438 protein-coding genes, 6 tRNA genes, 2 other RNA genes, 4 pseudogenes and 2 riboswitches (2 of these 452 cut by a window edge) are annotated in these 448,657 nt (G+C 62.9%); of the genes and pseudogenes, 256 read left to right on the plus strand and 194 right to left on the minus strand.

Annotated elements, in window-relative coordinates; translation table 11 throughout:
- The 7 genes from bufB to waaC form a co-directional block, all read right to left on the minus strand.
- Positions 1-217, minus strand: the beginning of a protein-coding gene (gene bufB, locus JLC71_RS12235; RefSeq protein WP_200915746.1) for an MNIO family bufferin maturase. Its footprint begins 629 nt before the window's first position; 217 of the gene's 846 nt are visible here — the first part of the coding sequence; its start codon is at positions 215-217; its stop codon lies off the left edge, out of view.
- Between the two features lie 64 nt (positions 218-281).
- A complete protein-coding gene (gene bufA2, locus JLC71_RS12240) occupies positions 282-533 on the minus strand; it encodes a BufA2 family periplasmic bufferin-type metallophore (RefSeq protein ID WP_200915747.1) in 252 nt (83 codons plus the stop codon).
- Between the two features lie 182 nt (positions 534-715).
- Complete coding sequence (locus JLC71_RS12245) at positions 716-1,684, minus strand: formylglycine-generating enzyme family protein (RefSeq protein WP_236250881.1); 969 nt, start codon at positions 1,682-1,684, stop codon at positions 716-718.
- Positions 1,684-3,408: an arylsulfatase gene (locus tag JLC71_RS12250; protein ID WP_200915749.1), complete on the minus strand. Its 1,725-nt coding sequence runs from the start codon at positions 3,406-3,408 to the stop codon at positions 1,684-1,686. The genes JLC71_RS12245 and JLC71_RS12250 overlap by 1 nt, the downstream gene beginning before the upstream one ends.
- Positions 3,409-3,528: 120 nt before the next feature.
- Positions 3,529-6,138, minus strand: a complete 2,610-nt coding sequence (locus JLC71_RS12255; RefSeq protein WP_200915750.1) for a putative bifunctional diguanylate cyclase/phosphodiesterase — start codon at positions 6,136-6,138, stop codon at positions 3,529-3,531.
- A gap of 152 nt (positions 6,139-6,290) precedes the next feature.
- Positions 6,291-7,556 (minus strand): lipid IV(A) 3-deoxy-D-manno-octulosonic acid transferase, encoded by a 1,266-nt coding sequence (gene waaA, locus JLC71_RS12260; protein ID WP_200915751.1) that lies wholly within the window; start codon positions 7,554-7,556, stop codon positions 6,291-6,293.
- Positions 7,553-8,515 (minus strand): lipopolysaccharide heptosyltransferase I, encoded by a 963-nt coding sequence (gene waaC / locus JLC71_RS12265; RefSeq protein ID WP_200915752.1) that lies wholly within the window; start codon positions 8,513-8,515, stop codon positions 7,553-7,555. The genes waaA and waaC overlap by 4 nt, the downstream gene beginning before the upstream one ends.
- Positions 8,516-8,599: 84 nt before the next feature.
- Between waaC and JLC71_RS12270 the strand changes: the two genes are divergently transcribed.
- Both JLC71_RS12270 and JLC71_RS12275 read left to right on the plus strand, forming a co-directional pair.
- On the plus strand, positions 8,600-9,208 hold the full coding sequence (locus JLC71_RS12270) for a GGDEF domain-containing protein (RefSeq protein ID WP_200915753.1): 609 nt from the start codon (positions 8,600-8,602) through the stop codon (positions 9,206-9,208).
- A gap of 30 nt (positions 9,209-9,238) precedes the next feature.
- Positions 9,239-9,427 carry a hypothetical protein gene (locus tag JLC71_RS12275; protein WP_200915754.1) on the plus strand — a complete coding sequence of 63 codons (189 nt, stop codon included), beginning with the start codon at positions 9,239-9,241 and terminating at the stop codon, positions 9,425-9,427.
- A 119-nt stretch (positions 9,428-9,546) separates the two neighbouring features.
- Here JLC71_RS12275 and JLC71_RS12280 read toward each other — a convergent pair whose 3' ends face one another.
- A complete protein-coding gene (locus JLC71_RS12280; protein WP_200915755.1) occupies positions 9,547-11,376 on the minus strand; it encodes a TonB-dependent receptor domain-containing protein in 1,830 nt (609 codons plus the stop codon).
- Between the two features lie 145 nt (positions 11,377-11,521).
- A riboswitch (cobalamin riboswitch) is annotated at positions 11,522-11,726 on the minus strand.
- 71 nt (positions 11,727-11,797) lie between these two features.
- Between JLC71_RS12280 and JLC71_RS12285 the strand changes: the two genes are divergently transcribed.
- The 7 genes from JLC71_RS12285 to JLC71_RS12315 all read left to right on the plus strand — a co-directional run bounded on the left by JLC71_RS12285 (position 11,798) and on the right by JLC71_RS12315 (position 16,066).
- Complete coding sequence (locus tag JLC71_RS12285) at positions 11,798-12,049, plus strand: hypothetical protein (RefSeq protein ID WP_200915756.1); 252 nt, start codon at positions 11,798-11,800, stop codon at positions 12,047-12,049.
- 113 nt (positions 12,050-12,162) lie between these two features.
- Positions 12,163-13,209 carry a nicotinate-nucleotide--dimethylbenzimidazole phosphoribosyltransferase gene (cobT, locus tag JLC71_RS12290; protein ID WP_200915757.1) on the plus strand — a complete coding sequence of 349 codons (1,047 nt, stop codon included), beginning with the start codon at positions 12,163-12,165 and terminating at the stop codon, positions 13,207-13,209.
- On the plus strand, positions 13,206-13,811 hold the full coding sequence (locus JLC71_RS12295) for a histidine phosphatase family protein (protein WP_200915758.1): 606 nt from the start codon (positions 13,206-13,208) through the stop codon (positions 13,809-13,811). Before cobT ends, JLC71_RS12295 begins: the two co-directional genes overlap by 4 nt.
- Positions 13,808-14,554 (plus strand): adenosylcobinamide-GDP ribazoletransferase, encoded by a 747-nt coding sequence (cobS, locus tag JLC71_RS12300; RefSeq protein WP_200915759.1) that lies wholly within the window; start codon positions 13,808-13,810, stop codon positions 14,552-14,554. Before JLC71_RS12295 ends, cobS begins: the two co-directional genes overlap by 4 nt.
- A gap of 27 nt (positions 14,555-14,581) precedes the next feature.
- On the plus strand, positions 14,582-14,845 hold the full coding sequence (locus tag JLC71_RS12305; protein WP_200915760.1) for a hypothetical protein: 264 nt from the start codon (positions 14,582-14,584) through the stop codon (positions 14,843-14,845).
- Between the two features lie 74 nt (positions 14,846-14,919).
- Positions 14,920-15,561 (plus strand): M15 family metallopeptidase, encoded by a 642-nt coding sequence (locus JLC71_RS12310; RefSeq protein ID WP_200915761.1) that lies wholly within the window; start codon positions 14,920-14,922, stop codon positions 15,559-15,561.
- A 76-nt stretch (positions 15,562-15,637) separates the two neighbouring features.
- A complete protein-coding gene (locus JLC71_RS12315) occupies positions 15,638-16,066 on the plus strand; it encodes a GNAT family N-acetyltransferase (RefSeq protein WP_200915762.1) in 429 nt (142 codons plus the stop codon).
- 1 nt (position 16,067) lies between these two features.
- Here the strand turns inward: JLC71_RS12315 and cobU are convergent, their stop codons facing one another.
- Both cobU and JLC71_RS12325 read right to left on the minus strand, forming a co-directional pair.
- The gene (gene cobU / locus JLC71_RS12320; protein WP_200915763.1) at positions 16,068-16,634 is read right to left on the minus strand and encodes a bifunctional adenosylcobinamide kinase/adenosylcobinamide-phosphate guanylyltransferase; all 567 of its coding nucleotides are present in this window, start codon (positions 16,632-16,634) and stop codon (positions 16,068-16,070) included.
- Between the two features lies 1 nt (position 16,635).
- Positions 16,636-17,514, minus strand: a complete 879-nt coding sequence (locus JLC71_RS12325) for a LysR substrate-binding domain-containing protein (protein ID WP_200915764.1) — start codon at positions 17,512-17,514, stop codon at positions 16,636-16,638.
- A 100-nt stretch (positions 17,515-17,614) separates the two neighbouring features.
- On the opposite strand from JLC71_RS12325, the gene JLC71_RS12330 reads away from it, so the two are divergent.
- Positions 17,615-18,811, plus strand: a complete 1,197-nt coding sequence (locus JLC71_RS12330; protein WP_255517237.1) for an MFS transporter — start codon at positions 17,615-17,617, stop codon at positions 18,809-18,811.
- 204 nt (positions 18,812-19,015) lie between these two features.
- Here JLC71_RS12330 and JLC71_RS12335 read toward each other — a convergent pair whose 3' ends face one another.
- Together JLC71_RS12335 and JLC71_RS12340 are read right to left on the minus strand one after the other, a co-directional pair.
- Positions 19,016-20,842 carry a glycoside hydrolase family 19 protein gene (locus tag JLC71_RS12335; RefSeq protein WP_200915765.1) on the minus strand — a complete coding sequence of 609 codons (1,827 nt, stop codon included), beginning with the start codon at positions 20,840-20,842 and terminating at the stop codon, positions 19,016-19,018.
- 96 nt (positions 20,843-20,938) lie between these two features.
- Positions 20,939-21,646: a pseudouridine synthase gene (locus JLC71_RS12340; RefSeq protein ID WP_200915766.1), complete on the minus strand. Its 708-nt coding sequence runs from the start codon at positions 21,644-21,646 to the stop codon at positions 20,939-20,941.
- Positions 21,647-21,697: 51 nt separating this feature from the next.
- Between JLC71_RS12340 and rlmH the strand changes: the two genes are divergently transcribed.
- The 4 genes from rlmH to JLC71_RS12360 all read left to right on the plus strand — a co-directional run bounded on the left by rlmH (position 21,698) and on the right by JLC71_RS12360 (position 23,886).
- Positions 21,698-22,168: a 23S rRNA (pseudouridine(1915)-N(3))-methyltransferase RlmH gene (rlmH, locus tag JLC71_RS12345; protein ID WP_200915767.1), complete on the plus strand. Its 471-nt coding sequence runs from the start codon at positions 21,698-21,700 to the stop codon at positions 22,166-22,168.
- A gap of 258 nt (positions 22,169-22,426) precedes the next feature.
- Positions 22,427-22,828 carry a FosX/FosE/FosI family fosfomycin resistance hydrolase gene (gene fosX / locus JLC71_RS12350; RefSeq protein WP_305066871.1) on the plus strand — a complete coding sequence of 134 codons (402 nt, stop codon included), beginning with the start codon at positions 22,427-22,429 and terminating at the stop codon, positions 22,826-22,828.
- 21 nt (positions 22,829-22,849) lie between these two features.
- Positions 22,850-23,221, plus strand: coding sequence for a VOC family protein (locus JLC71_RS12355; protein WP_200915768.1), 372 nt, complete (start codon positions 22,850-22,852; stop codon positions 23,219-23,221).
- A gap of 68 nt (positions 23,222-23,289) precedes the next feature.
- Positions 23,290-23,886, plus strand: a complete 597-nt coding sequence (locus JLC71_RS12360; protein ID WP_200915769.1) for a Maf family protein — start codon at positions 23,290-23,292, stop codon at positions 23,884-23,886.
- A gap of 20 nt (positions 23,887-23,906) precedes the next feature.
- Here JLC71_RS12360 and pncB read toward each other — a convergent pair whose 3' ends face one another.
- Complete coding sequence (gene pncB / locus JLC71_RS12365; RefSeq protein ID WP_200915770.1) at positions 23,907-25,103, minus strand: nicotinate phosphoribosyltransferase; 1,197 nt, start codon at positions 25,101-25,103, stop codon at positions 23,907-23,909.
- A gap of 288 nt (positions 25,104-25,391) precedes the next feature.
- On the opposite strand from pncB, the gene JLC71_RS12370 reads away from it, so the two are divergent.
- Positions 25,392-27,719 carry an extracellular solute-binding protein gene (locus JLC71_RS12370; protein ID WP_200915771.1) on the plus strand — a complete coding sequence of 776 codons (2,328 nt, stop codon included), beginning with the start codon at positions 25,392-25,394 and terminating at the stop codon, positions 27,717-27,719.
- Positions 27,720-27,871: 152 nt separating this feature from the next.
- Positions 27,872-28,708, plus strand: coding sequence for a bifunctional DNA-binding transcriptional regulator/O6-methylguanine-DNA methyltransferase Ada (gene ada, locus JLC71_RS12375; protein WP_200915772.1), 837 nt, complete (start codon positions 27,872-27,874; stop codon positions 28,706-28,708).
- Positions 28,709-29,222: 514 nt separating this feature from the next.
- Here the strand turns inward: ada and JLC71_RS12380 are convergent.
- The 3 genes from JLC71_RS12380 to JLC71_RS12390 form a co-directional block, all read right to left on the minus strand.
- On the minus strand, positions 29,223-29,783 hold the full coding sequence (locus tag JLC71_RS12380) for a recombinase family protein (RefSeq protein WP_200915773.1): 561 nt from the start codon (positions 29,781-29,783) through the stop codon (positions 29,223-29,225).
- A gap of 459 nt (positions 29,784-30,242) precedes the next feature.
- Positions 30,243-32,453: a UvrD-helicase domain-containing protein gene (locus JLC71_RS12385; RefSeq protein WP_200915774.1), complete on the minus strand. Its 2,211-nt coding sequence runs from the start codon at positions 32,451-32,453 to the stop codon at positions 30,243-30,245.
- Positions 32,454-32,455: 2 nt separating this feature from the next.
- Entirely contained in the window at positions 32,456-33,319 is an 864-nt protein-coding gene (locus JLC71_RS12390) for a hypothetical protein (protein WP_200915775.1), read from the minus strand.
- A 678-nt stretch (positions 33,320-33,997) separates the two neighbouring features.
- On the opposite strand from JLC71_RS12390, the gene JLC71_RS12395 reads away from it, so the two are divergent.
- From JLC71_RS12395 to JLC71_RS12410, 4 genes are all read left to right on the plus strand, one after another.
- Positions 33,998-34,972: an IS481 family transposase gene (locus JLC71_RS12395; protein WP_200915776.1), complete on the plus strand. Its 975-nt coding sequence runs from the start codon at positions 33,998-34,000 to the stop codon at positions 34,970-34,972.
- 510 nt (positions 34,973-35,482) lie between these two features.
- On the plus strand, positions 35,483-35,842 hold the full coding sequence (locus JLC71_RS12400) for a hypothetical protein (protein WP_200915777.1): 360 nt from the start codon (positions 35,483-35,485) through the stop codon (positions 35,840-35,842).
- 267 nt (positions 35,843-36,109) lie between these two features.
- Positions 36,110-36,382: a helix-turn-helix transcriptional regulator gene (locus JLC71_RS12405; RefSeq protein WP_200915778.1), complete on the plus strand. Its 273-nt coding sequence runs from the start codon at positions 36,110-36,112 to the stop codon at positions 36,380-36,382.
- A gap of 199 nt (positions 36,383-36,581) precedes the next feature.
- Positions 36,582-37,319: a rolling circle replication-associated protein gene (locus JLC71_RS12410; protein WP_200915779.1), complete on the plus strand. Its 738-nt coding sequence runs from the start codon at positions 36,582-36,584 to the stop codon at positions 37,317-37,319.
- 145 nt (positions 37,320-37,464) lie between these two features.
- Here the strand turns inward: JLC71_RS12410 and JLC71_RS12415 are convergent, their stop codons facing one another.
- From JLC71_RS12415 to JLC71_RS12430, 4 genes are all read right to left on the minus strand, one after another.
- Positions 37,465-38,097 carry a hypothetical protein gene (locus JLC71_RS12415; RefSeq protein WP_200915780.1) on the minus strand — a complete coding sequence of 211 codons (633 nt, stop codon included), beginning with the start codon at positions 38,095-38,097 and terminating at the stop codon, positions 37,465-37,467.
- A 1,189-nt stretch (positions 38,098-39,286) separates the two neighbouring features.
- Complete coding sequence (locus tag JLC71_RS12420) at positions 39,287-40,279, minus strand: site-specific integrase (protein WP_200915781.1); 993 nt, start codon at positions 40,277-40,279, stop codon at positions 39,287-39,289.
- Between the two features lie 213 nt (positions 40,280-40,492).
- Positions 40,493-40,568: transfer RNA gene (locus JLC71_RS12425), tRNA-Met, on the minus strand.
- Positions 40,569-40,656: 88 nt separating this feature from the next.
- A complete protein-coding gene (locus tag JLC71_RS12430; protein ID WP_374757603.1) occupies positions 40,657-42,141 on the minus strand; it encodes an aldehyde dehydrogenase in 1,485 nt (494 codons plus the stop codon).
- A gap of 328 nt (positions 42,142-42,469) precedes the next feature.
- On the opposite strand from JLC71_RS12430, the gene JLC71_RS12435 reads away from it, so the two are divergent.
- Genes JLC71_RS12435 through JLC71_RS12455 form a run of 5 tightly spaced genes read left to right on the plus strand, consistent with a single transcriptional unit; the run spans position 42,470 to position 48,677 of the window.
- Positions 42,470-43,216, plus strand: coding sequence for a gamma-glutamyl-gamma-aminobutyrate hydrolase family protein (locus JLC71_RS12435; protein ID WP_200915783.1), 747 nt, complete (start codon positions 42,470-42,472; stop codon positions 43,214-43,216).
- A gap of 16 nt (positions 43,217-43,232) precedes the next feature.
- The gene (locus JLC71_RS12440) at positions 43,233-44,561 is read left to right on the plus strand and encodes a glutamine synthetase family protein (RefSeq protein ID WP_200915784.1); all 1,329 of its coding nucleotides are present in this window, start codon (positions 43,233-43,235) and stop codon (positions 44,559-44,561) included.
- 31 nt (positions 44,562-44,592) lie between these two features.
- Positions 44,593-45,858 (plus strand): 4-aminobutyrate--2-oxoglutarate transaminase, encoded by a 1,266-nt coding sequence (gene gabT, locus JLC71_RS12445; RefSeq protein WP_200915785.1) that lies wholly within the window; start codon positions 44,593-44,595, stop codon positions 45,856-45,858.
- A 46-nt stretch (positions 45,859-45,904) separates the two neighbouring features.
- Positions 45,905-47,365 (plus strand): NADP-dependent succinate-semialdehyde dehydrogenase, encoded by a 1,461-nt coding sequence (gene gabD, locus JLC71_RS12450; RefSeq protein WP_255517238.1) that lies wholly within the window; start codon positions 45,905-45,907, stop codon positions 47,363-47,365.
- A gap of 22 nt (positions 47,366-47,387) precedes the next feature.
- Complete coding sequence (locus JLC71_RS12455; protein ID WP_200915786.1) at positions 47,388-48,677, plus strand: NAD(P)/FAD-dependent oxidoreductase; 1,290 nt, start codon at positions 47,388-47,390, stop codon at positions 48,675-48,677.
- 95 nt (positions 48,678-48,772) lie between these two features.
- On the opposite strand, the gene JLC71_RS12460 is transcribed toward JLC71_RS12455, so the two are convergent.
- Complete coding sequence (locus tag JLC71_RS12460) at positions 48,773-49,540, minus strand: DUF2189 domain-containing protein (protein ID WP_200915787.1); 768 nt, start codon at positions 49,538-49,540, stop codon at positions 48,773-48,775.
- A gap of 227 nt (positions 49,541-49,767) precedes the next feature.
- Between JLC71_RS12460 and coxB the strand changes: the two genes are divergently transcribed.
- From coxB to JLC71_RS12485, 6 genes are read left to right on the plus strand one after another with little or no spacing between them, the layout of a single operon-like run.
- On the plus strand, positions 49,768-50,880 hold the full coding sequence (gene coxB / locus JLC71_RS12465; RefSeq protein WP_200915788.1) for a cytochrome c oxidase subunit II: 1,113 nt from the start codon (positions 49,768-49,770) through the stop codon (positions 50,878-50,880).
- 31 nt (positions 50,881-50,911) lie between these two features.
- Positions 50,912-52,555, plus strand: coding sequence for a cytochrome c oxidase subunit I (gene ctaD / locus JLC71_RS12470; RefSeq protein ID WP_200915789.1), 1,644 nt, complete (start codon positions 50,912-50,914; stop codon positions 52,553-52,555).
- A complete protein-coding gene (locus JLC71_RS16500; RefSeq protein ID WP_236250882.1) occupies positions 52,548-52,649 on the plus strand; it encodes a cytochrome oxidase small assembly protein in 102 nt (33 codons plus the stop codon). Before ctaD ends, JLC71_RS16500 begins: the two co-directional genes overlap by 8 nt.
- On the plus strand, positions 52,646-53,146 hold the full coding sequence (locus tag JLC71_RS12475) for a cytochrome c oxidase assembly protein (RefSeq protein WP_200915790.1): 501 nt from the start codon (positions 52,646-52,648) through the stop codon (positions 53,144-53,146). The genes JLC71_RS16500 and JLC71_RS12475 overlap by 4 nt, the downstream gene beginning before the upstream one ends.
- Positions 53,143-53,325 carry a DUF2970 domain-containing protein gene (locus tag JLC71_RS12480; protein ID WP_200915791.1) on the plus strand — a complete coding sequence of 61 codons (183 nt, stop codon included), beginning with the start codon at positions 53,143-53,145 and terminating at the stop codon, positions 53,323-53,325. The genes JLC71_RS12475 and JLC71_RS12480 overlap by 4 nt, the downstream gene beginning before the upstream one ends.
- On the plus strand, positions 53,325-54,194 hold the full coding sequence (locus JLC71_RS12485) for a cytochrome c oxidase subunit 3 (protein WP_200915792.1): 870 nt from the start codon (positions 53,325-53,327) through the stop codon (positions 54,192-54,194). Before JLC71_RS12480 ends, JLC71_RS12485 begins: the two co-directional genes overlap by 1 nt.
- A 3-nt stretch (positions 54,195-54,197) precedes the next feature.
- Here JLC71_RS12485 and JLC71_RS12490 read toward each other — a convergent pair whose 3' ends face one another.
- Complete coding sequence (locus tag JLC71_RS12490) at positions 54,198-54,395, minus strand: DUF2909 domain-containing protein (RefSeq protein ID WP_200915793.1); 198 nt, start codon at positions 54,393-54,395, stop codon at positions 54,198-54,200.
- Here JLC71_RS12490 and JLC71_RS12495 point away from each other — a divergent pair.
- Genes JLC71_RS12495 through cyoE form a run of 4 tightly spaced genes read left to right on the plus strand, consistent with a single transcriptional unit; the run spans position 54,394 to position 57,440 of the window.
- Entirely contained in the window at positions 54,394-55,080 is a 687-nt protein-coding gene (locus tag JLC71_RS12495) for an SURF1 family protein (protein WP_200915794.1), read from the plus strand. The two genes, JLC71_RS12490 and JLC71_RS12495, sit on opposite strands and share 2 nt — an antisense overlap.
- Complete coding sequence (locus JLC71_RS12500) at positions 55,077-55,568, plus strand: hypothetical protein (RefSeq protein WP_200915795.1); 492 nt, start codon at positions 55,077-55,079, stop codon at positions 55,566-55,568. Before JLC71_RS12495 ends, JLC71_RS12500 begins: the two co-directional genes overlap by 4 nt.
- Positions 55,553-56,569: a COX15/CtaA family protein gene (locus JLC71_RS12505; RefSeq protein ID WP_236250883.1), complete on the plus strand. Its 1,017-nt coding sequence runs from the start codon at positions 55,553-55,555 to the stop codon at positions 56,567-56,569. The genes JLC71_RS12500 and JLC71_RS12505 overlap by 16 nt, the downstream gene beginning before the upstream one ends.
- On the plus strand, positions 56,532-57,440 hold the full coding sequence (gene cyoE, locus JLC71_RS12510) for a heme o synthase (protein WP_200915796.1): 909 nt from the start codon (positions 56,532-56,534) through the stop codon (positions 57,438-57,440). The genes JLC71_RS12505 and cyoE overlap by 38 nt, the downstream gene beginning before the upstream one ends.
- Before the next feature lie 43 nt (positions 57,441-57,483).
- Here the strand turns inward: cyoE and JLC71_RS12515 are convergent, their stop codons facing one another.
- Positions 57,484-58,308: an undecaprenyl-diphosphate phosphatase gene (locus JLC71_RS12515; RefSeq protein ID WP_200915797.1), complete on the minus strand. Its 825-nt coding sequence runs from the start codon at positions 58,306-58,308 to the stop codon at positions 57,484-57,486.
- Between the two features lie 310 nt (positions 58,309-58,618).
- Entirely contained in the window at positions 58,619-59,071 is a 453-nt protein-coding gene (locus tag JLC71_RS12520) for a DciA family protein (protein WP_200915798.1), read from the minus strand.
- A gap of 26 nt (positions 59,072-59,097) precedes the next feature.
- Between JLC71_RS12520 and JLC71_RS12525 the strand changes: the two genes are divergently transcribed.
- The 3 genes from JLC71_RS12525 to JLC71_RS12535 all read left to right on the plus strand — a co-directional run bounded on the left by JLC71_RS12525 (position 59,098) and on the right by JLC71_RS12535 (position 63,010).
- A complete protein-coding gene (locus JLC71_RS12525) occupies positions 59,098-59,982 on the plus strand; it encodes a M23 family metallopeptidase (RefSeq protein ID WP_200915799.1) in 885 nt (294 codons plus the stop codon).
- Positions 59,983-60,131: 149 nt separating this feature from the next.
- Positions 60,132-62,873 (plus strand): preprotein translocase subunit SecA, encoded by a 2,742-nt coding sequence (gene secA, locus JLC71_RS12530; RefSeq protein WP_200915800.1) that lies wholly within the window; start codon positions 60,132-60,134, stop codon positions 62,871-62,873.
- Between the two features lie 64 nt (positions 62,874-62,937).
- A tRNA-Ala gene (locus JLC71_RS12535) sits at positions 62,938-63,010 on the plus strand.
- Positions 63,011-63,147: 137 nt separating this feature from the next.
- Here JLC71_RS12535 and JLC71_RS12540 read toward each other — a convergent pair.
- Positions 63,148-65,355, minus strand: a complete 2,208-nt coding sequence (locus JLC71_RS12540) for a cellulose biosynthesis cyclic di-GMP-binding regulatory protein BcsB (RefSeq protein WP_200915801.1) — start codon at positions 65,353-65,355, stop codon at positions 63,148-63,150.
- A 474-nt stretch (positions 65,356-65,829) separates the two neighbouring features.
- Between JLC71_RS12540 and pyk the strand changes: the two genes are divergently transcribed.
- The 17 genes from pyk to cysN all read left to right on the plus strand — a co-directional run bounded on the left by pyk (position 65,830) and on the right by cysN (position 88,840).
- Entirely contained in the window at positions 65,830-67,260 is a 1,431-nt protein-coding gene (gene pyk / locus JLC71_RS12545) for a pyruvate kinase (RefSeq protein WP_200915802.1), read from the plus strand.
- Between the two features lie 160 nt (positions 67,261-67,420).
- A complete protein-coding gene (locus tag JLC71_RS12550) occupies positions 67,421-70,189 on the plus strand; it encodes a bifunctional glycoside hydrolase/polysaccharide deacetylase family protein (protein WP_200915803.1) in 2,769 nt (922 codons plus the stop codon).
- Complete coding sequence (locus JLC71_RS12555; protein ID WP_200915804.1) at positions 70,158-73,826, plus strand: tetratricopeptide repeat protein; 3,669 nt, start codon at positions 70,158-70,160, stop codon at positions 73,824-73,826. Before JLC71_RS12550 ends, JLC71_RS12555 begins: the two co-directional genes overlap by 32 nt.
- A 38-nt stretch (positions 73,827-73,864) precedes the next feature.
- Positions 73,865-74,428: a hypothetical protein gene (locus JLC71_RS12560; protein ID WP_200915805.1), complete on the plus strand. Its 564-nt coding sequence runs from the start codon at positions 73,865-73,867 to the stop codon at positions 74,426-74,428.
- Positions 74,412-75,761: a PelD GGDEF domain-containing protein gene (locus JLC71_RS12565; protein WP_200915806.1), complete on the plus strand. Its 1,350-nt coding sequence runs from the start codon at positions 74,412-74,414 to the stop codon at positions 75,759-75,761. Before JLC71_RS12560 ends, JLC71_RS12565 begins: the two co-directional genes overlap by 17 nt.
- Entirely contained in the window at positions 75,758-76,735 is a 978-nt protein-coding gene (locus JLC71_RS12570; RefSeq protein WP_200915807.1) for a tetratricopeptide repeat protein, read from the plus strand. Before JLC71_RS12565 ends, JLC71_RS12570 begins: the two co-directional genes overlap by 4 nt.
- Positions 76,732-78,252 (plus strand): GT4 family glycosyltransferase PelF, encoded by a 1,521-nt coding sequence (gene pelF, locus JLC71_RS12575; RefSeq protein WP_200915808.1) that lies wholly within the window; start codon positions 76,732-76,734, stop codon positions 78,250-78,252. The genes JLC71_RS12570 and pelF overlap by 4 nt, the downstream gene beginning before the upstream one ends.
- The gene (gene pelG, locus JLC71_RS12580) at positions 78,252-79,622 is read left to right on the plus strand and encodes an exopolysaccharide Pel transporter PelG (RefSeq protein WP_200915809.1); all 1,371 of its coding nucleotides are present in this window, start codon (positions 78,252-78,254) and stop codon (positions 79,620-79,622) included. The genes pelF and pelG overlap by 1 nt, the downstream gene beginning before the upstream one ends.
- Before the next feature lie 63 nt (positions 79,623-79,685).
- Positions 79,686-80,411 (plus strand): two-component system response regulator RstA, encoded by a 726-nt coding sequence (rstA, locus tag JLC71_RS12585; RefSeq protein WP_200915810.1) that lies wholly within the window; start codon positions 79,686-79,688, stop codon positions 80,409-80,411.
- 267 nt (positions 80,412-80,678) lie between these two features.
- Positions 80,679-81,980 carry an ATP-binding protein gene (locus JLC71_RS12590; protein WP_200915811.1) on the plus strand — a complete coding sequence of 434 codons (1,302 nt, stop codon included), beginning with the start codon at positions 80,679-80,681 and terminating at the stop codon, positions 81,978-81,980.
- A 152-nt stretch (positions 81,981-82,132) separates the two neighbouring features.
- A complete protein-coding gene (locus JLC71_RS12595) occupies positions 82,133-82,756 on the plus strand; it encodes a hypothetical protein (RefSeq protein ID WP_200915812.1) in 624 nt (207 codons plus the stop codon).
- 70 nt (positions 82,757-82,826) lie between these two features.
- The gene (locus JLC71_RS12600; RefSeq protein ID WP_200915813.1) at positions 82,827-83,600 is read left to right on the plus strand and encodes a trypsin-like serine peptidase; all 774 of its coding nucleotides are present in this window, start codon (positions 82,827-82,829) and stop codon (positions 83,598-83,600) included.
- Between the two features lie 124 nt (positions 83,601-83,724).
- Positions 83,725-84,981: a glutamate-5-semialdehyde dehydrogenase gene (locus JLC71_RS12605; protein ID WP_200918356.1), complete on the plus strand. Its 1,257-nt coding sequence runs from the start codon at positions 83,725-83,727 to the stop codon at positions 84,979-84,981.
- Between the two features lie 58 nt (positions 84,982-85,039).
- Positions 85,040-85,672 (plus strand): nicotinate-nucleotide adenylyltransferase, encoded by a 633-nt coding sequence (gene nadD, locus JLC71_RS12610; protein ID WP_200915814.1) that lies wholly within the window; start codon positions 85,040-85,042, stop codon positions 85,670-85,672.
- Between the two features lie 7 nt (positions 85,673-85,679).
- Positions 85,680-86,051, plus strand: a complete 372-nt coding sequence (gene rsfS / locus JLC71_RS12615) for a ribosome silencing factor (RefSeq protein ID WP_200915815.1) — start codon at positions 85,680-85,682, stop codon at positions 86,049-86,051.
- A 188-nt stretch (positions 86,052-86,239) separates the two neighbouring features.
- A complete protein-coding gene (cysD, locus tag JLC71_RS12620) occupies positions 86,240-87,166 on the plus strand; it encodes a sulfate adenylyltransferase subunit CysD (RefSeq protein WP_200915816.1) in 927 nt (308 codons plus the stop codon).
- Between the two features lie 234 nt (positions 87,167-87,400).
- A complete protein-coding gene (gene cysN, locus JLC71_RS12625; protein WP_200915817.1) occupies positions 87,401-88,840 on the plus strand; it encodes a sulfate adenylyltransferase subunit CysN in 1,440 nt (479 codons plus the stop codon).
- A 30-nt stretch (positions 88,841-88,870) separates the two neighbouring features.
- On the opposite strand, the gene JLC71_RS12630 is transcribed toward cysN, so the two are convergent.
- From JLC71_RS12630 to JLC71_RS12650, 5 genes are all read right to left on the minus strand, one after another.
- Positions 88,871-89,182: a hypothetical protein gene (locus JLC71_RS12630; RefSeq protein ID WP_200915818.1), complete on the minus strand. Its 312-nt coding sequence runs from the start codon at positions 89,180-89,182 to the stop codon at positions 88,871-88,873.
- Positions 89,160-90,389: a spermine/spermidine synthase domain-containing protein gene (locus tag JLC71_RS12635; protein WP_200915819.1), complete on the minus strand. Its 1,230-nt coding sequence runs from the start codon at positions 90,387-90,389 to the stop codon at positions 89,160-89,162. Before JLC71_RS12635 ends, JLC71_RS12630 begins: the two co-directional genes overlap by 23 nt.
- Positions 90,389-91,000 carry a fused MFS/spermidine synthase gene (locus tag JLC71_RS12640; protein ID WP_200915820.1) on the minus strand — a complete coding sequence of 204 codons (612 nt, stop codon included), beginning with the start codon at positions 90,998-91,000 and terminating at the stop codon, positions 90,389-90,391. The genes JLC71_RS12635 and JLC71_RS12640 overlap by 1 nt, the downstream gene beginning before the upstream one ends.
- Positions 91,001-91,020: 20 nt before the next feature.
- Positions 91,021-92,721, minus strand: a complete 1,701-nt coding sequence (locus tag JLC71_RS12645; protein ID WP_200915821.1) for a phosphoethanolamine transferase — start codon at positions 92,719-92,721, stop codon at positions 91,021-91,023.
- Between the two features lie 63 nt (positions 92,722-92,784).
- Positions 92,785-93,267 (minus strand): pilin, encoded by a 483-nt coding sequence (locus JLC71_RS12650; protein WP_200918357.1) that lies wholly within the window; start codon positions 93,265-93,267, stop codon positions 92,785-92,787.
- A 274-nt stretch (positions 93,268-93,541) separates the two neighbouring features.
- Here JLC71_RS12650 and JLC71_RS12655 point away from each other — a divergent pair.
- Positions 93,542-93,617 (plus strand) — tRNA-Thr (locus JLC71_RS12655).
- Positions 93,618-93,756: 139 nt separating this feature from the next.
- On the opposite strand, the gene JLC71_RS12660 is transcribed toward JLC71_RS12655, so the two are convergent.
- The 6 genes from JLC71_RS12660 to JLC71_RS12685 all read right to left on the minus strand — a co-directional run bounded on the left by JLC71_RS12660 (position 93,757) and on the right by JLC71_RS12685 (position 99,015).
- A complete protein-coding gene (locus JLC71_RS12660) occupies positions 93,757-94,083 on the minus strand; it encodes a nucleotidyltransferase family protein (RefSeq protein WP_200915822.1) in 327 nt (108 codons plus the stop codon).
- Positions 94,080-94,499 (minus strand): HI0074 family nucleotidyltransferase substrate-binding subunit, encoded by a 420-nt coding sequence (locus tag JLC71_RS12665; protein ID WP_200915823.1) that lies wholly within the window; start codon positions 94,497-94,499, stop codon positions 94,080-94,082. Before JLC71_RS12665 ends, JLC71_RS12660 begins: the two co-directional genes overlap by 4 nt.
- Positions 94,500-94,591: 92 nt before the next feature.
- The gene (locus tag JLC71_RS12670; protein ID WP_200915824.1) at positions 94,592-95,755 is read right to left on the minus strand and encodes an NAD(P)H-dependent flavin oxidoreductase; all 1,164 of its coding nucleotides are present in this window, start codon (positions 95,753-95,755) and stop codon (positions 94,592-94,594) included.
- A 278-nt stretch (positions 95,756-96,033) separates the two neighbouring features.
- Entirely contained in the window at positions 96,034-96,780 is a 747-nt protein-coding gene (locus JLC71_RS12675) for an anaerobic ribonucleoside-triphosphate reductase activating protein (RefSeq protein WP_236250884.1), read from the minus strand.
- The gene (gene nrdD, locus JLC71_RS12680; RefSeq protein ID WP_200915825.1) at positions 96,773-96,958 is read right to left on the minus strand and encodes an anaerobic ribonucleoside-triphosphate reductase; all 186 of its coding nucleotides are present in this window, start codon (positions 96,956-96,958) and stop codon (positions 96,773-96,775) included. Before nrdD ends, JLC71_RS12675 begins: the two co-directional genes overlap by 8 nt.
- A 59-nt stretch (positions 96,959-97,017) precedes the next feature.
- A complete protein-coding gene (locus JLC71_RS12685) occupies positions 97,018-99,015 on the minus strand; it encodes a ribonucleoside triphosphate reductase (protein ID WP_200915826.1) in 1,998 nt (665 codons plus the stop codon).
- Between the two features lie 260 nt (positions 99,016-99,275).
- Between JLC71_RS12685 and JLC71_RS12690 the strand changes: the two genes are divergently transcribed.
- The 3 genes from JLC71_RS12690 to JLC71_RS12700 are packed head-to-tail and all read left to right on the plus strand — an operon-like array spanning position 99,276 to position 101,734.
- Positions 99,276-100,250, plus strand: coding sequence for a quinone oxidoreductase family protein (locus tag JLC71_RS12690; protein WP_200915827.1), 975 nt, complete (start codon positions 99,276-99,278; stop codon positions 100,248-100,250).
- A gap of 9 nt (positions 100,251-100,259) precedes the next feature.
- Positions 100,260-100,841: a YqiA/YcfP family alpha/beta fold hydrolase gene (locus tag JLC71_RS12695; RefSeq protein ID WP_200915828.1), complete on the plus strand. Its 582-nt coding sequence runs from the start codon at positions 100,260-100,262 to the stop codon at positions 100,839-100,841.
- Positions 100,838-101,734 carry a Dyp-type peroxidase gene (locus JLC71_RS12700; RefSeq protein ID WP_200915829.1) on the plus strand — a complete coding sequence of 299 codons (897 nt, stop codon included), beginning with the start codon at positions 100,838-100,840 and terminating at the stop codon, positions 101,732-101,734. The genes JLC71_RS12695 and JLC71_RS12700 overlap by 4 nt, the downstream gene beginning before the upstream one ends.
- 58 nt (positions 101,735-101,792) lie before the next feature.
- Here JLC71_RS12700 and JLC71_RS12705 read toward each other — a convergent pair whose 3' ends face one another.
- From JLC71_RS12705 to JLC71_RS12715, 3 genes are all read right to left on the minus strand, one after another.
- Complete coding sequence (locus tag JLC71_RS12705; RefSeq protein ID WP_200915830.1) at positions 101,793-103,469, minus strand: LTA synthase family protein; 1,677 nt, start codon at positions 103,467-103,469, stop codon at positions 101,793-101,795.
- Positions 103,470-103,627: 158 nt separating this feature from the next.
- Positions 103,628-103,703: transfer RNA gene (locus tag JLC71_RS12710), tRNA-Lys, on the minus strand.
- A 49-nt stretch (positions 103,704-103,752) separates the two neighbouring features.
- A tRNA-Lys gene (locus JLC71_RS12715) sits at positions 103,753-103,828 on the minus strand.
- Between the two features lie 168 nt (positions 103,829-103,996).
- Here JLC71_RS12715 and gloA point away from each other — a divergent pair.
- The 4 genes from gloA (at position 103,997) to JLC71_RS12735 (ending at position 109,433) form a co-directional block, all read left to right on the plus strand.
- A complete protein-coding gene (gene gloA, locus JLC71_RS12720; RefSeq protein WP_200915831.1) occupies positions 103,997-104,386 on the plus strand; it encodes a lactoylglutathione lyase in 390 nt (129 codons plus the stop codon).
- 32 nt (positions 104,387-104,418) lie between these two features.
- On the plus strand, positions 104,419-105,819 hold the full coding sequence (locus JLC71_RS12725; RefSeq protein WP_200915832.1) for a sodium:proton antiporter: 1,401 nt from the start codon (positions 104,419-104,421) through the stop codon (positions 105,817-105,819).
- A gap of 275 nt (positions 105,820-106,094) precedes the next feature.
- A complete protein-coding gene (locus tag JLC71_RS12730; RefSeq protein ID WP_236250885.1) occupies positions 106,095-108,497 on the plus strand; it encodes a phosphoketolase family protein in 2,403 nt (800 codons plus the stop codon).
- 126 nt (positions 108,498-108,623) lie between these two features.
- The gene (locus tag JLC71_RS12735) at positions 108,624-109,433 is read left to right on the plus strand and encodes an inositol monophosphatase family protein (RefSeq protein ID WP_200915833.1); all 810 of its coding nucleotides are present in this window, start codon (positions 108,624-108,626) and stop codon (positions 109,431-109,433) included.
- Between the two features lie 181 nt (positions 109,434-109,614).
- Here the strand turns inward: JLC71_RS12735 and JLC71_RS12740 are convergent, their stop codons facing one another.
- The 4 genes from JLC71_RS12740 to JLC71_RS12755 all read right to left on the minus strand — a co-directional run bounded on the left by JLC71_RS12740 (position 109,615) and on the right by JLC71_RS12755 (position 113,255).
- Positions 109,615-110,997, minus strand: coding sequence for an FAD-binding oxidoreductase (locus JLC71_RS12740; RefSeq protein WP_200915834.1), 1,383 nt, complete (start codon positions 110,995-110,997; stop codon positions 109,615-109,617).
- 74 nt (positions 110,998-111,071) lie between these two features.
- Positions 111,072-112,010 (minus strand): homoserine kinase, encoded by a 939-nt coding sequence (locus JLC71_RS12745; protein WP_200915835.1) that lies wholly within the window; start codon positions 112,008-112,010, stop codon positions 111,072-111,074.
- Positions 112,011-112,090: 80 nt separating this feature from the next.
- A complete protein-coding gene (locus tag JLC71_RS12750; RefSeq protein WP_200915836.1) occupies positions 112,091-112,456 on the minus strand; it encodes a DUF2782 domain-containing protein in 366 nt (121 codons plus the stop codon).
- A 64-nt stretch (positions 112,457-112,520) separates the two neighbouring features.
- Entirely contained in the window at positions 112,521-113,255 is a 735-nt protein-coding gene (locus tag JLC71_RS12755; RefSeq protein ID WP_200915837.1) for an LOG family protein, read from the minus strand.
- A 72-nt stretch (positions 113,256-113,327) separates the two neighbouring features.
- On the opposite strand from JLC71_RS12755, the gene polA reads away from it, so the two are divergent.
- Positions 113,328-116,123, plus strand: coding sequence for a DNA polymerase I (gene polA / locus JLC71_RS12760; protein WP_200915838.1), 2,796 nt, complete (start codon positions 113,328-113,330; stop codon positions 116,121-116,123).
- Between the two features lie 36 nt (positions 116,124-116,159).
- Here polA and JLC71_RS12765 read toward each other — a convergent pair whose 3' ends face one another.
- On the minus strand, positions 116,160-116,759 hold the full coding sequence (locus tag JLC71_RS12765; RefSeq protein WP_200915839.1) for a hypothetical protein: 600 nt from the start codon (positions 116,757-116,759) through the stop codon (positions 116,160-116,162).
- A gap of 80 nt (positions 116,760-116,839) precedes the next feature.
- On the opposite strand from JLC71_RS12765, the gene JLC71_RS12770 reads away from it, so the two are divergent.
- Positions 116,840-117,238 carry a VOC family protein gene (locus tag JLC71_RS12770; RefSeq protein ID WP_200915840.1) on the plus strand — a complete coding sequence of 133 codons (399 nt, stop codon included), beginning with the start codon at positions 116,840-116,842 and terminating at the stop codon, positions 117,236-117,238.
- On the opposite strand, the gene JLC71_RS12775 is transcribed toward JLC71_RS12770, so the two are convergent.
- On the minus strand, positions 117,235-117,477 hold the full coding sequence (locus JLC71_RS12775; protein ID WP_200915841.1) for a DUF1127 domain-containing protein: 243 nt from the start codon (positions 117,475-117,477) through the stop codon (positions 117,235-117,237). The genes JLC71_RS12770 and JLC71_RS12775 overlap by 4 nt on opposite strands.
- 101 nt (positions 117,478-117,578) lie before the next feature.
- On the opposite strand from JLC71_RS12775, the gene JLC71_RS12780 reads away from it, so the two are divergent.
- The 5 genes from JLC71_RS12780 to JLC71_RS12800 all read left to right on the plus strand — a co-directional run bounded on the left by JLC71_RS12780 (position 117,579) and on the right by JLC71_RS12800 (position 122,036).
- Positions 117,579-118,040 (plus strand): Lrp/AsnC family transcriptional regulator, encoded by a 462-nt coding sequence (locus JLC71_RS12780; protein ID WP_200915842.1) that lies wholly within the window; start codon positions 117,579-117,581, stop codon positions 118,038-118,040.
- 64 nt (positions 118,041-118,104) lie between these two features.
- Positions 118,105-119,043 carry a hydroxymethylbilane synthase gene (hemC, locus tag JLC71_RS12785; RefSeq protein ID WP_200915843.1) on the plus strand — a complete coding sequence of 313 codons (939 nt, stop codon included), beginning with the start codon at positions 118,105-118,107 and terminating at the stop codon, positions 119,041-119,043.
- A gap of 1 nt (position 119,044) precedes the next feature.
- Positions 119,045-119,806 carry a uroporphyrinogen-III synthase gene (locus tag JLC71_RS12790; RefSeq protein ID WP_200915844.1) on the plus strand — a complete coding sequence of 254 codons (762 nt, stop codon included), beginning with the start codon at positions 119,045-119,047 and terminating at the stop codon, positions 119,804-119,806.
- Positions 119,803-120,843, plus strand: a complete 1,041-nt coding sequence (locus tag JLC71_RS12795; RefSeq protein ID WP_200915845.1) for a uroporphyrinogen-III C-methyltransferase — start codon at positions 119,803-119,805, stop codon at positions 120,841-120,843. The genes JLC71_RS12790 and JLC71_RS12795 overlap by 4 nt, the downstream gene beginning before the upstream one ends.
- Positions 120,840-122,036, plus strand: a complete 1,197-nt coding sequence (locus JLC71_RS12800; RefSeq protein WP_200915846.1) for a heme biosynthesis HemY N-terminal domain-containing protein — start codon at positions 120,840-120,842, stop codon at positions 122,034-122,036. The genes JLC71_RS12795 and JLC71_RS12800 overlap by 4 nt, the downstream gene beginning before the upstream one ends.
- Positions 122,037-122,361: 325 nt before the next feature.
- On the opposite strand, the gene JLC71_RS12805 is transcribed toward JLC71_RS12800, so the two are convergent.
- The 4 genes from JLC71_RS12805 to JLC71_RS12820 all read right to left on the minus strand — a co-directional run bounded on the left by JLC71_RS12805 (position 122,362) and on the right by JLC71_RS12820 (position 126,090).
- The gene (locus JLC71_RS12805) at positions 122,362-122,832 is read right to left on the minus strand and encodes a SixA phosphatase family protein (protein WP_200915847.1); all 471 of its coding nucleotides are present in this window, start codon (positions 122,830-122,832) and stop codon (positions 122,362-122,364) included.
- Positions 122,833-122,846: 14 nt separating this feature from the next.
- Entirely contained in the window at positions 122,847-124,925 is a 2,079-nt protein-coding gene (gene ppk1, locus JLC71_RS12810; protein ID WP_200915848.1) for a polyphosphate kinase 1, read from the minus strand.
- Positions 124,926-125,008: 83 nt separating this feature from the next.
- Positions 125,009-125,281 carry an oxidative damage protection protein gene (locus tag JLC71_RS12815; protein WP_200915849.1) on the minus strand — a complete coding sequence of 91 codons (273 nt, stop codon included), beginning with the start codon at positions 125,279-125,281 and terminating at the stop codon, positions 125,009-125,011.
- 134 nt (positions 125,282-125,415) lie between these two features.
- Entirely contained in the window at positions 125,416-126,090 is a 675-nt protein-coding gene (locus JLC71_RS12820) for a YiaD family glycine zipper/OmpA-like lipoprotein (protein ID WP_200915850.1), read from the minus strand.
- 175 nt (positions 126,091-126,265) lie between these two features.
- On the opposite strand from JLC71_RS12820, the gene JLC71_RS12825 reads away from it, so the two are divergent.
- Entirely contained in the window at positions 126,266-127,174 is a 909-nt protein-coding gene (locus JLC71_RS12825) for a carbohydrate kinase family protein (RefSeq protein ID WP_200915851.1), read from the plus strand.
- A 59-nt stretch (positions 127,175-127,233) separates the two neighbouring features.
- On the opposite strand, the gene ychF is transcribed toward JLC71_RS12825, so the two are convergent.
- Positions 127,234-128,325 (minus strand): redox-regulated ATPase YchF, encoded by a 1,092-nt coding sequence (gene ychF / locus JLC71_RS12830; protein ID WP_200915852.1) that lies wholly within the window; start codon positions 128,323-128,325, stop codon positions 127,234-127,236.
- Between the two features lie 202 nt (positions 128,326-128,527).
- Between ychF and JLC71_RS12835 the strand changes: the two genes are divergently transcribed.
- Positions 128,528-129,442, plus strand: a complete 915-nt coding sequence (locus JLC71_RS12835) for a YihY/virulence factor BrkB family protein (protein ID WP_200915853.1) — start codon at positions 128,528-128,530, stop codon at positions 129,440-129,442.
- Here JLC71_RS12835 and glmU read toward each other — a convergent pair whose 3' ends face one another.
- The 14 genes from glmU to mnmG form a co-directional block, all read right to left on the minus strand.
- Positions 129,443-130,816: a bifunctional UDP-N-acetylglucosamine diphosphorylase/glucosamine-1-phosphate N-acetyltransferase GlmU gene (gene glmU / locus JLC71_RS12840; protein ID WP_200915854.1), complete on the minus strand. Its 1,374-nt coding sequence runs from the start codon at positions 130,814-130,816 to the stop codon at positions 129,443-129,445.
- Positions 130,817-130,970: 154 nt separating this feature from the next.
- Positions 130,971-131,399 carry a F0F1 ATP synthase subunit epsilon gene (locus JLC71_RS12845; protein ID WP_200915855.1) on the minus strand — a complete coding sequence of 143 codons (429 nt, stop codon included), beginning with the start codon at positions 131,397-131,399 and terminating at the stop codon, positions 130,971-130,973.
- Positions 131,400-131,410: 11 nt separating this feature from the next.
- Complete coding sequence (atpD, locus tag JLC71_RS12850; RefSeq protein WP_200915856.1) at positions 131,411-132,790, minus strand: F0F1 ATP synthase subunit beta; 1,380 nt, start codon at positions 132,788-132,790, stop codon at positions 131,411-131,413.
- Between the two features lie 39 nt (positions 132,791-132,829).
- A complete protein-coding gene (gene atpG / locus JLC71_RS12855; protein WP_200915857.1) occupies positions 132,830-133,699 on the minus strand; it encodes a F0F1 ATP synthase subunit gamma in 870 nt (289 codons plus the stop codon).
- 29 nt (positions 133,700-133,728) lie between these two features.
- On the minus strand, positions 133,729-135,270 hold the full coding sequence (atpA, locus tag JLC71_RS12860; RefSeq protein ID WP_200915858.1) for a F0F1 ATP synthase subunit alpha: 1,542 nt from the start codon (positions 135,268-135,270) through the stop codon (positions 133,729-133,731).
- Positions 135,271-135,280: 10 nt separating this feature from the next.
- Positions 135,281-135,817 (minus strand): F0F1 ATP synthase subunit delta, encoded by a 537-nt coding sequence (locus JLC71_RS12865; RefSeq protein WP_200915859.1) that lies wholly within the window; start codon positions 135,815-135,817, stop codon positions 135,281-135,283.
- A gap of 7 nt (positions 135,818-135,824) precedes the next feature.
- Complete coding sequence (locus tag JLC71_RS12870) at positions 135,825-136,295, minus strand: F0F1 ATP synthase subunit B (protein WP_200915860.1); 471 nt, start codon at positions 136,293-136,295, stop codon at positions 135,825-135,827.
- Between the two features lie 40 nt (positions 136,296-136,335).
- Entirely contained in the window at positions 136,336-136,617 is a 282-nt protein-coding gene (atpE, locus tag JLC71_RS12875) for a F0F1 ATP synthase subunit C (protein ID WP_200915861.1), read from the minus strand.
- A gap of 87 nt (positions 136,618-136,704) precedes the next feature.
- The gene (gene atpB / locus JLC71_RS12880) at positions 136,705-137,499 is read right to left on the minus strand and encodes a F0F1 ATP synthase subunit A (RefSeq protein WP_200915862.1); all 795 of its coding nucleotides are present in this window, start codon (positions 137,497-137,499) and stop codon (positions 136,705-136,707) included.
- A 2-nt stretch (positions 137,500-137,501) separates the two neighbouring features.
- A complete protein-coding gene (locus JLC71_RS12885) occupies positions 137,502-137,927 on the minus strand; it encodes an ATP synthase subunit I (protein ID WP_200915863.1) in 426 nt (141 codons plus the stop codon).
- 146 nt (positions 137,928-138,073) lie between these two features.
- Positions 138,074-138,925, minus strand: coding sequence for a ParB/RepB/Spo0J family partition protein (locus JLC71_RS12890; RefSeq protein ID WP_200915864.1), 852 nt, complete (start codon positions 138,923-138,925; stop codon positions 138,074-138,076).
- Positions 138,926-138,958: 33 nt separating this feature from the next.
- Positions 138,959-139,744 carry a ParA family protein gene (locus JLC71_RS12895; protein WP_200915865.1) on the minus strand — a complete coding sequence of 262 codons (786 nt, stop codon included), beginning with the start codon at positions 139,742-139,744 and terminating at the stop codon, positions 138,959-138,961.
- Positions 139,741-140,394, minus strand: coding sequence for a 16S rRNA (guanine(527)-N(7))-methyltransferase RsmG (gene rsmG / locus JLC71_RS12900; protein WP_236250886.1), 654 nt, complete (start codon positions 140,392-140,394; stop codon positions 139,741-139,743). Before rsmG ends, JLC71_RS12895 begins: the two co-directional genes overlap by 4 nt.
- A gap of 4 nt (positions 140,395-140,398) precedes the next feature.
- Complete coding sequence (mnmG, locus tag JLC71_RS12905) at positions 140,399-142,315, minus strand: tRNA uridine-5-carboxymethylaminomethyl(34) synthesis enzyme MnmG (protein ID WP_200915866.1); 1,917 nt, start codon at positions 142,313-142,315, stop codon at positions 140,399-140,401.
- A gap of 250 nt (positions 142,316-142,565) precedes the next feature.
- Between mnmG and bcsA the strand changes: the two genes are divergently transcribed.
- The 6 genes from bcsA to JLC71_RS12935 all read left to right on the plus strand — a co-directional run bounded on the left by bcsA (position 142,566) and on the right by JLC71_RS12935 (position 152,088).
- Entirely contained in the window at positions 142,566-144,845 is a 2,280-nt protein-coding gene (gene bcsA / locus JLC71_RS12910) for a UDP-forming cellulose synthase catalytic subunit (RefSeq protein WP_236250887.1), read from the plus strand.
- 25 nt (positions 144,846-144,870) lie between these two features.
- The gene (locus tag JLC71_RS12915) at positions 144,871-147,126 is read left to right on the plus strand and encodes a cellulose biosynthesis cyclic di-GMP-binding regulatory protein BcsB (protein WP_200915867.1); all 2,256 of its coding nucleotides are present in this window, start codon (positions 144,871-144,873) and stop codon (positions 147,124-147,126) included.
- Positions 147,123-148,115 carry a family 8 glycosyl hydrolase gene (locus JLC71_RS12920; protein ID WP_200915868.1) on the plus strand — a complete coding sequence of 331 codons (993 nt, stop codon included), beginning with the start codon at positions 147,123-147,125 and terminating at the stop codon, positions 148,113-148,115. The genes JLC71_RS12915 and JLC71_RS12920 overlap by 4 nt, the downstream gene beginning before the upstream one ends.
- Complete coding sequence (locus JLC71_RS12925; protein ID WP_200915869.1) at positions 148,112-149,737, plus strand: SPOR domain-containing protein; 1,626 nt, start codon at positions 148,112-148,114, stop codon at positions 149,735-149,737. Before JLC71_RS12920 ends, JLC71_RS12925 begins: the two co-directional genes overlap by 4 nt.
- A 181-nt stretch (positions 149,738-149,918) precedes the next feature.
- A complete protein-coding gene (locus JLC71_RS12930) occupies positions 149,919-150,959 on the plus strand; it encodes a hypothetical protein (protein WP_200915870.1) in 1,041 nt (346 codons plus the stop codon).
- A gap of 7 nt (positions 150,960-150,966) precedes the next feature.
- Positions 150,967-152,088, plus strand: a complete 1,122-nt coding sequence (locus tag JLC71_RS12935; protein ID WP_200915871.1) for a BamA/TamA family outer membrane protein — start codon at positions 150,967-150,969, stop codon at positions 152,086-152,088.
- Positions 152,089-152,130: 42 nt separating this feature from the next.
- Here JLC71_RS12935 and ppgK read toward each other — a convergent pair whose 3' ends face one another.
- The 3 genes from ppgK to pyrE are packed head-to-tail and all read right to left on the minus strand — an operon-like array spanning position 152,131 to position 154,257.
- Positions 152,131-152,964: a polyphosphate--glucose phosphotransferase gene (gene ppgK / locus JLC71_RS12940; protein WP_236250888.1), complete on the minus strand. Its 834-nt coding sequence runs from the start codon at positions 152,962-152,964 to the stop codon at positions 152,131-152,133.
- A 28-nt stretch (positions 152,965-152,992) separates the two neighbouring features.
- On the minus strand, positions 152,993-153,580 hold the full coding sequence (locus JLC71_RS12945; RefSeq protein WP_200915872.1) for a DUF4124 domain-containing protein: 588 nt from the start codon (positions 153,578-153,580) through the stop codon (positions 152,993-152,995).
- A gap of 35 nt (positions 153,581-153,615) precedes the next feature.
- Positions 153,616-154,257 (minus strand): orotate phosphoribosyltransferase, encoded by a 642-nt coding sequence (pyrE, locus tag JLC71_RS12950; protein WP_200915873.1) that lies wholly within the window; start codon positions 154,255-154,257, stop codon positions 153,616-153,618.
- Positions 154,258-154,400: 143 nt separating this feature from the next.
- Between pyrE and JLC71_RS12955 the strand changes: the two genes are divergently transcribed.
- Entirely contained in the window at positions 154,401-155,177 is a 777-nt protein-coding gene (locus tag JLC71_RS12955) for an exodeoxyribonuclease III (protein WP_200918363.1), read from the plus strand.
- 211 nt (positions 155,178-155,388) lie between these two features.
- Entirely contained in the window at positions 155,389-156,627 is a 1,239-nt protein-coding gene (locus tag JLC71_RS12960) for an AmpG family muropeptide MFS transporter (protein WP_200915874.1), read from the plus strand.
- Between the two features lie 36 nt (positions 156,628-156,663).
- On the opposite strand, the gene JLC71_RS12965 is transcribed toward JLC71_RS12960, so the two are convergent.
- On the minus strand, positions 156,664-157,371 hold the full coding sequence (locus JLC71_RS12965; RefSeq protein WP_200915875.1) for a hypothetical protein: 708 nt from the start codon (positions 157,369-157,371) through the stop codon (positions 156,664-156,666).
- Between the two features lie 218 nt (positions 157,372-157,589).
- Here JLC71_RS12965 and JLC71_RS12970 point away from each other — a divergent pair, with 218 nt between their 5' ends.
- A complete protein-coding gene (locus tag JLC71_RS12970) occupies positions 157,590-158,849 on the plus strand; it encodes a DEAD/DEAH box helicase (protein WP_200915876.1) in 1,260 nt (419 codons plus the stop codon).
- 203 nt (positions 158,850-159,052) lie between these two features.
- Positions 159,053-160,177, plus strand: coding sequence for a pyridoxal-phosphate-dependent aminotransferase family protein (locus tag JLC71_RS12975; protein ID WP_200915877.1), 1,125 nt, complete (start codon positions 159,053-159,055; stop codon positions 160,175-160,177).
- Positions 160,178-160,259: 82 nt separating this feature from the next.
- Here the strand turns inward: JLC71_RS12975 and JLC71_RS12980 are convergent, their stop codons facing one another.
- From JLC71_RS12980 to JLC71_RS12990, 3 genes are all read right to left on the minus strand, one after another.
- Positions 160,260-160,721, minus strand: a complete 462-nt coding sequence (locus tag JLC71_RS12980) for a CopD family protein (protein WP_200915878.1) — start codon at positions 160,719-160,721, stop codon at positions 160,260-160,262.
- Between the two features lie 71 nt (positions 160,722-160,792).
- The gene (locus JLC71_RS12985) at positions 160,793-161,593 is read right to left on the minus strand and encodes a helix-turn-helix transcriptional regulator (RefSeq protein WP_200915879.1); all 801 of its coding nucleotides are present in this window, start codon (positions 161,591-161,593) and stop codon (positions 160,793-160,795) included.
- 106 nt (positions 161,594-161,699) lie between these two features.
- A complete protein-coding gene (locus JLC71_RS12990) occupies positions 161,700-162,233 on the minus strand; it encodes a YbhB/YbcL family Raf kinase inhibitor-like protein (RefSeq protein ID WP_305066872.1) in 534 nt (177 codons plus the stop codon).
- Between the two features lie 613 nt (positions 162,234-162,846).
- Between JLC71_RS12990 and JLC71_RS12995 the strand changes: the two genes are divergently transcribed.
- The 3 genes from JLC71_RS12995 (at position 162,847) to JLC71_RS13005 (ending at position 166,455) form a co-directional block, all read left to right on the plus strand.
- The gene (locus tag JLC71_RS12995; RefSeq protein ID WP_200915880.1) at positions 162,847-165,051 is read left to right on the plus strand and encodes an OsmC domain/YcaO domain-containing protein; all 2,205 of its coding nucleotides are present in this window, start codon (positions 162,847-162,849) and stop codon (positions 165,049-165,051) included.
- Positions 165,052-165,176: 125 nt separating this feature from the next.
- Positions 165,177-165,653 carry an FKBP-type peptidyl-prolyl cis-trans isomerase gene (locus JLC71_RS13000; RefSeq protein ID WP_200915881.1) on the plus strand — a complete coding sequence of 159 codons (477 nt, stop codon included), beginning with the start codon at positions 165,177-165,179 and terminating at the stop codon, positions 165,651-165,653.
- Between the two features lie 136 nt (positions 165,654-165,789).
- Positions 165,790-166,455 (plus strand): Eco29kI family restriction endonuclease, encoded by a 666-nt coding sequence (locus tag JLC71_RS13005; RefSeq protein ID WP_200915882.1) that lies wholly within the window; start codon positions 165,790-165,792, stop codon positions 166,453-166,455.
- Here JLC71_RS13005 and JLC71_RS13010 read toward each other — a convergent pair.
- The 6 genes from JLC71_RS13010 to dnaA all read right to left on the minus strand — a co-directional run bounded on the left by JLC71_RS13010 (position 166,439) and on the right by dnaA (position 173,554).
- On the minus strand, positions 166,439-167,605 hold the full coding sequence (locus JLC71_RS13010; protein ID WP_200915883.1) for a DNA cytosine methyltransferase: 1,167 nt from the start codon (positions 167,603-167,605) through the stop codon (positions 166,439-166,441). The genes JLC71_RS13005 and JLC71_RS13010 overlap by 17 nt on opposite strands.
- Positions 167,602-168,075, minus strand: coding sequence for a very short patch repair endonuclease (locus tag JLC71_RS16730; protein WP_200915884.1), 474 nt, complete (start codon positions 168,073-168,075; stop codon positions 167,602-167,604). The genes JLC71_RS13010 and JLC71_RS16730 overlap by 4 nt, the downstream gene beginning before the upstream one ends.
- Positions 168,076-168,164: 89 nt before the next feature.
- Positions 168,165-168,236: transfer RNA gene (locus tag JLC71_RS13020), tRNA-Thr, on the minus strand.
- 236 nt (positions 168,237-168,472) lie between these two features.
- Positions 168,473-170,890, minus strand: coding sequence for a DNA topoisomerase (ATP-hydrolyzing) subunit B (gyrB, locus tag JLC71_RS13025; protein WP_200915885.1), 2,418 nt, complete (start codon positions 170,888-170,890; stop codon positions 168,473-168,475).
- Positions 170,891-170,956: 66 nt separating this feature from the next.
- Positions 170,957-172,063, minus strand: coding sequence for a DNA polymerase III subunit beta (dnaN, locus tag JLC71_RS13030; protein ID WP_200915886.1), 1,107 nt, complete (start codon positions 172,061-172,063; stop codon positions 170,957-170,959).
- Positions 172,064-172,156: 93 nt separating this feature from the next.
- Entirely contained in the window at positions 172,157-173,554 is a 1,398-nt protein-coding gene (gene dnaA, locus JLC71_RS13035) for a chromosomal replication initiator protein DnaA (protein WP_200915887.1), read from the minus strand.
- 244 nt (positions 173,555-173,798) lie between these two features.
- Between dnaA and rpmH the strand changes: the two genes are divergently transcribed.
- The 4 genes from rpmH to yidC are packed head-to-tail and all read left to right on the plus strand — an operon-like array spanning position 173,799 to position 176,210.
- Positions 173,799-173,933, plus strand: a complete 135-nt coding sequence (gene rpmH, locus JLC71_RS13040) for a 50S ribosomal protein L34 (RefSeq protein WP_200915888.1) — start codon at positions 173,799-173,801, stop codon at positions 173,931-173,933.
- Positions 173,934-173,952: 19 nt separating this feature from the next.
- The gene (rnpA, locus tag JLC71_RS13045) at positions 173,953-174,324 is read left to right on the plus strand and encodes a ribonuclease P protein component (RefSeq protein WP_200915889.1); all 372 of its coding nucleotides are present in this window, start codon (positions 173,953-173,955) and stop codon (positions 174,322-174,324) included.
- A complete protein-coding gene (gene yidD / locus JLC71_RS13050) occupies positions 174,324-174,545 on the plus strand; it encodes a membrane protein insertion efficiency factor YidD (RefSeq protein WP_200915890.1) in 222 nt (73 codons plus the stop codon). The genes rnpA and yidD overlap by 1 nt, the downstream gene beginning before the upstream one ends.
- 15 nt (positions 174,546-174,560) lie before the next feature.
- The gene (gene yidC / locus JLC71_RS13055) at positions 174,561-176,210 is read left to right on the plus strand and encodes a membrane protein insertase YidC (protein WP_200915891.1); all 1,650 of its coding nucleotides are present in this window, start codon (positions 174,561-174,563) and stop codon (positions 176,208-176,210) included.
- A gap of 74 nt (positions 176,211-176,284) precedes the next feature.
- On the opposite strand, the gene JLC71_RS13060 is transcribed toward yidC, so the two are convergent.
- A complete protein-coding gene (locus JLC71_RS13060) occupies positions 176,285-176,926 on the minus strand; it encodes an HAD-IA family hydrolase (RefSeq protein ID WP_200915892.1) in 642 nt (213 codons plus the stop codon).
- 182 nt (positions 176,927-177,108) lie between these two features.
- On the opposite strand from JLC71_RS13060, the gene JLC71_RS13065 reads away from it, so the two are divergent.
- The 6 genes from JLC71_RS13065 (at position 177,109) to JLC71_RS13090 (ending at position 183,658) form a co-directional block, all read left to right on the plus strand.
- The gene (locus JLC71_RS13065; RefSeq protein WP_200915893.1) at positions 177,109-178,017 is read left to right on the plus strand and encodes a helix-turn-helix domain-containing protein; all 909 of its coding nucleotides are present in this window, start codon (positions 177,109-177,111) and stop codon (positions 178,015-178,017) included.
- Complete coding sequence (gene mnmE, locus JLC71_RS13070) at positions 178,014-179,351, plus strand: tRNA uridine-5-carboxymethylaminomethyl(34) synthesis GTPase MnmE (RefSeq protein WP_200915894.1); 1,338 nt, start codon at positions 178,014-178,016, stop codon at positions 179,349-179,351. Before JLC71_RS13065 ends, mnmE begins: the two co-directional genes overlap by 4 nt.
- A gap of 245 nt (positions 179,352-179,596) precedes the next feature.
- Positions 179,597-181,570, plus strand: a complete 1,974-nt coding sequence (gene parE / locus JLC71_RS13075) for a DNA topoisomerase IV subunit B (protein ID WP_200915895.1) — start codon at positions 179,597-179,599, stop codon at positions 181,568-181,570.
- Between the two features lie 74 nt (positions 181,571-181,644).
- Positions 181,645-182,205, plus strand: a complete 561-nt coding sequence (locus JLC71_RS13080; RefSeq protein WP_200915896.1) for a hypothetical protein — start codon at positions 181,645-181,647, stop codon at positions 182,203-182,205.
- Positions 182,206-182,295: 90 nt separating this feature from the next.
- Complete coding sequence (locus JLC71_RS13085; protein ID WP_200915897.1) at positions 182,296-183,192, plus strand: protein kinase family protein; 897 nt, start codon at positions 182,296-182,298, stop codon at positions 183,190-183,192.
- Positions 183,185-183,658: a GNAT family N-acetyltransferase gene (locus JLC71_RS13090; protein ID WP_200915898.1), complete on the plus strand. Its 474-nt coding sequence runs from the start codon at positions 183,185-183,187 to the stop codon at positions 183,656-183,658. The genes JLC71_RS13085 and JLC71_RS13090 overlap by 8 nt, the downstream gene beginning before the upstream one ends.
- Before the next feature lie 32 nt (positions 183,659-183,690).
- On the opposite strand, the pseudogene JLC71_RS16735 reads toward JLC71_RS13090, so the two are convergent.
- Positions 183,691-184,179 (minus strand): annotated as a pseudogene (locus JLC71_RS16735) (methyl-accepting chemotaxis protein); the annotation flags it as partial.
- Positions 184,180-184,871: 692 nt separating this feature from the next.
- Here JLC71_RS16735 and parC point away from each other — a divergent pair.
- Both parC and JLC71_RS13105 read left to right on the plus strand, forming a co-directional pair.
- Positions 184,872-187,247 (plus strand): DNA topoisomerase IV subunit A, encoded by a 2,376-nt coding sequence (gene parC / locus JLC71_RS13100; RefSeq protein ID WP_200915899.1) that lies wholly within the window; start codon positions 184,872-184,874, stop codon positions 187,245-187,247.
- Positions 187,247-187,768: a M15 family metallopeptidase gene (locus JLC71_RS13105; RefSeq protein ID WP_200915900.1), complete on the plus strand. Its 522-nt coding sequence runs from the start codon at positions 187,247-187,249 to the stop codon at positions 187,766-187,768. The genes parC and JLC71_RS13105 overlap by 1 nt, the downstream gene beginning before the upstream one ends.
- A gap of 45 nt (positions 187,769-187,813) precedes the next feature.
- Here JLC71_RS13105 and JLC71_RS13110 read toward each other — a convergent pair whose 3' ends face one another.
- From JLC71_RS13110 to thiD (JLC71_RS13125), 4 genes are all read right to left on the minus strand, one after another.
- Positions 187,814-188,317 carry a DUF1993 domain-containing protein gene (locus JLC71_RS13110; RefSeq protein ID WP_200915901.1) on the minus strand — a complete coding sequence of 168 codons (504 nt, stop codon included), beginning with the start codon at positions 188,315-188,317 and terminating at the stop codon, positions 187,814-187,816.
- Between the two features lie 77 nt (positions 188,318-188,394).
- Positions 188,395-188,985: a chloramphenicol phosphotransferase CPT family protein gene (locus JLC71_RS13115; protein WP_236250889.1), complete on the minus strand. Its 591-nt coding sequence runs from the start codon at positions 188,983-188,985 to the stop codon at positions 188,395-188,397.
- Positions 188,967-190,034, minus strand: a complete 1,068-nt coding sequence (locus tag JLC71_RS13120; protein WP_200915902.1) for an AraC family transcriptional regulator — start codon at positions 190,032-190,034, stop codon at positions 188,967-188,969. The genes JLC71_RS13115 and JLC71_RS13120 overlap by 19 nt, the downstream gene beginning before the upstream one ends.
- A 104-nt stretch (positions 190,035-190,138) precedes the next feature.
- On the minus strand, positions 190,139-190,987 hold the full coding sequence (gene thiD / locus JLC71_RS13125; protein ID WP_200915903.1) for a bifunctional hydroxymethylpyrimidine kinase/phosphomethylpyrimidine kinase: 849 nt from the start codon (positions 190,985-190,987) through the stop codon (positions 190,139-190,141).
- 63 nt (positions 190,988-191,050) lie between these two features.
- Between thiD (JLC71_RS13125) and JLC71_RS13130 the strand changes: the two genes are divergently transcribed.
- The 12 genes from JLC71_RS13130 to JLC71_RS13185 all read left to right on the plus strand — a co-directional run bounded on the left by JLC71_RS13130 (position 191,051) and on the right by JLC71_RS13185 (position 202,036).
- Entirely contained in the window at positions 191,051-191,215 is a 165-nt protein-coding gene (locus JLC71_RS13130; RefSeq protein WP_200915904.1) for a rubredoxin, read from the plus strand.
- A gap of 37 nt (positions 191,216-191,252) precedes the next feature.
- Entirely contained in the window at positions 191,253-192,086 is an 834-nt protein-coding gene (locus tag JLC71_RS13135) for a M48 family metallopeptidase (RefSeq protein ID WP_200915905.1), read from the plus strand.
- Positions 192,086-192,508 (plus strand): CopD family protein, encoded by a 423-nt coding sequence (locus JLC71_RS13140; protein WP_200915906.1) that lies wholly within the window; start codon positions 192,086-192,088, stop codon positions 192,506-192,508. Before JLC71_RS13135 ends, JLC71_RS13140 begins: the two co-directional genes overlap by 1 nt.
- 11 nt (positions 192,509-192,519) lie before the next feature.
- A complete protein-coding gene (locus JLC71_RS13145) occupies positions 192,520-192,981 on the plus strand; it encodes a CYTH domain-containing protein (RefSeq protein ID WP_200915907.1) in 462 nt (153 codons plus the stop codon).
- A 46-nt stretch (positions 192,982-193,027) separates the two neighbouring features.
- A complete protein-coding gene (gene hemL / locus JLC71_RS13150; protein WP_200915908.1) occupies positions 193,028-194,302 on the plus strand; it encodes a glutamate-1-semialdehyde 2,1-aminomutase in 1,275 nt (424 codons plus the stop codon).
- A gap of 428 nt (positions 194,303-194,730) precedes the next feature.
- The gene (locus JLC71_RS13155) at positions 194,731-195,195 is read left to right on the plus strand and encodes a type IV pilin protein (RefSeq protein WP_200915909.1); all 465 of its coding nucleotides are present in this window, start codon (positions 194,731-194,733) and stop codon (positions 195,193-195,195) included.
- Entirely contained in the window at positions 195,189-195,794 is a 606-nt protein-coding gene (locus JLC71_RS13160) for a GspH/FimT family pseudopilin (protein WP_200915910.1), read from the plus strand. Before JLC71_RS13155 ends, JLC71_RS13160 begins: the two co-directional genes overlap by 7 nt.
- Before the next feature lie 11 nt (positions 195,795-195,805).
- Positions 195,806-196,213 (plus strand): type IV pilus modification PilV family protein, encoded by a 408-nt coding sequence (locus JLC71_RS13165; protein ID WP_200915911.1) that lies wholly within the window; start codon positions 195,806-195,808, stop codon positions 196,211-196,213.
- A 10-nt stretch (positions 196,214-196,223) separates the two neighbouring features.
- Complete coding sequence (locus JLC71_RS13170) at positions 196,224-197,300, plus strand: PilW family protein (RefSeq protein ID WP_200915912.1); 1,077 nt, start codon at positions 196,224-196,226, stop codon at positions 197,298-197,300.
- Positions 197,301-197,313: 13 nt separating this feature from the next.
- Positions 197,314-197,964, plus strand: coding sequence for a pilus assembly PilX family protein (locus tag JLC71_RS13175; protein ID WP_200915913.1), 651 nt, complete (start codon positions 197,314-197,316; stop codon positions 197,962-197,964).
- A gap of 32 nt (positions 197,965-197,996) precedes the next feature.
- Positions 197,997-201,368, plus strand: a complete 3,372-nt coding sequence (locus tag JLC71_RS13180) for a pilus assembly protein (protein WP_200915914.1) — start codon at positions 197,997-197,999, stop codon at positions 201,366-201,368.
- On the plus strand, positions 201,365-202,036 hold the full coding sequence (locus JLC71_RS13185) for an energy transducer TonB (protein ID WP_200915915.1): 672 nt from the start codon (positions 201,365-201,367) through the stop codon (positions 202,034-202,036). The genes JLC71_RS13180 and JLC71_RS13185 overlap by 4 nt, the downstream gene beginning before the upstream one ends.
- Before the next feature lie 114 nt (positions 202,037-202,150).
- On the opposite strand, the gene JLC71_RS13190 is transcribed toward JLC71_RS13185, so the two are convergent.
- Positions 202,151-202,645, minus strand: a complete 495-nt coding sequence (locus JLC71_RS13190; RefSeq protein ID WP_236250891.1) for a peroxiredoxin family protein — start codon at positions 202,643-202,645, stop codon at positions 202,151-202,153.
- 354 nt (positions 202,646-202,999) lie between these two features.
- Between JLC71_RS13190 and ylqF the strand changes: the two genes are divergently transcribed.
- The 11 genes from ylqF (at position 203,000) to JLC71_RS13245 (ending at position 213,397) form a co-directional block, all read left to right on the plus strand.
- Positions 203,000-203,929: a ribosome biogenesis GTPase YlqF gene (gene ylqF, locus JLC71_RS13195; protein WP_200915916.1), complete on the plus strand. Its 930-nt coding sequence runs from the start codon at positions 203,000-203,002 to the stop codon at positions 203,927-203,929.
- Positions 203,930-204,196: 267 nt separating this feature from the next.
- Positions 204,197-205,009 carry a cobalamin-binding protein gene (locus JLC71_RS13200; protein ID WP_200915917.1) on the plus strand — a complete coding sequence of 271 codons (813 nt, stop codon included), beginning with the start codon at positions 204,197-204,199 and terminating at the stop codon, positions 205,007-205,009.
- Positions 205,010-205,047: 38 nt separating this feature from the next.
- Entirely contained in the window at positions 205,048-205,248 is a 201-nt protein-coding gene (gene zapB / locus JLC71_RS16740) for a cell division protein ZapB (protein ID WP_200915918.1), read from the plus strand.
- Complete coding sequence (locus tag JLC71_RS13210; RefSeq protein ID WP_200915919.1) at positions 205,245-205,550, plus strand: cell division protein ZapA; 306 nt, start codon at positions 205,245-205,247, stop codon at positions 205,548-205,550. The genes zapB and JLC71_RS13210 overlap by 4 nt, the downstream gene beginning before the upstream one ends.
- 64 nt (positions 205,551-205,614) lie before the next feature.
- A non-coding RNA gene (gene ssrS, locus JLC71_RS13215) (6S RNA) lies at positions 205,615-205,813 on the plus strand.
- A 15-nt stretch (positions 205,814-205,828) separates the two neighbouring features.
- Complete coding sequence (locus JLC71_RS13220; protein WP_236250893.1) at positions 205,829-206,440, plus strand: 5-formyltetrahydrofolate cyclo-ligase; 612 nt, start codon at positions 205,829-205,831, stop codon at positions 206,438-206,440.
- 215 nt (positions 206,441-206,655) lie between these two features.
- On the plus strand, positions 206,656-209,199 hold the full coding sequence (gene ptsP / locus JLC71_RS13225; protein WP_200915921.1) for a phosphoenolpyruvate--protein phosphotransferase: 2,544 nt from the start codon (positions 206,656-206,658) through the stop codon (positions 209,197-209,199).
- Between the two features lie 173 nt (positions 209,200-209,372).
- On the plus strand, positions 209,373-211,136 hold the full coding sequence (gene ptsG / locus JLC71_RS13230) for a PTS glucose transporter subunit IIBC (protein WP_200915922.1): 1,764 nt from the start codon (positions 209,373-209,375) through the stop codon (positions 211,134-211,136).
- A 158-nt stretch (positions 211,137-211,294) separates the two neighbouring features.
- Entirely contained in the window at positions 211,295-212,068 is a 774-nt protein-coding gene (locus tag JLC71_RS13235) for a 5'-methylthioadenosine/S-adenosylhomocysteine nucleosidase (protein WP_200915923.1), read from the plus strand.
- Positions 212,069-212,089: 21 nt separating this feature from the next.
- Positions 212,090-212,446 (plus strand): arsenate reductase (glutaredoxin), encoded by a 357-nt coding sequence (arsC, locus tag JLC71_RS13240; RefSeq protein WP_200915924.1) that lies wholly within the window; start codon positions 212,090-212,092, stop codon positions 212,444-212,446.
- A 51-nt stretch (positions 212,447-212,497) separates the two neighbouring features.
- Positions 212,498-213,397, plus strand: coding sequence for a Rho-binding antiterminator (locus JLC71_RS13245; RefSeq protein WP_200915925.1), 900 nt, complete (start codon positions 212,498-212,500; stop codon positions 213,395-213,397).
- An 87-nt stretch (positions 213,398-213,484) separates the two neighbouring features.
- On the opposite strand, the gene JLC71_RS13250 is transcribed toward JLC71_RS13245, so the two are convergent.
- Positions 213,485-215,728, minus strand: a complete 2,244-nt coding sequence (locus JLC71_RS13250; protein WP_200915926.1) for a glycosyltransferase — start codon at positions 215,726-215,728, stop codon at positions 213,485-213,487.
- A 284-nt stretch (positions 215,729-216,012) separates the two neighbouring features.
- On the opposite strand from JLC71_RS13250, the gene JLC71_RS13255 reads away from it, so the two are divergent.
- The 3 genes from JLC71_RS13255 to JLC71_RS13265 all read left to right on the plus strand — a co-directional run bounded on the left by JLC71_RS13255 (position 216,013) and on the right by JLC71_RS13265 (position 219,302).
- Positions 216,013-216,750 carry a dienelactone hydrolase family protein gene (locus JLC71_RS13255; protein WP_200915927.1) on the plus strand — a complete coding sequence of 246 codons (738 nt, stop codon included), beginning with the start codon at positions 216,013-216,015 and terminating at the stop codon, positions 216,748-216,750.
- Positions 216,751-216,862: 112 nt separating this feature from the next.
- Entirely contained in the window at positions 216,863-217,885 is a 1,023-nt protein-coding gene (locus JLC71_RS13260) for an adenosine deaminase (protein WP_200915928.1), read from the plus strand.
- Positions 217,886-217,910: 25 nt separating this feature from the next.
- Positions 217,911-219,302, plus strand: a complete 1,392-nt coding sequence (locus JLC71_RS13265) for a DUF2252 domain-containing protein (protein WP_200915929.1) — start codon at positions 217,911-217,913, stop codon at positions 219,300-219,302.
- On the opposite strand, the gene JLC71_RS13270 is transcribed toward JLC71_RS13265, so the two are convergent.
- Complete coding sequence (locus tag JLC71_RS13270) at positions 219,239-219,640, minus strand: hypothetical protein (protein WP_200918399.1); 402 nt, start codon at positions 219,638-219,640, stop codon at positions 219,239-219,241. The genes JLC71_RS13265 and JLC71_RS13270 overlap by 64 nt on opposite strands.
- A gap of 46 nt (positions 219,641-219,686) precedes the next feature.
- Between JLC71_RS13270 and JLC71_RS13275 the strand changes: the two are divergent.
- Positions 219,687-219,809 (plus strand): annotated as a pseudogene (locus JLC71_RS13275) (IS3 family transposase); the annotation flags it as partial.
- Between the two features lie 88 nt (positions 219,810-219,897).
- Here JLC71_RS13275 and JLC71_RS13280 read toward each other — a convergent pair.
- Genes JLC71_RS13280 through JLC71_RS13290 form a run of 3 tightly spaced genes read right to left on the minus strand, consistent with a single transcriptional unit; the run spans position 219,898 to position 222,475 of the window.
- Positions 219,898-220,800, minus strand: a complete 903-nt coding sequence (locus tag JLC71_RS13280; RefSeq protein WP_236250894.1) for a transporter substrate-binding domain-containing protein — start codon at positions 220,798-220,800, stop codon at positions 219,898-219,900.
- Positions 220,801-220,824: 24 nt separating this feature from the next.
- On the minus strand, positions 220,825-221,178 hold the full coding sequence (locus tag JLC71_RS13285) for a RidA family protein (protein ID WP_200915930.1): 354 nt from the start codon (positions 221,176-221,178) through the stop codon (positions 220,825-220,827).
- A 22-nt stretch (positions 221,179-221,200) separates the two neighbouring features.
- The gene (locus JLC71_RS13290; RefSeq protein ID WP_200915931.1) at positions 221,201-222,475 is read right to left on the minus strand and encodes a D-amino acid dehydrogenase; all 1,275 of its coding nucleotides are present in this window, start codon (positions 222,473-222,475) and stop codon (positions 221,201-221,203) included.
- Between the two features lie 78 nt (positions 222,476-222,553).
- Between JLC71_RS13290 and JLC71_RS13295 the strand changes: the two genes are divergently transcribed.
- Entirely contained in the window at positions 222,554-223,465 is a 912-nt protein-coding gene (locus JLC71_RS13295; protein WP_200915932.1) for a LysR family transcriptional regulator, read from the plus strand.
- A gap of 8 nt (positions 223,466-223,473) precedes the next feature.
- On the opposite strand, the gene JLC71_RS13300 is transcribed toward JLC71_RS13295, so the two are convergent.
- Genes JLC71_RS13300 through msrQ form a run of 3 tightly spaced genes read right to left on the minus strand, consistent with a single transcriptional unit; the run spans position 223,474 to position 225,279 of the window.
- Positions 223,474-223,923: a threonine/serine exporter family protein gene (locus JLC71_RS13300; protein WP_200915933.1), complete on the minus strand. Its 450-nt coding sequence runs from the start codon at positions 223,921-223,923 to the stop codon at positions 223,474-223,476.
- Positions 223,920-224,690 carry a threonine/serine exporter family protein gene (locus tag JLC71_RS13305; RefSeq protein ID WP_200915934.1) on the minus strand — a complete coding sequence of 257 codons (771 nt, stop codon included), beginning with the start codon at positions 224,688-224,690 and terminating at the stop codon, positions 223,920-223,922. Before JLC71_RS13305 ends, JLC71_RS13300 begins: the two co-directional genes overlap by 4 nt.
- Complete coding sequence (msrQ, locus tag JLC71_RS13310) at positions 224,659-225,279, minus strand: protein-methionine-sulfoxide reductase heme-binding subunit MsrQ (RefSeq protein ID WP_200915935.1); 621 nt, start codon at positions 225,277-225,279, stop codon at positions 224,659-224,661. Before msrQ ends, JLC71_RS13305 begins: the two co-directional genes overlap by 32 nt.
- Positions 225,280-225,452: 173 nt before the next feature.
- Here msrQ and proB point away from each other — a divergent pair, with 173 nt between their 5' ends.
- From proB to JLC71_RS13325, 3 genes are all read left to right on the plus strand, one after another.
- A complete protein-coding gene (proB, locus tag JLC71_RS13315; RefSeq protein WP_200915936.1) occupies positions 225,453-226,568 on the plus strand; it encodes a glutamate 5-kinase in 1,116 nt (371 codons plus the stop codon).
- 59 nt (positions 226,569-226,627) lie between these two features.
- Positions 226,628-227,029, plus strand: a complete 402-nt coding sequence (locus tag JLC71_RS13320) for a VOC family protein (RefSeq protein ID WP_200915937.1) — start codon at positions 226,628-226,630, stop codon at positions 227,027-227,029.
- A gap of 61 nt (positions 227,030-227,090) precedes the next feature.
- Positions 227,091-227,540 (plus strand): GNAT family N-acetyltransferase, encoded by a 450-nt coding sequence (locus JLC71_RS13325; protein WP_200915938.1) that lies wholly within the window; start codon positions 227,091-227,093, stop codon positions 227,538-227,540.
- A gap of 240 nt (positions 227,541-227,780) precedes the next feature.
- Here the strand turns inward: JLC71_RS13325 and JLC71_RS13330 are convergent, their stop codons facing one another.
- Positions 227,781-228,230 carry a hypothetical protein gene (locus JLC71_RS13330; protein WP_200915939.1) on the minus strand — a complete coding sequence of 150 codons (450 nt, stop codon included), beginning with the start codon at positions 228,228-228,230 and terminating at the stop codon, positions 227,781-227,783.
- A gap of 413 nt (positions 228,231-228,643) precedes the next feature.
- Here JLC71_RS13330 and JLC71_RS13335 point away from each other — a divergent pair, with 413 nt between their 5' ends.
- From JLC71_RS13335 to JLC71_RS13350, 4 genes are all read left to right on the plus strand, one after another.
- Positions 228,644-229,000 (plus strand): VOC family protein, encoded by a 357-nt coding sequence (locus JLC71_RS13335; RefSeq protein ID WP_200915940.1) that lies wholly within the window; start codon positions 228,644-228,646, stop codon positions 228,998-229,000.
- Between the two features lie 154 nt (positions 229,001-229,154).
- Positions 229,155-229,463, plus strand: coding sequence for an NUDIX domain-containing protein (locus JLC71_RS13340; protein WP_200915941.1), 309 nt, complete (start codon positions 229,155-229,157; stop codon positions 229,461-229,463).
- A 57-nt stretch (positions 229,464-229,520) separates the two neighbouring features.
- Positions 229,521-229,697: an NUDIX hydrolase gene (locus tag JLC71_RS13345; RefSeq protein ID WP_200915942.1), complete on the plus strand. Its 177-nt coding sequence runs from the start codon at positions 229,521-229,523 to the stop codon at positions 229,695-229,697.
- On the plus strand, positions 229,697-230,047 hold the full coding sequence (locus JLC71_RS13350; protein WP_200915943.1) for a hypothetical protein: 351 nt from the start codon (positions 229,697-229,699) through the stop codon (positions 230,045-230,047). Before JLC71_RS13345 ends, JLC71_RS13350 begins: the two co-directional genes overlap by 1 nt.
- On the opposite strand, the gene JLC71_RS13355 is transcribed toward JLC71_RS13350, so the two are convergent.
- From JLC71_RS13355 to JLC71_RS13365, 3 genes are all read right to left on the minus strand, one after another.
- Positions 230,035-231,342: an anaerobic sulfatase maturase gene (locus JLC71_RS13355; RefSeq protein WP_200915944.1), complete on the minus strand. Its 1,308-nt coding sequence runs from the start codon at positions 231,340-231,342 to the stop codon at positions 230,035-230,037. The genes JLC71_RS13350 and JLC71_RS13355 overlap by 13 nt on opposite strands.
- 14 nt (positions 231,343-231,356) lie before the next feature.
- On the minus strand, positions 231,357-232,274 hold the full coding sequence (locus JLC71_RS13360; RefSeq protein WP_200915945.1) for a hypothetical protein: 918 nt from the start codon (positions 232,272-232,274) through the stop codon (positions 231,357-231,359).
- Between the two features lie 81 nt (positions 232,275-232,355).
- A complete protein-coding gene (locus JLC71_RS13365; protein ID WP_236250895.1) occupies positions 232,356-234,299 on the minus strand; it encodes an arylsulfatase in 1,944 nt (647 codons plus the stop codon).
- A gap of 254 nt (positions 234,300-234,553) precedes the next feature.
- On the opposite strand from JLC71_RS13365, the gene JLC71_RS13370 reads away from it, so the two are divergent.
- Complete coding sequence (locus JLC71_RS13370) at positions 234,554-234,784, plus strand: DUF4287 domain-containing protein (RefSeq protein ID WP_200915947.1); 231 nt, start codon at positions 234,554-234,556, stop codon at positions 234,782-234,784.
- 119 nt (positions 234,785-234,903) lie between these two features.
- Here the strand turns inward: JLC71_RS13370 and JLC71_RS13375 are convergent, their stop codons facing one another.
- The 7 genes from JLC71_RS13375 to JLC71_RS13405 all read right to left on the minus strand — a co-directional run bounded on the left by JLC71_RS13375 (position 234,904) and on the right by JLC71_RS13405 (position 242,290).
- Positions 234,904-236,046 carry a glycerate kinase gene (locus JLC71_RS13375; protein ID WP_200915948.1) on the minus strand — a complete coding sequence of 381 codons (1,143 nt, stop codon included), beginning with the start codon at positions 236,044-236,046 and terminating at the stop codon, positions 234,904-234,906.
- A 10-nt stretch (positions 236,047-236,056) separates the two neighbouring features.
- Positions 236,057-237,319, minus strand: a complete 1,263-nt coding sequence (locus tag JLC71_RS13380) for a GntP family permease (protein WP_200915949.1) — start codon at positions 237,317-237,319, stop codon at positions 236,057-236,059.
- Positions 237,320-237,503: 184 nt separating this feature from the next.
- On the minus strand, positions 237,504-238,661 hold the full coding sequence (locus JLC71_RS13385; RefSeq protein WP_200915950.1) for a sugar diacid recognition domain-containing protein: 1,158 nt from the start codon (positions 238,659-238,661) through the stop codon (positions 237,504-237,506).
- Positions 238,662-238,669: 8 nt separating this feature from the next.
- The gene (locus JLC71_RS13390) at positions 238,670-239,260 is read right to left on the minus strand and encodes a CNP1-like family protein (protein WP_200915951.1); all 591 of its coding nucleotides are present in this window, start codon (positions 239,258-239,260) and stop codon (positions 238,670-238,672) included.
- A gap of 39 nt (positions 239,261-239,299) precedes the next feature.
- Entirely contained in the window at positions 239,300-240,250 is a 951-nt protein-coding gene (locus tag JLC71_RS13395) for a cation diffusion facilitator family transporter (RefSeq protein WP_200915952.1), read from the minus strand.
- Between the two features lie 100 nt (positions 240,251-240,350).
- Positions 240,351-241,637, minus strand: a complete 1,287-nt coding sequence (locus JLC71_RS13400) for an ATP-binding protein (protein WP_200915953.1) — start codon at positions 241,635-241,637, stop codon at positions 240,351-240,353.
- Positions 241,634-242,290: a response regulator transcription factor gene (locus JLC71_RS13405; protein ID WP_200915954.1), complete on the minus strand. Its 657-nt coding sequence runs from the start codon at positions 242,288-242,290 to the stop codon at positions 241,634-241,636. The genes JLC71_RS13400 and JLC71_RS13405 overlap by 4 nt, the downstream gene beginning before the upstream one ends.
- A gap of 127 nt (positions 242,291-242,417) precedes the next feature.
- On the opposite strand from JLC71_RS13405, the gene JLC71_RS13410 reads away from it, so the two are divergent.
- The 4 genes from JLC71_RS13410 to rnpB all read left to right on the plus strand — a co-directional run bounded on the left by JLC71_RS13410 (position 242,418) and on the right by rnpB (position 244,665).
- Positions 242,418-242,645 (plus strand): sulfurtransferase TusA family protein, encoded by a 228-nt coding sequence (locus tag JLC71_RS13410; RefSeq protein WP_200918368.1) that lies wholly within the window; start codon positions 242,418-242,420, stop codon positions 242,643-242,645.
- 3 nt (positions 242,646-242,648) lie between these two features.
- A complete protein-coding gene (gene pyrC, locus JLC71_RS13415; RefSeq protein ID WP_200915955.1) occupies positions 242,649-243,698 on the plus strand; it encodes a dihydroorotase in 1,050 nt (349 codons plus the stop codon).
- On the plus strand, positions 243,698-244,174 hold the full coding sequence (locus tag JLC71_RS13420; protein ID WP_200915956.1) for a hypothetical protein: 477 nt from the start codon (positions 243,698-243,700) through the stop codon (positions 244,172-244,174). Before pyrC ends, JLC71_RS13420 begins: the two co-directional genes overlap by 1 nt.
- Before the next feature lie 9 nt (positions 244,175-244,183).
- An RNA gene (gene rnpB, locus JLC71_RS13425) (RNase P RNA component class A) lies at positions 244,184-244,665 on the plus strand.
- Positions 244,666-244,890: 225 nt separating this feature from the next.
- Here rnpB and JLC71_RS13430 read toward each other — a convergent pair.
- Positions 244,891-245,151, minus strand: a complete 261-nt coding sequence (locus JLC71_RS13430; protein WP_200915957.1) for an accessory factor UbiK family protein — start codon at positions 245,149-245,151, stop codon at positions 244,891-244,893.
- A 250-nt stretch (positions 245,152-245,401) separates the two neighbouring features.
- Here JLC71_RS13430 and glnK point away from each other — a divergent pair, with 250 nt between their 5' ends.
- The 3 genes from glnK (at position 245,402) to JLC71_RS13450 (ending at position 248,181) form a co-directional block, all read left to right on the plus strand.
- Entirely contained in the window at positions 245,402-245,740 is a 339-nt protein-coding gene (gene glnK, locus JLC71_RS13435) for a P-II family nitrogen regulator (RefSeq protein WP_200915958.1), read from the plus strand.
- A gap of 26 nt (positions 245,741-245,766) precedes the next feature.
- A complete protein-coding gene (amt, locus tag JLC71_RS13445) occupies positions 245,767-247,521 on the plus strand; it encodes an ammonium transporter (protein WP_236250897.1) in 1,755 nt (584 codons plus the stop codon).
- Between the two features lie 132 nt (positions 247,522-247,653).
- A complete protein-coding gene (locus JLC71_RS13450) occupies positions 247,654-248,181 on the plus strand; it encodes a YcnI family copper-binding membrane protein (RefSeq protein WP_200915959.1) in 528 nt (175 codons plus the stop codon).
- A gap of 52 nt (positions 248,182-248,233) precedes the next feature.
- On the opposite strand, the gene msrP is transcribed toward JLC71_RS13450, so the two are convergent.
- Together msrP and JLC71_RS13460 are read right to left on the minus strand one after the other, a co-directional pair.
- Positions 248,234-249,154 carry a protein-methionine-sulfoxide reductase catalytic subunit MsrP gene (msrP, locus tag JLC71_RS13455; protein WP_200915960.1) on the minus strand — a complete coding sequence of 307 codons (921 nt, stop codon included), beginning with the start codon at positions 249,152-249,154 and terminating at the stop codon, positions 248,234-248,236.
- Between the two features lie 69 nt (positions 249,155-249,223).
- Positions 249,224-249,391 (minus strand): protein MIGRI, encoded by a 168-nt coding sequence (locus tag JLC71_RS13460; protein WP_200915961.1) that lies wholly within the window; start codon positions 249,389-249,391, stop codon positions 249,224-249,226.
- A 238-nt stretch (positions 249,392-249,629) separates the two neighbouring features.
- Between JLC71_RS13460 and mraZ the strand changes: the two genes are divergently transcribed.
- From mraZ to msbA, 19 genes are all read left to right on the plus strand, one after another.
- Positions 249,630-250,067 (plus strand): division/cell wall cluster transcriptional repressor MraZ, encoded by a 438-nt coding sequence (gene mraZ, locus JLC71_RS13465; protein WP_200915962.1) that lies wholly within the window; start codon positions 249,630-249,632, stop codon positions 250,065-250,067.
- A complete protein-coding gene (gene rsmH, locus JLC71_RS13470; protein WP_200915963.1) occupies positions 250,064-250,993 on the plus strand; it encodes a 16S rRNA (cytosine(1402)-N(4))-methyltransferase RsmH in 930 nt (309 codons plus the stop codon). Before mraZ ends, rsmH begins: the two co-directional genes overlap by 4 nt.
- On the plus strand, positions 250,990-251,292 hold the full coding sequence (gene ftsL / locus JLC71_RS13475; protein ID WP_200915964.1) for a cell division protein FtsL: 303 nt from the start codon (positions 250,990-250,992) through the stop codon (positions 251,290-251,292). Before rsmH ends, ftsL begins: the two co-directional genes overlap by 4 nt.
- A gap of 4 nt (positions 251,293-251,296) precedes the next feature.
- A complete protein-coding gene (locus JLC71_RS13480; RefSeq protein ID WP_236250898.1) occupies positions 251,297-253,177 on the plus strand; it encodes a peptidoglycan D,D-transpeptidase FtsI family protein in 1,881 nt (626 codons plus the stop codon).
- Positions 253,165-254,646, plus strand: a complete 1,482-nt coding sequence (locus tag JLC71_RS13485) for a UDP-N-acetylmuramoyl-L-alanyl-D-glutamate--2,6-diaminopimelate ligase (protein WP_200915965.1) — start codon at positions 253,165-253,167, stop codon at positions 254,644-254,646. Before JLC71_RS13480 ends, JLC71_RS13485 begins: the two co-directional genes overlap by 13 nt.
- Positions 254,643-256,007 carry a UDP-N-acetylmuramoyl-tripeptide--D-alanyl-D-alanine ligase gene (locus JLC71_RS13490; protein ID WP_236250899.1) on the plus strand — a complete coding sequence of 455 codons (1,365 nt, stop codon included), beginning with the start codon at positions 254,643-254,645 and terminating at the stop codon, positions 256,005-256,007. Before JLC71_RS13485 ends, JLC71_RS13490 begins: the two co-directional genes overlap by 4 nt.
- 2 nt (positions 256,008-256,009) lie before the next feature.
- Positions 256,010-257,095: a phospho-N-acetylmuramoyl-pentapeptide-transferase gene (mraY, locus tag JLC71_RS13495; RefSeq protein WP_200915966.1), complete on the plus strand. Its 1,086-nt coding sequence runs from the start codon at positions 256,010-256,012 to the stop codon at positions 257,093-257,095.
- Positions 257,096-257,105: 10 nt separating this feature from the next.
- Entirely contained in the window at positions 257,106-258,509 is a 1,404-nt protein-coding gene (murD, locus tag JLC71_RS13500) for a UDP-N-acetylmuramoyl-L-alanine--D-glutamate ligase (RefSeq protein ID WP_200915967.1), read from the plus strand.
- 5 nt (positions 258,510-258,514) lie between these two features.
- Positions 258,515-259,702, plus strand: a complete 1,188-nt coding sequence (gene ftsW, locus JLC71_RS13505; RefSeq protein WP_200915968.1) for a putative lipid II flippase FtsW — start codon at positions 258,515-258,517, stop codon at positions 259,700-259,702.
- 142 nt (positions 259,703-259,844) lie between these two features.
- Positions 259,845-260,918: an undecaprenyldiphospho-muramoylpentapeptide beta-N-acetylglucosaminyltransferase gene (gene murG / locus JLC71_RS13510; RefSeq protein ID WP_200915969.1), complete on the plus strand. Its 1,074-nt coding sequence runs from the start codon at positions 259,845-259,847 to the stop codon at positions 260,916-260,918.
- Entirely contained in the window at positions 260,915-262,321 is a 1,407-nt protein-coding gene (gene murC / locus JLC71_RS13515; protein WP_200915970.1) for a UDP-N-acetylmuramate--L-alanine ligase, read from the plus strand. Before murG ends, murC begins: the two co-directional genes overlap by 4 nt.
- Before the next feature lie 10 nt (positions 262,322-262,331).
- Positions 262,332-263,243 carry a D-alanine--D-alanine ligase gene (locus JLC71_RS13520; RefSeq protein ID WP_200918372.1) on the plus strand — a complete coding sequence of 304 codons (912 nt, stop codon included), beginning with the start codon at positions 262,332-262,334 and terminating at the stop codon, positions 263,241-263,243.
- A gap of 208 nt (positions 263,244-263,451) precedes the next feature.
- Entirely contained in the window at positions 263,452-264,267 is an 816-nt protein-coding gene (locus JLC71_RS13525) for a cell division protein FtsQ/DivIB (RefSeq protein ID WP_200915971.1), read from the plus strand.
- 74 nt (positions 264,268-264,341) lie between these two features.
- On the plus strand, positions 264,342-265,574 hold the full coding sequence (gene ftsA, locus JLC71_RS13530; RefSeq protein WP_200915972.1) for a cell division protein FtsA: 1,233 nt from the start codon (positions 264,342-264,344) through the stop codon (positions 265,572-265,574).
- 46 nt (positions 265,575-265,620) lie between these two features.
- Entirely contained in the window at positions 265,621-266,796 is a 1,176-nt protein-coding gene (gene ftsZ, locus JLC71_RS13535) for a cell division protein FtsZ (protein ID WP_200915973.1), read from the plus strand.
- Between the two features lie 174 nt (positions 266,797-266,970).
- Positions 266,971-267,885: a UDP-3-O-acyl-N-acetylglucosamine deacetylase gene (lpxC, locus tag JLC71_RS13540; RefSeq protein WP_200915974.1), complete on the plus strand. Its 915-nt coding sequence runs from the start codon at positions 266,971-266,973 to the stop codon at positions 267,883-267,885.
- A 24-nt stretch (positions 267,886-267,909) separates the two neighbouring features.
- Positions 267,910-268,095, plus strand: coding sequence for a hypothetical protein (locus JLC71_RS13545; RefSeq protein ID WP_200915975.1), 186 nt, complete (start codon positions 267,910-267,912; stop codon positions 268,093-268,095).
- Positions 268,096-268,098: 3 nt separating this feature from the next.
- On the plus strand, positions 268,099-268,821 hold the full coding sequence (locus JLC71_RS13550) for a 16S rRNA (uracil(1498)-N(3))-methyltransferase (protein ID WP_200915976.1): 723 nt from the start codon (positions 268,099-268,101) through the stop codon (positions 268,819-268,821).
- 94 nt (positions 268,822-268,915) lie between these two features.
- Complete coding sequence (gene msbA, locus JLC71_RS13555) at positions 268,916-270,652, plus strand: lipid A export permease/ATP-binding protein MsbA (protein ID WP_200915977.1); 1,737 nt, start codon at positions 268,916-268,918, stop codon at positions 270,650-270,652.
- Positions 270,653-270,671: 19 nt separating this feature from the next.
- Here msbA and JLC71_RS13560 read toward each other — a convergent pair whose 3' ends face one another.
- Positions 270,672-271,418 (minus strand): glycosyltransferase family 2 protein, encoded by a 747-nt coding sequence (locus JLC71_RS13560; RefSeq protein WP_200915978.1) that lies wholly within the window; start codon positions 271,416-271,418, stop codon positions 270,672-270,674.
- 223 nt (positions 271,419-271,641) lie between these two features.
- Here JLC71_RS13560 and JLC71_RS13565 point away from each other — a divergent pair, with 223 nt between their 5' ends.
- The 13 genes from JLC71_RS13565 to JLC71_RS13625 all read left to right on the plus strand — a co-directional run bounded on the left by JLC71_RS13565 (position 271,642) and on the right by JLC71_RS13625 (position 285,618).
- Positions 271,642-272,766 (plus strand): glycosyltransferase family 4 protein, encoded by a 1,125-nt coding sequence (locus JLC71_RS13565; RefSeq protein WP_374757605.1) that lies wholly within the window; start codon positions 271,642-271,644, stop codon positions 272,764-272,766.
- Between the two features lie 18 nt (positions 272,767-272,784).
- Entirely contained in the window at positions 272,785-273,801 is a 1,017-nt protein-coding gene (locus JLC71_RS13570; protein ID WP_200915980.1) for an NAD-dependent epimerase/dehydratase family protein, read from the plus strand.
- Positions 273,794-274,873, plus strand: a complete 1,080-nt coding sequence (rfaQ, locus tag JLC71_RS13575; RefSeq protein WP_200915981.1) for a putative lipopolysaccharide heptosyltransferase III — start codon at positions 273,794-273,796, stop codon at positions 274,871-274,873. The genes JLC71_RS13570 and rfaQ overlap by 8 nt, the downstream gene beginning before the upstream one ends.
- The gene (locus JLC71_RS13580; RefSeq protein ID WP_200915982.1) at positions 274,870-276,012 is read left to right on the plus strand and encodes a glycosyltransferase family 4 protein; all 1,143 of its coding nucleotides are present in this window, start codon (positions 274,870-274,872) and stop codon (positions 276,010-276,012) included. The genes rfaQ and JLC71_RS13580 overlap by 4 nt, the downstream gene beginning before the upstream one ends.
- A 13-nt stretch (positions 276,013-276,025) precedes the next feature.
- Positions 276,026-277,186, plus strand: coding sequence for a glycosyltransferase family 9 protein (locus tag JLC71_RS13585; RefSeq protein WP_200915983.1), 1,161 nt, complete (start codon positions 276,026-276,028; stop codon positions 277,184-277,186).
- An 80-nt stretch (positions 277,187-277,266) separates the two neighbouring features.
- On the plus strand, positions 277,267-278,358 hold the full coding sequence (locus JLC71_RS13590; RefSeq protein ID WP_200915984.1) for a glycosyltransferase family 9 protein: 1,092 nt from the start codon (positions 277,267-277,269) through the stop codon (positions 278,356-278,358).
- A 14-nt stretch (positions 278,359-278,372) separates the two neighbouring features.
- On the plus strand, positions 278,373-279,722 hold the full coding sequence (locus tag JLC71_RS13595) for an O-antigen ligase family protein (RefSeq protein WP_200915985.1): 1,350 nt from the start codon (positions 278,373-278,375) through the stop codon (positions 279,720-279,722).
- Positions 279,719-280,744: a glycosyltransferase family 9 protein gene (locus JLC71_RS13600; protein WP_200915986.1), complete on the plus strand. Its 1,026-nt coding sequence runs from the start codon at positions 279,719-279,721 to the stop codon at positions 280,742-280,744. Before JLC71_RS13595 ends, JLC71_RS13600 begins: the two co-directional genes overlap by 4 nt.
- A gap of 65 nt (positions 280,745-280,809) precedes the next feature.
- Entirely contained in the window at positions 280,810-281,970 is a 1,161-nt protein-coding gene (gene metX / locus JLC71_RS13605) for a homoserine O-succinyltransferase MetX (RefSeq protein WP_200915987.1), read from the plus strand.
- Positions 281,967-282,617, plus strand: a complete 651-nt coding sequence (gene metW, locus JLC71_RS13610) for a methionine biosynthesis protein MetW (RefSeq protein WP_200915988.1) — start codon at positions 281,967-281,969, stop codon at positions 282,615-282,617. Before metX ends, metW begins: the two co-directional genes overlap by 4 nt.
- A 3-nt stretch (positions 282,618-282,620) precedes the next feature.
- The gene (locus JLC71_RS13615) at positions 282,621-283,313 is read left to right on the plus strand and encodes a glycoside hydrolase family 16 protein (protein ID WP_200915989.1); all 693 of its coding nucleotides are present in this window, start codon (positions 282,621-282,623) and stop codon (positions 283,311-283,313) included.
- A gap of 47 nt (positions 283,314-283,360) precedes the next feature.
- Positions 283,361-284,332 carry a Gfo/Idh/MocA family protein gene (locus JLC71_RS13620; RefSeq protein WP_236250900.1) on the plus strand — a complete coding sequence of 324 codons (972 nt, stop codon included), beginning with the start codon at positions 283,361-283,363 and terminating at the stop codon, positions 284,330-284,332.
- A gap of 152 nt (positions 284,333-284,484) precedes the next feature.
- Positions 284,485-285,618, plus strand: a complete 1,134-nt coding sequence (locus tag JLC71_RS13625; RefSeq protein ID WP_200915990.1) for a M14 family metallopeptidase — start codon at positions 284,485-284,487, stop codon at positions 285,616-285,618.
- 13 nt (positions 285,619-285,631) lie between these two features.
- On the opposite strand, the gene JLC71_RS13630 is transcribed toward JLC71_RS13625, so the two are convergent.
- Together JLC71_RS13630 and cysK are read right to left on the minus strand one after the other, a co-directional pair.
- On the minus strand, positions 285,632-285,880 hold the full coding sequence (locus JLC71_RS13630; RefSeq protein WP_200915991.1) for a hypothetical protein: 249 nt from the start codon (positions 285,878-285,880) through the stop codon (positions 285,632-285,634).
- 174 nt (positions 285,881-286,054) lie between these two features.
- Entirely contained in the window at positions 286,055-286,987 is a 933-nt protein-coding gene (cysK, locus tag JLC71_RS13635; RefSeq protein WP_200915992.1) for a cysteine synthase A, read from the minus strand.
- Positions 286,988-287,084: 97 nt separating this feature from the next.
- Between cysK and JLC71_RS13640 the strand changes: the two genes are divergently transcribed.
- Positions 287,085-288,299, plus strand: a complete 1,215-nt coding sequence (locus tag JLC71_RS13640; RefSeq protein ID WP_200915993.1) for a multifunctional CCA addition/repair protein — start codon at positions 287,085-287,087, stop codon at positions 288,297-288,299.
- On the opposite strand, the gene JLC71_RS13645 is transcribed toward JLC71_RS13640, so the two are convergent.
- From JLC71_RS13645 to rsmD, 3 genes are all read right to left on the minus strand, one after another.
- Positions 288,296-289,363: a tetratricopeptide repeat protein gene (locus JLC71_RS13645; RefSeq protein WP_200915994.1), complete on the minus strand. Its 1,068-nt coding sequence runs from the start codon at positions 289,361-289,363 to the stop codon at positions 288,296-288,298. The genes JLC71_RS13640 and JLC71_RS13645 overlap by 4 nt on opposite strands.
- 155 nt (positions 289,364-289,518) lie before the next feature.
- Entirely contained in the window at positions 289,519-289,770 is a 252-nt protein-coding gene (locus JLC71_RS13650; protein ID WP_200915995.1) for a YfhL family 4Fe-4S dicluster ferredoxin, read from the minus strand.
- 101 nt (positions 289,771-289,871) lie between these two features.
- Positions 289,872-290,429 (minus strand): 16S rRNA (guanine(966)-N(2))-methyltransferase RsmD, encoded by a 558-nt coding sequence (gene rsmD, locus JLC71_RS13655; RefSeq protein WP_200915996.1) that lies wholly within the window; start codon positions 290,427-290,429, stop codon positions 289,872-289,874.
- Positions 290,430-290,496: 67 nt separating this feature from the next.
- Between rsmD and ftsY the strand changes: the two genes are divergently transcribed.
- From ftsY to rpoH, 5 genes are all read left to right on the plus strand, one after another.
- The gene (gene ftsY / locus JLC71_RS13660) at positions 290,497-291,681 is read left to right on the plus strand and encodes a signal recognition particle-docking protein FtsY (protein WP_200915997.1); all 1,185 of its coding nucleotides are present in this window, start codon (positions 290,497-290,499) and stop codon (positions 291,679-291,681) included.
- 15 nt (positions 291,682-291,696) lie between these two features.
- Positions 291,697-292,194 (plus strand): GNAT family N-acetyltransferase, encoded by a 498-nt coding sequence (locus tag JLC71_RS13665; protein ID WP_200915998.1) that lies wholly within the window; start codon positions 291,697-291,699, stop codon positions 292,192-292,194.
- 40 nt (positions 292,195-292,234) lie between these two features.
- On the plus strand, positions 292,235-292,888 hold the full coding sequence (gene ftsE, locus JLC71_RS13670; RefSeq protein ID WP_200915999.1) for a cell division ATP-binding protein FtsE: 654 nt from the start codon (positions 292,235-292,237) through the stop codon (positions 292,886-292,888).
- A gap of 10 nt (positions 292,889-292,898) precedes the next feature.
- Positions 292,899-293,795 (plus strand): permease-like cell division protein FtsX, encoded by an 897-nt coding sequence (gene ftsX / locus JLC71_RS13675; protein ID WP_200916000.1) that lies wholly within the window; start codon positions 292,899-292,901, stop codon positions 293,793-293,795.
- A gap of 174 nt (positions 293,796-293,969) precedes the next feature.
- Positions 293,970-294,830 (plus strand): RNA polymerase sigma factor RpoH, encoded by an 861-nt coding sequence (gene rpoH / locus JLC71_RS13680; RefSeq protein ID WP_200916001.1) that lies wholly within the window; start codon positions 293,970-293,972, stop codon positions 294,828-294,830.
- A gap of 63 nt (positions 294,831-294,893) precedes the next feature.
- Here the strand turns inward: rpoH and queC are convergent, their stop codons facing one another.
- The 15 genes from queC to JLC71_RS13755 all read right to left on the minus strand — a co-directional run bounded on the left by queC (position 294,894) and on the right by JLC71_RS13755 (position 306,943).
- Entirely contained in the window at positions 294,894-295,577 is a 684-nt protein-coding gene (queC, locus tag JLC71_RS13685) for a 7-cyano-7-deazaguanine synthase QueC (RefSeq protein WP_200916002.1), read from the minus strand.
- Positions 295,570-296,904, minus strand: a complete 1,335-nt coding sequence (locus JLC71_RS13690; RefSeq protein ID WP_200916003.1) for a chloride channel protein — start codon at positions 296,902-296,904, stop codon at positions 295,570-295,572. Before JLC71_RS13690 ends, queC begins: the two co-directional genes overlap by 8 nt.
- A gap of 108 nt (positions 296,905-297,012) precedes the next feature.
- The gene (gene queE, locus JLC71_RS13695; RefSeq protein WP_200916004.1) at positions 297,013-297,657 is read right to left on the minus strand and encodes a 7-carboxy-7-deazaguanine synthase QueE; all 645 of its coding nucleotides are present in this window, start codon (positions 297,655-297,657) and stop codon (positions 297,013-297,015) included.
- 120 nt (positions 297,658-297,777) lie between these two features.
- Positions 297,778-298,497, minus strand: a complete 720-nt coding sequence (ybgF, locus tag JLC71_RS13700; RefSeq protein WP_200916005.1) for a tol-pal system protein YbgF — start codon at positions 298,495-298,497, stop codon at positions 297,778-297,780.
- Between the two features lie 98 nt (positions 298,498-298,595).
- The gene (gene pal / locus JLC71_RS13705) at positions 298,596-299,135 is read right to left on the minus strand and encodes a peptidoglycan-associated lipoprotein Pal (protein ID WP_200916006.1); all 540 of its coding nucleotides are present in this window, start codon (positions 299,133-299,135) and stop codon (positions 298,596-298,598) included.
- Between the two features lie 121 nt (positions 299,136-299,256).
- Complete coding sequence (tolB, locus tag JLC71_RS13710) at positions 299,257-300,555, minus strand: Tol-Pal system beta propeller repeat protein TolB (RefSeq protein WP_236250901.1); 1,299 nt, start codon at positions 300,553-300,555, stop codon at positions 299,257-299,259.
- An 8-nt stretch (positions 300,556-300,563) separates the two neighbouring features.
- Complete coding sequence (locus JLC71_RS16660) at positions 300,564-301,439, minus strand: energy transducer TonB (protein WP_200916007.1); 876 nt, start codon at positions 301,437-301,439, stop codon at positions 300,564-300,566.
- Positions 301,436-301,852, minus strand: a complete 417-nt coding sequence (tolR, locus tag JLC71_RS13720) for a protein TolR (protein ID WP_236250902.1) — start codon at positions 301,850-301,852, stop codon at positions 301,436-301,438. Before tolR ends, JLC71_RS16660 begins: the two co-directional genes overlap by 4 nt.
- A 12-nt stretch (positions 301,853-301,864) precedes the next feature.
- The gene (gene tolQ / locus JLC71_RS13725) at positions 301,865-302,536 is read right to left on the minus strand and encodes a protein TolQ (RefSeq protein ID WP_200916008.1); all 672 of its coding nucleotides are present in this window, start codon (positions 302,534-302,536) and stop codon (positions 301,865-301,867) included.
- 98 nt (positions 302,537-302,634) lie between these two features.
- On the minus strand, positions 302,635-303,069 hold the full coding sequence (locus tag JLC71_RS13730) for a hypothetical protein (protein ID WP_200916009.1): 435 nt from the start codon (positions 303,067-303,069) through the stop codon (positions 302,635-302,637).
- 107 nt (positions 303,070-303,176) lie between these two features.
- Positions 303,177-304,223 (minus strand): Holliday junction branch migration DNA helicase RuvB, encoded by a 1,047-nt coding sequence (ruvB, locus tag JLC71_RS13735; protein WP_200916010.1) that lies wholly within the window; start codon positions 304,221-304,223, stop codon positions 303,177-303,179.
- Positions 304,220-304,837, minus strand: coding sequence for a phosphatase PAP2 family protein (locus JLC71_RS13740; protein WP_200916011.1), 618 nt, complete (start codon positions 304,835-304,837; stop codon positions 304,220-304,222). The genes ruvB and JLC71_RS13740 overlap by 4 nt, the downstream gene beginning before the upstream one ends.
- Before the next feature lie 12 nt (positions 304,838-304,849).
- Positions 304,850-305,449 (minus strand): Holliday junction branch migration protein RuvA, encoded by a 600-nt coding sequence (gene ruvA, locus JLC71_RS13745; protein ID WP_200916012.1) that lies wholly within the window; start codon positions 305,447-305,449, stop codon positions 304,850-304,852.
- Positions 305,450-305,552: 103 nt separating this feature from the next.
- Complete coding sequence (gene ruvC, locus JLC71_RS13750; RefSeq protein WP_200916013.1) at positions 305,553-306,074, minus strand: crossover junction endodeoxyribonuclease RuvC; 522 nt, start codon at positions 306,072-306,074, stop codon at positions 305,553-305,555.
- Complete coding sequence (locus JLC71_RS13755) at positions 306,074-306,943, minus strand: energy transducer TonB family protein (protein ID WP_200916014.1); 870 nt, start codon at positions 306,941-306,943, stop codon at positions 306,074-306,076. Before JLC71_RS13755 ends, ruvC begins: the two co-directional genes overlap by 1 nt.
- Before the next feature lie 104 nt (positions 306,944-307,047).
- Between JLC71_RS13755 and JLC71_RS13760 the strand changes: the two genes are divergently transcribed.
- From JLC71_RS13760 to JLC71_RS13780, 5 genes are all read left to right on the plus strand, one after another.
- Positions 307,048-307,377: a c-type cytochrome gene (locus JLC71_RS13760; RefSeq protein ID WP_200916015.1), complete on the plus strand. Its 330-nt coding sequence runs from the start codon at positions 307,048-307,050 to the stop codon at positions 307,375-307,377.
- Between the two features lie 160 nt (positions 307,378-307,537).
- Complete coding sequence (gene dksA, locus JLC71_RS13765; protein WP_200916016.1) at positions 307,538-307,954, plus strand: RNA polymerase-binding protein DksA; 417 nt, start codon at positions 307,538-307,540, stop codon at positions 307,952-307,954.
- Between the two features lie 3 nt (positions 307,955-307,957).
- Positions 307,958-308,395: a Fur family transcriptional regulator gene (locus JLC71_RS13770; protein ID WP_200916017.1), complete on the plus strand. Its 438-nt coding sequence runs from the start codon at positions 307,958-307,960 to the stop codon at positions 308,393-308,395.
- A gap of 175 nt (positions 308,396-308,570) precedes the next feature.
- Entirely contained in the window at positions 308,571-309,641 is a 1,071-nt protein-coding gene (gene aroG / locus JLC71_RS13775; protein ID WP_200916018.1) for a 3-deoxy-7-phosphoheptulonate synthase AroG, read from the plus strand.
- 110 nt (positions 309,642-309,751) lie between these two features.
- A complete protein-coding gene (locus JLC71_RS13780) occupies positions 309,752-310,789 on the plus strand; it encodes an FUSC family protein (RefSeq protein WP_200916019.1) in 1,038 nt (345 codons plus the stop codon).
- On the opposite strand, the gene JLC71_RS13785 is transcribed toward JLC71_RS13780, so the two are convergent.
- Positions 310,786-311,241 carry a hypothetical protein gene (locus JLC71_RS13785; RefSeq protein ID WP_200916020.1) on the minus strand — a complete coding sequence of 152 codons (456 nt, stop codon included), beginning with the start codon at positions 311,239-311,241 and terminating at the stop codon, positions 310,786-310,788. The genes JLC71_RS13780 and JLC71_RS13785 overlap by 4 nt on opposite strands.
- Before the next feature lie 172 nt (positions 311,242-311,413).
- Between JLC71_RS13785 and JLC71_RS13790 the strand changes: the two genes are divergently transcribed.
- The 5 genes from JLC71_RS13790 (at position 311,414) to JLC71_RS13810 (ending at position 315,701) form a co-directional block, all read left to right on the plus strand.
- Positions 311,414-312,757, plus strand: a complete 1,344-nt coding sequence (locus JLC71_RS13790) for a bifunctional enoyl-CoA hydratase/phosphate acetyltransferase (protein ID WP_200916021.1) — start codon at positions 311,414-311,416, stop codon at positions 312,755-312,757.
- The gene (locus tag JLC71_RS13795; protein ID WP_200916022.1) at positions 312,758-313,951 is read left to right on the plus strand and encodes an acetate/propionate family kinase; all 1,194 of its coding nucleotides are present in this window, start codon (positions 312,758-312,760) and stop codon (positions 313,949-313,951) included.
- 220 nt (positions 313,952-314,171) lie between these two features.
- A complete protein-coding gene (locus tag JLC71_RS13800; protein ID WP_200916023.1) occupies positions 314,172-314,915 on the plus strand; it encodes a BPSS1780 family membrane protein in 744 nt (247 codons plus the stop codon).
- 20 nt (positions 314,916-314,935) lie between these two features.
- Positions 314,936-315,310 (plus strand): diacylglycerol kinase, encoded by a 375-nt coding sequence (locus tag JLC71_RS13805; protein ID WP_200916024.1) that lies wholly within the window; start codon positions 314,936-314,938, stop codon positions 315,308-315,310.
- Between the two features lie 49 nt (positions 315,311-315,359).
- Positions 315,360-315,701 carry an antibiotic biosynthesis monooxygenase gene (locus JLC71_RS13810; RefSeq protein ID WP_200916025.1) on the plus strand — a complete coding sequence of 114 codons (342 nt, stop codon included), beginning with the start codon at positions 315,360-315,362 and terminating at the stop codon, positions 315,699-315,701.
- 1 nt (position 315,702) lies between these two features.
- Here the strand turns inward: JLC71_RS13810 and JLC71_RS13815 are convergent, their stop codons facing one another.
- From JLC71_RS13815 to JLC71_RS13825, 3 genes are read right to left on the minus strand one after another with little or no spacing between them, the layout of a single operon-like run.
- Positions 315,703-316,116, minus strand: coding sequence for a DUF2721 domain-containing protein (locus JLC71_RS13815; RefSeq protein ID WP_200916026.1), 414 nt, complete (start codon positions 316,114-316,116; stop codon positions 315,703-315,705).
- Positions 316,117-316,119: 3 nt separating this feature from the next.
- The gene (locus tag JLC71_RS13820; RefSeq protein WP_200916027.1) at positions 316,120-316,869 is read right to left on the minus strand and encodes a LytR/AlgR family response regulator transcription factor; all 750 of its coding nucleotides are present in this window, start codon (positions 316,867-316,869) and stop codon (positions 316,120-316,122) included.
- The gene (locus JLC71_RS13825; RefSeq protein ID WP_200916028.1) at positions 316,835-317,869 is read right to left on the minus strand and encodes a sensor histidine kinase; all 1,035 of its coding nucleotides are present in this window, start codon (positions 317,867-317,869) and stop codon (positions 316,835-316,837) included. The genes JLC71_RS13820 and JLC71_RS13825 overlap by 35 nt, the downstream gene beginning before the upstream one ends.
- Before the next feature lie 136 nt (positions 317,870-318,005).
- On the opposite strand from JLC71_RS13825, the gene JLC71_RS13830 reads away from it, so the two are divergent.
- Complete coding sequence (locus JLC71_RS13830; protein ID WP_200916029.1) at positions 318,006-319,502, plus strand: YifB family Mg chelatase-like AAA ATPase; 1,497 nt, start codon at positions 318,006-318,008, stop codon at positions 319,500-319,502.
- On the opposite strand, the gene JLC71_RS13835 is transcribed toward JLC71_RS13830, so the two are convergent.
- The 6 genes and pseudogenes from JLC71_RS13835 to JLC71_RS13860 form a co-directional block, all read right to left on the minus strand.
- Entirely contained in the window at positions 319,499-319,909 is a 411-nt protein-coding gene (locus JLC71_RS13835) for a globin family protein (protein WP_200916030.1), read from the minus strand. The genes JLC71_RS13830 and JLC71_RS13835 overlap by 4 nt on opposite strands.
- Before the next feature lie 68 nt (positions 319,910-319,977).
- Entirely contained in the window at positions 319,978-320,919 is a 942-nt protein-coding gene (locus JLC71_RS13840; RefSeq protein ID WP_200916031.1) for a GlxA family transcriptional regulator, read from the minus strand.
- A 2-nt stretch (positions 320,920-320,921) separates the two neighbouring features.
- Complete coding sequence (locus tag JLC71_RS13845; RefSeq protein WP_200916032.1) at positions 320,922-322,115, minus strand: MFS transporter; 1,194 nt, start codon at positions 322,113-322,115, stop codon at positions 320,922-320,924.
- Positions 322,116-322,307: 192 nt separating this feature from the next.
- A pseudogene (locus tag JLC71_RS13850) lies at positions 322,308-323,281 on the minus strand (IS481 family transposase).
- A gap of 111 nt (positions 323,282-323,392) precedes the next feature.
- Positions 323,393-324,778, minus strand: a complete 1,386-nt coding sequence (locus tag JLC71_RS13855) for a dihydrolipoyl dehydrogenase (protein WP_200916033.1) — start codon at positions 324,776-324,778, stop codon at positions 323,393-323,395.
- 148 nt (positions 324,779-324,926) lie between these two features.
- The gene (locus tag JLC71_RS13860) at positions 324,927-325,658 is read right to left on the minus strand and encodes a glutathione peroxidase (RefSeq protein WP_200916034.1); all 732 of its coding nucleotides are present in this window, start codon (positions 325,656-325,658) and stop codon (positions 324,927-324,929) included.
- Between the two features lie 212 nt (positions 325,659-325,870).
- Here JLC71_RS13860 and JLC71_RS13865 point away from each other — a divergent pair, with 212 nt between their 5' ends.
- The 5 genes from JLC71_RS13865 (at position 325,871) to JLC71_RS13885 (ending at position 330,487) form a co-directional block, all read left to right on the plus strand.
- Positions 325,871-328,081 carry a mechanosensitive ion channel family protein gene (locus tag JLC71_RS13865; protein ID WP_200916035.1) on the plus strand — a complete coding sequence of 737 codons (2,211 nt, stop codon included), beginning with the start codon at positions 325,871-325,873 and terminating at the stop codon, positions 328,079-328,081.
- Positions 328,082-328,151: 70 nt separating this feature from the next.
- Complete coding sequence (locus JLC71_RS13870) at positions 328,152-328,913, plus strand: sulfite exporter TauE/SafE family protein (protein ID WP_200916036.1); 762 nt, start codon at positions 328,152-328,154, stop codon at positions 328,911-328,913.
- A gap of 19 nt (positions 328,914-328,932) precedes the next feature.
- Entirely contained in the window at positions 328,933-329,244 is a 312-nt protein-coding gene (locus JLC71_RS13875; protein ID WP_200916037.1) for a YkgJ family cysteine cluster protein, read from the plus strand.
- A complete protein-coding gene (locus tag JLC71_RS13880) occupies positions 329,241-329,696 on the plus strand; it encodes an EVE domain-containing protein (protein WP_200916038.1) in 456 nt (151 codons plus the stop codon). Before JLC71_RS13875 ends, JLC71_RS13880 begins: the two co-directional genes overlap by 4 nt.
- Positions 329,663-330,487 (plus strand): sulfite exporter TauE/SafE family protein, encoded by an 825-nt coding sequence (locus JLC71_RS13885; protein ID WP_236250903.1) that lies wholly within the window; start codon positions 329,663-329,665, stop codon positions 330,485-330,487. Before JLC71_RS13880 ends, JLC71_RS13885 begins: the two co-directional genes overlap by 34 nt.
- A 46-nt stretch (positions 330,488-330,533) precedes the next feature.
- On the opposite strand, the gene JLC71_RS13890 is transcribed toward JLC71_RS13885, so the two are convergent.
- The gene (locus JLC71_RS13890) at positions 330,534-331,478 is read right to left on the minus strand and encodes a carbohydrate kinase family protein (RefSeq protein WP_200916039.1); all 945 of its coding nucleotides are present in this window, start codon (positions 331,476-331,478) and stop codon (positions 330,534-330,536) included.
- Between the two features lie 127 nt (positions 331,479-331,605).
- On the opposite strand from JLC71_RS13890, the gene JLC71_RS13895 reads away from it, so the two are divergent.
- Together JLC71_RS13895 and JLC71_RS13900 are read left to right on the plus strand one after the other, a co-directional pair.
- Positions 331,606-332,730 (plus strand): GGDEF domain-containing protein, encoded by a 1,125-nt coding sequence (locus JLC71_RS13895; protein WP_200916040.1) that lies wholly within the window; start codon positions 331,606-331,608, stop codon positions 332,728-332,730.
- Positions 332,731-332,977: 247 nt separating this feature from the next.
- Positions 332,978-334,222, plus strand: coding sequence for a Dol-P-Glc:Glc(2)Man(9)GlcNAc(2)-PP-Dol alpha-1,2-glucosyltransferase (locus JLC71_RS13900; RefSeq protein ID WP_200916041.1), 1,245 nt, complete (start codon positions 332,978-332,980; stop codon positions 334,220-334,222).
- Position 334,223: 1 nt separating this feature from the next.
- On the opposite strand, the gene trhA is transcribed toward JLC71_RS13900, so the two are convergent.
- Entirely contained in the window at positions 334,224-334,844 is a 621-nt protein-coding gene (gene trhA, locus JLC71_RS13905; RefSeq protein WP_200916042.1) for a PAQR family membrane homeostasis protein TrhA, read from the minus strand.
- A gap of 121 nt (positions 334,845-334,965) precedes the next feature.
- Here trhA and wrbA point away from each other — a divergent pair, with 121 nt between their 5' ends.
- Positions 334,966-335,568, plus strand: a complete 603-nt coding sequence (gene wrbA, locus JLC71_RS13910; RefSeq protein WP_200916043.1) for an NAD(P)H:quinone oxidoreductase — start codon at positions 334,966-334,968, stop codon at positions 335,566-335,568.
- 57 nt (positions 335,569-335,625) lie between these two features.
- Here the strand turns inward: wrbA and JLC71_RS13915 are convergent, their stop codons facing one another.
- The 6 genes from JLC71_RS13915 to purE all read right to left on the minus strand — a co-directional run bounded on the left by JLC71_RS13915 (position 335,626) and on the right by purE (position 340,147).
- Positions 335,626-336,504 (minus strand): phosphoribosylaminoimidazolesuccinocarboxamide synthase, encoded by an 879-nt coding sequence (locus JLC71_RS13915; RefSeq protein ID WP_200916044.1) that lies wholly within the window; start codon positions 336,502-336,504, stop codon positions 335,626-335,628.
- Positions 336,505-336,656: 152 nt separating this feature from the next.
- Positions 336,657-337,358, minus strand: a complete 702-nt coding sequence (aqpZ, locus tag JLC71_RS13920) for an aquaporin Z (RefSeq protein ID WP_236250904.1) — start codon at positions 337,356-337,358, stop codon at positions 336,657-336,659.
- A gap of 183 nt (positions 337,359-337,541) precedes the next feature.
- The gene (locus JLC71_RS13925) at positions 337,542-338,126 is read right to left on the minus strand and encodes an FMN-binding negative transcriptional regulator (protein WP_200916045.1); all 585 of its coding nucleotides are present in this window, start codon (positions 338,124-338,126) and stop codon (positions 337,542-337,544) included.
- Positions 338,127-338,271: 145 nt separating this feature from the next.
- The gene (locus JLC71_RS13930) at positions 338,272-339,420 is read right to left on the minus strand and encodes a 5-(carboxyamino)imidazole ribonucleotide synthase (RefSeq protein WP_374757606.1); all 1,149 of its coding nucleotides are present in this window, start codon (positions 339,418-339,420) and stop codon (positions 338,272-338,274) included.
- Positions 339,417-339,665, minus strand: coding sequence for a hypothetical protein (locus JLC71_RS13935; RefSeq protein ID WP_200916047.1), 249 nt, complete (start codon positions 339,663-339,665; stop codon positions 339,417-339,419). The genes JLC71_RS13930 and JLC71_RS13935 overlap by 4 nt, the downstream gene beginning before the upstream one ends.
- On the minus strand, positions 339,662-340,147 hold the full coding sequence (gene purE, locus JLC71_RS13940) for a 5-(carboxyamino)imidazole ribonucleotide mutase (RefSeq protein WP_200916048.1): 486 nt from the start codon (positions 340,145-340,147) through the stop codon (positions 339,662-339,664). Before purE ends, JLC71_RS13935 begins: the two co-directional genes overlap by 4 nt.
- Positions 340,148-340,333: 186 nt before the next feature.
- Here purE and JLC71_RS13945 point away from each other — a divergent pair, with 186 nt between their 5' ends.
- A complete protein-coding gene (locus JLC71_RS13945) occupies positions 340,334-341,317 on the plus strand; it encodes an MCP four helix bundle domain-containing protein (protein ID WP_200916049.1) in 984 nt (327 codons plus the stop codon).
- A 29-nt stretch (positions 341,318-341,346) separates the two neighbouring features.
- Here the strand turns inward: JLC71_RS13945 and JLC71_RS13950 are convergent, their stop codons facing one another.
- The 5 genes from JLC71_RS13950 to JLC71_RS13970 all read right to left on the minus strand — a co-directional run bounded on the left by JLC71_RS13950 (position 341,347) and on the right by JLC71_RS13970 (position 345,365).
- Positions 341,347-341,934 (minus strand): sugar O-acetyltransferase, encoded by a 588-nt coding sequence (locus tag JLC71_RS13950; RefSeq protein ID WP_200916050.1) that lies wholly within the window; start codon positions 341,932-341,934, stop codon positions 341,347-341,349.
- 87 nt (positions 341,935-342,021) lie between these two features.
- The gene (locus JLC71_RS13955) at positions 342,022-343,164 is read right to left on the minus strand and encodes a MalY/PatB family protein (protein ID WP_200916051.1); all 1,143 of its coding nucleotides are present in this window, start codon (positions 343,162-343,164) and stop codon (positions 342,022-342,024) included.
- A gap of 41 nt (positions 343,165-343,205) precedes the next feature.
- Positions 343,206-343,868 (minus strand): amino acid ABC transporter permease, encoded by a 663-nt coding sequence (locus tag JLC71_RS13960; RefSeq protein WP_255517262.1) that lies wholly within the window; start codon positions 343,866-343,868, stop codon positions 343,206-343,208.
- A gap of 84 nt (positions 343,869-343,952) precedes the next feature.
- Positions 343,953-344,732: a transporter substrate-binding domain-containing protein gene (locus JLC71_RS13965; protein WP_200916053.1), complete on the minus strand. Its 780-nt coding sequence runs from the start codon at positions 344,730-344,732 to the stop codon at positions 343,953-343,955.
- A 105-nt stretch (positions 344,733-344,837) separates the two neighbouring features.
- Positions 344,838-345,365 carry a hypothetical protein gene (locus JLC71_RS13970; RefSeq protein ID WP_200916054.1) on the minus strand — a complete coding sequence of 176 codons (528 nt, stop codon included), beginning with the start codon at positions 345,363-345,365 and terminating at the stop codon, positions 344,838-344,840.
- Between the two features lie 286 nt (positions 345,366-345,651).
- On the opposite strand from JLC71_RS13970, the gene yiaY reads away from it, so the two are divergent.
- The gene (yiaY, locus tag JLC71_RS13975) at positions 345,652-346,803 is read left to right on the plus strand and encodes an L-threonine dehydrogenase (protein WP_200916055.1); all 1,152 of its coding nucleotides are present in this window, start codon (positions 345,652-345,654) and stop codon (positions 346,801-346,803) included.
- A 141-nt stretch (positions 346,804-346,944) separates the two neighbouring features.
- On the opposite strand, the gene JLC71_RS13980 is transcribed toward yiaY, so the two are convergent.
- Positions 346,945-347,874: a DMT family transporter gene (locus JLC71_RS13980; protein ID WP_200916056.1), complete on the minus strand. Its 930-nt coding sequence runs from the start codon at positions 347,872-347,874 to the stop codon at positions 346,945-346,947.
- A 155-nt stretch (positions 347,875-348,029) separates the two neighbouring features.
- Positions 348,030-348,578, minus strand: coding sequence for a GNAT family N-acetyltransferase (locus JLC71_RS13985; RefSeq protein ID WP_200916057.1), 549 nt, complete (start codon positions 348,576-348,578; stop codon positions 348,030-348,032).
- Positions 348,579-348,746: 168 nt separating this feature from the next.
- On the opposite strand from JLC71_RS13985, the gene JLC71_RS13990 reads away from it, so the two are divergent.
- Entirely contained in the window at positions 348,747-349,907 is a 1,161-nt protein-coding gene (locus JLC71_RS13990; protein ID WP_200916058.1) for a benzoate/H(+) symporter BenE family transporter, read from the plus strand.
- 558 nt (positions 349,908-350,465) lie between these two features.
- Here JLC71_RS13990 and JLC71_RS13995 read toward each other — a convergent pair.
- Together JLC71_RS13995 and JLC71_RS14000 are read right to left on the minus strand one after the other, a co-directional pair.
- A complete protein-coding gene (locus tag JLC71_RS13995; RefSeq protein WP_200916059.1) occupies positions 350,466-351,659 on the minus strand; it encodes a globin domain-containing protein in 1,194 nt (397 codons plus the stop codon).
- Positions 351,660-351,735: 76 nt separating this feature from the next.
- Positions 351,736-352,185, minus strand: a complete 450-nt coding sequence (locus tag JLC71_RS14000; RefSeq protein WP_200916060.1) for an Rrf2 family transcriptional regulator — start codon at positions 352,183-352,185, stop codon at positions 351,736-351,738.
- A 159-nt stretch (positions 352,186-352,344) separates the two neighbouring features.
- On the opposite strand from JLC71_RS14000, the gene JLC71_RS14005 reads away from it, so the two are divergent.
- Positions 352,345-352,611 (plus strand): HPr family phosphocarrier protein, encoded by a 267-nt coding sequence (locus JLC71_RS14005; protein ID WP_200916061.1) that lies wholly within the window; start codon positions 352,345-352,347, stop codon positions 352,609-352,611.
- Here the strand turns inward: JLC71_RS14005 and nudC are convergent, their stop codons facing one another.
- From nudC to JLC71_RS14045, 8 genes are all read right to left on the minus strand, one after another.
- Entirely contained in the window at positions 352,612-353,430 is an 819-nt protein-coding gene (gene nudC, locus JLC71_RS14010) for an NAD(+) diphosphatase (RefSeq protein ID WP_236250905.1), read from the minus strand. It abuts the gene before it with no gap.
- 84 nt (positions 353,431-353,514) lie between these two features.
- A complete protein-coding gene (locus JLC71_RS14015; RefSeq protein ID WP_200916062.1) occupies positions 353,515-354,894 on the minus strand; it encodes a nicotinate phosphoribosyltransferase in 1,380 nt (459 codons plus the stop codon).
- Between the two features lie 48 nt (positions 354,895-354,942).
- Entirely contained in the window at positions 354,943-355,605 is a 663-nt protein-coding gene (locus JLC71_RS14020) for a Dph6-related ATP pyrophosphatase (RefSeq protein ID WP_200916063.1), read from the minus strand.
- Positions 355,606-355,631: 26 nt separating this feature from the next.
- A complete protein-coding gene (locus tag JLC71_RS14025; protein WP_200916064.1) occupies positions 355,632-356,357 on the minus strand; it encodes a hypothetical protein in 726 nt (241 codons plus the stop codon).
- 141 nt (positions 356,358-356,498) lie between these two features.
- A complete protein-coding gene (locus JLC71_RS14030; RefSeq protein WP_200916065.1) occupies positions 356,499-358,049 on the minus strand; it encodes a DHA2 family efflux MFS transporter permease subunit in 1,551 nt (516 codons plus the stop codon).
- 12 nt (positions 358,050-358,061) lie between these two features.
- A complete protein-coding gene (locus tag JLC71_RS14035; protein ID WP_200916066.1) occupies positions 358,062-359,216 on the minus strand; it encodes an HlyD family secretion protein in 1,155 nt (384 codons plus the stop codon).
- Positions 359,217-359,234: 18 nt separating this feature from the next.
- Positions 359,235-360,653, minus strand: a complete 1,419-nt coding sequence (locus tag JLC71_RS14040; protein ID WP_200916067.1) for an efflux transporter outer membrane subunit — start codon at positions 360,651-360,653, stop codon at positions 359,235-359,237.
- A gap of 74 nt (positions 360,654-360,727) precedes the next feature.
- A complete protein-coding gene (locus tag JLC71_RS14045) occupies positions 360,728-361,249 on the minus strand; it encodes a MarR family winged helix-turn-helix transcriptional regulator (RefSeq protein WP_200916068.1) in 522 nt (173 codons plus the stop codon).
- Between the two features lie 472 nt (positions 361,250-361,721).
- On the opposite strand from JLC71_RS14045, the gene JLC71_RS14050 reads away from it, so the two are divergent.
- Positions 361,722-362,447, plus strand: a complete 726-nt coding sequence (locus JLC71_RS14050) for a pseudouridine synthase (protein ID WP_200916069.1) — start codon at positions 361,722-361,724, stop codon at positions 362,445-362,447.
- Complete coding sequence (locus JLC71_RS14055) at positions 362,444-363,496, plus strand: patatin-like phospholipase family protein (protein ID WP_200916070.1); 1,053 nt, start codon at positions 362,444-362,446, stop codon at positions 363,494-363,496. Before JLC71_RS14050 ends, JLC71_RS14055 begins: the two co-directional genes overlap by 4 nt.
- 52 nt (positions 363,497-363,548) lie before the next feature.
- Here JLC71_RS14055 and JLC71_RS14060 read toward each other — a convergent pair whose 3' ends face one another.
- Positions 363,549-364,457 (minus strand): Rossmann-like and DUF2520 domain-containing protein, encoded by a 909-nt coding sequence (locus JLC71_RS14060; protein WP_236250906.1) that lies wholly within the window; start codon positions 364,455-364,457, stop codon positions 363,549-363,551.
- 86 nt (positions 364,458-364,543) lie between these two features.
- Between JLC71_RS14060 and JLC71_RS14065 the strand changes: the two genes are divergently transcribed.
- Positions 364,544-364,966, plus strand: a complete 423-nt coding sequence (locus JLC71_RS14065; protein WP_200916071.1) for a tetratricopeptide repeat protein — start codon at positions 364,544-364,546, stop codon at positions 364,964-364,966.
- Between the two features lie 91 nt (positions 364,967-365,057).
- Here the strand turns inward: JLC71_RS14065 and gnd are convergent, their stop codons facing one another.
- Positions 365,058-365,969 carry a phosphogluconate dehydrogenase (NAD(+)-dependent, decarboxylating) gene (gene gnd / locus JLC71_RS14070; RefSeq protein ID WP_200916072.1) on the minus strand — a complete coding sequence of 304 codons (912 nt, stop codon included), beginning with the start codon at positions 365,967-365,969 and terminating at the stop codon, positions 365,058-365,060.
- A 292-nt stretch (positions 365,970-366,261) separates the two neighbouring features.
- On the opposite strand from gnd, the gene ubiU reads away from it, so the two are divergent.
- The 4 genes from ubiU to JLC71_RS14090 all read left to right on the plus strand — a co-directional run bounded on the left by ubiU (position 366,262) and on the right by JLC71_RS14090 (position 370,000).
- Positions 366,262-367,260, plus strand: coding sequence for a ubiquinone anaerobic biosynthesis protein UbiU (gene ubiU / locus JLC71_RS14075; RefSeq protein WP_200916073.1), 999 nt, complete (start codon positions 366,262-366,264; stop codon positions 367,258-367,260).
- A 2-nt stretch (positions 367,261-367,262) separates the two neighbouring features.
- Positions 367,263-368,153, plus strand: a complete 891-nt coding sequence (locus tag JLC71_RS14080) for a U32 family peptidase (protein ID WP_200916074.1) — start codon at positions 367,263-367,265, stop codon at positions 368,151-368,153.
- Between the two features lies 1 nt (position 368,154).
- Complete coding sequence (ubiT, locus tag JLC71_RS14085) at positions 368,155-368,583, plus strand: ubiquinone anaerobic biosynthesis accessory factor UbiT (RefSeq protein WP_200916075.1); 429 nt, start codon at positions 368,155-368,157, stop codon at positions 368,581-368,583.
- A gap of 307 nt (positions 368,584-368,890) precedes the next feature.
- Positions 368,891-370,000 carry a porin gene (locus JLC71_RS14090; protein ID WP_200916076.1) on the plus strand — a complete coding sequence of 370 codons (1,110 nt, stop codon included), beginning with the start codon at positions 368,891-368,893 and terminating at the stop codon, positions 369,998-370,000.
- A 61-nt stretch (positions 370,001-370,061) separates the two neighbouring features.
- Here the strand turns inward: JLC71_RS14090 and JLC71_RS14095 are convergent, their stop codons facing one another.
- Both JLC71_RS14095 and JLC71_RS14100 read right to left on the minus strand, forming a co-directional pair.
- Complete coding sequence (locus tag JLC71_RS14095) at positions 370,062-370,718, minus strand: thiol:disulfide interchange protein DsbA/DsbL (RefSeq protein WP_200916077.1); 657 nt, start codon at positions 370,716-370,718, stop codon at positions 370,062-370,064.
- Between the two features lie 48 nt (positions 370,719-370,766).
- Positions 370,767-371,477 carry an SPOR domain-containing protein gene (locus JLC71_RS14100; RefSeq protein WP_236250907.1) on the minus strand — a complete coding sequence of 237 codons (711 nt, stop codon included), beginning with the start codon at positions 371,475-371,477 and terminating at the stop codon, positions 370,767-370,769.
- Between the two features lie 179 nt (positions 371,478-371,656).
- Between JLC71_RS14100 and JLC71_RS14105 the strand changes: the two genes are divergently transcribed.
- From JLC71_RS14105 to JLC71_RS14130, 6 genes are all read left to right on the plus strand, one after another.
- Entirely contained in the window at positions 371,657-372,187 is a 531-nt protein-coding gene (locus JLC71_RS14105; protein WP_200916078.1) for an iron transporter, read from the plus strand.
- 228 nt (positions 372,188-372,415) lie between these two features.
- Complete coding sequence (locus JLC71_RS14110; RefSeq protein WP_236250908.1) at positions 372,416-372,739, plus strand: cupredoxin domain-containing protein; 324 nt, start codon at positions 372,416-372,418, stop codon at positions 372,737-372,739.
- 67 nt (positions 372,740-372,806) lie between these two features.
- The gene (locus JLC71_RS14115; protein WP_200916079.1) at positions 372,807-373,625 is read left to right on the plus strand and encodes an FTR1 family iron permease; all 819 of its coding nucleotides are present in this window, start codon (positions 372,807-372,809) and stop codon (positions 373,623-373,625) included.
- A gap of 7 nt (positions 373,626-373,632) precedes the next feature.
- Positions 373,633-375,006 carry a 4Fe-4S binding protein gene (locus tag JLC71_RS14120; protein ID WP_200916080.1) on the plus strand — a complete coding sequence of 458 codons (1,374 nt, stop codon included), beginning with the start codon at positions 373,633-373,635 and terminating at the stop codon, positions 375,004-375,006.
- A 102-nt stretch (positions 375,007-375,108) separates the two neighbouring features.
- The gene (gene argH, locus JLC71_RS14125) at positions 375,109-376,494 is read left to right on the plus strand and encodes an argininosuccinate lyase (protein ID WP_200916081.1); all 1,386 of its coding nucleotides are present in this window, start codon (positions 375,109-375,111) and stop codon (positions 376,492-376,494) included.
- Positions 376,495-376,687: 193 nt separating this feature from the next.
- Entirely contained in the window at positions 376,688-377,143 is a 456-nt protein-coding gene (locus JLC71_RS14130) for a GNAT family N-acetyltransferase (protein ID WP_200916082.1), read from the plus strand.
- Here JLC71_RS14130 and JLC71_RS14135 read toward each other — a convergent pair.
- Positions 377,140-377,649: an MgtC/SapB family protein gene (locus tag JLC71_RS14135; protein ID WP_200916083.1), complete on the minus strand. Its 510-nt coding sequence runs from the start codon at positions 377,647-377,649 to the stop codon at positions 377,140-377,142. The two genes, JLC71_RS14130 and JLC71_RS14135, sit on opposite strands and share 4 nt — an antisense overlap.
- A 147-nt stretch (positions 377,650-377,796) precedes the next feature.
- Between JLC71_RS14135 and JLC71_RS14140 the strand changes: the two genes are divergently transcribed.
- Positions 377,797-379,047 (plus strand): D-amino acid dehydrogenase, encoded by a 1,251-nt coding sequence (locus tag JLC71_RS14140; protein ID WP_200916084.1) that lies wholly within the window; start codon positions 377,797-377,799, stop codon positions 379,045-379,047.
- Positions 379,048-379,136: 89 nt separating this feature from the next.
- The gene (hemB, locus tag JLC71_RS14145; protein ID WP_200916085.1) at positions 379,137-380,150 is read left to right on the plus strand and encodes a porphobilinogen synthase; all 1,014 of its coding nucleotides are present in this window, start codon (positions 379,137-379,139) and stop codon (positions 380,148-380,150) included.
- 4 nt (positions 380,151-380,154) lie between these two features.
- Here the strand turns inward: hemB and JLC71_RS14150 are convergent, their stop codons facing one another.
- The 5 genes from JLC71_RS14150 to JLC71_RS14170 form a co-directional block, all read right to left on the minus strand.
- Entirely contained in the window at positions 380,155-380,448 is a 294-nt protein-coding gene (locus tag JLC71_RS14150; RefSeq protein ID WP_200916086.1) for a hypothetical protein, read from the minus strand.
- A gap of 24 nt (positions 380,449-380,472) precedes the next feature.
- Entirely contained in the window at positions 380,473-382,140 is a 1,668-nt protein-coding gene (locus JLC71_RS14155; RefSeq protein ID WP_200916087.1) for a M30 family zinc metallopeptidase, read from the minus strand.
- 64 nt (positions 382,141-382,204) lie between these two features.
- Complete coding sequence (locus JLC71_RS14160) at positions 382,205-383,410, minus strand: GGDEF domain-containing protein (RefSeq protein WP_200916088.1); 1,206 nt, start codon at positions 383,408-383,410, stop codon at positions 382,205-382,207.
- Between the two features lie 78 nt (positions 383,411-383,488).
- The gene (locus tag JLC71_RS14165) at positions 383,489-384,796 is read right to left on the minus strand and encodes an NAD(P)/FAD-dependent oxidoreductase (protein ID WP_200916089.1); all 1,308 of its coding nucleotides are present in this window, start codon (positions 384,794-384,796) and stop codon (positions 383,489-383,491) included.
- A gap of 101 nt (positions 384,797-384,897) precedes the next feature.
- Positions 384,898-385,893: a bile acid:sodium symporter family protein gene (locus JLC71_RS14170; RefSeq protein ID WP_200916090.1), complete on the minus strand. Its 996-nt coding sequence runs from the start codon at positions 385,891-385,893 to the stop codon at positions 384,898-384,900.
- 166 nt (positions 385,894-386,059) lie between these two features.
- Positions 386,060-386,165: riboswitch (TPP riboswitch) on the plus strand.
- A 19-nt stretch (positions 386,166-386,184) separates the two neighbouring features.
- On the opposite strand from JLC71_RS14170, the gene thiM reads away from it, so the two are divergent.
- The 3 genes from thiM to thiD (JLC71_RS14185) are packed head-to-tail and all read left to right on the plus strand — an operon-like array spanning position 386,185 to position 388,452.
- Positions 386,185-387,009 carry a hydroxyethylthiazole kinase gene (thiM, locus tag JLC71_RS14175; protein WP_200916091.1) on the plus strand — a complete coding sequence of 275 codons (825 nt, stop codon included), beginning with the start codon at positions 386,185-386,187 and terminating at the stop codon, positions 387,007-387,009.
- A gap of 7 nt (positions 387,010-387,016) precedes the next feature.
- Positions 387,017-387,655, plus strand: coding sequence for a thiamine phosphate synthase (gene thiE, locus JLC71_RS14180; protein ID WP_200916092.1), 639 nt, complete (start codon positions 387,017-387,019; stop codon positions 387,653-387,655).
- Complete coding sequence (thiD, locus tag JLC71_RS14185; protein ID WP_200916093.1) at positions 387,652-388,452, plus strand: bifunctional hydroxymethylpyrimidine kinase/phosphomethylpyrimidine kinase; 801 nt, start codon at positions 387,652-387,654, stop codon at positions 388,450-388,452. The genes thiE and thiD (JLC71_RS14185) overlap by 4 nt, the downstream gene beginning before the upstream one ends.
- 330 nt (positions 388,453-388,782) lie before the next feature.
- Here the strand turns inward: thiD (JLC71_RS14185) and JLC71_RS14190 are convergent.
- Positions 388,783-389,756: pseudogene (locus JLC71_RS14190) on the minus strand (IS481 family transposase).
- Between the two features lie 225 nt (positions 389,757-389,981).
- Here JLC71_RS14190 and JLC71_RS14195 point away from each other — a divergent pair.
- Positions 389,982-390,509, plus strand: coding sequence for a GNAT family N-acetyltransferase (locus JLC71_RS14195; protein ID WP_200916094.1), 528 nt, complete (start codon positions 389,982-389,984; stop codon positions 390,507-390,509).
- Positions 390,510-390,870: 361 nt separating this feature from the next.
- On the opposite strand, the gene hslU is transcribed toward JLC71_RS14195, so the two are convergent.
- Positions 390,871-392,202, minus strand: coding sequence for an ATP-dependent protease ATPase subunit HslU (hslU, locus tag JLC71_RS14200; protein ID WP_236250909.1), 1,332 nt, complete (start codon positions 392,200-392,202; stop codon positions 390,871-390,873).
- Positions 392,203-392,355: 153 nt separating this feature from the next.
- Between hslU and yedA the strand changes: the two genes are divergently transcribed.
- Together yedA and ilvA are read left to right on the plus strand one after the other, a co-directional pair.
- Positions 392,356-393,222, plus strand: coding sequence for a drug/metabolite exporter YedA (gene yedA / locus JLC71_RS14205; protein ID WP_200916095.1), 867 nt, complete (start codon positions 392,356-392,358; stop codon positions 393,220-393,222).
- A 216-nt stretch (positions 393,223-393,438) separates the two neighbouring features.
- On the plus strand, positions 393,439-394,962 hold the full coding sequence (ilvA, locus tag JLC71_RS14210) for a threonine ammonia-lyase, biosynthetic (RefSeq protein WP_200916096.1): 1,524 nt from the start codon (positions 393,439-393,441) through the stop codon (positions 394,960-394,962).
- 56 nt (positions 394,963-395,018) lie between these two features.
- On the opposite strand, the gene fabI is transcribed toward ilvA, so the two are convergent.
- Together fabI and JLC71_RS14220 are read right to left on the minus strand one after the other, a co-directional pair.
- Entirely contained in the window at positions 395,019-395,783 is a 765-nt protein-coding gene (gene fabI / locus JLC71_RS14215) for an enoyl-ACP reductase FabI (protein WP_200916097.1), read from the minus strand.
- Positions 395,780-398,170 (minus strand): DUF3141 domain-containing protein, encoded by a 2,391-nt coding sequence (locus JLC71_RS14220; RefSeq protein ID WP_200916098.1) that lies wholly within the window; start codon positions 398,168-398,170, stop codon positions 395,780-395,782. The genes fabI and JLC71_RS14220 overlap by 4 nt, the downstream gene beginning before the upstream one ends.
- Before the next feature lie 167 nt (positions 398,171-398,337).
- Between JLC71_RS14220 and metH the strand changes: the two genes are divergently transcribed.
- The 4 genes from metH to JLC71_RS14240 all read left to right on the plus strand — a co-directional run bounded on the left by metH (position 398,338) and on the right by JLC71_RS14240 (position 403,529).
- Complete coding sequence (gene metH, locus JLC71_RS14225) at positions 398,338-402,087, plus strand: methionine synthase (RefSeq protein WP_200916099.1); 3,750 nt, start codon at positions 398,338-398,340, stop codon at positions 402,085-402,087.
- A gap of 242 nt (positions 402,088-402,329) precedes the next feature.
- Positions 402,330-402,482: a hypothetical protein gene (locus JLC71_RS14230; RefSeq protein ID WP_200916100.1), complete on the plus strand. Its 153-nt coding sequence runs from the start codon at positions 402,330-402,332 to the stop codon at positions 402,480-402,482.
- Positions 402,483-402,586: 104 nt separating this feature from the next.
- The gene (locus JLC71_RS14235) at positions 402,587-402,790 is read left to right on the plus strand and encodes a vitamin B12 dependent-methionine synthase activation domain-containing protein (protein ID WP_200916101.1); all 204 of its coding nucleotides are present in this window, start codon (positions 402,587-402,589) and stop codon (positions 402,788-402,790) included.
- 220 nt (positions 402,791-403,010) lie between these two features.
- Entirely contained in the window at positions 403,011-403,529 is a 519-nt protein-coding gene (locus tag JLC71_RS14240) for a hypothetical protein (protein WP_200916102.1), read from the plus strand.
- A gap of 90 nt (positions 403,530-403,619) precedes the next feature.
- Here the strand turns inward: JLC71_RS14240 and JLC71_RS14245 are convergent, their stop codons facing one another.
- The gene (locus tag JLC71_RS14245) at positions 403,620-404,357 is read right to left on the minus strand and encodes a sporulation protein (protein WP_200916103.1); all 738 of its coding nucleotides are present in this window, start codon (positions 404,355-404,357) and stop codon (positions 403,620-403,622) included.
- 450 nt (positions 404,358-404,807) lie between these two features.
- On the opposite strand from JLC71_RS14245, the gene JLC71_RS14250 reads away from it, so the two are divergent.
- Positions 404,808-405,146 (plus strand): hypothetical protein, encoded by a 339-nt coding sequence (locus JLC71_RS14250; RefSeq protein ID WP_200916104.1) that lies wholly within the window; start codon positions 404,808-404,810, stop codon positions 405,144-405,146.
- A 55-nt stretch (positions 405,147-405,201) separates the two neighbouring features.
- Here the strand turns inward: JLC71_RS14250 and JLC71_RS16665 are convergent, their stop codons facing one another.
- Positions 405,202-406,536, minus strand: coding sequence for a methyl-accepting chemotaxis protein (locus tag JLC71_RS16665; RefSeq protein WP_200916105.1), 1,335 nt, complete (start codon positions 406,534-406,536; stop codon positions 405,202-405,204).
- 506 nt (positions 406,537-407,042) lie between these two features.
- Between JLC71_RS16665 and JLC71_RS14260 the strand changes: the two genes are divergently transcribed.
- The gene (locus JLC71_RS14260) at positions 407,043-407,546 is read left to right on the plus strand and encodes a cupin domain-containing protein (protein WP_200916106.1); all 504 of its coding nucleotides are present in this window, start codon (positions 407,043-407,045) and stop codon (positions 407,544-407,546) included.
- A gap of 10 nt (positions 407,547-407,556) precedes the next feature.
- Here JLC71_RS14260 and JLC71_RS14265 read toward each other — a convergent pair whose 3' ends face one another.
- A complete protein-coding gene (locus tag JLC71_RS14265) occupies positions 407,557-408,321 on the minus strand; it encodes a LysR family transcriptional regulator (protein ID WP_200916107.1) in 765 nt (254 codons plus the stop codon).
- A gap of 95 nt (positions 408,322-408,416) precedes the next feature.
- Here JLC71_RS14265 and JLC71_RS14270 point away from each other — a divergent pair, with 95 nt between their 5' ends.
- Entirely contained in the window at positions 408,417-409,550 is a 1,134-nt protein-coding gene (locus JLC71_RS14270; protein WP_200916108.1) for an epoxide hydrolase family protein, read from the plus strand.
- On the opposite strand, the gene JLC71_RS14275 is transcribed toward JLC71_RS14270, so the two are convergent.
- Complete coding sequence (locus tag JLC71_RS14275) at positions 409,547-410,452, minus strand: pseudouridine synthase (RefSeq protein ID WP_200916109.1); 906 nt, start codon at positions 410,450-410,452, stop codon at positions 409,547-409,549. The genes JLC71_RS14270 and JLC71_RS14275 overlap by 4 nt on opposite strands.
- Positions 410,453-410,582: 130 nt before the next feature.
- Between JLC71_RS14275 and JLC71_RS14280 the strand changes: the two genes are divergently transcribed.
- Together JLC71_RS14280 and JLC71_RS14285 are read left to right on the plus strand one after the other, a co-directional pair.
- Entirely contained in the window at positions 410,583-411,239 is a 657-nt protein-coding gene (locus JLC71_RS14280) for a DsbA family oxidoreductase (RefSeq protein WP_200916110.1), read from the plus strand.
- Between the two features lie 50 nt (positions 411,240-411,289).
- A complete protein-coding gene (locus tag JLC71_RS14285; protein WP_200916111.1) occupies positions 411,290-411,655 on the plus strand; it encodes a DUF1289 domain-containing protein in 366 nt (121 codons plus the stop codon).
- 71 nt (positions 411,656-411,726) lie between these two features.
- Here the strand turns inward: JLC71_RS14285 and JLC71_RS14290 are convergent, their stop codons facing one another.
- On the minus strand, positions 411,727-413,580 hold the full coding sequence (locus tag JLC71_RS14290; RefSeq protein ID WP_200916112.1) for an ABC transporter ATP-binding protein: 1,854 nt from the start codon (positions 413,578-413,580) through the stop codon (positions 411,727-411,729).
- Between the two features lie 288 nt (positions 413,581-413,868).
- Between JLC71_RS14290 and JLC71_RS14295 the strand changes: the two genes are divergently transcribed.
- From JLC71_RS14295 to JLC71_RS14305, 3 genes are all read left to right on the plus strand, one after another.
- A complete protein-coding gene (locus JLC71_RS14295; protein ID WP_200916113.1) occupies positions 413,869-415,236 on the plus strand; it encodes an amino acid permease in 1,368 nt (455 codons plus the stop codon).
- Positions 415,237-415,528: 292 nt separating this feature from the next.
- Positions 415,529-417,394: a sulfatase family protein gene (locus JLC71_RS14300; RefSeq protein WP_200916114.1), complete on the plus strand. Its 1,866-nt coding sequence runs from the start codon at positions 415,529-415,531 to the stop codon at positions 417,392-417,394.
- 197 nt (positions 417,395-417,591) lie between these two features.
- A complete protein-coding gene (locus JLC71_RS14305) occupies positions 417,592-418,341 on the plus strand; it encodes an enoyl-CoA hydratase/isomerase family protein (protein ID WP_200916115.1) in 750 nt (249 codons plus the stop codon).
- Between the two features lie 31 nt (positions 418,342-418,372).
- Here the strand turns inward: JLC71_RS14305 and JLC71_RS16600 are convergent, their stop codons facing one another.
- The gene (locus tag JLC71_RS16600) at positions 418,373-418,507 is read right to left on the minus strand and encodes a hypothetical protein (RefSeq protein WP_255517266.1); all 135 of its coding nucleotides are present in this window, start codon (positions 418,505-418,507) and stop codon (positions 418,373-418,375) included.
- A gap of 109 nt (positions 418,508-418,616) precedes the next feature.
- Here JLC71_RS16600 and JLC71_RS14310 point away from each other — a divergent pair, with 109 nt between their 5' ends.
- Positions 418,617-419,591: an IS481 family transposase gene (locus JLC71_RS14310; RefSeq protein ID WP_200916116.1), complete on the plus strand. Its 975-nt coding sequence runs from the start codon at positions 418,617-418,619 to the stop codon at positions 419,589-419,591.
- Positions 419,592-420,124: 533 nt separating this feature from the next.
- On the opposite strand, the gene JLC71_RS14315 is transcribed toward JLC71_RS14310, so the two are convergent.
- Positions 420,125-421,048, minus strand: coding sequence for a DUF808 domain-containing protein (locus JLC71_RS14315; protein ID WP_200916117.1), 924 nt, complete (start codon positions 421,046-421,048; stop codon positions 420,125-420,127).
- A 170-nt stretch (positions 421,049-421,218) separates the two neighbouring features.
- Here JLC71_RS14315 and JLC71_RS14320 point away from each other — a divergent pair, with 170 nt between their 5' ends.
- Positions 421,219-421,455, plus strand: a complete 237-nt coding sequence (locus JLC71_RS14320; RefSeq protein WP_200916118.1) for an RNA-binding S4 domain-containing protein — start codon at positions 421,219-421,221, stop codon at positions 421,453-421,455.
- A gap of 75 nt (positions 421,456-421,530) precedes the next feature.
- Here JLC71_RS14320 and JLC71_RS14325 read toward each other — a convergent pair whose 3' ends face one another.
- The 3 genes from JLC71_RS14325 to JLC71_RS14335 form a co-directional block, all read right to left on the minus strand.
- Positions 421,531-421,857, minus strand: coding sequence for a BON domain-containing protein (locus tag JLC71_RS14325; RefSeq protein WP_200916119.1), 327 nt, complete (start codon positions 421,855-421,857; stop codon positions 421,531-421,533).
- Between the two features lie 169 nt (positions 421,858-422,026).
- Positions 422,027-423,622, minus strand: coding sequence for an ATP-binding response regulator (locus tag JLC71_RS14330; RefSeq protein ID WP_200916120.1), 1,596 nt, complete (start codon positions 423,620-423,622; stop codon positions 422,027-422,029).
- 199 nt (positions 423,623-423,821) lie between these two features.
- The gene (locus JLC71_RS14335; protein WP_236250910.1) at positions 423,822-424,103 is read right to left on the minus strand and encodes a YgjP-like metallopeptidase domain-containing protein; all 282 of its coding nucleotides are present in this window, start codon (positions 424,101-424,103) and stop codon (positions 423,822-423,824) included.
- Between JLC71_RS14335 and JLC71_RS14340 the strand changes: the two genes are divergently transcribed.
- Positions 424,093-424,665: an aryl-sulfate sulfotransferase gene (locus JLC71_RS14340; protein WP_200916121.1), complete on the plus strand. Its 573-nt coding sequence runs from the start codon at positions 424,093-424,095 to the stop codon at positions 424,663-424,665. The genes JLC71_RS14335 and JLC71_RS14340 overlap by 11 nt on opposite strands.
- Before the next feature lie 69 nt (positions 424,666-424,734).
- On the opposite strand, the gene JLC71_RS14345 is transcribed toward JLC71_RS14340, so the two are convergent.
- A complete protein-coding gene (locus JLC71_RS14345) occupies positions 424,735-425,340 on the minus strand; it encodes a PH domain-containing protein (RefSeq protein WP_200916122.1) in 606 nt (201 codons plus the stop codon).
- 116 nt (positions 425,341-425,456) lie between these two features.
- Between JLC71_RS14345 and JLC71_RS14350 the strand changes: the two genes are divergently transcribed.
- Entirely contained in the window at positions 425,457-425,846 is a 390-nt protein-coding gene (locus JLC71_RS14350) for a hypothetical protein (protein ID WP_200916123.1), read from the plus strand.
- On the opposite strand, the gene JLC71_RS14355 is transcribed toward JLC71_RS14350, so the two are convergent.
- A complete protein-coding gene (locus JLC71_RS14355; protein ID WP_200916124.1) occupies positions 425,843-426,334 on the minus strand; it encodes a M48 metallopeptidase family protein in 492 nt (163 codons plus the stop codon). The genes JLC71_RS14350 and JLC71_RS14355 overlap by 4 nt on opposite strands.
- A gap of 143 nt (positions 426,335-426,477) precedes the next feature.
- Here JLC71_RS14355 and JLC71_RS14360 point away from each other — a divergent pair, with 143 nt between their 5' ends.
- The 3 genes from JLC71_RS14360 to JLC71_RS14370 all read left to right on the plus strand — a co-directional run bounded on the left by JLC71_RS14360 (position 426,478) and on the right by JLC71_RS14370 (position 429,525).
- Positions 426,478-428,103 (plus strand): NAD(P)/FAD-dependent oxidoreductase, encoded by a 1,626-nt coding sequence (locus tag JLC71_RS14360; protein ID WP_200916125.1) that lies wholly within the window; start codon positions 426,478-426,480, stop codon positions 428,101-428,103.
- Positions 428,100-428,675 carry a flavin reductase family protein gene (locus JLC71_RS14365; RefSeq protein ID WP_200916126.1) on the plus strand — a complete coding sequence of 192 codons (576 nt, stop codon included), beginning with the start codon at positions 428,100-428,102 and terminating at the stop codon, positions 428,673-428,675. The genes JLC71_RS14360 and JLC71_RS14365 overlap by 4 nt, the downstream gene beginning before the upstream one ends.
- 106 nt (positions 428,676-428,781) lie before the next feature.
- Positions 428,782-429,525 (plus strand): alpha/beta hydrolase, encoded by a 744-nt coding sequence (locus JLC71_RS14370; RefSeq protein WP_200916127.1) that lies wholly within the window; start codon positions 428,782-428,784, stop codon positions 429,523-429,525.
- A gap of 63 nt (positions 429,526-429,588) precedes the next feature.
- Here JLC71_RS14370 and JLC71_RS14375 read toward each other — a convergent pair whose 3' ends face one another.
- Complete coding sequence (locus JLC71_RS14375) at positions 429,589-430,605, minus strand: class I SAM-dependent rRNA methyltransferase (RefSeq protein WP_200916129.1); 1,017 nt, start codon at positions 430,603-430,605, stop codon at positions 429,589-429,591.
- Positions 430,606-430,762: 157 nt separating this feature from the next.
- On the opposite strand from JLC71_RS14375, the gene JLC71_RS14380 reads away from it, so the two are divergent.
- Positions 430,763-431,419, plus strand: a complete 657-nt coding sequence (locus JLC71_RS14380) for a DUF1294 domain-containing protein (RefSeq protein ID WP_200916131.1) — start codon at positions 430,763-430,765, stop codon at positions 431,417-431,419.
- Here JLC71_RS14380 and aceK read toward each other — a convergent pair.
- Together aceK and JLC71_RS14390 are read right to left on the minus strand one after the other, a co-directional pair.
- Positions 431,416-433,227 (minus strand): bifunctional isocitrate dehydrogenase kinase/phosphatase, encoded by a 1,812-nt coding sequence (gene aceK, locus JLC71_RS14385; protein WP_200916133.1) that lies wholly within the window; start codon positions 433,225-433,227, stop codon positions 431,416-431,418. The genes JLC71_RS14380 and aceK overlap by 4 nt on opposite strands.
- A 245-nt stretch (positions 433,228-433,472) precedes the next feature.
- A complete protein-coding gene (locus tag JLC71_RS14390; RefSeq protein WP_200916135.1) occupies positions 433,473-433,682 on the minus strand; it encodes a hypothetical protein in 210 nt (69 codons plus the stop codon).
- 155 nt (positions 433,683-433,837) lie between these two features.
- Here JLC71_RS14390 and JLC71_RS14395 point away from each other — a divergent pair, with 155 nt between their 5' ends.
- Positions 433,838-435,079 (plus strand): TIGR03862 family flavoprotein, encoded by a 1,242-nt coding sequence (locus tag JLC71_RS14395; RefSeq protein ID WP_200916137.1) that lies wholly within the window; start codon positions 433,838-433,840, stop codon positions 435,077-435,079.
- A complete protein-coding gene (locus tag JLC71_RS14400) occupies positions 435,076-435,807 on the plus strand; it encodes an SDR family NAD(P)-dependent oxidoreductase (RefSeq protein WP_200916139.1) in 732 nt (243 codons plus the stop codon). The genes JLC71_RS14395 and JLC71_RS14400 overlap by 4 nt, the downstream gene beginning before the upstream one ends.
- Here the strand turns inward: JLC71_RS14400 and JLC71_RS14405 are convergent.
- Together JLC71_RS14405 and JLC71_RS14410 are read right to left on the minus strand one after the other, a co-directional pair.
- On the minus strand, positions 435,804-436,136 hold the full coding sequence (locus JLC71_RS14405) for a hypothetical protein (protein ID WP_200916141.1): 333 nt from the start codon (positions 436,134-436,136) through the stop codon (positions 435,804-435,806). The genes JLC71_RS14400 and JLC71_RS14405 overlap by 4 nt on opposite strands.
- Before the next feature lie 111 nt (positions 436,137-436,247).
- Positions 436,248-436,448: a SlyX family protein gene (locus tag JLC71_RS14410; RefSeq protein ID WP_200916143.1), complete on the minus strand. Its 201-nt coding sequence runs from the start codon at positions 436,446-436,448 to the stop codon at positions 436,248-436,250.
- A 122-nt stretch (positions 436,449-436,570) separates the two neighbouring features.
- On the opposite strand from JLC71_RS14410, the gene JLC71_RS14415 reads away from it, so the two are divergent.
- The 9 genes from JLC71_RS14415 (at position 436,571) to JLC71_RS14455 (ending at position 444,891) form a co-directional block, all read left to right on the plus strand.
- Positions 436,571-437,821 carry an Hsp70 family protein gene (locus JLC71_RS14415; RefSeq protein WP_200916145.1) on the plus strand — a complete coding sequence of 417 codons (1,251 nt, stop codon included), beginning with the start codon at positions 436,571-436,573 and terminating at the stop codon, positions 437,819-437,821.
- An 87-nt stretch (positions 437,822-437,908) separates the two neighbouring features.
- Entirely contained in the window at positions 437,909-439,012 is a 1,104-nt protein-coding gene (locus JLC71_RS14420) for a glycerol dehydrogenase (protein WP_200916147.1), read from the plus strand.
- Between the two features lie 87 nt (positions 439,013-439,099).
- Positions 439,100-439,702 carry a histidine phosphatase family protein gene (locus tag JLC71_RS14425; protein WP_200916149.1) on the plus strand — a complete coding sequence of 201 codons (603 nt, stop codon included), beginning with the start codon at positions 439,100-439,102 and terminating at the stop codon, positions 439,700-439,702.
- Positions 439,703-439,713: 11 nt separating this feature from the next.
- Complete coding sequence (locus JLC71_RS14430; protein ID WP_200916151.1) at positions 439,714-440,541, plus strand: class I SAM-dependent methyltransferase; 828 nt, start codon at positions 439,714-439,716, stop codon at positions 440,539-440,541.
- A 182-nt stretch (positions 440,542-440,723) separates the two neighbouring features.
- Positions 440,724-441,788, plus strand: coding sequence for an extracellular catalytic domain type 2 short-chain-length polyhydroxyalkanoate depolymerase (locus JLC71_RS14435; RefSeq protein WP_200916153.1), 1,065 nt, complete (start codon positions 440,724-440,726; stop codon positions 441,786-441,788).
- Positions 441,789-441,815: 27 nt separating this feature from the next.
- A complete protein-coding gene (locus JLC71_RS14440; protein WP_200916155.1) occupies positions 441,816-442,316 on the plus strand; it encodes a hypothetical protein in 501 nt (166 codons plus the stop codon).
- 372 nt (positions 442,317-442,688) lie between these two features.
- A complete protein-coding gene (locus tag JLC71_RS14445) occupies positions 442,689-443,180 on the plus strand; it encodes an SRPBCC family protein (RefSeq protein WP_200916157.1) in 492 nt (163 codons plus the stop codon).
- Positions 443,181-443,210: 30 nt separating this feature from the next.
- Positions 443,211-444,068, plus strand: a complete 858-nt coding sequence (locus JLC71_RS14450; RefSeq protein ID WP_200916159.1) for an SDR family oxidoreductase — start codon at positions 443,211-443,213, stop codon at positions 444,066-444,068.
- Positions 444,069-444,132: 64 nt separating this feature from the next.
- Positions 444,133-444,891, plus strand: a complete 759-nt coding sequence (locus tag JLC71_RS14455; protein WP_200916161.1) for an AfsA-related hotdog domain-containing protein — start codon at positions 444,133-444,135, stop codon at positions 444,889-444,891.
- A 23-nt stretch (positions 444,892-444,914) separates the two neighbouring features.
- On the opposite strand, the gene JLC71_RS14460 is transcribed toward JLC71_RS14455, so the two are convergent.
- Positions 444,915-446,099 (minus strand): LysR family transcriptional regulator, encoded by a 1,185-nt coding sequence (locus JLC71_RS14460; protein ID WP_236250911.1) that lies wholly within the window; start codon positions 446,097-446,099, stop codon positions 444,915-444,917.
- On the opposite strand from JLC71_RS14460, the gene JLC71_RS14465 reads away from it, so the two are divergent.
- The 3 genes from JLC71_RS14465 to JLC71_RS14475 form a co-directional block, all read left to right on the plus strand.
- Complete coding sequence (locus JLC71_RS14465) at positions 445,981-447,612, plus strand: FAD-dependent monooxygenase (protein ID WP_200916165.1); 1,632 nt, start codon at positions 445,981-445,983, stop codon at positions 447,610-447,612. The genes JLC71_RS14460 and JLC71_RS14465 overlap by 119 nt on opposite strands.
- Positions 447,602-448,297, plus strand: coding sequence for an HAD family hydrolase (locus tag JLC71_RS14470; protein WP_200916167.1), 696 nt, complete (start codon positions 447,602-447,604; stop codon positions 448,295-448,297). Before JLC71_RS14465 ends, JLC71_RS14470 begins: the two co-directional genes overlap by 11 nt.
- Positions 448,298-448,370: 73 nt before the next feature.
- Positions 448,371-448,657 carry the start of a DMT family transporter gene (locus tag JLC71_RS14475; protein ID WP_200916169.1) on the plus strand. Its footprint extends 634 nt past the window's final position, so only the first 287 of its 921 coding nucleotides appear in the window; it begins with the start codon at positions 448,371-448,373; the stop codon falls past the right edge of the window.

Below are 448,657 nucleotides of genomic sequence, written 5' to 3' on the forward strand. Positions count from 1 at the left end.
CGAGCGGATCGGTGCTGCCGATCGACAGCGACACGCCGTGCATCGCCATCGGGTAATCGGCGCGAATGCGCATCAGCTGTTCCAGCGGCTTGCCGCCCGGCAGCAGATAGTTCTCGCTGATGATTTCCAGCCAGTCCAGCGGCTGGGCGGCGGCATGGAAATCGGCGTAGTGCTCGCTGCGCAGGCCGAGGCCAAAACCGGCAAAGTCGGGTTTCATCGGGCGCGTTCCTCGTCGCCGGAACCGGCCATGCCCGGTAGGCAGGACATGGCCGCAGGCGGCTTTAGAGTACCTTGCCACCCTTGTCGGTACATTCCTGGGTGGTCGCGGTCGGCAGCCAGCCATGGCCTTTGCACGCGTTCTGGCCTTTGCAGCTATTGTCGGCGGTCTTGCACGACGACGTGCCTTTACAGCTGTTGATGCCGGCGCATTTGACTTCCGGCATGTTGGCGGCGGCGACGGCTTGCGGCACGGCGGCGCTCGCGAATACGGCGGCCGCGGCCGCGGCGAGGGTAGCGCCATTGATGCGGTTCATGGTGTCGATCTCCATTCGGTTAGGGCATGCGCACCTTGCGCATACCCTTTAGTCGAACAGCCTTCGTGACCCCGACTTACGCCATCGGCATGGCGGCTGTTTCCTGCTGGTTATAGCCAGCGGGCGCGTGTCCGCATGAAAAAAAACCGGCCGGAACGGCCCAAACCGCCAGACGGCAACCCTTAGCCGTCGCCGGCGGCCACCGTCCGGAAGCCCACATGCGCGGTCGGCAGATTGGCCTCTTGCGGGTGCCGCGCGGCGGCGCGGTAACGCACGCAGAAGTTCGCCGCGCACAGGAAGGAGCCGCCCTTGATCACCGCCGGCGGGCGCTTTTCCAGCGGGATGCTGGCCAGATCGACGCTGGCGAAGGGATCGCCGTTGCCGTGCGGCTGGCGTGCGCCGGTATAGGCGTCGCGCGTCCACTCCCAAACGTTGCCGATCATGTCGTAAACGCCGAAGGCATTGGCCGGATAGCAACCGACCGGCGATCGCCCCAGATGGCCATCCTCGCGGGTATTCAGGCTGGGAAACACGCCCTGCCAGAAATTGGCCTCGGGCTTGCCGGCCTTGTTGCGCGGCGCTCTATCCAGCGCCGCATCGCTGCGGCCGGCCTTGGCGGCGAACTCCCACTGCACTTCGCTCGGCAGTGTTCGGCCCAGCCAGCGGGCGTAGGCGCTGGCATCGGCCAGCGTCACCTGCACCACCGGCTGGTTGTCGCGCCCCTTGAGCGAGCTACCCGGTCCTTCCGGATGGCGCCAGTTCGCGCCCTTGGTATAGGTCCACCACGCGTACGGGCGGGCCTTGAGTTCCGCCTCTAGCGGCACCTTGAATACCGCGGCGCCGCCGTCGCGCTCGGCATCGCTGACGTAAGCGGTCGCTTTGACGAAGGCAGCGAACTGCGCGTTGGTGACTTCGGTCCGGTCGATCCAGAACGGCTTCACGTTCACCGCGCCGGCCGGGCGCTCGTCGGCGTAACCGGCGGTGCTGCCCGGCGTGAAGCTGCCACCGGCAATGCGGACCATGCCGGCGCGCGCGTCCTTGCCCCAGGCGCTCGGCAAGGCGCTGGCGCAGGATGCCGCATTCGCCGCACCGGCAAGCATCACCAGTACGGCGAATGCGAGCCTGCCTGAGTGCTGCAAGCTCGCTGACATTACTGCACCTGCAGGCCGCTGCTCGGCGCCAGAATCACGCCGTTCTTGCCCACGTAGTTCTTCCATTCACCCTTGAGTGCATTGACGATGTCCGGGCGGCTGGCGGCCAGGTCATAGGTCTCGGCGCGATCGCGCGCCAGATCGTACAGTTGCCAGGCACCCGGGCCGAGCGGTTTCTCCGACCACAACAGCTTCCAGTTGTCGCGGCGCACATAGGCGTGGCCGAACAACTCATCGGCGATGACCTCATCGGCCGCATGCACCGCAGCAGCACGGTTCTGCAACGCCGGCAGCAGCGATTTACCGGTGATCGGATTCACCGCCTTCCCCTGATAGCTCGCCCCCGGATCCTTGGCCTGCGCCAGTTCCAGCAAGGTCGGCGCGATGTCGCGCACCGTGCCAACCCGGCTGAAGGCCGGCTGCCCACCGGTCTGCTTGGGCAAGCGTGCAATCGCCGGCACCGACACACCGCCTTCGGTGCTGTTGCCCTTCCACAGCCGGAACGGCGTGGCGCCGACCTCGGCCCAGCGTTTGCCGTACTGGATGTTCGACAGCGTCTTGCCGTAATTGCCCAGGCTGTTGTCGGTGCTGGCATTGTTGGCAAAGATGCCGTTGCTGCCTTCGGCGCCGTTGTCGGACATGAAGAAGACGAAGGTGTTGTCGTACTTGCCGGTCTGCTTCAGACGGGCAATCAGCCGGCCGATGTTCCAGTCGAGGTTCTCGACCATGGCCGCATAGACTTCCATCTTGCGGGCCTCGGATTGCTTCTGTTCGGCGCTGAGCTGGCTCCACAGCGGGTTGGCGGTCGTGGCCGGCAGCAGCGGGCTGGGTTCGAAATCGGCCGGAATCACGCCCAGCGCTTTCTGCTTGGCGATCCGCGCCAGCCGGATCGCCTCGTAGCCGGCGTCGTACTTGCCCTTGTAACGATCGATGAACTCGGCCGGTGCCTGCAGCGGCCAGTGCGGCGCGGTATAGGCGGCGTAGGCGAAGAACGGTTTGCCATCGGCCTTGTTCTGATCGATGTAGGCGATCAGCTTGTCGGTGTAGAAATCGGTCGAGAAGAAGTTGGCCGGCACCTGCACGACGGCGCCGTTCTCGCGGTAGGTCACCGCATCGTAGGTCTGCGCCTTGCCGGCCACCGCGGCAAAGTGGCTGCCGCCGCCCTGCAACAGCGTGTACGACGACTCGAAGCCGCGCGCCTTGGCGCTGTGGGCCTCGTCCAGCCCCAGGTGCCACTTGCCGGCCATATAGGTGTGATAACCGGCATCCTTGAGCAAGGATGCGATCGACAGCGAGTTGTCGTTCAGATAGCCCTCGTAACCGGGCTTGCCCTGCTGATACGGCGCCAGTGCTTCGGCCATCGAACCCAGCCCGGCCAGATGATGCGTGGTGCCGGACATCAGCATCGAGCGGGTCGGCGAGCACGTGGCCGCCGAATGGAAATCGGTGAGGATGCGGCCGTCGCCGACCAGCGCATCCAGATTCGGCGTGCTGATCTCGCCGCCAAAGGCGCCCAGATCCGAATAACCCAGATCGTCGGCGAGGATCACGACGATGTTCGGCCGGGTATCGGCTTGCGGCACCGGCGTCGGGGTTGGAGCAGGCGTGGGGGCCGGCGTGGCGGCGCGATCGTCGCCACCGCCGCATGCACTCAACCCCAGTGCGATCGCGCTGACGCAAGCGAGCCGCTGCCAGCGCGACGGCTTGATGTGAAAGGTACTCATGGTGTTCCCTGCAGTCTTGTTTGGTATTGGGCAGGGAGCACCGTATCAGCGTCGCTTAATACCTAAAAAGAAGAAGTAATTTGCTTTTTATATCCAAACAAAACAAACCGGGTCAGCGTGTCAGACTTGGACTTCACGCGCCGCCAGCCAGAGCGGCAACTGGGCTGCCGGCATCGGCCGCGCCAGCAGATAGCCCTGAATCACATCGCAGCCCATCGTCGCCAGCGCGCCGCGCGCTTCGGCATGCTCGACGCCTTCGGCGACCACGGTCAGGCCGAAATGGTGCGCCAGCGTGATGGTCGAGCTGACGATGATCGCATCGGACGGGCTCGCGGCAATTTGCGAGACAAAGGCGCGGTCGATTTTCAGCGTCTGTACTGGCAAGCATTTCAGGTAGGCCAGCGACGAGTAGCCGGTACCGTAGTCATCAATGGCCAAGCGCGCGCCCAGCGCGTGGATGCGCGCCAAACACGCCAGCGCGGTATGCGGGTCTTCCATCAGCGCCGATTCGGTCACCTCGAATTCCAGCGACCCGGCCGCTACGCCGTGGCGCAGTAGCGCCGTTTCTATCGTGTCGAGCAGGCTGGCATCCAGCAGATTGCGCGCCGACAGGTTCACCGCACAGCGCAGCTGGATGCCCTGGCGCTGCCAGTCGGCCAGTTGCCGCAAAGCGGCGTCGATCACCCAGGCGGTAAGCGGGCGGATCAGTTCGGAATTCTCGGCCAGCGGAATGAACACCCCCGGCAGGATCATGCCGCGCTGCGGATGCGGCCAGCGCAGCAAGGCTTCCACGCCCTCGATACTGCCATCGCGCAAACTGAGCTTGGGCTGGTAATACAGTTCGAGCTCATTATCGCGAATCGCGTGCGCCAGCTCGCTGTACAGCGCCAGCCGCTCGCGGCTGTATTCGTCGAGGTCGGCATCGTAAACATGGTAGGGCACCCGCCGGCGCTTGGCGTCGTACATCGCCACGTCGGCGCAGCGCAGCAGCTCGTTCGCCTCCTGACCGTGTTCGGGATAAAACGCCACGCCGATGCTCGCCGTCAGCTCGAGCATCATCTCGGCCACCGGCAGCGGCAGGCCGACCCTTGCGGTCAGGCCGGCGCACAACTCGGCCACCTGATCGGCGCACAGCGCCAGCCCCGGCACCAGTACCGCCAGCTCGTCACCGCCAAGGCGTGCCACCTCGGCATTGCGGCCCAGCGCCCACAACGACAGCCGCTCGCCCAGCGCCTGCAGCACCAGATCGCCGACCCGGTGGCCGAGCGTATCGTTGATTTCCTGGAAGCGGTTCAGATCCAGCACGCACACCGCCAGCGATTGCGCCGGCGTAGCGGCGATATGCGCGTCGATACGCTGCATCAGCGCATAGCGGTTCGGCAACGAAGTCAGCGTATCGTGTGTCGCCAGAAATTCCTGCCGGGCCAGATAGCGCTTTTCTTCGGACACATCGCGAATCGCCAGGAGCTGGGCATTGCCGTGCGGCAGCGAGGCGCCGCGGATTTCAGCCTCGAAGCGCTGATCGTCACTGGTGCGACGCAGGCAGGCACCGAACTCGCCGCGCTGCCCGTCACGCATCACCGCCAGCGCGTCCCCGGAAGGCGCAAGGCCATTCGGCCCGGTCTCCAGATCGAGCAAGGCCAGTGGCGCCTGGCCGGCCAGTTGCCGTTCGTCGTCCACCCCGAGCAGCCCGCATGCCGCCGGGTTGGCGCTGCTGATCCGGCCGTTTTCGACGATCAGCAGCCCGTCATTCACGGTATCGAACAGCTCGCGGTAGAAGCGCTTGTCTTCAAGCAGCCGCTGCATCAAGCGCCGCAAGCTGGCGACGAAAAGCCCGATCACCAGGCCGTAAACCAGAAATGACGCCAGCCGCCAGCCCAGACGCTCGATCCACGGCTGGGTGTAGCGCGTCTTGGCGACGCCGAAATAGGCGACAAAGGGGAACTGCCTGGACTCGGCGAGCGCGAACACGACGCCGCCGCGCTGCTGCGCCTCCGCCAGGCACAGACCCCGGTCGGTGGTGCCGATGCCGTTGTGCACCGGCGGCAGCGGCTGCGCCTTCGCCTCGGCGTGACTGAGCACATCCGGCATGCACATCAGCGGCAGACCGTCGCTGCGGAAAATGCCGACCGCGCCGGTGCTTCGGTACATCCAGGTAGAAATACGCTGCAGATGCGTATAGGGAATCAGCGCGCCGACGATCATTTTCTTACCGTCGCGCAGGGTGTAGCGGTAGTACAGCGGCACCTGCCATTCGCCATGCCTTTGCATCGGCGCGGCGAAAGTGGCGCCGGACGAGGCCGCCAGCGTCTCGCGCAGCGTCTGCTGCACCTGCAGGCTGCCCTCCATGCGCGCACGGTCGTCGACCATCCAGACGTCGTCATCGATGATGACGAACAGCGCATTGGATTGCGGATCGAAGCTCATCGCATTGCGCAGCGCACCCATATAGTCGCTACCGCCGATCGGGCCAAGCCGGCCCTGCCACAGCAAGGCGGTCGCCACGCTGTCGATGCTGGCCTTGCTTTGTTGCAGCGTCACGCTGAAATGCGATTCAAGCATCCCCGCGGCGTTGTAGGCGCGGATCTCGGTATCTCGCCGGCTCTGCTTGTAATCGCCCCAGCTTTCCCACACCAGCAGCACCAGCGCACCGATGCACAGCATCAAGCCCAGCAGCGAAACCGTCCGCCATTCCTGGCGGGTACGCGGCGCAAAGAAGGACTGCATCATTTCCGGCCTCGCGTTCTCTAATTGATCAGATCAAGCCCGGACAAGCGGCTACCGTGTGAATGGTCAGCCCAGGATGCCATCCTTGCCGAAGATGCTCGTCGATGCAATCCATACAAGCCCGGCGTTGACCGCCAGAGGCACCATCCATCGGCTCAAGGGCGGGCCCGTACGGCAGAATCGAGTGCTTCGAGTACGCGCAAGGTTGCGCCGCGATGCTGGCCCGCAAACGCCAGACCGGCCTGCCCCATCGCCTGCCGGCGCGGGACATCGCCGAGCAAGGCGGCGGCCTCGGTCAGCAAGGCCGGCGCATCCGCGCCCTGCCAGGCCGCGCCAATCGCCTGCGCCTCGCGCGCGGCCTCAAAGAAATTGAACGTCGACGGCCCCAGCAGCACCGGGCAGCCGAGCGCGCACGCTTCGATCAGGTTCTGGCTACCGAAAGGCAGAATGGAACCGCCGATGATGGCCACATCGGCGCAGGCGTACCACGCCGCCAGCTCGCCCATGCTGTCACCGAGCAGCACGCGCGTTGCCGCCGGCAGCGGCGAGCCATCCCAGTCACGCCGGCGCAGCAGCGGCAATCCACGCGCCTCGATCAGGGCGGCAACCTCGTCGAAACGTTGTGGATGGCGCGGGACGATGAGCAGTAGCGCTTCGCGCGGCAAGGCGGCCAGCGCATCCAGCAGCAGCGCCTCTTCACCATCGCGGCTCGACGCGACCAGCAACACCGGCCGCTCACCCAAGCGCGGCCGCCACGCCCGGCCGCGCGCGACCACGGCATCGTCGGGCTGATTGTCGAACTTGAGGTTGCCGCAGACCTTGACGTGGCGCGCGCCGAGGCGCGCCAGCCGCTCGGCATCGTCCACGCCCTGCGCCAGCACCGCCGCCAGCCTGGCCAGCGCCGGCGCGATCAGCCAGCGGATGCGCGCATAACCGCGCGCCGACTTCTCCGACAGCCGCGCATTCACCAGCAACAGCGGCACGCTCGCATCGGCGCAACCGTGAATCAGGTTCGGCCATAGTTCGGTTTCCAGCAGCAGGCCGCAGCGCGGCGCAAACCTTGCCAGAAAGCGCCGCACCGCCGCCGGGGCGTCGTACGGCAGGTAAACAACGTCGGCGAAATCGCCATACAGTTCGAGCGCTGTTTCGCGCCCGGTCGGCGTCATGCAGCTCAACAGCAGCCGTACGCCCGGATCGCGCTGCCGCAATGCCCGGATCAGCGACGCGGCCGCACGCATTTCGCCCACCGAGACCGCGTGCAGCCAGTAGTCGTACCGCTGCGGCGCCGGGCCGGCGTAGCGCGCCCAGCGCTCGTCCCAGTGTTCGAGGTAGGCCGGCTGCCTTTTGGCGCGGCGGCGCAAATAGCCGCGGATCAGCGGCGTCGCCAGCCAGATCAGGCTTGAGTACAGCCAGCGGATCATCGTGCCGCCAGCCCTTGCAAGGTCGCGGCCCAGACGGTAGCCACGTCGGGCGGCGCGCCGCGCGCACCAAGATTGACCGCGTAGCTGCCGGCAAGCACGCCGGTGCGATCGGGGTCGGAGGCGCAGAAGATCGCCACCACCGGCGTCGCCACCGCCGCGGCCAGATGCGCCAGGCCGGTATCGACGCCGACCACCACGCGCGCATCGGCCAGCAGGCGTGCCGCCTCGGTCAAACCCAGCCGCGGCGCGACCACGGCGCTCGGCAGCGTTTGCGCCAGCCGCTCGGCGCGAACCCGCTCGGGCTCGCTGCCCCACGGCAGCACGCACGCCAGTCCTTCGGCCGCCAGCCTCAGCCCCAAGGCGGTCCAGTTCGGCTCGGCCCACTCCTTGTCGGCGCGGCTGGTCGCGGTCAGCAATACCGCGTAGGCGCCGGCCGGACGCCACGGCAGATCCAGCGGCGGAACGGCCAGACCGTAATCGGGCGGCGTATCGATGCGGTAATCGAAGGCGCCGGCAAACAGCAGCCGGGCCCGTTCGATCGCGTGCAGGTTTTTGGCGACGCCATGGCACTCGGTATAGCTCAGTGCAGCCAGCGATTCGCGCGCGCTGTGGCGGTCGTAGCCGGTCACCGGCGCGCCGGCCAGCCGCGCCACCAGCGCACTCTTGATCAGCCCCTGCGCGTCGATCACGCGATCGTAGCCCGGCTCGGCAAGCGCCCGGCGCAACGACGCCACCTCGGCATGCGTGCTCGCCGCCAGCGGCGACCGGCGCCAGCGGCGCAAGGCAAACGGAATCACCCGCTCGACCGCCGGATGCAAACGCGGCAGTTCGGCAAAGCCTTCTTCGACCACCCAATCGAGGGTCGTGCCCGGTCGGGCACGGGCCAGATCGGTCAGCGCCGGCAAGGTATGAATGATGTCGCCCATCGAAGACAGGCGCACAAGAAGCAATTTCGACATGGCCGGCATTGTAGAGGCTGTAAGCTCGGGCTGCACCCCGGCATTGTCTACACTGGTGCCAGACACCGTCACAGGAGCGCAGCCATGACCGAAAGCTGGACCGCCTTCGCCTGGGGCGTCGCCGCGCTGGGCTGGCTGGCCGCCTTGATCCTGCTGCTCGTCTGGCAACGGGCCCGCGCCCGCAGCGCGCCCGAGGCCGCACCGGCACACGGCGGCATCGATTTCTTGAGCCAGTTGTCCGATCGCACCCGCTTTCTCGACGCCGCCGCGCGTGAAGTCAATCGCAGCCAGCGCGCCGGCCACCCGCTCTCGGTCATGTTGATCGATATCGGCCGGCTGCGCTGGTTCAATCAGCATTACGGCTACGACGCCGGTGACCGGCTGCTGCGCCATGTGGCCGCCGCCTGTCTGCACAGCGGGCGTGATTGCGATCTGGTCGGCAGGTTTTCGCACAAGGAATTTGCCGTGATGCTGCCCGATACCACGCGCGACGATGCGCAGATCGCCGCCGCACGGCTCGAAACGGCCATTGCCTCCAGCTCGATCACGCTCAAGGACGGCCGTGTGGTCTCGGCAAGCATCGCGATCGGTGTCGCCGCGCTGGAACGCGAAACCGACACCGCCGACGATCTGCTGATCGCCGCCGATCTGGCGCTGACGCGCATCGGCGACAGCCGAGCCACCGAAACCTAGTTGGATGTCATCGTCACTACAGGAGGCAGCATGCGCGCTAAATATGTTGTGGTTTCCGGGGCACTCTTTGGTGCCATCGCGGTGATTCAAGCCGTACGGGCCTTGAATCAATGGCCGGTGCATATCGGCAGCCTCGAGATCCCGGTCTGGGCGTCGTGGCTCGCTGCGCTTGTCGCCGGCAGCCTTTGCGTGTGGGCGTTTCGCTCCAGAGGCGACTAAGAACCTGTTCACGATCTGTCGCCCCTTGCCGCCAGCGCGGTCGGGCTTGGGCATTCGGCAGCGGCAAACGAAAAGGGCCGGCAAAAGCCGGCCCAGATTCGATCAAACACTCAGCCGATTTACGCGCCGGTGTAACGCAGGTTGACGAACCACATCCGCCCGCCGGTGTTGTAGCCACGCGCCAGTTCGTAATCGCGATCAAACGCGTTCAAGAGCTGGGCGCCGGCGCTCCACTGCTTGGCGATCTGATAATCAAGGCCCAGATCGAGCTTGCCGTAACCGGCCAGCGGCTTGGTGTTGGCCAGATCGTCGTAACGCTGGCCGGCGGCTTGCCAGTTGGCATTCCAGCGCCAGTCGCCGATGGTTTGCGCCACGCTGGCGCCACCGTAGACCTTGGCCCGGCGTGCCAGCTGCTTGCCGGTGTCTTCGTTTTCCGGATCCTGCCAGGTCACATTGGCGGCCAGTTCGAACGCACCGAGCAGACCACTGCCGTTCAGCGTCAGGCCGCGAATGCGCGCGGCGTTGACGTTCTCCGGCGTGTAATTGGCATTCAGCGTGATCAGGTTGTCGATCTGGTTGTAGAACGCCGTCGCATCGGTTTTCCAGCTACCATTTTGCCAGCGCAGGCCACCGTCGACCGACTTGCCTTCCTCGGGCTTGAGGTTGGGGTTCGACGCCGGCGCGAAACCCGGCCACGACGGGTAGTACAGATCGACGAACGACGGCACGTGGTAGCTGGTGCCGGCATTGGCGAACAGCTGCCAGCCATCGATAAAGCGCCATGCGTAACCAACACCGCCGGTGGTCTTGCCGCCGAACTGGCTGTTGTCGTCGTAACGCACATTGCCTTGCAGGTGATGCGGGCCGAAATCATTTTGCCAGCCGGCCTGCACCGAGCTGTTGTAGCGCGTAGTCTGGTCGTACTTGGTGGTCGAGCTATCGAGCGACTCGCGCAGGTATTCGGCGCCGAGCAGCCACTGACCAATATCGCTCTTGAGAATGTTGGTCCACTGGAACTGCTGCTGCGTGGTCGCGGTATTGCTCGGGTAGCTGCTTTTGGTCACGTAGCGATCGCGGCCGATCCCGGCGAGCACATTGCTCTGCCAGAAGTCGTTGACCTTGACGTTGGCATAGGCCGCGCCGGTCGACTGGGTGCGATGGCTGAGCGGATCCTTATCGAACTTGCCGCCATCGTATTCGGCCTGGGTATCGACATAGGTGCCGCGTACGCCGACTTCGACATTGTCGCCGAAGAAGTGGCTCAGATTGGCGTTGGCGCTGCGCTGACGCCAGGCATCGTCGTCCGCTTCGTAATAGCTGCTGGTCGGCTTGGTCAGGTTGAAACCATCGCTGTTGTGCGCATCGACCGCCACCGAGAAACGCGTATCGCCGACCACGCCGCCGACATTGGCGCTGCCGCCGAAAGTGCGATCGCTGCCGACATCCACGCTGGCGCTACCGCTTGGCGCGCCCTTGCCGCTCTTGGTGAAAATCTGCACCACACCGCCGACCGCGTCGGCACCGTACAGACCCGAGGCCGAACCGCGGACGATTTCGATCCGTTCGATCATCGATACCGGGATGGTGTCGAAGGCGCTGGAGCCATCGGCGCCCGGCGCCAGGCGCTGGCCGTCGAGCAATACCAGCGTCTGGTTGCCGTTGGCACCGCGCAGATACAGGCTGGCCGGCTGGCCAAGGCCACCGGTACGGGCAAATTCGACACCCGGCACGCGCGACAGCACCTGACCGAGCGACTGGCTGCCGGCTTGCTGCAGCTCTTTGGCGGTGATCACCGTGGTATCGCTGGACAGCGACGAGCGCGGCGCGGCCATGCGGGTCGCGGTGACGATGACCGGGTCGGCTTCAAAACTGGGAACATCGGCCGCACAGGCGAAACCGGCGGACAGGAACAGCGGCAGGCACCGCAGGGTAAATCTGGCTTGCAACATCACACACTCCGTAGCGTTCGCCCCACGCGAACGCGCCGGGTGGCCGGATGGCCACCCATAGACTTGGCAAAACAACGGTAGAGCACGCGATGAAGCACGGCGCGAGGACGCCGCGAACCACGATGGCCGCACCCCGGGCCCTCCGTTTCGTTGAACTCGACAGGCCGGTCTCCGGGCTCATCGCTCCAGCGCCCGCCTTCCCGTTACGTGAACAGTGGCGTGATAGGCGCTTTTCAATGCGATTTACCGTTGCGGGGGCAGCTCAGGGCTTGGCGCTTGATCAAAAACGCGTCACCTGATTCCCGTTTCATCCGCCCTTACGGGCAGACACCTGTGCGGTTGCGCGCGGATTGTAGCATGCACGAGGCATACACCGATCGCATGCCGTCTACACTGAAAGCCACACACGGAGGAAACCCGCATGGCCATCACCCCACTGGGCGAGCGCGTCGAAACCTACGAAACCGGCGGCCTGCACAAATATCTGGATTCGATCCAGGCCGCGCTCGATTACACGCTGATCAAGCGCGATAGCAGTGACGGCCCGATGTACGAACTCTGGGATGCCGCCTACACCGGGCTAGCCGATGCGGCGAGTTCGCGCGCACCGGCCGATATCGCCGCAGCGCGTGCCCGGCTTTGCGAAGCCATAGGTGTGGCGTTGCGCAGCTGAACAGCCACCCACGAACCGTCGCCAGCGATGCCCGGCTGCGGCGTGAGCGGGTTCTGAGCCCGGCGCGACCGTGCTAGCCTGTCGGCTTCATCGCTTTCAAACGTGTCTCCGCCATGTCCAGGATCAATGCCGAACTCACCGCCGCCGCCCTCGCGCACCAAAACACGCTGACCAAGCCACCGGGTAGCCTCGGCCGGCTGGAAGATCTGGCGGTGTGGTTCGCCGCGCGCCTGGGCAATGTGGCACCAGCACGGTTGATGCCGGCCATCGTCGTCTTCGCCGCCGATCATGGCGTCGCCGCCGAGGGCGTCTCGGCCTTCCCGATGGAGGTCACCGGGCAGATGGTCAGCAACTTCGTCAACGGCGGCGCCGCGATCAATGTGCTGGCGCGTGAAGCCGGCGCGGCACTCAGCGTGGTCGACGTCGGCGTGGCGCATGACTACCCGCATCCGGCTCGGCAGATTGCCCCCCTGTTCCGCACGCCGGTCGCTCGCGGCACGCGCAACCTGCGGCGCGAGGCGGCGATGAGCGTCGCCGAATGCACGCTGGCATGGAATATCGGCCGCGAAACCGCGCTTGAAGCGATCAGCCGCGGCAAGAACCTGCTGATCGGCGGCGAAATGGGCATCGCCAATACCACCGCCGCGGCCTGCCTTGCCGTCGCGCTCACCGGCGTCAGCCCCGATGATGCGGTCGGTAACGGCACCGGCATCGACGATGGTCGCCGCGTCCACAAGGTGGCCGTAGTGGCCGAGGCGGTCGAACGCGCCCGCAAAGCCGGCACCAGCAATCCACGCGAATGGCTGGCCGAAGTCGGCGGCCTCGAAATCGCCGCGCTGGCCGGTTTTTACACCGCCGCCGCCCATGCCGGCGTACCGGTGCTGCTCGACGGCTTTATCAGCACCGCCGCCGCGCTGGTCGCGGTGCGCGATGATCCGTCGGTGGGCGAATGGCTGCTTGCCAGCCATGCCTCGCAAGAGCGCGGCCATCGTGCGCTGCTGACGGCACTGAATCTTGAGTCGCTGGTCGACCTGCGCCTGCGTCTTGGCGAAGCCAGCGGCGCGGCGCTGGTATTGCCGCTGCTGCAAAGCGCGCTGGCGCTGCACCGCGATATGGCGACCTTCGCCAGCGCCGGCGTCAGCGATAAAGCCGACCAATGAGTACCGCCTTCCGGCTGACCTTGCTGCGCCACGGCGCGACGCTGGCGCCGGGAGGGCTCGGCCAGCACGACGCGGCGCTCTCGCCGCTAGGCCACTCGCAACTTGAGGCGCGCTGGGCAGCACTGAACGGCACAGATCCGATCCGCGCCGTCGCCAGCTCCGATCTGCAGCGCTGCCGCGATTTTGCTGAAATCGCCGCCAGCCGCGACACGCTCCCGTGTCGCATCGACGCCGGTTTTCGCGAGCTCGATTGCGGCCGTCTCAACGGCGTGCGCGCCGATGCACTCGTCGACGGCGATGCGCTGTCCTACCGGCGCTGGCAGCACGACCCCGCCGATGGTCTGGCCGGTGGCGAAAGCTGGGCCGTCTTCACCGCACGCATCGACGCCGCGCTGCAACGCTGGCTGGTCGCCGGCGCCGATGGTCATCATCTGCTGCTGACGCACGGCGGCGTGATCAAGGCGCTGCTGCTGCACTGGTTCGGCCTGCCACCAAACCGCCACGGCCAATTCTGGCCCGGCCACGCCGGCCATGTCAGCGTCTGGTGGGATGCCGCCTATCCACCGGTGCTGCTCGCCTTTGATGCGGAGCCGCCACGATGATCGGCTTCGACTGGCGCCGCCCGGTGCTCGCGCTGCAGTTCCTCACCCGGCTACCCACGCCGCACGTGGCCGACTTCAAGCCCGAGCTGCTCGCCGGCACGGTCGGCTGGTTTCCGGCGGTCGGGCTGTTGATCGGCGTGTTGCTGGCCGTTCCGCTGGCGCTGCTGGCACCGGTACAGCCGTGGCTGGCCGCACTGGTCGGGCTGATCATCTGGACATGGGTCACCGGCGGCCTGCATCTGGACGGTCTGGCCGACATGGCCGACGGCCTCGGTGCCTCGCACCGCGATCCGGCGCGCTTTCTGGCCGTACTCAAAGACCCGCACTTGGGCAGCTTTGGCGTGCTGGTGCTGATCATCCAGTGCGCCGCCAAGCTGATCCTGCTGATGCTGATCGCCCGCATCGGCCACTGGTGGTTGCTGATCCTCGCGCCGGCCTGGGCGCGCTGGGGCGTGTTCTTCTGGCAGACGCTGCCGCCGCTGGCTCCCGGCATGGCCGAGCAGTTCGGCTGGCAGCGCGGCAACGCCGGCTGGTTCTGGACCGGCCTGCTGGTGGCGATCTCGTTCTTGCTCGCCCCGCCGCTGCTGGTTGCACCACTCCTGGTGTGGGCGTATCGCCGCTGGTTGCTCAAACGGCTGGGTGGCGTCAGCGGCGACTGCCTCGGTGCCGGGATCGAATTGCTTGAATCGGCACTCTTGCTGATCGGCGCGCTGGTCGTGCTGTTGTACAGCGTGCCGGTATAATCGGCTTATCACATCGGATAACCCACCATGAAAATCGTTCGCATCATCGAAGTCTGGGAAAAAGGTCTGGATGGCGGCCTTGTCGGCAACATCGCGCTGGCCGATACGCTTTCAGCGACATTCCTGCTTGGCCTTTTTGCCAAGGAACAGAAAAAGCCCGACCCCCACATGCTGCTCTCCTACATCCTCAACGATGCCCACGTCGCCGCCTTGCAGCCGTACTCCCCCGAGCTCCTTGACCCGGCGCACTTTGACTACATCCTCAGCGCACACGGCGAGCCGGATTACTGAGCATAGTGCCGATGAGTACGGGACCGAGTTTGTTCAGCGCAACAAAGCCTCTGATTCGGGAGTGCGGCGACCCCTTGGTCGATATCCGTAAAGGCACTGCCCTGCGCTATGGCCCGCCTCCTGAATGCCCCGAAACGGCACATCACTATTGTCTGCTCCGGCGCGACGTCTACCAGCGACTGCTCCGGGTGCAGCAGTCGCTGCCTCAAGGCTACTACCTACGGCTCTACGAAGGACTCCGAAGCCTGACCGTGCAAGCGCTTCTCTTTGAGCAGGAGCATGCAAGAGCGTGCTCGAGAATGCCCCACGCGCCAGCAAGCGAAACGCATGCCTCCGCAGCGCGCCTTGTCGCCCCGGTCACCCATTTCGACGGGAGCATGAACATTCCACCTCACAGCACCGGTGGCGCCGTGGATGTGGAAATCGTCGATGAATCCGGAAAGGTGATAGACTTTGCCATGGAGATCTGTGATTGGGCCAACGTGGACCCCAAACTCTGCGATCCCATGTGTCCGGATATCTCCGATGAAGCGGCATCGAATCGCAGACTGCTCGCGGAGGCAATGACACAAGAAGAATTTGCCAGCTACAGCCATGAATGGTGGCACTTTTCCTACGGCGATCCGCACTGGGCGACATTCACCGGCAATACCCATGCAATCTATGGCCCTTGTACCGAGACGATGATCATCGCTGCAAAACACACCGCAATTTGATGACCTCGCCAACGCAATGTTTATGCAAGCTCTCGTGATTGAGCTTCCCAATTCGATTGATTAGCCGACCAGTTTCATGCCCAACCCACGCATTTCCACCGACCCGGCCGAGCAGGACGTCGCGGTCATCCACCGCTTCCTCGCCGAAGAATCAAAATGGGCGCGCGGCATTCCGCTTGAGCTGGTGCGCGAATCGATCGCCAATTCGCTGAATTTCGGCCTGTTCGTCGGCGAACGCCAGGTCGGCTATGCGCGCGTGGTGAGCGACTACGCCACCTTCGCCTACCTGCTCGACGTGTTCGTGCTCGACGCGCATCGCGGCAACGGTTACAGCCGGCTGTTGATGGACGCGGTGATGGATCATCCGCGTTTGCAGGGGCTGCGCCGCTTCGTGCTGTTCACCAGCAACGCCCACGGCCTGTATGAGAAGTTCGGCTTCACGGCCCCGGCGCATCCGGACACGATGATGGAAATCATGGTGCCGAACGCCTACGCCGCGCGCTGATTCAGGCTCCCGCCGGCAACGCGCCTTTGAGCACCAGCGGCAGCCCTGCGGCAACGAACACCGCGTTGTCGCAGACCGCCGCCACCGCCTGATTCAGCCGCCCCGCCTCGTCGACGAACAAGCGGTTGATCGCCCCCAGCGGCACGATGCCCAGGCCGACCTCGTTGGCCACCAGCACCACATCGCCCGCCACCTCGGCCAGCGCCGCCAACAGCGCATCGCGCTCGCGCCCCAGTCGTTGCGGCAAGGCGATCACACCGGTATCCGGATGCTCGCAACCGTCGCTGAACAGCAGGTTGGCAATCCACACCGTCAGGCAATCGACCAGCACCAGCCGCCCCGGCGTTGCCTCGCGCCGGATGACCTCAGCCAGCGCCAGCGGCTCTTCGACGGTGCGCCAGGCCGCCGGCCGGCGCGCCCGGTGATGCGCAATCCGTGCCGCCATTTCGACATCGCCAACCGCGGCGGTCGCCACCACGGTGACCTCGCGCCCGGACGCCTGCGCCAGCTTTTCGGCCAGCGCGCTCTTGCCCGAACGGGCGCCGCCCAGAATCAGCGTTGTCGTCATCTCAAGCTTCCTTGGCCGCTTCGGCGACCAGTTCGATAAACGCCTGCGCCGCCGGCGTCGGTTGCCTTGCCCAGACGCAGTAAACGCGCCGGGTCGGCGCATCGCGAACCGGCACGGCAGCGAGGCCGGGCAAGCCCGCCGCCAGTCCGGCCGGCACCATGCCGACGGCCAGGCCACGGCGGACGATGCGTTCGAGCAGGCCAAGATGGTCGATCTCGAAATGCACATGACGATCATAACCGGCGGCGCTGAACGCCTCGTCGGTCTGGCGACGGGCGCTGCTGCCGGCGCGGTAATCGACCCAGCGCTCGGCAGCGAGCGCCTGCAGATCAAGCTGCGAGCGCGTTGCCAGCGGATGATCCGGCGGCAGCAGCGCCACCAGCGCCTCGTCGCACAGCAGCAGGGTATTGAGACCGGTGATTTCCTCGCCCGACCACAGGCCGACGAAGGCGACGTCGGCGCGGTGTTCGCGCACGTCGGCGAGCATGGCCTCGCTCATGCCCGAGGTCAGCCGGACGTCGACACGCGGATGGCGGCCGTGGAATCTGTCCAGCAGCGCCACGACGTCGGGCGCGGTCAGCGCCGAAATCAGCGACACCGCCAGCGTGCCGCGAATCTGCCCGGAGGCGGCGGCGACCTCGTCGCGAACGCGCTGGGCATCGTGCAACAGCTGCCGCGCCGCCGGCAAAAATGCGCGGCCGGCCGGGGTCAGCCGCACCCGGCGCGAACTGCGCTCGAACAGCGGCGCGCCGAGTTCGTCTTCAAGCCGGGCGATCTGGTGGCTCAGCGCCGATTGCACCGTATGGCAGGCCTGGGCGGCACGGGTGAAGTTTTCGGTCTCGGCCACCGTCACCGCATATTCGATTTGTCTGAGGTTCATTGCATCGTGAAACAAGATCAATCCAATCAAAACAATACATTGGCGTGATTGAATCTACCAGTCGATACTGATTACCAATTCAATGTTTCAGGATGCAATCTTGTCCGCATCAATCGTACAACCGAGCAGCAAACTCACTCCGGCGCTGGTGGCGCTGATGGCTTTTGCCACCGGCCTTGCCGTCGCCAGCAACTATTACGCCCAGCCGCTGCTGCATACGCTGGCCGATACCTTCGGCGTCTCGACCGGCATGGCCGGCTTTATCGTCACCGCCGCACAGCTCGGGTACGCGATCGGACTGGTGCTGCTGGTGCCGCTGGGCGATCTGCTCGAACGCCGCGGGCTGATCGTGTCGATGACGCTGCTTGGGGCGATCGGACTGATGATCACCGCCAACGCCCAAAGCATCACCATGGTGCTGGTCGGTACCGCGCTGACGGCGCTGTTCTCGGTCGTCGCGCAGGTCTTGCTGCCGTTCGCGGCGACGCTGGCGGCGCCCGAGCAACGCGGCCGCGTCGTCGGCACGATCATGAGCGGGCTGTTGCTGGGCATCCTGCTGGCGCGCACCGTTTCCGGCGTACTGGCCGGCATCGGCAGCTGGCACACCGTGTACTGGGTCGCGGCGCCACTGTTGGTGCTGACCGCGCTGGCGCTGTGGCGCGTACTGCCGACACACCGCGAAACCACGACCTTGCGCTATCCGCAGTTGCTGGCATCGACCTTCCGGCTGCTGGCCGAGGAACCGGTGTTGCGGCTGCGCGCCCTGCTTGGCGCGCTGTCGTTCACGATTTTCAGCGTGTTATGGACGCCGATGGCGTTTCTGTTGTCGAGCGCGCCGTATCACTACTCGGATGTGAGCATCGGCCTGTTCGGGCTGGTTGGCGCCGCCGGCGCACTGGCGGCGGGCTATGCCGGCCGGCTGGCCGACAGCGGCCACGGCGACCGCGCCACGCTGCAGGGGCTGCTGCTGTTGCTGGCATCGTGGCTGCCGATCGCCTTTGCCGAATCGTCGATCATCGCCTTCATCATCGGCATCCTGGTGCTCGATCTGGCGGTGCAGGCGGTACACGTGAGCAACCAGAGCGCGATCTACAAACTGCGCCCCGAGGCGCGCAGCCGGCTGACGTCGGCCTACATGACCTGCTATTTCATCGGCGGCGCCAGCGGCTCGCTGCTGTCGGCGTGGGCCTACGGCCACGGCGGCTGGATGCTGGTCTGTGGTCTTGGCGCCGCGCTCAGTGCGATCGGTGTCGTTGTCTGGCTGCTGGCGACACGGCGTGAACCAGCGACAGCCTGAGCACGACCCACAAAAAACGGCGACCCGAAGGTCGCCGTTTTCATTGGACATCTAGCCAATCTCAACCTGTGCCAGTCGGTGAGCGAGCCAAAGCAGTTTGTCGCCGCCCGAAGCGCAGGAACCGGAGTGGACGTGAAGTCCATGAGGATTCCGAGCATCGGACGGCGGCAAAATGCGCAGGCGCAGCCGCCGAATGGCGCAGGCTTATTTGGTGTTGTCGATCACCACCTGCCCGTTGTACTTCACCTGACCACGGAACATGTAGTCGACGCATTGCTTGTAATCACCCGGATTGGCGAGCGAGAACGGCATCTGATAGTCGACCAGCTGGCAAGCCCACGAGACGCCGCCCGGATTGTTGGCGTTGTAGCTCCAGGCCTTGTCCAGATAGGTTTTGGTAGCCGCGGCCGAGCCGGGCTGGAAGCCCTTCATCGCCGCGCAGCCAAGCTGCTCTGACGCCGGCACCGGTACACCCAGCTCGGCGGCAATCGACTTGTACGCGGCTATGCGGTTCTGCACCTGCGACTTCTCGGCGCCACCGCCACCGCACTCGATACCGCCGTTGATGATGAACACCGTCGCGCCGAAGCCCGGGCTCATATTGTTGGCGACGTCGACCGCGTTCGGCTGCCAGGTGCCGTCGACCACCCAGGTCATCGGCGGCTTCGGTGATTGCGGGTAGACCGCGAACCAGATCGCCGAGGCAAAGTTCAGCCAGGTGTCGGCAACGCGGCCCGGGTTGTCGAGCAGCACGTTCACGTCACCGTACAGCGACTTGCTGAACGGGCCGTAGTTGTAGTTCCACGACAGCTGCTTGGAGCCGCGACCGAAGTAGTCGATCGTCTGGCCCGACGCGTTCTGGCCGCACGGGTAGAACACCGAGAAGATCGAGCTGCCCGCACCGCGGAAGCAGTCCTGGTACGCGCCGACGGCCGAACCCTCGACATAGCCGTTTTCGCGCAGATACCACAGCGCCTGCTTGTACGTCGGGATCGCGGTGTTCTGCGGCATCGTCGCCAGCACCGGGTTGTTCTGCGCCGGGTAGCTGCGCGCGGTGGCCGGGGTCAGCGCCGGCCAGTTGGCACCGGTTTCCTGCGTGAAGTGGGCGAACGACGTTGCCAGCAACTTCTTGCAGATCGCATCGCTGTCGCGGCCATCGCTGTAGGTCGCGCAATAGGCCGGGAATTTGGCCACGCCGCGCAGGAAGTTCACGTAGGTGTAGCCGACATTGCGAACCGGGAAGAAGGCATCGAACCTCGCTTCGCCCATCACGCGCTCGACGCGCAGCACGTTGGCCGGATTGGCGGCGCGGCCGGCCACCACGACCTCGACCTCGGCATCCGGCAGCACCGCCAGCGCAGCGCGGATGCGGGCGATGGCACCGGCGTCGGTACCGGCCTGCGACGCCAGCGCGTTTTCGGCGGCGGTGAACTGCGCATCGGTCGGATAACCGGCCGGCGCGGCGACGAAGCTCACCTGCGGCTTGTACGACGCGGGGGCCGGGGCCGGGGTCGGGGTCGGGGTCGGAGTCGGAGTCGGAGTCGGAGTCGGAGTCGGGGTCGGAGTCGGAGTCGGGGTAGGCGTCGGGGTTACACCACCGTTTTGTATTACTTCCCACGGGCCCCACTGATCAGCGCCCGGGACATTGTTCTGTGTCCACCACTTGGCCTTGTAGGTCTTGCCAGCATAGCTGACACACTGGCCGGCGTTATACACCGCCGTGCCCGACCAAGCCGCGCAACCGCTCGGCGTCGGTGCTGGCGTCGGTGCTGGCGTCGGTGCTGGCGTGGCGGTCGGCGTCGGAGTTGGCGATCCGCTCGCTACCTTCTTCCACAGCGTCGACGTCGCCGCCGGGTTCCAGTTGGCGCCAACGTAGGCGGTATGTGTCACCAGAGCCTGGTAATCGCTGCCACTGTACGAAACGTAGGCACCGGCGGTATAGGTCTGGCCTTCTTGCCACGCCGGGTAGGCTGCATACGCCTGCGCGGTGGCAACGACCGCGAGTGCGGCCGCGATACGGTTGAAATGCATGTCTCCATCCTCTTGTCTTTGCGCCGCTCGTTGGCGGCACTGCGGGCGAGGATAGCCGCCTCCACGGTGCCGAAACGCTCGTCGCTGACAACCGGCCTAGTCTGGCCAGTCCGCTTGTAAGGTCTGCAGAGATGCTTGTGCAGCGCGGCATTCAGCGCTGACGAACAGTGCGCCGGCGCACGGCGGGCAGTGGAAGGCATGCGCGCCGTCGTCCCAGTCGAACGCCAGCCGCGTGGCATGCAGATAGCCACGGTCGGCCTCACTGCCGCCATAGCGGGCGTCGCCCAGAATTGGCGCCGCAATGCTTTTCATCGCCACCCGCAGCTGGTGGGTGCGGCCGGTGTAGGGCTTGAGCGCGAACAGCCGCAACCCCGGCGTGACGCTCAGGCTGACGAAGCGCGTTTTGGCGAACAGCGCGGCCTCGCGCGTCAGCCGCCAGTTGCCGCCCCGCCCGGCCGCCATGCCGCCGGCGATCAGCCCCTGCTTTTTGAGCGGCTTGCGATCGGACAAGGCCAGATAGAGCTTGTCCATTTCGCGCGCGGCAAAGCGTTCGCCAAAGGCGCTGGCCGCCTCGCCTGAGGTCGCCAGCACCAGGAGGCCCGAGGTGATCACATCCAGCCGGTGCACCGGCCACAGCGCCGCGCCGTACAGATCGCGCACGCGCTCGACCAGCCCCGGCGTTTCGCCGTCGCGGTGGAACGACAGCCCCGGCGGTTTGTAGGCGACGACAAAGTCGCCGGCCGCATGCAGCACGGCCGGCTGCCACGGATCGGACGGGACAAGTTCAAGGCAGGAGGCAAGCATGGCGGATCACGGCGGCGTAAAATCGGCCCATTTTACCGGCGGAACACAGCCATGAAACTCATCATCATCGCCGTCGGCCACAAAATGCCCGGCTGGATCGAAGACGGATTCGGCGAATACCAGAAACGGCTGCCACGCGAATTCGCGCTGAGCCTGATCGAACTCAAGCCCGACAAGCGCGCCGGCAGCAAGACGCCGCAGCAGGTGATGGCCGAGGAAGCCGAACGCATCCTCGCAGCGATCCCGCAGGGCGCGCGCGTGCTGGCGATGGACGAACGCGGCGCCAACTGGACCACGATGACCTTGGCCGAAAAAATGAAAGCTTGGCACGTCGACGGCCGCGATACCGTGTTCATCATCGGTGGCACCGACGGCCTCAACCCAAGTGTCAAGCAGCGTGCCGACCAGCTCTTGCAGCTATCGGCGATGACCCTGCCGCACGGCATGGTGCGGGTGCTGCTGGCCGAACAGTTGTACCGGGCGTATTCGATCCTGCACAACCATCCCTACCACCGCGAATGAACAACGGCTGCGAGCGCCGATGACGGCGTCGGTGCGGTGCTCGGAATCCTCATGTACCTCCAGTACATTCCGGTTCCTGCGCGCCACCCTCCTTGCCCTCGACGCTCTCGCTCGTTGCGATACATTTGCGATGAAAAACCAGATTCTTTTGCCGCCACAGGGGAGAAAACCGCGACCAATACCCTTCAGAAGCGCCGAACACGCCCGCCGGGCGGAACCGGCGAGTGCCGATCAATGGACTTGCATGTGGGCCTTAGCATGACGATACGCGGCATCAGCCATTTGACCTTCATCGTCCGCGACCTTGATCGCAGCGCGCGCCTGCTGTCCGAAGGGCTCGGCGCCGACGAGGTTTACGACAGCGGCGACAAACGCTTTTCGCTTTCGGGCGAAAAGTTCTTCGTGCTCAGTGGCGTGTGGCTTGCGCTGATGGAGGGCGAGCCGGTCGAACGTTCATACCGGCACGTCGCATTCGCGATCGACGACGCCGATCTGCCGCGCTACACAGCGCAGCTGCAAACGCTCGGCGTCGAAATCAAGCCGCCGCGCCCAAGAGTCGACGGCGAAGGGCAATCGCTGTATTTCTACGACTACGACAACAATCTGTTCGAACTGCATACCGGTACGCTAGCGCAACGGCTCGCGCGGTACACACGATAACCCTCACCTGGATCACCGACCATGCTGCACCACCTGTCTTTTGCCGTGACCGACCTGGCGCGTTCCGCCGCGTTTTATGATGCGGCGCTTGCTCCGTTGGGTTATGTCCGCGTCTTTGCCGATGACACCTGCGTTGGTTATGGCTATCCCGGTGGTGGCGACAAGTTTGCAATCAAGCTGCGCGCCAACGCCGCAATTCCAGACTCAGGGTTTCACCTTGCATTTGCAGCGCCTGACCGCGAATCGGTCGCCCGTTTTCACGAGGAAGCACTCGGACATGGCGGCCAGGACAATGGCCCCGCTGGCCTGCGCCCGCACTACGGCAACGATTACTACGCAGCGTTTGTGCTTGATCCCGATGGTTACCACGTTGAAGCGGTGATCAACAATTAGCTATTCAAGCGGAATCGATCCGCTTGTGCATTCCTTATTCCGCCTAACCGGCATAACGACAGGCCAATATGATCGACCTCTACCTCGCCTCCGGCAGCCCGCGCCGCCGTGAACTCCTTGGCCAGACCGGCGTCACCTTCGAACGCATCAGCGCCGAGATAGACGAAACCCCGCTCGCCGGTGAAACGCCACGCGATTACGTGCTGCGGCTCGCCGCCGCCAAGGCCGAGGCCGGCTGGGCGGCGATGCTGGCGCAGGGTCTGCCCGCCAAGCCGCTGCTCGCCGCCGATACCACCGTTGCGCTGGGCGATGTGATCCTCGGCAAACCGGTCGATGCGTTTGATGCGACGCGGATGCTCAAACTGCTCTCGGGCACCACGCACGACGTGCTCACCGGCGTCGGCCTGCGTACCGCCGATGGCGTCGACGTCGTGCTCTCGCAGAGCCGCGTCACCTTCATGAGCCTGAGCGACGCCCAGATCGCCGCTTATGTAGCGAGCGGCGAACCGATGGACAAGGCCGGCGCCTACGGCATCCAGGGACTGGGCGGGCTGTTTGTCGCCAATCTGGCCGGCAGCTTTACCGGCGTCGTCGGCCTGCCGCTACACGACACCGCGCTGCTGCTCGGCCGCCACGGTCTGGGCCACCTCGCCGAACAGGCATAGGGCGACCTCACGGCAGCCCGTCACGGCAGCGCGAAGACATCGCCCAGATAATTGAGGAAATTCACGTCCTCGCACATGCCCTTGCCGGGGCTGTCGCTGACCTTGGCGACCGGTTGGCCGTTGCAATACAAAAGCTTGATGACGATCTGCAGCGGCATCGCGCCGCAATCGTTGGATAGATCGGTGCCGATGCCGAAGCTCGTCGGCGCGCGCCCGGCGAAGTGCCGGTACAGCGCGAACGCGCGCGGCAGGTCGAGCCCGTCGCTGAACACCAGCTGCTTGGCCGACGGATCGATCTTCATCTTGCGATAGTGGGCAAGCGCCTTCTCGCCCCAGGCGTAGGGGTCGCCCGAGTCGTGGCGCAGGCCGTCGAAGAGCTTGCAGAAATACAGGTCGAAATCGCGCAGGAAGGCGTCGGTGCCGACGACATCGGTCAGCGCGATGCCGAGGTCGCCGCGGTATTCATGCACCCAGTGCTCGAGCGCGTTGCGCTGGAAATCGCGCAGCCGCGAGCCGAAGGCCTGAAACGCCTGCAGGTACTCGTGCGCCATGGTGCCGATCGGCACCAGCCCGTGCCGCATCGCCAGCAGCACATTGCTGGTGCCGCGGAAGTACGGCTGCGCCTCGCGCGCCAGCGTGGCGACGACCTCTTCGTGCCAAGCCCGTGAAAAACGCCGGCGGGTGCCGAAGTCGTAAAAAATGAACGGGAAGCACTGTGCCGGCTCGGCGGCGAATTCGCGCAGCAAGGCCAGCTTGGCGGTCAGCCGTTCGCGCCCGGTCGCCAGCGCTGCCGCCGGGTCGACATGGCGGAAATACACCTCGTTGACGATCGCCAGCGTGTAGATCTCGAACAGCATGCAATGGAGCATCGGCCCCTTGATGGTGATCGCGATGTCGTCCGGATCGCTCGCCGGCACCGACACGGTGATGAAATGCCGCTGCAGTTGAAACAGCCGCAGGAAGTCGATGAAGTCGGATTTGATGAAGCGCAGTCCGCCCAGATAGGCGAGCTCGTCCTCGGCAAAGCGCAGTGCGCACAGCTGATCGAGCTGGGCATCGATCTCGGCGATAAAACCGGCCAGCGGCACATCGGGAACATTGCGGCACTTGAAGCCGTATTCGGCCTGCGTCTCCGGCTGATGATGCAGGATCTCCTGCATCATCGTGAACTTGTACAGATCGGTGTCGAGCAGCGACACGATTACCGGAACGGCCATCAGGCGTCCTTATCAGGGGCGGGTGAGCGTCCGATTTTAGGCCGTATCCGGCCCCGGTCACCACGGCAAGCTTTAGCAGCAGCGTGCAAGCCGTCCGTTTCTTGCCACTCTCTTACTGAAAACGCACCATTCTGGGCTATTTATGCCGTTTGCGTGGACGCAAGGTCACATTCTCGCAACATTGCTTACATCATTGAGCGCCGCGGCAAAACCCGGGGTTAGAATGAACCGCATAAGTAAAAATTGATATTCGTCGCACGAACAGGCGGATAGTCCGGAGGAAACACCATGTCGATGTGCCAACGTATTGCCGGCGCAGCCTGCGCCATCGGGGTCGCCGGTTTCGGCATCCTGCTCGGCTATCAAAGCATTGCGGGCGGCAGCCAGCCCGATGGTGTTGCCTGGACGATTGCCCTTGTCGCGCTCGCCGCCCTCGGCGGCGTCACCTTCTGGCTGGCGCGGCGCATGCTCAACCCGATCGCCGGCCTGCGCGATGCGCTCGACGCACTGAATCGCGATGGCGATCTGGCGGTGCGCGCGCCTGAAAGCGCCGGCGACGCCGGCGAGATCGCCGTGGCGTTCAACCGCTTCGTCGCCCGCCAGCAAACGGCTCTGCGCGAGGCGCAACGTGAAATGGAAGCGCTGGCGATCAGCCTGCACGAGCTGACCGCGCTGACCGGGCAGATGGCCAAGGACACGCGTACCCAGTCCGACTTTGCTGCAGCATCTGCCGCGACGGTCGAGCAGATCACCGTCAGCATCAACCACATCGCCGAACACGCCAACGACGTCGATACCACCGTCGCCGACACCAGCCGGCAATCGGCCGACAGCGCCGTTGCGGTCGAGCGCGTCACCGAGGAAGTCGGCCACGTCGCCACGGCGATGGCCTCGCTCGGCACGACGATGAACGGGCTGTCGAAAAGCTCGCAGGAGATCGGCAGCATCATCGGCGTGATCCGCGACATCGCCGACCAGACCAATCTGCTGGCGCTGAACGCCGCGATCGAAGCGGCGCGCGCCGGCGAAGCCGGGCGCGGTTTTGCCGTAGTCGCCGACGAAGTGCGCAAGCTGGCCGAGCGCACCGGCCAGGCGACCATCGAGATCGCCCAGCGCATCGAATCGGTCGGCAAAGAAACCCAGAGCGCGGTCAGCAATATGGCCTACACCTCGCAGCGCGTCGGCCAGAGCGTCGAGCGTGCCGGTGAAGCGCGCACGCACATGCTGCAGATCGCCGAACGGATGAATCATGTCGTCGACGTCGTGCGCGAGATCGCCGACGCGACACGCGAGCAGTCGTCGGCGACGACGACGATGGCGCAGTCGGCCGAGCAGATCAACAGCATGGCGCAGGCGACCGACTCGGCACTGCACAACGCCAGCCAGTCGCTGAGTTCTCTCGACGAACGCGCCGCCAAGGTGCTCGAGATCGTCGGCCGCTTCAAGCTCGCCGACATCGAGGTCCAGCACGGCTGGATGGCATCGAGCGAAGCGCGCGCGGTGTCCGAGATCAAGACACTGCTGAACGCCCAGGGCCACCACTGGAAGGACGCCAGCGGCGGCGCCAACCCGACCGAAACGCTCAAGCGCCGCATCCAGCAGGGCGATGCACCGACCGCCGCGGCGATCGGTGGCGTGAAGATCATGAACTGGGCGCGCGACGGCGTCTGCGCCGACCTGAGCGAGCTTGCCCGCAGCGAGCGCTGGTCCAGTTCGCTGCCAGCGGTGTTCGACGCGATGATCCAGCACGACGGCCGCTACGTGGCGGTGCCGCTCGGCGTCGCCCGCACCAATATGCTGTGGGTCAACGCCAGCATCGTCAAACGCCTAGGCCTGACCGCGCCGCGCACGTGGAACGACTTCTTCGCGATGGCCGACAAGCTCAAGGCGGCCGGCATCCCGGCGCTGGCGCACTCGGAACAGGGCTGGCAGGTCGGCACGGTGTTCGAAGCGGTGGCACTCGGCACCGGCGGCACGCCGTTCTACCTGTCGGCATTCAGCAAGCTCGATCCGAGCGCGCTGACCGGCTCGCAGATGATCACCGCGCTGGAAACGCTGAAGCGCCTCAAACCCTACATCACCCCGGATTCGGTCGGGCGCGACTGGAACCTCGCCACCGCCGACGTCATGAACGGCCGCGCCGCGATGCAGCTGATGGGCGACTGGGCCAAGAGCGAATTCACTCAGGGCGGCAAGACCCAGGGCAGCGACTACCTGTGCTGGCCAGCACCGACCAACAACGGCGACTGGTGTTTCGCCGCCGACACGCTGACGATGTTCAAGCAGACCGACCCGGCCCGCGCGGCCGCGCAGCGCGACTTCGTCTCGCTGTTGATGAGCCGCGAAGGCCAGGAAGCGTTCAACTTCCACAAGGGCAACATCCCGGCGCGCACCGACGTCGACCTCGGCCGCTTCGACGACTACTCACGCCAGTCGGCACGCGACTTCGCCAGCGCCGCGCAATCGGGCGTGCTGGTGCCGTCGTGGGCGCACAATATGGCGATGCAGGACGATGTGCGCTTGGCCTTCTTCGACGTGATCGAGGCGTACTGGAAGGACGACCGGATGAGTGCCGCCGACGCAGCCCGCCGGCTGGCCGACGCGGCACGGCGCTGAACAACAGCAATAAATCCGCAGTGCTTTGAGACCCGTCTCCGGACGGGTTTTTTCTTGCCGATCGATTTTGAAACCGGGTGCGCAAGAACCGGGAAGCGCGCCACGCCCGGCTGGCCGATGCTATAAGCGTCGTATCCGCACCGGAGTCCGCCATGTCATCGACCGCCAGCATCGAAACACGCATCGCCGCAGCTTGCAGGCAGATCGATGCCGCCGAGACGCCGCCGCCTCTGGCCGAGCTGGCCGCCGCCGCCGGCTTGAGCCCGTGGCATTTCCACCGTCAGTTCAAGGCGGTCACCGGCGTCACGCCCAAGGCCTACGCCGCTGCGCAGCGTACCCGCCGGGTGCAGGAGGCGCTCGCCGCCGGCAGCAGCGTCACCGAGGCGGTGTTCAACGCCGGCTTCAACGCCACCAGCCGCTTTTACGCTGGCAGCGATGCCACGCTGGGGATGGCGCCGCAACGCTTCCGCAGCGGCGGTGCCGGTGAAGCCATCCGCTTCGGCATCGGCCAATGCTCGCTCGGCGCGCTGCTGGTCGCCGCCACCGCCACCGGCATCTGCCGGATCGAGCTTGGCGACGATGCCGGCACACTGCTGCAAAGGCTGCAAGACCTCTTCCCCAAGGCCAGCCTGATCGGCGGCGACGCCGAATTCGAAGACTGGATGGCGCGCGTCGTCGGGCTGATCGACGCGCCCGGGATCGGCGCCAGCCTGCCGCTGGACATTCGCGGCAGCGCCTTCCAGCAGCGCGTATGGCAGGCGCTGCGGGCGATTCCGCCGGGCAGCACCGCAAGCTATGCCGACATCGCCGAGCGCATCGGCCAGCCAAAGGCGGTACGCGCGGTCGCCAATGCCTGCGGCGCCAATCCGCTCGCCGTCGCCATCCCCTGCCACCGGGTTGTGCGCACCGACGGCGGCCTCGGCGGCTACCGCTGGGGCATCGCCCGCAAGGAGGCGCTGCTGGAGCGCGAAGCGGAGCAGGCCCACTGAACGCAAGCAGTCTCAGGCGGGCATCACCAGCATCGGCCTGATTCCGGAAGACGTCGGCCTGACGGTATCCAGGACATCGGCCTGCCCGGGCTGGATGCGACAGCGGCCACAACCGCGATCATCGGGTTTGCCCGTGCTCGAATGCCACGCAAGGCAGGTATCGATGTGACGTCGCCCCTCGCCTGAATCGGCGCCGGAAACGCAAAAACCCCTGATCTTACGATCAGGGGTTTTAAACTTGGTTGCGGGAACAGGACTCGAACCTGTGACCTTCGGGTTATGAGCCCAAATAAAGCCACCCTGAATAAGCAACTTTTTCAATAAAATCAAGGCACTTCTATACCCTGCTCTACTTCATTTTACTGCCATTTGCTGCATTTACTGCTGCAAATTTGTGGCAAGCTCGTGCTGTGCTAGTCCCCAATCCGCCGAACTGTGGGCGCCCCCAACTGTAGTCACACTCACATCTCTGCCTGATGATTCAAAGTGTCCTTAAAGGACACTTTGCGGTCGGCTATTGCTTGTTTGCCGCTTGCAGGCTGTACAACGTGGAACGAGATACGCCGAAATGCCGACTGATTTCAGCAACGGACATTTCCCTGCTCTTCATCATGGCCAAGGCAGCTCTCTGCTGTTTGGCGTCCAATCGCTGCGGACGGCCGCCTTTTCGGCCACGAGCCCGCGCCGCATTCAAGCCTGCCACAGTTCGTTCACTGACGAGCTCACGCTCGAACTCGGCCAATGCCGCAAACAGATGGAACACGAGTTTGCCTGTAGGGGCACCGGTATCGACGGATTCCTTCAACGATTTGAACATGACGCCGCACTTTTCCAGATCGTTGACAATGCGGATAAGGTCTTGCAAGTTCCGTCCCAGCCGGTCCAGCCGCCATACGACCAAGGTATCGCCTTCTCGCAGGGCCTTCAGGCAGTGAACAAGTTCCGGCCTGTCGGTCGTCTTGCCACTAGCTCTGTCTTCATAGGTGTTGGTGACCCCTGCCTCCTTCAGCGCGTCCCGCTGAAGGTCGAGCGTTTGCTCGCAGGTGCTGACCCGTGCGTATCCAATAACTGCCATTCCATACCCTTTTCCGAACGTTGATTGTTGGAGGAAATGTTGAACATCTGAAGGGGTATAGCGTGGCGTTGGAGCGGCAAAAGTGTGTGCGTCCGGAAAACCATCGTTTTCTGGATTCGGTCGAGCTCAATCGGACAGGTCAGATATGCCCAACCAAGGCTTGAGCGCTATTACCCAACCGATTTCCGCCGCGGCTTGCTCGCGCGCTGTCGTGGCTTGGCCTCTCGGATCAGTCCAACTACTGGTGACAACTGACCAGCGGAAATCGGACGACATGCAGCTTGGTTCAAGTGACCGCATTCGCCCCATAGCGACCGGTCAGTGGATTGCGGCGGACGCCCGGTTTTCGGCCAGAGCAGAAATTCATATCCGGCGAGTCAATGTCGGCTTAGCGTCATATTGCAGGCTCTAGGGTTCGAGTTATGGGCTGCCGGAGTGCAGGAGGCGCGGAGGGTGGGTTCAGCTGACGCGCCGCAGGTTTTTGTTGGCCAGCGGCACGTCCAACAATTGGCAGGACCCGCCGTGTTCCTTGGAGCTCGACAGCAGGATCTTACGCGCGGCCCGGCTGGCGCCGAGGTAAGCGCGCGACACATAGCGCCGGCGCGTGCCCTGGCCCTGGTCTTCGTCGTAGTCCGCACTATCGGCATGGATGAGGAACACGGTGTGGAACTGCAGCCCCGCCACAAATTCTGGCATGCTGAAGACGCATTTGCTCTTGGCATAGCGCAGCTCTTTGAGGTCTTCACGCGTGGTGATCGGCACGAATTTGTCACGAACGCGGCCGGCGACGCGGATCTTGTCGAACAGCGCCTCGTTCAGGCACAGCACCGCCACCTGGCTGCCGCCGCCATCGATGTCGCGAGCCATGCGGACGGCCTGCTCAAAGACGCTATCGATCAGCTTGATGTCGGTTTCGTAGACGGTCAGGGTCGGCGTTTCGCCTTCGTCCTGCTGCGACTCGGCCACGTAGGTCGCGTACTCGCCCTCCAGATCCATGGCCGGGAAAGAAGCGTCGAGGTCGCGCAGGAACGCCGTGATCTGGGGCGTCGAGCGATAGACCTGCTTGAGTTCGGTCAGCACGGATGCGCCGACGCCCGGGTTGCGGAATTTCTCCATGCCGCCGCAGATGGCAACGTCATTGGAGCTCTGCTTGATGTCGTAGGCCATGAGCAACGGCCAGCGGCCGCCGATCTGTGCCCGCGTCTTGAACAGGTTGTGGAGCAGCATGGCCTCGGCGCGCGTGAAGTAGTGGTATTCATCGACGAACACCAGGTCAAAGCCATCGCGATCGCGCAGGGCTCCCCACTCGTGCGTGCCAAGATAGCCGTCGAAGTCCGCGACCATCTGGTCCATGCCCAGCATCTTCTCCGCCCGCAGACGCGCCCGGTAGACGTCGTGGATCTCCAGGACCACGCGGCGGTGGGCCTCGCTTGGCAGGACCATCTGCCATGGCTCCCTCGAGCCACGCGCATAGCGGTTGGCCTCGTGCGTGTCCTTCTTGATGGCTTCCAGATCCAGCACACAGGCGAACTCGTTCATGAGTTCGTCAATGAGCGAGGGATCTTCTGCGCGATTCTTCAGGCGCTCCTGGAAATCCAGACAGCCTGGGAACTGGTCGAGCACGACTCGAGGATCTTGTAAGACTTGGTCGATGGCCTGTTCGATGAGCATCCGCTGGTATTCACGTCCATCACGGCCATCCTGCGACAAGGGCCTCAAGCCCTTTTTCTCGTACCCCAGCTTCTCCTGCGCCAACTCGTAGATGGTGCCGATCCACAGCCTAGGTTGTCCGGAGGGTGTCCTCAACGACGTCCAGCGTTCCGTGGGATCCAGTGCATGGAGCATGCCTCGCACACCCGAATGGGCCAATGCCGAGCTGTGTGTCAGGAATGCGAAGGTTTTGTCGCCGTCCGCGTCGGCGTACAGATCGCGCAGGCACTTCACAACCATCGACTGCGTCTTTCCGGTGCCGGCGGCGCCACGCAGCCTCACGGGTCGATCATGCGGCTGATCGACAAATGCGCGCTGCTCGCGGTTCAGGCGCTGCTCGTACCACTCCTGCAATGTCCCCGCGCTCGCGAGCTGGACGCCTAGGGGTTCCGACAGCAGGACGCCGAAGTTGCCGACGGGTGGTGCGACCGGAGGGTCCGCCAGCAGGGCATCACAGATGCCTTCCATAGCGCGCTGATACAGCGCATTGTCCTCCGGCACTCCATCCAGGTCTTCGGGGTTGCTGGTGACGGCAAACGCGTAGAGATTGCCGGTGTCATCTGGCGATTGGTCGAAGTAGACCCGTTGCCGGGCGTCTCGGGAGGACTGTGCGAAAACCGAAAGCCGGGAGCCTGCGTGATACGGCTGCCACTGGATTGGAATCGCAATGCCGCGGTCGAAGTGGCGCAACGCCACGCGAATCACCCGCTCGAAGGCCGTGCGTGGCTTGGCGAGCTTGGCCGCAGCGGCGAACATGGCAGTATTGATAACCAGGTAGCCATCATCCAGGTCGGCATCTTGGGACAGCAGGTAGACGATGTCTTTCGATTCCACACGGCGCAGGCCATCGGTGTTCTGCGGCACTTCGAATTTCTGCAGCCAGGCATCCTCTACGAATGCCCGGTCCAGGATACTGACAGCCTTCTGGTCGATGACGAGGGCGGATACGGTTGTCGTCATGGTTATGCCTCCTGCACGTTTTTCTTGAAGAATTCCTCGATCGTAAGTTCGGCTGCTGTTTCGCAGGCGGATTCGAAGGTCTTGGGCATGCCAATGCGCGAGAACAGGAATGCCAGCTTCTGGGTGATCGAGAAGCGGATCCCGTCGTTGAGGCGCCCGAGGCGATGGAAAGCATCGGGTCTGTCATGGATGCGTGCGTCCTGTTCAGTGAGATACAGGTCGGGGGCCATGATGGTCCACATCGAGCGCAGCATCACCACAAAGCCGAAACCGCTCTGGCTGGGCAGCTCCGGCAGCACGAAATAGTCCTGGAAGCCGCCGCCGTCCTTGAAGGCATTGCGCACGCTTTCCTGCTGGATCCTCTCTTCGACTCCAAAGAGTGTCCAGGCGGCTTTCAACCGGCTGAAGGCGCTCTGGTTTTCGTCGGCGCTCACCGTGAGCGCGAAGCCCTGGAGATCGCGCAGCGGCTTGCCATCTGCGGTTGGCGCCTGGCCAGTGGCACTCGTCAGGATCTCTTCGGCAGTCTTGCTGCGCAGCCATTGCACCAGTGAGTCATGTGTCAGTGCCGCAAGGCCAGGCTGCAGTTTGCGGATCTGGCCATTTAGATGCTCGCATATCGCCTTGGAACGCTTCTCAGCGAGCTTGCGCAACTGCTCCTGCGCCCAGGGGCCTTCGATATAGGCTGCCATGGGCACGATTTCCAGCCAGGTGAAGCGTTCGCCGGCTTTCCTTTGGGCGATATCGCAATCGGCCGTGATCACGATCCCCAGCTTCTCTGCTTCGCCGGTCTTGGGATTGAGCTTGCGGATGATGTCGCCTTGGCGCATCTCTTCTGTGTCTTCAATCTGCGTGAAAAAGCCCGTCATGTATTTTGTCTTGGAGAGGGTCAATGGTGCCAATATTTACACAGAATGTAACATGACGGTAACTCATCTATATTGCAGCCTGGACACAAGACCAGGCGATGACTAAGTCTTGCGCTGAGGTAAGTTCGAACAGCAGAGAAGCGGTCGCTGGCCGGCTCGACGCGCTGCGTGAAAGACCATAACAGCCGTCATTCGGGTCAGCTCATGTCGCCGGGCTCAATAATCGCGTTGCACCAGGCAGCGTGAATAGCCTCGCCGGCGGCTACCGACAGCAACCGCTGCGTAGCAGCCGTTGCCAAATTGTTCTCGAACGGCGGCTCAGGGTCGGAAGCGGTCGTCGGTGTCAGGGGCTTTCAAGGACTGCTTTGGCCGAACAGCGGAAGTCCATGTGCTGGCGAAATCGGCAGCAGTTCTACACAAGCAGTCTTTATCAGCGCGGTGATCACGTGCGCCAGAAAGCGTGATCACAGGTGACCAGATTCCGCAGTGACAGCTAGCTGCCGAACCGAGCGCGACACCGCTCGAGTGCATTGCTAAGTGCGTCGATTTCGTCTTGCATGCCCGCTGCACGCTTAAGTGTCGCATCCCGGATGATAATCTAAGCCCTCGCAGCTGGCGACTTCACTGTGCCCGCCATGCGCTTGCTAAGCTGCGAGCTTCCCTGTCGAGGTCAGCCCGATGATCGTCCAACTGCACCAGCGCGCCCGCACCACCCCGGCCATTCGCGCCGAAATCCAGGCGGCGCCGACCAGCATACCCAACACCGAACTGGCACGTCGCTACGGCGTCACCGTGGATACCATTCGCAAGTGGCGCCAACGCCAGGACGTACAGGATCGTTCGCATACGGCGCATCGACTGCAAACCACGCTGACACCCGCACAAGAAGCGGTCGCAGTACAACTGCGCCAAACCCTTAAGCTGGGGCTGGATGATTTGCTGGTGGTGATCCGCGAGTTCCTGCATCCGACGGTCTCCCGCTCCGGACTGGATCGCTGCCTGCGCCGCCACGGCGTCGGCAGCCTGCATGCGCTCGAACCGACACAGCGGGCGCGCAACAGCAAACCCTTCAAGGATTACGACCCTGGCTTTGTCCATGTCGACGTCAAATACCTGCCGCAAATGCCGGACGAAACCACCCGCCGCTATCTATTCGTCGCCATCGACCGCGCCACCCGCTGGGTGTTCGTGCAGATCAAGCCCAACAAAACCGCTGCAAGCGCGAAGGCATTCCTGGCCGCCTTGGCCAAAGCCATCCCGTTTAAATTGCAGATCCTGTTGACCGACAACGGCAGTGAGTTCACCGATCGCTTGTTCAATAAAACCAAGACCGCCAGCGGCGAGCATGAGTTTGATCGGCTGTGCACAGCGCTGCAGATTGAGCACCGGCTGACCAAACCGCGCCATCCGCAAACCAACGGCATGGTTGAGCGCTTCAACGGCCGGATCAGCGAGGTACTGGCGACGCATCGCTTCCAGTCTGGCGAGGACTTGGCGCAGACGTTGCAGCGCTATGTGTGGCTGTACAACCAGCACTTACCGCAACTGGCCTTGCAACACCGAACGCCGCTGCAGGCGATGAAAGATTGGCAGCAGCGACGGCCGGATTTATTTGTTAAGCGCGTGGTGAATCGTCCGGGACTGGAAACTTAAGCAACTGACCAACTTGGTACCAATACTCGTCGCCTAGGTCACCATCGGCCAGCGCTAGCTCGTGGATTTTCTGGAGCGCAATTTCCAAGTCGATACTGTTATCTTGAGACATATTTTCCTCGAATAATCCGTCAAGATGATTACCATCACGGCTACTCTACCCGATGCCCCCTTATTCTGGAAATTCGATAAAGTCTGGCTGATTTTCTGACGGCAAACGTATTAGAACCATCTTTCCTGATAATTGCAGTTATCAGGAAAGATGGTTCCCATTCCCTATGATTTATCAGTTCGCTCGGAAGCATAGTGTTGCACTCTGAAGCTGATGTTTTGCAGGGAAGAGTCATGATTAGTTATGTATACTGGAACAACTTCCGACTGCAAACTGCCATTGAATACTTGAACCGATAGCAGACATCTAAGTCGACTTCTTGAGCCGTATTATTGATAATATTGGCATGCTGATCTACTTTTTAACTTTCTTTCTATTTTAAGAGTTGCATACGAAAAATGACTCACACAATCGCCGTTTTTATTAGTTCATCCACTACGGAACTCGCGAATGCTTTCTATGCAGCGCAGGGAATGATCTTTGATAGGGGACTGGATGGCGAGACCTTCTTCTTCGAGCTGCGAGAAAAACCATCTATGCTAATCCGACTTGAAGCGGCAGGATACTTCAAGCCTGAGGAAAAGCCCGTCTGGGATATGCATAGCATTACCGAGCATGGAGTTACACTTTATCTTTGTAACATGGAGGCTGGTGATGGATATTTCTATATTCCATTTTCCAATATCCTCGCAGTTCATACAGTATCTGACGGATGGCTACAGGACGTTCGGAAATGCAATGCAATACGTATTCCTTAGGTTTATGTAAAAAAGTCGTTGCAGTGGACTGCCCTGGCTTCAGTAGGCATTACGGCCTACCTCCTCCGCCTGCATCCTCACCGCCCGTATTCCGATAAAAATTGAGACGCCCAAGCAAGCTTCATGGAAGAAAAAGCAACATCCAGCCTTGCAATAGCGGTTCCAACAAGACTTTTGAAAAAATATCCGGTTTTCGGCGGGAGCAGGCGGTAACCGTGGTGCTATACATTCAGGCAGTCATATGACTGCTCATCAGTGATATGACCCATGGAGCAACTCCTCTCCACCAAGGCCTTGGCCGCCATGCTCGGCATCGCCGAGCAAACCATCTACAACCGCCACTCAATTGGTGGTGACCTTCCCCCCGCCATCAAATTGGGGCATTTGCTGCGCTTCCGGGCCTCCGATGTCGGCACCTGGATCGATGCCAAGTGCCAACCCAAGACTACCCCGCTCACGCCTCCCCTTCTGTCCGCCATGCCAAAGCGGCGCGGTCGGCCGACCAAGGCAGAGCAGGTCGCTGCGCGACGCGCTAGCTGACCTAACAACTCGGCGCCACCAAATGAATCGCCCCGGCGGGAACCGGGACGGGATGCGCCAATGGCGCGGCTGTACTCACTCACCAAATGAGTATAGGCGCGGAACTCAATCACCCGCCGCGCAGCGCGGAGGACATATTTCGTTGCAGTACAGAGGGCACAGCTAATCAGCTGACGCGGCACACGCACGGAGTGTGCCCTTGTCTCAACCCCTACCGGCCAACCATCAATCGGCCCGCGGCTCAATGCCCGCAGCGCGACGCGCTGAACTTGTCAAAAAGAACGAAACAAGTACGTCACTCGCCCTCCGGAAACGGAAAAAAGCGGCGCGAAAGAAGCTCAAACAGACCATCAAAGAGCAATGGCGCTATGCAAAAGCCAACAACTTGCGCGCGGTAGCGGTCACGCTGACCTTTGCGGACAACGCGCGATTCACGACCACGCGCATCAGTGCCTTCCTGAACAAGCTGCGCCGCGCCCTAAAGCGCAAAGGCCACGGGTTGCCCTACGTTTGGACCCTCGAACGCGAAGGTAGATTGCACTACCACCTGCTGCTGTGGCTGCCACGGGATTTCAAATTTGCCCCGGAAAAGCTGAAGAAATGGTGGTCGTGGGGCAGCACCTGGGTGGGCAGTTGTCGCAGCCCAAGCGCGTGGGGGCGCTATATCGCCAAGTTCGACAGCACCGCCAAGCTGCCTAAAGGTGCACGTATCCACGGCGCAGGGGGCATGGATGAAGAAGGAAAAACAGCGGTGTTGCGTGCTGCCTTGCCGCGCTGGCTACTACCGCTGCTTCCGGTAAGTCAACGCGCACGTCGCTGCCCGGGCGGTGGCTGGGTGGACGCCGAAACGGGCGTCATCCATCGTTCCCCCTACAAATGGACGCCCTGGGGACCAAAACTCATTAGCGTTAGCCAGCCATCTTTCATATCTCCGTAGGCGGTCTCACGCTTGAGCAGGTGGAATGGCACCTCGCGGGCAGCGTCTTTGGCGTTGTTCTTATTGACCCAGTCGGGATATGGCATGTGGCGCGCCTTTAGGCAGAAAAAGCGAAGGCATTGTTGTAACCGGAGCAGCCTGCACACTATCCGAACAGCACCAGCCGTTCCCCGTGACAAATCTTCTGGAGGTAGAAGAGCTGCGGCAGCGGCCCCGTGTGGCCCAGTTGGCGGGCGGCCTGACACAGCGCCCAAGATTGGGCCCGCACCCCATGAAATCCGGGTTGCCGGGCGATGCGCTCAAGCGTCTCTGCGAGGGCCCCGTAGTTGCGCCGGCCAGCCTGAAAGGCTACGAATGCATGCAACTCGGCCATCTCCTGCTTCGGCCGCCGCCAGGTCCAAGCAGTCCTGCCTCGCGCTTCGTGACGGACCAACTCATAACCCAGCCACCTCAGCCGTGGCCTCTCACAGACCTGCTTCAAGGTCTCACCTTCCAAACCCGCGCCATCGGTCACAAGCAGCAGCCATCCCACCTGCCCGGCCCCCTCAGGCCAATACATCACCAGCACGGCGTTTGCCAGCCCCTTCTTCTTCCGGGTAAGGCGTTGCGCCGGTGAGCAGCCAATGCCGTACAGCGCGTGGAACTTGTTGGCGAGCGCTTCGGCTTTGGCGGCTTTCACGGTGCCGCAGGTGTAGCGGTGATAGCCCTTCGGCACGCTGTCGAGAACTCGGGCCAGGGCGGCGGTCTTGCTGCGCGCGATCGGGGTAGAAGCAGGCATGAAAATTCCGGGTTGAACGTGATACCCGGTATAGCGCGATGCCGCGTGATTGCAGTGTGATGCACGTGCGGCGCAGCCGCACATAATGATGTTCCGTGCAGAGCACGGAGAAACAACGCTATACGCCAATAGGTAAGACGTGTTTGCAAGGGCAGGCAACCAGGCGAGAGCTTGGATGACTCGCATGCACGGTGGTCTGCGCCATGCGTCTTCTCGTTGAGGACGCATCGCGCAGACCGCCAACTGCAAATCACACACATGTCGAAAGACACGCGAAGGGGCGCCAACCCTTCGCACACTGCCTTAGCTGCATGCCGGGTAACGCTGGCTGGTGCGGCTGAAACGGGCGCTGGTGGCAGACATGCCACCTTCGACCCAATCCGCCTCGCGGCGGTGTTGGGCGACACGGAAACGGGAACTGCGGTAACGCAGACCAACCCTGTTGATACGTGAACCGGTGCAAATCCGGATTCTGGGGCGTTTGAAAACGAACGGCGCGACAGAAACCGCGCGTGTGGGCTGCTGAGGGCGTAGAAATGCGTCAGGCCGCTGAGGGGAAACCTGGAAGCGGTGGCACCTCCGTAATGGGAGGGTCGCTGGATAGCTTAAGCACGTAACTAGGGGTGTGAGTCCCCTTTATCGCGGTAAGAAACCTTGGCTACGCCCCGCTTGGGGTGATTCATTGATGACGGTTCAAAGGCGGGTAAGCGCCTGCTATGGAACATCGAGGCGCCGAAACCGGGCAACCGGGTAAGCGTATGCGATGCCTTTGAACCAGAGATGACGTATGCCGAAATCGTGGTTTCGACACGATCAGCTAACGTGGGAATCTCTGACGGCCGATGGACCGGGGTGGCACCCGGGATGGCGCAAGAGAGGGAGCGGCGGAGAGTAGAGTCTGAGCGAACTTCGAGACCTAATCAGTCAAGAGGCGAGCAAACCGGGCGACCGGTACTCGAAAACTGCCAGCGGTGGAAATTGTGTGTGACCCCGCAAGGGGAAGGGCTTGGCGGCCCGTTGTAGCGATGTGCCATCCCTCCCGCTTGGCGGCGGGGGGGATGAACTCTGGCCTTGGCGGGTCAGATAGCGAGGCGAGGCAACTTATCGTCGGAATATCTCAATACAAGACCGGGCATCATGCTCGATGCCCGGTCTTTCTCCTCAAGGACCTTCAACATTGCGGCCTGCATCATGCGGCCGCTCGCACCGCAGCAACCAGCTCGTCGGCGGTTGGGTTGTAGTAGCGCATGGCCATTTGTAGGGTCCGCCATCCAAAAACCTTGGCCAAAGTCGTTTGAGGCATCGTTGGTGCCAACCTCGATGCGGCTTCATGCCGCAGGTCATGAAAGCACAAGCCAACGATACCGGCACGCTCACACGCCCTTCTGAAGGCCGCCCCCAGACCATTTGAATCGTGGAACTTCGTCACTCGTCCACCATGAAGCGGACGCGGCAAGGATTGAAGCGCCGCTTCCGCGACTTCAGAAAGCGGCACGATACGGTCATCGCCGTTTTTGGTCATGGACAGTCGAATAACATGGTTGCGCAGATCGATTTGCGCCCATGTCAACTCAGCGATTTCACCGCGACGCATACCCGTTTCAATCGCGAGCGTGATGCACACATCCAGGCTGTCGGTACGTCCCGCCTTGGCCGCAGCAAGAAGGCGAGCCTCCTCGTCCCCTTCAAGCCGGCGCTCTCGGCCCTTGGGCGCTTTAGGCTTGCGGATATGTGTGATGGGGTTCTCGACCGGAATGGACCAGTCCCGTTTGGCCACGTTGAATACTGCAGATATCAGGGACAGCTCCAGCTGAACCGTTTTGGGCCCAACAGACTTAAGGCGCTCATCGCGATAACTGGCGAAGTCGACGCTACGAAGCGTCGCCAAGGGGCGACTTGCTAGAGGGTGGCGCTGCCATTGCCTGAGCCGACTATTTTCGGCGCACCAGCCACGTTTTTCAGGCGTGACCTCTTGCCGGTAACGCTCAAGCAACTCCGCGAAAGTGGTTTGCTCGGCTTCGCTACGGTCGACAAATGTGCCGCGGCGCATGTCGGCCTCGATTTGGCGAGCCCAGTCTTCAGCATCGCGCTTGGTCTCGAGGGTATGGGTTTGGGTGGGAAAGCCCTTGCGGCGGACTTGGGCCTGGTACTGGTGGGGGCCGCGCTTGCTGATGGTTGCCATCTTCCTGCTCCAAGTGGTGGAGCAAGGGTATAGTTTCGGGCGCAGCAAGCATTGCTGCAGTAACCCTAGCGAATTCGATAAGCCCTTGATTTCATTCGCGAGAAAAAGGCTTGAGACCGCTCCCCGCATCGAGTGCTGCAAATTTGCTGCAAAAACTCGAAAAAATGAAACGAAAAAGGGCTCGCCGAATTCGGCAAGCCCTTGATTTTATGCTGGTTGCGGGAACAGGACTCGAACCTGTGACCTTCGGGTTATGAGCCCGACGAGCTGCCAACTGCTCCATCCCGCGACAGAGAAGCCAGTATATGTCGCGCCCTTTCTAGTGTCAACACCTATTGGCACATATTTTGCGTATGCCGCCAAACACCTGCCACGCCTCAGTCGCGCAACTTGATCAGGGTCGATTTGAGCTCGGTGTATTTATCCAGCGCGTGCAGGGATTTGTCGCGGCCGTTGCCCGATTGCTTGAAGCCGCCAAACGGCAAGTTCTGGTCGCCGCCTTCTTCATAGCAGTTCACCCACACGGTGCCGGCACGCAATTTGCGGGCGGCAAGATGCGCGGTGGCCAGATCACGCGTCCACACCGCGGCGGCAAGGCCGTAGTCGCTGTCGTTGGCAATGGAGAGCGCCTCGTCCAGCGTGTCGAATACGATCAGCGCGCACACCGGGCCGAAGATTTCCTCGCGCGCCAGCCGGTGATGTGGCGCGACTTCAAATAGCGTCGGCTCGATATAGAGCCCGGTCTCGGTCAGTTTGGCCTCGCCACCGGCCAGCAAGGTCGATTCCTTGCGGCCTGCGTCGATATAGCCGAGCACCTTGTCGTACTGGGTCTGGTCGACGATGGCGCCCATGCGCGTCTCCGGGTCGAGCGGATCTCCCGGCACGTAACGGTGGCCAGCCTCGATCAAGGCGGCGAGAAACGCCGGGTAGACCTCGCGCTGCACCAGCACGCGCGAGCCGGCCGAACACATCTCGCCCTGGTTATAGAAAACCCCATCGGCCGCGGCCCTGGCCGCAGCGTGCACATCCGGACAATCGGCGAGGACGATATTCGGCGATTTGCCGCCCAGCTCCAGCCAGGTGCGTTTGAGGTTCGATTGCGCAGCGCACTGCATGATCTGTCTGCCAACGGCGGTCGAGCCCGTAAAGCTGATGCAATCCACATCCATATGCAGCGCAAGCAGTCTGCCGGTTTCGCTGCCGCCGGGGAGCACATTGAACACGCCAGCGGGAATGCCGGCCTCGCTCGCCAGTGCGGCAATGCGGATCGCGGTCAGCGGCGATTTTTCCGAGGGTTTGAGGATCACCGAGTTGCCGGCGGCCAGCGCCGGGGCGAATTTCCAGCTGGCCATCAGCAAGGGGAAGTTCCACGGCACCACCGCCGCGACGACGCCTAGCGGCTCGCGCGTCACCATGCCGAGCAGATTGCCGGCAACCGGTACCACCTCGCCACCGACCTTGTCGATCGCCTCGGCAAACCACTGGACGCAGTACGCGGCACCGGCAACATCAACACCAAGCGCGTCACTGATCGGTTTGCCGGTATCGAGCGTCTCCAGCAGCGCCAGCTCGTCCGCATTGGCGCGCAGCAGCCCGACGAAGCGTAGCAGCACCTGCTTGCGCTCGAGCGGCGAGCGATCGGCCCAGCGGCCGTCGTCAAACGCCGTCCTTGCCGCAGCCACTGCGGCATCGACCTCGGCCGCACCGCACGCGGCTATCCGCGCCAGCGTCTGCCGGTTGGCCGGATTCACCGTGGGGAAGGTCGCCGCAGTGCCCAGATAGCCGCCATTGATATAGGCCCGGCCCTCGAACACTTGCGCGGCAGCGAGGGCTTGCCAGTCGGAATACGTCAACAGGCGCATCATTTCTCCGTTTGCTTGGCTGGCGTCCGCGCGCTCATGCAGATCAAGCGATGGGATTGCGGCAGTCAGGCCATCACGTCGGTAAGTGGCATCGCCGGCAGGTGCTCATAAGGAAATCAAAATACCCGCGCCCTAACTTGTCAATTATTTTTCGCGTGGCTTAGACTGGAATTCAGCCCGCTATGGCGGCCAGGCAGATCGCCCCACCCGCTTGATGCCGGGCCGCGATTCAACACTGCGAAAAGAATGAATGGCGAGGCGCCAACCGACGCCCTGCCGGATCCCCACCGAGGCGTGCCGCGCGCGGACCGCGCAGCCGATAAAACGCATGGCCCTTCCCGTCATAGGCATTCCCTGCTGCCGCTGGTGGCTGAATGACAAGCAGTTCTTCCATCTGGTCACCGAGAAGTACATCGAAGCGGCCAGAGGCGCCGGCGGCTTGCCACTCCTGATCCCGGCCCTCGGCGACGCCTGCGCGCCGGACGAGATCCTGGCCCATGTCGACGGCTTGTTGCTGACCGGCAGCCCGTCGAATATCGAACCGCATCATTACGGCGCGGCCGCCATCGCCGGCGACTTCAACGACCCTCACCGCGATGCGACCACACTGCCGCTGGTTCGCGCCGCCATTGCGCTGGGCGTACCGGTGCTCGGCATCTGCCGCGGCTTTCAGGAGATGAATGTCGCCTTCGGCGGCACGCTGCATCAACAGCTGCACGATCAGCCCGGCATGCTCGACCACCGTGAACTCAAGGGCAGCATGGACGTGATGTATGACGTCGCCCACGACGTCACGCTCGTCGAAAACGGGCTACTGCACAGGCTGTCGGGCCAGCGTGCCGCGCGGGTCAATTCACTGCACAAACAGGGCATCGCCACGCTCGGCGCCGGACTGGTAGCCGAAGCATGGGCGCCGGACGGCTTGATCGAGGGCTTTCGCGTTGAGAACGCTCGCGCCTTCGCGCTGGCGGTGCAGTGGCACCCCGAATGGCGCTACCGCGACAACCCGTTCTCGCTGGCGCTGTTCACCGCTTTTGGCGCCGCTTGCGAAGCGCACCGACTGGCCCGGCCGTAACGCCAAGGAGACAAGCATGAGCGTACTGAGCGACTGGCTGCGGGAAAACCGGATCACCGAAGTCGAGTGCATCACGCCGGATTTCACCGGTATCGCCCGCGGCAAGATCGTGCCGCGCGAGAAATTCAGCGAAGAAGAAGGCATGCGCCTGCCGCAGGTCGTGCTGGTGCAGACGGTCACCGGTGAATACGCCGAGCACATCGTTCCCGATACCGATCCGGACATGGTGCTGTTGCCAGACCCCAGCAGCATCCGGCTGGTGCCGTGGGCCAAAGACCCGGTGGCGCAGGTGATTCACGACTGCTTTTATCACGACGGCCGGCCGGTCGAAATGTCGCCACGGCATGTGCTGCGGCGCGTGCTGCAACTGTATGAGGCCAAAGGCTGGGAGCCGGTCGTCGCGCCGGAAATGGAGTTCTACATCGTCGACGTGAACGTTGATCCCGATCTGCCGCTACAGCCACCGGTCGGGCGCACCGGGCGACCCGAAACCGGCCGCAAGGCGTATTCGATCGACGCGGTGAACGAGTACGACGATCTGTTCGAAGACGTCTACGACTATTGCGACGCGCAGCATCTGCAAATCGATACGCTGATCCACGAAGTGGGTGCCTGCCAGATGGAGATCAACTTCCTGCATGGCAAGGCGCTTGATCTGGCCGATCAGGTCTTCCTGTTCAAGCGCACGGTGCGCGAGGCGGCGATTCGCCACAATATGTACGCGACCTTCATGGCCAAGCCGATGGAAAACGAACCCGGCTCGGCGATGCACATTCATATGAGCGTGATCGATCAGGCGACCGGCAAGAACGTGTTCTCCAACGACGATGGCAGCGCGAGCGAGGTGTTCCATCAGTGCATCGGCGGCATGCAGAAGTATTTCCCGCAACTGATCGCGCTGTTCGCCCCCTATGTGAACAGCTATCGGCGACTGGTACGCCACACCGCCGCGCCGATCAATGTGCAATGGGGCCTGGACAACCGCACTTGCGGCATCCGCGTGCCGCACTCGACCCCGGCGGCAAGGCGGATCGAAAACCGCATCCCCGGCGTCGATTGCAATCCCTACCTCGTACTGGCCGGAACACTGGCTGCGGCGTATCTGGGCATTGCCGAACAGCTCGCCCCGACGCCGGCACTCGACGGCAACGCCTACGGTCTGCCCTTCGCCTTTCCACACGGGCTTGACGATGCGATTGCCGTGTTCGGCAACAGCCCGGCACTGGCCAGCGTACTGGGGCAGGAGTTCATCACCGCCTACTGTGCGGTCAAGCAAGCCGAATACCTCGAATACGCCCGCGTCATCAGCCCGTGGGAGCGTCGCCACCTGTTGCTGTTCGTTTGATCGCGCCCGTTGGCGCCTCAGGAGCAAAGTCATGTCCGAATCCAGTGCCGGCTGGGACAAACGCCGCCTAGCCGCCACGCCGCGCGGCGTCGGCCTCGCCACCACCGTGTTTGCCGAACGCGCCCGCAATGCCGAGATCTGGGATAGCGATGGTCGTCGCTATATCGACTTTGCCAGCGGCATCGCCGTGCTCAATACCGGCCACCTGCATCCTAAGGTCAAAGCCGCCGTCGCCGCGCAGCTCGAGCACTTCTCGCACAGCTGCTATCAGGTGATGCCTTACGGCGGCTATGTCGAGCTGGCCGAACGCATCAACGCGCTGGTGCCGATTGCGGCGGCGACCAAAACCTTCTTCGTGACCACCGGCGCCGAAGCGGTCGAAAATGCAGTGAAGATCGCCCGTGCACATACCGGCCGTTCGGGGGTGATCGCATTCGCGGGCGGCTTTCACGGCCGCACCATGATGACGATGGCGCTGACCGGCAAGGTGTCACCGTACAAGCTGGGCTTCGGCCCCCTACCGGGCGACGTCTATCACGCACCGTTTCCGAATGCCCTGCACCGCGTCAGTGTCGACGACGCAGTCGCCGGCTTGAACGCACTGTTCAAGTCGTCGATCGAAGCCGCGCGCGTCGCCGCCATCATCGTCGAACCGGTACAGGGCGAAGGCGGTTTCAACCCGGCGCCACTCGCATTCATGCGCGCACTACGGGCCATCTGCGATGAACACGGCATCGTGCTGATCGCCGACGAAATCCAGACCGGTTTCGGCCGTACCGGCAAATGGTTTGCGATGGAACACTACGACGTCGAGGCTGACCTGTTTACCATGGCCAAATCGCTCGGCGGCGGCTTCCCGCTTGCCGGGGTCTGCGGTCGCGCCGAGATCATGGACGCGCCGGCAGCCGGCGGACTCGGCGGCACTTACGGCGGCAGCCCGATCGGCATTGCCGCCGCGCTGGCGGTACTCGACGTCATCACTGAAGAAAAACTGTGCGAACGCGCTGAGGTGCTCGGCGGCAAAATCAAGAGGCGGCTGGCATCACTGCGAGCCGATATCCCGCAGATTGCCGAAATCCGTGGCCCCGGCGCCATGGTTGCGGTGGAATTTTTCGACGATGGCAAACCGTCGGCGGCGTTCGCGGCCAAGGTCAAAAACAAGGCGCTCGACCTCGGCCTGCTGCTGCTCAGCTGCGGCATGCATGGCAACGTCATCCGCTTTCTATGCCCGCTGACGATTGAAGATGCACTGCTCGACGAAGCGCTCGACCTGCTCGAAACCGCCATGCGTGCGTGAACCCCAAACGCCCTTGCCTCGGCATGGGTACTCAGGATCCAGACCGATGTTGAAACTGAACAACCCCGCGCTGCTGCGCCAGCAATGTCCGGTCGCCGGCGCTTGGATAAACGCCGATAGCGGCGCCACCCTCGCTGTGACCAATCCGGCCACCGGCGAGACGATCGGCAGCGTGCCGAAAATGGGCGCAGCCGAGACCCGCCGCGCCATCGAGGCCGCAAAGACGGCGATGAAGAGCTGGCAACAACGTACCGCCAAGGAACGCGCCAGCGTGCTGCGCCGCTGGTTTGAGCTGATGCTCGCCAACCAGGATGATTTGGCCGCCATTCTCACCGCCGAGCAGGGCAAACCGCTGGCCGAGGCCAGGGGCGAAATTGCCTACGGCGCCGGCTATATCGAATGGTTTGCCGAAGAGGCCAAACGCGTTTACGGCGACACCATTCCGAGCCACGGCGCGGACAAACGCCTCATCGTCATCAAGCAGCCGATCGGCGTCACCGCGGCGATCACGCCGTGGAACTTCCCGAACGCGATGATCGCCCGCAAGGTCGGCCCGGCGCTGGCGGCCGGCTGCGCGATGGTGCTCAAACCGGCATCGCAAACGCCGCTGTCGGCGCTGGCGCTGGCGGCACTGGCCTTTGATGCCGGCGTGCCGCCGGGCCTGTTCAGCGTGGTGACGGGCTCGGCCGGCGAAATCGGCGCCGAACTGAGCGGCAATCCGCTGGTCGCCAAGCTGTCGTTCACCGGCTCGACCGAAGTCGGCAAGCAACTGCTGGCGCAATGCGCGAACACGGTGAAAAGAACCTCGATGGAGCTCGGCGGCAACGCGCCCTTCGTGGTGTTCGACGATGCCGACCTCGACGCCGCGGTCGACGGTGCGATCGCCTCGAAATACCGCAATGCCGGCCAGACCTGCGTCTGCGCCAACCGGCTCTATGTGCAGGCCGGCGTGTACGACGCCTTCGCCGCCAAGCTCGCCGCCGCGGTGGCCAGGCTCAAGGTCGGCAACGGCGTCGATCCCGGCGTCACGCAAGGGCCGTTGATCGACGAAAAGGCAGTACACAAGGTCGAGGAGCACATCGCCGATGCACTCGCTCACGGCGGTGAAATCGTCATTGGCGGCCAGCGCCATGCGCTCGGGCATACCTTCTTCGAGCCCACCATCATCAAGCACGCCAACGCCCGCATGAAACTCGCGCGCGAGGAAACCTTCGGTCCGCTCGCCCCGCTGTTCCGCTTCGAGACCGAGGCCGAGCTGATCGCGCAAGCCAACGACACCGAGTTCGGCCTCGCCAGCTATTTCTACAGCCGCGACATCGGCCGCATCTGGCGCGTTGCCGAAGCGCTCGAGTACGGCATGGTCGGCATCAATACCGGGCTGATCTCGACCGAGGTCGCGCCGTTTGGTGGCGTCAAGCAATCGGGCTTGGGCCGCGAGGGTTCGCACTACGGCATCGACGATTACCTGGAGCTCAAATACCTGTGCCTGGGCGGCCTTGATCGCTAACCCCCGAATCGAAGAGTCCACCATGAAGACTTCGGCCTTCACGCCACACGCCTCATCGTATTACGCCGCCACCACCAACTCGCAGCCAGCGCGCCCGGTGCTGGCCGAACACCTGGATGTGGATGTCTGCATCATCGGCGCCGGCTACACCGGGCTCTCGGCCGGGCTGCATCTGACGGAGGCCGGCTTCAAGGTGGTGATCGTTGAGGCCGCCCGTGTCGGCTGGGGCGCATCGGGCCGCAATGGCGGGCAAATCGTCAATTCGTACTCCCGTGATCTTGATGTCATCGAAGCGCGCTACGGCGCCGATACCGCCGGTGCACTCGGCGCCATGGCATTTGAAGGCGGCAGGATTATCCGCGAGCGCATCGCCCGGTATAGCATCGATTGCGTCCTGAAGAACGGCGGCGTATTTGCCGCGATCACACCGGGCCATTTCACGCACCTGCAAAAGCAGAAAGCATTGTGGGAGCGCTATGGCCACACGCAATTGCAATTGCTTGATGCAAACGCAACGCGCCAAATCGTGGCAAGCGACCGCTACCACGGTGCGCTACTGGATATGAGTGCTGGCCACCTCCACCCACTAAACCTGGCACTCGGTGAGGCGGCGGCATTCGAATCACTCGGCGGCCGGATTTTCGAGGATACGCCCGCGATCAGGGTCGAGCGCCGTTTTCGGCCCATCGTCCACACCCCGCAGGGTTCGGTAACGGCGAATTTCGTGATCGTCGCCGGCAACGCCTATCTCGGCAATCTGGTGCCCGAACTCGCAGCCAAATCCATGCCTTGCGGCAGCCAGATCGTCGTCACCGAACCGCTCGGCGCCTTGGCCGATAAGCTGCTACCGCAGGATTACTGCATCGAGGATTGCAATTACCTCCTCGACTACTACCGGCTCACCGAGGACAAACGGCTGCTATTCGGCGGCGGCGTCGTTTATGGCGCGCGCGACCCGGCACATATCGAGGCGATCATCATACCCAAGCTGCTGAAAACCTTTCCCCAGCTGGCCAACATCAAGATCGACTACGCGTGGACCGGTAACTTCCTGCTCACGCTATCGCGGCTGCCACAGATGGGGCGGCTCGATCACAACATCTATTACTCACAAGGCTGCAGCGGCCACGGGGTCACCTTCACCCACCTCGCCGGCAAGCTCTTGGCCGAAGTATTGCAGGGGCAAGCGACACGCTTCGATGCCTTCGCCAAGCTGCCGCACCTGCCCTTTCCCGGCGGGCGATTGCTGCAGGTGCCGTTCACCGCGATCGGTGCCTGGTATTACGATCTGCGCGACCGGCTCGGCCTCTGAACGCAAAATGCCTCGGCCAAAGGCCGAGGCATTTTGAAGAAAGCATTCCGGGCAAATCCGTCTTCGAACCCGCTCTGCCGATCCGCTCGCGACGGCTACTCAACCAGATCCTTATAGGCAATCCATGTTGCGTGTCCCAAAAGCGGAAACAGCAGCACGAAGCCAAGCAGAAAGGTGGCAAATCCGATCGCCGTCAGCAGCACGATCAGCGCCGCCCAGACGATCATCGCCGGCAGGTTTTCGGCAACGACGCGCAAGCTGGTCATCATCGCCGTCACCGTATCGACGTCCCGATCGGCCAACATCGGAATCGATACCGCCGTCAGCGCAAACACCAGACAGGCCAGCAAAAATCCGCCAACCAGCCAAGCAATAGTGAAGCCCGCATATTCGCTCAGCAGCGATGCATAAAAGTTGTGCAGGGTAATGGCCTCGCCGCCGTAAAACAGCGCAAACAGAATGGCCGACACCCGCTCCCAGGCGATGGCAATCATGAACAGCACCACACCGAAATAGGCGAGTTGACTGGCGTTTTTCAGCAGATCCTTGATCGACTGCACAAAGGATGTCGGTCTACCTTCTTCGCGCTCACTAGTGAGTTCATAAATGCCCGCGGCCCCAAGCGGTGCAAGGAGCAGAAAACCGGTGATCGATGTGGTGAACAGATGCGGATATTGCGAGGCCAGTGACAAGACCAGCCAGCCCAGCAGGGTGATCAGTGCACCATGCGCAAGGCTGGGTGCTGGGTGAGTGGCCAAATCCTGCCAGCCACGGGAAATCCACGAAAATGCCCGAAAGGTATTGACCTTACGGGTTCGCGGCAACGTGAAATGATCGTCCAGCCCGTTCAGATGCAAATCCATGATGCCCCCTTGCTGCTTGCATGCAGTCTTCCATCGGTATCCATTCGATGTAGTCAATCGCACAGCACTTACGATAGCCAGCCCGATGAGTGGTCACTTTTAAACGGTCACACGCTGTTTATCTTTCTTGTCTCTGCGATTTTCTTTGCTAGTTTTAAAAGCAAACATCGATACACCGGCAAGCTGATCGGTTTGCAAACGGTGTGATATCGCCAGGGAGGGTAACCATGCGTGCATCGCGCACCACGGCCGTATTGGCCTGTGCATCGGCATTGCGCAGCGCCACGGCTGCAGATAGCCGCATCAGCTTCCAGCCGCCGCAAACGCTGATTGCGCAAGACATCTCTGATTTGCACACCTGGATCATGATCGTGATCGTGGTGATCTTCGTCGCGGTGTTCAGCGTTATGTTCTACGCGATTTTCCGTCATCGCAAATCGCTGGGGCACAAGGCGCTGCCTTTCCATGAGAACACCACCGTCGAAGTGCTCTGGACCGTCATTCCTGCGCTGATCCTCGCCGTTATGGCCTGGCCCGCGGCCAAGGTGGTGCTGGCGCAAAAAGACAGCCGTGGCGCCACCATCACCATCAAGGCGACCGGTTACCAGTGGTTCTGGGGGTACGACTACGTCGACTACGGCTTTGGCTACAAGAGCAAGCTCGCGACGCCGCGCAAGGAGATCGACAACTACCAAACCGCCGGTAGCGCCAAGAATCCGAATTACCTGCTTGAAGTCGACGAGCCGCTGGTGGTGCCGGTCGGCCAGAAGGTACGCATCCTCACCACCAGCAACGACGTGATTCATTCATGGGCGATGCCGGCCTTCGGCGTCAAACAGGATGCGATTCCGGGCTTCATCCGCGACACCTGGTTCAAGGCCGAGCGCGAAGGCACTTTCCGTGGCCAGTGTTCGGAGTTGTGCGGCCAGGATCACGGCTTCATGCCCATCGTCGTCAAGGTTGTCAGCGCGGCCAAGTTCCAGGATTACGTGTCGCAAAAACAGGCTAGCGCCAAGGCCATGGCCGACGATCCGAACAAAATCTGGACCCGCGACGATCTGGTTGCCCGCGGCAAGAAGGTCTACGAAGCAAATTGCCTGGCCTGTCATCAAGCAACGGGCATGGGCACTGGCCCCTTCCCGTCGCTGGTGAACTCGAAGATCACCACCGGCCCGGTGCAAGCGCACCTCGGCATCGTGCTGCAAGGCAAGAACGCCATGCCTGCGTGGCCAGGGCTCTCCGACACCGAAATTGCCGCTGTGATCACTTACGAGCGCAACCATTTCAACCACGTCGGCGATCTGCTGCAACCCAAAGACGTGAAGCTTGCCCGCAAGTAGGCCGGCGATAACCCATGCGACGGAGATCCACATGACCGCCTCGACCGAAACCCTGCACCTGCAGCATGCGGATCACCAGGCGCACGCCGGGGCCGAAGGCTGGCGGCGCTGGCTATGCGCGACCAACCACAAGGATATCGGCACGCTGTATCTGTGGTTCTCGTTCACGATGTTCGTGCTCGGTGGCGTCATGGCGCTGGGTATCCGTGCCGAGCTGTTCAAGCCGGGGCTGCAATTCTGGCAACCGGAGCTCTTCAACCAGCTGACGACACTGCACGGCATCATCATGGTGTTCGGCGCGATCATGCCGGCGTTTACCGGTTTGGCGAACTGGATGTTGCCGCTGATGCTAGGCGCGCCCGACATGGCATTCGCGCGGATGAACAACTGGAGCTTCTGGTTGCTGCCGCCCGCGGCGGCACTACTGGTCATCTCGCTGTTCGTCCCGGGCGGTGCGCCCGCTGGCGGCTGGACGCTGTATCCACCGCTGTCGATCCAGGCCGGCATGGGCATGGATCTGGCGATCTTCGCCATTCACCTGCTGGGCCTGTCGTCGATCATGGGTTCGATCAACATCGTCACCACGGTGCTGAACATGCGCGCACCGGGGATGACGCTGCTGAAAATGCCCATGTTCGCGTGGACCTCGCTGGTTACCGCCTACCTGTTGATCGCAGTGGCACCGGTGCTCGCCGGTGCGGTCACCATGCTGCTGACCGACCGTCATTTCGGTACGAATTTCTTCAAGGCCGCCGGCGGCGGTGATCCGGTGCTGTTCCAGCACATCTTCTGGTTTTTCGGCCATCCCGAGGTCTACATCATGGCGCTGCCGGCGTTCGGCATCGTCAGCCAGATCCTGCCGACCTTCTCCCGCAAGCCGCTGTTCGGTTATGTGTCCATGGTCTACGCGGTGTGCTCGATCGCCATCCTGTCATTCATGGTCTGGGCTCACCACATGTTCGCGGTCGGGCTGCCGGCAACGGCACAATTGTTCTTCATGTTCATGACCATGCTGATCGCGGTGCCGACCGGCGTGAAGGTGTTCAACTGGATCGCGACGATGTGGGAAGGCGAAATGAGCTTCGAAACGCCGATGCTGTTCGCGATCGGCTTCGTCTGCCTGTTTACCGTTGGCGGCTTCTCCGGCCTGGTGTTGTCGATCGCACCGATCGACATCCAGATGACCGACACCTATTACGTCGTCGCCCACTTCCACTACGTGCTCGTCGCCGGCGCGCTGTTCAGCCTCTTCGGCGCAACCTATTACTGGCTGCCGAAGTGGAGCGGCTATATGTACAACGAAAGGCTCGGCAAACTGCACTTCTGGTGGTCGATGATCTGGTTCAACGTCACCTTTTTCCCAATGCATTTTCTCGGTCTTGCCGGCATGCCGCGACGGATTCCGGATTACCCGCTGCAGTTCACCGACTTCAACAGCGTCGCCAGCATCGGCGCCTTCTGTTTCGGCCTTGGTCAGCTGCTGTTTCTCTACAACGTGATCAGCACCATTCGTGGCGGCGTCGGCAAGGCACCGGCCAAGCCGTGGGAGGGCGCGCATACCCTGGAATGGGAAGTCGCCTCGCCGGCACCACACCACACCTGGGAAAGCCCGCCGGACGAAGCGCTGGTGAAAAAGGGCCTGCGCGCTCAATCACTGGAACACGATCATGAGTAGGAACACCCGCACCGCACTGCTGCTTGCCGCGGTCGCGCTGGCATTCTTCATTGCCGTGATCATCCGCCAAGTCATGTACGGGTTGCCGGGATGAACGCCGTCGCACAGGGCAATCGGCGCATCGCCATCCGGCTGGGCCTGGTCGCGGCGCTCATGTTCAGCTTCGGCTATGTGTTGGTGCCGTTTTACGACGTGCTATGCAAAGCACTCGGCCTCGATCAGGCCCGCCCCGAGTTTGCCACCGCAACGGCCACCGCCCTGCGGCTGGAGTTCGACACCAATGTCGCGGCTGGCCTGCCAGTGACAATCGAAACCCTCGACCGCGTCGTGGCGGCCAAGGCTGGCGGTATCGTCAAGGCACGGTTCCGGATTGCCAACACCAGTGGTGAGGCGCTGACGATACGCGCGATTCCGAGCTTCGCGCCCGTGCGCGCGGCCGGGCTGCTGCAAAAGCTCGAATGCTTCTGTTTCGATGCGCTCAAGCTCGCTGCCCACGAAACACGCGATGTCACCGTGGTGCTAGTGGTGGCGCAAACGCTGCCGGAAGAACTCGGCGCGGCCACGCTTTCCTACACACTGCAACCCGCATGAAGGCGGCAATCAAGGCGGTACTGGCCGGCTTCTTCGGCGTACGGAGCAGAAAAATGGCCGAATCGGCCAAGCTTAAACCGGGGGCCGTGATCGCAACCGCGCTCATCGTCGCGCTGGTGATGATCCTGTTGATCCTGCTGCTGGTTCGCGTGCTGGTGGCAAGCCAAGGAGGTGGATGATGAACGTCGAACACGGAGTTCACGACGCGCACTACTTTGTACCCGCGCCGTCACGCTGGCCCATCGTCGGTTCGCTGGCGCTGTTCCTGATGGCACTGGGCGCCGCGTTCTGGATCAACAAGGTACCCGGCGGCAACTGGTCGTTGCTGGCCGGTACGCTGGTGCTGATCTGGATGCTGTTCGGCTGGTTTGGCGACGTGATCCGCGAATCGCAAGCCCATTCCTACGGCCTCCAGGTCGATCACTCGTTCCGCTGGGGGATGAGCTGGTTCATTTTTTCCGAGGTGATGTTCTTTGCCGCGTTTTTTGGTGCGCTGTTCTATACCCGGATGATTTCAGTGCCGGAGCTCGGCTTTTTCTCAAGTACCCACGAGCTGCTCTGGCCTGGCTTTGCCGCCAATTGGCCCGCAGCGACGGCTCCCAGGCTCGACGCGCCCTATCAAGTCATGGGCGCGCTCGGTATCCCGGCGATCAACACCGCCATCCTGCTCAGCTCTGGTGTGACGCTGACCTGGGCGCACTGGGGCATGGTTGAAAACCGCCGCACCCATCTCAAGCTCGGCCTCGCACTCACGGTGCTCCTTGGCGTGATTTTTCTCTTCTTACAGGCTTACGAGTACCACCACGCCTGGGAGAACATGGGGCTGACACTCGCATCCGGCGCCTACGGTGCGACGTTCTACATGCTGACCGGCTTTCACGGCATGCATGTGCTGGTTGGCACCATCATGCTGGCAACGATGCTCATCCGGGTGTTGCGCGGCCATTTCAGCGTGCAGCACCACTTCGGTTTCGAAGCCGCTGCTTGGTACTGGCACTTTGTCGACGTCGTCTGGTTGCTGCTGTTCGTACTCGTCTACTGGCTGTAGCGATTACACCCCGTTCGGCTGCCACCACCCCAGGTAAAAACCAAGTAGCAGCATGACAAACAACGCCACCGACAAGGCAACCCGCAGTGTCAGCGAGCGCACCAGTTTCGGCGATCCGGCCGGACCGCGAACCAGTTGCAGCATGGCGCGGCCGAGCACCAGCACGATGACGAGCAATAAGGCGATGACGACGAGCTTCATGGGTTCCCCTGCACTGGCAACGATACAGCCTGACACTAGCATAGGTCGGCGCCGCACGGCGTTGCTCGGACTGGGCACGCTGGTGTTGCTGACCTTCGTACTCGGCGCATGGCAATGCCAGCGTGGCCTTGCCAAGCTGCGTCTTGCCGCAGCAGCAAGCAGCGCCCACCAACAACCGCTCCGAAACTGGGACGGTGGCACACTGCCAGCGCCAGGCCAGCGGCTACGCCTGGACGGCAACTGGTTGCCGGCTCTCACCCTGCTGATCACGCCACGCTCACGCCAAGGCCAAAGTGGTGCCGAGGTCGTCACGCCATTTCGCTTGCATAACGGTTCGCTGCTGCTGATCAACCGTGGCTGGCTTGCCGCCGGCAAAGCACTACCGCCCTTGCCGGCGGTGCAGCCCACGGTCGAGATGGCCGCCTGGCCACGCTTCATCACCCTCGGACCCACACCGCCCGAAGCCAATCGTTTCCAGCATGTCGACCCAGCCGCCTTTGCCCGCTGGGCCAACGCGTCACTCCCGGTCGCCTATGCTTATGCGCTCAACGCCGACGGCCTCATCGTCGACGTACCGCACGCCTATCTCAATGCCGATCGCCATTTTGCCTACATGGCCAGCTGGTGGGGTATGACACTCGCCGGCGCGCTGCTGTGGTGGCGCTTTCGCAGAGGTACACGATGAATCGTCAACAATACGGTCGCAGGGTACTGATCGCGCTCTTCGCGCTCGCCGCCTTGCCGATTGCAGCCGCACAGTTCGCTTATGACTACTTGCGTCCGGACGGCGGGCAAAGCTTCGGTGAACTGATCGCCCAACCCGTCGCCACTCATGCATCCCGCTGGCGGCTCGCGGCGGTCGGTGCCGACAATTGCGGTGCGCAGACGCAGGCGCTGCTGTTCTCGGCCGGGCAACTGCAGCGTGCGCAGGGCGAAGCCTCACGCCGTCTGGTCGCCACAACGACAGCGCCTTGCACATCGGCCGCAGTGCTCGCGACACACCCTCTGCTCGCGGCACCCGGCCTGTACCTGATCGATCCGAGCGGCAACGCAGTGCTGCGCTACCGCCCCGACCAGCTCGCCGACGATGCCGGACGCCGACGGGCGCTGCAGGAGATCGGCAAGCTGCTGAAACAGAACCGCAGGCTTGGCGACACATGGCAAAACACCTGAATATGGCGCGCTGGCTGTTGTTGTTGACGCTGATCTGGACACTGGTGCTGGTGATGCTCGGCGCCTGGGTGCGGCTATCCGACGCCGGTCTCGGCTGCCCGGACTGGCCCGGTTGCTATGGCCGCATCACCCCACCCGAGGCCGCACACGACATCGCTCATGCCGAGCGGGCTTTCGGTGGCGAGGTCGATCCGTCCAAGGGCTGGAAGGAAATGATCCACCGCTACGCCGTCGGCGGTTATGGCGTGCTGATGCTACTGGCTTGCGCAGCCTTATGGCGGCAACGCCACCGCGATGCCATCCCCGCCTTGCTGATCCTTGCGCCCTTGGTGGTGCTGGTGTTTCAGGCCCTGCTTGGCATGTGGACGGTCACGCTGAAACTGATGCCCATCGTTGTCACCGCCCACTTGCTCGGCGGGATGAGTCTGATCGCGCTGCTCTCGGCACTGGCAGTCCGCAGCCGGCCAGCCGCCGGCTTGTCTCATGCCGGGCTGGCCCCGCTCGCCGCCACGGCGCTGCTGCTGTGCTTTGCCCAGATCGCGCTCGGCGGCTGGGTTTCCAGCAACTATGCCGCGCTGGCCTGTAACGGTTTCCCGGCCTGCCAGGGTGGCCTCGCGCCGCCAGCAGGGCTGGCCGAGGCGCTACGGCCGGATCGCGCACTAGGCCTGAGCGCCGATGGCGTCCCACTCACCATCACCCATCTGGCCGCCATCCATTGGCTGCACCGGCTGGGCGCGTTGCTGCTGCTCGTCGTCGTCGGGCTGACCGCGTGGCGCGCCCGGAGAATTGCCCCGCGGCACGCCGCGTTACTGGCGCTGTCGCTGGTCATCCAGATCGGCCTCGGTATCGCCAATGTCTTGCTATCGCTGCCGCTGCCGCTGGCCGTGCTTCACAACGGCGGTGCGGCCTTGCTGCTTATGGTCATCACTACGCTACTCGTTCGCTGCCGTCAGGAGATCCGCCATGCTGAGCCGCTCGCTCACCTTTCCTTCGCTCGCTGATTTCTGGCAACTCGGCAAACCGCGCGTCGTTGCACTGATCGTGTTCTGCGCCGCCGTCGGCTGCCTGATGGCGGTACCGCCATTGGCAGACTGGCCGCGACTCTTGATGGCGCTGATCGGTATCGGCCTCGTCGCCATGGGTGCGGCAGCGGCAAATTGCCTGTTTGAACAGGATAGAGACGCGGTGATGCGCCGTACTGCGGCAAGGCCATTGGTACGCGGCAGTGTGGGCAGCATTGAAGCCGCCCTCTACGCCACCGTGCTGACTCTCGGCGGCCTCGGCTTGTTACTGTTGTTCGCCAACCCGCTGGCAACTGGACTGACGCTGGCGACCTTCTTCGGTTACGCCGTCGTTTATACCCGCTGGCTCAAGCCGGCGACGCCACAAAACATCGTCATCGGCGGTGCGGCCGGCGCGATGCCGCCGGTGCTCGGCTGGGCGGCGGTGAGTGGCACGATTCCGGCCGAAGCGGCGGTACTGTTTCTGATCATCTACACCTGGACGCCGCCGCACTTCTGGGCGCTGGCGCTGTACCGGCGCGACGATTACGCCCGCGCCGGCCTGCCCATGTTGCCGGTCACCCACGGCCAAGCCTTCACCCGCTTATCCATCCTGCTGTACGCACTGATGCTGGCAGCCGTTGCGTTGCTGCCATTTGTCATCCGCCTCTCCGGCTGGTTCTATCTTGCCGCAGCGCTGTGGCTCAATGGCGGCTTTGTTCAACGCGCATGGCGGCTGTATCGCGACGGCGATCTCGCCAGCGACGAGCAGGCGCGCGGGCTGTTCCGCTTCTCGATCGCCTATCTGACCTGGCTGTTTGCCGCGCTGCTGGCCGACCGCTTATTGCAATGGGTACTGACGCTGGTTTGAACGTAAAAAAGCGCCCATTCGGGCGCTTTTTTACTCCGGTCAATCAAATCGACCAGTCGACAATACCGGTATACGCGGTCAGCAACACCAATAGGCCGAACGCAATCCGGTACCACGCGAAAACGATAAAGGTATGCGTGGAGATAAAGCGTAGCAGCGCCCGTACCGCGATAAACGCAAAAATGAAGGAGGCAACAAAGCCGACTGCGAAGACGCCAATGTCAGCGCTATCCAGCGCGTGGCGGAATTTCAGCAGACTGTAGATCGACGCGGCGCCCAGGGTCGGGATACCGAGAAAAAACGAAAACTCGGTCGCGGCCTTGCGCGACAGCCCGAGAAACAAGCCGCCGATAATCGTCGCGCCGGAACGGCTCGTGCCGGGGATCAGCGCCAGGCACTGCGCTAGGCCCACCAGCAGCGCATCCTTGAGACTGAGCTCATCCACCGTCTGGATGCGGATCTTGTGCTGGCGTTTTTCGGCCCAGAGGATGATCAAACCGCCAACGATAAACGCCGTCGCCACCGGGATCGGCGCGAACAGATGAATCTTGATGGTTTTGTTGAGCAGCAGCCCGATGATCGCAGCCGGAATAAAGCCGATCACCACCGCCAGCGCCAGATTGCGCGCGGCGCCGGGGCGAACCGCGCCACTCAACGTCGTGCTGATTTTGGTCCGGTATTCCCACACCACCGCGAGCATCGCGCCGAGCTGGATAAAGATTTCGTAAACGTCGCGTTTGTCTTTGGAAAGAAAGTTGAGCAGATCGCCCGTCAGAATCAGGTGGCCGGTACTCGAGATCGGCAGGAACTCGGTAATCCCCTCAACAGCGCCCATGATCAGCGATTTGAGCAACAGAACGATATCCATGATGCGGTAATGCCCTTGTATACGGGTCAGCAAGAGCGCGCATTATAGCCATCAGACCGTGACCCGCGGGTTAAGCGCGGCAGCGCGCGACGCTGGCCATTCGTCGGTAACGAACAATATTGCCGCCCGCCAGGGAACTCAAGGCCACGCTGCTACTCTCATCACCTATGCGATGGTCGTCTAGCGACGGCGCGCATTTTGCTCATCTCCTCCCTATATCGGGCGCCGCGACCAAGGCGCCCGTTTTTTTTGCCTGGCGAGGCTGGAAAGCGCTTGTCACGGCCGCTGCGTGCAAAAAGAGTCCGGCGCCTTACGACTTCTTCCCCATCCTGCGATGCTGGTGCGCCACCAGCGCCGTGACCGCATCCTTGAGCGGCCCGGCTTCAAGCGAATCGGCCAGTTGCTCGAACGCGGTGCACGCCGATGCCGAGAAGCGCAAGTCCTTGTTGACTCTGGATTTTTCCTGCTGCATCGCAACTTGCACCCGTGGACGGATTGCGCTAGCTTGCCATCCCGCAGCACTCAATGCGTCACGCAACTGCGGTGCCGCGACGCGCAGGCGCGCGGCGGCGGCGGAAGAGCGCACGCCAACCAGCAGGGTTTCACCCGGCCCCCAGGCAACCGAGACACATGATGACGCCAGTTCCGGCGGCACATGGCGCCTGACTGCCTCAAGCAGGTGATTGAGCTCGCTGATCCTGGCTGCCAACCGCAACAGCTCGCGATCCTTGCCGATAAAGCCCGAGTGGCCGAACAAAGACATACCGCATTCCGGATTTCAGGGGACACATGAATATTATTCTGGTTTCCAGCCGCTTCGCGAGAACGATTTCGCTGGGGCCGGTGACGCTGGCGTTATCACTGCTCGCTTTGCTTGGCCTCGGCCTCGCCGGCGGTGCCGGGATTGCCACGCTCGCGCGCGGCGAACGCATTGAGCCGCGCTGGTCGCTGGTCAAGCCGGCTCGCGCCGATATTGACGCGCTGGCGGTACGTCTGGGCGAGTTGCAGGCCAAGCTGATCCGGCTCGACGGGCTAGCCAAACAAGTGGGCAACCGCACCGGTATTGATGTTGCACCATTTCTGACCGACCAGCCCGCGCCACGCGGTGGTCTGGCCCGGACAGGCCATGCGCTCGATGCCGGCGAATTCACCCGCCTGCTGGGCGCCAGCGATGATCGTGCCGATGCCTACCTCGACCAGTTCTCGCTGGCGCAGCTTCGCCTCGCTTCGCCGGAACGCAATACCCTGCCTACGCGCGCGCCAATGCAAAGCGGCCTGCAGTCGTCGAGCTTCGGCTGGCGGCTCGATCCGTTCACCGGGCGACAAACTTTCCACGAAGGCATCGACTTCGTCGGCCCAATCGGCACGCCTGTCCATGCGGCCGCGGCCGGCACGGTCACCTATGCGGCGGCCCATCCCCAATATGGTAATATGATCGAGCTTGATCACGGCTATGGCCTGACCAGTCGCTATGCCCATGCCAGTCGCCTGCTGGTGCAGCCGGGCGAGCAGGTTTCAGCGGGTCAAACGGTTGCACTGTTGGGCAGTACCGGCCGCTCTACCGGTCCCCATCTGCATTTTGAGATCCGCTACAAACAAATTGCACAGAATCCCTTGCGTTTTGTCAGTAACGCCCAAAATTCAATCGCAAGTAGTACCGTATCCAGCAACTAGGGATGGATAAACTGCGGCATCGTCCCCACAATCTGGCGATGCCTTAAACGATGCAGACGGCGGATGGGGTAACCTGTCCGCCGTTCTCGTAATGAAATCACGCTCGCGTGCGCCGCAAGGCTCGCAGCGGGTCAGCTGGTAGCAGGAAAATGATCTCCACATTGTTGAAAAAAGTCTTTGGTAGCCGTAACGATCGCCTGTTGAAACAGGATGGCGTGATCGTCAGGCAGATTAACGCGCTCGAACCGCAGATCCAGACGCTGTCGGATGACGCGCTGCGGGCCAAGACCGAAGAATTCAAGCAACGCTACCAGAACGGCGAAAAGCTCGACGCACTGCTGCCCGAAGCCTTTGCCGTCTGCCGCGAAGGCGCCAAGCGCAGCTTGGGCATGCGCCATTTCGATGTGCAGCTGATCGGCGGCCTGACGCTGCATCAGGGCAAGATCGCCGAAATGCGTACCGGTGAAGGCAAGACGCTGGTTGCCACGCTGCCGGCCTATTTGAATGCGATCACCGGCGAGGGTGTTCACGTCATCACCGTCAACGATTATCTGGCGCAACGCGACGCCGGCGTCATGGGTCAGCTGTTCAACTTCCTCGGCATGTCCTGCGGCGTCAACCTCGGCCAAATGCCGCACGATGCCAAGCAAGAGGCCTATGCCTGCGACATCACCTACGGCACCAACAACGAATTCGGCTTTGATTACCTGCGCGACAATATGGTGTTCTCGCCCGGTGAGCGCGTGCAGCGCAAGCTCGCCTACGCCATCGTCGATGAAGTTGATTCGATCCTGATCGACGAAGCGCGCACGCCACTGATCATTTCCGGCCCGGCCGACGACAGCATCGACATGTATATGGCGATGAACACCGTGCCGCCGCAACTGGTCCGCCAAGCCGACGAAGAATCCGAGGGTGACTTCTGGGTCGACGAAAAGGCCAATTCGGTACTGCTGTCCGAAGCCGGCCACGAAAAGGTCGAGCAGATCCTCACCGATATGGGCCTGCTGCCCGAGGGCGACAGCCTGTACGCAGCAGCGCACATCAGCCTGATGCATCATTTGTACGCCGCTCTGCGCGCGCATACGCTGTTCCATCTCGACCAGCATTACGTCGTACTCGATGGCGAAATCATCATCGTCGACGAATTCACCGGTCGGCTGATGTCGGGCCGCCGCTGGTCCGAAGGTCTGCATCAGGCCGTCGAGGCCAAGGAAGGCGTCGAAATCCAGCAGGAAAACCAGACGCTGGCGACGATCACGCTGCAGAACTACTTCCGCATGTACGGCAAGCTCTCCGGCATGACCGGCACGGCCGACACCGAAGCCTACGAATTCCAGCAGATCTACGGTCTTGAAACCGTGATCATCCCGACCAACCGGCCGATGATTCGGGATGACCGTCTGGATCAGGTCTACAAGACCGCCGACGAAAAACACAACGCCATCATCGCCGACATCAAGGACTGCGTATCGCGCGGTCAGCCGGCGCTGGTCGGCACCACCTCGATCGAACAATCCGAGCTGCTGGCCGGCATCCTGACCAAGGATGGCATCCCGCATAACGTGCTCAACGCCAAGCAACACGCCCGTGAGGCCGACATCGTCGCCCAGGCCGGTTCTGCCGGCGTCGTGACCATCGCCACGAATATGGCCGGCCGCGGTACCGACATCGTGCTCGGCGGCAATATCGAACGCGAAATCAAGGCGATCGAACACGACGAAGCACTCGATGAGGCGACCAAGGCAGCGAACATCGCCGCACTGAAGGCCGAGTGGCAACTACGTCACGACGCCGTGCTGGCCGCTGGCGGTCTGCATATCATCGGCTCCGAACGGCACGAATCGCGCCGGATCGACAACCAGCTGCGCGGCCGTGCCGGCCGCCAGGGCGACCCGGGCTCAAGTCGTTTCTATCTCTGCCTGGAAGACCCGTTGCTGCGCATTTTCGCCGGCGACCGCGTCGCGATGGTGATGGAACGGCTGAAGATGCCCGAAGGCGAACCGATCGAAGCCGGCATCGTCTCGCGCGCGATCGAATCGGCGCAGCGCAAGGTCGAAGGTCGCAACTACGACATCCGCAAGCAATTGCTTGAATACGATGATGTGTCGAACGAGCAGCGCAAGGCGATCTACACCCAGCGCAACGAGCTGCTCGAATCCAGCGATATTTCGGCAACGATCGCCGCGATGCGCGACAGTTTCTTCGACGACCTCGTCGCCCAGTACATTCCGCATCAGGCGATGGAAGAGCAGTGGGATATCGGCGGGCTGGAAAAAGCGCTGACCGAGTACGGTTTGTCGGCGCCGGTAGGCGACTGGCTCAAAGCCGACAGCAAACTCGACGACACGGGTGTTAAGGAGCGCGTACAGGAACTCGCCCGCAGCACCTACGACGCCAAGGTCATTGAAGCCGGCGGCGATACCTTCCGCCAGTTCGAACGTTCGGTGTTGCTGCAGCATCTGGATCAGAACTGGCGCGAACACCTGTCGGGCCTTGATCATCTGCGTCAGGGCATCCATCTGCGCGGCTACGCCCAGAAGAACCCGAAGCAAGAATACAAGCGCGAAGCGTTCGAGCTGTTCTCGGAGCTGCTGGCGCGGATCAAGCGCGATGTGGTGCAGATCATCATGAACGTCGAAGTGCGCAGCCAGGCCGATGTCGACGCGGTTGCGCCGCACGCGGTGCCGGAATCGGCGCTGCAGTTCCAGCACGCCGATATCGAAGCACTGCTGGCCAGCGGCAACGACGAGCAGATCAAGGCGGCGATTGCGGCCCTCTCGGCCCAGTCCGGTGCGGGCGATATCCGCTTTGCCGGCGTCAACCGCAACGACGCTTGCCCTTGCGGTTCGGGCAAGAAGTTCAAGCACTGCCACGGCCAGCTTTCCTGAGCCACACCACTGCCGGGCACGCTTGACGCGGCCCGGCGCGCTTGGCTAATCTGGTTCTGCACTTGGGCCGATAGCTCAGCTGGGAGAGCGCCGCGTTCGCAATGCGGAGGTCGTGAGTTCGATCCTCATTCGGTCCACGGAAACACCAATGGCCAGACACCCTGTCTGGCCATTTTCTTTGCCCGTGCCCGCCTGGTCGAGGGCACGGGGGCCGATCGCTCCGCAGCGGCAGCAAACGCCATACCGTCGTAACGACAGTATGGCGTCAGCGGTATCACCCCTGTTTCACGGTTTTCCGGCGCAGTCGCCTGATCAGCGCAATGATCAGCAGCACCGCGACGCCGCCCAGAATCAGTCGCCACGTCAGCGACAGCTTCTCCCACAGCGCCTTGGGACCGCTTGCAGTTGCCCCGTCCAGCTCGGCGCCTTGCCGGCTGCCGGTTTGCAGGATAGGACCATCGTTGCCAAGCACGGCGACATCACCCCGGGTAAAGCGGAACGCCTGGCGGTACACCGGTGCATCCTTGCCCACACTGCGGTACACGACCCCCATCTGGCCATTCACTTCGGCGACTTCGGCAACGGCCAGCTGATTCAGCGTGGCGAGATCCAGCAGCGGCTTTTTGTCATCGTCATTGATGATCAGGCGGCCGTTGTCGACCGAAGTGAGCGCGGTGCCTTGGCCGACGGGCACATCCAGTGCGAGAAAAGGAGTATCGATACGCGGCGCCTGACCGGCCGGCACGACCTGCAGTTGCGCTTGCGCCAGCGGGAAACCCGCCGCATCGGCGATACGAATCAAGCGCTTGAGCTGCGCCGGTGCGTCGCCAAGCCAGGCGGCCGGCACGATCACCTCGTGCTTTGCGCCGAATGCCGCGGCAACGCCAATGAAATCGGCCGTCAAACTGCCCTTGGCCAGACGGATATAACTGCCCGGCAAGATGCTGACCGGGTAGCTCGTGGCCGGATCATGGCAGTGCACGCGGGAGGGCTGGCGCAGGAAGCTGATCTTGAGCTCGTTTCTGGATGCCAGCAGCCGGTTGGGAATATCGGCACGCAGCCACTGTGGCTTGCCGTCCGCGTTCATCCTGGTCGATCCGATCAGATAATCGTTGAAGAACACCGAAGCCACCGGCGCTTCGCCGGCCAGGTTGGGCGCCGCAGCCAGCTTGAAGGCCACTTCAGCCGGCAGCTGTCCGTTTGCGGCGACCGCCCCCAGATCAAAACCGATGCTGCGATCGCTACGCGCCAGCACGTCCAGCGTGCCGGCCATCACGCCAAACTGGCTCAGCGCGACCGTGTTGGCCAGTCGTGCCGGCTCCGAAGCGGCACGCACAGTCACCCCCTGGCTCAGCGCTACGCTGCGCCACTGGCTCGTAAAGAGACTGGCCGCCTGCGCACCGGCGGCCTCATCGACCGCAATGACCCGGTTGCCACCCAGCGTCACCAGCCGGGTCGGCGCGCCCTGCGCCAATAGCGCCGAGGCGTCCTGCTTCAACCAGTCCGCGTAAACCGGCACCGCATCGGGCGCAGCGGCTTGCACCTGCTGACCCAGCGCATTCAGCGCGGCCTGCAGCCGCGCGACGAATGCGGCATCACGGATCAGGACGTCGGCGGCAAGCGGTCCGTTCTGCCCGAGGGCAATCAGCGCGCCCAGTTCCGCCTCATTGCCCAAGCGGTAAGCTGGACCGCCGCTGGCCAGCGCGGCAAAGGCCGGCACACTGCGCAAGCCTTCCGGTACCGATACGCCACTCAAATCGACCGCATCACCAATGGCCGGCAAGGCCTTGATCGTCACCCGCTTGCCCGCCTGTTCCAGCGCCAGCCCCATACGCCAGGCGGCATCAAACGCAGGTACTTTCAGCGAACGCTGGCTAACCAGCAGTACCGGCGCAACCGGCATTGCGGTCCAGGCCATGGCGAGATTGCGGATATCGCGAGGATCAAAACTGTAGCTCAGCACCGACGTCGGCGCGATGCGCAGGATATTGCCCGGCGCCCGCTGATCGGCGCATTCAAGATCCGACAATACCGATGACCAGGACACGCCCAAATGTACGAATCCGCTATTGCGCGCCAGCCCGGTCAGCGCCAGTTGCTGCGAAGCGTCGCCACGGTCCTCGGTAATCCGGTTCGATACCAGTGGCTCACCATCAACCGAAAACTGCAACAGCGTGCGGCCGCCGTTGCCGCGCAGGTAATTCGCGCTCAGCTGCAAGCTCGCATCCCTGATCGGTACCGCGGCCGGAACCGGCAGGTACAGATCACGCTGGCTGTCTCCGCTGAGAATGAGCGGCGAGGTAATGCCGAGGCCGCTCAAACTGATTCGCCGTGTCACCGTTGCATTGTTGCGCCAGTGGCTGAATTGTTCGGCAACGGCGCTGGCGGCATGAGCCGGCGCCAAGGCCGGGCCGCCGATGGCACCCAGCGAAAAGATCCCGGCCGCGGTCAGGCCAGCGAAATGAAATTTGAATGGCGCCATGATGATGAGCCTAGATGGTTTGTGGGAATCCGGAGCAAGCGCTCACTGCAACCGCCTCGCATAACGGGAGTCCCCTGGCCACGCCGATGATCTGCGCAGCGGCCTTTAGCACACAGCGACAATGCCCATGACCGGCATTCGCTGAGCCGGGACGGACTTACCGAGCAACCGGATGCATTTGAAAGCCCTTATAGCCTACAAAGTAATCCCGCAAAAAGCATCAGGCAAACGCCCTTAATAATTACCCGATTTGAGTAAAAAACGGGGATTGCATCGTCAGCAAAATCGCCATATGGCGCTCTTTGGAATGGCCTGCGCCACAGCATGAGCACGGGGCCAAAAACGACAGTCACATATGTCAGATCAAAGCACTGTGCCCGCGACGCTGGTAGCCTTTGCCGCAGTCTGGCCGAATGCACGCCCGCCAGAGGCAGTGCTCGAGCCGATTGCCCGATGATGACAAGGAGTTATGCCATGCCCCGCGGTACAAAAATCGTCGCCACCCTCGGCCCCGCCTCGACCGATCTGGCCGTCCTCGAACAACTGCTCAAGGCCGGCGTCAACACCGTGCGCCTGAACTTCTCGCACGGCACCGCCCAGGATCACACCGACCGCGCCAATACCGTGCGCGCGATCGCCGACCGCCTCGGCGTGCCGGTCGCCGTGCTCGCCGACCTGCAAGGCCCGAAGATTCGCGTCGGCAAGTTCGAGAAGAACAAGATCGAACTCAAGAAGGGCGGGCGTTTCATCCTCGACGCCGCCTGCGAGCTGGGCAACCAGGAGCGCGTGGGTCTGGATTACAAGGAACTGCCCAACGACGTCGAAACCGGCGCCATCCTCTTGCTCGACGACGGCAAGATCCAGCTCGAAGTGCTCGAAGTGCGCGGCACCGAGGTCTACACCACCGTCTTGGTCGGCGGCACCTTGTCGAACAACAAGGGCATCAACCGCAAGGGCGGCGGCCTGACCGCGCCGGCGCTGACCGCCAAGGACATGGAAGACATCAAGACCGCCGCCGCACTGAAGGCCGACTACATCGCGGTGTCCTTCCCGAAGAGCGCCGCCGACATGTACATGGCGCGCACGCTGCTGCGCGCCGCCGGCGGCACCGGCGGGCTGATCGCCAAGATCGAACGCACCGAAGCCATCACCAACCTCGACGAAATCCTCGACGCCTCCGACGGCATCATGGTCGCGCGGGGCGATCTGGCGGTTGAAGTCGGCGACGCCACGGTGCCGGCGCTGCAGAAAATGATGATCAAGCGCGCCCGTGCCAAGCGCAAGCTGACGATCACCGCGACGCAGATGATGGAATCGATGATCTCCAGCCCGGTGCCGACCCGTGCCGAAGTGTCCGACTGCGCCAACGCGGTGCTCGACGGCACCGACGCGGTGATGCTGTCGGCCGAATCGGCCGCCGGCAAGTATCCGGTCGAGGCGGTCGAGGCGATGGTGCGCACCTGCATCGAGGCCGAGCGTTCGGGCGAATGCCGCGTCGACAGCGAGCTGAACAGCGCAACGCAGTTCGACCGCGTCGACCAGACCGTCGCGATGGCCGCGCTCTATGCCAGTCGCCACCTGCCGCTGAAAGCGATTGTCGCGCTGACCCATTCGGGCACCTCGGCGCTGTGGCTGTCGCGTTACAACAACCACATCCCGATCTACACGTTCACGCTTGAGCTGGATACCTACCGCAAGCTGGCGCTATATCGCCATGTGCAGCCGATGCTGATCCCCGCAGCAGTCGGTCAGGATCGCGAAGCGCAACTGGCGCATGCACAACTGGCGTTGCTGCAAGCCAAGGTCGTTGCACCGCGAGACCGGGTTGCGCTGACTTTCGGCTCTCAGCGTGGCGGTATCAACGGCGCAGATAGCCTTCGCATCATCGAGGTAAGCGGCAAATAAAGCAGGAGATAGATTACAAGATGTAACAATATTTACTGTCTCACCTTGTAATGCAAAGGAAGGTTTGCTTAGCTTCAGCATGGCAAATGGGCAGCGATGTCCAACAAGCCCAGTCTTATGAATAGCGACAATTTTATAAATTACCCGCGTTCAAGGTGCCATGCTTCGTCCTTCCTGCACCTATCGTGTCAGCTGCAACCCTCGTCAGTGGCTAGCCGTGTTTCTCGGTTGGCTGCTGTCTGCAGTCAGCTGCGCCGCGCCGCTTCAGCCCAGCGTCGCCTTCTACTACGGCGATGCGCCGCCACTTGACGCCCTCGCCACCTTTGACTGGGTGGTCGTCGAACCCAGCAAGCTGCCGACGCCTCCGGGCCGCGGCGCAACACACTGGTTTGCCTATGTCAGCCTCGGCGAAATCAGCGCCGACCGACCCTATGCCAAGGCACTGCCCGCTAACTGGGTACTCGGCAAGAATGCCGCCTGGGGCGGCGTCATCGTCGATCAGAGCCAGGCCGACTGGCCAAAATTCGTTGTCGACAAGATGGTCACGCCACTCTGGCAGCAGGGCTATCGTGGCCTGTTTCTCGATACGCTCGACTCCTGGGTCGACCTTGCCAAGGGGCCGGCAGCGCAGCAAGCGCAGGCCGACGGACTGGTTCGGGTCATCAAGGCCATCAAGGCCCGCCACCCCGACATCCGCCTGATCGCCAACCGGGGCTTCGAGGTCATGCCGCGCATCCATGGCGACCTGAGCGCCGTGGCCTTCGAATCGCTGTATCAGGGCTGGAACGAAGCCAGGAAGCAGTACCGCAGCGTGAGCGAAGCGGATCGAAGCTGGCTGAAGCAGCAGCTCAAGCCCATCGTCAACGATTACCGACTGCCGGTGATTGCCATCGACTACGTGGCGCCGGGCCAACGCACCGAGGCACGTCGTGTTGCCGGGCAGATTCGTAAAGACGGTTTCATTCCCTGGGTTACCGATCCCTACCTCAACACGCTCGGCGTTGGCCTGCGCGAGGTCGAGCCGCGCAAAGTACTGTTTCTCTACGACGGCCAGCGCTTCCCGACACCGATGCGCTCCGATCTGCTGGCGCTGCTGACACCGCTCAACTACCTCGGACTGACGCCGGAATTCGTCGATATACACGGCCCCCTGCCTGGCGGCGCCTTGACTGGCCGTTATGCCGGTATCGTCAGCTGGCTGGATGGCGTGATGCTCCCTGCCGCCGCGCAAGGCTGGCTGCGCCGGGCCATCGACGATGGCTTGCCTTGGGTCACTTTTGCCGGCCTTGGCGTTGAAACCCGCGGTGAATGGGCCCGGCGCCTGGGGCTGATCGACGATGGCAAGCCCGAAGTACCGGCGCGCAAGATCGTGGCGCAATCGCCGCTTTACGGCTTCGAGATTGCCCCGCGCCCCCAGCGTGACGGCTTTCGTGGGCTCACCCTCAAGCAGGGAGAGCCGCTGCTCAGCCTGGCCGACGCCAATGGCCGACGCTTCGATGCCGCGGCAATTACGCCTTGGGGCGGCTACGCGCTCGATCCGTATTTCCGCAGCGAGATGCCCGATCACAGCAATCGCTGGCAACTGGATCCGGTGACCTTCTTCCAGCGTGCACTACGCTTGCCGCCCGGGCCCATTGCCGATGTCACCACCGAAAATGGCCGCCGGGTATTCCTGATGCATCTGGACGGCGATGGCTTCGTATCGCGAGCCGAAATGCCGGGCCGAGCATTCGCGGGCGAAGTGATGCTCAAGGAAGTGCTGAAAAAATACGGACTACCGGCGACCGTGTCAGTGATCGAGGGCGAAATCAGCCCGAGTGGCTTGCACCCAAAGGATTCGGCTGCAGCCGAGGCCATTGCCCGGCAGATTTTTGCGTTGCCGAATGTCGAAATCGCCAGCCATTCCTACTCGCACCCATTCGAATGGGCCAAGGCCGGCACCGATCCGGCCGACGACACCAGCGGTAACTACCACCTTGAAATACCCGGCTATACCTTCGACCTGAAGCGCGAAATCGCCGGCTCGATCGATTACACCAACCACCGGCTCGCGCCACCAGGCAAGCGGACCAAGGTGTTCCTCTGGACCGGTGACTGCAAGCCCATGCCCGATGCCGTAGCGCAGACCCGCCAGGCCGGTGTGCTCAATATGAATGGTGGGGATACTGTCATCACCAAGCGCCTGCCCTCAATGACGGCCATTGCACCGGTCGGCCTGCCCTTTGGTGGCGAGCTGCAGATCTTTGCGCCAAACCAGAACGAAAACGTTTACACCAATGACTGGACCGGGCCGTTCTATGGCTACCGCCGCGTGCTCGAAACCTTTGAGCTCACCGACGGGGTACGGCGCTTCAAGCCGATCAACGTCTATCTGCATTTCTACGCCGCATCCAAGCGCGCCTCGCTTGATGCCGTGCAGCAAGTGATTGCCTGGACATTGCGCCAGCCGATCAATCCGCTATACGCCTCGCAATATATCGAACGCGCCAACGCATTTTTTTCCGCCACCATCGCACGCGACGACAAAGGCTTTGCCATTCACGCCGGCGCGCTACGCACGGTGCGGATTCCGGCGGAACTCGGCTACCCCGACCTTGCCGCCAGCCGCAACATCGCCGGCTTCAGCGAGCACGGCAACGAGCGTTACGTGCACCTGGCGGACGACAACGCTTATCTCGCACTGCAAGCCAGCGCGCCCACCCAGCCCTATCTCGCCGATGCCAGCGGCGTACTGAAAAAGTGGCAAGCCGGGCCGGACAAGCTCAGCTTTACCCTTGATTCCACCCGCCCGCTGACCTTCGCCTTGGCCAACGCCGCGCGTTGCAGCGTGCGTGCCGACGATGTCGTCCTCAGCCCGCGAAACGAGGCTACCCTGCAACGCTATTCCCTGAGCCGCCATGCCGCCCAGATCGATATCAGCTGCCGTTGAGCCGCCAGCGCGCGCACGCCTCGTCGCCCCCTGGGCGATGATCGTGCTGATCGCGGTCACGGCGGGCGGCCTCTATCTGTTGCGCACCAACGACTCGGCGCTGGGCAAGCTTGCCGCAAGGCGCGGCAACGATGCGGTATCGGTCGACTATTTGCGCGCACTGCTACAAACACATCCTCAGGACGATCAGGTGCGCCGGGCCCTGTTTGACGGCTATATGCTGCAGCAGCGCTATAGCGATGCCGAGGCCCTGCTGCCCGCCTGGGAACGCAGCAGCGCCCTTGAGCACCGACGTGAAAGCCGGCAAAAACATCTCGCCATTGCCGAAGCCCGCACCACAGCACTCCCGCCGGGGCCGATGCGCGATACCAATCTGGCGCAGCTGCGCATCCTGCTGGGCCAAATCGCCGAGGACGCGCAGCCGGGCGAAACCGACGGGCTGATTGACAAGCTGCGCCGCTATGCACCGGAGCGGCTACCGGCCCTGTACCAGAGGCTGGCCGTACAGGATCAGGCGCGTGCGCCGTACTGGCATGAGTCGGCGGCCCGCTTCGCCCTCGCCCACAGTCGTTATCGCGATGCGGCAACAAGCTATTTCGCCGCACAGGCGGCAAGCCGGTCGCCGGACAACCGCAAACGCTTTTTTCTGGCCGGCGTAGCCGCGTTGCGATCGGGCAATCTGCTCGCCGAAGCGCTGGCGGCGGCCGATACCCACGGCGCCGAGCTGCTGGGGGATCGCGACGTGCTGCTCACGCTCACGCGGTTGGCGCGCGCCGCCGGCGACAGCAACGCCGCCGACAAATACGCCAGACGACTGGTGCGGATGGCCTGGCTGGATGCCCAAGCGGCAAGGCTACTGCTGACCGCCCCCGGCGCCCTGCCGCCGGCGGCCTGGCGAGGCATGACGCCGGTACGGGTCAGTACCGCCCCCAATGCCGCGTTCGACGCCGAATCCTTCCAGCTGGCATTCGATGTCTTCGTTGCCAACCGCAAGCTCGACGATGCCCTCGCCGTTGCCACCGCAGCGCTGAAGGCCCTGCCCGACGACAAGGGCTGGCTCAAGCGCTATGCGCAGGTGGCCGAATGGAGCGGCCATCCGCAGGAGGCGCTGACCGCGTGGCGCAAGCTGGCAACCCGTGCCGATGATCAGGATGCCTGGCAAGCCATTTTTCGCCTCGCTCCCGGCCTGCTCGACGATGAAGCGCTGTTGCTGGCCAAGGAGCGCGAAGCGCGCCGGCGCCCGCTGTCCGGGCCCGAGCTTGATCAACTGAGCTCGCTGTACGAGCGCTTGGCGCGTCCCGAAGCCGGCATCCGCTTTCTTGAGGCGCAGTTTCAAACCCGTCCCGAGCCTGGCCTGCTCGAACGCGCCGCCCTTTTGCGCCAACGCAGCGGCGATGATGCCGGCGCGATCGGCAACTACCAAACGCTGCTGGCCCGTTTCGGCCAGCGGGTGAGCTGGGCCAGAACGCTCGCCGCACTGCGTTACAGCCGTGGCGATGTCGAAGGTGCTTATCGTGCATTGGCCGACGCCCGCAGCGTCGCCACCGATGCCGACGGCGACTACTGGCGCCTGCTCGGCGATCTGGCATGGCAACTACAGCACGATGATGTCGCACGCCAGGCTTACCAGCACCTTCCGGGCGCGGCGCAATGGCAAGCGGTCGATGCCAGCCGGCTGCTGGCTCTGCTGCCCGAGAACGATGTCACCGCACGCCGGGCCGTGGCCGAAACCGCATGGCTGCGCTTCAACGATCCACGTTATCTGAACCAGATCCTGGCGATTGATCTGGACCGGGACGATCGCGAAGCGATCCGGCTGCGGCTGGCCGGATTGACCGCCGCCCAGCGCAAAAAACTGGGAACGGATACCGATTTTCTGCTCCTCCGGGCTCGTTACAGCCAGCAAGGCAAGCAGTTCGCGGCGGCACGCGCCGATTACAACGCAGCGCTGGCGCTCAACCCGGCACTGGCCAGCGCGCACGTGGGTCTGGTCTGGCTGCTGATCGAGCAAGCCGATGCCAATGCGCTGGCTGGCCTGCTGCCCCGACTGGAACCCGCCGCGGCAAATGATCCGGTGCTGGCCGAAGCAGTCGCAGCCGGTTGGCAAGCGCTGGGGAAAATCAATCAGGCGCTGGCATGGCAGCGCCGCTTGCTGCCGGGGCGCGAGAACGATTTCGTCTGGCTGCTGAACTACGCCGACCTGACCGAACAGGCCGGCAACCCCGATCTGGCATGGCGGATTCGCCGTCATGCCCTGCAACGCCGTCCGGCCAGACCCGAGGGCAATCTCGACACCCTGCTGGCCGCGTTGCGCACGACACTGATGTTCGAACGGCCGGATGCCGCCGAGCGCACGCTGTTTGCCGCGCTGCTCGCCCAAGCGCCCGCCAGCCGCCAGGACGCGGCGGTCGACGAACTCGCCTACACCTGGCTGGCCAGCCGCGATGACGATGCCCGCGCGCGCTACTGGTACTGGCGCCGACATGCCCGCAAGCTAGCCGATCCTCATTATCTGCTTCGGCAAAGCGCCCTGCTGCGTGGCGACGAAGCCGCCATTGCACAGGCCCTCGAACGCGACGGCATCGCCACCCAACCCGCCGACGCAACACTGCTGGCGAAGGCTGCCGGACAGAAATCGCTGACAAGTTCGCTGGCGCACGCCTCCGCCGAAGGCGCGCCCGACAACGATGGCCTGCATCTGGCGCTCGAAACCGAGCTGATCATGGACAGGCCAAACCGTATCACCGTGCAGGTCGACCGGCTGCTGCAGGATACGCTCAAGGGCACGCGCACCATCGTCGGCACACGGCTTGCGCTGACGCCGACGTTGCGAGTGACCATGCAGCTCGCCGAAACGCCCTATACCTATTCGCCCAGCGGCTATCGCCAGAACAACGGGCTGCTGGTGCTGACGCTGTCCGACATCGGCGGAGCGGAAAGCAATGCCGGCGATGCACGCTGGTCGATCTCGTTGCTGCAGCGGCGAGCATGGGAAGACAACACTGGCGCCATGCTGCACTGGGCCGACCGCATCGGCGGCATCGACTGGCTGGCCGAGGCGGCACTCAACGAACCGACCGACGACACCGTCGGGCTGACGCTGCTCGGCCGCCAGGATCGGCTCTCCTTCGGCGCCGGCTACCGGCTGCGCAACAATCTTTCGGCACAACTGCGCGCCAATCTGGCCCGTTACGCACTGCAGGACGGCACCCGGCTCGGCGACAAGCGGGAGCTGCTCGCCAATATCAGCTGGCGCTTTGCCGGGCTGATCTCGGCCGAGCTGATGTCGCAAACCATGTGGACCAATGCGCGCGATGTCGTGCTGCACACACCGGAAGACTTTGCACCGGGCCAGAACATCAGTGCCGGCACGCTGTTACCCGAGCATTTCCAGCGCACCACGCTGGGCCTGGGCTACGACATCGAGGCCGCGACGATGCCGCGTCGCAGCTGGAATCCGTACGGGCTGATGACGGTTGGCTACCAGACGCTCAGCGGCATCGAGTACGGCTGGCTGCTTGGCGTCGGCGGCAGCGTCTTCGGCGGCGACCGGATGTCGATCTACGCCCAGCGCGGCAACACCGATCGTGGCGACACGAGCCTGTATCTGGGCATGTATTACCAATGGTTGTTTTGATTCCCGACGCAACACACCAAACAATGACGAGGACCATCATGCAAAGACTCACCGTTTCCCTGCTTGGCCGGCTGGCGGCACTGTGCCTGATGTTGGGCCTGTCGGCCTGTGCCGTCGTCGACGTCTCGACAAGCGCACCGCTGCCGGCCAAGGCGCAATGGGCGATGCTGCCCATCGTCAATCACACCGAAACCCCGCTGGCCGGCCTGCGCGCCGAAGCCATCCTCCAGCCCTTGCTGCACCAGCGCGGCTTGAGCGATTTGCGCCCTTATCCGAGCAGCCTGTCGAAGGACACCATGCTGGCACCGGACGAGCGCGCGACGCTCGACGCCGCGCGCAACTGGGCCAAGGAGGAAGGCCTGCGTTACGCCATCGGCGGCAGCGTCGACGAATGGCGCTACAAGGTCGGTATCGACGGCGAACCGGCGGTGGGCCTGAGCCTGAGCGTCTGGGACCTGCAAACCGGCCAGGTCGTCTGGAGCGGCGTCGGCGGCAAAAGCGGCTTCTCGCGCGAAAGCCTCGCGGCGGTGGCGCAAAAGCTGATGCGCAATCTCATCAACGGCTTGCCATTGTCGGAGCATACCGGTGCTGAAACTCGCTAACTGGGAGTGGCAGGCGCACCTCGTCCAGGCTCGCCAGCCATGGTGGCACTGGACCGAAGCGGTCGCGATGCCGGCCATCGCGCTCGCCCTTGGTGTTTACTTCTGGCCCGCCGATCCCTATGGCGTGACCGCGACCTTTCCATGGTTATGGCTGGCGCCACTGCTGGTGACCTTGCGCTACGGCATGCTGCCGGGCCTGGCAGCATCGGCCGTATTGCTGGTCTGTTGGCCGATACTCGTTCGTGGCGCCCCCGTTCCACCCGGCTACTTCATCGGCGGCTTGATCATGGTCATGATCGCCGGCCAGTACTGCAGCGCTTGGCGCACCCGGGTACGCCGGGTCGAGGAGCTGAACCTCTATCTCGACGAGCGGTTCGACCGGCTCGCGCGCCAGCATCATCTGCTGCGGCTGTCGCACGAACGGCTGGAGCAGAATCTCATCAGCCGACCGGTCACCTTGCGTGATGCGCTGGCACGACTACGCGGCCTGCTCGATGAAAACCACAGCCGGGGCGGGCTGCCGGTCGGTCAGGCGTTTCTCGACTTCATGGCGCAGTTCTGCCAGCTCGAAGCCGCGGCGCTGTTTGAATGGCGCAACGGCAAACTCGTTGAAGCGCCGGCAGCACTGATCGGCAACGATCCTCACTACCGCTGCGACGACGCCCTGCTTGTCTACGCCATCCGCCATCGCGCGCTTTGCCATATCCAGACCGAAACGCTGGAGAGTACCGAAACCGAACTACTGGTCGCCGTACCGCTGCGCAACAGCGTCGGCACGACGCTTGGCGTGCTCGCGATCAAGCGCATGCCCTTTTTTGCACTCAATGACGACACGCTGCAAATGATCTCGGTGCTGTCGGCCTACTATGCCGAGCAGGTCTCGGTGCGCAAGCTGGCGGCCCCCTTGCTCGAAGCGCTACCCGATTGCCCGGCCAGCTTTGCCTATGAGCTCTTCAATTTGCAGCGCGTCCAGCGCGAAAGCGGCCTGACCAGCACCATCGTTGTGCAGTTCTTTCGCAGCAGCGCCCAGCAACACGATATTTTCAATGCGGTCTTGCGCAGCCAGCGCGGGCTCGATCAGATCTGGGCGATCGAAAACCAGCCGACCCACGCGCTGATCACACTGATGCCGCTGTCGACGGTCAAGGTGGTCGATGGCTATATCGCCCGGGTCGAGACGCTGATCCGGGAACGCTTCGGCAAAACGCTGGCGCAAGCCGGAATCAGCTACCACAGCGTCACCCTGTCCAAGCCGGACGCATGGATCCAGCTTCAGGGCCTGCTACGCGAGAACCGCAGCATCGTGTCTCAGCCGGAAAAGGTGGCCGCGTGAACATCGCCGCCAGCCTGCTGCTCTGGCTGTTCCTGCCGGCGGTCAATCTGGGCGTGCTGATCCACGCCGCCCAAGGCGAACAGATCACGCATGCCGCGCTGTGGCTGCACGCCACGATCGCCAGCGCCGAAATCCTGCTGGCAGGGTACTTGATTCCCGCCGCCCAACGACGTCCGTACCGGCTGACGCTGGCCTTGCTGCTGACCGCCGCGGTGCTGCTGCCGGCCGTGGGCCTGCCCAGCCTGAGCTTCGCCGCATGGCTGGGCGTACGCCAGCGCCACACCGCCGCGCCCCCGCCGTTCCGCATCCTGCCGGCGCCGGTGTTCACCACCCGCAATCGCCGCACCATCAGCTACGGTATGGGCGGCGTACGCATGCGCCTGGCCGATCCGCACACCCAGCCGGAAGCACGGCTATCGGCGCTGCTGACACTCAAATCAATACCAACCCGCCATGCCAGCGAACTGCTGCGCGATCTGCTCGACGATCCGGAAGAAGACTTGCGCTTGCTGGCCTACGGCATGCTAGAAAGCGAGGAAAAACGCCTCGACAAGCAGATCAATGCCGCGCTCGAACGCCATCGCGTCGGTTCCTTCAGCGCCGCGCGCGTGCTGGCCTTTTTGTACTGGGAACTGATCTATCACGATCTGGCGCAAGGAGACGTGCGCGATTTCGCACTGGGCGAGGTCAAACGCTATCTGGACGAAGCGCAGGGCGCGCAGCCGCACGAAGCCGATCTGTGGGTGCTGCGCGGCAAGTTCGCGCTCGGCAACGGCGATCTTGCGCAGGCGCGCGAAGCTTTCGAAACCGCCGGCGCCCTCGGTTATCCCCAGGTGAAACTGCTTCCCTATCTGGCCGAACTCGCCTACGCCCGCCGGGACTTCGCGGCGATGCGTTCGCTGTTTTCCAGCCTCAAGCTGCTGCACGCCAACGATACCTTGCAGCCGGTCATGCGCTACTGGAGCCGCCAATGATCACCGACCATCCCCGTCAAGCCGTCGATGTCTGCCTTTTGCTCGAAGGCACTTTTCCCTATGTCAGCGGCGGGGTATCCAGCTGGGTCAGGCAGATCATCTGCGGCTTTCCCGAGCTCAGTTTCGGCATCGTTTTTCTCGGCAGCCGCCGCCAGGATTACGGCGAAATGCAATACACGCTGCCCGATAACGTCATCTGGCTGAGTTGCCATTACTTGCACGACGTCCGCGACAACGAGCAACCGCATGCGCGCCATGGCGACACGGCCGAGTTCGAGATCATCGCCAAGGCGCACGCGCACTTTCGTACCCCCAACGATCTGGATACCTCGCCCGAAGCGGTCGAAAAAATGCTGGAACGCCTGTTCGACGGCCTGATGGCCCGGCGAGACTTCCTCTTCAGCAAAGCGGCGTGGCATTACATCTGCGAGCAGTACCGCTTGCACTCGACCGACCCGTCTTTCGTCGACTACTTCTGGACCATCCGCGCCATGCACGCGCCGATCTGGCTGCTGGCCGATATCGCCGGGCGGCTGCCACCGGCCAGGCTCTATCACACCGTATCGACCGGCTACGCCGGCTTTCTTGGTGCGCTGCTCAAGCGCCGCACCGGCACGCCACTGCTGTTATCGGAGCACGGCATCTACACCAAGGAGCGCAAGATCGATCTGTATCAGAACGAGTGGATCCGCGACAACCGCAACGTATTCGAGCGTGAAGCCAGCCGCATCGGCTACTTCCGCGAACTGTGGATCCGCTTTTTCGAGCAAATCGGCCGGCAGTGCTACAAAGCCGCCGACGAGATCGTCGCGCTGTACGAAACCAACCGGCAGCGGCAGATCCGCGACGGCGCCGATGCCGCCCGCACCCGTTTGGTGCCGAACGGCATCGACCTCGAGCGGCTCGCACCGCTGCGCGCGCAACGCGGCGATACGATTCCACCGGTGCTGTGCCTGATCGGCCGGGTCGTGCCGATCAAGGATGTCAAAACCTTCATCCGCGCCATGCGCACCGTGGTGAATCGTCGCCCCGACGCCGAAGCGTGGATCGCCGGCCCCGAGGACGAGGCCCCCGAATACGCCCGCGAATGCCACGAACTCGCGGTCAGCCTTGGTCTCGCCGACAAGGTCCATTTCCTCGGCTTCCAGCGCATCGACGCACTACTGCCGAAGATCGGCGTCGTCGTACTCAGCTCGATTTCCGAAGCGCTGCCGCTGGTGCTGCTGGAAGGCTACGCCGCCGGCGTGCCGGCGATGTCGACCGACGTCGGCGCTTGCCGGCAACTGGTGTACGGCCACGGTGTCGAGGATGAAGCACTCGGCGCATCGGGCCGCATCGTTGGCGTTGCCGACCCGCAAGCACTGGCCGAGGCCGCACTTAAGCTGCTCGAACCCGAACACTGGCATCCGGCACAAGCGGCTGCCATCGCCCGGGTTGAACGCTATTACACCCAGACGCAGATGTTCGCCAGCTATCGCGAGCTGTACCGGCCCGCCCTTGTCGTGGAGATGGCCTGATGGCGGGAATCGGCTTCGAATTGCGCAGATTGCTGCGCCGAGAAAGCTACCTCGGCCAGCTGCAGGCCTATGCCTACGCCGGGCTGATCAGCGCCGGGCCGTGGATTCTGTCCATCATCGGCGTACAGCTGATCGGTCTGCTCAGACTGACGGTGGTGATCCCGAAAATCGCCATCGAACAGTTCCAGGTCTCGGTGACCTGGCTGCTCGCCGCCAGCCTCATCGTTACCGGCCCCTTGCAGCTGGCCTTCACCCGCTACATCGCCGACCAGCTGTACCGCAAACTGGACGATCAGGTGCTGCCCAACTTTGTCGGCGCCCAGTTCGTCACCCTGCTCGTGGCCGGTACGCTGGCGCTGGCACTGTGCTTCACCGCGTTCGCGCACGAGCCGATCGGCTACCGCTTGCTGATGTTCAACGGCTTTGTACTGCTCTGCCTGATCTGGATTGCCGCAGTCTTCCTGTCGGGCATGAAGCGCTATCTCGCTATCGTGCTGGTGTTCGCGCTTGGCTATGGCGCCACCGTGATCATCGCGCTGTGGCTGCGACCATGGGGAATGCAGGGCCTGCTTGCCGGTTTTGTCGCCGGGCATACACTGCTCGCCGGTGGGCTGTGGTTTCTGGTGTGGCAGAACTATCCGTCCCGACAACTGATCTCGCTGCAGTTCATGCGCCGCGGCCAGATGTATCCGGCGCTGATCCTCACCGGTCTTTTCTACAACCTCGGCATCTGGCTGGACAAGTTCATTTTCTGGATCCACCCGGGCACCAGTCAGGCGGTCATCGGCCCGCTGCGCGCATCGCCGATCTACGATTTCCCGATCTTCCTCGCCTACCTGTCGATCATTCCCGGCATGGCGGTGTTTCTGGTGCGGATCGAAACCGATTTCGTCGACTACTACAACCGCTTTTTCGACGCGGTGCGCGAAGGCGGCTCGCTTGAACAACTGGAAACCTACCGCAACGAGATGGTGTTCTCGATCCGCCAGGGCCTGGCCGAGATCGCCAAGATCCAGGGGCTGGCGATGCTGGTCACCTATATGCTCGCCGGCGAGATTTTCGCCTGGCTCGGCCTGTCGCCGCTGTACCTGCCGCTGCTGTACGTCGACGTTTTCGCCGCCGGCCTGCAGGTGGCGCTGCTGGCGGTGCTGAACGTGTTCTTCTACCTCGATGCCCGGCGCATCGTGCTCGGGCTGACCGCGCTGTTCGTCGTCGCCAACGCCGTCCTCAGCTGGCTGTCGATCCAGCTCGGCTCCAGCTGGTACGGCTACGGTTTTGCGCTGGCGCTGCTGCTAACCGTGACCACGGGTTTGCTTTTGCTCAACCGCAAGCTGGATCGGCTTGAGTACGAGACCTTCATGCTGCGGTAAACTCGTCGGCACGCGCCGCCGGGGGTTCACCCTGCCGCGGCGGGATGCACCAAGGATGTCCGCATGACCCAAACCATACTGTTCGTCGAGGATGATCTCGAACTTGCCGGCCTGATCGGCGGTTTTTTGCGCTCGTTCGAATTCGAGGTCGATCACGTCGCCGACGGCAACGACGTGATCGAGCGCGTCCGGGCCAACCCGCCGGCGCTGGTGCTGCTCGATGTGATGCTGCCCGGCAAGGACGGGCTGACGATCTGCCGCGAGCTGCGCGAGTTCTACACCGGCCCGGTGGTGATCCTGACCTCGCTCAATAGCGATATGAACCAGATCCTCGGCTTCGAGATCGGCGCGTCCGACTACGTGGTCAAAACCACGCCGCCGGCGGTGCTGCTGGCGCGGATTCGCGCCCATCTGCGCAGCACGCCATCGTCGACCCAGCTCACCGCCGCCCCGGCCGCGGCCGGCGAGCGCAGCACGCTGAATTTCGGCAAGCTCACCGTCGATCTGCGCAACCGCACCGCCAACTATCAGGGCGAGCCGCTGGGGCTGTCGACCGGCGATTTCGACCTGTTGTGGGAGCTGTCCAGCCACGCCGGCGACATCCTCTCGCGCGATCACCTGCTGAAGAAGCTGCGCGGCATCGACTACGACGGGCTCGATCGCAGCATCGACGTGGCGATCTCGCGGCTGCGCAAAAAGCTCGACGACGATCCGCACGAGCCACGCAAGATCAAGACCATCCGTCACAAGGGCTACCTCTTCGCCACCGACATCTGGTGGCAAGAGTAGTGGCACGGACGGCTACGCCGGCTTGCCACTGCGTCGGGCGCTCCTCGCAGTCCTCATGGGCAAACAGCCCATTCCGGCTGCTGCGGTGCTGCCTCCTTGTCGCAAACCGGCTCGCTCGTCCCGATACTGCGTCGCGCAGCGAACCTGTTCGCCCCAACGAACAACGGCGAGTGATCTTCCGCAGCGCATTCGGCCGTGAACGCGCAGCGACGACAGCACACAACCGCGCTGACAAGATGCGCAGCCGAGAGCACGATGGAATGAGTAATGCGTAAGCTATTTTTGCGCTTCTACCTAACCGTCGTCATCTGCTTCCTCGCCGCCGCCCTGTTGGTCGGCTCGTTCTACAAGCACATGATCGAGCGCACCAACGAGCGCTATCTGACCGATATTTTCCAGTCGACGATCACCATCATCGAAGAAGAACTCGGTGATCTGCCGCAATCCCTGTGGCACGACGAGATCAGCCGGCTGCGCGGCAAGTTGCCGGTGCCGGTACAGGTCGAGGCGCTCGACGCCTACGTCCTCAGCCCGGACAACCGCGTCGCGCTCGCGTCGGGCGACATCATTCTGGTCGCCGATGCCGGGTTCTATCTGCACCGCATCCCCAGAACCGATCTGATGGTGGTACTCGGCCCGGTGTCGTATCTGGAGCGGCTCGACAATATTTCCTGGCCCGACATCGTCGCGCTGGCGCTGATGTGCCTGGCGCTGGGCCTGCCGACCTGGCTGTGGCTGCGGCCGTTCTGGCGCGATTTGCTGGCGATGATCCGCCAGAGCCGCAAGGTCGGCACCGGCGACTTCAGCGTGCGCGTCTCGCTCGATGAAGCCTCGCCGCTGGCGCCGCTAGGGGCGACCTTCAACCGGATGGCGCACGATGTCGAGGAACTGTCGGCCAGCCGGCAGGCGATGATCGATGCGATTTCGCACGATCTGCGCACCCCGCTGGCACGACTGCGCTACCGGCTGGAGGCGCTGAAGGCCGGCGCCGGCAGCGACGACATCGCCGCAGGCATGAACCGCGACCTCGACAATATCGACGCGCTGATCGAGGAATGGCTGACCTTGCGCAGCCTCGAAGCCAGCAAGCTTTCGATGGAGTTGCAGCCGCTGGAAATCCTGCCGTGGCTGTCGCGCCAGCTCGACGAACTCAGCGTCTCGGGCAACGCCATTCCGCTGATCAACGCGACACCGGTCAAGGCACCGTGGCTGGCAGCGGATAGTTACTACCTGTCACGCGCGCTCGGCAATCTGGTCAGCAATGCCCGGCGCTACGGCGGCGGCCGCGTCGAGGTCACGCTGGCCTGGGCCGACGGCATCGCGCAATTGATCGTCGATGACGACGGCCCGGGCATCCCGCAGGAAGCGCGCGCACGGCTGGTCAAGGCCTTCGAGCGGCTCGAAGGCAGCCGCAACCGCAGCAGCGGCGGCTTCGGCCTGGGGCTGGCCATCGTCGCGATGATCATGCGCGGCCATGGCGGCGAACTGCGTATCGAGGATGCACCGCTCGGCGGCGCCCGCCTGCTGCTGTCGTGGCCGACGACACTGCGTGATGCCGGCAAGCTCTAGCCAGCCGCTCGCCCGCTATCCATCATCTTTCCAGCTCACGCCACGTACACGGCGTTACACGTCGCTACCAAGCGCGCATCGACCTTGTAAGCCGGTTTTCTGATAATCGCCTCCAACACAAGACGTGTTCTTCTTACTTGGAAACAATCATCATGAAAAAACTGATCGCCGTTCTCGTTGCTGGTGTGTTCGCTACTGCCGCCGCCGCTGGCATCGCTGCTAATGCTTCGCCGGCTTCCAGCGTCAAGGCTGTGAAGGTTGAAAAGCACGCCCACAAGAAGGGCGCTTCGGTTGCTTCGGCAGCACAAAAGGCTCAAGCCAAGAAGGCAGCTTCGACCGCTTCGGCAGCACAAAAGGCTCAAGCCAAGAAGGCAGCTTCGGCCGCTTCGGCAGTGCAAAAGGCCCAAGCCAAGAAGGCAGCTTCGGCCGCTTCGGCCGCTTCGGCAGTGCAAAAGGCTCAAGCCAAGAAGGCAGCTTCGGCCGCTTCGGCAGTGCAAAAGGCCCAAGCCAAGAAGGCAGCTTCGACCGCTTCGGCAGTGCAAAAGGCTCAAGCCAAGAAGGCAGCTTCGACCGCTTCGGCAGTGCAAAAGGCTCAAGCCAAGAAGGCAGCTTCGGCCGCTTCGGCAGTGCAAAAGGCCCAAGCCAAGAAGGCAGCTTCGACCGCTTCGGCAGTGCAAAAGGCTCAAGCCAAGAAGGCAGCTTCGGCCGCTTCGGCAGTGCAAAAGGCTCAAGCCAAGAAGGCAGCTTCGGCCGCTTCGGCAGCTGCAGCCAAGTAATACTGGCTCGCATCAGCTAAAAAAAACGGGGACACTGTTCCCGTTTTTTGCATTTTCAGGATTGCAGATCTTGCGTTCCCTCGTTTTTCTCCTGCTGAGCACACTCAGCCTCACCGCGCACGCCGACCAGAACAGTGAGTACAAGGCGCTGTTCTTCGGCCAGGACAACCGCGTCGCCATCGCCGCGCCTTATGCCGCGCCGTACGCCGCGATCGGCCAGCTTGAAACCCGCGCCGCCAGCACCTGTACCGCCACGCTGGTCGCACCCGATCTCGCCGTCACCGCCGCGCATTGCTTCCTGATGGACAAGGGCAAGCTCGACGCCGGCCGCTGGTTCAAGGCCGGTTTCCACAAGGGCAAATACCAAGCGCGTTATCGCGTCGTCGATCAGGTGTTCCACCCCAAATTCCGTGCCGGCCTCGTCTACAAGGGTGATGACGTTTACATCGAACCTTCGGCCGCGCGCTACGATATCGCCTGGCTCAAGCTCGAACGCGCCGACGGTGCCGCACCGGCACCGATCCCGCTGTTCAACGGCGATCGCCAGACACTGGCGCAAGCACTCAAAACCGCCGGCAACAAAGCCACGCAAGCCGGATTCGCCGAAGACCACGACGATATCCTCACCGCGCATCGCGGCTGCCGCATCACGCGCTTCCGCAGCAACAACACGCTCTATCATCGTTGCGACACGCTCTCGGGCGACTCGGGCTCGCCGCTGTTCATCGACACCGCCGACGGCCCGCAACTGATCGCGGTGCAAAGCTCGGCGCCGGACTGGTTCAACCGCAAGAAGGCCGACAACGTCGCCGTGACCGTGCTGCAACTGCCCGAACGCCCCTGAGCCGATTCGGAGGCGACGCCCGCGCATCCCGGCCTCGTGCGATGCTCGACGTCCGGGACGGGCTGCCAAACGCGGTTTTCGGTAGAATGGACCGATTCGATTGGAGTGTGTCGCGATGGATACGATGGATATCAAAAGCTATATGCACGAAGTCGGCCGCCAGGCGCGTGCCGCCAGCCGCGCCATGGCCAAGGCCAATACCGGCGCCAAGAACGCAGCGCTGAACGCGATCGCCGACGCGGTGGTGCGTGATGCCGCCGACCTGCTCGCCGCCAATGCGCGCGATATGGCGCAAGCGCGCGCCGATGGCCTTGATGCCGCGCTGCTCGACCGGCTGCAGCTGACCGACAAAACCATCGCCACCATGGCCGAGGGACTGCGGCAGATCGCCGCGCTGCCCGATCCGATCGGCAATATGGGCGACTTCAAGTACCGGCCGAGCGGCATCCAGGTCGGCAAGATGCGCGTGCCGCTGGGCGTGATCGGCATCATTTACGAAGCCCGCCCGAACGTCACCGCCGATGCGGCCGGCCTGTGCATCAAATCCGGCAACGCCACCATCCTGCGCGGCGGCCGTGAAGCATTTCACTGCAATCAGGCGATAGCCAAACTGGTCAAGGAAGGTCTGGAAACCGCCGGCCTGCCGGCCGCGGCGGTGCAGATCGTCGAAACCCCCGATCGCGCCGCCGTGGGCGAGCTGATCACCATGACCGAATTCGTCGACGTGATCGTGCCGCGTGGCGGCAAGAGCCTGATCGCCCGGATCGCCGCCGACGCACGCGTGCCGGTGATCAAGCATCTGGACGGCATTTGTCATGTGTATATCGACGACGAAGCCGATCCGGAAAAAGCCATCCGCATCGCCGACAACGCCAAGACCCACCGTTACGCGCCGTGCAACACGATGGAGACGCTGCTGGTGAACGACACCGTTGCCGAGCTGATCCTGCCGCCGCTGGCCGAAATCTACCGCGCCAAGGGCGTCGAGCTGCGCGGCTGCGCCAAGACCCGCGACATCCTGCCCGACGCCTTGGTCGCGACCGAGGAAGACTGGCGCACCGAATATCTGGCACCGATTCTGGCGATCAAGATCGTCGCCGATCTGGACGAAGCGATCGACCATATCAACACCTATGGCTCGCACCACACCGATGCCATCGTCACCGAGAACTACACCAAATCGCGGCGCTTCCTGCGCGAAGTCGATTCGGCCTCGGTGATGGTCAACGCCTCGACCCGTTTTGCCGACGGCTTCGAGTACGGCCTCGGCGCCGAAATCGGCATCTCGACCGACAAGATCCACGCCCGCGGCCCGGTCGGCCTTGAAGGGCTGACCAGCGAGAAGTGGATCGTGCTCGGCGACGGCGAAATCCGCGTTTAAGCCAGATCGACACGCAACGGCCCGTCCACGCGGCGGGCCGTTTGCTTTAATGACAACGATGAAAACACTCGGCATCTACGGCGGCAGCTTCGACCCGATCCACAACGGCCACCTCGCGTTCGCGCGCTGCCTGCGCGATACCTTTGCGCTGCCCGAGGTCAGGCTGATCCCGACCGGCCTGCCGCCGCATCGCGCCGCCTCGCGCATTTCGCCGCAGCAGCGTTTTGACTGGGTAAAGCTGGCGCTGGCCGGTGAATCCGGTCTCACCGCCGACGACCGAGAGATCCGCCGCGATGGTTACTGCTACACCGTCGACACGCTGACCGAGCTGCAGGCCGAGTATCCGGACACCTTGCTGGTGTGGCTGATCGGTGCCGATTCGCTCGCCGATCTGCCCGCTTGGCACCGCTGGCAGGCACTGCTGGATCTCGGCCACCTCGTGGTCGCGCCACGGCCGGGCTTTGATTTTGGCCGCTTATCCGGCGAAATTGGCCGTGAATATGCCAAACGGCTGGTAACAGCCGCACCCGAAGCGCTGGCTCGCGGTAAAATCAGCCGATTACCGAGCCCGCTGACGACGATTTCGTCGACCGAACTACGCGCAAAGCTGGCGAATGGCGACGACATATCGGCACTGACGCCGATTGCAGACGAACTCGCCGCCAGCGGCCTCTACCAGCATCCACCTTAGGAACAACATGAACGAATTTACCCAAGCGATGCGCGACGTTGCCGTCGCCGCGCTCGAAGACATCAAGGGCAAGGAAATCCTCGCCCTCGACACCACCGACCTGACCGACCTGTTCGACTGCATGGTCGTCTGCTCCGGCGATTCGAACCGCCAAGTCCGCGCACTGGCCAATAATGTTCGCGAAGAACTCAAGGGCAAGGGTTACGACATCGTCGGCACCGAAGGCGAAGAGAACGGCGACTGGGTACTGGTCGACGCCGGCGAACTGGTCGTGCACGTGATGCTGCCGGCGGTACGCGATTACTACGATCTGGAACAATTGTGGGGCGGCCAGAAGCCGACCTTCAACCCGCTCGGCAAGAACTGGAGCGCGGTTTAAGTACTGCGGTGTTTCGCCCCGAAGAGCCCGGCCCTGCCGGGCTTTTTGCTGTCCGCCGTACCGACGAGGCAAGGGATAACGCTTCCCATATCCTTATAACCAGCGATTCTTTATGGGCTGGTTTTATTACGGTAAATTCACACTTATCCGTATTGTCCCGGCCCGAGATGGGCCCGCCGTGGAGCACCATGAATCTTGTAAGTGAAGCGAGGCTGACTCACCTCAAGCAGCTTGAAGCCGAGTCGATCCACATCATCCGCGAAGTCGCCGCCGAGTTTGATAACCCGGTGATGCTGTATTCGATCGGCAAGGATTCGGCCGTGATGCTGCATTTGGCCAAGAAAGCGTTCGCGCCGGGCAAGCCGCCGTTTCCGCTGATGCACGTGGATACGACGTGGAAATTCCGCGATATGTACACGCTGCGCGAAAAGCAGATCCTTGAGGGCTGGAACCTGATCACCTACGTGAACGAGGAAGGCGTCAAAGCCGGCATCAACCCGTTCACCGCCGGCAGCGCCAAGCACACCGACGTGATGAAGACCGAGGGCCTAAAGCAGGCGCTGAACAAGTACGGCTTCGATGCCGCCTTCGGTGGCGCGCGCCGCGACGAGGAAAAGAGCCGTGCCAAGGAGCGCGTCTACAGTTTCCGCGACAAGAATCACCGTTGGGATCCGAAGAGCCAGCGCCCCGAGCTGTGGAACATCTACAACTCGCGCATCGACAAGGGTGAATCGATCCGCGTGTTTCCGATCTCGAACTGGACCGAGCTCGACATCTGGCAATACATCTATCTCGAAAACATCGAGATCGTGCCGCTGTACTTCTCGGCCGAGCGGCCGGTGGTGAACCTGAACGGCACGCTGGTGATGATCGACGACGACCGCATTCTCGAATACCTGACGCCCGAGCAGAAGGCCAGCATCACCACCAAATCGGTGCGCTTTCGCACGCTGGGCTGTTATCCGCTCACCGGCGCGGTCGAATCCACCGCCGCGACGCTGCCGGAAATCATCCAGGAAATGCTGCTGGCAACCACCAGCGAGCGCCAGGGCCGGATGATCGACCACGATTCCAGTGGTTCGATGGAGAAGAAAAAGATGGAAGGCTACTTCTAAAACTTGCCCATCCACTTGCTGCGCGGCGCCATGCCGGCGTTGTGCGCGCCTCGCCATCCTCAGGTACTTTTCGTACGTTGCGGTGGCTGCGGTGCTGACGCCTTGGCCTGAAGCCGCTCTCAGAAATGTAGGGTGGGTTAGGCCAAAGGCCGTAACCCACCGCAGCGATACTCTTACGATTGCCCGGTGGGTTACGCCGCAAGACGGCTAACCCACCCTACGCGAGATCACACCATGTCCCACCAATCCGACCTGATCGCCAGCGACATCCTCGCTTACCTCAAGCAGCATGAGAACAAAGACATGCTGCGCTTCATCACCTGCGGCAATGTCGACGACGGCAAATCGACCTTGATCGGCCGGCTGCTGCACGACTCGAAGCTGATCTTTGAAGACCAGCTCGCGGCGATCCAGAAAGACAGCCAAAAGTACAACACCACCGACCAGGAAATCGATCTGGCGCTGCTGGTCGACGGCCTGCAGGCCGAGCGCGAGCAAGGCATCACCATCGACGTCGCCTATCGCTACTTCAGTACCGACAAGCGCAAATTCATCATCGCCGATTGCCCGGGGCACGAGCAGTACACGCGCAATATGGCCACCGGCGCATCGACCTGCGATCTGGCGATCATCCTCATCGACGCGCGCTACGGCGTGCAGACGCAGACGCGCCGCCACAGCAATATCGTCTCGCTGCTTGGCATTCAGCACGTGGTGGTCGCGGTCAACAAGATGGATCTGGTCGATTTCGCCGAAGCGCGCTTCGATGAAATCCGCCGCGAATACCTCGCCTTCACCCAAGAGCTGAACATCGCCGATGTGCGCTTCGTGCCAATCTCGGCGCTGCGCGGCGATAACGTGGTGAACGCCAGCGACAAAACGCCGTGGTACGGCGGCGAAACGCTGATGCAGTTGCTGGAAAGCGTCGAAGTGAACCGCGACGCCCAGCTCGATGCCTTCCGGCTGCCGGTGCAATACGTCAACCGCCCCAACCTCGACTTCCGCGGCTTCTGCGGCACCATCGCCGCCGGCCACATCGTGCCCGGCGATGAAGTGATCGCGCTGCCGTCGGGCAAGTCGTCCAAGGTCAAGGCCATCGTCACTTACGAGGGCGAACAAGCCGCCGCCTTCGCCGGCCAGGCGATCACGCTGACGCTGGAAGACGAAATCGACGTCAGCCGTGGCGATCTGCTGGTGCGCGCCTGCGACGTGCAACCGACCGTCGCCCAGGCCTTCAGCGCTCATGTGGTGTGGATGAACGAAGCCCCGCTGCTGGTCGGCAAGGAATACCAGTTCAAACTCGGCGGCAAGAGCGTCTACGGCCGCGTCAGCCGCATCGAGCATCGCATCGACGTGAATACGCTGGATAAAGCCAGCGCCGATTCGCTGCAACTGAACGAAATCGCCCTCGTCACCATCGAAACCAACGCCCCGGTGGTCTTCGATCCCTACACCGCCTGCCGCGGCACCGGCAACTTCATCATCATCGACCGGCTATCCAACGCGACCGCCGGTGCGGGGATGATTGTTGCTGCGGCCGAATCACACGGCGTGAGTGGCGAGGCTGATGAATTGGCGAGATTGCGGGCGTTTGAATTGGAGTTGAATGCGTTAGTGCGGAAGCATTTTCCGCATTGGGAAACGCTGGACATAGCAGCAATATATAAGCGTTAAATAAAAAAACGGGCCAACGGCCCGTTTCTTCTATTTGACGCTTAATAGGGATCTACCGTACTTGAATTCCGTCAGCATGTTTTCTTCAGTAATAACATGCAAGTGGCGCCCGGTTTTTCGCTCGACATCTATAGCCTTCAGTATCGGCTCGCTTGAAATAACCTTTGCGAGGGCCTTGGGATAATCAACATTATCACGGAAGTTACCGCTCGTAGCCCAGTCAATCCTTCCGAGAAGGGCCTCCATTCTATCCGTAGAAGTCGGCACTTCCAGTGAACTGTCACTGGCATAAATGAAATTCCGATACTGGAATGCATTTTTAAATGTACTGGAGGCGGTCATGATTGAATCCGGCGACCACGTGCTGTTGAACGCAAACACCCCCCCCCTCCTTTAAATGAGCCTTGGCAATTTCAGCAAAACCCACCCCCAATAAATTGCTAGAATAGGCTCTCCAATGGAAAGTAGTATTCATCAATATGAGATCATATTTCTCACTCGACGCATTGAGCCATTTCCTGCCATCGGCAATATGCAGGTTCACTTTTTCATCCAAAAGCAATCCAGCTACCGATGGGTACCTTTTAATTAGATCAACATAGCCCGGGTTGAGTTCGACGACATCGACTTTCTTGACCGCCGGAAAGTGGCGAATAGCCTCTACCCATGCCCCACCGCTCAAACCGATAACGAGCACCTTGCTCACTTCTGGCCGCAAGAGATAGCTAACATATGCACGGTCAATTTTATTGCTATTCAGAACAACATCTGTATTGATTCTGCCATCGTACACATTACCACCGTAGATAACATCTCCAGCATTAGTATTTCCAAGCGTATATATAATTCCGTAACGATTCTCGATGAGATGAACCAGCGATTCCTCTGCACCATGATCATTTCTGATTAGCGATAGCAGCAATACCGACGGAGAAACCCCACCCAAGAAAAGAAGCACGAGCAGAGCAGCACAAGCACCGATGGAATTCACATATGCCCTCTGCCGATAAAAAATATAAACTCCTAACAAGATCAGGCTTCCACCAAGCAGCACGAATGCTTTTTGTAGCCCCACAAAATCCAACAAGAAGAAACCCACGAAAACGGGGCCAAACGTTGCACCTAGGACATTTGCAAAATATACGTTAGAGATAGATTGCCCCAAATTTGATTTCTCAGCGTTCATACTCCCTAGGTGATGAGCAATCGGAAAGACAACCCCCTTAAGCATCGCTCCGATGAATATCAACGCCATTGTCGTTGGCAGCACTGGCCATAACTCGATCGAGATCGGGTAAAAAAAAGGTGTCAACATATCAATGACACCAGCTACAACCAGAAATTTTGCCGACACTTGCATCAGATTGGAATTGCCTGAGCAGAGCTTTCTTCCAACCCAGGAACCTGCAGCAATGCCAATCAGATAAGATAGCAAGACAATACTGAATGCTTGCGGTAACGAGAACAACCTGAATCCAACAAGTTTGGACCAAACAATTTCCAGACTCAGGCTGGCGAAGCCACTCCAGAAGGCAAGAAATACAGGCATCACACCTTCTCCCTACGAAGGTAAACCACCATTCCAAGCGCAACAATGAAGTTACCCAGAGCAGCCACTCGGATTACATCGGCAATTGTCATGAAATTGAACGCGACAAACCCGGCAAAGACAACGCCTACCGCAGCACCGATTGTATTGACGGTGTAAAGACCACCAATTGCAGAACCTACCTGACTCTTGTCTTTGGAGAAATAGGTTGTTAACAACGGCAATGTCATCCCCATAAGAAATGTAGGCGGCAGCAGCAAAATAAAATTAGCCAGCCCTGGCAACCATATGTTCTCGGCGGGAGTGACTTCACCAAGCCAAAGGATAGCGCGATGACTGACTAATCCAAGTAAACACAGCATTAGTTCAACGCCAACGAATATGTGCAAGCCCCTGCGGCCAGCCTTATCAGCAATTCGACCTCCGGCCCATCCACCAAGCCCTAGCCCCGCCATGAATGCAGACACCAAAATAGTAACTGAATGAACATCGACACCAAAATTGGTAAATAATAGTCGTTGCCAACAAATTTGATAAATGAGACCTGACATCCCTGACAGCATGAATGCAGATATAACTGGAATCGGAATTCTGGCACCTAGCATGTTCATTTTCGTCCTGATTTGAATATCTAAATGGGTTGGCACCGCGATTTTTGCACAACATCGTCATACGATAATTTTCGTTGTCCATTGACCATTCGTTTTTCCTCTTCAAAACTAGCGCTGGATAATGCTTTATCACCACCAAGAGCTGCAGCACGAACTCCTACCAGCCAAGGAAACCCATAAAAAACAGCTTGAGTCGATATTTTTTTGTCTGCATTCTTCAATAAGATCTGAATACTGGACTGATTGATATCAAAAAAAGCCTGATTGTAGTAAACAACGGAGGGAACCTCCAAGCTACTACGTGTCGAATTCCCATGTCCACGCAACTTGCAATCCACCTGCTGTAAATCCTCGCCATGATCCGACGTATACCAGAAAACTGCTGGATTTTTCTGGGATGACAGTAATTTCGCGACATCCGATAACACTCGATCAGTGTATACAATTGTGTTGTCGTAACTATTACTGACCTCTTGGCGGGAAGAAGCGCTTTGAAGCGCAACATCGCCAACATCGTTGAGAGAGGGTCGGAAGATATCGTATTCGCCCGGATAGCGGTGCTTATAATTCCAATGACTACCCAGCATATGAAGAACGACAAAGATGCGCTGTTGATTTCGTTTCAATATTTCTTCTAACTTTCCGGCCAACACACCATCCATGCTACCTGGGCCACTGTACTCGGCCGGATTCAGGTAGAAGCGTTCATTAGCCTCACTGGCGAATTGCGTAATGGGAGAGTCATAGCGGCCATACGTTTGTTGATTGGACACCCAGTACGTGTAGAATCCGGCTTCTTCAAACAGCGAAACGAGACTCTTCTCCGGGAACACCATCGCCGAGGACAATGGCGGCTTCCGTGAAATCATTACTGGAACCGACATTCTCGTCGAATCCCACGGCGTGACCATATCGCGAAGAGCCACCAAATTCCTGATCTTGGCCAGTTCCGGATTGGTCGCTCGTTGGTAACCATATAAAGACCACCTATCTTTCCGGCTTGACTCACCAATAATAAGTACAACAATCTGTTTTTCTGGGCCGATGTATTTTGGATTGAATTTGAATCCAGATTTTTCGTGAATCACATGCAACATGTTTCTCCGCTCATCCAAGTAGCTCAATAGCCTCATATAGATACCGGGAAAGAACGTGCTTTTAAGATCCAAGAACACATCATTCGATGTTTTTTCAGACAGTGCATCTGAAGCCGCATCGGAATTTTTGGGGAACATGGTTGCTTCATGCGCCAATGCCACACCGCCTAACGCACTGGTGCTGAGCAGCAGCAAGATCAGTCGCATCTTCTTGCTCACAGCAGGCCATGCTCTCGCCCATCGACATAACCAGATCACCCCGAACACCCAACATATGCAGATGACCAAGCCCAAGAACCCGCCCAAAGGGGACAAAAACTCTATGGTTTCCGCCAAATTGCTCTCGGCCAGAATTCCATACAGATGTGGCGAGCTTGGCTTTTGGTATAGCCAGATGTAGAGGAACTCAAATGGTGCAAGTAATAGTGCTGGCGCCAAAGCCCACACAAGGTATTTCCAGCGGCCAAGCACAGAAATAAAAAACAGGAATACAAACAGTGAGAGCGCCCATAGTGGGAATTCGCTAGATGTTGCATCAGAAGCCAAATATGTCGCCACGTTGGCAACGGCAAATACGGCAGCCACAACGATGCCGGCATACCGGGAAGCGGTGATCGACCCCAAGCCACCCTCCAGAATACGAAAAAGCCCTCCTTGAACAGGAGGGCTTTTAACAGAAAAATTAAGTTACGACGCAGAGGCGGAAGCCGAACCCGAACCTGCACTCATCTTTTTCACATATTCGACTGCAGCTTTGTTTGTTGAATCCGTAGAGGCCACCCACTTAATACTGGATTCGCCTTCAACCGGAGTCGCGATAAAGGTAATTTTATCGCCCACATCCACGCCAGTACCCAACGCTTTCAGGGTCAATTCGATTTTACCTTCCGTAGCAGAACCCGTAATCGTTGCAGCGCTGACTTCGTTGGTCGCAGCAAAGGTCGTGCCCTTATCGGTCAGTGCGGTAGCATCAGCCGGAAATGTGCCATCGGCCTGAAAAGCCTCGGACATTGCCAGCTTCAGCGGCTCGGCAGCCGAAACCGCGTTCGACATCTTGGCGCGGATCGTATAGTTCTGATACTGCGGAATCGCCACGGCGGCAAGAATACCGATGATCGCCACAACGATCATCAGTTCGATCAGGGTGAAGCCCTGTTGCATCTTTTTCATTTTGCTCATCTCCAACATCTTTGAGTGGGTAGGCTCGGTGGCCAACGCAGCCACTTGCCGCGTGCCAACTACATAAGCAAGGGCTGTGCCAGCTTCCGGCAATCCGCACATTTCTGCGTTCGGCCCTTGGTGTCGTGGCGGGTTTTCCGTATAATCCGGCCGGTTGCTGTTGCGATGCCGTAGGTAGCAACAGTACGAAAGCCAAGCGCAGCAAGGCTTTCCGCGGTGGGGCACTAGCCCGTCCGGACAGGATTCAACACAAGTTTCGGTTTTAGCCGGTGTAGCTCAGTTGGTAGAGCAGCGCATTCGTAATGCGAAGGTCGTAGGTTCGACTCCTATCTCCGGCACCACTTGAAGTGAAAAGGGCAGCTCCTCGGAGCTGCCCTTTTTGCTTTCCACCGTCCCGATGTGACGTTCTGCGGCACCTGTCCTCACCATTTGCGGCAAGCTTGGCCGGCCATGCGCGCAGCGCAGTGGCGGGCATGATGTTTAATCACCTGGTATCTCATCAGTGATCGGAAGCAGATCGGCGCGAATGCTATCCCGAAAGCGCGGGCTGGCATCGGCCCAGTCGAGCAGATCTACCTTGAACGGTAGCGGCGATTCGGTGAATGCTTCGTTCAGTGTCGCGAGCGCCGATAACGGCAATGCCTCGTCGCCCATGATAGCCAGATCAAGATCAGAAAATGGCCGTGCCGTGCCGCGCACGCGTGAACCGAATACGCAGACCTTCCGATCGGGCAGGTGTTGGGCAAGAATACGATAAATGATTTGCCACTGTTCCGGGCTGAGGTCGAGGCCGATTGGCACGGTCATGGCGTAGCAACGGTTCGCGCTTGCAAAGCCAGCAACAAGCCCCGTGCTTCTGCCAGAAAATCCGGTATCAGTATCAGAACCTGCTTGGCCTTGGCTTCATCGTAGGTATGGCTGGTGGTGCCACGCGCCTGACGAAATTCGCGCCAGCGCGGCCAATCCCCCTGTAGCAGACCTTGGGCATTGCCTGCCCGGATCAGATCGGCAAAGGCCATTTCGTGGATTTCTTCGGGATTGGCCGCTGCCTGCGCCAGATAGCGCCGCAACATTTTGTGGGCGATTTCGTAGGTAAATTCAAACCGCTGGATCGTGGCATCGCGATACAGCAGGTTCTCCGGTTCTGCGTGTATGGCATCCAGCGCTTCGGCCAGGCGGTCGATCGCACTGGCTAACGAGGTCAGATCAAGTGGGATCGTCATGACGGCTTCGGCATTCAAAAGAGAACCCGATTATCGGCCAAGCCCATGCCGGCCGATAGCCTTGGTGATGGGTGAGCGTTGCCTCGCCGCGCTTAGAGCGCCAAGCCGGCCGGCTTGTGCCCGGTCAGCAGATAATCCATCAGTTCCTTCACTGGGCGGATGGCGCTGCCGAAGGGCAGGTTTTCCGAGCCACGGAAGAACAGGCCCTGATTCACTTCACCACGCACGGCGGCGGCGAGTTTCAGGTCGATGCAGAACTGGCCGATCTTGGCGAGGCCGTCGCGGAAGCCGCAGACGGTCAGGCAGTTCAGCGATTGGGTGCAGCGGCGCGGATCGGCCTTGGCGTTGGCCTGGGCCTTGGCTTCCATTTTCAGGTACTTGGCCAGCCACGGGGTGTTGACCGCGCGCGCCGGCAGGCCGGCGACCGACATGAACTCGACCACGTCGGTTTTCTGCGCGCCGGCGAGCACGTTCTTGAAATTGATGTGCGCGTCGCCCTCTTCGGTCACCGCAAAGGCGGTGCCCAGCTGCACGGCGTTGGCGCCGCAACCGAGCAGGTGCGCGACCTTGGCGTGGCTGTTGATGCCACCGGCGACGATTAGCGGAATCGGCTCGATTTCCAGCTTGGCGAAAATCTCGTGGGTCTCGGCCAATACGCGCTCGAATTCGAACTTCTCATCGTGGACACCGGCAATGCTCGCCGCGCCGAGGTGGCCGCCGGCATGGGCCGGATGTTCGATCACGATGGCGTCGGGCAGCTTGCCTTTCTTCATCCAGCGTTTGAGGACGATATTGATGCCGCGACTATCGGAAAGAATCGGGATCAGCGCCACACTCGGGAAGTCGGCGGTCATTTCAGGCAGATCAAGCGGCAGGCCGGCGCCCATCACGATCGCGTCGGCGCCGGATTCGCACGCCTGGCGTACATGCTGGGGATGGGCATCCACGGCCTTCATCACGTTCACGGCGATCATGCCGCGCCCCTGGGCGGTATCGCGAGCCTGACGGATTTCGCGATCGAGTGCGATCAGGTTCAGCGCATCCAGCGTGGCCTGATCCTTCGTGCCTTCGCTTTGAGCGAGCAGATCAGGATGGTGGTGACGCAAATCGACCGAGGCAATGGTGCCGACGCCGCCCTGGCTGGCCACGGCGCTGGCGAGCTTGTGCGCCGAAACGCCAACGCCCATACCGCCTTGAACGATGGGCAAGAGTTTCTTGCCCTTGATAATCAGTGGTTCGAAATGATGTGCAAGCATGCCGATGTATCCTTGTAGGCGCCGTACGCGCGGCCTTGTGGCCGACTGCTGCAGCACCGATTTATCCCGGCTGGTATACCGGTGGATTTATACGAGGCTGAAGTGTGATCGTTTGGTCGGCAAAAAATGTTGATCTAGCGCAAGGACGGCGACGCCGGCATGTGGATTGGCAGCATTCACGCTGCATATCGGCAGGATGCCAGCCGAAAACCCCGCCTGTCGGGCGGGCTCACCGCGGCAATACGGCAGGCACGTCCGGCGAATCGCGGCCTATCGGCTTAGTCGTTGCGAACGGTGAAGCTGGCAAACCGCGCTGCGATCGCCGCGCACGTTGAGGCGCTCGGGTAGCCGGCCGGCAGCGGGTTGCTGCCCAGCAGCGCCGATTCGCAGCCTTGCGGGCGATAGCGTTGCAGCGCGTAATCCTGCACGCCCAGCCCGGCCAGCGTGTCGGCCAGCGCCAGCAGTGCCGCATCATCGTGCAGTTGCGGGTGGATGGTGGTGCGGCACTCGAACGCCACGCCGGTATCGATCACCTGCTGCAACGACGCCCGTGCCGGATCGCCGCTACGCTGCACCAGCGTCACCTGCTGGTAATCGGCAAAGCCGGTTTTGACATCAAACCCCACCCAGTCCACATACGGCAGGCAATGCGCCAGCCGCGCCGGGTAGGCGCCGCCGGTATGCAGCGCGGCCTTGAAGCCCATCGCCTTCACGTCGCGCAGCATTGCCGGCAGGTGTTTCTCGGCCAGCGGCTCGCCGCCGCAGAACACCACCGCATCCAGAAGGCCACGACGCTGCTCGAGCCACGTGACGATTTCGGCCCACACCGGCACGCCGGCGACCTGCTGGCGCGCCTGCAAATGCGGGTTGTGGCAGTAGTGACAACGCCACGGGCAGCCGGCCAGAAACACCACGCACGCCAGCTCGCCCGGGTAATCGCAACTGGAGAACGGCACGAATCCACCGATTTGGGGCGGATTCGGCAGATCACGCGATGCGATCAAGCGGGCGGCAGCCTCAGCCACGGCCCGGCTCGTTGAAGAAGGTGCGCTCGGCGAACTCGCCCTGCTTGCCGGTGTTGAAGCTGGTCACCGGGCGGTGATAACCCATCACTCGCGTCCACACTTCGCAGCGGGTGCGCTCTTCATCGCGCAGTTGCACCTCGGCGGTGGCCAGTTGGGACTGGATTGAAAGATCGGTCATGTTTTTCTCCTGAAAATGGTTCGGGGTCTGGTCGGCGACCTTGAGAGGCCGCCCGTGCATCAGTCGCAGCAGGCTGCGGTTTTCTTGGCGATCAGTTCGGCATCACACTTCGGGCAGAACTGGTGATGGCCGGCGAGGTAGCCGTGGGTCGGGCAGACCGAGAACGTCGGCGTCACCGTCAGGTAGGGCAGGCGGAAGCTCGACAGCGATTTCTTCACCAGTGCCTTGCACGCCGCGCTGCTCGATACCGCTTCGTTCATATACAGATGCAGCACGGTGCCGCCGGTGTACTTGCGTTGCAGCTCGTCCTGACGCGACAGCGCTTCGAACGGATCATCGGTAAAGCCGACCGGCAACTGGCTGGAGTTGGTGTAGTAAGGCTGATCCACACTGCCGGCCTGGATGATCTCCGGATAGCGCTTCTTGTCTTCGCGGGCGAAGCGGTAGGTCGTGCCTTCGGCCGGCGTCGCTTCCAGGTTGTACAGGTGGCCGGTTTCTTCCTGGAACTCGGTCATCCGCGCGCGGATGTGATCGAGCAATCGCACCGCCAGCGCATGGCCCTCGGGTGCGGTGATGTCGATTTTGTCGCCCGAGAAGTTGCGGATCATCTCGTTCACGCCGTTCACGCCCAAGGTACTGAAGTGGTTGCGCAGCGTGCCGAGATAACGCTTGGTGTACGGATACAGGCCGTTGTCGATCAGCCGCTGGATCACCTTGCGCTTGAGTTCGAGCGAGGTCTTGGCCAGATCCATCAGCGTATCGACGCGGGCGAACAGGCCGGCCTCGTCGCCGCGGAATTCATGGCCGAGCCGCGCGCAGTTGATCGTCACCACGCCAAGCGAGCCGGTCTGCTCGGCGCTGCCGAACAGGCCGTTGCCGCGCTTCAGCAACTCGCGCAGGTCGAGCTGCAAGCGGCAGCACATCGAGCGCACCATATGCGGCTGCAGCTCGGAATTGAGGAAGTTCTGGAAGTAAGGCAGGCCGTACTTGGCGGTCATCTCGAACAAGAGTTCGGTGTTCGGGTGATCCCAGTCGAAATCCGGCGTGATGTTGTAGGTCGGGATCGGGAAAGTGAATGCACGGCCCTTGGCGTCGCCGGCCATCATCACTTCGATATAGGCGCGGTTGATCATCTCCATTTCGGCCTGCAGATCGCCGTAGGCGAACGGCATCTCGACGCCGCCGATATAGGGGATCTGCTCTTTCAGATCCTCCGGGCACACCCAGTCGAAGGTCAGGTTGGTGAACGGCGTTTGCGTGCCCCAACGACTCGGCACGTTCAGGTTGTAGATCAGCTCCTGGATGTGCTGCTTGACCTCCTCGTACGACAGATCGTCGACGCGGATGAACGCCGCCATATAGGTATCGAACGACGAGAACGCCTGCGCGCCGGCCCATTCGTTCTGCAGCGTGCCGAGGAAGTTGACGATCTGCCCGACGGCGCTGCCCATGTGCTTGGGCGGCGTGGCCTCGACCTTGCCCGGCACGCCGTTGAAGCCTTCGGTCAGCAGGCGCCGCAGCGACCAGCCGGCGCAATAACCTGAGAGCATGTCCAGATCATGTACATGGATCGCGCCCGAGCGGTGCGCGGCGCCGATTTCGGGCGGATACACATGGTTGAGCCAGTAATTGGCGATCACCTTGCCGCTGGTATTGAGGATCAGCCCGCCAAGACTGTAGCCCTGGTTGGCGTTGGCATTGACGCGCCAGTCCGAGCGGTCGAGGTATTCGTTGATGCTGGCGCCGACGTCGACCACGGTGCGGGTATCGGCACGCAGACGCGCATGCGCTTCGCGGTAGGCGATATAGGCACGCGCGGTTTTCAGGTGGCCGGCGGCGAGCAGCGTTTCCTCGACCGCGTCCTGGATCGCCTCGATCGACGGCGTGGTGTCGGCGGCCAGGTGGTTGAGTACCGTGACCGCGAGCGCGTGCGCCCAGTCGGTATCGAATTCGCCGCTGGCCTTGCCGGCCGCGGCGATCGCGGCGGCGATTTTATCGGCGGCAAACGGCGCGACGCGGCCGTCGCGCTTGGTCACATACTGGGGAGTGTGGGTCATCAGAGTTATCAACTATTCATCAACAATTTATCAACATGTGGTGCATTAGCGCCGTATGGACACAATATATTGTGTTGATCGCCGCCTTGCCTAATCAAGCCAAGCCCGCTTGATCAAGGTCAAACCCGGCGCGCACCGGGCTTGCCAAGCATCGCGCGCAGGCTGATATGCCAAGCGAATCCGGCGTATGCTTGCGGCACTATTGCCGGCCGTTCGTAGCACGACCCCGCTAGAATGTAACCAGCCATTCAGGACTACATATGAATACGCAAGCCATACGCATCCATCAGCACGGCGATCCCGATGTGCTGCAGCTGGAAACCATCACGCTGGCCGCCCCCGCCGCCGGTGAGGTGCTGATCCGCCAGACGGCGATCGGTGTCAATTTCATCGATACCTATCACCGCAGCGGCCTGTATCCGCTGGCGATGCCGACCGGTCTCGGTCAGGAAGCCTGCGGCGTGGTCGAGGCGGTCGGCGACGGTGTGAAGGAATTCCGCCCCGGCGATCGCGTCGCCTACGCCGGCGGTACGCCGGGCGCGTACGCGCAGCACCGGATCGTCCCGGCCGCCAGGCTGGTGCCGGTGCCGGATACGATTTCCGACGACGTCGCCGCCGGCACGCTGCTGCGCGGCATGACGGCGCAATATCTGCTCAAGCGCACCTTCCCGCTCAAGGCCGGCCAGACGGTGCTGATCCACGCCGCCGCCGGCGGTGTCGGCCAGATCGCCAGTCAGTGGGCGCGCGCGCTCGGCGCCATCGTGATCGGCACCGCCGGCGGCACCGAGAAATGCGCGCTGGCGAGCCAATGGTGCGATCACGTCATCGACTACCGGGTTGATGACTTCGCCGCGCGCGTGCGCGAAATCACCCTGGGCGCCGGTGTGCCGGTGGTGTACGACGGCGTTGGCGCGGTCACCTTCGATGGTTCGCTCGACAGCCTGTCGCCACGCGGCATGATGGTCAGCTTCGGCAATGCCTCCGGCGCCGTGCCGCCGTTCTCGCCCAACCTTTTGGCGCAGAAAGGCTCACTCTTTTTGACCCGGCCGACACTGGGCCACTACACCGCGACACGCGACGAGCTGCTCGATACCGCCGAGGATTACTTCACCGCGATCGCACGCGGCTACGTCGTCGCCGAAATCGGCCAGCGCTTTGCCCTGGCCGATGCCGCCAAAGCACACCGCGAACTCGAAGCCCGCCGAACCACCGGCTCCACCCTGCTTCAGCCCTAGCGAGACGCCATGCCCGCCATTCACCTCGTGTATCTGCACGGCTTTCTTTCCAGCCCTTTTTCACAAAAGGCGCAGGACACCGCCGTGTGGATGGCCGAGCAGCAGCGGGCAGATTACTTCCATTGCCCGCAACTGCCGATGGACCCGCAGGCGGCATGCGAGGCGATCGAAACCACGATCACCCGGCTGCGCGGCGAGCCGTTCTGCCTGATCGGCAGCTCGCTCGGCGGCTACTTCGCCACCTGGGCCGCCGAGGAATACGGCGCCCGCGCCATCCTCGTCAACCCGGCGATCCAGCCCTATGTATTGATCAACCAGCACCTCGGCCCGCAGCGCAACTATCAGACCGGCGAATACCACATCATCGACGCACGTTTCGCACCGGCGCTGCGCACGCTGGAACGCGAGATCAGCGACCCGCGCCGCTACTGGCTGCTGGCACAAACGGGCGACGAGGTCCTCGATTACCGTGAAGCCGTCGATAAATACGCCGGTTGCCGTCAAAGCGTCATTGAAGGCGGCGACCATGCATTTCAGAATTACCCGACATGGCTGCCCGCCATCTGGGATTTTGCACAAGGACAAGCATGACCACACCGCAATCGGGCATCCTGCCGCTCGCCTCGTCACACGCCGTCTTCATCCTGCTGCGCCGCCGTCTGGGCCGGCGCATCGATGCGAAAAGCCGTGAATGCCTGGCCATGCTGCAGACCCGGCTCGCCGCGCAAGACTGCCTCGGCGTTGTCGCGATTGGCGCCGAGACGTTCGGCGATGTTTTCGAGGGCACGCGCCCAAGCGAGCTGCGCGCGTTTCCACGCATTCCCGGCGCGGTGCATGCGGCCCCGGTCAGCGATGCCGACGTGTTGCTGCACCTGCGCGGCGAACATCTGGATCGGCTGTTTGATCTGGCTGACGCCTGTGTCCATGCGCTGGCTGACTGGCTGGAGCCGGTTGAAAACATCGCCGGCTTTCGTCGCAGCCAAGGGCGAGACATGACCGGTTTTATCGACGGCACCGAAAATCCGGACAGCGATGAACGCCCGGCCGTGGCGTTGGTCGCCGAGGGCGAATGGGCCGGCGGCAGCTATATCCACACCCAGCGTTATGTGCACCGGCTCGAATCGTGGCGCAAGCTGCCGGTGAAGCAGCAGGAAGCGGTGATCGGTCGCACCAAGGAAACCGACGAGGAACTCGACGACGACGACAAGCCGGCGACCGCACATATCAGCCGGGTGGTGATCGAGGAAGATGGCGAGGAACTGGCGATGCTGCGCCACTCGCTGCCCTACGGCACGCCGGGCGGCGAACGCGGCCTGTACTTCGCCAGCTACTGCCACACGCCGCAGGTCTTCGAGAAGATGCTGGCGCGGATGATTTCACCGACCAGCGACGGCCGTGTCGATCATCTGCTCAACTACTCGCGTGCGGTCAGCGGCGGTGCATTCTTTGCGCCCAGCATCGAAAAGCTCGCCACGCTGGCCTGAGCCCGAAACGCCGCAGCGCAACAAAAAGCCCTCGTCATCCGAGGGCTTTTTGCTTGAGTCAGAACAGCCTTTCGGCGTACAGCGGCAACGGAAAAACCTGCTGCCATTCGGCCTTGCCGTGCCTGGACAGCGCATCCGGGCCGCGCTCGCAGATCCCCGCCAGCGTCGGCCAGAAGCGGTCCTTGCCGTTCGCCAGTCGTGCGACTTCACTCGACAGGCAGAACATCGGCCGTTCGGCCACGCGCGCCGCCATCGCCGCCGGGTCCACCGCACTCTTGCCACTCGCCTTGATGAATACCGGCACCTCGCCACGAACGCGGTATTGCGCCGGCGTGAGCTTGAAGGCGAAGCGGAAATCACCGTTGCTCGTCCCGGTCGTGCGGAAATAGCTGCGATCGAAAATACCCTTGCGCGCGAAGACCGAAGTCAGCGACGGTTTGTGATCGCCGACCACAATGATCGTGACCGGGCGCTTGCGCTTCTTGGCGCGTTTTTCCAGCGCGGTGACAAAACGCTGCATCTCGTCGACCGCCGCGCCCAGGCGGTTGCGGTAATCGGTTTCGCCCTCGTCGCTGCTGCGGTAGGCGCCGTGAGTCATCACCGTCACCAGAAACATGAAGCTCTTTTGCTTCGCCGGCAGATGGGCATAAACATCGAGCGCGCGTTGGTACAGCAGCGCGTCCGATGGCCAGGTGCGGGTATGCCAGTCCATGGTTTCGATGAAATGCTGCTCGTCGAAACCGAAATGCCGGTACACGGTGTCGCGTTTCCAGAACGAGCCGTAGAAATTGTGGATCCCGGCCGTGTGGTAGCCGGCGGCCTTGAAATGCGAGATCAGCGATTCGGCACCATCGCGGTAATCGGGGCCGAAATTCTGGTAATCGACCCCCGGCAGCACCTGTGATGACAACCCGGCCAGCAGCTCGAACTCCGCCTCCGAGGTGCCGCCGCCGTAAACCGGGCTGACCACGCGTGACTGGGTAAAGCCGCGCTCGGCCAGTTTGGCGATGGGCGTGCGAAAGCGGTCATCGGCGGTGCTGAAGCAGGCTTCGCACAGAATCAGCGCAACGTCGGGCTCCGGCGCGAGTGCGGGGGCCGGATCAACGCTGGCCGCTGCGGTGGCGTAAAAGTCATGCGGGCCGCGCTTGGGGAGCTTGATGCTTTCGGCGGTGAAATACAGATGCGCGAAGATACCGTTCTGCTTGGCATTTTCGTTGAAGTTGTACGAGAGATAGTGCGTTTTGAACACATCGGACAGCACGGTGTTGACCGCCTTGCCCGCCGGCCCGGCATCGGCCAGGCGCAAGCCCAGCATCGCCGGCAACAGCAAACCGAGCGCGAGTCGCTTCCACGAGAAGCGGGGCCGTTTCCACACGCCTATGGCCAAGGCAATGACGAAGAGCGCGGCGAAGGCCGCCATTTCCCAGCCGAGGTAACTCGAGAGCGAGGCGCCTTGCGACACCTCAAGCACATCGCGCGCCACCAGCGTTTCGCCGGTGAGCGATTCCTTGCTCCAGTTGGCGTGAGTCAGGAAACCTTCCAGCCCGGTCACGATGCCCACAGAAGCCCAGCGGTTCAGCAACGCCGCAAAGCCCAAGTAAACGAGGAGCGAGAACACCAGTCTCGGCGGCGCCCAATCGCTATCGATCAACAGCCGGGCCCCCAGCAACAAGGCATAGGGCCCCAACAGCCCGGCCAGTCTGATACCCCATTGTCGCAGTCGTGCTACTTCCATTTGCTGATCCCGACGCCCCCGGCGGCACGACTTGTTCTAAAGTCGCTCCAGTCGCGAGGCTTATTCCGCAGCCACCCCGGCAACATGTCTTGTGCAAGACACGCCAAGTGACCAAACGCAAAAAAGCCAGTCTAGGCGACTGGCTTTTCTGGTGAAACTGGTGGGCTGTGAGTGGCTCGAACACTCGACCTACGGATTAAGAGTCCGCTGCTCTACCAACTGAGCTAACAACCCGAGAGCGGCAACTATATAGATTCAATCGCCAGCTTGTCAAGTTTTGGAGTGGTGGGTCGTGCGGGACTCGAACCTGCGACCTACGGATTAAAAGTCCGCTGCTCTACCAACTGAGCTAACGACCCTTCCAAAACAAGAGGCGCATTTTATCAGAGCCAGCATCGCTGTCAACCCCATGACTGCAAGGAAGTGCGCCAGGCACCGAGAAAATGCTGCGGCAATATGCCGCTGTATGGCAATACTCACATCAGGCTACACTTTTGCAGTCCCCTTTCCTGGCAGGAGAACTTCCCGTGCGCCTTCTTCACACCATGCTCCGCGTCGGCAATCTTGACCGCGCGCTGACCTTCTACACCGACGTTCTCGGCATGACGCTGCTGCGGCGCCAGGATTATCCGGAAGGCCGCTTCACGCTCGCTTTCGTCGGTTACGGCGGCGAAGCCGATACCACGGTGCTCGAACTGACCCACAACTGGGATACCGCGGAATACGAGCTGGGCAATGCTTACGGCCATATCGCGATCGAAACCGACGACATCTTCGCCACCTGTGAGGCCGTGCGCGCCAAGGGCGGCAAGGTCGTGCGCGAACCGGGTCCGATGAAGCATGGCACAACCGTCATCGCCTTCGTCGAAGATCCGGACGGCTACAAGATCGAATTCATCCAGAAGCACGCCCAGTAACGCGGCCGCGCCGCACCGACCGATTGGACGACATGAAACGACTTCTCCCCCTGCTGCTTGCCATGCTACCCGCGCTGGCACACGCCGCCGACTTTGACGGCGCCCAGCTCAGCCTCGCCTGGGCGCTGCCCTTTGTCGGCATTCTGCTGTCGATCGCACTCTTTCCACTGCTGGCGCCGCATTTCTGGCATGCGCATTTCGGCAAGATCTCGGCCTTCTGGGCGCTGGCCTTCCTGATTCCGTTTGGCGTGACCTTTGGCATCGGCACCGCCAGTGGCGTAATCGCGCATGCGCTGATCGACGAGTACATCCCTTTTATCCTGCTGCTGTTCGCGCTGTACACGGTGTCGGGCGGGATTCTGGTCTGGGGCAATCTGCACGGCTCGCCCAAGGTCAATACCGCGATTCTGGCACTGGGGACCGTGTGTGCGTCGATCATGGGCACCACCGGCGCGGCGATGCTGCTGATCCGGCCGCTGTTGAAGGCCAACGACAACCGCAAGCACAACGTCCATGTGGTGGTGTTCTTCATCTTCCTGGTCGCCAATATCGGCGGCGGGCTGACGCCGATCGGCGATCCGCCGCTCTTCCTCGGCTTTTTGAAAGGCGTGAGCTTCTTCTGGACGCTGGAGCACATGCTGCCGCTGGTGGCGCTGAACGCGGCAATCCTGCTGGTGCTGTTCTACTTCGTCGACAGCCACTTCTACAAGAAAGAGGATGAAGTGCTGACGCGTGATCCGACGCCGGACTCAGGCATCAAGCTGTTCGGCAAATTCAACTTCCTGCTGATCGCCGCCGTCGTTGCCGCCGTGGTGATGTCGGGCGTGTGGAAGCCGGGCATCGATTTCCATGTGCTCGGCACCGAAGTCGGCCTGCAGGACATCGCCCGCGATGTGGCGCTGATCGTGATCGCGCTGGTCTCGCTGAAGTTCACGCCCAAGCAGGTCCGCGCCGGCAACGACTTCAACTGGGAGCCGATCCTCGAAGTCGCCAAACTGTTCATCGGGATTTTTCTGGCGATGGCGCCGGCGATCGCCATTCTGCGCGCCGGCGAAGCCGGCCATCTGGGTGCGCTGGTCCGGCTGGTCAGCGACGGCAGCGGCGCGCCGATCGATTCGATGTATTTCTGGATGACCGGCATCCTCTCGAGCTTCCTCGACAACGCGCCGACCTATCTGGTGTTCTTCAATCTGGCGCACGGCGACGCCGCGCACATGATGGGGCCGATGGCGTCGACCTTGCTGGCGATCTCGGCCGGCGCGGTGTTCATGGGCGCGATGACCTACATCGGCAACGCGCCGAACTTCATGGTCAAGGCCGTCGCCGAAGACCGCGGCGTGAAAATGCCGAGCTTCTTCGGCTACATGGCGTGGTCGGTGGTAATCCTGTTGCCGTGCTTTGCCATCACCTCGCTGCTGTTCTTCCATTACTGACGAACGCTGCCCGCCGGTGCCCAACCGGCGGGTATTTTTCACTGCCTTCAATATTTCACCGAACTTATCGTTAACCCCAATAGTCATTACATGACAGTTGATTAAAGCTGAGCCAGCGCCCCCACGGATGCGCGTACGGTTTCGGAACAAAATACCGCGTCCGGCTTTGACCTCGGTCATAAGCTTGTCAGCCCGGGGGCATATACTGGCTTCAACCGTTGGCATCGGCGCTTCTCCTGCCAACGCTCCATTTCTTTCCGCACTGAGGTGAACACGTGGCTCAACAACCGCTTTCCCAAGACCTCCTCGACAAGATGCATCGCTACTGGCAGGCCGCAAACTACCTGTCGGTCGGTCAGATCTATCTGCTCGATAACCCTTTGCTGAAGGAGCCGCTGGAGCGCAAGCACATCAAGCCGCGTCTTCTGGGCCACTGGGGCACCACGCCAGGCCTGAATTTCATCTACGTTCACGCCAACCGCCTCATCAAAGAGCGCGAGCTGAACATGATCTACATCACCGGTCCTGGCCATGGCGGCCCGGGTCTGGTCGCCAATACCTGGCTGGAAGGTAGTTACGAAGAGTTCTACCCGAGCATCGACCGCACCGAAGGCGGCATGCAGCGTCTCTTCAAGCAGTTCTCCTTCCCGCGCGGCATTCCGTCGCACGTCGCCCCGGAAACCCCGGGTTCGATGCACGAAGGCGGTGAACTCGGTTACTCGGTCTCGCACGCCTTTGGCGCCGCGTTCGACCATCCGGATCAAGTCGTCATCGCCGTGGTCGGCGACGGCGAAGCCGAAACCGGCCCGCTCGCCGCGAGCTGGCACTCGAACAAATACCTGCACCCGGTCAACGACGGCTTCGTGCTGCCGATTCTGCACCTGAACGGCTACAAGATCGCCAACCCGACCGTGCTGGCACGTTTGTCGAAAGACGAAATCACCAAGCTGTTCGAAGGCTATGGCTACAAGCCGCACTTCGTTGAACTGAAGCACGAAACCTTCAACGACAAGCACGCGACCTTCCACGATATCCATCAGAAGATGGCCTCGACGATGGATGCCTGCCTTGACGAGCTGAACGCGATCCGCGAAGCCGCCAAGGCCGAAATCGCCGCCGGCAAGCCGATCACCCGTCCGCAATGGCCGATGATCGTGATGCGTACGCCGAAGGGCTGGACCGGTCCGAAGGAAATTAAGGGCAAGAAGGTCGAAGACTACTGGCGCAGCCACCAGGTGCCGTTCTCGGATATCGACGCCGAAAACGTCCACAACCTGGAAAACTGGCTCAAGTCGTACGAACCGGAAACCCTGTTCAACACCGACGGTAGCGTCAAGGCCGAACTGATCGAACTCGCACCGCCCGCACAGCACCGCATGGGCTCGAACCCGGTCGTTCACGGCCAGGCTTCCAAAGACCTGCGCATGCCGGACTTCCGCAACTACGAAGTCAAGTTCGACAAGCCGGGCACCGTCAACGCCGAAGCCACCCGCGAAATGGGCAAGCTGCTGCGCGACGTGATGAAGGAAAACGAAGAACAGCGCAATTTCCGCATCGTCGGCCCGGATGAAACCGCGTCGAACCGCTGGAACAACGTGTTCGAGGAAACCGGCAAGACTTGGTTCGCCGATTACCTGCCGGAAGACGAACACAACGACTCGCTGTCGCAAGACGGCCGCGTGATGGAAATCCTCTCCGAGCACACCTGCCAGGGCTGGCTCGAAGGCTACAACCTGACCGGTCGCCACGGCTTCTTCAGCTGCTACGAAGCATTCATCCACGTTGTGGATTCGATGTTCAACCAGCACGCCAAGTGGCTCAAGACCACCCGCCACATCAACTGGCGCAAGCCGTTGCCGTCGCTCAACTACCTGCTGACCAGCCACGTCTGGCGTCAGGATCACAACGGCTTCTCGCACCAGGATCCGGGCTTCATCGACCACGTCGTCAACAAGCGTGCCGAAGTCATCCGTGTCTACCTGCCGCCTGATGCCAACACCCTGCTGTCGGTGACCGATCACTGCCTGCGTTCGCGCCACTATGTGAACGTCGTGGTCGCCGGCAAACAGCCTGCGCTGCAATACCTGACCATGGATCAGGCGATCAAGCACTGCACCAAGGGCCTGGGTATCTGGGACTGGGCGTCGAACGACGACGGCGGCGAGCCGGACGTAGTGATGGCGTGCGCCGGTGAAGTGCCAACGATGGAAGCGCTTGCAGCGACCGACCTGCTGCGCCAGCACTTCCCGGATCTGAAGATCCGCTTCGTCAACGTCGTCGACCTGATGACGCTGCAGCCGAAGGAAGAGCACCCGCACGGTCTGTCGAACCGCGAGTTCGATTCGGTCTTTACCGCCGACAAGCCGGTGATGTTCGCCTTCCACGGCTACCCGTGGCTGATCCATCGCCTCTGCTACCGTCGCAACGGTCACGCCAACATCCATGCCCGCGGCTACAAGGAAGAGGGTTCGACCTCGACGCCGTTCGACATGGTGGTGGTCAACCAGCTCGACCGTTACAACCTGGCGATCGACGTGATCGACCGCGTGCCGAAGCTCTCCAAGATCGGCGCGCATGTACGGCAGAAGTTTGCCGACAAGCTGGTCGAGCACGGTCAGTACATTGCCGAGCACGGCGACGACCTGCCGGAAGTGAAGAACTGGGTCTGGCCGTACTAAGACACCGGTTTGCATCGGGGCCAGCGCCCCGGTCGGCAACTGAAACAGCCCGCCTCGTGCGGGCTGTTTTGTTTGGATTCGCGCTTGCCCGCGCTCCCCGCAGGCAGGCACACTGGAAGTCAACCGATGGAGCCAGCCGTGCCCGATTCCGACCTGCTTGCCCGCATTGCCGACTGCGCCCGTGCCGTCTCGGCCACCGAAATCATGCCGCGCTTCAGGCACGTCGTCGCCCAGCGCAAGCATGACGGCACCTTGCTGACCGAGGCCGACCTCGCCAGCCAGGCCTATTTGACCCGCGAGCTGCCGCTGATCGCGCCCTATCCGGTGCTCGGCGAGGAGATGTGCGCGGCCGAACAGAAGGCGCTGTTCGCCGCCAATCCCGACGGTTTATGGGTCGTCGACCCGATCGACGGCACCACCAATTTTGCCCACGGCCTGCCTTTTTTCTCGGTATCGATCGCGCTGGTGCGCCATGGCCGCAGCGAGCTGGGCGCCGTCTACCTGCCGGTACTCGACGAGTGCTTTACCGCCCGGCGCGGCCACGGCGCGTGGCTCAACGGCGAACGGCTCGAAGCCCCGGCCGAACCGACGCGGATCGCCGAATCGGTTGCCGCGCTCGAGCCCAAGTATCTGGGCGGCCATCTGCCGACACGCATCGTCACCGTCGCGCCGTTCGCCAGCCAGCGCAACTATGGCGCCGCCACCGTCGACTGGTGCTACCTCGCCGCCGGGCGTTTCGATCTGATGCTGCACGGCGCCCAGAAGCTGTGGGACTACGCCGCCGGCGCGCTGATCGCCGAGGAAGCCGGATGCTCACTCGGCACGCTCAAGCGCCGCGATTACTGGCACTGCGACGTCTGGAGCCGCTCCGCCGTGGCCGCCCGCCACCCGAAGTCATTCGAGAGCTGGTATCAATGGGCGACGCAGAACCGCTGAGAATCGTATTCATTAGGCGGCTGCGCCTTCGCATTTTGCCCCCGTCCGATGCTCGACATCTTCGTGGACCCCATGTCCACTCCGGTGTCTGCGCTTCGGGCGGAGCCAAACTGCATCGGCTCGCTCATCTACTGAAAACGATTCCGGCTTGGATAGGTGCGGACAAGATCTCCCTTCGTCGCTAAAGCACCTTGCCCGGATTCATGATCCCCTGCGGATCCAGCGCCGCCTTGATGGTGCGCATCAGGCTCAGTTCGATCTCGCTGCGGTACAGCGGCAGCTGATCGCGCTTGAGCTGGCCGACGCCGTGCTCGGCGCTGATCGTGCCCTGATGCCTGGCGACGATCTCGTAGACGATGGCGTTTACTGCCGGCTCCTGCTCGTACACGCCTTTGGAGAGATCGCCGAGGAAGACGTTGTAGTGCAGGTTGCCGTCGCCGACATGGCCGAAGGCGACCAGATCGAGATCCGGATAGGCCGCAGCCAGCGCGGCTTCGGCCTCACGCATGAACGCCGGGATGTGCGACACCGGCACCGCGATATCGTGCTTGATGCTCACGCCGCGACGGCGCTGCGATTCGGGGATGTGCTCGCGCAGTCGCCAGAAATCGCGTGCCTCGGTCACGCTTTGCGCCAGCAACACATCCTCGTGCCCCAGCGCGAACAGCGCTTCGGCCAGCCGCTCGGTCAGCGCCATCGCCTCGCCGCCGTCCGACAGCTCGACCAGCACCGCCCACGGCGGCAATACGTCGAACGGTTGCGGCAGTTCGGGGCAATGCTCGGCCAGCAGTTCCCAGCAGCGGCGCGAGATCAGCTCGAACGAGGTCACGCGCTCGCCGACCTGATCCTGCAGGCCGCGCAGCAAGGTCACCGCCGCCTCGGGCGTAGCCAGCGCGACCAAGGCGGTCGCCTGTGCCGATAGTTGCGGCGACAGTTTCAGTACCGCGGCGGTGATCACGCCGAGCGTGCCTTCGGAGCCGATGAACAGTTGCTTGAGGTCGTAACCGGTATTGTCCTTGCGCAGTCCGCGCAGCCCGTCCCAGATCGTGCCGTCGGCCAGCACCACTTCAAGGCCGAGGGTCAGCTCGCGCATATTGCCGTAGTGCAGCACATTGACGCCGCCGGCATTGGTCCCGAGCGCGCCGCCGATCCGCGCCGAGCCGACCGCGCCCCAGTCGGCCGCGAACAGCCGCCCGGCACCACGCGCGGCGGCCTGCACGTCGGCGACGACGGCACCGGCTTGGGCGGTGATCGTGTTGTTGTCGGCATCGACCGCCAGCACGCGGTTCATCCGCTCCAGCGACAGCACGATGGCCGTGCCGCTGTCGTCCGGGGTCGCCGCACCGCAATTGCCGGTGTTGCCGCCCTGCGGCACCACCGGGACGCGGTGCGCATGCGCCAGCTGCATCACCGCCGAGACCTCCGCGGTCGAACGCGGTCGCACCACCGCCAGCGCCGCGCCGTGGTAGCGACGGCGGTTGTCGAGCAGATAGCCGTCGATCTGCGCGCCGGTGAGGATGCCGGCCGGGTCGAGCAAGGCGGCGAGTTCGGTCATGAACGACATGGTCGTCTCCAAATGCACATCGCCGGGGATATCGATGATATCGGCCGGCGATGTCGGTCGGTCAGGGGCGGTGTTTACAGCCAGAAATCGCTGCGCCCGGCGTGCAGGCCAAGCACGCGCTGGAAATGCGCCGGATCCTTGGCGAAGGTCATTTCGCCGGCGGCGGGCTTATGGAAATCATACAGCCGCGATACCCAGAAGCGGATCGCCGCGGCGCGCAGCATCAGCGGCCAGGCGTCGGTTTCGGCTGGCTCGAACGGCCGCACACTCTGGTAGCCGGTCAGCAGCGCACGGGCACGTTCGGCGTCGATATCGCCATTCTCTTCGACACACCAGTCGTTCAGCGTGATCGCCACGTCGTACAGCAGCACATCGTTGCAGGCGTAGTAGAAATCGATAAAGCCGCCGACGCGATCGCCATCCATCAAGGCATTGTCGCGAAACAGGTCGGCGTGGATCACCCCGGCGGGCAGGTGATCAAAACGGTGCTGCGCCTGCAGCGCGATCTCGGCCTGCAGTTGCGCAGCATCGGCCTCGCCCATGAAGCCATAGACCTCGGCCGCGGTCTGCGCCCACCAGCTCGGGCCACGCGGATTGGCCATCCGCCCGGCATAGTGACGCGCAGCCAGATGCATCTGTGCCAGCATCTCGCCCACCTGACGGCACTGCGCGGCGTTCGGGTGATCGATCACCGCGCCGGGCAGGCAGTTGACCAGCAGCGTCGGCTTGCCGTTCAGCGTATCGACATTGGCATCATCGAGATTGGCAATCGGCGCGGCGACGGCAATGCCGTGCTGCGCCAGATGCGCGAGCAGATTGACGTAGTAAGGCAGCTCGTCATGCTTGAGCGTCTCGAACAGCGTCAGCACGTAACGGCCATGTGTGGTCGTGACGAAGTAATTGGTATTGGTAATGCCGGCGGCAATGCCCTTGAGCTCAACAAGGCTGCCGATCGAATAGCGCTTCAGAAAAACGCTCAGATCGTCGGGCGTGACGGTAGTAAAGACGGACATGATTTTTCAGCGCTGCACGGTCGAATCAGGGGCGGAGTGTACGCAAGCGCGCCGGCGCAGACGAGCACCGGCGGTCACGCTTACCAGGAAAACAATACCCATTGCGGCACCGACAAGCGGACACCGCCCGAATCGGCGTTATCGATCTGGACAAACTGGCCATTGCCTTCATGGTCGTACAGGGTATAAGGCTCGCCGACCTTGGGCGTGACCTTCATCATGTAGAGCTTGCCGTTCAGGCGATACTCGGCGACGGTCGCATCGGCCTTCTCGACAATGCGCACTTCGGGCTCGCCCACCGGCTTGCTGGCCTTGGGTTTGACCACCGGCGGCAGTTGCTCGGCCGGCACCGATTGCGGCGGCGGCGGCGGCGGATCGAGCGGCGGCAGTTCGGCCAGCGCGGCCGTACTTGCCAACAGCGCCAGACTGCACAGCATCGTTTTCATGATGGACTCCCCTTGGCCCGGCGGGCCTGTTGTCCGCCCATTCTACCCAAAGCACCGCCCGGCCTCACAGGCTGAACTGCATTTCGCGCTCGGCAGGCGACATCTCGAAGCCACGGCTCTCGAAGAAGCGGAAGATCGCTTCGACGATCTCGGCCGGATCGTCGATCAGCTGCACCAGTTGCAGATCGGCCGCCGCAATCATGCCATCGGCGACCAGCCGCTCGCGAAACCAGTCGACCAGGCCTCGCCAGAACTCGCTGCCGACGAGAATGACCGGGAATTTGTGCGATTTACCGGTCTGCATCAGCGTCAGCGCCTCGCTCAATTCATCCAGCGTGCCAAAGCCGCCGGGCATGACCACGTAGGCGCTGGCGTGCTTGACGAACATCACCTTGCGGGCGAAGAAGTGGCGGAAGCTCTGGCTGACGTCCTGATACGGGTTGTTGCTCTGCTCGTGCGGCAGCTGGATGTTCAGCCCGACCGAGGGACTGGCACCGTAATAGGCACCCTTGTTCGCCGCTTCCATCAAGCCCGGCCCGCCGCCGGAGATCACCGAAAATCCCGCATCCGACAAGCGCCGGGCGATCTCCTCGGTGCGTTTATAATAGGCGTGGTCGGGCCCGATCCGCGCCGAACCGAAAATCGACACCGCCGGCTGTATTCTTTGCAGGCGTTCGGTGGCCTCGACGAACTCGGCCATGATCTCGAACACCCGCCACGCCTCGCGCGCGCGCGTTCCCTGATGCTCGGCATCGATCTCCGGATCGGCCAATTGTGGCAGCTTGTCCTTGAGCTTCATCGCGCGCGTCCTCGCCCTTGCTTACAAACGAGTATAGCCACGCCCCACCGGGCGGTGGCTTGCGGATATGCCATGCCCACCCTGCTTCTGATCGACGGTTCGTCCTACCTGTACCGCGCCTTCCACGCCATCCGCGATCTGTCCGCACCCGACGGTACGCCGACCAACGCGATCTACGGCTTCATCAATATGCTCAAGAAGCTGCGCGCCACCACGCCGGCCGACTACATCGCCTGCGTGTTCGACGCCAAGGGCAAGACCTTCCGCGACGATCTCTATCCCGAGTACAAGGCCAACCGCCCGAGCATGCCCGACGACCTGCGCAGCCAGATCGACCCGATCCACAAAGCCGTGGCGGCGTTTGGCGTGCCGATGCTGATCATCGACGGCGTCGAGGCCGACGACGTGATCGGCACGCTGGCGCGTCAGGCCGCGGCGCAGGGGATGACCGCGATCATGTCGACCGGCGACAAGGACATGGCGCAGCTGGTCGACGCGCACGTGCGCATCGAGAACTCGATGACCGACGAAGTGCTCGACGAGGCCGGCGTGTTCGCCAAATTCAACGTCCGCCCGGACCAGATCGTCGACTTCCTCACCCTCAAGGGCGACGCGGTCGACAACGTTCCCGGCGTGCCCAAGTGCGGCGACAAGACCGCCGCGAAGTGGCTGGCCGAGTACGGCAGCCTCGACGCCATCATCGCCAACGCCGGCGCCATCAAGGGCGTGGTCGGCCAGAATCTGCGCGACAGCCTGGACTGGCTGCCGAAGGCCAAGGAACTCGTCACCATCAAGACCGACGTCGATCTCGCCGCCGAACTCCCCAACGGCATCGCCGACCTCGCCCCCGGGAAAGAAGACTGGAACGCACTACACGCGCTGTTTGCGCGCTACAACTTCCGCAACTGGCTGCGCGAAGCCGAAGCCCGGCTCGGCGCCACGCCGGCGATCCCGGCACCGGCCGGTGACCTGTTCGGCGCGCCGCTGGATGTGCCGACGGCTGCGGTCGTCGTAGCGCCTGCAGTTATCGATACGCCGGCTGCCGTACCGTTGTCCGCAGTGGCGCGAAAGTACGAAGCCATCCTCACCGATGCCCAGCTCGACGCGTGGATCGCCAGGCTGATGGCCGCTTCGGTGGTATCGCTCGACACCGAAACCAACAGCCTCGACCCGATGCGCGCCAAGATTGTCGGCATGTCGTTCTGCGTCGATGCCGGCGAAGCAGCCTATCTGCCGCTGATGCACCGCGGCACCGAGGCGCCCGAGCAACTGCCGTTCGATGCCACGCTGGAAAAACTGCGCCCGTGGCTGGAATCGGCGGCGCACAAGAAGCTCGGCCAGAACCTCAAGTACGACCAGCATGTGTTCGCCAATCACGGCATTGCGCTCAGGGGCATTAGCGATGACACGATGCTGATGAGCTACGTGCTCGCCAGCCACGAACGCCACAATATGGACGATCTGGCGCTGCGCGAACTCGGTGAAACGACGATCAAGTACGAGGAAGTCGCCGGCAAGGGCGCCAAGCAGATCGGCTTTGACGAGGTCGGCGTCGATACCGCCACCGCCTACGCCGCCGAGGATGCCGACATCACCTTGCGGCTGGCGGCTTCGCTGAGTGCCAAGCTCGCGCAGCAGCCGCAGCTGCAGACGCTGTACCGCGATCTCGAGATGCCGGTGCGCGAGGTGCTGTTCACGATGGAGCGCAACGGCATGCTGGTCGATGCCGACCGGCTCAACCGCCAGAGCCACACCATCGGCCTCAAACTGATCGAACTCGAACAGAAAGCCTACGAGCTCGCCGGCCAGCCGTTCAATCTCGGCAGCCCCAAGCAGATCGGCGAAATCTTCTTCGAGAAGCTGGGCATGCCAGTGATCAAGAAAACGCCGAAAGGCGCGCCGTCGACCGACGAGGACGTGCTGACCGAGCTGGCCAAGGATTACCCGCTACCGAAGGTGCTGCTGGAAAACCGCAGCCTGTCGAAGCTCAAATCGACGTACACCGACAAGCTGCCGCTGATGGTCAACCCCGAAACCGGGCGCGTGCATACCAACTTCAGTCAGGCCGTCGCCGCGACCGGGCGGCTGTCGTCGAACGATCCGAACCTGCAGAACATCCCTATCCGCACCGCCGAGGGCCGCAAGATCCGCGAGGCGTTCATCGCGCCGCCGGGGCACAAACTGGTGTCGGCCGACTACTCGCAGATCGAGCTGCGCATCATGGCGCACCTGTCGGGCGACAAGGCGCTGCTGAAAGCGTTTGCCGAAGGCATGGACGTCCACAAGGCGACCGCATCCGAGGTGTTCGGCGTCTCGCCCTTGGAAGTCAGCACCGAACAGCGCCGCTACGCCAAGACGATCAACTTCGGCCTGATCTACGGCATGAGCGCATTCGGCCTCGCCGCGCAGCTCGAAATCGACCGCGTCGCCGCCAAGACCTTCATCGACCGCTACTTCGCCCAGTTCCCCGGCGTCGCCGCGTATATGGAACGCACCCGTACGCAGGCCAAGGAACAGGGTTACGTCGAAACGGTGTTCGGCCGCCGCTTGTGGCTGCCCGAGATCAAGTCGAGCAATGCCGGCCGCCGTGCCGGCGCCGAACGCGCCGCGATCAACGCACCGATGCAGGGCACCGCCGCCGACCTGATCAAGCGCGCAATGATCGCCGTCGATGCGTGGCTGCGTGATGCGAAGCTCAAAAGCCGGCTGGTGCTGCAGGTACACGATGAACTGGTGCTCGAAGTCCCCGACGACGAGCTCGAGCTGATCCGGATCGAGCTGCCGAAGAAGATGGCGCAGGTCGCCGAACTGGCCGTGCCGCTGGTGGCCGAAGTCGGCGTCGGCGGCAACTGGGACGAGGCGCACTGATCACCAGCGCGCGACACTGACCAAGCCCCGGCTTGGTCAGTCGATCTCGATGTCGTGCTCGTCCGCCCCCGCCTGAATCACGACCTTGCGATACGGCAGCCTGCCCGAATCGCAATTGAGCCACGCCCGGTTGAGGTTCTTCGAATGGAAAAATCCGGCCCAATGCTCGTCGGGGATACCGGCCTGTGGAATGAACCGGCAGGGGTTGTGCAATGCTTGCACGACAACGGCGTGCATTTCCGGATCCGACCACCCCGACGGATCGAGCTGAAGTGCCACGCAGCCTTGCGTATTCCGGCATTGTGGATCGCCGCTTGAATAGGCCGGACGACACAGCAACTGCAGGTCACGCGGCGTAAAGCCTGCAAGTTCCTCGGCCGAACAAAGGCGCCAGCCTTGGGACGACACCGGTATCGGTTCGCGTTTCGCAATCCGAAACGAAGCGGTATTGCCGTTGTGACCGGCAATGGCATAGGTAATGGCATCCGACACCGCACCGCTGTGCGCATTCGGATTCTTGAACAGTTCGACCGCGCAGCCCTGAAGCAGGAGCAGTACGGCCAACACAGCGCCCAAGCGGCCGGTAAGTGACATGGGTTCCTCGCCAGGAATGAATTGTTGATCGCGCGCCATCATGCCACAGCCCGTCTTGGGGCTTTGACGCATGGCCGGCGTGGGTGAATTGTCTTAGGCTTTGCAGCAAGGAGACCAACACCATGAGCAAAACCATCCGGTCCGGCACGGTGCTGTACGCCGTGGATATCGAGCGCGTCGCGGCGTTTTACGCCGGCGTGCTCGACATGACCGTCAGCCATGCCGACGACGCGTACATCGTGCTGACCGCGCGCAGCGTCGAGCTGGTGATCCAGCGCGTACCGGCCGATATCGCCGCGACGATCACGATCGAAACGCCGCCGCGCCCACGTGCGAACACGGCGATCAAGCCGGTGTTCTTTGTCACCGATCTCGTCACCGCGCGCACCGTCGCCGCCTGCCTGGGCGGCGCGCTGCCGCCGGCCGACAAGGAATGGCGCTTCGGCGACTTCATCGTTTGCGACGGCGTCGATCCCGAAGGCAATGTCATCCAGTTCCGGGCCAGCGCGCCGATCGCCTAAGCCGCTTTGCCGGCAGCGCCAGCCCCCATTGCTTCAAGCTGGTGTTTCCGTCGGCGCGACACCGGCGCCTCGAACGCTCCCACGGCGATCGCGTCGATATCGCTCGCCGCCACCCCGAGATCGGCGAGCTGGTACGCCGACATGCCGCGCAATTCGGCCAGTTGCCGTGCCAGGCTGCGCCTTGCCATCCACCACGTCCACAATCCGCGCATCTTGCTCACCCCGCTGTCTTCGATCACGATGACAACAGGATATTTCGCCGGCCGATTACGCTGAATGCAGGGTCATTCGAACATCGGCCGGTTTTCTTTTCGATCATCGTTTTTTTGCAGGGCAAACCATGAATCCATCGTTTCCACTCGACAGCAAGGACTGGCACATCCTCGACGCGCTGCAGAACGATGCCCGCCAGAGCCTGTCGGTGCTGGGCAAACGCATCGGTCTGTCGCAGCCGGCGGTGAGCGAGCGCATCCGCAAGCTCGAAGACGCCGGCATCATCGAAGGCTATGGCGCGCGGCTCAATCTGCAGAAAGTCGGCTACGGCCTGCAGGCGCTGATCCGCGTGCGCAGCGATCACGCCCGCTTGCCGCAGGTGCTGGCGCAGTGCGAGGCGATGCCCGAGGTGCTCGAAGTGTTCCGCATCACCGGCGAGGATTGCCTGCTGGTCCGCTGCGCGATCGCCCGGCCCGAATCGCTCGAAACGGTCGTCGACGCACTCGCCGCGCACGGCAACCTCACCACCTCGCTGGTGCTGTCCAAACCGATCTCGCGCCCGGTCGCGCGGATCGAACCGGCCGGCTAGGCCGCCGGGCTCGCAGCGCTGCGGGTGGTAGAATCGGCTTTTCATCTTCGCCGTGAGCACCGCCGTGTCCGCCAGCCCGCAACCCGCCCGCCTCGTCATCGCCACCCGCGAAAGCCCGCTCGCCCTGTGGCAGGCCCGGCACATCCAGGCCAGGCTGGCCGCGCTGCTGCCGGGCACCGAGATCGCCCTCTTGGGCATGACGACGCAGGGCGACCAGATTCTCGACAAGACGCTGAACAAGGTCGGCGGCAAGGGTCTGTTCGTCAAGGAACTCGAAGAAGCGCTGCTCGACGGTCGTGCCGACCTCGCGGTGCACTCGATGAAGGACGTGCCGATGGTGCTGCCCGAGGGCTTCGCCATCGCGGCGATCACCGAGCGTGAAGACCCGCGCGATGCCTTTGTCTCGAACGCCTACGCCAGCCTCGACGAGATGCCGGCCGGCGCCGTGGTCGGCACCGCCAGCCTGCGGCGCGAAGCGCAATTGCGCTCGCGCTATCCGCAGCTGCAATTCAAACCGGTACGCGGCAATGTCGGCACCCGACTCGGCAAGCTCGACGCCGGCGATTACGACGCGCTGATCCTTGCCGCCGCCGGGCTCAAGCGCCTGGGTTTTGCCGACCGCATCCGCACCGAACTGGCGGTGGAAACCAGCCTGCCGGCGCCGGGCCAGGGCGCGCTCGGCATCGAGATCCGCGCCGACCGCGCCGATCTGCATGCGCTGCTCGCGCCGCTGAACCACGCCGCCACCGCCGCCTGCGTCACCGCCGAGCGCACGCTGTCGCGCCGGCTCAATGGCTCGTGCCAGTTGCCACTGGCGGCGTTCGCCGAAGACGACGACGGCTTCCTGCGCCTGCGCGGTCTGGTGGCGATGCCCGACGGCAGCCACGCGGTCTACGCCGAATCCAACGGCACCCGCGCCGCCGCCGACGGCCTCGGTTGTCAGGTCGCCGACCTGCTGATGTGCGAGGGCGCCGGTGACATCCTCAAGGCGCTCGAGCATTAACATGCCAGCCCTCAGCGGCCGCCGCGTCTGGATCACCCGTCCGCAAGCGCAGGCCGGCACGCTGACGGCGCTGATCGAAGCGCAAGGCGGCGTGGCGATCCGCCAGCCGCTGCTGGAGATCATCCCGCCGGCCGACCCGGCGCCGTTCGAGGCGGCGCTAGCGACGCTGGCGTCATTCGATCTGGTCGTTTTCGTCAGCCCGACCGCACTCGATCTGAGCTTTGCCAAACTCGGCGCGCCGTGGCCGGCACGCATCCCGGTTGCCGTGGTCGGCCCCGGTAGTGCCGCGCGCGCGCGCCAGCTCGGCGCGAGCACGGTGATCTCGCCGCCGGCGCAGCACGACAGCGAAGGGCTGCTGCAGGAGGCCGAGATGCAAGCGCTCGCCGGTCGTCGCGTGCTGCTGGTTCGTGGCGAAGGCGGCCGCAATACCCTGCCCGATGCACTGATGGCACGCGGTGCCGCGCTGACCATCGTCTCGGCCTACCGACGCGCGCCGCCGGCGCTGTCGCTCGCCGAATTGACCCGAATGCTCGCCGCCGGCATCGACGCCACGGTGATCAGCAGCGCCGAAGCCGCGGATCGCCTGTTCACGCTGGCTGGAGGCGCCGCGCGCGAGCGGCTACAATCGCTGCTGTACTTCGCATCGCATCCTCGCATCGTCGCCGCACTGCACGCGCATGGCGCAACACGCGTCGAGCCTTGCGCCACCGGCGATGCCGGAACCGTTGACTCGCTCTGCCACTATTTCGCGGACCAGCCATGACTCAAGAACAAGATTCGCTTCCCTCCGCGCTGACTTCACCCCGCCGCCGCCTGCCGCATGTGTCGCCGGCGCTGGCCACCGCCATCGTTGCTCTCGTCGCCACCGGCGGCGTCTGGCTGTACCAGCAACATGCGATGGAATCGCTGCGGCTGGCGGTCAGCCGCGAGCTCGCCCAAGGCCAGCAGCAATTGCGCAGCGCGCAGGAGCGCGAGGCGCAGGCACAGTTACGCGGCCAGGCGCTGGAGCGCGAACTGGCCAACGTCGCCGCCCGCCAGAACGAGACGCAGAGCCAGCAAACGGCGCTATCGTCGATGTACGAGGCGCTGACGCGCAACGAAACCCAGCGGGTGCTGGCCGAAACCGAGCAAACGCTGGCGTTTGCCAGCCAGCAGCTGCAGCTGGCCGGCAATGTCGACGCCGCGCTGGTCGGGCTCAACGCCATCGACCAGAAACTGGCCGCGCTGAACCGCCCCGAGCTGATCTCGCTGCGCAAAAGCATCAGCCACGATATCGATCAACTGAAGACCCAACCGTATCTGGATGTGGTCGGCATTGCCGCGCGCCTGGATACGCTGGTGGTCGGCATCGACAGACTGCCGCTGGCGGTTGATGGCAATCGCGACCCGAAGGCGGCGGCAACGGCGCCAGCGCAGCCTGCCAACATGCTGCAGCGTGCCGGCAGCGAGCTGTGGGGCCAATTCCGCCAGTTGATCAAAATCCGCCGCATCGACCAGCCCGATGCCATGCTGCTGACGCCAGACGAGGCGTTCTTCCTGCGCGAAAACGTCAAACTGCGGCTGCTGAATGCGCGTACCGCGCTGCTGATGCGTAACGAGAGCACGTTCCACGCAGATCTGAAGGCCGCCGCCGACTACCTGAAGCGCTACTTCGACACCAGCACCCCGGCCACGCGCAATACCATCAACGCACTCGAAGGGCTATCACGCGAATCGCTGGCGCTCAAGCTTCCGGATCTGTCGGCCAGCCTGACCGCGGTACGCCAGAGCCGGCTGGCCAGCGAGAGGGCCAAGCCGTGAGAGCCCTATTGTGGTTGATCGCGCTGTTCGCGCTCGCAGTCGGGCTGACGCTGTTCGCGCAGCTCAATACCGGCTTTGCGCTGCTCTTTGTGCCGCCGTGGCGGGTCGAGATTTCGCTGAATGTCTTCATCGTCGGCATCCTTGCACTGGTGGCGCTGCTGTATGGGCTGACGCGCATCTTTGCCGAGCTTGGCGGCCTGCCAGACCGGGTCAAAACCTACCGCCTGCGCAAGGCGCGCGATGCATCGGTGCAGCTTGAGCGCGATGCCCGCATCGCCTTCTTCGAGGGCCGCTACCAGCGCACCGAAAAGCTCGCCGGCGAGGCGCTGGCCGTCAGCCGCGAAGCCGATGCTTTCGCCGTCAACGGCCTCCTTGCCGCACGCGCCGCCCATCTGATGCGCGACTTCGCCAAGCGCGACCAGTACTTCGGCAAGCTGCGCGAGCGACTCGGCCCGCGCCATCTGGCGCTGGCGATGACGATGGCCGAACTGTATCTGGACGAGCGCCGCAATCAGGATGCCGAAGCGGCGCTGGCCGAGGCGCGCAGCCTCTCGCCCAAGCTCACCGCCATGCTCAAACTGGAACTGCGGCTGCGCCAGCGCGAGGACAACGCCGCAGCCATCGTCAAACTGGTCGATCAACTGGCCAAGGGCGATGCGCTCGATGCCAGTCAGGCGCAGGCGATCCGCTTGCAGGCTTATCAGAACGTGCTGCGACGCCAGCCGAAAACGCCGCGTGAACTCAAGGACTGGTGGCAGAAGCTGCCCGCCGCCGACCGCAGTGCGCCGGCACTGGTTGCCACGCTGGCCGATGCCTACGCCATTCAGGGCGAACCGGCAGCCGCCCGCGATGCGATCGAAGCCGCGCTGGCGCAAAACTGGTCGAGCGAGCTGGCCGAACGCTACGGCATGCTTGGCCTGAGCGGCGATGCGCTGGTGTCGCAATTGCAGCAGGCCGAAACCTGGCTCAAGACGCACCCGAACGATCCCAAGCTGCTGCTCACGCTGGGCCGGCTGTGCACGGCGCGCGCACTGTGGGGCAAGGCACAGACCTACTTCGAGGCCAGTATCGCCGTGGCGCCAAGCGCGCTGGCGCATACCGAGCTTGCGGCGCTGCTCGAACGGCTCGAACGTCCCGAAGAGGCCAACCGCCACTACCGCGCCAGTCTGGCACTGGCGATACCGGCGCGCTGAAGCGCTACGGCCCATGTAAAAGCCCTCCTTGCGGAGGGCTTTTTTAACGACCCGTGCCAGACCTCAGCCCGGTGGGTGACGTTTCACTGACCTGCCTTTTCCCGTCATCATCAACTCTGGCACCGATGCGCAGCAAATCCACGAAAACGCTGCGTCACCGCGATGGCGGGTAAGGAAGTCATCCGGATATGCACTGCGGGCAGGCTGTCCCTGCCCCGGGATTTGTGGTGGCTTCATCGCCGGCACTCCGTTGAACGAACTTCGTCTGCGGTAGGAGTGGTGTTGAGCGATCCAAGTTCGCGCGTTCGTCGGTCGAAGCCGAGACTCAGGCCAGCAGCTCCGGCGTGATCGCCGCCCGCAGCACGTATTCGCAGCTACCGCCGCGCCGGCGCAGCTCGATCCACACCAGCCCGCCTTTCTTCAGTGCCATGTCCTGCTCGCGTCCGGTCAGCAGCAGCGCCGCCACCGCGCCCAGCGTCGGCTGATGCGCCACCAGCACCACCACCGGATCGCGGCCCTGCGGCCAGCCGGCGGCCTCAAGATAGTGCGCGGACTGGCCGTGGTCGGGGTTGAGCAGCGCGCTGGTTTCGATATCCACGCCAAGCGCCTTGGCGGTTTCCTGCGCGCGCCTGGCCTCGCTGACGATCAACCGCATCGGCTGGCCCTTGAGCTGCTCGTTCAGCCAGGCGGCGACTTTTTGCGCCTGCTTGCGCCCCTTGGGCGTCAGCGCCCGGGCCAAATCGTCGCCGCAGCCGTCTTCGGCGTCGGCATGACGCCACAAAATCAGATGTTCCATATCCGTGTCCACCCTCAGCTGCGCTGCTTGGCGCCAAGCTCGGCCAGCAAGGTCGCTTGGGCATTGCGCCGCTTGCCACCCCGCGCACTCTTGCGGCGGTAGCGACCATCCGAGAGCATTTCCCACGTCTGGGTGTTGTCGACCAGATAGCCGCGCAGGCTTTCACGGATCACCCGGCGCTTGACCTTGGGCGCGAGTACCGGGAAGGCAATCTCGATGCGGCGGAACAGGTTGCGGCCCATCCAGTCGGCGCTCGACAAATACACGTCTTCGGCGCCGTCGTTATAGAAGTAGAACACCCGGTGGTGTTCGAGGAAGCGGCCGATGATGGAGCGCACCTTGATATTCTCGGACAGCCCCGGCATGCCCGGGCGCAGCGCGCACACGCCGCGCACCAGCAGGTGGATGGTCACGCCGGCCTGACTCGCCTCGTACAGCTTTTCGATCACCGTCGGTTCGAGCAGCGCATTCATCTTGGCGATCACCACCGCCTTGCGGCCGGCGCGGGCGTGGAGGATTTCGCGATCAAGCGACTTGATGATGTTCGGCTGCAGCGTGAACGGCGCCTGCCACAGGCGCAGGTGATCGCCGGCAAGGCCGAGCCCCGTCAGCTGCATGAAGATATCGTTGACGTCGCTGGTGATTTCTTCGTTGGCCGTCATCAGCCCGAAGTCGGTGTAGAGCTTGCTGGTGCGCGGGTGGTAGTTGCCGGTACCGACGTGGGTATAACGGCGCAGCCTGTCGCCCTCACGCCGCACCACCAGGAGCATCTTGGCGTGGGTCTTGTAACCGTAAACGCCGTAAACCACGTGCGCGCCGGCACGTTCGAGCTTGGCGGCCCAGTTGATGTTGGCTTCCTCGTCAAAGCGCGCCATCAACTCGACCACCACGGTGACTTCCTTGCCACGCGCCGCCGCCTCGACCAGCGCATCCATCAACGCCGAATCACTGCCGGTGCGATAGATGGTCATCTTGATTGCCACCACCTTCGGATCGGTCGACGCCTGCTGCAGGAAATCGATCACCGGGGTGAAGCTCTGGAACGGATGGTGCAGCAGCACATCGCCGTGGCGGATCGCCGAGAAGATATCGGCCTGCTTGCGCAACTCGAGCGGAATCCCCGGCATGAAGGGCTCGAACTTCAGATCGGGCCGATCGACCTGATCGGGAACCTGCATCAGCCGCACCAGATTCACCGGGCCGCCGACGCGGTAGACGTCGATCTCGGCCAGGCCGAACTGCTGGCGCAGGAAGTCCTGCAGATGCTTGGGGCAATTGTCGGCGACTTCGAGCCGCACTGCATCGCCAAACGGCCGCTGGCTCAGTTCGCCTTCGAGTGCCGCGCGCAGATCCTTGATATCGTCGTCGTCGACACTGAGATCGGAATCGCGCGTCGCACGGAACTGATAGCAGCCGAGCGCGTTCATGCCGACAAAGAGCTCATCGACATGCGCATGCAGAATGGACGACAGGAACACGAAGCCGTGCTCGACGCCGCTGATTTCCTTGGGCATCTTCACAAAGCGCGGCAGGATGCGCGGCGCCTGGACGATGGCCATTTCGGCGCTGCGGCCAAAGGCATCACGGCCTTCGAGCTCGACGATGAAATTGAGCGACTTGTTCAGCACCCGCGGGAACGGGTGCGACGGGTCCAGCCCGATCGGCGTCAGCACCGGCATCAGCTCGCGGAAGAAGAAATCCTTCACCCAGGCGCTCTGGGCTTCGTTCCACAGGCTGCGGCGCAGAAAATGGATGCCTTCTTCGGCCAGCGCCGGCAGCATCACCTCGCGGAACAGGCGGTACTGGCGCTCGACGACATCGTGCGCTTCACGCGCAACCAAATCGAAGGTCTGCTGCGGCGTCAGCCCCTCGGGCAGCAAGCGGGTTGGAGACTGGCGGATGCTTTCCTTCAGCCAGGCGACACGCACTTCGAAGAACTCGTCGAGATTGCTGGAAACGATGCAGAGGAACTTCAAGCGTTCAAGGAGTGGATTGCTCACATCCTCGGCCTGGGCGAATACGCGGCGGTTGAACTCCAGAAGACCAAGCTCGCGATTGAGCATCAACTGATTGTCGGCTGGTTTGTAAATCATGGCTCGCTTCACACGTCGCGCCGCTTGTGCGGCCGGAAAATGGAAACAGGCCGCGTGTAGCGGCCTGCGGCATTACGAATCGGTTATGCGCTCGGTGGTACGAAACCGGCAACTTCGTCGGCACCGGCACCGAAGAAGTAATTCTGCAGCTGCTGTTGCAGGTACTGGCGTGCTTTCGGGTCGGCCAGATTGAGGCGATTCTCGTTGATCAGCATCGTCTGGTGCTTGACCCACGCCGCCCAGGCTTCTTTCGAGACGTTGTCATACAGCTTTTTGCCCATCTCGCCAGGCAGCGGCGGAAAGTCGAGGCCCTCGGCTTCGCGACCGAGTTTTACACAGTGGACCATGCGGCTCATGGGGGACAATCTCCTTAAGGCGAAACATTGAATCATACCTGTGTTGACGTTTGATGACAGCCAACACCCATTTATCCAGAAAATGAAAAAAGCGCGGCATGCCGCGCTTTTGCTGCCGAACGAAGCACTGACGATCAGTCGGCGCGTACCGGTGCAATCCACAATTCGACACGGCGGTTGAGCGCTCGACCTGCCGGCGTGGCATTGTCGGCGCGCGGTTCGGTGATGCCCTTGCCGACGGCCTGCAAACGCACCGGATTGACCGATCGGCCGGTGAAGTAATCGACCACCGCCTGCGCACGCTGCTGCGACAGCACCATGTTCTTGTCGGCCTTGCCGCTGCTGTCGGTATGGCCGACCACGGTGATCGAGGTCTTGCCGTACTGGTTGACGACCTTGGCAATCCGGTCGAGCGTCGGTGTGTAACCCGATTTGATCACGGCCGAACTGCTGTCGAAGCCGGTGTTCGAGGTCATGCTGACCAGCAGCGTGTTGTCGGCCTGCTTCTGCACGGTGATTTCGCCCTTCTGGATTTCCGGCGCCAGCTGCTTTTGCAGATCCTTGGCCTGGCTGTCCATGTAGTAACCGATGCCGCCGCCGGCCAGACCGCCGCCGACCGCGCCGATCAGCGCGCCCTTGCCGCGGTTGTTGTGGCTCACCGCCGCACCGATCGCCGCGCCGCCGAGCGTGCCAAGAATCGCGCCCATTTCGGTCTTATTCAGATCACGGCTTTCGCCCAGATCATTGGTTGCGCATGCCGACAGCAACAGCGCGCCAAGCAAGGGGGCAGCAATCAGGGATTTACGCATCGGACTTTCTCCATCAGTCAAAATCAGCTTGGCATTATGCCGGACGCTCGTGAGCGGCGATGCGGCAAAGATCACATCCGCAGCGCTTGACGTCGTTCTAGCAAGGTAGTTCACCACTACCGGCCAGCGCCAGCCTCTGGCAGCATAGATCGACCGTTTTGCCGGGAGTTCACCGATGTCTGCCTTGCCCCGTTTCGTCGTCTTCGGCGAAGCCCTCACCGACTTCATCCGCCAGGACGACACGCACTGGCTCGCCCAACCGGGTGGCGCCTGCTGGAACGTCGCCCGCGTCGCCAGCCGCCTCGGCATCCCCACCGGCTACGGCGGCGCGCTGAGCACCGATGTATTCGGCGACGAACTGGCACGGCTCTCCGCCGAGGCCAGGCTGGATGCGCGTTTCATCCAGCGCACCGACGCCGCGCCACTGCTGGCAATGGTGCCGTCGACCCGGCCGCCGCAGTACTTCTTCGTCGGAGAATCCGATCTTGCCTTCGATCCGCAAGCACTGCCGGCCGGCTGGCTGGCTAGCGCCGAGATCGTCCAGTTCGGCTGCATCAGCCTCGCGCGCCCACCGCTGGCCGAGCGCCTCGTCGAGATCGCCCGCCAAGCCTTCGCGGCCGGCAAGCGCATCGCCTTCGACCCGAACTGGCGCGAACCGATGAACGCACCGCACTACGCCGAGACCTTCCGCACTCTCGCCGCGCTGGCAAGCTATATCAAGGTGTCCGACGAAGACCTCGGCCAGCTGTTCCCGGGCTCAAACCCGGATCAGGCGCTCGCCAGCCTGCGCACGCTCGCGCCGCACGCCGAGATCCTGCTGACCCGCGGCGCCGATGGCATGCGCTGGCTGCACGGCGATACGGTGATCGACCAGCCGGTGTTCAAGGTGCAGGTGATCGACACCGTCGGCTGCGGCGACGCCAGTATGGGCGGCTGGATGGCCAGCGTGCTGCACGCGCCCGGTGCGCCGGTCGCCACCCACCTGCGCCACGCCGCCGCCGCCGCCGCGCTGGCGGCCAGCCACGCCGGCGCATACGCGGCGACGTGGGATGAGGTCGAAGCACTGACCGCCGCCTCGGCCTGAGCATGCTGAAAACAAAAAAGGAGCCGGCGGCTCCTTTTTTTCAATCTCGATTCACGCGCTTAAACGTTGAACAGGAAATTCAGCACGTCGCCGTCCTTGACGACGTAGTCCTTGCCCTCGGCGCGCATCTTGCCGGCTTCCTTGGCGCCCTGTTCACCCTTGTACTGGATGAAATCGGCAAACGAGATCGTCTGCGCGCGGATGAAACCGCGCTCGAAGTCGGTATGGATCACGCCGGCGGCTTGCGGTGCGGTGTTGCCGATATGGATGGTCCAGGCGCGGACTTCCTTCACCCCGGCGGTGAAGTAGGTTTGCAGACCCAACAGTTGGTAGGCGGCGCGGATCAGCCGGTTCAGGCCCGGTTCGCTCTGGCCGAGTTCGGCGAGGAATTCGGCCTTGTCGGCGTCATCGAGTTCGGCGATTTCCGATTCGATCGCGGCGCAGACAGCGACCACCGGCGCACCTTCGGCCTCGGCATGCGCACGCACCTTGTCGAGCAGCGGGTTGTTCTCGAAACCGTCCTCGGCCACGTTGGCAACGTACATCGCCGGCTTGATCGTCAGCAGGCACAGCGTCTTGATCGCGAGCTTTTCGTCGTCGCTCAGGCCGGCCGAGCGTGCCGGCTTGCCTTCGTTCAGGTGCGGCTGTAGCTTTTCCAGCACCTTGATCAGCGCGATTGCATCCTTGTCACCGCTCTTGGCCTTCTTGCCTTCGCGCTGCATCGCCTTCTCGACCGCAGTCAGGTCGGCCAGCGCCAGTTCGGTGCCGATGACGATGATGTCGTCGATCGGATCAATGCGGCCGGCGACGTGAACGATGTTGTCGTTCTCGAAGCAGCGCACCACGTTGACGATGGCATCGGTCTCGCGAATGTTGGCGAGAAACTGGTTGCCCAGACCTTCGCCCTTCGAGGCGCCGGCGACCAGGCCGGCGATATCGACGAATTCGACGATGGCCGGGACGATCTTTTGCGGATTGATGATGCCGGCCAGATCGCCGAGGCGCGAATCGGGCACTTCAACGATGCCGACGTTCGGCTCGATGGTGCAGAACGGGTAATTGGCGGCTTCGATGCCGGCCTTGGTCAGTGCATTGAAAAGCGTCGACTTGCCGACATTGGGCAGGCCGACAATGCCGCATTGCAGGCTCATCGGGAAAAATCCTTGATCAATCAAACCCCTGCACGAATGGCAAAAGGTCGGGAAAAACGCCGATTGTAGCATTTCCGGCTGTCATTCCCGCTGGTAACAAGGCAGCCCCTGGCCTCCCGGACGGAATGCAATCGGCATGAGCGCTCGATTTCAAAGCGGCGAGCGATTAACCTGAAAACTGTTCCTGTCTGGAGTATTGCCGATGTGGCAGCGAGTTCATGCGCTGTACCTGCTCATCCGGCGCGTGATCGAAAAAACCGTGGACGGCTTTTTCGACGACGAGCTGATGACCCGCGCTGCCGCGCTGGCTTTCTATTCGGCGCTGTCATTCGCACCGCTGCTGGTGCTGCTGCTGTGGGTGGTCGCCTCGCTCAGCCCCGACTATCAGGGGCGCTTGATCGGCGGACTCAACGAAATGGTCGGGCCCAAAGCCGCCGATGCCGTCGCCATGGTGATTCACAATGCCAGCAGCCGTCCCAATGTCGGCAATCTGGCCGGACTCATCGGCCTCGGGATTACGCTGATCGGTGCATCGGCAGTGTTCGCGCAACTGCAGGGTGCGCTGAATCGCGTCTGGGGGCTGCGCGCCAAGCCCGGCGGCGCGGTGCTCGGCTGGCTGCGATCACGGCTGAACGCACTCGGGCTATTGCTGGCGGTTGCCTTCCTGCTGGTGATCTCGTTCACCGCCAGCACCCTGATCCGGCTGTTCGTGCCGGGCGACACCGTGATCTGGCAGGTGATCGAGATGGCGGTCTCGACCGCGGTCTTCATCTTCGTGTTTGCCGCGATCTACAAGATCCTGCCCGACGCGCAAATCGCCTGGCGCGATGCACTCATCGGGGCACTGCTGACCGACGTGCTGTTCCTGCTCGGCAAGATCGCCATCGGCGTCTATATCGCCAACAGCGATATCGGCGGCGCCTATGGGCCGGCGGGCAGCGTTGTGGTGCTGCTGGTGTGGGTGTACTACTCGGCGCTGATCCTGCTGCTCGGCGCCGAACTCACCGAGGCCGTCGCCGAGGCACGCGGCGCGCCGATCAAACCCAGTCTGTACGCCGAGCCGATTCGGCCGCGACACCACAAGGCGGCGCAAGATAGCTCGCCGCCCGCCGCTTGATTATTTCTTGAGCTTTTCCGGACGTTCCCAGCCGGCAATCGTCACCTGCCTGGCCCGCGCCACCGTCAGCTCGCCAGCCGGCGCATTCTTGCCAATGACCGAGCCTGCGCCGGTGGTCGCGCGTGCGCCGATGGTCACCGGGGCAACCAGGCAGTTGTTTGAACCGATGCGCGCCTCGTCCTCGATCACGGTGCGGAATTTGTTCACGCCGTCGTAATTGCAGGTGATGGTGCCGGCGCCGACATTGACGTCGCGACCGATGGTGGTGTCGCCGATATAGCTGAGGTGGTTGACCTTGGAGCCGACGCCGATCAGCGATTTCTTCACCTCGACGAAATTGCCCACGTGCACATGTTCGGCCAGCTCGGCCTCCGGGCGTAGCCTTGCATACGGGCCGATCAGGCTGCCGGCGCCGATCACCGCACCCTCGATGTGGCAGAACGGATGGATCACCGCACCGTCAGCGATGGTGACGTTCTTCAGCACGCAATTGGCGCCGATGCTGACATCATGGCCGAGAACGACCTTGCCCTCGAACACGCAGTTCACGTCGACGATCACGTCCATGCCGTGGGTCAAGGTACCCCGCAGATCGAAGCGCGCCGGATCGCGCAGCGTGATGCCGCCGGCGAGCAGCGCACTGGCCTGCTGCTGCTGATAAATCCGTTCCAGCGCCGCCAGTTGCACCTTGTTGTTGATGCCCTCGGCCTCCCAGTGGTCTTGCGGATGCACCGTCGCCACGGCGATGCCGTCACGCACCGCCAGCGCCACCAGATCGGTCGCGTAGTACTCGCCCTGGGCGTTGTCGTTCTTCAATTCGGACAGCCATCCGGCCAAGCGCTCGGTCGGCAGCGCCAGAATGCCAGTATTCATTTCACGAATCGCCGCCTGTGCCGGCGTCGCATCCTTCTGTTCGACAATCGCCTGCACTTCACCGGCACCGTTGCGCACGATGCGGCCGTAGCCGGTGGCATCGTCGAGCACATCGGTGAGGATGCCGAACTTGCCACCTTCCACCGCCGCCAGCAGCGCTTGCAGGGTGGCTAAGCGGGTCAGCGGCACGTCGCCATAGAGCATCAGCGTCACTCCGCCTTCCAGCTGCGGCAACGCCTGCGCCAGCGCGTGGCCGGTACCCAGCTGCTGCGCCTGATGCGCCCAGGCCAGATCGGTCTGGCCGGCGAACGCGCTCTGAACCAGCTCACCACCGTGGCCGTGCACCACCACCAGCTTGGCAGGCCCGAGCGCGCGAGCGGTGTCTATCACATGGCCGACCAGCGGTTTGCCAGCGATCTGGTGCAGCACCTTGGGCAGCTTCGAGTACATGCGTTTGCCCTGACCGGCGGCAAGGACAACGACGTTGAGCGGGTGAGTCATGGAATTCCTGAATCGACGAGAAAGAATAGTCGCATTGTAGCGCCGACATGTGACCTGGCGGTATCGGGTTTACACCGGGCCATCCGCCAGATCGGCGCGCAGAAAAAGAAAAACCCCGGCCAGAAGACCGGGGTTTTTGAGGCGCTTGGGACGCTTAGTGGCCGCGCTTTTTGAGCTTTTCGAGCACCGCGAGCTTCGCGACGGCTTCGAACAGTTCAGCCTGCGCCATGGCGAAGTCCACCGAGCCGGTTTTGCCCTTGAGGGCTTCTTCGGCACGGCGTTTGGCTTCCAGAGCCTTAGCTTCGTCAATGTCGGCACCGCGAATAGCGGTATCGGCCAGCACCGTCACTACGTGCGGTTGCACTTCAAGCAGCCCGCCCGAGACGTACAGGATCACGTCCGGTTCGTTCGAGTTGGCTGGCTTGATCCGCAGCGCACCCGGGCGAACCCGGGTCAGCAGCGGGGCGTGCCGCGGCAGGATACCGATCTCGCCCTTGTCGGCAGGCGCGGAGATGAACTCGGCGGTACCGGAGTAGATCAGTTCCTCGGCGCTTACCACATCCACGTGCATGGTCATGGCCATCGGCTATCCCCTTATTGCAAGGTCTTGGCTTTTTCGATCGCTTCTTCGATGCCGCCGACCATGTAGAAGGCCTGCTCCGGAAGGTGATCGTAATCGCCATTGAGAATGCCCTTGAAGCCCTTGAGGGTTTCCTTCAGCGGCACGTACTTGCCCGGCGAGCCGGTGAACACTTCGGCCACGTGGAAAGGCTGCGACAGGAAGCGCTGGATCTTACGCGCACGGGCCACGGCGAGCTTGTCTTCAGGAGACAGTTCGTCCATACCCAGAATCGCGATGATGTCCTGCAGTTCCTTGTACTTCTGCAGCGTTTGCTGCACGCCACGTGCAACGCTGTAGTGCTCGTCGCCGACGACTTGCGGATCCAGCTGGCGCGAGGTCGAATCGAGCGGATCAACGGCCGGGTAGATACCCAGCGCGGCGATGTCACGGCTCAAAACGACGGTTGCATCCAAGTGGGCGAAGGTCGTTGCCGGCGACGGGTCGGTCAAGTCATCGGCAGGCACGTAAACGGCCTGGATCGACGTGATCGAACCGCTCTTGGTCGAAGTGATGCGCTCTTGCAGGGCGCCCATTTCTTCGGCCAGCGTCGGCTGGTAACCCACCGCCGACGGCATACGGCCCAGCAGTGCCGAGACTTCGGTACCCGCGAGGGTGTAACGGTAGATGTTGTCGACGAAGAACAGAATGTCGCGACCTTCGTCACGGAAGTGTTCAGCGATCGACAGGCCGGTCAGGGCCACGCGCAGACGGTTGCCCGGCGGCTCGTTCATCTGACCGTAAACCATCGCCACCTTGTCGAGGACGTTGGAGTCCTTCATCTCGTGGTAGAAGTCGTTGCCCTCACGGGTACGCTCACCCACGCCGGCGAACACGGACAGACCCGAGTGTGCCTTGGCGATGTTGTTGATCAGTTCCATCATGTTGACGGTCTTGCCGACGCCGGCGCCGCCGAACAGGCCGACCTTGCCGCCCTTGGCGAACGGGCACACCAGGTCGATGACCTTGATGCCGGTTTCCAGCAGGTCGATCGACTGGTTCAGTTCGTCGAACTTCGGTGCAGGCTGGTGAATGGCGCGGCGGACTTCGGTTTGCACCGGGCCAGCTTCGTCAATCGGGTTGCCCAGCACGTCCATGATGCGACCCAGCGTGGCGGTACCCACCGGCACCGAGATCGGTGCGTGGGTATTGTCCACCAGCAGGCCACGCTTCAAGCCATCGGTCGTGCCCATGGCGATCGCGCGCACTACACCGTCACCAAGCTGCTGCTGGACTTCCAGCGTCAGATCCTGGGCGGCGAGCTTGAGCGCGTCATACACCTTGGGCAGGTTGTCGCGCGGAAATTCCACGTCGACCACCGGGCCAATGATTTGTACGATTTTCCCTTGGCTCATCTTAGGGTTCCTAATCAGTATATTCGGGTTGGCGATCTGTTAAACCGCTGCAGCGCCGCCGCAGATTTCCGAAAGTTCTTTCGTAATCGCCGCTTGACGCGTCTTGTTGTACAGCAGTTGCAGATTGCCGATCACCTGGTCGGCGTTGTCGGTGGCCGCCTTCATCGCCACCATCCGCGCTGCCTGCTCGCTGGCCATGTTCTCGGCCACAGCCTGGTACACCAGTGCTTCGAGGTAACGGATCATCAGATCGTCAATGACGGTCTTGGCATCCGGCTCGTACAGGTATTCCCAGTTGTAACCGTGGTCCGGCTGGCCGATGGCCTCACCGGACAGCGGCAGCAGCTGCTCGACAGTCGGCTCCTGCTTCATGGTGTTGACGAACTTGGTGTAGACGAGGCGAACCTCGTCCACTTCACCCGCCACATAAGCGTCGACCATGACCTTGATCGGTCCGATCAGCTGCTCGACATGTGGCGTGTCGCCCAAACCCACAACGTGCGAAATCACTTTCGCGCCGTTGCGGTTCATGAAGCCAAAGCCTTTATTGCCAATGGCGGTGACGGCGATTTCCACACCCTTCTGGTGCAATTCCTTCATCGCATTCAGCGTCTGGCGCAGTGCGTTGGTGTTCAGACCACCGCACAAGCCCTTGTCCGACGTGACGACGATGAAACCCACCCGCTTGACGGTGTCGCGCGGCTGAAGGAAAGGATGCGCGTAGTCCACCAGCGCAGCGCTCAGGTGGGCCGTGACCTTGCGGATTTTTTCACCGTAAGGCCGGGCACCACGCATGCGCTCCTGCGCACGGCGCATCTTGGACGTCGCCACCATTTCCATGGCGCGGGTGATCTTCTGCGTGTTTTTGACGCTCTTGATCTTGGTCCGGATCTCTTTACCGCCTGCCATGATTCGATTCCTCTTTAATCAGTTTCGAATCAGAAGGCGTTGCCGGCCTTGAAGCTTGCCGCGGCCTTGAGGATGGTCGCCTCGTCGTCTTCGGAAAGGTTGCCCTTTTCATCGACGCGAGCGAGTGCCTCGGCTGCGTTGGCCTTCAGGTACGACAGGAAAGCGGCTTCAAAAGCAAGCGCACGGTCGACCTTGACGTCGTCGTACACACCCTTGTTGATCAGGAGCAGGGTCACGCCAAGCTCACCGACCTTGAGCGGGCTGTACTGCGCCTGCTTCATCAGTTCGGTGACCATCTTGCCGCGCTCGAGCTGCTTGCGGGTGGCTTCGTCCAGATCGGAAGCGAACTGCGCGAACGCAGCCAGTTCACGGTACTGGGCCAGCGCCAGACGCACACCGCCGCCGAGCTTCTTGATGACCTTGGTCTGAGCCGCACCACCGACGCGCGATACCGAGATACCGGCGTTCATGGCCGGGCGGATACCTGCGTTGAAGAGGTCCGATTCCAGGAAGATCTGGCCGTCGGTAATCGAGATCACGTTGGTCGGCACGAAAGCCGACACGTCGCCTGCCTGGGTTTCGATGATAGGCAGCGCGGTCAACGAACCGGTCTTGCCCTTCACCGCACCATTGGTGAGCTTCTCGACTTCATGTGCGTTGATGCGCGAAGCGCGCTCCAGCAGACGCGAGTGGAGATAGAACACGTCGCCCGGATAGGCTTCACGGCCCGGCGGACGGCGCAGCAGCAGCGAAATCTGGCGATACGCCACGGCTTGCTTGGACAGATCGTCATAAACGATCAGTGCGTCTTCGCCAAGGTCGCGGAAGTATTCGCCCATCGAGCAACCCGAGTAGGCGGCGATGTATTGCAGCGCGGCCGATTCGGATGCCGCAGCGGCAACGATGATGGTGTGGTCGAGTGCGCCGTGCTCTTCGAGCTTGCGCACCACGTTGGCGATCGACGATGCCTTCTGGCCAATGGCAACGTAGATACACGTTACGCCAGTGCCCTTCTGGTTGATGATCGCATCCAGTGCCACCGCGGTCTTGCCGGTCTGGCGGTCGCCAATGATCAGCTCGCGCTGGCCACGACCGATCGGCACCATGGTGTCGATGGCCTTGAGGCCGGTTTGCAGCGGCTGGTCAACCGATTGACGCGCGATCACGCCCGGCGCGATCTTTTCGATCGGGCTGGTCAGCGTGGTACCCAGCGGGCCCTTGCCGTCGATCGGCTGGCCGAGCGAGTTCACCACGCGGCCAATCAGTTCGCGGCCGACCGGCACTTCGAGAATGCGGCCGGTGCACTTGACTTCGTCGCCTTCGGAGATGTGGGTGTAATCACCCAGCACCACGGCGCCGACGGAATCACGCTCAAGGTTGAGCGCCAGACCAAAGGTGTTACCCGGGAATTCCAGCATTTCGCCCTGCATCACCTCGGAGAGGCCGTGCACGCGAACGATACCATCGGTGACCGAAACAACCGTACCAGTGGTACGGGCTTCGACGCCTTCCGACAAATTCTGGATCCGGGCTTTAATCAGTTCACTGATTTCGGACGGATTGAGTTGCATTAAAAATCTCCTAGCTCTTCAGGCTCGTCGCAAGGGCAGAAAGCTTGCCGGCCACGGACGCATCAATCACCATATCGCCGACCGTCACTTTGACGCCGCCAATCAAGTCGGGATTGACGCTGACCTTAGCAGCCACCTTGCGTTGCAGGTGGGTTGCCAGCGCGGTCTTGAGCTCGGCCACTTGCGCATCATCGAGCGGGAAGGCCGACATGATATCGGCCTCAACCTCACCTTCTTCTGCAGCCTTGTAGGTTTCGAACAAAGACGAAATCTGCGGCAGCACGGTGAAGCGGCGGTTTTCCAGTACGGCGGCAATGAAGTTTTTCACTTCATCGCTGACGTTCCCGCCCAAAAGCTCGGTGAGCAATTGCTGAACCTGAGCAGCGGAATACTTGGGGTTGGCCGCAACGTCATCGGCGAGCGGATCCTGAGCAATCAGGGACAGCTTGCCGAGCACGTCCGACCACTGATCCAGCGTACCAGCGTCTTTCGCGATGCGAAAAACGGCTTCGGCGTAGGGTCGAGCGACGGTGATGAGTTCTGCCATGGCTGTCTTACAGTTCCGCTTTGAGAGTATTCAACAGCGCGGCGTGCTTGGTCGCGTCGATCTCGGACTTGAGAATCTTCTGCGCACCGGCGACGGCAAGGTCTGCAACCTGCTGACGCAACACTTCCTTGGCTTGTTGAACCTGCTGTTCGATATCGGCCTGTGCACCCTTGATCAGGCGCTCGCCTTCCAGCTTGGCCGCATCCTTCGCTTCGTCGACGAGTTGCGCACTGCGCTTCTCGGCTAGGGCGATGATCTCGCTGGCCTGCTGCTTGGCTTCACGCAGCTTGTCGGCCGATGACTTTTCAGCATTGGCCAGATCCTGCTTGGCGCGATCTGCTGCCGCCAGGCCATCAGCGATGCGCGTAGCGCGCTCGTCCATCATCCGGGTCAGCGGAGGCCATACGAATTTCATCGTGAACAGGATCAGGATCGCAAAAGTGATCATCTGACCCAGCAGGGACATATTGATATCCACGCTGAACGTCCTCCAGGGTTAAGTTAAAGCGGGGGCTTGATTATTGAGCCGCTGCGATAACCGCATTGAGGAACGGGTTGTTGAAGGTGTAGAGCATTGCAACACCAACACCGATCATCGAAATCGCGTCCAGCAGACCGGCGATGATGAACAGTTTGGTTTGCAGAACCGGGATCATTTCCGGTTGGCGAGCCGACGACTCGAGGAACTTGCCACCAAGGATAGCGAAGCCCAGTGCGGTGCCGATGGCAGCCAGACCGATAATGATCGCAGCAGCGATCACCGTGAAGCTTTGTACGGAAGCGATTTCAGCAACAGCCATTTTAATAACTCCAAAAAGGATGGTTGAGGTTGGGGGGATGGAGAAAAACACGTGCCAGACAGGCGATACCTGCCCGGCCCGATTCTTTTAGTGATCCTCGACGGCGAGGCTCAGGTAAACGATGGTCAGCATCATGAACACGAAGGCTTGCAGCGTCACGATCAGGATGTGGAAGATCGCCCACGGCGCGCCCAGCACCCACTGGATCCAGAACGGCAGCAGCGCGATCAGGATGAAGATCAGTTCGCCGGCATACATGTTGCCGAACAGACGCAGCGACAGCGAAATCGGCTTGGCCAGCAGCTCGACCATCTGCATGACGAAGTTGGCCGGTGCCAGGATGATCGTACCGATCGGGCCCGAAGCGTGGAATGGCGCGGTGAAGATTTCCTTGATCCAGCCGCCGAAGCCCTTGGCCTTGATCGAGAAACCGATGATCAGGAACATCACCGAGATCGACATCGCGAAGGTCAGGTTGACGTCGGCGGTCGGCACGGCGCGCAGGTAGTAGATGCCGAAGACGTGATTGGCGATCCACGGCAGCAGGTCAACCGGCAGGAAGTCCATGGCGTTCATCAGGAACACCCAGCAGAAGATCGTCAGCGACAGCGGGCCGATGACCTTGCTCTTGGCGTGGAAGGCGTCCTTGATCTGCGAATCGACCATCTCGACGATCAGTTCGACGAAGTTCTGCAGCTTGCCCGGCACACCGCTGGTGGCGCGGCGCGCAACGAAGGCGAACACGCCGACGAAGAGGAAACCGAGCGCCAGAGAGATCCAGAAGGTATCCAGATGGAAACCGCTGGCGGTCTGGTTGAACGTGAGGTGATGCTGGATGTACTCGGTGGCGTTCGCCGGTGGAGCGTGGTGTTCTGCAGCCATGGTTATTTTTTGCCGTTAAATTGAATCAAAAGCCCGAACCAGTAGGCGCTTGTAGCGGCGATGTAACCGATAAACAACCACATCCAAGCTACCTGCCGGTAAAAAACAAATACCGCGGCGAACGCGACGATGGTCAACGCCATCTTCGCCGCCTCCGCGGCGAAATGCAGCCGCATCAGCGCGGCCGGCGGACCGTACGCCAGCTGGTAGGCGATGCGTGCATACAGCATCGAGCCAGCCAGAGCGATCGCGCCCCCCAAACCACTTGCAATTCCCGCGCTGCGTCCCCATAAAAGGTAGGACAGCAGCATCACTACCAGCGTGATCCCCAACTTGAGGCAGATCACGCCCTTGATTTGTGCCTGCGCGACCATATCCACCGCCTGCAAAGCCCCGCGATTATACGGAGCTGCGTTGATACGCGTCAATTTTACCCATTGACGATAAAGACATTTATCCACTTTCCCGTAGTCAACTACATAAAGTTGCGTGTAGCAAACTACATCTTCGACCCCTCGCCGCTGTCCGACCTTGATCTAGGGCAGGTTTGCGGCGCACAGCGCTGGTGCACCCATCAGAAACGCTGCAGCAGCCGATCCAGTTCATCAAGGCTGGTGTAGGCGATGCTGATCCGCCCTGCCCCCTTCTTGCCCTGACGAATCGATACGCTGGCACCGAGCTTGCCGGCGATCTCCTCCGCCAGCCTTGCTACATCCGGATCCGGGCGGGCCTGCGGCTTGGCCGCAACACCGTCCTGCAGTCGTTTCACCAAGGCTTCGGTTTCGCGTACCGACAGGCCCTTGAGAGCGACCGTTTGCGCGGCATCGAGCTGGGTCAGCGTTTCCAGCGGCAACAACGCCCGCGCGTGGCCCATGTCGATGGCGCCATCGAGCAGCAGTTTTTGTACCGGCTCGGCCAGTTGCAGCAAGCGCAACAGATTGCTCACGGTGGCGCGCGATTTGCCGACCGCATCGGCTGCCGCCTCGTGGGTCATACCGAACTCATCGATCAACCGCGCCAGGCCCTGCGCCTCCTCGAGCGGATTGAGGTCTTCGCGCTGGATATTTTCGATCAACGACATCGCGGCGACGGCGTCATCGGCAACGTCGCGAATCAGCGCGGCGATCTCGCTCAAGCCGGCCAGACGGCAGGCACGCCAGCGGCGCTCGCCAGCGATGATTTCGTAGCGTGGCTCGCCCAGTTCATCGCCGCCGATTGCACGCACCAGCACCGGCTGCATCAGCCCCTGAGCGCGAATCGACGCGGCCAGCTCAGCCAGCGCCGCATCATCGATGAGCTTGCGCGGCTGATAACGCCCCGGCTGCAGGCTGTCGATCGGCAAGCTGGCGAGTGATTCGCCAGCGGCCGTGTCGCCCATCAGCGCATCGAGGCCGCGACCGAGGCCCTTGAATTTTTTGCTGACCATTGCGTCCCGTCGGCAGGAAAGAGAAAGGCGCCCTTAGAGGACAGGCGCCGGATCGAGGGCATTATGCCGCGCCAGCAATTCCTCGGCCAATTGCAAATATGCCTGCGCACCCTTGGACGATTTGTCGTACGCGAGGATGGGCCGGCCGTAGCTCGGCGCTTCGGCGAGGCGGATATTGCGCGGAATCACCGTGTGGTAGAGCTTGCTGGTGAAGTGCTTCACCAGTTGATCGGAAACTTGCTGCGCCAGCGTCGAGCGCGGGTCGTACATGGTGCGCAGCAGGCCTTCGATCTCGATCTTGCGGTTGAGGCTCTGCTTGATGCGCCGCAGCGTACTGACCAGGTCGGAGAGTCCTTCGAGCGCGTAATACTCGCACTGCATCGGGATCATCACCGAGTCGGCGGCAACCATGCCGTTCAGCGTCAAGAGGTTCAACGCCGGCGGGCAGTCGAGAATGACGAAATCGTAGTCGTCGGCCACTTCGGCCAGCGCGGTCTTGAGCCGGGTTTCGCGGTGCTCGGCGTCGACGAGTTCGACCTCGGCGCCGGCCAGCTCGCGGTTGGTCGGCAGCACGTCGTAACGCCCGGACTCGGAATACTGAATGGTGTCGCGGATCGTCGATTCACCGATCAGCAAGGTATAGATCGTGTGCTTGAGCTTGGTCTTGTCGATGCCGCTGCCCATGGTCGCATTGGCCTGCGGGTCAAGATCGACCAGCAGGACGCGGCGCCCCAGATGAGCAAGGCTGGCGGCCAGATTGACCGACGTGGTGGTTTTGCCGACGCCGCCCTTCTGGTTCGCGATCGCCAAAATCCTCATGCCACCACCATATGCACCAGATGCCGCTCGGCATCGATGCCGGGCACGCTCAGGGTGTCAACGCCAACCGATTTGACGTCGGCCGGCAGCAGCGCGATTTCCTCGTGCGGGTACACGCCCTTCAGCGCGGCCCATTCACCATCGGCGGCAAGCAGGTGGCGGGTCAGCTTGGCGAATTCGGCCAGATCGGAGAACGCCCGGCTGGTGATGACGTTGAACGGCGCTTCGGGCCGGAACGCCTCGACGCGCTCGGTCACGACGGTGACGTTCGTCAACTTCAGATCGACTACCGCCTGGCGCAGAAAGGTGGTTTTCTTGTGGTTGGAATCGAGCAAAAACAATTGCCAGTCCGGGCGGGCGATCGCCAGCGGAATCCCCGGCGTGCCGAAGCCCGAACCGACGTCAAGAATGCGCGCGCCGGCCGCGGCCTTGAAATGCGCCAGCGGCGCCAGCGAATCGAGCAGATGGTGCGGCACCATCCGTTCGGGCTCGCGGATCGCCGTCAGGCTGTAGGTCTTGTTCCACTTTTCCAGCAGCGCCACGTAGGCGAGCAGCAGGCTTTGCTGCGATTCGTCCAGTGTCAGGCCGAGTTCTTGCAGGCCGGTGGACAGCGATACGGCCAGCTTGGGGGTCTGCGCTTCAATCATCATGGTCTCAGGCGGCCTTGTCTTGGCCCGCACTCGCTGCGAGCTGTTTTTTCTTCAAATGAACCAGCAGCAGCGCGATGGCCGCCGGGGTAATACCGGAAATCCGCCCGGCCTGGCCGAGCGTTTCGGGACGATGCTGGGTAAGCTTTTGCTGCGCTTCTTTCGACAAGCCCGACACGGCGGTGTAATCGAAATCGGCCGGCAGCTTCACGTCGTCGAGGGTATCGCGTTTGGCGACTTCGTGCTGTTGCCGTTCGATATAACCCTGATACTTGACCTGGATTTCGACCTGCTCGGCGACCAGCGGATCGCCGATCACGGCGCCGTCCTTGGGCCGGGCACATTCGAGGCTCATCAGGCTGTCGAAACTGACTTCGGGCCGGCGCAACAGGTCGGCGAGACTGTATTCGCGTTCGATCGCCTTGCCGAGCACGCGCTCGGCTTCCGCGGCGTCGAGGATGCGCGGATTCACCCAGGTCGAGCGCAAGCGTTGCAGCTCGGTCTCGACCGCGTCGCGCTTGGTGCAGAACAGCGCCCATTGTTCGCCGCCGACCAGACCGAGCTTTCGGCCTTCTTCGGTCAGGCGCAGGTCGGCGTTGTCTTCGCGCAGCTGCAGCCGGAATTCGGCGCGACTGGTGAACATCCGGTACGGCTCGGTCACGCCGAGCGTGGTCAGGTCGTCGACCAGCACACCGAGATAGGCCTGATCGCGGCCCGGCGTCCATGGCGCTTCGTCGGTCGCGTACAGCGCCGCGTTCAGCCCGGCGAACAGGCCCTGCGCGGCGGCTTCTTCGTAACCGGTGGTGCCGTTGATCTGGCCGGCAAAAAACAGCCCGGCGATCGCCTTGGATTCAAACGACTGCTTCAGCGCGCGCGGATCAAAGTAGTCATATTCGATCGCATAGCCGGGACGCAGGATGCGGGCGTTTTCGAGCCCGACCATCGACTGCAGCGCGGCGATCTGGATGTCGAACGGCAGACTCGTCGAGAAGCCGCCCGGATAGTATTCGTGCGTATCGAGCCCTTCCGGTTCGAGGAAGATCTGGTGGCTGTCCTTGTCGGCAAAGCGGTTGATCTTGTCCTCGACCGACGGGCAGTAACGCGGGCCGACGCCCTCGATCTTGCCGGTGAACATCGGGCTACGGTCGAAGCCGCTGCGCAGGATCTCGTGCGTCTGCAGATTGGTGTGTGCAATCCAGCACGGTAGCTGCCGCGGGTGCATCGCCAGATTGCCGCGGGCCGAGAACACCGGCGCCGGCGTATCGCCGGGCTGGATTTCGAGCCGGGAGAAATCGATGGTGCGGCCGTCGATACGCGGCGGGGTGCCGGTCTTGAGCCGGCCGACCGGCAGTTGCAGTTCGCGCAGGCGCAGCGCGAGTGAAATCGACGCCGGATCACCGGCGCGCCCGCCCGTATGGTTCTCGAGCCCGACGTGGATCTTGCCGCCGAGGAAGGTGCCGGCGGTCAGCACCACCGCGCTGGCTTCGAAGCGGATGCCGATCTGCGTGACCGCGCCGGTGACGCGATCGCCGGCCAGCGTCAGGTCGGCGACTTCCTGCTGGAACAGGTCGAGGTTGGGCTGGTTTTCCAGCACTGCCCGGATCGCCGCCTTGTAGCGGACGCGATCGGCCTGGGCGCGCGTCGCCCGCACCGCCGGGCCCTTGCTGGCGTTCAGCGTCTTGAACTGGATACCGCTCATATCGGTCGCCAGCGCCATCGCACCGCCGAGCGCGTCGACTTCCTTGACCAGATGGCCCTTGCCGATGCCACCGATCGACGGATTGCAGCTCATCTGCCCGAGCGTTTCGATATTGTGCGTCAGCAGCAGCGTCTTGCGCCCCATGCGCGCGCTGGCGAGCGCGGCCTCGGTGCCGGCGTGACCGCCGCCGACGACGATCACGTCGTAACGGGTGGGATAAAGCATGGGGAACTCTCTGCGCGAATGGGGGGTACGGGGGCAATATTCTACGCGATAACAATCACTTAGGGCAGACCCCGCGCCACGGCGCGGTTTTTCACCTCCGCGCCCCGCCGGCATGAGGACGCTCACCCGCCAAATGACAACAATGTAAGCATTTCTACCCATATAGCATCAAATCCGGCACGTTTATCGGCCAATGCTTTATCATTCGCGCAAGCTTACTCATACCGACAGACCAGCAACGCAACAAGTAATGAAAATTCTTACAAAGCATCTTCATGCGATGCTCGATCCGCTCGGTAACCGCGCCCTGCTCTGGGTCTGGGCCGGCTTGTGCGTCCTGGGCGGGCTGCTTGTCGTCGCCAACGTCGACCTCGGCGCCCAGTTATGGCTGGCGGCAGTCATCGTGATCCTGCTGCTGGCCTTGCGCCATATCGGCCATCCCGAGCGCTATCGCGCCTTCTTCCTGTTTCTCGCCGCCTTTCTGACCTTGCGCTATGTGTACTGGCGCACCACGCACACGCTCAGCCTCGACGGCCCGGCCGATATGGCGATGGCGCTACTGCTGTATATCGCCGAGCTGTACGGCATTGTCGTCGCGATGCTGGGTATCTTCGTCAATATCCGGCCGCTGAAACGCAAGCCGGTGCCGCTGCCTGCCGACCCCTCGTTGCTGCCGACCGTCGACGTCTACATCCCGACCTACAACGAATCACCCGAGCTGCTCGAAGTCACCCTCCGCGCGGCAATGAACATCCGTTACCCGGCGAACAAGCTCAAGGTCTACCTGCTCGACGACGGCGGCACGGTGCAAAAGCGCGGCCAGGCCGACGAAGCCAAGGCGCTCGACGCGATCACCCGGCACAAATGGCTGCGCAAGCTGTGCCAGCGCCACGGCGCGCATTACATTTCGCGCGCGCGCAACGAACACGCCAAGGCCGGCAACATCAACGCCGCGCTGAAGGAATCGCACGGCGAACTGATCGTGATCCTCGACGCCGACCATGTGCCGACGGTCGATTTCCTGGAGAAAACCGTCGGCTTCTTCCTGCGCGACGAAAAACTCTTCCTGGTGCAGACGCCGCACTTTTTCATCAACCCGGATCCGATCGAAAAGAATCTGCGCATTTTTGGCCAGATTCCGTCCGAGAACGAAATGTTCTACTCGGTGATCCAGCACGGGCTGGATTTCTGGAACTCGGCCTTTTTCTGCGGTTCGGCCGCGGTGCTGCGGCGGCGCTGCCTCGAGGAGGTCGGCGGCATCGCCGGCACCTCGATCACCGAAGACGCCGAAACCGCGCTCGACCTGCATGCGCGCGGCTACAAGAGCGTTTACCTCGGCATTCCGCTGATTTCGGGGCTGCAGCCGGAAACCTTCACCGGTTTCATCACCCAGCGGGTGCGCTGGGCGCAGGGGATGGTGCAGATCTTCCTGCTGAAGAACCCCTTTCGCGTACCGGGGCTGAAGCTGTGGCAGCGGCTGTGCTATTTCTCCAGCTCGTTCTTCTGGTTCTTCGGCTACGCCCGGCTGATGTTCCTGCTCGCGCCGTTGGCCTTTCTGCTGTTCGGCCTGCACATCTACAAGGCGACCTTGACCGACTTCCTCGCCTACGCGCTGCCGCACGTGATCGGCGTGATGCTGGTATCCGATTATCTGTTCGACAAGGTGCGCTGGGCCTTCGTCTCCGAGCTGTACGAGCTGCTGCAGTCGATGTTCTCGCTGCCGGCGATTTTCAAGGTGTTCCGCAATCCGCGCGCACCGACCTTCCAGGTCACCCCCAAGGGCGAGCATCTGGACGAGGACTTCATTTCGCAGCTGTCGGGGCCGTTCTACCTCGTCTATCTGGCGGTCGTCGTCGGTATGGGCGCCGGCATCTGGCGCTACGTCAATTTTCCGCTCGAGCGCGACATCGTGCTGGTGACGCTGGCGTGGAACACGCTGAACCTGCTGCTGCTGAATGCGGCGATCGGCGCGCTGTTCGAGCGCCGCCAGCGCCGCGCCAATCCGCGCATGCCCGCCGATCTGGATGCCGAGCTGATCCTGCACGGCAGCGGCGCTCACCTGCCCTGCCGGGTCGACGACCTCTCGGCCAGCGGCGCCCGGCTGCTGGTTCCGAGCGCACAGCTGCCGCCGCTGACCAGCGATCTGGCGGTGATTGCAATCTACAACCCGGCGCTGCTGCGCTATACGCATTTGTCGGTACATATCCACAACGCCCGGCCGCTTGACGCCCATCAGCACACGCTCGGCATCGAATTCGTCGACGTCGCGGTACAGCAGGTCGCCGAGGTCGTCGCGCTGGTGCACGGCGACAGCCAGCGCTGGCAGGACTACCGCAAGGAACGCGCGCGCAAGCTCGGCATTTTCGCCAGCCTGATGCTGCTGGTCCGCCTGGGCGGGCGTTATGCCTTGCAACACTACTATTCGATTCTGATCACCGCTGGCCGCTTTCTGTGGCTGCGCCTGAAACCGGCACCGGTGGCGCTCGTCCGCCAGGGCCGGCGGCTGTGGCGATGGACTTGGGCAGGATAATGATTAAAAAAGCTGGAGAACCTGGATGACTTACCGATCCGCCTTGCGCGGCTTGTTGTTGATGCTGCTGCTGAGCTGCAGCAGCGCCATTGCCAGCCTTGAGGCCCCGCGCGAACGCCGCGACGTACCCCTGATGGCGCTGACCGGCAACGCGCAGCCACTGCGCATCAGCGGTGCATCGAGCCAGCAATCGATCACGCTGCCCATCGGTGCGCGCGAAAACATCAAGAGCGCCATGCTGCATCTGGTCGCGACCAATTCGACCGCGCTGCTGCCCGAGCGCTCGCAACTGCAAATCCAGCTCAACGGCCGCGTGATCGCCCAGTTGCCGCTGTCGCCGAAGCAGCCCGAAATCACCGCCGACATCCGCTTGCCGCTGAATCTGCTCCAGCCCGGCTACAACCGGCTCAGCTTCGTCGCCGCGCAGCATTACACGCTGCAATGCGAGGATCCGACCGCCCCCGAGCTGTGGAGCGAGATCGACATGCAGCAATCGACACTGCGCATCGACTCCGAACTGCAAACGCTGACGCCGACGCTGGATCGCCTCGATGCGCTGTTCGACCCGGCACAGTGGCACAGCCGCAGGCTGAATATCGTCACCACCGGGCTGGCGCAACTGGGCAGCAACGAACTTGGCTGGGGCGCCCGGCTGGCCCAGGGCGCCGCGCTGCGGCTGCGTTACCAGCCGCTGGCGGTGCAGCATCGCGTCGCCAGCGCCGGCCGCGGCGACGGCCCGGTCAGCGGGCTGGATACCGCCGCGCTGGCCGGCAGCGACATTCTGCTGGTGGGCACGCTGGCACAGCTCAAGCCTTACCTGTCGCCGGCATTGGCCGCCAGGGTGCAGTCGGGCTTTCTCGGCGTTTACCCGCTGCCGGGCGATGCCAGCCGGCTGCTGTTGATCGCCACCGGCCGTGATGCCGCCGAGGTCGGCAAGGCCGTGGATGCGTTTGCCTGGCAGCGTTTCCCCTTCCCGCGTCAGGCCGAGCTGGCGGTACGCGACGTCAAGCCCGCCACACTGCAGGACTATGCCGGCCCGCGGCGCATCAGTACCGAAGGCAGCTACCGCTTGCGCGATCTCGGCTTTCGCAGCCGCAACGTCAAGGGCATGTTTCCTGAGGCCATCGAGACCCGCATCCATCTGCCGGCCGACCTCTACGGCCCCGAGGACAGCAAGGTCGAGGTCGATCTGAACTACGCCGTCGGCGCGAAGATGCGCGCCGATTCGGTGCTCAACGTCCTTGTCAACGGCCAGTTCGCCCAGGTGATTCCACTCGATCAGGACAAGGGTGGCACCGTTGAGCATTACCGGCTGGAAATCCCGCTGCGCAACTTCAAGCCCGGCGAAAACACGCTGTCGTTTCAGCCGCGGATGACGCCGCTAGTGAGCGGCAACTGCCAGACCCATCAGACCGAAAACCTGCAACTGACGATTTTCGACGACAGCACGCTCACCCTGCCGAAGTTGTTCCATTTTGCTCAACTGCCCGATCTGCACCGTTTCGCAGCCACCGGCTTCCCCTATGCGGTGGCCGCCACCGGCGAGCGGATCGGCATCATGGTGACCGAACGCCATAGCGACACCATCGGCGCCGCATGGAGCCTGCTCGGCAAGCTGGCGCAGCAACAGGCGCTGCCACTGACCGCCGCCCACATCGGCTTCGATACGCCACCGGCCGATCGCCATCTGCTGATCGTCGGCAGCAAGCCACCGGCCGCGCTGCTCAAGGGCGCGCCGTGGCAATCGGGAACGCCGATGCAGTTCACCCAGCCGGCTCAGGGTGCGATCCCGCAGGACAGCGTCGGCTGGCTGGCGCGCCAGTGGGTCTGGCTGAGCGGCGCCAGCCCGGCCACCGCCCCACAAGCAGCATCGACCGCGATCAGTGCCGATGCGACCTTGGCCGGTCAGCTGCTGATGATGCAATACCGCTCGCCACTGGACGATGACCGTACCGCTACGGTCTTCATCGGCGGCAATCCGGCCGATGTCGGCCGCGGCAGCGCCGAGCTGCTCGAAGCGCGCAACTGGGATGGTCTGGCGCATGACGTCACACTGCTGCGCATCGGCGAGCCGGGCGTGGTCAGCCAGCAGGTCGGCCCTTATTACGACGTCGGCAAAATCGGCTTCATCGGCCGGATCGGCTATGCGTTCTCGCAATATCCGCTGCTGTGGCTGGCCATCACGCTGCTGCTGGTCGCGGTACTGGCGCTGGTGACGGTGAAACTGCTGCGGCGTTTTTATCTACGCCACCATGCCGGGGTCGAGGAAGAAACGCCGTGATTCACCGCTGGCTGATCCCGCTGATGCTGCTGCTTTCCTTTGGCGCCCATGCTGCCGGCAGCGCGCGCTGGAATGACTTCGCCACGCGCTTCATCAGTGCCGACGGTCGCGTCATCGATAGCGGCAACGGCGGCATCAGCCACAGCGAAGGTCAGGGCTACGCGATGCTGCTCGCCGTCGCGCACAATGATCGCGCCCGTTTCGAGCGCGTCTGGCAATGGACGCACCGCCGGCTGCAAACCCGTGGCGACGCGCTGTTCTCGTGGCAATGGCAACCCGACGCCAGCGGCGGCAAGGTCGGCGACCGCAACAATGCCAGCGATGGCGATCTGCTGATCGCCTGGGCCTTGCTGCGGGCGGCCGAGCGCTGGAAGCAGCCGCGTTATCGCGGCCAGGCGCTGAAGATCCTCGCCGACGTGCGCAGCAAGCTGATCAAGCCCTCGCGCTTCGGCCCGCTGCTGCTGCCGGCCGAGAAAGGCTTCGAGAAACCCGGAGGCCCCATCGTCAACCCGTCGTACTGGCTGTTCCCGGCCTTTGCCGAATTCACCCGTGCCGACCGTGCACCGGTGTGGGCCGAGTTGCGCCAGAGCGGGCTGGCGCTGCTGGCAGCCGGCCGCTTCGGCCAATGGCAGTTGCCGCCGGACTGGCTGCAGGTCGGCGAGACGCTCACGCCGGCGATGTCGCGCCGCTATGGCTACAATGCCTTACGCGTGCCCTTGTACCTGGCCTGGGCCGGACTCGATACGCCGGAACGGATCGCACCTTTCCTCGCGTTCTGGGATGCCCACCCGGACCATCTGCCGGCATGGACCGACTTCGACGGCAATGCGATCGATCCGGCCGATGCCCAGCCGGGCATCCACGCGATCGTGGCACTGCTTCGGCAAGCCGCCGGCGCGGTGCGCTTTGGCGACGGCGACAACCGCGACTATTATCCAGCCGTGCTTGAGCTATTGAGCCGGCAGGCTGCAACCGAGGTACGCCGATGAATCGATTGATCCCGCTGTTGGCGGCACTGAGCGCCACCGCCGTGTACGCCGAAGCGCCGCAGCAGGGCCGCGACTATTACGCAATCCAGCTGCTGTCGGCCTCCCGGCCCGAGGCGCTGCAGGCGACACAGGCAACGCTGACCGGCGTGCCGCACGTACGCGTCGAGCGACGCGGCGATTACTACGTGCTGCGCGCCGGCTTCTGGTCCGACCCGGCCGACGCCGGCCGGGCGCTGGCCGGGCTGCGATCGCGCTATCCGCAAGCCTTCGTGCGCATCGCCGTGTACCGGCCCGAGGCGATCGCCGCCCCGGCTCCCTCGGCGCAGTCGCAGTCGGGTGGCGGCACTGCCCAGGCCAATCTGCTGCGGCAGCAACAGAAACCGCAGGACGCCGGCGTGCGTCTGCACGGCAACGGCGCCGAGATCGAATATGCCGAGCAGGCGGCGCTGCGCAAACCGTCACCGCGCCTGACAAGTACCCCGGTAGCCGCCCCGACCCTTGCATCTCCACCGCCAGCGACCGGCAAACACCGCAATGCGCCCGACGAGCGCCCGCTCTGGGCGTTGCTGCACGCCGGGCGGCTGGCCGAGTTCGACGCGCAACTGCGCCAGACACCGGGCTGGCAGCCATCGCGCGCGCTGCGCGACGAACGCCAGCGGCGCGGCGATGCCGCCACCTTGCAAGCGGCGCGGGCCGACGGCGATACCGCCGCGCTGCAGGCGCTGGTCGCCACCCGGCCGGCGCTGGCCAGCTGCCAGCACATCGACGTGCTGTGGCGCGTCGCCGACGCCCATGCGGCACAAGGCAACGTCGATGGTGCATGGGCACTGTACCGGCCGCTGTTCCCTGGCTGCCAGCCGGCGCAGGTACGCATCGCCAGCCTGCAAAAGGCCGAAGCGCTGTTCACCGCCGCGCAGGTCGACGCACTGGTCGCGATTGAGGCGCGCGACGGCCGGCGTGATCCGGCCAGCGACACCGAATTCGCCACGCTGCGCTACCAGCGGCGGCTCGCCGCGTGGACCAGCGGCGAAGCACCGGCCGCGCTCGCCGACGAAATCCGCATGCGCCGCGATCCGGCCGGCGCCACGCGCGCCGGCTGGGCCGCGTTCAACACCGGCGACGATGCGGCGGCACAGGCCTGGTTCGAGCGGGCGATCGCCTTTGGCGAAGCGCGCAGCGAGCCGCTGTATGGCCTCGCGTCGGTTGCGCAACGGCAGGGGCGCAACGACGCGGTCGCCGCGCTGCTCGCCCAGCCGGCACTCGCAGCCGATCCGCGTGGCGACGCCCTGCTCGGGCAGCTGGCGTTCACGCGCGCGCGCAACGCCAGCGCCGACAAACGCTATCACGACAGCCAGGCCGCACTGGCGCAGGCACAGGCGCTCGGCGTGCCGGCCGAACAGTGCGCCCCGCTGGCGGCGTGGAACCTGTACGGCCTCGGCGACCTGCCCGCCGCGGCCGAGGCATTCGAGGCCCTGTACCGGGTCGGCGGCGACACGGCCAGCGCCGAAGGGCTGGCGTTGAGCCTGCCTCCGGCGACGCTGCGCGCCAAGGTGCGCGAACTGGGTGGCCCGCTGCGTGACTATGCCGATGCCCTTGCCACGCGACGGGTGCTCGGCCGCTAAGGCCAGAACGCCGCAGCACCGTTGTTCCACGCTGTACACGATGCATGCGCTGCGCCGGCGCGCATCAAGCGCCGGACAAAACCGGGCCTGCACGCTACCATCTGCGCTCATCGGCCTGTATCTTCTCGGGCCCACAGAAACCGGCCCGCACACCGTCGCGGCGCCGCTGCAAAGACAAACAATGAAAACAATGATTCGCGCCCTGCTTCCCTGGCTCCTGCTGCTGCCGGTCTGCGCCACGGCCGGCGAACTCGCCCTCTCCACCGAGCCGGTATCGGCACAGTCCGCACCGCTGATCCCGAACCTGGGCTACGAAGGTCGGGTAACGCCGATGCCCGAGCCGCTCGAGGTGCTGCCCGAGGCCAGCAAGCCCGCCGAGCCGGCGCCGAAACAGTGGGATCACGCCCTGCCGTTCTTCGCCCAGCGCGTCATCGACAAGGGCTACAACCTGCCCAATCCGTACGACGTCGGCCTGTCGTACTACTACAGCACGCAGAACATGCTGCTGAGCAATCTGAAGGTCTCGCTCAACGATAAGCCACTGCGCACCGCCGGCTTTGTCTCGTTTCCCAAGAGCACGCTGGAGAACCGCTCCGAACAGGTACAGCTGGGCGCGTGGATCTTTCCCTTCCTGAACGTCTACGGCCTCGTCGGCCACATCAAGGGCGGTGGCGATATCGGCATTTCGATGTCGGCCGCCGAGGCGGTGCAGTTCATCACCGGCGCGGATCCCTGTTCGGGCCGGCGCAAGCCCGACTGGTGCGGCAAGACGGTCGCCGCGACCGCGCACGCCAATTACGACGGCTACTCCTACGGCGCCGGCTTCACGCTCGCCGGCAATATCGACAGCGTCTACTTCGCGCTGCCGGTCACGTACACGGTGTCGAACGTGTCGATGTCCGACTCCAACGCCAAGAGCTGGAATATCGCCCCGCGCATGGGCGTCAACTGGCAGCTCGGCGATTACGGCACGATGATGACCTACATCGGTGCGACCTATCTCAACACCAGCGTCACCATCACCGGCACCTTCACCGCGCCGACGGCGGAGATGATCGGCCAGGATACCCAGCTCAATTTCAGCATCGACGAAAAGATCGCCAATCCGTGGAACGGGCTGGCCGGCTTCCACTGGATGGTCAACCGCAATATCAGCCTGCTCGCCGAGCTCGGCTTCGGCGCGCGTCAGGGTTATATCCTCAGTGCCTTCTACCGCTTCTAAGCCCGCCATGAATATCCGCCCACTGGCGCTGTGCGCGCTGATGCTCGCCGCCGGCGCCGCCCATGCCGACGAGAGCTGGCTCGACCGCACGCTGACCAAACTGGGGGCGTCGAAGGAAGTCGACCTCAGCCACGGCATGGACTGGGGCGTGCTGCCCGGGCCGTTCTACAACCCGGAAATGGGCGTCGGCATCGGCATGGCCGCGGTCGGCCTGTATAAACCGCCCGGCGCCGAGGCCGAAACCCAGCTGTCGACGCTGACGCTCAAGGGTTTCGTCAGCTCGGTCGGCGCGATGGGCGTCGGTTTCGACAACAACACCTTCTTCGGCGACGACAGCTGGCGCTTCCTCGCCAGCGGCATGATCGTCAACCTGCCGACCTCGTACTGGGGCGTCGGCTATGACGCCGGCAGCAACGATGCCAACAAGCACGGCTACACCAAGGAAGAGTTCTCGCTCTCGCCGAAGCTGCTAAAGCGGATCGCGCCGAACACCTATGCCGGGCTGGGCTGGAGTTTGCAACAGACGCACGCGACCGAGATCAAGGCAGGCAGCGCGATCGAGACCGACCCGGATGGCGCATCGGTGCTTGCATCGGGCATCACCGCGCATTTCTACTACGACACGCGCGACTTCATCCCCAACCCGAAGTACGGCCAGACGCTGCAGCTCAACGCGGCGTTCTACGCCCCCGGTCTCGGCAGCGACAACCGCTTCCAGACACTGGAAACGATCTACGACTACTACCTGCCGGTCGGCGAGCGCGACGTGCTGGCGCTCGACGTCTACAGCCATCTGGCTTGGGGCGACGTGCCGTGGACGATGATGTCGCAGATGGGCAACGGCAACCGGATGCGTGGCTATTTCCTCGGCCAGTACCGCGACAAGAACGTGGTCTCGGCGCAGCTGGAATACCGCCACCACATCACCGGCCGCCACGGCGTGGTGTTCTGGGGTGGCGCCGGCACGCTGGCCGACTCGGTCGGCGATCTGGGCAAGGATGCGCCGTGGCTGCCAACCGTCGGCGTCGGCTACCGCTTCGAATTCAAACCGCGCGTCAACATCCGGCTCGACTTCGGCGTCGGCCGCGATACCGCCGGCGTGTATTTCCAGATCAACGAAGCGTTCTAGAACCGCCCGGCTGATTCCGGCCACCGAGCGCGGTGGCCCGTGTCAACGCGCCAGCAGGTCGGCACAGCGCGCAGCCTCGACCGCGGCGCCGACGATGCCGGCGTTGTTCTGCAGCGCCGCAGGCACCACCTCAAAGCGCAGCCCGGTCAGCTCGGGGATGAATTTTTCGTGCTTCTTGCTGATGCCGCCGCCGATGATCACCAGATCGGGCGACAGCAAGAGGTCCAGGTGCTGCAGGTAGGCATTGAGCCGCGGCGTGTAGTCCTTCCATTTCAGCTCAAGCTCTTCCTTGGCCTTGGCCGAGCAGTATTTTTCGGCGATCGCATCCTTGGGGAAGATCAGATGGCCGAACTCGGTATTGCGGATCAGCCGGCCGTCGACGATCAGCGCCGAGCCGATGCCGGTGCCGAGGGTGATGACGACGACCTTGCCGCCGCGGCCGTGGGCGGCGCCGAACTGCACCTCGGCAAGGCCGGCGGCGTCGGCATCGTTGACCAGCGTCAGCGGCAGGCCGGTCGCATCGGAAAGGATGCGTTCGGCCGGGGCGTTGAGCCAGGTCTGGTCGACATTGGCCGCCGATAGCGTCACGCCGTTATGAACAATCGCCGGAAAGGTACAACCGACCGGGCCGGTCCAGCTGAAATGCTCGACCAGCTGGCGCACCACGGCGCCGACGGCTTCGGGCGTCGACGGCTGCGGGGTATCGATCTTGTAGCGTTCGGCGAGCAACTCGCCGGTGACGACGTTAACCGGCGCCCCCTTGATACCGGTACCACCGATGTCGATACCCAGTACTGCTACCGGTGCTGCGCTGTCCATACCCTGCCCCTTGTCGATCAATCGGCGGAAGTTTGCCGCCGACAGCCACAAAGTCAAGCAGGTAAAACCTCAGCACTGCGCCGGATCAACGTGAAGCGCTGCTGCGCAGCTCCAGCAAGCGTTTTTTGTCGGCATCGGCACGGCGTTTCACCGTGTCGATATCGGCCAGTTTGGTATTGGTATCGGCATCGATATCGGCCACTTCCTTCTGGCTGACCGAAATATCGGCGCCAAGGTCGGCCGGTATCGCTTTCTTGGCTTTTTGCAGCCGCTGTTGCTGCTGCTGCTGGCGAGCCAACCTTTGCTCGACAGTCTGGCGACGTATCTTGTTGGTCTGGATGCCGCCTTGCAGCGCATCGACCTGACGATCGCGCAGCAGGTCGATTTCCTGCGGCGTCGAGAACGACTGCAGCAGCGCCTTGTCGCGCCGCTGCGCATCCTTGCGTTGCTGCACCTCGGCTTGCTGGCGCACGCGCTCGTCCTCGGACACCGCTTTCTGTGGCCCGCGTTTGACAAGGCCACGACTATCCAGCTCGGACACGCCGTTTTTGGGCGCATTGGCGGGTGGTTTATCGCTGAATTGCACATTGCCGCTGTCGTCGACCCAGCGATACAGCGGCGCCGCCTGTACCGACATTGCCATCAGCATCAAACCCAAAACCACCCCACGCATCGCACTTCCTCTTATCGTTGTGTGCGCGCCCCGGCTTATGAGATGCCGTATTGGGCGCGATATTCGCTAACCTTGGCCAGTTTGTCGGCCATGCCTTCGCCGTTTTCCAGATAGCCCACCAAATCGTTCAGCGTGGCAATCGGGATCACCGGAATGCCGAACTGCTGTTCCACTTCCTGCACCGCCGACAAGGCACCGGTGCCGCGTTCCATCCGGTCGAGCGCGATCAGCACGCCGGCCGGCTCGGCGCCGTTGGCGCGGATCAGGTTCACCGATTCGCGCACGCTGGTGCCGGCGGAAATCACATCATCAATAATCAAGACCCGGCCCTTCAGCGGTGCGCCGACCAGCACGCCGCCTTCGCCGTGATCCTTGGCTTCCTTGCGGTTGAACGCAAACGGCACGTTGTGGCCGGCTTCGGCCAGTTTCACCGCGGTTGCCGCTGCCAGCACGATGCCCTTGTAGGCCGGCCCGAACAGCACGTCGAACTCGACCCTGGAAGCCAGTGCGGCCTGCGCGTAGCAACGCGCCAGCTCGCCGACCGACGCACCGTCGCTGAACAGCCCGGCGTTAAAGAAGTACGGCGAGGTACGCCCGGCTTTGGTGATAAACTCGCCAAACAAAAGCACGTTCTGTGCCACGGCGAATTCGATGAATTCCCGGCGGAAATCGGACATGGATACACTCCTGTTTCATGGTGTTACGCTCCGACCGCCTTCAGCTTATTGTAAGTGAAGACCTGACCATTTTCGGAGCCATAGTGACGAAAAACAGCATATCACGCGGGTCAAGCGGGTCTGAACACCCCTCCAAGGAGAATATCTTGCGTATTGTCAGCGCCAACCTCAACGGCATCCGCTCGGCCACCACCAAGGGTTTTCTCGACTGGCTGGTGAACTCGAACGCCGACGTCGTCGCCCTGCAGGAACTCAAGGCGCAAGGCCCGGACCTCTCCGACGCGATGCGCGCCCCCGAGGGCTACCACGGCTATTTTCATTACGCCGAGAAAAAGGGTTACAGCGGCGTCGGCCTGTATTGCCGCCGCGAACCCGACGAGGTGATCGAAGGCCTCGGCATCGCCGAGTTCGACGCCGAGGGCCGCTATCTGGAAGCGCGCTGGGGCAATCTGTCGGTGATCTCGCTCTACCTGCCGTCGGGCTCCAGCTCGGAGGAGCGCCAGCAGGTCAAATTCGACTTCATGGCCAAGTTCTGGCCGCATCTGGCGCAGCTCGCCGCCTCGGGGCGCGATGTTGTGGTGCTGGGCGACTGGAATATCGCCCACAACGAGATCGACCTGAAAAACTGGAAGGGCAACCGGAAGAACTCGGGCTTCCTGCCCGAAGAACGGGCGTGGATCGGGCAGATTTTCAGCGAACTCAAGCTCGTCGACGTCTGGCGCACGCTCTACCCGGACGTCGCCGGCTACACCTGGTGGAGCAATCGCGGCCAGGCCTATGCCAAGGACGTCGGCTGGCGCATCGACTACCAGATCGCCACCCCGGCACTGGCCGCCACCGCGCAGGCCGGCTTCGTCTACAAGGACGAGAAGTTCTCCGACCACGCGCCGCTGGTCATCGATTACGACTACCCGTTCTAAAGCACAACTAATAAAACCCTGCTGGCGGCGTTGCGCTCACTGGCCGTACTTGCTTGTACTGTCTGCGTTTCGCACGCCTTGCCAGCACCGTTGCACTGGGTTTTCTTAGCTGCGCTCTATCTACTGCCACGATCCCGACGCGCCGACTGAGGCGGATTGCCCGGCAAAGCGGCGTAACATAGCCGCCAACCTGCCCATCCACCGGTTTCCCATGGCCTTCCGCGATTACTTCTCCGTGTTTTCGAACCGCCGCATCGCCGCGGCGATGTTCATCGGCTTTGCCTCGGGCCTGCCGCTGGCGCTGACCGGCTCGACCTTGCAGGCGGTGCTGTCGGATGCCGGGCTCGACGTCAAAACCATCGGCTTGTTCACCCTCGTCGGCCAGCCGTATACGTGGAAGTTTCTCTGGTCGCCGCTGCTCGACCGCTTTCCGATCCCACCGGGACGGCGGCGCGGCTGGATGATGGTGATGCAGCTGTTGCTCGCCGCGGTAATCGCCACCATGGGCGGGCTGAACCCGGCCGAGCACCTGATGACCTATGCGGTGCTGGCGCTGCTGGTGGCGTTCTTCTCGGCGACGCAAGACATCGCCATCGACGCCTACCGTACCGAGCTGGTGCACCACGAAGAACGCGGCGCGGCGGCGGCGGTCGGCGTGTTCGGCTATCGCATGGCGATGCTGACCTCGGGCGCGGGTGCGCTGATCCTTGCCGACACGCTGTTCAACTGGCAGCAGACCTACTGGGTGATGGCGGCGGTGGTCGCGGTGCTGGCGGTGTTCACCTTCCTCTCGCCCGAACCGCAGACTGCGGCGCGCGCACCGAAAACGCTGCAGGAAGCCGTGGTCGAACCGTGGAAGGAGTTCTTCTCGCGCCGCGGCGCCTGGCTGCTGCTGGCGCTGGTGATCGCCTATAAATTGGGCGATGCCTTCGCCGGCTCGCTGTCGACCAAATTCCTGCTCGACATGGGCTACAGCAAGACCATCATCGGCGAGGCCAACAAGGTGTTCGGGCTGATCGCGACCATCGTCGGCGGCTTTATCGGCGCGACGCTGATGGTCAAACTCGGCCTGTACCGCTCGCTGCTGGTGTTCGGCATCGCCCAGGCGCTGACCAATCTCGGCTACTGGCTGATCGCCACCGGCGGCGTCCCCGACCACGCGCTGCTGTTCGCCGCCATTGCCTGCGAGAACCTCGCCGGCGGCATGGGCACCACCGCAGCGGTGGCGCTGTTGATGAGCCTGTGCAACCCGCGCTTTACCGCCACCCAGTACGCGCTGCTGTCGGCGCTGGCGGCGTTCGGCCGCGTCTACGTCGGCCCGGCCGCCGGTTACCTCGTCGCCCAGTTCGGCTGGGCCGATTTCTTCGTGTTCTCGGTCGCCGTCGGCGTGCCGGGCGTGCTGCTGGTGTGGCTGATGCGCGCGCGGATTCGCGAACTCGACGTCGGCTGAGCCAGACCACCGCCCTTAGCGTAATCAGCCCGCAGCCTAGTCGTGCACCTCGTCGAACAGCTGCAATGCACGCTCCCTGAGGCGGTCGATACCGGCATCGATGATAGGGCCGAGGTATTCGGAGGCCTTGTCCATCAGCGCTTCGCCGGTGTCCTCGGCGACCTTGCCGGCGATCTTCTTCAGCGTGGCCTTCAGCACCCCGGCAAACGAGGTATCCGGCGCGCCGGCCTCGACCAGCACCCGCCTCACAGCCTCCTTCTCGTCGTCCGACAGGTAATCCTCGATCAGCGCCGACAGCGCATCGAGCCCCAGCCTGACGATGTTGGGCGAAAACGAACCGTCGGAAACGAAACCGCGCTTCTGCACCCGTGCGCGCAAATGGTCGGCCAGTAGCGGGTTGTCGATTTCGAGCAGGAACTGCTCGCCGTTCTTCTGGATTAGCGGGCGCTTCAACAACGCCTTGGCCTTGCGGTCCAGATCCGCCAGCGAGGAATGGCGCAGCTCGCGGCTGTAAAGCAGGTTGCGCGCCTTGCTGCGCGTGATCCGCAGGCCGGACACCAGCCCGTAGACGTCCGGCTCGCGGCCGATGAAACCGGTCTCGATCAGCGCATCGAGCACCAGCAATTCGATTTCCAGCTTGGGCAAGGCACCGAACGCCGGATCGACGAATTTGCCGAGCAGCGTCGCCAGCACCCGGCGAGCGGTGTCCGGCGGCAGCTGCTGTACACAGGATTCAAGACTCATCACATTCCCCGATTCGCTACGACGCCCACGGCGGCCCACGCCATGATAAAAAACATTTCATCTGCTGTCCGTTTTTGCCAGGATCCCGGTCAGCAAACACCACGCTTCTGCCGTCGCGGCATCCCGCCCCGCCACGGGTGACAGCGTACAATTGCCCCACCACCGCGACACCCGGCGCCTTGCCGGCGCGCACCGATTCCCCTGCCCAGAGCCTGTCCATGCCCTTTGCCTCGCTAGGCTTGTCCCCCGCTATCGCCCATGCCGCCCGCGAGAGCGGCTTCCTGACGCCGACGCCTATCCAGTCGGCGGCGATCCCGGCCATCCTCAAGGGCGGTGACGTACTCGCCTCGGCGCAAACCGGCTCGGGCAAAACCGCCGCCTTCGTGCTGCCGCTGCTGCACCAGTTGCTGACCACCCCGGCGACCATGCCGCGCCGGGTGCGCGCGCTGGTACTGGTACCGACGCGCGAACTCGCGGCCCAGGTCGGCGAAACGCTGCGCGCGCTATGCGAATTCATCGACACGCCGGTCAAGACGGTGATCGCCTTTGGCGGCATCTCGATCAACCCGCAGATGCTGCGGCTGCGCGGCGGCGCCGACATCGTCGTCGCCACGCCGGGACGGCTGCTGGATCTGCTCGACCACAACGCGCTGAGCCTGTCCGACGTGTCGACGCTGGTGCTCGACGAGGCCGACCGGCTGCTCGATCTGGGCTTTGCCGACGAGCTGAACCGCATCATCGCGCTGCTGCCGGCGCACAAACAGAACCTGTTCTTCTCGGCCACCTTCCCGGCGCAGGTCGAAGCGCTGGCGCAAACCATGCTGCAGCAACCGGCGCGGATCGAGCTGCCCTCGCAGCAGGCCAATGCCGCGCTGATCGAACAGCGCGCGATCGAGGTCGACAGCAACAAGCGCACCGCGCTGCTCAAGCATCTGGTGCAGCAACACCGCTGGCCGCAGGTGCTGGTATTTGTCGCGACCAAGAACGCCGCCGAAAATCTCGCCGACAAGCTCTACCGCGCCGGCCTCAATGCCACGCCGTTTCATGGCGAGCTGAGCCAGGGCCGGCGCGAACAGGTGCTGGCCGATTTCAAGGCGGCCCGCTGGCAGATCGTCATCGCCACCGATGTGGCCGCGCGCGGTATCGATATCGCCCAGCTGCCGGCGGTGGTGAACTACGACCTGCCGCGCTCGCCGGTCGATTACGTGCACCGCATCGGCCGTACCGGCCGCGCCGGCGAAACCGGCGTGGCGATCAGCTTTATCAGCGCCGCGACCGAAGCGCATTTCCGGCTGATCGAAAACCGCCAGCAGCGCCGCGTGCCGCGCGAGCGCATCGACGGTTTCGAGCCGCTCGAAACCGCCGCGCCGGCGGCCACCCTGACCGACCCGGACGGCACCGGCGGCATCAAGGGCAAGCGCAAAAGCAAGAAGGACAAGCTGCGCGAAGCCGCCGCGCGTGACGGCGAGCAGTCGTAATACGCCGAGGCCACCCCGGGGCTGCGACGAACCGGAGGCGCCGAATATCGCCGCCGGTGGCACAAAGCCCATGGAGGCATCTATGCAGAAACCATTGGCGCGATCGGGGCCACCGCGATGCGCCGCAGCCGCGTGCGCCTGACGGATACTTTGGCAAAATCCCGTTCGCATCGATGCCGACAAAATAATCACGGAGCCCCGCCATGAAGCCCAACTTCCCGCCGTTTTCTCCGCCTCGCCGCACGCTGATGGGACCGGGGCCTTCCGACGTTCATCCGTCGGTGCTGCATACCCAGTCCAAGCCGACGCTGGGCCACCTCGACCCACTGTTCATCGGCATGATGGACGAACTCAAAGTGCTGCTGCAGTACGCGTTCCAGACCCGCAACGAGATGACGCTGGCGATCTCCGCGCCCGGTTCGGCCGGGATGGAAGCGTGTTTCGTCAATCTGGTCGAGCCGGGCGAGAAGGTGATCGTCTGCCGCAACGGTGTATTCGGCGAACGGATGCGCCAGAACGTCGAACGCATCGGCGCGATCCCGGTCGTCGTCGACAACGAATGGGGGCAGCCGGTCGACCCGAACGCACTCGAAGACGCGCTCAGGGCCCATCCCGACGCGCGTTTCGTCGCCTTCGTCCACGCCGAAACGTCGACCGGCGCCCGCTCCGACGCACAGACGCTGTGCGCGCTGGCACACCGCTACGATTGCATCACCGTCGTCGATAGCGTCACCGGGCTGGGCGGCATCGAGCTGCGTGTCGACGACTGGGGCATCGACGCGATCTACTCGGGCACGCAGAAATGTCTGTCGTGCGTGCCGGGGCTGTCGCCGCTGTCGTTTTCGGAAGCGGCGGTCGCCAAGCTGAAGGCGCGCAAGACGCCGGTGCAGAGCTGGTTTCTCGACCAGACGCTGGTGATGGGTTACTGGGGCAGCGGCGCCAAGCGCAGTTACCACCACACCGCGCCGGTCAACACGCTGTACGCGCTGCACGAAGCGCTGCGCCTGCTGGTCGACGAAGGGCTGGAGGCCAGCTGGGCGCGCCACGCACACATGCATCAGCTGCTGCACCATGGGCTGACCGAGCTCGGGATCGAATTCGTCGTCGCCGAGCCGTGGCGGCTGCCGCAGCTCAACGCCGTGCATATCCCGCCCGGCATCGACGATGCGGCCGTGCGCAGCCGCCTGCTGAACGACTACAACCTGGAAATCGGCGCCGGGCTTGGCGCGCTGGCCGGCAAGGCCTGGCGGATCGGCCTGATGGGCTACGGCGCGCGGCGCGAAAACGTCGCACTGGCGCTCAGCGCCCTGCGCGACGTATTGCGCTGAACAAGGGCCAGCCGGAACGCTTTCCGGCGCGGGGAGCGTTCCGGCTTTGCGCCGCGAAGGCTGATCGTCCGGGGTGCGAAACCTAGGCGATCAGCCGCCCGAGCGTCGCCACCGCAATCGTCAGCACGCCCAGCGCCAGATTGATGCCGACGGCCTGCCGGATACGCCCCAGCGCCGCGCCGCCGGCTTTCCAGTCCTCGGCCTCGACCGCGCGCACCAGCGCCGCATACGGGCCAGCGTACACATAGGCAAAGATCGCGATCATCACCAGGCCGCTGGTCAGCATCAGATGCCAGTTGCGCGGCGCGGCGGCAAAACCGAGCTGCAACAGCATCGCCAGCCCGCTGGCAAGAATCAGTGCAATGGCGATCCAGACCCAGACGAAAAAGCGCCCGAACACCGCGCGCCACAAACGCAGCCGTTGCGCCGGCTCAAGCAGCGCCGCCGCGGCGGGGCGCAAACAGGCGTAGGCAAAAAACATCCCGCCGACCCAGATGGTGACGCTGGCGATGTGGAGAAAGCTCAAAAGTGATTCGAGGGGCATGGATTTGGTCTCGGGTAGAAAGTGCAGGGATAGCGCTTTATACGTTGGCACGCCACTCCTGGCATCCCCCCTCACATCACCGTTGCGCGTAACTGCAAGGGCCTGATGCCGAATTGTTGCTGGAAACGGGCGCTGAAGCGGGAAGCCGAGGCATAGCCGCATTGCAGTGCGATCTGGCCGATAGCCTGTCTGGACGTTTGAATCATCCCCAGCGCCATATTGAGCCGCACCTGCTCAAGCAATTGCCGGAACGATTTCCCTTCCTGATCCAGTTTCCGCCGCAGTGTCGAAGCGCCCATATTCAGCCGTTCGGCCATTGCATCGACCGTCCAGTCTTGAGCCGCGTCGAGCATGATGATGTGCCGGGCGCGTTCGGCGATCGAATCGCTCCGGTTGACCAACAGGGCGGCGCCATATCCTGCCATCGTCATCGCGAGCAACAGGCCTTCGGCACGATGATGGAGCAATGCCGCCGGCTCGTGGCTGGCGGTCGCGGCAAAGACGTCGTCCCAGAGCTGCGCCATCACGGGGGTCAGCTTTTCACACAGTCGCGGTTCGGTGTTGATCACCGCCTGGGCCGCATCGGGGTAGCTCGTCCGAAAGTGCTGGATCAGGCCCGGCTCGAAAACCAGCACTTCACAGGCATAGCCATTGGCATCGGGGTGATTGGACAGCGTGAGCTCCAGCCCGGCAGGGGCGATGAGCACATCGCCAATGCGCGCAATATGCGTTTTCCCATTCAGCCAGATGTGTTTTTCACCATGCCGGATCCGCATCAGCGCCGGTTGCAGACACGTCACCTGACGCAATTGCTGCGTCGCCTTGGCAAGGATCACGGTCTGTTGAATCTGCCGGGTTTGTAGTTGGCTCATCGCGGTTATCATGATGCAGTCATATGGCAAATGATACGGACTCGTCGAATACCGCGCGAGAGGCCTGAAGCGCACACACCTTGCCAAAGCCCCCTTGCACGGGCATTTATTTCGACCGTTGATACGTTGCGATCAGTTGCGCTTTGGCAATTTGGTGCTGATTGAGCATATAGCCGACCAGCGCGCCACTGGCATTGGCATCGAGCGGCAATTGCGCAACATCCAGCGCCCATACCGTATGGATATAACGATGCGCTTTATCGCCTGCCGGTGGGCACGCACCCCCATAGCCCGGCATGCCATAGTCGGTGCGTGTTTCGAGTGCGCCACCCGGCACCGAGCCAGCCGCGATCGATTGCACATTGGCGGGGATATTCACCACGCTCCAATGCCACCAGCCGCTGCCTGTGGGCGCGTCCGGATCGTACACGGTAATGGCAAAGCTCTTGGTGCCTGCCGGGGCATTTTGCCATTGCAACTGCGGTGAGACATTTTTGCCATCGCAACCAAAACCAGCGAATTCATGCTGTTTGGACATCGGCATATTGGCTTTGAGATCGTTGCTGCCGAGCTGGAAATCGGCAGCAAACACGCTGCTGGCGCAAAGAATCGTCGCGATCAGGGTAGTCATCAGTTTCATGGCAGGCACTCCTTGGATGAGCATTCATCATACAAACAGCGCGATGCGGGCTTTGTGCCGGAAAGCTCGACTTTTAGCCTTGAACGCTCGATTTCCCGACAAAAGTGTATTGTATCCCCCTTACTTGAATATCCACTGATGACCAGCATTCATTTCAACATCAAAGAAATTGATATGAACACATCGTATAAAATCCGGATATCTGCCCGAATTCCAAGGTGTCCGCGCCATTACCTTGAAGCGCTGCTTTTGTTGATGCAACAGCGTCGGGTTCGATCGAATTGCTGTTAAAGCAATGCTGATCGCCAGGATCGATTTCAGCAAGCGACAGATACTTTCATCATCTGTGATTCATTGAAAAAATGGAGTCCTGCTTGCCTTGGACTCAATGAAAAAACCACGCACATCCTCAAGTCAGGAGCCATTGAGGCAGCGACAGAACACGACGCGACAGTACGCAAGGATTGTTCATCAATGGCTGGCAGCGGCTTTGCCTGCTGCGGAAAGGTGGCGTGGCACCGCCCGGCAGCCGGACTGAAAAGCACAGGATTACGGCTGAAAAAACCGTATAATGGCGGCCAAATCATTTAGCGCGATATTTTGGAAATCTGCCATGGAAATCAAGGTCAACTTTCTCGACAAGCTTCGTCTTGAAGCCAAATTCGATGATTTTACGGTGGTGGCCGATCAGCCTATCCGCTATAAGGGCGATGGCTCGGCGCCCGGTCCGTTCGATTATTTTCTGGCGTCATCGGCATTATGCGCGGCTTATTTTGTGAAGTTGTATTGCGAAACTCGCAATATTCCTACCGAAAACATCCGCCTGTCGCAAAACAATATTGTTGATCCGGAAAACCGCTATCAGCAGATTTTCAAGATTCAGGTCGAATTGCCGGAAGACCTCTCCGCCAAGGATCGCCAGGGCATTTTGCGCTCGATCGAGCGTTGCACGGTGAAAAAGGTCGTGCAGGCCGGGCCCGAATTCGTGATTGAAGAGGTCGCCAATCTGGATGCCGACGCGCAGGCCTTGCTGATACCCAATTCGGCTTCTGAAGCGAGCACCTATATTGCCGGCAAGGATCTGCCACTGGAACAGACCATCGCCAATATGTCGGGCATTCTGGCGAATCTGGGCATCAAGATTGAAATCGCTTCGTGGCGCAATATTGTTCCCAATGTCTGGTCGCTGCACATCCGCGACGCGCACTCGCCGATGTGTTTTACCAACGGCAAGGGATCGACCAAGGAAAGCGCCTTGGCGTCGGCATTGGGCGAGTATATCGAGCGCCTGAGCAACAACCATTTCTATGCCGGCAGCTTCTGGGGCGAGGACATCGCCAATGCGGCGTTCGTGCATTACCCGAACGAGCGCTGGTTCCAGCCCGGCCCGGATGGCGCGCTGCCGGTTGAAATCCTCGACGACTATTGCCTGCCCATCTACAACCCCGATGGCGAATTGCTGGGCACCCATCTGTACGACACCAACTCCGGCAACGTGGCACGCGGCATCTGCTCGCTGCCGTATGTGCGCCAGTCGGACGGCGAAGTGGTGTATTTTCCGTCCAACCTGGTTGAAAACCTGTACGTCAGCAATGGCATGAGCGCCGGCAATACGCTGATGGAGGCGCAGGTGCAATGCCTGTCGGAAATCTTCGAGCGGGCGGTCAAACGCGAAATCCTCGAAGGCGAAATCACCCTGCCCGACGTGCCGCAAGACGTGCTGGCGAAATACCCCGGCATTCTGGCCGGCATTCAAGGCCTGGAAGAGCAAGGCTTTCCGGTGCTGGTGAAAGATGCGTCGCTGGGCGGGGTCTACCCGGTCATGTGCGTCACCCTGATGAACCCGCGTACCGGCGGCGTGTTTGCCTCGTTCGGCGCGCACCCTAGCTTTGAAGTCGCGCTGGAGCGCAGCCTGACCGAACTGCTGCAGGGCCGCAGTTTCGAAGGCCTGAACGATCTGCCCCGGCCGACCTTTGAAAGCCACGCGGTGACCGAGCCGAACAACTTTGTCGAACACTTCATCGATTCCAGCGGCATCGTGTCGTGGCGCTTCTTCAGTGCCAGAGCACAATTCGAATTCGTCGAGTGGGATTTCTCCGGCCACGGCGAGAACTCCAATACCGAGGAGGCCGCGACCCTGCTCGCCATTCTCGAAGCCATGGGCAAAGAAGTGTACATGGCCGTGTATGACCAATTGGGCGCCACGGCCTGCCGCATATTGGTACCGGGTTATTCGGAAATCTATCCGGTCGAGGATCTGGTCTGGGACAACACCAACAAGGCACTGCCGTTGCGCGCCGACATCCTGAACCTGCACAGCCTGGACGATGCCGGTCTGAAGAAATTGCTGAATCGTCTGGAACACTGTGACACCGATGAATACACCGATATTGGCACGGTGATCGGCATCGAATTCGACGAAAATACCGCCTGGGGTCAGCTCACCATTCTGGAATTGAAGCTGCTGATTAATCTGGCCTTGCAGCGATTCGAGGAAGCGCAAGATCTCGTCGGCGCCTTCCTGCAGTACAACGACAACACGCTCGAGCGCGGATTGTTTTATCAGGCCTTGAACGTGGTGCTGGAGGTGCTGCTGGACGACGAACTGGAACTGGCCGATTTTGAGCCCAACTTCCGCCGGATGTTCGGCAACCCGCGGATGGACGCGGTGCTGGGCTCGGTGGACGGTAGCGTGCGCTTCTTCGGCCTGACGCCGACTAGCATGAAACTGGAGGGGCTGGACCGGCACCAGCGGCTGATCGACAGCTACAAGAAACTGCACGTAGCGCGGGCCAGGGCGGCGGCGGCAAGCCACTAGGGGCAATCAGGTCATTGCGGGTCATGTGGCCCGCAACGACCTCGAGGGAGGTCCATCGCAGCGAGTTGACACCCCCAGGCAGAAGGGCGAACCTTGCGGCCTTCCATTCAGCCTGTATCCGTCTTATGAAGATCACCAAGAACACCGCCGTTACCCTGCGTCTGAAAGTCACCGGCATCGATGGCCTCGTCTACGACGAGGGCAAACAACCGATGTCCTACCTGCACGGTGACTACGACAACCTGTTCCCCAAACTTGAGGCCGCCCTGGAAGACCGGGAAGCCGGCTTCCAGACCACGGTGGAACTGGCCCCCGAAGACGCGTTCGGCGAGCGCGACGACGCGCTGGTCACCAGCATGGCCAAAGGCGACTTCCCGCCCGGCATCAAGGTCGGCGGCCAGATCCAGCGGCCGGGCCCGGACGGGGAACCGCGCTACTACTTCGTGACCAAAATAAAAGGCCCCGTCGTGCTGCTGGACGGCAACCATCCGCTGTGCGGCAAGACCATGCGTTTCAGTATCAAGGTGCTGGACGTGCGCGAAGCAACCGCCGAGGAAATCGCCCACCAGCATGTACATGGCGAGCACGGGCATCATCACTGAGCCCGTTGCGGCCTCGCCAGGAAAAAGCCCTCTGCAAATGGAGGGCCTTTTCTTAGTCGCAGTCCCCGCGAGGGTCTAGCTCGATGCGTGAAAAGTCGGGTACGCTCCGTGCTCTTCGACAACAGAATGCATGTAAATGCAACCATTTGACCCCCTCGCCGTGGAGAACATAGGCGTCACGCTCGCCGTCGAACTGTTGGAGCAACCTCTCCAAGAGCTGCCGCCCCCTGAGTCATTTGCAGGTGCCGGAGTGTATGCCCTCTACTATGTTGGTCGTCACCCAGCGTACGCCGGTCTCGTCGACTTGGACGCCGGCACGGGGGGGAGCAAGTATCCCGTCTACATTGGGAAAGCTGTTCGCGAGAACGCGAAGCAGGGGTTCAACCCAAGACCCACAGCCAAGGCCAAAATTTGGGATCGGCTCTGCCAGCACGCAGAATCGATCCGTGCTGTCGAGGAGAAAGGGACTGATCCAGATTTCTGGCTAAAGGATTTCCGTTGTCGTTACCTCGTAATCAACGACGCGTACATCGGACTGGCCGAGTCTGTGCTCATCGCCACCTTCCGTCCCGCATGGAACGGCATGGGCTTCGGCAGTAAGGTGGTGGGTGGGGAGCGAATGACTGGTCGCCCCTCACTATGGGATTCGCTCCACCCAGGACGTGGCGGTCGGCCCGCTGGCACTGCCCAGCGTAAGGCCGAGGCTGAAGCGCAGATCGCGACAAGTATCCAGAAGCTCAGTGAGGCGCCTCAAGATGAGCGTTCGGCCCGGATGATGGAACGAATCAAGCGGTTCCTATGAGGCTGTCGCGCACTTTCTGCACAACGACTTGAGCTAGCTTCGTGGGGACGGCATTCCCAAGTTGGCGCATGGTTTCACTCCACGAGCCGTGGAAGACCATCTCGTCGGGGAAGGTCTGTAGCCGAGCAGACTCGCGGATGGTGAAGTAGCGCACGGAGCCGTCGGGCCGCCGGAGCATGTTCTCGCCGCCAGGGACGCCGTGAACGCCCGCCTTCAGTGTCTTGGCGGGTTCGTCCAGTGGGCTGCCCGTATGTCCGGCGTAGCTGCGAGCGCCGGGCTGGAACCGATGATCAGGGAATCTCGCGGCAGCGAGCAGTGGGTATTGCTCTGGGTCGGGCAGGTCCGCAATCGCGTCACGCACGGTAAGCCAAGGAAGCCCGGCCGGCTGTTCGTGCAGCTTCATGGCGCGGGCCTTTCCTACGAGATCCTTCGGCCGGTTGCGCTTTGCCACTTTATGTCGGTCCCAATACTCGTCGGTCTGCCACTGTGACCAAAGCAACGCGTCCCGCGAGTGGGTGTGCTCGGGGAAATGCCACTCCACGCCAGTGTCCGAGCGAAAGCCGACGATGAGCACCCGCTCGCGCTTCTGCGGCACGCCATAATTCGCGGCATTCAGCACGCGCATGACGACGTTGTACTGGAGGCCTTTGAACTTGCCCTTGGTCTCGTAGTCCTCCAGGCGCATAAGGTGCTCGTGCCAAGTTTCGCGTGGCTTCGCGGTGACGTCGGGGTGTCGTAGCTGGAGCCGGATGTATTCCAAGTAGTTCGCGAAGGTCGCGCGGGTGAGGCCCTTCACGTTCTCAAAGACGAAGGCGCGTGGCCGGAGTTCCCGCACGGCGCGGATAGCTTGCGGAAACATATCGCGTTCGTCGAGGTAGGCCCTGTGCAGCCCGCCCATCGAGAACGGCTGGCATGGTGGACCACCCGTCACGATGTCGATGACACCATCAAGCTCGGTAAACTTGATCTGCCGGACGTCACCCTGGATGAGAGGCCAACTTGCGAATGGTTGGAGCCCTGCTTTCTGGTTCTGGCGGATGGTGTCACACGCCCACTGATCCCAATCAACCACCAGCTGAGGCTTGAAGCCTGCTTGGCTGACCGCCATGCCCAATCCGCCAGCGCCAACAAAGAGTTCGACGGCATTCATGAATCTAAAAACTCTCTAATCCTACGTTTAAGGGCCTCGGTGTCTCGCACTTGGCACTCCCAAATAGTCATGGTTGCCCAGCCCTGATCGGCTAGGCGTTGTTGCACTCGATCATCCCGCGCCTTGTTCTCGCTCAGCTTCGGGAGCCAGAAATCGAGGCGGGACTTCGGTAGCCTTGCGAGGCGGCACGTAGGATCATCATGCCGGTGCCAGAAGCACCCATGGATGAAGATGACCTTATGTCGGCTCGTGAAGACCAAGTCGGGCTTCCCGGGAAGGCCCTTCCGGTGTAGGCGGTAGCGGTAGCCCATCCCGTGGACGAGCCGACGCACGACCATCTCTAGTCGTGTGTCCGTTGAGCGGACCCTACCCATGCGCTCACTACGCTCCGCTGGAGTCAGAGTGTCCATCCCCGATGCCTTGGCCGTTCTCGATTCGAGCGATGCTCCGAGCACATTGCTCGTAGCCATTTTAAAAGCCCCACCATAGCGCAAGGCGCCCACTCGTCAGCCGCTCCAATGCAAAAATGGCAGCCTATGTGAGCGGCCCTTTTAAGTGATGCCGAAGAGAGGAATCGAACCCCGACCTTCTCATTACGAATGAGCTGCTCTACCGACTGACCTACTTCGGCTAAACCTGTCTGAAGGGTGTTTACGCCTCATTGCATATCAGTCAATTATTGAGAAAAATCATTACAAATCAATTCATTACGCGTATTCAGCCAGGCGATATGTCTTACGATTACAAATTAGTAGTCGTTAGTACGAATTAGGTTGGTTTGAATGCGCCAATAACAAGAAAGCCTCCCGCGCGAGGAGGCTTCCGAAAAACTCCCAAAAATCTAGATTTCAATGAGGCCCTACAAAATCAGATATCGATATTCCGCGCCACCAGCGCATTCTGCTCAATGAAATGGCGGCGGGGTTCAACCTGGTCGCCCATCAGCGTGGTGAAGATTTCATCGGCGGTGATCGCGTCGTCGATGGTCACTTTCAGCAGCCGGCGCACGGTGACGTCCATGGTGGTTTCCCACAGCTGTTCCGGGTTCATTTCGCCCAGACCCTTGTAGCGCTGGATCGAGACGTTGCGGCGTACATCGCCCATCAGCCAGTCGATCGCTTCCTTGAAGCTCTCGGCCTTTTGCAGCTTCTCGCCACGGCGCACTTGCGCGTCCGAGCCGAGCAGGCCGGTCAGCGCGGCAGCGGTTTTCTTCAGCTGGGCATAGTCGCCGCTCTGGATGAAATCGTCGTCGATGTACTGCATGGTGATCACGCCGTGCAGCTTGCGTTCGATCTTGAGCTGCCAGCCGCCTTCCTCATCCAGTTCATCGGCTTCGATGCTGAACGCCGGATGCGCCACTGCGGTGGTGAGCCGCGCCGCGCTGTCGCGCGCTTCGGCCTCGGAGCCGAGCACGATAGGTTCGATGGTCAGCAGCGCTTGCAGCACGGTCGGATCGAGGAAACGGCTATCGCGTTCGATCACCGCTTCGGTCACGAAGTACTGCTTGGCCAGCGCTTCAAGCGCATCGCCGTCGATACTCGGGCGACCTGCGCCCGGCATGATCTCGGCGTCCTTGAGTGCGGTACGCATCAGGTGCTGTTTCAGCTCCTGCTCGTCCTTCAGATACGTTTCGCTCTTGCCGTGCTTGAGCTTGAACAGCGGCGGCTGGGCGATGTAGATGTAGCCGCGCTCGACCAGCTCGGGCAGCTGGCGGTAGAAGAAGGTCAGCAGCAGGGTGCGGATGTGCGAGCCGTCGACGTCGGCATCGGTCATGATGATGATGCGGTGGTAGCGCAACTTCTCGATGTTGAACTCGTCCTTGCCGATGCCGCAACCGAGCGCGGTAATCAGCGTGCCGACTTCCTGGCTGGCCAGCATCCTGTCGAAACGAGCGCGTTCGACGTTGAGGATCTTGCCCTTCAGCGGCAGGATGGCCTGGAACTTGCGATCGCGGCCCTGCTTGGCCGAGCCGCCTGCGGAATCGCCCTCGACCAGATACAGTTCGGACAGCGCGGCGTCTTTTTCCTGGCAGTCGGCCAGCTTGCCCGGCAGGCCGATGCCGTCGAGGATGCCCTTGCGGCGGGTCAGCTCGCGCGCCTTGCGCGCGGCGTCGCGCGCACGCGCGGCGTCGACGATCTTGCTGCAGATGATCTTGGCGTCGTTCGGGTTCTCCAGCATGAAGTCGGTCAGCGCCTGGCTGATCACCTCGGAGACCACCGGGCCGATTTCGCTCGAAACCAGCTTGTCCTTGGTCTGGCTGGAGAACTTCGGGTCGGGCATTTTCACGCTCAACACGCAGGTCAGCCCTTCGCGCATGTCGTCGCCGCTGGTTTCGACCTTGGCTTTCTTGGCGAACTCGCCTTGCTCGATATACTGGTTCAGCGTGCGCGTCATCACCTGGCGCAGCGCGGTTAGGTGGCTGCCGCCGTCGCGCTGCGGAATATTGTTGGTGAAGCACTGCACCGATTCCTGGTAGGAATCGTTCCACTGCATCGCCACTTCGACGGTCATGCCGTCCTTTTCGCCGATGGCGTGGAAGACGTGCGGATGCAGCACCGACTTGTTGCGGTTCACGTACTCGACGAAACCACTGACACCGCCGGTGTAGTTGAAGTTTTCTTCCTTGCCCTGACGCCGGTCAAGCAGGGTGATGTTCACGCCATTGTTGAGAAACGACAGCTCGCGGATGCGCTTGGCGAGGATCTCGAAATGGAACTCGACCACGCCGAAGGTTTCCTCGGAGGCGAGAAAGTGCACCTCGGTACCGCGCTTGTCGGTTTCGCCAATGATTTTCAGCGGCTCGACGCGATCACCACGGCGGAACTCCATCGAATGCGTCTGACCGTTGCGACGAATCGTCAGGCGCAACCAGTCGGATAGTGCGTTGACGACCGAGACACCGACGCCATGCAGGCCACCCGAGACCTTGTAGCTGTTCTGGTCGAACTTGCCGCCGGCGTGCAGCTCGGTCATGACGATTTCGGCCGCCGAGCGCTTGAACTCGTCGTCTTCCTTGATCGCGGTCGGAATACCGCGGCCGTTGTCCTCGACCGAGATCGAGTTATCGGCGTGAATCACCACCTTGATGGTGTCGCAATGGCCGGCCAACGCTTCATCGATCGCGTTGTCGAGCACTTCGAACACCATATGATGCAGGCCGGTGCCGTCCTGGGTATCGCCGATATACATGCCCGGGCGCTTGCGCACCGCATCCAAGCCCTTGAGGATGCGGATGCTGTCCGCGCCGTATTCCTGGCCGTTCTGCTCGTTCGGAAGATCGCTCATGTCGTCGTCGTGTCTCTTGAAATGCAAAAAGGCCAGGTTCGCCCTGGCCTGGCGTCATGCTGCGCGTTAAATCCGCATCGGCATGACGATGTACTTGAAGTGCTCGTTGTCCGGAATCGTCACCAGTACCGACGAATTCACGTCACCGAAGCTGAAGTGCAGCGCGTCGGCCGACAGATTGGTCAGCACGTCCAGCAGGTACTGGATGTTGAAACCGATATCCAGCGGCGCGCCCTGATAGGCGACCTCGACTTCTTCCTGCGCTTCTTCCTGTTCGTTGTTGTTGCAGAGGATCTTCAACAGACCCTCGGTCAACACCAGACGCACGCCGCGGAACTTCTCGTTCGACAGAATCGCCGCGCGTTGCAAGGAGGACAGCAGGGACGCACGGTCGATCGTCAGCAGCTTGTCGTTGTTCTGCGGAATCACCCGGTTGTAATCGGGGAACTTGCCGTCGACCACCTTCGAGTGGATGACGATATTGCCGAAGCTGAACTTGACCTGGTTGCCGGCGATGTCGATGGCGACTTCGTCGTCGACGTCGGCCAGCAGCTTGTACAGTTCAAGGATGGTCTTGCGCGGCAGGATTACTTCGTTCTTGTCGAAGCTGGCGCTCAATTCGGTCGAGGCAAAGCCCAGGCGATGGCCGTCGGTGGCGACCAGCTTCAGGTGGCTGCCTTCGGTAACCACGAACAGGCCGTTCAGGTAGTAACGGATGTCCTGATGCGCCATCGCATATTGAACACGGCCAAGCAGCGCCTTGAGCTGACCCTGCGGCATGCGCAAAGTTGCCTTGAGATTGGTATCCACCGCCAGCGTCGGGAAATCGGCGGCGGGCAGCGTTTGCAGCTGAAAGCGGCTCTTGCCGGCCTTCAGCGTCAGGCGACCGTCGGCCTCTTCAAGGCTGATCACGGTTTTATCCGGGATCGCGCGCAGGATGTCGGAGAACTTTTTGGCCGAAACGGTGATCGCAAAATCGTCGCCCGAAAAGCCTTCGCTCTGACGACTTTCGATCTGGATTTCCAGGTCGGTGCCGGTGAACGACAGCGCATCACCGGCCTTGCGGATCAGCACATTCGACAGAATCGGCAGCGTGTGACGGCGCTCAACGATCCCGGTGACCGTAGCCAGCGGTTTGAGCAGCGCATCGCGTTCAGCTTGCAACAGTTGCATGACATCCCATCCGCGAGAAAATTGTTAGAAGTGGAACCGCCGAATTTTACCTTAAATCAGCGCCCGCCGATGCCCGGCCGTATTGGCAAGGCATCAGCTACGCAGCATTTGCAGCAGCACCCCGTACTGGTGCCCCAGCTCCAGGTCTTTCTGGCGCAAATCATCCACGGTGCGGCAGGCATGCAGCACCGTGGTGTGGTCGCGACCGCCAAAGGCATCGCCGATCGCCGGCAGGCTCATCTGCGTCAGCTCCTTGGTCAGCGTCATCGCGATCTGCCGCGGCCGGGCGATATCGCGCGTGCGCTTCTTGCTGTGCATGTCGGCGACCTTGATCTTGTAGAAATCGGCGACGGTTTTCTGGATGTTCTCGACCGAGATCATCCGGTTGCCGGCGGCGAGAATGTCCTTGAGCGCTTCCTTGGCGGCTTCGAGCGTCAGCGGCTGGTTGGTGAAGCGCGAATACGCCAGCACCCGTTTCAGCGCGCCTTCGAGCTCGCGCACGTTGCTGCGGATATTCTTGGCAACAAAAAACGCCACGGTCGAATCGAGCTTGAAGTTTTCGCGCTCGGCCTTCTTCATCAGGATCGCCACGCGCATCTCCAGCTCCGGCGGCTCGATCGCCACCGTCAGCCCCCAGGAGAAACGCGAGGTCAGCCGCTCCTGCAGGCCTTCGATCTCGCGCGGAATCCGGTCGGAGGTGAGGATGATCTGCTTGTGGCCTTCGACCAGCGCATTGAACAGGTAGAAGAATTCTTCCTGGGTTTTGTCCTTGCCAACGAAGAACTGGATGTCGTCGATCAGCAGCAGATCAAGCGAATGGTAGTAGCGCTTGAACTCGTCGAACGCCTTGTGCTGGTAGGCCTTGACCACGTCGGTCACATACTTTTCAGCGTGGATGTAGCGGATTTTCGCCGCCGGATTACGCTGATGCACCAGATTACCGATCGACTGGATCAAGTGAGTCTTACCGAGGCCGACACCGCCGTACACGAACAGCGGGTTGTAGCTCTCGCCCGGATGCTCGGCCACCTGTTGCGCCGCGGCGCGGGCCAGCTGGTTGGCCTTACCGGTGACCAGGGTCTCGAAGGTGAAATTCGGATTGAGCCGGGTGGTTTCGTGGTTGGCCGCAGCGGCGGCGATCACCGGCTTGGCGAGCACCGGCGCAGGGTTGGCCGGGTTGCTGCTGGCGCGGCGCGGCACTGCCGGGCTGGCGGCGGCAGCCGGCGGCGCGGCGCGGCGCGCGGCGCTGCCCACTTTGAGTGAGATCGCCGGAGCTTCGCCGCCGCAGAAATTGGCGGCCGCCTCTTCGATCAGACCAAGAAAACGGTCGCGGATGAATTGCAGGAAAATCTGATTCGGTACGATCAGATTGAGCGCATCGTCATTAGGCTCGGCCACAAGCGGGCGAATCCAGATACGGAACTGGTCGGCGCCAAGGCGGCCCTCAAGTTCCGTAAGGCAGTGGGCCCAGCAATTTTCGAGCGCGGACATAGGCATGGCCAGCTTCAACGACAATAGCAATGCATACCGGAACGGTTGGGCTCAGGCGTGCGTGCCGGCGTGAAGCCGATGGCGGGATGGTGGTGGAATGGCTGAATTCTACTCGCTACCGACAAAGTTATCCACAGGCACACCAAGCACACGCCCGATAAAAGGGTTGACAAACACTTCGCATTATTGTGGAATCAATGGTTTACTATCGATTTTGCCTGCTCAGGAATAGGAATTCTAAGTCATGAAACGTACTTTCCAGCCGTCTACTATCCGTCGCAAGCGCACTCACGGTTTCCGTGCCCGCATGAAGACCGTCGGTGGTCGCAATGTGATCGCAGCGCGCCGTTCCAAAGGCCGCGCCGTTCTGTCGGCCTAATCAGGTCAGGAGCGCCGGCATGGCGCCCGCTCTTCGCTATGGCTTCCCGCGGGTACTGCGCCTGCTGAAAACGGATGATTACTCATCCGTTTTTAGTTTGCGCTCGTCGTCCAGCAACGAGTTCTTTCAGGTGCTCGCGCGCCCGAACGGCTTGCCGCATGGCCGCATCGGCCTCGTTGTCGGCAAAAAGACCCACAAGCGCGCGGTGGTTCGCAACTACATCCGCCGCAGTGCCCGTGAGGTTTTTCGCCTGAACGCCGCCGAATTTTCCGGACTTGATCTGGTGGTTCGCTCGCGCCGTGCGTTTGACCGCAAGGAAGGCGAGGCCGCGCGACGTGCGTTGCTGAGCCTTTTTCGCAAGCAACGTGCCCGTCACGCTCCGGCAGGATGATGGCGCGTTTGCTCACGGCACTTGCAATCGGCTTCGTCCGGTTCTACCAACTGTGCATCAGCCCCTTCATTGGTCCGCGCTGCCGTTACACACCGACATGTTCACACTACGCCATCGAGGCAATTGTTAAACATGGCGTCTTTCACGGCGGGTGGCTTACAATTCGCCGGATTTGCCGCTGCCATCCTTGGGGCGGCTGTGGTCACGACCCCGTCCCCTGACTTTCCGAGTACACGATGGACACTAAAAGACTGATTCTTTTCATCGCGGTCTCGTTCGGCATCCTCTTCTTCTGGCAGAAGTGGATGGAGAAACGATATCCGCATCTGAACACGCCGCCCGCAGCCACGGCTTCGGCGACCGCCACGGCCGCGCCTGCGGCCACCGCTGCGGCCGAAACCGGCAAGCTCGCCAATGGTGCGCGGATCACGGTGAAAACCGACCTGCTGACCGCGCAAATCGACACCAATGGTGCCGATCTGCGCAAGGTGGAGCTGAACAAGTACGGTGCTACCAACGATCCGTCCAAGCCCTTTGCACTGCTCGAAGATGACGGCGCGCACACCTATGTGGCGCAAACCGGCCTGATCGGTGACGGCCTGCCGACGCACAAGAGCGTGTTCACTTCGGCGCAAAACAGCTACGTGCTGGCCGAAGGTCAGGACAAGGTCGACGTGCGCCTCGAGGCTCCCGGTCCGGAAGGCGTCAAGATCGCCAAGATCTACACCTTCAAGCGCGGCTCCTACACCGTCGACGTCACCTATGAACTGGTGAACGGCAGCGCCAAGCCGCTGAGCGCGCAGGCCTACTATCGTCTGCTGCGTGACGGCAAATCGCCGGAAGGCACCAGCACCGGCATGTTCGGCACGCACACCTTTACCGGTCCGGCCGTTTATACCGACGCCGGCAAGTTCCAGAAGATCGATTTCGCCAAGCTCGACAAGGGCGAAGCGGATTACCAGAAGTCGGCCAAGGACGGCTGGGTTGCAATGGTGCAGCATTACTTCACCAGCGCCTGGATTGCCTCGCCGACCGGCCAGCCGTCGATCTGCGGCGAGACCGCCTGCAGCTACGAGCTCAAGGCAGTGCCGGGTGGTCTGTACTCGGCCGGCGTCGTTGCGACGCTGCCGCAGATCGCGCCGGGTGCCAAGCTCGACAAGACCGTGCAACTGTTCGTCGGCCCGCAGGAAACCCGCGTGCTTGACCACGTCGCACCGGGCTTCGATCTGGTCAAGGATTACGGCATCTTCACGATCTTCGCCAAGCCGCTGTTCTGGGTGCTCGACCAGATTCACAAGGTCGTCGGCAACTGGGGCTGGGCCATCATCCTGCTGACCATCCTGATCAAGGCGCTGTTCTACCCGCTTGCGGCGACCAGCTACCGTTCGATGGCGAAGATGCGCAAGCTCGCACCGCGCATGGAGCAGCTGAAGGAGCGTCACGGCGACGACAAGATGAAGTTCCAGCAGGCCGTGATGGAGATGTACAAGACCGAGAAGGTCAATCCGCTCGGCGGCTGCCTGCCGATGCTGGTGCAGATCCCGGTGTTCATCGCGCTGTACTGGGCACTGATCGCCGCGGTTGAATTGCGCCAGGCACCATGGGCGCTGTGGATCCACGACCTGTCGGCCAAGGATCCGTACTTCGTGCTGCCCATCCTGATGGCGGTGACGATGTTCATCCAGCAGCAGCTGAGCCCGCCGCCGCCGGATCCGATGCAGGCGAAGATGATGAAGATCATGCCGCTGGTATTCAGCGTGTTCTTCCTGTTCTTCCCGGCCGGTCTGGTGCTGTACTACGTGGTCAACAACCTGCTGTCGATCGCACAGCAGTGGTACATCACCCGCAAGGTCGAGAACGAAGGCAAACTCGCGAAAAATTCGTGACCGTCTTCGTTACCGATAAAAAAGCCGCCCAACCGGGCGGCTTTTTTCATGCGCGGGATATGTCCGGAAGGTACTCAGCCCAAGGTCAGGGTCAGGCCGTTTTCATCCTGCTGCAGCAAAACACCACTGAAATCGTCGATCCGGCCGATCACGCCGGGCTGCATGGCCACATGGTGACCAACAATGACCACGCGGCAACCGGCCGCCAGTGCCGAGGCCACGCCGGCGGCGGCATCCTCGAAGACGATGCAATCCTGTGGCGCGATCCCCAGCGCCCTAGCGGCGGTCAGATAGGGCTCGGGCGACGGTTTGCCCTGACTCACATCCTCGGCCACCACCGCAACGGCAGGCCACGGCAGGCCGCCAAGCCTGAAGCGTGTCACCGCGACTTCACGACTCGCCGATGTCACCAGCGCCCAGCGCTCGGGCGGCAACGACGCCAGCAGCGCGGCGACGCCCGGACGCACGATGGCTTCACCGGCGTACTCGATCTCGAAGCCGTCGAGTATTGCCGTTTCGGTCGCTACATCCAGATGCGGCGCCACCCGCGCCAGCACGTACTCGGAGGTGCAGCCGTGGCAAATGTCGATCACGCTTTGCGGATCAATCCCGTGTGTTTTGCTCCAGCGGGTCCAGCCTTTTTCCACCCCTGGCGTCGAATCAACCAAGGTACCGTCCATATCCAGCAGCAAGGCTTTGGTGCTGTAACGATTCATTTGCAGTCTCCGGCGTTGATGACGAACCTGCCAGCAGCTTGCTGCGCGTCGCTGATCGGGACTCGCGGCAGCTCATGGATAGGTTCTAACACCAGCAGCATATCGCCGTCTGTGCGTTTGCACTTCGCCAGCCGGCGCAGCTTTCTCTACAATCAGCTCATTGAATCTGTAAATTTTAGCTCATGCTGATACGCGAGCATCTGGACTACCGGAACGACGCACACTGGCGTTTCGAGTATCTCGACGTCAAACAGGTGCCGTTCCAGTGGCATTATCATCCCGAGTTCGAACTGACGCTGACGCGCAACGCCAGCGGCATCCGTTATATCGGCAACGATGTCGATTGCTTCGGCGACCTCGATCTGGCCTTGATTGCCCCGAACCAGCCGCACACCTGGCACGCCGAAAGCCGCGACGACGGACTTCATCACGAGGTTCAGGTCATCCAGTTCACCGCCGACTGGCTGAACAGCCTCACCGCGCTCTTGCCCGAGCTATCGGCACTGCAACGCTGGCTCGCCGGCATTGGCGCCGGCATCGTGTTTGGCCAGCGTAGCGCGCAAAGGGCAGCACCATTGTTCGATGCACTGCGCATCGCCGATGGGTCCGCGCGTTTCACCGCACTGCTGGCGCTGCTGGACGTCGTCATCGCGGCTAGCGACATTCGGCGTATCGGTGCGGCAATCGCGCCGCCGCAGGACGACGCACGCTTTGCCGCCGCACTCAACTACCTGTATCAGCACTACCGCGAACCGGTGCGACTGGCCGAGATGGCGCGGATCGCGAATACCAGCACCGCGACGCTGAAGCGGCTGTTCGCGCGGCAACCGCTCGGCAGCGTCAGCGCCTATCTGGCCGAATTGCGCATCGGCCACGCCTGCGATTTGCTCATCAACAGCCGCGTGCCCGTCGAGATCGTCGCACAGCAAAGCGGCTTTCCCAGCCCGGCGCAGTTCTACCGGCTGTTCGTGCGCCACAAGGCAACGACGCCAGCGGCATTTCGTCGCAGCTACCATCTGCGCGGCGGCGCCACGCCCGCCGCCAGCCCGTATCATGACGCCGCCACCACCACCGTGAAACCGATCCCATGACGCCATCCTCCTCCGAACTGATCGCCGCCGTCGCCACCGCCCCCGGGCGCGGCGGTGTCGGCGTGATCCGCCTGTCCGGCCCCGGCCTCGTTGCACTGACGCAAGCGCTGATCGGCCGCGAGCTCACCGCCCGGCACGCGCATTTCGCCCGCTTCAAGGCAAGCGACGGCAGCGTGATCGACGAGGGCATTGCGCTGTGGTTTCCGGGGCCGAACTCGTTTACCGGCGAGGATGTGCTCGAGCTGCAAGGCCACGGCGGCCCGGTGGTGCTGCAGATGCTCTTGAGCCGTTGCGCCGAACTCGGCGCGCGCCATGCCGAGGCGGGCGAGTTCAGCAAGCGCGCGTTTCTGAACGGCAAGCTCGATCTGGCGCAGGCCGAGGCCGTCGCCGACCTGATCGACGCGCAATCGGAAGCCGCCGCGCGTTCGGCGCTCAAATCACTGGATGGCGCGTTTTCGCGCGAAGTCCATTCCCTGGTCGATCAGCTGATCACCCTGCGCATGCTGGTCGAGGCAACGCTGGACTTCCCCGAGGAAGACATCGACTTTCTCGAAGCCGCCAATGCACGCGGCAAGCTCGCCGGCATCGCCGCGCAACTGCAGGCGGTGCTGGCGACCGCGACCCAGGGCAAGCTGCTGCGCGAAGGCGCACACATCGTGCTGATCGGCCAGCCCAATGTCGGCAAATCCAGCCTGATGAACGCGCTGGCCGGCGAGGATGTCGCCATCGTCACCGAGATCGCCGGCACCACCCGCGATACCGTGCGCGAACTGATCCAGCTCGACGGCGTGCCGGTGCACATCATCGATACCGCCGGGCTGCGCGAGACCGACGATGTGGTCGAGAAAATCGGCATCGAGCGAACCTGGACGGCGATCGCACGCGCCGATCTGGCGCTCTTGCTGCTCGACAGCCGCGACGGCATCACCGGCCACGATAGAGCGATTCTGGATCGCCTGCCCGCCACGCTGCCGGTACTGCGGGTGTTCAACAAGATCGACCTAACCGGAGAAATCGCCGTGCAGCCCGGCAACAACGACATCCGCGTCTCGGCCAAGGCCGGGCTGGGGCTTGCAACGCTGCGGCAGCAGCTGCTTGAGCGCGTTGGCTGGCATGGCGAAACCGAGGCGGTGTTCATCGCCCGCGAGCGCCATCTTGATGCGATCCGTCGCGCCCAGGATCACCTGGGCAGCGCCGATGCCGCCTACCTGCAAATCGAGCTGTTCGCCGAGGAATTGCGGCTGGCGCAAAACGCCTTGAACGAGATCACCGGCGCGTTCACGTCCGACGATCTTTTGGGTGTCATTTTCAGCCGATTTTGTATCGGAAAATGAGTACAAATGGCGTCACAATGCAGACAATTAACCGCTCATCGCTGATCATTAACCGATTTTATCAACGTAAACCCATTATGAATTTTAACCGACGTTAGCGATATATCGATCAAAATCGCCAAACGGCACTGAAACACGAGCGGCACCATTTCAGCCTGGAATGAATCGCGGCGCCTATAAAAACTGCCTTCTGCTATCCCCCCCGGCTTGCTAGACTCGCCGCATCCAATGTTTCACGTGAAACCATGAGCACGCCACGTTACGACGAATCCGCGGTCAAGGTCCTCAAGGGCCTTGATCCGGTCCGGCATCGCCCGGGCATGTACACCCGCACCGATAATCCGCTGCACATCTGCCAGGAAGTGATCGACAACGCCGCCGACGAAGCGCTCGGCGGCTTTGCCAAGCGCATCAGCGTCACCTTGTGGCGCGATCAGAGCCTGCGCGTTAGTGACGATGGCCGCGGCATTCCGGTCGGCATTCATCCGGAAGAGGGCGTACCGGCGGTGCAACTGGTGTTCACGCAGCTGCACGCCGGCGGCAAATTCGACAAGAAAGACGGCGGCGCCTACGCTTTTTCGGGCGGCTTGCACGGCGTTGGTGTCTCGGTGACCAATGCGCTGTCGACCCGGCTTGAGGTCGAGGTCAAACGCGACGGCGCGCAGCACCGGATCGTATTCGCCGGCGGCGACGTGATCGAGCCGCTGGCCACCGTTGGCAGCGCCGCCAAGAAAGACACCGGCACCACGGTGACGGTCAAACCCGATCCGCAATACTTCGATTCGCCGACCATCCCGGCGGCCGAACTCGAACATCTGCTCAAATCCAAGGCGGTGCTGCTGCCGGGGCTGATCGTCAGCCTCGATCTGGAGCAGGCCAACGGCGAATTCCTGCACAAGGAATGGACGTATCCCGATGGCCTGACCGGCTATCTGGCCGAACGGCTCGCCGGCTATGACACCTTGACGCCGATTCTGCGCGGCGAAAAATACGCCGGTGACGACGACGACAATTTCGCCCCCGGCGAGGGCTGCGCGTGGGCGTTTTTATGGAGTCTGGAAGGCCCGGTCAACCGCGAATCGTACGTCAACCTGATTCCGACCCCGGCCGGCGGCACGCATGAATCGGGGCTGCGCGACGGCGTGTTTCAGGCGGTGAAAACCTTTATCGAATTCCACAGCCTCTTGCCCAAGGGCGTGAAGCTGCTGCCCGAAGACCTGTTTGGCCGCTGCTCGTTCGTGCTCAGCGCCAAGGTACTCGACCCGCAATTTCAGGGCCAGACCAAGGACAAACTCACCAGCCGCGACAGCCTCAAGCTGGTGTCGACGATGGTCAAATCGCCATTCGAGCTGTGGCTGAACGAGCACGTTGAACTGGGCAAGAAACTCGCCGAGCTGGCGATTCGCGTCGCGCAAAGCCGGCAAAAAGGCGCGCAGAAGGTCGAAAAGAAAAAATCGTCCGGCGTCGCGGTACTGCCGGGCAAACTGACCGATTGCGCCTCGGACGAAACCGAGCGCTGCGAGCTGTTTCTGGTCGAGGGCGACTCGGCCGGCGGCTCGGCCAAGCTCGGCCGCGACAAGGATTTTCAGGCCATCCTGCCGCTGCGCGGCAAGGTGCTCAATACCTGGGAAATCGACAAGGACCAGATCTTCGCCAATAACGAAGTCCACGATATTGCCGTGGCGATAGGCGTCGATGCGCATGGTGCCGGCGACACACCCGATTTGTCCGGCTTACGTTACGGCAAGATCATCATCATGTCCGACGCCGACGTCGATGGCAGCCATATCCAGGTGCTGCTGCTGACCCTGTTCTATCGCCATTTCCCCAAGCTGATCACCGCCGGCCATGTCTTCGTGGCGCAGCCGCCGCTCTATCGCGTCGACGTACCCGGCAGCGGCAAGGCCAAGCCGCCGCGCAAGCTTTACGCGCTCGATGATGGCGAACTCAATGCGATTCTCGACAAGCTGCGCGCCGAGAAAATCCGCGAGGGCGCGTGGAGCATTTCGCGCTTCAAGGGCTTGGGTGAAATGAACGCCGAGCAGCTGTTCGAGACCACCATGAATCCGGATACCCGCCGGGTTCTGCGCGTTGGCGTCGCCAACGACGTCTCACTGAACACGCGCGAGCTGATGAATATGCTGATGGGCAAGGGCGAAGCCAGCAGCCGCCGCGCCTGGCTCGAGGCACGCGGCAACGAAGTCGAAGCCGACCTGTAGCCATGAGCCCAACGAAACTCTGCTCGCTTTCACTTGTGTCGCTCGTACTCGTGGGTTGCGCTTCGCAGCAGCCATTGAGACTGGCCAACACCCCGCCGATGGAGCCGCGCTTCACGCTCGAAGAGCGCCGGCTCGATGTCGAGAAGAACAACGAGATGTTGTCGTACCTGATCACCAGCTGCGACTACGGCATCACCCAGATCGGCGACAGCCAGACCGATCCCGACAAGGTCGCAGTGCTGAAAAGCGATCTGCAGGCGCTCGCCGGCGACCGGCTTGAGGGCCGGAAGTTGACGCTGCAAAGCTATACGGTTCATCTCAACAACGCGGTGGCGTTGAAGCAACAGGTAGGCAGTTTCAGCGCAGCCTATGCGGGGCTGCTTGGCGGCACCCTATTTATGGCGATGACCGAGATTGGTTGCAGCAAGGAACAGGTCTCGGGCGGCTGGTACACCGCCGACGAAGTGAGCAACGCGTGGCCGCCGGTGATCGCCGAGGCAACGCTGAGCGTCGACGGCGTGTCCTACCAGAGCCGCGCCGTCGCGACTGCGGCGAACGAGACCGAAACCATGGCCGAGCTGTATCGCCGCGTGTTCCGGCAAATCGCCGAGCGCTTCGCCGAACAGCTGGAGTAAGTTTGCCGGCGTTGTCGCCGTATGCCGTGGAAGTTCACTTGGGTAAATCTACGCGCTATCGTGCTTGCACCTTATCGCAAAGGAGTCGCCATGCTTGAACCGACCATCGCCGACTGGTTCAAAACGCGCTCGCTCAACTGGTTCGGCGAAGTGCCGACGATCGACAAGGTCATCGATGGCTTCTACGGCCAAGTCTGCATCGTCCGGCTCGCCGACGGCGAACGCCGCGTGGTCAAGCGCTTCCGGATTGCCGGCTTTGCCCGCCACGAAGCCCGTGCAATGCGCGCGCTGCGGGCCGCCACGCCGGCGGCGATCGCCGTGCCAACCCTTCTGCATTTCGAAGCTGCGGCCGAACACGGCTGGGATGCGTTCGTGATGGACTTCGTCGCCGGTGTCAACGCCACCGAGACACCGGCCGAATTCGCCGATGCGCTCGCCGCCGACATCGTCGCGCTGCAGCGCCATTGGCACGCACAGACCGGCGATGCGTTCGAGGATCTCGACGGCAGCCGCTATACAAGCTTCGCCGCCAGTTATCACGCCTATCTGGACGGCCGCCGCGCCTTTCTCGAACACGCCGACGGCATCGACACCGGCCTCAGGGCACGGCTGCTGGCGACGCTGGCGCACGCCGATGCGCTGCTGGCGCCGCTGGCCGACGATCCACCGGCCTTCATCCACGACGACGGCCACGCCGGCAACTATCTGGTCGATCCGCAAACATGGCGCCTCGTCGCGGTGATCGATCCCGCCGGTGCGCGTTTTGCCCACCGCGAACTCGACCTGTTCCACCTGCCCGACGCGCGGCCCGACCTCCATCTGCTCGAGCGCTATCTGGCGGCGATCCCGCTAGCCCCGGGCTGGCCCGCACGACTGGCTTTTTTCAGCCTGTGGGATGATGTCAAACACGCCGAATTCACCGGCTGGCGCGATGACGCATGGTTCGAGCGCAAACTGACCCGTTACCAGGAACAACGCGATGCCTGAAATCCGTCCGGCCCGCAGCGACGACGCCCACGCGCTGGCCATCCTGATGCATGAATCGGTCCGCAAGGCGGGCAGGGCGGCCTACAGCGAGGCCGAGTGTGCCGCGTGGTCGCCGGCCGCTCCCGATCCCGTGCACCTCGCCGCAGGCATCCTCGACCCCGACAACATTGTGCTGGTGGCGGTCGATGATGGCGTCGTCGTCGGTTTCGGCAATCTCGGCCCGACCCCGGATCACCTCGACATGCTCTACGTGCGCCACGATCGGGTCGATCAGGGCATAGGCTCGCGCTTGATCGCCGCACTCGAAGCCGCCGCCCGCGAGCGCGGCGCGACCGAGCTGCATACCGAAGCCAGCCGGCTATTGCGGCCCAGGCTGGCCAGGCTGGGCTATGCACTGGTCGAGGCCGAATGGGTAGAACGGAACGGCGTGCGGATCGAGCGCTTCAGGATGCGTAAAACGCTGTAGATTGCGCCGCCCCGTCTGCCAGCGGGGGAGGGCTAGCGCAGTGCCGCCACCGCCGCATCGTAGTCGCCGGCACGCCAGCGGCGAACGATTTCGCCACCCTGGCCGGCAGGCTCCGGCGCAGTGCTGTCGAGCAAAGCCCTGAACACGCGCTGCCGCGCGGCCACAGCCTCAAGCTGGCGCGCCACGTCCGTCGTGGCAGCGTGGCCCGTCGAAACCGCCGCAACAAGCAGGGTTGCGGTTTGGCGCAAGCCGGCCAGATCAGCGGCGGCGTCGGCGATATTGACCAGACTCACCGCCACGTCGTCGACCAGCGCGGCAATGCCTTCTCTGGTGTCGCCGGTGCGCTGGCGGATCGCCCCGACCAGGCTGGTGATCTCGCTGGTGGCGCCACTGGTGCGCTCGGCCAGCTTGCGGACCTCGTCGGCCACCACCGCAAAGCCACGCCCGGCCTCACCGGCGCGCGCGGCTTCGATCGCCGCGTTCAGCGCCAGCAAATTGGTCTGGTCGGCAATTTCCTTGATCATCTGCACGAAACGAACAATGCCCGACGATTGCGCTTCGAGGGCATCGATATCATCGCGGCAACGCGATGTGGTTGCCTCCAACCCGGCCAGGCGATCATGCACGGTGGCGACCACGCTCGCGCCATGGCCGCTTTGCTGCGCCAGGGTTTCGGCCTGTTCCCGCTGCGCGCTACCGCCACCGGCCACGCCGGCAAGCAGCTCGACCACGCCGGCCACGGCCGTATCGTGATGCGCCAGCGTCGACGCAAGCTGCGCATAGGGTGCGCTCGGCTGTACCCGCGGCATCTCGTTCAGAAAGCGCGTATCGCGCTCATGCTTGTCGAGCAGCGCCTTGAGACGCGCATTTTCGGCGCGCAGCACGCGTGCTTCGTCCTGCAGCTGCGCCTGACCGGCTTTGTTGCCAAACCATTCGCCAAACACCATATATCCCTCATTTCCTGCCCGCCGACGACAATCGGCGCGGCAACTCAAGCCAGCGTCCAGTATGCCGTGCCGCCGATGCAGCACGCATCAGAAGCCGCTGATATGTTGCCCAATCAACCACAGCAAAAGCGCTTTTCACGTTCAAGCGCCACTGGCGAGCCCATCATCAACAGGCGGCAATGTTTCACGTGGAACCAAGCTAGCGCTGAAACGGCGGCAGTGCTCGGGCTACAATACGCGCTGACGAAACACAGCCTGTGCGATCCATGTCCGAAATCGACGAACTGCCCGACACCGACTCTCCCAAAGTCCCCGAATCCAGCCCGGCCGACGATGGCGGCAAGCGCCGTTACATCAGCGCCGAGGTTTCGACCCAAGCACCCGACGACGGTGAATCGGTTCAACTGGGCCTGTACGCCGAGCGCAGTTATCTTGAATACGCGATGAGCGTGGTCAAGAGCCGCGCGCTGCCGCAAGTCGAGGATGGCCAGAAACCGGTACAGCGCCGGCTTTTGTACGCGATGCACGAAATGGGGCTGACCGCGACCACCAAACCGGTGAAGTCGGCGCGCATCATCGGCGACGTGCTGGGTAAATTCCATCCGCACGGCGACCAGTCGGCCTATGACGCACTGGTACGGATCGCGCAGGATTTCTCCTTGCGCTATCCGCTGGTCGACGGCCAGGGCAACTTCGGCTCGCGCGATGGCGACGGGGCCGCCGCTTATCGTTACACCGAAGCGCGGCTGAGCCCGATCGCCGAATTGCTGCTGTCCGAACTCGACGCCGGCACCACCGACTTCATCCCCAACTACGACGGGGCGTTCGAAGAGCCGGTGCTGCTGCCGGCGCGTCTGCCGATGCTGCTGCTCAACGGCGCATCGGGCATCGCCGTCGGCATGGCGACGGAAATTCCGCCGCACAACCTTGGCGAAGTCGCCGACGCGGCGATTGCGATGATCAAGCAACCCGGTCTCGATACTGCCGCGCTGCTCGAATACATCCAGGGGCCGGATCTGCCCGGTGGTGGGCAGATCATTTCGTCGAAGAAGGACATCGTTGCCGCGTATGAGAACGGCCGTGGCAGCCTGAAAACGCGCGCGCGCTGGGAGAAGGAAGATCTTGCCCGCGGCCAGTGGCAAATGATCGTGACCGAGCTGCCGCACGGAACATCGACTCAGAAGGTGCTCGAAGAAATCGAGGAGCTGACCAATCCGAAGATCAAGAAGGGCAAGAAGGCGCTGACGCAGGAGCAGCAGCAAACCAAGCAGTTGCTGCTGTCGGTCCTCGACCGGGTACGCGACGAATCGGGCAAGGATCAGCCGGTGCGGCTGGTATTCGAACCGAAATCGTCGCGGCAGAATCCCGACGAACTGATGACGCTGTTGCTGGCCAATACCTCGCTGGAAACCAATCTGTCGATCAATATCGTCGCGATCGGCCGCGATGGCCGGCCAGGGCAAAAAAGCCTGCGCGATCTGATCGCCGAGTGGATCGCCTTCCGCTTCGACACCGTGACCCGACGCACCGCGTACCGGCTGGGCAAGGTCAACGACCGCATCCATATTCTTGAAGGCCGGATGGTCGTCTTCCTGAATATCGACGAGGTGATCCGCATCATCCGCGAATCGGACGAGCCCAAGGCGGCGCTGATTGCGCGCTTCAATCTCTCCGATCGCCAGGCCGAAGACATCCTCGAAATCCGCTTGCGCCAACTGGCAAGGCTCGAAGGCATCAAGATCGAGCAGGAACTGGCCGCGCTGATGATCGAGAAGGAAGGGCTCGAGCATCTGCTCGGCAATACCGCGGCGATGCAGAAGCTGGTGGTCAAGGAAATCGAAGCCGACCGCAAGAGATTCGCCGACCCGCGCCGGACGCTGATCGAAGAAGCCGAGAAGGCCGTGGTCGAAGTCAGCGTGGTCGACGAACCGACCACCCTGATTCTGTCCGAGAAGGGCTGGATGCGCTCGCGTCAGGGCCATGGCATCGAACTGGTCAGCCAGAGCTTCAAGGATGGCGACAAGCTGCTCGCGGCGATCGAATGCCGCACCGTCGACAATATCGCGCTGATTGGCTCGGACGGCCGCGTCTACACCATTCAGGCCGCCGTGGTGCCTGGTGGGCGTGGCGATGGCGTGCCGGTCACGACCTTGGTCGATCTGGCCGCCAAGAGCCGCATCGTCCAGCTGCTGACCGCGCGCAGCGATGAGTACGTGGTCATCGCCAATTCGTCGGCTTACGGCTTTGCCTGCCAATTCGAGAATCTGCTCAGTCGCCAGAAGGCCGGCAAGAGCTTTATCTCGGTGGAAGAGGGCGAAACCATCCTGAAAATCTCGACCTTTGTTCCACGTGAAACATCGATCGTCGCGTGCCTGTCAAAGGCCGGCAAACTGCACCTGTTCCCCTACAGCGAGTTCAAGCAGCTCGCTGGCGGCGGGCGTGGCGTGATCACCATGGCGCTGGATGACAAGGACGAACTGGCCGGGATCACCGTGTGCGATGGCGAAACGCTCAAGCTCACCGGCGCCGGGCGCGGCGGCAAGACGACCGAGCTGACGCTCGACGCCAACGGCATGGCGCCCTATGTCGGCAAACGCGCGCGCAAGGGCAAGCCGATCGCGCTGAAGCTGCCGGGGTTCTGATGAAGACCGCGCTCGCCGCGCTGTGGCGGACATTGGGCATAGACGAATCGGTGCTCGCCGAAAAACGGCTTTGCCTGTTCGATGATGCCAGCGAACTGGTGCTGGCCGAAGTCGGCGACGATGACCGCGAATGGCGACTCACACCGGCCGCCACGGCAGCATGGCAGGCGATGCGGACGGCCGCGGCCGGTGAAGGCATCACACTGCGAATTGCCTCGGCGTGGCGCGGCATAGACCGCCAAGCCGAGCTGATTCGCAGCAAGCTCGATCGCGGTGAAACCATCGATGCGGTACTCGAACGCTTGGCACCGCCCGGTTGCAGCGAACACCACACCGGTTGCGCGGTCGATATCTACCAGCCGGGCGGGCCGGTGCTGGAAACCGCCTTCGACACCACCGCCGCATTTGTCTGGCTGAGCGCGCATGCCGGCGACTTTGGCTTCGTGCTCTCGTTCCCGCCCGGCAATAGCTACGGCTATATCTACGAACCGTGGCATTGGTGCTATCGAGTGCAAACATGAAAAAAGCCGGCGCAATGCCAGCTTTTTTCATGTCAGGGAAGCGATTCAGATTTCACCGATATAGTCGGTCTTGCCGATAGGCACGCCATTGTGGCGAAGAATGTTGTACACCGTGGTGATGTGGAAATAGACGTTGGGCACGGCGAAATTGACCAGATAGAACTCGCCCTGCATCGGGTTATCGGGCATCCACGGCATGGTGATCGTCTTGCTCGCGGTCTCGTCGAGCGCATCTGGTGGAATGGTTTCAAGGTAGCTCAGCACCGCGCCGATGCGCTCGCGCAACTGGCCAAAGCTGGTTTCATCGTCATCGAGCTTGGGTGGCGTGATGCCCGAAAGCCGGCCGATGCTGCCCTTGGCCTGATCGGTGGCGATCTGCACCTGCTTCACCAGTGGATACATGGTCGGAAAAATCCGGCTTTGCAGCAGCACCGCTTCATCGATATTGTGTTCGCTACAGTAAGCGGATGCCTTGTCGAGCAGATGCGACAAGTTGCCGAGCATACGTATGTAAACCGGAACCGACAGCTGGAAATAACTCAATGACATGGCAAACCTCGTTCAGGGCACAAGCACGTGATCAGGGGAGTAGCGTGTTTCATACTAGGCCCGATCGGTGCCGGAATTCAGCCCAGATTCAGCACTTCCAGACTATCCGCTGCGGCACGCCAATGCCGCGCTTCAAGCAGCCGCGCGGCGAGTTCGTCGGCGCAATCGTCCGCGGTACGGATGCCGGTATCGACCTCGAGGTCGTAGACCCAATCGGCGTGCACGCGCGGCGCTTCCCACGCCGCCAGTCCGCTCGCACGATCGCCTCGCACCGCTTCGCGCGTCTGGGCGATGGCCGGGTCACAACGCACCGCCACCAGCACGCAGGCGTAACCGGCCAGCTCGGTCAGCAGCTCGCGCTTTTCGTCGCGCTCGCACCAGCCGTTGTCGATGATCAAACGGTTGCCGGCCTGCAGCAGCGCCGGCAGGCAATAGTGATAGCCGCGCACCAGCTTGGCCCAATCGTAACCGGGCCGGGTGATCTGTTCACCGCGGCACATGCGCTGCCAGTCCGATTGCGGCAAGGCCGAGAGGACATGGTCGATGCCGAAGTAGAGGTATTGCTCGGGCAGTCGTTCCTGCAGGCCGCGCGCGAGCGTACTCTTGCCCGACGAACTGGCGCCATTGAGGACGATCACTTGCGGCAACATCACAGTACCGGCAGACACAGATCGATCTCGCCGTCGCCGAAATCGGCGGTGTAACGCTCCAGCCGTGGCCGCGACGGATCCGGCGTCAGCCCGGCGCGCGGGAACCACACATGCATCAGATCGCGCCAGCGCGGGCCGATGTCGTCGGTTGTGCCCTTGAAACGGAACACCGCCCAGCGCCCGCCCAGAATCCGGCATTCGCCAAAGCCACGCGGAATCCGCGTTCCCGGCTGGATCTGTACCGCGGTATCGTAGCGGCGCCGCCCGGCCGGCGTGGTGCCCGGGTCGTTCCAGATCAAGCCGTACCAGTGGCTTTGATCCAGCTGGTTGCGACGACAGTAATTGGCAAACTGCACCCACATCTCGTTCAGATGCGAGCCGTAGTCGCCCACCTCGCGCTGATACAGGCAGCGCATCGTCGGCCATTCTTCCAGCACCATGCTGGCGGCAACTTCCTCGAACGACCAGATGTAATCGGCCTCGGTGCCGGCAATACGGCCACCGGGCTGATAACTTTGCGGGCCGAGCGTTTCGCGCAACCAGTCGCGCGTTTGTGGTTCGCCCTTGCGCCAGGCGCTCGGGGTAAAGCCAAATTCACGATGAAAGGCCCGGCTGAACGTCGCTGCCGATGAAAAGCCAACCTGCCGCGCCACTTCACCGATCGGCAGATGCGGCGCCCAATGCAGCAAGGATGCCGCGGTTTCCAGCCGGGTTTTCCACAAAAAAGCCTGTGGCGTGGTGCTGTAGCGGGTCTGAAAACGACGTACCAGATACCACGGCGAATAGTGGGCGGCATCGGCCAGATCGGCCAGCGTCAGTGGCGACGACATCTCGCGCATCATCCGGTCCACCGCACGCTCGAGCCGCGGGCAAGGAATCAACCGGTGCGGCTGACGGGACTGGACGGGGATGTAATTTGGTACCGGGGCACTCATCGCGATCATCCTTGCCGACCAGGAGGCCGGATAAGCTCCAAGGATGCCGCAAGCGCCGCCAAACGGCCAGCCCGGCAGGCGGGAAACGGCCTGTTGCACGCCTGGCGACGCTTCAAGCCACGGCGTAATCATGCAGCTTCATCGCTGATCGCAGCTTGGGCATCGCCGTGGCCGATGCCAACGACGTTACCGGCTGGTCAGCTTGCAATGTTTCACGTGAAACATCGCCAGGGGATTCATGCCTCAGGCTCGGCAGCGCCGGTTTCATCGGCTTCCGCGCCCGCGCGAGCCCAGAACATCCGGTCCGGCAACGGTTGGCCCATGCCCGGGCGGAAGGCGTTTTTCAGCGTTTGCCAGGTGAAATCCTGTGCATCACGCACCGCCTGCACCAGTTCGACATCATTGGCCAGCGCCCCGGCGATCGCCGCCGACAAGGTCGCGCCAGCACCGTGAAACCGCCCCGGCAGCCGATCCCAGCTGTCGGTACGCACGCGGCCGTTCTGGCTGAACAGCGCGTTGATCACCTTGGGCGTCTGCGCTTGCGAGCCGGTGATCAGCACGTATTCGCAGCCAAGTTGAATGATGCGGTTGGCGGCGGCATCGAGCGGCAGGTCTTCCTGTTCGTCAACATCGTCGCTGGCCAGCAGCCGTGCTTCATGCTGATTCGGCGTAACGATCAGCGAATGTGGCACCAGCAGATCGCGCAACGCGGCCAGGTATTCGTCGGCGGCCATTTCGTCGCTGTGCACACCCGGCAGCACCGGATCGAGAATCAGCGGGATTTCGGGGTAATCGGCGGCGATTTCCGCCAGCACGGTCAGGTTCTCGACGCTGCCGACCATGCCGACCTTGATTGCATTAACCTCGGCGTCTTCAAGCACATAGCGCGCTTGATCGTGCAGCCATTCCGGATCGACCGGCTGAAACTCCTGCAAACCGGCGCTGTCATGCACGGTGAGCGCGGAAATCACCGGCAGCGCATGGCAGCCGAGCGCGGCCAGCGTCAGTATATCGGCCGACATCCCGGCACCGCCGGATGGATCATTGGCGGCGAAAACAAGTACAAGCGGCGGGGCGGCATTCATGGCGGGGCACTGGAACGATTGGGGTAGAATTCCGATTCTAAACGACGCTAGGGATGCGCCCCGATGAAAAAGTATATGTGTTTGATTTGCGGCTTTATTTATGACGAGGCGGATGGCCGACCGGAAGACGGCATCGCCCCCGGCACGCCGTGGAACGACGTCCCGCCGAACTGGACCTGCCCCGATTGCGGCGCGCGCAAAGACGACTTTGAAATGATCGAAATCTGAAGCCAGACTGGATGAATGCGTGTTTGAGGCGAGTGTAATGAAACGTCAACTTACTGTTATTGCCGCCGCCGCGGTCGTGCTGCTTGGCGGCTGTCAGCAGGTCAATACCACCGGCACCGGTGCGACCAATATCACCCGCAAGCAAAGCATGAGCATGCTCGTATCCGAACAGCAGGTCGTGCAGATGTCGGCGCAGTCTTACGTCGATACGCTCAACAAGGCCAAGTCCGGCGGCAAGCTCAATACCGACGCCGCCATGACCCGGCGCGTGCGCGCCATTTCCGACCGGATCATTCCGCAAACGGCGGTGTTTCGTCCGGATGCGCTGAAGTGGCAATGGGAAGTCAATGTCGAGCAGAGCAAGGAACTGAACGCCTACTGCATGGCCGGCGGCAAGATCATGTTCTATTCGGGCATCATCACCCAGCTCAAGTTGTCCGACGATGAAATCGCCCAGATCATGGGCCACGAAATCGCCCATGCGCTGCGCGAACACGCACGCGAACGGATGAGCAGCGAGTACAACAAACAGCTGGCGATGCAGGGTCTTTCACTGCTGACCGGTGGCAAATACGATGGCGTGCTCGGCATGGCCGATCAGCTGGTCGCCGTCGGTTACAGCCTGCCGAACAGCCGCGAGCACGAATCCGAAGCCGACGTGATGGGGCTGGAGCTGGCCGCCCGCGCCGGTTACAACCCGCAGGCATCGGTGACGCTGTGGCAGAAAATGGCCGCCGCATCGCAAGGTGGCTCGCCGGAATTCCTCTCGACCCACCCATCGTCGAACACGCGGATCCGCGATCTGCAGGCACAGATCCCCAAGGTCGAACCGCTGTATCTGGCCGCAGCCAAGCAGTACGGCAAGCGCTGATGCTCTGGTTCAAGGCACTGCACATCATCTTCGTTACCAGCTGGTTCGCCGGGCTCTTTTACCTGCCGCGGCTGTTCGTCAATCATGCAATGGCTTCCGAGCCGGCCGAGATCGCCCGGCTGGCTTTGATGGAAAAGAAACTGCTGCGTTTCATGACGCCGCTGGCGGTGCTGGCGCTCGGTTTCGGCATCGCCAGCTGGGCGAGCTACGACTTCTACGCCGGCCCCGGCTGGCGCTGGATGCACGCCAAGCTCGCGCTGGTGGCGCTGTTGATCGGCTATCACGGCTGGTGCTTCAAGCTCGTGCGCGACTTTGCCGCCGGCCGTAACACCCGCAGCCATCGCTGGTATCGCGTGTTCAACGAAATGCCGGTGCTGGCGCTGTTTGCCATCGTCATTCTCGTTGTCGTCAAACCGTTCTGAGGACGAAAAGCATGGCCATTGAAATCGAACGCAAATTCCTGCTCGCCTCCGACACCTGGCGCAGCGCCGTGCACGCATCGACGCGAATCGCCCAAGGCTATCTGAGCACCGAGCCGACTCGCACCGTGCGCGTGCGGCTGAAAGGCGCAGCAGGTTTCCTGACCATCAAGGGCAAAAACGAGGGCATCGCCCGCGCCGAGTTCGAGTACCCGATCCCGGCTGCCGACGCCGAGGCGCTGCTGGCCTTGTGCCCGAACGTACTCGACAAGACGCGTCACCTCGTCACCGTCGGCACCCATCTGTGGGAAATCGACGAATTTCACGGCGACAACGCCGGCCTGATCGTCGCCGAAATCGAGCTTGAAGCATTCAACAGCACCTTCGAGCAGCCAGACTGGCTCGGTGTCGAGGTATCCGACGACCCGCGTTATTACAACAGCGCGCTGTCCGAGCGGCCGTATTGCCGCTGGTAAGCACACTCGCCGTGGCTGATCGCCACGGCCAGCAAGGATTTGAGACATGACTCTGAACGAACAACTTTTCGACGCCGCGCAAAAACACATTCCCGGCGGCGTGAATTCGCCGGTGCGCGCTTTCGGCTCGGTCGGCGGCACGCCGCGCTTTTTCAACAAGGGCGAGGGCGCCTACGTCTGGGATGAGGACGGTCAGCGCTACATCGATTACGTCGGCTCCTGGGGACCGCTGATCCTTGGCCACGCCTATCCGCCGGTGATCGACGCGGTGATCGCCGCCGCGCGTGACGGCCTGTCGTTCGGCGCACCGACGCAGCGCGAAGTCGAACTCGCCGACCTGCTGTGCGAGATGCTGCCTTCGCTCGAACAGGTGCGGCTGGTGTCGAGCGGCACCGAGGCGACGATGAGCGCGATCCGCCTGGCGCGCGGCTTCACCGGCCGCGACAAGCTGGTCAAATTCGAAGGTTGCTATCACGGCCACGCCGACAGCCTGCTGGTGAAAGCCGGCTCGGGGCTGCTGACCTTCGGCAACCCGTCGAGCGCCGGCGTGCCGGCCGCCGTGGCCGCCGATACCATCGTGCTGCCGTACAACGACGTTGCCGCGCTGCAAGCGCTGTTCGCCGCCGAGGGCGACAAGATCGCCGCGATCATCGTCGAACCGGTCGCCGGCAATATGAATCTGGTCAAGGCGTCGGCCGAATTCGTCGCCGCCATGCGCACACTGACCGAGCAACACGGCGCGGTGCTGATCTACGACGAAGTGATGACCGGTTTCCGCGTCGATCTCGGTTGCGCCCAGGCGCTGCACGGCATCAAGCCCGATCTGACCTGCTTGGGCAAAGTGGTTGGCGGCGGCATGCCGCTGGCGGCGTTCGGTGGCCGCGCCGACATCATGGCCAAGCTCGCGCCGCTCGGCCCGGTCTACCAGGCCGGCACGCTCTCGGGCAACCCGGTCGCCGTTGCCGCCGGCCTCGCTACCTTGCAGGCGATTCGCCAACCGGGCTTCTTCGCCGACCTCAGCGCCAAGACCGCCTCGCTGGCCTCCGGTTTGAGTGCCGCCGCGCGCGATGCCGGCGTGGCGTTCTCGGCGCAAAGCGTCGGCGGCATGTTCGGCGTCTATTTCAGCGCCACGCCACCGCAATCGTTCGCCGACGTCATGGCGTCCGACCGCAGCCGCTTCAATGCCTTCTTCCATGCCATGCTGGCCGAGGGTGTGTACCTGGCGCCATCGGCGTTCGAAGCCGGCTTTGTCTCCGCCGCGCATTCCGATGCCGACATCGCGGCAACCATCGCCGCCGCCGCACGCAACTTCGCGGAATAAACACGCAGCAAAAGGCCGCCGTGCAACGCGGCGGCCTGCTCCATTGATCGGCCGCTGAACGGCTAAAACACCCGTTCCAGCGCCGCTCAAAGCCTTGAAACATTCAGCTTAATGCTGACTCATCAGGTCAGCACCTGATGTGGGTTTACCGGATCACGCCCTCCGCGGCTTCCGGGATATAACCCTGGCAAATTAGCGTAATTTTTCCGTCAGCCATCGCGCCAAATCCATGCCTTTACACCGGTCATCCGGGACAACTTGCGCTCGCCAAGCCGTGTTGTAGCTTGGAAACACGGCCAAACATAATGAAACGTTAATATTACTTGTACCGGTAACATCAGAATATTAACCATTAGTAATATTTGAACATATTCACGCAGACCGGCGATCAGACCGGACCGGCCACCGCGCCAGAGTGAGGAATACACATGAGCACCTTCGCAAACTCGCGCGGCTTTACGCTGATCGAGCTGATGATCGTCGTCGCCATCATCGGCATTCTCGCCGGCATCGCCCTACCCGCTTATAGCGATTACGTCCGCCGCGCGCAATTGCCGGAGGCATTCACCTACCTGCAGGACTATCGCGCCAAACTTGAGCAGTTCTATCAGGACAATCGCAACTACGGCACCAGCGCGACCTGTGGCAACGACGGTACGGCGAATCGGGTCAATTTCGCGCCAGCGGGTCTCAAGTACTTCACCTTTTCCTGCGCCACCAGCGGCACCGGCCAGCAAGCCTACACGCTCACCGCAACCGGAAAATCCGGCACCAGAGCGGATGGGCATATCTTTACCGCCAACGATGCCAATGTGCGCACCACGTCCAAATTCAAAGGCGGCGTATTAAGCCCGGCCAAGCAATGCTGGCTGGTCGGAGGCAGCGAATGCTGAGCCGCACGCCTCACCGGCAGGCCGGCATCACGCTGGTCGAAATCGCCATCACCGTCGCCATCTTCGGCATCCTGCTTTCGGCGGCCGTGCCCAGCTACCAGCAGTGGATACAGAACATGCAGATCCGCGGCGCTACCGAATCGCTGCAAAGCGGATTGCAGCGCGCCCGCACCGAGGCACTCAAGCGTAACCAGAACGTCACGTTCTGGCTGGTCACCAGCGCCAGTAGCAAAACACTCGACAGCAATTGCGCACCGGCCGCCAATGGCACCGGTTGGGTCGTGAGCCGGTTCGATCCAAGCAACAAATGTGATCTCGACCCATCCGAAACCGTCACCCCGCAAATCATCGACAAGCAGCCGGTGCTCGGCAACAACCCGCGCGCCAGCCTCGATATCACCCCTGACGATGCATCCAGTGTCACCTTCAACGGCCTCGGTCAGATCGTGCAGAAAGACACGCCGATCACCCGGATCGATATTCAGGGCGCTAGCAGCAGCAGCGACGACCGCAAGCTGCGCCTTGTCCTCGCCAGCGGCGGCATGATCAAACTGTGCGATCCGCAGATCAGCGCCAGCGGCGACTCGCGCCGGTGCTAAAAGGAGCTGCCATGAACACGCGCCAAATCCGTTATCCATCGCAACAGCAAGGCGCCGCGCTGCTTGAAGCGCTGGTGGCGATCTTTATCTTCTCCGCCGGTGTGCTGGCCGTCGTCGGCATGCAAACCATGATGACCAAGAACACCAGCGCATCGAAATACCGCGCCGATGCCGCTTTCCTCAGCGACGAACTCGTCGGCAGCATGTGGGGCGACGTCAAGAACCTGAACAGCTACGACACCACCGACGGCGGCAGCTATGCAGCCAGAACCGCTTGGATCGACAAGGTCGCTGCCATCTTGCCCAACGGTGATGCAAGCGTGGCAGTCACCAATGCCGACGTGACGATCACCGTGAACTGGCAGGCACCGAACGAAGCACCGCACAAATATGTTGCGGCCACCTCGATCGCCCGCTGAGGACCACATCATGCGGTGCGCACAAACGGGTTTCAGTCTCGTAGAAATGATGGTTGGCATCACCCTTGGGCTATTGAGCACACTGGTGGTGATGCAAACCTTGACCGCCTCGGAAGGACAAAAGCGCACCACGGCATCGGGATCGAACGCCCAAAGCAATGGTGCGCTGGCGCTGTACATGATCAAGCGTGACGCCAAGATGGCGGGTTACGGCTTTGCCGCGACCACCGGTGCGCTTGGCTGTGAAATGAAAATGATGATCGATGGCAGCAGCACGCCGGCGTCGCTGACGCTGAATCCGGTCACCATCACCAATGGCGTCAATGGCGCGCCGGATCAACTACGTTTTCTGGGTAGTGCCAAGGATGCATGGTCGCTGCCGATGAAGATCACCGTCGACCACCCGGTCAGCGCGGCGCAATTCTTCGTCGATTCCGATCTCGGCGTTCACCAGGGCGATTTGATGGTCGCGGTGCCAGCACTCCCATCGGCCGGCAAGTGGTGCACGCTGTTTCAGGCAACCAAGGAAGCAGCCAGCGGCAGTGGAGGCGGTGGCGGCCAAGGCCAGAACCAGGTGCAGCATAACCCCAGCGCCATCTGGAACCCGCCCGGCGGCAACAACGGCGATCTCTATCCGGCCGGCGGCTACAGCAAGGACGATCACCTGATCAATCTCGGCACGCTCGTCAACAAGGTCTACGTCATCAATAACCAGACCTTGCAACTTACCAGCTTCAATTCATCCGATGGCAGCAGCGCCACCGCCGACCTGTACCCGCAAATCATCGATCTGCAGGCGCAGTACGGCTCGGATGACGGCAGCAACGGCGGCACCGCCGACGACGGCGTGATCGACGGCTATGGCACCACCACCCCCAGCAACAGCACAGGCTGGAAACGCGTGCTGGCGCTACGCGTGGCAGTGCTGTCGCGCAGTACACAATGGGAAAAAGAGGAGGCCACCCCTGCCGCACCCAAATGGTCCGGGGGCGATTTCGTCATGGGAACCGGCAGCGACTGGAAACATTACCGCTACAAGGCCTACGAATCGGTTGCCCCGCTGCGCAACGTGATCTGGCAACAATAAGAGACCAAGCACAATGCGCCATCGCATCCGCTCCCAGCTCGGCGTTTCCGTTTTCATTGCCCTGATTTCGCTGCTGTTGATGTCGCTCGCCGGCGTCGCACTGGTTCGCGCGGTCGACAGCGGATCGCTGATGATCGGCAATCTCGGCTTCAAGGAAGCCGCCACCGTATCCACCGATCGCGCCACCGAACAGGCCATTGCGTGGCTGCAAGCCAATCTGAGCACCACAAGCGGCAGCACCCCGATGCTGTACCAGAACCACACCGCAGACGGTTACTACGCCACCGCGCTCGATAGCCTGGATCCAACCGGCAATCGCGATAATACCGGCCGGGTATTGATCGACTGGGACGACGACGGTTGCGCCAGCGCAGCGGAAGGCTCTTTTGGCGGCTGCATTGCCCCGCGCGCGGCCACCGCCACCGGTGGTAATGACGTCGCCTACCTCATCAGCCGGCTATGCAAGGAACAATCCGACCCGAACGCAACCAGCTGCGTCAAGGCCAGCGCCGCCGCCGCCGGTAGCAGCCCGAAAATGGGCGAGCTGAAATACGGCGAGGACAAGCGCTTCTCCGGCAGCGGTGGGCCGCATTACCGGATCATCGTCCGCGCCAAAGGCCCGAGAAATACGGTGAGTTTCACCGAAACCATCGTCCATTTCTGATCCACGGCCAATCAATATACAAGGAATACATCATGGCGCGTCGTCATCCCCTGATCTGCCTGGCCCCATTGGCACTGACCCTACTGACCGCATCGGTACAGGCAGCGCTGACCGATCTGGCCAATAGCCCGATCACCAGCGCCAGCAAGGCCGAAGCCAAACCGAACGTGCTGTTCATCCTCGATGATTCGGGCAGTATGGATTGGGACTATCTTCCCGATGGACTCAATAACCAACGCAATATGCGCTGTTTCGGATATCACGGCTATAACAAGGCTTTCTACGATCCAAATACGACTTACACTCCCCCGATCAAAGCCGATGGTACATCATTTCCCAACGTCAGCTTTACCAGTGCGCCAAGCGATGGTTTTACCGGCAGCGAAAATGCCGACCTGTCCAACCTTCGCAACCTGAGTGTCGGCACGGTCGAAAATGATGCAGGAAACCGAAGCAAATATTATTACTCAACACTTAAATCCGATAAAAAAACGAACTGTGAAGACTCCAATTACAATCTCGTTACCGTGTTACCGAACGATACGCAAAAACAAAATTATGCCAATTGGTATTCATACTATCGAAAACGGATATTCCTGGCACGAACAGCCGCCAGCAAGGCCTTCAAACCCTTTGGCGATAAATTCCGTATCGGCTTTTCGACCATTCACAATAGTGGTGCTACCGAAGGTAGCAAGCTGCTGCACGTGCGTGACTTTGATCAATCACAAAAGAATGAATTTTATAATAGATTATTCAATGCTGACCCAGGTAGTGCAACACCATTGCGTGCTGCACTATCAACAGCTGGTCGTTATTACGCCAAGAAACTGGATGATCAGGATTACGATCCGGTCCAGTACTCATGTCAGAAAAATTTTACCATTCTCTCGACTGACGGTTACTGGAATACCGACAACGAAGGTGGCTCATTCGGCCCGAAAAAGCTTAATGGCAGCAGCGACGTCGGCAATCAGGATGGCGGCAGCACCGAAGCCCCTTTCTTCGACAAGTTAGGAAAAAGCGATACGCTCGCCGATGTGGCGATGTATTACTACAATACCGATTTACGCACAAATACACTGGGTAATTGCAGCGGCAGCCTTGGCGGTTCGATCAATGTATGCCTCGATCCCGGGGACAACAGTTACGACGTCCAGCGCATGGTCACGCACACGATCGGTCTCGGTCTGACCGGCACGATCCGTTACGAAAGCGATTACGACACCAGTCCCGATCCAGTGCCGAACGGCAGCAAGGACAAGTACTACACGCAGATCGCCCAGGGCAGCATCAACTGGCCCGATCCAATTTCCAACAGCGGTGGCGAACGGCTAGACGATCTGTGGCATGCCGCGGTCAACGGTCGCGGTCACTATTACAGCGCCAATGATGCGACCGAACTCGCCAACTCGCTGTCCGATGCCCTTACCAAAATCGAAGCCCGCTCGGGTTCCGCCGCCGCAGCGGCAACATCGAACCTCGAACCCGTTGCCGGTGACAATTACGTTTATGTCGCCTTGTACCGCACCCAGGAATGGTACGGTGACCTGATCGCCGTCACCCTCGACGTCAATACCGGTAGCGTCGCGCTGAAGCTAGACAACGCGACCGGTGAACCGCAAGCCGGCAGCTATGCCTGGTCGGCCAAAAGCCAGCTTGCCGCCAAAATTGCCTCCGCCAGCGATAGCCGTTCCATTTATTTCTTCGACGGTTCGCAATCGAACAAACTGCGCTCGTTCGACTACGACAATCTTAACGGCAGCCAAAAGGCAAACTTTGACGATTTGTGCGGCAGCGTCACCAAGCTCAGCCAGTGCAGCGAGCTGGCCAGCGCCGACAAGGCATTGGTAACCGGTGCCAATGTGGTCAAATACCTGCGCGGCCAGAACCAGTACGAGGGTAGCGAGACAACGACGCAATTGTTCCGCAAGCGTACGCACCGGCTCGGCGACATCGTCAATGCCGTGCCGGTGTATATGAAAGCCCCGCCGTTCCAGTATGTCGACGATGGCTACGCGACCTTCGTCACGCAGCAAAAAAACCGTGCCGCAAGCGTTTATGCAGCGGCCAACGACGGTATGTTGCATGCATTCGATGCCTCAAGCGGCGATGAACGCTGGGCGTATATTCCGAGCATGGTAATGCCCAGATTGCACAAATTGCTCGACAGGAGCTACGGCAACAACCATGAGTATTTTGTCGACGGCTCGCCAACGATCGCGGATGTTAAAATCGGCAATAACTGGAAAACCGTCATCGTCGGCGGTCTCAACAAGGGTGGCCGAGGCTATTACGCACTCGACGTAACAGACCCTAGTGCACCGAAGGCGTTATGGGAATTCACGCACGATAATCTTGGCCACTCGTTCGGCAATCCGATCGTCACCAAGCTTGCCGATGGTAAATGGGTAGCGATCGTTTCCTCGGGTTACAACAACGTCAATCCGGGTGATGGCAATGGTCATTTGTTCATCATCGATATCGGCACCGGCAATCTTGTCAGTAATGGCCAGATCAATACCTATACAAGCGGTACAACCAAAGCCGGCGATACAAATACACCAAGTGGCTTGGCCAAGCTCAATGCATGGATTTCCAACGAGCTCGACAATACTGCCAGCCGGATCTATGGCGGCGATCTGCTGGGTAATGTCTGGCGCTTTGACATCAACGACACGATCGCGCCATCGGGTCACGAGGCAACACTCATCGCACAACTGAAAGACACTACCGGTAATACGCAACCCATTACCACCAAGCCTGAATTGGCACGATTAAGTAAGGCCGGCACCAACTACAACACGATTTTCGTAGGAACCGGGCGCTATCTCGGTATCGGTGACCCGGTAGACAAGAGCCAGCAATCGCTATACGCCTTCAAGGATGAACTGACGTCTACCGGGCTTGGCAATCTGCGCCAACGCAGCGATATGGTGAATCAGGTCATCAGTGATGCGACCAATGCCAAGGGCGAAAGTATTCGTACCGCGAGCAGTAATCCGGTTGACTGGGCAAGCAAATCTGGCTGGTATTTCGATCTGAAATCACCAGGTGAACGGGTCAATATCGACATGCAGCAGCAATACAATATTCTGACGTTTGCCGGCAACGTCCCCACCAACAGTAGCGTCTGCACCATCGGCGGTGGCTATGCGTGGTTGTACAACATTGATATCTATACCGGCTCCAATCTGAGCACGGCAACCGATGCCAAAGTGGGCCAGCGCTTGACCAACGAAGCACTGGTGGCCGGGCTTAAAACAGTGAAATTGCCCAGCGGAAAAACGGTGACCATCGTGACCGATACCGGTGCCGGTGTCACCGCCAAGGAAGATCCAAGTGCCACAGGCGGTGGCCTGGGTACGCCTAAGCGCACATCCTGGCGGGAATTGGTCGATTGACTCGCACGCATCCAACGTCATCAGGGCCCGGCATATGCTGGGCCCTTTTTTGCGCCAGATATGGTCTTGGCATTGCAGCGGTGATTTCGCTTGCCGTGCATATTTTGCTGCTGCAGCAGCTTGAAACTGCCGAGCCAAAGCAACAGCCTGCGCCCGGTTCGTCATTGCAAGTCCGCTTGGCAGCGGCGGCTACGGTTGCAGACGAATCCAGTGCAACCGTACCGGTGGTAGCTCAAGCCCCGGAAACGGTCGCTACCACGCCTGCTACCGTTGATGATTTGCCTGCCGAACCAGCCCAGGAGACTGCGCCACTGGCTTTGGCGCCGGTTGATCCACGCAATGCGTATTTCCGCAGAAGCCAGTTAACGGTTGGGCCGAGTAGTGAAACAACAATCATCGTTTCCTATCCGGACGTCAAAGAAAACGACGAGGCTAAACACAGTGCGATTCTGTGGATTTATATCAATGAATACGGTTTAGTTGATGATATTGAAGTGGATGCCACCAATTTACCGACAGCGTTTCGTGATACAGCGATTGAAGCATTTCGCCAGGCACGTTTTCGTCCCGGCGAAAAAGAGGGTCACGCGGTCAAATCACGCTTAAAAATAGAAGTCAATTTTGATCGTACAAATATCGATCCAACTCTGTTAAACAACAATCAATAAAACGAATATTAAACATAAATCAGCACAAAATATAAGCACTTGAATTTAAACGAGTTTTTACAAAACCAGCTATGGAAAATCGCTTTTTACAGCAATGCATTTCAACTTCAATTCTTAAGATTTAGCCAGCGCTGATTTAATCAGGTTTTCAAGTTCATCCATGTTCGGAATACCAATATATTGCTTGATAATTTGTCCATTTTTATCCAGTAAAAAACTGGTTGGCGTTAAAGTAACATCACCAAATTTCTTCGCGATTTCGCCACTTTTATCATGGGTAACGATAAAGGGTAATGCCATCTTGTTCCGATAATTTTCAATGTATTCCGGATTATCATAACTCATGGCAACAGACAACGTTTTATAACCTTGGTCTGTGTATTTTTTCTGAATTTTTATCAATTCAGGCATTTCCTGCATACAGCCGCTACAACTGGTTGCCCAAAAATTAACCAAAACAACATGGCCTTGCATAGCGCTTAGTGCGATTTGCTGGCCATTTGTCGTTGTAAAACTGACATCGGGTGCAGTTTTTTTGCCAAAAACAAAGTAAGCAGTCGCCAGAATAATGACCGCCGCTGTCAGCATTCCCAGATAACGTAATTTCATCCGATTTCCATCACAACACATTCGTGGTTCACCCGAGTGTACTGCAGCCCCTGCAGTGCTGCATCAGCTCTTCCTTTATCTAAATAGAAGACTATATAAGAACAGATAATAAGGGCGGCTGGTTCCTGTGGATAACTCGATTTTCTCTGTATTATCAGGTGCTTGTCTATCTTCTATCTCTTCGGATAAACCCACATGACCACTGTGGGGAAGTGGTGGATCGTTTCATCCTGTCGTGGATAGCATGGCTTGTACACAGTGGAACCTCTATTTGCTCACAAGCCAAGTTATTGATTTCATTACTGCTTTGTGGACAAGCGTATAATCCGCGGCTTTTGAGCTTGAGGAGGGGTCATGGCGATCCAGTGGTTTCCAGGACATATGAACTCGGCGCGCAAGCAGGTTGCCGAAACCATGGCCAAGGTCGACGTGGTGATCGAGGTCGTCGATGCGCGCATGCCGTTCTCCAGCAGCAACCCGATGATCGAGCAGTTGCGCCGGCACCGGAACCGTCCGGCGCTGACGATCCTGAACAAGGCCGATCTGGCGGATCCCAAGCTGAACAAGGTCTGGCTGGACTGGTTCAACGCCCAGCCAAATCGTGCGGCGATGTTGCTCGGTATCGACAACAAGGCGTCCGAAGCCAAACAGATCCCGCAACGCTGTTTGAAATTGGCACCACACCGTACCGGCGAAGTCAAACCGCTGCGGGCAATGATTCTGGGCATTCCCAACGTCGGCAAATCGACGCTGGTCAATTTATTGATGAGCAGAAAGATCGCCAACGTCGCCGATACGCCGGGGGTGACCAAGAGTCAGCAGCGGGTCGAGCTTAGCGGCGGCATGATCCTGTACGACACGCCAGGCCTGATGTGGCCGAAGATCGAACACGATACCTGGGGCTATCGGCTGGCGATGGGTGGATCGGTAGGCCGTAATGCTTACAACGAAGAAGATGTCGCCTGGTTTGCACTGGAAACCTTGCGTCAGCGTTATCCGGATTACCTGCAGGCGCGTTACAAGTTGAAATCGCTCGAAGGTGGGGTCGAAGAGCTGCTTGAACGTATAGGTCGTCTGCGTGGGGCGGTGGTGGCTGGAAATCGCGTTGATACGCAAAAGACAGCTGAACTGCTGCTGACCGAATTTCGCAGTGCAACCATTGGGCGGATGACGCTGGAAACGCCCGATGACATGCTCGACGAGCAGGCCGAGGTGCTTGAAATTCAAAGGCTTGAAGCGGAAAAGGCTTTAACTGATTCAGTTGATAAGAGAATACAAGAATAGATAATAAGGATTGCCCCTTTCTGTGGGTAAGTCATTTTTATTGTTTTGTTTCAATGGTTTAGCTTACTTTTAATGTGCCATTGAACCTGCCATGCTGCTTGTGGAGGATTTGGTGATGGTTCTCTGCGTTTGGCTGGTTTTTCGCTTATCCACAAGGGATGATTCAATTTATCAACGGGTCAGGTCATTGATTTGAAACGATTTTCATTTTTTGCTGTGCATAACTGTGTCGTAGGCTTGGCTTTTCTGGCCCTGGCGTCGGTGGCCATGGCTGCACTTGAGGTCAAAGACGACCGTGGCGAAGCGGTTCGTCTGCCCTCGGCAGCCAAACGGGTTGTCACACTGGCACCAAGCGCAACCGAACTTGTTGCTGCCATCGCTCCGCATAGCCTTGTCGGGGTCGACAGCGCCAGCGACTATCCCGCAGCGGTGGCGGGATTGCCGCGGGTAGGACGTTACGATGGCGCCAACGTCGAAGCGGTGATGGCTTTGCGGCCGGATCTGGTGGTGGCATGGTCCGGCGATGCCATGGCGCGCAGCTTGGCGTCACTGTCGGCTCAGGGCATCGCGGTGTTCGTCAGCAGGCCTGCCAATCCGGATGAGATCGCCGATAACCTGCAGCGGCTGGGTGTGTTGCTGGGGCAACCGCACAAAGCGGCGCAGCTGGCGAAGAATCTGCGCCAGCGTTATACCGGGCTGAAACAGCGCTATGCCGGGCGTCGGCCGGTGAAGGTCTTTCTCGAGATCAGCGCCAATCCCTTGATGACGGTGTCCAACCACGATTTTCTCGGCCGGTCGATCGGCGATTGTGGCGGCGTGAATGTCTTTGCCGATACGGTGGCGCCCTACCCGCTTGTGAGCGCCGAGGCGGTGCTGGCGCTGGCTCCCGAGCTGGTCATTACCACGTCGTCCAGACCCGACTGGCAGCGCTGGTCGCGCTTTCCGGCCATGCCTGCCGTCGCCCGCCAGCAGTTGAAGGTGCTGAGTGACGATAGGCTGTTGCGCCCGGGTCCAAGACTGGTCGACGGGGTCGAAGCGCTCTGCAGCGTGATCGATGCCGCGCGGCCGGCGGCGAAATGACTTAGAATCGCAGCTGACCCACTTCGTGCCTATTGCCCATGGATGCCGAATTCGCCAGTCTTGAGGACAAACTCGGTCAGCTTGTTGGCCTTTGTCAGGCCTTGCGCAGCGAGAATCGCCAGCTGCGACAGCAAGTGCTTGGCCTGCAGCAGGACAACCAGCAATTGCAGGCCAAAGTGGAAGGCGCGCGTCATCGCGTCGCCGCCATCCTGAATGCATTGCCCGAGGATATGCAATGAATCCGACCCGGCAGCTGGATATTGTCGTCATGGGCCGCGAGTTTCGCGTGGCCTGCCCGGCCGACGAGGAAGAAACGCTGAAACAGGCGGTGACCTTGCTCGAAGCCAAAATGGTCGAGATCCGCAGCGGCGGCAAGGTGGTCGGGATCGAGAAGATCGCCATCATGGCGGCGCTCAATCTGGCCCATGAATACCTGCATGTGGAAGCCGGCGGTTTTGACATCGGCGCCTACCAGCGTAGAATCAAGGCCATGAATTCAACGATCGACGCGGTGCTGCAAGATCAGACAGCTTTGTTCTAGATCAAGTCGCACCGGCCGTTGATGGCTACAGTGGTAGTCAAAGACGCAGTCGGTTTTACCCCTCGCTTTCCTGCGGTGTTTGTTTCGGTCCAGATTCTTTGAACCGATAAGCTGTTACCCGGTTGCCAGCTTTTTAGGCGTACCTGTTGTGAGTGTTCCTTGTGTTTCGGCACAAGTCGGACGCACCTGATGGTACCCGGCCGGTGGCCCCTTGAACCTGTGGGTTCAAGATGCGGATCGTAAACGGCACTCGCGGGAAGCCCCCTTTGTTCCCTGGCGTGACTTCAGCTCACCCTTCCCCCCCTCTCGGCGACAAGCTTCGCTGGCGCAAGGAATTGCGCCAGCGCCGTGCAGGGCTGCATCCGCCGCAGCGCCACGCCGCGGCAAAACAGATCGTTGCCTGGGCTCGCTCGGCCGGCTTGTTGCGACGCGGCCGACGCCTTGCCGCTTACGTTCCCACTGGTAGTGAATGTTCAAGCTGGCCGCTGATACTGGCCGCGCAACATCATGGTTGCAGGGTTTATCTCCCCGTCGTGCCGCGACGCGGCCGCAAACTGTCTTTCGTCCGTTTTGACGAACATGCGGTTTGGCAGCTAGGCGCGTATGGCATTCCAGAACCGCGGCACGTCGAGCATTGCAGCGCACGTGCACTGGATATCGTGTTCGTGCCTTTTGTTGGCATCGATACCGCTTTGCGCCGGCTCGGCCAGGGCGGCGGTTACTACGACACGACCTTCCACTTTCGTCGCGGCCGCAAGCACTGGCGGCGGCCCTTGTTGGTCGGTATTGGCTTTGACTGCCAGCGCGTCGACGTACTGCCTGCCGATCGTTGGGATCTCGCGCTAGACCTATTGATCACCGAATCGGGCATCTATCGCAGGCCGGTTTGACCTCGTCACCGCCCAGTCGAGGATTGCCAATAAGGTAAAAACCGACTTAGATCAAACATCCTCATCGATTTAAACTCGGCAAGCGCAAAATTTCACACGTTGAAAACGGACTCGCACTCTAAAATCAGGGGCGAATGACATAATCCGGTGGCATAAATTGCCAGTCGCGATTGCAAAAACAGAATCCGTTGAATATTCAATATGAGGTTGTCGATATGGCTGCATCCCAACGCCTAGAACTGTTTGCGCCGCTGAGCGGCCTGCTGGTCCCGATCGAACAAGTACCCGATCCTGTGTTTGCCCAGAAAATGGTTGGTGACGGTATCTCGATCGACCCGACCTCGAACGTGCTGCTCTCCCCGGTGGCGGGCAAGATCACCCAGCTACATTCGGCCAAGCATGCGGTCACGATCACGACCGAGGAAGGCGTCGAGATCCTGATCCACATCGGCCTCGATACGGTGATGCTCAAGGGCGAAGGATTCACTGCCAAGGTCAAGGAAGGCGATGTCGTCACCGCTGGCCAGGCTCTGATCGAATTCGACGGCGATACCGTCAGCCGCAAGGCGCGCAGTCTGTTGACGCAGATGGTTGTTACCAATGGCGACCGGGTTGGCAAATTCCTGCCAGCCAGCGGGTTTGTTCGCGCCGGCCAGACCGTGGTACTGACGCTGGAACTGGTCGGCGCGACGGCGGCCGTCGCCGCTGCGGCGACGAGCGGCGAGGCGCAATCTGAACCGATACGCGTGCCGAATCCGACCGGTCTGCATGCGCGCCCGGCTGCGGTGGTCGCCAATCTGGCCAAAACCTTCACTTCGACCATCAAGCTGGTGCGTGGCGACGAAAACGCCAACGCCAAGTCGGTGGTGGCGATCATGGGGCTGGAAGTCCAGTACGGCGACGAAATCCGCGTCAAGGCTGCCGGTCCGGATGCCGATGCTGCGGTCAAGGCCGTCGCCGGCATGATCATTCAGGGTTCGGGCGAGGAAGTCGGCGGCGTGATTTCGCCGGCGGCGCAAAAGCATCTGGCCAAGATCAAGCGTGCGGTGGCGCCGGCCAAGCCGAAATCGGGCGATCCGAACGTGCTGCTCGGCGTGTCCGCCTCACCAGGCTTGGCCGTCGGGCAGATTTTCCAGGTTCGCCAGGAGGCGATCGACGTCGCCGAACAGGGTAGCGATGCCCAGTTCGAGCGCGGCAAACTCGATGCCGCGCTGAAAGAAGCAAAGCAGCAGCTCGAAGCGCTGAAGAGCGGGATTTCCGATGCCTCGAAGGCGGAAATCTTCGCCGCGCACCAGGAGCTGCTGGAAGACCCGGATCTGCTCGATATCGCCATCAACGCCATCAGCAGCGGCAAGAGCGCCGGTTTTGCGTGGAAAACGGCGTTTTCGACCTATGCCGACAAGCTCGCGGCGCTGAAGAACGAAATCCTCGCCGGCCGTGCCAACGACATCCGCGACGTCGGTCGCCGCGTGCTGCGCATCATTGCCGGGGTCAAGGAAGCCGAACTGGCGGTGCCGGAAAACGCGATCCTGATCGCCGAAGACCTGACCCCGTCCGATACCGCCAGCCTCGACCGCGAGAAGGTGCTTGGTTTTGCCACCGTTGGCGGCGGTTCGACCAGCCATGTGGCGATTCTGGCGCGCTCGCTGAATATCCCGGCGATCTGCGGCATCGACGAAGATGCACTGCAACTGGCCAACGGCACTGCGGTGATTCTCGATGGCAGCAAGGGTTCGCTGCGCAAGAATCCGTCCGAGGCCGAAGTGGCACAGATCCGCGAAGCGCAGCTCAAGCTCGGCAAGCAACGCGCCGAGGAGCTTGCCGCAGCGCATCAAGCTTCGGTGACGACCGATGGTCATCACATCGAAGTCGTCGCCAATATCGGCGGGCTGGACGAAGCCAAGCAGGGCGTTGAGCTCGGTGGCGAAGGCGTCGGCCTGCTGCGCAGCGAATTCCTCTACCTCGATCGCGCCGATGCGCCGACCGAGGAAGAGCAAACGCAGATCTACACCGATATCGCCAAGGCGCTGGGCACCGAGCGCACCTTCGTCGTGCGTACGCTCGACGTCGGCGGCGACAAGCCGTTGCCTTACCTGCCGCAGCCGGCCGAAGAAAACCCCTTCCTCGGCATTCGAGGCGTGCGTTTGTGCCTGGCCGAGCCGGAAATGTTCCGCATGCAGATCCGTTCGGTACTGCGCGCCGCGCCGTTCGCCAAGCTGCACATCATGTTCCCGATGATCGCGACGCTGGACGAGCTGCGTGCCGCCAAGGCCATCGTGGCCGAGGAAAAGGCCGCGCTGAATGTCAGCGCCGACGTCAAGGTCGGCATCATGGTCGAAGTGCCGTCGACCGCGGTGATGTCCGAGCTGTTTGCCAAGGAAGCCGATTTCTTCTCGATCGGTACCAACGACCTGACCCAGTACACGCTGGCGATGGACCGCGGCCATCCGAAACTGGCCAAGCAGGCCGATGCGCTGAACCCGGGCGTGCTGCGTTTGATCGCGATGACGGTCAAGGGCGCGCATGCCCAAGGCAAGTGGGTTGGCGTCTGCGGCGGCATCGCGTCCGATCCGCAGGCGGTGCCGCTGTTGATCGGTATCGGTGTCGACGAGTTGTCGGTCAGCGTACCGGCGATTCCGGCGATCAAGGCGATGGTGCGCCGGCTGTCGAAGGCCGATTGCCAGAAACTGGCCGCCGAGGTGCTGCAACTGGGCACGGCGACCGAGGTGCGCGAGCGCCTGGGCAAGGCCGCCGGCTAAACCCGAGCTAAATCCAACAGTCACCCGCGCGGCCGCTACACCCGCGCGGGCCTGTCGTTCGTTTCTTGCGGACGAAAGAATGGCGCCGTAATACGGCGCCTATGTATATAAAAAATAAGCCGCAGACGATGTTTGTCGGACTTTAGACGCACTCGCATAGGAGTGAGCAAATCATGATCAACGCAGCATTTGCCTTTCTGCAGAAGATCGGCAAGGCGCTGATGTTACCGGTAGCAGTGCTGCCGATAGCCGGCCTCTTGCTAGGTATTGGCAGTTCCAACTTTTCGTTCATCCCCGACATCGTCAACCAGATCATGGCGCAGGGTGGCGGGGCGATTTTCGGCAACCTGCCGATCATCTTCGCCGTCGGCGTCGCGCTTGGCCTGAGTGACAACGATGGCGTTGCCGCCATTGCTGCAGTCGTCGGCTTTGTGGTGATGATAGCCACCCTGGGTGTCATGGCCGTGTACTTTGGCCTGACTCCGGCAATGGTCATGGGCATGAAATCGATGGAAACCGGCGTGTTCGGCGGCATCATCATCGGTGCCGTGGCGGGTGGGCTGTTCAACCGTTATTACCGGATTGAACTGCCGTCGTATCTGGGCTTCTTTGCCGGCAAGCGATTCGTGCCGATTGTTACCGGTATCGCCGCCATTTTCGTCGGTTTGATCCTGTCCTTCATCTGGCCACCGATCCAGCACGTCATCGATATCTTCTCGCACTGGGCTGCCGCGGGTGATCCGCGTTCGGCGGCAACCGTTTACGGCGTGGTCGAGCGGATGCTGGTGCCCTTCGGTCTGCACCATATCTGGAACGTACCGTTCTTCTTCGAAATCGGTTCGTATACCGACGCGGCGGGCAAGGTTGTCCACGGCGACATCAACCGCTTCTTCGCCGGTGATCCGACCGCAGGCATCTTGTCGGGCGCGTTCTTCTTCAAGATGTTCGGTCTGCCGGGTGGGGCGATTGCAATCTGGCATTGCGCCAAGCCGGAAAACAAGGTCAAGGTCGGCGGCATGATGGTCGCCGCCGCGCTGACCTCGTTCCTGACCGGCATCACCGAGCCGATCGAGTTCTCCTTTCTGTTCGTGGCACCGCAGCTGTATGTGATCCACGCCTTGCTGGTGGGGACGGCGCAATTCATCGCCAACACCCTGCACATGCACATGGGCTTCACGTTCTCGCAGGGCGGTATCGATTTCCTGCTGTTCAATGCCTTCGGCAAGTACGCGCAGGGCTGGTGGTGGACGCTGATCATCGGCCCGATCTACTTCTTCATCTACTACGCGGTGTTCCGCTTCGTCATCACCAAATTCAACCTCAAGACCCCGGGTCGCGAGGATGAGGATGTGGCGGCGTCGGGTGTGGTCGAAGGCGATCGTGCGGGCATGTCGCAGCAACTGGTGCTGGCCTTTGGCGGCCGCAAGAACATCCAGTCGCTCGATGCGTGCATTACCCGTCTGCGCATCTCGGTGGCCGATCCGGCCCGTGTCGATCAGGCCAAGCTCAAGGCCCTGGGCGCGGCTGGCGTGATGCAGGTCGGCAACAACATGCAGGCGATCTTCGGGACCCGTTCGGAAAACCTGAAGACCGATATGCAGCTGTATCTGAAGACTGCCGGCAGCGAAGCCGACGGCCCGGCGACTGCGCCGCTGGCTGCTGCTGCTGCACCGGCTGCCGCAGTCGCCGCTGCCCCGGTGAGCGATGCCGCGCGGCAAAAGGCTGCCACCCTGCTCAAGCTGCTTGGCGGCAAGGGCAATTTGCGTGAAGCCGAGGCCATCGCGGTAACGCGGATACGGGTGACGCTGAACGATCTGGCGTTGTTGCAGCAGGTTGAGCTGGAAAAAGCCGGCATTGCGGTGATGCCGGTGAGCGACAAGGTCTTGCACGTGATTCTTGGCAATGACGCCGAGCAGATCGCCTCCTTGCTGAAATAAGCGGCAATGACGGTTAACGGAGCGGCGTGCCATCGGCACGCCGTTTTGTTTTTTCCGCTGTGCATCGGATCGCTACGGCGCTGCCGTAGACTGCCTGCATGGCGTGGGGGCGGGATGCGTTCCGGCCGCGAAGTGTCGTGACGATTGAAGGAGCGGTAATGAGTAAACCGATAGTGATTCAGGGGGCGATGCAGGTCGAAGTGGCCGTGCTGGTTTCCCGGCTCAGCGGTGCGGTGTGCGAAACCGCCGGTGGCTGGACCTTCTGGCGTGGCCTGCTTGGCGGTGTTCCGGTGGTGATCAGCCGTACCGGCATGGGCATGAGCAATGCCGCAGCCGCCACGGCGATTGCCATCGAGCGTTATGCGCCGCTGGCGGTCATCAATCAGGGTACCGCCGGCGGCCACGATCCGCAGCTGTTGCCGCACGACTTGGTATTGGGGACTCGGGTGATCCATCTCGGCGCCTTCCAGAGCCCCTATCGCGCTCCCGGTGCCGGCAGCGATACGCTGGCATGGCGGCCACTCGATTTGATGGATCAGAGTGAAACGGCCGATTTCACCTTGCCGGTACCGATGTCGTTTGCCGCCGATCCGGCGCTGCTGGCTGCTGCCCGGCGTGCCGCGTACCCGGCCGGCCAAGTGGTCGATGGCGTGATCGGCTCATCCGACGTCTGGAACAACGAGCTCGACCGGATCGCCCACTTCCACGCCCGCTACGGCACCCTGGTCGAGGAAATGGAGGCGGCATCGGTGGCGCAGGTATGCGGCCAGTATGGCGTGCCCTTTCTGTGCGTACGCGTGGTGTCGAACAATATCGTCATTGGCGCGCCGCACGATGTGGCGACGGCGAATGCGTGCCAGGCTTTTGTTGCCGGACTGCTGCCACTGTATTTGCCGCCAGCGCCGATCCCGGCGCTGCTGCGCCCGGCCTGAGTGTTTTGACGGAAACGTGCGATGAAACAGATCACCCTTTATCACAACCCGCGCTGCAGCAAATCACGCGCAACGCTGACCTTGCTGAACGAGCGCGGCTTCAATCCCGACATCGTCGACTATCTGGCGACCCCACCGGATGCGGCCACACTGAAACGGCTGCTGGATCTGCTGCAACTTGCGCCACGCGCACTGATGCGGCGCACCGAGGCCGAGTACACCGACCTGGGGCTGGATGATCCGGCGCTCGACGATGCAACGCTCATCGCCGCCATGGTGAAGCATCCGCGCTTGATCGAGCGACCGATCGTCGTTGTCGACGGTATTCGTGCTGCGATTGGTCGGCCACCCGAGGCGGTATTGCGACTACTCGGCTAAGTTGAAAATGACGCGGTGAGCGGATCACTCGATCAATCAAAGGAGCAGGCCATGAAGTTGTGGAGCGAGTCTTTTTCTGACGGTAGCCCGATCTCGAGCGAATTCGCTTTCGGCAAGATCGATGCCACGACTCACGTCGCGCAATCAGCCAACCGCAACCCGCAACTGGCATGGCGGGACGTGCCCTCGGGAACGCGATCGTTCGCGCTGATCGTGCATGACCCGGATGCACCCAGCCGTGGCGACGACGTCAATCAGGTAGGGCGGGAGATCGCCACCGATTTGCCGCGGGTCAGTTTTATCCACTGGGTGCTGATCGATATCCCCGCCACGGTGCGCGAGATTGAGGCCGGCAGTCACGCCGATGGCGTTGCAGTGCATGGCAAGCCGGGGCCGGCCGCGGCGCAAGGCTGGCGTCACGGCATCAACGACTTCACCGGCTGGTTTGGCCAGGATCCGGCCATGGCCGGCCAGTACTTCGGTTACGACGGGCCTTGCCCGCCGTGGAACGATGCACTGGTGCACCGCTATGTGTTCACGCTGTACGCGCTGGATATCGAGCGGCTTGCGCTCGAGGGCACGTTTGGCGCCGCCGAGGTACAAAAGGCCATTACGGGCCATGTGCTGGCCGAAGCCAGGCTGACCGGTACCTACACGCTTAACCCGGCGCTGCGTGCGCTGGAAGGGCGCAGCAACGGTGAATTTCATCAGGTATCGTGCGATGCGCTCGATTACCTCGAGATCGCGTGTATGGGCCGCTACAAGTTGCACCTCGAGCTGCTTGGCGGAGAAGCGGCCGTCGGCCTGGCACAGGATATCCGCGATCATGGCCACGCCGAATATCTGGTGCTGGGTACGCATGAAGGCGAGGTCGAGGTTCGCCTTGATCACATCCGCGCATTGACGCCGCTGACGCCGGGCGCGCGCTTCGGCCACGTAGCGCTGCGCTAGCCGTCTTGCCTGTGTGGATGAGAAATACGGCATCGCTTTGCGATGCCGTATTTCCTTGCCGGCCAATCTTTCCCGCGCCAGCCGGGATCAGCGCCCCCAGACTTTACGGATCATGCCAGCCTGCCCGACCAAGCCGCCGCGGCCAGCAGGCGCCCGTGCGGTAGTGGCCAGCGTTTCAGCGTGGTCAGCGGCAAGCACATGGCCATAGATGGGCGCGACCGGGCTGTCGTAAATGGTTTCGACCCCTGTTCTGATCTGGATGCGTTCCAGCCCCTTGCGCGTGATGGTGGTTGCATCATGACTACCGGCGGTCAGCGGTGAAAACGTCAACAGCAGATCGTGACTCAACAGGCCGATTTTCTTACCCACGCTCTTGCCGGGCTGATCGCTGTACAGCACGGTGGTCCACTGCCGTTTGTGCGCATGAACCGGGTGCCGGCCGCTGAACAGGTCGGCCAGAATCTGCAATGGTGTGCGGTTTTTCTCGGTGAGCGATTGCACTTGCCACTGCAGGTCAGAGCCGTACAGGAACAGATCGAGCCGGTCCCGATCGGCGCTGGTTTTCCAGTCGAACACGCAGCCGATCGCCTTGATGTAGCCGGTTTCGCCGGGTGAGGCTGATGGCGCGCGAATGGTGGCGGCGATGCCGGCGCGGATGGGCAAGGTCCCCGAGGGCAGATAAAGCTCGCCTTCGACCTCGGTGCCGTTACGTATACCATCGGGCAGTTGCGCATAGAGGCGGAAGCCGGACGAAGAAATATCATCGACCGTGCCATAGGTGATGCTTCCGTCGGGAAAGCGCAATCGCGCCGGTAGCGGAATCGGGAAGCGGTATTCATTGCGGCGGCTGTGGCTGCTGGCACGGGTGAACAGCAGCATCATCAAGGCCAAAGCGCCATTGATCAGCGCCCAGATCGAGTTGGCGATCAGGCCATCGAGCGGCAGTTTGCCGAAATGGGCGTACATGGCAAGGCCGACCGGGATCGCCAGCACCGACAGCACCATGATCAGGAACTGCGGCATCATGAAGCGGCGGTAGCTGCTGCCGGTGGCGGCTTTGCTGGTGACGTTGAATTTGAGTTTGCCGCGGAATGCCGCCAGCGTCGCCCAGGCAAAGGCCCAGAAACGGGCGAAATTGTACTGCTCGATCATCAGCGTGCGGCCGTAGCCGCGGCTGATTTCCTCGTACACCCAGAAGGTCAGCACGATGTAGGGAATAAAGCGGATCAAAAAGCCTTCGCTGAAGCTCGAGATCGGCGACAAGCCCGTGGTCAGCACCACGATGGGGGCAATGTAGAAAAAGCCTTTCTGCCAGCCGTCGAAATAGGTGCTCATCGACGCCAGATAATTGAGCTGTTGTGCCAAGGTCAGCCCGCGCGCGAACACCACCCCCTCGCGCCGCCAGACCTGCATCGCCCCTTGCCCCCAGCGGATGCGTTGCTTGAGGAAGGGCACCACCGTGGCCGGCGCAATGCCGAAGGCCAGCGAATGCGGATGGTAGACCGAGTGAAAACCGGCTTTATGCAACTTGAGCGAGGTATGCAGATCCTCGGTGACCGTGCCGGTGGCGAAGCCGCCGATGGCGTCGAGCGAGCTGCGGCGCAGCACTGCACAGCTACCGCAGAAAAATGCCGCGTTCCAGTAATCCTTGCCGCGCTGGATGACCCGGAAGAACAGCGATTGTTCGGTCCAGATCGTGGTCTTTTTATCCTGACGATGCTGGTAGGAGTCGAGATTGAAGAAGTCCTGCGGCGTCTGCACAAAGGCGACTTCCGGGTCGTTGAAATAACCCAGCGTCTCGACCAGAAAGCGGCGTGCCGGCGCGTGGTCGGCGTCGAAAACGGCGATAAAGTCGGCACGGCTTTGCGCAAGGCCCGCATTGAGGTTGCCGGCCTTGGCGTGCCCGTTGTCGCCACGCGCGTGGTAGCCGCAGCCGAGTGTTCGGGCGAGCTCGGCCATTTCCGGCCGGTTGCCGTCGTCAAGCAGCCAGACCTGATGCGGGTAGTCCATTTCGATTGCCGCGAGCAGCGTGCGCCGGACCAGATCCACCGGCTCGTTCAGCGACGGGATCAGCACATCGACGCTCAATCCTGCCGGCGCGGGTGGCATGTCGCGGTCGGCCAGACGCCAGGTCATGAACAGGTGCAGCAGCGCAGTGAAGAAGCCGTACAGCTCGGCCACATAGAGCAGCACCGAGAAAATCGGTGCCTGGGGATTGAATACGCTGGGTCGCCAGACGAAGTAAATGACGGCAACGATGAGGAAGGCGATGATGACGAAGCCTTGCGACGGGCGCAGCTTCTCGTACCGGGTGCCGGTTGAGGTGCTCATGATGCGGCTCTCCTGCATGACCCGTGCCGCTTGCCTATCATTGCGACGACCGCGGCGGGTCGTTATGTCGGGCGGTGCTGCCAGGGCATCGTCGGGACGGGCTCTTCTTACCTGCAAGGTTCACGCTAGCATCGGCGCGCGCTGTTTGTGCAGCAAATGACAGGCGGCAAGCGCAGGGCGGCATCCGGTCGGGATTCGCCGGCAGGCGCTACCCGCGGGTTGCGGGTGCAGCGGAGACGATCCCGCTCTACACTCATGGCCAATCTCACCCGTGGAGTTGTCCCGTGATTACCCAGAGCCACCTTGTTGATCTGCCTACCGCAACTGGTCTGATGCGCACTTATGTGCACCGCCCGGCCGGTAATGGCGCCTGGCCGGCCGTGCTGCTTTATTCGGAGATTTTTCAGCAAACCGGGCCGATCGAACGCGCGGCGCGGCTGATTGCCGGCCACGGTTACGCGGTGCTGGTACCCGAGGTATTTCACGAGCTCAATCCGGCCGGCACCGTGCTCGTCTACGATGATGACGGTCGCGACAAGGGCAATGCCGACAAGGCGGCCAAGCCGGTGGAAAGTTACGACAGCGACAATGCCGCGATGATCGCCTGGCTCAAGACCCAGCCGTGGTACGACGGCCACGTCGGCGCGATGGGCTTCTGCATCGGCGGGCATCTGGCCTTCCGTGCCGCCTTGCAGCCCGAGATCGCTGCGACCGCGTGTTTCTACGCGACCGACCTGCACTCGAATGCGATTCCGAATTCGCCAGGCCAGCACAGCATGGAACGGCTGGCCGATCTTCGCGGCGAACTACTGATGGTCTGGGGCAAGCAGGATCCGCATATCCCGGCGGCCGGGCGCGCGCAGGTGTACCGGCAGCTGAGCGATGCCGGGCTGAACTTCAGCTGGCACGAATTCAACGGCCAGCATGCCTTCATGCGCGACGAGGGCGAGCGCTACGACGCCCAGCTGGCGCAGACCGGCTACCGGCTGGCGCTGGACTTGTTCGGCCGCACTTTGCGCTGATGGCCGGGCTGGCGTCGCGGCCGGTTTTCATCTGGCCCATCGCGTGAAGTCATTACAGAATCGGGTCGGGCACATGGGCTAAACTCGCAAGGCCATGCCCTTGGAGTACACGATGTCCGACCCCGCCCGCGCCGCTTGGCTGCGCCGCCTGCCCAAGACCGAACTGCACCTGCACATCGAGGGCACGCTTGAACCCGAGCTGATGTTCGATCTGGCCCGCCGCAACGGCGTCGCGCTGCCCTACCCGGATGTCGAGGCGCTGCGTACCGCCTACGATTTCCACAATCTGCAGTCCTTCCTCGATCTCTACTACGCCGGCGCCGGCGTACTGCTGACCGAGGCCGATTTCTACGACCTGACCTGGGCCTATCTCGAGCGTGCCCATGCCGACCGGGTGGTTCATGTCGAAATTTTCTTTGACCCGCAAACGCATACCGAGCGCAGCGTCGCGTTTGAAACGGCGCTGACCGGCATCCGCCGTGCGCTCGCCGACGGTGAGGCCAAGCTCGGCATCAGCTTCAAGCTGATCCTGTGCTTCCTGCGCCATCTGTCCGAAGCGGATGGTTTCGCCACGCTGGAAACCGCCTTGCCGTATCTGGCGCAGATCGACGGCGTCGGCCTGGATTCGAGCGAGCACGGCCATCCGCCCGAGAAGTTCGCGCGGCTGTTCGAGCGCTGCAAGGCACTCGGCCTGGCGCGTGTCGCCCACGCGGGCGAGGAAGGCCCGGCCGATTACGTCTGGCAGGCCATCCGATTGCTCGACGTCGCCCGCATCGATCACGGCGTGCGCGCGCTCGAAGACGACGCGCTGGTGGCCTATCTGGCCGAGAAGCGCATTCCACTGACCGTCTGCCCGCTCTCCAACGTCAAGCTGCGGGTGTTCGACAGCATCGCCGATCATCCGCTGCGCACGCTGCTCGAACGCGGTCTGGTCGCGACGATCAACTCGGACGACCCGGCCTACTTCGGCGGCTACGTTGGCGAAAACTGGCAGGCCTGTGCCGACGGGCTGGATCTGAGCCAGGCCGAGCTGGTGCAGCTGGCGAAAAACGGTATCGAGGCCAGCTGGATGTCTGACGCCGCCAAGGCGCGCTGGTACCGCGAAATCGACACCCTCGCCGCCGAACCCGCCTGACCGGCGGAAAGCCCAAGAGAACCCCATGGCCAACGAAAACCGCAAGCTCCGCCAGGCCGCAGGCAAGGCGATCCGCGATCAGGTACCCCGCTCGGCGCATGCGTTTTGGCCGCAGCACCGCCACCGCGATCCGGTGGCGCTGATCAAGGCATCCAGCGCCGGGCGGGTGCCGGCGCTGGTGCCGCTACGTTACGGCCGGATGCAGGCATCGCCGTTTGCGTTTTTTCGTGGCACCTCGCTGCTGCAGGCTTTCGATCTGGCCGGCAGCGCCGATACCGGGCTGGCGACGCAGATCTGCGGCGATTGCCACCTGATGAACTTCGGCGTCTACGCCACGCCCGAGCGCAACCTCGTTTTCGACATCAACGATTTCGACGAGACGCATCCGGGGCCATGGGAGTGGGACATCAAGCGGCTGGCGACCAGCGTGGTGCTGGCGGCGCGCGAGCGCGGTTTTGGCGACGCCAAGGCGCGCGAACTGGCGCAGAGCATGGTGCAGACCTACCGGATCCGCATGGCCGGGTATGCGCGCATGAGCGAGCTGGAACTGTGGTGCGAGAAAATCGGCATGGAGGCATTGAAAGACGCCGTCGACGATCCGGCCATCGTCGCCAAGCTCGACCAGAGCGCCGCCAAGGCGCGCAAGCGCACGCACGACCGGCTGCTGCCGAAGATCACCACCGAGGTCGACGGCACGCTGAAGCTGGTCGACAACCCACCGGTGATCTTCCACCTCAACAACGAGCATTCACTGCTGCCCGACGACGACGTGATGCGCCAGGCGGCCGACATGCTCGACATCATGCAGCCGAGTTACGCCCAGTACCTCGGCACCTTGCAGGATGACCGCCGCCAGCTCTTGTCGCGCTACCGGATGGTCGATATCGCTTTCAAGGTGGTCGGCGTCGGCAGCGTCGGCACCCGCTGTCTGGTGATCCTGCTGATGGACGAGCACGATCAGCCGCTGTTCCTGCAACTGAAGGAAGCGCGCGAATCGGTGCTTGCCAGTGTGCTGCCGCAACCGGTGTACCCGCATCAGGGCGAGCGCGTGGTCTCCGGACAGCGGCTGATGCAGGCAAGCAGCGATTTTTTCCTTGGCTGGATGATGGGCCCGAGCGGGCGGCACTTTTACGTGCGGCAGTTGCGCGACATGAAATTGTCGGCAAGGCTGGAAACCTATGATGCCGACATGCTGCGTGCTTATGTGTCTTCGTGCGGCTGGACGCTGGCGCGCGCGCACGCCAAGGCGAGCGGGCTGTCGGCCGAGATTGCCGGTTATCTGGGCAGCAGCGCGGCGTTTGACGAGGCCATTGCCGATTACGCGATGCGCTATGCCGATCAGACCGAGGCGGATTATGCGCTGTTCAAGGCGGCGATCGCCGAGGGGCGATTGCCGGTGGAGTTGCCGGAGGATTGAAGTAACGCCGCTTTCGGCAGGGGTTTAAGCGCCTTCGGCGCGGTGTTAAAGGCCTTGATGCCGGTTCCGCCCGGCGGACGGGATACTTTCTTTTGCTTCGCCAAAAGAAAGTATCCAAAGAAAAGGCGACCCCGCATCCGCGCCCGCTTTGCGGGTGCCCTGTGCTGCTCAGTTGCCACGGCGGGAATCGCAAACTCGCTGCGCTCAAACAGCGATCCCCGACGGTCCCGTGTCGACTTGCGCTGCTCGGCGCTTCTGAGGGGATCGGGGTGGTATGCAACCGGCAGTGAACCAACAGACGGCAAACCAGTTGCGGCAAAAAATGCGCTGCTTTTCACCCCGTTCGCCAGCGCCGAGGAGTGGAGCGAGACGAGCCGGATTCATGGCTTGGCTCGCGCGGATATATTCGACTACATCCGATTTTACAATCATCGCCGCCGCCATTCGACGCTGGATTACCTGGCACCGGTCGAGTTTGAACGGCAGCATTCAGCGCTTAGCGCTTAATCCTCTGTCCTTCTGCATGGGGACAGACCACACAGCAGACCCAAACAACAACGCCGCCAACCGGCGGCGCTGCTGTGCTTCAAGCCGATTACTTCGCCGGTTCGTTCGTCGGCCGGGCGATGAGCTCCTTCAACTCGGCCGTCATCGGGAACTCAAGATCAATCCCCTTGGGCGGGATCGGTTCCTGGAACCAGCGCTGGTAGATCTTGTTGATCTCGCCCGATTTGTACACGCCGGCCAGCGTGGTGTTCACCAGATCGCGGAACTGCGGATCGTCCTTGCGCAGCATGCAGCTGTAGATTTCACGCGACGGTGGCGTGCCGACGACGATCCAGTCGCGCGGGGTCTTGGCTTTGGCGCGCTCGCCGTACAGCAGCGCATCGTCCATGTAGAACGCGATGGCACGGCCCGATTGCAGCATCAGGAAGGCCTCGCCGTGATCCTTGGCGCTGATCACGTTCATGTTCAACTGCTCGTCGGCGTTGAGCTTTTTCATGTAGCGCTCGTTGGTGGTGCCGGCGGTGGTGACGATGTTCTTGCCCTTCAGATCCTTGAAATCGCGAACGCCGCTGTCCTTGTGCGTCAGCAGCTGGCCCTTCACGTAGATGAAGCCGTAGGAGAACTCGACCTGTTTGGCTCTTTCGGCGGTGACGCCGGTGGAGCCGCATTCCAGATCGACGGTGCCGTTCTGCACCAGCGGAATCCGCGTTTGCGAGGTAACGAGGTTGTACTTCACCTGCAGATTGGGCATGCCCAGTGTTTTCTTCAGTTGTTCGGTCACCTTTTTCGCCAGCTCGACCGAATAGCCCATCGGCTGGCCGGAGTTATCCCCCAGATACGAGAACGGGATCGAGGCATCGCGATAACCCAGGGTTATCGAGCCCGATTCCTTGATCTTTTTCAGCGTGCCGTTGAAATCCTCGGCCGCGGCACAGCCGAGACTGGCGACGAGGGCGGATAGTGCGAGCGTGGTCATGGCCAGCTTTTTCATGTCGTGGACTCCCAGTGGTGATCGTTACTGCGGTTTGACTGCGATGACGGTGATTTCAACCAGTACCGCCGGGCGGGCCAGTTCGGCCTGAACGGTGGTGCGGCTCGGTGCCTTGTCCGGGCTCAGCCACGCCGACCAGACGCGGTTCATCGCGGCAAAGTCGGTGGCAATGTCTTTCAGATAAATCGTCGCGCTGACGATGTCGTCCCTGTGCGCGCCGGCCTCGAGCAGCAGCGCGTCGATCTTCGCCAGCACTTCCTTGGTCTGTTCGACGATGTTGTCGCCTCCCGTCGGCACCTGGCCGGACAGGAAGACGAAGTGGTCGGCGATCACGGCGCCGGAGAGGCGATCATTGCTGGCGATGCGGGTCAGTGACATGCGGAGTTTCCCTGTGTTGGTTTCAGGCGGTGGCGAGGCCAAGCCCGGTCATATCGATTGCCGGCGCGCGCCGGCCGATCAGCTCGGCCAGCAGTTGGCCGCTGCCGCTGGCCAGCGTGAAGCCGAGCGCGCCGTGGCCGACGTTGAGCCAGACGTTGGCATAAGACGTCGCGCCGATCAGCGGCACGCCGGTCGGCGTGGCCGGGCGCATGCCGGCCCATTCGATCGCCGCGTCGTGATCGCCGGCGTCGGGAAAGGTGGCGCGCGCCTGTGCCCGCAGTACCGCCAGCCGTTTCGGATCGGGCGAGGCGTCGAAACCGACGATGTCGACCATCGCGGCGATGCGCAGTTGTGCGCCGATGCGGGCGTAAACGATCTTGCGGTCGTAATCGGTGATGCTGGTTTCGGGCGGCGTGTGCGCGGCGCTGATCGGCAAGGTCAGGCTGTAGCCCTTGAGCGGATACAGCGGCAGGCGGATGCCGGGCAGGCCGAAATCGGTGCTGCGGTGGCCGGCGGCGATGACGATGTGATCGAAGGGCATGAATTCGCCGCCGACCATCACGCCCTGCGCCTTGCCATTCTTGTGAGCGATGTTCGAGACGCGCTGGCCGGTGAGCAGGGTGCAGCGGCCTGAGGCCGCCAGCCGCTCGGCGAGGCGTTTGCAGAAAGCGTGGCAGTCGGCGACTTCTTCATCGGGCGTATACACACCGCCGACGAACTGCCCGGCCGGCAGCGCCGGTTCGATCAGGCTGCATTCGGCGGCCGACAGCACATGCTGCGCGCGGGCATCGGCCAGATGCCGGGCCGCGTGGGCCAGGCTGGCCGGATCGCGGAAGGTCACCAGTTTGCCGTTACGGCGCCACTCAAAGCCGTTCAGCCCGTCCTCCGCCATCCAGCTCGCCAGCGTTTGCTGGCTTTGCAGCGCCAGCCGCAACAGATGCGCGCTGTTCTTGCGGTTGACCGAGCCTCGGCAGGCGGCGAGGAAGGACGCCAGCCAGCGCCACTGCGCCGGATCGAAACGCGCTTGCAGCTTCAGCGGTGCATCGTCGCGGCCGAGCCAGCCCAGCGCCTTCAGCGGCACGCCGGCGTCGGCCAGCGGCGCCACATAGCGGTAGGACAGCTGGCCGCCGTTGGCGTAGCTGGTTTCGGTGCCGACGTGTTCGCGCGCCTCGATCACGGTGACGTTGAAACCGTCGCGAACCAGTGCCCAGGCCGTTGCCAGCCCGATGACGCCACCGCCGATGATGCAGATCTGTGCCATGCCTTGCGAATGCCCATTGAAATCCGTCGATGACATTCACGTTAATCCGCAGTGACAGCGCCGCGATAATGAATAAACATGCGCTTTGTATAAGCAAAGGTTATGGATTGAGCGATGCGGCTGCGGCATATCGAGGTTTTTCAGGCGATCCGCCAGAGCGGTTCGGTCAGCGGCGCGGCGCAGTTGCTGCATGTATCGCAGCCGGCGGTGACCAAGGTGCTGCAGCACGCCGAACAGCAGCTGGGGTTTCCGCTGTTCCTGCGCGTGCGCGGCAAGCTGCAGGCGACGCCGGAGGCGATTGAGCTGGAACGCGAAATTGCCAAGGTCAGCGAGAGCCTGCAGTCGGTGCGGCGGCTGGCGCAGAACCTGCGGCGCAATCCCGGCCGGATGTTGCGGGTGGGGGCGACGCCGGCCTTGGCGCTGTCGCTTCTTCCACAGCTTATGACCAGCTGGCTCACACGATATCCACAGAGTTCCTGCGAGTTATCCACACATCACACCCGCGAGCTGGTGCAGGGCTTGCTAATGCGCGAACTCGACGTCGGCCTGACGCTGAAACAGCCCGATCACCCGGGGCTGGCGGTGCAGACAATTGCCACTGGCACGCTGGTGGCGCTGGCGCCAGCCGGCTACTGGCCTGAATCGGCAGCCGGTACGCCGCTGGCGCTGGAAGAGCTGGCCGATGCGCCGCTGGTGGGGCTGTCGACCGACGACCCGCTGTCGGCGCTGCTCGAACACCACCTCGCCGTGGTCGAGCCGCCGCCGCGCGTGCGCATCGCGGTGCAGACTTATCCACTGGCGCGTGCCCTGGTCGAGGCCGGCGCCGGTGTCGCCATTGTCGACCCGTTCACCGCGCTGGGTGCGCAGCTGGGGGCGACGATGATCCGGCCCTTGCAACCGGCGCTGCCGATGACGTTGTATGCGCTGACCCGCGCCGACGAAACCCCGACGCATACGCTGGCTGCCTTGCTCGATCTGGTGGCGGTGCGCGCGGGCGAACTGGTGCGGCAGGCTGATGGAACGTAAAACCGCGTTTAGCGCCGCCGCATCAGCAGCGCCGGCATTGCAATGCCGATCGCCAGCGCCAGGAGGATCATCGCCGCGCGCACGGCGCTGCTGCCGGCGTCGACCAGATAGGCTTCGCCCGACTGCCCGGCGGTCAGCCCGGACAACTTCATCAGCGCGTGCACCGCTTCGTACATCGACACGCCGGGTACCATCGGGATCGCCGCCGAGATCGCGAACACCGGTGCCACCAGCCGCGCCCGCTTGGCCCACAGTTCGGCCAGCGCGCCAATCGCCAGCGCGGCGATCAGCGTGCCGAGGGTGATGTCGATGCCGGCGTGCATCACCGCATCGCGCAGCAGCCGGCCGATGACCGCGAGGATCGCCGCCGCCCACAGCGCGCGCGGCGGCGCGTTGAACAACAGCGCGAAACCCAGCGCCGCCGGCGCGGCCCACAGCGAAATCAGCCAGCCGCTCATGGGATCATCCTCAGTGCGACGCTCATCCCCAGCGCCAGCCCGACCACGAAGACCGCGCCCATCGTTAGCCGCACCAGCGCATTCAGGTAGCTGCCGCTGAGCAGATCGGCCGCGCCGTTGATCAACGGTACGCCGGGAATCAGGAACAGCACCGACGCCGCCAGCGCCGCTTCGGGCGTGCCGGTCACGCCTTTCAAGAGGCCGACGATCAGCGTCGCGACAAAGGCCGCGGCCGGCGCGAACACGAAGGGTTTGAAGTGGCGCTGCGCCAGCAGCTGGCGCACGCGCATGCCAAGAGCGGCGCCGAGCGTGGTGATCACCACGGCCGGCAGATCGCCGTGGAACAGCGCGGCAAAGGCGCCGCAGGCGAAGCCGACCAGCACGGCCACCAGCCACGCCGGATAGTAGTGTGGATAACTTTCCAGATCGTCGAGCAGCGTGGCGAAACCGTTCGGGCCGATGCGCCGCGCTTCGAGCGCGTTGACCGCCCGCTCCACGCCGCTGAGTACGCGGAAATTCACCCCCATGTGCGGCGCGCGCCGCAGCGCGGTTTCCTGGCGGCCGTCGATGCAGACGGTGATGCCCAGGCTCAGCGACGACACGATGGCATCGCAGCGGGCGGCACCCAGCGCTCTGGCCGCGCGGTTCAGCGTTGCCGTGGTGCGCGCGGTATCGCCGCCGCTCTGGTGCACCAGCACGGCGGCGTCGAGCGCGAGTTTGGCAATACGCGCCGGTTCAGGGGGCGGATGGGGCGGCGAGGTGTGCATCCTTCGATTGTCGCGCAGCGGCGGCGCGGCGTTTTTGCCAACGATCAATACGCCAGAGTAATAACAGCAGCAAAACCGTGGCGTAAATGGCCGGTTCGGTGAGATCGCGCTTTACCAGCCACCAGTAATGCACCACGACGAGTATGCCGATCGGATAAACCAGTTTGTGCAATCGGGTCCAGTTGCGCTTGAGTTTGCGCACCATGCGGTCGTTCGAGGTGATTGCCAGCGGAATCAGCAGCATAAACGCAGAAAAGCCCACGGTGATGAAAGGCCGCTTGTAGACATCGCGCCACATGCCGGCGAAATCAAAAAAGTGATCCAGCACCAGCCACGTGGTGAAGTGCAAACAGGCGTAGAAAAACGAGAACAGCCCCAGCATGCGGCGGAATTTGATCAGCTCGTTGCGGCCGGTGAGCTGGCGCAGCGGTGACACGCTCAGCGTCACCAGCAAGCCGATCAGCGCCCACGTGCCGGTCGAGCGGGTAACGAATTCGACCGGATTCACGGCGCCTGGCGTCAGCCAGACCAGCCGCGCCAGCGGCAGCAGGCAGATCAGGAAGACGGCGATTTTAAGATTGCGGATCATGATGCTTGGGCCTTCGCTGGATCGGTACGGTTCCACAAAGCAGATGCGCAGACGTCAGATACGGTTGGGGCGATGCTTTTCCATGCGCCGCGCCGCTATGGCTTGGTTGTAGCCGCCGCTCCGATCTGACACGCCTTATAATCGTTTTTTTCCGATTCCGTGTCGCCATCGCCATGTCGCTCGTCCAGTCTGCCCATCGCCTCGTCATCAAGGTCGGTTCCAGCCTCGTTACCAACGAAGGCCGCGGCCTTGATCATCATGCGCTGGCGCGCTGGGCCGAGGAAATCGCCGAACTCGCCCGCCAGGGCAAGGAAGTGGTGCTGGTGTCGAGCGGCGCCGTCGCCGAAGGCGTCGCCCGGCTGGGCTGGAGCCAGAAGCCGACCGCGATCCACGAAAAGCAGGCCGCCGCCGCCGTCGGCCAGATGGGGCTGTGCCAGGCCTACGAGTCCGCCTTTCGCCAGCACGGGCTGAAAACCGCGCAGGTGCTGCTGACGCACGAAGACATGGCCGACCGCACCCGCTACCTGAACGCGCGCTCGACGCTGCTCACGCTGCTGTCGTTCGGGGTGATTCCGATCATCAACGAGAACGACACCGTCGTCACCGCCGAGATCAAGTTCGGCGACAACGACACGCTCGGCGCGCTGGTCACCAACCTGATCGAAGGCGACGCGCTGGTCATCCTCACCGATCAGCAGGGCCTGTACACCGCCGACCCGCGCAGCAACCCCGATGCGCAATTCGTCCACGAAGCCATCGCCGGCACGGCGGAACTGGAAGCCATGGCCGGCGGCGCCGGATCAAGTGTCGGCACCGGCGGCATGTACACCAAGATCATCGCCGCCAAGCGCGCCGCCCGCAGCGGCGCCGCCACGGTGATCGCCAGCGGCCGCGAGCCGCAAGTGCTGACCCGGCTCGCCGCCGGCGAAGCGATCGGCACGCTGCTGGTATCGCAAACCACGCCGCTGGCCGCGAAGAAGCAGTGGATCGTCGACCACCTGCAAATCCACGGTCGCCTCCATGTCGACGAAGGCGCGCGCCGCGCCATGCAGGACAAGGGCTCCAGCCTGCTGCCGATCGGCGTCACCCAGATCGACGGCGATTTCCCGCGCGGCGAGATCGTCCGCATCGTCGGCCCGGACGGCCATGAATTCGCCCGTGGCATCGCCAACTACCCGAGCAAGGACGCCAAACGCATCCTGCGCCAGCCCACCGGCCAGATCGAGGCCACGCTCGGCTATATCGACGAACCGGAGCTGGTGCACCGGGACAATCTGGTGCTGCTGTAAACCCCCGAACCTGGACCTTGGGCAAGCGGTGATGTCCGGGGCTGCAAAGAGGAGATCCGATGTTCAGTCATATCACGGTCGGCTGCAGCGATCTGCCAAGGGCCGCGGCTTTCTACGATGCCGTGCTGATTCCCATCGGCCTGCAACGGCGTGTGGTCACGCCGGACGGCGGGCCGGCTGCGGCGTGCTGGGTGTCGCCGGATCGGCTGTTGCCGCGCTTCTATGTCTACCTGCCGTTCGACCGGCAGCCTGCCAGCGCCGGCAATGGCAGCATGGTTGCGTTTCTCGCGCCGTCACCCGCGGCGGTCGATCAGGCCTACGCAGCGGGCATTGCGGCAGGGGGAACGGATGAAGGCCCACCCGGCCCGCGGCCGCACTACGGTGCCGGCTATTACGGTGCTTACATACGCGACCATGATGACAACAAGATTCATATCGCTTTCAGGGGTGATGTAGAGTAAGCGGTTCCGTCGCGGCCATGCCGGGCGATGACGGTTTCCGCCCTTTGGCCCCTGGAGTTCTATGATCAGCGAAGCGAGCAGTCTGGACTATCCGTTCATCGAGAAGGTGACCCGCCAGAATATGGCGCACCACTATGCACAGCACCGGATCGAGTGGAACGACAAGGCTTACTCATCAAGCCTGGCGGCAACCGACAACTACGTCGTGCGGAACAACGACGGCGAACGCATTGCGGTGATTCGTCTTGGCTTCGATCAGCAGCACCTGTACATCAACGACCTGCAGGTCATTCCCAGAGCGCAAGGGAAAGGCATCGGCACCCGGCTGCTCGACCACGCGATGTCATTGGCCCGAGCCAGGAACCTTGAAGCCGTGCGCCTGTGCGTGTTCAACGGCAATTCGGCGAAGAAATTCTACGAAAAGCTTGGTTTTGAACAAGTCGGCGAGCAGGGCAACGTGCTGAGAATGGAGCGCAGGCTTCAAGGTGCCATTACGGACGTCAGCGCGTAGCTTGGGCTGAACCCGTGAAGCCCGCCACGCTCATCCCATGATGGTTTGATCGTTTCCTGCACGAGGTTGGGCTTCATTTCATTTGGCCCAACCTACGAGTTGGGGTATATCGACGAGCTGGAATTGGTGCATCGGAATAACTAGGTATTGTTGTAAGGATTCATCCTGTGTGTTGCACAAAATCGCTTGGATGTAAATCTAGTGGGCGGTACTGCAGGGACAATTTTAATTTATTCGAACTTAGGCGCGCCGCAATCTGGCCGCTGATTTGATCAGTTCTTCGACGTAGGTATTTTGGGATAGCCAAAGAAATTCAAATATCAAAATTGGTGCTCCACAAGAATATATTAGCGGGGTAGCATTACCAATTTTTCCCAGTCCGAGCAGAATTACTGCCGCAACCCATGTTGAAAACAGACTAAGGACAAATAGAGAAAAATAAACTGCATTTTTAGCAATTTCGACATTGATTTTATTGCAGTTATGTCGATCATTTTTTATGTGGACTGCTGTTCGTCGTGCCCTGGAGCGGAAGAAACGACGAATCGTGCCGTGCAGTTTCTGGGTGTAACTCGTGAGTTTTGGCTTGAAAGCTTTGCCTAGTTTCATTATCACAAAAGTGGCTACTACCGGCCATGCCACTTTGAATTGCTCAAGCGGATTGATTAGATACTCTAAAATGGGTTGCATGCAAGGCTCCTTTTTTCGGTAACCTGAAAATATAAGTAGCCATTGCTTGCTGCCAAGTGGGCATACTGGGTTGTTGCAAATATGTAACGTTTTGACGGCATCTGACATTTCTATTGAGAGGAGCTGTCACCAAGTGGCACTTGGGGAGTCCTTTCATCGCTATGGAGTCCCTTCACATGAAACGTGAAGCCTCACGTTGGAGTATTTCAGCTATGTTTTATGCAATTAACGCTGCCGTGCTCTTTGTCACTGATATCGAAGCAGCGCGTAGCTTGGGCTGGGTGAAATAAAGCCCAACATTGTGCGAGACACAATCAAACCTGTATGGGATTGGTACGTTGGGCTTCACGGCTTCAGCCCAACCCACAGCAGTAACTTCAAATATCAGGCCGCACATGGGAGGCATTGCCGCAATGTTCAAGGTTGTTGATTCCGTCGTGCTGTTTGTCGCCGATATCGAAGCCGCAGCCCGGTGGTATGCGGCCTTGCTGTCCGCCGAAGTGGAATACGAGAACGCGTTCTACGCTTACGTGCGCGGCCCGGGCGTGATACTTGGTTTCCACCCGGCGGACGACAAGTGCCCCGGCGGGATCGGTGGCACCACGGTGTACTGGGCGGTGGCCGATCTGCAGGCGTCGATCGCGCAGCTTCAGGCCCGGGGGGCCAGGCTTTATCGCGGTCCTATCGTCACCAGCCTGGGTGCGCAGGCCGCTATGCTGGTGGATCCGTTCGGCTGCAGCATCGGGCTCATGTCGTCCGGCCGGGGGTGATGCCGCAGGTGCACCGTGACATCTGAATACGTTGTTTCATCGCGATCGCAGAGGGGCCGGGGTATTCGGGCACACCGCTGCGGATGGGCATGCGGGTATCTCCGCGTGGTAATCCGGCGCAAAATGGCCTGCTCATCGCGAGCAGGAGCCAGCCGTGCCTTCGTCCGAACTGACGCCGTTGTCGAGCGACATCGTTTATGAAAACCCGTGGCTGCGCGTGCGCGAGGACCGTTTCATCCGGCCCGGCGGTGCCGAGGGTCTGTACGGCGTGGTCGAGAAGGACGACTTCGCCGTGATCGCCGCCGTCGCCAATGGGCAAGTGCAGCTGGTCGAGCAGTTCCGTTATCCAGTGCAGGGCCGCTACTGGGAGCTGCCGCAGGGCGTGGCCAAGGCGGCCAACGGCGATCTACTGGAAACCGCGAAAATCGAGCTGCGCGAGGAAGCCGGCTTCGTCGCCGAATAGCTTGTCGACGCCGGGCCGCTGTTCCTTGCCTACGGGCTGACGACGCAGGCGTACCGCGTGTTTCTGGCGACCGGGCTGACGCACGTCGGCAACGCGCTGGAGGCCGAGGAAGAAGGGCTGATCAGCCGCAGCTTCCGCGTCGCCGAGGTCGAGCGGATGATCATCGACGGCGAAATCCGCGATTCGGTCACTGTCGCGGCGTTTGGTCTGTTGCGGCTGAAAGGGCTGATCTGATGCCGGGTAATCCGCTGCTGGCCACGCGCCCACTCGCCGACTACGTGGCGAGCATTCTGGGGCAGGCGGCAATACCCACGATCGTCGCCGCGACGACCCGTAGCGAGCGCTGGCAGGATCAGGGCTTCGAAGTGCGCAAGGTGGTCACCACCTACCGCTTCGACAACGGTGCCATCATCCGCCGGACCGTCGAGCAGGACGATTTCCCCGATGCACAGGCTTGCGCCGAATGCTGGATCGGTTACGAGGTGCTGGTGCCGGGCAGCGCCGGGGCCGGCATCACGCCGGCCCGCAAGTCATTCGACAACGCCTGCCGCGAGGCTTTCTGGCTGGCTTATCACTGCGCCTGAACGGCCTTGGGCGCCAACCGTCGCATCACCGGCACCGCATGGTCGTAAAAGCCTTTCCAGCCTTCGCACAGATAGCTGAGGTTGCCTTCGCCGGGCCGGGTCTTGAGCAGCCGGGTACGCGGGCATTCGCCGTAGCACAGCTTCAGGTGCGGGCAGCGGCGGCATTCGCCGGGCAGGCTGTTGAACTTGTCGAGGCCGAATTCGAGCTGGCGCAGCGAGAACACCATGCTGCTCAGCGATTTCTCGCCGATCCTGCCGATCTCGTATTCCGGGTAAACGTAGTGATCGCATGAATACACGCGACCGTCCTGCTCGACCGCGACGTTCTTGCCGCAGAACGGACTGCTGGTGCATAGCTGCGCCGGTTTGCCCTGCAATTGCGCGATCGTGGTTTCGAACTGGTTGATCTTGATCTTGTTGAGGTCGCGGACGAACCATTCGTCGAACACCGTCGACAGGAAGCTGCCCCAGTCGGCCGGGTCGACGCTCCAGTCGGTGACGATGGACAGCGGATGACCGGGCCGCGCGCGCGGGCTGCCTTGCGGCGCCAGCCGCTGGCTGTCCAGATGGCCCGGCGCGACGTGTTCGAACTGCTTGGGTTCGACGCACGGGATGAACTGCATGTAGGTCGAACCGAGCTCGTCGCGCAGGAAGTGGTACACGGCTAGCGGCTGCAGCGCGTTCTTGCGGTTGATCACCGTCAGCGTGCTGAACGGCACGCCGTACTGCTTCAGGATGTTCGCGCCGCGAACGACCGCATCGAAGCTCGATTTGCCGCTTTTGGTCGGCCGGTAGGCGTCGTGCAGCTCGCGCGGGCCGTCGATGCTCAGCCCGACCAGAAAACCCGCTTCGGCGAGAAAGGCGCCCCATTCGTCGTCGAGCAGAGTGCCGTTGGTTTGCAGATCGTTGGAGATGCGCCGGCCCGGCGGCAGGTGCTTCTGTTGCAACGCGACGATGCGGCGGAAGAAGTCGACGCCGAGCAGCGTCGGCTCGCCGCCGTGCCAGGTGAAGACGATCTCCTCGACGTCCTGGCTGGCGATGTAGTCGACGACGAAGGTCTCGAGCAGCGCGTCGCCGATGCGCTGGTTCTTCTGGTCGAGCAGCCCTTCCTTGCTCAGGTAGTAGCAGTAGTTGCAGTCGAGGTTGCACGCCGAGCCGACCGCCTTGACGGTCGCGTGCATATAGCGGCTCACGCCGTGGCCCGGTTTGTTGTCGCCGGCGGCTAGCCAGGCTTGCAGCGCTTCGGGGCTGATGTTGAGGCGTTTGGCGTGGTGCAGGGTATCGGTGCTGTGCATGGGGTTTCCGGTGTTCAGGCGTAATTCGGTATGCGGGCCGCGCGGACGAGCGACGGCCGCAGCTTGCGGTAGGCATCGGCGTAGCCGCGCAGCTGCTGTGTCATCGGCCGGTCGGTGGGGCGCTTGCGCGCCAGCGCGGCGGCGAGCGTGGTGTCGATCAGCCGCAGCTGGGCGTCGATGAATTGCAGGCAGCGCGCCGGCATGTGCGGCGCGGAGGCCGCCAGCAGCGCGAGCAGCGGCACCGGCGACAGATTGAAAAAGCCGTCGTACGGAATGCGCTGCCACATCGCCGGCGCGTGCAGCTCGGCCGTCAGCGCGGCGTGCAAGGGCTGGCCCCAGCGGGCCTTGTCGGCGGCGATGGCCGCGCGCTGTTGCTGCAGGGCGACGTGATAAGCCGGATCGACGACGGCACCACCGGTAGTCAACGCGGCAAAGCCCTCGCGGCTGCCGGCGATGATGCAGTCGGCGTCGAGGTAATCGCGCTGGCGGCTGGCGAGTACCGCGTGCTGCAGCCGGTCGGCTTGCAGTGCATCGAGCGGCACGACCTCGCAGGCACCGGGTTTGCCGCCGGCATGCAGGCTGCACAGGCGGGTGTCGTCCAGCGCCGGGCAGGCGTTCAGGCTAGGGTAATCGATCGCCTGCAGGCTGATCTGCAGGACTTCGCCGCTGCCGGCGGGCGCCGGGTACAGCAGCGCATCGAACAGGCTGTGTTGCGCGGCCAGATCGTCGGCGTCGAGCGTGGTGCCGGCAACGACATCGCCGGGCGCAAGCCGGCGCACCCGGCGCAGCGCCAGCGCGCCGATGAAGCGCGATTCAAAGCGCAACAGCTCGTCCAGCGTCAGCAGCGGCGGGGTGTTGCAGCACTGGCCGCAGGCCGAGCAATGGAAGGCGAAATCGCGGGGTGGTGCGGCGGTGATGGGGATGACGTTCATTGCGGTTCCGGGCGCCGCCGGCATGGCCGGCGGGTGTGATGCCGCCCCGTGTACCGATACCGGCAGACGGGGCGGCGGGGCTTAGTAGAAGCCTCTCGGGCGCAGCGGGCTCACGCCGCCGACGTCGCTCATATAGCCCTGCCAGTGGCCGATCAGGCTGCTGGTCAGCGCCGGATACAGCGCGGACAGGTCGGTGGTTTCGCCGCGATCACTGTTCAGGTCGAACAGCTCCCAGTGGCCGTCAAGCGGGCCGAACGGCGGCTCGGTGAAGCGCGCCTTCCAGCGGCCGTCGGCGCTGTAGATCGCCGTGCGGCCGTAGGTTTCCTCGCCGAACGGCGTGTCACGCAACGGCGCCGGCGTGCTTTGCTGCAATACATCGAGCAGCGACTTGCCGGTGACCGGGTAGACGTAGCGATCCTTGTAGATCAGCTTGCCCCGGTTCAGGTTCTTGCCGGTTTTCGGGTCGATCTGCGGCGGCGCCGCCTGCGACGGCAGCGTCACCTTGGCCAGCGCGAGGAAGGTCGCGGTGTTGTCGGTCACGTGGGTGAAACCGCGTAGCGGCGGCAGCGACGTCTTCTGGCCCGGCAGCTTGGCGATCGCCGGGGTCGAGATGCTGCCCTCGCCCATCATGCCCTTCAGCTGCGAGAACGGCGTGGCGCTGACTTCGGCCCAGCGCAGCCCGTACGACAGCCCCGGCTGGCCGCCGAACAGCGTGTCGGTGCCGAGTTTCTCGTAGCGGCCCGGCTGCGCGTTGGCGGTATCGGCCGCGGTCGGATCGGCCGACGAAATCGGCCAACCTTCGGCACCGTTGTCCGACTGGAACAGGATGAAGGTGTTGTCGTACTGGCCGGTATCCTTCAGGTACTGCACCAGCCGGCCGATGTTGTGGTCGAGGTTGGAGACCATGCCGGCGTAGATTTCCATGTAGCGCGCCTGCGCCTTCTTCTCGTCCGCCGAGAGGCTGGCCCACTTCTTGTTGACGCGGCCCTGGCCGTACTCGGTGTAACCGGCCGAGGCCGGATTGACGGCGTTGATGTACTTGGCGCCGACGGTGCCGTTGCCGGCGGTGGCGGCCGAGCGCGTCAGCGTTTCCACCGCGTCGACCGATTTGGCCTGGCCGGCCGGAATCAGCCCCTTCGCCTGCAGGCGCGCATAACGCACGGCGGCGACGGCTTCGTAGCCCTGGTCGTACTTGCCCTTGTACTGGCTCAGCCATGGTTCCGGCACCTGCAGCGGCCAGTGCGGCGAGGTGTAGGCGGCATAGGCGAAGAAGGGCTTGCCGTCCTTGCGGTTGGCGTCGATGTAGGAAATCAGCTTGTCGGTGAAGAAGTCGGTCGAATAGAACACCGCCGGCGTGCCGCCGACGCCGCCCGGCTGACCGGGCTGGCCCGGCTGCACGTAACGCCCGTCTTCGGTGTAGTTCTTCGAGCCGGCCGCTTCATGGCCGAAGTGGTTGGCCGCGGCGCCCGGCAGCAGCGAGTAGCTGCGCTCGAAGCCCCATTGATCCGGCGTCTTGCCACCGGCGGCGCCGCCGGCGATGTTCGAACCGAGGTGCCACTTGCCGGTGATATAGGTGTGATAGCCGCCGTCCTTGAGCAGCTGCGCGACCGACAGCGAGCTTTCGTTCAGATAGCCCTCGTAACCCGGCAGCCCCTTGCGCTCGTCATTCGGCGCGCCCATCGTGCCTTCGCCGACCAGATGATGGTCGGTGCCCGAGATCAGCATCGAGCGGGTGATCGCGCTGACGGTGCCGGTGTGGTGGTTGGTGAGGATGCGGCCGTTGGCGACCAGCGCGTCGAGGTTCGGCGTCTCGATTTCGCCGCCGAAGGCGCCGATGTCCGAATAGCCGAGGTCGTCGGCCATGATGTAGAGGATGTTCGGCCGGCCATCGGCCTGGACCGGCGTTGGCGTCGGGACCGGTGTCGGTACCGGCGTGGCCTGCTGCGTGCTGGTCGTTGCATCGTTGCTGTCCGAACCGCCGCAGCCGCCGAGCGCCAGACTGCCGAGCACGGCGGCGCAAAGCACCCCTAAGCCGAATTTCTTTGGAAGAATGCCCTGTATTGGCATAGCCCCACCCTGTTGTGTTGTTAGGAGGGGGTCATGGTAAGGATGTGGTTAATATATCAATTAATACTTAGTTTTTTGCTTGTTATGGCTTTGTGGTCTTAAAGAATGAAAGGCTTACAGGCAGCACGCGCTCCGCGACGTGACGACCTTGCCGGGGTGGCGGTAATGGTCTCCAATGAAGGCGGCGCGCCATGGTGGCGCGGGAGGCGTGCATGTCGTTCCAGACTTACCTCGACAATATCCGGGCCAAGACCGGCCAGTCCCCCGATGATTTCCGCCGGCTCGCGACCGAACGCGGTCTGCTGGTCAACGGCGCGCTGGCGCCGGCGGTCAAGGCCGGAGACATCGTCGCGTGGCTGAAGGCGGATTACGAACTCGGCCATGGCCACGCGATGGCCATCTATGCGCTGCTCAAGGGCATCAAGCAGGAAGGCGACGCCTGAGCGCGTTTGCACCGGGCGGGCGCTGGGGCTGAAGCACCGCATTGCCATGGCCCGCTGCCTTAGCGGCGAGCCAAAAAAACGGCGCCATCGGGCGCCGTTGATGTCCTGCGTTGATGCGATTACGCCAGCTGGCGGCCGATCTGCAGCGTCGCCGCGACATTGCGCGCGGCCATGCGGACATTGCCGGCCGCTTTCGCCAGCGCTTCGTCGACCGAGCACGCGTGGTAGAGCACGCTGAACACCGCGTCGATGCCGTGCTCATGGACGACGCCGACGTCGGGTGTCAGGCAGCCGGCGATGCCGATCACCGGCTTGCCGTGGCGCTTGGCGACGCGGGCGACGCCGATCGGCGTCTTGCCGTGGATCGTCTGGCTGTCGATCCGGCCCTCGCCGGTGATCACCAGATCGGCGCTAGCGACGATGGCGTCGAGGCCGACCGCTTCCATGACGATCTCGATCCCCGGCCGTAGCGTGCCGCCCAGAAAGGCGAACATCGCCGCGCCCATGCCGCCGGCGGCCCCGGCGCCGGGCACCGTGTCGACGTGGATGCCGAGATCGTGGCCGATCACGCTGGCGTAGTGCTTCAGATTGGCGTCGAGCTGGGCGACGATTTCCGGTGTCGCGCCCTTCTGCGGGCCGAATACGTGCGAGGCACCCTTGGGCCCGGTGAGCGGATTGTCGACGTCGCAGGCGACCTCGATCTGGCAGTCCTTGAGCCGCGCGTCGAGTCCGGCCACGTCGATCAGCGCCAGCCGTGCCAGCGGGCCGCCGCCGAAGCCGAGTTCGCGCCCCGTTTGGTCGAGCAGCCGGGCGCCGAGCGCCTGCACCATGCCGGCGCCGCCGTCGTTGGTCGCGCTGCCGCCGATGCCGATGATGAAGCGGCGGGCGCCGGCGTCGAGCGCCGCGCGGATCAGCTCGCCGGTGCCGTAGCTGGTGGTTTGCAGCGGATTGCGCAGGCTGGGCGGCACCAGCGCCAGGCCGCTGGCGGCGGCCATTTCGATGATCGCGGTCTGGCCGTCGCCGGACAGGCCGTAGAAGGCGTTGACGCATTCGCCCAGCGGGCCGGTGACGCCGACGTTGACAATCTTGCCGCCGGTCGCGTCGACCATCGCGGCGACGGTGCCTTCGCCGCCGTCGGCCACCGGCAGCTTGACGTAGTCGGCGTCGGGCCAGATTTCACGCATGCCGGCTTCGATATTGATCGCGACGTCGAGCGCCGACAGGCTTTCCTTGTACGAATCGGGGGCGATGACGATTTTCATGGTCTGCTCCTCAGAAGATCTTGAACACGCCGAAGATCAGCGTCGACACGATGGTGATGACGAGACCGACGGCGGTTTCGTACGGAATGACCTTGAGGCGTTCGGTGATGCTCATGTTCACCGCGCCACCGGTGGCGTGGAAGAAGCTGCCGTGCGGCATGTGGTCGAATACCGTCGCGCCGCTGTGGATCATCGCCGCGGCAGCCAGTGCCGGCACGCCGAGTTCGAGCAGCGTGCTGCTGAACACCTGCGAGGCGACGACGGTGCCGGCGGTGGTCGATGCGGTCGCCAGCGACATCAGCGCGCCCGAGACCGGCGCCAGCACATAGGCCGGCAGGCCGGACGCCTGCAGCACGTCGATCAGCACGACCTTGAGGTGAGACGCGCCGATGATGCCGGCGAGCGTACCGGTACCGAGCAGCATGATCGCCACCGGCGCCATCCGGCCCAGGCCGGCGACGGCGTAGCTGTTGCTGTTCCTGAACTTGCCCATCGCCAGCGCGCCGAGCAGGCCGCCGAGCGGCAGTGCGATCATCGGATCGATATTGAGGCCGGCCAGCGGGCGCAGCGCCAGCAGCACGATGGCGACGACCGGCGCGACAATCGCGGCGCCGAACGACGGCAGGCTGCCGTGGTCGTGCTGGATCACCTCGGCTTCCTGCACCTTGCTGCCGCGGTGGATCAGCCGCTTGGCGATGAAGTACGCGGCCACCAGGCCGCACAGGCCCGGAATCACGCCGGCACCCATCACGCTGGTCAGCGGCAGGTGGAAGGCATCGGCCGCGGCGATCGCGTTCGGGTTCGGGCTCATCACGTTGCCGGCCTTGCCGCCGCCGATCATCGCCAGCAGAATCGCCATTTTCGACAGATCGGCCCGGCGGGCGATCGCCAGCGCGATCGGTGCGACGGTGATCACCGCGACATCGATGAACACGCCGACGGCGGTCAGGATCATCGTCGCCACGGCCAGCGCCAGCAGCGCGCGGGTTTCGCCGAGCTTCTTGACGATGGTTTCGGCGATCGACGCCGCAGCGCCGGATTCGATCAGCACGCCTGCGAGTACACCGGCGGCGAGGATGCGCAGCACCGCCGGGATGATGCCCTTGGCGCCGCCCATCATCAGCTCGACCGTGGCCGAGATATCGACGCCGCCGATCAGGCCGCCGGCGAGCGCGCCGACGATCATGCCGTAGGCGGGCGGGACTTTCTTGAGGATCAGGCCGATGGCGACGACCAAAGCCGCCAAGGCACCGAGGGTAGAGACTTCCACCATGATTCGACTCCCATCTTTGTTATGGCGCCGATGGTAGTGCCGCCGAATCGACTACGTCTTCGTGCAGATGCACTAAATCATCTGGAATATTTGGGGGAGTCTATGGCGGATTGATGAAGGTCAAGCGTGTGCAGCATGAGCGCTGCGGCCAGCGCGCACCGCCCGCAGGGTTTTGCCTGCTGCGCTAAGCGGGGCGGGTCAGATCCAGTTGCAGCGCGATATACAGCAGCAAGCGGTCATCGGTACGTTCGAGCACCAGACCGCTGGCGTCGGCGATGCGCGCCAGCCGGTAATCGAGTGTGTTGCGGTGGATGTCGAGCGCCTGCGCGGTGCGCCCCGGATGCATATCGTTGCCGAACCACGCCAGCAGCGTGTCGCGCAGCTGGCCGCGCTGGTCCGCCTGCGCCAGCCGGGTCAGCGGCCTCGCCAGTTCGTCGGCCTGCCAGCTCTGGTGCAGGCCTTCGAGCAGCACCGGCAGCGCCAGATCCTGATAGAACCAGGCGTGTTCGTCCGGATCGCGCTGGCGGCCGAGCCGCAAGGTCGTGACCGCGGTGCGGTAGGAGCGGGCGATGCCGCCGGCGCCGGCGAAGTAGTTGCCGAGGGCGATGCGCACGCCGAGCGGGCTCTCGGCGCGCATCCGCGCCAGCAGTTGCCAGACGCGGTCGCGGTGCGATTCGAAGTCCCAGCGACCGGCGCGCTCGACCACCGGTTTCAGCACGACGACTTCGGACAGCGACACCGTGGCGATCAGGTTGTCGCGCTCAGGGCTGGTCAGCAGGGTCTGCAGCCGCTGCAGTTCGTTGAACGCGGCATCGACGCCAAGCTCGCCGCTGTCGATTTCGATCACCGCGGCGACGCGCGGCGCGGCCAGATCGACGCCGAGCTGGCGCGCCCAGTCGGTCAGGTTGGCATCGGGCGCATCGGTGCGGACCAGCTCGAGCACCAGCTCCTCGCGCAGCCGGGTGTCGCGCGCCAGCAGCCGGGTCAGCCGCGCCTGTTCGAGCGTCATTTCGGCGGTCACCCGCACCAGCTCGCCGAACTGGCGCACCGACGCCGGCTCGCCGGTCAGCCCGACCACGCCGACCACGCGGCCTTCGCTCGAAAGCGGCAGGTTCACGCCGGGGCGAACGCCCTTGAGGCGATCGGCGGTGGCGGTATCGATTTCGACGGTGCGCGCCTGTGCCAGCGCCAGCAGTGCGCCTTCGTGCAGCTGGCCGATCCGCTCGGGATGGCCGCTGGCGACGATGGTGCCGCGTTCGTCCATGACGTTGACGTTGCAATCGATGATGCGCATCGTGCGCGCAACGATCTCCTGCGCCAGCGCCGGGTCAAGTCGGCTCATGCCGGAACTCAGCTGCCCATGCCGCCGCCCGGATTGGCACCGGCCTTTTGCCCCGGTGCGACGCGCTCCTTGCCGAAGCCGCTGCGGATGTCGTTTTGCTTCAGCGTGTCGTCAAAGCGGCAGAAGCTGTCGATCAGCTCGCCGGCGTAGGCGTTGTAGCTGGCCTTGACGATTTTTTTCCACTTGCGGCTCAGATCCTGCCACTGCCCTTCCGAATTGCCGTAGGCATAGACGCGGTACTGCGCGGTGCTGCAGTCCATCGCTTCGTAGGTGACATTCCATACGCCGCCCTTGGGGACGACGGCGACGGCGTAGCGCACCAGATTGTCGTCCGGGCTGACGGTGATCGAGTCGACGGCGATATAGAATTTATTGGCGCGCGATTCGTAATTGACCGTGAATGGTGCCCACTGCTTCAGCGACGACAGCTCGGGGCGATCGAAAGGTTTCTCTTCCGGCGCGGGCAGCTCCTTGTCCTTGAGCATGTCCATGATGTTCAGGCCGGTATTGTCGCCTGAGGTTTGCGGGTTGTTGTACTCGTCGGCGTGGACGCTAACGGACAGGCCAAGGAAGGCGGCGATCAGGGCAAGACGTTTCATCAAACAGACTCCGGATATTGCCCGCGATGCTAGCACAGCCTAGTGCGGAGGCAGGGCCGGGCGGATCGGAATTACTCGGCCTTGCGGATGGATGAACCAGCTTGGCTGCAGGGTGGAATGGGCGATGCCGAAGCGCGCATTCAGCAGATTGCTCAGGCGCAGCAGCAGGACGGGCCAGTGTTCGCTGTGGTCGATCACCAGATGTGCCGACATCGCCACCCGACCGCCACCCAGCGGCCAGACGTGCAGGTCGTGGACTTCGATCACGTCGGGCTCGGCGGCGATGGCCTGGCCGATCTCGGCCAGATTCAGATGGCTGGGTACGCCATCCATCAGTTCGTGCGTTGATTGCCGCAGCAGCCGCCAGGTCGAGCGCAGGATCAAGAGCGAGACGGCGATCGACAAAATCGGATCGATCGGCAGCCAGCCGGTGAAATAAATCACCGCGCCGGCGACGATGGCGGCGACCGAGCCGAGCAGATCGCCAAGCACGTGAATCAGCGCGGCGCGGCTGTTGAGGTTGTGGCTATCGCCCGAGAGCAGCCAGGCCGAAACCAGATTCACCAGAAGGCCGATCACCGCGATCAGCATCACCCCGCCACCGTTGACCGGCTGCGGCGCGAGCAGCCGGCTGACCGCTTCGACGGCGATCCAGGCGATCAGCGCCAGCATCGCCAGGCTGTTGACCAGCGCGCCGATCAGCTCGGCACGGGCGTAGCCGTACGATTGCTGCGCATCGGCCGGGCGGCGGCCGATCACGTTGGCGATCACCGCCAGCAAGAGCGCGGCGCTGTCGGTGAACATATGGCCGGCGTCGGAAATCAGCGCCAGCGAGCCGGCCCAGAGCCCGCCGCCGAGTTCGACCAGTGCAAAGCCGGCGGTGATGACCAGCGCGAACAGCAGCCGTTTTTGCGATGCGCCGACGCCGTGATGATGACCGTCGTCATGCCCCTGCTGGCCATGATCGTGGTCGTGATGTGAGTGGGCCATATTGCCTCCGTTTGCAGCCAGTCTAGGAGACGATCCAGGCAGGTGAGCGAGCCAAAGCAGTTTGTCCCCGCCCGAAACGCAGCCAGCGAATGGGGTCGGCTCAGGCCGGCAGCGGGAAAGTAACGTGAGCAATGAAACCGCCGCCGTCGCGGTTGCCAACGCGGAATTCGGCCCGGTGCAGCGCGGCGATGCGGGCGACGATCGACAGCCCCAGTCCCGCACCGGGCAAGGCCTGCCCGATCGGGCGGAAGAAGCGCTCGCCGAGTCGCTGCTGGACATCGGCATCGACGCCGGGGCCGTCGTCCTCGACGATCAGCGTGTGCGCGGTAATCCGCACGGTCACGCTGGCGTCGTTGCCGGCGTAGCGGCGGGCGTTGTCGACCAGGTTGCGCAGCAGCACCGTGAGCAGGGCGCTATCGCCGAGCAGCGGTGATGCGGCGTGGATCTGCAGCGCCGGCGGTACGATGCCGGCGGCGTCGAGTTCGGCGAACAGCCGCTCGCACAGTTGCGGCCAGTCGATGCGTTCGCGCGCCAGCGTTTGCGCCGCGCCGTGCTGCTCCAGCCTGGCCAGCGCCAGCAACTGGCCCAGCAGGCGATTGGCACGACCGCAGGCGGCCAGCGCCTGCGCCATCGCGCGCGCGCGCCGTGCCGGATCGCGCGCGCGCTCGGCCACTTCGAGCTGGATCTGTACCGCCGCCAGCGGCGTGCGCAGCTCGTGGGCGGCGTCGGCGGTGAAGCGTCGTTCGCGCTCGAAGGCGGCACCCAGTTCGTCGAACAGCCGGTTCAGCGTGCCCTGCAGCGGCGCCAGCTCCGGCGGCGCCGGCAGGGTCAGCGGTTCCAGTCGCTCGGGCGTACGCGCGGCGACGGCGTCGGCGAAATCGCGCACCGGCTGCAAGCCGCGCCACACCAGCCACAGCACCAGCGGCAGCAGCAGCGCCAGCGCCAGCAGCATCGGCAAGGCCAGATCGCCGGCGGTATCGAGCGCGGTGTAATCGCGCACCGCCAGCGGTTCACCGAGCACCATGGTGTGATGCGCCGAGGTCGCGACGCGGATCACCCAAAGTTGGCCGCCGAACTCGAATTCGTGCCGGTCGCTGGTCAGCAGCGGCAACGGCGGCGAAGTGCTGGCCTCCTGCAGCCGGCCCTGGTCGTCGTACAGCGCGAACGCGGTCCGGTGCGGGTCGACCGTCGGCAGCGCGACCGGGTCGTCGGTGAACGCGGCCAAGGAGAGCTTGGCGTTCCATTCGAGCTGGTGATCGAGCGCCTTGCCGATCTCGTGCCGCACCTGATAACCGACGCCGACGATCATCCCCACCCACAGCAGCAAGACCGCGGCGGCGAGCGATGCGCCAAGGCGCCACAGCAGCGAACGCGGGCGGCCCTTCATGCCAGCCGCCAGCCAAGGCCGCGGGTGTTTTCGATGCTGCCGGCGCCGAGCTTTTTGCGCAGGTGCGACAGATGCACGTCGAGGCTGTTGCTCTCGCCCGATTCGAGCCAGCCGTACAGCCGCACCTCGATCTGCTCGCGCGACAGATAGCGCGGCCGGTGCGACAGCAACAGTTGCAGCAGCCGCGCTTCCATCGACGTCAGGTTGACGACCTCGCCGTTGCGTCTGGCGGTCAGGCTGCTGCTATCGAAGTGGATGTCGCGCCAGACGATATCGGTGCCGGCGCGGCCATTGGCGCGGCGTACGAGCGCATGCAGTCGCGCATCGAGCTCGCCGAGCGCGAACGGCTTGACCAGATAATCGTCGGCGCCGGCATTGAGCCCGGCGATGCGGTCGGCTACGCCGTCGCGCGCGGTCAGGATCAGCACCGGGATATTGATACGGGCACTGCGCAACCAGCGCAGCACATCCAGCCCGGGCAGGCGCGGCAGCCCCAGATCGAGCACCAGCGCGTCGAAGGCGGCGTCGGCCTGCAAGGTGGTCCGGGCCGCTTCGCCGTCGCTGAGCCAGTCGACCGTCCAGCCGGCGTCGCGCAGCCCTTCCTGCACGCCGTCGCCGAGCAGCGGATCGTCCTCCACCAGCAAGATTCGCATCGCTTTCGTCCTTGAATGCCTTGAAACGGCAGCCATCATTATTTCACCGCTGACGCCGCATGGGTCAGCGGCAGCGGGATCGGCGCTACAATATCCTTCTGTCTCCTCATTTATGTCCCCGCGCCCCATGCACGCCGACCAGACGATCGACCTTTCCGGCCTCAACTGCCCCTTGCCGATTCTGCGCACCAAAAAGGCGCTGGCGACGCTTGAATCGGGCCAGCTGCTGTTCGTGAGCTGCACCGACCCGGCGACGCCGACCGATTTCGCCGCCTTCTGCCGCCAGACCGGCCACGCGCTGGTCGAATCGACCGTGGCCGATGGCCGTTTCCACTTCCTGATCCGCAAGCGCTAAATCATGACCACCCAACTCACTCTTACCCGCCCCGACGACTGGCATTTGCACCTGCGCGACGGTGATCTGATGGCCTCGGTGTTGGCGCACACGGCGCGCGAATTCGCCCGCGCCATCGTCATGCCGAACCTGAAGCCACCGGTCACCAGCGTCGAGCTCGCCGCCGCCTACCGCGACCGCATCGTCGCGGCACTGCCGGCCGGCAGCGACTTCACCCCCTTGATGACCTTGTATTTGACCGGCGGCTTGACGCCCGCCGAAGTCGTCAAGGCCAGGGACAGCGGTTTTGTCCATGCGGTGAAGTTCTACCCGGCCGGCGCGACGACCAATTCGGAAGCCGGCGTGTCGGCGCTCGACGGCGTGATGCCGACGCTGGAGAAAATGGCCGAAATCGGCCTGCCTTTCCTGGTGCACGGCGAAGTGACCGACCCGGCGGTCGACGTGTTCGACCGCGAAGCGGCGTTTATCGACCGGGTGATGGCACCGCTGTTGCAGCGGCTGCCCGAACTGCGCGTGGTGTTCGAACACATCACCACCAAGCAGGCCGCGCAGTTCGTCCAGCATACCGGCGCCAACGTCGGCGCGACGGTGACGCCGCAGCATCTGCTGATGAACCGCAATGCGCTGTTCCAGGGCGGCATCCGCCCGCACCACTACTGCCTGCCGGTGCTGAAGCGCGAAGAACATCGCCGGGCGCTGCTTGAGGCGGTGACCTCGGGCGGTAGCAAATTCTTCCTCGGCACCGACAGCGCGCCGCATGCCTTGCACACCAAGGAAGCGGCCTGCGGTTGCGCCGGCATTTACTCGGCGCACGCGGCGCTGGCGTTTTACGCCGAAGCGTTCGAGTCGGTTGGTCGCCTCGATGCGCTCGAAGCCTTCGCCAGCTTCAACGGCCCGGATTTCTACAAGCTGCCACGCAATACCGGCACCGTAACCTTGGTCAAGGAAGACTGGACCGTGCCGGCGAGCTATCCATTTGGCGAACACGACGTGGTGCCGTTGCGCGCCGGTGAAACGCTGTCTTGGCGTCTGCGCGACGGGCAGGCCGGTTGATGGTCTTCGTTGCGCGCGACATTGCCCGCCCGGGCTGGTGGGTAGCGGGCGCGGTACTGGCCTTTGCCGGCTGGTGGGGCCAGCCGCTGATCGCGCCCGAGCATTTCGAGCGCGCCTTCTTCGGTCTGTTCTGGTACAGCATGCTGGCGTTGGCGGTGGGATTCTGGGCGCTGCCGAGCGAACGCCGTTTTACCGGTAGCGAGTTCGTGCGCCGAACCATGCTGCTTGGCGTGCTCCCGGTGTATACCCGTCGCCAGCCGGTGTCGGCTTTCCGGCAGATCGTGCTCGAAACCGATCCCAATCTCGCCGGCCCGGATACCTTGTGGGTGCTGATCGAGGGCGATGGCGACCAACGTTTCGCCTTCGCACACCGCCGTGCAACCCGCGCCGGACGGGTTCGGCAACTGGCGTTGGCACGGGCTTTGTCCGAAGCCAGTGGATTGCCATTTGCCGGCGAGGTACTGGACGCGGGATAATGGCCCCGCGAAGCCGGCCGGATCGCCGCCGCTCCGAGTCATCGGGGGGGAGGAAAGTCCGGGCTCCGCAGGGCAGGATGCCGGCTAACGGCCGGGCGCCGTGAGGCGACGGAAAGTGCAACAGAGAGCTGAACCGCCGATGGCGTGGACCGAGCGCAAGCGATGTCCACCCCGTTTCGCTTGCTTGCAAGTGGAATGGGCCGGGTTAAGGGTGCGATTGAAGCGTGCCGGACCGGGCACAGGTAAGGGTGAAAAGGTGTTCCCGTCAGGGAAGCCCCGCAAGGGGTCGGTAAGAGCGCACCGCGGCGCTGGTAACAGTCGCCGGCAGGGTAAACCCCATCCGGAGCAAGACCAAGCAGCAGGCGTTGAGACGGCCCGTCGAGTCTGCGGGTAGGTTGCTTGAGCGTAGTGGTAACGCTGCGCCTAGAGGAATGGCGGTCACGCACGGTTCGCCGTGCGAACAGAACCCGGCTTACAGGCCGGCTTCGCACTGATCGCAATAAAAAAGCCGAGGTGAAAACCTCGGCTTTTTTTCGTCCTGAACGGACGGGGTGCGTCGGGCAAACCGGGTCCGAACCATCCAATTCACTAAGTCGGCACAGCACGGCCGGGAAATTCCAGCGCAGCGGTGCTGGCAAGGCGTGCGAAGCGCAGACAGTACAAACAGGTACGGCAAGCGAGCACAACGCAGCCAGCAGGATTTTACTGGCCGTGCCTCAGAGGGCGTCTTGGGGATTGCCGGCCAGCAGCTTTTCTTCCAGCGCATTCACCCGCGCCTCAAGCTGGGTCAGCTTCTCGCGCGTGCGTGCCAGCACGTCCTGCTGGATCTCGAACTCCTCGCGGGTCACCAGGTCCATGCGGGTGAAGGCGCTCGACATCATCGCGCGCACGTTTTTCTCTACGTCCTTGGCCGGGCTGGCGGCGATGGCTTCGGAAATCTTGTTGGCGATATCGTCAAAGAATTTTTCTTTCAGCATGGCGTTCTCCCGTGTGGATTCAGGCTTGCAGTCTAGCAGATAGGTAGACCCGTCCGGGGCGGCGAAGTTGCCGCTTTCCTCGGCACCGCCACGGTGCGCCGGGCTGGTGCAACGTCGCTTTGCTGCGCCGTGTCGGTGCGTTTGCAACAGTGCTCCCGGCCTTTTGCGCCCGATCATCGTGTTATCCGGTGATTGGCATGCTTTCTGCTAGACCTCCTACGTCACCGTCCTGTTTCCAAGGGAGTCCCCCATGAAATTCGTCACTGCCATCATCAAGCCGTTCAAGCTCGATGAAGTGCGTGAAGCCCTGTCCGCGATCGGCGTACAAGGCCTCACGGTTACCGAAGTGAAGGGTTTTGGCCGCCAAAAGGGCCATACCGAGCTCTATCGCGGCGCCGAGTACATCGTCGACTTCCTGCCCAAGGTCAAGCTTGAAGTCGCCATCGCCGACGACCAGCTCGACGCGACGCTGGAAGCGATCGAAAAGGCCGCCAATACCGGCAAGATCGGCGACGGCAAGATTTTTGTCTTCGATCTGCAGCATGTCGTGCGTATCCGCACCGGCGAAACCGGCGAAGCCGCCGTCTAAAGCAAAAAATCAGGAAGGAGAGACCCATGAAAACCTGGCTTGCAAGATTCGTGACCCTGCTGTGCGGGCTGATGCTCGCTGGCGTCACGCTCGCGGCGGATGCCCCGGCGGCCGCCAAACTCTACTTTGATACCGGCAAGGCCGAGCTGCCCGCCGATGCCGCCGCGCTGGCGCAGCCGCTGATCGACTTCGCCAAGGCGGACGGCAAGGTGGTGCTCAGCATCGCCGGTTTCCATGACGCCAGCGGCGACGCGGCGGTGAACGCCGAGATCGCCAAGCAGCGTGCTATCGCGGTCAAGGCTCTGCTGCTCAAGGGGGGTCTGGTCGAAGCGCAGATCAGCCTGGAAAAGCCGGCAGTGACCGAGGGCGGCGGCGATGCCAACGAGGCCCGCCGGGTTGAAATCAGCGTGGCCGTGCCAGCGGCAGCCGCCGTCGATAGCGCCGCCGCCGCACCGGCCGCTGCGACGATGACGGTCAACAAGGGCGACAACGCCTGGTTGATCGTCGCCGCCAGCATGGTGATCCTGATGTCGGTGCCGGGTCTGGCGCTGTTCTACGGCGGCCTGGTGCGCAGCAAGAACATGCTGTCGGTGCTGGTGCAGGTGTTCGTGGTGTTCTCGCTGATCGCGGTGCTGTGGGTGATCTACGGCTACTCGGTGGCGTTCACCGAAGGCAATGCCTTCTTCGGCGGCCTATCCAAGCTCTTCCTTAACGGCGTGACGCCGGATTCGATCGCGGCCACCTTCAGCAAGGGCGTCGGCGTTTCCGAGCTGATCTATGTCGTGTTCCAGGGCGCGTTTGCGTGCATCACCTGCGGCCTGATCGTCGGCTCCTTCGCCGAGCGCGCCAAGTTCTCGGCCATTCTGGTGTTCATGGTGCTGTGGTTCACCTTCTCCTATCTGCCGATGGCGCACATGGTCTGGTACTGGGCCGGCCCGGATGCCTATACCTCGCAAGCCGCCGCCGATGCCGCCAATGCGACCGCGGGCTTCCTGTTCCAGAAGGGTGATCTTGATTTTGCCGGCGGCACCGTCGTGCATATCAACGCCGCCGTCGCCGGTCTGGTCGGTGCCTTCATGGTCGGCAAGCGGGTCGGTTTCGGCCGCGAAGCCATGGCGCCACACAGCCTGACGATGACGATGATCGGCGCCTCGCTGCTGTGGTTCGGCTGGTTCGGCTTCAACGCCGGCTCGGCACTCGAAGCCAATGGCACCGCCGCACTGGCCTTCGTCAACACCTGGGCCGCTACCGCTGCCGCCGTGCTGTCGTGGTTGTTCGCCGAATGGCTGCTCAAGGGCAAGCCATCGTTGCTGGGTGCCGCGTCGGGTGCCGTTGCCGGTCTGGTGGTGATCACCCCGGCGGCCGGTCTGGTCGGTGTTGGCGGTGGTCTGGTAATGGGGTTGATCGCCGGGGTTGCCGGTCTGTGGGGCGTGCACGGCCTGAAGCGCCTGCTCGGTGCCGATGATTCGCTCGACGTCTTCGGCGTGCACGGCGTCTGCGGCATCATCGGTGCAATCCTGACCGGCGTATTCGCCTCGCCGGAACTCGGTGGTACCGGTGTGTGGGACTACGTCGCCAACAAGGTTGCCGATGGCTACTCGATCGGCAACCAGGTCAAGGTGCAGGCGATCGGTGCCGGCATCACCATCCTGTGGTCGGGCATCGTCTCGGTCGTCGCCTACAAGCTGGTTGATCTGGTCATCGGCCTGCGTGTGCGTGAAGACGAAGAGCGCGAAGGCCTCGACGTGACCAGCCACGGTGAAAAAGCCTACAACCTCTGATTATCTCCAGCGGCACTCGTGCTGCTTCCAGGCCCGCCGCAAGGCGGGCTTTTTTTACGTTCGCCGCCGATGGCCGGTAGGTCGGTCGGTTCGCGGCTAGACTCTTGGCTCCGATTTCAAGGAATCCACATCATGTTGGTCGGCAAATCCCTCGCACTTGCGCTCGTACTGCTCGCCGGCAGCGCCGGGGCGCATGTTGCGCTGCTGCAAAAGTACTCGCCGGCAGACAGCTACTACAAGGCGGTCTTTCAGGTTGGCCACGGTTGCAGTGGTGCCGCGACCACCGCCATCAGCGTGCTGCTGCCGGATGGCATGCGCATGGCCAAGCCGATGCCCAAACCGGGCTGGAAGCTGGATATCCGCAGCGGCAAGCTGGCCAGACCGTTCGAGTCGGACGGCAAGCTGGTGCGAGACGGTGTGCTTGAAGTGCGTTGGCTGGGCGGCGCCTTGCCCGACGCCCAGTTCGACGAGTTTTCGCTGCTGCTGAAATTGCCGCCCGAGCAGGGCAAGCGCTACTTCAAGGTGGTGCAGCAGTGCGGCAAAGAGAAGATCGAATGGACCGAGATCCCGGCCGAAGGCCAGGACAGTGCCGATCTGGCGCATCCGGCACCGGTGCTGGAAATGGCGCCGGCGGCGGGTAGTGGTGGCCATCACCACTGAAGCCATCACGGCGCCCTCGGGCGCCGTGATTCATTGGGCGATTGCGACGCGATCAGAAATGCTTCTTCAGATCCATCCCCTTGTAGAGGCCGGCAACCTCATTGGCGTAGCCGTTGAAAGGCAAGGTCTTGCGCCTGAGTAAATCCCCGATCCGGCGCTCATTGGCCTGACTCCAGCGCGGGTGATCGACCGCGGGATTCACGTTCGAATAGAAACCGTATTCGCTGGGCACGGCCTTGTTCCATGCGGTCGCCGGCTGAGTCTCGCGCAACACGATCTTCACCAGCGATTTGGCGCTTTTGAAGCCGTATTTCCACGGCACGACCAGCCGCACCGGTGCGCCATCCTGATTCGGCAAAGGTTTGCCATAGAGGCCGACACAGAGAATGGAAAGCGGGTGCATCGCTTCGTCGATCCGCAGGCCTTCGGTATATGGCCAATCGAGTACCGGCCGGCTTAGCCCGGGCATTTGCTTGGGGTCGGCGAGGGAAATGAATTCGATGTATTTGGCTTTCGACGTCGGTCTGACCTGTTTCAGCAATTCCGACAATGAATAGCCGGCCCACGGAATCACCATCGACCAGCCTTCGACGCAGCGCATCCGGTAGATACGCTCTTCCAGCGGCGCCAGTTTCATCAGCACATCGATATCGAAGGTTTTCGGCGCCTCGCATTCACCCTCGACACGCAGGCTCCATGGCCGGGTTTTCAGCGCGCCGGCATAGCGGGCCGGATCGCCCTTGTCGGTGCCGAATTCGTAGAAGTTGTTGTAACTGGTGATCTGCGCCCAACTGTTCTTTTCTTCATTGCTGCTGAAACGGCTGGGGCGCGTCACCAAGGCTGCGGCTTGTGCATCCGGCAGCATCGCGGCGGCGATCAGGCCGCCGGTGGCCTGAAGAAAACGCCGCCGGTCGAGGTAAAGCGATTCGGCGGTGATCTCGGACGGCAAGAGGGAAGGGCTGGCTTGCGACATGCGGGCCTCCGTAGCAACGCCCGGCGCCGATCGCAATCGCGATGGTGTTCAGGCAGCTGTTAGACCAATTTAGTGCAAGAAGTGCACGCCAAGCGCGATCAGTGCGCCGAGCAGTAGCACTTTGGCGGCAATCTGCGTGCCGCGATGTGCTTCGGCCCGCCGCGCCGGTGACAACATCCGCCAGAGCAGCAGCAGCGCGAAGGCGAGCAGCAAAAATTTGAAAGGTTTACCGAGCATAAGCTGACAAGGCATGACGCCAAGTTAAAGTGACACTTTAAGTTATGCCAGATATCTATTTCATTCTTTGACGCTTTCGCCGACCCAGCCCTGAATACGTAAATAGTGGCTAAGTGATTGTATCAAAAAGAGAAAGCAAAACCGCTCTCTTGTGGGCGGTTTTTAATTGCTGCTATAGTGGGCGAAAGTGGGGAAAAGTGGGAAAAAGTGGTTTTTTCTCCCGAACGAGACAAGGCTCATGTTCAGCGGCGTGGCAACACTCAATCTCGACAGCAAGGGACGTCTGGCGATTCCGGCCAGGCATCGCGAACTGCTGCTCGCGCGCAGCGCCGGCCGCTTGGTGCTGACGGTAGGGCCAGATCGTTGCTTGCTGCTTTACCCCCAAACCGACTGGATTCCAGTGCGCGATGCGCTCAATCAGCTTTCCGGGGCGCAAGCGCCCATCCGCCGCCTGGTCGTCGGCCATGCCGAAGAAATGGAAATGGACAACGCCGGCCGCATTCTGATTGCGCCACGGCTGCGGCAAATTGCCGGCCTGGAAAAAGAAATCGCTTTCGTCGGTATTGGCAACAAATTTGAAATTTGGGACGACGGCCAATGGTCGGCGAAAAACCAGTCCGTTTTCGATCTGTCGCCGGCAGATCTTGAAACCCAGATGCAAGGCATTGTGCTGTGAACTTCATCCACCGAACCGTCCTGCTCAACGAAGCAGTCGATGCGCTGAATCTTCGCGCGGACGGCATTTATGTCGATGGCACCTTCGGGCGCGGCGGTCACTCGCGACTGATCCTGTCAAGGCTTGGCCCGAACGGCCGGCTGATTGCCTTCGACAAAGACCTGCACGCGATCGCCGAGGCCAAGAGCATCGACGATCCGCGTTTCACCATCGTTCACGATGGTTTTGCGGCGCTGGCAACATCGCTTGATGCGCTGAACGTGCCGCGCATCGATGGCGTGCTGCTCGACCTGGGCGTGAGCTCGCCGCAACTGGACGACGGCAGTCGCGGTTTCAGTTTCCGCTTCGACGCCCCCCTGGACATGCGCATGGATACCACGCGCGGCATGACTGCCGCCGACTGGCTCAATAGCGCGGATGAGAAAGACATTGCGGAGGTTGTTAAAGATTATGGCGAAGAGCGGTTTGCTAAACAGGTTGCAGCAACGATTGTTGCAGGTCGCGGCGAGCGGCCATTGTCCACAACCGGTGAACTTGCCGCGCTCGTGGCGCGCGCAGTCCGTACCCGTGAGCCGGGCCAGGACCCGGCGACGCGTACCTTCCAAGCTATTCGGATTTTCATCAATCGCGAGCTTGAAGAGCTCGCGCTGATCCTGCCGCAAGCGCTGGCACGCCTCAGCGTCGGCGGGCGCATGTCGGTGATTGCGTTTCATTCGCTTGAAGACCGGATCGTCAAGCGCTTCATGCAGGATCAGAGCAAGCACGATCTGCCCGACCGCTTGCCGATTCGCGCCGCCGATATCCCGCCGCCACCGCTGCGCATCATCGGCAAGCCGATCAGGGCCAGTGCCGACGAGGTCAAACAGAACCCCCGTGCCAGAAGTGCGATCTTGCGGGTGGCGGAAAAAACCGAGGCGGCATCTTGACCCGCCTCAATCTCTTTTTGCTGGCCGTGTTGATCGCCTGCTCGCTGTCGGTGACGACCAGCCAGTTCAACGCTCGCAAGCTGTACGGCGAGTTGCAAAAGGAAGATCAGGCGACGAGGAAGCTCGACGTCGAATGGGGCCAGCTGCAGCTTGAACAAAGCACTTGGGCGATGCATTCGCGTATCGAATCCGAGGCCACCAGCAAGCTGTCCATGCAGCTGCCGGCGGCCAACCGTACCCAGGTGATCTTGCCGCAAGGGCAGGTCGTCGCGCGGCCAAAGCAGTCTCTGGCAGAGTGACGCGATGAACCGGATGATTCCGCCGACCCAAGCGCGCAAGCGCTACAGCCCGCAGCTCAAACTTGAGCGCTGGCGGGTCTGGTTCGTCATGGCCGGGCTGATCGGCCTGTTCGTGATCCTGCTCGGCCGCGGTCTGTGGCTGCAAGTCATCAACGATGAGTTCCTGCAGGGTCAGGGCGAGGCGCGCTATGCCAGAACGCTGCGGCTCGAAGCCAATCGCGGCATGATCACCGACCGCAATGGCGAGCCGCTGGCGATTTCGACGCCGGTGCAGTCGATCTGGGCGAGTCCGCGCAGCATTGCGTTGCTGCCGGCAGGCGAGACGCGCCCGAGCGGTTGGGAGCCCGACAACGACAAGGATCCGGTGCCGCTGTCGCAAGAGGAGGTCGCGAGTCTGGCGAAGGCGCTGGGTGTGCCGGTGGCCGATGTGGTGAAGAAGTTGTCCGACCCGCGCAAGAACAACAAGGGCGAGGTCATCCAGGACAAGGACGGCAAGCCAAGCCGGCCCGATTTCACCTGGCTGCGCCGGCAGATGAATCCGCAGGACGCCAAGAACGTGATGGCGCTGAACATTCCCGGCGTTTACGCCCAGGCCGAATACCGCCGCTATTACCCGGCCGGTGAAATCATGGCGCAGATTGTCGGTTACACCAATATCGACGGTCGTGGTCAGGAGGGGCTGGAGCTGGCGCGCGACAAGCTGCTGTCCGGGCAGACCGGCAGCCGCACGGTGATCCGCGATCGTCGCGGTTATATCGTCGAGGATATCTCGACCATCATTCCGCCCAAGGATGGCGAAACGCTGGCCTTGTCGATCGACCGGCGCATTCAGTACCTCGCCTACCGCGAGCTGAACAAGGCAGTGACCGACTTCGAAGCGGTGGGCGGCAGCATTGTCGTACTCGATGCGCGCACCGGTGAAATCCTCGCACTGGCCAACTCGCCGTCGTACAACCCGAACAGCCGCGAGCGCATCGACCCGGCCAAGAAGCGCAACCGGGCGATTACCGACCTGTACGAGCCGGGGTCGACGCTGAAGCCGTTCACGATTGCCGCCGCGATGCAGGCCGGCACCATCAATGCCAAAACCACCTTCAACACCTCGCCCGGCGCGCTGTCGATGGGTGGCTTCACCATCAAGGACACGCATAACTACGGCATGCTGACGCCCGAAGGCATCATCGTGCATTCGAGCAACATCGGTTCGCTCAAGGTCGCGCTGAGCATGCCGCGCGAAACCCAGTGGAATATGCTCAACGCCGTCGGTATCGGTCAGCGTCCGGGCCTGAGTTTCCCCGGCGAATCGGCCGGGAAGTTACGGCCGTTCAAAACCTGGTACCCGATCGAGCAGGGCACGATGGGCTACGGCTATGGCTTGTCGGTCAGCCTGATGCAGATGGCCAAGGCGTATCAGATCTTTGCCACCGACGGCATCGAGCATCCGGTCAGTCTGATCAAGCAGCCGGCACCGATGCCCGGCAAGCAGGTGATTTCGCCCGAACTGGCTCGGACGATCCGTGGCTACATGGAAAAAGTGACCCAGCCGGGCGGCACCGCGACGCGGGCGCAGGTGGTCGGTTACCGCGTGGCCGGCAAGACCGGTACCGCGCGCAAGCAAAGTGGCGGCGGTTACACCGAAAAGAAATATGTCGGCTCCTTCGTCGGCCTGGCGCCGGTATCGAATCCGCGGCTGATTGTCGCGGTGATGATCGACGAACCGAACATCAAGAAAAGCATTTACGGCGGCGCCGTTGCCGCGCCGGTGTTCTCCAGCGTCGTCGCCGGCACCCTGCGCCTGCAGGGCATTGCGCCGGATGCGCCCACCACCAACATCCTGCTGCCCGACAGCAGAAACAACGGCGAGGACGAAGCATGGGTCCCCTAAGCTGGCCACTGCCTGCGCTCGACTTTGCCGCGATCGATGCGCTGGCCGCATCTCGCCGCGTCGTGGCCGACAGTCGCCGGGTTCAGGCCGGCGATGTGTTCCTCGCTTTTCAGGGCGAGTACGCTGACGGCCGCCAGCACATTCAGGCGGCGATCGATGCCGGTGCCGCTGCGGTGTTGTGGGAGGCCGAAGATTTCGTTTGGCAACCGTCGTGGCAGGTCGCCAATCTGGCGATCCCGCAGCTGCGCGCGCAAGCGGGCAATGTGGCGAGTCATCTGCTCGGTAATCCGAGCGCCGTGCAGACGGTGATCGGCATTACCGGCACCAATGGCAAGACCTCGATCGCCAACTGGCTGGCGCAGGCATTCAACCGGCTCGGTCACCCCACCGGCGTGCTCGGCACGCTCGGTAACGGCGTCTATCCGGCGCTGGTATCGTCGACGCATACGACGCTTGACCCGGTCTCCCTGCAGCACTGGCTGGCGCAATTTCGCGACGCCGGTGCCGATCATGTGGCGATGGAAGTCAGCTCGCACGGGCTGGCGCAGGCGCGCGTACATGGGGTGGCTTTCGATATCGCGGTGTTCACCAACCTGACCCGCGATCATCTCGATTACCACGGCACGCTTGAAGCCTATGGCGCCGAGAAGGCCAGACTGTTTGTCTGGCAGGGTTTGCGCGCGGCGGTGATCAACGCCGATGACGCTTTCGGTCGTGAGTTACTGGCGACGACGAGCGCGCCGCAGGTGCTGAGTTACGGCATTGATGCCGGCGATATCCGCGCCACCCGCCTGTCGGCCACGCTGGCCGGACTCGAGCTGGATGTCGTCACGCCGGTCGGCAAGGCAACGATCAAATCAACCCTGATCGGCCGCTTCAACGCCTACAACCTGCTTGCCTGCCTTGGCGTGCTGCTGGCGGCCGACGTGCCCCTGGCCGATGCCGTGGCCGCGCTTGAAGCGATCGAATCGGCGCCGGGGCGGATGCAGCGGCTTGGCGGCGGCACGCAGCCGCTGATCGTCGTCGACTACGCCCACACGCCCGACGCGCTCGACAAGGCGTTGACGACCTTGCGCGAAGCCATGCCCGCCAAGGGGCGGCTGTATTGCGTCTTTGGCTGCGGCGGCGATCGTGATCGCGGCAAGCGGCCGCTGATGGGCAACATCGCCTGCCGCCTTGCCGATACCACCGTGATGACCAGCGACAATCCGCGCACCGAGAGCCCGCAACAAATCATCGACGACATTGTTGCCGGTGTTGCCGGTGTCGACGGCACCGGGCTGGCGAACTACTCGATCGAGTCGGACCGCGCACGCGCGATCGCCGCGACCATCGAGCTGGCCGGTGCCAACGATGTCGTGCTGATCGCCGGCAAGGGGCATGAGACGTATCAGGAAATCATGGGCGTTCGAGCGCACTTCGACGATGTCGAACAAGCGCGTGCCGCCCTGGCGAGGAAAGCATCATGATGTTGACGCTGCATGCTGCTGCGCAGGCCGTCGGTGGCGCCCTTCATGGCGACCCGGCGCTGGTGTTCGCGCGTGTCACCACCGACAGCCGCGATATCCGCGCAGGCGATCTGTTCGTTGCGCTGCGCGGCGAGCGTTTCGACGGCCACGATTTCGCCGATACCGCCCTGGCGCAAGGCGCCGCCGCAGTGCTGGTTGAAACCGACGGTGGCGACAACCGCATCGTCGTGGCCGATACGCTGGCGGCGCTCGGTGCACTGGCGAGCCATTGGCGTGATGTGATCTCGCCCAAGGTGATCGCGATCACCGGCAGCAATGGCAAAACCAGCGTCAAGGAAATGCTCGCTGCGATTCTGGCTGCGCATGCCGGCGCCGATGCGGTACTGGCGACACGCGGCAATCTGAACAACCACATCGGCGTACCGCTGACGCTGCTGAGTCTGCGCGCGCAGCACCGTTTTGCCGTGGTCGAAATGGGCATGAATCACACGGGCGAGATCGATTACCTGACGCATCTGGCCCGCCCCGATGTCGCGCTGGTCAATAACGCCGGCGCCGCGCACCTGGCCGCGCTGGGCTCGGTCGAAGGCGTCGCCCGTGCCAAGGGCGAAATTTTCGCCGGCCTCGCTGCCGGCGGCACTGCAATCATCAATGCCGATGACGAATATGCGCCGCTGTGGCGTGAACTGGCTGCCGGCCATCCGCAGCTTGGCTTCGGTCTGGACGAGTGCGCCGATGTGCGCGGCGTGGCTGTCACCACCGGTGCGCTGGCGAGCACTTTCACGCTGGCGACGCCGCAAGGGCGCGCCCAGCTGACGCTGGATGTGCCGGGTTTGCACAATGTCCGCAATGCGCTTGCCGCAACCGCCGCCGCGCTGGCGCTGGGTATTCAACTTGTGAATTGTACCGCTGGCCTTGCCGCGTATCACGGCGTAAAAGGCCGGCTCGAGCGCAAAACGGCCGCCAGTGGCGCGCTGCTGATCGACGACAGCTACAACGCCAATCCCGATTCGATGAAGGCCGCGATCGATGTGCTGGTACGCATCGGAGTCGAGCAGCACAAACGCACCTTGCTGGTGCTTGGTGATATCGGCGAGGTCGGTGCCGACGCGCCAGAACGGCATGCCGAAGTCGGTGCCTATGCCAAACAGGCCGGCGTGCAGCAGTTGTTCACGCTCGGCACGCATATGGCGAAGGCCGCGACGGCATTCGGTAGTACGCATTTTGATTCGATCGGGGCACTGCTCGCAGTGCTGACGCCTGAGGTGGGCGCGGACACGGTGGTGCTGGTGAAAGGATCGCGCTTTATGCGCATGGAGCGCGTCGTCGATGCGCTGATCAACGAACAAGGGAATAACTAGCCATGCTGCTTTGGCTGACGCAATGGCTCGGCGAATCGATCCGTGCCTTCAACGTCTTCAACTACATCACCCTGCGCGCGGTGCTGGCGACCATGACCGCGCTGACGATTTCATGGGTGCTTGGCCCGTGGGTGATCAAGAAGCTGACCGATATGAAGGTCGGCCAGGCGGTGCGCAGCGACGGCCCGCAGACGCATCTGGTCAAGGCCGGCACACCGACGATGGGTGGCACGCTGATCCTGCTGTCGATCGGCCTGACGACGCTCTTGTGGGGCGATCTGTCCAACAAGTACATCTGGCTCACGCTGGTCGTGACCATGGCCACCGGCATCATCGGTTTTGTCGACGATTACAAGAAAGTCGCGCTCAAGAACCCCAAGGGCCTGTCGGCCAGGGCCAAGATGTTCTGGCAGTCGGCGATCGCGATCGGTGCCGGGCTGTTCCTCGTCAATATCGGCCAACTGCCGTCGCAGACCGGCTTCATCATTCCGTTCTACAAGGAAATCCTCTACCCGTTCGGGGCGATCGGTTTTTGCGTATTGACCTATTTCGTCATCGTTGGCACCAGCAACGCCGTCAACCTGACCGATGGCCTCGATGGCCTGGCGATCATGCCGACGGTGCTGGTTTCCGGTGCGTTCTGCATCTTTGCTTACGTCGCCGGCAACATCAAATTCGCCACCTATCTGGGCGTGCCGCACGTGCCGGGCGCCGGCGAGCTGGTGATCTTCTGCGCGGCGATGGCCGGCGCGGGGCTGGGTTTCCTGTGGTTCAACGCCTATCCGGCCGAAGTGTTCATGGGCGACGTTGGCGCGCTGGCGCTCGGCGCCGGCCTCGGCACGGTCGCGGTGATCGTGCGGCAGGAAATCGTCCTGCTGATCATGGGTGGCGTGTTCGTGGTCGAGGCACTGTCGGTGATGATTCAGGTCGCCAGTTTCAAAATGACCGGCAAGCGCGTGTTCCGGATGGCGCCGCTGCATCATCACTACGAATTGAAGGGCTGGAAGGAGACACAGGTTGTGGTGCGCTTCTGGATCATCACCATGCTGCTGGTCCTCGTCGGCCTGGCAACGCTGAAGTTGCGCTGAGGAGACGACGATGGATTTCAACGGTAAACACGTGATCGTGGTCGGCCTGGGTGTCACCGGGCTGTCGTGCGTACGCTGGCTCAAGCGCCACCACGCGCGCGTCACCGTCGCCGATAGTCGCGATACGCCGCCGAGCCTGGATACGCTGACGGCCGAACTGCCCGATGTCGCAACCCGCTTCGGCGCGTTCAGCGATGCGACCTTCGCCGACGCCGAACTGCTCGTCGTCAGTCCCGGCGTGCCGCTGGCAACGCCCGAAATCGCCCGGGCGATCGAACGCGGTGTCGAAGTCGCCGGCGATGTCGAACTGCTGGCGCGGGCGATTCGCGGCAGCGGCGCGCGCGTGCTGGCGATTACCGGCAGCAACGGCAAGACCACGGTCACCAGCATGGTCGGCAAGGCGTGCGAGCAGGCCGGCCTGAAGACGGTGATCGCCGGCAATATCGGTCTGCCGGTGCTCGACGCGCTGAGCGAGTGGGAAGGCCGCAGCAGCAACCCGGACATCTGGGTGCTGGAGCTGTCGAGCTTCCAGCTCGAGACGACGAGCTCGCTGACCGCCGATGCCGCCGTGGTGCTGAATGTCACCGAGGACCATCTCGACCGCTACAGCGGCATGCGCGATTACGCGCAGACCAAGGCGCGCATTTTCAACGGCCTCGGCGTGATGGTGCTCAACCGTGAAGACGGCTGGTGCCGCGGCATGGCGCAGCCGGGTCGCAATATCGTCTGGTTTGGCACCGACGCGCCGCGTAATCCGAGCGAATACGGCCTCGTTGCCGATGGTGACGACGTGGCGCTCAAACTGGGCGAACGCACGCTGATGAAGGCGAGCGAGCTGCCGGTCGCCGGCCTGCATAACGCCGCCAATGCGCTGGCCGCGCTGGCGCTGACCCGCGCGATCGGCTTGCCGAGCGCACTGACGATTGCCGCGCTCAAGACGTTCAAGGGCTTGCCGCACCGGGTCGAGTTCGTCGCCGAGAAGGCCGGCGTCAGCTATTACGACGACTCCAAGGGCACCAATGTCGGCGCGACCGAAGCGGCGCTCAAGGGCATGAGCCAGCCGGTGGTGCTGATCGCCGGTGGCGACGGCAAGGGTCAGGATTTCCGTCCGCTCAAGGCGGCGTGCGAGCGCATCTGCCGCGCGGTGGTGCTGATCGGCCGCGATGGCCCGCAGATTGCCGACGTACTCAACGAAGCAACGTCGCAACTGGTCGAGGCCAACGACGACGACGAAGCCTTCCTGCCCGTGCTGCAGGTGCCGACACTGGAAATGGCGGTGCAAATGGCCGCCAACTTCGCCGAGACCGGTGACATCGTGCTGCTGAGCCCGGCGTGCGCCAGCCTCGACATGTTCCGCAACTACCACCACCGCGCCGAAGTGTTCATCGCCGCAGTGCGGGGCCTTGAGGGCTAAGCGGGATGAAAGCGATCTTCTACCGGGCCCTCAAGCGCATCCGCCCTAGCATGGCCGCCTATGATCAGGCGCTGCTGTGGTGCGTGCTCTTGCTGCTGACCATTGGTCTGGTGATGGTCTATTCGTCGTCGATCGCGATGGCCGAAGTCGACAAGGACACCGGTTTCCGCAGCACTTACTTTTTGATCCGGCATGCGATCTTTCTCGTCGTCGGCATGGCCGCGGCGGTGTTGGCCTTTAGCATCTCGACCAAGACCTTGCAGCGATATGCACCGCTGTTATTCATCTTTGGCGTGCTCTTGCTGATTCTGGTGCTGGTGCCGGGCGTCGGACGCGAGGTCAACGGCAGCCGGCGCTGGCTGGGGCTGGTGGTGATCAACCTGCAGCCATCGGAGCTGATGAAGCTGATCGTCTGCTTTTATGCCGCCGACTACACGGTGCGCAAGGCCGCGTTCCTCGGCGGTGACTTCTGGCCCAGTATCACCAAGGGCCTGCTGCCGATGCTGCTGGTGATGCTCGTCGTCGGCTGGCTGCTGCTGCTGGAACCGGACTTCGGTGCCTTTGCGGTGATTACCGCGATCGCGATGGGGCTGCTGTTTCTGGGCGGGTTCAACTGGCGGCTGTTTGCCGGGCTGATCGTGCTGCTGGGTATCGGTTTTGTTGGTCTGATCGCCAGCTCGCCGTACCGGCGTGCCCGCGTGCTGGGCTTCCTCGATCCGTGGCAAGACCCGTACGGCAAGGGTTATCAGCTGAGTCACTCGCTGATCGCCTTCGGCCGCGGCGAATGGCATGGCGTTGGTCTCGGCGCCAGCGTCGAAAAATTGTCCTACCTGCCCGAAGCGCATACCGACTTCCTGATGGCGATCATCGCCGAGGAGTTCGGCTTCCTTGGCGTTGCCGTCGTCATCGCGCTGTTTGCGTTTCTGGTGTACCGCTGCTTCATGATCGGCGTGCAGGCGGCCAAGCTCGATCGCGCCTACCAGGCGCTGGTGGCGCAGGGCATCGGCATCTGGATTGGCGTGCAGTCGGTGATCAACATCGGCGTGAACATGGGCTTGTTGCCGACCAAGGGGCTGACCCTGCCGCTGCTGTCGTTCGGCGGTTCGGGCATCGTCGCCAACCTGCTGGCGCTGGGTGTGGTCATGCGCATCGATTACGAGAACCGGCAAATGATGCGGGGGCGCAAGGTATGAAACACCTGCAACGCTGCTGCGGCCACGAATCGCTGCGTTGCGCAGTGCTCGCAATGCTCATGAACACTTGCGTTCATTCCGCCTGCTCCGCGCTGGGCGCCTTGCGCTTCGCGCCCTCGCGACGCGTTGAAGGTGTTTCATCATGAAGCGCACCCTGCTCGTCATGGCCGGCGGTACCGGCGGTCACATCTTCCCGGCGCTGGCGGTTGCCAACGCGATGCGCGAACGCGGCTGGGATATCGTCTGGCTCGGCGCCAAGGATGCGATGGAAACGCGCATCGTGCCGCAGCACGATATTCCGCTGGAAACGCTGGGTATCACCGGCGTGCGCGGCAAGGGGCTGATCAAGAAGCTGGCGCAACCCTGGGTGCAGTTGAAGGCGCTGTGCGGCGCGCTGAACGTGATCTTTCGTCATCGCCCCGATGTGGCGATCGGCTTCGGCGGCTTTACCGGCTTTCCCGGCGGGCTGGCAATGCGGCTGCTGTGGCTGCCGCTGATGGTGCACGAGCAGAACTCGGTTGCCGGCATGACCAACAAGGCGCTGTCGAAACTTGCCAACCGGGTGCTGTTCGCCTTTCCGTCGGCCTTCAAGTCGGCGCCGCCAAAATATGAATGCGTCGGCAATCCGGTCCGCAATGCCATCAAGGCCGTGGCCGAGCCGGCTGCGCGCTTTGCCGGCCGGACCGGCCCGCTGAAGCTGCTTGTCGTCGGCGGCAGTCTGGGTGCGCAGGTGTTCAACGAGCAGGTGCCCAAGGCGCTGGCGCTGTTGCCCGAGGCCGAGCGGCCGCAGGTCGTGCATCAGGCCGGCGAAAAGCACATCGATGCGCTCAGGGCCAATTACGCCGCCGCCGGTGTAGCCGCCGAGTGTGTTGCCTTCATCGGCGAGATGGCCGATGCCTATGCCGCCGCCGATCTGGTGCTGTGCCGCGCCGGCGCGCTCACCGTGTCCGAGCTGGCCTGCGTCGGCGCCGCCAGCGTACTGGTGCCTTATCCGCACGCGGTCGACGACCACCAGACCGGCAACGCGCGTTATCTCTCCGAGGCCGCTGCCGGCGTGCTGCTGCCGCAAACCGAATTTTCCGCCGAGCGCTTCGCCGCGCTTGTCACAGCAACAAACCGTGCGAGCTGCCTTGCGATGGCCCAAAAGGCCCGACAGCTCGCCAAACCCGACGCGACCGAACGGGTCGTCGCGGTGATTGAGGAATTGGCACGATGAAACACAAAGTAAAACGCATTCACTTCGTCGGGATTGGTGGTGTCGGCATGAGCGGCATCGCCGAGGTGCTCGCCAACCAGGGCTTTGCCGTCAGCGGCTCCGATCTGGGCAGCAATGCCGCGACGCAGCGGCTGCAGGCGGCCGGCGCCGTGGTGCACAAGGGCCACGACGCGGCCTTCGTCGCCGATGCCGACGTGGTGGTGATCTCGAGCGCGGTCAAGGATGACAACCCCGAGGTGATCGAAGCGCGGGCGCGCAAGATTCCGGTGATTCCGCGCGCATTGATGCTGGCCGAACTGATGCGGCTGCAGCGCGGTATCGCCATTGCCGGCACTCACGGCAAGACGACAACGACCAGCCTGACCGCGAGCATTCTCGAAGCCGCCGGCATGGATCCGACCTTCGTCATCGGCGGCAAGCTGCACGCCGCCGGCAGCAATGCCCGGCTGGGGCATGGCGATTATCTGGTGGCCGAAGCCGACGAAAGTGACGCGTCTTTCCTGTTCCTGAATCCGATGATCTCGGTCGTGACCAATATCGACCAGGACCATATGGATACCTATGGCCACGATTTCGACAGACTGAAAAAGGCCTTCGTCGAGTTCCTCCAGCATCTGCCTTTCTACGGCCGCGCGGTGCTGTGCATCGACGACGCCAATGTGCGCGCCATCCTGCCCGACGTGACCTGCCCGGTGACGACCTACGGTACCGGCCCGGACGCGATGCTGCGGGCCGAAAACATCGTCCCGGCTGACGGCCAGATGCGCTTTGACGCGGTGTGGGAAAACGGCGAAACCCGGCGTATTCCGGTCACGCTGAACATGCCCGGCCAGCACAATGTGCTGAACGCGCTGGCGGCGATCGCGATCGCGCTGGAAGTCGGCGCGTCGGAAGAAGCCATTCAGCGCGCGCTGGCTACGTTCCAAGGCGTCGGCCGGCGCTTTCAGCGTTATGGCGAAGTCGCCTGCCAGGCGCAGCCCGATGGCACGGACGCCGGCACCTTCACGCTGGTCGACGATTACGGCCATCACCCGGTCGAAATGGCCGCGACGCTGGCCGCCGCGCGTGGCGCTTTCCCGGGGCGCCGGCTGTTGCTGGCTTTCCAGCCGCACCGTTACAGCCGCACCCGCGATTGCTTCGAGGACTTCGTCAAGGTGCTCAACACCGTCGACGGCCTGTTGCTGGCCGAGGTTTACGCCGCCGGGGAGGCGCCGATTGTCGCCGCCGACGGCCGCTCGCTGGCGCGCGCGGTGCGCGTCGCCGGCAAGGTCGAGCCGATTTTTGTAGAGCAGATCGCCGACATGCAGGCCGCCATCGTTGCGGCCGCGCGTAACGGCGATGTGGTGATCACGATGGGGGCAGGCACGATCGGCGCCGTCCCCGGCAAACTGGTGCAGAACTGAGATGGCTGAGATGAAGCAATACGGCAAGGTCGCCGTGGTGATGGGCGGTGAATCGAGCGAGCGCGACGTCTCGCTGATGAGCGGTGCCGGCGTACTTGAAGCGCTGCGCAGCCAGGGCGTCGACGCGCATGCGTTCGATCCGGCCGAGAAGCCGCTCGAGGCGCTGATTGATGAAGGCTTCGATCGCGCTTTCCTGATCCTGCACGGTGGTGACGGCGAGGACGGCACGATCCAGGGGGCGCTCGAATACCTTGGCGTGCCGTATACCGGTTGCGGCGTCATGGCGTCGGCAATCGGCATGGACAAGTGGCGCACCAAGCTGATGTGGCAGGCCGTCGGCCTGCCGGTGCCGGCCTATTTGCTGCTCGATGCGCAGAGCGATTTCGACGCGGTGATTCCCAAGCTAGGCTCGCCGGTGTTCGTCAAGCCGTCGAACGGCGGTTCCAGCGTCGGTGTCGCCAAGTGCCGCAGTGCAGACGAGATCCGCGCCGCCTACCTTGAGGCCGCGAAGTACGACCCGCTGGTGATGGTCGAGCAGGCGGTCAGCGGCGGCGAGTTCAGCTGCGCGGTGCTCAACGGCAAGGCGCTGGCCAGCGTGAAGATCGAACCGGCGACCGAGTTCTACGACTACGAAGCCAAGTACATCCGCGACGATACCGTCTACACCTGCCCGGGCCTGCAAGGCGAAGCCGAGCAGCGCGCGCGCGCGCTGGCCGAAGTCGCCTATCGCGTGCTCGGCGCGACCGGCTGGGCGCGCATCGACTTCCTGACCGATGAAGCCGGCGGCATTTACCTGCTCGAACCCAATACCGCGCCGGGCATGACCAGCCACAGCCTGTTCCCGGTGTGCGCGCGCGAAGCCGGCATCAGCTACGAGCAGCTGGTGCTGCAGATCCTTGATACGACGCTGGAGGCTGAATGAACATGCCGGCCCAAACCGTCTGCCAACTGTGAACAACGAGCGAGAGGAAACGTGATTCCAGCACCAAGAGAGCCTCGTCAGGGCGTCGCGAGCGAGCGCCAGACAAGGAGCCAGCAGCGCAGTCACCGCAACGTACATGAGTACGTGAGGATGACGAGCAGCGCCCGACGCCGTATGGCGTTCGCGCAGCAGCCATGCCGAGGTTCGAATGTGGGATAGGCCGCAACTGTTGCTGTGGTTTGCGAACCTGCTCACCGCGCTGGCGGTGCTGCTGCTGTTCTATTCGCTGGTATTTCTGGTCATCCACTCACCGCTGTTTCCGGTGCGTCAGGTCAAGATCGACGGCGAGCTGTCGCACGTGACGAAAGAGCAGTTGCAATACGTGATCAAGAACGAGCTGAAGGGCACCTTCTTCACGCTCAATCTGGATAAAACCCGTCAGGCGTTCGAGAAGCTGCCGTGGGTGCGCGAAGTGAACGTGCGCCGGCGCTGGCCCGACCGGCTGGAAGTGAATATCGAAGAGCAGCGCGCTTATGCACGCTGGGGCTCAATCGGCTTGCTCAATACCCATGGCGAGCGTTTCGACGCCGCCAGCAACGAAGCGCTGCCGGTACTTGAAGGCCCGGAAGGCACCGAGAAGCTGATGGTCGAAGGTTACCGGATGCTCAAGGACGCCATGGCGCCGCTGCAAAAGGCACCGACGCACCTGTGGCTGTCGCCACGGCGGGCATGGCGCTTCCAGCTTGATAACGGTGTGATCGTCGAAGTCGGCCGTGATGATGCAATCGAACGTGTTCGTCGCTTTGCGGTGGCCTACCCGAACTCGCTGGCGCTGATCGCCGAGAAGCACCCGTTCGAGTACGTCGACCTGCGTTACCCGAACGGCTTTGCCGTGCGGCTGCCGGCGTACAAGCCCGAAGAGGCGGGCAAACCGGGCGCCAGGTCTGCCGGCGCCAAACCCGCAGCCCAGGCGGCGAGCAAGCCGGCGGTAGCAAAACCCAAGCCCCGCAACGCCTCGGCGTAGGCGGGCATGAATCCGTGGCAGGCGCCGGTGGCGCCGGCCTGTTTTGAATTGAGTTGAGTTGAGTAGAGGCTTCTGTGAGTAGAGACGCGAACAACCTCATTGTCGGGCTCGATATTGGAACCTCCAAAATCGTTGCCGTTGCGGCTGAGATCCAGGACGACGGGATGCTGAACGTGGTCGGGCTGGGGTCGGCAACCAGCCGTGGCTTGAAGCGCGGCGTCGTCGTCGACATCGAGAAAACCGTCGGCGCGATCCAGAGCGCCCTCGGCGAAGCCGAGCTGATGGCCGACTGCAAGATCCGCGAAGTGTTCACCGGTATTGCCGGCAGCCACATCAAGGGCATCAATTCCGACGGCATGGTCGCGATCAAGGACAAGGAAGTCACCGAGGCCGATGTCCAGCGTGTGATCGAGACCGCCAGCGCGGTCAACATCCCGACCGATCACCAGGTGCTGCACATCCTGGCGCAGGAATACATGATCGACGGCCAGGAGGGCGTGAAAGAGCCGCTGGGCATGTCCGGCGTGCGCCTGCATGTGAACGTGCACATCGTTTCCGGCGCGGTGTCGTCGGTACAGAACATCACCAAGTGCGTGCGCCGTTGCGGCCTTGAGATCGCCGAAGTGGTGCTGCAACCACTGGCGTCGGCGACGTCGGTGCTGACCGACGATGAGAAGGAACTTGGCGTCTGCCTCGTCGACATCGGCGGCGGTACCACCGATCTTGCCGTTTTTGTCGGTGGCGCGATTCGCCACACCGCGGTGATCCCGATCGCCGGCGACCAGATCACCAACGACATCGCCATGGCGCTGCGTACGCCGACCGCCGAAGCCGAGAACATCAAGATCCAGCATGGCGTCGCGCTGCGGCACATGACCGATCCGCAGCAAATGATCGAAGTGCCCGGCGTTGGCGAGCGTGGTTCGCGCCAGATGAGCCGCCACACGCTGGCCGAAGTGGTCGAGCCGCGGATCGAGGAACTCTACGCGCTGGTGCAGGCGGAGTTGCGCCGCAATGGCTTCGAGGATCGGCTGTCGAGTGGCATCGTCATCACCGGCGGCGCTGCGCTGATGCCGGGCATGGTCGAGCTTGCCGAAGAGATTTTTCACATGCCGGTGCGCCTCGGGCTGCCGAAGTACGTCGGCGGGCTGGCGGAGGTCGTCAAGAATCCGCGTTATTCAACCGCAGTCGGTTTGCTGTTGTTGGCCAGGGAGCAGTACCACAAGAATCCGGCCGGAAAGACCAAGGACGGGTCATTCGGGAGCGTTCTGGGACGCATGAAATCGTGGTTCCAGAATAATTTTTAGTCAGTTTCGGGTCAGTAAGTTAGAATCGGGTTGAAGGAGAGTCATCATGGCACTAAGTATCGAAGTCCACGACGTTGCACACGCCGTCAATATCAAGGTAATCGGCGTCGGTGGCGCCGGTTGCAACGCCATCAACAATATGATCGAGCATGCGCTGGCTGGCGTGCAGTTCATTTCGGCCAATACCGACGCACAGGTTTTGAAGCTGTCGAAGGCAGAGCATATCGTCGCGCTCGGCCAGGAGCTGACGCGCGGTTTCGGCGCCGGTTGCAATCCGGACATCGGCCGTCAGGCCGCCGAGGAAGACCGTGAGCACCTCGCCGAGCTGATCGAAGGTGCCGACCTGCTGTTCATCACCGCCGGCATGGGCGGCGGCACCGGTACCGGCGCAGCGCCGGTGATTGCGCAAGTGGCGCGCGAGAAGGGCATCCTCACCGTCGGCGTCGTCACCAAGCCGGGTCTGGACGAAGGCAACCGCCAGAAAGTGGCACAAGCCGGTATCGACGAGCTGGGTCGCTATGTCGACTCGCTGATCGTGGTATCGAACCAGAAGCTCGAGGAAGTGCTCGGCGACGACATCACCATCGACGAAGCCTTCCGCGCCGCCGATGACGTGCTGCGCAATGCCGTCGGTTCGATCGTCGAAATCATCAACTACCCGGGCCTGATCAACGTCGACTTCGCCGACGTGAAAACGGTGATGCAGGAAATGGGCATGGCGCTGATGGGTACCGCCCACGCAGCCGGTCCGAACCGTGCGGTCGAAGCGGCCGAAGAAGCGATCCGCAGTCCGCTGCTCGACAATATCAACTTCAAGGGCGCTCGTGGCGTGCTGGTCAACATCAGCGCCAGCAAGTCGACGTTGAAGAAGAGCGAAATCCGCCAGGTGCGCGAGATCGTCGAAGCCGGTGCGGCCGAAGATGCCGTGGTCAAACACGGCGTGGTCTACGACGACACCCTGGGTGACCAGCTGCGCGTGACCTTGATCGCAACCGGTCTGGGTGGTCGTGAAACCGGCAAGCAAACGCATAACCTGCAGGTGATTTCGGCCGCGCCGCAAAAGACCGGTACCGACAACCGTCCGGTCGACGACTGGAGCGAATTCGATCTGCCGCCGGGCATGCGCCCGAACCGCCGCAGCTCGGCCGGTACGGAATCGCGTTCGACCGTGGGCAATGTCGATATGGATATTCCCGCGTTCCTGCGCCGCCAAGCCGATTGATATGGCCGCTTGCGTGCAAGCCGAACGCCCTGCGATGAATCGCGGGGCGAGGGATGCTTGCGCACTGCACAGGTAGATATAAAACGGCAATCGGATGCATTGCGACGATCAATCCAGCCCAAGACCCGGGGCTGCTAGAATCGAAGTCATGCATTCATTAGGCCAAGGCGATCCATGTTTCAGCAACGAACCCTGAAAACCACGATCCGGGCGGTCGGTGTCGGCCTGCATTCGGGCGAGCGTGTCACGCTCGTGCTGAAGCCCGCACCGGTTGATTCCGGCATCGTGTTTCACCGCGTCGATTTACCCGATTCGGCGCCATTCAGGGTTGAGCCCTCGCTCGTGAACGACACGCGACTCTCCTCCACGCTCGTCAAAGACGGCGTGCGTGTCGGCACGATCGAGCATCTGATGTCGGCTTTCGCGGGCTTTGGCATCGACAACGTCGTTGTCGAGGTCGATGCGCCCGAAATGCCGATCATGGATGGCTCGGCTGCGCCGTTCATTTACCTGCTGCAGAGCGCCGATGTCGTCGATCAGCTCGCACCCAAGCGTTTCGTGCGGGTGAAAAAAACCGTCGAAGTCGTTGAAGGCGACAAATGGGTGAAGCTGGAGCCGCACGACGGCTACAAGGTCTCGCTGAAGATCGACTTCCAGCACCCGGCCTTCAAGAAATCGGCACAGACGATCACGCTCGATTTTGCCGACACCAACTATGTGTCCGAGATCGCCCGGGCGCGCACCTTCGGCTTTATCCACGAAGTCGAAATGCTGCGTACCAACGGTTTGGCGCGCGGCGGCAGCATGGATTCGGTGGTGGTGATCGATGAATATCGCGTGCTTAATCAGGGCGGTCTGCGCTTTGAGGATGAGTTCGTTCGCCACAAGGTGCTCGACGCGATTGGCGATCTGTACATCCTTGGTCATCCGCTGATCGCGGCATTCTCCGGCTATAAATCCGGCCATGCGATGAACAACAAGTTGCTGCGCGCCTTGCTCGATGATCCGGACAGTTACGAGTTCGTCAGCTTCGGCAGCGATGAGGAAGTACCGAGTTCGTTTCACGCCTTGCCGCCGGTCGGCATTTAAGTATTCCAAGCGGAGCACGCCATCATGTTTGCCGTGCTGCGCATCCTCTTCGTTTTGGCTGTCGTGCTCGCCGGCTGGGCTATTTTTCGCTATCTCAGGACGCGCGATCGCTACTGGTTGCGCTTGCTGCGGCGGGTGATAGTCGCGACGCTGGCCTTGCTGCTGATGTTCTTCGTCGGCCTCGTCGCCGAACGCTTTTTCTGGCTTTGATTCATGCCCCGTTTTTATCTTGATGCGCCACTGGCCGCTGGCCAGCTGCTTTCCTTGCCCGAATCGCTGGCACGCCATGTGCAGGTGCTGCGGATGCAGCCCGGTGAAACCATCACCTTGTTCAACGGCCACGGCGGCGAGTTTGCCGCGACGGTGACTGCGATGGGCAAGCGTAATGTCGACATCGAGATCGGTACGCATGATCCGGTCGAGCGCGAATCGCCGTTGCATACGGTGCTGCTGCAGGCGGTCTCCAGCGCCGAGCGGATGGATTACACCATCCAGAAAGCCACCGAACTGGGCGTGAGCCACATCGTCCCGGTCTACAGCCAGTATTGCCAGCAGCGTTTGAGTGGCGAGCGCGCCGAGAAGCGCCTGGCGCACTGGCGTGCCGTTGCCGCGGCCGCGTGCGAGCAAAGCGGCCGCACCCGCGTGCCGCAGATTGCCGCGGTCACGGCCTTGGCCGATGCGCTGGTCGCGCTGTCACCGGTGGGTGTGCGCTTGTTGATGTCGCCGGTCGGTGCGGTTGCATTCCGCAGCTTGCCCGACGCGATCACCAGCGTGGCGATGCTGGTCGGCCCCGAAGGTGGATTGTCGGCTGCCGAAGAAGCACTGGCGCTGGCCGCCGGGTTCACGCCGCTGGTGCTCGGCCCGCGCATCCTGCGCACCGAAACCGCCGGTCCGGCGTTATTGGCGCTGGCACAGGCACGTTGGGGCGACGGCTGAACGCAATGCTGACCAATCAGCGCGGTAATGAGCCATCGGGTCTTGCGGGCTGGGCGGCTATAATTGCGGTTTGTTTCATGCCTTGCCGTCCCTCATGAATAGTCGAGCGCTGTACTTTCGCCTTTTGGGCGAAATCAAACCTTATTGGCCCATCGTGCTTGGCTCGGTCGTCTGCATGGTGCTTGCCGCCAGCGTCGACGCGGGCCTGACGCTGCTGCTCAAGCCCATGGTTGACCAGAACCTCAATGCCAACGCGCTCACGCATCGCGATGCGTGGTTGTTGCCGGCGCAAATTCTGGCGCTGGCGGTGCTGCGGCTGCTCACCAACTTCGGTTATGACTATGGCAGCGGCTGGCTATCGGCGCGGGTCGTCAATAATCTGCGCCAGAAAATGTGCGATCAGTATTTGCGCCTGCCGACGAGTTACTACGATCAAAGCTCGGTGGGTGTGTTGCTGTCGCGGATTACTTTTGACGTGAGCCAGATCATGAACGCCGGCGTGCAGGTGCTGACGGTGGTGGTGCGCGACAGTTTCTCGATCGTCGCCTTCTTGGGCGTCATGCTTTACCACGATTGGCAGCTGACGCTGATCTGCCTGATTCTGATTCCCGGCGTGGCCGCCAGCATCCGCATCGTTGGCAAGCGCCAGCGTCGGCTGTCGCGTGAAAATCAGGCCACCATCGGTGAAATGACCCGCGTGCTCGACGAGAGCCTGTCCGGTCACCGGATGGTGAAGATTTTTGGCGGCTTCAATTTTGAGCGCATGCGCTTTTTCGACATCAACAACCGGGTTCGCAGCATCGCGGTCAAGCAGAACGCCACGTCCAGCCTCAACTCCGGGCTGATCATGTTGCTGATCGGCATCACGCTGGCGCTGATTATTTACTACGCCAGCCTGCGTGCGCAAAGCGGCGCCCTGACCGCCGGTGCCTTTGTCTCGTTCATGGTGGCGATGATGGCGGTGCAGCAGCCGGTGAAAAACATCACCAAGATCAACGAGCAGCTGCACAAGGGGCTGGCTGCGGCAGAATCGGTGTTTGCGGTGCTCGATCAGGTGACCGAGCGTGACACCGGCACGCGCGCGCTGGCGCGCGCGGCCGGGGCGCTGAAGCTCAACGATGTACGCTTTCATTATGGCGATGCCGAGCAGATGGCCCTGGCTGGGGTTTCGCTGGATATCCGCCCGGGTGAAACGATTGCGCTGGTGGGTAGTTCTGGCTCGGGCAAGACCACGCTGGCCAATTTGCTGCCACGTTTTTACGAGCCGACTGGCGGCGATATCCGCCTCGATGGCGAACTGCTGACCGACTACAAACTGGCCGACCTGCGCCGCCAGTTCGCCATGGTCAGTCAGGACGTGGTGCTGTTCAACGATAGCGTTGCGGCCAATATCGCTTATGGTGACCCGGCGCCGGAGCTGGCGCGGGTGCGTGCGGCGGCCGATGCGGCATTCGCGACCGAATTCATCGAAGGAATGTCGGAAGGCTTTGACACGCTGCTGGGTGAAAACGGCGTGCGTCTTTCGGGCGGACAGCGCCAACGTCTGGCGATCGCGCGGGCGATCTACAAGGACGCGCCTATCCTGATTCTGGATGAGGCGACCAGCGCGCTGGATACCGAATCCGAGCGCAAGGTGCAGGCGGCGCTGGAAAACCTGATGAAGAACCGTACCACGCTGGTGATCGCGCACCGCCTGAGCACCATTGAAAACGCGAACCGTATCGTGGTGATGCGCGGCGGGCAGATCGTCGAGATCGGCAGCCACGACGCGCTGATGGCGCAGCACGGCGCTTACGCGCAGATGCACGCGGTGCAGTTCAACGAAGGTTAAACCGCATGCGGGCGGCGGCTTAGCGCCGGTTTTGCAGCTCGATCAGCTTGGCGTACTTGAGGTAGGAGCCCAGGCCTTTCGACAGCGAGATCGACAAGCCGTCGCAGCCGGCCAGGAAGCCGCGCTTGGCGATGTAGTGCTTGAGAAAGGCGATGCTGCCGTGGGCGATCGCCTTGCCCAGCGAGGCGCGCTTGCCCTGTGCGAACATCTCCTGCGCCTGCCACGTCGAATACTTGTTGATGCGGGCAAACATGTCGTCGTAATCGCGATACGAATAGTGGGTGACGTGGCCTTCGATCTTGCGCGTGGATTTCGTCTGCACCCGGCTGTGTGCCTTGAGTGGCGAAAAATCGGCGCGGCGGCGGTCGAAAATCCGGCAGATATAGTCGGGATACTGGCCGGCGTAGGGTGTGAAGCGATCGCCGATGTAATTGCGGCGCCGGCATTCGAGTGCGTCGACCGGCCATTCCGGCTGGGCCTGCAGCGTGGCGATCAGATCGGCTTCGAGGCGCTCGTCGGCGTCGAGGTTGATCACCCAGTCGTGACGGCACAGCGGCAGCCCCAGGCTGCGCTGCGGGCCGTCACCGAGAAACGGTAGTTGTACCAGCACCGTTGCGCCGGCGGCGCGCGCGATGGCGACGGTATCGTCGCTGCTGCCCGAATCGACCACGACGATATCGTCGCAAACCTGTGCCAGCGACGCGATGCAGGCGGCGATATTGTGGGCTTCGTTGTAGGTGATGATGAGGCCGCTGTACGGTTGCATGGCTATCCGGGCGCGTGAATGAGTCGGAAGCCGGCCGCTCAACGAGCGCCCGGCTTGAATGTTATAGTTGCACGTTCGGCAGGCTGATCATATCGACGCGTAGTACGTCGGGATCGGCATGCCCAGCCGCAATTCTGGCGCCGAAGCGCGTGGCCGTCCACGGTCGTGACGCTTGGCCCATGCGGCCAAAACATGCTTTGCAACCCTCGATACCCCTGAAACCATGAGCCTCGACAGAAAACTTCACATTGTTCATACCGAAAGTTCCGGCGGCTGGGGCGGGCAGGATATGCGTGTGCTGGCCGAAAGCGTAGGCCTGATCGAACGCGGCCACCGGGTGACCATCGTCACTGCTGGCCGGCACCGCCTGCATCAGGAGGCGCTCAAGCTCGGTGTGCCGACGGTCGATCTGCCGCTGCACAAAAAGCGGCTCAAGGATTTCTGGGCACTGCGTCGGTGGCTGGTGGCCAATGCCGGCGATATCGACATCATCAATACGCATTCATCGACCGACGCCTGGCTGACCGCTGTCGTCGGGCTCACCTTGGGTACGATGCCGCCGGTGCTTCGTACCCGGCATGTGTCGACGCCGATCTCCCTGCGTGCCAGTACCCGCTGGCTTTACCAGCGCGCGATCTGCCATCTGGTGACCACCGGCGAAGCACTGCGGCTATCCTTGCATCGCGACAACGGCATTCGGCTGGCGTATATGACGTCGGTGCCGACCGGCACCGATTTGCGCCGCTTTACCCCGCGTGACCGCGCCGAGGCGCGTCGCCTGCATGGTCTGGCCGATGGGCCGTGGATCGGCATTCTGGCGATGTTGAGCCATTTCAAGGGCCACCGCGATCTGTTCGCCGCGTTCAAAACCTTGCGCCAGAGCCAGCCCGATTTGCGTTTGCTGGTGATCGGCGATGGCCCCAATCGGCAGGCATTCGAGACCGAAGTGCAGGCGCTGGGTCTGGCCGATGCGGTGCGCTTTATCGGCTATGTGACCGATGCAGAAACGTGGCTGCCGGCGCTGGACATCTTCGTGCACCCGTCGAGCGGCGACGAAGGCGTGCCGCAGTCGGTACTGCAGGCGATGGCCTGCGGCTTGCCGGTCATTACCACCGGTGTTGGCGGCTTGCCCGATGCGGTGCGTAACGACGAGACCGGTCTGGTCGTGCCCAAGCATGATCCGGCGGCGATTGTTGCCGCGATTACCCGGCTGCAGCAGGACCCAAAGCTGGCGGCGCGGATCGGCGAAGCGGGCCGTATCCATATCGAAACCAATTTCAGTCGCGAGGTCATGCTCGACCGCATGGAAAGTCTGTTCCTGCGTCATGCCCGACCGCGCGCGTCCTGATTCCACCGAGGTGTGGGCATGAGCAATATTCTGGTTACCGGCGCGGCAGGCTTTATCGGCATGCATCTGTGCGAGCGGCTGCTGGCCGAGGGACACACCGTTTATGGTGTCGACAGCGTCAACGATTACTACGATCCGGCACTCAAGCGCGCGAGGCTGGCCCGATTGCTCGGCCAGCCCGGCTTCAGCTTCGACGAGCGCGATCTGGCCGATCCGGCCGATCCGGCCGCGGTGGCGTTGATCACGGACGGTGGTTTTGATGCGGTCGTTCACCTTGCCGCGCAGGCCGGGGTGCGTTATTCGATCGAAGCGCCGCTGGCGTATGCCGCCGCCAATCTGGCCGCGTTCACGCATGTGCTCGAAGGCTGCCGGCACGGTCGGGTCAAACACCTGATTTTTGCCAGCAGCTCCAGCGTGTACGGCGGCAACCGCAAACTGCCGTTTTGCGAAACCGATCCGACCGATCATCCGGTCAGCTTTTACGCGGCGACCAAGAAGGCCAACGAAGGCATGGCGCACAGCTATGCCCATCTGTTCGGCTTGCCGGTCACCGGACTGCGCTTTTTTACCGTTTACGGCCCCTGGGGCCGTCCGGACATGGCGTATTACAAGTTCGCGCAGAAAATCGTGCGCGGCGACGCCATCGACGTCTACAACCACGGCCAGATGCGCCGCGATTTCACCTATATCGATGAAATCGTCGAGGGCATCGTCCGCCTGCTGCCCAAGCCACCGCAGCCGAACCCGGCGTTTGATCCGCTGCATCCGCGCAGCGGCACGAGCTGGGCGCCGTACCGCATCCTCAATATCGGCGGCAACAACCCGGTGCCGTTGATGGATTTCATTTCCACGCTGGAAAAGCATCTCGGCGTCACCGCAGCCAAGAACTTCCTGCCGATGCAGGATGGCGATGTGCAGGAGACTTACGCCGACACCACCGCACTTGAAGCCGCGGTCGGGCCGATTGCGCGGATCTCGCTGGATCAGGGGCTGGGGAATTTTGTCGGCTGGTTCAAGGGTTACTACGGTGTCTGAACCGGTGTTCAAGCGGGTGCTGGTGATCAAGCTGCGCCACCACGGCGATGTGCTCCTGAGCGCGCCGGTGTTCAGCGCGCTGGCGGCGTCGCAACCGGGGGTCGAGGTTGATGCACTGGTTTACCACGACACCCGCGAAATGCTCAGCCTGCATCCGCATGTCAGCCAGATCCACACCATCGGCCGCGACTGGCGCAAGCTCGGGCCGCTGGCGCAGTTGAAGCACTACTGGCGGCTGTACCGGACGCTGAAATCGCGTCACTACGATCTGATCGTCCACCTGACCGACCACTGGCACGGCGCCCGCCTGGCCAAACTGCTGAAGCCGCGCGTTTCGGTCGCACCGGTCGGCACCAAGAACAGCGTCCGTGCCAACCGGGTATGGAACCGCTCGTTTAGCGCCCTGTTCCCGATCTTGCCGGGCAATCGTCGTCACACCATCGAAATGCATCTCGACGCGTTGCGGCGCATCGGCATCCAGCCGACCGACAAAACGCTGCGCTTCGTCGCCGGTGCCGAGGCCGAAGCGTCGGTCGCCGCCAAACTCGCCGCGCATGGGCAAGCTGCGAAGGGTTACGTGCTGGTGCATCCGACCTCGCGCTGGATGTTCAAGGCCTGGCCGGTCGAGAAAATGGCCGAGCTGATCAATACGCTGATTGCCCGTGGCGAGCACATCGTGCTGTCGGCGGCGCCGTCGACCGAGGAACGTGCGTGGATCGCCAGCCTGACGCCGCTGCTGCGCGGTGCCTATGCCGACTTGACCGGCCAGCTGACGCTGAAGGAGCTGGGCGCGCTGATCGCCGGCGCCAAGGTCCTGATCGGCGTCGATTCGGTGCCGATGCACCTGGCCGGCGCGGTGCAGACGCCGGTGGTGGCGCTGTTTGGCCCGTCCGGCGACATTGAATGGGCGCCGTGGCAGGTGCCGCACCGTATCGTGACCGCGCAGTTCTCGTGCCGGCCCTGTGGCCGCGCCGGCTGTGGCGATAGCCGCATCAGCGACTGCCTGACGACGATTCCGGTCTCGCAGGTGCTGGCCGCGTTCGATGCCCTGCTCGACGAGGTGAAGCGATGAGCCAGCCTACCCGCCTGGCCATCGTGCGCCAGAAATACAATCCGCACGGCGGTGCCGAACGCTTCGTTGCGCGTGCGCTCGATGCGCTGTCGGCACGCGGTGCGCTCGATGTGACGCTGCTGGCGCGGCAATGGGAACAAGGACAGAATGGCAACGCTTGGCACCACGAAAAAATCGATCCGCGCTATACCGGTCGCCTCGGTCGTGATCGCGGCTTTGCCCGTGCGGCGCAGCGTCGCTTCGGCGATTTCGATCTGGTGCAGAGTCACGAGCGTATTCCCGGTGCGGCCATTTTCCGCGCCGGTGATGGCGTCCATGCCAGCTGGCTGGAGCAACAGGCGCGGGTGCAGGGGCTGACCGGGCAGTTGTCGCGCTTTCTCAGCCCGTATCACAACTACCTGCTGGCGGCCGAAAACGAGATGTTCCGCCACCCGGCGCTGCGCACGGTGATCTGCAACTCCAAGATTGTCCGCGACGAGATCGCCGACCGCTTCGGCGTTCCCGACGACAAGCTGGTGCTGATCTACAACGGCGTCGATACCGCGGTTTTCCATCCCGATCTGGTCAGCCATCGCGCCAGCAAACGGCGCGAATGGGGAATCCCGGACGATGCGCCGCTGTTGGCCTATGTCGGCTCCGGCTATGCCCGCAAGGGCGTGGCGACGGCGCTCGACGCGATCGTGCCCTACCCGCAACTGCATTTGCTGGTCGCGGGGCGGGACAAGAATGCGCCGCGTTATCGCCGCCGTGCCGACGCGCTCGGCATCGCTGCACGGGTGCATTTCCTCGACGCGGTCGATGACGTCAAACCGGTTTACGGTGCCGCCGATGCGCTGATTCTGCCGACGCTGTACGACCCGTTTCCCAATGTTTGCGTCGAGGCACTGGCGTGCGGACTGCCGGTATTCACCAGCCCGATGTGCGGCGCCGCCGACTGGATCGTCGACGGCCGCAACGGCTGGATCAACGACGCGCTCGACGTCGAGGGTTACCGCAGCGCCATCGGCGCCTGGCTGGGTCGTCGAGACGACTGGCCGACCCTGCGCGCCGCGGCCCGCGCCACCGCCGAGCCGTACACGCTGAGCGCGATGGCCGGCGAGCTTGAGGCGCTGTATGCGCGCTTGCTGGCAGGCACTTGAGGAGATCCATCTAATGCGTCTGAAATTGAGGCAAAGGCTAGCCATTGCCTTGGCAAAGAGGTTGAAGCGGCGACTACCACAGCCTGATCCTGCCGAGCTTGGGACAGATAAAATCCACCGGATTCTTGCGATTTCATCAACTGCAATTGGCGATCTGTTGATGAGTACCGCAGGTATGAGCAGCTTGCGTTTGGGTTATCCCAATGCGCACATTGATGCGCTAGTTCCGCCGCTTTACACCGCATTGCTCGCCAACAACCCCGATATTGACGATATTATCGGCTACGACAACCGCTGGAAAACGTTTTGTCGTACCGTATGGACGCTCAGAAAAAAACATTACGACATGGTCGTGGTTTTGCACGGCAACGAGCCTCAAATTACACCGCTGACCGTATTTATCGAAGCGCGCTGGCGTTTTAAACTTCCAAATGACTTTCCTCATCGCTACTTGCTGAGCAATTCCGAAGTGGTCTATCAATGGCATGATTTTTCCCACGGAATTGATCAACGTCTGGCCGTGGCAAGATTAGCAGGCGGGCTGCCAAGAAACCATGAAATGACACTGCACATTTCACCAGAAACACAAGCAGCACTGGATCAACACCTTGTTGAAGAGTTTGATATCGATCCATTCGCACCACTTGTAGCATTTCAAATTGGCGCATCAACACGCGAGCGTTGCTGGCGGCCTGAACGTTTTGCCGAGTTAGGGCATCGCCTACTCAAGCAAGATTCCGCATTGAAAATCATCCTTACCGGATCGCCCGCCGAATACGCGCTGCTAAATAGCGTGGCAAAAATGCTAGGGGAGCCTGACCGAGTACTTGTCTCGGCAGGCCAATTTCCTTTGTCAAGTCTACCGGCACTGTTGCGCCGCTGCCAAATATTGGTCACCCCTGATACCGGAATCATGCATATGGCAATCGCGGTAGGAACACCAACCGTCAGCCTGTTTGCGTCAGCAGATGCGACGCGCTCCGGTCCAACTGTTTCGCCAGAAAAGCATATCGTGATTCAAAAATGGCGAACCTGTAATCCTTGTTTTGAACGGCGCTGTAAATACGCCAATTCCATATGTATGGATAATATAACTGTTGATGAAGTCTATGCTGCATGCTTACAACATTTGAACATCAATCACAGGCGTGATCGTGATGAGCGGTCAATTTAAATACCTGCTTCGGTTTATTTTATGCCTTCCATTTTGATGCCATCAACACGTATGCAAATTTTTGCAAAGGCGCGTTAACGATGATTTACTGGCTATTGACTCGGCTTTGCCTGCCTTTATTGCGAATGATGCAACGCCCGCCATCATTGGAGCCGCAACGTATACTCATCGTGCAGACGGCAAAAATTGGCGACATGATCTGCACCTTGCCTGTTCTGCAAGCATTGCGCTCACGCTTTCCTAGCGCAGAAATTACCATGATGCATCATCCTTCGACTACGTCACTTCTTGAGTGCGACAGCCGAATCGATGTTTGCTGGCCCGTTGATTCCCGAGCTTGGCATAAGCTCATCGCGAAAATAAAAATGATTCAAGAGCTGCGCCGCAGGCAGCTCGACTGGATTGTGGTGATGAGTCCCAACTTATCTTGGATGTGGATGCCCATTTGGGCTGGGATTACACGCCGCATTGGTGTAACGCCTGATTGTGGGCGATCCATGCTGCGAGCTGAAAGCTTACACACGGATTATCTTCGGCACCAACGAGAAAAATTGCTTCTCTCCGAGTGGCAAACATTATTGGCACGGCTTGGCGTGACGATGACGCTGGATAAAATCGTTCAACCATCCAGTCAGCCCCCGGCCATTGTGACACGTTTGCCTGATGCCCCCCTGATTGGTATCGGCATTAGTGCAGCCAACAAGCTGAAAGAATTAGGTGAAGATAAATTGCGTGAAGTCATTGTACTTTTAATCGCACAAACTAATGCCTCTATCGTTCTAATCGGTGGCGCTGATGATTCACCGCTGGCGCAGCGCTTGATGGATGTCGACGCGCCACAAAAATTGATCGATGCCACGGGAAAAACCACGCTGGCCGAACTGCCATGGCTGCTGACGCGTTTGTCGGCCTACCTGACGGTTGACTCCGGAATCGCTTATTTGGCTGATGCCTGTGGCATTCCCGTGGTGTTGGTTGCCGGGCCGACCGATCCCGCGGAGCAACGTCCTTTGCATCCTGATTCACGTTTCATCATCCGCACACCTTCGTGCTATCCGTGCAGCCGGGTGTTCCGGACCCGCGCAGAATGTTGGACCGGAACACGTGAATGTATTACCGATGTTTCTGCCGAAGAAATGGTAGACAATCTCAAGAAATTGCTACTTCATTGATGGTGTGCATCGACATGTGGGACAAACGGAAGATTCATAATGGCGCCTTTATGGCGTTGTTTTCTGTGTATTTTTTGATATTATCTGTTCCGCATACGGTAGCACTGCGCTATTTGTTAGCGGGATTGATGCTGTTGTGGGGCTTAAGCAATCGCAATTTGCGGGAAAGTACTTTCATGCTTTCTTCCTCATGGCCGGCTCGTGGCCTGCTATTGTTTACCGCATGGATCATCGTGCAGATGATGTTTGTTGAACGAAGTCGAGATGTTCTCAGCGAAATCACGGGGCAGTGGCTGCCCGCGCTCGCGGCTTTTTATTTTGGTGGCATGGCCGCGACTTCCGCGGGCGATGAGCGCAAAGCGCTGCGGTGGTTATTCTGGCTGTTGCTGATTGGACTATTGGTGATCAATGGCGATTATTTTTTGCAAATTTTCATGAACCCTGGAAAGATTGATTTATTTGGATCAAGTTATCCTTTGTTTGATAATGGCCAAATATTATTGAGCCGGTTAATGAGCAGCAAGGTACAGATCTCGTTGTTTTCTTCGATGGGGGCTATCTTTGCACTGTCAGTGTTGTTATCTGGCCTGAACAATCGTAGTTCTTGGAAATCTACAGGTACTTTGGGGGTGACTGTACTTTTAGTACTTGCCATTTTAGCCAATGTTTTTGCTGGTGCGCGTAATGGTATGTTAGGTATCGCTGGATCATTGCTATCGTGTATGGCGATTGTGCTATTTTTTAATCATTCTCTTTCCAAGAAAAAACGCTTGTTGACCGCTGGTGTGATGCTGCTTGTTTTGGTGGGCGCGGTCTTTCTCCTTTACAAGAGTGACCCTAGATGGCAGCGCGTTGCAGGGTCTGTAGAAATGGGTATGCATCCGGATAAATATCTGGCCTGGACAGATCTGGGAAAAACACCGTATCCAGTGCTGGCAAGCGGCGAACCAATCGAGATTTCAGCATTTGAACGTATGGCGTTTTTTAGTGCAGGTGTACAATTTTCCAAAGAAACACCGCTAGGCGTTGGTTATTCGCGCGAAGCATTTATGTGGCAAGTTGACAAGCATTACGGCGGGCGTCCACGCCATGCACATAGTGGATTTGCCGAGTATCTCACTGGGACAGGCGTCCCTGGCGTGCTTATCTGGTATGGTGCGATGTTACTTGCCGTTGTGATGGCATGGCGTAGTTTGCGCCGACATTTTGATTCGGTTGGTCTTTTCTGCGTGTTATTGCCCAGTGGCTATATGGCTAGAACGGTGGTCGAGAATATATCACGCGATCACATGCTGCTGCTTTTTATGGCCATGTTCGGATTCTCTATTTGTTTGCTGATGAATAAGAAAATGCGTCCGGTATGAAAGTTTTATTGATCCGTCGTGACAATATCGGTGATTTGATCTGTACTACGCCGTTGTTGATCGCTTTGCGCGAACGCTATCCGGATGCGCAGCTCGATTTATACGTCAACAGCTACAACGCGCCGGTGATCAAAGGTCACTACTTGGTTAATACCGTTTATGTTTATACCAAGCTCAAGCACCGAGATTTGGATACATCCGCCTTCGCCGCGCTGATGAGTCGCTTCAAAGTGCTCTGGCGGATGCGCTGCCAACGCTACGATCTCGTGATTCTCGCTGGCCAAGCTGGGGTAATCCGGATGCTGGCTACAGCGCGCCGACTGGGCGCTGGGCGCATTATCGGTTTTACTGGCCCATACGCGATGTCAGCACGGCCGAGTGAAACTTTCATCGCCCGTCCTGAAGCCACGGAACATGAAGTGCTCAGTAATTTCCGGTTGCTCGCGCCGCTTGGTATCACCGGTTCGCCGCCACAGGCAACGATTGCGCTTGATCCGGCGCTTTGCGCTGGTATCCGGCAAAAACTTGAAACATCTGACGGGTTCTCACGGGTTCGAGGGCTAACGGCGATCCACATCAGTGCACGTAAACCGTCGCAACGCTGGCCGGTTGAGAGCTGGGTTGCGCTAATCAACGTATTGGCGGCGCAAGGTGAGGGCTTATTGCTGTTTTGGTCACCCGGAGTCGCCGATGATGCGCATCATCCTGGTGACGATGCCAAGGCCGCCGAGATCATCGCGGCGTTGCCTGCTGATGTGCCGTTGTTCGCCTGCCCGACCCGGCAGCTTGATGAGCTGATCGCTGGGCTGTCGCTGGCGCGGCGCGTGGTGTGTAGTGACGGCGGCGCGATGCATGTTGCTGCAGCACTCGGAAAACCGATCGTTTGTTTCTTTGGCCAGAGCGACCCGCGTGTCTGGCATCCGTGGGGTGTTGCCCACTGCGTGCTGCAGGCGCCGAGCTGTGATGTTGCCGATGTTCCGGTCGACGAAGCTCTCGCGGCGCTGGCGAGCCTGTCGCACTAACTGCACTAGCCGCGCGGTGTCGCTCTGGTTAGACTCGAATCTTTGCCGAATACTGAACTCGCCCCATGAGTGATCGCCATTCCGTCGGCATCGTCACCCCGCAAACAGCGGTGTTCGACGCGCCGATCCAGCTCGCGAGCGGCGCCACCCTGCCGCGCTTCGAGCTTGTTTACGAGACCTACGGCACGCTCAATGCCGATGCGTCCAATGCCATCCTGATTTGTCATGCGCTGTCGGGCCATCATCACGTCGCCGGGCGTCATCACCCCGACGACAAGGCCCCGGGCTGGTGGGACACGATGATCGGGCCGGGCAAGCCGATCGATACCGATCGTTTCTTCGTCATCGGCGTCAACAACCTCGGTGGCTGTCATGGCTCGACCGGGCCGTCGAGCATAGATCCTGAAACGGGCGAACCGTATGGTTCGCGCTTTCCGGTGCTGCTGGTCGCCGACTGGGTGAAAACGCAGGCGATGCTGGCCGACCGGCTCGGCATTCGCCAGTTCGCCGCCATCATCGGCGGCAGCCTCGGCGGCATGCAGGCGCTGCGCTGGACGATTACCTATCCGGAACGCATTCGCCACGCCCTGGTGATCGCCTCGGCGCCGAAGCTGACCGCGCAGAACATCGCCTTCAACGACGTCGCCCGCCAGGCCATCATCACCGACCCCGATTTCCATGGTGGCGATTTCTACCGCTACAACACCGTGCCACGGCGCGGTTTGCGGCTGGCGCGGATGCTCGGCCACATCACCTATCTGAGTGACGACGGCATGGGCGAGAAATTCGGCCGGATGCTGCGCAGCGGCGAGTACAAATTCGGCTACGACGTCGAGTTCGAGATCGAATCCTATCTGCGCTATCAGGGCGACAAGTTCTCCGATGCGTTCGACGCCAATACCTATCTGTTGATGACCAAGGCGCTCGATTACTTCGACCCGGCCCGCCATTACGGCGGCGATCTGGCCGAGGCGATGCGCCAGGCGCAGGCGAAGTTTCTGGTGGTGTCGTTCACCACCGACTGGCGCTTTGCACCCGATCGTTCGCGCGAGATCGTCAAGGCGCTGCTCGACGCCAAAAAGGACGTCAGCTACGCCGAAATCGAATCGGCGCACGGCCACGATGCCTTCCTGATGGAGGACGCACCGTATCAGGCCTTGATGCGCGGTTACCTGCTGCGCATTGCTGACGAAGTAAACCCGTTGCCGCTGGAGGCCCGAGCATGAGCAAGGCCATCAAACCGGCTAAGGCTAATCCGGTCGCGAACAACTTCGAGCTGCGCCCCGACCTCAACCAGATCAGCCACTGGATTGCCCGTGGTTCGCGCGTGCTCGACCTCGGCTGCGGCGACGGCGCGCTGCTGTCGTGGCTCGCCGACAACAAGGACGTGCGCGGCTACGGGGTCGAGATCGACGTCGACGGCGTGGTGGCGTGCATCTCGCGCGGCGTGAACGTGATCCAGAGCAACCTCGAAGTCGGGCTGGCCCAGTTCGAGGATGACAGCTTCGACTATGTGGTGCTGTCGCTGACGATCCAGGCGATGCACAACATCGAAGGCATCCTGCGCGAAATGGCCCGCGTCGGCCGGACCGGCATCGTCACTTTCCCGAACTTCGGCTACTGGGAAAACCGCTGGCAGATCCTCAAGGGCCGGATGCCGGTATCCGAGACGATTCCCTACGACTGGTACAACACGCCGAACATCCATTTCTGCACCGTCAACGATTTCGATCAGCTCCTGGTCAAGATCGGCATGAAGAACACCGGCCGGGTCGTGCTCGCCAACGGCAAGCGGGTGGAGTTCATGCCCAATCTGTTCGGCAACCTGGCCTTGGTGCGCTTCGAACAGCAGCGCGACGCGCTCAAGGACTGAGCGATGCGCATCTGGCTGGCGCTGCTGTGTGCGGCCTTGCTGGCCGGTTGCGCCGGGCCGCAGCTCGGCAAGTTCATCTGGTTGTCGCAGCAGCGCCAGGGCGGGCCCGGGCCGAATCGTTTCGATACCCGCAACGTCTGGCACGACGAGCAGGGGCGTTTGCATCTGGCCGTCGTCAAGCGCGGTGGCCAATGGACCTGTGCCGAGGCGGTACTCGGTCAGGCGCTCGGCTTCGGGCGCTACGAGTTCGAAATCGAACGGCTACCGGATCTGGATCCGAATCTCGTGCTGGGTTTCTTCAATTACCCGAGTTACGGCAACGCCGTCGACGGTACGAACGAGATCGATATCGAGTTCGCCCACTGGGGCAATCCGGCCCATCCGCGCGGTAACTTTACCGTTTGGCCGGCCGATCCGGCCTTCAGCAAGCAACGCGGCCACCATGCATTCGCGCTGCCGGCGCAGGATGGGCCGGTGCTCCTCGTCTTCGACTGGCAATCCGACCACATCGATTTCGAGGCGACTCAGGGCCAGACCGTATTGGCACGCTGGCGCTACGCGCCGGACAATCCCAGGGCGATGATCCCGCAACGGCCGCTGCCGGTGATGATCAACTACTGGCTGTTCGAAGGCCGCGCGCCGACCTCGACGCCGCCCGAGATCGTCGTCAACGCCTTCCGCTACACGCCTCGTTAATCGCTACTGCGCGGCTTGGCCATTCCCGAACCATTCAGGAGATCCAGATGATCCGTTGGGGCATACTCGGTTGCGGCAACATCGCCCACCGCTTTGCGCAAGGGCTGGCCCATGTCGCCGATGCGACGCTGGCCGCGGTGTGGAACCGCAATACCGGCAAGGCCGATGCCTTCGTGCGCGAATTCGGCGGTAACGCCTACGCCAGCCTTGAAGGGCTGCTGAAAAGCGATGTTGACGCCGTCTACATCGCCACGCCGCACACCAGCCACGCACAGCTGGCGATCAAGGCGCTCGCCGCCGGCAAGCATGTGCTGTGCGAAAAGCCGGCCGCGATCAACGCCGCCGAGCTGGAAACCGTGCTCGCCGCCGCGCGCGAACACGGCAAGCTGTTCATGGAGGCGATGAAGCCGCCGTTCTACCCGCTGTACCGCAAGCTGCGCGATCACCTCGCCGCCGATCCGGTCGGCCCGGTCGGTTTCGTGCGCGCCGGCTTCGCCAACCCGGGCGTGCCGGCGGATCACATGCTGTGGAATCCGGACATGGCCGGTGGCAGCCTGCTCGATATCGGCATCTACAGCGCCTTTCTCGCGGTCGACTGGCTCGGCGCCAGCCGCGAGGTGCAGGTACTGGGCCGGCTCAGCGATGGGGTCGACGGCTTTGCCAGCGTCAACGCCTTGCATGAACGCGGCGGCATTGCCCAGCTCTATAGCGGGCTCGATCTCTCGGGCAGCGGCGAAGCGCTGCTGTCCGGCCCCGACGGCCACGTGCTCATCCATGAAAAATGGTGGAACCCGGTCCGCGCGACCATCCACTATCGCGACGGCCGTAAAATCGAGCTCGAAGCGGCCATGAGCGGCAGCGGCCTCAACTATGAAACCGCGCATTTCTGCGCGTTGATCCGGGACGGGCTGCTGGAAAGCCCGATCCTGCCGCACGCGCATTCGCGTGCCATGATTGAACTCGTCGACGCCGCCCGCGCCGGTCTGGGTCTGGTTTACCCGTTCGAGGTCGACGCTTAAAGCAGCGAACAAAACCCAGCTGGCTGTGCTCGCTTGTCGTACTTGCTTGTACTGTCTGCGCTTCGGACCCTAAAGGACCCCTTGTCAGCACCGCTAACGCTGGGTTTTGTTCGCTGCTCTTCTACTAAGGTGGTTTTGCCAAGGAGTCCCGCATGATCCGCATTAGCAGCCATTTCGATTCCGGTTCGATCGATGTCATCGACGCGACCGATCCGGCGAACATCCGTCTGGCGCTGCGGCCCGACAACGCATCACCGTTCAGGCAGTGGTTCCATTTCCGGGTATCAAACGCCAAGGATAGCGACTGCACGCTGGCGATCGAAAACGCCGCCGACTCGGCGTATCCGGATGGTTGGCCCGATTATCGGGCGGTCGCCTCCTACGATAGAGAAAACTGGTTCCGCGTACCGACGACGTTCGACGGCAGGGCGCTGACGATTTCACACACGCCGCGCCATGACGCGGTCTGGTACGCCTACTTCGAGCCGTATTCGTGGGAGCGCCACCAGCAGTTGCTCGGCGGCGCGCTCGAAGCATCGCCGTGGGTCGAGTTGCTGCCGCTCGGCGTGACTCCGGATGGCCACGATTTCGATGCGCTGAAAATCGGCGTCGATACCCCGGGCAAGAAGAAGATCTGGCTGATCGCGCGCCAGCATCCCGGCGAAAGCATGGCCGAATGGTTCGCCGAAGGCTTTCTGGAAGCACTGCTCGACAGCCAGAACGCGCTCGGTCGCGCCTTGCTGGAAAAAGCGGTGTTCTACGTCGTGCCGAACATGAATCCCGATGGCAGCGTGCGCGGCAATTTGCGCACCAATGCGCTGGGGGCGAACCTGAACCGCGAATGGGCGACGCCGACGCTGGCGCGCAGCCCCGAAGTGCTGTGGGTACGGCAATTAATGAATGAGGTCGGCGTCGATGCCTTCCTCGACGTCCACGGCGACGAATCGATCCCGCACAACTTCGTTTCCGGTTGTGATGACATCCCGTCTTTCTCGGCCAAACAGCGCGATTTGCAAGCCGCGTTCAATCAGGCATGGCTGATCGCCAACCCGGATTTCCAGACCACGCACGGTTACGAAAACGGCAAGTTCGGCCCGGATACGCTGACGATCGCGACCAAATGGGTCGGCGAGACCTTCGGCTGCCTGGCGTTCACGATCGAGATGCCGTTCAAGGACACCGCCGATCGGCCGGTGCCCGATGTGGGCTGGAATGGCGAACGGAGCCGCCAGTTTGGTGCGTCGGTATTGGCGCCGCTGTGGGCGGTGGTCGACGTATTGCGTTGATGGCCGGGGGACGCTAAACCTTCAGCGAGATCGAGCGGGCCTGCGCGCTGTCGGTGGCGCGCCGGCCATCGCGGCGCCTGTCTTGCGAGCCGCGGGTGTCGAGCAGCGCCTGCTGCGCGCTCAAGCGCCGGTCATCACCATCGCGGCGGTCTTCGCCAGAACGGCGTTCGATGCCGTTCCAGCCACCTGTGCGATGGCGCGGCGGCTCGGGCAGGGCACGGTATTCGTGTGCCAGTATCCGGTCGACGGGATCGGTACGCAAGACGGGATGCTCGTAACCGAGTGGTGAAACGGCGGCCAAAACAGGATTCCTGCTGGAGGTGGATTTACATCCAGTATCGGTTGTAAGTGCCAAACCTTGAGAGCAAGCCCACCCGGCGGTGCCGGGCGGTATCGGGTAGCAGAACCTGTTTCAGCCGCCTGACGGCATGGCTTGCTAGTCGGTCAGGCCTTCAAACAGCTTGGTCGACAGATAACGTTCGCCGAACGACGGAATGATCACCGCAATCAGCTTGCCGGCGTTCTCCGGCCGCTTGGCGACCTCGATCGCCGCCCAGGTCGCGGCGCCGGCCGAGATGCCGCAGAGGATGCCTTCCTGCCTCGCCATCGCCCTTGCGGTGGCAAAGGCGTCGTCATTGCTGACGCGGATCACCTCATCGTACGAATGCGTGTTCAGCACCGCCGGGATGAAACCGGCGCCGATGCCCTGGATCGGGTGCGGGCCTTTGGCGCCGCCCGACAGCACCGGGCTGGCGTCGGGCTCGATCGCGATCGCCTGGAACGACGGCTTGCGCGCCTTGAGCACTTCGGACACGCCGGTGATCGTGCCGCCGGTGCCGACCCCGGCGATCAGGATGTCGATCTGCCCGTCGGTATCGTTCCACAGCTCCTCGGCCGTGGTCTTGCGGTGGATTTCCGGATTGGCCGGGTTCTCGAACTGCTGCGGCATGAAGTGGTTGGCATTGGCCTCGACGATGGCCTTGGCCTTGGCGATCGCGCCGCCCATGCCGTCGGGGCCCGGGGTCAGCACCAGCTCGGCACCGTAGCCGCGCAACAGCGCGCGGCGCTCCTTCGACATCGTTTCGGGCATCGTCAGCGTGAGCTTGTAGCCGCGCGCCGCACACACCATCGCCAGACCGATGCCGGTATTGCCCGAGGTCGGCTCGACAATCGTGGTGTCGGCATTGATCAGGCCGGCGGCTTCGGCCGCATCGATCATGCTCACGGCGATCCGGTCTTTCACCGAATGGCTCGGGTTCATGTATTCGAGCTTGGCGACGATGGTCGCGCCGCAGCCGGCGGTGACACGGTTGAGTTTGACGAGCGGCGTATTGCCGATCAGTGCGGTCACGTCGTTGGCGATCTTCATGGCGGTGTCCCTGTCGGATGGAGTAACCCAAAGATTGTAGCCGCAGCACGCACAGTCGTTACAATCCAAGGCTGATAAGCAAATAATCCCGGACGCTATGCAGATCTACAAAGTGGGCGGTGCGGTGCGCGATCGGCTGTTGAATCTCCCGGTCAAGGACACCGATTGGGTGGTGGTCGGTACAACGGCCGGCGAGATGGAGGCACTGGGCTACCGTGCCGTCGGCAAGGATTTTCCGGTATTCCTGCACCCGAAAACGCAGGAGGAATACGCGCTCGCGCGCACCGAGCGCAAATCCGGCCACGGCTACAAGGGCTTTACGGTGTTCGCCGATCCGGGCGTGACGCTGGAAGAAGACCTCGCCCGCCGCGATCTGACCGTCAACGCGATGGCCGAGGACGAGCACGGCACGGTGATCGATCCGTTCAACGGCCAGGCCGATCTGGCGGCGCGGCTGCTGCGGCATGTGTCGCCGGCCTTTGTCGAAGACCCGGTGCGCATCCTCCGCCTCGCCCGCTTTGCCGCGCGCTTCGGCTTCGATGTCGCACCCGAAACGATGGACCTGATGCGGCAAATGGTCGACGCCGGCGAGGCCGATCATCTGGTTGCCGAGCGCGTGTGGCAGGAACTGGCCAAGGGCTTGATGACCGATACGCCGAGCCGGATGTTCACGGTGCTGCGCGAAGCGGGCGCGCTGGCAAGGGTGGCGCCGGAACTGGACGCGCTCTGGGGCGTGCCGCAACGCGCCGATTACCACCCGGAAGTCGATACCGGCGTGCATGTGATGATGGTGCTCGATTACGCGGCAGCGCAGCACTGGCCGTTGACGGTGCGCTTTGCCGCGTTGTGCCACGATCTGGGCAAGCCGCTGACGCCAAACGATGTGCTGCCGAGTCATCACGGCCACGAAGGGCGCGGCGTGAAGATTGTTGAGGCGCTGTGCGAGCGGCTGCGCGTGCCGGCCGAGTGCCGCGATCTGGCGGTGATGGTCTGTCGCGATCACACCCATGTGCATCGGGCCCGCGAGCTGCGCGCCGATACCACGCTGGAGCTGTTCACGCGCTGCGACGCGTTTCGCAAGCCGGCGCGCTTCGACGAATTCCTCGACGCCTGTCTGGCCGACGCCCGTGGCCGGCTGAACTTCGAGGCTTGCGACTATCCGCAGCCGGCCTGGCTGCGTCTGCAGCTCGCCGCCGCCAGCGCCGTCAACGCCGGCGAGATTGCTCAGGCGTGCGAGGACAAGGCGAAGATTCCGCTGGCGGTGCGCGCGGCGCGAATCCGTGCGATCGAGGCGGCCAGGGCTGCGGCCTAGACGGCGGCTTCGAGGGCGGCGATTTTCGCGCTGAGTTGGGCGATGGCCTCAACGCGGTCGGCGGCGCTGTCGCGGTGTTGCAGCGTTTCCAGAATGGCGAAGTGCCGCTGCCAGTGGGCGAACTCGGCCTGGGTGTCGCCGACGGCCGCACTGGCCTGCGCCAGTACGCTGTGGCACTGCGCCTGCAGATACGGCGACGGTATCCATTTGGCGCCTTCGAGCGCGCGGCGCAGATAGTGGTCGGCCGCGTGCGGCTCGGCCAGTGCCAGACAGGTTTCGCCCAGCGCGATCAGATTGACGACCTTGCCCCAGTGATTGTTGGCGCTGCCGTTGAGCGAGAGCGAGCGCTCGAACTGCTGCCGCGCCTCGGCCGGCTTGCCCTGGCGCTTGAGCAGATAGCCACGGTAGTAGTAGAGCTCGGCCTCGAACTCGCAAAACCCCAGTCGCGACAGCAAGGCCTCGGCTTCGGCGAGTTCGGCCACGGCGGCGGCATCGTCGCCACCGCGGTAGTGGTAGGCGGCGATATTGATATGCAGCCCGAAGCGGTAATCGAGGCGTTCGATCTGCGGCAATTCGCGCCGCGCACGCGCGAACATCGCCGCGGTCTGCACCGGTGCGTCGAGCATGAAATACAACTTGGCCATGCCCAGATAGCCGAGCAGTCGCGCCAGCGGCGGCCCGTCGGCGAGACCGCGGGCCAGCAATGCCAGCCAGTGCGGCTCGGCTTGCTGATAGTGGCCGGCGCCGTATTGGGATTCGGCGGCGATATGCGTGGCCTCGCTCCACAGCAGCGTGTCGCCGAGCGAGTCGGCCAGCGCGGTGGCGGCGAGACTGGCGGTGTAGGCATCGTCACGGTGCGGCAGCGCGTGGGCGGCGCGGGCACGGATCAACCAGGCGCGCGCCTCGCCCTCGCGGTAATGCAAGGCGCTGGCGCGTTGCTGCGCTTGGCCGGCCAAGGCCGCCGCCTCGAGCGAGTGCGAATACATCAGCGTGACGGCAACGGCGAGGGTTTGATCGATTTCGGCGCGCAGATTGAATGTGCGAAGAGGCAGCGGTGCCGACATGAGTGAGGAGGGGTCAGAAAAGGAGGCCGATCATAGTCAGCGTCAGCCTTGTCCGTAAACCGATCGTCAGCAAAAGTGTGCCATTCGTACGACTGCACGTTGTTAGCGCGAAAAAAAAACCGCGCAATGCGCGGCTTTGTTCGGATGCAGATGGATCAGGCCTTGGCCGTGATGATCACGTACTTTTGCATCAGCTCTTCCTTGGTTTCCTTGTGGTCCGGGTCGAGCGGAATGCAATCGACCGGACAGACCTGCTGGCACTGCGGTTCGTCGTAATGGCCGACGCACTCGGTGCAGAGGTTGGGATCGATTTCATAGATTTCTTCGCCCTGCGAAATTGCGCTGTTCGGGCATTCCGGCTCACAGACGTCGCAATTGATGCATTCGTCGGTAATGATCAACGACATGGTGCGGTTCTTCCTGGTATTTCAAAAAATTCGATTAGAAAACAATGGCTTTGGCGCGATTGTCCCACTTTCGCCGGCCAGCGACAATGCCGCGTGAATCGTCACGCCAGCGAGAGCAGCCGGTAATGCACGCTGCCGGCGCGGCCTTCCTTCAGAACTTCCCAGCCGGGCAGCTCGGGCCCCAGCTTGGACCAGTCTGCGGCCTCGACGTAGACACGGGCACCGGGCGCGAGGCGCGGCACCAGTGCATTCAGTGCCGGTAACAGCAAATCGCTGGCATAGGGCGGGTCGACAAAGGCGATGTCGAATTCATCACCGCTGCGCACCAGCCAGGCCATCGCGTCGGCGTGTACCAGCTCAACCCGGTTCAGCTTGAGGATGTCGCGGTTGCTCACCAGCGCGGTGTACGCCGGTTTGGATTTTTCGACCATCACCACGCGCGTGGCGTTGCGGCTGGCGGCTTCCAGACCGAGCGCGCCGCTGCCGGCGAACAGGTCGAGGCAGCGCTTGCCGGTGAGCTCCTGGCCGAGCCAGTTGAACAGGGTTTCGCGCACGCGGTCGGGCGTCGGGCGCAGGCCGTCGCCGTCGGGAAAATGCACGATGCGGCGGCGGCAATCGCCGCCAATGATGCGAAGCTGGTTTTTCTGCTGTGCTGCCATGGGTCCGAAGCGTTAAAATCGCGGCAAATCAAGCATTTTCCGCCAATCAGGGCCAATTTCAAAACTCATGTTCAGTTTCTTCCGCAAGAAAAAGCCGGCCGAGGCTGCACCCGAGCAGCTCGACGCCGCAATCGAGCCGGCCGCCGCCGAGCCGATCGCACCCGCGCAGGCCAGCGTGCCGCAGCCCGAAACCCCTGTCGCGCCGGTCGCGCCAACGCCGAGTGAGCCGGAGCCCGTCGCCGAGGCCGCCGCACCGGTGCTTGAGATCGCACCGGTCGTGGTTCCCGAACCCGTCGCCGCAACCGCTGCAACCATCGTCGTGGCGCAACCGCAAGACAAACCCAAGCTCTCGTGGACCGAGCGGCTCAAGGCCGGTCTGGCCAAGACGCGCGACAAGCTCAGCAAGAACCTTGCCGGCCTGTTCGGCGGCGGCAAGATCGACGAGGAATTGTACGAAGAGCTGGAAACGGTGCTGCTGACCGCCGATATGGGCGTCAACGCGACCACCCATCTGCTCGACGACGTGCGCGAGCGCGTCTCGCTCAAGGGCCTGAAGGATACGCTGGAGCTGAAGGGTGCGTTGAAAGACAGCCTGAACGCGCTGATCGGCCCGCTCGAAGTGCCGCTCGACATCAGCGGCCACAAGCCCTTCATCCTGATGGTTGCCGGCGTCAACGGCGCGGGCAAGACCACCAGCATCGGCAAGCTGGCCAAGTATTTTCAGTTGCAAGGCAAGTCGGTGTTGCTCGCCGCTGGTGATACCTTCCGCGCTGCGGCGCGCGAGCAACTGGTGGTCTGGGGCGAGCGCAATGGCGTGCAGGTGATCGCGCAGGACAGTGGCGATGCCGCCGCGGTGGCGTTTGACGCGGTCAACGCTGCGAAGGCACGCGGCGTCGACGTGGTGATCGTCGATACCGCCGGCCGTTTGCCGACGCAGCTGCATCTGATGGAAGAAATCCGCAAGGTGAAGCGCGTGGTGCAGAAGGCCGATCCGACCGGCCCGCATGAAATCATGCTGGTGCTCGACGCCAACACCGGCCAGAACGCGGTCTCGCAGGTCAAGGCTTTCGACGATGCGCTCGACCTGACCGGTCTGGTGCTGACCAAGCTCGACGGCACCGCCAAGGGCGGCGTGATCGCGGCGATTGCGCGCGAACGCAGCATTCCGCTGCGCTTTATCGGCGTCGGCGAAAGCATCGACGATTTGCGCCCGTTTGTGGCGCGTGATTACGTCGACGCATTGTTCGACTGAGGTTCCAGACACCGCATGCCGCTGCCGACGCTGTTGACCGCCCGCCTGATCCTGCGCCCGTTCCATGACGACGACGCGCAGGCCGGGGTGGCGTTTCCGTCGGCCGACGCGGTCGGGCATATCCGCGAGCTGCGCCGCGGCGCGCTGTTTGGTGAGGCGACCGGGCTGGCGATTTGCCGCCGTAGCGATCGCGCGCTGATAGGCTGCGTCGATGCGCGCTTCGAGCGTGATGAAGCGTGCTTTGGCCTTTATCTGTCGCCGGCGGCGCGCGGCCATGGTTTCGGTTTCGAAGCCGGCCGGGCGTTCATCGACCCCTTGTTTGCCATGCACTCGCCGCGCGTGCTGCTGGCGCATTGTGCGCATGATGATGGCGCCGCCGCGCGGGTGCTGACGCGGCTGGGTTTTGATCTTGATGGCGCCGACGGCGGCCGGATCGCGTGGCGGCTGCGCCGTCTGAGCTGGTCGGTGGCGCAAACGTCGAAACACCTCGCCGCTTGCCGCGATCGCCGATAAACCGTTCAAATCGTACCGTGACCCCTACCCAGGCAGACCGATGATCCAGTTTCAGCAAGTGACCAAACGCTATCCCGGCGGCCTCGAGGCGCTCAAGGGCCTCAGCCTGGAAATCCAGCCGGGCGAGCTGGTTTTCCTCGCCGGCCATTCCGGCGCCGGCAAGTCGACGCTGCTCAAGCTCATCGCCGGTATCGAGAAACCGACCGCCGGCACGGTGCTCGTCAATGGTCAGAACCTCGCGCGGGCGTCGCGCGGCAGCCTGCCGTATGTGCGGCGGCATTTCGGGCTGATTTTTCAGGATCACAAGATCCTCTTCGATCGCTCGGTGTACGAGAACGTCAAACTGCCGCTCGACATCATCGGCTTCGATGGCCGCGAGGTGAAACGCCGCGTGCTGGCGGCGCTCGACAAGGTCGGGCTGTCGGGCAAGGAAAAACTCAACCCGATCGCGCTATCGGGCGGCGAGCAGCAACGGCTGTGCATCGCCCGTGCCGTGGTGCACCGGCCTTCGATTCTGCTGGCCGACGAGCCGACCGCGAATCTGGATCGCGATTACGCCCACGACATCCTCGAGCTGTTCAAATCCTTTCATCAGGTCGGCGTGACCTTGATGATCTCGGCGCATGACGAAACGCTGATGGCCGATTACGGCCGGCGCATCCTGCGGCTGAAAAACGGCCAGTTCACGGCTTAAGGGAAAAGAGATGAAACACTGGTTCCGCCTGCACGGCCTCGCCTTGTCCCGCACCCTCGGCGCGCTGCTGCGCCAGCCCTTGGCCACCTTGCTGCATCTGGCGGTGATCGGCCTCGTTGCCAGCCTGCCACTCGGCCTGTATCTGCTGCTCTCCAGCGTGGCCGGTGTTACCGCGAACATGCCGGTCGAGCCACAGCTGACGGTCTTTCTCAAGCCCGAGGCCGACGTCGGCGCCTTGCGCGCGCAGCTCGCCAAGGATGAACGGCTGGCGCAGACGCGCTTCGTGCCCAAGGCCGATGCGCTCAAGGCCATGGAAGCGGCGATCGGCAGCGGCGATCTGCTCGCCGGCCTGTCCGACAATCCGCTGCCCGATGCCTTCGTGCTGACCGCCAAGCGCGATGTGCCGGCGGCGCAGTTGAGCGCGCTGGAACAAACCCTGCTGACCGAGCCGGGCGTCGATTCGGTGCAGCTCGATTCGGCGTGGGCATCAAGGCTGGAGAAGCTGATTGCGCTCGGTCGCCATGCGCTCGAAGTCGTGGTGCTGTTGCTGGCGGTGGCGCTGGTGCTGGTCACCGGCAACGCCATCCGCATGCAGATCCTGACCCGGCGCGAGGAAATCGAGGTTGCCAAGCTGATCGGTGCGACCGACAGCTTCATCCGCCGGCCGTTTCATTACAGCGCGGCCATCCAGGGCGTACTCGGTGGCCTTGCCGGTTGCGGCATCGCCGCCGGCGCGATCGCGTGGCTGAACCCGGCGGTCGGCGAACTCGCCGCCGCCTATGGCCAGCCTTTCCTGCTGGCCATGCCGGGGCCGATTGAATTTGCCGTCGTCTGCGTAACCACGATGCTGCTGTGCCTGCTGGGGGCATGGGTTGCCGTATGGCGGCATCTGCGGCGCTATCGTTGATTTCAAGCGTCTGTCATAGTGAGAGGCAATGGCGCCGATTGGCATAATTGCCGTGCGCATCGGCATGTCTCGTGCTTGAATCTACGGAACCCGAAGCGCCCTTAGCACTCAAACGATACGAGTGCTAATATCATGGTCGTTGAGTGGCAACGTCTGCAAGACAGGAGTGAACGAATGGGGAACAGCCTTGCCCTGCCGGTGATTACCGCTGGCGATAGCATTGAAAGTTACATCCATCGTGTGAACGCGATTCCGATGCTGACCGTCGAGGAAGAGGTCGAACTCGCCACGCGTCTGCAGCAGGAAAGCGATCTTGAGGCTGCCGGCCGCCTGGTGATGAGTCATCTGCGCGTCGTGGTGTCGATCGCCCGCGGTTACGCCGGTTACGGCCTGCCGCAAGCGGATCTGATCCAGGAAGGCAATATCGGCCTGATGAAGGCGGTCAAGCGCTTCGAGCCCGATCGCGGCGTGCGCCTGTTCTCGTTTGCCGTGCACTGGATCAAGGCCGAAATCCACGAATACATCCTGCGCAACTGGCGGCTGGTTCGCATCGCCACGACCAAGGCGCAGCGCAAGCTCTTCTTCAACCTGCGCTCGATGAAAAAGAGCTTTGCGGCGCTGACGCACGCGCAGGCCAAGGAGATCGCCGACGATCTCGGGGTGAAGCCCGAAGAAGTGCTGGAAATGGAAACGCGCATGACCGGTCAGGACATCGCATTGATGGCCGATCAGGATGACGACGAAGGCGGTTTTGCGCCGATCGACTGGCTGGCCGACCACGATGCCGAGCCGACCAAACAGCTCGAACGTCGTGCGCTTGATCGGCTGCAATCGGATGGCTTGCGTGAAGCACTTGATACGCTGGATGAGCGTAGCCGCCGCATCGTCGAAACCCGCTGGCTGGCCGACGAAGGCAAGGGGCTGACCTTGCATGAACTCGCCGCCGAATACAGCGTATCGGCCGAGCGGATTCGCCAGATCGAGGTCAAGGCGCTGCAGAAGATGCGCTCGGCGCTGGTACCGGTCGCGGCCTGAGCGGATCGTGATCAGTAAAAAGGGCACCCTCGGGTGCCCTTTTGTTTTGCCGCGTAGCCAGAATCAGACTGGCCGGTAGCGGGTCGGATCGGTGACGCCGGCGGCGGCAAAGCCTTCGCGGCGTAGCCGGCAGGCATCGCAGACCCCGCAGGCGCGGCCATCGTCGTCGGCCTGGTAGCAGGTCACGGTGAGGCCGTAATCAACACCTAGCGCGGTGCCGGTCTGGATGATCTGGCCTTTGGTAAGGCTGATCAGCGGCGTGTGTATCGTCAGTGGCGAGCCCTCGACGCCAGTGCGCGTCGCCAGTCGCGCCATCGCTTGAAACGCGGCGATGTAGTCGGGGCGGCAATCGGGATAGCCCGAGTAATCGACCGCGTTGACGCCGATGAAGATGTCATCGCTCTTGAGCACTTCGGCCCACGCCAGCGCATACGACAGCAGGATGGTATTGCGCGCCGGCACGTAGGTCAGCGGGATCTCGCCTTCTTGCGGTGCTTCTTCGGGGACGGCGATGTTCGCGTCGGTGAGTGCCGAGCCGCCGAAGGTTGCCAGATCAATGGTGACGATGCGATGTTCAACGGCGCCGAGCGCCCTGGTGACGCGCTCGGCGGCCTTGAGCTCGGCATTGTGGCGCTGACCATAGTTGAACGACAGGCAATACGGCGCAAAGCCCTGGCTTTTGGCGATGGCGAGGCAGGTGGCGGAATCGAGGCCACCGGATAACAGAATCACGGCGGGTTTAGTCATGTTTCTTGTGCTCCAGTACGGATTGCGGCGCGACGGCGGCGAGCGCGCGCTCGGCGAGGTCGTGATAGAAGTTGGTCTTGAAGATGCGCGCGACGGTCGAGGCGATCATCGCCGTCGCCATGATCGAGATCACCATCGCGTGGCCATCGGTCATCTCCATCAGGATGAAGGCCGACGTCAGCGGTGCCCGGGTCACGGCCGCCAGCACCGCGGTCATGCCGATGGCGATCAGCTTGATGTGCAGCTCGGGGCCGACCATGGGCAGGAACCAGCTGCCCAAGCCCGCGCCGAGCGAGAGCGACGGTGCGAAGATGCCGCCGGGCAGCCCGGTCAGATAGGTCGAGAGCAGGCCGACGAATTTCAGCGGCAGGTAGTACCACGCCAGGCTGGCTTCACCGGCGACGACGCGGCTGGTGACTTCGGCGCCGCTGCCGAAAATCGGTGCCGCCAGCCCGCAGATGGCAATCAGCAGGCCGCAGCAAACGACGAACAGATAGGGGCGGGTGGCGCGAACCATCTGGATGCGCTCGGGCAGCCAGCGGGACGGGTTGACGCATAGCCACGAAAATGCGCCGCCGAGAAGGCCGCCGACGATCGAGATCACCAGCAGCGGCGGCAGGATGCTGATGTTGAAACCGGGCACCTTGATATGGCCGAAATAGGTGTAGCTGCCCAGAAAGGCCATTGAGACCACCCCGGAGAGGATGACCGCGCCGAGGATCTTGCCGCTGGTGTTTTCCTCGACCGAGCTGGCCAGCTCCTCGAAGGCGAAGACGATACCGGCCAGCGGGGTGTTGAACGCGGCGGCGATGCCGGCGGCGCCACCGGCGAGAATCAGCTGGCGGCGGAAAGCGGCGTCGCCGAGCGGGAACAGCTTGCGGCAGGCGTACATGATGCTCGCACCGATCTGCACCGTCGGGCCCTCACGGCCGAGCACGAAACCCGAGCCAAGGCCGGCGACGATGCAGACGAACTTGGTCGCGGCAAGTTTGAGATTGACGAGCCGGCCGGCGATTTCGGGTTGATCGGCGACGTGCAGCGCCGCCATCGCCTGCTGGATGCCGCTGCCTTCGGCGCCCGGGCCGATGCGCCGCATCAGCCAGACGATCGCCATGCCGCCGAGGGGCAATGAAATGAACGGCCACCAGAACCAGCGACCGGTGACGGACTCAAATCCGGCAAATGCCCATTCGGCCGCCTTGGCCAGCATCACCGCCAGCACCCCGACGATGGCGGCACCGATCCACAGCGCGATCGTGCCGCGGCTGCGCTGCGGCAGATGGCGCAGCTGGATCAGCCAGCGCTTCAGGGTGAGCTTGAGGATCATGGTCTTACTCCAGCCAGGACGGGCGTGCATTGAGGATAGCCGAGTCGGCCGCTTTCCCCGGGAGAGGGTGGGCCGGCGCGATATCCGCAACGTGCAGCATGCGGCTGCTCAGACGCCGGGCTTTTCGCCCCAGAGGATTTTGTGCAGTTGAACCTGCATCCGGACCGGCAGCCGGTCTTCAAGCACCCAGGCGGCGAGATCGGCCGGCGGCAACGTTTCCCACACCGGCGAGAATAGCACTGGGGCAAGGTCATTGACCTTGCGCTCGCGCACGAGATCGCGTGCCCATTCGTAATCGGCACGGTCGCACAGCACGAATTTGATCTCGTCCTTCGCGGTGACGACGTCGAGGTTTTCCCAGCGCATCTTCGCCAGTTCGCCCGAGCCCGGGGTCTTGATGTCGAGGATGCGCGACACGCGCGGGTCGACGTCATTGATCGGCAGCGCGCCGCTGGTTTCCAGGCTGACGTCGTAACCGGCGTCGCACAGTGCGGTGAGGAAGGCGAGGCTGTGTTTTTGCGCCAGCGGCTCGCCGCCGGTCACACACACCGTCTTGGCGCCGTGGCGGGCGATATCGGCGAGGATTTCGTCGAAGCCCATGGTCTTGCCGCCATGAAAGGCATAGGCGCTGTCGCAATAGCCACAGCGCAGCGGACAGCCGGTGAGGCGGACAAACACCGTGGGCAGGCCGAGACGACTGGTCTCGCCCTGCAGCGAGTAAAAGACTTCGGTGATCCGAAGAGAAGGCTTCATGGTGGTATTCCAGTCCGGATTCACAATCCGGCGGTGAGTTTTCCAACCGGAAAAGTCCGGCGGAAACGAAACGAAACGAAACGGCAGCGGCGATGGCCGCTGCCGTGGTGAAACAGGGTATCAGTTGACGCTGATGAGCGCCTTCTTGGCCGTCGCGGCCTTTTCCGATTGCGGGTATTTCTCGATCAGCTGCAACAGGAAGCCGCGGGCTTCCTTCTTGTTGCCTTGCGCGTTGGCGCATACCGCAAGGCCGAACAGTGCGTCGGGCGCGAGTGCGTTGTCCGGTGCCTTGTTGACGATTTCGGCGTAGGCAAATCGCGCGTTCTTGTAATCCTTGAGCGCGGTATAGCTGTTGCCCATCCAGTATTGCGCGGTCGGTACGTTCGGATCGGCGGGGCTGGCGGTAATGAACTGTTTGAGCGCGACCACCGCTTCCTTGTGCTTGCCCGATTTGGACAGGTTGACCGCGTCATCGAGCGATTGCTGCCCGGCCGCTTGTACCGCGGCCTTCTGCTGTTGCTTGGCTTCCTCGATGTTGCGCACCCGCGTGTCGAGGTCGGTGAACAGGTCTTTCTGTTGCTTGGTCGCCTGATCCTGATTGAACTGCAGCACTTCGATCTGGCCGCGCAGGGTGGCGATCTCCTGCTTCAGCGCATCGATTTGCCCGAGAAGGTTGAGCATCTGTTTATTGCTCGCCTCCAACTGGTTCAGCCGGACATTCTGCTTGGCGTTGTCCTGTTGCAGATCCTGGACCTGCTGGCGCGCGACGTTGTCGTCGAACAGGCCGGCGTGGGCTTGGGTGGCAAAAGCAAGGGCGATCAGGGCGACAAGGCGTTTCATGGGCTCGTAGCGTCTCAAAATGAAGAAAGCCGGCATCGTGGCGACGCCGGCTAGGCTAGGCGGTTTTGCAAGGCGGCACAAGGCCGCCCAACCAAGGCTTACTGGGCCGATTCACCCTTGTACACCAGGTTGCTGTTACGGTTGCGCGACCAGGCTTCTTCGGTCTGGCCCGGCTCCAGCGGCTTCTCTTCGCCAAAGCTGACGCTTTCCAGTTGCGATTCCGGCACGCCCAGCGACAGCAGCACCTTCTTGGTGGCTTCGGCACGCTTCTGGCCCAGCGCGAGGTTGTACTCGGCGGTGCCGCGATCATCGGTATTGCCCTGAATGATCAGCTTGGCATCCTTGTTGGCCAGCAGGTACTTGGCGTGAGCCGACAGCAGCGGCTGGAAGTCCGGCTTGACGACAAACGAGTCGAAGTCGAAGTAGACGCGACGTTGCGACAGGATATTGTTCGGGTCGGTCAGCGGGTTGTTGGCCTTGTTCAGCTCGCTGCCCTGGGTCAGGTCAACGGTCGCTGGCTTGGTTTCGCTGCCGGTCACCGGTGCCGTGGTCTTGCCGGCGTTCGGATCGGCAGGTGGCGCGCTCGAGCACGCGGCCAGAAGGGCGGTCATCAGGACGGACAGTGCAACTTTTTTCATCTTCAGCTCCCAGTCGGATTGAATTTGGCTTGGCAAACGCCGCGATACATGCGGCCAGCATAGGGGAAAGGGGAAGGTGGGGCGATGGAAAGAATGCCGTTTTCCCGATTCCCGTCGTCACTCAGCGCAGCAGCGGCCCCCAGGCCGGCTGACGGACATCGCCGTTTTGCGCCTTCAGTTTTTGCTTGATCCGGCCATCGATCGAAACGGCGGCAAGGGTGCCACGGCTACCGGTTTCATACAGAATCATCCGGCCATTGGAAGCAAAGCTCGGCGAATCGTCCGAGCCGGTATCGGTCAGTACCTGGATCTGCCGGCTGGCCATGTCCATCACCGCAACCTGGAAGCCCTTGCCGGTGCGGGTGACCAGCGCCATCGACTTGCCATCCGGGCTGACCTTGCCCGACGCGTTGTAGCTGCCCTGGAAGGTCAGGCGCTCGCCACCACCACCCGATACCGGCATCCGGTAGATCTGCGGGCTGCCGCCGCGATCCGACGTGAACACGATGCTGCGGCCATCCGGGGTGAACGAAGGCTCCGTATTGATATCGCCGGTATTGGTCAGGCGGCGCGGATTGCTGCCGTCGGCATTGACCAGATAGATCTGGCTGCCGGCATCCTTGCTCAGCACCACCGCGAGCTGGCGACCATCCGGCGACCAGGCCGGTGCCGAGTTCGAGCCCTTGAATGCCGCGACTTTCGAACGCTTGCCGCTTCCCAGATCCTGCACGTAGACGATGGGTTTTTGCTCTTCGAACGACACGTAGGCAAGGCGGCCGCCATCGGGCGACCATTTGGGCGACATGATCGGCTGATTGCTCGCCAGTACCGTTTGCGCGCTGTAGCCGTCGGCATCGGAGACCTGCAGCTCGTGGCGCTTGCCGCGCTTGACCACGTAGGCGATGCGCGAGTTGAACGCACCGGGCTGACCGGTGAGCTTCTGGTAAACCATATCGGCAATCTGGTGCGCCACGCGGCGCGACTGGCCGATCCGGGCGCTGAGCTGATGCGCGATCAGCACGTTCTTGTTCGACAGATCGACCAGCCAGAACTTGACCGTGAAGTTGTCGCCGTTTGGCACCACGCTGCCGATCAGCGCGGTTTGCGCGCCACGGCTGGTCAGCACGGCCGGATTGAGTTGTTCGGGCGTAAATGGCAGCGGCGACAGATCACCGGCGCCGATCATCTTGAACAGGCCCGAGCGGGTCAGATCGCCGTTGATGACTGGCGTCAGCGCCTGCGGCAGCGATTGTTCGGACTGGAACGGCACGATCGCGATCGGGTACTGGCTGGCACCGGCACCGACCACTTCGATGGTCATATTGTCGGCGGCGCGGGCGTGCATCATCGTGAACAGCAGCGCGGCGGCCAGGAATAGCCAAGTGGTGAGGCGCTGCATTGGGGTCTGGACGGTCGACATACGACTCCTCATTTCTTCATGCTGAAATTGATCGGCCATTCGCGGTAATTCGAGAATGATTGGCCTTCGGGTAGAGGTGGCATCTTGTTCATACGGGTGACGGCATCGGTCACGGCTTTGTCATAGGCGGGAATGCCGCTCGACTTCGTGATGACCACCTTGCTGATCGTGCCGTCGGGCAACACGCTGATTTTCATCTCGGCACTCGGGTTGCTCTTGTCTTCCGGATAGGTGACGTAACTGTGGATCAACTGGCCGACCTTGCTACGGTAGTCGGTCAGGCCCTTGCTCGAGATCGGGCTCGTGCCACTGCCGCTGCCCGGGCCGGTATTGACCGTTGCATTCGGATTGCTGCCCTTGCCGCCGGGTTTGGCGCCGGGGCTCGGCGCGTTGTTGTCGGCGCTCAGCAATTTGTCGAATTCCGACTGCGGCTTGGCCTTGGGTTTGGCTTCCGGCTTGGCTTCGGCCTTCTTCGGCTCGGGTGTCGGCCTGGGGGCCGGCGTGGGCTTGGGAACCGGCGTCGGCGCGGGGGTTGGTGTCGGCACCGGCGTCGGTTTCGGTGTGGGTGTCGGCTTCGGCGTCGGTTTGACCTTCTCGACCGCGATATCGGGCTTCTTTTCCGGCAGCGGTTCGGGCTTGGGAACCGGCGTTGCCGGCGGTGGCGTCGGTACGAGCTTGGGCTGCGGTTCGACCGTTTCAGCTGCTTGTTGCGCCGGGGCCGGCGGCGGGCCACCCCAGAGTTCGACTTCGACCGGCTCGGGCTTCTTGGTCTGCCATTGCACCGAAATCATCAGGAACAGCGCAAACAGCACGTGCACGCCGGCCGCCAGCGCGAACGACAGCACGCTGCGCTCCTCGGGATGGCGTTGGCGCGGATCGCTCACTTCGGCCGCACCAGCAGGCCGACGCGGGCGACGTTGGCGGCCTTGAGCGCGTCCATCGTCGCCATCACGGTTTCATAACGCACCGATTTGTCGCCGGCGATCACCACCGGGCGATCGGCGCGGGCGGCGAGCTTGTCCTGCACCAGCGCCACCAGCGCCCTGGCGTCGGCGACGGAAGCGGTCTTGCCGGCGTCGGAGAGGGTCAGCTCGCCCTCGGCGCCGATCTCGACCCGCAGCGGCTCGACGCTGGCTTCCTGATCGGCCTTGCCGACCGTGGGCAGATTGACGACACCGGGCGCCTGCATCATCGGCGTCGCCACCATGAAGATCACCAGCAGCACCAGCATCACGTCGATGTAGGGCACGACGTTGATCTGGTTCATCGAACGACGCGGTCTTCGGGTTCTGGCCATGATCCGGCCTCCTTAGCGCGCAGCCTGACGTTGCAGGATGTTGGAGAATTCTTCGATGAAGGTATCGAAGCGGTTGGCCAGCGCGTCGACGTCATGGGCGAAACGGTTGTAGGCGACGGTGGCCGGAATCGCCGCGAACAGGCCGATCGCGGTGGCGACCAGCGCCTCGGCGATGCCCGGCGCGACGGTCGCCAGCGTGGCCTGACCGACGTTCGCGAGGCCGCGAAACGCGTGCATGATGCCCCAGACGGTGCCGAACAGACCGATGTAGGGCGAGACCGAGCCGACCGAGGCAAGGAAGGAGGTGTGCTTGTCGAGCCAGTCGAGTTCACGCTGGCAGGCCGCGCGCATCGCCCGGCGGGTGCCCTCCATCACGTCGGACAACTCCATGCCGCCTTTCTGGCGCAGCTTGAGGAATTCGGCAAAGCCGGCGATGAAGATCTTCTCCATCCCGACCGAATGGCCCCGTTTGGTTTGCTCGAACAAGGCGTTCAGATCCGAGCCGCTCCAGAAGCGGTCTTCAAAGGTTTCGCTGGCCTTGGCCGCTTTCGAAACGGTGAAGTACTTGCTGAAGATGTGCCACCAGCTCATCAGCGACAGCAGCACCAGGATGGCCATCACCAGTTGCACCACCAGGCTGGCGTGCAACACGAGTTCGAGGATAGACAAATCTTGATTGGGCATCGGTTTATACCGGGTTCGGGTTGAAGTTCGTTATCGGCTGCAAGGTTCGTACGGTTCGTACTTGTAACACGCCCCGAGTTCCGTCCACTTACAAGCTGTTACGGGGCCAGCGGGGCGGTGACGGCCTGATCCGCGACCGCCAGGCCCAGCTGGGTCTGGATGTCAGCGGCAAGATTGCCTACCCATTTGTTGTAGTTCGGATGGATGAAAACGCGACCATCGCTGACCGTTTCGTAGTTCAGGTTGAAGCTGTCGAGGTAGCGAATCTGCACCGCTTGCGTGTCGTAATCGATGCTCACCCTGGCCATGTGCTTGGCACGAACATCAAGCGTCGCCTCGAGCCGGCCCGGCGCGGCTTCACGCACACTCCAGTTGCGTTTGGCGGCACCGGCGGTGATCGCGGCCTGCACCTGTTCGGTGTCGAGTGTCTGGCCGATGGTGATTTTGGCCGGATCTTGCAGCAAGCCCTGCCGCGCCCATGCCGGCGCCGAGAGGCCGACGAACAGGCATAAGGCAATGAGGATGTGTTTCATTAGGCTCTCCAAGAGTCGCTGTAATTGTAAGCCCTTGGAGGGTTCGATTTAAGCCCCGGTGTGTGCGATCTCACAGCTTCGCGCAGGAACGGCAAAATTCACACCGATCAGCGCTCGTTCGGATCGCGTGGCGGCGTCAGCCCGAAGTGCTGGTACGCCGACAGCGTGGCGATGCGGCCGCGCGGCGTGCGCTGGATCAGCCCTTGCTGGATCAGGAAGGGCTCGAATACATCCTCGATGGTGTCGCTGGCTTCGCCGATCGCCGCGGCGATATTGTCGAGCCCGACCGGGCCGCCGCCGAACTTCTCGATCACCGCGCTCAAGAACTTGCGGTCCATGACGTCGAGGCCGGCGTGGTCGACGTCGAGCATCAGCAGCGCCGCGTCGGCGACCGCGCGGGTGACCGTGCCGTCGTGGCGGACTTCGGCGTAGTCGCGCACCCGGCGCAGCAGCCGGTTGGCGATCCGTGGCGTACCGCGCGAGCGGCGGGCCACTTCAAACGCGCCGCCTTCGTCCATCGGCACATTCAACAGCGATGATGAACGCTCGACGATGCGCGTCAGCTCGTCGGCGGTATAGAACTCCAGCCGGGCGACGATGCCGAAACGGTCGCGCAACGGGTTGGTGAGCATGCCGGCACGGGTGGTCGCACCGACGAGGGTGAACGGCGGCAGGTCGAGCTTCACCGACCGCGCCGCCGGGCCTTCGCCGATCATGATGTCGATCTGGAAATCCTCCAGCGCCGGGTAGAGGATTTCCTCGACCACCGGGCTGAGGCGGTGGATTTCGTCGATGAACAGCACGTCGTGCGGTTCGAGATTGGTCAGGATCGCCGCCAGATCGCCGGCGCGCTCCAGCACCGGCCCCGAAGTCTGGCGCAGGTTGACGCCGAGTTCGCGGGCGATGATATGCGCCAGCGTGGTCTTGCCCAAGCCCGGCGGGCCGAACAGCAGCACGTGATCGAGCGCCTCGCCGCGCTTCTTGGCCGCCTCGATGAAGATCTCCAGCTGGGCACGGGCTTTTTTCTGGCCGACGTATTCGTCGAGCAGTTTGGGCCGCAGCGCGCGCTCAAGCTGTTCTTCCTGCTGCGACATCGTCTTGGCGGTGATGACGCGCTCGGGCGGCAGGGCGGAGAGGGAATCGGTTTCGATCATGCACGCAATCTCGTCGGCGAAGCGATGTGGGAGGCGATATGAAAATAGGCGGCCAGCAATACCGTGCCGACCCCGTAAGCGGCGAGCACGTCGCTGCCATAGTGTACGCCGAGCACCAGCCGCGCCATCCCGCCGGCGAGCACCAGCAGCGCTGCCAGTGCAAGAATAGGCACGCGCTGCCGTGGCCAGCGCTGGCAGGCGAGCCAGCCGAGCGCGCCGAACAGCGTCATCGCCGCCATCGCGTGGCCGCTGGGAAACGATGGCCCGTGCACCGACATCAGGTGTTCCAGCGTCGGCCGTGGCCGGTGCACCAACAACTTGATTACGCCGTTGAGGCACCAACTGGCGAGCACCAGCAAGGGCAGGCCGGGCCAGGCGATGCGGCCCAGCCGGCGCAGCAGCCAGCCGGCGGTGATCGCAATCGGGATCGAGCCCCAGAAGCTGCCGCTCCAGCCGAGCAGCAGCGCCAGCGAGACCAGCGCCGGGCGGCGGTCGTACAGCCAGACGGAGAGCGTGGCGTCAAAGGCATGTTGTGGCGCGCTGCCGAGCGAGGTCAGTAGCAGCAGAAAAACCACGAGCCCGCCAATGGCGAGCCCGAGATGGCGGGAAGACATCAAATCATCCTGTTAAAGCTTGGCCAGCACCTTGAGTGCCTGGCGGATGCCGTTGCTGACGTCGACCTCGTCCGGCAGCGTCTTCATCGCCGCGCCCGCTTCGCGCTCGTTGTAACCGAGCGCCAGCAGCGCGTTGAGAATATCGCCGGACGGGCCGGCGCCAAACAGCGGCGTCGGCAGCTTGGCCGCAACGGCCGCGCTGGTCGGCAGACTGCCCAGCTTGCCCTTGAGTTCCAGAATCAGCCGCTCGGCGGTTTTTTTACCGATGCCGGGGACTTTGGAGAGCCGGCTGACGTCTTCACCGGCAATTGCCAGCGCCAGTTCGTCGCTGTTCATGCCCGACAAAATCGCCAGTGCGATCTTGGCGCCGATGCCGCTGATCTTGATCAGATGGCGAAACAGATCGCGTTCGGCGCGGTTGGCAAAGCCGTACAGCAACTGTGCGTCTTCGCGCACGACCAGATGCGTGAACAGCTCGACCTTGGCGCCGAGAGCCGGCAACACATACAGCGTGCTCATCGGCACGTCGAGTTCGTAGCCGACGCCGGCGACGTCGACGACCAGCGTCGGCGGTTGTTTCTCGATCAGGGTTCCGGTCAGGCGGGCGATCATGGTCGGGGCTCGGTCGCTACAGAAAACGGCAGTATAGCGCCGCTGCCCGGTTTATAGAACGATCGTTGCATATGGCGTGGCCCGGCTGCCCTTCCGCCAGCGCTCAGGCCAGCCGACCACGCTTGATCGTCAACCCGAGCTTGGACAGCTGCGCCGCCGCACCCCCGGCGTGCTGTGAATGCGCCAGCGCCACCGCCAGTGCATCGGCGGCATCGGCCTGCGGCACGCCCGACAGCCGCAGCAGCCTTTGCACCATCAGACCAACCTGATCCTTGCCGGCGTGGCCATTGCCGACCACCGCCTGTTTGACCTGCAGCGCGGTGTACTCGGCGATCGGCAGTTGCGCCAGCACCAGCGCGGCAATGACCGCGCCACGCGCCTGGCCCAGCATCAAGGTCGAGGCCGGATTGACGTTGACGAAAACCTGCTCGACCGCGGCGATCTCGGGGTGATAGCTGGCGACGACTTCGGCGATGCCGTCGAGCAATGCCCGCACGCGCTCGGGCAGGCTGCCGCCACCGGTCTTGATGCAGCCCGAAGCGACGTAGTTGCGGCTCTGGCCGACGACGTCGATGATGCCGAACCCGGTGATGCGTGAACCGGGGTCGATGCCGAGGATGCGCATCAGCGCGCCTGCAACGTGTCGTTACGGGCGAAGTTCCAGGTACGCAATACCACCAGCACCGTGGCGCGCTTGCCGAGTGGATCAACCAGATCCTTGGGCAGCGGTGCGAACGGCGCGGCGCGCTGGAGGATCTTCAGCGCGGCGTTGTCGAGCTGGCGATTGCCCGACGAGCGCTGGATGCTGGCCTTGCGGATCGAGCCATCGACGTTCACCTCGACCGACAGTTGCAGGCTGCCGTAGAGCTTGTTGCCGGCGCTGTCGGTCGGATAGGTGCTGGTGCCGATACGCTCGATCTGCTGGCGCCATTGGTCTTCCCACACCGCGGTCATGGCCTTGATCGCCGGCGTGCTCATGAAGGCTTTGCGCGGTTTTTCTTCGTAGGCGTTGAAGCGCTGATCCAGTTGCGCCACCGGCCCCGAGAGCTGACGCGCGGTTTGCGCAGTGCTGTCCTGCCCGTTCTGCGACTGCGCCGCATCCTGGTTCGAGGTTTGCGGCGTGCTCGGGGCAGACAGCAGGCCACCGGCGCGAAGCTTGGCCATCAGGGCTTGCTGCTGCGCTTCGAGTTGCTGCTGACGGGAGAGTTGTTGCTGCAGCTCGATCGAAGCCTGGTTGTTCAGCGCCGGCAGCGGGCTGGTTGCGCGCTGCTTGGCATCGGTATTGCCGCCGCCGTCGAGGTTTTCCTGCGCCCTGACTTTGGCCTTGCCCGGCGTGGTTTCGGTGCGCTGGTTGACCAGCACCACTTCGAGCGGCTGCTCGGAAAAATGCCGCTGGATCTCGGGCATGACGAACTTGATGCCGAAGATCAGCACCGCGTGCGTCAGCAGCGACAGCAGCATGGCCATCGACATGAAGCGTTGCATGCGATCCATGCGTCGGCCCGATTCCGTTGTTAGATTTTGAACCGCGCGAGTCTAGCATAGGCCCCGGTATCCAAGCGTTTGCGCTGTTGCTAAGATGCTCTAATAAGACAACCATGCAAGGTTATGCCGTGAAGCTCGCCCCTTATGTGTCAGTCCTGTTTGCCCTGTCCTGTTTGCCGGCGCTGGCCGCCGACAATGGGGCCAAGCTGATCGCCAAATACAATTGTCTGGGCTGCCATTCGGTGGACACCAAAATCGTCGGCCCGGCGTACAAGGACGTCGCCGCCCGCTACCGCGGCCAGAAGGATGCCGAGGCAATGTTGATGAAGGAGGTGCGTGCCGGCACCAAGGGCAAATGGGGCGGGCCGGTAGCGATGCCGCCACAGCAGATCAGTGATGCCGATCTGAAAGTGATCGTGCGCTGGATACTGGCGCAGAAATAAACAGCGTTGAGAATCCCCTGGTGTGCCAAGTATTAACGCCGGGGGAGATAAAATGTCTTATTGCAATGGACACTCGACTTGATTAAGCTGCCTGCCCATTTGGCGCGTCATGCCTTTGTAAGCCTGAGCGCCCTGGGTTCTAGAATAAGCGAGTACGACGATGGCCAAACTCACAGAGAAAGACATCCTCAGCTGGAACGGTCCGGAAGAGGACTATATGAACCCGGATCAGCTCGAGTTCTTCCGGAATCTGCTGCTGAAGAACAAGGCTGAACTGCTGGCAAACGCCAGTCAGACCAGCTTGAACCTGCAGGAGCAGGAAGCAACCCCTGATCCCGCTGATCGCGCGACGCTCGAAGAAGAGTACGCGCTGGAACTGCGCACCCGCGATCGCGAACGCAAACTGCTGATGAAGATCGAGTCGACGCTGAAAAAAATCGACGACGGCTCCTACGGCTATTGCGAGGACACCGGCGAAGCGATCGGCCTTGGCCGCCTCGTGGCGCGTCCGACCGCGTCGTTGACGCTGGAAGCGCAAGAACGTCGCGAGCGGATGAAAAAGCAGTTCGCTGATTAAGCCATGAGCGGACGGGCTGTACTGCCCGCCGCGGCCGACTCGCTCGGCCCGGCGCGCGAGCTGATCGCCCGTACCGGTGCGCGGGTCACCGCCGCCCGCTTGCGCGTGCTCGCCACGCTCATTGCGGCACAGCGGCCGCTGTCCCATCTGGATGTCGTCGAAAGTCTTGATCCGGCGATAGACCGGGTCACCGTCTACCGGGTGCTCGAATGGCTGACCGACGAAGCGCTGGCGCACAAGCTGGCCGGTGACGACCGAGTCTGGCGTTTTTCGGTCGCGACGGTGCAGCACCGCCACGCCCACTTTCATTGCCGCGTTTGTGGCCGCTTCTATTGCATCGAATCGTTTCGTACCGACTTGCCGGTGACGCTGCCGCAAGGCTTTGCCGCCGAGGCGCTCGAGATCACCATCAAGGGCGTCTGCGCCGACTGCCGCGCTTGATCTACCCATGTGCATCGCATCGCGGCAATCCTTGCCGTGGCATTCGGGTCATCCCCAGTGTATTTAGCCCGCACCGCCCTTGTTCGGCCTTGGCTAAGACGCTAACCTAAGCGTTCGACAAGAATATGCCGCGTTGCATCAAGATCAGCGCGGCCGCCACGTTCAGGGATCCACCATGCATTACCAGACCGACGACGTTCGTATCCGCGAGATCAAAGAGCTGCTGCCGCCCGTTGCGGTACTGGAAAAATACCCGGTCACCCAGACCGCGTCGGCGGCGGTGTTTGAATCGCGTCAGGCGATTCATCGCATCCTCGAAGGTAGTGACGACCGTTTGCTGGTGGTCGTAGGCCCGTGCTCTATCCATGACACCAAGGCCGCGCTCGAATACGGCCAGATGCTCCTGAAACTGCGCGAGCAGTACAAGGACACGCTGGAAGTGGTGATGCGCGTGTACTTCGAAAAACCGCGTACCACCGTTGGCTGGAAGGGCTTGATCAACGACCCTTACCTGAACGACAGCTTCAATATCAATGACGGCCTGCGCATTGCCCGCAAGCTGCTGCTCGACCTGAACGATACCGGCCTGCCGACCGCGGGTGAATTCCTTGACATGATCACGCCGCAATATCTGGCCGATCTGATGAGCTGGGGCGCCATCGGCGCACGCACCACCGAGTCGCAAGTGCACCGCGAGTTGTCCAGCGGTCTGTCGTGCCCGGTCGGCTTCAAGAACGGTACCGACGGCAATATGAAGATCGCCATCGACGCGATCCGCTCGGCCGGTCAGCCGCACCATTTCCTTTCGGTGACCAAGATGGGTCACTCGGCCATTATTGCCACCGCCGGTAATCCCGATTGCCACATCATCCTGCGCGGCGGCAAGGAACCGAACTACGACGCCAACCATGTTCGCAGTGCGATGGCCGACCTGGCCGCCGCCGGCGTGGCGCAGAAGGTGATGATCGATTTCAGCCACGCCAACAGCCGCAAGGATTACCGCCGGCAGATGGAAGTCTCCAGCGATGTGGCGGCACAAATCGGTGAAGGCAACGCGGCGATTTTCGGTGTGATGATCGAATCGCATCTGGTCGAAGGCCGGCAGGATCAGGTCGAAGGCAAGGAACTGTGCTACGGCCAGTCGATCACCGATGCCTGCATCGGCTGGCCCGACACCGAAGCTTCGCTGGCCGAATTGTCCGACGCGGTGCTGCGCCGCCGTGCGCTGGCCAAGCTTGGCGCCTGATGGTTCGCCAGCACCGATGAAACGCCCCGCAGCGCGGGGCGTTTTTGCGTCGGCAGAATCACGTCGGCCGGAGATGCTGCAATGAGTCTCTTTGCCAAGGGTGTGTTCTGATGCGCTTGCCTCTGCACCTGCTGCAGTTGCGCGGTGATCCGCTGCCATGGCGCAAGGCTGTGTGCGCATTGGTCAGCGTGACCTTGCCGGCGCTGATCGCCGTCTGGCGCAATGAGCCGGTCGGCCTGTTGTTCGCCGCCGTGGGCGGGCTGTATGCATCGATGGTCGATTTTGGCGGGGCCTTCGGCCACCGGCTGATGACGCAGCTCGGCGGGCTGGTGCTGATCGTCGCCAGCGCGGCCTTTGGCGTGTTCATGTCGGCCGAACCGTACTGGCTGTTGCCGATCCTGGCGGTGCTGACCTTCGGGGTCGGCTGGTGTGACGGCACCAATCTCGCGCTGGAGACCATTCTGCGCATGGCGGTGCTGGCGCTGCTGATTTACGGCTTTACGCCAGGGCTGCCGGTCGATGCCTTGCCGTATGCGGTGCTGGGCGTGGCGGTCGGCACGCTGACCGTCGGCATCGATGGCGTGCTGTTCCGCCGGGTCATGCTGCTTGAGCAAGATCCCTTGCGGCTCAGACGCAATCTGGTGCGCATTCGTCGTGGCGCGACCGCCGGCTGGCGGCATGCGCTGGCGTATTCATCGGTGACCTCAGTGGCGCTGCTGATGGCTCTGGCACTGCATTTCGAGCGGCCGGCGTGGGTTGCGGCATCGACGCTGTTCGTGCTCCGCCCCGATGGCCCGGACAGCCTGCGCAGGCTGTTTCAGACCTGCTTCGGCACGCTGGCGGGGCTGTCGCTGACCTGGGCCATTGTCCGGCTCGGCCACTCGCCGGGTATTTTGCTGTGCTGGATCGCCTTCTTTGCCTTTGTCCGGCCGCTGGCGTTGGCGCTCAATTACTGGCTGGGCGCCGCTGCGATGACCGCGCTGGTGCTGGTGCTGCTGGACATCGTTTACCTGCCGCACGGCGGCGACATTCATCTGCTGCGGGTGCGCTTGCTCGATATGCTCACCGGCTGCGCGATCGCGCTTGCCGGCCTGCTGATTTTCAATCCGGCCGCAAGGCGCCATCTGGGCGCGCGGCTCGACGACTAGCGCCGCTGCGCCAGCTGCTCGCGCACGTAATGCTCGACATCGGCGACGTCGATCCGGCCCTGGTCGGCCAGCTCGGACAGATCGACACCCAGCCTCGCCGCCAGCCGGGCGGCATCGACCGAGACCGTCAGCCAGCCGCCGCTTGAGTCCTTTGCCGCCTCGATGCCGGCCGGCTCGGGAGGGAACAACCAACCGGTGGGCGCTTCTTCGATATCCATCAATGCCAGCAGCTCGCCCGCCAGCACGCGGTCGCCGATTTCGGCGGTAAAGGCCGCCAGCACGCCGGCCTCGGGCGCGGCGACGTCTTGCCGGCTGCCATCGGCGAGCGTGAGCGTCAGCAGCGCCACATCGGCAGCGACATGAGCGCCCACGGGGTGATGCAGCCGGGTGACGGTCGCGCTGCCGTCAAAGCCAGGCGCACAAATCAGGTGGGTTGTGGTTGCGGCGCTCATGGTCGTGAATATCTACGCCTTGTGTGCTTGAAGAGCTTGATCTGCGCCAACAAAGGTCAAGGCATTTGTCTTTAATGTGGAATGGTCAATTAATTTAATTGCAGTACAACAACGATCTTCCTACGATGCTGGCATATTTATCGTGAACTCATGCCCGTTGAAGGATCTACCGATGACCCAGGAAAACATCCTTTTCGAAGACATCCAGCCCGGCATGCGCTACACGCGTACGCATACGGTCAAGCCCGGTGATCTTACCCTGTTTGCGCTGATTGCCGGATCGCGCGAGATTGCCGGTACGCGTCAGGCGCCGGCGATTGGTGCATTTTCGCTGCTGTCGTCGACCGCGACCAATTTCTTCCCAGGCAATGGTTCGATTCTGGCCGGCCATTCGATGCAGTCCTACGGCTGGATTCGTGATGGCGATGTATTGTCGATCGAGCTGGTGGTGCAGGAAAAGGATGCGGGCACCCGTCAGGTGGTCGTCGATTGCCGCTGCGAGAATCAGGATGGCGAGGTCATCGCCTCGGGGCCGATCACGCTGATTCCGCCGACGGTGAAGAGCGAAAACCGCTTCGACGAACCACCACAACTTACATTGCGGCAGTACCACGTTTTCAGCACACTGCGTACCCAGGCTGCCGGGTTGCCGCCGGTGCCGACCGCGGTGGCGCATCCGACCGATCATGCCTCGCTGCTCGGTGCGCTTGAAGCTTGGGAGGCCGGGTTGATTACGCCGATTCTGGTTGGCCCGGAGGCCAAGATTCGCGCGGTAGCCGATCATGAAGGGCTGGATCTGACCGGTCTGCGTATCGTGGATACCGAGCATAGCGTCGCCTCGGCCGAGACCGCCGTGGCGCTGTGCCGTTCCGGCGAAGCGCAGGCGCTGATGAAGGGCAAGCTGCATACCGACGAGCTGATGCGCGCGGTGATGGCCAAGGAAGGGCTGCGTTGCGGCAAGCGGGTGTCGCATGTGTATGTGATGGATGTGCCGGCGTATGGCCGGCCGCTGTTGGTGACCGATGCGGCGATCAATATCGCGCCGGATCTGGCCGGCAAGGTCGATATCACCCAGAACGCCATCAATCTGGCGCAGGTGCTCGGCATTGCCACGCCGAAAGTGGCGATCCTCTCGGCGGTCGAGACCGTCAACGACAAGATGCCGTCGACACTGGACGCCGCGCTGCTGTGCAAGATGGCCGATCGCGGCCAGATCACCGGCGCGGTGCTTGATGGCCCGCTGGCGTTCGACAACGCCGTATCCAAGCTCGCCGCCAAAACCAAGGGCATCGATTCGCCGGTTGCTGGCGAGGCCGACATCCTCGTGGTGCCCGATATCGAGGCCGGCAATATGCTGGCCAAGCTGATGATTTATTTCGCTGGGGCCGAAGCCGCCGGCATTGTGCTCGGTGCACGTGTTCCTATCGTGCTGACGAGCCGTGCCGACGATGTGAAGTCCCGACTTGCCTCCGCCGCCGTGATGGCGCTGGTGGCGCATGCCAAAGGAAGCCATTAAATGAACGATCTTCTCCTCGTCATCAACGCAGGCTCGTCGAGCATCAAGTTCTCGCTGTTTGAAAATAACGCCGCTGACCCGGTGCTGCTGTACAAGGGCCAGATGGAAGGCATCTACGTGACGCCGCATTTCACCGCCCGCGACGCGAGCGACAAGAAGCTGGTCGATGAAGACCTGCCGGCCGATCTGCCCAAGAGCCACGACAGCTCGCTGCGCCACATCCTTGCCTGGCTCGACACCGTGACAGCCGGCCGCAAGATTGCCGTGATCGGCCACCGCGTGGTGCATGGCGGTACGCGCTTCTCGGCACCGGAACTGGTGACGCCGGAAGTCATCGCCGAGCTGGAAAAACTGATCCCGCTGGCGCCGCTGCACGAGCCGCACAACATCACCCCGATCAAGATCATGGGCGAGCTGCTGCCGGGCGTGCCGCAAGTGGTGTGCTTTGACACCGCCTTCCACGCCAACCAGCCCGAGTTGAACCAGCTGTACGCACTGCCGTACGAGTTCTCGGCCAAGGAAGGCATCCGTCGCTACGGCTTCCACGGCCTGTCGTACGAGTACATCGCCAGTGTGCTGCCGGCGATCGATACCCGCGCCGCCGAAGGCCGCACCGTTGTCGCCCACCTGGGCAACGGTTCGTCGATGGCCGCGCTGCTGGCGTGCAAGGGCATCGCCTCGACCATGGGCTTTACCGCACTTGAAGGTCTGCCGATGGGCACGCGTACCGGCTCGATCGACGCCGGCGTGGTGCTGCATCTGATCAACCACCTGAAGATGGACGCACAGCAGATCGAAGACCTGCTGTACAAGCAATCGGGCCTGCTGGGCTTGTCGGGCGTATCGAGCGATATGCGCGATCTGGAAAACAGCGACAGCCCGCGCGCCAAGCTCGCCATCGATTATTTCGTCAGCAAGGTCGTGCGCGAAGCCGCTTCGCTTGCCGCTGCGCTCGAAGGTTTCGATGCGCTGGTGTTCACCGCCGGCATTGGTGAAAACGGTGCCGATGTGCGCCTCAATGTCTGCCGCCAGCTGCGCTGGCTGGGTGTCGAGCTCGACGAAGCGGCCAACAAGATCCGTTCGGGCGAGCCGCGCCGCATCTCGCTGCCGGACAGCAAGATCGCCGTGTACGTGGTTCCGACCAACGAGGAACTGGTGATTGCCCGCGCTTCGCGCAGCTGCATCGCCGGGTAAAATCCGCACTCGCAGTAGCAAGCCGGCGATCTGATCGCCGGCTTTTTTTGCATCTGCGGTTTCATCGTGATTACATCATGGCCGGCCACACTGACAGCAGGCTGGTCGTCACCCTGAGGACGGCCGCGAAATCACCCCCTAAACTGGGAACAAGGACCGCTCGCAGCGGTCAGGTGAGGCTGACGCCACGCGGCACCCATACATAACAAGGAGAGAGACCATGGAGAACGAAATCGTCATCGACAGTGCGCCCGAGGCACGCCGGCTGCAAGCCGCCGCTGGCTGGCGCTGGATCGTCGAGGCCACGCAAATGTTTCGTGCCAACTGGCTGCAATGGTTGCTGATTACGCTGGTGTTCATCGTCATTGTCATGGGTCTGTCGCTCACCCCCATCATCAACGTGGTGTCGACCGTGCTGACGCCGGTGCTGCTCGGCGGGGTGATGTGGGCGGCGCAGGGCGCGCGGCAGGGGCGTACACCCGAGGTCGGCGACGTGTTCGCCGGTTTCCGCCAGCGGCCGCGCGAACTGCTCCGCGTTGGTTTGTACTATCTGATCGGGGTGATGATCGTTGCGCTGCTGCTGGTGGCGCTGATGTACGTGTTCAACCTGACCGAAACCTTCGAAGCGTGGCGCACCGCCGCGACGATGACCGACCGCCCCGACATCGGTGGCGCCGGCTGGCTGGTGGTGCTGCTCGGCCTGATCGGCATGCTGGTCGTCTACAGCTGCTACTTCTTCGCTCCGGCGCTGGTGATGCTGCACGGCATCTCGGCCAGCGAGGCGATGAAGCTGTCGCTGGTCGGCTTCTGGCGCAACTGGCTGCCGGTGCTGCTGGCATCGGCGATTCTCAGCGGCCTGGCCATCATCGCGATGATTCCGATGATGCTCGGGCTGATTGTGCTGATCCCGGTGGTGTTGCTGACCAATTACACCGCCTACGCCGACGTGTTCGATCCGCGATGAAACCCGAGCAGGAGCAGTGGATGAAGGAAAGTCCGTACAAGGGAAAACGTGGTTTTTCCCGTGTGGTGAATGCGCTGGGCTACTCGCTCGACGGCCTTGGCGCCGGCTGGCGCAACGAGGCGGCGTTCCGGCAGGTGTCGTTGCTGGCGGTGGCCGGGATCGTCACCGCCTTCGTGTTGCCGTTGCCGGCATGGGCCCGCGCCGTCGTCATCGGCAGCCATGTGCTGACGGTGATCGTCGAACTGCTCAACTCGGCGATCGAGGCGGCGGTCGATCACACCTCGCTGGAGAAACACCATCTGGCCAAACGCGCCAAGGATCTTGGCAGTGCGGCGCAACTGGTGTGTCTCGGCAATCTGGCGCTGATGTGGGGCTTGGCGCTGTTCGGCCGCTGATTTTTTCTGACAGTATTCGATACACTGCGCGCTTTGCCCGGAGCGCGCCGTGTATTCGAGCACCTTCATTTTCGAGAAAAAGCAGTACGACGCCGAGTTCGAGCGCCTCGATCCGCTGATTGCGGCGGCGGCGCGCTCGCACGCGGACTTTGCCGGCGAGGAATACTGGGAGAACCCGCACAACGGCCGCATCTGCGTCGTTTACTACTGGCATTCGCTTGACGGTCTGCACGCGCTGATGCGTGACCCGCAGCATATCGAGGCCAAGCGCCAGTATCAGCGTTGGTATCAGGGCTTCCAGGTGGTGGTTGCCGAGGTGGTACGCGCCTACGGCGACGGCCATTTCGCCGACCATCCCGCCGCAGCGTTCCAGACGCCGCAACCGGCCTGAATCAGCGGTCGAGCTTGCGCAGATCCTGTTCGATATCCTGCAACAGGATGTTGAGCGCGGTGTCCGAGATCAGTACTTCGGCGAGGCACAGCAGCAAGGACAGCACCATCAGCGCCAGGCTGACGATGAACATGAACTGCGCCGGGCCGGTAATGCCGAAGAACACCAGCACCATCGAGACGATGCACGACAGCAGGCTGACCACGCCGCAGGCCTGCATGCCGCGGATCAGCGCGACGCGGCGGCGGAAATTGCCGATCTGCCGCAGATTGTTGACGTGCGGGCTGCGCCGGTGCGTGTCGTACAGCTGGCGGATGATCGTCGACAACGCGAGAAAGCGATTGGTATAGGCGAGCATCAACAGCGAAATGGCCGGAAACAGCAGCGACGGCGTGGCCAGACTCAGTTCATTCATTACTTATTTCTTGAAATCCTTGATCACGTGCTGCTGGCGTCGACTGACCGCGAGCCGCTCGGGCAGATCCTTGAGCACGGCGACCCAGTGCGTTTCACCGCCATTCGACGCCGCGCGCTCGAAACCGGCCAGTGCATCGGTGGCGATCAGGCAGTTACGATGGATACGCACGAACTGGCTACCGAACTCTTCTTCGAGCCGGGTCAGCGAGTCTTCCAGCAGGTACTCGCGCTCGCGGGTCTTGAGCGTGATGTATTTCTGCTCGGCCTTGAGGTAGCGCGCGTCGGACACCGGGATCAAATGCAGTCGGCCGCGTTCGGTGACGCTGAAGTGGCTGCGCGCGTGCGACGACGGCGCCGCTTCGCTGCGTGCCTGGCGCGCCTGGGCGACGCGCTTGAGTGCTTCGATCAGCCGCTCGCGCCGGATCGGCTTGAGCAGGTAATCGATGGCGCGAACCTCGAACGCGGCGACGCCGTATTCCTCGAAGGCGGTGGCGAAAATCACCGCCGGCGGGTGTTCCTGCGATTGCAGTTCACGCGCCAGCTCGATGCCGCTCATTTGCGGCATCTGGATATCGATGATCGCGGCGTCGGCGTCGGCGTCGCTCAGCTGGCTGAGCGCGGACATGCCATTGGTGGCGGTACCGACAATCTCGTGCGGGCATTCGTCCGCACAGTCGACCAGGACGTCCTGCAGCCGGCGTAGGGCCGGTAGTTCGTCATCGACGAGAAAAAGGCGCAGCGGCGTCGTCATGCAAAATCTCCCGGTAGGGCAGCAAGATGTGTACTTGATAATAGTCGCTGCCGGCTTCTGTCGTGAGGCTTGCTTCGGTATCGAAGTGCAGCAGCAATCTTTCGCGGATGTTTTCCAGTGCCATGCCGTTGCCTTCACGCACCCTGATCATATTGCCAGGCAAGGCGTTGCGCACGATCAGGTGCACCCGATCACGTGCCTGCGTGATACGGATCTGGATCGGTGGCGGTTCCAGCAAGGGCTCGACGCCATAATAGATGGCGTTTTCCAGCAGTGGTTGCAAAACCAGCGGCGGTACCGCGGCGTTTTCGGGCATGTCGTCGATCTGCCAGTCGACCTTGAGTCGGTCGCCGAGGCGAATCATTTCGATATTCAGGTAGCGCTCGGCGATCTCAACCTCGCTCACCAGCCGCGCCAGCCGGCGGTTGTCCTTCATCACCACGCGGAACAGATCGGCGATGTCCTGCAGCGCTTCTTCGGCCTTGGCCGGTTCGTAGCGGATCAGCGACAGCACGGCATTCAGACTATTGAAGAAGAAGTGCGGGCGAATCCGCGCCTGCAGTGCCGACAGCCTTGCTTCGGCCAGTCGCGGCACCAGCGCGCGGTGGCGCATTTGCAACAGCCATAGAAAACCCAGCGTCGACAGCAGGATCATCAGTTCGGGGGCGAACTGGGCATTGGGTTGCGCCTGGATCGGCATCAGCAGCGTCCGGCCGATCCAGCCACAGCCAACGGTGACGGTGCAGACAATGAAAACGCCCAATCGGTAAGGCAATCGCGCCAGTGTCGGCGCCAGCCCGGCCAGAATGGCCAGTGACGGCAGCAGCACCAGCTCGACCCAGATCGCCGCGCCAGTGACGCGCGTGCTCCAGTGCACCCAGTGTGGCAGCTCGGCCAGGGTGTGCAGCAGCAGCAGCAGGTGCGAATAGACGAGGGCATGCAACATCACGCTCGGCGAGCGGAAATCGGGCAACTCGTCGATGACGGTTTGGGCGCTCACAAGGACTTGGGACGGGCTGGAAAGCATCAACTATAACGAAACCCGCCGTTCGTCGGTTTTTTGGCTGCTTTGCGGTCGGCTTGTACCGCCCGTCGGTTGAATTCGACGTCATGCACCGCTCATTGGAAACCTCGTCATGTCGATCGCCCTGATCCATAGCCGCGCCCTGCTGGGGCTTGCGGCACAAGCCGTGACCGTCGAGGTTCACCTCGCCAATGGCCTGCCGGCGTGCACGCTGGTGGGCTTGCCCGATGCCGAAGTGCGCGAGGCACGCGAACGTGTGCGCGCGGCGTTGTCGGTGGCGGGCTTCGAGTTTCCGCAGCGGCGCATCACGGTGAATCTGGCGCCGGCCGATCTGCCCAAATCGTCGGGCCAGTTCGATCTGCCGATCGCCATCGGCCTCTTGGCCGCGAGCGAGCAGATTCCGGCGGCCCGGCTTGATGATTATGAATTTGCCGGCGAACTGGGTTTGGCCGGCGATTTGCGCCCGGTACGCGGTGCGCTGGCCTTGGCGCGTGCGGCTGCCGAGGCCGGGCGCACGCTGATCGTGCCTTCCGGCTGTGCGGCGGAAGCGGCGCTTTACCCCGGCGCCCGCGTGCTGGCGGCGGATCATTTGCTGCAGGTTTGCCGTTATTTCGCCACCGGCGAGCCCTTGGCCGAGGCGCAGGCCTTGCCGGTGGGTGAGGCGTGGATGGGGCCGGATCTGGCCGATGTGCGCGGCCAGGCGCAGGCGCGGCGCGCGCTTGAGGTCGCCGCGGCCGGGCGGCATTCGCTGTTGTTGATCGGCCCGCCGGGCACCGGAAAATCGATGCTGGCGCAGCGCTTGCCCGGCTTGTTGCCGGCGCTGTCGGCCGACGAGGCGATCGATGTCGCCAGCGTGCAGTCGCTGTCGCGCGCGGGTTTTGACGTGCGCCGTTTTGGCGTCAGACCGTTTCGGCATCCGCATCACACCGCATCGGCGGTGGCGCTGGTTGGCGGTGGCAGCGTACCGCAACCGGGCGAAATCTCGCTGGCGCATCACGGTGTGCTGTTCATGGATGAACTGCCCGAATTCGATCGACGGGTGCTCGAAGTGCTGCGCGAGCCGCTGGAAACCGGCGAGGTGCATATCGCTCGCGCCGCGCATTCGGCGTGTTTTCCGGCGCGGTTTCAACTGGTCGCGGCGATGAACCCGTGCCCCTGCGGCTATCTGGGACACCCGAAGAAAGGGTGTCGCTGTTCGGCCGAGCAGGTGGCGCGTTATCGCGGCCGGCTGTCCGGGCCCTTGCTGGACCGCATCGATCTGATCGTCGAGGTGCCGGCCTTGCCGGAAACCGCGCTACTGGCGGCCCCCGACGGCGAAGCGAGTGCCGTGGTGCGGCTGCGCAGCGAGGATGCCAGCCAGCGTGCCGTAATGAGACAGGGCAAGCCGAACTCGGCGTTGGCGGGCAAGGAGATCGAGCTGCATTGCCGCGTCGACGAGGCAGGGCGGGTAATGTTGCAAACGGCGCTGGAACGCTTGGGATTGTCGGCGCGGGCCTATCACCGGGTGTTGCGGGTGGCGCGCACGATTGCCGATCTGGCCGGCGCAGAGACGATCGCCGCGGCGCATGTGGCCGAGGCGGTGCAGTATCGGCGGGGGCTGAGCGGCTAGCCGCCGCGGGTCTGGCTCAGTGGCAGCGATTGGCTGATGACGTCGAGCCGTTGCCGCCACGGTTCGGCCAGATGCGGTGGCAGATGACGATCGATCGATTCGGTGAACAGGGCGTTGACGGTGCGCCATTCGCATTCGCTGACCTTGCCGTCGTCGACCTCCGCGAAGTGCGGCAGTGCCGGTGGCAGGCGGTAACTTTCGCCATCGAGCACCGCATGCCAGAAGGCGAGCAGCCGGCGGCGCAGTACGTCGAATTCGGGCATGCGCTCGTTCACCGTGGCAAACCACGGGTGCTGGCGCAGTGCGGCGACAAAGTCGTCGATGACGGCCTGTAGCCGGCTGTAACCGATGGCGCTGGCAAGGCCTTGCATCGCGAACCCCTTGTTGTGTTTGTTGACGGTAGACAAACCTTACACCGTCTAGGTTGCGGTATTACTACCCGGGGTGCTGTGATCCGGCTCACGCGCCGGCCGCGTCAGCCGCCGCCAAAGCGCTGGCGATAGTCCTGCGGATTGACGCCGCGATGCCGCAGCAACACCCGCCGCAGCGTTTGCGCATCGGACAGCCCGGCATCGAGGGCGACGCGCTTGAGCGGCAGCGTGGTGTCGGTCAGCAGGTGGCAGGCGCGATCGAGCCGCAGCAATTCGACCGCCGCCGCCGGTGTTTGCCCGGTGGCGGCGACGAAATGGCGGGCGAAGCTGCGCGGGCTCATCTTCATCCTTGCCGCGAGTGCGTCGATGCGCAGATCGGCGTCGGGGTGGTCGGCGATCCAGGCGATCAGTTCGGCAAAGCCCGTATCGCGGCTTTGCGCCGCCAGCGCGGCGCTGAACTGCGACTGGCCGCCCGGGCGCTTGAGGAAAACGACCATCTGCCTGGCGATGCGCATTGCCACCGAGTGGCCGAGATCGGCTTCGACCAGCGCCAGCGCCAGATCGATGCCGGCCGAAATACCCGCCGAGGTCCAGACCGGGCCGTCGTTGATGTAGATCGCGTCGGCATCGACGGCGATGCTCGGATCGATCACCTGCAACTGCGCCGCGTACTGCCAGTGCGTCGTGGCACGCCGGCCGGCGAGCACGCCGGCGGCGGCAAGGATCAGCGCGCCGGTGCAGACGCTGGCGACGCGGCGTACCTGCGGCACCCAGTCCTGCAGCGCCTTTGATACCGCCGGTGCGCTCGGTTGGCCGCCGGGAACGATCAGCGTGTCGATGTCGGTGAGCGAATCGAGTTTCACCGTCGCGAACTCGGCGCCGGCCGAACTCTTGATCGGGCCGCCGGCGATCGACGCCAGCGTGGTCCGGTACGGCGCCGGCACGGCAAAGCCGTTGCGCCCCGGCTGCGAGAACACCTCGAGCGGCCCGGCGACGTCGAGGACGTTGACATCGGGATAGAGCACGAAGACGACGTGACGGGCCATGATCAGGCCGCCGCGGTGACGGGACGCGGGGTAAAGCGCCAGTACAAGGTCGCCAGCACCGGGACGATCAGCAGCGGCAGCACCGCGGCGTTCAGCGCGCCCCAGCCGTAGCGCTGCAGCCACGGCGCGGCGATGAACGAGCCGAGCGCGGCGGCGCAACTGGTTGCGAACTCGCTGCCGCCTTGTGTGCGGGCGCGTTCGCTCGGCCGGTACGATTGCGCCAGCAGCGTGGTGCCGGCGACGAACATGAAGTTCCAGCCGACGCCGAGCAGCATCAGCGCGATGTAGAACGCTGGCAGCGACGTCGACGCCTGGCCGAGCACCGCGCTGGCGGCGAGCAGCAACGCGCCCGACAGCGAGACCGGCAGCATGCCGAAGCGGGTGATCAGTCGGCCCGAAACGAAGGCCGGCGCAAACATGCCGAGCATGTGCCACTGGATCACGCCGGCACCGTCGGCCACGTTGAAGCCGCAGGCCAGCATTGCCAGCGGCGTCGCCGTCATCAGGCACACCATCACCGCGTAGGCGATCAGGTTGTTGGCGATCGCGGCGATGAACACCGGCTGCGCCACGATGAGCGAGAGCGGGCGGGGTGCTTCATGCGCAACCGCTTCGACGGCGTTATCCGGCGATTCGCGGTAGCGCAGTAACAGCAGCAGCGACGCCAGCCCCAGTGCCGCCGCGAGCAGGTAGGCGCCGGCAAACGGCACCGCGGCGAACCAGCCCTGCGCGCTCTTGGCCAGCAACGGCCCGAACAGCGCGGCCAGCACGCCGCCGGTCATCACCGTCGCGATCGTCCGCGCCTTGGCGTCGCCTTGCGATTCGTCGGCCGCCGCCAGCCGGTAGTACTGCGCGAACGCCTGGAACACGCCGATGCCGGCGGTGCCGACGCAGAACAGCACGAAATCGTGGCGGAACATCGCCAGTGCCGAGATCAGCCCGCCGAGCATCCCGGCGGCCGCACCGATGGCGAAGCCGCGCCGCCGGCCGAGCTTCTTGAGCAGCGACGCGGCGACCAGCGCCGTCAGCGCGGCGGTGACGATGATGATCGTGAACGGCAAGGTCGCCAGACGCTTGTCGGCGGCGAGTACATAACCGGCGAGGCCGGTCAGCGTCAGGTCGATCGAAATGGCTGCGGTATACAGGCCTTGGCAAACGGCGAGGGTGCGGATATTGCCGCGGTGAGCGTCGGACATGAAAGGAATCCGGTGAGGGTGAAACCCGAGTATGGCAGCAGCATTTTTGGCACGAATGCCAAGATGATGTCAATTTCTGCCAGAGTGACGCAGGCCGGTGTTACCGGCTTTATGCTTACGTTTATCTAGTAAACACTTTCTTTTGCCTTTATTTTGTTGACGTCACAAATCAGCATTTTGATAATCACCGGCTTACTTTTCCAGTCCCGGACGATTCACCACGCGCTTAACAAATAAATCCGGCCGTCGCTGCTGCCAATCTTTCATCGCCTGCAGCGGCGTTCGGTGTTGCAAGGCCAGTTGCGGTAAGTGCTGGTTGTACAGCCACACATAGCGCTGCAACGTCTGCGCCAAATCCTCGCCAGACTCAAAGCGATGCGTCGCCAGTACCTCGCTGATCCGGCCGTTGAAACGCTCAACCATGCCGTTGGTTTGCGGATGGCGCGGTTTGGTCAGCCGGTGCTCAATCTGCAGCGCTGTGCACAGCCGATCAAACTCATGCTCGCCGCTGGCGGTCTTGGTTTTATTGAACAAGCGATCGGTGAACTCACTGCCGTTGTCGGTCAACAGGATCTGCAATTTAAACGGGATGGCTTTGGCCAAGGCGGCCAGGAATGCCTTCGCGCTTGCAGCGGTCTTGTTGGGCTTGATCTGCACGAACACCCAGCGGGTGGCGCGGTCGATGGCGACGAATAGATAGCGGCGGGTGGTTTCGTCCGGCATTTGCGGCAGGTATTTGACGTCGACATGGACAAAGCCAGGGTCGTAATCCTTGAAGGGTTTGCTGTTGCGCGCCCGCTGTGTCGGTTCGAGCGCATGCAGGCTGCCGACGCCGTGGCGGCGCAGGCAGCGATCCAGTCCGGAGCGGGAGACCGTCGGATGCAGGAACTCGCGGATCACCACCAGCAATCATCCAGCCCCAGCTTAAGGGTTTGGCGCAGTTGTACTGCGACCGCTTCTTGCGCGGGCGTCAGCGTGGTTTGCAGTCGATGCGCCGTATGAGAACGATCCTGTACGTCCTGGCGTTGGCGCCACTTGCGAATGGTATCCACGGTGACGCCGTAGCGACGTGCCAGTTCGGTGTTGGGTATGCTGGTCGGCGCCGCCTGGATTTCGGCGCGAATGGCCGGGGTGGTGCGGGCGCGCTGGTGCAGTTGGACGATCATCGGGCTGACCTCGTCAGGGAAGCTCGCAGCTTAGCAAGCGCATGGCGGGCACAGTGAAGTCGCCAGCTGCGAGGGCTTAGATTATCATCCGGGATGCGACATTTATGTCTCTTACAGTTTTACCACCACATCCCTCAACGCCGTCCTCACCCCTTCCTCCACCACCGGGTGATAGAACGGCATCTCCAGCATCTGCTCGACCGTCAGCTCCATCTGCACCGCCCACGCCAGCGTATGGGCGATATTTTCGGCGCGCGGGCCTATCCATTCGGCGCCGAGGAAGGCTCCGGTCGCCTTGTCGGCGTAGACGTGCATCAGCCCGCGGTTTTTCAGCATCACGCGACTGCGGCCTTGGTTCTCGAAACTGACTTCGCCGGTCACGAAGCTGCCCGGTTCGAGATCGGCGAAGCGGGCGCCGACCATGGCGATTTGCGGGTCGCTGAATACCACGCCGATCGGCGCGCGGCGCAGCCCCGGTTTGACGTCGGGATAGCTGGCGGCGTTGCTGCCGGCGGTTTTGCCTTCGTCGGCGGCTTCGTGCAGCAGCGGCAGGATGTTGTTGGCGTCGCCGGCGATGAATACCGGGCTTGATCCGCACTGCAGCGTCTCGCGGTCGAACAGCGGCACACCGCGGGCATCGAGTTCGAGGCCGGTGTTCTCCAGCCCGAGGCTGGCGACGTTGGGGCTGCGGCCGGTGGCCGCGAGCACGTAGTCGAAGCGCTCGGTGACGGTTTCGCCCTTCAGGTTCACGTAGCGGATCACCGCTTCGTCGCCTTCGCGTGCCATAGCTTCGATCTTGGCGTCCGGATCGAGGTAGAACTCTTGCTGGAAAGCGCTGCGGGCGTAGTCGCGGATCGCCGGATCGCTGAGCGGGCCGACGCCGCCACGGGCGCCGAAGACGCGGACGATGACGCCGAGCCGGGCCAGCGCCTGGCCGAGTTCGAGGCCGATCACGCCGGGGCCGAATACGGCAACGCGGCGCGGCAGCGTGTCCCAGCTGAATACGTCGTCGTTGACGACCAGCCGGTCGCCGAACACCTTGAACGGTGCCGGGATATTGGGGCTGGAGCCGGTGGCGATGACCACGCGGCCGGCTTTCACGGTGGTGTGGTCGTCGACCTGCAGCGTCAGGTTGTCGACGAAGCGGGCATAGCCGCGCAGCCGGTCTGACGCCGGGATGCCGTCGACGCTTTCGAGCACGAAGCCGACAAAGCGGTCGCGTTCGCGCTTGACCCGGTCCATCACTTCACGGCCGTTGATGACGATGTCGCCGTCGACGCGCACGCCGAACGGTGCGATGTGACGCAGCTCGTGTGCGGCTTCGGCGGCGGCGATCAAGAGCTTGGACGGCATGCAGCCGACGCGGGCGCAGGTGGTGCCGTAAGGGCCGCCCTCGATCAGCAGCGCGGTCTTGCCGGCGGCCTTGGCGGCACGGTAGGCGGCGAGGCCGGCGGTACCGGCACCGAGGATGGCAATATCGATGGAGATCGTATTCATGCAGCGCTCCTTATCATTATTCGGGTCAGGTCAGTCGTCGTGCCGGATGGGGCTAGGGCCGCGCCATCGGGGCCGGCGATTGAAAAGGGCCGGTCAAGCCGGCCCGTGTGTATTGCGTGCAGCCCGGGTCGAAGCCCGGGCGCGGGCCTTACTTGGCGAGGAAACGCTCGACCTGTTCGTGGCCGCCGATCAGCTTGCCGTTGATGAACACCTGCGGCGCGGTCATCGAGCCCGAGACGGCGCCGAGCGCCTTGCCGCGGATCTTGTTGTCCAGCGGCACTTCGACATAGTCGTAGCCGTGTTCGGTCAGCAATGCCTTGGCCTTGGCGCAGAACGAGCAGCCGACCTTGGCGAACACGACGACCTGATCGGGCTTCTTCGCCTTCGGGTTGATGTAGTCGAGCATGGTGTCGGCGTCCGACACTTCAAACGGATCGCCTTCCTTCTGCGGTTCGATGAACATCTTTTCGACCACGCCGTCCTTCACCAGCATCGAATAGCGCCAGCTGCGCTTGCCGAAGCCGAGGTCGGCCTTGTCGACCAGCATGCCCATGCCTTCGGTGAACTCGCCGTTGCCGTCGGGGATCATCACGATGTTCTGTGCTTCCTGATCCTTGGCCCATTCGTTCATCACGAAGGTATCGTTGACCGAGACGCAGAGGATGGCGTCGACGCCGTTTTCCTTGAACGCCGGTGCGAGTTCGTTGTAACGCGGCAGGTGGGTGGAGGAGCAGGTCGGGGTGAACGCACCCGGCAGCGAGAACAGCGCCACGGTCTTGCCTTTGAAAAGCTCGTCGGTGGTGACGTTCTTCCATTCATTGTTTTCGCGGACGCGGAAAGTGACGTTGGGGACGCGTTGACCTTCACGGTTTTGCAGCATGTCTAAACTCCTTTTATTGAGGCGGGTAGGCTGCGTCTTGCAGCGATGGACGAAGTATCCCGGCGAGCCGGCGATACGTCTAATTTAATGATTTCACCAAATCGATTGTTGATTTCTATCAAGGTGAGGCCGAATCGCATTCGCATTCACCGGCTATCGCCGACGGGCAAGCGGTGCGATCATCGGCCGTCGAACACTTGCAAGGAGCGCCTGTGCGGGCCCGACTGTTGAACTGGCTGTTGTTGCTGTGCCTGATTGTGCCGATGCTGGCGATGGCCGCGCCGTTGCCGGCCACCAAGGCATCCCAGCCGGCTGCGGCGTCGGCGGTATCGCCAGCGGCGTTGACTGCCTCGCTGGATACCGTGATCGCCACGCTGGAAAGCACATCCCAGCGGGAGGCGCTGCTCACCGAACTCAAGGCCTTGCGCACCAGCGCCAGCGCGGTGGCCGCGTCGGCGCCGGTCAGCGTGCAGGACAACGGCTTGCTCGGCGTGCTCAATAGCCAGTTCGATCTCTTACGCAACCAGTTCGACAGCGGTTTCCGCCCTTTGTTGCGCTGGCGGGCGCTGCTTGGCAATAGTGCCAACGAGCTGGGGCTGCGGATCCGCGAGCAGGCGGGCGACCCGTGGCGGCTGCCGGTCGATTTCACCGTCACCCTGCTGGTATGGATGGCGACCGCCTGCGCGCTGAGCTGGAGCGCCACGCAGGTGGGGCGCCGGCTCGGCATCGAGGCCGAACTGCCGGCGCATCCGCGTACGCGCGAATTGCTGCTGTTCCTGCTGCAGCGGATCGCGCCGTGGGCGGTGGCCTTTGGCATGACGCTGTATCTGCTGCGGCTGGCGCCGGCTACCGCGCTGGGCAGCCTGCTGGCGATGCTGCTTGCCTACGGGATGCTGGCCGGCACGCTGTTCGCCGCATTGTGCGTGCTGCTGTTCTCCCTGCGCGCCACCGGTTTGCGCCGGCCGGCGGTGCGGGTGCTGATCGTCCGCGGCCGGCACTGGCTGTTCCTGATCGGCCTGTGCGCGGCTTTTGCCGATGCATTCAGCAACCCGACGGTGAAAATCGAATTCGGTCCCAACCTCGCCGGGCTGGCGGCCTCGTTGACCGATCTGGCGACTATCGCACTGACTGCGGCCTACGTGATCCTTTATCGTCGCCCGGTCGCCCACCTGATACTGAACCGGCCGTATTCGCACCGCCACGCCAGCAAGGCACTGACCGAGACGCTGCAGTTCGTCGCCGCGCTGTGGCACCTGCCGGTGCTGCTGCTGTGTGCGCTGTCGGCGTTCAAGACGCTGGTCAGTGCCGGCCGGCAGACCAATACGCTCAACAGCGCGGTGCTGAGCATCGTGCTGATGGTGGTGGCCTTCCTGATTTCAACCTTCCTGCAGCGCAGTTTCAGCGAAGCCGGGCCGAAAAGGCCGCATCGGCGCTCGCCCTATCTGTTGCGCTTGCTGCAGTTCGGCCGGAACCTGCTGCTCGTGGCGATGTGGTGCGGCTTTGCCGAGCTGTTCGCAAGGATCTGGGGCGTGTCGCTGCTGGAGCTAGGGGCACTGAAAATCCGTGGGCGCACGCTGGATGACATCGTCGGCGGCGTCGTGCTGACGGTGCTGATCGCCTGGCTGCTGTGGATACTGCTCGATACGCTGATCGACGAAAGCATGAAGGGCGGCGGCCATCGCAAGGGCAAGTCGGCCAGCACGCGGGCGCGGACGATCCTGCCGCTGTTCCGCAACGCGATTCTCGGCACCATTCTGGTGGTGGCGACCATCCTGTCGCTGGCCAACCTCGGCATCGACGTGACGCCGCTGATCGCCGGCGCCGGCGTCATCGGCCTCGCGGTCGGTTTCGGCGCGCAGACGCTGGTCAAGGACCTGATCACCGGGCTGTTCATTCTGATCGAGGACACCATTGCCGTTGGCGACTACATCGACGTCGGCGGCCATGCCGGTACCGTTGAAGGGCTGACGATACGCACGGTGAAGCTGCGCGATTCGCAAGGCGCCGTCCACTCGGTGCCGTTCAGCCAGATCGCCAGCATCACCAACTTTGCGCGCGAGTTCGCCTACGCGGTGTTCGATATCGGTGTCGGCTACGACGCCGATATCGAACAGGTGATGCGCACGATCCGCGAGGTCGGCACCGAAATGCGCGGCGAAGCCCGCTGGCGGCGCGAGCTGCTGGCGCCGATCGAGGTGCAGGGGCTGGATCGTTTTGACGCCAGCGCCATCATCATCCGCGCCCGCTTCAAGACCCGGCCGCTGTCGCAGTGGGAGGTGGCGCGGGCGTTCAACCTGCGGCTGAAGAAGCGTTTCGACGAGAAGGGCATCGGCATGCCCTTCCCGCAAATGGACGTGCATTTCGCCCCGCCGTCGGTGCCGCCCGCAGCGGACGAGGCGCGACCCCTGGCGACGCCGGATTAGGGCTAGTCCCCCATTCCGGTGTCAGGCGGAACTATTCACAATGTGGCTTTAGTCTCGGTCTGCATCCGCCATGCCCCAAGAACTGCTGTTCCTGCTGCCGCTGGCGTTCATCGCCGGGATGATCGACGCCGCGGTCGGCGGCGGCGGGCTGATCCTCGTGCCCGGGCTGTTCACCATCCTGCCGCGCGAACTGCCGGCGATGCTGATGGGTACCAACAAGCTCGCCGCGGCGATGGGCACGCTGTCGGCGACGTGGCGCTATGCGCGGCAGGTGAAGCTCGACTGGCACATCCTGCTGCCGAGCGCGGGCGCGGCCTTCGTCGGCGCCTACCTCGGCGCCCGGGCGATCCACCTGCTGCCGGCCAGCTCGGTCCGACCGATGGTGGCGGTGCTGCTGGCGCTGATGCTGGCCTACACCTGGTTCAAGCCGGCGTTCGGCGGCGAGGACGCCGGCCGGCCGCTGACCCGGCGCGATCTGTATATCGGCATGGCGATCGGCATGGCGATCGGCTTCTACGACGGCTTCTTCGGCCCCGGCACCGGCTCCTTCCTGATCTTCCTGTTCGTGCGCTGTTTCCATTTCGACTTCGTGCGCGCGTCGGCATCGGCCAAGGTCGTCAATCTGGCGACCAACTTCGCGTCGTTGGCGTTCTTCATCCCGGCCAAGCTGGTGCTGTTCGGCTATGCGATTCCGATGGCGATCGCCAATATCGCCGGCGCCCAGGTCGGTAGCCATCTGGCGCTGAAGGGTGGCAATACCTGGATACGCCGGCTGTTCCTGACGCTGGCGCTGGTGCTGCTCGCCAAGCTCAGCTGGGACATGATCAAGTAGCGCCCCGTACAATGGCCCGATGACGATCGAATCGAATGCGCCGCTGTCCTGTAGCAGCTGCAAGGCCTGTTGTTGCCAGCTTGAAGTGCTGCTGCTCGCCGGTGATGACGACGTGCCGCCGCAGTTCGTTGCCAAGGACGAATGGGGCGGCGAGGTGATGTTGCGGCTTGATGATGGCTGGTGCGCGGCGCTCAACCGCACGACCATGATGTGCTCGATCTATACGGTGCGGCCGTTGATCTGCCGCGAATACGAGCTCGGCGATTACGATTGCCTCGAGCAGCGCAAGCGCATTCCGATTCTCGCGATCCGAACCCCAGGAGCGACATGAACTACTGGCTGATGAAGTCCGAACCGGCCGATGTCGGCATCGACGATTTGCAGCGCCTCGGCCAGGTCGGCTGGTACGGCGTGCGCAATTATCAGGCACGCAACTTCATGCGCGACGCGATGGCGATCGGCGACGGCGTGCTGTTCTACCACTCGAGTTGCGCCGAACCGGGGGTTGCCGGGCTGGCCGAAGTCTGCCGCGCCGCCTACGCCGACCCGACCCAGTTCGATCCCGAATCCAAGTACTACGATCCCAAATCGACGGCGGAAGCACCGCGCTGGCAGCAGGTCGATGTGCGCTTCGTCGCCAAGGGACGGCTGCTGAGCATAGACGCGATGCGCAGCCATCCCGAACTCGCCGGCATGCAGGTGCTCAAGCGCGGCAACCGGCTGTCGATCACCCCGGTGAGCGAGACCGAATGGCTGGTGATCAAGGCGTTGATCGGATGCTGACCGCGCTGTTTGCCTGTCTTGCGCTGGGTCTTGTCGCCGGCTTGCTCGCCGGCCTGCTGGGTGTCGGCGGCGGCCTGGTGATCGTGCCGGGGCTGTTGTTCGTGTTCCACCTGATTGGCCTGCCCGAGGCGCACCAGCAGCATCTGGCGCTGGGGACGTCGCTGGCGACCATCGTGTTCACCTCGATCGCCAGTTTCCGCGCCCACGCGGCGCACGGAGCGGTGCGCTGGCCGGTGTTCCGCTCGATTGCACCAGGCATCGTCATCGGCACCTTTGTCGGCGCGCAGCTGGCGGGGCTGTTTTCCGGCATTGCGCTCAAGTGGTTCTTTGTCGTTTTCGCCTATCTGGTCGGCGCGCAGATGCTCGCCGATTTCAAGCCCAAACCCAGCCGTGGCCTGCCCGGTACGCTGGGGATGGGCGGCGTCGGCACTGTGATCGGCGCGGTATCGAGCTGGGTCGGCATCGGCGGCGGCTCGCTGTCGGTGCCGTTCATGACGCTGTGCAATGTGCCGGTGCGCGAGGCGATCGGCACCTCGGCGGCGATCGGGCTGCCGATCGCGGCTGCGGGGGCGCTGGGTTATGTGGTCAGCGGCTGGGGCGCGTTCGAGCTGCCGGCGGGCAGCGCCGGCTTCGTCTACCTGCCGGCGCTCGCCGGTATCGTCATCGCCAGCTTTCCGATGGCCAAGGTCGGCGCCAGGCTGGCGCACCGGCTGCCGGTGGCGGTGCTGAAAAAGTGTTTTGCCGCGCTACTGATCGTGCTGGCGACGAAAATGCTGATCAGCCTGATCTGAGCCGTAAAAAAACGCCGCACATCGTGCGGCGTTTTTACTGACACGGTCAGGCTTGCGGCCAGGGCATGCCGAACGCAGCCTGGTAATCGGTGGCGATCGATGCTTGCGTGAAGCTGTGGTTCTGCGCGCCGCGCTGGGCGATTTTCATCGACCCGAGCAGCGAGCCGAGCCGGCCGGTGCTCGGCCAGTCCCAACCGTTGGCGATGCCGTACAGCAGGCCGGCGCGGAAGGCGTCGCCGCAACCGGTCGGGTCGAGCACGGCCGCGGCCTTGACCGGCGGAATCTCGTGCATGACGCCGTCGGCGTAGATATGCGCGCCTTCGGCGCCACGCGTGACGATCAGCGCCTTGAGCTGGGCGGCGATGGCCTCCAGCGACAGGCCGGTGCGCTGGGTGATGATCTCGGCTTCGTAATCATTGGCGGCCAGATAGGTGGCCAGTTCGATCATGTGGCGCAGCTCGTCGCCATCGAACAGCGGGAAGGCCTGGCCGAGATCGAAGATGAAAGGAATGCCCGCCGCGGCGAGCTGTTCGGCACGTTCGATCATCGCTTGCTTGCTGTCCGGGCCGATGATGGCGAGCACCGGTTTTTCGCTGACCTGTTCCAGCCGGTTCAGGTGCGCCAGCCCCATCGCACCGGGGTGGAAAGCGGCGATCTGGTTGTCATCCAGATCGGTGGTGACAAAGCACTGCGCGGTGTACTGCTCGGGCAGTTCGCGCAGGTAGGCGCGGGAAATGCCCAGCGCATCGAGACGCTGCGCATACGGACCGAAATCGCTGCCGACCGTCGCCATGACCAGCGGATCACCGCCAAGCAGCTTGAGCGAGTAGGCGATGTTGCCGGCGCAGCCGCCGAATTCGCGGCGCATCTCGGGCACCAGAAAAGAGACCGACAGCATATGGATCTGCTCAGGCAGAATATGCCGCTTGAATTGATCCTGAAACACCATGATGGTGTCATAGGCGACCGAGCCGCAAATCAACGTGGACATAGGTGTTTCCCGGAAAAAAGTGCGCCGATTATGCCACCTGTCGGAGCCGGTCGCCGCTTCGTCGCATGGGGTTCCGCTGCGGTATGCGCTTTGTTAAGCTTGCAGCATCTGTAGGATTCTCGATTACATGCTGATTTCCCTGTCCAACCTTCTGGTGTTCGCGAGTCTTGCGCTGGGATTGCTCGTCGCCGGCCAGCTGGTATTGCTCGGCAATAGCCAGCACGAACCCGGCCTTGGCCCGCTGGCGCTCACCGGTGCGCTGACCGGGCTGACCGCGCTGCTCGCGGCACTGGGCATGACACCGCTGGCCGTCGCTGCCTGGGCGTTCGCCGAGGCGCTGAGCAATGTCGCGCTGCGTCGCCATCTGCTGAAAACGCCGCACTGGGCGCCGGCGATCGGCTGCGCCTTGCTGGCTTTTCTGCTTGGCGCCGCGTGGCAGCGCCTGTTCGGTCGCGATGTACCGGGAATGCTGGCGCTGGCGGTCGCGATCGTGCCGCTGGTGGTGATGCGATTGCAGCTGCTGCGCGCACCCTTTGCCGAGGAGCGCGCCGGCGGCCCGCGTCTGGTACTGGGTACGGCGTGCGTGCTGCATCTCGCTTACTGGCTGGCCGTGCTGTTTTTCTGGGCCTTCGCCGAACCGGGCTGGTGGGGTAGTGCCGAGGCACTGGTGCTCGAGTGCGTGCTGTTTGGCTTGCTGCAGGCGCTGCTCTGGCCGCAACTGGTGGCGCAGAAGCTGCGCGGGCGGCTGGCGCGCTTGGCGCGTTACGACGTGCTGACCTGGGCGCTGAACCGCCGCGGCTTCGAGGAAATCTGCCTGCGCGAGTTGCGCCGTGCCCGCAAGCACGAGCGCTCGCTCGGTCTGCTGCTGGTCGATATTGACCGGATGCACGCGATCAACAGCCGTTACGGCCACGCCGGCGGCGATCATGTGTTGCGGACCTGCGCCGCAGCCTTGCGCAGCCATTTGCGCCCCGAAGACAGCCTTGGCCGGATCGGCGGCGACAGCTTCTGCATCCTGGCGCCGCACCGCAACGAGGCCGAGCTGCAGACGCTGCTGGGCGAGCTGCGCGAGGCGCTGACGACCATCGTCTCGGATTACGACGATATCGCCATCCGCGTTTCGGCTGGGGTCAGCATGGCGATGTATCCGAATGATGGCGCCGACTTCCCGGTGCTGTACGGCCAGGCGCAATCGCGACTGCGCCCGGCAACCGATGGCCCGGCTTCGGGCTTCATGGTCGCGCGCACCTGATCGCGGCCCCGGCCTGCCGATATCAAACTGCCCGCTTGCGCGGGCAGTACTGTTTTTGCCGCCGCGACTGATGTGCGCTGCCAACACCTTCGGGTCTCAACCGGAACGCCCACCGGGCCAAAGCAACCGGCCATCGTTGCCGCCCGCTTTCAGCGCTGTTTACGCTGGAGCGGCCGAGGGGTCTTGTTTAGATTGTCGGATTAATGCCAATTGCATATCCATGATCCGAACGGAGCGGTAAATCCTCATGAGAACAAGCGAAATGCGCCCGGCCATGCTGGTCTGGTGGCAATCGGAAAAGCGGCGCCACGCGCTGGTGCTGTGCCTGATCATCGCGCTGGCCTATCTGTATTGCCGTAACGCGATCATCGTCGGTGATGAAGTTGTGCACGAAGCGCAAATCCGCCGCTTTCTGGATGGCGATTTCAGTATCGATCCACGGCTGACGACGATCCCGGGCTATCACCTGCTGGTTGCGGCGTTGAGCTGGCCGCTGGGGGCGTATTCGCTGGCCACGGTGCGCGGAATCGGCACGCTGTTTGGCATTGCGCTGATCGTGGTGTATGCACTGTTGCTGCGCCAGCGCAGCGGCACGGTCTCGTCGCAGCGGCTGGTACAGTTCGCGTTCTTCCCGATTTTCCTGCCGTATTTCTATCTGGCTTATACCGATGTGCTGTCGCTGCTGGTCGTGCTTGGCGCCTTGCTGTTTGCGCTGCGCGCTCAGGCGATTCCGGCCGCGGTATTGCTGGCTGTCAGCGTGTGCATCCGCCAGCAGAACGTGGTGTGGCTGCTGGCGATTCCGGTACTGGTGTATTGCCGCGACAGCGGTTTTCGCTGGTGCCGCGATACGCTGAAATCACACCTCGCCAACGGCGGCCTCTACCTGCTGGCGCTGCTGGGATTTGCGGTTTTCGTGTTTTGGAATGGCGGCGTGGCCGTCGGTGATCGCGGTGCGCATCCGGCGTCAGGGCTTTTTGTCGGCAATGTGTTTTTCATGCTGCTGCTGTACGCGATCTTCTTTGCGCCGAGCGTGATCGCCAACCTGCCGACGATGCTGGCCTACGCACGCCAGCACAGTTCCGTGCCGCTGTTGCTGGCTGGCCTGCTGGTGCTTTATCTATTCGGCTTTCAAGGCAGCCACCCCTACAACAGCATCCAGCCCGACTATTTCCTGCGTAATGGTTTGTTGCAGCTGTTGTCGTCGTCGCTGCCGGTCAAGCTGGCATTCTTTGTGCCGATCGCGCTGGCCGCGCTGGACTGGCTGGCGATGGCGCAACGTCAGCCCAAGCTGCATGTCATCGCGGTATTCAGTGTGCTGGCGCTGTTGCCGTCGTGGCTGATCGAACAGCGTTACATGATGATTCCGTTTGCCCTGCTGTTGCTGTACCGCGAAGACGGCCGGCCCGGCGTGCAGGCGCTGACCAGCGCGCTGTATGCGGTCGTGGCCGTGGTGTTTATCTACGGCACGGCCACGCTGCGCTTCTTCCTGTGAATCAGGCCACGTAGAGCAGGATGCTGAAGAAATGGCAGATGCTGCCACCCAGCACGAACAGGTGCCAGATGCCGTGACCGTGGCGAATTTTTGCGTCGAAGATGAAGAAGATGATCCCCACGCTGTAGATCACGCCGCCGGCGACCAGCCAGGCTAGGCCGGCGGCCGGCAAGGCCATCTGCAATGGCTTGATCGCGATCAGGATCAGCCAGCCCATCAGCACGTAGATGATCAGCGAGAATACCCGCGTGCGCTTGCCGATCAGCAGCTCCTGGATGATGCCGATCAGCGCCAGTCCCCAGCTGATACCGAACAGCGTCCAGCCCCAGGGGCCGCGCAGCGTGACCAGCGAGAATGGCGTGTAGCTGCCGGCGATCAACAGGTAGATCGCGCAGTGGTCGAATTTCTGCAGTACCTTCTTGGCACCCGCATGGCGGATCGAGTGATACAGCGTCGATGCGCCGTAGAGCAGCACCAGCGTCGCGCCATAGATGCTGACGCTGACCACTTGCCAGGCATTGCCGTACAGGCTGGCGACGACAATCAGCACGGCCAGCCCGATGAGCGCGAGGGCCGTGCCGATCAGATGGCTATAACTATTGAATCGTTCTCCGCGGTACATGATTCCTCCGGTCGAAGCCAAGAGCATAACCGCAGGATGTGTCGCCGCATCGTTGAAATTACCGTGACTACGTCATCCGGCGGGCTAAGCTAAGGCGGAACCAGTCCAAACGGAGGGTGTGATGACCAAGCTCTTGGTGGTGTATTACTCGATGTACGGCCATATCGAAACGATGGCCAAGGCGGTGGCCGATGGCGCGCGCAGCGTCGACGGCGTCGAGGTGACGCTCAAGCGCGTTGCCGACCTGGTGCCCGAAGAAGTCGCGCGCAATGCTGGCGCCAAGCTCGATCAGGACGCGCCGATCGCCTCGCCGGCCGAGTTGGCCGATTACGACGCGATCATCTTCGGCACGCCGACACGCTTCGGCAATATGTGTGCGCAGATGCGCAACTTCCTCGATCAGACCGGCGGGCTGTGGATGAGCGGTGGGCTGATCGGCAAGCTCGGCAGCGTGTTCACCAGTACCGGCACCCAGCATGGTGGGCAGGAAACCACGATCACCTCGTTTCATACCACGCTGTTGCATCAGGGCATGGTCATCGTCGGCGTGCCGTATTCGTGCGCCGGCTTGACCAATATGACCGAGATCACCGGCGGCAGCCCGTATGGCGCCAGCACGCTCGCCGGTAGCGATGGTAGCCGTCAACCGTCGGCGAACGAGCTGGACATTGCCCGTTTTCAGGGCCGGCACGTCGCCGAGATCGCCAAAAAGCTCAGCGCCTGAGCGGTCGCCAATGAAAAAAGCCCCGTCGATCACGGGGCTTTTTCAATACGCTGCGTATCAGGCGGTCAGTTTGTCGAGCGCTTCGCGGTACTTGGCTGCGGTCTTCTCGGCCACCTCAAGCGGGATGGCCGGGGCCGGCGCCTGCTTGTTCCAGCCAGTGCTTTCGAGCCAGTCGCGCACGAACTGCTTGTCGTACGACGGCGGATTGCTGCCCGGTTGATACTGGTCGGCCGGCCAGAAACGGCTGGAATCCGGCGTCAGTGCCTCGTCCATCAGGCACAGCGTGCCATCGGCATCGAGGCCGAATTCGAACTTGGTGTCGGCGATAATGATGCCGCGCGTTGCGGCGAATTCGGCCGCAGCCTTGTACAGGCGGATCGCGGTATCGCGAACCTTGGCGGCGAGTTCCGGCCCGATCAGGTCGGCTGTCTGTGCAAACGAGATCGGCTCGTCGTGATCGCCGACGGCGGCCTTGGTGCTCGGGGTGAAGATCGGCTCGGGCAGCTGCTGCGCCTCGATCAGCCCGGCAGGCAGCGCAATGCCGCTGACCGCGCCGCTGGCCTTGTAGTCCTTCCAGCCACCGCCGGCCAGATAGCCGCGCACGACCGCTTCGACCGGTACCGGCTTCAGCCGCTTGACCACCACGGCGCGGCCTTCGACCTGCGGCAGATCCTCGGCACTGACCACGTCTTCGGCGTGTTCGCCGGTGAAATGGCTAGGCACCAGATCCTTGAACTTGTCGAACCAGAAGTTCGAAATCGCGGTGAGGATCTTGCCCTTTTCCGGAATCGGCTCTTCCAGAATCACATCGAACGCCGAGAGGCGGTCGGTCGCGATCATCAGCATGCGCTGCTCGTCGATTTCGTACAGGTCGCGAACCTTGCCCGAATAGATCTTCTTCAGGCTCTTGAGGTCGGTAGAGGTGATGCTGGACATCTCGGTTCCTTGGCGCGGGCCGGGGTCGGCGGCAAAGGCGTTATTTTGCCCGATTCCGGCCCGCATTTCATGCCGCCGGGCCGGAGGCTGGGGTTCGGACGGCAAAATGCCCCGATGGCGAGCCGTCGGGGCATTGGACGATGCGTTGGCGCTTATTCGCTCTTGCCGGCGACCAGCGGGTAGATCACCCCGGCAATCGCCGCGCCGATCAGCGGCGCGACCCAGAACAGCCACAGCTGATCGATCGCCCAACCCTGAGCGAACAGCGCGACGCCGGTGCTGCGCGCCGGGTTCACCGAGGTATTGGTGACCGGGATGCTGATCAGGTGGATCAGCGTCAGCGCCAAGCCGATGGCGATCGGCGCGAAGCCGGCCGGTGCGCGCTTGTCGGTGGCGCCGAGGATCACGAACAGGAACATCGCGGTCATCACCACTTCGCAGACCAGCGCCGCCATCAGGCTGTAGCCGTCCGGCGAGTGCGCGCCGTAGCCGTTCGACGCGAAACCGCCGGCCAGATCAAAACCAGCCTTGCCGCTGGCGATCGCGTACAGCACCGCGGCGGCGGCGATGCCGCCAAGCACCTGGGCGATCACGTAGGGCAGCAGTTCCTTGGCCGGGAAACGGCCGCCGACGACGAGGCCCAGCGACACCGCCGGATTCAGGTGGCAGCCCGAAACGTGGCCGATCGCGTAGGCCATGGTCAGCACGGTCAGGCCGAAGGCGAGCGCGACGCCGGCGAAGCCGATGCCCAGTTGCGGAAACGCCGCGGCGAGCACGGCGCTGCCGCAGCCGCCGAGTACGAGCCAGAACGTGCCGATGAATTCCGCAGCCATGCGGTTTTTGAGCGGATACATGTTTCCCCCTGTGTATTTGGATCGACGCGACTGGGTCGCCGCGATGGGGGAACAAGATAGGCCAATCACTTTGACCATTCTGTAAGATTTATTCTGACGGAATGGTCAATTTTTCCTTTCCATGACGGGTGGTCTGGCGTTATGGGAGGGCTAGTCGAAGCTGAACGTCCAATCGGGCAAGGATCACGATTCCAGTGTCCGTTCGACCATCGCCGCGAGTTCGTCGTCGGCGAGACGGTCGGCGATGTTGCGCCGGTCGGCCTCGGAGCGGTTCTGCGACAGCTTGAACTTGGCCTCCCAGCGCTCGACGTCGAATTCGATGCCGACGATATGCGGTTTGAGCGTGGTGTTGAATGCCGGATCGAAGGTGGTGCGGTCGCCGATCAGCGTCGGCTCGTACTGGCGGATCAGTTCGGCCAGCGCCAGCGAGGCGCCGACGCGTACGGTGCCGGTCGCATGCACGGCGGCGTAGTTCCACGTCGGCACCGCCGGGCGCTGGTCGTACCAGCTCGGCGACACGTAGTCGTGCGGGCCGTGGAAGATCGCCAGCGCCGGTACGCCGTTTTCCCAAGCCTGCCAGTGCGGGTTGGCGCGCGCGACGTGGCCGATCAGCCGGTCGCCGTCGTCGCCGGGAAGCAGCACCAGCGGGATATGGCTGGCGTACGGCGCGCCGCCGACCTGGCTGATCAGCGTGGCAAAACCGTGGGCACGAACGAAATCATGGATGGTGGCGACATCGTCGCAACGGAAGTGCGCGGGGACGTACATGGCGGGCTCGGCGGGGCGGAATGCCTGAGCATACCGGTGCGAGCGCCGGGCTGTCTCGGCCCCGATCCGGCACCGGTTTTTCGTGCATCGGCTGACCGACGTCGACTATTACATTGTGGCGACGCCGGTCGAAATCCGCTGTCCGTCAGCCGAGCATGTCCTTGATCGCCAGCGCCTGTTCGAGCGCGGCGTCGGCGCTGTCGGCCATCACGTTGAAGTGACCCATCTTGCGGCCCGAGCGTGCCTCGGTCTTGCCGTACAGGTGCAGTTTGGCGTTGGGCGCGGTCAAGAGTACGTCCCAGTTCGGTTCGGCGCCCTTGTCGCCCCAGACGTCGCCGAGCAGGTTGACCATGACCACCGGCCGCAGCAGGTCGGTCTTGCCCGGATACAGCCCGCACATCGCGCGCACCTGCTGTTCGAACTGGCTGGTGAGCGTCGCGTCTAGCGTGTAGTGGCCGCTGTTGTGCGGGCGTGGCGCCATTTCGTTGATGACGAGTTCATCGCCATCGAGGATGAAGAACTCGACTGCCAGCACGCCGACGTAATCGAGCGCCTCGGCCAGCTGCATCGCCATTGCCCGGGCACGTTCGGTGATGTCGGCACCGATGCGCGCCGGCACGATAGACACGTCGAGCACGCCGTTGGCGTGTTCGTTCTCGGCCGGCGGAAAGCTCGTGACTTCGCCAGCGCGGGTACGGGTGACGATGACCGAGACTTCGGCGACCAGCGGCATCATTTTTTCCAGCACACAGGGCTGGTGCTTCAGATCGGACAGCGCGGCGCGGGCTTCTTCGACGGTCTTCACCCGGGCCTGACCCTTGCCGTCGTAGCCGAGGCGGGCGGTCTTGAGGATGCCCGGCAGATAGGCCGACAGATCGCCGGCGAGATCGGCGGCGGTTTGTACCGCGAGGAAGGGCGCGGTGGCGAGGCCGGCGTTGCGGATGAAGGTCTTTTCGGCGACGCGGTCTTGCGCGATCGCGACGCAATCGCCGCTCGGCGATACCGGCACGCCCTGGCTGGCGAGCCAGCGCATCGATTCGGCGTTGACGTTCTCGAACTCGGTGGTGATCGCCGCACAGGAGCGGGCGAGTTCGGCCAGTGCATCGGGGTCGTTGTACGGGCGGGCCAGATGCACGTCGGCGAAGTCGGCCGCCGGTGCGCGTGCGTCGGGATCGAGCACGGTGACGCGGTAGCCCATGGTTCTGGCGGCGACGGCAAACATACGGCCGAGCTGGCCACCCCCGAGAATGCCGAGCATGGCCGGCGGCAGAATCGGCTTTCCAGCCATGATCATTCCTTCGATTTCATCAATTGCAGGAGCGTAAAGCCCCAGCAGGCAAAGCCCCAGACCAGGCCTGCGGCGAGGCCCAGCGGGAGTGCTTCAAAGAGTGCGGCACGCATGGGCGAGAGGCCGAGCATCTGGGCGATCAGCGCCCAGAGCACGCAAAACGGCAAGCCCCAGCCAAGTGCACCACGCAGCAACAGGCAGCGCCAGAATCCGCCAGCGCGGATGCGTTGCCAGCGCCGCGCGTCGTTCATACCTCGGGCAGCGACATCGCCAGTACGGTCTGCTTCTGCGTTTCGCGGAAGGCGGTGAGCTGCGCGGCCAGTTGCGGATCGCTACCGGCGAGCATCGCCACGGCGAACAGCGCGGCATTGGCGGCACCGGCTTCGCCGATCGCGAAGGTGGCGACCGGCACGCCTTTGGGCATCTGCACGATCGACAGCAGTGAATCCTCGCCACGCAAATACTTGGACGGCACCGGCACGCCGAGCACCGGCACGGTGGTCTTGGCGGCAATCATGCCCGGCAAATGGGCGGCGCCACCGGCACCGGCGATGATGCAGGCAAGGCCGCGCGGGCCGGCGGTTTCAGCGTATTCGAACAGCAGATCGGGCGTGCGGTGCGCCGATACCACGCGGCATTCGAACTCGACGCCGTAGCTTTTCAGTTGCTCGGCCGCGTGACGCATGACCTCCCAGTCGCTGTTACTACCCATCACTACGCCGACCTTAACCATGTGCTACCCCGCGTAAAAGCAGAAATTCTACCGAAATCGCCAGCGCTGGGCACCAATACCGATGGACGTTGCGGATACGCCGGGGTGGGGTGTTGTGGTTTGGATGGCTGCGCGTCATGCAAGCGCAATTCCAACGTCATTTTTCGCCGTTAAGCTCCGCGCTCATCTAGACAACCGGAGAGGGGCATGACGATCCCCAAACTTTCGATCGGCCTGCGCCTTGCCATCGGCTTTGCCGCCATTCTGCTGCTGATGGCCGCGCTGGCACTCTTCGCCTGGCAGAAGCTGGCGCAACTGGAAACCCAGCTGCAAAGCGTGGTTCACAGCGAGGTGCGCCAGCTGCAAACGGCGCACCGGCTCAAGGCGCTGGTGCTGCGCGATCAGGCCAATGTGCTGGCCTTGTTCGTCGTCGATCAACCGGCCAAGGCCGAAAAATTGTGGGCGCAGATCGGTGACGCGCGCCGCCAGACCCGCGTCCTCGTCGACGGTTTGCCGGCAGCGGGCACGCAGGAGGCAATGCGCGCAGCGCTCGACCGTTACGATGCCGGCGTCGACAACATCCGTGAACTGCTCGACATCGGCGCCCGCTACGACGCGATGACCGAGGTCAATCTGGAACTGCGCCAGCGCCGCGATACGCTGCTGACGAAACTGGACACACTGGTTGCGGCGAGCGAAGCCGGCATGGCCGAGGCCAGCGCCGCCGGTGCCGTCGCCACCTCGCGTGCGCGCGCCTGGCTGATCGGGCTGACGCTGCTGGCGATGGCCGTTGGCGCCTTCGCCGGCTGGCGCATTACCCGCGCCATCGTGTCCGAGTTGGGGCTAGAGCTGGGCGAAGCGGTTGGTTTTGCCGCCGATCTGGCCGGCGGGCGCTTGCGCCTTGGCGTCGAGCGCAAGGGCTTTCGCCCCGGCAGCCTGATGGATTCCTTGCTGGCGATGCGCGACCGCATCGTGGCCGACTGGATTTATGCCAAGACGACGTCCGGCGCCCGGCTGATCGAGGCGCGAGATCGAGAGCTGGATGGGCGCGAGCGGCAATTGCTGGTCTTGCTCGATGGCCGGCGCAATCTGGCCGAGCTGAGCACGATATTCGGCGAGGATGTCTGGGCTCAGTTGCGCACGCTCGAAGCACAGGGTCTGGCGCAGCGGCGTGAACCGGTGGCAGCCTGACGGCCTAGCACCGGGCGCAGCGTGGCGGCTTAATCCGAGTCCGATTCGGCCCATGCTGTATATAAGGTGGCCATGTCCGGCGGATCAAGCTCGCGCACCACGGTGGCCGGATTGCCGGCGGCGAGCACGCAAGCCGGGATGTCACGGGTGACCACGCTGCCGGCGCCGATGACGCTGTGGTCGCCGATGGTCACGCCGGCGCAGATCACCGCGCCGGCGCCGATCCAGACATTTTCGCCGATGCTGATCGGCCGCGCCCAGAACGCCCAGCGTTGCCGTTCGGCCGGATCGACCGGGTGGGTGGTCGCGTGGATTTGCACGTTCGGGCCGATCAGCGTGTGTGCGCCGATGGTGATCGGCGCACCGCCGGAAATGAGCGTGCCGGCGTTGACGAAGGCCTTGTGGCCCAGCCGGATATCGTGGCCGCGAACGATGACCACCGGTGGAATCAGCTTGGCCCCGTCGGCCTCGGCCAGCAGCTCGGCGAGAACGGCGGCGCGTTCGGCGTCATCGTCGATGCCGGCGTTGAAACGGGCCAGCAGTTCGACTTCACGCTGCCAGCTGCCCGGATTCTTGCCGAGGTCGCTGAAGGCGTAGCGGATGGTGTCGTTGCGCATGGTGATCCCCCGGGGCGAGAGGTGATGACTCTACCTGCGCTTGCCCCTTCCGGGTTCGATGCCGGGTCAATCGGGCAAGCTCGGCAATCAGAGAGCGGCCAGCGCCTCGCGCATTCTGCCCAGTGCCTGATCCAGCGTCGCGCGCGGGCAGGCGAAATTGAGCCGCACGAAACCCGGCAAGCCGAAATCGGCGCCATCGGACAGGCCGACGCCGGCCTGCTCGAAAAAGTGTTGCGGATGCTGCAAGCCGGTGTCGCGGCAGTCGATCCAGGCGAGAAAAGTCGCCTGCGATACGGTCACGCGCAAGCCCTTGAGGCCATCGAGCGCCGTGCTCACCACGTCGCGGTTGTCGCGCAGCACGGCGAGCAGTTGCGTGCGCCACGCCACGCCGTCGCGGAAGGCGGCTTCGGCGGCGGTATAGCCGAGCAGGTTCACGTGCGGGACGATGCCGCGCATCACTTTCTGGAACGCGTGGCGCAGCTCGGGATTGCCGATCACCGCAAACGAACAACCGAGGCCGGGGACGTTATAAGTCTTGGACGGCGCCATCAGCGTGATCGTGCGCGCCGCCAGTTCGGGCGAGAGCGCGGCGAACGGCGTGTGGCGGGTACCGGGTTCGAGCAACAGATCGCAATGGATTTCATCGCTGACCACGGTCAGATCGTGTTTTTCTGCGATCTCGCCGAGCCGGTTCAGCTCATCCCGAGTCCAGATCCGCCCGACCGGGTTGTGCGGGTGGCACAGCAGCAGCGTCGCGCCACGGGTGGCGGCCGCATCGAGCGCATCGAAATCCCACTCCCAGCGGCTGCCGGCGTCGAGCCGGGTTTCGCGCAGCGGCAGTTTCAGCAGGCGGCGCTCGGCAAATTGCGGCGCCGACATGAACGGAGGGTAAATCGGCGTCGCGGTCAGCACGTCGCCGGTACCGGTGGCGCGGCAGGCGATGTTCAGCCCGGCCACCAGGCCCGGCAGCGGCACGAGCCAGCTCGGTTCAAGCACCCAGCCGTAGTCGCGGGCGCAGGCTTTGACGATGGCGGCGATGGTCGAGTCCGTCGGCTCGCCGTAGGCAAAAATGCCCTTGGCGACGCGTTCGGTCAGCGCGGCGGTGACTTCGGGCGGGCTGAGGAAATCCATGTCGGCGATCCACAGCGGCAGCACATCGCGGCCGGCGTACTTGCGCCATTTGACGCTGTCGTCGACGGTTTGCGCGGCGGAGGTGCTGAAGTCGTACATGGCGGTGTTCCTCGTGATCGTTAGGGGCAGCGTAGCGCCGTTCAATGCTTGTGCGCGAGCTCAAGTTTCCTTTCGACGGCGCGCTGCACGCGCTCGAACAGCGCGCTGAGCAGCCAGTAAATCGCCGCCGCGGCGAGGTAGAGCGGCAGCGGCTGGAAGGTCTGGGCGATGACTTCCTTGGTCGCGAGCATCAGCTCGGTGACGGTGATCACCGACACCAGCGAGGTGTCCTTGATCAGGCTGATCAGGCTGTTCGACAGGCTAGGCACCGCGAGGCGCAGCGCCTGCGGCGCGACGATATGCCGCATCGTCTGCCACCAGTTGAGCCCGAGCGAATACCCTGCCAGCCACTGGTTGCGCGAGACGCCGGCGATCGCACCGCGCATGCTCTCCGACAGATAGGCGGCGACATTCAGCGTCAGCGCCAGAATCCCGGCGGTCACCGGTTCAAACGCGATGCCGACGCTGGGAAGGCCGTAGTAAATGACGAAGATCTGCACCAGCAGCGGCGTGCCGCGCATGGCGCTGACGTAAACGGCGGCAATGTGCGAGAGCACCGGCACGCGGGCGATGCGCGCGAGCGCGACGGCAAAACCGAGCGCCAGGCCGAGCACCATGGATATCAGCGCAAAAAACACCGTGTAGCCGGCGCCCTTGAGCAGAAACGGTGCGGCGGTGTGCAGTAGTTCGATCCAGCTATCCAAGATGGACTCCAAAAAGGGCGGCCCCAGAAACGGCGTGCCCCCGGCGGTCAGACACGGCCGGGGGCACGGGGGCAGCAAAGACGCTTATTTTGCCTTGGGCGGCTTGGATACGTCGATGCCAAACCACTTTTTGGAAATTTTTGCGAAGCTGCCATCCTTGTGGATGTCGGCCAGTGCCTTGTCGATCGCTGCCTTGAATGCGGGGTTGCCCTTGGCAAACGGGATGCCCGATTTCGACAGCTCGCCGACCGGCGCACCGGCCTTGACCGGCAGTTTCGATTCCTTGATCGCGAACGGAATCATCAGGCTGTCGTTGAGCGCGGCGTCGAGCCGGCCCTGCGCCAGATCCTGCAGATACTCGGGCGCGCCCGGATAGGTTTTTACTTCAACGCCGGCGACGGCCTTGGCCATGTCGGCGTAATTGGTGCCGAGGCCGAGACCGAGCTTCTTGCCCTTCAGATCGTCGAGCGAGGTGAACACGCGGGTCTCGTTCTTGCGCACGATCAGCTGGGCGCTGGAGATCGTGTACGGCGCCGAGAAGTCGAATACCTTCTGGCGTGCGTCGGTAATGCCGACCTGATTCAGCACGACGTCGAATTTGCCCGCCTGCAGCCCCGCGAGCAGGCCGCTCCATTCGCCGGTGGTGAAGTCCGGCTTCACATTGAGGCGCTTGGCGATTTCGCGGCCGAGCTCGACCTCGAAGCCGGTCAGTTGGCCCTGCTTGTCCTTGAAGTTGAACGGGGGGTAGCTGCCTTCAAGGGCGATTTTCAGCGCGCCACGGCTCTTCACGGTGTCGAGCAGGTCGGCGGCAAAGGCGGGGGCGGCGATCGCGGTGGCCAGCAGCAGCAGGGCAAGTTTTTTCATATGAAGATAACCTTTGGTTATTTTGATTTGATTTAACATAACCAAAATAACATACCGTCAATGTGCAGGCCATCAGGGTTATTCCCAGTCGGCGGCGGTGGCGGCCTATTGTGCCCAAGGCAATTGCCACATCACGCCAAGGCCCCAGCGCGGGGACTCGTTCGACAGCTGCTGCAGGCCGCCGCCGACGGTCAGCGCCTGCCCGCCGAAGGCAAAGCGCCGGCTCAGGGTCAGGTTGACCGGGGTATCCCAGTCGCCGCTGTAGCTGGTGTAGATGGTTTCGGCCTGCAGCCCGAGCGTTACGCCGTTCTCGAAGGTGTAATTGACGAAAGGCAGCAGCAGCGATTGCGGGTTGTCCTCGCGCAGTTCGTTGCCGATATAGCGGATGCGGCGGTTGCCGCTGAAGCCGACGACCAGCATCGGATCGCCGAAGAAGGTCAACCGCGCCGGATCGTATCTGGGCAGCAGGCTGCTGGCGGCCTTGCCGGCGAGCCAGACCCACGCCGGTGATGATTCGACCTCCGCGACCGGCGTGGTGATGCTGAAATCGAAGAATGGCGCGCTTTCATCGGCGTGGGCCACGGCGATCGTGGCTGCGAGCATTAGCCCGGCCACCTTTGCTTTTTTTGACATCGGCCCTCCCTTCGCGGCGCCGTACGCCCGATGCTGGGGTGAGTTTCCTTCATAGCCAGCCGGGCGGCAGGACAAGGGGTGCGGCGACGGGCGGTCATTTCCGCCGCGCTTGCCGCCGCAAGGTGTCGCACTATTACCACAGGCGGTTTGATGTTGCGCAAGGCGGCGAGGCCGGCGCAGGCGCAAAGTGGCGGTGTTATCCAATCGTCATTGATGGCTCTCCCATGCCGAACGGCCACAAGCTGCGTCGGTTAGAGCCTCGATCCGGCACCAGAGGAGTTCGACCATGGCTACTACCGCATTCTTTATCCCGACCGTTAACCTGATGGGCGCAGGCTGTCTGGCCGACGCGGCCAAGGCCGTCGGCTCGTATGGCTTCAAGAAGGCGCTGATCGTCACCGACAAGGGGCTGGTGTCGACCGGTCTGGTCGGCAAGGTGGCCGAAACCCTCGGCGCCGTCGGCGTGAGCAGCGTGGTGTTCGACGGTACGCATCCGAACCCGACCACCGGCAACGTCGAGGCCGGCCTCAAGCTCTTGAAGGAAAACGGTTGCGACTTCGTGATCTCGCTCGGCGGTGGTTCACCGCACGATTGCGCCAAGGGCATCGCGCTGGTCGCGGCCAACGGCGGCAAGATCGCCGATTACGAGGGCGTCGATCAATCGCCGAAGCCGCAGCTGCCGGTCGTGGCGATCAATACCACCGCCGGCACCGCCAGCGAGATGACGCGCTTCTGCATCATCACCGACGAGGCCCGCCACATCAAAATGGCCATTGTCGACAAGCACACCACGCCGATCCTGTCGGTGAACGATCCGGAAATGATGGCCGGCATGCCCAAGAGCCTGACCGCCGCCACCGGCATGGATGCGTTGACCCACGCGGTGGAAGCCTATGTATCGACCGCCGCCAATCCGATCACCGATGCCTGCGCACTGAAGGCCGTTGCGCTGATCAGCGACCATTTGCGCGATGCGGTGGCCAACGGCAAGAATATGCAGGCGCGCGAGCAGATGGCCTACGCGCAGTTCCTCGCCGGCATGGCGTTCAACAATGCCTCGCTTGGCTATGTGCATGCGATGGCGCACCAGCTTGGCGGCTTCTACGATCTGCCGCACGGCGTCTGCAATGCGGTGCTGCTGCCGCACGTGCAGGCGTACAACGCCAAGGTCGCCGCCGCCCGGCTCGGTGATGTGGCCGATGCGATGGGCGTCGACGTCGACGGCATGGACGACGCCCAAGCCGCGCAAGCCTGCCTCGCCGCGATTCGCCAGTTGGCCGCCGATGTTGGTATTCCGGCCGGGCTGACCGAGCTGGGCGTCAAGGAAGCCGACATCCCGACGCTGGCCACCAATGCGCTGAAGGATGCCTGCGGTTTCACCAACCCGCAGCAGGCCACGCACGATGAGATTTGCGCGATTTTCCGCGCAGCGCTGTAAAGAGGGGGAGGAGGCGAAGCCGTGGATGCTGGCCGGTGCGATACGCCGGCGCTATCCACAGAAGCGGCAAACCTGTTGTATCGCGCCGCAAGGCCATCGGGCCGGGGAGAGATCCCCGGCCTTTTTTATGGCTGGCGCTTGTTAGCGTTTGCCGATCAGCGTCACCCCGGCCATCACCACCGCGACACCGAGCCATTGCAGCGGGCTGAGGCTTTCATCGAGAATGCCCAGACTGAGGATGATGGTGATGATCGGGCCGATGCTGCCGGCCACGGCGGCGCGGCCGGCGCCGATGCGCGCCATCGCCGCCGCCATCATCCAGATCGGCAGTACCGTGGCCACCAGCGCGGTGATCAGCGCATAACCGTACACCGGCAAGGGCTGGGTCACGAGTGTCGATATCGGCCGGGTCAGCGCGAACTGGATGAACATCGCCACGCCCGACACCGTCAGCGCGGCCTCGGTAAAGCGCATCGAACCGATCCGCTTGATCACGCCAGGGCTGAACGTCAAATACAACGCGAAGGCAACGGTGCTGGCGACGATCCACGCGAGCCCGGCGATGTCGGCGTGCGCATCGGCGAGTCCGGGCGCAATCACCACGGTGATACCGATATAGGTGAGCACCAGCGCGCCTATCATGCGGCGGGTGATCGGCGTACCGAAGAACAGCGCCGACAGCAGCACCGTCAAGGTCGGATAGAGATAGAGCACCAGCCGCTCGATACTGGCGCTGACGGTGGTCAGGCCGATGAAATCGAACAGGCTGGCAAGGTAGTAACCGAGCAGCCCGAGCAGCAGCAGCCGGCCCAGATCGCTGCGCGAAATCGGCGTGACCGGTGCGGCCGATGCACGCCATTGGCGAAGCCCGCGCCACAGCACGATCAGCATCAGCGCAAAGCCGAGCCGCAGCGTCAGCAGCGTGACCGCATCGACGCCGTGGCGGTAGGCCAGTTTGACGAACACCGCCTTGGTGGCGAAACCGGTCGCCGACAAAAAGGCGAGCAGCAGGCCAAGCTGTTGCGGCGAGAGTCGTGATGCGTGGGGTGAAGCGGGCGGGGTATCGGGCATGGCGGTCATCCTCGGTTGGGGTGCCGCGATGGCCATCAAGACGAATCACACCGCGGCTGGGGGCTCGCGGTGGCAAAACGCTACCGCTGGGGGCGTGGTAGCCACCAGGCGGAAAGCACAAGAAGGGAGGTCGGGACGGCAGACATGCCGCCAAACTAGCAGCGGTTCGCTGCCGGCGTCAACGGCCGAAACAGGCGCTGGTAGTGGTATTGATCGTAGCTGACTCGGTCGGCGGCGATAAAGCCGAGCCGTTGATACAAGCGGCAGGCGCCGGTGTTGGCCGGATCGACCAGCAGCGACAGGCGGGTGCAGCCGCAGGTGATCGCCAGCGTTGCGATCGTGTCGAGCAACAAGGTGCCGACGCCCCGGCCGCGCCAAGCCGGCACGGTGGAGATCGATTCGATGTGATAGGCGTCGTCGGTCGATTCGCGCACGATCGAATCGCTGGAAAAGGTGGTTTCCAGTTCGCCCGGATAGGCGACGATCAGCCCGACGATTTCGCCATCATGTTCGGCGAGACGGGCAAAGCGGTAGCTGGCGAAGTAGTCGTCCTGCTGCACCCGGGCGATCAGTTCGTGTCGGGCCGCATCACGATCGGCCAGCCCGATCACGATGTCGAGCAATGCCGTATCGGCCAGCTCCAGCAGGGAGACGATGGTCGTGGCATCGCTTTTTCGGGCGGGGCGCAGGGTGATCGGCGACATGGTCGGAACCGATGGCGTAATGAGGGTACGGGGATGGACTGGCGGACATTGCGCCGGTTCCGGCTGCATTTTCGGTAATTGTGCCGGCGGCGCTGCCGCGCAACTGCGTATTGCCGCTGCGGCACGCATCCGCGAGACTGGGTCATCTCTCCCCAGGTGCCGCGCAGCATGACGCTCTTCAAAGATTTCTCGCTTTCGACCCTGGTCGCCGGTTTTGTCACCGTGCTGGTCGGTTTCACCAGCTCGGCGGTGATCGTCTTTCAGGCGGCGCAGGCGCTCGGCGCGACCGAGGCGCAGATTGCCTCGTGGATGTGGGCGCTCGGGCTGGCGATGGGGCTGACCTGCATCGGTTTGTCGCTGCGCTACAGAGTGCCCGTGGTCACGGCGTGGTCGACGCCGGGCGCGGCGATGCTGGTGACCAGCGTCGCCGGCGTGACGATGGCCGAGGCGGTCGGCGCTTTCTGCATCAGCGCGGTGCTGATTGCCATCGCTGGCGCAACCGGCTGGTTTGAGAAGGCGATGCAGCGCATTCCGGTGGCGATCGCCTCGGCGATGCTCGCCGGCGTGCTGCTGCGCTTCGGCCTCGCGGCGTTCACCGCCTTGCAGAGCCAGTTCGTCATGGTGATCGCGATGCTGGCCACCTATCTGGCGATGCGGCGTTTTTCGCCGCGCTACGCCATCGTCGCGGTGCTCGCCGTCGGCGTGGGTCTTGCGGCGATGAACGGCAGCCTGCACTGGCGCGAGATCCGGCTCGAACTGGCACGGCCCGAATTCGTGATGCCGGCGTTTTCCTGGCATGCACTGGCCAGCGTCGCGCTGCCGCTGTTTGTCGTGACCATGGCGTCGCAGAACGTCCCCGGGGTTGCGGTGTTGCGCGCGTCGAACTACCACCCGCCGATCTCGCCGCTGATCACCGCTACCGGGCTGACGACCTTGCTGCTGGCGCCGTTCGGTGCCTTCGCGGTTAACCTCGCGGCGATCACCGCGGCGATCTGCATGGGCAAGGAGGCGCACGAGGACGAAAAGCGCCGCTACACCGCAGCCGTGGCTGCCGGCGTGTTCTACCTGATCATCGGCATCTTCGGCGCGGCGGTGGCGACCTTGTTTGCGGCGTTCCCGAAGGAGCTGGTCGTCGCGCTCGCAGGTTTGGCTTTGCTCAACACCATCGGTAATGGGCTGACCGCGGCGTTGAAGGAAGACGGTACGCGAGAAGCGGCGATGATCACTTTTCTGGTCACCGCTTCGGGGGTGACGCTGGCGGGGGTCGGGTCGGCGTTCTGGGGGCTGATTGCGGGGGCGGTGGCGTTGATGGTGCGGCCACGGGCTTGAATGGTTAAGCGCCTGCGGCGCGGTGTAAAAGCCTTGATGCCGGTTCCGCCCGGCGGACGAGGTACTTTCTTTTGCTTCGCCAAAAGAAAGTACCCAAAGAAAAGGCGCCCCCGCATCCGCGCCCCTTCGGGGTTCCCTGTGCTGCGCGCCAAACGCGGCGGGGTCCTGAACTCGCCCTTCGGGCTCAGACAGCCAGGCCCCGAAACCCCGCGTCCGGCTGTGCTGCTCGGCGCTACTGAGGGGAACGGGGTGGTTTGCCATCTGCAATGGGTGAAAACGACGCCAGCAATCCGCAACGGTTGAGAAAAGCGGCTTTTACAATCCCGTTCGCCAGCGCCGAGGAGTGGAGCGAGACGGGCCGGGTTTATGGCTTGGCTCGCGACCGATCGAGGGCAGCCCGGAGGGCCGCAGGGCGCGGGTCGCCTTTGGAGTGAAGGGGGCTTTGGCGAGACAAAGCTCCCTTCCCGTCCGCGCGGCGGAACGCGCATGTAACGCCTTTAGCCGCGCCGCAGGCGCTAATACCCGGAGTCAACCTACGCCGTGGCTATGCCAATTCAATCACAGCGTCGCCGTCAGCAAATCCGGCCCAAACACCTCGAAATGCACCCGCTCAGCCGCCACGCCCAGCCCCAGTAGTGCATCACGCTGCGCGATCATGAACGCCAGCGGCCCGCACAGGTAGTAATCGGCGTCGGATTGAACGATGGCGGCTGCGTGCTCGGCCAGATCGAAGCGACCGTGGTGGTCGCCGCGGTCCTCATCACGCGCATCGTCGTAAACGATCAGCTCGGCGATATTCGCCGCCGGCGCCAGCTCGCGCTTGAGGATGTGTCGGCCGCCATGCGCGGCAACGTGGACGAATACGCCCTGCCGTTGCGGCTGCAGCCGGCGCAGATGCTGGCGCATCGCAACCATTGGCGTGACGCCGACGCCGGCCGAAATCATCACCACCGGTGTGTCGGCGGCAAGATCGAGCGCGAGGTCGCCGAACGGGTTGCTCACCAGCCAGCGGCTGCCGACCTCGGCATGCTGTGCCAGATGCATCGACACCAATCCATCGGGGCGGGCGTCGTCACCGGCCTCCTGCTTCACCGTGATGCGCAGCGTCTTGCCGTCGGCAGCGTCGGAGAGGCTGTACTGGCGCAGCTGGCGCAGGCCGATTTCGGGCAGATCGACCTGCACGCTGACGTACTGGCCGGGTTTGAACGCCGGCGCCGGTTTGTCGTCGGTCGGCAGCAGCCGCAGCGATACGGCGACGTCGCCCTCGGCCACGCGCTCGATCACTTCGTATTCGCGCAGGAAGCTGGCCGGGGTGATGCCGGCGTCCTTGTACAGCACCGCCTCGCGCGCGATCAGCTCGCCGGCGAAGCGCCAGTACACGGTGTCCCACGCCTCGGCGATCTCGGCCGTGACCGCGTCGCCGAGCACTTCGCCGATCGCCGCCATCAGGTGCCGGCCGACGATGGTGTACATGTCCGGCGAGATGCCGAGGCTGGCGTGTTTGTGGGCGATGCGGTTCAGCAGCGGCTCGATCGTGCCCGGCGCATCGCAATGCTGAGCGTAGGCGTAGACCGCGCCAGCGAGCGCCTGCTTCTGCTCGCCCGACGCCTGGTTGCCCTGGTTGAAGAGGTTGCGCAGCTCGGGATGCGCGGTCAGCATCCGCCCGTAGAAGCAGCCGGTGATCGCGGTGGCGTTGGCGGCGACGACCGGCAGCGTGGCATCGATGGTGGCGCGGTGGTTCGGTGCAAGCATGGGTTCTTCCTTTTAGTGGTATATGAAATGCAACAAAAAGAGCCGTAAAAGAGCGGGAACGCGTCCCGCCTAGTATTCAGTGTGCCGGCATCGCCACCATACGGTGCATCTGCGCGATCAGCCCGGCGGTGGGGGAGGCGCAGATTTGGGCCAGCGTGTAGCCGTCGAGGGTGCGGTAGAAGCTTTGCAAGGCGTCGGCGAGTGCGCCGCGCAAGCGGCAGCCGCTCCGGAGCACGCAGACTTCGCCTTCGCAATCGATCAGCGCCGTCGTGCCTTCCATCTCGCGCAGGATCTGCCCGAGCGTCAGCGATCCGGCCGGCACGCCGAGGCGGATGCCGCCGCTGCGGCCACGCGTCGCCGACACCCAGCCAAGATGAACCAGCCGGTTCACCACCTTGACGAGGTGATTGCGCGGCACGTCGAACTGCGCGGCGATTTCGGCGATGGTGACGAGGTCGTTGCGGCCGGGGTAGCTCAGATACATCAGCACCCGGAGCGAGAGGTCGGTGTAGCGGGTCAGTTGCATGGCGGGCTCTATAAAGTCGCATTTATAATGCAACTTTGTTTGATCTGGCACAAGTGTCTTTGTACCGGGATGCCGGCACCATGGCGCGCTACCCTAGCTGCCTCGGCGCGTGCACCGGCACGGTGTGCGCCACCATGGCAATTCCCGGAGGTTTTCCCCGTGCACATTTTCGAGCTGGTTTTCCGGGACGCTGCCGGCCTGCACACGCGCCCGGCGGCGCGGCTGGTGCTGCTGGCGCGCGAATACGCGGCGTCGGTGCGCATCTGCGCCGGCGAGCGCTCGGCCGATGCGCGGCAGCTGGTGGCGCTGATGAAGCTCGGTGTCGGCAGCGGCGATACGCTGACCATCCACGTCGACGGCCCTGATGAAACAGCTGCCGTTACCGCGTTGCGCGCGCTGTTCGACGAACTGAACGCCGTGGCCTGATCAGTCGCGCAGCCCGGCGATCGCGTCGTCGATCAGTCGCCGGGCGATGCTGGCCTGCGCCGGCAGCTCGGGCAGTGCGGCGATGTCGAACCAGCGCGCATCCTCGATTTCGCCTTCCTGCGGCACGATGTCGCCGGCGACGTAATCGGCGTGGAAGGCGAGCATCAGCGAGTGCGGGAAGGGCCAGCTCTGGCTGGCGAACCAGCGCAGATTGGTGATGCTGACGCCGACTTCTTCCATCGTCTCGCGGTGGACGCAGGCTTCGAGTGTTTCGCCCGGTTCGACGAAGCCGGCGAGTGCACTGTAAACCCCGGGCTTGAAGTGCGGCGAGCGCGCCAGCAGCAGCTCGCGGCCGCGGCGGATCAGCACCATCATCGCCGGCGATACGCGCGGGTACATCCGGTGCTCGCAGGCCGGGCAGATCGCCGTGGCCTCGTGTTCGGCGACTTCGGTGGCGGCGCCGCAGCGACCGCAATGGCGATGATCACGCAGCCATGCCAGCAATTGGCGGGCGCGGGCGGAGATCCAGAACGCATCGTCATCCAGTCGGCCATGCAGCGCGCGCAGTCCTTCGATCGCCAGCCCGTCCGGTGCGGCCGTGCCCTCGGGCCAGGCCAGCAGCCGGCACGGCACGCCGCCCAGATGGCCGATCAGCACGTCGACTTCGGGGGCGCCCAGCGCGGCCAGCGCGCCGAGGCCAGGCAGTGTTGCGTCGTGTGTCACCAGATGCCGGTCGCCGACGATGGCCAGACACAGTGCCGGTTCGCTCGGCAACAGGGTCGAAAAACACGGGACAAAGTCGGGGGGCAGCATATTCATCGGTGGTTCTTCGGCAACTGGGCGAAAGCCTGAATCATACGCCGGTGGTGATCGCCCGATCAGCACCGGTCGGCAAGCCCGCAGCTAGAGCGCCGCACGCAGGCGCACCGTGGCGAAACCGGCCTCGTTGTGCAACTCGCCGTTGCGGTAAACCGTTTGCAGCAGCGGTTCGCCGAGCGTGGCGTCGATCGGGCCGCTCACATAGTGGCCGTGGGCGTCGCGGTACAGCATCAGCCGGCCGGGTTTGGAGGTCTTGCCCGGATCGGTGACCGGCGCCTTGTAGACGTCGCGCCATTCACCATCAATGCGGATCGCCGAGGTTTTCAGCGCCCAGCGCAAGGTATCGCGGTTCATGTCCTGCAGCAGCGCACCGCCCATGCCGAAGGCGAGATTGTCGGCCGAGTAACCGGCGGTCAGCAGCGTGTCGAGCACATGGCGGATCGACGCCTCGTTGACGCCGTCGCCCTGGATCAGCCGCACATGGTTGATGACCTTGTAGCCCTTGCGGTTGGTGGTGGCGCCAAAACGCGCCGCCAGCAGTTCGGCGCAGCGCAGCACCACGGTGGCCGGATCGCCCGAATCGGGCCGCACCACCAGTGTTGCGCCGCTCTGGATCACCGCGTCGCGCAGCGCCTCGCCCCACATCGCGTCGACCGCGTGATAGATGTCGTAGCTGTCCGAGACGCAGGCGAAGATCGCGCCGGGCGTGCCGAAGCGCGCCAGCATATTGCGGTAGGCGGCCAGCTCGCCGTCGCGGCCCCACGCGGTGATGGTGCTGTGCTCGGCCGCCGGGATCGAGAAGCCGGCCAGCGGCTCGTCGTAGTAGCGTTTGGCGGCGACCAGCGCCAGCACGGTGTCGGTGCCCTGAAAGTTGACCAGATGCGCCATGCCGCCGAGCGCGGCGGTTTCGCTGCTCGATGCGCCGCGCGCGCCGAAGTCGTGCAGCTTGAACGGCAACTGGCCGTCGACATCGTCCGAACTGCGGATCAGCGCCGCGCGGATGCTCGCCTTGATCGCGCGGCTGCGGGTCGCCACGGTGGCCGGATACCAGACGCGCAGCCACAGCGATTCGAAATACGAGCCGATCCAGAACAGCTCGGGGTCGGTCGATTCAAAGGTGGCCAGCACATTGTGATTCGGGATCACCAGCCCTTCGGGCGCGGCCTTGATTTCCAGCGGCAGCCAGCCGCCGTGCACGTCGACAATGCGCCGGAACGCCGCCTCGGCAAACGGTTCGCCGTGCGCGGCAAACAGCGCGGCGGCCTCGTCGACCATCGCGTGGGTGATCGGCGTGGCGAGGTATTCGCGCAGGATCGCCTGCAGGCCGAACCACAGCGTATCGGGATAGGCGCCGCCGCGCGATTCGATATAGCCGAACATGCCGTCGGCGCCGGGCGGGTACTGCAGGAAGTGGCTGGCCTTGTACGAATCGGTGTTCAGCAGCAGGTTGGCGCTCAGGGACATGGCGGCTCCGCATTGGGGGTGGGCGGCGTGTTTGTTCGTGCGGAGGACTCAGGCCGGCGCGAGTTCGATGAACCAGTAGCTGCCGTGCAGTTGCTTCTCGCCGCAGACCACATCCAGCGGCGCGGCAAAGCGCGGGGCATCGAGCACCAGCGTGTGGTATTCGCCGTTTTCGCCGCAAACGTCGACACCGGCGGCATCGAGATCGGCCAGCGTTTGCGCGTCGATGCTGCGGCCGAGGAAGTCCGGCCCCAGCGCCTCGTTGCACGAGACGATCATCGCGCGGATGCCGCTGTCTATCATTTCCTCGACCAGCGCGCGGCGGTCCTGCTGCCACAGCGGCAAGAGCGCGCCGAGTTCGGTGCGAGCGCAGACCATTTCTTCCCAGTCGCGATGGGCCTGAAGGTCGATGTCGCCGAACACCGCTGCCCTGGCGCCGAAATCGTCGCGGGCGCGGCCGAGGCGGGCGACGAACTCGGCCTCGTAGTCGGACCAGCCGGCATTGCCGGTGATCAGCGGCACACCGAGTGCGGCGGCCTGCAGCGTGAGGATAGCCGGCGGAATGCCGTGCGAGCGCGAACGCGCGCCGGTTTCGTCGAGCATGGTGATCAGCGCCACCGGGGCGTGGCCGGCGGCGATGGCGCGGTGCAGCGCAAGGCAACTATCCTTGCCGCCGCTCCACGAGGCGACGATGGGGGGGAGGGCTGTAGTCATCCGGCGATGATACGCCGGCGTCGACGCTACAGCGAAGGCAGGCCGCAGACTTGCCGGTGGAATTCGCTCAGCAGCGGCCACTCCTGGCCGAGGCAGTAACTGACGCATTGGGCATCGAATGCCTTGCGATCGAAGCCCGGATAATGGCTCATGCGCTCGACCGCGCGTTCGACGTACATCGGTCGGCTGCTGGCCGCGCTGACACAGTCACGGCCGGTTTGCGGCGCGCAGACCGTGGCCGCTTCCTTGTGCAGCCAGTCGCAATCGCTCAGGTCAACCCGGGTATTCGCCGCTGCGCCCTGATGGAAGCTCAGCACATTGCCTTGCAGCGTTGCGGTGCGATGCTGGCCGCGATCAAAACCGAGATCGATGTTGAGGGTGCGGCCCGTGACCGAAAGCTGTGGCGGTGCGGTCAGGCTGATCAACCGTGGGTCTTGCAGTACCCGCACCTTTTTGCCGTCGAGCACCACCAGCAGATAACGTCCGCCGCCGCCGGAGCCGCCGTCACCGAGAAAAACCAGTGCGACATCGCGACCGGGCAGTTCGGCGACGCTGTCAAAGCTGAGGTACTGGTCCGGTGCGTCGAACAGCGTCTTGCCCTGATAGCGCAAGGTGCCGAACGGTCGGGCCGGGTTGTCGCGCACGATGCGCAAGGTGCCAAAGCGGGTGGCTTCCCACGCGATCAGCTCGACGGCGGCGTGGGCGCCGATGGTGGTCAGCATCAGCATCAGCGCGGTCAGCCAGCGTTGCATCGTGCGATCTCCGAAAGGTTGGTGTGATTTCCTTACATTCTAGCGGGCGGATGCGTTTGTGCTGAGCGAACGATTTACCGTGCCGGAGTGAGCCGGTTCATTGCGCCGATGAAAAAGCCGGCGCTGGCGCCGGCTCCTGGCTCAATGCCCGCCACCGGCACCGGCGGCGCCGAACGGTGGTCGCGTCAGCCACACCACGGCGATCATCGCCAGGAAGATCACCCCCATCATCCAGAACACCTCGCTGGTCGCGGTCTGGAACGCCTGCTGGGTGATCGTCTGGTCGATCTGCGCGTAGGCGGCGATGCCATGGACGCCGAGCTGGTCGAGCTGGCCGAGGTAGCTCGTCGTTGCCGGGCTGGCGCTGGTGACGTGCTCGGTCAGCCGCGCGTGGTGGAAGATCTCCCGCTTGGTCCAGATGTAGGTGACGATGGCGGTGGCGAAGCTGCCCGACAGCGTGCGGAAAAAGTTCGACAGCCCCGACGCTGCGGCCATCCGCTCCGGGCCGATGCCCGACAGGATGATCTGGTTCAGCGGGATGAAGAAGCAGGCGATGCCGATGCCCTGGAACAGCCGCGCCACGACCAGCTGGTTCAGCTCGGTGTCCAGCGTGAAGCTGGCAAACCAGAACATCGTGATGCCGAACACCATGAAGGCGAACGACGTCAGCATGCGCAGGTTGATCTTGGCGATGTTCTTGCCGATCAGCGGCGACAGGAAGAACGCCAGAATGCCGACCGGAGCGGTCGCCACGCCGGCCCAGGTGGCCGTATAGCCCTTCACCATCTGCAGCCACAGCGGAAAGATCACCGTGCTGCCGAAGAAGCAGAACATCCCCAGCGACAGCGACACCACGCCCCAGCGGAAATTGCGGCTCTTGAACAAGGAGAGGTCGACGATCGGGTGCTCGTCGGTCAGCTCCCAGGCGACGAGGAAAGTCAGCGCGACGACGGCGGTGACGGCCATGGCGACGATGAAGGTCGAGTTGAACCAGTCGAGGTCGTTGCCGTTGTCGAGCATGACCTGCAAGGCGCCGACACCGAGTACCAGCAGCACGATGCCGACGACGTCGATCGGCAGCTTCACCGTCTTGGTCTCGCGGCTCTTGAGCAGCCGCCACGAGACCGCGGCGGTGAACAGCCCGACCGGGATGTTGATGTAGAAGATCCACGGCCAGCTGTAGTTGTCGGTGATCCAGCCGCCGAGCAGCGGCCCGCAGATTGGCGCGACCACCACGGTCATCGACCACAGCGCCAGCGCCAGCCCCTTCTTGGCCGGCGGATACGCGGCGAGCAGCAGCGTCTGCGACAGCGGCACCATCGGCCCGGATACCAGCCCCTGCAGGAAGCGGAACGCCACCAGTTGGGGCAGGCTGTGGGCGAAGCCGCAGAGGATGGAGGCCAGCGTGAACAGCAGCACCGAGATCACGAACAGCTTGACCTCGCCGACGCGCTTGGCGAGCCAGCCGGTCAGCGGCACGGCGATCGCCGCGGCCAGGCCGTAGGCGCTGATGGTCCACGTGCCTTGGGTGGTGCTGGCGGCGAGGTTGCCGGCGATGTGCGGCACCGAGACGTTGACGATGGTCGTATCCAGCACTTCCATGAAGGTGCCGAGCGCGACCGCCGTGGTCATCAGCGCCAGCGCGGCGCCGTGCAGCGGCGGTGGCGGCGCTGCCTGTTGTGGTTCAGACATGGACTACCCCGCTCAGCGTGTGCCGGCCAGATTCTTGGCGATGATCGCGTCGGCGAGTTTCTCGGCGTTCAGCAGCGGCTCCTCGAAAGCCTTGGTCGTGTACACCGGCTGCTGCGCAGGCTGCGTTGCCAGAATCGGGCCTTTGCGCTCGGTGGTCTCGACCTCGACCGTGGTCGACAGGCCGACGCGCAGCGGATGTGCGGCGAGCTCCTTGGCGTCGAGTGCGATCCGTACCGGCACGCGCTGCACCACCTTGATCCAGTTGCCGGTGGCGTTCTGCGCCGGCAGCAGCGAGAACGCGCTGCCGGTGCCGGCGGCAAGGCCGACGACCTTGCCGTGATAGACGACGCTGCTGCCGTACATGTCGGCGGTCACCTTGGCGGGCTGGCCGATGCGGATGTTCTTCAGTTCGCCTTCCTTGAAATTGGCGTCGACCCACAGCTGATCCAGCGGCACGATCGACAGCAAGGACGCGCCCGGCGCAACGCGCGAGCCGACCTGGACGCTACGCTTGGCGACGTAACCCGACACCGGCGCGACCAGCGCGTTGCGCTGCGACGCCAGCCACGCCTGGGTGTAGTTGGCGCGCGCGGCGAGCACGCTCGGGTTGTCGGTGATCTTCACGCCGTCGATACCGGCGTGCGCCGCTTCGGATTGCTTCTGCGCGACGGTCAGCGCGGCGCGGGCGTTGTCGACCGCATCCCTGGCGTGGGCGATTTCCTCAGCCGAGACGGTCGCATCACCGGCCAGCGGCGCGCGGCGGGCGAGGTCGGCGCTCGCTTTTTGCAGGTCGATCCTGCGCTGTGCCAGCGTGGAATCGACCTGATCGGCGTTGGCGTACTGCGATCGCAGCTGGCGCACGGTTTCGCCGAGCTTGGCCTCGGCCTGGCGCAGCGATACCGCCGCGTCGGCCGGATCGAGCCGGACCACTTCGCGCCCGGCTTCGACCAGCTGGGTTTCATCGGCATTGATGCCGATCACGGTGCCGCTCACCTGGCTGGTCAGCATGACGAGGTTGCCACCGACGTAGGCGTTATCGGTTTCTTCGCGCTGGCTCAGCACCAGGCTGTAATAGATGGCGTAGCCGATACCAGCAAGGACGAAGACGCCGGCGATGCTCAGCATCAGACCGCGGCGCTTGCCGCCATTGGGGTTGTTCGTGCTCATGGGCTTATCTCCGTTCACTTATTTTTGGTCTGCATGATTAGTCGGGTCGGCGCGGTAGCCGCCGCCCAGTGCCTTGATCAGCGCGACATCGGCGGAGAGGCGCTGGCTTTGCAATTGCAGGGTTTGATCGTCGAGGCCGCGCTGCGGCAGCTCGGCGGCAAGCAGGCTGGCGCGATCGGTCAGGCCCTGCTGGAAACGTTTCTGGGTGCTGGCGTACACCGCGTCGGTCGCAGCGTGGTTGCGCGTCAGCGCGGCGCCTTCGCGCTCGATGCCCTGTACCGCCGCCGCGCCCTGGGCGACGTCGCGCACCGCATTCAGCACCGCCTGGTTGTAATCGGCGATGGCCGCGCTGCGCTGCGCATGGGCGCCGTGCAGCTGCGCGTCGAGCCGGCCGTTCTCGAAGATCGGCAGCGTGATGTTCGGGATCAGATTGATCTGGCGACTGCCGCGGTCGAACAGGTCGGTCATCGAAATGGTGTCGAAACCGGCGAACAGATTCAGGTTGACGCTCGGGTAGTAGGCGGCCTTGGATGCGTCGATCTGGTTCATCGATGCCTCGACGCGCCAGCGTGCGGCCTGCAGATCGGGGCGGCGCGCCAGCAACTCGATGCCCAGCGTTTGCGGCAGGCCGCCTATGCCTTGCGGCAAGGCCCGCGGCTTGACGCCGTCGACCACGGCATCACCGCCGACCAGCGCGCGCAGCGCTTCGCGTTCGCGCACCGCGGCGGCATCGAGTGCGGCGATTTTCTGCTCGGTCGCCGCGACATCGGCCTCGACGCGTTTTTGCGTATCGATCGCCGCCAAGCCTTGTGCGACCAGCTTTTTGCGTGTGGCAGCCAGGGCCATCCGGGTGTCGCGCTCGCGCTTGAAGTTGGCCTGGCGGGCCCAGTCGGCCTGCAGGTTGAAATAGCTCTGCGTCACCGCGGCGGCGAGCGTTTGCTCGGCGCTGGCGCTTTCGGCCAGGCGGGCGTTGGCCTCGCCGAGCGCGGCGGCGATGCGCGAGCGGTTCTTGCCCCAGAAGTCGAAATCCCAGTTGCCGAAGAAACCGACCTTGCCCTCGGTGTACCACTCGCCGCCTATCGGTGGCGGGAACAGGCCGGTGGCCGAGATGTACTGGCGATCGACCTGGGCGTTGAAGTCGAGGGTGAAGCCGTCGGCGGCACGTTGTTGCAGTAGCGCGGCGCGCGCGGTCTTGAGCCGGGCCGCGGCGGTGGCGAGGCCGGGCGCATCCTTGATCGCCGCATCCATCAGCGCGTCGAGCTGCGGATCGCGGTATTGCGTCCACCAGCGCGCTTCGGGCCAGCCCATCCGCGCCAGCTTGATGTGCTTGGGCAGCTCGGCGCTGGCGATATCGCGTTGCGGCAGCGGCGCCTCGTCCTTGGGCATGAAGGCGCAGCCGGCCAGCAGGATTAGCGCCAGCGGCATAATCCTCTTCATTGATAGATATTTCATTTTTTGATTGTCCGGGTAAAAAAACGCGCCCCGATTGGCGCCGGCCTTGCGGCCCGGGCTTAAACCAACTCGGTGAGCACGCGCTTGAGCAAACTTTCGAGCGTATTGCGCTCATCTTTGCTCAGTACATTGAAGACGTTATGCACACGATCGCGCATTTGTGGCAAAAAGCGCTGCACCAGCTCATCGCCTTCGGGGGCGAGGCGCAAATCGACGCGGCGACGATCTTCGCCGTTCGGCGCGCGGGTCAGCAGCTGCTTGGCCACCAGCTCGTCACAGATCCGCGTGACGTTGGCGCGTGATTCGCCGGTGGCGTCGGCCAGTTCGGACGGGTTGAGCGCGGTCTCGGGCGAACTGAACAACATCATCAGCGCGGTGAAGCTGACCGCATTAAGCTCGTACTCGCGCAGGAAGGCGTTCGACTGCGTGGCCTGGGCCAGCTGAATATGCCGGATCAGATGACTGAGTACGACGTTCTGGCGTGTCTCTTGCAGGTTCGGGCTTTGGGCCCGCAGGCAAACGCGATCGATTTTCTCTTCGACCGGGACAAAGCAGAGTGGCGTGCTGATTTTATTGTTCATTATTGAATAATATCATTATGAATTAATGACGAGCAAGTGATCGTGCCGTCATAAGGCGCGGGCGTCGCTAAACGACAACGTCTGTCGGGGCCGGCATCGTGAATGCAATCCGGGCAGGGCCGGCGGTGGCCTGTTCAATGGCCTGCTGCCGGTCTGGCTTGAGCATACGAAGCCAGGTGCGCCGTCTGCTTTGACATTGGGCAAGCTACGCCGCGAGCGCTTGGGCTCCCCGCCGGTGTTGCATATTGGCCCACTTGCGCCCAAATGCAGGCGCTGCCTTGGTTTGTGACCGATCGGCAGAATGAGGGCAGGCTCCACTTACCGCCAGTGCCGGCGGTAAATCGTCGCTATTACGCAACAGTCTGGCGCGTGAATTCGCCGCGTGCTGCTCGGGCCGGGCAGGTTCTGGCGGAGGCCGGCGAGGGCCGGGAGCGCTGTACGTCATCTCGCGCATGCGCTAGCCTTTGGCCGCATGAAGAAACTGACACTCGACCGCATCCTGCAAAGCCAGGGATTCGGCACCCGCAAGGGTTGCCAGCTGCTGATTGCCGACGGCGATGTGCTCGTCAACGGCGAGCCCGTGACCAGCCATAAAGTGGCGCTCGACCCGACCGGCATGGTGCTGACGGTGTTCGATGAGGAATGGCCGGTACGCGAGCACGTCTACATCGTGCTCAACAAGCCATCCAATATCGAATGCTCGCGCAAGCCGAGCCACCATCCCGGCGTGCACACGCTGCTGCCCGAACAGTTTTTGTGGCGCGACGTGCAGCCGGTCGGCCGGCTCGATCACGACACCACCGGCATGCTGTTGCTGTCCGACGATGGCCCTTTCATCCATACCCAGGGCCATCCGAAGCACCATCAGAACAAGGTGTATCTGGCGACGCTCAAGCATGAAGTCGATGAGTCCTTGGTCGAGCAATTGCTCGCCGGGGTGCAGCTGATCGACGAGCCGGCGCCGATCGCCGCACTGGCCGCAAGGCTGATCGATCCGCTGCACGTCGAAATGACGCTCGATCAGGGCAAGTATCACCAGGTAAAACGGATGCTCGCCGCTGCCGGCAACCGCTGCGAGGCGCTGGCGCGCACGCAGATCGGCGGCTTGCGGCTGGATACGCTGGATCTGGCCGAGGGCGAATGGTGCTATCTCGACGAGGCGATGCTGGCGAAGCTGAATCAGAACGACGCTGAATGACTGTGCTGACGCTGTATGCCGGCGAGACCGCATTGGCGCGCATTCGCCGTGACGGTTTTGATCCCGAGCTGTTCAGCCACGTCGGCGCCGCCGCCGGCGGGCCGAAATGGCTGGTGCTCTCCAGGCTGGACCGAGCGGTATTTGGCGAATGGCAGGCGCAGCGGCAAACGCCACTGAGCGCCGTTGGTGCGTCGATCGGCGCATGGCGGCTGGCATGCCTGGCGCAGCAAGATCCCCTGGCGGCGCTTGATCGTTTTGAAGCGGTCTACCTCGGCCAGCGTTACAGCGAGCGCCCCGACATTCACGAGGTGACCACCGAGGCGAGGCGCTTGCTCGACGTATTGCTCGGCGATACCGGCGCCGCCGAGATCGTCGCCAACCGGCGCATGGTGCTGAACATCATCGTCGCGCGCCGGGTGCATGGCCGCGACGGCGGCTGGGGAGAAAAAGCCGCACTGGGCCGAATGGTGCTGGCGAATGCGTTCAGCCGGCCGCGTCTCGGTGGCCATCTGCAGCGGCAGGTGCTGCACGCCGGCGATGCGGTGCGCTACCGCGACGACGGGATTCCGACCGGTTACGCGCCGCTGGCGGCCGCCAACGTCGCCACCGCGCTGATGGCGACGGCGGCGATTCCCGGGGTGATCTCACCGGTGCACGATCTGCCCGGTCTGCCGGCCGGCGCCTACTACGACGGCGGGCTGATCGATTACCACATGGATTTGCCGCTGGCCGAGCCGCAAGGGCTGATGCTGCTGCCGCATTTTTCCGCGCACGTCGTCAGCGGCTGGCTCGACCAGTTTTTACCCTGGCGCAAGCCGCAGCATCTGGATCGTACCTTGCTGATCGTGCCCTCCAGCGAGTGGATCGCCAAACTGCCCGGTGGACGGATTCCGAGCCGGCGCGACTTCAAACACTTTGACGGCCACGATACCGAGCGGATCAAGGCATGGCAGACGGCGCTGTCGGCTGGCGACTGGCTCGCCGACGAATTTCGTGGACTGATCGCCAGCGGCCGCATCATCGATGCGATCCGGCCCTTGCCACGTTAGCGCCGCTACGCCGCGTTTTGTTAACGGCGCGGCCTCAGCCGACCAGCACGGCTTAGCCGGCAAGTAGCGCCGCCAGCGCCTGCTGCTGTGATTCGCTCAATTGCGGTGCCGCCAGCGCCAGGATCGCGCGGCCGAGCGCCAGATAGGCGTCGCGGACGATCGCGGCGTCGATCACCGCCAGATGTCCTGCCACGGTGTCGTGATCACCGCGCGCGATCGGCCCGGTCAGCGCCGCCGTGGGGCCGAGGGTGAGCGCGTTATCCAGCGTTTGCCGCATCAGCGGCCCGAGCACCGCCAGCGCGGTCTCGGGCGCGATGCCGGCCTGCGCCGCCAATTGCTGCGCCAGCGCGGTCAGGCCGACCAGGTAGTTCGATCCCATCACCATCGCCGCGTGATACGCCGCCTTGCCGCCCGGTGCGAGGCTGAACGGCACGCCGCCGAAGGTACGCGCCAGCGCATCCAGCCGCGGCAAGGCCAGGGCGTCGCCGTCGAGCGCGCACGGCGTGCCGGCGAGCTGGCCGAGTGCACGGGCCGGATCGGCGAAGCTCAACGCCGGGTGCAGGCTGCCCAGATGCGCGCCGCTGCCGGCCAGTGCCGCCAGCACGGTACGGTCGAGCGCGCCGCTGGCGTGAAACACCAGATCACCGGCGCGCACGAGGCCTCGTGCCGCGAGCTCGGCCGCGACGCTGCCGATGTCGGCGTCACCGGTCGCAATCAGCCATAGACCGGCCTTGGTCAGTTCGTCCAGCGTGGTGGTCGGGGTGCCGGCGCCGATGAAGGCCGCTGCCGTGTCGGCGCTCGCCAGGCTGCGGCAGACGATGGCGCCGATCTCGACCGCGCCGGCGTCACGCCAGGCGCGCGCGAGCGTGCGGCCGAGCCGGCCGCCGCCGATCAGGTTGAGGCGCAGAGCCTGATCTGGCGCTGCAGGCAGATGGCGGTGTACTAGAGTGGAGGGCGACACGGTCGATGAATATTTAGGAATCGGCTGATAGTTTACGCCGCGCACGGCGTAAACAATGAGCGGTTCGACTCACTGGAGGCTGGATCATGGGCGCGCCCGAATCAACAGCATTCCGCGCTGCGTGCCAGATGTTTGCCGACGCCGGTGCAAGGGACGAGGCGATTGCACTGTTTCGCCGCCTTGCCGACGCCGGCCATGTCGCCGCGTGCTACAACCTCGGTGTGCTGCAACTGGCCGGCCGGCACCTGGGGCGCGACGACGCCAGCGCCGAGGCCTATTTGCGCCGGGCCGCGGCTCAGGGTTATGCGCGCAGTTTCCGGCCGTTGGGAATGATGGCCTTGCGCGGCCGGATGCACTCGACCAGGGGCGGCGGTGGCGATGTGCGGCGCTATCTGGCCGGGCAGTGGTTTGCCAAGGGCTGGATGGCCGGCGACGCCGAGGCGCACGTGCTGATGACGCGGCACGTGTCCTGCCTGTTTGCCTGCTTCATTCTTTGTCCCTATCGCTGAACGGGGATCGGGGCTGGAGATAAAAAAAGGCCGCTGTGAGCGGCCTTTTTTTATCTGACAAATGCTTACCTCTGCGCGATGGCGTGACCGCTCATTTCTTCGCAATGGCGTGGCCGCCAAAGGCATTGCGCATCAGCTGCAGCAGCTTCATGCCGTAATCGTCGTTGCCGCGGCTGGCGAAGCGGGCGTACAGCGCGCTGGCGATGACCGGGGTCGGCACGCCGAGCTCGACCGATTCCAGCACGGTCCAGCGGCCTTCGCCCGAATCGGTCACGTAGGGCTGCAAGCCGTCGAGCTTGCTGTCTTCCTTCAGCGAAGCGGCGGTCAGGTCGAGCAGCCACGAGCGCACCACCGAACCATGGCGCCAGGTTTCGGCGATTTCGGCGACGTCGAGGTCGAAGTCCTTCTTGGCTTCCAGCAGCGCAAAGCCTTCGGCAAACGCCTGCATCATGCCGTACTCGATGCCGTTGTGAACCATCTTGGTGTAGTGACCCGAACCGGCAGGGCCACAGTGGATCCAGCCCAGATCCGGGCCCGGCGCCAGCAGCTTGATGAACGGTTCGACCTGCGCCACCGCATCCTTGTCACCGCCGAGCATGATCGTATAGCCGTTGGCCAGACCCCAGACGCCGCCCGATACGCCGGCATCGACGAATTTGATGCCGATGGCGTTCAGCTCGGCCGCGTGGCGCTGGCTGTCCTTGTACATCGCATTGGCGCCGTCGACGACGAGGTCGCCCGGTGCGAGCAGGCCCTTGAGCTTGTCGAACATCGACTCGCTGATCTCGCCCGACGGCAGCATCAGCCAGACGACGCGTGGCGCCGGCAGTTCGGCGATCAGCGCTTCGACCGATTCAAAGCCGAGGATGTTGGAGTTCTCGGCCGACAGTTGCGCGCGGGTGTCCGCGCTGACGTCGAAGCCGTAGACGGTGGCGCCGCTGCGAGCGAGCCGGCGGGCCATATTGCCGCCCATCTTGCCAAGACCGATAAGTGCGATGTTCATGCGTATGTCCTTTTTCTGACGCGGGCCAGGGCGCGGTGTTCACCGTGCCGGGCCCGCAGGGCGGGCGGCGCCTGCTGGACGCGCCCACTGATGCGGCTTTTGTGCCGCCAAGACGGCTAGTCTGGCAGCTTGGCCGAGCAAGTACATCCGGGATTATCGCATCGGGTTTGCGCCGTAGTGGCAAACACTTCGTTACGCTGCATTGCGGCACATCCGCGAAAGCTTGATCTGGATTAAGTCTCTCTTGTCATCGCAGGGCTATGTTCTCGCCCCAAATACACAGGGAGAGCCCATGTCCAAGCCGCAGCTCGTCTGTCCCGCCGGCAGCCTGCCGGCGTTGAAAGCCGCGATCGATCACGGTGCCGACACGGTTTACCTCGGCTTCAAGAACGCCACCAACGCGCGCAACTTTGCCGGGCTGAATTTCAGTGATGCGCAGGTGCGCGAGGGTATCGCCTATGCGCATGCGCGCGGCCGCGAGGTGCTGGTTGCGATCAATACCTACGCCCAGGCCGGGCGCCTGGCCGAATGGCACGGCGCGATCGACAAGGCCGCCGAATTCGGCGTCGACGCGGTCATCCTCGCCGACATGGGGCTGCTGGCTTACGCGCACCGCAGCCATCCGCAACTGCGGCTGCATCTGTCGGTACAGGGCTCGGCGACCAATGCCGACGCGATCAAGCTGGCGCACGAGTGTTTCGGCGTGCGCCGCGCCGTATTGCCGCGGGTACTGACCTTGCCGCAGGTCGAGGCGGTGATCGCCAAGACGCCGGTCGAGATCGAGGTCTTCGGCTTCGGCAGCCTGTGCGTGATGGCCGAAGGCCGCTGCATCCTGTCGAGCTACGCCACCGGCCAGTCGCCGAACACCCACGGCGTGTGCTCGCCGGCGGCGTTCGTGCGCTGGGAGCCGCAAGGCAAGGCGATGGACGCGCGCCTCGCCGGCATCCTGATCGACCGCTACGGCGAAGGCGAGCCCGCCGGTTATCCGACCTTGTGCAAGGGCCGTTTCGATGTCGAGGGCGATACCTACTACGCGCTGGAAGAACCGACCAGCCTCAACACGCTGGCGGTGCTGCCCGAGCTGATGCGCATCGGCGTTGCCGCGATCAAGATCGAGGGCCGCCAGCGCAGCCCGGCTTACGTGACCGCGGTGACCAAAACCCTGCGCGCGGCGATCGACGCCGCCGGCGACGCCCGCTACAGCGTCAAGCCGGCATGGCTCGATACCTTGGCGCCGCTATCCGAAGGCCACCAGCAAACGCTCGGCGCCTATAACCGGCCGTGGAGATGAACATGCAATTAACGCTCGGACCCTTGCTGTACTACTGGTCGCGCCAGACCACGCTCGATTTCTACGCCGAGGCCGCTGGCTGGCCGGTCGATACCGTTTACCTTGGCGAAGTCGTCTGCGCGCGTCGACACGAACTCAAGCTGGCCGACTGGCTGGCGCTGGCCGCCGACCTGTCCGCCGCCGGCAAACAGGTCGTGCTCAGCTCGCAGGCGCTGCTTGAATCGAGCGGCGATTTGATCGGGCTGAAAAAGCTGATCGAATCGGGCCATCCGATCGAGGCCAACGATCTGGGCGCGGTCAAACTGGCGCGCGACGCCGGCCGGCCCTTCGTCGCCGGGCCGCAGCTGAACATCTACAACGGTGCGGCGCTGGACTGGTTCACCGCCGCCGGCGCGAGCCGCTGGTTGCCGCCGCTGGAAGCCAGCCGCGATACCGTGGCCGCCATTCTGGCCGAGAAGACCGTACCGATCGAAACCGAAGTCTTTGGCCACGGCCGGCTGCCGCTGGCGTTCTCGGCGCGCTGCTTTACCGCCCGCCATTACGATCTGAACAAGGACGCCTGCGAATTCAAGTGCCTGGCGCACCCGGACGGGCTGACGATGGCGACGCGCGAAGGCCAGGACTTCCTGTGCATCAACGGCATCCAGACGATGTCGGCGGCGTGCCATACGCTTTGGCATGATTTGCCGATGCTGACCGGCATCGACGCGCTGCGCATCAGCCCGCAGGTGGCCCACACCGGCGAGATCATCGCCGCTTACGCCGCGCGCCTCGCCGGTGAGGGGATCGCCGCCGATCCGCTGCGCTGGAATCCCGAAGGTTGGGTCGATGGCTATTGGCGCGGCGAAGCCGGGATTGCACCGGCCGGCATCTCTGCCGTGATGGAGGCTTGAAATGACGCTGATTCACACTCTGAGGCCGCTGTTGGCGCGCTTGCCCGAAGCGCCGCCGAGCCAGGCACTGGCGTTTTCGCTCAACCTCGTCCGGCACCGGCTGTGGCCCGACGAGGATTTCTCCTGGCTTGCCGATAGACGGGTGCGTTTTGAAATCGCCGATCTCGGCCGTGGCACAACCATCGGATTTTCCGGTCGCCGTTTCCGTGGCGAGGCGCCGCCGGCCGATGTGACCTTCGCCGCGTCGCTGGCCGATTACTGGGCGATTGCCCGGCGCGAGTCCGACCCGGATACGCTGTTCTTCCAGCGCCGGCTGACGATCACCGGCGATACCGAGCTGGGTTTGCAGTTGAAAAACCTGCTTGATGCGACCGATTGGGCGCAGCTGAGCGCGCTGTTGCCGACGCCGTTCCGGCCGGCCGCGAGCTGATTTTTTACGGTTTTTTTAGGCCGGCGGCCAGCCATTGCCGCTGACCTTGACCGTTGGGCACATCGTCTGCTGGTACTTGCGGGCCGGATTTGCGCTTAAAGCCGGCTGCTCACCCCTGCCCGGAGGGGGACGGAGGGGGCGTTTCCGGTATTTTCATGGCCGATAACGGCTTGATTTTTATGATTTTTTTATAATCAACACCTGTTGTATGTCGGCAACATAAGGAGTATCCAAGCTTGGGGATAGTGTGGAGCAAGCCGAAAATGACAATCAGTTAATGTGTTGTCATAAAAAAAGGAAAGCTGCCATGAAGCTCAAACACTCTCTCGTCATCCTGCTCGCCGGCCTTGCTGCGCCGCTGGCGCAAGCCGAAGTCACCATCGGCGGCTCGATCGAGGCCGACATCCTGTTTCACGATAGCAATGCCAAGGGCTTCAAGGGCGAGGTCGAGCTCGACGTCGAGCCGCGGCTGTTCTTCACCGGTGTCGACAAGCTCGACAACGGTTCCGAAGTGATCTGGAAAATCTGGACCGGCGCCGAGAACTACCGCGTCGCCGGTGATGGCGGCAACTCGGTCAACTCGATGGGCTCGGATCGTACCTGGGGCAACCGCGAAGCGTGGGGCGGCTGGCGCGGCAGCTGGGGTCAGCTGCAGTTCGGCAAATCGTTCTCGCCGATCTACAACCGCATCGACGGCACGTATTCGCTCGACGGTTCGGGCCAGTACCTCAGCGATCCGGGCCTGCTGTATTACAACCCGACCAACTCGATCACCTATTACTCGCCGAACTTCGGCGGGTTCACGCTGGCGGCGCAGGGCAGCTTCCGTAACCAGACGAATGAAAATGAAAATGCACCGCGTGGTGCTACTGCCGAAGTATTGCTCGGCTACGAGGCCGCTACGTTCCGCATCGACGCCGGCTACCAGTTCTCGCATCCGGAAACCTCCGGTGTCAGCGGTACTCAGCTTGCCAATTCCGAAGGCAAGGAAGACAAGTTCGCCTTCGGTGCCGGCCGGCTCAAGCTGGGCGATGTCGATCTCGCAGCCGGTTATCGCTGGTGGAAACAGGATGCGCAGGGTGAGGGTGTCGTGACCGTCGTCGACGGCGGCACCGAGCAGAGCAACGCCTTCCTGCAAGCGCTGTACACCTTCGGCAAGAACCGCCTCGGCTTCACCTACAGCTACTTCTGGGATGCCAAGGACGCGAACGGCAACAAGATCGACGACAGCGCCAGCAATGCCTTTGCCGCACGCTGGACGTACGCGCTGTCGAAGAGTACCAGCGGCTACGCCGACCTCCACTACACGATGAACGACAAATTCGGTGCCGTCGGCGCCGACGGCCCGGGCAATCCGTCGTACACCAACGACGCCGATACCTACCGCGTGCTGTTCGGCACCTACACCGACTTCTGATCGGGATAGACGTAAAAAAGGGCGACTCCGGTCGCCCTTTTTTACGTCCGCGTCAGCGGAATCATTTCTTGGCCTTGGCCGCCGGTTTGGCTGCGGCCTTGTCCTTGGCGATCAGCGCGTCGATCACCTTAGTGATGGTGCCGTCTTCGCGGCCGATCATCCCCGGGCTGGTCACGTACTTGCCGTTGACGATGAAGGTCGGCACGCCGTCGATCTTGTAGGTGCTGGTCAGATTGGCCAGCTTGCCAAGCTCGGTGCTGGCGGAAAAGCTGTTGTAGGCCGCCTTGAACTTGGCCAGGTCGACACCCTGTTTCTGGATCCACGGATACAGGTCGGCTTCGCGGCGCAGCTCGATGCCGTCGCGCTGCACGGCATTGAACACGGCCTGTTGCAGCTTGGCTTCCAGACCCATCTGTTGCAGCGCTGCAAACAGCTTGGCATGACCTTCCATATCGCTGCGGCCCGGCCACATCACGTGCACGCGGCGGAAATTGACATCCTTGGGCAGCTTGGCGGCCCAGCTTTCCACATACGGTTCGACCGTGTAGCAGTGCGGGCAGCCGTACCAGAAGAACTCGATGACTTCGGCCTTGCCGGCCTGCGCCACTGGCTGCGGCGTCGCCAGGCGTTTGTAGTCGGTGCCTTCGCGGATTTCGGCGTGTGCGGCGGTGGCGGCGACGAGGGCGAAGGTGATGCCCGTCATCCAGCGTTTGATCATGCTTGTCTCTCCTGGTTGGGTGGGATATCTGAGTCGCTCGGGTGTCGCTCAGTTCCCTTTGACGACACTGCTATCGATGCCGCTATTTTTGAGGTGGGCGCGCGCCTTGTCGAGCTCGGCGAGGCTGGTGAACGGGCCGATGCGCACCCGATGCCACAAGCCCTTGTCGGCGGAGGCGCTCGACTGGATCGTCGCTTCGGTGCCGAGCAGCGCCAGCTTGGCCTTGAGATTGTCGGCTTCCTGTTCGTTCTGGAATGCACCGACCTGCAGGTAGGCGCCCTTGGGCGCTTCGACCTTGGCCGGCGGGCTCGCTTCGGCCTTCTTGACCGGTGCGGCCGGCTTGGCATCCACCACGGCGGGCTTGCTGTCGTTCTTGTTCAGTTCGGGCAGCACCTTGTAGAAGTCGAAGCGTTCGGCGCCGCTGGCGGCTTCTGGGGCGCTTGCTGCCGGTGCGGCGACTTCGGGCAGCGCCGGCGTGGCCGTATCGCTGCCGCCGGGGTGCAGCACCTCGGGCGATGTGGTCGCCGCGCCGGGCGCCGAGCCGACCGCATCCGGTGGCGTATCAACCTGCTTGCTGAACGGGCTGTCGCTGCGATTGAGGAACAGCGCGACACCCACCGCGACGGCCACGCCGCCGAGCAGACCGACAACGAGCCCGGTGATCAGCGATCCGCCGCCACTGCTGTTGCTGCTTGCTCGCGTTTTCTTCATGTCTCTGGCCATCTTGGCGTTTTCTCCATTGCGGGTGGACTCAGCCACCCTGCCTCGTATTATCGGGCAAAGTCGAGCCGGAAGATTATACGGGTCAACCCCGGGGTTGCAGCGGGCGCCGCTTCGGAAAAGGTGAATTCTGCCGTTTATAAACGAGAATGCTTCTTGATCGTTTTCATGGGCGTAAACTGCGATTGTCGTTTTCAAGCTCACCAGGGGAACTTTTCATGAAACGTTTGATCCTTGCCGCCGCCGTGGCGCTGCCTTTGTCTGCGTTTGCCGCCGAATATCCGATCGGCAAGCCGGCCATCAAGGCCGGAATGGAAATCGGCGCGGTCTACCTGCAGCCGGTGAAGATGGACCCGCCGGGCATGATGCGCGACGCGGCCAAATCGGACGTTCACCTCGAAGCCGACATCCATGCGGTCAAGGACAACCCGAACGGCTTTGCCGAAGGCGAGTGGATGCCTTACCTGCTGGTCAAGTACGAGATCCAGAAGGTCGGCAGCAAGAACGTGGTCAAGGGCGATTTCATGCCCATGGTCGCCAGCGACGGCCCGCACTATGGCGACAACGTCAAGCTTGAAGGTCCGGGCAAGTACAAGCTCAAGTACACCATCCTGCCGCCGTCGGAAAATCCGATGGCGCACTTCGGCCGCCATGTCGACAAGGAAACCGGCGTCGGCCCATGGTTCAAGCCGTTCGAGCTGAACTACGAGTTCAGCTATGCCGGTACCGGCAAGAAGGGCGGCTACTAAAAACCTGCGCCATTAGGCGGCTGCGCCTGCGCATTTCGTCCCCGTCCGGTGCTCGGGATCTTCATGGGCCAGTGCCCATTCCGGTCCCTGCGCTTCGGGCGGGAACAAACTGCTTTGGCTCGCTCGCCGATCGGGGTAGGCGAGTGCTTTGACGGTCGGTGTATTCGTCAACCATGCGATCACGCTAGGCTGCAGCCGCAATACCGACCACTTTGAATGGAAATGACGATGCACAAGTTCTGGATGGGTTTGGCCGCAGCGACGCTGATGGTCGGCGCCAACGCCGTCGATCTGCCGACCTTCAAGGTGACGATCAAGGACGGCACGATCTCGCCGACGCGCTTCGAGGCGCCGGCGGGCCAGCGTTTCAAGATCGAGATCACCAATGCCGGCAAGTCGCCGGCCGAGTTCGAGAGCATCCAGCTGCGCAAGGAAAAGGTGCTTGGCCCCGGCGTGACCTCGTTCGTCGTCGTCAACGCCACCAGCCCCGGCGAGTACGTGTATTTCGACGACTTCCACCCGCAGGCGCGCGGCACCGTCGTCGTCAAGTAAGCTTTCGGACGCGGCCTGCCGGCTGCGCCCATGACGCCGCCGCAGTAGCGACGGCCAAGGATTCAACATGGATCAGGTCCTGTTCATCGTCTGGCGCGAAAGCGTCGAGGCGCTTCTCGTCGTCGGCATCCTCTATGCCTGGCTCAAGGCCAGCCCGGCCGCCGGCCCGCGCGGCCTGCGCTACTTGTGGGGCGGCGTCGCCGCCGGCCTGGCGCTGTCCGGCCTCTTGGCGCTGGGCATCCTCGGGATTTCGCAATTCCTCTCCGACGACGGTCAGGAGTACTTCCAGGCCGGCATGGCGCTGGTCGCCGCCGCGCTGATCGTGCAGATGGTGTACTGGATGAAGAAGCACGGCCGCACGCTCAAGCGCGAGCTCGAAAGCGGCATGAGCGAACGCGTGCAGCAGCAGAACTGGTGGGGACTGCTGGTGCTGGTGATGATCGCCGTCGGCCGCGAAGGCAGCGAAACGGTGGTCTTCCTCTACGGCACGCTCGCGACCGCCGATGGCGGCCAGATGCTCGGCTACGCCGGCGCCGGGCTGGCCGGCTTGCTGCTGGCGTTCGCAACCTTCTGGCTGCTGCAGCTGGGCGGCAAGGTTTTCACCTGGCGGCGCTTCTTCCAGTTCACCGAAATTCTCTTGCTGCTGCTCGCCGGGGCGCTGCTGGTTGGCGGTCTGGAGCGATTGGTGTCGATCGGTGCGCTGCCGGGGCTGGTCGATCCGCTCTGGGACAGCTCGGGCCTGCTCGACGATTCGGCCGGCATCGGCAAGCTGCTCGCCGATTTTGCTGGCTACCGCTCGCACCCGGCCTTGCTGGTGCTGGGGCTGTGGCTGGCGTACTGGGTCTCGGCGGTCGGCTTCCTGCGCCGCGTCGGTCGCAAGGCTTGATACGGCAATGAGCGCGATTTCGCTGCGCATCGCCCGCTTCGGCGACTTCCTGCGCGATCACAAGGCCGTGCTGCGCATGTTGCAGTGGGGCGTCGTCGCCATCTACGTGTTCCTGATCGTCGTGCCGGTGTTCCTGCCGCTGCCCGACGAAACCGCGCACGTCTTCAACAACCTCACCGTTGCGGCGCAGTTCGCGTTCTGGGGCATCTGGTGGCCCTTCGTGCTGGTGTCGATGCCGCTGATGGGGCGCGCCTGGTGCGGCTGGTTCTGTCCCGAGGGCATGTTGTCCGAGTGGATGAGCGAGCGCGGCCGCAACAAGCCGATTCCGAAGTGGATACGCTGGGGAGGCTGGCCCTTCGTCGCCTTCGCCGGTACCACCATCTACGGCCAGCTCGTCAGCGTGTATCAATATCCGCTCGCGGTGCTGCTGGTGCTCGGCGGTTCGACCGTCGCGGCGATCGGCGTCGGCTTCTGGTACGGTCGCAGCAAGCGCATCTGGTGCCGCTACCTGTGTCCGGTCAACGGCGTGTTCCAGCTGCTGTCCAAGCTCGCGCCGTGGCGCTACAAGGTCGACGAGCAGAAGTGGCGCGACTTTGCCGGCTCGGGCAAGAAAATCATCCCCATTAACTGTGCGCCGCTGGTGCCGCTGCGGCATATGCAGGGCGCGGCCGAGTGCCATATGTGCGGCCGCTGCTCGGGCCATCGCGACGCGATCGCGCTGACCGCGCGTTCGCCCGAGGAAGAGATCGTCGATGTAGCCCATGGCGACGCGTGGCAGACCGTGCTGATCGTCTTCGGCATGATGGGCCTGGCGCTCGGCGCCTTCCTGTGGAGTGCCAGCCCGTGGCTTATCGCCGCCAAGCAGTGGGCGGCCGAATGGCTGATCGACCGCGACATCCTCTGGCCGCTGAATGACAACGCGCCGTGGTGGTTGCTGACGCACTACCCGGAAATGAACGACAGCTTCAGCTGGCTCGACGGCGCGGCCATCCTCGGCTTTATCTTCACGACCGCCATCGTCGTCGGTGGTGGGCTGTATCTGACGCTGCTGCTGGCCGACCGGCTGTTGCCGCAGCGCGACACAAACAGCGTGCACAGGCTGGCACAGGCGCTGGTCCCGGCCGCCGGCTGCGGCGTGTTTCTCGGTTTGTCGGCGACGACCGTGACCCTGCTCAAGCACGAAGGCCTGGCGACCTGGTGGGTCAGCGATGCGCGCTTCGCCTTGCTGACGCTGGCTTTGGCGTGGTCCTTGCGGCTGGCGTGGCGGATTGCCGCGACGCGCGGCGCCGGGCTGCTGCGCCGGCTGCCGGCGCTGGCGGTCTTTGCCGCCGGGCTGGTGCCGTTTGCGAGTGCGTGGTGGCTGTTTTTTGCCGGCTGGTGACTGTAAGAAAACCGCCGCATCCCGACCGGTAGTCGAGCGATCCGCTGCCGACATCCGTATAATCGGCAGGTTTGAAGCTTCAGCACTCTCGGGATTAAAGCCATGCAGGACGCCGTCAACAAAACCTGGTCCGGCCGTTTCAACGAACCGGTTACGGAACTGGTAAAGCGCTACACCGCCTCGGTGACCTTCGATAACCGCATGGCCGATGTCGACATCCAGGGCTCGCTCGCGCACGCCACCATGCTCAACAAGGTCGGCGTGCTGTCAAACGACGACCTCGCCGCCATCCAGCGCGGCATGGCCGAGATCATCGACGAAATCCGCAACGGCACCTTCGAATGGTCGCTGGATCTCGAAGACGTGCACATGAATATCGAGCGCCGCCTGACCGACAAGATCGGCGACGCCGGCAAGCGCCTGCACACCGGCCGCTCGCGCAACGATCAGGTCGCCACCGACATCCGCCTGTATCTGCGCGGCGCCATCGATGCGATCGTCGGCCTGGTGCACGAGCTGCAACGCTCGCTGGTCGATCTGGCCGACACCCATGCATCGACGGTGATGCCGGGCTTCACCCATCTGCAAGTGGCGCAGCCGGTGACCTTCGGCCATCACATGCTCGCCTACGTCGAGATGCTCGGCCGCGATGCCGAACGCTTCATCGACGCCCGCAAGCGCGTCAACCGGCTGCCGCTGGGTTCGGCCGCACTGGCCGGCACCACCTACCCGATCGATCGCGAATACACCGCCGAGCTGCTGGGCTTTGACGGCGTGACGCAAAACTCGCTCGATTCGGTGTCCGACCGCGATTTCGCGATCGAATTCACCGCCGCCGCCGCGCTGACGATGACGCATCTGTCGCGGCTGTCCGAAGAGCTGATCCTGTGGATGAGCCCGCGTTTCGGCTTCATCGACATCGCCGACCGCTTCTGTACCGGTTCTTCGATCATGCCGCAGAAGAAGAACCCCGACGTGCCCGAGCTGGTGCGTGGCAAGACCGGCCGCGTCAACGGCAGCCTGGTGAGCCTGCTGACGCTGATGAAGGCGCAGCCGCTGGCGTACAACAAGGACAATCAGGAAGACAAGGAACCGCTGTTCGACACCGTCGACACGCTGAGCGACACACTGCGGATCTACGCCGACATGATGCGCGGCATCACCGTCAAGCCGGAAGCGATGGAGCGCGCGGTCAAGCAAGGCTTCGCCACCGCGACCGATCTGGCCGACTATCTGGTGAAGAAGGGCCTGCCCTTCCGCGATGCGCACGAAGCCGTGGCGCTGGCGGTGCGTTATGCCGAAGAGAAGAAGCGCGATCTGTCCGAGCTGGCCGTCGTCGAACTGAAGACCTTCTCGCCGCTGATTACCGACGACGTCGCCGAAGTGCTGACGTCCGAGGGCAGTCTTGCCGCACGTAACCATGTCGGCGGGACCGCGCCGGTACAGGTGCGCTTGCAGGTGGCACGCTGGCGCGAGCTGCTGGCCTAACCGGCTCATTCGGCGGCTGCGCCTTCGCAGCTCGGACCCGTCCGATGCTCGACGTCCTCATGGACCATATGTCCATTCCGGCGTCTGCGCTTCGGGCGAATTCGATCTGCTTTGGCTCGCTCACCGACTGAACCACTCAACGATCTATGATTGCGGGCCACTTTGTGGCCCGTTTGCTTTTGTGGAGTTAGACATGACGATCAACTGGCGCTGGTACCGTTTCGACGAATTCGATGTCGCGACGCTGTACGCCTACCTGAAGCTGCGCGTCGATGTGTTCGTGGTCGAACAAACGTGTCCCTATCCCGAGCTTGATGACTTCGATCAGGCATCGCTGCATCTGCTTGGTACCGACGCTGCCGGCGCCATCGTCGCCTGTCTGCGTTTGTTGCCGCCCGAAGCCAAGTATGCCGAGCCGTCGATTGGTCGCGTCATCGTTACCCCGGCTGCGCGCGGTAGCGGTGCCGGTCATACGCTGATGGCCGAGGCACTGCGCTGTACCGAAGAACGCTATCCGGGGCAGGGAAACCGGATCGGCGCACAGGCGCGCCTGCAGCGGTTTTATGCGGCGCATGGCTTCGAGGTGAGCGGCGAGCCTTATCTGGAAGACGGCATCGAACACGTCGATATGCTGCGCGCGTCGCCTTAGCTCTCGTCGCGACGTTCGCCCTGACGCCGGTCATGCTCGGCGCCCGGCGCGCTGTCTTCCTCGCGCCAGCGGTGCAGCAGCCGCTCGGCGAGGTGTTCGAGGTTGCCGCCGAAATTGATCACCACCAGCGCCAGCGCCATCACCCCGAGCGCCAGCCCGCCCATCCCGGCGCCGCAGGCCATGCCGAGAATCGCGGTGACCCAGATCGACGCGGCGGTGGTCAGCCCCTGGACGCGGTATTTCTGTGGGTGATGCAGGATCACGCCGGCGCCAAGAAAGCCGATGCCGGTAATCAAGCCCTGCGCGACGCGCGAGTACGCCTGCGCATCGCTGCCGGGCAAGCGGAACACCAGCATCACCGCCAGCGCCGAACCCAGCGACACCAGCGCGTGCGTGCGCAGCCCGGCCGGTTTGCGGTGCAAAAAGCGGTTGATTCCGATCAGCCCGCCGATCAGTACGGCGACGCAAAGGCGACCGAACAGTTCGGTTTCCAGCATCCAGTTCATGTGGTGGCTACCCTGTGAAGGTCGGCGTCGGCGTCCTCAGGTTAGTACCGTAGCGGCTTTACCTGATGGGCGGCGCGAGCAGGATCACCGACATTGATGGTCTTCAGACAATGCTACGCCGAAACGGCGGGCCGGCGAGGATTCGGGATGAGGGTGATCGTGGTCGGAGCAGGGGTGATCGGCGTGACGAGCGCGCATTACCTGAACGCGGCAGGCTGTGCGGTGACGCTGCTCGACGCGCAGCCCGGCCCGGCGCTCGGCACCAGCTTCGCCAACGCCGGCCAGGTATCGCCCGGCTATGCCGCGCCGTGGGCGGCGCCCGGCGTGCCGTTCAAAGCCTTGCGCTGGCTGCTGTCGCCCGATGCGCCGCTGAAAATTCGCCCCGACGGCTCGTGGTTCCAGCTCGCCTGGCTGGCGAGGATGCTCGCCAACTGCAGCCATGCCGCGTACGAGCGCAACAAGGCGCGGATGGTGCCACTGGCCGAATACAGCCGCGATTGCCTGCGCGGCCTGCGCGCCGAGCTTGACCTGCACTACGACGAACGCAGTCTCGGTACGCTGCAGCTGCTGCGCGATCCGGCGCAGCTGGCCGCGGCGCGGCGCGATGCCGCCATCCTCGAGCGGATCGGCGTGCCGCACCAGTTGCTCGACGTTGCTGGCGTGCTTGAATACGAGCCGGCGCTCGCTCGCGTTGCCGACAAGGTCGCCGGCGGCTTGCGCTTGCCGAACGACGAAACCGGCGATTGTCGCCGCTTTACCGAGCGGCTGGCCGAGCGGGTCGTGGTCGATGGCGTGCAGATCCGCTACGGCGCCGACGTTGCTTCGCTGCTGTTCCGCAATGGCGCTGTCGTTGGCGTTCGGCTCGCCGGCGGCGACGAGATCACGGCCGATGCGGTGGTGCTGGCCGCCGGCTGCGCCAGCCGTGCACTGGCCCGGCCGCTGGCGTTGCCGGTTTACCCGGTCAAGGGCTATTCGATCACGCTGCCCTTGCACAATCCGGACGCCGCGCCGCGCTCGACCGTGCTCGATGAAACCAACAAGATCGCGCTGACGCGTTTCGATACCCGTTTGCGCGTCGGTGGCATGGCCGAGGTCGCCGGGTTTGACCTGCGCATTGATCCGCGCCGCATTGCCACGCTCAAGCGCGTGACCGCCGAGCTTTTCCCCGATGCCGGTGATCTGGGCGAGGTTGAAGCCTGGACGGGCCTGAGGCCGATGACGCCCGATGGCACGCCGCTGGTGGGTGCGTCGGGCATGGGCGGGCTGTGGCTGAACACCGGCCACGGCACGCTCGGCTGGACCATGGCCTGCGGTTCGGCGCAGTTGCTGGTCGACCTGATGCTCGGCCGTCCGGCCGCGTTACCGGCGTTTGACTACACGCTGGCGCGTTACAGCTAGGTGCGCAAATCAAGGCCAGTTGTACCCGGAAGGCGCGGCGTGGCTCGGGTAAAATCACCGCACCCGAATTCGATAGCCGAGGCTATGCAATGACCGCTTTCCGCGCCTTTCCCGCCACCCGCATGCGCCGGATGCGCCGCGACGATTTCTCCCGCCGGCTGATGCGCGAATCGTCGCTGAGCAGCGCCGATCTGATCCTGCCGGTGTTCGTGCTCGATGGCGAAGGGCGCGAGGAAGCCATCGCATCGATGCCGGGCGTCAAGCGCCAGAGCATCGACCTGCTGCTGAAGACCGCCGCCGAGGCGGTCGAACTGGGGATTCCGGCGCTGGCGCTGTTCCCGGTGATCGAGGCGGGCTACAAAAGCCTCGACGCGTTTGAGGCGTGGAATCCGCACGGTCTGGTGCCGCGCACGGTGCGTGCGCTCAAGGATGCGTTTCCCGAGCTTGGCGTGATCACCGATGTCGCGCTCGACCCGTACACCACGCACGGTCAGGACGGCATTCTGGGTACCAGTGGCGATGACGACGGCTATGTGCTCAACGACGTCACCGTGGCCGCGCTGGTGAAGCAGGCGCTGTGCCACGCCGCCGCCGGTGCCGATATGGTCGCGCCGAGCGATATGATGGACGGCCGCATCGGTGCGATCCGCAGCGCGCTCGACGCCGATGGTCATATTCATACGCGCATCCTTGCTTACTCGGCCAAGTACGCCAGCGCCTTCTACGGCCCGTTCCGCGACGCGGTCGGCTCGAGCGGCAATCTGGGCAAGGCCAATAAATCCACCTACCAGATGGACCCGGCCAATAGCGATGAAGCGCTGCACGAAGTCGCACTCGATCTGATGGAGGGCGCCGATATGGTGATGATCAAGCCGGGCATGCCGTATCTGGACATCGTCCGGCGGGTGAAGGACGAGTTCAAGGTGCCGACCTTCGTGTATCAGGTTTCGGGCGAGTACGCGATGCTGCAGGCGGCGATCCAGAACGGCTGGCTGGCCGGCGACAAGGTGGTGCTGGAATCCTTGCTGGCGTTCAAGCGTGCCGGCGCCGATGCGATCCTGACCTACTACGCGATCGACGCGGCGCGACAATTGCGCGGCTGAGCGCTCAATCGAGCACCTCGTTCGCCTTTTCCGGCGGCAGTGCCGCCAGTGCGCGGTTGGCGAGCCGCTCGGCCTTCTGCCGGCCCGACGAGCCGATCTGTACGCCGAGGAAGGCGCCGACGAGCGTGCCGATCAGGCTGGTGAACACGCCGACCAGCGCGACAACGTCGCTCGGCTTCCAGTCGGTGCCGACCGACAGGAAGCCGGCGAGGATTGCCGTGATCAGCAGGCCGACGAAGGCGAAGACCAGCGCCGAGCCGAACTTCAGTTCGTCGGTGCTATTGGATTCAGCATGCATCTTCCGTTCCTCCACGATGCGGCGCTACTGGATGATCACCGACAGCGTCGTATGCGCCGGAATCACCACGCGCTCGGTGTACGTCACTGGCAGGTTGCGGCGCACGAAGGGGAAATGGCCGTAGCCGGACAGCGTACTTGGCAGCACCGTCGGCAGCCGGCGGCGGCTGGCGTAATCCGGGCCGCTGATCGCCACCAGGGCAAAGCCGTTATCGCTGCGTGCCGGGTAGCCGAAGCCGGCCGGCGATGCGGCGGCCGGCAGCAGCGCGATACTGGTGCCCCAGCGCTGAAATGCAATATTGAGCCCCGGCCCGCTGGCCCGGCGAATGGCGTCGTCGAGTACGGCGACCGAATCGCTTGAAGCCTTGTCGCGCAGCAGCGTCTGGTAAAAGCCAAGACCGTAATGGCGCAGCAGAAAGCCGCCGAAGCTGCCGGAAACGTCATAGCCGAAGCAGGTGGAGGTGGTTTGCCACACCGTCAGCGGGCAGTTGTACTCGGCATTGGCCAGCCACGCCGGGAAGCGGTCGTCGCGGATGGTGTTGTAGCCCGGGGTAACCTGGGTCGAGAGCAGATCCTCCATCATCATCGCCGTCATTTCTTCCAGCCAGACCGCGTTGGCGTAGTTGCCGCCGAGCAGCACCGCGCGCTGGTAGAAGTTGATCATGTGTGCCAGTTCGTGCGCGAGCGTGCTCTTGGAGAAGGTCAGCCCGCTTGCACCGTCGAGGTAGAGCGTTTCCGAATCGACGAAAATCGCCAGTGCTTCGTTGCTGCTGGCGGTGGCGCTGCTGCGCACGAAGTTGTTGCCGCTATAAAAATAGGCAACCACGCCATACGGTTTGCCGTTGCCATTCTGATTGACGATGACAAGGTCGATCGCCTGATCCGGGCCGATCAGCGCCGCCGCCGAGGCGGGCGGTACGCTGCCCCAGGGGTCGCCGGCGATGCCGGTTGCCAGCGGGTAAATGGCGTTGCTGCCGCTGGCGAAGGTCGCTGCCAGGGTATCGAGGATGGCATCGCTGACCTTGGCGGACCCGTATTCGCTGTTCTCCAGCCACAGATTGACCTGTCGGCCGCTGGTGGTGGAGAGCTGCCGCCGCAGTGTGGTGCTGCGCTGGCTGACGCTGCCGTTATCGTCCTGGTTGAGCCAGCTGCGGGTGGCGCCAACGGCAAATTCGCCGGTTCTGCTTGCCCGTATTCGCGCCGTGTCCGGCGTTTGAGTGAGCAGCGCGGCAAAACCGCGGGCGTTGAATTCGTCGACCTGCGGCGGGGTGTGGCGTTCGCGCGTTGTCGGTATGGCGTCGCGGATGACGTTCTGCGTTGCCGCGTTGTCGAGTGTCACCGTGGGCAGGGTGATGTCGCTGGTCGATTCGTTGCTGTAGACGAGTGTCGCCGTCTTGCTGCTGACGTTGTCGATACGGATCTGGATCTCGGCGGGGCCGGTGCCGACATTGCGGTAGCGCCAGAGGCCGACATCGCGGCCGGTGTAGCGGTTGGGGTTGTCGGCGCCGCAAAAGGCGCCGATGCAGTCGACGACAAAGGCTTCTTGTGGCGCGGGGGTCGGCACAGGCGTGGTGGTGCCGCCGGCGATGAGGTCGGTGCTGCCGCCACCACCGCCACCGCCACCGCAAGCGGCAAGCAGCAGGGCAAGCAGGGCCGGCGCCAAGAGCCGGGCCACTTGGGAATAAGGGCGCATGGTCATTGTTGGGAACGCGATCTTTCGATCTTTCAATGTAGGAACGATCATCCGGAAATGCCCGCTACATTCGGCTGCCGTGATCCATGGCCGGTGGCGGTCTGGCGATGGCGCGGCGCTGTTTGGCCGATCGGGCGGCATGACGGGCCGCGTCGGCGCGCAGATGAGCGGTCTGCAGTGCTTCGTGCGGCAGCAGCGCGGTGCTGCCGATGCTGACCGATACCGGCGTGCCATCCGGCGTTTGCACCTGCAGGGCGATGTCGTCGGTCAGTCGCTTGCCGAGGGCGCCGGCGGCATCGGCGGCGCAATCATGCAGCAGCAGCGCGAATTCATTACCGCCGATCCGGGCGCAGAGGTCGCCGTTGCGGCCGATATGGCGCAGGGCGCCGGCCAGTGCGATCAGGATCTGATCGCCGGCCGGATAGCCAAAGCGGTCGTTGATTGCCCTGAAATGGTCGACATCGAGCAGCAAGAGCGTGAGCGGCAGATGCTGGCGCTGCGCCTGTGCCTGCATCAGCGGCACGGTTGCCTCGAAGTGGCGACGGCTGCCGATGCCGGTGAGGATGTCTTCATTGGCACGGCGCAGCAGCGCGGTGTGCGCCTCAAACAATCCGGCTTCGGCACGCGCGTGGGTGAAGCACAGGAAACCCAGATCGCGGCCTATCATCAGCAGTGCCGCCGCCAGCAGTGCACCATTCAACAAGGGGTCATGCTCAAGGGCGGCGGGCGCCAGTTGCATGCTGCGCAGCCCGCGCAACAGATGCAGTGCGGCAAACAGCGCGTGTACCGCGATCAACAGCCGCAGCGCCAGCGCGTGTTGCGGCAAGGACGCGCCGAGCAGTAGCGCCACCACCCGTGCATTCAGCCAGACCAGGCCGGCAGCCATGACCGCGCCGAGCTGCGGCAGCGTCAGCCCGGCCAGCATGCCGGTCATCCAGATCACATAGGCGCCGCCGCATTGCAGCAGCATGTCGCGGCAGGCATCGGCGGTGTCGCGGCCCAGTGTGCGCCGCAACGCCCATTCGCTCAGTACCGGCGTCGCCAGAAGGCCGGCGTTGCCGAGCATCGCCGCCGGCAGCGGCGCCAGCCACGCCTGCGACATCAGTAGCAGCGCGGCACCCGAGAGCAGATCGGACGAGGCCCAGAGACCGACGTTGGTGTCGTTGCGGCGGTGCCACCAGATCAGCAGCATGAAGGCTGCGAGCGTCAGGTAAATGGCGCTCGACAGCAGCCAGAGGCCGGGGCGGTCGGTGAGCAGGCTGGGAAACATGCGGCGGGCTTGTCGGCAGGATGTTTCAGCCTAGCCGAGTCCGCCCAGCGCCGCCTGCCCCGACCGGCGAGCAAACGGCTAATGCAGTTTCAGCGTCGGCCGCGCGGCCTTCTTCAGCTTGTCGCCTGCCCACAGCAGCATCGCCATCGGCCAGCCGTGAATCGCCGCCTGATGCATCCGGTACAGCGACACGTACATCATCTTGGCGCTGCGGCCCTCGACGTGATAATCGCGCTTGGGGCCGACGATGGCGGCGAGGCTGCCGACGGCGCGGTACTTGCCCAGCGACACCAGCATGCCCTGCGGTTTGAACACGAACGGTTCCGGCATCTCGCCGCGATTGAGCGCAACCAGCGCATCGGCAAGCCATTCGGCTTCCTGCCGGGCCGCCTGGGCGGTGGCCGAGAGTGTTTTGCCGCTGTCGCCATCGGGCGCCGCGGCGCAATCGCCGATGACGCGAATGGCCGGATCATCGATACAGCGCAGCGCGGCATCGACGATGATCTGGTTGGCGCGATTGACCTGCAAACCTAGCGTCGCCAGCCAGTTCGGCGCCTTGACCCCGGCGGCCCAGATCCGCAGCGCCGCGTCGACCCGGCGGCCATCGGCAAGCGCAAAACCACGCTCGTCGGCCGAGGCGACGCGCACGCCGGCCACCACGTCGATATGCCGCTTGGCCAGTTCCTCGGTCGCGTACAGACTCATCGCCTCGGGCGCGCCGGCCAGGATGCGGTTGGCGCCTTCGATGATGTAGATCTGCAGTTGTTCGGGACGGAACTGCGCACCGTAGGCGTGCAGCTCGGTCACGGTGTGGTGGATTTCCGCCGCCAGCTCGACCCCGGTGGCGCCGCCGCCGACGATGCCGATGCGCAGCTCGCTGGCCGGATCGTCGCCGCTGGTGACCGAGAACGCTGCGGACAGAATGCGTTTGCGCAGCCGCTCGGCATCGTCCTGGGTATTGAGGAACAGGCAGTGTTCGGCGACCCCGGGCGTGCCGAAGTCGTTGGGTACCGCGCCGACGGCGATCACCAGCGTGTCGTAGGCCAGCTCGCGCGCCGCGGCGATCTGGTGGCCGTATTCGTCGACGACCGGTGAAATCCGGATCAGCTTGCGTTCGCGATCAAGCCCGTCCATCCAGCCGTATTCAAACTCGTAGCCGTGGTGGTGGGCGTGGGCGAAGTAGTTGACCTCATCCTCGCCGGTATTCAGCGCGCCGGTCGCGACCTCGTGCAGCAGCGGTTTCCAGATATGCGTCGGCGAGCCGTCGACGAGGATGATCTTCGCGCGCCTGCCGCGGCCGAGCCGCTTGCCCAGCCGGGTGGCCAGCTCCAGCCCGCCGGCACCACCGCCGACGATCACAATGCGCTGCGTGTTCGGGTCGATCATATGCACGCTCTCCAGAATGACAGCTGGCCGCGCAGGATCACGCGGCGAGGGATGGCTTCATCCTAACGGTGCCAGCGGATGTAGGCCATGCAAGCGTGACTTCATGCCGTCGGGGTATCGGAGTGATCCGTCCGCTCGGCATAGCGCTTGGCGATGATCGAGCAGACGAAAAGCTGGATCTGGTGATAGAACATGATGGGCAGCACGATCAGCCCCAGCGCCGGGTGCGCGCCGAAGATCAGCTTGGCCATCGGGATGCCGGCGGCAAGGCTCTTTTTCGAGCCGCAGAACACCGCGGTGATTTCGTCTTCGACGCTGAAACCGGCCCGGCGTGCGGCAAAACGCGTCAGATACAAGGCGACGAACAGCACCACGCTGACGATGGCGGCCACGAACAGCAGCATGCCGACGCTGTAGTTCGACCAGATGTGCGCCATCGCCGAATCGCAGAACGAGTTGTAGACGATGAGCACGATCACGCCGCGGTCGACGTAATTGACCAGTTGCCGGTGCTTGAGCAGCAGTTCCTTCAGCAGCGGGCGCAGCAGCTGGCCGGCCACAAACGGCAGGAAGAGCTGGATCGCAATCGAGCGCAACTGCTCGAGCAGCGAGAGGCCATGGCCGCTGTGCTGGAATAGCAGGCCGACCAGCAGCGGCGTGATCATCATCCCCAAGAGGCTGGATAGCGTGGCGTTGAACACCGCGCCGGCGACATTGCCGCGCGCCATCGATGTCATCGCCACCGACGACGACACCGTCGACGGCAACGCGCACAGGTAGAACACCCCGAGCAGCAGCGCCGCCGGCAACCAGCTCGAGAGGCCGAAATACAGCGCCAGCCCGATCAGCGGAAAAATCACGAAGGTGCTGGTCGTCACCAGCAGGTGCAGCCGCCAGTTGGCGGCGCCGGCCTTGAGCCGCTCGGGCGCGAGCGAGGCGCCGTTGAGGAAGAACACCACGCTGATGCCGATCGCGGTGATCCAGTCCATCTGCAGCACGCCGCCGCTGGCGCCGAGCGCCGGGGCGAGGTTGGCAACGACGATGGCGAGGATCAGCGAGAGCAAAAAGCCGTCGAAGAGTTTACGCAGGCTGGACATCGGTTTTCCTTCGGGTTCGTGATGCAAGGCTCGTTCGAGTGGCCATTGTGGCCGACGGCCTTATTTTGTCACAGTAGTAATAATTGTTGATGCAATCATTCTGGCCGCCGGCATCGAAGCCTTGTTTTACGTCATTGACCGCGCCGCATCCAGCGCCGGACAATCAAGCCTTGACTCGGGGCGCCGCCCGGGGCGCTTTGCGCAGGCGGCTGAGAGGAACCCGCACACCTGATCTGGATCATGCCAGCGTAGGGAAGTCGTATGGCTTCCCTCGCCTGTCCGGGAGCCCATATGTCTATCAGATCGTCTATCAGACCGTCCGCAAAGCCCATTCCGCTCGCCATTGTCGCCGCCGAACTCGCCCGTGTACGCGCGGCCGCGCCGCTGACGCACTGCCTGACCAACGAAGTCGTGCAAGGCATCACCGCCAACGTACTCCTCGCGCTGGGCACCAGCCCGGCGATGATCGTGGCCGAAGAAGAAGTCACCGCCTTTGCCGGCATCGCCGGCGCGGTGCTGATCAATGTCGGTACGCTGTATCCCGAACGCTTTGCCGCGATGCACCGCGCCGCACAGGCCGCACAGGCCGCCGGCACGCCGTGGGTGCTCGATCCGGTTGCCGTCGGCGTGCTCGATTACCGCACCGGCGCGGCGCGCGAGCTGCTGGCGCTGAAGCCGACGGCGATCCGTGGCAACGCGTCGGAAATCCTCGCGCTCGCCGGGTTCATTGGCGCCGGCAAGGGCGTCGACAGCACCGCCAGCGCCTATGCGGCGGTTGAGGCGGCCGAACAGCTGGCGCGCGATACCGGCGCCATCGTCGCCGTCACCGGCGAAACCGATTACATCACCGATGGCGAAAAAACCTGGGCCGTGCCTTGGGGCGATCCGCTGATGACGCGCGTGGTCGGCACCGGTTGCGCGCTGTCGGCGGTGGTTGCGGCGTTTTGCGCCGGCGCGGACAACAAGCTCGACGCCGTCGCGGCGGCCTGCGCGGTGATGGCGATCTGCGGCGAATGCGCGATGGATGTGGCGCATGGCCCGGGCTCGTTCACGCCGGCCTTTCTCGATGCGCTGTATCTGATCCAGCCCGAACAACTGTTGCCCCCAGCTGAGTGAGCACCGCATGAACACCATCGATCTTTCGCTCTACCTCGTGCTCGATCCCGACCTCTGTGGCGGTATAGCCGGCATGGTCAGCACTGCAGTGATCGCGGCGCAAAACGGCGCCACCGTGGTGCAACTGCGCGCGCCGCAGTGGAAAAAACGCCAGTGGTTCGACGCCGCGGTGGCGCTGAAGGCAGCGCTGGCGCCGACCGGCGCGAAGCTGATCATCAACGATCACATCGACATCGCGCTGGCCATCGATGCCGACGGCGTCCACGTCGGCCAGGCCGACCTGCCGGTGGCCGAAGTGCGCCGGCTCGTCGGGCCCGGCAAGATCGTCGGCCTGTCGACCAGCAATGCCGCGCAGCTCGCCGCCGTGCCGCTGGCGCTGATCGATTACATCGGCGTCGGCCCGGCCTACCCGACCGGCACCAAGCAGGATGCATCGGCGGTGATCGGCGTCGCCGAGTTTGCCGCGCTGATGCAGGCGAAGCGCTGCCCGGCGGTCGCGATCGGTGGCATCGGTCTCGGCCGCGCCGCGCCGCTGATCTCCGCCGGTGCCGACGGCGTCGCCGTGGTGTCGGCGATCTGCGGCCAGCCCGACGTGGCGCTGGCGACGCGGGCATTGTTCAACGAAATCACGGAGGCCCGCGCATGAGCCAGGTCCACGCACTGACGATCGCCGGCTCGGATTCGGGCGGCGGCGCCGGTATTCAGGCCGACCTGAAAACCTTCTCGGCGCTCGGCGCCTACGGCATGAGCGTGCTGACTGCGCTGACCGCGCAAAGCACCCAGGGCGTGTTCGCCGTGCACCCGGTGCCGCCGGATTTCGTCGCCGCACAGCTCGATGCCGTGCTTGCCGACATCCGCGTCGACGCCGCCAAGCTCGGCATGCTCGCCAATGCCGACATCGTCCATGCGGTCGCCGACGGCCTGCGCCGGCATGCGATACCGAATGTCGTGCTCGACACGGTGATGATCGCCAAGGGCGGCCACCCGCTGCTGGCACTGGACGCGGTCGAGGCGATCCGCACGCAGCTGCTGCCGCTGGCCGAACTGATCACGCCCAACCTGCCCGAAGCCGCGGCGCTGCTCGATTGCGATGTCGCGCTGGACGAAGCCGAGATGCGCCGGCAGGGCCGGGCGCTGCTGGAAGCGGGGGCGAAGGCGGTGCTGATGAAGGGGGGGCATTTGGAAGGAGAAATCTGCCCGGATTGGCTGATCACCCGCGACGGCGAACACCGCTTCGCCGACGCGCGCATCCGGACCAAGAACACTCACGGCACCGGTTGCACCTTGTCGGCGGCACTCGCGGCCTTGCGACCGCGCCACGCCGACTGGGTTACGACGGTAGCCGCCGCGCGCACCTATCTGCGCGCGGCGATCAAAGAGGCCGATGCCTTGCAGATCGGCAAGGGGATCGGCCCGGTTCACCATTTTCATGCCTGGTGGTAATGGCAGAGCCGCGTAGCCGCTTTTGCTACCGCTAGGCCTGCGCTGACACCGAGCCGGACGGGTAGTGCATTGCGTAACGTGGCGCTGAGCCGTTTTGTTTCCTCGCGGCCGCATCCGGAGCCGCCGTCAGCTTGCGGTAGCTCGCGTTCAGCGCCTTGTCGTGCTGCATGTACCACTGACCGTTTTTTCACGGTCGAGTGGCAGCCGGCGCGGGTCGCAGGCACTGGATACGGCGCTGCAAAAGGGGAGGGCGGCAATGGGCACGAGGACTGTATTCAATCGGGTCCGGTCTATTCGGACTGCAAGCCGCCAACTGGCGGTGCGACGGGGCTAAGTGTCCAGTCCCGGACGATTCACCACGCGCTTAACAAATAAATCCGGCCGTCGCTGCTGCCAATCTTTCATCGCCTGCAGCGGCGTTCGGTGTTGCAAGGCCAGTTGCGGTAAGTGCTGGTTGTACAGCCACACATAGCGCTGCAACGTCTGCGCCAAATCCTCGCCAGACTCAAAGCGATGCGTCGCCAGTACCTCGCTGATCCGGCCGTTGAAACGCTCAACCATGCCGTTGGTTTGCGGATGGCGCGGTTTGGTCAGCCGGTGCTCAATCTGCAGCGCTGTGCACAGCCGATCAAACTCATGCTCGCCGCTGGCGGTCTTGGTTTTATTGAACAAGCGATCGGTGAACTCACTGCCGTTGTCGGTCAACAGGATCTGCAATTTAAACGGGATGGCTTTGGCCAAGGCGGCCAGGAATGCCTTCGCGCTTGCAGCGGTCTTGTTGGGCTTGATCTGCACGAACACCCAGCGGGTGGCGCGGTCGATGGCGACGAATAGATAGCGGCGGGTGGTTTCGTCCGGCATTTGCGGCAGGTATTTGACGTCGACATGGACAAAGCCAGGGTCGTAATCCTTGAAGGGTTTGCTGTTGCGCGCCCGCTGTGTCGGTTCGAGCGCATGCAGGCTGCCGACGCCGTGGCGGCGCAGGCAGCGATCCAGTCCGGAGCGGGAGACCGTCGGATGCAGGAACTCGCGGATCACCACCAGCAATCATCCAGCCCCAGCTTAAGGGTTTGGCGCAGTTGTACTGCGACCGCTTCTTGCGCGGGCGTCAGCGTGGTTTGCAGTCGATGCGCCGTATGAGAACGATCCTGTACGTCCTGGCGTTGGCGCCACTTGCGAATGGTATCCACGGTGACGCCGTAGCGACGTGCCAGTTCGGTGTTGGGTATGCTGGTCGGCGCCGCCTGGATTTCGGCGCGAATGGCCGGGGTGGTGCGGGCGCGCTGGTGCAGTTGGACGATCATCGGGCTGACCTCGTCAGGGAAGCTCGCAGCTTAGCAAGCGCATGGCGGGCACAGTGAAGTCGCCAGCTGCGAGGGCTTATATTATCGTCCGGGATGCGACAGCTAAGCGGCTTGTTTTACCGGCTGGAATACCGCTGGATATTTTGGTTTTACGCTGTCGTTTCCGCGTAACAACCCTTATGGCTATGGTATACGATCCATAGGGAGTGGTGTTTCAATGCTGGCATGAATATGCCTCTGCCCAGTATTGAAATGAATACAGTCATCCGCAAATTGAATACCCTGGCCGACATCGAGCCATTTTTCCCCATGCTCGGCTATGCCGAATACAGCGAATTTGATTTGCAGAATCCTGCTCATCTGAGCTGGCTGCGACAGAGAATCGACCGGCTTTTATATTGTGGCGCCCAGTATTTTGCCATTCTGGCCGAAGACAATTCGCCATATGCCATTGCCAGCGTACTGATCGACGAGCGTCCGATCGAGCTGGGTGGTCACTGGCAAAGCGCCGAACTGATGCAGATGGCCGTTGCTGCCGAGTTAAGAAAGCAGGGGTATGGCTCTCAATTGCTTCAGTACATTTGCGCAGAGATGAAAACGCATCGGGTATATAGCCTGAACCTGCATACCTATCCGGCCGATTATGATGTGATCGCATTTTATGGCAAAAACGGCTTCATGCCCTGTGGGCTGGTGCCCGACCATTACGGCCCGGAGCTGGAAGGCAAGCTGTATTTGCGCAAGGTTTTATAGCCTAACCCATTGGCCTTTGGGGATGAAAGGCAGTTTATTTGTGGCGATATTGTTGTATGTGGATAACGCTGTCTGCCGACTAGCCAGGAAGGCGGGTGTCATGACCTATGCCATCCACCCTATACGGGAAACTAATCGTCCTGAATCAATAACTACGGCCAGAACCGAATCAGCGCATAAGGCGGAAGTGCGCGTCCACCGGCTCGATCCATTGAAAACCTGCGTCTGCCATTAATTTGACGATCAGAACGGGATGGTCGAGCGATTCGAGCGGCATGGTGGGGTTCCTGCGCGCCCGGCCCGATGTCATCGGGCCGGGGGGCATGGCAAGCCGCCGGTGCCCATGCACCGGACTTTCCGTTTACAGCACGAAGCGCGCCAGATCCTCGTTGCCGGCGACTTCGCCGAGCTTGGCTTCGACCGCGGCGGCGTCCATCACTACCTTGCCACTGCGGGCGTCGTAGGAGATTTCTTCCAGCAGCTTTTCCATCACCGTGTACAGCCGGCGGGCGCCGATGTTTTCGGTCGCCTCGTTCACCTGCCAGGCGATTTCCGACAGCCGGCGCACGCCGTCTGCGGTGAACTCGACCTCGACGCCTTCGGTCGCCAGCAGCGCCTGGTATTGCTTGGTCAGGCAGGCGTCGGTTTCGGTGAGGATGCGGCTGAAGTCGTCGACCGACAGCGACGTCAGCTCGACCCGGATCGGAAAGCGTCCCTGCAGTTCGGGGATCAGGTCGCTCGGCTTGGCCAGCGCGAACGCGCCGCTGGCGACAAACAGGATGTGGTCGGTATTGACCATGCCGTACTTGGTGCTCACCGTCGTGCCTTCGACCAGCGGCAGCAGGTCGCGCTGCACGCCTTGGCGGCTGACTTCGCCGGAGCCGCCTTCGGCCCGGCTGGTGACCTTGTCGATTTCGTCGATGAACACGATGCCGTTCTGCTCGACCGCCTTCAGTGCCTCGGCCTTGATGTCGTCTTCGTTGACGAGCTTGGCGGCTTCTTCGTCGGTGATCAGCTTGATCGCATCGATGATCTTGAGCTTCTGCGATTTTTTCTTGTCGCCGAACGCGCCCTTGAACATCTGCGACAGCTGGCCGCTCAGGTCTTCCATGCCCGGCATGCCCGGTGGCGCGAACACATTCATTTCCGGCATCGCCTGGGCGACGTCGATGTCGATTTCCTTGTCGTCGAACTTGCCCTCGCGCAGCATCTTGCGGAATTTCTGCCGGGTTTCCTTGCCCTGTTCGTCGTCGTTGGCGCTGGCGTAGGCCTTGTTCGGCGGCGGCAGCAGTACGTCGAGGATACGTTCCTCGGCGGCGTCTTCGGCGCGGACGCGGTTCTTCTTGATCGCCAAATCGCGCACCTGTTTGAAGGCGACTTCCATCAGATCGCGGATGATGCTGTCGACGTCCTTGCCGACGTAGCCGACCTCGGTGAACTTGGTCGCCTCGACCTTGATGAACGGCGCATCGGCCAGCTTGGCCAGCCGGCGGGCGATCTCGGTCTTGCCGACGCCGGTCGGGCCGATCATGAGGATGTTCTTCGGGGTGATTTCGTGCCGCAGCGGTTCGGTCACCTGCTGGCGGCGCCAGCGGTTGCGCATCGCGATCGCCACGGCCTTCTTGGCGGCGGACTGGCCGACGATGTGTTTGTCGAGTTCGTGAACGATTTCCTGCGGGGTCATCTGGCTCATGGTGCGATCCTTGCGGCGTCAATCGGGTCGATATCAATCCGGATCAATATCAATCCTGGGTGGTATCAATCAAATCCAAATGGGGCTGTGACGGCATATTTAAAGCGTGGCTGTGACGTGTGGATTACCACTCGTCCCGGTAAGCTGTTGAAAATGAAATCATTCGACTCGCGCCTCATCGTTTCGCTCCTCTTGATGTACATCGTCTGGGGCTCGACCTACCTCGGTATCCGCTACGCGGTCGAGGATTTGCCGCCGTTGATGATGGCTTCGATGCGTTTTGCCATCGCCGGGGGGCTGATGCTGGCGTGGCTGAAGCTGCGCGGCGCACCATGGCCGAGCTGGCAGCAGGCGCGCTCGGCGATGATGATAGGCACGATGATGCTGGCGTTTGGCAACGGCGCGGTGTGCGTCGTCGAAACCGAAGTGCCGTCGGGGCTGGCGGCCCTGCTGCTGGCGGTGGCGCCGCTGTTCGCGGTGCTGTTCGACTGGGCCTGGGGCAACCGGCCGCACCGGCTCGAATGGCTGGGCGTGGCGCTGGGTCTGGGCGGGGTGATTTTGCTGCAGCAGGACACGCGCTTCGGCGGTGCCGCGTGGGCGTTTGCGCTGCTGCTGGCCGTGGCCTTGGTGTGGTCGTTCGCCGCGGTATGGCAGCGCCGGCTGCCGCTGCCGCCGGGGCCGATGTCGGCGGGCATCCAGATGTTCACCGCCGGTTGTGTACTGGCCGTGGTATCGCAACTGCGCGGCGAAGTCATGCCCGATCACGTCGGCTGGCAGAGCTGGACTGCGCTCGCCTACCTGACCGTGTTCGGCTCGCTGATCGCCTTCAACGCCTTCGTCTACGTGCTGACGCACGCCAAGCCGGTACTGGCGTCGAGCTATGCCTACGTGAACCCGCCGGTGGCGGTGCTGCTGGGCTGGCTGATCGCCGGCGAGCACGTGTCGGCGGCGATGCTGGTCGGCATGGGCGTGGTGCTGGCCGGGGTGGTGTTGCTGATGCTGGCCAGCCGCCGGCATTAAAACCGGCCCCCAAATCCTGCTGGCTGCGTTGTGCTCGCTTGCCGTACCTGGTTGTACTGTCTGCGCTTCACACGCCTTGCCAGCACCGTTGCACTGGATTTGAAGCCCGGTTTTTGTCCGGTTTGGCGGTGATTGGCGCTGGCCTGAATCGGCTATCCCCGCTACAGTAGTTTCCCGTATTTCCCGTTGCCAAGCTCAGCCAAGAAGCGAAACGCCATGACCAATCCGCCGAACGATTACCTTGAACGCATCCTCACCGCCCGCGTGTACGACGCGGCGATTGAAACGCCGCTCGAACTCGCACCGAATTTGTCGCGCCGCATTGGCAACCAGATTCTGCTCAAGCGTGAAGACATGCAGCCGGTGTTCTCGTTCAAGATTCGCGGCGCCTACAACCGCATGGTCAAGCTGTCGCGCGCCGATCTCGATCGTGGCGTGATTGCCGCGTCGGCCGGCAACCATGCGCAGGGCGTGGCAATGTCGGCGCAAAAGCTCGGCTGTCGCGCCACCATCGTCATGCCGGCCACCACGCCGCGCATCAAGGTCGACGCGGTCACGCGCCGTGGCGCCGAGGCGGTGCTGGTCGGCGATTCGTATTCCGATTGCTATGCGCACGCGATGAAGCTGGTCGAGGAAAGCGGTGCGACCTTCATCCATCCGTTCGACGATCCCGACGTGATCGCCGGCCAGGGCACCTGTGGCATGGAAATCCTCATGCAGCACCCCGATCCGCTCGATGCCGTGTTCATCCCGGTCGGCGGTGGCGGCCTGATCGCCGGCGTGGCCGCGTACATCAAGCGCCTGCGGCCCGAAGTGAAGATCATCGGCGTCGAGCCGACCGATGCCAATGCGATGTATCTGTCGCTGAAACTGGGCGAGCGCGTGAACCTGCCGCAGGTCGGCATTTTCGCCGATGGCGTCGCGGTCAAACAGGTCGGCGAGGAAACCTTCCGCGTCTGCCGGCAATTCGTCGACGACGTCATCCTCGTCGACACCGACGCGATGTGCGCGGCGATCAAGGACGTGTTCGAAGACACCCGCTCGATTCTCGAACCCGCCGGTGCACTGGCGATCGCCGGCGCCAAGGCGTGGGCCGCGCGCGAGAAGGCCGAGGGCAAGACCTTCGTGGCGATCGCTTCGGGCGCGAACATGAATTTCGACCGGCTGCGCTATGTGGCCGAGCAGGCCGAACTGGGCGAGGGCCGCGAAGCCGTGGTTGCCGTGACCGTACCGGAACAACCGGGCGCGTTCCGCAAGTTCTGCAGCCTGATCGGCGCGCGCAACGTTACCGAGTTCAACTACCGCTACGGTGCCGACGACGAGGCGCATGTGTTCGTCGGCCTGTCGATCCAGAACCGTCATGAAGTCACCGAGCTGATTGAAAAGCTCGCCAATAACGGCCTGCCGGCAACCGACCTGACCGACAACGAGCTGGCCAAGCTGCACGTCCGCCATCTGGTCGGTGGCCATGCGCCACAGGTGACCAACGAGCGGCTGCTGCGCTTCGAATTCCCGGAGCGTCCGGGCGCGCTGCTCAACTTCCTCGAGAACATGAGCGAGACTTGGAACATCAGCCTGTTCCACTACCGCAACCACGGCGCCGATTACGCCCGCATCCTCGTCGGCATCCAGGTGCCGCCGCAGGACGATGCCGAATTCGCCGCCTTCCTCGACAAGCTCGGCTACCCGTACTGGATCGAGACCGAGAACGAGGCGTACAAGCTTTTCCTCGCTGCGTAACGCCAAGCAATAAAAAACCGGCCTTGATGGCCGGTTTTTTATTGGCAACGACATGCTTACGAAACGATGTTGATCCCGCCATCGACGTAGAACACCGAGCCGGTAATGCGCTTGGCGCCGTCTTCGCACAGGAAGGCCGTGGCTTCGCCGACGTCGTCGATGTCGATCAGCTCGCGCAGCGGTGCGTGCTGGATCGAGTTTTCGATCAACAGGCCGAATTCGCGGATGCCGCTAGCGGCACGGGTTTGCACCGGGCCCGGCGAGACCGCGTGGACGCGGATCTTCTTCGGGCCCAGTTCGTTGGCCAAGTAGCGGGCAACGCTTTCCAGCGCGGCCTTCACCGGCCCCATCACGCCGTAGTTCGGCACGACCTTCTCGGCGCCGTAGTAGCTCATCGTGATCAGCGTGCCGCCGTCCTTCATCAGCGGTTCGGCCAGCTTGGCGATGCGCACGAAGGAATGGCAGGAGATGTCCATCGCCTGCAGGAAACCGTCGCGGCTGGTATCGACCACGCGGCCGTGCAGGTCGTCCTTTTGCGCGAACGCGATCGAATGCAGCGCGATGTCGAGCTTGCCGAACTTGTCGGTGATCGCGGCAAAAGTCGCGTCGAGCGAGGCATCGTCGCTGACGTCGCACTTGAGCAGCAGCGCCGGTTCCAGCTCCGGCAGCAGCGGCTTGATGAAGTCGAGCGTGCGATCGTTGACGTAGGTGATCACCAGCTGGGCGCCACGCGCCTTGAGCGAGCGGGCGACGCCGTAGGCGATCGAGTGGTCGTTGGCGATGCCGGTAATCAGGGCAACGCGGCCTTCAAGCGATTTCATTCTTTATCCTCTTTGGGGCGGGATGTGGTCGGGCGGCGACGGGCCGGTTTGGCATCGTCGTTGGCCGGGGTGACGGGTTTCGCTGCCGGTTTGCGCCGTGTGACCGTTCGGGCCGGGTCGGTTTCGGCGGCCTGCCGGGCGGGCTCAGGCACGCTAGGCACCGGCTTCTGCGGCGTGATCGGCAGGAGTTCGGCCCGCAACTCGGCCAGATTGTGCAAGGCTTCGGTGGCGCCGGGAATGACATGGATCAGCGCATCGAAGTGCTCGAATGCGGTCGCCAGTGCGTCGCGGCTGTCAAACAGCTGCGGCAGCGTCTTGCGAGCCTCGGCCGGGAAGCGCCAGACCAGCAGCGCCTGTTCACGCAGCTTGGTGTGGCGTTCTTGCGGGCTCAGCGCCGCGAGCGTGCGTTCCTGCACCAGCCATTCATACGCGGCACTGCGGCGTTCGACCTTGATCGACGACAGCCCCTGCGTAATCAGGATCGCCAGCCGGATCATGCCGTCGGCGTTGTCGCCCTGCGGCAGCCTTGCCAGCAGTGCGGCGTCATCGAAGTCCGGCTCGGCCTGGCCATCTTTTTTCAGGTAATCCGGGATGTTTTCGCTGCCGATGCCGGCGAGCGCCAGCATGCCGTAGAGACTGAAGAACTCCAGCTCGCTCTTGGCGTCGCGCAGGTCGCGGTACAGATCGAGCGACGTCGCCAGCTGCTTCGTACCCCAGCGTTCCAGCGTGCGCAGCTCGGGATCGCGTGGCTTACGATGCTCGCGCACCACCTCGGCCAGACCGGCGTTGAGTCTGGCGAGCGGATTGAGGCTGGACCAGCCCCAGTGCTGCACGCGCAGCGGATGCAGCTGCCGGCCGATCTTGGCGGCATCTTCGGTTACCAGCGGTGCAAGCCATGGTCGTACCAGGGTCGAGTAAATCGACGTACCCAGTGCCGAGATGGCTTCGACGGCGGCAAACGGCGCTTCGTCATGGCGCTCGAACTTTTGCAGGCCGCGCAGTTCCTCGACCGCGCGCTCGATCAGCTCGGCCTCGTAGCGCGGCTGGCCGTCGTCGCCGGTGACGGTATCGATCTTCAGCTGATACAGGCCCGGTTCGAGTGTCTCGATCACTTCAAGCAGCTCGACGATCTTGGCGTGTTCTTTCAGCGCGATCTTGGCCGAAACAAAGATGCCGAGATGGCCGGTGGTCTTGTGCTCGAGGCCGACGACAACCTGGCCCGATGCTTTCAGCGCCGCGGTGCTCGGATAGAGATCGAGAATCCAGTTGAACGCCTGCTGCGGTGGCGTGATGTTGTCGCCCATCGACGCGAACACCACCACCGGCGCGCGCAGCTGGTGCAGGTCGTAGGCGCCGCTGCGGGCGGTGGCCTTGCCTTCGGTCAGGTTGTTGCCGATGAACAGGTTTTCGACGATCCAGCGGATTTCTTCCTCGTTCATCAGGAAGTAGCCACCCCACCAGCGTTCGAAGTCGAGGAAACGCGGCGGTTCGGTATCGATCTGGTCGTACAGGTGATAGTTCTTGGTCACCAGCGTGTTGGCCGGATCGAGGTTCTCGAAATTGTCGACCAGGTAGGCGCCGTCGAACTTGCCGCCCCCCAGATCGGATGCCAGCAGCGCGCTCCACGCGCCGCCGAGATTGCCGCCAGCGTAGCGCATCGGGTTGCCGCCGTCGTTGCCGGCCCAGTACGACACCGGTGCGCCATTCATCACCAGCGCGCCGACCAGCTCGGGGTTTTGGGCTGCGACCAGCATGGCCGCCCAGCCGCCCTGGCAGTTGCCGACAAGCGCCGGCTTGGGCGAATCGGGGTGGCGGCGGATGACTTCACGCAGGAATTCGGCTTGCGTTGCGGTCACGTCGGCGAGCGTCTGGCCGGCTTCGGGTTCGGGGAAGAAGATGCAGAAATACACCGGGTTGCCGGCGCGCAAGGCCATGCCGACTTCGGAATCATCCTTGAAGCCACCGATGCCCGGGCCGTGGCCGGCACGCGGATCGAGGATCACGTAGGGGCGGGAGGCCGGATCGATTTTTACGCCTTCGGGCGGGGTGATGGCCGCCAACGCGTAGTTCACCGGGCGCTTGAAGGTGCGCGCATCGAGGATGATGTCGTAGGCGAAATGCAGTAGCGGCGGCTTGCCGGCCTTTTCGTGTTCGAGGTAGTTGTCGCCGCGCTGGCGCAGCGTGTCCCAGAACAGCACCTGGCGCTCGAAGCTGTCGCTCAGGTAATCGAAGGCGGCAAAAAAGGGATTGGCCGTGAACGGCAGCTCGGGAACGGTTTGAGCGTGGGTAAAGCGGGTCAGTGCATCGCGCAGCCGGCGTTGCCACAGCAGGCCGAGTCGGGCCTGCAAAGTGGTCGCGGTGGCGAGACGCTCGGAAGAACTCATCATGCTGGGTGTCTCCTTGGTCGCAAATACCGTTATGGCAAGTCCTTTCGAGACCTGCAAGGGCGATTGTTGCACTGCAATGTGACACAGGGATAGCGCCGCGTGCGGAGGCGTTGCGGAACGATGTGGTAAAATTGCCGGTTTTCGCCGTTGAATCAACCGGATAAGCCATGAGCATCCCCGCCGCCCGCACCCTCCATCTGCAATCCCTGCTGAACGATCGCATCCTGATTCTCGACGGCGGCATGGGGACGATGATCCAGCAGTACACGCTGGACGAGGCGGCGTACCGTGGCGAGCGCTTTGCCGACTGGCACTGCGACGTGAAGGGCAACAACGACCTCTTGGTGCTCTCGCAGCCGGACATCATCGGCGCGATCCACCAGCAGTATCTGGATGCCGGCGCCGACATCATCGAGACCAACAGTTTCAACGGCACATCGATCGCGATGGCCGACTACGAAATGGAATCGCTGGTGTGGGAGCTGAACTTCGCCGCCGCCAAGCTGGTGAAAGACCTGTGCGTGGCGCAAACCGCCAAAACGCCGGAGAAGCCGCGCTTCTGCGCCGGCGTGCTCGGCCCGACCAACCGCACCTGCTCGATCAGCCCGGATGTGAACGACCCCGGCTACCGCAACGTGACTTTCGATGCGCTGGTCGAGAGCTACCTCGAAGCCATCGACGGCCTGGTCAAGGGCGGCGCTGACCTGCTGCTGGTTGAAACCGTGTTCGACACGCTCAACGCCAAGGCGGCGGTGTTCGCCATCCACACCTATTTCGACCAGAACCCGGATGTCGAGAAACTGCCGATCATGGTGTCGGGCACGATTACCGATCAATCCGGCCGCACGCTCACCGGCCAGACGACCGAGGCGTTCTACAACTCGCTGCACCATGCCGATGCGATTTCGTTCGGCCTGAACTGCGCGCTCGGCCCCGATCTGCTGCGCCCGTATGTTGAGGAAATGAGCCGGATTTCGGACACTTTCGTCTCGGTGCACGCCAACGCCGGCCTGCCGAATGCCTTTGGCGGCTACGACCTTGATCCGGCCGAAATGGCGCTCAACGTCAGGGAATGGGCCGAATCGGGGCTGATCAATATCGTCGGCGGCTGCTGCGGCACCACGCCCGACCATATCGCTGCAATGTATCAGGCGGTGAAGGACGTCGCGCCGCGCCCGCTGCCTCAGATCGAAGCCAAGTGCCGCCTTTCCGGGCTGGAACCGTTCAATATCGGCGATAAAGACCTGTTCGTGAACGTCGGCGAGCGCACCAACGTCACCGGCTCCAAGGCCTTTGCGCGGCTGATTTTGAATGGCGATTACCCGACCGCGCTCGATGTCGCCCGCCAGCAGGTCGAGGCCGGTGCGCAGGTGATCGACATCAACATGGACGAGGGCATGCTCGACGCCCACAAGGCCATGGTGACCTTTTTGAATCTGGTCGCCGCCGAGCCGGATATTTCGCGCGTACCGATCATGATCGACTCGTCCAAATGGGACGTGATCGAAGCCGGCCTGAAGTGCGTGCAAGGCAAGTGCATCGTCAATTCGATCTCGATGAAGGAAGGCGTAGAAAAGTTCGTCGAACAGGCCAAGCTGCTGCGCCGCTACGGCGCGGCGGTGATCGTGATGGCGTTCGACGAAGTCGGCCAGGCCGATACCTTCGCGCGCAAGGTCGAGATTTGCGAGAAGAGCTACCGCATCCTCGTCGATGAAGTCGGCTTCCCGCCAGAAGACATCATTTTCGACCCGAACATCTTTGCCGTTGCCACCGGTATCGAAGAGCACGCGCGCTACGGGCTGGATTTCATCGAAGCCACCGGCTGGATCAAGCAGAACCTGCCGCACGCGAAGATTTCCGGCGGCGTATCGAACGTGAGCTTCAGCTTCCGCGGCAACAACAAGGTGCGCGAGGCGATCCACGCGGTGTTCCTCTACCACGCGATCCAGAAAGGCATGACGATGGGTATCGTCAACGCCGGCGCGCTGGAAGTGTACGAAGAAGTGCCGCAGGCGCTGCGCGATGCGATCGAGGACGTGGTGCTGATGCGCGGCGACCAAACCGATCCGCTCGCCACCACCGAAACGCTGATCGCACTGGCCGACTCGTTCCGTGGCGACGTGAACCAGGCCAAGGGCGAAGACCTGAGCTGGCGTGAAGGAGGCCTGCAAGCGCGCATCACCCACGCGCTGGTGAAGGGCGTCACCACCTTTATCGTCGAAGACACCGAAGAAGCGCGGCTCGCGTCCGAGCGGCCGATCCACGTGATCGAAGGCGTGCTGATGACCGGCATGAACCACGTCGGCGACCTGTTCGGCGCCGGCAAGATGTTCTTGCCGCAGGTGGTGAAATCCGCCCGCGTGATGAAGGCCGCCGTTGCCCACCTCGAACCGTTTATCGAGGAAGAAAAAATCCGCATGGGCCTGCAGGACGCACCGGCCAAGGGCAATATCGTCATGGCGACGGTGAAGGGCGACGTCCACGACATCGGCAAGAATATCGTCGGCGTGGTGCTGCGTTGCAACAACTACAAGGTCACCGACCTGGGCGTGATGGTGCCGGCGCAGAAGATCCTCGATACCGCCAGGGAAATCGGCGCGGACATGATCGGGCTATCCGGCCTGATCACGCCGTCGCTCGAAGAAATGGCGCACGTCGCCAAGGAAATGCAGCGCCAAGGCTTTACCTTGCCGCTGCTGATCGGCGGTGCGACTACCTCGAAGGTGCACACCGCGGTGAAGATCGAGCCGGGCTACCCGGCCGGCCACGTGGTGTACGTGCCCGATGCATCGCGCGCCGTCGGCGTGTGCTCCAGCCTGCTCTCGGACGAACTCAAGCCGGCGTTCGTCGAAAAGCTGCGCGCCGAATACCAGAACATCCGCACCATCCACGCCAACAAGGATCGCACCAAGTTCCTGCCCATCGAAGCCGCGCGTGCCAACGGCTTCGCCCCGGCGACCGGCTTCGACTGGGCCGGCTACACGCCGCCGAAGCCCAAGCAATTGGGCGTGATCAAGTTCGAGAACGTGCCGCTGGAAGACATCGAGCCCTATATCGACTGGAGCCCGTTCTTCAACGCGTGGGAGCTGTTCGGCAAATATCCGAAAATCCTGAACGACGAAGTGGTCGGCGAATCGGCGCGGGCGCTGTTTGCCGATGCACAAGCGATGCTCAAGGATCTGGTCGCGCAGAAATGGATTTCCGCCAACGGCGTCGTCGGCCTGTTCCCGGCCAATTCGGTCGCCGGTGAAGACATCGAAATCTACTCGCCCGAATCCGATCCACAAAATCGCGGTGAACCGCTGATGACCTGGCACAACCTGCGCCAGCAGAACATCAAGGCCGCCGGCAAGCCCAACTGGTGCCTGGCCGACTTCATCGCGCCGAAGGACTCGGGCGTGCAGGACTACATTGGCGCATTCGCCGTCACCGGCGGCATCGGCATCGACCCGCACGTGAAGGCGTTCGAAGACGCCAACGACGACTACAGCGCCATTATGGTCAAGGCACTGGCAGACCGCTTTGCCGAAGGCTTTGCCGAATACATGCACGAAAAAGTGCGCAAGGAGCTATGGGGCTACGCTGCCGACGAAGCGCTGAACGTCGACGAACTGACCGACGAAAAATACAGCGGCATCCGCCCGGCCCCCGGCTACCCGGCCTGCCCGGACCACACCGCCAAGACCGGGCTGTTCGACATCCTGAACGCCAACGACATCGGCATGACGCTGACCGAAGGCTACGCCATGCTGCCGACCGCAGCGGTGAGCGGCTTCTACTTCAGCCACCCGCAATCGCAGTACTTTGCTGTCGGCAAGGTGAACAAGGATCAGGTCGAGGAATACGCGCAGCGGCGCGGGGTGAGCGTCGAGCAGGCGGAGCGGGATTTGGCGCCGAATTTGGGGTACAACGCGTGATGAGAGGCTGCGGGTGACAGAGCAGAAAATCATCATCATCGCCGGGCCGAATGGCGCGGGCAAAATCACGTTTGCCCGCGAATTTCTGCCTAACGAAGCAGCCTGTCCGACGTTCATCAACGCCGACCTGATCGCGGCTGGGCTATCCGTTTGCCCCTGAACTGGCAGCGATTCAGGCCGGCCGACTGATGCTGGCGCAGATTGCCCTGCACGTACCAGCTGATTGCTGAAGGAGAAAATCCATGAAACCCCAGTCCGATTTGCATCAACGTTACCCCGATCTACCCGGCGCGCGCGAAGCGATGAAGCGCGCCTCCGAGGCCGCCCGTAAACTCGCGGAACAGACCGGCACCAAGCTGATCGTGGGCAAACCAAAAGAGCCTGCCAAGGGCTGAAGCAGGACTGCGCGCACCTCTCCCTTTCCAGCTACCTGCACGACAAGATCACACCGCCAAGACCGGGCTGTTCGAGATTCTGAACGCCTACAGCATCGGCATGAATGACCTGTGGCTACGCCATGCTGCCGACCTCGGCTGTGAGCGGCTTCTACTTCAGCCACCCGCAGTCTCAGTACTTTGCCGTCGGCAAGGTGAACAAGGATCAGGCCGAGGAATACGCGAAGCGGCGTGGGGTAAGTGTCGAGCTGGCGGAGCGGGGTTTGGCGCCGAATTTTGGGGTACAACGCGTGATGTTGAATGTGTGATTGGCGGCATTGGCTGGTTGGACATAAACAAAATCCTTGCATGGAAGAGCGGAGGTTTTGTTTTGCAGACTGCCGCCGCGTAGGGCGTATTCGCCGCACGCGGTCTCATCGGCTTGCCAAAAATAAAACACTGAAGCAACACGTCTTGAAAATAAATTGAAAGTATTTGAAATTTTCATGAAAATGAATGCCAACTTATTTTGCTTGGTGAGTAATAAAAATGATGCGTCTTATTCTGACATCCCTCGTCCTGGTCGGGTTGAGTGGCTGCTCCACCTATGCAGTACAACGTTATTCGGTCAAAGCCGACAATGTCGTCGCTTATCGCGATAACAATAAAAAATATAACGTGGGTCAATTTACTTCTACCGAAGCCAATCTCAAGCAAATTATATGTCGTGGTGTCGGTCCGATCAAAACCCCGGACGATCAAACCTTCGCAGAATATATTGCTGGTGCAGTCACTGATGAATTGAAGATGGCTGGTGCGTATGACAGCAAATCGGACAAAAAGTTAACTGGCAATTTGGATCTGGTCCAATTTGACTCGATGGATGGGTCATGGTCTTTGACTCTCACGCTTGTATCGGCAAACGGCACTCCTGTACAAAAACAGGAAAAATACAAATACACCACCAGCTACTACGGCGAAACGGCTTGCAATCAAACCGCCCAAGCCTTTATGCCTGCGGTACAAAATCTGCTGGGTCAGTTTGCAAACGATACAAAATTAAAGTAACCGCAGTACGCCGGATTAACGTCACTGAATGGCGGATTGTCGCTTTGCTCCGAATGGCCCAAGGCCACGTCGTCCACCCTACGCCGTGGTTTACGAGAACAACGGCGCCAGCATCCGCTGCACACTCGCCGCACTCAACCCCGCATGCGGCACGCTGACCACGCGGTAGCTGTCGCCGCGATGGCGCCGGTCGATCTCGATGATGAGATGGGTGGCGCCGTTGCCGGGCAGGAAGGAGACCTCGACCTCGGCGATGCCGCCATAGCCGCTTGGGCGGAATTCGAGTTCCTGATAGCAGCCGCTCTGGCTGTTGCCGGCCTGGGTCTGCAAATAGCCGGCTTCGACGTCGGCGCGCACCAGCGCGTAGCCGAGCGATCCCATCGCGGCGATCGTGCATTGCATCGCCTCGGTCGGTTCGACGACCAGCGGGTCGCGGTCGGAGGCGTCGATGGCGCTGGCGATCTCCAGCCGGGTTTCCAGCCAGACGTGCGTACGGTTGTCGTGGCACGGCAGTGCGGTGACCGGGGTTTCGCCGGGCAGCGTCGCGTTGAGCGGAATCGTCATCGTTTCGCCGGCGCGCAGCACGAAGCGCTCGTTCAGCGGCCAGTGCGCCAGCGCGTGGGGCTTGGTGTATTCGCCGTTGTCGCTTTCGACTTCGACCTGGGTGCACAGCACCAGCTGCAGCCCCTCGATGGTCTGGTCGACCGCGCCACCTTTGAGGACCACCTCGCCGAGCAGCGTGCCGCCCGGCACGAGCCGGGACCGGACAATGCGCGTATCGACCTGGGCGCCGCCGAAACCGGCAGCGGCTAACAGACTACGGAACATGAACTACTCCTGCGTGGGTGTGATGGTGGCCGGCGGCCGTATGGTGACGCGAGCCTGACGGGCTGTGACACTGATCGCCGGCTTGCCCGCATCAGAGTGCGGCGGCGTGCGACAGTTCCGGGACGGGTTGAAGATCGTCGCCGCAATCGTCAGGCCGGGTCGATCATGTGCGGCTGAGGAGATGGCCCGGCAGGTAGCTGCTACGGTGCGGTCCGGCTACGATTCGTGATCGCCAGCTGGAGTGCATGCCGACGATCGGCGATGAATGGCGACGTTTTCCGAGATTGGCCTGTTTTTCCGGAAAAATATCCCTGCTTGCCCTGTCGTGCCGATGTGCTTCCCTCCGCGTGAGGTGGCCGTGCCAGTTTACGTATGTTGTCATGACGACAAACCAGGCAAAAAGAGTTTGGTGTCAGGAAGCTATAATCCGGCCTCCATAAGGGAGATACGATGAGCACATTGATCGGGACGTGGGAGCTGGTATCGGGTGAGTGCATGGAGGGCGAAAAAATGCACGTTTACGACGCGGGACTGACCTCGCGCAAAGTCATCAACGCAACGCATTTTTCGTTCATATCCTGCCAGGACGGTGCTTTTTGGGGCGCGGGCAGCGGCGCTTACAGGCTGGAAGGCGATCTGTATATCGAAACGCCTGATGTCGGTACCTATGTGAACGGGCAGGTGCGTGACTACGTGTTCCGCCATCAAGTCGGCGGTAACGAGTGGCGCAACGAACGCTGGGAGCAAGGCGTGCGTGTGGAACTTGAAATCTGGCGCCGTGTGGATTGAATCTGCCCATTGAAAACGCCCCGTATCTAACGGGGCGTTTTTGCTGCCACGGGGCTCAGGCGCGGGATTGCTGCTTGATCGATTCCACCGCCGAGAAGGTGTTGATCACTTCCAGCACCTGCTTGCTGCTTTCGCGGATTTTGTTGATCGCTTCGCCGGCGTCGTTGGCGTAGCCGACGCCTTGCTCGGCCTGTTGCAGCATCTGGTTGACGCCGGTAATCGCCGAGCTGGTGCCGCTGCGGATGACGTCGATCATCGCGGCGATTTCGCTGGTCGAAGCCGAAGTGCGCTCGGCCAGTTTGCGCACTTCGTCGGCGACCACGGCAAAGCCGCGGCCCTGCTCGCCGGCGCGGGCGGCTTCGATCGCGGCGTTCAGCGCCAGCAGATTGGTTTGGTCGGCGATTTCCTTGATGGTGTTGACGATCGACGAAATGCTCGACGATTTGGCGCCCAGTTCTTCGATCAGTTGCGATGATGTTTTGGCGCTGACGGCGATATTGCGCATTTCCAGCGCCGCCGTTTCGATGACGCGGGCGCCTTGCTGCGAGACCTCTTCGGTCTGCGCGGACAGCGTGTACGCCTCTTTCACATGCACCACATCGTTCTGGATCGCGAGTTCGCGCTGGGTGACGTCGCTGGCGAACTTGATCACCTTGTAGAGCTTGCCGTCGGCGTCGAACATCGGGTTGTACGATGCTTCCAGCCAGATCACCTTGCCACCGGCGCCACGGCGCTCGAACTGGCCGGCGATGAATTCGCCCTGGTTCAGTCGTTGCCAGAAATGGGCGTAGGCCGGGGTGCTGGTATAGGCGTCATCGCAGAACATCCGGTGGTGATTGCCGACCAGCCGGTCGAGCGTATAACCGACGGTTTTCAGGAAGTTGTCGTTGGCGGTGAGGATGGTGCCGTTGGGTGCGAATTCGATCACCGCCATGGCGCGGTGGATCGCCTTGATCTGGTTTTCCTGCTCCTGCGTACCGCTGATGCGGCCGCTGATGTCCTGGGCAAACGTGATCACGCTTTCCAGCTTGCCGTCGGCGCCATAAACCGGGTTGTACGAGGCTTCGAGCCAGACCACCTCGCCGTTGTTGCGCACGCGCTTGAACTGGCCGGAGATGAATTCGCCCTGCTGCAGCTTGCGCCAGAAATTCTGGTATTCGGGCGTGCTGGCGTATTGTTTTTCACAGAAAATACGGTGGTGTTTGCCGACGATGTCTTCCAGTTTGTAACCGACGGTGAGCAGGAAATTGTCGTTGGCTCTGAGGATGGTGCCGTCCGGCTTGAATTCGATGGTGGCCATGGCGCGGCTGATGGCGTTGAGCACCGACTTCTGCGTGCTGTTCGATTGTTGCTGCTCGGCCAGCTGCCGTTTGATCGCTTGATTGAACATTCTCGTCTCCAAGTATGTGACCGTTTTTTACGGCGTTGCCGACAGCGTTCGTGTACGGATCGATGGCCCGTTTATGCGTCGCATCACCAATCATTCGCCCTTACATCACCGTAGTTCAGCCCATATTTCGATCCAAGAAAAAAGCCACAAATGCTTTTTACATACTTTCAATCATTGTACGAATGTGCGGTCGGCACAGTTCTGGCCATTTCGCGAATCGGGCTGGAACAGGCGATTTGCCTTGATTGGCGCGAGTGCTGGTGTGGGGCGGCATTGCGCTGAATGGGTTTGCCGCTGATCGGATAGCTACGAGCGGTGGGTGCAGTCCGTCATTGAGTCAATTCCCTGACGGTAATTCTTGAGCTAGTAAGCTTGTTCGGCCGGGCTGGCGCAGCGGGCGAGAGTATCGATACGTTGCCGCAACGTGGGCCTGCCCTCGCGCCCTTGCTATGCTTTGGCCCGCGTCTTGCCCGGCGCTTTTTCTCCGATCCTGCAGGAAGGCTTCAATGAGTTGCACCATTCTCAATCTCGACACGATCACGCCGCAGCCGCTGCCCGCCGGTCTGGCCGCGCCAGCGGGGACGGCCAGACCCTATGGCGCGCTAGTGGGGATGATCGGCGCGCAGATCAGCGCCCGGCAGCTCGGCTGCAATCTGGTCGTGCTGCCGCCCGGGCAGCATGCCTTTCCGTTTCACAACCACCGCAACAACGAGGAAATGTTTCTGGTGCTTGCCGGCGAGGGCGAAATACGTCTGGGCACGGAACGTCATGCGCTGCGTGCCGGCGACATGCTCGCCTGTCCGGCGGGCGGCCCCGAGACCGCGCACCAGATCCGAAATACCGGCTCCGGCGATTTGCGTTATCTGGTCTTCGGCACCCGGCAAGCGCCCGATGTGATCGAGTATCCCGATTCGGGCAAGTTTCGCGTGATGACCGGTACGCCGGGCGAGGGCGGGTTTGATGCGGTCGTGCGCAGCGGCAGCGAGGTAGATTACTGGGCCGGCGAGTAGCTCCGCAGCATCAGTCCGCCGTGCCCAGATAGCCGCGCATGCCGTCGACCAGCGCATCGAAAACGGTGCGGTAACGGGCGGTGCTGCGCAGGTTTTCGTGCATCACCACCCAGGCCGGTACGCGCGGCTGAAAGTGCCCGGGCAGGATGCGGATCAGGCCGCTGCGCTGTGCCAGCGCCGCGTGGCAGGCGCCGATGCCGAACCCTGCGCGGATCATCGCCAGCTGGGCCAGATCGCAGTCGGTACGCAGGCTGAACTGCTCGCGCGTCAGCGCCTGGCCATCCAGCTGCAGCGTGCGCGTGTAGGCCGCGCCGGCGTCAAAGCCGATCAGCGAGTGGGCGAACAGCCCGGCGACCGACACCGGTGCGTCACGCCGTGCGAGGTAGGCAGGATGGGCGAACAGCCCGACCTCGATCTCGCCGACGCGCTGTGCCAGCAGCGCCGCCTGGCTCGGCGGCGCGACGCGTACGGCAATATCGGCTTCGCGCCGGATCAGGTCGTCGATCCGGTTGGAGACCGCCAGTTCCAGCGCGGCCGCAGCCGCGGCCAGCGCTTCGGCCTCGGGCTGCAACGCCAGCGCCGCACTGGTCGGCACCAGGCCTTCCTGCGATCGGGTGAACAGCGTGACCTCCAGCGCGGCTTCCAGCGCGCTGATGTGGCGGCTCAGCGTCGACTGGCCGAGCTTGAGCGTGCGCGCGGCCGCCGAGAGCGAGCCTTCGCGCAGCACGGCGATGAAGGAGCGGTAGAGCGACCAGTCTGGTGGAGGATTGGGCATGCAAAAGAGGATAGCGACTCGCCGGATTTATGCAATTCCGGATTGCCGGCGACTGGGCGAAGCTGCTGCTTTCAACGCGGCAAGGAGCTCGCACGATGTCGGCACTTTCGATCACCCCGTTTACCGTTGCCATCCCGGAGGCCACGCTCGGCGATCTCCGCCAGCGGCTGGCGCACACGCGCCATGCCGCAGCGATCGACAGCGACGGCTGGTCGGCGGGCATGCCGCCGCAGGTACTGCGCACGCTGCTGGCGCACTGGCAGGATTTCGACTGGCGCGCAGCGGAAACGGCCATCAACGCCTACCCGGCATTCCGGACCGAGATTGACGGCGTCGGGCTGCATTTCGTGCATGTCCGCGGCGAGGGCCCGAACTGCATTCCGCTGATCCTGACCAATGGCTGGCCCAGCTGTTTTCTGGAACTGCTGCCGCTGATTCCGCTGCTGACGAAATCGGTGAACGGGCTGGCTTTCGATATCGTGATCCCGTCCTTGCCGGGCTACGGTTTTTCCGATCAGCCGCTTGAGCCGGGCATGAACATCACCCGGATTGCCGCGCTGTGGGCCAGGCTGATGGCGGGACTCGGTTACGCGCGTTTTGTGGCGCACGGCAGCGATATGGGCGCCGGCGTGGTCGATCGTTTGCGCGCCAATCATGCCGGGCAGCTGATCGCCATCCACATGATCAACGTGTTCTCGGGCTACCCGGCCGACGGCGCGCTGGCGCCGGAGGAAGCCGCGTATCTGGCCGCAGCCGGACAATGGCGTGCAGCGGAGTCCGCTTATGCGATGTTGCATGCGAGCAAGCCGCAAACCATTGCCGCGGCGCTGAACGATACGCCGGCCGGGCTGGCGGCGTGGATAGGCGAGAAATTCCACGGCTGGCGCGATGGCGGCTTGCGAATGGACGACCGCGCCGCCCTCGATGCGCTGTGCGCCGTGCTGACCGTGTACTGGGCAACGCAAACCATCGGCAGCTCGCAACGGCTGTACCGCGAGGCATTTGCCGATGCCGGCGCGATGTCGCCGCCGCCGCGGCACGGCGTGCCGGTTGGCGTGGCGGTTTTTCCGGCCGACATCCTGCCGGCGCCCAGGACGTGGGCGCAGCGCTGGTTCGACCGCTGCGACTGGCAGGCCATGCCGCGCGGCGGACATTTCCCCGGCTTCGAGACGCCGGAACTGCTGGCCGACGAGCTGCGACGCTTTGTCGCGGCCTTGCCGGCCGGTTAAAGCGGGTGTTCGAGCCGGCGCGGGCTTTCGAACCGGCGTGCCTCGCCGCTGACTGGGTCGACGAATTCGATCGCCCGGGCCAGCAGCTGCAAGGGCTGGCTGAAATCGTCGCCCTTGTCCGGCAGGATCGCCGGGTACCACGGGTCGTTGACGATGGGGATGCCGAGCGCGGCCAGGTGGGCGCGCAGCTGGTGTTTTTTGCCGGTGTGCGGCAGCAGTCGGTAGCGGGCCAGTTCGCCGGAGGATTCGATCAACTCGATCCGGGTTTCGCTGTTCGGCTCACCGGGCACTTCATGCATGGTGAAGTTTTCCTCGCGTTCTTCCAGCCGGCTGCGATGCACGCGCGGCAGGGTCAGCCCGGCGTCGAATGGCGCGATGGCCTCGTATTCCTTCTGCACATCGCGGCTGGCAAACAGTGCCTGATAGGCGCCGCGATGCGCCGGCGACGCACAGAACAGCATCACCCCGGCGGTTTCCCGGTCGAGCCGGTGGATGGGCGTCAGTTGCGGCAGCCCGAGGCTGGCACGCAGGCGCGTAAGCAGGGTTTCCTGCAGATGGCGGCCGGCGGGAATGCAGGCAAGAAAATGCGGCTTGTCGGCGACCACCAGATAGTCATCGCGATACAACAGCGGCGATGCGAACGGCACCGGCGTTTCCGGCGGCACCTCGCGGTAATACCAGACGCGCGCATGCGGCAGGTAGGCGCTGGCGAGGCTGAACGGCGTGCCGTGCTGATCGACCAGCGCGCCGCGTTGCAGTCGCTCAATCCACTGTTGCGCCGGCACATGCGGGAAGCGCGCAATCAGAAAACCGAGCAGATCGGGCCAGTCGCCAGCGGGCAGGTCGAGAAAGCTCGGGGCCACGCCGTCGCGTAGCGGCAGGGGGGCGGTGCGTCGGGTCATGGTGCGGCGGACAGGAAGAAGCCGCCCAGTTTAAAGCCGCCGGCCGCCCGGCGCTTGATTCCGCGCCGCCCAGCCACAACTGTTAGAAGATCAGGCAGCCAATCCGGCCTGCCGCTGCCGAGGCCGCACCATGAAGACCACGCTGAAAATCGATTTTGTTTCCGATGTTTCCTGCCCGTGGTGCGCCATCGGTCTGGCATCGCTGTTGCAGGCCGCCGAGCAGGTGGCCGATGCGGTGACGCTGGATCTGCACTTTCAGCCCTTCGAGCTGAATCCGCAGCTCGGGCCCGAAGGGCAGGACGTGGCCGAGCATCTGATGGACAAATACGGCATGGATGCCGAGCAGCTGGCGCAAAACCAGGAGGCGATCCGCGCGCGCGGCGCCGAGCTGGGTTTTACCTTCAATATGGCCGGGCGCCGGGCGTACAACACCTTTGATGCGCACCGCCTGCTGTACTGGGCCGGCGAGCTGGGTGAAAACAGGCAACTGGCGCTGAAACAGGCGCTGCTCGCCGCTAATTTCACCCACGGCCAGAACGTCAGTGACGTTGAAACGCTGGTGACACTGGCCCAAACGGTGGGGCTGGATAGCGATGAGGCACGCGCCGTACTCGGCAGCGATCGCTACGCCGGCGAGGTACGCGAGCAGCAGGCGTTCTACCAGCAGCAGGGCATTTCCTCGGTGCCGGCGGTGATCATCAACGAGCAATACCTGATCTCGGGTGGCCAGCCGCCGGAGACTTTCGCCAAGGCTTTGCGGCAGATTGCCAGCGGCGACGCCGGCTGACGGCTGTAGCACGGCGGTACAATGGCGGCTTGCCGATTCAAAGCTCCGCCATGACCGATTACCCCACGCCGCCGGGCCTGCCTTCACCCTGCGTCGGCCGCTGCGCGCTCGATACCGGCGGCCAGACCTGTACCGGCTGCCGCCGCACCCTCGCCGAGATTACCGCCTGGTCAAGCATGGATGACGCCGGCAAGGCTGAGGTATGGGCGCGGCTGCGTGGTCTGCAGGCGCCACAGCCGCGTGGCAAAGTCTGCTCGCATTGCGGCGCTGGCTTTGATTGCGGCACCGGTGGCGCAAACGGCGGTTGCTGGTGCGCCGATCTGCCACCGGCAATGCCGTGGCCACCATCGGCCGATTGCCTTTGTCCCGGCTGCCTGCGGGCATCGATCGACGAGATGGCGCGCCAGCGCGGCTGATCTCATCGGCGATGACATGAAAAAAACGGCGCACTTCTTATCGGAAGTGCGCCGTTTTTGCGAACGAAGGCTTAATGGACGACTTCTGCGCCATCCTCGCTCTCTTCGCCAAGGAAGCCGCCGCTCTGGTGCGCCCATAGTCGCGCATACAGGCCGCCCCGCGCCAGCAGTTCGGCATGGCTGCCGGCCTCGACGATCATGCCCTTGTCGAGCACGATCAGCTTGTCCATCGCGGCGATCGTCGACAGCCGGTGGGCGATGGCGACGACGGTCTTGCCTTCCATCAGCCGGTACAGGCTGGTCTGGATGGCCGCTTCGACTTCCGAATCGAGCGCGCTGGTCGCTTCATCGAGCAGCAGAATCGGCGCGTCCTTGAGCATCACCCGCGCAATCGCCACGCGCTGGCGCTGGCCGCCCGAGAGCTTCACCCCGCGCTCGCCGACATGTGCCTCGTAGCCGCTGCGACCCTTCGGATCGGTCAGTGTCAGGATGAAATCGTGTGCTTCGGCGCGATGCGCCGCGGCGATCATCGCCTCGTCGCTGGCATCGGGGCGACCGTAAAGCAGGTTGTCGCGTACCGAGCGGTGCAGCAGCGAGGTGTCCTGCGTGACCATGCCGATCTGCGCGCGCAGGCTGTCCTGGGTGACGCGGGCAATATCCTGCCCGTCGATCAGGATGCGGCCCTGTTCGAGGTCGTAAAAGCGCAGCAGCAGATTCACCAGCGTCGATTTGCCCGCGCCAGAACGTCCGACCAGGCCGATCTTTTCGCCGGGACGGATGGTCAGGTCCAAATGCTCGACCACCGGGCGTTTGCCGCCGTAGGCAAAGCCGACGTTCTCGAACCGGATTTCGCCTTGCGGCACTTGCAATGGCTTGGCATCGGTCGCATCGGTGATCGCGATCGGTCGCGACAGCGTGCTGATACCGTCCTGCACCGTACCGATCTGCTCGAATAGATTGGCCATTTCCCACATGATCCAGTGCGCGATGCCGTTGAGCCGCAGCGCCATCGCCGTCGCCGCGGCCACCGCGCCCACGCCGACCTCGCCGCGCGTCCACAGCCACAGCGTGGCGCCGGTGGTGGCGGCGATCAGCAGCATGTTCAGCGTGTGGTTGACGATCTCGAAACCGCTGACCAGCCGCATCTGCCGGTAAGCGGTCTGCATGAATTCCTGCATCGCGGTTTTGACGAAACCCGCTTCGCGGTTGGTGTGGCTGAACAGCTTGACCGTGGCGATATTGGTGTAGGCGTCGGTGACGCGCCCGGTCATCAGGCTGCGGGCATCGGCCTGCGCCTTGGCGGCCTTGCCCAGCCGCGGCACGAAGTACCACACCGCCAGCAGGTACAAGGCCAGCCAGCCCAGAAAGGGCACGACCAGAATCCAATCGAAACGGCCGACTACGGCGAGCATGGTGATGAAATAGATCACCACGAATACCAGGATGTCGGAAATGATCATCACCGTTTCGCGCACCGCCAGTGCGGTTTGCATCACCTTGGCCGAGACGCGGCCGGCGAATTCATCCTGATAGAAACTCATGCTCTGGCCGAGCAGATGGCGGTGGAAGTTCCAGCGCAAACGCATCGGGAAATTGCCGGCCAGCGCCTGGTATTTGCACAGCGCCTGTAGCGCGATCACCAGCGGACTGGCGAGCAGAATGCCGCCGAGCAGCAGCAGGGTATTGCCGTGCTGCTGCCATAGCTCGGCAGGCGGCACCTTGCTGAGCCAGTCGACGATGGTGCCCATCATCGAGAACAGCAGCGCTTCGAACGCGCCAATCAGCGCGGTGAGCGTGATCACCAGCGCAATCAAGCCGCGCATGCCGGCGGTGCCGGCCCAGATAAAGGCGAAGAAACCCTTGGGCGGTTGCGCCGGCTGGGCGTCGGGATAGGGTTGCACCCGTTTTTCAAACCAGTTGAACAAAACGACTCCTTGGATAAAGGCGAGCGCCGGGGGCGGCTTGTGGCCGGCCACGGCTAGGAAAATATGCGGAACAGATGCCGATAAGGTTACGCCAAACCATTGCTTGGCTTGCAGGTGAACCGATGTCAGACCCAGGGATGGCCGAAATGTTCGCCAATCGGGCAAGCCGGGCATAAATTTCAGTTGTTACGCACGACCGAATACTGAGTTTCCTCAGTGAAGCCGGAGCGCTTGGCGAAGTACACTCGCGGGCGCAGTCTATTTTTTCACGTTTGCGGGACACCTATCTTGGATGACACAACCCAACACGATGGTCTAAAGCGCGGGCTGAAGAACCGTCACATCCAGCTGATCGCGCTTGGTGGCGCCATTGGCACCGGGCTTTTCCTCGGTTCGGCCAGCGTACTCAAGGCCGCCGGGCCGTCGATGATTCTCGGCTATGCCATCGGCGGCATTATCGCCTTCATGATCATGCGCCAGCTTGGCGAGATGGTCGCACAAGAACCGGTCGCCGGTTCGTTCAGCCACTTCGCCTACAAATACTGGGGCGATTTCCCGGGCTTTCTGTCGGGCTGGAACTACTGGGTGCTGTACGTGCTGGTGAGCATGGCCGAGCTGACCGCGGTTGGCGTGTACGTCAATTACTGGTGGCCGGCGGTGCCGCCGTGGCTGTCGGCGCTGATGTTCTTCGCCGTGATCAACGCGATCAACCTTGCCAATGTGAAGTTCTATGGCGAGGCCGAGTTCTGGTTCGCGATCATCAAGGTGGTGGCGGTGATCGGCATGATCGTGTTCGGCGGCTATCTGCTGATTTCGGGCACCGGCGGCCCGCAAGCGTCGATCACCAATCTGTGGAACGACGGCGGCTTCTTCCCGCACGGCTTCTCCGGGCTGTTCATGATGCTGGCGGTGATCATGTTCTCGTTCGGCGGGCTGGAGCTGATCGGCATTACCGCGGCCGAGGCCGACGATCCGCAAAAGAGCATCCCCAAGGCGGTGAATCAGGTGATCTACCGGATACTGATTTTCTACATCGGCGCGCTGACGGTGCTGCTGTCGCTGTTTCCGTGGAGCCAGGTCGCCCAGGGCGGCAGTCCCTTCGTGATGATCTTTTCGCAGATCGGCGAGGGCTGGGTCGCCAATGTGCTCAACTTCGTCGTACTGACCGCGGCGCTGTCGGTCTACAACAGCGGCGTCTACGCCAACAGCCGCATGCTTTATGGTCTGGCGCAGCAGGGCAACGCGCCCAAGGTGCTCGCCCACGTCGACGGCCGTGGCGTGCCGGTGCCGGCGATTGCGCTGTCGGGGCTGGCGACGTTCTCCTGTGTGATCATCAACTACCTGATCCCGGCCGAGGCGCTCGGCGTGTTGATGGCGCTGGTCGTGGCCGCGCTGGTGCTCAACTGGGCGCTGATCAGCCTGACCCACTTCAAGTTCCGCAAGGCCATGGTCGCGCAGGGCGAGAAGCTGGTGTTCAAGTCGTTCTGGTATCCGCTCAGCAACTGGATCTGCCTCGCTTTCATGGCGATGATCATCGTGATTCTGGCGATGACGCCGGGGATGTCGGTGTCGGTGTGGCTGGTGCCGGTGTGGCTGCTGCTGATGTGGGCTGGCTACGTGTGGAAGCAACGCAAGGCGGCGCAGGCCAAGCACTGATCTGGTGCTGGCCAGCACAGACAAAGGGGGAGGCGGCCTCCCCCTTTGTCTGTGAGGGCGCTGGTACCTACTGATTTTGACGCCGAAATTGGCCAAGCCAATCTGCGGATCGTTGCTGACCGCCATGCCTGGATGAGTAAGGTGCGCAAAGTGTCGGCGATGGTTTTTTCGATGCCAAGCGGGCATCCGGCGTCTGAACTTATCGGAGGCCACGGGCAAGGTTAGTAGTTCCATTACACCTTGCCATTCGTTGCAGATAATTGCCTCACACAGCTATGTCAAGGAGCGCAGCATGAGCCAGCGTCGGACACCTGAAACCCCGGACTCAGCAACGACAGCAGGCGTCGACGCCGAGCGCCGATCGTTCCTGTTAAGCGCAGCCATCACCGCAGGCGCGAGCATCCTTCCCTCCTTGACCGCCGGGGCGGCGCAAAGTCTGTCGGTAATGCAGGCTGGCATGGGCCCGCCGCTGCAGTTACCCGAGGGATACAACATCCTGCTGGTCACCGTGGATCAGGAGCGCTATTTCGAAGGCGGCTATCCTTTCCCGGTGCCGGGACGGGAAAGGCTGATGCGCGAAGGCGTGACCTTTGCGCATCACGAGAACAATACCAACGTCTGCACCTCATCGCGCTCGGTGATGTACACCGGCTGGCATATGCCACAGACCCGGATGTTCGACAATATTGGCCTGCCCTGGACCAAGGGGCTCAATCTTGATCCGGGGCTCGGCACGCTTGGCACGCTGCTGACCGGGGCCGGGTATTACTCGGCTTACAAGGGCAAGTGGCATCTGAGTGACGAGATCGATCACGTCAACAATCCCGAAGACCTGGGGTTGCAGCCCACGGTCGAGCTGCACAAGATCATGGAGGGCTATGGCTTCAAGGATTACCACGGCATCGGTGACGTGATCGGCCTGTCTCAGGGTGGCTTCATGTACGACTCGGTGACCACGGGGCAGACGGTCAACTGGCTGCGCGGTACCGGACAGGAATTGCGGGACGCCGGCAAGCCGTGGTTCCTGGCGTTGAATCTCGTCAACCCGCACGATGTGATGTTCATCGACACCGACGAACCGGGCCAGAGTCAGCAATGGAAAGGCTCTATCAACGACGGCGGCGTGGGCTTGATGCCGGCCCAGCCGCCTCAACACAAGCTCTACCGTGCCCGCTGGGATAAGGTGCCCTTGCCTGCCAGCCGCCACCAGCCGTTCAATGAAGCGGGCCGGCCTGCTGCGCATTGGGAATACCAGAAGGCGCGCGCCGCGATGGTTGGGCAGTTCCCGGACGAGGATCGCCGCTGGCGCAAATTGCAGGATTATTACTTCAATTGCATCCGCGATTGTGACAGTCACTTGGTTCGCGTGCTGGACGAGCTGGACAATCTTGGCCTGACCGAGAAGACCATCATCGTGTTCACCGCCGACCACGGCGAGCTGGGCGGCTATCACCAGATGCACGGCAAGGGCGCTTCGGTTTACCGGCAGCAGATGCATGTGCCGCTCATCATCAAGCATCCGGCCTATCCTGGCGGCAAGACCTGCAAGGCGATGACCTGCCACCTCGATCTGGCGCCGACACTGCTCGGCCTGACCGGCCTGCCCGCCGCGCGCCGCGAGGCATTGCTCGGCAAGCGTAAAGGCAGGGATGCCTCGGGCCTGTTGGCCGCACCGGAGCGCGCGCCCGTCCACGCGGTGCGGGCGGCGAGCCTGTACTGTTACAGCATGCTGGTCTACACCGATGCCAACTATCTGGCGCAGGTGCAGAAGATCCGTACCCGCAAGGATATGACACCGGAGGCCAAGGCCGCCGCGACTGGTGAGCTGCAGATCGACCTGAGCAAGCGTTCGGGCATTCGCGCCATCAACGATGGCCGTTACAAGTTCGCCCGGTATTTCTCGCTGCGGCAGCACAACACGCCGACATCGATGGATGAGCTGCTGAAGCTCCACGATCTCGAACTGTTCGACCTGCAAAACGATCCGGGCGAAATGCACAACCTGGCCATCGATCTCAAACGCAATGGCGAGCTGGTGATGGCCATGAATGCCAAGCTGAATGCGCTGATTGCCGAGGAGCTGGGCGTAGACGATGGCCACTATCTGCCATTGAGCGGCATGACCGGCTGGGCGGCGCATAGTAAAGCCATCGAGTGACGCCACTGATTGACAAGCGTGCCACGCGGCGCGTCTCTTCAACCGCACCAAACCCGGCATCACGCCGGGTTTGGTCAAGCGCTGGCGTGCATGCGGCTGCATTCACAGTCAAACGTCACCGTTCGGGAAGCCCCGCGCACGACGCGGCGGTGTTTCGTCCGCAATAATCAAGCCTCCATCGACGTTCCGAGTCCGCCATGCTGCAATTGATAGCCCATCCCGCCGGTATCCGTGAACTGCGTCTGGCGCGACCGCCGGTCAACGCGCTTGATCCGGCGCTGATCCGGGCGATCCGGCAGGCGATCGAGGCGGCGCCGGCCGATGGCGTTGCCGGGCTGGTGCTGTCGGGCGCGCCGGACATGTTCAGCGCCGGGCTCGATGTGCCGGCGCTGCTGGCGCTGGATCGCGATGCGCTGATGCCGGTGTGGGCCGATTTCTTCGGCATTTTCGCGGCGATTTCGAACTCGACGATTCCGGTGGTCGCGGCGATTACCGGCCACAGCCCGGCCGGCGGCGCGGTGATGGCGATCCATTGCGATTACCGCATCATGGCGGCCGGCGATTTTCGCATCGGCCTGAATGAAGTACAGGTCGGCCTCGTGGTGCCCGACTGTCTGCAACTGGCCTTGCGCCGTCTGGTCGGCGCGCGTCACGCCGAACGGCTGATGGTTGCCGGCGCGATGATTCCGGCGCAGAAGGCGCTGGAGATCGGCATGGTCGACGAGCTGGCCGAGGTCAATCAGGTCGTGCCGCGCGCGATCGAATGGCTGCAAGCGCTGCTGGCCTTGCCACGGCAGGCGATGCTGGCGACGCGGGCGATTGCCCGCGCCGACCTGCACGCCGCCTACGCCGGCCGGCTGCCGCTGGCCGAGGTGCAGGACAGATGGTGGTCCGACGAAACCCGCCAGACGATGCAGGCACTGGTGGCGCGGCTGAAGAACCGGTAGTTCTCCGCTCGCCGCGCCGGCGTCGTCCGCGTTACAGACCGAGCGCGGCGCGCAGTTCTGCCCTGGCCGGCGCGTATTCGTTCTGGAAATCGGCGTCGAGGAACAGTCGCTCTGCGATCAGCGCATTACGCTTCTCCGGCACCATATCGGCGAGCACCGTCGCCATCAGATAGCTGTCGCATCCCGGATGATAATCTAAGCCCTCGCAGCTGGCGACTTCACTGTGCCCGCCATGCGCTTGCTAAGCTGCGAGCTTCCCTGGCGAGGTCAGCCCGATGATCGTCCAACTGCACCAGCGCGCCCGCACCACCTCGGCCATTCGTGCCGAAATCCAGACGGCGCCGACCAGCATACCCAACACCGAACTGGCATGTCGCTACGGCGTCACCGTGGATACCATTCGCAAATGGCGCCAACGCCAGGACGTACAGGATCGTTCGCATACGGCGCATCGACTGCAAACCACGCTGACACCCGCGCAAGAAGCGGTCGCAGTACAACTGCGCCAAACCCTTAAGCTGGGGCTGGATGATTTGCTGGTGGTGATCCGCGAGTTCCTGCATCCGACGGTCTCCCGCTCCGGACTGGATCGCTGCCTGCGCCGCCACGGCGTCGGCAGCCTGCATGCGCTCGAACCGACACAGCGGGCGCGCAACAGCAAACCCTTCAAGGATTACGACCCTGGCTTTGTCCATGTCGACGTCAAATACCTGCCGCAAATGCCGGACGAAACCACCCGCCGCTATCTATTCGTCGCCATCGACCGCGCCACCCGCTGGGTGTTCGTGCAGATCAAGCCCAACAAGACCGCTGCAAGCGCGAAGGCATTCCTGGCCGCCTTGGCCAAAGCCATCCCGTTTAAATTGCAGATCCTGTTGACCGACAACGGCAGTGAGTTCACCGATCGCTTGTTCAATAAAACCAAGACCGCCAGCGGCGAGCATGAGTTTGATCGGCTGTGCACAGCGCTGAACATTGAGCACCGGCTGACCAAACCGCGCCATCCGCAAACCAACGGCATGGTTGAGCGTTTCAACGGTCGAATCAGCGAGGTGCTGGCGACGCATCGCTTCCAGTCTGGTGAGGACTTGGCGCAGACGTTGCAGCGCTATGTGTGGCTGTACAACCAACACTTACCGCAACTGGCCTTGCAACACCGAACGCCGCTGCAGGCGATGAAAGATTGGCAGCAGCGACGGCCGGATTTATTTGTTAAGCGCGTGGTGAATCGTCCGGGACTGGACAGATAGCCAACGGTGGCGTGGCCCGATGGCCATGCGCCCGAGGTCGACAGTTTGACCACCGGTTTGATCTCGGCGTTGAGCATGTGCGGGCGCGGGCGCTTCCAGTAGTCCTTGGCCGGATCGACCACGGCGCCTTCGGTTTCGACTACGCGGGCGAAGAAGGCGGCGAACGTCGGTAGCTTGGCCGCGGTGAATTGCGGCCCCATCACATCGGCGAAGCGCCAGATATCCTCAACCGCATCGGCCTTGGCCGCCGCCGCCATTTCGGGCGTGCGGTTGTTTTGCACGGCCAGTATTTCGGCGATTTCCGCCTTGGTCTGCACCGAGTCGTTGGCCGGTGGCGCCGGCAGGAAACGGGTCAGATCGACGTTTTTGGCCGAGATGAAGGGCTTGGCATCCTCGGCGTAGGCGTGGGTGAAGCCGAGCGAGGCAAACAGGGCGAGGGCGGCAAGCGTGATGCGCATGGAGGAGACCGGTGGTGAGCAAAAACCGTGTCGTATGAACGGCAGATTGCACGCTGATGACCGTCCCCCTCCGTTTCAGTGCGCCTGCTTGCCATTCACCACCGCGACTACCTTGCCGAACAACGCTACCGCGCCGAGCACGACCGCGCCGGCGACGATGCCGAACAGGCCGTTGAGCAGCGTCGGGACGATAAAGCCGAAGGCGCCGCTGGCGGCGGCGGCGGCTTCGATCGCGTGATGCACCGGCGCGAGGCCGTGGGTGAGGATGCCGCCGCCGACCAGGAACATTGCCGCGGTGCCGATCACGGTCAGTGCCTTCATCAGCCACGGCGCGAAGCGCAGCAGGCCACGGCCGAACGCGCGCAGCGGGGCGTGCTGGCTGGTGCGATCCAGATACAGGCCCAGATCGTCGAGTTTGACGATGGCGGCGACGAAACCGTAGACGCCGACGGTCATGATCGTGGCGATGCCGGCCAGCACGGCAAGCTGGGTGCCAAAGCTTGCTCCGGCAACGGTGCCCAGTGCGATGACGATGATTTCGGCCGAGAGCACGAAATCGGTGCGAATGGCGCCCTTGATCTTGTCTTTCTCCAGTGCCACCAGATCGATGTCCGGATTGCTCAGCGCTTCGAGATGCTTGGCATGTTCGGCACCGTCCCGGCTGTGCAACAGCTTGTGCGCCAGTTTTTCGACGCCCTCAAAGCACAAGTAAGCGCCGCCGAGCATCAGCAGCGGAATCACAGCCCAAGGAATAAACGCGCTGATCGCCAGCGCCGCCGGCACCAGAATCAGCTTGTTGCGCACCGACCCCTTCGCCACGGCCCAGACCACCGGCAGTTCGCGTTCGGCGCGCACACCCGAGACCTGCTCGGCATTCAGCGCCAGATCGTCGCCGAGCACGCCGGCGGTTTTTTTGGCGGCGACCTTGGTCATTACGGCGACGTCGTCGAGGATCGAGGCGATATCGTCAATCAAAGCCAAGAGGCTGGTTCCGGCCATTTGCTGCATTCCTGTGCGGGTTGATCTGCCGGCGTCTGGCCGGGATGCGTACTTTATGCGCGATTGCCCCGGTGGTGGAAACAAAACAGGGCCAGGCGAGCTGCGTGCCACGGCAGGGCGATGCGTTGCCGGTGCTAGAATTCCACTTTATCTAGAACGTCGAGCCCGCCATGCAAACCCTTGAAGTCGAAATTTCCGACGAATACATCGCCCTGAACGATCTGCTGAAAATCTGTGGCGTGGTCGACAGCGGCGCTGCCGGCAAGGCGCTGGTCGCCACCGGTGTGGTGATGGTCGACGGCGTGCAGGAGCTGCGCAAGACCAACAAGATCCGCCCCGGCATGCAGGTGCAGGTCGAGGATGCGGTGCTGATTCGCGTGGTCGCCGGCGCGCCGGAAGAAGAATAAGCGCCGTAGCCGCCGGCTGAGTCATGAAAAAAGGCGTGCCATCCGGCACGCCTTTTTTATGCAACGCGATGGCGATCAGTTCTTCGGCATCAGGTTGTTGTCCACATAGCGAACGCCCTTGACCTTCTCGGCGATCATGCCGGCTTGCGCCATGTCCTGGCCGGTGGCAACGCTGCCGTCGAGCTTCACGTCCTGGCCCTTGGCGCTGACCTTGATATCGAAGGCCTTGAGCGAGGCATCGGCATCGAGCGCGGTCTTCACTGCGGCGGCGAGCGCGGCGTCCTTCAGTTCGGCCGGCTTGGCGGCGGCAGCCGGGGCAGCGGTCTTTTCCGGTGCGGTGCTGCAGGCGGCGAGCGAGAGGCCGAGGGCGGCGGCGAGAGCGAGGTTGATAGCGGTCTTCATGGGCACATCTCCTGAGAGTCGTTGTTTTAGGCGCAGAGCGCTCCGTGCCGGCGATTGTGTTGCCGCCATGTTGCAGGCAGATGAAAAGTCCAGCCGTTCCGCGAAAGCGGTTTCAGTCGACGTTGCCTGTTCGCCCCGCGCCAATGCCGCGACATCGGCAAGAGCCTATTCAAGGCTGAAGCAGCCTCTCAGACACCTTGGTGTTGTGATTCTCCGGCATGCGCGGCAGCCATACGGTCACCGTCGTGGTGTTTTTATGGTCGTCCACACTGAAACCGATGCTGCCGTGCTGCGCTTCGGTCAGCAGTTTGGCGGAATAAGTGCCGATGCCAGTGCCTTCTTGCTTGCCGCAGGTAACGAATTTCTCGAAAAACCGGTCGCGGATCTCGGGTGGGATGGCGCCATGGTTGTGGATGGCGATTTCCAGCGGGTCGCCGGTTTTCAGCATGATCGATACGCGGCTTTTCTCCGGCGCGGCTTCGCAGGCGTTCTTGACCAGGTTTTGGAATACCGAATAGCAGAGTCGCTCGTCACCATGGGCATTCGAGGTGGTTTCGTCCAGCGGAAGGTCGGTATCGACAACGATGGATAGCCCCTTGTTGCCGAAAGCGACCCGCGCGAGATCGGCGACGCCGCGCAGCAATTTGCCCAGCGCGATCGGCCGGGCTTTCAGCGTGAAAGTGCCGGTTTCGATTTTGCAAAGCTCTGAACTCAGGTTGACCAGGTTGACCACCTGCATCGTCGTTTCTTCGATCATTTTTACTTGCGTCAGTTGCCGTCCGGTCAGCGAGGCGTCCTTCTGCATGCCGTGCAGAATGCTGATCATTCCCGACAGTGGTCCCTTGATGTCGTGGCGGGTCGCCCGCGCGACGTCATCCTTCACGCACGCCATTTTCCGCATCAGGTCGCGATCCGCCTGCAATTGCTTGCGCAGTTCAACAAGGCGCAGCACATTGCGCACCTGCAGCGCGAGCCGGACGGGGGAGAATGGTTTGGTCACATAATCGATCGCGCCGAGCGTCATGCCCTTTTGCCGCGCATCGTCGTCGTCGACCCCGGAGACAAAAATGATCGGGATCATGGCCGAGTCCGGGTGTTCTTGCATTCGCCGGGCGACTTCAAAACCGTCCACTCCTGGCGTCTCGGCGTCGAGCAGCACGAGGTCGGGTGGATTGTCCGAGTGGCAAATATCCAGCGCCTTCTGGCCGTCATTCGTAACCCTGACCCGGTAATCGTCATTGAGCAGTTGCGAAAGCAGTTTGTCCGGCGTGTCGCCGACGATCAGAATGCCGGGGCGTTCGGCTTGCGCAGGCCAGAGCAGGGGGCTGTCGGCTTGGCCTTCTACCCGGTTTTGCTGCGTCAGTCCCGGAAACAATGTATCGCGCGTCTGCCTGTGCGCCTTCCATGCCAGTGCTTTTTCCAGGCTGCTCGACAATCGGTCCGGTGTGTAGGGCTTGACCAGCAGGTCACTGACACCGCTCTGAATGGCATCGCGCACATGTCCCCGTTCCGATTCGGCAGTGACAATGATGAAAGGCATGTTCCAGAAGCGCTTGCTGGCACGCACTTGCTTGAGCAGTTCGAGCCCGGTCATCACCGGCAAATTCCAGTCCGACAATACCATGTCGATCTGCTGCTTTTCGATCGCGCGAAGCGCCTCGACGCCGTTGTGGGCGAACACCACCCGCTCGATGCCGATCATGTGTAGCTGGGTGGCGGTCAATTTACGCATCGTTTCGAAGTCGTCGACGATCAGTACGGCCATGTTTCGATGAATGACCATGTCTCCCCTGTCTTGCCAATTATTTGAATGCATGTAATTTATAAGTATGAAATATCATGAACTTCGTGATTTTTAGATGACACTGTTCATAAATGACAAGCGGCGCCGATGACTCTGCCCCAGCGCTTCGGATGCATGCATCACGACGCGGGCAGCGTATCCAAACCGCGCTGGCGTCGGATCAGCTCGCCGGCGCTTGTTCGACGGCCTCTCGCCACGTCAGCCAGACCCGCAAATCAAACTCAAACTGGTGGTAATCGAGTTCGATATGGCAGCAGAGCTGGTAGAAGGCCTTGTTGTGGTCCTTCTCTTTCAAATGCGCCCGTTCGTGCGCGACGATCATGTTCAAAAATGGCGCCGGCGCTTCGCGGAACAGCGTGGCGATGCGGATTTCGTTCTTGCGCTTGAGTTTGCCGCCCTGCACCCGGCTGGCGAAGGTGTTGGTGCCGAGCGTGCCGGCCAATAATCCAAGCGCGTTGTCGTACTGGATCTTGGCCGGCTACGGCGCGCCGCACCCGGCATCGCCGGACGGGCTGCAACACGTGCGCCGCGATTACTCGCGCGTGCTGGAGGTCGACCCGGTGACGCTGGCCGTCGTCTGGCAGTACACGCCGGCCGAAGCCGGTTTCGTCATCCCGCTCGATGCGCAGCGCTTCTACAGCCCCTTCGTCAGCAGCGCCCAGCGCCTGCCCAACGGCAACACGCCGATCACTGAAGGCAGCAACGGCCGCGTGTTTGAAGTCACCGCCGCGCATGAGCTGGTGTGGGAATACCTCAGCCCGTATCAGGGCAAGACGTACCCGCTGCACCTCGTCTACCGCGCCTACCGCGCTCCGTACGACTGGGTGCCGCAACTGCCGAAACCGGTGGAAACCGCGATCGAGCGGATCGATCCGGCGTCGTTCCGTGTGCCCGGTGCGGCGAACGAGCGGCGTCGCGAGGTGACGGTGCTAGATGTGCAGGCCGGGGTGCCCGATGCGGCGTTTTGCGTCGCCACGCGTGAGGAGGCTGGCGAACGCGGATGAAATTACCGCGAACTTGAGCCCGGGCGCCCTCATCACGGGGCGCCCGGGCTATGGGCGCCGCGGGCCGAATCAGTTGTGGATGTAACGCTCAAACACGGCACTGAAGTCGCGCTGGGTGTGGCGCACCTGAACCGCGTGGTTCAGGTTGTTGAGCAGGGTGTTGTATTGCTTGCTGACGGCCACCTCGTCGCCATCGCCGATCTTGTACATGCCGGCCAGCGCGTCGAGCGCGTGCAGCGCGTGTCCGCGGGCCTGCTCATCCTTGCGCTGCTGGTGGCTGATGCTGATTAGCGCCTTGTAGATGTCCTTGAGCGCTTCCAGATGACTCTTTTTCACATCGATACTGAATACAGTCTCGCCGATGGTGAATTTGAGCTCGATGTCCAGATCGATGGTGCCGGCCGTCTCGATCGACACCGCATCGATGCGCGCGTGCGCATAATCGTGGCGATGAATCGTGCGCTTGGACGAAATTGCGGAATCACCATCGACATGGATCAGGCCGAGATTGGTGAAGCAGTACTCGTCTTTTTTCGACTTGATCAGGAAAAAGATCTTTTCGCCGTCCTCATGGAACAGATAGTCGTCGGCATCGACCTTGTCGTAATCGGCTGCGGCGACGATGACGCCGATATCGGACAGGCCGAGTGCTTCGGCGGCAAGCTTCTTGAACATGCTGGACATCCTTGAATGACGAATTTGATGGGAAGTTGTAAGTGCGTGAAAAGTATAGTGCCAGCAGGCGAAACTGACCGGGCCGGTGTGGCCGCGAGCCCGGTGCGGGAGAAGTCGTGCATCCATTAAGGCGGATTTGGGTTTATGCCTGGGCGGCGCCGTGTTCCTGCCTCGGGCTGCTGCTGGCAGCGGTGGTGCTGCTCGCCGGCGGCACGATGGCGCGCCGTGCCGGCGTGCTCGAGGTTGCCTTGCGGCGCGATTCGCGACCGACGCGGCTGCCCTTTGCTGCGATCACGCTAGGCCACGTGATCGTCGGTATCGACCGCCAGACGCTGCGCCAGCTGCGTGCGCACGAACGGGTCCACGTCGGCCAGTACGAGCGCTGGGGTGCGCTGTTGCTGCTTGCGTATCCGCTCGCCAGCCTGCATGCGTGGCTGCGCGGTCGGCGTCCTTATCTCGACAATCGCTTCGAGCGCGAAGCGCGCGAGCGGGGTGACGGGCGTTAGCGTGCCTCCCGCCACGTCAGCCAGACCCGCAAATCGAATTCCAGCTGGTGGTAATCCGGCTCCATATGGCAGCACAGCTGGTAGAAGGCCTTGTTGTGGTCCTTCTCCTTCAAATGCGCCAGTTCGTGCGCGACGATCATGTTCAAAAACGGCGCCGGCGCTTCGCGGAACAGCGTGGCGATGCGGATTTCGTTCTTGCGCTTCAGTTTGCCGCCCTGCACCCGGCTGGCGAAGGTATTGGTGCCGAGCGTGCCGGCCAGCAGGCCGAGCGCGTTGTCGTACTGGATCTTGGCCAGCGGCGAGGCGTTTTTCAGGTAGCGCTGTTTGCGCTCGGTGACAAAATCGTACAGCGCCTTGTCGGTCTGGATCGTGTTGCGCTCGGGGTATTTGCGTTCGAGCATGGCGCCCAGTTCACCCGCGTCGAGCAGGGCGTGCACTTGCGAAACCAGATGGGCCGGGTAGCCGGCGAGGAAGGAAAGTGAGCTCATGCCGGCATTTTACCCGCAGCCGGGCTCTCGCTTCCGGGCGGCTTGGGGCGTGAATCCTTGCCGGACAAACGTCACCGCCGCGCCGCGTGAGTGATGGAGCCATCCGGTACAATATGCGGTTTTACGCCGTCCCCACCGTTGCCATGTTGCGAATCACCGAAATCAAGCTGCCGCTGGATCATTCCGAAGACGCGCTGCGCGCCGCCATTCTCGAAAAGCTGGGCATCAAGCCGGCCGATCTGATCGAGTTCAGCGTGTTCCAGCGTGCCTACGATGCGCGCAAGAAGGCCAGTATCCTGCTGGTGTATTCGGTCGATTGCGAGCTGCGCAACGAGGCCGCGCTGCTGAAGCGTTTTGCCAAGGATCGCAATGTGCAGACTACGCCGGACATGGCTTATCGCTTTGTCGCGCAGGCGCCGGCGAATATAGCCAAGCGGCCGCTGGTGGTCGGTTTCGGCCCTTGCGGGCTGTTCGCGGCGCTGGTGCTGGCGCAGATGGGCTTCCGGCCCGTCGTGCTCGAGCGCGGCAAGGCGGTGCGCGAACGCACCAAGGACACCTGGGGCCTGTGGCGCAAGCGCGAGCTGAACCCGGATTCGAACGTGCAGTTTGGCGAAGGCGGCGCCGGGACGTTCTCCGACGGCAAGCTCTACAGCCAGATCCGCGATCCGCGCCATCTGGGCCGCAAGGTGATCGCCGAATTCGTCGCCGCCGGGGCGCCGGAGGAAATCAGCTATGTGAGCAAGCCGCATATCGGCACCTTCCGGCTGGTGAGCATGATCGAGCAGATGCGCGAGAAGATCATCGCGCTCGGTGGCGAAATCCGCTTCAGCCAGCGCGTTGAAGATCTGGTGCTTGAATCCGCTGGCGACGGGCAAATGCAGCTGCGCGGCGTCGTTCTCGCCGATGGCTCGGTGCTCGAATCGGATCACGTGGTGCTGGCGCTGGGTCATAGCGCGCGCGATACCTTCGAGATGCTGAACAAGCGCGGTGTGTTCATGGAGGCCAAGCCGTTCTCGGTCGGCTTCCGCATCGAGCATCCGCAATCGGTGATCGACGCGGCGCGCTTCGGCCCGTCGGCCGGCCACCCGGTGCTCGGCGCCGCCGATTACAAACTCGTCCACCACGCCAGCAACGGCCGCACCGTCTACAGCTTCTGCATGTGCCCGGGCGGCACCGTGGTCGCGGCGACGAGCGAGCCGGGCCGCGTCGTCACCAACGGCATGAGCCAGTATTCGCGCAACGAGCGCAACGCCAACTCGGGCTTTGTCGTCGGCATCACGCCGGCCGATTATCCAGGCGGCGTGCTCGCCGGGATCGAATTCCAGCGCCAGCTCGAAGCGAAGGCGTTCGAAATGGGCGGCGGCGATTACAACGCACCGGGCCAGCTGGTCGGCGATTTCATGGCCAACAAGGCTTCGACCGAACTCGGTGGCGTCGCGCCGTCGTACACGCCGGGCGTGACGCTGACCAACCTCGCCGATGCGCTGCCGGCGTACGCAATCGAGGCGATGCGCGAGGCGATTCCGGCGTTCGAGCGGCAGATCAAGGGTTATAGCATGCACGATGCGATGCTGACCGGGGTCGAGACGCGCACCAGCGCGCCGCTGCGCATCACCCGCGACAAAGAAAATTATCAAAGCCTGAACGTGCGCGGCCTGTTCCCGGCCGGCGAAGGTGCCGGTTACGCCGGCGGGATTCTTTCGGCCGGTGTCGACGGCATCGAGATTGCCGAAGCGGTGGCGCTGGCGATGACCGGAGCACAGCAATGAATGCCGCAGTCGAAGTCCCGCTGAAGGATGCCTACAAGCTGCTCACCCACGGCCCAACGGTGCTGGTCAGCAGCGCCCACGGCGATGCGCGCAACGTGATGACGGCGGCGTGGAATACCGTGCTCGATTTCGATCCGCCCAAGCTCGTCATCGTCATCGACAAGCACACCTACACGCGCGGGCTGATCGACGCCAGCGGCGAACTGGCGGTGCAGGTACCGACGCGCGACCAGGCGGCGCTGACCTATGCGCTGGGCAATGAATCCGGCCGCGACGGCGACAAGTTCGCCCGCCACGGTATTGCCACCTTCGCCGGCAGCAAGGTCGCCGCGCCGCTGCTCGAAGGTTGCCACGCCTGGCTCGAATGCAGGGTGATTCCCGAGCCGCACAACCAGCAGACCTACGACCTCTTCATCGTCGAAGTCGTCGCCGCCTGGGCCAACCCGGCCGTCTACCGCGACGGCCGCTGGCAGGATGCGCCCGATCAGCCGGGCAGCATCCATCATGTCGCCGGCGGGGCCTTCTTCGAGGCCGGCGGCATGTTCAGCGTCGCCGGCGAATCGCTCGGCTGATTGTCGCGCGTGATTGTCATTGCGCACAGTCGCGCTGCGGTTTAGTGCTACTGCCTCATGCCGCCCGGCCTTATCGTTGGCATATGCCAATGACAAGGAGCAGACGATGACATCACGCACGCTTTGGATCGCCCTGATGCTGGCGCTGGGCGCAGCCGGCCCGGTACTGGCCAAGACGCCGAAACGCAAGCCGGCCGAGCAGCAGGCCGAGGCCCCGAAACCGCCGGCGTATACCGCCGTGTCGTTCACGAGCGATGACGGCCTGAAGCTCGACGGCCGCCGCTACGGCAAGGGCGATGCGTGGATCATCGTGTCGCACCAGTCCAACCGCGATCAGGCGAGCTGGGAAGACTTCGCCGCCGCGCTGGCCAAGGACGGCTATACGGTGCTCAGTTACGACTTCCGCGGCTACGGCCTGTCGCAGGGCAAGCAGGCACCGGGCGATGCCGGCACTGACCTGAAAGCCGCGCTTGCCTACGCCCGCAGCGAAGGCGCACAGCGGCTCGGTCTGGTCGGCGCCAGCATGGGCGCGATCGCAACGGTCGCGACGGCGGCGCAGACCACGCCGCAGGCGGTGGTGCTGATGTCGATCTCGCCGTCGTACGGCAGCCTCGCCGCAAGCGACGACGCGCTGAAGGCGCTGACCGTGCCACGGCTGTTCGTCAGTGCCAAATACGACAGCTCGCACGCCGACTCCGAACGGATGGCCGCCACGGCCAGCGCTGCCGATACGCTGATCGTTTCAAAAGGCGGCGGTCACGGTACCGATATTTTCGGCGGTACCGACGGCGCGGCGATCCAGCAGAAAGTGGTCGCCTTCCTCGAAGCCAATGTGCCGGTGGCGAACTGACGCTCGTTCAGGCGAAAAGAACAAAAAAGCCGCCCTCCGGGGCGGCTTTTTACATGGGGACGATCAGACCCGCAGCAGCGCGATCTTCAGCGGCGGATTCCCGTCGGTGCTCGGGAAATCGGCCTCCGGCGTGATCCATTCCATATCGCGAATGGTGCGGCCGGCTTTCTTGGCGCTACGCTGCATCTGGTCGAACCAGTCTTGCTTGTCGACCGAGGCGACGTTGTTGCAGCAGATCAGCGTGCCGCCTTCGGCGGTCGACAGCAGCGCCGGCTTGAATACCGCCGAGTAATCGTTGACGAGGTCGACGACGCCGAAAATGCTCTTCGAGTAACGCGGCGGATCGAGGAAGACCAGATCGAACGCGGTTTTTTCCAGCTTCGGGAACGGCGGCAGGCGCTTGCCGCGCACCACGCGTGGCTGGCCGAGGCCCGAGTACTGGCGCAGCGCGGCGAAGGCGTCGCATTCGACGTAGCGCAGCGTGTGGCCAAGGCCGTTGAGGCGCGAGTTTTCCTTGCCGATCAGCAGGCTGGATTCGGCGAAGTCGACGTTGGTCACCAGCGAGGCGCCGGCCTTGGCGGCGACAATGCCGATGCCACAGGTGTAGGCGAACAGGTTGAGGACGGTCTTGCCCTTGGCTTCTTTCATCACGCGGCGGCGCCCGGCGCGCAGATCAAGGAACAGCCACGGATCCTGACCGGCGTGGCGCGCCTGGATCCGGTAGTTGATGCCCATTTCCTGCGCGATATGCGGCGTGGTCGCAAAATCGAGCTGCTCGGTGCTGAGCTTGTTGGCGATGCGCGAGTTCGGCTGGCTGCGGTCGTTGTAAACCACCGGCATGCCGTCGAAGTGGCGGCCGTAGAAGGCTTCGATCGCGGCCAGTTCTTCTGCTTCCAGCGCTTCATGGAAGCTCTGCACCAGCACCAGATCGCCGTAGCGATCGATCGTCAGCCCCGGTTCGCCTTCGACGCTGCCGTGAAACAGCCGGTAGGCGTTGGTTTGCTCGGCGTGGAGCTTGGAAATCAGGCTGGTGCGCGCGGATAGCGCGGCGGAAAGCAGATCGGTGAGGGAAGCAGACATGAGGCAGACCGTGTAGTAATGAGTGGGGGTCGAGGATTGCAGCCCCCGTTAAGGGCAGATGGTAGCAGGGATGGCGGCTGCGGGTCGCCGCGAGCATTCACGCTGCCGCCAGCCGGCATGCACTTCTGTTAGCATCTGGCCGCGAATTTTCAGGGGAATGAGTGTGCTCAAGGAAGGCGTGCTGGTGCGCTGGAACGATGACAAGGGCTTCGGCTTTGTCGAAACCGCGCAGAACGAGCGTTATTTTTTGCATATCAAGGCGGTGAAGCGCACAGCCGCCGGCAGACCCAAAGATGGCGATGCCGTGGTGTTCGAACCGGGGCGCGATGCCAATGGCCGCATGATGGCGCTGGCCGCTACGGTGGGGATGGCGCGTAAGCAGGCGGCACCGGCCCGATCGTCGCCGGCCCGATCGTCGAATAAATCTCCGATCAAGCCATCGCTCAGGCGAACCAGGCTGGAAGCGGGGCGCTGGGATATTTTCGATTACGTCACGATGGTGTTGCTGTGCGTGCTGCCGCTTGCACTGCTGCGTTCCGGCGTGCCCTTGCTGGCGGGGGGTGTGGTGGTGCTTGCCAGTCTGATGGCTTTCGCGCTGTACGCACACGATAAATCGCAGGCCAAGTCCGGTGGCTGGCGCACGCCAGAATCTACGCTGCAATTCGTCGCACTCGTTGGTGGCTGGCCTGGTGCATGGCTGGCGCAGCGGCGTTTGCGACACAAAAGCAGCAAGGCGAGTTTTCGCGCGACGTTTGTCGGTGCCGTGATCGGGCATCTTGCCCTGCTGTGGTTTTTGCCGCGCCTGATCGCCTAGTTGTCCATCTTGGGGTGAAAGCGCTGCGAAAACCGCAGCGTCTGCGGATACGGGAAGAAGTCCTCGATGATGCCGGCCTGAATGCGCGCCTTGGTCTGCTGCCAGAATGCCGGCTGCAGCAGGTCGGCGTGGTATTTCATGAAGGCGTCGCGCACCGGTTTGCGGTTGAGGAGGAAGGTGCCGAACTCTTCCGGGTAAACCTCGCCCTTGTGGCCGGTGAACCATGCCTCGCCGCTCATTTCGAATTCGGGTGATGGCGGCGGCGGAATGCGGCGGAAATCGCAGTCGGTCATGTATTCGATTTCGTCGTAGTCGTAGAACACCACCCGGCCCATGCGGGTGACACCGAAGTTCTTGAACAGCATGTCGCCGGGGAAAATATTGGCGATCGCCAGCTCGCGCAGCGCGTTGCCGTAATCGCGCACCTTGGCTTCCAGATCGGCGCCGTCGCTGTGGGTGTCCAGCCAGATATTCAGCGGCACCATCCGGCATTCGATATAGATGTGCCGCAGCACCACGGTGTCGCCGTCTTCCTCGACCATCGTCGGCGCCAGCGTGCGCAGCTCGTCGAGCAAGGCCGGGTCGAAGCGTTCGCGCGGCAAGGCGACGTCGGAGAATTCCAGCGAGTCGGCCATCCGGCCGACCCGGTCGTGGCGTTTCACCATCAGGTATTTGGCGCGGACGATCTCGCGGTTCACTTCCTTCGGTGGCGGGATCACGTCCTTGATCACCTTGAACACGAAGGGGAAAGACGGCAGCGTGAACACCACCATCACCATGCCGCGAATGCCTGGGGCGATCTCGAAACGGTCGCTGGTGTGGCGCAGGTGGTGGAAGAGTTCGCGGTAGAACATCGTCTTGCCCTGCTTGCCGAGGCCGACCATGGTGTACAGCTCGGCGCGGCTCTTGTCCGGAATCAGCTCGTGCAGGAAGGCGACGTAGGCCGACGGCACTTCCATATCGACCAGAAAGTAGGCGCGCGACAGTGAAAATAGCGAGCGGATCTGGTCGTGCGCGAACAGCGCCGCATCGACGAACAGCCGGCCGTCGTGGTTGCGGCACAGCGGCAGTGCGAACGGGGTTTCGACGTCGCCATTGATGAAGCGGCCGATCAGGTAAGCCGCCTTGTTGCGAAAGAACGGCGAGCCCAGGACCTGAATCTGCGCGTTGTACGCCAGCGCCGGCCAGTGCCCCAGATGCCGGTACAGCGCGCGGACGATGCGCTTGATGTCACGATCAAGATCGACAAAGGGCAGTCGCCAGTCGAAGTCCCCGATGATGCTCGCCAGCGTGGCGAACAGATCATGTTGCTTCGGGTAGTAGGTGCGGAAGGTCGGCGCGGCGGTGGTTTCGATGTACTCGGTCGAGACCGCCGGGCGGTAGAAAATGAAGTCGTTGTGAAAATAGGTGCGGTGCAGGATGCGGCAACTGACCGAATTGAAAAACGTTTCGGCCAGCTCGGGCTGCTTGTGGTTGACCAAGAGGCCGATGAAATAGGATTTCACGCTGGCCCATACGTCGTCGGGCAGCCGTTCGGCCCTGAATTCGAGTTTGAGTCGCTCCGACGTTTCCAGCACCCGGCCATCATAAAAGGCGATCCGGTCGCGCACCGCATCGCGTAGCGCGCGCGTGTCGCCGGTTTCGAAATTCGCCTGCGCCGAGCGGCTGGCGGCACGAAAGCGCGCGTAATGGCCATCGAAACCGGCGAGGATGGCGCGGGCGAGCTCGGCAATCTGCCGGTAGTCCGGCTCGATATCGAGATCATCGACGATGACTTCATTCAGGGTTGCGGCATTGCGAGCTGACATGGCGGGAACTCGTCGGGGCACACTTCACTTTACTGCCTGCAGCGCATCGCCGTGGCGATTTTGTGGCACTGCAGCAGTCACGCCTCCACCATAGCGGCGTGGCAGCACATCCGTGATCGGGCACATCCCTGCTGGGGGCGTTTTCAACGGCAACAGCCCGCTGCTGCGGGCTGTGTGATTACGGCGCTTGCTGCGACGGCTTGCTGTTGCGCGAAAACCGAACGCCGCCAGCAAGGTCGTGGTGCTTACTCGATGATGGTGACCAGATTGCTCAGCGTTTCTTCGGTCTTGTCGCCCTTGGGCCAGCAGACGCGGGCGCGGTCGCCTTCGATCTTCAGTACGCGACCGTCGGTGCGCTCGGCGCCGCCCAGACTGGCCATCCGGTTCACTCGGCCGTTGACGACGATATCGCTATTCTTGCCGGCAAAAAAGGCGAACAGGCTAGAGACGATCATGATGGCTGCTCCTGGGTGTTAAGTAGTATTACTACGTACTTTACGCCGGATATTCTGAAATTCCAAATCAAACCAGGTGTGAATATCTGCATGGCATGCGCCGGCCCGCTTGACGTGGCAGGTAGAATGAATCGATCAATTTCCAGGGAGGCGTGATGACGTCTGCTTTTTCCGTCGCCGTGATCGGTGGCGGCCCGGCCGGGCTGATGGCCGCCGAAGTGCTCGCCGCCGCCGGCGTGCGCGTGACCGTTTACGATGCAATGCCCTCCTTGGGGCGCAAATTCCTGCTCGCCGGCGTCGGCGGCATGAACATCACCCACTCCGAACCATTGCAGCCCTTCCTGAATCGCTACGGTGCGCGCCGCGAGGCGCTGGCGCCGCTGATCGATGCGTTTTCGCCCGATGCGTTGCGGACGTGGATCGCCGGGCTGGGCATCGACACCTTCGTCGGTTCGAGCGGCAAGGTCTTTCCGACCGAGATGAAGGCGGCGCCACTGCTGCGCGCCTGGCTCGCCCGCTTGCGCGCGGCCGGTGCGGTGTTCCATACCCGCCACCGCTGGACCGGCTGGGATGCCGCCGGCGCCTTGCGTTTTGAAACGCCGCACGGCGAGTTGCTGGTGAACGCCGATGCGACGGTGCTCGCGCTCGGCGGCGGCAGTTGGGCCAAGCTCGGCTCGGACGGCGCCTGGCTGCCGTGGCTGATGGAAGCGGGCGTCGACGTGGCGCCGCTGTTGCCGAGCAATTGCGGCTTCGACGCCGGCTGGAGCGCGGTGCTGGCGGAGAAGTTTGCCGGCGCGCCGATCAAGAATGTTGCGCTGAGCTACGCCGACCTCGACGGCGTGAGCGAAACGCGCCGTGGCGAATTCGTGCTGACCGCGACCGGCGTTGAAGGCAACCTGATCTATGCGTTTTCGGCACGCCTGCGCGACGCGATCGCCGCCAACGGCAGCGCGACCTTCCATCTCGATCTGCTGCCCGATTTCACGCTCGACAAGGTCATCGCCGAGGTCGCGCATCCGCGCGGCTCGCGCTCGCTCTCCAGCCATCTGCAGAGCCGGCTGAATTTGAAGGGCGCCAAGGTGGGCTTGCTGCACGAAGTCCTGAGCAAGGCCGATTTCAACGATCCGGCCCGGCTGGCCAAGGCGATCAAGGCGCTGCCGGTGACGGTGAACGCGGCGCGACCGCTCGACGAGGCGATCAGCAGCGCCGGCGGCGTGACCTTTGGCGCGCTCGATGCCGGGCTGATGCTGAAAGCGAAACCGGGGGTGTTCTGCGCCGGTGAAATGCTCGACTGGGAGGCGCCTACCGGCGGCTATCTGCTGACCGGCTGCTTCGCCACCGGCCGCGCCGCCGGTCTGGGGGCCGTAGCGTGGCTGAAGCAGCGGGGAGAGCAATGATGAATCAACTGGCATCGAACCGGCTGGCCTTGATCACCGGTGGCTCGCAAGGCCTCGGCGCGGCGCTGGTCGCGCATTACCGGGCGCAAGGCTGGGTGGTGCGCGAATTTTCGCGTTCGGGCCAGAGCGATGCGCATGTGTCGGCCGATTTTGCCGAGCCCGATGTCGCGGTGATGACGCTCGACGCCCATTTTGCCGAGTTCGCCACCCAGCCGTGGGACGAAGTGCTGCTGATCAACAACGCCGGCATGCTGAGCCCGATCGCGCCGCTGCCACAGCTGCAAGACGCGGCGATTGCGGCCAACCTCAACGTCAATGTGATGAGCGCGATCCGTGTCATCGCCGCCTTCATGCGCCGCTTTCAGGATGTCGCCGCCACCAAGACCGTGGTGCAGATCTCCTCCGGCGCCGCGCTGCGCGGTTACGGCAGCTGGTCGCTGTACTGCGCCGGCAAGGCCGCGCTGGAGCATTTCATCCGCGCGGTCGCGGTCGAACAGGCCGGTGCGGTGCGGCCGGTGGTGTGCATCAGCCTCGATCCGGACGTAATGGACACACGGATGCAGGCCGAAATCCGCGGTACGTCGGCGGACGATTTCCCCGACGTCGCGCGCTTCATCGCCCGCCGCGACAAGCTGCGCACGCCCGAATCGGTCGCCGTCTATGTTGCCGGGGTAGTGGCCAGCGGCCCGGAAGGCGGAGCGCGCTACGATATCGAGGAAGCGGATTAAGGTCGGCGCCAGCCCGGGTCGGATTGGCTGTCGAGCGCGCGGTCGATCAACCCGGTCCAGCCGATATAGAGCTGATAGATTTCGGCTCGTTCGGAAATTTTGCCGTGCAGCGCAACGCCGTGCTGCTCGGCCCACGCCAGCGCCTCGGCTTCATCGTTTCCCTCGAACAGCACCACGTAGCGGTCGCCGTGGAAATCGATCAGCGGGCGATCGCTGCCGAAAAGATCGCTGCGCAGTTGCTTGAGCGTCTGCAAGGTATCGTTGCCGCTGGCGCCGCCGTCCGCAAGGCTGGTCGAACCGATCAGCGTGACGAGATTGAACCGGGTCATGCTGCGTTTCCTCTGACTGGCAAAGCACCAGTCTAGGGCGCTGATTCGCTGGCGCTTTGTCTGCGATCAAACCGGTGCGCACCGTGCGGCTTACACATTGCACATGCCGGATCAATAATGTGGCGGAATCTCGTCGGCCAGATTACGCTGGCCGCCGGCTTCGTTGCCGCGCATTTGCGATTGCACCCCGCGTAGCGCCTGGGCCAGCAGTTCGAGTTGCTGCTGCTGGCGTGCGACGACGCGGTTCAGCTCGTCCAGCAGATCATCCTGCAAGGCGAGTTTGATTTCGAGTTCGGTGATCCGGTCTTCCATTTTTCCATCGTCCAGGCGTCTAAGGCCGCCAGCATAGCGCGTTACTCGCCACCTATCCGTGTGGTTTGACGCTGCGGGCTGACCGGCGTAATGTCGCGGGCCTTTTTGCGCGAGCCACTCCCATGAATCACGCCTGTGGCATCGACTTCGGTACGTCCAATTCCACCGCCGCCATCTATACCGACGCAGGCGCGCGCCTGCTGGCGCTGGAAGACGGCAAGGTCACGCTGCCCTCGGCGGTGTTCTTCAATGTCGAGGACGATACGCTCGCCTTTGGCCGGGCCGCGCTCGGCGAATACCTGGAGGGCTACGAAGGCCGGCTGATGCGGGCGATGAAAAGCCTGCTGGGGTCGAACCTGATCGACGCCGGTACCGAGGTCGGCGGGCGCACGCTGGCGTTCCGCGATCTGATCGGCCGCTTTATCGGCGAGGTGAAAGCGCGCGCGCAGCAGCAGGCCGGCCATAATTTCGATGCCGTGGTGCTGGGTCGGCCGGTGCGTTTTGTCGACGATAACGATGCCGCCGATGCGCAGGCCGAAACCACGCTGGCGCAGATCGCCGGCGATCTGGGCTTCAAACATGTCAGCTTCCAGTTCGAGCCGATCGCCGCCGCGCATGATTACGAAGAGCGCATCGAGCGCGAAGAGCTGGTGCTGGTGGTCGATATCGGCGGCGGCACTTCGGATTTTTCGCTGATCCGCCTCTCGCCGGATCGGCGTGGCAAGGACGACCGCAGCGCCGACTTGCTGGCTAGCTGTGGCGTGCATATTGGCGGCACCGATTTCGACAAGCGCTTGTCGCTCGCTTGCGTGATGCCCGAACTGGGCTTGGGCGCGCAGCTCAAACGCGGCGCGGCCTTCCCGAGCAGCGTGTTCTTCCATCTGGCAACCTGGCACACGATCAACTTCGCCTACACCCGCAAGATGCGCCAGACCCTGCATGCGCTGGCTCCGGACGTCACCGATATGACGCGCTTCGACCGGCTGTTTCACGTGATCAACCAGCAGTCGGCGCATCATCTGGCGATGCGGGTCGAGGACACCAAGATCGCGCTGTCCGACACGGAAAGCGTGGCGATGGCCTTGAGTGAAATCGATGAGGCACTGGTGCGCGATGTCTCGCGGCAGACCTTTGCCGATGCGATCGCCGATGAAATCACCCGTGTCGGCGCGGCGGCGATGCAGACGCTGAATCAGGCCGGTGTCGCCGTGGCCGACGTTGATACGCTGTTCTTCACCGGTGGCGCCTCGGCGGTGCCGGCCTTGCGGGCGGCGATGGCTGCGCTGTTCCCGGCCGCGCGCGCGGTCGAGGGCGATGCCTACGGTAGCGTTGGCGCCGGTCTGGCCGTGGTCGCGCGGCAGCGCTACGGCTGAGTTTCCGGGCGGAGCTGATCTTGCGCAAGGTATTGGCGCAGCCCGGCGGATAGGGTGGATCCATTCCATCCAGCCGAGGGTTGCGCCATGATCACCACCGCCATTTTCCCGTCCCGTTATGTTCAAGGCGCCGGCGCGCTCGATGCGCTGGGTGACGAGCTGGCCCGTCTGGGTGGCAAGGCGCTGGTGCTGCTGGCGCCGTTTGTCGAGCGTGAACTCGGCGAGCGCATCGCCGCGACACTGGCCAAGGCCGGCGTCGAGGCGCGGCTGGAGGTCTTCAACGGCGAGTGTTCGGACGAAGAAGTCGCCCGGCTGGCCGAGATCGCCCGGCCGCTCGGTGTCAGGGTGGTGGCCGGTATCGGCGGCGGCAAGATGCTCGATACCGCCAAGGCCGTCGCGCACGAACTGGCTGTCCGCGTCGCCATCGTGCCGACCATTGCCTCGACCGATGCACCGTGCAGCGCGCTGTCGGTGATCTACACGCCGCAGGGCGAATTCAAGCGTTACCTCGTGCTGCCGACCAATCCCGATCTGGTGCTGGTGGATACCGCCGTGGTCGCCAAGGCGCCGGTGCGCTTGCTGGTGGCCGGCATGGGCGATGCGCTGGCGACGTGGTTCGAGGCCGAGTCGTGCCGGATCAAGGGCGCCGGCAACATGACCGGCCGACCGGGACCGATGACCGCTCACGGTCTGGCGAAACTCTGCTTCGACACCCTGCTCGAATACGGCCCGCTGGCCTGCGCGGCCTGCGAAGGCGGCGTGGTCACGCCGGCGCTGGAAAAAGTCGTCGAGGCCAATACCCTGCTGTCGGGGCTGGGTTTCGAGAGCGGCGGTCTGGCGGCCGCCCACGCCATCCACAACGGCCTGACCGTGCTGGCGCAAACGCACGATTACTGGCACGGCGAGAAGGTTGCGTTTGGCACGCTGGCGTCGCTGATGCTCAATGGCGCGGCTCCGGCGCTGATCGATCGGGTTTACGACTTCTGCGATGCGGTCGGCTTGCCGACGACACTGGCCGAAATCGGTCTTGAAGATGTGTCCGATGAAGACCTGCACCGCGCCGCAGCCGCCGCCTGCGCCGATGGCGAAACCATCCATAACGAGCCGTGTGCGATCAGTACCGAGTCGGTGCTCGGGGCGATGATCGCCGCCGATGCCTATGGCCGTAGCCGCCTTTGCAGCTGCTGCTGATGGTGATCCGGCGCATGGCAGCAATGCCGCGCGACTGAGCAGGGGCGGCAGGTATAATCGCCGGCTGTACCGACACCGAGATTTGCCATGTCCCGCACCATTTACCTGCTCCGTCACGGCCAGACCGAATTCAACACGGTGCGCCGGCTGCAAGGCCGCAGCGATTCGCCGCTGACCGCAACGGGCCGTGCACAGGCGCGTGCGATGGGCGAGGCGCTGCTGGCCGAGATCGGCTCGGCCGATGGCTGGACGATGCTGGCCAGCCCGCTGCCGCGCGCGCAGGCCAGCGCCCGGCTGGTGGCGGCCGAGCTGGGTCTTCCCGAGGCGGCGATCGGCAGCGACGAGCGGGTGATCGAAGTCGGCTTCGGCGATTGGGAGATGCAGCTGCGTGCCGATCTGGTGGCCCAGTACCCGGTGCTGGAAACCGCGCCGGACTGGCATTTCCATTCGCCCAATGGCGAAACCTTCGCCGAAGTGCGGGCGCGGATCGATGCCTTCCTCGCTGACACTACGCTGCCGCAGAAGCTGATCGTGGTGTCGCACGGCCTGTTCGGCCGCTTGCTGCGCGCCGTGTACGCCGGCATCGACGGCGATGCACTGTTCAGCGGTGAAATGCCGCAGGACGCGTTCTTCCGGCTGCACAATGGCGATGTCACGCGAATCGATTGCGTGCCGGTTGCCGTGGAATGAGCGGCGCGACGATGACAGGCGAAAAATACGATATCCGCCCCGAGCAGTCGGTCGAGCTGTTGAAAGAACTGCACATCCTGACCCGCGACGGCAAGCTCAATCAGGACAGCCGCCGCAAGCTCAAGCAGGTTTACCACCTGTTCAATTTCATCGAGCCGCTGCTGCGCGATGTGGTGGCCGATCACCCGAATGTCTCGCTGGTCGATCACGGCGCCGGCAAGTCGTATCTGGGTTTCATCCTCTACGACCTGTTCTTCAAGGCCAATGCGCCGGAAGGCACGATCTACGGCATCGAAACCCGGCAGGAACTGGTCGAGCGCTCGACCGCGCTGGCCGAGCGTTGCGGCTTCCCCGGCATGCGCTTTCTGAACCTGTCGGTCGCCGATTCGATCGGCTCCGATGTCTTGCCCGAGCAGATCGATGTCGTCACCGCCTTGCACGCGTGCAATACCGCGACCGACGATGCGATCCGCTTTGCGCTGGATAAAAAAGCCAAGCACATCGTGCTGGTGCCTTGCTGTCAGGCCGAAGTCGCCGCCGTGCTGCGCAAGAACAAGCAGCGGGCGCTGAAAAGCCCGCTGGCCGAAGTCTGGCGCCACCCGATCCACACGCGCGAGTTCGGCAGCCAGCTGACCAATGTGCTGCGTTGCCTGCAGCTCGAAGCGCACGGCTATCAGGTGACGGTGACCGAGCTGGTCGGCTGGGAGCACTCGATGAAGAACGAGCTGATCATTGCCAGCTACAAGAATCTGCCGCGCAAGAAACCGGCCGAGCGGCTCGATGCGGTGCTGGGCGAACTGGGGCTGGAAGAAATGCGCGCGCGTTTTTATACCGTCTGATCGACGCGCCGTCGCAAAAAACCGGCCCAGGGCCGGTTTTTTTTCGTCCCCTGGGCATCCTGCCGTTCGTCTGCTGGCTACGGCCATTACGCATATGTTGCGTCGCAGCAATTGATGACGATGTACTATCTGCATTCTTACTGTGTTTGACATTAATAACATGTCTGGAGAGTGGAAAGCAGATGGTGACCATTGATTCCAAAGTGACCCAGCTTGGGTGTTACAACGTGCAACAAGGGCAGAGCTCGGTTTCGGGCCTGTCGTCCGGGGCGTTCATGACGGTGCAGCTGCACCTGGCGCATTCGGCCAGCTTCGTTGGCGCCGGCATCATCGCCGGCGGGCCGTTCCGCTGTGCCGAGAGCTTCCCGGGCGCGGCGCCGGTAGCGGAAGACGCGTTCATCCAGAACTCGCTGTTTATCTGCCTGAATCCGCTGGTGCCGCAGACCGCGCCGAATGCCGCGCATCTGGCGCAACTGGCGCGCGATACCGCCGCGGCTGGCGAAATCGATCCGGTCGAGCATCTGGCCGATGACAAGGTCTACATCTTCACCGGCAGCGAAGACGAGGTGGTGTTTTCCGATGTCGTCGCCCGCACCCGCAGCTTCTACGAGCTGCTGGGCGTGCGGCCCGAGCACATCGCGTTTGACGACACCGTGCCGGCCGGGCATTCGATCATTACCGACAACCCCGAGGATTCGCCGCTCGGCAGTAACCAGCCGCCTTACATCAATCAGGGCGATTTCATGCAGTCGCACCATATTCTCGAGCATATCTACGGCAAGCTGAACCCGCCGGCCGAACGCCTGAGCGGCCGGCTGCTGCGATTTCATCAGACCGAGTTCTTTGGCGGCGACCCTGGCGCCAGCATGAGCGAGTACGGATACGCCTATATCCCGAAAGCGGTCGAGGACGGTGCGCCAGCGCGGGTGCATATCGCACTGCACGGCTGCAAGCAGGGCTACAACTATGTCGAGTACACCAACGGCCGCCGCGACACGCTGACGTCGCCGCCGTACGGCAACCGCTACGTGACGACGACCGGCTACAACGCCATTGCCGACAGCAACAATTTCATCATTCTGTACCCGCAGGTCGAGGGCACCGACGACGGCATCACCCAGAACCCCGAGGGCTGCTGGGACTGGTGGGGTTACTCCAGCACCGATGCGCAGCGCCCGGACTACTACTCGCGCAATGCGGTTCAGATTCGCGCCATTCACGGCATGCTGCAGCGGCTCGGCGGCTAAGCCCAACCGGATACAAAGGAAATAGTCATGAGCAATTACGATCAGGCCAAGGCCATCCACCACGTGCCCGCACACCGCTTGCACAGACTGGGGCAACTTTACACCCAGAGCGTCAGCCGCCATTTCAACAACAGCCTCGCCGTGGCGACATCGCTGCCGGCCTACCTCGATCCGCAGACCCTCGTGGAGGCATGGGGGCTGCAGCAGGCGGTGGCGCAGCGGCTGCAAAAGCAGAACCAGCAATGGTGGGATGGCATGAAGCTGCTGTATGAAGAATCTGGCCGGCTGGGCAAGGCCAATACCATGAGTAAGTTCTTCGAGCAGGAGTACAACCTGTACGCCCAGTTCGGATCGCTGGTCAGCGATCAGCTCACCAGCCTGATGGGACTGATGGAAAACGTCCAGATCGATTATGGCTACTGGATGGCGCAGAAGCAGGCGGCCCAGGCTGCGCCGGTGCAGGCCGTCCGGCCCGATGTGGCGGTGACGCGTTCGTCGTCGCGCCAGCGCGAAGCCGATGCGGCCTGAGCGGCACCCGGACGCGCAAGCCGGCGGTGTCGAACGCGGCGTAAGCGTGTTGCCTCTGCGCCGCTGCCCGTCCTGACCGTCCCGTCGTCCCCCCCGACAGCGCCGCGTTGCGGCGCTGTTTTCGTTTCTGCAGTGCAGCGCCATCCGCGCGCGGAACAGGCATAAGCAAACACGGATCGCTGCCTGTATAGCAGGTATACCAATCGTTCATTTTCCAGCTCGCTCGGGCTGGAATATATTTTCATCAACCCGGAGCGCACAAGGCAAAGCGAAAACAAACAGCGCGGTGTTTTGAATGGCAGCGGGGAATCGGCATGGGAGGTTCGGATAGACAACACCCTGCAATTTTCAAGAAGCGACCTAGAGGTTGGCATGTTGAGAAATATCTGTCTTGCGGGTGCATTGACGATGATTTCGACAATGACATTCGCAGCTGGATCGGATCAGCCCAAGATCGTACTCGAGCAGAAATTCGATGTCAGCGCCGAAAAGGCCTGGGGGAAAATCGGTACGTTCTGCAGCATTGAACATTGGCAATCCCTGGTGCGCGATTGCCTGGTGGAAGAACGGAGCGACGGCATTTATCGGGTGGTGGTGATGAAGAACGATAGCGCCTATACCGAGCGCCTCGAAACATTCTCGCAGTCTGATCGCAGTTTCAGTTATTCGATCTTGAGTGGCCCGCTGCCGGTGAATCAATACCGGTCCGAATTGAAGATCGAGTCCCGCGGTAATGAATCGAAACTGATCTGGCGGGCGTGGTACACGGTTCCTGAACAAGGCGACAGCCAAAAAATTAAAAGCGACCTAGAGGCGCTGTTCAGGAATGGCATTAAGGGAATGTCGATCCTTCTGCATTCCTAAGCAGTTCCAATTAAATACAAAGGAGAAATCATGATTCTGGTCACTGGTGCCACTGGCAATGTAGGTAGCGAAGTCGTTCGTCGTCTGGCGGAGCAAAACGTGGCGGTGCGCGCGCTGACGCGCAGCGCCGACAAGGTCGGCCAGTCCGGTTCGGTCGAATGGGTGCAGGGTGAATTCACCGACGCACAGAGCCTGAGCAACGCGCTGCGCGGTGTCGACAAGGTGGTGCTGATTTCGCCGGCGCATGCCGACATGGTCGCGCACCAACTGGCGGTGCTCGAAGCGGCCAAGGCGGCCGGGGTGAAGCACATCGTCAAGCTTTCCGGCCTCGGCGCCGGCCCGGAGGCGCCGATCCGTCTGCCGCGCAAGCATTTCGAGATCGAGAACCAGATCAAGGCCAGCGGTATCGCCTATACCTTCGTGCGTCCGAACCTGTTCATGCAGGTACTGATCGGCTCGGCCGGCAGCATCGCGTCCGACGGCGCGATCTACGCCCCGGCTGGCGAAGGTGCGATCAGCTTTACCGACGTGCGTGATGTGGCGGCGACGATCGTCACCGCGCTGCTCGAGCCGGGCCACGAAAACCAGGCGTACGAAATCACCGGCCCGGCGGCGCTGACCTATGCCGAGGCGGCCGATGTACTGAGCGTTGCGATCGGCAAGCCGGCGAAGTATGTCGCGGTCGACGAGGAAACCGCGCGCAATGCGATGACCTCGGGCGGGCTCGACCAGTGGCTGGTGGAGGCCTTCCTCGAACTGTTCCAGATCTACCGCGCAGGCTACGGCGCCGCGGTGCTGAGCGATACCGTCGCCAGGGTCACCGGCCGCCCGGCGCACGATCTGAACAACTTCGCCAACGCCTATCGCCCGCAGTTCGTCGCCGCTTAAGCCGCTGCGATCCAGGCCGGCGGGCGCAGCTCGCCGGCGGGGGCCCCATCTCAAGAGAGCCGAAATGAATCCTAATCAAATTGTCGTGGTCGGTGACAAGTTCGCCCACTTCGCAAACCTGCCCGGTGTCATGACCGTCTCGCAACTGGCGCAAAAGCTCGATGGTGGCGCCCAGGACGAAGCGCTGCCGAACGCGGTCGTGATCGGCCAGGGCGTGTCCGAAGGCTGGTATTCGTACCTGAAACACCGCTTCGATGCCCGCAGCGTCGCTGTCGCCTTTCAGGGCGAAGAGCAGATCACCAGCCGGACCGGCCGCCGCTTCAGCCACAAGTGGCAACGTCGCAATATCCTGATCACCGATCCGCAGCAGGTCGGCCTCAACCAGTACCACATGCTGCTGTCGCTCGACGACGATTGCGAAATTATCTCGGACCACACCACCGGCCACCACATCCAGGGCATGGTGCTGACCGAAGCCGCCCGTCAGGCCTTCCTCGCCGTGACCGAATGGTTCCTGCTGCCGCAGAACGAGAAGTACTACTTCGTGATCAACAAGTTCAACGTCGATTACACCAAGTTCACCTTCCCGCTGCAGGTTGGCATCGACCTCAAGATCGAGGCACTGGACCAGAGCCGTGCCGATCGCGTCTCCGCCAAGGTCACGATCCGCTTTGTCCAGCATAACGAGACGGTCTGCACCGCCGAGGTCGACTACACGGCGATCCTGGAAAGCCGGCTGAATGCCAAGGAGGAGCAGATGGCCAAGACCGCGCTGGAACAGGCGCTGAATCTCCAGCAGGTGCAGCAGCTGCAAGCGGCTTGATGCCGTCTACCCGGGTCGTCGGCCTAGACGAGTTCTTGGCAGGTTTCGACGACCTGATCGCGAATCCAGTTGGAAATCGGATTCTTGGTGAGGTGGCGTAGCCGGATGAAGTGGAACAGGTGGTTCTCGCTGGGAAACGGCAGTTCGTTGATCCGCAGCGGATAGGCCTTGGCGAAGTGCTGGGCGAGTCGGCGTGGCAGGACGCAAAGGTAAGGACGCTGGCAGAGCAGTTCCGGAATCGCATTGAAGCTGTGGACCGAACCGACGACGCGACGTTTCTTGCCCATTTCAGCCAGGCGTTCGTCGACCCAGCCGGATAAATGGCCTTTATAAGAAACCAGTAAATGTTCCGCCGCGAGAAATTGCGTCAGATCCAGGCCGTCGGAAATCGACGGGTGTTGGTTGGAGCAGACGGCAACGTAATCCTCGCGGAATAAGGGATCGGTCGCCAGGCGATTGCAGTTCGGTAAAGAGGAAACAATGGCGCAATCGATTTCGGAACGCTCGATTAATTCGTGCGCATCCTGATAAGTCGCCGGCATCGTCGTCAGAAAGACCGAAGGGGCCTGATCGCTGACACGCTGTATGAGTTTGGGCAGCACGATGGCAATGCCGTAATCGTTCAGCCCGAGCTTCAGGGAAGTCGAAATATGTTTGGGGTCGAAGCCGGAAGCCATATTGACGGCGGCTTCCAGCAAGGCCATGCCCTCGAAAATCAACGGGGCAATCATTTCGGTCGTACGCGTCGGGCGCATTTCGCCATCGATCCGGACGAAAAGGCGCTCGTTGAAAATGTAATTCAAGCGCTCCAGGGCACGGCTGACCGCAGGCTGCGTCATCGCCAACTGCTTGCCAGCGTGAGTCAGATTGCGCTGGTTGTAAATCGAAAGCAGGACCTTGAAGAGATTGAGGTCAATGGGTCTAAGGCTATTGCTCATAGGGGCAGTTTGAATTTGAAAGTACGGGTTCGGGGCAATAAAGCCAGGATGAGTCGGCTGCTCAGAACGAAGAAACAACTTTTTATGGTCGGGCTGCAAAGTGCATAAAAGTTTCGTTCCTGTTTTAGTGATCGGTGCCGGTCCGGTGGGCATGGCTACGGCAGCGTTGCTGCGCCAACAAGGGATTGCGGTGCGGGTCGTCGAGAAAAACGATGCGCCGACGCCGTATTCGAAAGCGGTTGGCGTGCATGCGCGGACGCTGGAGAGCATGCATGCGCTCGGGGTGACCGAGCAGCTGCTCAGTCAGGGGCATCCGATGCATACCTTTCGTTTGGTTGACAACAACCAAACGATTATGCGGTCAAAGTTTACAAACATTTCATCTGCATATTCTTTTGTTGTAGGTTTGCCGCAAAGCTGCACCGAGCGGACGCTGCTGGCGCGCCTGATCAGCCTCGGTGGGCGGGTCGAGTGGAATACCCGGCTGGTCGGGGTCGAGCAGCTCGGCGGGCGCGATGACGCCGATGGCAAGGCGCGGGTACATCTGCAGCACGCCGACGGCAGCGAGGAGCTGGTGAGCTGCAACTGGCTGATCGGCGCCGACGGCAGCCGCAGCGCGGTACGCGAGCTGGCCGGGATCGATTTCCCGGGCGGCGATTACGGCAAGTCGTTCATTCTCGGCGACGTCAAGGTCGACTGGGCCGGCCCCAAGCACGAACTGCAGTTCTTCCTCTCCAGGCACGGTTACCTGCTGCTGGTGCCGATGCCGGGCGGCCTGCACCGGATCATTGCCCAGACCGGCAAGAAGTTCGACGACTTCCAGGGCGATGAAAAGCCCAAGGCGACGCTGGCCGAACTGCAGGCGATCGTCGATCGCCAGGGGCCGGGCAATATGCGCGTGCATTCGCCCGAATGGCTGACCTGCGCGCCGTTCTACCATCGTCGCGCCGAAACCTGCCTGAAGGGCCGGACGATCCTGGTCGGTGACGCCTTCCACCTGTTCAGCCCGCTGGGCGCGCAGGGACTGAACACCGGCTTCCAGGACGCGTTCAACCTCGCCTGGAAACTGGCCTACGTCGAGAAGGGCTGGGCGCCGGTCGATCTGATCGACAGTTACCGCGACGAGCGCGAAGCCATCGCCAGACTGATTGCGACGATCACCTCCAAGACGACCGACTACATCACCGCAACGGCCTGGCATCGCCGGCTGATGCGCCGGCTGATGACGCGCTGGTTCAATCCGACGGCCAAGGTGCAGGAGCAGTTGCCGCGGTTGCTGGCCGGGCTGATGCAGACCTACGACGGTGCCGAGGCCGCGGTGAAGGGCGTGCCGCAGGCCGGTGCGCGCGTGCCGCATGCCTGGGTGCCCGACGGTCTGGGCTACAAGCCGCTGGCCAGTCTGATCCACGGCACGCATTACACGCTGATGCTGGTGACCAACCGGCTTGACGACACGATGCTGCGACAACTGCAGGCCGTCGGTTCGCAATTGCTGCTGCAACTGCCGTACCTGCGGGTCAAGCTGGTGACGCGCGAAGTCGACGCCATCGAGGCACTGATCCCCAAGGGCATCGACCTCATCGAGGATCGCCTGAGCAGCGTGTTCGAGGCCTTCGACGTGACCGAACAGGCGCTGGTACTGGTGCGGCCCGACGGCTTTGCCGCGCTGTCGGCCCGTGAATGGTCGCTCGACGCCGTATCCCGCTATTTCAGCAATGCCCGGTTTTCCACCTTCCCGGTCAACACCATCCGGCATGAGGAGTTGATCTGCCATGAAGCGTAAAGCTGCCTTTTTCGACGTCGACAACACGCTGCTGAACCTCAAGTCGATGTTCTCGTTCCAGCAGTACTACTACGCACGGACCGATGCCGCCGATGCGTACACGGACTTCGTGCAGATGCTGCACAGCCATCCGCAGCGCGAGGATCGCCAGTTTCTCAACCGGCTGTTTTACCGGAGCTTTTCCGGCCGCAACCAGACCGTGCTGCGGGCGATCGCCCAGGCGTGGTTCGCCCACCTGCAGGGCGAATACGGCGACGAGCTGTGGATACGCTCGGCGCTGGCCCTGGCCGAGCAGCTGCGCGCCGAGGGCTTCCAGCTGGTCGCGGTGTCGGGTTCGAGCCACGAGATCCTCGCGCCGCTGATGCGCCACCTCCGTTTCGACGCCTGCCTGGCGACGACGCTGGAAGTGCGCGACGGCTTCTACACCGGCCAGATCGACGGTCTGCAGATGATCGGCGACGGCAAGGGGGTCGCGGTGCGCAAGTACGCGCTCGAACACGGTCTGGATCTGGCGGACTGCGTCGGCTGCGGCGATCACATCACCGACCTGCCGATGCTGTTCCTGACCGGGCGTGCCTACGTCGTCCGTGGTGACGCCCCGCTCGAGGAGGCCGCACTGCAGCGTGGCTGGCCGCTGCTGGCGTTGAACGAACACGAGGAGGTGCTCGAAGCGCTGCATGTCTAGCCCTCGTGCTGACGACGAACCCGCGCGGCGCCTGCCGCGCACCGTTTCCCCCTGATCCGATCAAGAGAATGAAATGACCAATGTTTCCCGCTGGGGCGCGATGCTGGCCCTGCTGTTTGCCACCGCCGCCTGGGGCGGCCTGTTCCACGCCGGCAAGCTCGTCCTCAACAACGTCGACCCGTTCTGGTTCACCGTGGTCCGCTATACCGGTGCTTCGCTGCTGCTGTGCGGCATCCTGATGCTGCAAGGCAATGTCCGCTGGGAACTGCTGCGTGAGCACTGGCGGCGCCTGGCCAGTCTGGGCCTGATGGGCTACGGCATGTTCGGCATCCTGGTGTTCATCGGCCTGTCGTACTCGGT

The sequence above is a fragment of the Jeongeupia sp. HS-3 genome (assembly GCF_015140455.1).
Classification (GTDB): Bacteria; Pseudomonadota; Gammaproteobacteria; order Burkholderiales; family Chitinibacteraceae; genus Jeongeupia.

Excerpts from the sequence above, each read along its gene's own strand:
- bufA2 (WP_200915747.1), bottom strand. The coding sequence starts at position 533 with ATGAACCGCATCAATGGCGCTACCCTCGCCGCGGCCGCGGCCGCCGTA.
- JLC71_RS12245 (WP_236250881.1), bottom strand. The coding sequence starts at position 1,684 with ATGTCAGCGAGCTTGCAGCACTCAGGCAGGCTCGCATTCGCCGTACTG.
- JLC71_RS12250 (WP_200915749.1), bottom strand. The coding sequence starts at position 3,408 with ATGAGTACCTTTCACATCAAGCCGTCGCGCTGGCAGCGGCTCGCTTGC.
- JLC71_RS12255 (WP_200915750.1), bottom strand. The coding sequence starts at position 6,138 with ATGATGCAGTCCTTCTTTGCGCCGCGTACCCGCCAGGAATGGCGGACG.
- waaA (WP_200915751.1), bottom strand. The coding sequence starts at position 7,556 with ATGATCCGCTGGCTGTACTCAAGCCTGATCTGGCTGGCGACGCCGCTG.
- waaC (WP_200915752.1), bottom strand. The coding sequence starts at position 8,515 with ATGTCGAAATTGCTTCTTGTGCGCCTGTCTTCGATGGGCGACATCATT.
- JLC71_RS12270 (WP_200915753.1), top strand. The coding sequence starts at position 8,600 with ATGACCGAAAGCTGGACCGCCTTCGCCTGGGGCGTCGCCGCGCTGGGC.
- JLC71_RS12275 (WP_200915754.1), top strand. The coding sequence starts at position 9,239 with ATGCGCGCTAAATATGTTGTGGTTTCCGGGGCACTCTTTGGTGCCATC.
- JLC71_RS12280 (WP_200915755.1), bottom strand. The coding sequence starts at position 11,376 with ATGTTGCAAGCCAGATTTACCCTGCGGTGCCTGCCGCTGTTCCTGTCC.
- JLC71_RS12285 (WP_200915756.1), top strand. The coding sequence starts at position 11,798 with ATGGCCATCACCCCACTGGGCGAGCGCGTCGAAACCTACGAAACCGGC.
- cobT (WP_200915757.1), top strand. The coding sequence starts at position 12,163 with ATGTCCAGGATCAATGCCGAACTCACCGCCGCCGCCCTCGCGCACCAA.
- JLC71_RS12295 (WP_200915758.1), top strand. The coding sequence starts at position 13,206 with ATGAGTACCGCCTTCCGGCTGACCTTGCTGCGCCACGGCGCGACGCTG.
- cobS (WP_200915759.1), top strand. The coding sequence starts at position 13,808 with ATGATCGGCTTCGACTGGCGCCGCCCGGTGCTCGCGCTGCAGTTCCTC.
- JLC71_RS12305 (WP_200915760.1), top strand. The coding sequence starts at position 14,582 with ATGAAAATCGTTCGCATCATCGAAGTCTGGGAAAAAGGTCTGGATGGC.
- JLC71_RS12315 (WP_200915762.1), top strand. The coding sequence starts at position 15,638 with ATGCCCAACCCACGCATTTCCACCGACCCGGCCGAGCAGGACGTCGCG.
- cobU (WP_200915763.1), bottom strand. The coding sequence starts at position 16,634 with ATGACGACAACGCTGATTCTGGGCGGCGCCCGTTCGGGCAAGAGCGCG.
- JLC71_RS12325 (WP_200915764.1), bottom strand. The coding sequence starts at position 17,514 with ATGAACCTCAGACAAATCGAATATGCGGTGACGGTGGCCGAGACCGAA.
- JLC71_RS12335 (WP_200915765.1), bottom strand. The coding sequence starts at position 20,842 with ATGCATTTCAACCGTATCGCGGCCGCACTCGCGGTCGTTGCCACCGCG.
- JLC71_RS12340 (WP_200915766.1), bottom strand. The coding sequence starts at position 21,646 with ATGCTTGCCTCCTGCCTTGAACTTGTCCCGTCCGATCCGTGGCAGCCG.
- rlmH (WP_200915767.1), top strand. The coding sequence starts at position 21,698 with ATGAAACTCATCATCATCGCCGTCGGCCACAAAATGCCCGGCTGGATC.
- fosX (WP_305066871.1), top strand. The coding sequence starts at position 22,427 with ATGACGATACGCGGCATCAGCCATTTGACCTTCATCGTCCGCGACCTT.
- JLC71_RS12355 (WP_200915768.1), top strand. The coding sequence starts at position 22,850 with ATGCTGCACCACCTGTCTTTTGCCGTGACCGACCTGGCGCGTTCCGCC.
- JLC71_RS12360 (WP_200915769.1), top strand. The coding sequence starts at position 23,290 with ATGATCGACCTCTACCTCGCCTCCGGCAGCCCGCGCCGCCGTGAACTC.
- pncB (WP_200915770.1), bottom strand. The coding sequence starts at position 25,103 with ATGGCCGTTCCGGTAATCGTGTCGCTGCTCGACACCGATCTGTACAAG.
- JLC71_RS12370 (WP_200915771.1), top strand. The coding sequence starts at position 25,392 with ATGTCGATGTGCCAACGTATTGCCGGCGCAGCCTGCGCCATCGGGGTC.
- ada (WP_200915772.1), top strand. The coding sequence starts at position 27,872 with ATGTCATCGACCGCCAGCATCGAAACACGCATCGCCGCAGCTTGCAGG.
- JLC71_RS12380 (WP_200915773.1), bottom strand. The coding sequence starts at position 29,783 with ATGGCAGTTATTGGATACGCACGGGTCAGCACCTGCGAGCAAACGCTC.
- JLC71_RS12385 (WP_200915774.1), bottom strand. The coding sequence starts at position 32,453 with ATGACGACAACCGTATCCGCCCTCGTCATCGACCAGAAGGCTGTCAGT.
- JLC71_RS12390 (WP_200915775.1), bottom strand. The coding sequence starts at position 33,319 with ATGACGGGCTTTTTCACGCAGATTGAAGACACAGAAGAGATGCGCCAA.
- JLC71_RS12395 (WP_200915776.1), top strand. The coding sequence starts at position 33,998 with ATGATCGTCCAACTGCACCAGCGCGCCCGCACCACCCCGGCCATTCGC.
- JLC71_RS12400 (WP_200915777.1), top strand. The coding sequence starts at position 35,483 with ATGACTCACACAATCGCCGTTTTTATTAGTTCATCCACTACGGAACTC.
- JLC71_RS12405 (WP_200915778.1), top strand. The coding sequence starts at position 36,110 with ATGGAGCAACTCCTCTCCACCAAGGCCTTGGCCGCCATGCTCGGCATC.
- JLC71_RS12415 (WP_200915780.1), bottom strand. The coding sequence starts at position 38,097 with ATGCCTGCTTCTACCCCGATCGCGCGCAGCAAGACCGCCGCCCTGGCC.
- JLC71_RS12420 (WP_200915781.1), bottom strand. The coding sequence starts at position 40,279 with ATGGCAACCATCAGCAAGCGCGGCCCCCACCAGTACCAGGCCCAAGTC.
- JLC71_RS12430 (WP_374757603.1), bottom strand. The coding sequence starts at position 42,141 with ATGCGCCTGTTGACGTATTCCGACTGGCAAGCCCTCGCTGCCGCGCAA.
- JLC71_RS12435 (WP_200915783.1), top strand. The coding sequence starts at position 42,470 with ATGGCCCTTCCCGTCATAGGCATTCCCTGCTGCCGCTGGTGGCTGAAT.
- JLC71_RS12440 (WP_200915784.1), top strand. The coding sequence starts at position 43,233 with ATGAGCGTACTGAGCGACTGGCTGCGGGAAAACCGGATCACCGAAGTC.
- gabT (WP_200915785.1), top strand. The coding sequence starts at position 44,593 with ATGTCCGAATCCAGTGCCGGCTGGGACAAACGCCGCCTAGCCGCCACG.
- gabD (WP_255517238.1), top strand. The coding sequence starts at position 45,905 with ATGTTGAAACTGAACAACCCCGCGCTGCTGCGCCAGCAATGTCCGGTC.
- JLC71_RS12455 (WP_200915786.1), top strand. The coding sequence starts at position 47,388 with ATGAAGACTTCGGCCTTCACGCCACACGCCTCATCGTATTACGCCGCC.
- JLC71_RS12460 (WP_200915787.1), bottom strand. The coding sequence starts at position 49,540 with ATGGATTTGCATCTGAACGGGCTGGACGATCATTTCACGTTGCCGCGA.
- coxB (WP_200915788.1), top strand. The coding sequence starts at position 49,768 with ATGCGTGCATCGCGCACCACGGCCGTATTGGCCTGTGCATCGGCATTG.
- ctaD (WP_200915789.1), top strand. The coding sequence starts at position 50,912 with ATGACCGCCTCGACCGAAACCCTGCACCTGCAGCATGCGGATCACCAG.
- JLC71_RS16500 (WP_236250882.1), top strand. The coding sequence starts at position 52,548 with ATGAGTAGGAACACCCGCACCGCACTGCTGCTTGCCGCGGTCGCGCTG.
- JLC71_RS12475 (WP_200915790.1), top strand. The coding sequence starts at position 52,646 with ATGAACGCCGTCGCACAGGGCAATCGGCGCATCGCCATCCGGCTGGGC.
- JLC71_RS12480 (WP_200915791.1), top strand. The coding sequence starts at position 53,143 with ATGAAGGCGGCAATCAAGGCGGTACTGGCCGGCTTCTTCGGCGTACGG.
- JLC71_RS12485 (WP_200915792.1), top strand. The coding sequence starts at position 53,325 with ATGAACGTCGAACACGGAGTTCACGACGCGCACTACTTTGTACCCGCG.
- JLC71_RS12495 (WP_200915794.1), top strand. The coding sequence starts at position 54,394 with ATGGGTTCCCCTGCACTGGCAACGATACAGCCTGACACTAGCATAGGT.
- JLC71_RS12490 (WP_200915793.1), bottom strand. The coding sequence starts at position 54,395 with ATGAAGCTCGTCGTCATCGCCTTATTGCTCGTCATCGTGCTGGTGCTC.
- JLC71_RS12500 (WP_200915795.1), top strand. The coding sequence starts at position 55,077 with ATGAATCGTCAACAATACGGTCGCAGGGTACTGATCGCGCTCTTCGCG.
- JLC71_RS12505 (WP_236250883.1), top strand. The coding sequence starts at position 55,553 with ATGGCAAAACACCTGAATATGGCGCGCTGGCTGTTGTTGTTGACGCTG.
- cyoE (WP_200915796.1), top strand. The coding sequence starts at position 56,532 with ATGCTGAGCCGCTCGCTCACCTTTCCTTCGCTCGCTGATTTCTGGCAA.
- JLC71_RS12515 (WP_200915797.1), bottom strand. The coding sequence starts at position 58,308 with ATGGATATCGTTCTGTTGCTCAAATCGCTGATCATGGGCGCTGTTGAG.
- JLC71_RS12520 (WP_200915798.1), bottom strand. The coding sequence starts at position 59,071 with ATGTCTTTGTTCGGCCACTCGGGCTTTATCGGCAAGGATCGCGAGCTG.
- JLC71_RS12525 (WP_200915799.1), top strand. The coding sequence starts at position 59,098 with ATGAATATTATTCTGGTTTCCAGCCGCTTCGCGAGAACGATTTCGCTG.
- secA (WP_200915800.1), top strand. The coding sequence starts at position 60,132 with ATGATCTCCACATTGTTGAAAAAAGTCTTTGGTAGCCGTAACGATCGC.
- JLC71_RS12540 (WP_200915801.1), bottom strand. The coding sequence starts at position 65,355 with ATGGCGCCATTCAAATTTCATTTCGCTGGCCTGACCGCGGCCGGGATC.
- pyk (WP_200915802.1), top strand. The coding sequence starts at position 65,830 with ATGCCCCGCGGTACAAAAATCGTCGCCACCCTCGGCCCCGCCTCGACC.
- JLC71_RS12550 (WP_200915803.1), top strand. The coding sequence starts at position 67,421 with ATGCTTCGTCCTTCCTGCACCTATCGTGTCAGCTGCAACCCTCGTCAG.
- JLC71_RS12555 (WP_200915804.1), top strand. The coding sequence starts at position 70,158 with ATGCCGCCCAGATCGATATCAGCTGCCGTTGAGCCGCCAGCGCGCGCA.
- JLC71_RS12560 (WP_200915805.1), top strand. The coding sequence starts at position 73,865 with ATGCAAAGACTCACCGTTTCCCTGCTTGGCCGGCTGGCGGCACTGTGC.
- pelF (WP_200915808.1), top strand. The coding sequence starts at position 76,732 with ATGATCACCGACCATCCCCGTCAAGCCGTCGATGTCTGCCTTTTGCTC.
- pelG (WP_200915809.1), top strand. The coding sequence starts at position 78,252 with ATGGCGGGAATCGGCTTCGAATTGCGCAGATTGCTGCGCCGAGAAAGC.
- rstA (WP_200915810.1), top strand. The coding sequence starts at position 79,686 with ATGACCCAAACCATACTGTTCGTCGAGGATGATCTCGAACTTGCCGGC.
- JLC71_RS12590 (WP_200915811.1), top strand. The coding sequence starts at position 80,679 with ATGCGTAAGCTATTTTTGCGCTTCTACCTAACCGTCGTCATCTGCTTC.
- JLC71_RS12595 (WP_200915812.1), top strand. The coding sequence starts at position 82,133 with ATGAAAAAACTGATCGCCGTTCTCGTTGCTGGTGTGTTCGCTACTGCC.
- JLC71_RS12605 (WP_200918356.1), top strand. The coding sequence starts at position 83,725 with ATGGATATCAAAAGCTATATGCACGAAGTCGGCCGCCAGGCGCGTGCC.
- nadD (WP_200915814.1), top strand. The coding sequence starts at position 85,040 with ATGAAAACACTCGGCATCTACGGCGGCAGCTTCGACCCGATCCACAAC.
- rsfS (WP_200915815.1), top strand. The coding sequence starts at position 85,680 with ATGAACGAATTTACCCAAGCGATGCGCGACGTTGCCGTCGCCGCGCTC.
- cysD (WP_200915816.1), top strand. The coding sequence starts at position 86,240 with ATGAATCTTGTAAGTGAAGCGAGGCTGACTCACCTCAAGCAGCTTGAA.
- cysN (WP_200915817.1), top strand. The coding sequence starts at position 87,401 with ATGTCCCACCAATCCGACCTGATCGCCAGCGACATCCTCGCTTACCTC.
- JLC71_RS12630 (WP_200915818.1), bottom strand. The coding sequence starts at position 89,182 with ATGACCGCCTCCAGTACATTTAAAAATGCATTCCAGTATCGGAATTTC.
- JLC71_RS12635 (WP_200915819.1), bottom strand. The coding sequence starts at position 90,389 with ATGCCTGTATTTCTTGCCTTCTGGAGTGGCTTCGCCAGCCTGAGTCTG.
- JLC71_RS12640 (WP_200915820.1), bottom strand. The coding sequence starts at position 91,000 with ATGAACATGCTAGGTGCCAGAATTCCGATTCCAGTTATATCTGCATTC.
- JLC71_RS12650 (WP_200918357.1), bottom strand. The coding sequence starts at position 93,267 with ATGAAAAAGATGCAACAGGGCTTCACCCTGATCGAACTGATGATCGTT.
- JLC71_RS12660 (WP_200915822.1), bottom strand. The coding sequence starts at position 94,083 with ATGACCGTGCCAATCGGCCTCGACCTCAGCCCGGAACAGTGGCAAATC.
- JLC71_RS12665 (WP_200915823.1), bottom strand. The coding sequence starts at position 94,499 with ATGACGATCCCACTTGATCTGACCTCGTTAGCCAGTGCGATCGACCGC.
- JLC71_RS12670 (WP_200915824.1), bottom strand. The coding sequence starts at position 95,755 with ATGCTTGCACATCATTTCGAACCACTGATTATCAAGGGCAAGAAACTC.
- nrdD (WP_200915825.1), bottom strand. The coding sequence starts at position 96,958 with ATGACCGATCTTTCAATCCAGTCCCAACTGGCCACCGCCGAGGTGCAA.
- JLC71_RS12685 (WP_200915826.1), bottom strand. The coding sequence starts at position 99,015 with ATGACCCACACTCCCCAGTATGTGACCAAGCGCGACGGCCGCGTCGCG.
- JLC71_RS12690 (WP_200915827.1), top strand. The coding sequence starts at position 99,276 with ATGAATACGCAAGCCATACGCATCCATCAGCACGGCGATCCCGATGTG.
- JLC71_RS12695 (WP_200915828.1), top strand. The coding sequence starts at position 100,260 with ATGCCCGCCATTCACCTCGTGTATCTGCACGGCTTTCTTTCCAGCCCT.
- JLC71_RS12700 (WP_200915829.1), top strand. The coding sequence starts at position 100,838 with ATGACCACACCGCAATCGGGCATCCTGCCGCTCGCCTCGTCACACGCC.
- JLC71_RS12705 (WP_200915830.1), bottom strand. The coding sequence starts at position 103,469 with ATGGAAGTAGCACGACTGCGACAATGGGGTATCAGACTGGCCGGGCTG.
- JLC71_RS12725 (WP_200915832.1), top strand. The coding sequence starts at position 104,419 with ATGAAACGACTTCTCCCCCTGCTGCTTGCCATGCTACCCGCGCTGGCA.
- JLC71_RS12735 (WP_200915833.1), top strand. The coding sequence starts at position 108,624 with ATGGAGCCAGCCGTGCCCGATTCCGACCTGCTTGCCCGCATTGCCGAC.
- JLC71_RS12740 (WP_200915834.1), bottom strand. The coding sequence starts at position 110,997 with ATGTCGTTCATGACCGAACTCGCCGCCTTGCTCGACCCGGCCGGCATC.
- JLC71_RS12745 (WP_200915835.1), bottom strand. The coding sequence starts at position 112,010 with ATGTCCGTCTTTACTACCGTCACGCCCGACGATCTGAGCGTTTTTCTG.
- JLC71_RS12750 (WP_200915836.1), bottom strand. The coding sequence starts at position 112,456 with ATGAAAACGATGCTGTGCAGTCTGGCGCTGTTGGCAAGTACGGCCGCG.
- JLC71_RS12755 (WP_200915837.1), bottom strand. The coding sequence starts at position 113,255 with ATGAAGCTCAAGGACAAGCTGCCACAATTGGCCGATCCGGAGATCGAT.
- polA (WP_200915838.1), top strand. The coding sequence starts at position 113,328 with ATGCCCACCCTGCTTCTGATCGACGGTTCGTCCTACCTGTACCGCGCC.
- JLC71_RS12765 (WP_200915839.1), bottom strand. The coding sequence starts at position 116,759 with ATGATGGCGCGCGATCAACAATTCATTCCTGGCGAGGAACCCATGTCA.
- JLC71_RS12770 (WP_200915840.1), top strand. The coding sequence starts at position 116,840 with ATGAGCAAAACCATCCGGTCCGGCACGGTGCTGTACGCCGTGGATATC.
- JLC71_RS12780 (WP_200915842.1), top strand. The coding sequence starts at position 117,579 with ATGAATCCATCGTTTCCACTCGACAGCAAGGACTGGCACATCCTCGAC.
- JLC71_RS12790 (WP_200915844.1), top strand. The coding sequence starts at position 119,045 with ATGCCAGCCCTCAGCGGCCGCCGCGTCTGGATCACCCGTCCGCAAGCG.
- JLC71_RS12795 (WP_200915845.1), top strand. The coding sequence starts at position 119,803 with ATGACTCAAGAACAAGATTCGCTTCCCTCCGCGCTGACTTCACCCCGC.
- JLC71_RS12805 (WP_200915847.1), bottom strand. The coding sequence starts at position 122,832 with ATGGAACATCTGATTTTGTGGCGTCATGCCGACGCCGAAGACGGCTGC.
- ppk1 (WP_200915848.1), bottom strand. The coding sequence starts at position 124,925 with ATGATTTACAAACCAGCCGACAATCAGTTGATGCTCAATCGCGAGCTT.
- JLC71_RS12815 (WP_200915849.1), bottom strand. The coding sequence starts at position 125,281 with ATGAGCCGCATGGTCCACTGTGTAAAACTCGGTCGCGAAGCCGAGGGC.
- JLC71_RS12820 (WP_200915850.1), bottom strand. The coding sequence starts at position 126,090 with ATGCGTAAATCCCTGATTGCTGCCCCCTTGCTTGGCGCGCTGTTGCTG.
- JLC71_RS12825 (WP_200915851.1), top strand. The coding sequence starts at position 126,266 with ATGTCTGCCTTGCCCCGTTTCGTCGTCTTCGGCGAAGCCCTCACCGAC.
- ychF (WP_200915852.1), bottom strand. The coding sequence starts at position 128,325 with ATGAGCCTGCAATGCGGCATTGTCGGCCTGCCCAATGTCGGCAAGTCG.
- JLC71_RS12835 (WP_200915853.1), top strand. The coding sequence starts at position 128,528 with ATGTGGCAGCGAGTTCATGCGCTGTACCTGCTCATCCGGCGCGTGATC.
- glmU (WP_200915854.1), bottom strand. The coding sequence starts at position 130,816 with ATGACTCACCCGCTCAACGTCGTTGTCCTTGCCGCCGGTCAGGGCAAA.
- JLC71_RS12845 (WP_200915855.1), bottom strand. The coding sequence starts at position 131,399 with ATGGCCATGACCATGCACGTGGATGTGGTAAGCGCCGAGGAACTGATC.
- atpD (WP_200915856.1), bottom strand. The coding sequence starts at position 132,790 with ATGAGCCAAGGGAAAATCGTACAAATCATTGGCCCGGTGGTCGACGTG.
- atpG (WP_200915857.1), bottom strand. The coding sequence starts at position 133,699 with ATGGCAGGCGGTAAAGAGATCCGGACCAAGATCAAGAGCGTCAAAAAC.
- atpA (WP_200915858.1), bottom strand. The coding sequence starts at position 135,270 with ATGCAACTCAATCCGTCCGAAATCAGTGAACTGATTAAAGCCCGGATC.
- JLC71_RS12865 (WP_200915859.1), bottom strand. The coding sequence starts at position 135,817 with ATGGCAGAACTCATCACCGTCGCTCGACCCTACGCCGAAGCCGTTTTT.
- atpE (WP_200915861.1), bottom strand. The coding sequence starts at position 136,617 with ATGGCTGTTGCTGAAATCGCTTCCGTACAAAGCTTCACGGTGATCGCT.
- atpB (WP_200915862.1), bottom strand. The coding sequence starts at position 137,499 with ATGGCTGCAGAACACCACGCTCCACCGGCGAACGCCACCGAGTACATC.
- JLC71_RS12890 (WP_200915864.1), bottom strand. The coding sequence starts at position 138,925 with ATGGTCAGCAAAAAATTCAAGGGCCTCGGTCGCGGCCTCGATGCGCTG.
- JLC71_RS12895 (WP_200915865.1), bottom strand. The coding sequence starts at position 139,744 with ATGAGGATTTTGGCGATCGCGAACCAGAAGGGCGGCGTCGGCAAAACC.
- rsmG (WP_236250886.1), bottom strand. The coding sequence starts at position 140,394 with ATGATGATTGAAGCGCAGACCCCCAAGCTGGCCGTATCGCTGTCCACC.
- mnmG (WP_200915866.1), bottom strand. The coding sequence starts at position 142,315 with ATGCTTTATCCCACCCGTTACGACGTGATCGTCGTCGGCGGCGGTCAC.
- bcsA (WP_236250887.1), top strand. The coding sequence starts at position 142,566 with ATGAAAATTCTTACAAAGCATCTTCATGCGATGCTCGATCCGCTCGGT.
- JLC71_RS12915 (WP_200915867.1), top strand. The coding sequence starts at position 144,871 with ATGACTTACCGATCCGCCTTGCGCGGCTTGTTGTTGATGCTGCTGCTG.
- JLC71_RS12925 (WP_200915869.1), top strand. The coding sequence starts at position 148,112 with ATGAATCGATTGATCCCGCTGTTGGCGGCACTGAGCGCCACCGCCGTG.
- JLC71_RS12930 (WP_200915870.1), top strand. The coding sequence starts at position 149,919 with ATGAAAACAATGATTCGCGCCCTGCTTCCCTGGCTCCTGCTGCTGCCG.
- JLC71_RS12935 (WP_200915871.1), top strand. The coding sequence starts at position 150,967 with ATGAATATCCGCCCACTGGCGCTGTGCGCGCTGATGCTCGCCGCCGGC.
- JLC71_RS12945 (WP_200915872.1), bottom strand. The coding sequence starts at position 153,580 with ATGCGTGGGGTGGTTTTGGGTTTGATGCTGATGGCAATGTCGGTACAG.
- pyrE (WP_200915873.1), bottom strand. The coding sequence starts at position 154,257 with ATGTCCGATTTCCGCCGGGAATTCATCGAATTCGCCGTGGCACAGAAC.
- JLC71_RS12960 (WP_200915874.1), top strand. The coding sequence starts at position 155,389 with ATGGCCTTCCGCGATTACTTCTCCGTGTTTTCGAACCGCCGCATCGCC.
- JLC71_RS12965 (WP_200915875.1), bottom strand. The coding sequence starts at position 157,371 with ATGAGTCTTGAATCCTGTGTACAGCAGCTGCCGCCGGACACCGCTCGC.
- JLC71_RS12970 (WP_200915876.1), top strand. The coding sequence starts at position 157,590 with ATGCCCTTTGCCTCGCTAGGCTTGTCCCCCGCTATCGCCCATGCCGCC.
- JLC71_RS12975 (WP_200915877.1), top strand. The coding sequence starts at position 159,053 with ATGAAGCCCAACTTCCCGCCGTTTTCTCCGCCTCGCCGCACGCTGATG.
- JLC71_RS12980 (WP_200915878.1), bottom strand. The coding sequence starts at position 160,721 with ATGCCCCTCGAATCACTTTTGAGCTTTCTCCACATCGCCAGCGTCACC.
- JLC71_RS12985 (WP_200915879.1), bottom strand. The coding sequence starts at position 161,593 with ATGAGCCAACTACAAACCCGGCAGATTCAACAGACCGTGATCCTTGCC.
- JLC71_RS12990 (WP_305066872.1), bottom strand. The coding sequence starts at position 162,233 with ATGAAACTGATGACTACCCTGATCGCGACGATTCTTTGCGCCAGCAGC.
- JLC71_RS12995 (WP_200915880.1), top strand. The coding sequence starts at position 162,847 with ATGGAAATCAAGGTCAACTTTCTCGACAAGCTTCGTCTTGAAGCCAAA.
- JLC71_RS13000 (WP_200915881.1), top strand. The coding sequence starts at position 165,177 with ATGAAGATCACCAAGAACACCGCCGTTACCCTGCGTCTGAAAGTCACC.
- JLC71_RS13005 (WP_200915882.1), top strand. The coding sequence starts at position 165,790 with ATGCAACCATTTGACCCCCTCGCCGTGGAGAACATAGGCGTCACGCTC.
- JLC71_RS13010 (WP_200915883.1), bottom strand. The coding sequence starts at position 167,605 with ATGAATGCCGTCGAACTCTTTGTTGGCGCTGGCGGATTGGGCATGGCG.
- JLC71_RS16730 (WP_200915884.1), bottom strand. The coding sequence starts at position 168,075 with ATGGCTACGAGCAATGTGCTCGGAGCATCGCTCGAATCGAGAACGGCC.
- gyrB (WP_200915885.1), bottom strand. The coding sequence starts at position 170,890 with ATGAGCGATCTTCCGAACGAGCAGAACGGCCAGGAATACGGCGCGGAC.
- dnaN (WP_200915886.1), bottom strand. The coding sequence starts at position 172,063 with ATGCAACTGTTGCAAGCTGAACGCGATGCGCTGCTCAAACCGCTGGCT.
- dnaA (WP_200915887.1), bottom strand. The coding sequence starts at position 173,554 with ATGTCCGCGCTCGAAAATTGCTGGGCCCACTGCCTTACGGAACTTGAG.
- rpmH (WP_200915888.1), top strand. The coding sequence starts at position 173,799 with ATGAAACGTACTTTCCAGCCGTCTACTATCCGTCGCAAGCGCACTCAC.
- rnpA (WP_200915889.1), top strand. The coding sequence starts at position 173,953 with ATGGCGCCCGCTCTTCGCTATGGCTTCCCGCGGGTACTGCGCCTGCTG.
- yidD (WP_200915890.1), top strand. The coding sequence starts at position 174,324 with ATGGCGCGTTTGCTCACGGCACTTGCAATCGGCTTCGTCCGGTTCTAC.
- yidC (WP_200915891.1), top strand. The coding sequence starts at position 174,561 with ATGGACACTAAAAGACTGATTCTTTTCATCGCGGTCTCGTTCGGCATC.
- JLC71_RS13060 (WP_200915892.1), bottom strand. The coding sequence starts at position 176,926 with ATGAATCGTTACAGCACCAAAGCCTTGCTGCTGGATATGGACGGTACC.
- JLC71_RS13065 (WP_200915893.1), top strand. The coding sequence starts at position 177,109 with ATGCTGATACGCGAGCATCTGGACTACCGGAACGACGCACACTGGCGT.
- mnmE (WP_200915894.1), top strand. The coding sequence starts at position 178,014 with ATGACGCCATCCTCCTCCGAACTGATCGCCGCCGTCGCCACCGCCCCC.
- parE (WP_200915895.1), top strand. The coding sequence starts at position 179,597 with ATGAGCACGCCACGTTACGACGAATCCGCGGTCAAGGTCCTCAAGGGC.
- JLC71_RS13085 (WP_200915897.1), top strand. The coding sequence starts at position 182,296 with ATGCTTGAACCGACCATCGCCGACTGGTTCAAAACGCGCTCGCTCAAC.
- JLC71_RS13090 (WP_200915898.1), top strand. The coding sequence starts at position 183,185 with ATGCCTGAAATCCGTCCGGCCCGCAGCGACGACGCCCACGCGCTGGCC.
- parC (WP_200915899.1), top strand. The coding sequence starts at position 184,872 with ATGTCCGAAATCGACGAACTGCCCGACACCGACTCTCCCAAAGTCCCC.
- JLC71_RS13105 (WP_200915900.1), top strand. The coding sequence starts at position 187,247 with ATGAAGACCGCGCTCGCCGCGCTGTGGCGGACATTGGGCATAGACGAA.
- JLC71_RS13110 (WP_200915901.1), bottom strand. The coding sequence starts at position 188,317 with ATGTCATTGAGTTATTTCCAGCTGTCGGTTCCGGTTTACATACGTATG.
- JLC71_RS13120 (WP_200915902.1), bottom strand. The coding sequence starts at position 190,034 with ATGATTACGCCGTGGCTTGAAGCGTCGCCAGGCGTGCAACAGGCCGTT.
- thiD (WP_200915903.1), bottom strand. The coding sequence starts at position 190,987 with ATGAATGCCGCCCCGCCGCTTGTACTTGTTTTCGCCGCCAATGATCCA.
- JLC71_RS13130 (WP_200915904.1), top strand. The coding sequence starts at position 191,051 with ATGAAAAAGTATATGTGTTTGATTTGCGGCTTTATTTATGACGAGGCG.
- JLC71_RS13135 (WP_200915905.1), top strand. The coding sequence starts at position 191,253 with ATGAAACGTCAACTTACTGTTATTGCCGCCGCCGCGGTCGTGCTGCTT.
- JLC71_RS13140 (WP_200915906.1), top strand. The coding sequence starts at position 192,086 with ATGCTCTGGTTCAAGGCACTGCACATCATCTTCGTTACCAGCTGGTTC.
- JLC71_RS13145 (WP_200915907.1), top strand. The coding sequence starts at position 192,520 with ATGGCCATTGAAATCGAACGCAAATTCCTGCTCGCCTCCGACACCTGG.
- hemL (WP_200915908.1), top strand. The coding sequence starts at position 193,028 with ATGACTCTGAACGAACAACTTTTCGACGCCGCGCAAAAACACATTCCC.
- JLC71_RS13155 (WP_200915909.1), top strand. The coding sequence starts at position 194,731 with ATGAGCACCTTCGCAAACTCGCGCGGCTTTACGCTGATCGAGCTGATG.
- JLC71_RS13160 (WP_200915910.1), top strand. The coding sequence starts at position 195,189 with ATGCTGAGCCGCACGCCTCACCGGCAGGCCGGCATCACGCTGGTCGAA.
- JLC71_RS13165 (WP_200915911.1), top strand. The coding sequence starts at position 195,806 with ATGAACACGCGCCAAATCCGTTATCCATCGCAACAGCAAGGCGCCGCG.
- JLC71_RS13170 (WP_200915912.1), top strand. The coding sequence starts at position 196,224 with ATGCGGTGCGCACAAACGGGTTTCAGTCTCGTAGAAATGATGGTTGGC.
- JLC71_RS13175 (WP_200915913.1), top strand. The coding sequence starts at position 197,314 with ATGCGCCATCGCATCCGCTCCCAGCTCGGCGTTTCCGTTTTCATTGCC.
- JLC71_RS13180 (WP_200915914.1), top strand. The coding sequence starts at position 197,997 with ATGGCGCGTCGTCATCCCCTGATCTGCCTGGCCCCATTGGCACTGACC.
- JLC71_RS13190 (WP_236250891.1), bottom strand. The coding sequence starts at position 202,645 with ATGAAATTACGTTATCTGGGAATGCTGACAGCGGCGGTCATTATTCTG.
- ylqF (WP_200915916.1), top strand. The coding sequence starts at position 203,000 with ATGGCGATCCAGTGGTTTCCAGGACATATGAACTCGGCGCGCAAGCAG.
- JLC71_RS13200 (WP_200915917.1), top strand. The coding sequence starts at position 204,197 with ATGGCTGCACTTGAGGTCAAAGACGACCGTGGCGAAGCGGTTCGTCTG.
- zapB (WP_200915918.1), top strand. The coding sequence starts at position 205,048 with ATGGATGCCGAATTCGCCAGTCTTGAGGACAAACTCGGTCAGCTTGTT.
- JLC71_RS13210 (WP_200915919.1), top strand. The coding sequence starts at position 205,245 with ATGAATCCGACCCGGCAGCTGGATATTGTCGTCATGGGCCGCGAGTTT.
- ptsP (WP_200915921.1), top strand. The coding sequence starts at position 206,656 with ATGGCTGCATCCCAACGCCTAGAACTGTTTGCGCCGCTGAGCGGCCTG.
- ptsG (WP_200915922.1), top strand. The coding sequence starts at position 209,373 with ATGATCAACGCAGCATTTGCCTTTCTGCAGAAGATCGGCAAGGCGCTG.
- JLC71_RS13235 (WP_200915923.1), top strand. The coding sequence starts at position 211,295 with ATGAGTAAACCGATAGTGATTCAGGGGGCGATGCAGGTCGAAGTGGCC.
- arsC (WP_200915924.1), top strand. The coding sequence starts at position 212,090 with ATGAAACAGATCACCCTTTATCACAACCCGCGCTGCAGCAAATCACGC.
- JLC71_RS13245 (WP_200915925.1), top strand. The coding sequence starts at position 212,498 with ATGAAGTTGTGGAGCGAGTCTTTTTCTGACGGTAGCCCGATCTCGAGC.
- JLC71_RS13250 (WP_200915926.1), bottom strand. The coding sequence starts at position 215,728 with ATGAGCACCTCAACCGGCACCCGGTACGAGAAGCTGCGCCCGTCGCAA.
- JLC71_RS13260 (WP_200915928.1), top strand. The coding sequence starts at position 216,863 with ATGTCCGACCCCGCCCGCGCCGCTTGGCTGCGCCGCCTGCCCAAGACC.
- JLC71_RS13265 (WP_200915929.1), top strand. The coding sequence starts at position 217,911 with ATGGCCAACGAAAACCGCAAGCTCCGCCAGGCCGCAGGCAAGGCGATC.
- JLC71_RS13280 (WP_236250894.1), bottom strand. The coding sequence starts at position 220,800 with ATGAAAAAGCTGGCCATGACCACGCTCGCACTATCCGCCCTCGTCGCC.
- JLC71_RS13285 (WP_200915930.1), bottom strand. The coding sequence starts at position 221,178 with ATGTCACTGACCCGCATCGCCAGCAATGATCGCCTCTCCGGCGCCGTG.
- JLC71_RS13290 (WP_200915931.1), bottom strand. The coding sequence starts at position 222,475 with ATGTCATCGACGGATTTCAATGGGCATTCGCAAGGCATGGCACAGATC.
- JLC71_RS13295 (WP_200915932.1), top strand. The coding sequence starts at position 222,554 with ATGCGGCTGCGGCATATCGAGGTTTTTCAGGCGATCCGCCAGAGCGGT.
- JLC71_RS13300 (WP_200915933.1), bottom strand. The coding sequence starts at position 223,923 with ATGAGCGGCTGGCTGATTTCGCTGTGGGCCGCGCCGGCGGCGCTGGGT.
- JLC71_RS13305 (WP_200915934.1), bottom strand. The coding sequence starts at position 224,690 with ATGCACACCTCGCCGCCCCATCCGCCCCCTGAACCGGCGCGTATTGCC.
- msrQ (WP_200915935.1), bottom strand. The coding sequence starts at position 225,279 with ATGATCCGCAATCTTAAAATCGCCGTCTTCCTGATCTGCCTGCTGCCG.
- proB (WP_200915936.1), top strand. The coding sequence starts at position 225,453 with ATGTCGCTCGTCCAGTCTGCCCATCGCCTCGTCATCAAGGTCGGTTCC.
- JLC71_RS13320 (WP_200915937.1), top strand. The coding sequence starts at position 226,628 with ATGTTCAGTCATATCACGGTCGGCTGCAGCGATCTGCCAAGGGCCGCG.
- JLC71_RS13325 (WP_200915938.1), top strand. The coding sequence starts at position 227,091 with ATGATCAGCGAAGCGAGCAGTCTGGACTATCCGTTCATCGAGAAGGTG.
- JLC71_RS13330 (WP_200915939.1), bottom strand. The coding sequence starts at position 228,230 with ATGCAACCCATTTTAGAGTATCTAATCAATCCGCTTGAGCAATTCAAA.
- JLC71_RS13335 (WP_200915940.1), top strand. The coding sequence starts at position 228,644 with ATGTTCAAGGTTGTTGATTCCGTCGTGCTGTTTGTCGCCGATATCGAA.
- JLC71_RS13350 (WP_200915943.1), top strand. The coding sequence starts at position 229,697 with ATGCCGGGTAATCCGCTGCTGGCCACGCGCCCACTCGCCGACTACGTG.
- JLC71_RS13355 (WP_200915944.1), bottom strand. The coding sequence starts at position 231,342 with ATGCACAGCACCGATACCCTGCACCACGCCAAACGCCTCAACATCAGC.
- JLC71_RS13360 (WP_200915945.1), bottom strand. The coding sequence starts at position 232,274 with ATGAACGTCATCCCCATCACCGCCGCACCACCCCGCGATTTCGCCTTC.
- JLC71_RS13370 (WP_200915947.1), top strand. The coding sequence starts at position 234,554 with ATGTCGTTCCAGACTTACCTCGACAATATCCGGGCCAAGACCGGCCAG.
- JLC71_RS13375 (WP_200915948.1), bottom strand. The coding sequence starts at position 236,046 with ATGAAAATCGTCATCGCCCCCGATTCGTACAAGGAAAGCCTGTCGGCG.
- JLC71_RS13380 (WP_200915949.1), bottom strand. The coding sequence starts at position 237,319 with ATGGTGGAAGTCTCTACCCTCGGTGCCTTGGCGGCTTTGGTCGTCGCC.
- JLC71_RS13385 (WP_200915950.1), bottom strand. The coding sequence starts at position 238,661 with ATGAGCCGACTTGACCCGGCGCTGGCGCAGGAGATCGTTGCGCGCACG.
- JLC71_RS13390 (WP_200915951.1), bottom strand. The coding sequence starts at position 239,260 with ATGAAACGTCTTGCCCTGATCGCCGCCTTCCTTGGCCTGTCCGTTAGC.
- JLC71_RS13395 (WP_200915952.1), bottom strand. The coding sequence starts at position 240,250 with ATGGCCCACTCACATCACGACCACGATCATGGCCAGCAGGGGCATGAC.
- JLC71_RS13400 (WP_200915953.1), bottom strand. The coding sequence starts at position 241,637 with ATGAAGGGCCGCCCGCGTTCGCTGCTGTGGCGCCTTGGCGCATCGCTC.
- JLC71_RS13405 (WP_200915954.1), bottom strand. The coding sequence starts at position 242,290 with ATGCGAATCTTGCTGGTGGAGGACGATCCGCTGCTCGGCGACGGCGTG.
- JLC71_RS13410 (WP_200918368.1), top strand. The coding sequence starts at position 242,418 with ATGCACGCCGACCAGACGATCGACCTTTCCGGCCTCAACTGCCCCTTG.
- pyrC (WP_200915955.1), top strand. The coding sequence starts at position 242,649 with ATGACCACCCAACTCACTCTTACCCGCCCCGACGACTGGCATTTGCAC.
- JLC71_RS13420 (WP_200915956.1), top strand. The coding sequence starts at position 243,698 with ATGGTCTTCGTTGCGCGCGACATTGCCCGCCCGGGCTGGTGGGTAGCG.
- JLC71_RS13430 (WP_200915957.1), bottom strand. The coding sequence starts at position 245,151 with ATGCTGAAAGAAAAATTCTTTGACGATATCGCCAACAAGATTTCCGAA.
- glnK (WP_200915958.1), top strand. The coding sequence starts at position 245,402 with ATGAAATTCGTCACTGCCATCATCAAGCCGTTCAAGCTCGATGAAGTG.
- amt (WP_236250897.1), top strand. The coding sequence starts at position 245,767 with ATGAAAACCTGGCTTGCAAGATTCGTGACCCTGCTGTGCGGGCTGATG.
- JLC71_RS13450 (WP_200915959.1), top strand. The coding sequence starts at position 247,654 with ATGTTGGTCGGCAAATCCCTCGCACTTGCGCTCGTACTGCTCGCCGGC.
- msrP (WP_200915960.1), bottom strand. The coding sequence starts at position 249,154 with ATGTCGCAAGCCAGCCCTTCCCTCTTGCCGTCCGAGATCACCGCCGAA.
- JLC71_RS13460 (WP_200915961.1), bottom strand. The coding sequence starts at position 249,391 with ATGCTCGGTAAACCTTTCAAATTTTTGCTGCTCGCCTTCGCGCTGCTG.
- mraZ (WP_200915962.1), top strand. The coding sequence starts at position 249,630 with ATGTTCAGCGGCGTGGCAACACTCAATCTCGACAGCAAGGGACGTCTG.
- JLC71_RS13480 (WP_236250898.1), top strand. The coding sequence starts at position 251,297 with ATGAACCGGATGATTCCGCCGACCCAAGCGCGCAAGCGCTACAGCCCG.
- JLC71_RS13485 (WP_200915965.1), top strand. The coding sequence starts at position 253,165 with ATGGGTCCCCTAAGCTGGCCACTGCCTGCGCTCGACTTTGCCGCGATC.
- JLC71_RS13490 (WP_236250899.1), top strand. The coding sequence starts at position 254,643 with ATGATGTTGACGCTGCATGCTGCTGCGCAGGCCGTCGGTGGCGCCCTT.
- mraY (WP_200915966.1), top strand. The coding sequence starts at position 256,010 with ATGCTGCTTTGGCTGACGCAATGGCTCGGCGAATCGATCCGTGCCTTC.
- murD (WP_200915967.1), top strand. The coding sequence starts at position 257,106 with ATGGATTTCAACGGTAAACACGTGATCGTGGTCGGCCTGGGTGTCACC.
- ftsW (WP_200915968.1), top strand. The coding sequence starts at position 258,515 with ATGAAAGCGATCTTCTACCGGGCCCTCAAGCGCATCCGCCCTAGCATG.
- murG (WP_200915969.1), top strand. The coding sequence starts at position 259,845 with ATGAAGCGCACCCTGCTCGTCATGGCCGGCGGTACCGGCGGTCACATC.
- murC (WP_200915970.1), top strand. The coding sequence starts at position 260,915 with ATGAAACACAAAGTAAAACGCATTCACTTCGTCGGGATTGGTGGTGTC.
- JLC71_RS13520 (WP_200918372.1), top strand. The coding sequence starts at position 262,332 with ATGAAGCAATACGGCAAGGTCGCCGTGGTGATGGGCGGTGAATCGAGC.
- JLC71_RS13525 (WP_200915971.1), top strand. The coding sequence starts at position 263,452 with ATGTGGGATAGGCCGCAACTGTTGCTGTGGTTTGCGAACCTGCTCACC.
- ftsZ (WP_200915973.1), top strand. The coding sequence starts at position 265,621 with ATGGCACTAAGTATCGAAGTCCACGACGTTGCACACGCCGTCAATATC.
- lpxC (WP_200915974.1), top strand. The coding sequence starts at position 266,971 with ATGTTTCAGCAACGAACCCTGAAAACCACGATCCGGGCGGTCGGTGTC.
- JLC71_RS13545 (WP_200915975.1), top strand. The coding sequence starts at position 267,910 with ATGTTTGCCGTGCTGCGCATCCTCTTCGTTTTGGCTGTCGTGCTCGCC.
- JLC71_RS13550 (WP_200915976.1), top strand. The coding sequence starts at position 268,099 with ATGCCCCGTTTTTATCTTGATGCGCCACTGGCCGCTGGCCAGCTGCTT.
- msbA (WP_200915977.1), top strand. The coding sequence starts at position 268,916 with ATGAATAGTCGAGCGCTGTACTTTCGCCTTTTGGGCGAAATCAAACCT.
- JLC71_RS13560 (WP_200915978.1), bottom strand. The coding sequence starts at position 271,418 with ATGCAACCGTACAGCGGCCTCATCATCACCTACAACGAAGCCCACAAT.
- JLC71_RS13565 (WP_374757605.1), top strand. The coding sequence starts at position 271,642 with ATGAGCCTCGACAGAAAACTTCACATTGTTCATACCGAAAGTTCCGGC.
- JLC71_RS13570 (WP_200915980.1), top strand. The coding sequence starts at position 272,785 with ATGAGCAATATTCTGGTTACCGGCGCGGCAGGCTTTATCGGCATGCAT.
- JLC71_RS13580 (WP_200915982.1), top strand. The coding sequence starts at position 274,870 with ATGAGCCAGCCTACCCGCCTGGCCATCGTGCGCCAGAAATACAATCCG.
- JLC71_RS13585 (WP_200915983.1), top strand. The coding sequence starts at position 276,026 with ATGCGTCTGAAATTGAGGCAAAGGCTAGCCATTGCCTTGGCAAAGAGG.
- JLC71_RS13590 (WP_200915984.1), top strand. The coding sequence starts at position 277,267 with ATGATTTACTGGCTATTGACTCGGCTTTGCCTGCCTTTATTGCGAATG.
- JLC71_RS13595 (WP_200915985.1), top strand. The coding sequence starts at position 278,373 with ATGTGGGACAAACGGAAGATTCATAATGGCGCCTTTATGGCGTTGTTT.
- JLC71_RS13600 (WP_200915986.1), top strand. The coding sequence starts at position 279,719 with ATGAAAGTTTTATTGATCCGTCGTGACAATATCGGTGATTTGATCTGT.
- metX (WP_200915987.1), top strand. The coding sequence starts at position 280,810 with ATGAGTGATCGCCATTCCGTCGGCATCGTCACCCCGCAAACAGCGGTG.
- metW (WP_200915988.1), top strand. The coding sequence starts at position 281,967 with ATGAGCAAGGCCATCAAACCGGCTAAGGCTAATCCGGTCGCGAACAAC.
- JLC71_RS13615 (WP_200915989.1), top strand. The coding sequence starts at position 282,621 with ATGCGCATCTGGCTGGCGCTGCTGTGTGCGGCCTTGCTGGCCGGTTGC.
- JLC71_RS13620 (WP_236250900.1), top strand. The coding sequence starts at position 283,361 with ATGATCCGTTGGGGCATACTCGGTTGCGGCAACATCGCCCACCGCTTT.
- JLC71_RS13625 (WP_200915990.1), top strand. The coding sequence starts at position 284,485 with ATGATCCGCATTAGCAGCCATTTCGATTCCGGTTCGATCGATGTCATC.
- cysK (WP_200915992.1), bottom strand. The coding sequence starts at position 286,987 with ATGAAGATCGCCAACGACGTGACCGCACTGATCGGCAATACGCCGCTC.
- JLC71_RS13640 (WP_200915993.1), top strand. The coding sequence starts at position 287,085 with ATGCAGATCTACAAAGTGGGCGGTGCGGTGCGCGATCGGCTGTTGAAT.
- JLC71_RS13645 (WP_200915994.1), bottom strand. The coding sequence starts at position 289,363 with ATGTCGGCACCGCTGCCTCTTCGCACATTCAATCTGCGCGCCGAAATC.
- JLC71_RS13650 (WP_200915995.1), bottom strand. The coding sequence starts at position 289,770 with ATGTCGTTGATCATTACCGACGAATGCATCAATTGCGACGTCTGTGAG.
- rsmD (WP_200915996.1), bottom strand. The coding sequence starts at position 290,429 with ATGGCAGCACAGCAGAAAAACCAGCTTCGCATCATTGGCGGCGATTGC.
- ftsY (WP_200915997.1), top strand. The coding sequence starts at position 290,497 with ATGTTCAGTTTCTTCCGCAAGAAAAAGCCGGCCGAGGCTGCACCCGAG.
- JLC71_RS13665 (WP_200915998.1), top strand. The coding sequence starts at position 291,697 with ATGCCGCTGCCGACGCTGTTGACCGCCCGCCTGATCCTGCGCCCGTTC.
- ftsE (WP_200915999.1), top strand. The coding sequence starts at position 292,235 with ATGATCCAGTTTCAGCAAGTGACCAAACGCTATCCCGGCGGCCTCGAG.
- ftsX (WP_200916000.1), top strand. The coding sequence starts at position 292,899 with ATGAAACACTGGTTCCGCCTGCACGGCCTCGCCTTGTCCCGCACCCTC.
- rpoH (WP_200916001.1), top strand. The coding sequence starts at position 293,970 with ATGGGGAACAGCCTTGCCCTGCCGGTGATTACCGCTGGCGATAGCATT.
- queC (WP_200916002.1), bottom strand. The coding sequence starts at position 295,577 with ATGACTAAACCCGCCGTGATTCTGTTATCCGGTGGCCTCGATTCCGCC.
- JLC71_RS13690 (WP_200916003.1), bottom strand. The coding sequence starts at position 296,904 with ATGATCCTCAAGCTCACCCTGAAGCGCTGGCTGATCCAGCTGCGCCAT.
- queE (WP_200916004.1), bottom strand. The coding sequence starts at position 297,657 with ATGAAGCCTTCTCTTCGGATCACCGAAGTCTTTTACTCGCTGCAGGGC.
- ybgF (WP_200916005.1), bottom strand. The coding sequence starts at position 298,497 with ATGAAACGCCTTGTCGCCCTGATCGCCCTTGCTTTTGCCACCCAAGCC.
- pal (WP_200916006.1), bottom strand. The coding sequence starts at position 299,135 with ATGAAAAAAGTTGCACTGTCCGTCCTGATGACCGCCCTTCTGGCCGCG.
- tolB (WP_236250901.1), bottom strand. The coding sequence starts at position 300,555 with ATGTCGACCGTCCAGACCCCAATGCAGCGCCTCACCACTTGGCTATTC.
- tolR (WP_236250902.1), bottom strand. The coding sequence starts at position 301,852 with ATGGCCAGAACCCGAAGACCGCGTCGTTCGATGAACCAGATCAACGTC.
- tolQ (WP_200916008.1), bottom strand. The coding sequence starts at position 302,536 with ATGCCCAATCAAGATTTGTCTATCCTCGAACTCGTGTTGCACGCCAGC.
- JLC71_RS13730 (WP_200916009.1), bottom strand. The coding sequence starts at position 303,069 with ATGAAACACATCCTCATTGCCTTATGCCTGTTCGTCGGCCTCTCGGCG.
- ruvB (WP_200916010.1), bottom strand. The coding sequence starts at position 304,223 with ATGATCGAAACCGATTCCCTCTCCGCCCTGCCGCCCGAGCGCGTCATC.
- JLC71_RS13740 (WP_200916011.1), bottom strand. The coding sequence starts at position 304,837 with ATGTCTTCCCGCCATCTCGGGCTCGCCATTGGCGGGCTCGTGGTTTTT.
- ruvA (WP_200916012.1), bottom strand. The coding sequence starts at position 305,449 with ATGATCGCCCGCCTGACCGGAACCCTGATCGAGAAACAACCGCCGACG.
- ruvC (WP_200916013.1), bottom strand. The coding sequence starts at position 306,074 with ATGCGCATCCTCGGCATCGACCCCGGTTCACGCATCACCGGGTTCGGC.
- JLC71_RS13755 (WP_200916014.1), bottom strand. The coding sequence starts at position 306,943 with ATGGATCGCATGCAACGCTTCATGTCGATGGCCATGCTGCTGTCGCTG.
- JLC71_RS13760 (WP_200916015.1), top strand. The coding sequence starts at position 307,048 with ATGCAAGGTTATGCCGTGAAGCTCGCCCCTTATGTGTCAGTCCTGTTT.
- dksA (WP_200916016.1), top strand. The coding sequence starts at position 307,538 with ATGGCCAAACTCACAGAGAAAGACATCCTCAGCTGGAACGGTCCGGAA.
- JLC71_RS13770 (WP_200916017.1), top strand. The coding sequence starts at position 307,958 with ATGAGCGGACGGGCTGTACTGCCCGCCGCGGCCGACTCGCTCGGCCCG.
- aroG (WP_200916018.1), top strand. The coding sequence starts at position 308,571 with ATGCATTACCAGACCGACGACGTTCGTATCCGCGAGATCAAAGAGCTG.
- JLC71_RS13780 (WP_200916019.1), top strand. The coding sequence starts at position 309,752 with ATGCGCTTGCCTCTGCACCTGCTGCAGTTGCGCGGTGATCCGCTGCCA.
- JLC71_RS13785 (WP_200916020.1), bottom strand. The coding sequence starts at position 311,241 with ATGAGCGCCGCAACCACAACCCACCTGATTTGTGCGCCTGGCTTTGAC.
- JLC71_RS13790 (WP_200916021.1), top strand. The coding sequence starts at position 311,414 with ATGACCCAGGAAAACATCCTTTTCGAAGACATCCAGCCCGGCATGCGC.
- JLC71_RS13795 (WP_200916022.1), top strand. The coding sequence starts at position 312,758 with ATGAACGATCTTCTCCTCGTCATCAACGCAGGCTCGTCGAGCATCAAG.
- JLC71_RS13800 (WP_200916023.1), top strand. The coding sequence starts at position 314,172 with ATGGAGAACGAAATCGTCATCGACAGTGCGCCCGAGGCACGCCGGCTG.
- JLC71_RS13805 (WP_200916024.1), top strand. The coding sequence starts at position 314,936 with ATGAAGGAAAGTCCGTACAAGGGAAAACGTGGTTTTTCCCGTGTGGTG.
- JLC71_RS13815 (WP_200916026.1), bottom strand. The coding sequence starts at position 316,116 with ATGAATGAACTGAGTCTGGCCACGCCGTCGCTGCTGTTTCCGGCCATT.
- JLC71_RS13820 (WP_200916027.1), bottom strand. The coding sequence starts at position 316,869 with ATGACGACGCCGCTGCGCCTTTTTCTCGTCGATGACGAACTACCGGCC.
- JLC71_RS13830 (WP_200916029.1), top strand. The coding sequence starts at position 318,006 with ATGTCGATCGCCCTGATCCATAGCCGCGCCCTGCTGGGGCTTGCGGCA.
- JLC71_RS13840 (WP_200916031.1), bottom strand. The coding sequence starts at position 320,919 with ATGGCCCGTCACGTCGTCTTCGTGCTCTATCCCGATGTCAACGTCCTC.
- JLC71_RS13845 (WP_200916032.1), bottom strand. The coding sequence starts at position 322,115 with ATGTCCGACGCTCACCGCGGCAATATCCGCACCCTCGCCGTTTGCCAA.
- JLC71_RS13855 (WP_200916033.1), bottom strand. The coding sequence starts at position 324,778 with ATGAATACGATCTCCATCGATATTGCCATCCTCGGTGCCGGTACCGCC.
- JLC71_RS13860 (WP_200916034.1), bottom strand. The coding sequence starts at position 325,658 with ATGCTGCAAAACCGTGAAGGTCAACGCGTCCCCAACGTCACTTTCCGC.
- JLC71_RS13870 (WP_200916036.1), top strand. The coding sequence starts at position 328,152 with ATGCCCCAAGAACTGCTGTTCCTGCTGCCGCTGGCGTTCATCGCCGGG.
- JLC71_RS13875 (WP_200916037.1), top strand. The coding sequence starts at position 328,933 with ATGACGATCGAATCGAATGCGCCGCTGTCCTGTAGCAGCTGCAAGGCC.
- JLC71_RS13880 (WP_200916038.1), top strand. The coding sequence starts at position 329,241 with ATGAACTACTGGCTGATGAAGTCCGAACCGGCCGATGTCGGCATCGAC.
- JLC71_RS13885 (WP_236250903.1), top strand. The coding sequence starts at position 329,663 with ATGGCTGGTGATCAAGGCGTTGATCGGATGCTGACCGCGCTGTTTGCC.
- JLC71_RS13890 (WP_200916039.1), bottom strand. The coding sequence starts at position 331,478 with ATGTCCACGTTGATTTGCGGCTCGGTCGCCTATGACACCATCATGGTG.
- JLC71_RS13895 (WP_200916040.1), top strand. The coding sequence starts at position 331,606 with ATGCTGATTTCCCTGTCCAACCTTCTGGTGTTCGCGAGTCTTGCGCTG.
- JLC71_RS13900 (WP_200916041.1), top strand. The coding sequence starts at position 332,978 with ATGAGAACAAGCGAAATGCGCCCGGCCATGCTGGTCTGGTGGCAATCG.
- trhA (WP_200916042.1), bottom strand. The coding sequence starts at position 334,844 with ATGTACCGCGGAGAACGATTCAATAGTTATAGCCATCTGATCGGCACG.
- wrbA (WP_200916043.1), top strand. The coding sequence starts at position 334,966 with ATGACCAAGCTCTTGGTGGTGTATTACTCGATGTACGGCCATATCGAA.
- JLC71_RS13915 (WP_200916044.1), bottom strand. The coding sequence starts at position 336,504 with ATGTCCAGCATCACCTCTACCGACCTCAAGAGCCTGAAGAAGATCTAT.
- aqpZ (WP_236250904.1), bottom strand. The coding sequence starts at position 337,358 with ATGTATCCGCTCAAAAACCGCATGGCTGCGGAATTCATCGGCACGTTC.
- JLC71_RS13925 (WP_200916045.1), bottom strand. The coding sequence starts at position 338,126 with ATGTACGTCCCCGCGCACTTCCGTTGCGACGATGTCGCCACCATCCAT.
- JLC71_RS13930 (WP_374757606.1), bottom strand. The coding sequence starts at position 339,420 with ATGATCATGGCTGGAAAGCCGATTCTGCCGCCGGCCATGCTCGGCATT.
- JLC71_RS13935 (WP_200916047.1), bottom strand. The coding sequence starts at position 339,665 with ATGAACGACGCGCGGCGCTGGCAACGCATCCGCGCTGGCGGATTCTGG.
- purE (WP_200916048.1), bottom strand. The coding sequence starts at position 340,147 with ATGGTTAAGGTCGGCGTAGTGATGGGTAGTAACAGCGACTGGGAGGTC.
- JLC71_RS13945 (WP_200916049.1), top strand. The coding sequence starts at position 340,334 with ATGACGATCCCCAAACTTTCGATCGGCCTGCGCCTTGCCATCGGCTTT.
- JLC71_RS13950 (WP_200916050.1), bottom strand. The coding sequence starts at position 341,934 with ATGCGCAACGACACCATCCGCTACGCCTTCAGCGACCTCGGCAAGAAT.
- JLC71_RS13955 (WP_200916051.1), bottom strand. The coding sequence starts at position 343,164 with ATGTACGACTTCAGCACCTCCGCCGCGCAAACCGTCGACGACAGCGTC.
- JLC71_RS13965 (WP_200916053.1), bottom strand. The coding sequence starts at position 344,732 with ATGAAAAAACTTGCCCTGCTGCTGCTGGCCACCGCGATCGCCGCCCCC.
- JLC71_RS13970 (WP_200916054.1), bottom strand. The coding sequence starts at position 345,365 with ATGTCAAAAAAAGCAAAGGTGGCCGGGCTAATGCTCGCAGCCACGATC.
- yiaY (WP_200916055.1), top strand. The coding sequence starts at position 345,652 with ATGGCTACTACCGCATTCTTTATCCCGACCGTTAACCTGATGGGCGCA.
- JLC71_RS13980 (WP_200916056.1), bottom strand. The coding sequence starts at position 347,874 with ATGCCCGATACCCCGCCCGCTTCACCCCACGCATCACGACTCTCGCCG.
- JLC71_RS13985 (WP_200916057.1), bottom strand. The coding sequence starts at position 348,578 with ATGTCGCCGATCACCCTGCGCCCCGCCCGAAAAAGCGATGCCACGACC.
- JLC71_RS13990 (WP_200916058.1), top strand. The coding sequence starts at position 348,747 with ATGACGCTCTTCAAAGATTTCTCGCTTTCGACCCTGGTCGCCGGTTTT.
- JLC71_RS13995 (WP_200916059.1), bottom strand. The coding sequence starts at position 351,659 with ATGCTTGCACCGAACCACCGCGCCACCATCGATGCCACGCTGCCGGTC.
- JLC71_RS14000 (WP_200916060.1), bottom strand. The coding sequence starts at position 352,185 with ATGCAACTGACCCGCTACACCGACCTCTCGCTCCGGGTGCTGATGTAT.
- nudC (WP_236250905.1), bottom strand. The coding sequence starts at position 353,430 with ATGAATATGCTGCCCCCCGACTTTGTCCCGTGTTTTTCGACCCTGTTG.
- JLC71_RS14015 (WP_200916062.1), bottom strand. The coding sequence starts at position 354,894 with ATGTCCCTGAGCGCCAACCTGCTGCTGAACACCGATTCGTACAAGGCC.
- JLC71_RS14020 (WP_200916063.1), bottom strand. The coding sequence starts at position 355,605 with ATGACTACAGCCCTCCCCCCCATCGTCGCCTCGTGGAGCGGCGGCAAG.
- JLC71_RS14025 (WP_200916064.1), bottom strand. The coding sequence starts at position 356,357 with ATGCAACGCTGGCTGACCGCGCTGATGCTGATGCTGACCACCATCGGC.
- JLC71_RS14030 (WP_200916065.1), bottom strand. The coding sequence starts at position 358,049 with ATGTCTGAACCACAACAGGCAGCGCCGCCACCGCCGCTGCACGGCGCC.
- JLC71_RS14035 (WP_200916066.1), bottom strand. The coding sequence starts at position 359,216 with ATGAGCACGAACAACCCCAATGGCGGCAAGCGCCGCGGTCTGATGCTG.
- JLC71_RS14040 (WP_200916067.1), bottom strand. The coding sequence starts at position 360,653 with ATGAAGAGGATTATGCCGCTGGCGCTAATCCTGCTGGCCGGCTGCGCC.
- JLC71_RS14045 (WP_200916068.1), bottom strand. The coding sequence starts at position 361,249 with ATGAACAATAAAATCAGCACGCCACTCTGCTTTGTCCCGGTCGAAGAG.
- JLC71_RS14050 (WP_200916069.1), top strand. The coding sequence starts at position 361,722 with ATGAAGAAACTGACACTCGACCGCATCCTGCAAAGCCAGGGATTCGGC.
- JLC71_RS14055 (WP_200916070.1), top strand. The coding sequence starts at position 362,444 with ATGACTGTGCTGACGCTGTATGCCGGCGAGACCGCATTGGCGCGCATT.
- JLC71_RS14065 (WP_200916071.1), top strand. The coding sequence starts at position 364,544 with ATGGGCGCGCCCGAATCAACAGCATTCCGCGCTGCGTGCCAGATGTTT.
- gnd (WP_200916072.1), bottom strand. The coding sequence starts at position 365,969 with ATGAACATCGCACTTATCGGTCTTGGCAAGATGGGCGGCAATATGGCC.
- ubiU (WP_200916073.1), top strand. The coding sequence starts at position 366,262 with ATGTCCAAGCCGCAGCTCGTCTGTCCCGCCGGCAGCCTGCCGGCGTTG.
- JLC71_RS14080 (WP_200916074.1), top strand. The coding sequence starts at position 367,263 with ATGCAATTAACGCTCGGACCCTTGCTGTACTACTGGTCGCGCCAGACC.
- ubiT (WP_200916075.1), top strand. The coding sequence starts at position 368,155 with ATGACGCTGATTCACACTCTGAGGCCGCTGTTGGCGCGCTTGCCCGAA.
- JLC71_RS14090 (WP_200916076.1), top strand. The coding sequence starts at position 368,891 with ATGAAGCTCAAACACTCTCTCGTCATCCTGCTCGCCGGCCTTGCTGCG.
- JLC71_RS14095 (WP_200916077.1), bottom strand. The coding sequence starts at position 370,718 with ATGATCAAACGCTGGATGACGGGCATCACCTTCGCCCTCGTCGCCGCC.
- JLC71_RS14105 (WP_200916078.1), top strand. The coding sequence starts at position 371,657 with ATGAAACGTTTGATCCTTGCCGCCGCCGTGGCGCTGCCTTTGTCTGCG.
- JLC71_RS14110 (WP_236250908.1), top strand. The coding sequence starts at position 372,416 with ATGCACAAGTTCTGGATGGGTTTGGCCGCAGCGACGCTGATGGTCGGC.
- JLC71_RS14115 (WP_200916079.1), top strand. The coding sequence starts at position 372,807 with ATGGATCAGGTCCTGTTCATCGTCTGGCGCGAAAGCGTCGAGGCGCTT.
- JLC71_RS14120 (WP_200916080.1), top strand. The coding sequence starts at position 373,633 with ATGAGCGCGATTTCGCTGCGCATCGCCCGCTTCGGCGACTTCCTGCGC.
- argH (WP_200916081.1), top strand. The coding sequence starts at position 375,109 with ATGCAGGACGCCGTCAACAAAACCTGGTCCGGCCGTTTCAACGAACCG.
- JLC71_RS14130 (WP_200916082.1), top strand. The coding sequence starts at position 376,688 with ATGACGATCAACTGGCGCTGGTACCGTTTCGACGAATTCGATGTCGCG.
- JLC71_RS14135 (WP_200916083.1), bottom strand. The coding sequence starts at position 377,649 with ATGAACTGGATGCTGGAAACCGAACTGTTCGGTCGCCTTTGCGTCGCC.
- JLC71_RS14140 (WP_200916084.1), top strand. The coding sequence starts at position 377,797 with ATGAGGGTGATCGTGGTCGGAGCAGGGGTGATCGGCGTGACGAGCGCG.
- hemB (WP_200916085.1), top strand. The coding sequence starts at position 379,137 with ATGACCGCTTTCCGCGCCTTTCCCGCCACCCGCATGCGCCGGATGCGC.
- JLC71_RS14150 (WP_200916086.1), bottom strand. The coding sequence starts at position 380,448 with ATGCATGCTGAATCCAATAGCACCGACGAACTGAAGTTCGGCTCGGCG.
- JLC71_RS14155 (WP_200916087.1), bottom strand. The coding sequence starts at position 382,140 with ATGCGCCCTTATTCCCAAGTGGCCCGGCTCTTGGCGCCGGCCCTGCTT.
- JLC71_RS14160 (WP_200916088.1), bottom strand. The coding sequence starts at position 383,410 with ATGTTTCCCAGCCTGCTCACCGACCGCCCCGGCCTCTGGCTGCTGTCG.
- JLC71_RS14165 (WP_200916089.1), bottom strand. The coding sequence starts at position 384,796 with ATGATCGACCCGAACACGCAGCGCATTGTGATCGTCGGCGGTGGTGCC.
- JLC71_RS14170 (WP_200916090.1), bottom strand. The coding sequence starts at position 385,893 with ATGTCCAGCCTGCGTAAACTCTTCGACGGCTTTTTGCTCTCGCTGATC.
- thiM (WP_200916091.1), top strand. The coding sequence starts at position 386,185 with ATGTCTATCAGATCGTCTATCAGACCGTCCGCAAAGCCCATTCCGCTC.
- thiE (WP_200916092.1), top strand. The coding sequence starts at position 387,017 with ATGAACACCATCGATCTTTCGCTCTACCTCGTGCTCGATCCCGACCTC.
- thiD (WP_200916093.1), top strand. The coding sequence starts at position 387,652 with ATGAGCCAGGTCCACGCACTGACGATCGCCGGCTCGGATTCGGGCGGC.
- JLC71_RS14195 (WP_200916094.1), top strand. The coding sequence starts at position 389,982 with ATGAATATGCCTCTGCCCAGTATTGAAATGAATACAGTCATCCGCAAA.
- hslU (WP_236250909.1), bottom strand. The coding sequence starts at position 392,202 with ATGAGCCAGATGACCCCGCAGGAAATCGTTCACGAACTCGACAAACAC.
- yedA (WP_200916095.1), top strand. The coding sequence starts at position 392,356 with ATGAAATCATTCGACTCGCGCCTCATCGTTTCGCTCCTCTTGATGTAC.
- ilvA (WP_200916096.1), top strand. The coding sequence starts at position 393,439 with ATGACCAATCCGCCGAACGATTACCTTGAACGCATCCTCACCGCCCGC.
- fabI (WP_200916097.1), bottom strand. The coding sequence starts at position 395,783 with ATGAAATCGCTTGAAGGCCGCGTTGCCCTGATTACCGGCATCGCCAAC.
- JLC71_RS14220 (WP_200916098.1), bottom strand. The coding sequence starts at position 398,170 with ATGATGAGTTCTTCCGAGCGTCTCGCCACCGCGACCACTTTGCAGGCC.
- metH (WP_200916099.1), top strand. The coding sequence starts at position 398,338 with ATGAGCATCCCCGCCGCCCGCACCCTCCATCTGCAATCCCTGCTGAAC.
- JLC71_RS14230 (WP_200916100.1), top strand. The coding sequence starts at position 402,330 with ATGAAACCCCAGTCCGATTTGCATCAACGTTACCCCGATCTACCCGGC.
- JLC71_RS14235 (WP_200916101.1), top strand. The coding sequence starts at position 402,587 with ATGACCTGTGGCTACGCCATGCTGCCGACCTCGGCTGTGAGCGGCTTC.
- JLC71_RS14240 (WP_200916102.1), top strand. The coding sequence starts at position 403,011 with ATGATGCGTCTTATTCTGACATCCCTCGTCCTGGTCGGGTTGAGTGGC.
- JLC71_RS14245 (WP_200916103.1), bottom strand. The coding sequence starts at position 404,357 with ATGTTCCGTAGTCTGTTAGCCGCTGCCGGTTTCGGCGGCGCCCAGGTC.
- JLC71_RS14250 (WP_200916104.1), top strand. The coding sequence starts at position 404,808 with ATGAGCACATTGATCGGGACGTGGGAGCTGGTATCGGGTGAGTGCATG.
- JLC71_RS16665 (WP_200916105.1), bottom strand. The coding sequence starts at position 406,536 with ATGTTCAATCAAGCGATCAAACGGCAGCTGGCCGAGCAGCAACAATCG.
- JLC71_RS14260 (WP_200916106.1), top strand. The coding sequence starts at position 407,043 with ATGAGTTGCACCATTCTCAATCTCGACACGATCACGCCGCAGCCGCTG.
- JLC71_RS14265 (WP_200916107.1), bottom strand. The coding sequence starts at position 408,321 with ATGCCCAATCCTCCACCAGACTGGTCGCTCTACCGCTCCTTCATCGCC.
- JLC71_RS14270 (WP_200916108.1), top strand. The coding sequence starts at position 408,417 with ATGTCGGCACTTTCGATCACCCCGTTTACCGTTGCCATCCCGGAGGCC.
- JLC71_RS14275 (WP_200916109.1), bottom strand. The coding sequence starts at position 410,452 with ATGACCCGACGCACCGCCCCCCTGCCGCTACGCGACGGCGTGGCCCCG.
- JLC71_RS14280 (WP_200916110.1), top strand. The coding sequence starts at position 410,583 with ATGAAGACCACGCTGAAAATCGATTTTGTTTCCGATGTTTCCTGCCCG.
- JLC71_RS14285 (WP_200916111.1), top strand. The coding sequence starts at position 411,290 with ATGACCGATTACCCCACGCCGCCGGGCCTGCCTTCACCCTGCGTCGGC.
- JLC71_RS14300 (WP_200916114.1), top strand. The coding sequence starts at position 415,529 with ATGAGCCAGCGTCGGACACCTGAAACCCCGGACTCAGCAACGACAGCA.
- JLC71_RS14305 (WP_200916115.1), top strand. The coding sequence starts at position 417,592 with ATGCTGCAATTGATAGCCCATCCCGCCGGTATCCGTGAACTGCGTCTG.
- JLC71_RS16600 (WP_255517266.1), bottom strand. The coding sequence starts at position 418,507 with ATGGCGACGGTGCTCGCCGATATGGTGCCGGAGAAGCGTAATGCGCTG.
- JLC71_RS14310 (WP_200916116.1), top strand. The coding sequence starts at position 418,617 with ATGATCGTCCAACTGCACCAGCGCGCCCGCACCACCTCGGCCATTCGT.
- JLC71_RS14315 (WP_200916117.1), bottom strand. The coding sequence starts at position 421,048 with ATGGCCGGAACCAGCCTCTTGGCTTTGATTGACGATATCGCCTCGATC.
- JLC71_RS14320 (WP_200916118.1), top strand. The coding sequence starts at position 421,219 with ATGCAAACCCTTGAAGTCGAAATTTCCGACGAATACATCGCCCTGAAC.
- JLC71_RS14325 (WP_200916119.1), bottom strand. The coding sequence starts at position 421,857 with ATGAAGACCGCTATCAACCTCGCTCTCGCCGCCGCCCTCGGCCTCTCG.
- JLC71_RS14330 (WP_200916120.1), bottom strand. The coding sequence starts at position 423,622 with ATGGCCGTACTGATCGTCGACGACTTCGAAACGATGCGTAAATTGACC.
- JLC71_RS14345 (WP_200916122.1), bottom strand. The coding sequence starts at position 425,340 with ATGTTCAAGAAGCTTGCCGCCGAAGCACTCGGCCTGTCCGATATCGGC.
- JLC71_RS14355 (WP_200916124.1), bottom strand. The coding sequence starts at position 426,334 with ATGAGCTCACTTTCCTTCCTCGCCGGCTACCCGGCCCATCTGGTTTCG.
- JLC71_RS14360 (WP_200916125.1), top strand. The coding sequence starts at position 426,478 with ATGTTGCGAATCACCGAAATCAAGCTGCCGCTGGATCATTCCGAAGAC.
- JLC71_RS14365 (WP_200916126.1), top strand. The coding sequence starts at position 428,100 with ATGAATGCCGCAGTCGAAGTCCCGCTGAAGGATGCCTACAAGCTGCTC.
- JLC71_RS14370 (WP_200916127.1), top strand. The coding sequence starts at position 428,782 with ATGACATCACGCACGCTTTGGATCGCCCTGATGCTGGCGCTGGGCGCA.
- JLC71_RS14375 (WP_200916129.1), bottom strand. The coding sequence starts at position 430,605 with ATGTCTGCTTCCCTCACCGATCTGCTTTCCGCCGCGCTATCCGCGCGC.
- JLC71_RS14380 (WP_200916131.1), top strand. The coding sequence starts at position 430,763 with ATGAGTGTGCTCAAGGAAGGCGTGCTGGTGCGCTGGAACGATGACAAG.
- aceK (WP_200916133.1), bottom strand. The coding sequence starts at position 433,227 with ATGTCAGCTCGCAATGCCGCAACCCTGAATGAAGTCATCGTCGATGAT.
- JLC71_RS14390 (WP_200916135.1), bottom strand. The coding sequence starts at position 433,682 with ATGATCGTCTCTAGCCTGTTCGCCTTTTTTGCCGGCAAGAATAGCGAT.
- JLC71_RS14395 (WP_200916137.1), top strand. The coding sequence starts at position 433,838 with ATGACGTCTGCTTTTTCCGTCGCCGTGATCGGTGGCGGCCCGGCCGGG.
- JLC71_RS14400 (WP_200916139.1), top strand. The coding sequence starts at position 435,076 with ATGATGAATCAACTGGCATCGAACCGGCTGGCCTTGATCACCGGTGGC.
- JLC71_RS14405 (WP_200916141.1), bottom strand. The coding sequence starts at position 436,136 with ATGACCCGGTTCAATCTCGTCACGCTGATCGGTTCGACCAGCCTTGCG.
- JLC71_RS14410 (WP_200916143.1), bottom strand. The coding sequence starts at position 436,448 with ATGGAAGACCGGATCACCGAACTCGAAATCAAACTCGCCTTGCAGGAT.
- JLC71_RS14415 (WP_200916145.1), top strand. The coding sequence starts at position 436,571 with ATGAATCACGCCTGTGGCATCGACTTCGGTACGTCCAATTCCACCGCC.
- JLC71_RS14420 (WP_200916147.1), top strand. The coding sequence starts at position 437,909 with ATGATCACCACCGCCATTTTCCCGTCCCGTTATGTTCAAGGCGCCGGC.
- JLC71_RS14425 (WP_200916149.1), top strand. The coding sequence starts at position 439,100 with ATGTCCCGCACCATTTACCTGCTCCGTCACGGCCAGACCGAATTCAAC.
- JLC71_RS14430 (WP_200916151.1), top strand. The coding sequence starts at position 439,714 with ATGACAGGCGAAAAATACGATATCCGCCCCGAGCAGTCGGTCGAGCTG.
- JLC71_RS14435 (WP_200916153.1), top strand. The coding sequence starts at position 440,724 with ATGGTGACCATTGATTCCAAAGTGACCCAGCTTGGGTGTTACAACGTG.
- JLC71_RS14440 (WP_200916155.1), top strand. The coding sequence starts at position 441,816 with ATGAGCAATTACGATCAGGCCAAGGCCATCCACCACGTGCCCGCACAC.
- JLC71_RS14445 (WP_200916157.1), top strand. The coding sequence starts at position 442,689 with ATGTTGAGAAATATCTGTCTTGCGGGTGCATTGACGATGATTTCGACA.
- JLC71_RS14450 (WP_200916159.1), top strand. The coding sequence starts at position 443,211 with ATGATTCTGGTCACTGGTGCCACTGGCAATGTAGGTAGCGAAGTCGTT.
- JLC71_RS14455 (WP_200916161.1), top strand. The coding sequence starts at position 444,133 with ATGAATCCTAATCAAATTGTCGTGGTCGGTGACAAGTTCGCCCACTTC.
- JLC71_RS14465 (WP_200916165.1), top strand. The coding sequence starts at position 445,981 with ATGGCTACGGCAGCGTTGCTGCGCCAACAAGGGATTGCGGTGCGGGTC.
- JLC71_RS14460 (WP_236250911.1), bottom strand. The coding sequence starts at position 446,099 with ATGCTCTCCAGCGTCCGCGCATGCACGCCAACCGCTTTCGAATACGGC.
- JLC71_RS14470 (WP_200916167.1), top strand. The coding sequence starts at position 447,602 with ATGAAGCGTAAAGCTGCCTTTTTCGACGTCGACAACACGCTGCTGAAC.